Source organism: Treponema bryantii, assembly GCF_036492245.1.
GTDB lineage: Bacteria > Spirochaetota > Spirochaetia > Treponematales > Treponemataceae > Treponema_D > Treponema_D bryantii_C.
Genome location: NZ_AP025286.1, coordinates 1031337 through 1492709 on the forward strand (window position 1 = coordinate 1031337; position 461373 = coordinate 1492709).

352 protein-coding genes, 9 tRNA genes and 3 rRNA genes (2 of these 364 running past the window's edge) are annotated in these 461373 nt (G+C 38.5%); 228 read left to right on the forward strand and 136 right to left on the reverse strand.

Annotation, left to right across the window (positions count from 1 at the left end; all coding sequences use genetic code 11):
- Nucleotides 1-10936, forward strand: partial view of an Ig-like domain-containing domain gene (locus tag AABJ44_RS04810; RefSeq protein ID WP_338370797.1) — the 3' portion only. 2060 nt of this gene lie to the left of the window's left edge; only the last 10936 of its 12996 coding nucleotides appear in the window; the start codon falls outside the window, past its left edge; the stop codon is at nt 10934-10936.
- Nucleotides 10937-11010: 74 nt separating this feature from the next.
- Here AABJ44_RS04810 and AABJ44_RS04815 read toward each other — a convergent pair whose 3' ends face one another.
- A complete protein-coding gene (locus AABJ44_RS04815; protein ID WP_338370799.1) occupies nt 11011-13779 on the reverse strand; it encodes a CHASE2 domain-containing protein in 2769 nt (922 codons plus the stop codon).
- Between the two features lie 74 nt (nt 13780-13853).
- On the reverse strand, nt 13854-14270 hold the full coding sequence (locus AABJ44_RS04820) for a FecR family protein (RefSeq protein ID WP_074642774.1): 417 nt from the start codon (nt 14268-14270) through the stop codon (nt 13854-13856).
- A gap of 137 nt (nt 14271-14407) precedes the next feature.
- On the opposite strand from AABJ44_RS04820, the gene AABJ44_RS04825 reads away from it, so the two are divergent.
- Entirely contained in the window at nt 14408-16120 is a 1713-nt protein-coding gene (locus AABJ44_RS04825) for a DUF5312 family protein (protein ID WP_338370801.1), read from the forward strand.
- Nucleotides 16101-16904, forward strand: coding sequence for a purine nucleoside phosphorylase YfiH/LACC1 family protein (locus tag AABJ44_RS04830; protein ID WP_338370803.1), 804 nt, complete (start codon nt 16101-16103; stop codon nt 16902-16904). Before AABJ44_RS04825 ends, AABJ44_RS04830 begins: the two co-directional genes overlap by 20 nt.
- 211 nt (nt 16905-17115) lie before the next feature.
- On the opposite strand, the gene AABJ44_RS04835 is transcribed toward AABJ44_RS04830, so the two are convergent.
- The 4 genes from AABJ44_RS04835 to hflK are packed head-to-tail and all read right to left on the reverse strand — an operon-like array spanning nt 17116 to nt 22312.
- Nucleotides 17116-18606 (reverse strand): acyl-CoA carboxylase subunit beta, encoded by a 1491-nt coding sequence (locus tag AABJ44_RS04835; RefSeq protein WP_074642768.1) that lies wholly within the window; start codon nt 18604-18606, stop codon nt 17116-17118.
- 50 nt (nt 18607-18656) lie between these two features.
- Nucleotides 18657-20348, reverse strand: a complete 1692-nt coding sequence (locus tag AABJ44_RS04840; RefSeq protein ID WP_338370805.1) for a hypothetical protein — start codon at nt 20346-20348, stop codon at nt 18657-18659.
- Nucleotides 20348-21334, reverse strand: coding sequence for a protease modulator HflC (gene hflC / locus AABJ44_RS04845; protein WP_338370806.1), 987 nt, complete (start codon nt 21332-21334; stop codon nt 20348-20350). The genes AABJ44_RS04840 and hflC overlap by 1 nt, the downstream gene beginning before the upstream one ends.
- 15 nt (nt 21335-21349) lie before the next feature.
- Complete coding sequence (gene hflK, locus AABJ44_RS04850; protein ID WP_083379794.1) at nt 21350-22312, reverse strand: FtsH protease activity modulator HflK; 963 nt, start codon at nt 22310-22312, stop codon at nt 21350-21352.
- Between the two features lie 115 nt (nt 22313-22427).
- Between hflK and AABJ44_RS04855 the strand changes: the two genes are divergently transcribed.
- The 5 genes from AABJ44_RS04855 (at nt 22428) to AABJ44_RS04875 (ending at nt 28403) form a co-directional block, all read left to right on the forward strand.
- Entirely contained in the window at nt 22428-23024 is a 597-nt protein-coding gene (locus tag AABJ44_RS04855; RefSeq protein WP_338370807.1) for a DUF4230 domain-containing protein, read from the forward strand.
- Nucleotides 23025-23194: 170 nt separating this feature from the next.
- A complete protein-coding gene (locus tag AABJ44_RS04860; protein WP_338370808.1) occupies nt 23195-24955 on the forward strand; it encodes an ABC transporter ATP-binding protein in 1761 nt (586 codons plus the stop codon).
- On the forward strand, nt 24955-26889 hold the full coding sequence (locus tag AABJ44_RS04865; RefSeq protein ID WP_338370810.1) for an ABC transporter ATP-binding protein: 1935 nt from the start codon (nt 24955-24957) through the stop codon (nt 26887-26889). Before AABJ44_RS04860 ends, AABJ44_RS04865 begins: the two co-directional genes overlap by 1 nt.
- A gap of 176 nt (nt 26890-27065) precedes the next feature.
- Complete coding sequence (locus AABJ44_RS04870) at nt 27066-27437, forward strand: hypothetical protein (RefSeq protein WP_074642756.1); 372 nt, start codon at nt 27066-27068, stop codon at nt 27435-27437.
- A 147-nt stretch (nt 27438-27584) separates the two neighbouring features.
- Complete coding sequence (locus tag AABJ44_RS04875) at nt 27585-28403, forward strand: hypothetical protein (protein ID WP_338370811.1); 819 nt, start codon at nt 27585-27587, stop codon at nt 28401-28403.
- Nucleotides 28404-28502: 99 nt separating this feature from the next.
- Here the strand turns inward: AABJ44_RS04875 and AABJ44_RS04880 are convergent, their stop codons facing one another.
- Nucleotides 28503-29393, reverse strand: a complete 891-nt coding sequence (locus AABJ44_RS04880; protein ID WP_338370812.1) for an omptin family outer membrane protease — start codon at nt 29391-29393, stop codon at nt 28503-28505.
- Nucleotides 29394-29520: 127 nt separating this feature from the next.
- Here AABJ44_RS04880 and AABJ44_RS04885 point away from each other — a divergent pair, with 127 nt between their 5' ends.
- The 9 genes from AABJ44_RS04885 to AABJ44_RS04925 all read left to right on the forward strand — a co-directional run bounded on the left by AABJ44_RS04885 (nt 29521) and on the right by AABJ44_RS04925 (nt 45927).
- Nucleotides 29521-32262: a valine--tRNA ligase gene (locus AABJ44_RS04885; RefSeq protein ID WP_338370814.1), complete on the forward strand. Its 2742-nt coding sequence runs from the start codon at nt 29521-29523 to the stop codon at nt 32260-32262.
- Nucleotides 32263-32277: 15 nt separating this feature from the next.
- Nucleotides 32278-32763 carry a hypothetical protein gene (locus AABJ44_RS04890; protein WP_338370815.1) on the forward strand — a complete coding sequence of 162 codons (486 nt, stop codon included), beginning with the start codon at nt 32278-32280 and terminating at the stop codon, nt 32761-32763.
- A gap of 77 nt (nt 32764-32840) precedes the next feature.
- Nucleotides 32841-33461: a hypothetical protein gene (locus AABJ44_RS04895; protein ID WP_177177741.1), complete on the forward strand. Its 621-nt coding sequence runs from the start codon at nt 32841-32843 to the stop codon at nt 33459-33461.
- Nucleotides 33462-33537: 76 nt separating this feature from the next.
- Nucleotides 33538-37263 carry an amino acid adenylation domain-containing protein gene (locus AABJ44_RS04900; RefSeq protein ID WP_338370816.1) on the forward strand — a complete coding sequence of 1242 codons (3726 nt, stop codon included), beginning with the start codon at nt 33538-33540 and terminating at the stop codon, nt 37261-37263.
- 121 nt (nt 37264-37384) lie between these two features.
- Nucleotides 37385-38446, forward strand: coding sequence for a hypothetical protein (locus AABJ44_RS04905; protein WP_338370818.1), 1062 nt, complete (start codon nt 37385-37387; stop codon nt 38444-38446).
- Between the two features lie 162 nt (nt 38447-38608).
- Nucleotides 38609-39643, forward strand: a complete 1035-nt coding sequence (gene gap, locus AABJ44_RS04910) for a type I glyceraldehyde-3-phosphate dehydrogenase (protein WP_338370819.1) — start codon at nt 38609-38611, stop codon at nt 39641-39643.
- Between the two features lie 193 nt (nt 39644-39836).
- The gene (locus AABJ44_RS04915) at nt 39837-41357 is read left to right on the forward strand and encodes an InlB B-repeat-containing protein (protein WP_338370822.1); all 1521 of its coding nucleotides are present in this window, start codon (nt 39837-39839) and stop codon (nt 41355-41357) included.
- Nucleotides 41358-41379: 22 nt separating this feature from the next.
- The gene (locus tag AABJ44_RS04920) at nt 41380-44652 is read left to right on the forward strand and encodes a leucine-rich repeat domain-containing protein (RefSeq protein ID WP_338370823.1); all 3273 of its coding nucleotides are present in this window, start codon (nt 41380-41382) and stop codon (nt 44650-44652) included.
- A gap of 141 nt (nt 44653-44793) precedes the next feature.
- On the forward strand, nt 44794-45927 hold the full coding sequence (locus AABJ44_RS04925; RefSeq protein WP_338370825.1) for a GGDEF domain-containing protein: 1134 nt from the start codon (nt 44794-44796) through the stop codon (nt 45925-45927).
- A 60-nt stretch (nt 45928-45987) separates the two neighbouring features.
- Here the strand turns inward: AABJ44_RS04925 and trxA are convergent, their stop codons facing one another.
- Complete coding sequence (trxA, locus tag AABJ44_RS04930; RefSeq protein WP_338370827.1) at nt 45988-46296, reverse strand: thioredoxin; 309 nt, start codon at nt 46294-46296, stop codon at nt 45988-45990.
- Nucleotides 46297-46533: 237 nt separating this feature from the next.
- Between trxA and AABJ44_RS04935 the strand changes: the two genes are divergently transcribed.
- Together AABJ44_RS04935 and AABJ44_RS04940 are read left to right on the forward strand one after the other, a co-directional pair.
- Complete coding sequence (locus AABJ44_RS04935) at nt 46534-47310, forward strand: MetQ/NlpA family ABC transporter substrate-binding protein (RefSeq protein ID WP_074645691.1); 777 nt, start codon at nt 46534-46536, stop codon at nt 47308-47310.
- 128 nt (nt 47311-47438) lie between these two features.
- Nucleotides 47439-48809, forward strand: a complete 1371-nt coding sequence (locus AABJ44_RS04940) for an anaerobic C4-dicarboxylate transporter (protein WP_338370828.1) — start codon at nt 47439-47441, stop codon at nt 48807-48809.
- On the opposite strand, the gene AABJ44_RS04945 is transcribed toward AABJ44_RS04940, so the two are convergent.
- On the reverse strand, nt 48763-49764 hold the full coding sequence (locus AABJ44_RS04945; protein ID WP_338370829.1) for a radical SAM/SPASM domain-containing protein: 1002 nt from the start codon (nt 49762-49764) through the stop codon (nt 48763-48765). The genes AABJ44_RS04940 and AABJ44_RS04945 overlap by 47 nt on opposite strands.
- Before the next feature lie 126 nt (nt 49765-49890).
- Between AABJ44_RS04945 and AABJ44_RS04950 the strand changes: the two genes are divergently transcribed.
- The 5 genes from AABJ44_RS04950 (at nt 49891) to AABJ44_RS04970 (ending at nt 54868) form a co-directional block, all read left to right on the forward strand.
- Entirely contained in the window at nt 49891-50157 is a 267-nt protein-coding gene (locus AABJ44_RS04950; protein WP_338370830.1) for a type II toxin-antitoxin system Phd/YefM family antitoxin, read from the forward strand.
- The gene (locus AABJ44_RS04955; RefSeq protein ID WP_338370832.1) at nt 50157-50561 is read left to right on the forward strand and encodes a type II toxin-antitoxin system VapC family toxin; all 405 of its coding nucleotides are present in this window, start codon (nt 50157-50159) and stop codon (nt 50559-50561) included. The genes AABJ44_RS04950 and AABJ44_RS04955 overlap by 1 nt, the downstream gene beginning before the upstream one ends.
- Nucleotides 50562-50655: 94 nt before the next feature.
- Nucleotides 50656-51924, forward strand: coding sequence for a phosphoglycerate kinase (locus tag AABJ44_RS04960; protein WP_338370834.1), 1269 nt, complete (start codon nt 50656-50658; stop codon nt 51922-51924).
- A 112-nt stretch (nt 51925-52036) separates the two neighbouring features.
- Nucleotides 52037-52978 carry a cysteine synthase A gene (gene cysK, locus AABJ44_RS04965; RefSeq protein ID WP_074645694.1) on the forward strand — a complete coding sequence of 314 codons (942 nt, stop codon included), beginning with the start codon at nt 52037-52039 and terminating at the stop codon, nt 52976-52978.
- A gap of 135 nt (nt 52979-53113) precedes the next feature.
- The gene (locus AABJ44_RS04970; protein WP_338370836.1) at nt 53114-54868 is read left to right on the forward strand and encodes an ammonium transporter; all 1755 of its coding nucleotides are present in this window, start codon (nt 53114-53116) and stop codon (nt 54866-54868) included.
- Between the two features lie 43 nt (nt 54869-54911).
- Here AABJ44_RS04970 and AABJ44_RS04975 read toward each other — a convergent pair whose 3' ends face one another.
- Nucleotides 54912-56066, reverse strand: coding sequence for a GGDEF domain-containing protein (locus tag AABJ44_RS04975; protein WP_074645681.1), 1155 nt, complete (start codon nt 56064-56066; stop codon nt 54912-54914).
- Between the two features lie 183 nt (nt 56067-56249).
- Between AABJ44_RS04975 and hypB the strand changes: the two genes are divergently transcribed.
- The 4 genes from hypB (at nt 56250) to AABJ44_RS04995 (ending at nt 61304) form a co-directional block, all read left to right on the forward strand.
- Nucleotides 56250-56918 (forward strand): hydrogenase nickel incorporation protein HypB, encoded by a 669-nt coding sequence (gene hypB / locus AABJ44_RS04980; RefSeq protein ID WP_338370840.1) that lies wholly within the window; start codon nt 56250-56252, stop codon nt 56916-56918.
- Nucleotides 56919-57019: 101 nt separating this feature from the next.
- Nucleotides 57020-59728: an FAD-dependent oxidoreductase gene (locus AABJ44_RS04985; RefSeq protein ID WP_338370841.1), complete on the forward strand. Its 2709-nt coding sequence runs from the start codon at nt 57020-57022 to the stop codon at nt 59726-59728.
- Nucleotides 59729-59834: 106 nt separating this feature from the next.
- Nucleotides 59835-60179 (forward strand): hydrogenase maturation nickel metallochaperone HypA, encoded by a 345-nt coding sequence (locus AABJ44_RS04990; protein ID WP_338370843.1) that lies wholly within the window; start codon nt 59835-59837, stop codon nt 60177-60179.
- 12 nt (nt 60180-60191) lie between these two features.
- Complete coding sequence (locus tag AABJ44_RS04995) at nt 60192-61304, forward strand: DUF5692 family protein (protein WP_338370845.1); 1113 nt, start codon at nt 60192-60194, stop codon at nt 61302-61304.
- 31 nt (nt 61305-61335) lie between these two features.
- Here AABJ44_RS04995 and AABJ44_RS05000 read toward each other — a convergent pair whose 3' ends face one another.
- The gene (locus AABJ44_RS05000; RefSeq protein ID WP_074645641.1) at nt 61336-61764 is read right to left on the reverse strand and encodes a hypothetical protein; all 429 of its coding nucleotides are present in this window, start codon (nt 61762-61764) and stop codon (nt 61336-61338) included.
- Nucleotides 61765-61904: 140 nt separating this feature from the next.
- On the opposite strand from AABJ44_RS05000, the gene tpiA reads away from it, so the two are divergent.
- The 19 genes from tpiA to AABJ44_RS05095 all read left to right on the forward strand — a co-directional run bounded on the left by tpiA (nt 61905) and on the right by AABJ44_RS05095 (nt 80087).
- Complete coding sequence (tpiA, locus tag AABJ44_RS05005) at nt 61905-62654, forward strand: triose-phosphate isomerase (protein WP_022931260.1); 750 nt, start codon at nt 61905-61907, stop codon at nt 62652-62654.
- A gap of 228 nt (nt 62655-62882) precedes the next feature.
- Nucleotides 62883-64433: a WD40 repeat domain-containing protein gene (locus tag AABJ44_RS05010; protein ID WP_338370849.1), complete on the forward strand. Its 1551-nt coding sequence runs from the start codon at nt 62883-62885 to the stop codon at nt 64431-64433.
- Complete coding sequence (locus tag AABJ44_RS05015) at nt 64430-64882, forward strand: hypothetical protein (RefSeq protein WP_338370850.1); 453 nt, start codon at nt 64430-64432, stop codon at nt 64880-64882. The genes AABJ44_RS05010 and AABJ44_RS05015 overlap by 4 nt, the downstream gene beginning before the upstream one ends.
- A 17-nt stretch (nt 64883-64899) precedes the next feature.
- On the forward strand, nt 64900-66891 hold the full coding sequence (locus AABJ44_RS05020; RefSeq protein ID WP_338370851.1) for a hypothetical protein: 1992 nt from the start codon (nt 64900-64902) through the stop codon (nt 66889-66891).
- Nucleotides 66892-67031: 140 nt separating this feature from the next.
- Entirely contained in the window at nt 67032-67364 is a 333-nt protein-coding gene (gene secG, locus AABJ44_RS05025) for a preprotein translocase subunit SecG (protein ID WP_074645631.1), read from the forward strand.
- 10 nt (nt 67365-67374) lie between these two features.
- The gene (locus AABJ44_RS05030; protein WP_074645629.1) at nt 67375-67845 is read left to right on the forward strand and encodes a PTS sugar transporter subunit IIA; all 471 of its coding nucleotides are present in this window, start codon (nt 67375-67377) and stop codon (nt 67843-67845) included.
- 39 nt (nt 67846-67884) lie between these two features.
- Nucleotides 67885-68199 carry a hypothetical protein gene (locus AABJ44_RS05035; RefSeq protein ID WP_338370853.1) on the forward strand — a complete coding sequence of 105 codons (315 nt, stop codon included), beginning with the start codon at nt 67885-67887 and terminating at the stop codon, nt 68197-68199.
- Between the two features lie 25 nt (nt 68200-68224).
- On the forward strand, nt 68225-69268 hold the full coding sequence (locus AABJ44_RS05040; RefSeq protein WP_338370854.1) for a V0D/AC39 family V-type ATPase subunit: 1044 nt from the start codon (nt 68225-68227) through the stop codon (nt 69266-69268).
- Nucleotides 69261-71258: a V-type ATP synthase subunit I gene (locus AABJ44_RS05045; protein ID WP_338370855.1), complete on the forward strand. Its 1998-nt coding sequence runs from the start codon at nt 69261-69263 to the stop codon at nt 71256-71258. The genes AABJ44_RS05040 and AABJ44_RS05045 overlap by 8 nt, the downstream gene beginning before the upstream one ends.
- 15 nt (nt 71259-71273) lie before the next feature.
- On the forward strand, nt 71274-71582 hold the full coding sequence (locus AABJ44_RS05050) for an ATP synthase subunit C (RefSeq protein ID WP_074645621.1): 309 nt from the start codon (nt 71274-71276) through the stop codon (nt 71580-71582).
- A gap of 15 nt (nt 71583-71597) precedes the next feature.
- A complete protein-coding gene (locus tag AABJ44_RS05055) occupies nt 71598-71930 on the forward strand; it encodes a V-type ATP synthase subunit F (protein WP_074645619.1) in 333 nt (110 codons plus the stop codon).
- Nucleotide 71931: 1 nt separating this feature from the next.
- Nucleotides 71932-72552 carry a hypothetical protein gene (locus tag AABJ44_RS05060; RefSeq protein ID WP_338370856.1) on the forward strand — a complete coding sequence of 207 codons (621 nt, stop codon included), beginning with the start codon at nt 71932-71934 and terminating at the stop codon, nt 72550-72552.
- Nucleotides 72549-74306, forward strand: a complete 1758-nt coding sequence (locus tag AABJ44_RS05065) for a V-type ATP synthase subunit A (RefSeq protein ID WP_338370857.1) — start codon at nt 72549-72551, stop codon at nt 74304-74306. Before AABJ44_RS05060 ends, AABJ44_RS05065 begins: the two co-directional genes overlap by 4 nt.
- 13 nt (nt 74307-74319) lie before the next feature.
- On the forward strand, nt 74320-75702 hold the full coding sequence (locus AABJ44_RS05070) for a V-type ATP synthase subunit B (RefSeq protein ID WP_338370858.1): 1383 nt from the start codon (nt 74320-74322) through the stop codon (nt 75700-75702).
- A complete protein-coding gene (locus tag AABJ44_RS05075) occupies nt 75702-76325 on the forward strand; it encodes a V-type ATP synthase subunit D (protein ID WP_338370859.1) in 624 nt (207 codons plus the stop codon). Before AABJ44_RS05070 ends, AABJ44_RS05075 begins: the two co-directional genes overlap by 1 nt.
- A 23-nt stretch (nt 76326-76348) precedes the next feature.
- On the forward strand, nt 76349-76846 hold the full coding sequence (locus tag AABJ44_RS05080; RefSeq protein WP_074645611.1) for a universal stress protein: 498 nt from the start codon (nt 76349-76351) through the stop codon (nt 76844-76846).
- A gap of 9 nt (nt 76847-76855) precedes the next feature.
- The gene (locus tag AABJ44_RS05085; protein WP_338370860.1) at nt 76856-77608 is read left to right on the forward strand and encodes a J domain-containing protein; all 753 of its coding nucleotides are present in this window, start codon (nt 76856-76858) and stop codon (nt 77606-77608) included.
- Between the two features lie 161 nt (nt 77609-77769).
- The gene (gene map, locus AABJ44_RS05090; protein WP_338370861.1) at nt 77770-78528 is read left to right on the forward strand and encodes a type I methionyl aminopeptidase; all 759 of its coding nucleotides are present in this window, start codon (nt 77770-77772) and stop codon (nt 78526-78528) included.
- 110 nt (nt 78529-78638) lie between these two features.
- A complete protein-coding gene (locus AABJ44_RS05095) occupies nt 78639-80087 on the forward strand; it encodes a Do family serine endopeptidase (protein WP_338370862.1) in 1449 nt (482 codons plus the stop codon).
- 35 nt (nt 80088-80122) lie between these two features.
- On the opposite strand, the gene creD is transcribed toward AABJ44_RS05095, so the two are convergent.
- From creD to AABJ44_RS05110, 3 genes are all read right to left on the reverse strand, one after another.
- The gene (gene creD, locus AABJ44_RS05100) at nt 80123-81469 is read right to left on the reverse strand and encodes a cell envelope integrity protein CreD (protein ID WP_338370863.1); all 1347 of its coding nucleotides are present in this window, start codon (nt 81467-81469) and stop codon (nt 80123-80125) included.
- 87 nt (nt 81470-81556) lie between these two features.
- Nucleotides 81557-83212: a sensor histidine kinase gene (locus AABJ44_RS05105; RefSeq protein ID WP_338370864.1), complete on the reverse strand. Its 1656-nt coding sequence runs from the start codon at nt 83210-83212 to the stop codon at nt 81557-81559.
- The gene (locus tag AABJ44_RS05110) at nt 83209-83907 is read right to left on the reverse strand and encodes a response regulator transcription factor (protein ID WP_074645601.1); all 699 of its coding nucleotides are present in this window, start codon (nt 83905-83907) and stop codon (nt 83209-83211) included. The genes AABJ44_RS05105 and AABJ44_RS05110 overlap by 4 nt, the downstream gene beginning before the upstream one ends.
- 46 nt (nt 83908-83953) lie before the next feature.
- On the opposite strand from AABJ44_RS05110, the gene AABJ44_RS05115 reads away from it, so the two are divergent.
- Genes AABJ44_RS05115 through AABJ44_RS05125 form a run of 3 tightly spaced genes read left to right on the forward strand, consistent with a single transcriptional unit; the run spans nt 83954 to nt 90489 of the window.
- A complete protein-coding gene (locus AABJ44_RS05115; RefSeq protein WP_338370865.1) occupies nt 83954-87940 on the forward strand; it encodes a phosphoribosylformylglycinamidine synthase in 3987 nt (1328 codons plus the stop codon).
- 3 nt (nt 87941-87943) lie between these two features.
- Nucleotides 87944-89227 carry a hemolysin family protein gene (locus AABJ44_RS05120; RefSeq protein ID WP_338370866.1) on the forward strand — a complete coding sequence of 428 codons (1284 nt, stop codon included), beginning with the start codon at nt 87944-87946 and terminating at the stop codon, nt 89225-89227.
- Entirely contained in the window at nt 89224-90489 is a 1266-nt protein-coding gene (locus AABJ44_RS05125; RefSeq protein WP_338370867.1) for a hemolysin family protein, read from the forward strand. The genes AABJ44_RS05120 and AABJ44_RS05125 overlap by 4 nt, the downstream gene beginning before the upstream one ends.
- 2 nt (nt 90490-90491) lie before the next feature.
- Here AABJ44_RS05125 and AABJ44_RS05130 read toward each other — a convergent pair whose 3' ends face one another.
- Complete coding sequence (locus AABJ44_RS05130) at nt 90492-91526, reverse strand: omptin family outer membrane protease (protein ID WP_338370868.1); 1035 nt, start codon at nt 91524-91526, stop codon at nt 90492-90494.
- Nucleotides 91523-92272 carry an RluA family pseudouridine synthase gene (locus AABJ44_RS05135; protein WP_338370869.1) on the reverse strand — a complete coding sequence of 250 codons (750 nt, stop codon included), beginning with the start codon at nt 92270-92272 and terminating at the stop codon, nt 91523-91525. The genes AABJ44_RS05130 and AABJ44_RS05135 overlap by 4 nt, the downstream gene beginning before the upstream one ends.
- 228 nt (nt 92273-92500) lie before the next feature.
- Between AABJ44_RS05135 and AABJ44_RS05140 the strand changes: the two genes are divergently transcribed.
- The 11 genes from AABJ44_RS05140 (at nt 92501) to gatB (ending at nt 104434) form a co-directional block, all read left to right on the forward strand.
- Nucleotides 92501-93925, forward strand: a complete 1425-nt coding sequence (locus AABJ44_RS05140; RefSeq protein ID WP_338370870.1) for an MBL fold metallo-hydrolase RNA specificity domain-containing protein — start codon at nt 92501-92503, stop codon at nt 93923-93925.
- Between the two features lie 84 nt (nt 93926-94009).
- Nucleotides 94010-94564 carry a hypothetical protein gene (locus AABJ44_RS05145; RefSeq protein ID WP_338370871.1) on the forward strand — a complete coding sequence of 185 codons (555 nt, stop codon included), beginning with the start codon at nt 94010-94012 and terminating at the stop codon, nt 94562-94564.
- Nucleotides 94565-94783: 219 nt separating this feature from the next.
- Nucleotides 94784-97081, forward strand: coding sequence for a formate C-acetyltransferase (gene pflB / locus AABJ44_RS05150; protein WP_338370872.1), 2298 nt, complete (start codon nt 94784-94786; stop codon nt 97079-97081).
- Nucleotides 97082-97357: 276 nt separating this feature from the next.
- A complete protein-coding gene (locus tag AABJ44_RS05155) occupies nt 97358-98206 on the forward strand; it encodes a transporter substrate-binding domain-containing protein (RefSeq protein WP_338370873.1) in 849 nt (282 codons plus the stop codon).
- Nucleotides 98207-98230: 24 nt separating this feature from the next.
- The gene (locus AABJ44_RS05160; RefSeq protein WP_338370874.1) at nt 98231-98941 is read left to right on the forward strand and encodes an amino acid ABC transporter permease; all 711 of its coding nucleotides are present in this window, start codon (nt 98231-98233) and stop codon (nt 98939-98941) included.
- Nucleotides 98931-99665, forward strand: a complete 735-nt coding sequence (locus tag AABJ44_RS05165) for an amino acid ABC transporter permease (RefSeq protein ID WP_074645578.1) — start codon at nt 98931-98933, stop codon at nt 99663-99665. Before AABJ44_RS05160 ends, AABJ44_RS05165 begins: the two co-directional genes overlap by 11 nt.
- Entirely contained in the window at nt 99659-100396 is a 738-nt protein-coding gene (locus AABJ44_RS05170) for an amino acid ABC transporter ATP-binding protein (protein ID WP_338370875.1), read from the forward strand. Before AABJ44_RS05165 ends, AABJ44_RS05170 begins: the two co-directional genes overlap by 7 nt.
- A 41-nt stretch (nt 100397-100437) precedes the next feature.
- Nucleotides 100438-101340: an RluA family pseudouridine synthase gene (locus AABJ44_RS05175; protein WP_338370876.1), complete on the forward strand. Its 903-nt coding sequence runs from the start codon at nt 100438-100440 to the stop codon at nt 101338-101340.
- 55 nt (nt 101341-101395) lie between these two features.
- Nucleotides 101396-102142, forward strand: a complete 747-nt coding sequence (gene pflA / locus AABJ44_RS05180; protein ID WP_074645574.1) for a pyruvate formate-lyase-activating protein — start codon at nt 101396-101398, stop codon at nt 102140-102142.
- Between the two features lie 13 nt (nt 102143-102155).
- A complete protein-coding gene (locus tag AABJ44_RS05185) occupies nt 102156-102560 on the forward strand; it encodes a C-GCAxxG-C-C family protein (protein ID WP_338370877.1) in 405 nt (134 codons plus the stop codon).
- A gap of 338 nt (nt 102561-102898) precedes the next feature.
- A complete protein-coding gene (gene gatB / locus AABJ44_RS05190; RefSeq protein ID WP_338370878.1) occupies nt 102899-104434 on the forward strand; it encodes an Asp-tRNA(Asn)/Glu-tRNA(Gln) amidotransferase subunit GatB in 1536 nt (511 codons plus the stop codon).
- 36 nt (nt 104435-104470) lie between these two features.
- Here gatB and AABJ44_RS05195 read toward each other — a convergent pair whose 3' ends face one another.
- A complete protein-coding gene (locus AABJ44_RS05195; protein WP_338370879.1) occupies nt 104471-106729 on the reverse strand; it encodes an EAL domain-containing protein in 2259 nt (752 codons plus the stop codon).
- A 332-nt stretch (nt 106730-107061) separates the two neighbouring features.
- On the opposite strand from AABJ44_RS05195, the gene AABJ44_RS05200 reads away from it, so the two are divergent.
- From AABJ44_RS05200 to AABJ44_RS05215, 4 genes are all read left to right on the forward strand, one after another.
- Nucleotides 107062-108405, forward strand: coding sequence for an ABC transporter substrate-binding protein (locus tag AABJ44_RS05200; protein ID WP_074645566.1), 1344 nt, complete (start codon nt 107062-107064; stop codon nt 108403-108405).
- Nucleotides 108406-108536: 131 nt separating this feature from the next.
- Nucleotides 108537-109535, forward strand: coding sequence for a carbohydrate ABC transporter permease (locus tag AABJ44_RS05205; protein ID WP_074645565.1), 999 nt, complete (start codon nt 108537-108539; stop codon nt 109533-109535).
- Entirely contained in the window at nt 109528-110370 is an 843-nt protein-coding gene (locus AABJ44_RS05210) for a carbohydrate ABC transporter permease (protein WP_074645563.1), read from the forward strand. The genes AABJ44_RS05205 and AABJ44_RS05210 overlap by 8 nt, the downstream gene beginning before the upstream one ends.
- A 175-nt stretch (nt 110371-110545) precedes the next feature.
- Entirely contained in the window at nt 110546-112972 is a 2427-nt protein-coding gene (locus AABJ44_RS05215) for a glycoside hydrolase family 94 protein (RefSeq protein WP_338370880.1), read from the forward strand.
- 15 nt (nt 112973-112987) lie between these two features.
- Here the strand turns inward: AABJ44_RS05215 and AABJ44_RS05220 are convergent, their stop codons facing one another.
- The 4 genes from AABJ44_RS05220 to AABJ44_RS05235 are packed head-to-tail and all read right to left on the reverse strand — an operon-like array spanning nt 112988 to nt 117750.
- The gene (locus tag AABJ44_RS05220) at nt 112988-114187 is read right to left on the reverse strand and encodes a hexokinase family protein (RefSeq protein WP_338370881.1); all 1200 of its coding nucleotides are present in this window, start codon (nt 114185-114187) and stop codon (nt 112988-112990) included.
- A 16-nt stretch (nt 114188-114203) separates the two neighbouring features.
- On the reverse strand, nt 114204-115025 hold the full coding sequence (nagB, locus tag AABJ44_RS05225) for a glucosamine-6-phosphate deaminase (RefSeq protein WP_338370882.1): 822 nt from the start codon (nt 115023-115025) through the stop codon (nt 114204-114206).
- Nucleotides 115025-116203 carry an N-acetylglucosamine-6-phosphate deacetylase gene (gene nagA, locus AABJ44_RS05230; protein WP_338370883.1) on the reverse strand — a complete coding sequence of 393 codons (1179 nt, stop codon included), beginning with the start codon at nt 116201-116203 and terminating at the stop codon, nt 115025-115027. Before nagA ends, nagB begins: the two co-directional genes overlap by 1 nt.
- 11 nt (nt 116204-116214) lie before the next feature.
- On the reverse strand, nt 116215-117750 hold the full coding sequence (locus AABJ44_RS05235) for a beta-N-acetylhexosaminidase (protein WP_338370884.1): 1536 nt from the start codon (nt 117748-117750) through the stop codon (nt 116215-116217).
- A 191-nt stretch (nt 117751-117941) separates the two neighbouring features.
- Between AABJ44_RS05235 and AABJ44_RS05240 the strand changes: the two genes are divergently transcribed.
- The 4 genes from AABJ44_RS05240 to AABJ44_RS05255 all read left to right on the forward strand — a co-directional run bounded on the left by AABJ44_RS05240 (nt 117942) and on the right by AABJ44_RS05255 (nt 122748).
- Nucleotides 117942-119261, forward strand: a complete 1320-nt coding sequence (locus tag AABJ44_RS05240) for an ABC transporter substrate-binding protein (RefSeq protein ID WP_338370885.1) — start codon at nt 117942-117944, stop codon at nt 119259-119261.
- 68 nt (nt 119262-119329) lie between these two features.
- Nucleotides 119330-120649 carry a carbohydrate ABC transporter permease gene (locus AABJ44_RS05245; RefSeq protein ID WP_338370886.1) on the forward strand — a complete coding sequence of 440 codons (1320 nt, stop codon included), beginning with the start codon at nt 119330-119332 and terminating at the stop codon, nt 120647-120649.
- 12 nt (nt 120650-120661) lie between these two features.
- Nucleotides 120662-121513 (forward strand): carbohydrate ABC transporter permease, encoded by an 852-nt coding sequence (locus AABJ44_RS05250; RefSeq protein ID WP_074645536.1) that lies wholly within the window; start codon nt 120662-120664, stop codon nt 121511-121513.
- 8 nt (nt 121514-121521) lie between these two features.
- Nucleotides 121522-122748, forward strand: coding sequence for an ROK family transcriptional regulator (locus AABJ44_RS05255; RefSeq protein WP_074645534.1), 1227 nt, complete (start codon nt 121522-121524; stop codon nt 122746-122748).
- Here the strand turns inward: AABJ44_RS05255 and putP are convergent.
- On the reverse strand, nt 122745-124307 hold the full coding sequence (putP, locus tag AABJ44_RS05260) for a sodium/proline symporter PutP (protein WP_338370887.1): 1563 nt from the start codon (nt 124305-124307) through the stop codon (nt 122745-122747). The genes AABJ44_RS05255 and putP overlap by 4 nt on opposite strands.
- A gap of 138 nt (nt 124308-124445) precedes the next feature.
- Here putP and AABJ44_RS05265 point away from each other — a divergent pair, with 138 nt between their 5' ends.
- Genes AABJ44_RS05265 through AABJ44_RS05275 form a run of 3 tightly spaced genes read left to right on the forward strand, consistent with a single transcriptional unit; the run spans nt 124446 to nt 128452 of the window.
- Complete coding sequence (locus tag AABJ44_RS05265; RefSeq protein ID WP_338370888.1) at nt 124446-125276, forward strand: P-loop NTPase; 831 nt, start codon at nt 124446-124448, stop codon at nt 125274-125276.
- A gap of 23 nt (nt 125277-125299) precedes the next feature.
- A complete protein-coding gene (locus AABJ44_RS05270) occupies nt 125300-125617 on the forward strand; it encodes a Trp family transcriptional regulator (RefSeq protein ID WP_074645529.1) in 318 nt (105 codons plus the stop codon).
- Nucleotides 125618-125674: 57 nt separating this feature from the next.
- Entirely contained in the window at nt 125675-128452 is a 2778-nt protein-coding gene (locus AABJ44_RS05275; RefSeq protein ID WP_338370889.1) for an ankyrin repeat domain-containing protein, read from the forward strand.
- 111 nt (nt 128453-128563) lie between these two features.
- On the opposite strand, the gene AABJ44_RS05280 is transcribed toward AABJ44_RS05275, so the two are convergent.
- Nucleotides 128564-129913, reverse strand: a complete 1350-nt coding sequence (locus tag AABJ44_RS05280; RefSeq protein ID WP_338370890.1) for a uracil-xanthine permease family protein — start codon at nt 129911-129913, stop codon at nt 128564-128566.
- A gap of 98 nt (nt 129914-130011) precedes the next feature.
- On the opposite strand from AABJ44_RS05280, the gene AABJ44_RS05285 reads away from it, so the two are divergent.
- From AABJ44_RS05285 to lon, 5 genes are all read left to right on the forward strand, one after another.
- Entirely contained in the window at nt 130012-131148 is a 1137-nt protein-coding gene (locus AABJ44_RS05285; protein ID WP_338370891.1) for an Mbeg1-like protein, read from the forward strand.
- A gap of 17 nt (nt 131149-131165) precedes the next feature.
- Nucleotides 131166-131510: an FHA domain-containing protein gene (locus AABJ44_RS05290; protein WP_074645522.1), complete on the forward strand. Its 345-nt coding sequence runs from the start codon at nt 131166-131168 to the stop codon at nt 131508-131510.
- 24 nt (nt 131511-131534) lie between these two features.
- Nucleotides 131535-132545, forward strand: coding sequence for a hypothetical protein (locus AABJ44_RS05295; RefSeq protein WP_338370892.1), 1011 nt, complete (start codon nt 131535-131537; stop codon nt 132543-132545).
- Nucleotides 132542-134206: a serine/threonine protein kinase gene (locus tag AABJ44_RS05300; protein WP_338370893.1), complete on the forward strand. Its 1665-nt coding sequence runs from the start codon at nt 132542-132544 to the stop codon at nt 134204-134206. Before AABJ44_RS05295 ends, AABJ44_RS05300 begins: the two co-directional genes overlap by 4 nt.
- A 198-nt stretch (nt 134207-134404) precedes the next feature.
- Nucleotides 134405-136792: an endopeptidase La gene (lon, locus tag AABJ44_RS05305; RefSeq protein ID WP_338370894.1), complete on the forward strand. Its 2388-nt coding sequence runs from the start codon at nt 134405-134407 to the stop codon at nt 136790-136792.
- Here lon and AABJ44_RS05310 read toward each other — a convergent pair whose 3' ends face one another.
- Nucleotides 136793-137671 carry an alpha/beta hydrolase gene (locus AABJ44_RS05310; protein ID WP_338370895.1) on the reverse strand — a complete coding sequence of 293 codons (879 nt, stop codon included), beginning with the start codon at nt 137669-137671 and terminating at the stop codon, nt 136793-136795.
- A gap of 64 nt (nt 137672-137735) precedes the next feature.
- On the opposite strand from AABJ44_RS05310, the gene AABJ44_RS05315 reads away from it, so the two are divergent.
- Nucleotides 137736-138371, forward strand: coding sequence for an HAD family hydrolase (locus AABJ44_RS05315; RefSeq protein ID WP_338370896.1), 636 nt, complete (start codon nt 137736-137738; stop codon nt 138369-138371).
- 2 nt (nt 138372-138373) lie between these two features.
- On the opposite strand, the gene AABJ44_RS05320 is transcribed toward AABJ44_RS05315, so the two are convergent.
- From AABJ44_RS05320 to AABJ44_RS05330, 3 genes are all read right to left on the reverse strand, one after another.
- Nucleotides 138374-139669 carry an endo-1,4-beta-xylanase gene (locus AABJ44_RS05320; RefSeq protein ID WP_338370897.1) on the reverse strand — a complete coding sequence of 432 codons (1296 nt, stop codon included), beginning with the start codon at nt 139667-139669 and terminating at the stop codon, nt 138374-138376.
- Between the two features lie 5 nt (nt 139670-139674).
- The gene (locus tag AABJ44_RS05325) at nt 139675-140274 is read right to left on the reverse strand and encodes an IMPACT family protein (RefSeq protein ID WP_338370898.1); all 600 of its coding nucleotides are present in this window, start codon (nt 140272-140274) and stop codon (nt 139675-139677) included.
- A 163-nt stretch (nt 140275-140437) separates the two neighbouring features.
- On the reverse strand, nt 140438-142357 hold the full coding sequence (locus AABJ44_RS05330; RefSeq protein WP_074645511.1) for a DNA topoisomerase IV subunit A: 1920 nt from the start codon (nt 142355-142357) through the stop codon (nt 140438-140440).
- Nucleotides 142358-142548: 191 nt separating this feature from the next.
- Between AABJ44_RS05330 and AABJ44_RS05335 the strand changes: the two genes are divergently transcribed.
- From AABJ44_RS05335 to AABJ44_RS05350, 4 genes are read left to right on the forward strand one after another with little or no spacing between them, the layout of a single operon-like run.
- Entirely contained in the window at nt 142549-142917 is a 369-nt protein-coding gene (locus AABJ44_RS05335; RefSeq protein ID WP_338370899.1) for a GntR family transcriptional regulator, read from the forward strand.
- A gap of 15 nt (nt 142918-142932) precedes the next feature.
- On the forward strand, nt 142933-143835 hold the full coding sequence (locus AABJ44_RS05340; RefSeq protein ID WP_338370900.1) for an ATP-binding cassette domain-containing protein: 903 nt from the start codon (nt 142933-142935) through the stop codon (nt 143833-143835).
- A 53-nt stretch (nt 143836-143888) separates the two neighbouring features.
- Nucleotides 143889-144539 (forward strand): hypothetical protein, encoded by a 651-nt coding sequence (locus AABJ44_RS05345; RefSeq protein WP_338370901.1) that lies wholly within the window; start codon nt 143889-143891, stop codon nt 144537-144539.
- Nucleotides 144536-145201: a hypothetical protein gene (locus AABJ44_RS05350; RefSeq protein WP_074645507.1), complete on the forward strand. Its 666-nt coding sequence runs from the start codon at nt 144536-144538 to the stop codon at nt 145199-145201. The genes AABJ44_RS05345 and AABJ44_RS05350 overlap by 4 nt, the downstream gene beginning before the upstream one ends.
- Before the next feature lie 21 nt (nt 145202-145222).
- On the opposite strand, the gene AABJ44_RS05355 is transcribed toward AABJ44_RS05350, so the two are convergent.
- Nucleotides 145223-146260 carry an aldo/keto reductase gene (locus AABJ44_RS05355; protein ID WP_338370902.1) on the reverse strand — a complete coding sequence of 346 codons (1038 nt, stop codon included), beginning with the start codon at nt 146258-146260 and terminating at the stop codon, nt 145223-145225.
- 56 nt (nt 146261-146316) lie between these two features.
- Here AABJ44_RS05355 and AABJ44_RS05360 point away from each other — a divergent pair, with 56 nt between their 5' ends.
- A complete protein-coding gene (locus AABJ44_RS05360; RefSeq protein ID WP_338370903.1) occupies nt 146317-146778 on the forward strand; it encodes a GNAT family N-acetyltransferase in 462 nt (153 codons plus the stop codon).
- A complete protein-coding gene (locus tag AABJ44_RS05365) occupies nt 146778-147902 on the forward strand; it encodes an HD domain-containing protein (RefSeq protein WP_338370904.1) in 1125 nt (374 codons plus the stop codon). The genes AABJ44_RS05360 and AABJ44_RS05365 overlap by 1 nt, the downstream gene beginning before the upstream one ends.
- Here AABJ44_RS05365 and AABJ44_RS05370 read toward each other — a convergent pair.
- Nucleotides 147886-149151, reverse strand: coding sequence for a FliM/FliN family flagellar motor switch protein (locus tag AABJ44_RS05370; RefSeq protein WP_338370905.1), 1266 nt, complete (start codon nt 149149-149151; stop codon nt 147886-147888). The two genes, AABJ44_RS05365 and AABJ44_RS05370, sit on opposite strands and share 17 nt — an antisense overlap.
- 249 nt (nt 149152-149400) lie before the next feature.
- On the opposite strand from AABJ44_RS05370, the gene AABJ44_RS05375 reads away from it, so the two are divergent.
- Genes AABJ44_RS05375 through AABJ44_RS05395 form a run of 5 tightly spaced genes read left to right on the forward strand, consistent with a single transcriptional unit; the run spans nt 149401 to nt 152427 of the window.
- The gene (locus tag AABJ44_RS05375; RefSeq protein ID WP_338370906.1) at nt 149401-149673 is read left to right on the forward strand and encodes a DUF2087 domain-containing protein; all 273 of its coding nucleotides are present in this window, start codon (nt 149401-149403) and stop codon (nt 149671-149673) included.
- 13 nt (nt 149674-149686) lie between these two features.
- Nucleotides 149687-150688, forward strand: coding sequence for a glycerophosphodiester phosphodiesterase family protein (locus AABJ44_RS05380; RefSeq protein ID WP_338370907.1), 1002 nt, complete (start codon nt 149687-149689; stop codon nt 150686-150688).
- Between the two features lie 26 nt (nt 150689-150714).
- The gene (locus tag AABJ44_RS05385) at nt 150715-151269 is read left to right on the forward strand and encodes a histidine phosphatase family protein (RefSeq protein ID WP_338370908.1); all 555 of its coding nucleotides are present in this window, start codon (nt 150715-150717) and stop codon (nt 151267-151269) included.
- A gap of 1 nt (nt 151270) precedes the next feature.
- On the forward strand, nt 151271-151885 hold the full coding sequence (locus AABJ44_RS05390; protein ID WP_338370909.1) for an HD domain-containing protein: 615 nt from the start codon (nt 151271-151273) through the stop codon (nt 151883-151885).
- A gap of 11 nt (nt 151886-151896) precedes the next feature.
- Nucleotides 151897-152427: an NUDIX hydrolase gene (locus AABJ44_RS05395; RefSeq protein WP_338370910.1), complete on the forward strand. Its 531-nt coding sequence runs from the start codon at nt 151897-151899 to the stop codon at nt 152425-152427.
- Here the strand turns inward: AABJ44_RS05395 and AABJ44_RS05400 are convergent, their stop codons facing one another.
- Nucleotides 152428-153966: an ATP-dependent nuclease gene (locus AABJ44_RS05400; protein ID WP_338370911.1), complete on the reverse strand. Its 1539-nt coding sequence runs from the start codon at nt 153964-153966 to the stop codon at nt 152428-152430. It lies immediately after the preceding gene.
- 83 nt (nt 153967-154049) lie between these two features.
- Here AABJ44_RS05400 and AABJ44_RS05405 point away from each other — a divergent pair, with 83 nt between their 5' ends.
- On the forward strand, nt 154050-156404 hold the full coding sequence (locus tag AABJ44_RS05405; protein ID WP_338370912.1) for a glycoside hydrolase family 95 protein: 2355 nt from the start codon (nt 154050-154052) through the stop codon (nt 156402-156404).
- Between the two features lie 3 nt (nt 156405-156407).
- On the opposite strand, the gene AABJ44_RS05410 is transcribed toward AABJ44_RS05405, so the two are convergent.
- Nucleotides 156408-157268, reverse strand: coding sequence for a hypothetical protein (locus AABJ44_RS05410; RefSeq protein ID WP_338370913.1), 861 nt, complete (start codon nt 157266-157268; stop codon nt 156408-156410).
- A gap of 289 nt (nt 157269-157557) precedes the next feature.
- On the opposite strand from AABJ44_RS05410, the gene rplU reads away from it, so the two are divergent.
- From rplU to rsfS, 7 genes are all read left to right on the forward strand, one after another.
- On the forward strand, nt 157558-157872 hold the full coding sequence (rplU, locus tag AABJ44_RS05415; RefSeq protein ID WP_022931337.1) for a 50S ribosomal protein L21: 315 nt from the start codon (nt 157558-157560) through the stop codon (nt 157870-157872).
- 18 nt (nt 157873-157890) lie between these two features.
- Nucleotides 157891-158145: a 50S ribosomal protein L27 gene (locus tag AABJ44_RS05420; protein ID WP_338370914.1), complete on the forward strand. Its 255-nt coding sequence runs from the start codon at nt 157891-157893 to the stop codon at nt 158143-158145.
- Nucleotides 158146-158214: 69 nt separating this feature from the next.
- Complete coding sequence (gene obgE, locus AABJ44_RS05425; protein WP_338370915.1) at nt 158215-159339, forward strand: GTPase ObgE; 1125 nt, start codon at nt 158215-158217, stop codon at nt 159337-159339.
- A 17-nt stretch (nt 159340-159356) separates the two neighbouring features.
- The gene (nadD, locus tag AABJ44_RS05430; protein ID WP_338370916.1) at nt 159357-160013 is read left to right on the forward strand and encodes a nicotinate (nicotinamide) nucleotide adenylyltransferase; all 657 of its coding nucleotides are present in this window, start codon (nt 159357-159359) and stop codon (nt 160011-160013) included.
- A complete protein-coding gene (gene yqeK / locus AABJ44_RS05435; RefSeq protein WP_074645482.1) occupies nt 160006-160614 on the forward strand; it encodes a bis(5'-nucleosyl)-tetraphosphatase (symmetrical) YqeK in 609 nt (202 codons plus the stop codon). Before nadD ends, yqeK begins: the two co-directional genes overlap by 8 nt.
- Nucleotides 160615-161832 (forward strand): LCP family protein, encoded by a 1218-nt coding sequence (locus AABJ44_RS05440; protein ID WP_074645480.1) that lies wholly within the window; start codon nt 160615-160617, stop codon nt 161830-161832.
- 9 nt (nt 161833-161841) lie between these two features.
- Nucleotides 161842-162195: a ribosome silencing factor gene (gene rsfS / locus AABJ44_RS05445; RefSeq protein WP_074645479.1), complete on the forward strand. Its 354-nt coding sequence runs from the start codon at nt 161842-161844 to the stop codon at nt 162193-162195.
- A 38-nt stretch (nt 162196-162233) separates the two neighbouring features.
- Here the strand turns inward: rsfS and AABJ44_RS05450 are convergent, their stop codons facing one another.
- Both AABJ44_RS05450 and AABJ44_RS05455 read right to left on the reverse strand, forming a co-directional pair.
- Nucleotides 162234-163784 (reverse strand): Na+/H+ antiporter NhaC family protein, encoded by a 1551-nt coding sequence (locus AABJ44_RS05450; RefSeq protein WP_338370917.1) that lies wholly within the window; start codon nt 163782-163784, stop codon nt 162234-162236.
- Between the two features lie 12 nt (nt 163785-163796).
- Nucleotides 163797-163958 (reverse strand): hypothetical protein, encoded by a 162-nt coding sequence (locus tag AABJ44_RS05455; protein WP_177177770.1) that lies wholly within the window; start codon nt 163956-163958, stop codon nt 163797-163799.
- 133 nt (nt 163959-164091) lie between these two features.
- Between AABJ44_RS05455 and AABJ44_RS05460 the strand changes: the two genes are divergently transcribed.
- The 11 genes from AABJ44_RS05460 (at nt 164092) to AABJ44_RS05510 (ending at nt 177503) form a co-directional block, all read left to right on the forward strand.
- Nucleotides 164092-165042 (forward strand): ACP S-malonyltransferase, encoded by a 951-nt coding sequence (locus AABJ44_RS05460; protein ID WP_338370918.1) that lies wholly within the window; start codon nt 164092-164094, stop codon nt 165040-165042.
- 10 nt (nt 165043-165052) lie between these two features.
- The gene (gene fabF, locus AABJ44_RS05465) at nt 165053-166306 is read left to right on the forward strand and encodes a beta-ketoacyl-ACP synthase II (RefSeq protein ID WP_338370919.1); all 1254 of its coding nucleotides are present in this window, start codon (nt 165053-165055) and stop codon (nt 166304-166306) included.
- A gap of 1 nt (nt 166307) precedes the next feature.
- Entirely contained in the window at nt 166308-166739 is a 432-nt protein-coding gene (gene fabZ, locus AABJ44_RS05470; protein ID WP_338370920.1) for a 3-hydroxyacyl-ACP dehydratase FabZ, read from the forward strand.
- 138 nt (nt 166740-166877) lie between these two features.
- Nucleotides 166878-168410 (forward strand): phytoene desaturase family protein, encoded by a 1533-nt coding sequence (locus AABJ44_RS05475; RefSeq protein WP_338370921.1) that lies wholly within the window; start codon nt 166878-166880, stop codon nt 168408-168410.
- Nucleotides 168407-169603: a 2Fe-2S iron-sulfur cluster-binding protein gene (locus tag AABJ44_RS05480; protein ID WP_338370922.1), complete on the forward strand. Its 1197-nt coding sequence runs from the start codon at nt 168407-168409 to the stop codon at nt 169601-169603. Before AABJ44_RS05475 ends, AABJ44_RS05480 begins: the two co-directional genes overlap by 4 nt.
- A 68-nt stretch (nt 169604-169671) precedes the next feature.
- Entirely contained in the window at nt 169672-170229 is a 558-nt protein-coding gene (locus tag AABJ44_RS05485; RefSeq protein WP_338370923.1) for a hypothetical protein, read from the forward strand.
- A gap of 118 nt (nt 170230-170347) precedes the next feature.
- Nucleotides 170348-172225 (forward strand): penicillin-binding protein, encoded by a 1878-nt coding sequence (locus tag AABJ44_RS05490; protein WP_338370924.1) that lies wholly within the window; start codon nt 170348-170350, stop codon nt 172223-172225.
- Nucleotides 172206-173810, forward strand: a complete 1605-nt coding sequence (locus AABJ44_RS05495) for a motility associated factor glycosyltransferase family protein (protein ID WP_338370925.1) — start codon at nt 172206-172208, stop codon at nt 173808-173810. Before AABJ44_RS05490 ends, AABJ44_RS05495 begins: the two co-directional genes overlap by 20 nt.
- A gap of 32 nt (nt 173811-173842) precedes the next feature.
- A complete protein-coding gene (locus AABJ44_RS05500) occupies nt 173843-175075 on the forward strand; it encodes a peptidoglycan DD-metalloendopeptidase family protein (protein ID WP_338370926.1) in 1233 nt (410 codons plus the stop codon).
- An 11-nt stretch (nt 175076-175086) separates the two neighbouring features.
- The gene (locus AABJ44_RS05505; protein ID WP_074645462.1) at nt 175087-175323 is read left to right on the forward strand and encodes a hypothetical protein; all 237 of its coding nucleotides are present in this window, start codon (nt 175087-175089) and stop codon (nt 175321-175323) included.
- Nucleotides 175320-177503, forward strand: coding sequence for a polysaccharide deacetylase family protein (locus AABJ44_RS05510; protein ID WP_338370927.1), 2184 nt, complete (start codon nt 175320-175322; stop codon nt 177501-177503). The genes AABJ44_RS05505 and AABJ44_RS05510 overlap by 4 nt, the downstream gene beginning before the upstream one ends.
- Nucleotides 177504-177586: 83 nt before the next feature.
- Here the strand turns inward: AABJ44_RS05510 and AABJ44_RS05515 are convergent, their stop codons facing one another.
- From AABJ44_RS05515 to ispE, 4 genes are all read right to left on the reverse strand, one after another.
- Complete coding sequence (locus AABJ44_RS05515; protein WP_074645459.1) at nt 177587-177856, reverse strand: hypothetical protein; 270 nt, start codon at nt 177854-177856, stop codon at nt 177587-177589.
- A 380-nt stretch (nt 177857-178236) separates the two neighbouring features.
- A tRNA-Gln gene (locus AABJ44_RS05520) sits at nt 178237-178309 on the reverse strand.
- A gap of 25 nt (nt 178310-178334) precedes the next feature.
- On the reverse strand, nt 178335-178616 hold the full coding sequence (gene spoVG, locus AABJ44_RS05525) for a septation regulator SpoVG (RefSeq protein WP_022933210.1): 282 nt from the start codon (nt 178614-178616) through the stop codon (nt 178335-178337).
- A 42-nt stretch (nt 178617-178658) separates the two neighbouring features.
- On the reverse strand, nt 178659-179528 hold the full coding sequence (ispE, locus tag AABJ44_RS05530) for a 4-(cytidine 5'-diphospho)-2-C-methyl-D-erythritol kinase (protein ID WP_338370928.1): 870 nt from the start codon (nt 179526-179528) through the stop codon (nt 178659-178661).
- A gap of 164 nt (nt 179529-179692) precedes the next feature.
- On the opposite strand from ispE, the gene AABJ44_RS05535 reads away from it, so the two are divergent.
- The 6 genes from AABJ44_RS05535 (at nt 179693) to lepA (ending at nt 188357) form a co-directional block, all read left to right on the forward strand.
- Nucleotides 179693-180670 (forward strand): hypothetical protein, encoded by a 978-nt coding sequence (locus tag AABJ44_RS05535; protein ID WP_338370929.1) that lies wholly within the window; start codon nt 179693-179695, stop codon nt 180668-180670.
- An 85-nt stretch (nt 180671-180755) separates the two neighbouring features.
- Complete coding sequence (locus AABJ44_RS05540; protein WP_074644577.1) at nt 180756-181310, forward strand: 50S ribosomal protein L25; 555 nt, start codon at nt 180756-180758, stop codon at nt 181308-181310.
- 83 nt (nt 181311-181393) lie between these two features.
- Nucleotides 181394-182800, forward strand: coding sequence for a tRNA lysidine(34) synthetase TilS (gene tilS, locus AABJ44_RS05545; protein WP_338370930.1), 1407 nt, complete (start codon nt 181394-181396; stop codon nt 182798-182800).
- Nucleotides 182797-184899, forward strand: a complete 2103-nt coding sequence (locus tag AABJ44_RS05550) for a hypothetical protein (RefSeq protein WP_338370931.1) — start codon at nt 182797-182799, stop codon at nt 184897-184899. The genes tilS and AABJ44_RS05550 overlap by 4 nt, the downstream gene beginning before the upstream one ends.
- A gap of 1 nt (nt 184900) precedes the next feature.
- Nucleotides 184901-186529: a S1C family serine protease gene (locus AABJ44_RS05555; protein WP_338370932.1), complete on the forward strand. Its 1629-nt coding sequence runs from the start codon at nt 184901-184903 to the stop codon at nt 186527-186529.
- A gap of 22 nt (nt 186530-186551) precedes the next feature.
- Entirely contained in the window at nt 186552-188357 is a 1806-nt protein-coding gene (lepA, locus tag AABJ44_RS05560; RefSeq protein ID WP_338370933.1) for a translation elongation factor 4, read from the forward strand.
- Nucleotides 188358-188390: 33 nt separating this feature from the next.
- Here the strand turns inward: lepA and AABJ44_RS05565 are convergent, their stop codons facing one another.
- From AABJ44_RS05565 to AABJ44_RS05580, 4 genes are all read right to left on the reverse strand, one after another.
- Nucleotides 188391-190016 carry a 6-hydroxymethylpterin diphosphokinase MptE-like protein gene (locus AABJ44_RS05565; RefSeq protein ID WP_338370934.1) on the reverse strand — a complete coding sequence of 542 codons (1626 nt, stop codon included), beginning with the start codon at nt 190014-190016 and terminating at the stop codon, nt 188391-188393.
- 3 nt (nt 190017-190019) lie between these two features.
- Nucleotides 190020-191489: a SurA N-terminal domain-containing protein gene (locus AABJ44_RS05570; protein ID WP_338370935.1), complete on the reverse strand. Its 1470-nt coding sequence runs from the start codon at nt 191487-191489 to the stop codon at nt 190020-190022.
- Nucleotides 191490-191568: 79 nt separating this feature from the next.
- On the reverse strand, nt 191569-192702 hold the full coding sequence (locus AABJ44_RS05575; RefSeq protein ID WP_074644587.1) for a D-alanine--D-alanine ligase family protein: 1134 nt from the start codon (nt 192700-192702) through the stop codon (nt 191569-191571).
- A 95-nt stretch (nt 192703-192797) separates the two neighbouring features.
- Nucleotides 192798-194552 (reverse strand): Mur ligase family protein, encoded by a 1755-nt coding sequence (locus AABJ44_RS05580; RefSeq protein ID WP_338370936.1) that lies wholly within the window; start codon nt 194550-194552, stop codon nt 192798-192800.
- 51 nt (nt 194553-194603) lie between these two features.
- On the opposite strand from AABJ44_RS05580, the gene queD reads away from it, so the two are divergent.
- The gene (queD, locus tag AABJ44_RS05585; protein ID WP_338370937.1) at nt 194604-195008 is read left to right on the forward strand and encodes a 6-carboxytetrahydropterin synthase QueD; all 405 of its coding nucleotides are present in this window, start codon (nt 194604-194606) and stop codon (nt 195006-195008) included.
- Nucleotides 195009-195022: 14 nt separating this feature from the next.
- On the opposite strand, the gene AABJ44_RS05590 is transcribed toward queD, so the two are convergent.
- The 4 genes from AABJ44_RS05590 to AABJ44_RS05605 form a co-directional block, all read right to left on the reverse strand.
- Entirely contained in the window at nt 195023-197149 is a 2127-nt protein-coding gene (locus tag AABJ44_RS05590; RefSeq protein ID WP_338370938.1) for a methyl-accepting chemotaxis protein, read from the reverse strand.
- Between the two features lie 91 nt (nt 197150-197240).
- Nucleotides 197241-198005, reverse strand: coding sequence for an imidazole glycerol phosphate synthase subunit HisF (gene hisF, locus AABJ44_RS05595; protein WP_074644591.1), 765 nt, complete (start codon nt 198003-198005; stop codon nt 197241-197243).
- Entirely contained in the window at nt 197999-198634 is a 636-nt protein-coding gene (gene hisH, locus AABJ44_RS05600; RefSeq protein ID WP_338370939.1) for an imidazole glycerol phosphate synthase subunit HisH, read from the reverse strand. Before hisH ends, hisF begins: the two co-directional genes overlap by 7 nt.
- Before the next feature lie 301 nt (nt 198635-198935).
- Nucleotides 198936-200390: a family 43 glycosylhydrolase gene (locus AABJ44_RS05605; protein ID WP_338370940.1), complete on the reverse strand. Its 1455-nt coding sequence runs from the start codon at nt 200388-200390 to the stop codon at nt 198936-198938.
- Between the two features lie 75 nt (nt 200391-200465).
- Between AABJ44_RS05605 and AABJ44_RS05610 the strand changes: the two genes are divergently transcribed.
- Entirely contained in the window at nt 200466-200693 is a 228-nt protein-coding gene (locus AABJ44_RS05610) for a hypothetical protein (RefSeq protein ID WP_338370941.1), read from the forward strand.
- 66 nt (nt 200694-200759) lie between these two features.
- Nucleotides 200760-202298 (forward strand): RecQ family ATP-dependent DNA helicase, encoded by a 1539-nt coding sequence (locus AABJ44_RS05615; RefSeq protein ID WP_338370942.1) that lies wholly within the window; start codon nt 200760-200762, stop codon nt 202296-202298.
- Between the two features lie 149 nt (nt 202299-202447).
- Here the strand turns inward: AABJ44_RS05615 and AABJ44_RS05620 are convergent, their stop codons facing one another.
- Complete coding sequence (locus tag AABJ44_RS05620) at nt 202448-203659, reverse strand: OmpA family protein (protein WP_338370943.1); 1212 nt, start codon at nt 203657-203659, stop codon at nt 202448-202450.
- 57 nt (nt 203660-203716) lie between these two features.
- Here AABJ44_RS05620 and AABJ44_RS05625 point away from each other — a divergent pair, with 57 nt between their 5' ends.
- Nucleotides 203717-204139, forward strand: coding sequence for a Holliday junction resolvase-like protein (locus AABJ44_RS05625; RefSeq protein WP_338370944.1), 423 nt, complete (start codon nt 203717-203719; stop codon nt 204137-204139).
- Here AABJ44_RS05625 and AABJ44_RS05630 read toward each other — a convergent pair.
- From AABJ44_RS05630 to AABJ44_RS05650, 5 genes are all read right to left on the reverse strand, one after another.
- Nucleotides 204136-205800, reverse strand: a complete 1665-nt coding sequence (locus tag AABJ44_RS05630) for a putative bifunctional diguanylate cyclase/phosphodiesterase (protein WP_338370945.1) — start codon at nt 205798-205800, stop codon at nt 204136-204138. The genes AABJ44_RS05625 and AABJ44_RS05630 overlap by 4 nt on opposite strands.
- A 131-nt stretch (nt 205801-205931) precedes the next feature.
- Nucleotides 205932-206978: an extracellular solute-binding protein gene (locus AABJ44_RS05635; RefSeq protein ID WP_338370946.1), complete on the reverse strand. Its 1047-nt coding sequence runs from the start codon at nt 206976-206978 to the stop codon at nt 205932-205934.
- A 100-nt stretch (nt 206979-207078) separates the two neighbouring features.
- On the reverse strand, nt 207079-207960 hold the full coding sequence (locus tag AABJ44_RS05640; protein ID WP_338370947.1) for an ABC transporter permease: 882 nt from the start codon (nt 207958-207960) through the stop codon (nt 207079-207081).
- Nucleotides 207960-208868, reverse strand: a complete 909-nt coding sequence (locus AABJ44_RS05645; RefSeq protein ID WP_338370948.1) for an ABC transporter permease — start codon at nt 208866-208868, stop codon at nt 207960-207962. The genes AABJ44_RS05640 and AABJ44_RS05645 overlap by 1 nt, the downstream gene beginning before the upstream one ends.
- Nucleotides 208868-210058, reverse strand: coding sequence for an ABC transporter ATP-binding protein (locus AABJ44_RS05650; protein WP_338370949.1), 1191 nt, complete (start codon nt 210056-210058; stop codon nt 208868-208870). Before AABJ44_RS05650 ends, AABJ44_RS05645 begins: the two co-directional genes overlap by 1 nt.
- A 130-nt stretch (nt 210059-210188) precedes the next feature.
- On the opposite strand from AABJ44_RS05650, the gene AABJ44_RS05655 reads away from it, so the two are divergent.
- The 4 genes from AABJ44_RS05655 to AABJ44_RS05670 all read left to right on the forward strand — a co-directional run bounded on the left by AABJ44_RS05655 (nt 210189) and on the right by AABJ44_RS05670 (nt 212145).
- Nucleotides 210189-210413, forward strand: a complete 225-nt coding sequence (locus AABJ44_RS05655; RefSeq protein ID WP_074644606.1) for a hypothetical protein — start codon at nt 210189-210191, stop codon at nt 210411-210413.
- Nucleotides 210414-210556: 143 nt separating this feature from the next.
- Nucleotides 210557-210985 carry a 50S ribosomal protein L13 gene (gene rplM / locus AABJ44_RS05660; protein ID WP_074644727.1) on the forward strand — a complete coding sequence of 143 codons (429 nt, stop codon included), beginning with the start codon at nt 210557-210559 and terminating at the stop codon, nt 210983-210985.
- Nucleotides 210986-211000: 15 nt separating this feature from the next.
- Nucleotides 211001-211393, forward strand: coding sequence for a 30S ribosomal protein S9 (rpsI, locus tag AABJ44_RS05665; RefSeq protein WP_074644608.1), 393 nt, complete (start codon nt 211001-211003; stop codon nt 211391-211393).
- 161 nt (nt 211394-211554) lie between these two features.
- Nucleotides 211555-212145, forward strand: a complete 591-nt coding sequence (locus tag AABJ44_RS05670; RefSeq protein WP_338370950.1) for a regulatory protein RecX — start codon at nt 211555-211557, stop codon at nt 212143-212145.
- 86 nt (nt 212146-212231) lie between these two features.
- Here AABJ44_RS05670 and AABJ44_RS05675 read toward each other — a convergent pair whose 3' ends face one another.
- The gene (locus AABJ44_RS05675; protein ID WP_338370951.1) at nt 212232-214439 is read right to left on the reverse strand and encodes an alpha-galactosidase; all 2208 of its coding nucleotides are present in this window, start codon (nt 214437-214439) and stop codon (nt 212232-212234) included.
- Nucleotides 214440-214582: 143 nt separating this feature from the next.
- On the opposite strand from AABJ44_RS05675, the gene AABJ44_RS05680 reads away from it, so the two are divergent.
- The 7 genes from AABJ44_RS05680 to ilvN all read left to right on the forward strand — a co-directional run bounded on the left by AABJ44_RS05680 (nt 214583) and on the right by ilvN (nt 230550).
- Nucleotides 214583-217837 carry a hypothetical protein gene (locus AABJ44_RS05680; RefSeq protein WP_338370952.1) on the forward strand — a complete coding sequence of 1085 codons (3255 nt, stop codon included), beginning with the start codon at nt 214583-214585 and terminating at the stop codon, nt 217835-217837.
- A gap of 46 nt (nt 217838-217883) precedes the next feature.
- Nucleotides 217884-218807, forward strand: coding sequence for a 3'-5' exonuclease (locus tag AABJ44_RS05685; protein ID WP_338370953.1), 924 nt, complete (start codon nt 217884-217886; stop codon nt 218805-218807).
- A gap of 118 nt (nt 218808-218925) precedes the next feature.
- Nucleotides 218926-221094, forward strand: a complete 2169-nt coding sequence (locus AABJ44_RS05690; protein ID WP_338370954.1) for an HD-GYP domain-containing protein — start codon at nt 218926-218928, stop codon at nt 221092-221094.
- A gap of 11 nt (nt 221095-221105) precedes the next feature.
- Nucleotides 221106-225071: an ATP-binding protein gene (locus AABJ44_RS05695; RefSeq protein WP_338370955.1), complete on the forward strand. Its 3966-nt coding sequence runs from the start codon at nt 221106-221108 to the stop codon at nt 225069-225071.
- Between the two features lie 2 nt (nt 225072-225073).
- Complete coding sequence (locus tag AABJ44_RS05700; RefSeq protein WP_338370956.1) at nt 225074-227359, forward strand: HD-GYP domain-containing protein; 2286 nt, start codon at nt 225074-225076, stop codon at nt 227357-227359.
- Between the two features lie 144 nt (nt 227360-227503).
- The gene (thrA, locus tag AABJ44_RS05705) at nt 227504-230008 is read left to right on the forward strand and encodes a bifunctional aspartate kinase/homoserine dehydrogenase I (RefSeq protein WP_338370957.1); all 2505 of its coding nucleotides are present in this window, start codon (nt 227504-227506) and stop codon (nt 230006-230008) included.
- A gap of 53 nt (nt 230009-230061) precedes the next feature.
- A complete protein-coding gene (gene ilvN / locus AABJ44_RS05710; RefSeq protein ID WP_338370958.1) occupies nt 230062-230550 on the forward strand; it encodes an acetolactate synthase small subunit in 489 nt (162 codons plus the stop codon).
- Here ilvN and AABJ44_RS05715 read toward each other — a convergent pair.
- Nucleotides 230521-230979 (reverse strand): hypothetical protein, encoded by a 459-nt coding sequence (locus tag AABJ44_RS05715; RefSeq protein ID WP_338370959.1) that lies wholly within the window; start codon nt 230977-230979, stop codon nt 230521-230523. The genes ilvN and AABJ44_RS05715 overlap by 30 nt on opposite strands.
- 50 nt (nt 230980-231029) lie before the next feature.
- Here AABJ44_RS05715 and AABJ44_RS05720 point away from each other — a divergent pair, with 50 nt between their 5' ends.
- Complete coding sequence (locus tag AABJ44_RS05720) at nt 231030-232841, forward strand: hypothetical protein (protein WP_338370960.1); 1812 nt, start codon at nt 231030-231032, stop codon at nt 232839-232841.
- Here AABJ44_RS05720 and AABJ44_RS05725 read toward each other — a convergent pair.
- Nucleotides 232838-233437: an MBL fold metallo-hydrolase gene (locus AABJ44_RS05725; RefSeq protein WP_338370961.1), complete on the reverse strand. Its 600-nt coding sequence runs from the start codon at nt 233435-233437 to the stop codon at nt 232838-232840. The genes AABJ44_RS05720 and AABJ44_RS05725 overlap by 4 nt on opposite strands.
- On the reverse strand, nt 233434-234114 hold the full coding sequence (locus tag AABJ44_RS05730; protein ID WP_074644730.1) for a pentapeptide repeat-containing protein: 681 nt from the start codon (nt 234112-234114) through the stop codon (nt 233434-233436). Before AABJ44_RS05730 ends, AABJ44_RS05725 begins: the two co-directional genes overlap by 4 nt.
- 45 nt (nt 234115-234159) lie before the next feature.
- Between AABJ44_RS05730 and AABJ44_RS05735 the strand changes: the two genes are divergently transcribed.
- From AABJ44_RS05735 to AABJ44_RS05765, 7 genes are all read left to right on the forward strand, one after another.
- A complete protein-coding gene (locus AABJ44_RS05735) occupies nt 234160-234438 on the forward strand; it encodes a hypothetical protein (RefSeq protein ID WP_338370962.1) in 279 nt (92 codons plus the stop codon).
- Nucleotides 234439-234524: 86 nt separating this feature from the next.
- Nucleotides 234525-235391 (forward strand): glutamate racemase, encoded by an 867-nt coding sequence (murI, locus tag AABJ44_RS05740; protein WP_338370963.1) that lies wholly within the window; start codon nt 234525-234527, stop codon nt 235389-235391.
- A gap of 18 nt (nt 235392-235409) precedes the next feature.
- Nucleotides 235410-236258: a phosphoribosylaminoimidazolesuccinocarboxamide synthase gene (locus AABJ44_RS05745; RefSeq protein ID WP_338370964.1), complete on the forward strand. Its 849-nt coding sequence runs from the start codon at nt 235410-235412 to the stop codon at nt 236256-236258.
- 286 nt (nt 236259-236544) lie between these two features.
- Nucleotides 236545-237504 (forward strand): substrate-binding domain-containing protein, encoded by a 960-nt coding sequence (locus tag AABJ44_RS05750; RefSeq protein ID WP_338370965.1) that lies wholly within the window; start codon nt 236545-236547, stop codon nt 237502-237504.
- A gap of 88 nt (nt 237505-237592) precedes the next feature.
- Nucleotides 237593-239110: a sugar ABC transporter ATP-binding protein gene (locus AABJ44_RS05755; protein ID WP_074644638.1), complete on the forward strand. Its 1518-nt coding sequence runs from the start codon at nt 237593-237595 to the stop codon at nt 239108-239110.
- Entirely contained in the window at nt 239103-240164 is a 1062-nt protein-coding gene (locus AABJ44_RS05760) for an ABC transporter permease (protein ID WP_338370966.1), read from the forward strand. The genes AABJ44_RS05755 and AABJ44_RS05760 overlap by 8 nt, the downstream gene beginning before the upstream one ends.
- Nucleotides 240165-240166: 2 nt before the next feature.
- Nucleotides 240167-241195, forward strand: a complete 1029-nt coding sequence (locus AABJ44_RS05765) for an ABC transporter permease (protein ID WP_074644641.1) — start codon at nt 240167-240169, stop codon at nt 241193-241195.
- Here AABJ44_RS05765 and AABJ44_RS05770 read toward each other — a convergent pair.
- The 3 genes from AABJ44_RS05770 to AABJ44_RS05780 are packed head-to-tail and all read right to left on the reverse strand — an operon-like array spanning nt 241192 to nt 245310.
- Nucleotides 241192-242790, reverse strand: a complete 1599-nt coding sequence (locus AABJ44_RS05770; protein ID WP_338370967.1) for a response regulator — start codon at nt 242788-242790, stop codon at nt 241192-241194. The genes AABJ44_RS05765 and AABJ44_RS05770 overlap by 4 nt on opposite strands.
- A gap of 2 nt (nt 242791-242792) precedes the next feature.
- Nucleotides 242793-244232 (reverse strand): sensor histidine kinase, encoded by a 1440-nt coding sequence (locus AABJ44_RS05775; RefSeq protein WP_074644645.1) that lies wholly within the window; start codon nt 244230-244232, stop codon nt 242793-242795.
- A 10-nt stretch (nt 244233-244242) separates the two neighbouring features.
- Entirely contained in the window at nt 244243-245310 is a 1068-nt protein-coding gene (locus AABJ44_RS05780) for an ABC transporter substrate-binding protein (protein WP_338370968.1), read from the reverse strand.
- A 134-nt stretch (nt 245311-245444) separates the two neighbouring features.
- On the opposite strand from AABJ44_RS05780, the gene AABJ44_RS05785 reads away from it, so the two are divergent.
- The 4 genes from AABJ44_RS05785 to AABJ44_RS05800 are packed head-to-tail and all read left to right on the forward strand — an operon-like array spanning nt 245445 to nt 252882.
- A complete protein-coding gene (locus AABJ44_RS05785) occupies nt 245445-249419 on the forward strand; it encodes a fibronectin type III domain-containing protein (RefSeq protein WP_338370969.1) in 3975 nt (1324 codons plus the stop codon).
- 9 nt (nt 249420-249428) lie between these two features.
- The gene (locus AABJ44_RS05790) at nt 249429-251693 is read left to right on the forward strand and encodes a fibronectin type III domain-containing protein (protein ID WP_338370970.1); all 2265 of its coding nucleotides are present in this window, start codon (nt 249429-249431) and stop codon (nt 251691-251693) included.
- Nucleotides 251694-251706: 13 nt separating this feature from the next.
- Complete coding sequence (locus AABJ44_RS05795; protein WP_338370971.1) at nt 251707-252075, forward strand: hypothetical protein; 369 nt, start codon at nt 251707-251709, stop codon at nt 252073-252075.
- A 30-nt stretch (nt 252076-252105) separates the two neighbouring features.
- Nucleotides 252106-252882 carry a hypothetical protein gene (locus AABJ44_RS05800; RefSeq protein ID WP_338370972.1) on the forward strand — a complete coding sequence of 259 codons (777 nt, stop codon included), beginning with the start codon at nt 252106-252108 and terminating at the stop codon, nt 252880-252882.
- A gap of 80 nt (nt 252883-252962) precedes the next feature.
- Here AABJ44_RS05800 and AABJ44_RS05805 read toward each other — a convergent pair whose 3' ends face one another.
- From AABJ44_RS05805 to feoB, 3 genes are all read right to left on the reverse strand, one after another.
- Nucleotides 252963-254159 carry an NADP-dependent isocitrate dehydrogenase gene (locus tag AABJ44_RS05805; protein ID WP_338370973.1) on the reverse strand — a complete coding sequence of 399 codons (1197 nt, stop codon included), beginning with the start codon at nt 254157-254159 and terminating at the stop codon, nt 252963-252965.
- 88 nt (nt 254160-254247) lie between these two features.
- A complete protein-coding gene (gene rbr / locus AABJ44_RS05810) occupies nt 254248-254808 on the reverse strand; it encodes a rubrerythrin (protein ID WP_074644658.1) in 561 nt (186 codons plus the stop codon).
- Between the two features lie 60 nt (nt 254809-254868).
- Nucleotides 254869-257223 carry a ferrous iron transport protein B gene (gene feoB, locus AABJ44_RS05815; RefSeq protein WP_338370974.1) on the reverse strand — a complete coding sequence of 785 codons (2355 nt, stop codon included), beginning with the start codon at nt 257221-257223 and terminating at the stop codon, nt 254869-254871.
- Between the two features lie 109 nt (nt 257224-257332).
- Here feoB and AABJ44_RS05820 point away from each other — a divergent pair, with 109 nt between their 5' ends.
- The 11 genes from AABJ44_RS05820 to AABJ44_RS05870 all read left to right on the forward strand — a co-directional run bounded on the left by AABJ44_RS05820 (nt 257333) and on the right by AABJ44_RS05870 (nt 272844).
- Nucleotides 257333-259723 (forward strand): HD domain-containing phosphohydrolase, encoded by a 2391-nt coding sequence (locus tag AABJ44_RS05820; protein WP_338370975.1) that lies wholly within the window; start codon nt 257333-257335, stop codon nt 259721-259723.
- 62 nt (nt 259724-259785) lie between these two features.
- Nucleotides 259786-262011: a hydratase gene (locus tag AABJ44_RS05825; RefSeq protein ID WP_338370976.1), complete on the forward strand. Its 2226-nt coding sequence runs from the start codon at nt 259786-259788 to the stop codon at nt 262009-262011.
- A 119-nt stretch (nt 262012-262130) separates the two neighbouring features.
- Complete coding sequence (gene udp, locus AABJ44_RS05830) at nt 262131-262910, forward strand: uridine phosphorylase (RefSeq protein ID WP_338370977.1); 780 nt, start codon at nt 262131-262133, stop codon at nt 262908-262910.
- Nucleotides 262911-262995: 85 nt separating this feature from the next.
- The gene (locus AABJ44_RS05835; protein WP_338370978.1) at nt 262996-264909 is read left to right on the forward strand and encodes a diguanylate cyclase; all 1914 of its coding nucleotides are present in this window, start codon (nt 262996-262998) and stop codon (nt 264907-264909) included.
- A complete protein-coding gene (locus AABJ44_RS05840; RefSeq protein ID WP_338370979.1) occupies nt 264902-267148 on the forward strand; it encodes a methyl-accepting chemotaxis protein in 2247 nt (748 codons plus the stop codon). Before AABJ44_RS05835 ends, AABJ44_RS05840 begins: the two co-directional genes overlap by 8 nt.
- Before the next feature lie 17 nt (nt 267149-267165).
- Nucleotides 267166-267741 carry a hypothetical protein gene (locus AABJ44_RS05845; protein ID WP_338370980.1) on the forward strand — a complete coding sequence of 192 codons (576 nt, stop codon included), beginning with the start codon at nt 267166-267168 and terminating at the stop codon, nt 267739-267741.
- A 12-nt stretch (nt 267742-267753) separates the two neighbouring features.
- Nucleotides 267754-268812, forward strand: coding sequence for an AAA family ATPase (locus tag AABJ44_RS05850; RefSeq protein WP_338370981.1), 1059 nt, complete (start codon nt 267754-267756; stop codon nt 268810-268812).
- Nucleotides 268813-268833: 21 nt separating this feature from the next.
- Nucleotides 268834-270138, forward strand: coding sequence for a VWA-like domain-containing protein (locus AABJ44_RS05855; protein ID WP_338370982.1), 1305 nt, complete (start codon nt 268834-268836; stop codon nt 270136-270138).
- 14 nt (nt 270139-270152) lie between these two features.
- Entirely contained in the window at nt 270153-270737 is a 585-nt protein-coding gene (locus tag AABJ44_RS05860; protein WP_338370983.1) for a hypothetical protein, read from the forward strand.
- A gap of 253 nt (nt 270738-270990) precedes the next feature.
- Nucleotides 270991-272256 carry an argininosuccinate synthase gene (locus AABJ44_RS05865; RefSeq protein ID WP_338370984.1) on the forward strand — a complete coding sequence of 422 codons (1266 nt, stop codon included), beginning with the start codon at nt 270991-270993 and terminating at the stop codon, nt 272254-272256.
- A gap of 15 nt (nt 272257-272271) precedes the next feature.
- Entirely contained in the window at nt 272272-272844 is a 573-nt protein-coding gene (locus AABJ44_RS05870) for a hypothetical protein (protein WP_338370985.1), read from the forward strand.
- 11 nt (nt 272845-272855) lie between these two features.
- Here AABJ44_RS05870 and AABJ44_RS05875 read toward each other — a convergent pair whose 3' ends face one another.
- The gene (locus AABJ44_RS05875; RefSeq protein ID WP_074644679.1) at nt 272856-274235 is read right to left on the reverse strand and encodes a PP2C family protein-serine/threonine phosphatase; all 1380 of its coding nucleotides are present in this window, start codon (nt 274233-274235) and stop codon (nt 272856-272858) included.
- 104 nt (nt 274236-274339) lie between these two features.
- On the reverse strand, nt 274340-275659 hold the full coding sequence (locus tag AABJ44_RS05880) for a PP2C family protein-serine/threonine phosphatase (RefSeq protein ID WP_338370986.1): 1320 nt from the start codon (nt 275657-275659) through the stop codon (nt 274340-274342).
- A gap of 202 nt (nt 275660-275861) precedes the next feature.
- Here AABJ44_RS05880 and AABJ44_RS05885 point away from each other — a divergent pair, with 202 nt between their 5' ends.
- Together AABJ44_RS05885 and AABJ44_RS05890 are read left to right on the forward strand one after the other, a co-directional pair.
- On the forward strand, nt 275862-276563 hold the full coding sequence (locus AABJ44_RS05885) for an iron-sulfur cluster assembly scaffold protein (protein WP_009103019.1): 702 nt from the start codon (nt 275862-275864) through the stop codon (nt 276561-276563).
- A gap of 20 nt (nt 276564-276583) precedes the next feature.
- On the forward strand, nt 276584-277621 hold the full coding sequence (locus tag AABJ44_RS05890; RefSeq protein WP_338370987.1) for a GGGtGRT protein: 1038 nt from the start codon (nt 276584-276586) through the stop codon (nt 277619-277621).
- A 64-nt stretch (nt 277622-277685) separates the two neighbouring features.
- Here AABJ44_RS05890 and AABJ44_RS05895 read toward each other — a convergent pair whose 3' ends face one another.
- On the reverse strand, nt 277686-278702 hold the full coding sequence (locus tag AABJ44_RS05895; protein ID WP_338370988.1) for a hypothetical protein: 1017 nt from the start codon (nt 278700-278702) through the stop codon (nt 277686-277688).
- Nucleotides 278703-278800: 98 nt separating this feature from the next.
- Here AABJ44_RS05895 and AABJ44_RS05900 point away from each other — a divergent pair, with 98 nt between their 5' ends.
- Nucleotides 278801-279511, forward strand: a complete 711-nt coding sequence (locus tag AABJ44_RS05900) for a tRNA 2-thiocytidine biosynthesis TtcA family protein (RefSeq protein ID WP_338370989.1) — start codon at nt 278801-278803, stop codon at nt 279509-279511.
- 74 nt (nt 279512-279585) lie between these two features.
- Here AABJ44_RS05900 and AABJ44_RS05905 read toward each other — a convergent pair whose 3' ends face one another.
- Together AABJ44_RS05905 and AABJ44_RS05910 are read right to left on the reverse strand one after the other, a co-directional pair.
- The gene (locus AABJ44_RS05905) at nt 279586-281037 is read right to left on the reverse strand and encodes a nicotinate phosphoribosyltransferase (RefSeq protein WP_338370990.1); all 1452 of its coding nucleotides are present in this window, start codon (nt 281035-281037) and stop codon (nt 279586-279588) included.
- 47 nt (nt 281038-281084) lie between these two features.
- Nucleotides 281085-281948: an SDR family NAD(P)-dependent oxidoreductase gene (locus tag AABJ44_RS05910; protein WP_338370991.1), complete on the reverse strand. Its 864-nt coding sequence runs from the start codon at nt 281946-281948 to the stop codon at nt 281085-281087.
- Nucleotides 281949-282052: 104 nt separating this feature from the next.
- Here AABJ44_RS05910 and AABJ44_RS05915 point away from each other — a divergent pair, with 104 nt between their 5' ends.
- The 3 genes from AABJ44_RS05915 to AABJ44_RS05925 all read left to right on the forward strand — a co-directional run bounded on the left by AABJ44_RS05915 (nt 282053) and on the right by AABJ44_RS05925 (nt 285406).
- Complete coding sequence (locus AABJ44_RS05915) at nt 282053-283249, forward strand: glycoside hydrolase family 3 N-terminal domain-containing protein (protein WP_338370992.1); 1197 nt, start codon at nt 282053-282055, stop codon at nt 283247-283249.
- Nucleotides 283230-284093: an RsmB/NOP family class I SAM-dependent RNA methyltransferase gene (locus AABJ44_RS05920; protein ID WP_338370993.1), complete on the forward strand. Its 864-nt coding sequence runs from the start codon at nt 283230-283232 to the stop codon at nt 284091-284093. The genes AABJ44_RS05915 and AABJ44_RS05920 overlap by 20 nt, the downstream gene beginning before the upstream one ends.
- Nucleotides 284094-284158: 65 nt before the next feature.
- Nucleotides 284159-285406 (forward strand): HD domain-containing phosphohydrolase, encoded by a 1248-nt coding sequence (locus tag AABJ44_RS05925; protein WP_338370994.1) that lies wholly within the window; start codon nt 284159-284161, stop codon nt 285404-285406.
- Here the strand turns inward: AABJ44_RS05925 and AABJ44_RS05930 are convergent.
- Genes AABJ44_RS05930 through infC form a run of 6 tightly spaced genes read right to left on the reverse strand, consistent with a single transcriptional unit; the run spans nt 285369 to nt 287883 of the window.
- Nucleotides 285369-285872, reverse strand: coding sequence for a DUF188 domain-containing protein (locus AABJ44_RS05930; protein ID WP_338370995.1), 504 nt, complete (start codon nt 285870-285872; stop codon nt 285369-285371). The two genes, AABJ44_RS05925 and AABJ44_RS05930, sit on opposite strands and share 38 nt — an antisense overlap.
- 2 nt (nt 285873-285874) lie before the next feature.
- On the reverse strand, nt 285875-286189 hold the full coding sequence (locus AABJ44_RS05935) for a cell division protein ZapA (RefSeq protein WP_074644691.1): 315 nt from the start codon (nt 286187-286189) through the stop codon (nt 285875-285877).
- Complete coding sequence (locus AABJ44_RS05940) at nt 286190-286744, reverse strand: cell division protein ZapB (RefSeq protein WP_338370996.1); 555 nt, start codon at nt 286742-286744, stop codon at nt 286190-286192. It lies immediately after the preceding gene.
- 12 nt (nt 286745-286756) lie between these two features.
- Nucleotides 286757-287116 carry a 50S ribosomal protein L20 gene (gene rplT / locus AABJ44_RS05945; protein ID WP_022933236.1) on the reverse strand — a complete coding sequence of 120 codons (360 nt, stop codon included), beginning with the start codon at nt 287114-287116 and terminating at the stop codon, nt 286757-286759.
- A gap of 12 nt (nt 287117-287128) precedes the next feature.
- Nucleotides 287129-287329 carry a 50S ribosomal protein L35 gene (gene rpmI, locus AABJ44_RS05950; protein WP_022933235.1) on the reverse strand — a complete coding sequence of 67 codons (201 nt, stop codon included), beginning with the start codon at nt 287327-287329 and terminating at the stop codon, nt 287129-287131.
- Nucleotides 287330-287340: 11 nt separating this feature from the next.
- Nucleotides 287341-287883, reverse strand: coding sequence for a translation initiation factor IF-3 (gene infC / locus AABJ44_RS05955; RefSeq protein ID WP_074644694.1), 543 nt, complete (start codon nt 287881-287883; stop codon nt 287341-287343).
- Between the two features lie 203 nt (nt 287884-288086).
- On the opposite strand from infC, the gene AABJ44_RS05960 reads away from it, so the two are divergent.
- Complete coding sequence (locus AABJ44_RS05960) at nt 288087-289082, forward strand: TRM11 family SAM-dependent methyltransferase (RefSeq protein WP_338370997.1); 996 nt, start codon at nt 288087-288089, stop codon at nt 289080-289082.
- 11 nt (nt 289083-289093) lie between these two features.
- On the opposite strand, the gene sppA is transcribed toward AABJ44_RS05960, so the two are convergent.
- Both sppA and AABJ44_RS05970 read right to left on the reverse strand, forming a co-directional pair.
- Complete coding sequence (gene sppA / locus AABJ44_RS05965; RefSeq protein ID WP_338370998.1) at nt 289094-290122, reverse strand: signal peptide peptidase SppA; 1029 nt, start codon at nt 290120-290122, stop codon at nt 289094-289096.
- Complete coding sequence (locus AABJ44_RS05970) at nt 290119-290835, reverse strand: DUF975 family protein (RefSeq protein ID WP_338370999.1); 717 nt, start codon at nt 290833-290835, stop codon at nt 290119-290121. The genes sppA and AABJ44_RS05970 overlap by 4 nt, the downstream gene beginning before the upstream one ends.
- A 91-nt stretch (nt 290836-290926) precedes the next feature.
- On the opposite strand from AABJ44_RS05970, the gene AABJ44_RS05975 reads away from it, so the two are divergent.
- Nucleotides 290927-291931 carry a tRNA-dihydrouridine synthase family protein gene (locus tag AABJ44_RS05975; protein WP_338371000.1) on the forward strand — a complete coding sequence of 335 codons (1005 nt, stop codon included), beginning with the start codon at nt 290927-290929 and terminating at the stop codon, nt 291929-291931.
- On the opposite strand, the gene AABJ44_RS05980 is transcribed toward AABJ44_RS05975, so the two are convergent.
- Nucleotides 291906-293414, reverse strand: coding sequence for a BspA family leucine-rich repeat surface protein (locus AABJ44_RS05980; RefSeq protein WP_338371001.1), 1509 nt, complete (start codon nt 293412-293414; stop codon nt 291906-291908). The genes AABJ44_RS05975 and AABJ44_RS05980 overlap by 26 nt on opposite strands.
- Before the next feature lie 199 nt (nt 293415-293613).
- Here AABJ44_RS05980 and AABJ44_RS05985 point away from each other — a divergent pair, with 199 nt between their 5' ends.
- The 4 genes from AABJ44_RS05985 to AABJ44_RS06000 all read left to right on the forward strand — a co-directional run bounded on the left by AABJ44_RS05985 (nt 293614) and on the right by AABJ44_RS06000 (nt 298210).
- Nucleotides 293614-294774 (forward strand): hypothetical protein, encoded by a 1161-nt coding sequence (locus AABJ44_RS05985; protein WP_338371002.1) that lies wholly within the window; start codon nt 293614-293616, stop codon nt 294772-294774.
- Nucleotides 294774-295730 (forward strand): PilZ domain-containing protein, encoded by a 957-nt coding sequence (locus AABJ44_RS05990; protein ID WP_074644703.1) that lies wholly within the window; start codon nt 294774-294776, stop codon nt 295728-295730. The genes AABJ44_RS05985 and AABJ44_RS05990 overlap by 1 nt, the downstream gene beginning before the upstream one ends.
- A gap of 132 nt (nt 295731-295862) precedes the next feature.
- On the forward strand, nt 295863-297350 hold the full coding sequence (locus tag AABJ44_RS05995) for a glycine--tRNA ligase (protein WP_338371003.1): 1488 nt from the start codon (nt 295863-295865) through the stop codon (nt 297348-297350).
- A gap of 98 nt (nt 297351-297448) precedes the next feature.
- Nucleotides 297449-298210 (forward strand): aldo/keto reductase, encoded by a 762-nt coding sequence (locus AABJ44_RS06000; protein ID WP_338371004.1) that lies wholly within the window; start codon nt 297449-297451, stop codon nt 298208-298210.
- 37 nt (nt 298211-298247) lie between these two features.
- Here AABJ44_RS06000 and AABJ44_RS06005 read toward each other — a convergent pair whose 3' ends face one another.
- Nucleotides 298248-299630 carry an HD-GYP domain-containing protein gene (locus AABJ44_RS06005; RefSeq protein WP_074644708.1) on the reverse strand — a complete coding sequence of 461 codons (1383 nt, stop codon included), beginning with the start codon at nt 299628-299630 and terminating at the stop codon, nt 298248-298250.
- Between the two features lie 324 nt (nt 299631-299954).
- Between AABJ44_RS06005 and AABJ44_RS06010 the strand changes: the two genes are divergently transcribed.
- Nucleotides 299955-300614 carry a DUF4912 domain-containing protein gene (locus AABJ44_RS06010; RefSeq protein ID WP_338371005.1) on the forward strand — a complete coding sequence of 220 codons (660 nt, stop codon included), beginning with the start codon at nt 299955-299957 and terminating at the stop codon, nt 300612-300614.
- An 18-nt stretch (nt 300615-300632) separates the two neighbouring features.
- Nucleotides 300633-302222, forward strand: a complete 1590-nt coding sequence (locus AABJ44_RS06015) for a 1,4-alpha-glucan branching protein domain-containing protein (RefSeq protein ID WP_338371006.1) — start codon at nt 300633-300635, stop codon at nt 302220-302222.
- A gap of 15 nt (nt 302223-302237) precedes the next feature.
- On the opposite strand, the gene AABJ44_RS06020 is transcribed toward AABJ44_RS06015, so the two are convergent.
- Entirely contained in the window at nt 302238-303551 is a 1314-nt protein-coding gene (locus AABJ44_RS06020) for a UPF0164 family protein (protein ID WP_338371007.1), read from the reverse strand.
- A 91-nt stretch (nt 303552-303642) separates the two neighbouring features.
- On the opposite strand from AABJ44_RS06020, the gene AABJ44_RS06025 reads away from it, so the two are divergent.
- From AABJ44_RS06025 to AABJ44_RS06035, 3 genes are read left to right on the forward strand one after another with little or no spacing between them, the layout of a single operon-like run.
- On the forward strand, nt 303643-306714 hold the full coding sequence (locus tag AABJ44_RS06025) for an HlyD family secretion protein (protein WP_338371008.1): 3072 nt from the start codon (nt 303643-303645) through the stop codon (nt 306712-306714).
- Nucleotides 306715-306717: 3 nt separating this feature from the next.
- A complete protein-coding gene (locus tag AABJ44_RS06030) occupies nt 306718-311397 on the forward strand; it encodes a PP2C family protein-serine/threonine phosphatase (protein ID WP_338371009.1) in 4680 nt (1559 codons plus the stop codon).
- 2 nt (nt 311398-311399) lie between these two features.
- Nucleotides 311400-311717 (forward strand): hypothetical protein, encoded by a 318-nt coding sequence (locus AABJ44_RS06035; protein ID WP_074644718.1) that lies wholly within the window; start codon nt 311400-311402, stop codon nt 311715-311717.
- Nucleotides 311718-311736: 19 nt separating this feature from the next.
- On the opposite strand, the gene AABJ44_RS06040 is transcribed toward AABJ44_RS06035, so the two are convergent.
- Nucleotides 311737-312324, reverse strand: a complete 588-nt coding sequence (locus AABJ44_RS06040; RefSeq protein ID WP_338371010.1) for a DJ-1 family glyoxalase III — start codon at nt 312322-312324, stop codon at nt 311737-311739.
- A gap of 1045 nt (nt 312325-313369) precedes the next feature.
- Here AABJ44_RS06040 and AABJ44_RS06045 point away from each other — a divergent pair.
- From AABJ44_RS06045 to rrf, 3 genes are all read left to right on the forward strand, one after another.
- Nucleotides 313370-314915: ribosomal RNA gene (locus AABJ44_RS06045) — 16S ribosomal RNA — on the forward strand.
- Between the two features lie 252 nt (nt 314916-315167).
- Nucleotides 315168-318091, forward strand: a 23S ribosomal RNA gene (locus AABJ44_RS06050).
- 97 nt (nt 318092-318188) lie between these two features.
- Nucleotides 318189-318300: ribosomal RNA gene (gene rrf, locus AABJ44_RS06055) — 5S ribosomal RNA — on the forward strand.
- Together the 16S, 23S and 5S rRNA genes form the textbook arrangement of a ribosomal RNA operon.
- Nucleotides 318301-318373: 73 nt before the next feature.
- Here rrf and AABJ44_RS06060 read toward each other — a convergent pair.
- A complete protein-coding gene (locus tag AABJ44_RS06060) occupies nt 318374-319093 on the reverse strand; it encodes a hypothetical protein (protein WP_338371011.1) in 720 nt (239 codons plus the stop codon).
- Between the two features lie 285 nt (nt 319094-319378).
- Between AABJ44_RS06060 and AABJ44_RS06065 the strand changes: the two genes are divergently transcribed.
- The 3 genes from AABJ44_RS06065 to AABJ44_RS06075 are packed head-to-tail and all read left to right on the forward strand — an operon-like array spanning nt 319379 to nt 323390.
- A complete protein-coding gene (locus tag AABJ44_RS06065) occupies nt 319379-321460 on the forward strand; it encodes a methyl-accepting chemotaxis protein (protein WP_338371012.1) in 2082 nt (693 codons plus the stop codon).
- Between the two features lie 22 nt (nt 321461-321482).
- Nucleotides 321483-322703 (forward strand): sugar ABC transporter substrate-binding protein, encoded by a 1221-nt coding sequence (locus AABJ44_RS06070; RefSeq protein WP_338371013.1) that lies wholly within the window; start codon nt 321483-321485, stop codon nt 322701-322703.
- Nucleotides 322704-322754: 51 nt separating this feature from the next.
- Nucleotides 322755-323390, forward strand: coding sequence for an HAD family hydrolase (locus AABJ44_RS06075; protein ID WP_074644909.1), 636 nt, complete (start codon nt 322755-322757; stop codon nt 323388-323390).
- Here the strand turns inward: AABJ44_RS06075 and AABJ44_RS06080 are convergent.
- Nucleotides 323380-324627: a cation:proton antiporter gene (locus tag AABJ44_RS06080; protein WP_338371014.1), complete on the reverse strand. Its 1248-nt coding sequence runs from the start codon at nt 324625-324627 to the stop codon at nt 323380-323382. The genes AABJ44_RS06075 and AABJ44_RS06080 overlap by 11 nt on opposite strands.
- 108 nt (nt 324628-324735) lie before the next feature.
- On the opposite strand from AABJ44_RS06080, the gene AABJ44_RS06085 reads away from it, so the two are divergent.
- Nucleotides 324736-325785 (forward strand): hypothetical protein, encoded by a 1050-nt coding sequence (locus AABJ44_RS06085; RefSeq protein WP_074644906.1) that lies wholly within the window; start codon nt 324736-324738, stop codon nt 325783-325785.
- A 3-nt stretch (nt 325786-325788) separates the two neighbouring features.
- On the opposite strand, the gene AABJ44_RS06090 is transcribed toward AABJ44_RS06085, so the two are convergent.
- A complete protein-coding gene (locus AABJ44_RS06090; protein WP_338371015.1) occupies nt 325789-326394 on the reverse strand; it encodes an HAD family hydrolase in 606 nt (201 codons plus the stop codon).
- 54 nt (nt 326395-326448) lie between these two features.
- On the opposite strand from AABJ44_RS06090, the gene AABJ44_RS06095 reads away from it, so the two are divergent.
- Nucleotides 326449-327711, forward strand: a complete 1263-nt coding sequence (locus tag AABJ44_RS06095) for a class I SAM-dependent rRNA methyltransferase (RefSeq protein WP_338371016.1) — start codon at nt 326449-326451, stop codon at nt 327709-327711.
- A complete protein-coding gene (gene miaA, locus AABJ44_RS06100; protein WP_338371017.1) occupies nt 327701-328657 on the forward strand; it encodes a tRNA (adenosine(37)-N6)-dimethylallyltransferase MiaA in 957 nt (318 codons plus the stop codon). The genes AABJ44_RS06095 and miaA (AABJ44_RS06100) overlap by 11 nt, the downstream gene beginning before the upstream one ends.
- Before the next feature lie 123 nt (nt 328658-328780).
- Here miaA (AABJ44_RS06100) and AABJ44_RS06105 read toward each other — a convergent pair whose 3' ends face one another.
- Nucleotides 328781-328999 carry a hypothetical protein gene (locus tag AABJ44_RS06105; protein WP_074644900.1) on the reverse strand — a complete coding sequence of 73 codons (219 nt, stop codon included), beginning with the start codon at nt 328997-328999 and terminating at the stop codon, nt 328781-328783.
- An 87-nt stretch (nt 329000-329086) separates the two neighbouring features.
- Here AABJ44_RS06105 and AABJ44_RS06110 point away from each other — a divergent pair, with 87 nt between their 5' ends.
- Both AABJ44_RS06110 and lepB read left to right on the forward strand, forming a co-directional pair.
- Nucleotides 329087-329818: a TatD family hydrolase gene (locus AABJ44_RS06110; RefSeq protein WP_338371019.1), complete on the forward strand. Its 732-nt coding sequence runs from the start codon at nt 329087-329089 to the stop codon at nt 329816-329818.
- Nucleotides 329819-329865: 47 nt separating this feature from the next.
- Complete coding sequence (lepB, locus tag AABJ44_RS06115) at nt 329866-331602, forward strand: signal peptidase I (RefSeq protein ID WP_338371020.1); 1737 nt, start codon at nt 329866-329868, stop codon at nt 331600-331602.
- Between the two features lie 78 nt (nt 331603-331680).
- Here lepB and secA read toward each other — a convergent pair whose 3' ends face one another.
- Nucleotides 331681-334503, reverse strand: coding sequence for a preprotein translocase subunit SecA (gene secA / locus AABJ44_RS06120; protein WP_338371021.1), 2823 nt, complete (start codon nt 334501-334503; stop codon nt 331681-331683).
- Between the two features lie 133 nt (nt 334504-334636).
- Between secA and AABJ44_RS06125 the strand changes: the two genes are divergently transcribed.
- Genes AABJ44_RS06125 through AABJ44_RS06145 form a run of 5 tightly spaced genes read left to right on the forward strand, consistent with a single transcriptional unit; the run spans nt 334637 to nt 338331 of the window.
- Entirely contained in the window at nt 334637-335854 is a 1218-nt protein-coding gene (locus AABJ44_RS06125; RefSeq protein ID WP_338371022.1) for an LIC_12708 family protein, read from the forward strand.
- 30 nt (nt 335855-335884) lie between these two features.
- The gene (locus AABJ44_RS06130) at nt 335885-336436 is read left to right on the forward strand and encodes a hypothetical protein (RefSeq protein WP_074644890.1); all 552 of its coding nucleotides are present in this window, start codon (nt 335885-335887) and stop codon (nt 336434-336436) included.
- A 3-nt stretch (nt 336437-336439) separates the two neighbouring features.
- The gene (locus tag AABJ44_RS06135) at nt 336440-336847 is read left to right on the forward strand and encodes a (deoxy)nucleoside triphosphate pyrophosphohydrolase (protein WP_074644889.1); all 408 of its coding nucleotides are present in this window, start codon (nt 336440-336442) and stop codon (nt 336845-336847) included.
- Complete coding sequence (locus tag AABJ44_RS06140) at nt 336837-337205, forward strand: hypothetical protein (protein ID WP_338371023.1); 369 nt, start codon at nt 336837-336839, stop codon at nt 337203-337205. Before AABJ44_RS06135 ends, AABJ44_RS06140 begins: the two co-directional genes overlap by 11 nt.
- The gene (locus tag AABJ44_RS06145) at nt 337198-338331 is read left to right on the forward strand and encodes an N-acetylneuraminate synthase family protein (RefSeq protein ID WP_338371024.1); all 1134 of its coding nucleotides are present in this window, start codon (nt 337198-337200) and stop codon (nt 338329-338331) included. The genes AABJ44_RS06140 and AABJ44_RS06145 overlap by 8 nt, the downstream gene beginning before the upstream one ends.
- A 32-nt stretch (nt 338332-338363) precedes the next feature.
- Here the strand turns inward: AABJ44_RS06145 and AABJ44_RS06150 are convergent, their stop codons facing one another.
- Nucleotides 338364-339158, reverse strand: coding sequence for a type III pantothenate kinase (locus tag AABJ44_RS06150; protein WP_338371025.1), 795 nt, complete (start codon nt 339156-339158; stop codon nt 338364-338366).
- Nucleotides 339159-339240: 82 nt separating this feature from the next.
- A complete protein-coding gene (gene hisS / locus AABJ44_RS06155; RefSeq protein WP_338371026.1) occupies nt 339241-340488 on the reverse strand; it encodes a histidine--tRNA ligase in 1248 nt (415 codons plus the stop codon).
- Nucleotides 340489-340627: 139 nt separating this feature from the next.
- Here hisS and AABJ44_RS06160 point away from each other — a divergent pair, with 139 nt between their 5' ends.
- The 5 genes from AABJ44_RS06160 (at nt 340628) to rbfA (ending at nt 350456) form a co-directional block, all read left to right on the forward strand.
- Nucleotides 340628-345142: a hypothetical protein gene (locus tag AABJ44_RS06160; protein ID WP_338371027.1), complete on the forward strand. Its 4515-nt coding sequence runs from the start codon at nt 340628-340630 to the stop codon at nt 345140-345142.
- A 270-nt stretch (nt 345143-345412) separates the two neighbouring features.
- Nucleotides 345413-345874: a ribosome maturation factor RimP gene (gene rimP / locus AABJ44_RS06165; RefSeq protein ID WP_074644878.1), complete on the forward strand. Its 462-nt coding sequence runs from the start codon at nt 345413-345415 to the stop codon at nt 345872-345874.
- 38 nt (nt 345875-345912) lie between these two features.
- On the forward strand, nt 345913-347409 hold the full coding sequence (gene nusA, locus AABJ44_RS06170) for a transcription termination factor NusA (protein ID WP_074644876.1): 1497 nt from the start codon (nt 345913-345915) through the stop codon (nt 347407-347409).
- 18 nt (nt 347410-347427) lie between these two features.
- A complete protein-coding gene (gene infB, locus AABJ44_RS06175) occupies nt 347428-350073 on the forward strand; it encodes a translation initiation factor IF-2 (protein WP_338371028.1) in 2646 nt (881 codons plus the stop codon).
- On the forward strand, nt 350073-350456 hold the full coding sequence (rbfA, locus tag AABJ44_RS06180; protein WP_074644873.1) for a 30S ribosome-binding factor RbfA: 384 nt from the start codon (nt 350073-350075) through the stop codon (nt 350454-350456). The genes infB and rbfA overlap by 1 nt, the downstream gene beginning before the upstream one ends.
- Nucleotides 350457-350503: 47 nt before the next feature.
- On the opposite strand, the gene AABJ44_RS06185 is transcribed toward rbfA, so the two are convergent.
- The 5 genes from AABJ44_RS06185 to AABJ44_RS06205 form a co-directional block, all read right to left on the reverse strand.
- A complete protein-coding gene (locus tag AABJ44_RS06185; protein WP_338371029.1) occupies nt 350504-351463 on the reverse strand; it encodes an SH3 domain-containing protein in 960 nt (319 codons plus the stop codon).
- Nucleotides 351464-351483: 20 nt separating this feature from the next.
- Nucleotides 351484-352236, reverse strand: coding sequence for a hypothetical protein (locus AABJ44_RS06190; protein WP_338371031.1), 753 nt, complete (start codon nt 352234-352236; stop codon nt 351484-351486).
- Between the two features lie 71 nt (nt 352237-352307).
- Complete coding sequence (gene pbpC / locus AABJ44_RS06195) at nt 352308-354635, reverse strand: penicillin-binding protein 1C (protein ID WP_338371032.1); 2328 nt, start codon at nt 354633-354635, stop codon at nt 352308-352310.
- Entirely contained in the window at nt 354635-360130 is a 5496-nt protein-coding gene (locus tag AABJ44_RS06200; RefSeq protein ID WP_338371033.1) for an alpha-2-macroglobulin family protein, read from the reverse strand. The genes pbpC and AABJ44_RS06200 overlap by 1 nt, the downstream gene beginning before the upstream one ends.
- A 316-nt stretch (nt 360131-360446) precedes the next feature.
- Nucleotides 360447-360520, reverse strand: a tRNA-Val gene (locus tag AABJ44_RS06205).
- 168 nt (nt 360521-360688) lie between these two features.
- Here AABJ44_RS06205 and AABJ44_RS06210 point away from each other — a divergent pair.
- Complete coding sequence (locus AABJ44_RS06210) at nt 360689-361384, forward strand: hypothetical protein (RefSeq protein ID WP_338371035.1); 696 nt, start codon at nt 360689-360691, stop codon at nt 361382-361384.
- Nucleotides 361353-362300 (forward strand): hypothetical protein, encoded by a 948-nt coding sequence (locus AABJ44_RS06215; RefSeq protein WP_338371036.1) that lies wholly within the window; start codon nt 361353-361355, stop codon nt 362298-362300. Before AABJ44_RS06210 ends, AABJ44_RS06215 begins: the two co-directional genes overlap by 32 nt.
- On the opposite strand, the gene AABJ44_RS06220 is transcribed toward AABJ44_RS06215, so the two are convergent.
- The 14 genes from AABJ44_RS06220 to AABJ44_RS06285 form a co-directional block, all read right to left on the reverse strand.
- A complete protein-coding gene (locus AABJ44_RS06220) occupies nt 362297-363382 on the reverse strand; it encodes an AI-2E family transporter (RefSeq protein WP_338371038.1) in 1086 nt (361 codons plus the stop codon). The genes AABJ44_RS06215 and AABJ44_RS06220 overlap by 4 nt on opposite strands.
- Before the next feature lie 20 nt (nt 363383-363402).
- The gene (serS, locus tag AABJ44_RS06225) at nt 363403-364680 is read right to left on the reverse strand and encodes a serine--tRNA ligase (RefSeq protein ID WP_338371040.1); all 1278 of its coding nucleotides are present in this window, start codon (nt 364678-364680) and stop codon (nt 363403-363405) included.
- A 19-nt stretch (nt 364681-364699) separates the two neighbouring features.
- Complete coding sequence (locus AABJ44_RS06230) at nt 364700-365419, reverse strand: SIMPL domain-containing protein (protein ID WP_338371042.1); 720 nt, start codon at nt 365417-365419, stop codon at nt 364700-364702.
- Between the two features lie 5 nt (nt 365420-365424).
- Complete coding sequence (locus tag AABJ44_RS06235) at nt 365425-366810, reverse strand: outer membrane protein assembly factor BamD (RefSeq protein ID WP_338371044.1); 1386 nt, start codon at nt 366808-366810, stop codon at nt 365425-365427.
- Complete coding sequence (locus AABJ44_RS06240) at nt 366807-367202, reverse strand: hypothetical protein (RefSeq protein ID WP_338371045.1); 396 nt, start codon at nt 367200-367202, stop codon at nt 366807-366809. The genes AABJ44_RS06235 and AABJ44_RS06240 overlap by 4 nt, the downstream gene beginning before the upstream one ends.
- A gap of 7 nt (nt 367203-367209) precedes the next feature.
- A complete protein-coding gene (locus AABJ44_RS06245) occupies nt 367210-370095 on the reverse strand; it encodes a chromosome segregation SMC family protein (protein WP_338371046.1) in 2886 nt (961 codons plus the stop codon).
- A 325-nt stretch (nt 370096-370420) separates the two neighbouring features.
- Nucleotides 370421-371530, reverse strand: coding sequence for a glycosyltransferase family 4 protein (locus tag AABJ44_RS06250; protein ID WP_338371047.1), 1110 nt, complete (start codon nt 371528-371530; stop codon nt 370421-370423).
- Nucleotides 371521-372639, reverse strand: a complete 1119-nt coding sequence (locus AABJ44_RS06255) for a DEAD/DEAH box helicase (protein ID WP_338371049.1) — start codon at nt 372637-372639, stop codon at nt 371521-371523. Before AABJ44_RS06255 ends, AABJ44_RS06250 begins: the two co-directional genes overlap by 10 nt.
- Before the next feature lie 2 nt (nt 372640-372641).
- A complete protein-coding gene (gene clpX / locus AABJ44_RS06260; RefSeq protein WP_074644847.1) occupies nt 372642-373916 on the reverse strand; it encodes an ATP-dependent Clp protease ATP-binding subunit ClpX in 1275 nt (424 codons plus the stop codon).
- A 12-nt stretch (nt 373917-373928) separates the two neighbouring features.
- Nucleotides 373929-374528, reverse strand: coding sequence for an ATP-dependent Clp endopeptidase proteolytic subunit ClpP (clpP, locus tag AABJ44_RS06265; RefSeq protein ID WP_074644845.1), 600 nt, complete (start codon nt 374526-374528; stop codon nt 373929-373931).
- Between the two features lie 221 nt (nt 374529-374749).
- Nucleotides 374750-376105 carry a trigger factor gene (gene tig, locus AABJ44_RS06270; RefSeq protein WP_338371050.1) on the reverse strand — a complete coding sequence of 452 codons (1356 nt, stop codon included), beginning with the start codon at nt 376103-376105 and terminating at the stop codon, nt 374750-374752.
- 85 nt (nt 376106-376190) lie between these two features.
- Nucleotides 376191-376262: transfer RNA gene (locus tag AABJ44_RS06275), tRNA-Gly, on the reverse strand.
- Between the two features lie 34 nt (nt 376263-376296).
- Nucleotides 376297-376368: transfer RNA gene (locus AABJ44_RS06280), tRNA-Gly, on the reverse strand.
- A 23-nt stretch (nt 376369-376391) separates the two neighbouring features.
- Nucleotides 376392-376471: transfer RNA gene (locus AABJ44_RS06285), tRNA-Leu, on the reverse strand.
- 143 nt (nt 376472-376614) lie between these two features.
- Here AABJ44_RS06285 and AABJ44_RS06290 point away from each other — a divergent pair.
- From AABJ44_RS06290 to AABJ44_RS06310, 5 genes are all read left to right on the forward strand, one after another.
- Entirely contained in the window at nt 376615-376938 is a 324-nt protein-coding gene (locus AABJ44_RS06290) for a hypothetical protein (RefSeq protein WP_338371051.1), read from the forward strand.
- A 99-nt stretch (nt 376939-377037) separates the two neighbouring features.
- Entirely contained in the window at nt 377038-378144 is a 1107-nt protein-coding gene (locus tag AABJ44_RS06295) for an adenylate/guanylate cyclase domain-containing protein (RefSeq protein ID WP_338371052.1), read from the forward strand.
- A 98-nt stretch (nt 378145-378242) separates the two neighbouring features.
- Nucleotides 378243-378315 (forward strand) — tRNA-Lys (locus tag AABJ44_RS06300).
- A gap of 42 nt (nt 378316-378357) precedes the next feature.
- Nucleotides 378358-378429, forward strand: a tRNA-His gene (locus AABJ44_RS06305).
- A gap of 58 nt (nt 378430-378487) precedes the next feature.
- Nucleotides 378488-378561: transfer RNA gene (locus AABJ44_RS06310), tRNA-Arg, on the forward strand.
- Between the two features lie 75 nt (nt 378562-378636).
- Here the strand turns inward: AABJ44_RS06310 and AABJ44_RS06315 are convergent.
- From AABJ44_RS06315 to AABJ44_RS06340, 6 genes are all read right to left on the reverse strand, one after another.
- Complete coding sequence (locus AABJ44_RS06315; protein ID WP_338371053.1) at nt 378637-380097, reverse strand: ATP-binding cassette domain-containing protein; 1461 nt, start codon at nt 380095-380097, stop codon at nt 378637-378639.
- Nucleotides 380094-380900 (reverse strand): hypothetical protein, encoded by an 807-nt coding sequence (locus AABJ44_RS06320; RefSeq protein WP_074644837.1) that lies wholly within the window; start codon nt 380898-380900, stop codon nt 380094-380096. The genes AABJ44_RS06315 and AABJ44_RS06320 overlap by 4 nt, the downstream gene beginning before the upstream one ends.
- Nucleotides 380884-381705, reverse strand: a complete 822-nt coding sequence (locus AABJ44_RS06325; RefSeq protein WP_338371054.1) for an ABC transporter permease subunit — start codon at nt 381703-381705, stop codon at nt 380884-380886. The genes AABJ44_RS06320 and AABJ44_RS06325 overlap by 17 nt, the downstream gene beginning before the upstream one ends.
- A gap of 71 nt (nt 381706-381776) precedes the next feature.
- Nucleotides 381777-383375, reverse strand: coding sequence for an ABC transporter substrate-binding protein (locus tag AABJ44_RS06330; protein ID WP_338371056.1), 1599 nt, complete (start codon nt 383373-383375; stop codon nt 381777-381779).
- A gap of 2 nt (nt 383376-383377) precedes the next feature.
- Nucleotides 383378-384817, reverse strand: coding sequence for an AAA family ATPase (locus AABJ44_RS06335; RefSeq protein WP_338371057.1), 1440 nt, complete (start codon nt 384815-384817; stop codon nt 383378-383380).
- The gene (locus AABJ44_RS06340; RefSeq protein WP_338371058.1) at nt 384814-386442 is read right to left on the reverse strand and encodes a formylglycine-generating enzyme family protein; all 1629 of its coding nucleotides are present in this window, start codon (nt 386440-386442) and stop codon (nt 384814-384816) included. Before AABJ44_RS06340 ends, AABJ44_RS06335 begins: the two co-directional genes overlap by 4 nt.
- A gap of 397 nt (nt 386443-386839) precedes the next feature.
- On the opposite strand from AABJ44_RS06340, the gene AABJ44_RS06345 reads away from it, so the two are divergent.
- The 5 genes from AABJ44_RS06345 to csrA are packed head-to-tail and all read left to right on the forward strand — an operon-like array spanning nt 386840 to nt 391151.
- On the forward strand, nt 386840-387277 hold the full coding sequence (locus tag AABJ44_RS06345; protein WP_074644827.1) for a hypothetical protein: 438 nt from the start codon (nt 386840-386842) through the stop codon (nt 387275-387277).
- Between the two features lie 3 nt (nt 387278-387280).
- On the forward strand, nt 387281-389155 hold the full coding sequence (flgK, locus tag AABJ44_RS06350; protein WP_338371059.1) for a flagellar hook-associated protein FlgK: 1875 nt from the start codon (nt 387281-387283) through the stop codon (nt 389153-389155).
- A gap of 26 nt (nt 389156-389181) precedes the next feature.
- Nucleotides 389182-390426 (forward strand): flagellar hook-associated protein 3, encoded by a 1245-nt coding sequence (locus tag AABJ44_RS06355; RefSeq protein ID WP_338371060.1) that lies wholly within the window; start codon nt 389182-389184, stop codon nt 390424-390426.
- Nucleotides 390427-390456: 30 nt separating this feature from the next.
- Nucleotides 390457-390900 (forward strand): flagellar assembly protein FliW, encoded by a 444-nt coding sequence (gene fliW / locus AABJ44_RS06360; RefSeq protein ID WP_338371061.1) that lies wholly within the window; start codon nt 390457-390459, stop codon nt 390898-390900.
- A complete protein-coding gene (gene csrA / locus AABJ44_RS06365; RefSeq protein ID WP_074644820.1) occupies nt 390900-391151 on the forward strand; it encodes a carbon storage regulator CsrA in 252 nt (83 codons plus the stop codon). The genes fliW and csrA overlap by 1 nt, the downstream gene beginning before the upstream one ends.
- A gap of 1 nt (nt 391152) precedes the next feature.
- On the opposite strand, the gene tsaB is transcribed toward csrA, so the two are convergent.
- From tsaB to AABJ44_RS06420, 11 genes are all read right to left on the reverse strand, one after another.
- On the reverse strand, nt 391153-391833 hold the full coding sequence (gene tsaB / locus AABJ44_RS06370; RefSeq protein WP_338371062.1) for a tRNA (adenosine(37)-N6)-threonylcarbamoyltransferase complex dimerization subunit type 1 TsaB: 681 nt from the start codon (nt 391831-391833) through the stop codon (nt 391153-391155).
- A gap of 9 nt (nt 391834-391842) precedes the next feature.
- Entirely contained in the window at nt 391843-392271 is a 429-nt protein-coding gene (gene tsaE / locus AABJ44_RS06375) for a tRNA (adenosine(37)-N6)-threonylcarbamoyltransferase complex ATPase subunit type 1 TsaE (protein WP_338371064.1), read from the reverse strand.
- Nucleotides 392268-392531, reverse strand: a complete 264-nt coding sequence (locus tag AABJ44_RS06380) for a hypothetical protein (RefSeq protein WP_074644814.1) — start codon at nt 392529-392531, stop codon at nt 392268-392270. The genes tsaE and AABJ44_RS06380 overlap by 4 nt, the downstream gene beginning before the upstream one ends.
- A 44-nt stretch (nt 392532-392575) precedes the next feature.
- Complete coding sequence (locus tag AABJ44_RS06385) at nt 392576-393679, reverse strand: PilZ domain-containing protein (RefSeq protein WP_338371066.1); 1104 nt, start codon at nt 393677-393679, stop codon at nt 392576-392578.
- A gap of 10 nt (nt 393680-393689) precedes the next feature.
- Nucleotides 393690-394283, reverse strand: a complete 594-nt coding sequence (locus AABJ44_RS06390) for a hypothetical protein (protein WP_338371067.1) — start codon at nt 394281-394283, stop codon at nt 393690-393692.
- A gap of 12 nt (nt 394284-394295) precedes the next feature.
- Nucleotides 394296-396365: a flagellar filament capping protein FliD gene (gene fliD / locus AABJ44_RS06395; RefSeq protein ID WP_338371068.1), complete on the reverse strand. Its 2070-nt coding sequence runs from the start codon at nt 396363-396365 to the stop codon at nt 394296-394298.
- 3 nt (nt 396366-396368) lie between these two features.
- Nucleotides 396369-396755 (reverse strand): flagellar protein FlaG, encoded by a 387-nt coding sequence (locus tag AABJ44_RS06400; RefSeq protein WP_338371069.1) that lies wholly within the window; start codon nt 396753-396755, stop codon nt 396369-396371.
- A 114-nt stretch (nt 396756-396869) separates the two neighbouring features.
- Nucleotides 396870-397718: a flagellin N-terminal helical domain-containing protein gene (locus AABJ44_RS06405; RefSeq protein ID WP_074644808.1), complete on the reverse strand. Its 849-nt coding sequence runs from the start codon at nt 397716-397718 to the stop codon at nt 396870-396872.
- Between the two features lie 452 nt (nt 397719-398170).
- Nucleotides 398171-399031 carry a flagellin N-terminal helical domain-containing protein gene (locus tag AABJ44_RS06410; protein WP_074644806.1) on the reverse strand — a complete coding sequence of 287 codons (861 nt, stop codon included), beginning with the start codon at nt 399029-399031 and terminating at the stop codon, nt 398171-398173.
- Between the two features lie 351 nt (nt 399032-399382).
- Nucleotides 399383-400036: a non-canonical purine NTP pyrophosphatase gene (locus AABJ44_RS06415; RefSeq protein WP_338371071.1), complete on the reverse strand. Its 654-nt coding sequence runs from the start codon at nt 400034-400036 to the stop codon at nt 399383-399385.
- A 38-nt stretch (nt 400037-400074) separates the two neighbouring features.
- A complete protein-coding gene (locus AABJ44_RS06420; protein ID WP_338371072.1) occupies nt 400075-401046 on the reverse strand; it encodes a hypothetical protein in 972 nt (323 codons plus the stop codon).
- A gap of 185 nt (nt 401047-401231) precedes the next feature.
- Here AABJ44_RS06420 and AABJ44_RS06425 point away from each other — a divergent pair.
- The 3 genes from AABJ44_RS06425 (at nt 401232) to AABJ44_RS06435 (ending at nt 403010) form a co-directional block, all read left to right on the forward strand.
- Nucleotides 401232-401304, forward strand: a tRNA-Met gene (locus tag AABJ44_RS06425).
- Between the two features lie 209 nt (nt 401305-401513).
- Nucleotides 401514-401957, forward strand: coding sequence for a hypothetical protein (locus tag AABJ44_RS06430; protein WP_074644801.1), 444 nt, complete (start codon nt 401514-401516; stop codon nt 401955-401957).
- Nucleotides 401958-402023: 66 nt separating this feature from the next.
- Complete coding sequence (locus tag AABJ44_RS06435) at nt 402024-403010, forward strand: DHH family phosphoesterase (protein ID WP_338371073.1); 987 nt, start codon at nt 402024-402026, stop codon at nt 403008-403010.
- 34 nt (nt 403011-403044) lie between these two features.
- Here AABJ44_RS06435 and AABJ44_RS06440 read toward each other — a convergent pair whose 3' ends face one another.
- From AABJ44_RS06440 to lnt (AABJ44_RS06460), 5 genes are all read right to left on the reverse strand, one after another.
- Nucleotides 403045-403800, reverse strand: coding sequence for a radical SAM protein (locus AABJ44_RS06440; protein ID WP_338371074.1), 756 nt, complete (start codon nt 403798-403800; stop codon nt 403045-403047).
- Complete coding sequence (locus AABJ44_RS06445; RefSeq protein WP_074644795.1) at nt 403800-404333, reverse strand: glutaredoxin family protein; 534 nt, start codon at nt 404331-404333, stop codon at nt 403800-403802. The genes AABJ44_RS06440 and AABJ44_RS06445 overlap by 1 nt, the downstream gene beginning before the upstream one ends.
- Before the next feature lie 139 nt (nt 404334-404472).
- Nucleotides 404473-406584 carry a ribonucleoside triphosphate reductase gene (locus tag AABJ44_RS06450; protein ID WP_074644794.1) on the reverse strand — a complete coding sequence of 704 codons (2112 nt, stop codon included), beginning with the start codon at nt 406582-406584 and terminating at the stop codon, nt 404473-404475.
- The gene (gene nrdR, locus AABJ44_RS06455; protein WP_074644792.1) at nt 406577-407050 is read right to left on the reverse strand and encodes a transcriptional regulator NrdR; all 474 of its coding nucleotides are present in this window, start codon (nt 407048-407050) and stop codon (nt 406577-406579) included. The genes AABJ44_RS06450 and nrdR overlap by 8 nt, the downstream gene beginning before the upstream one ends.
- 175 nt (nt 407051-407225) lie before the next feature.
- Complete coding sequence (gene lnt, locus AABJ44_RS06460) at nt 407226-409073, reverse strand: apolipoprotein N-acyltransferase (protein WP_338371075.1); 1848 nt, start codon at nt 409071-409073, stop codon at nt 407226-407228.
- A 77-nt stretch (nt 409074-409150) separates the two neighbouring features.
- Between lnt (AABJ44_RS06460) and AABJ44_RS06465 the strand changes: the two genes are divergently transcribed.
- Genes AABJ44_RS06465 through AABJ44_RS06480 form a run of 4 tightly spaced genes read left to right on the forward strand, consistent with a single transcriptional unit; the run spans nt 409151 to nt 413897 of the window.
- Nucleotides 409151-410332 (forward strand): galactokinase, encoded by a 1182-nt coding sequence (locus tag AABJ44_RS06465; RefSeq protein ID WP_074644789.1) that lies wholly within the window; start codon nt 409151-409153, stop codon nt 410330-410332.
- A gap of 13 nt (nt 410333-410345) precedes the next feature.
- Nucleotides 410346-411113: a 5'/3'-nucleotidase SurE gene (gene surE / locus AABJ44_RS06470; protein ID WP_074644787.1), complete on the forward strand. Its 768-nt coding sequence runs from the start codon at nt 410346-410348 to the stop codon at nt 411111-411113.
- A gap of 21 nt (nt 411114-411134) precedes the next feature.
- Complete coding sequence (locus AABJ44_RS06475; RefSeq protein WP_422100124.1) at nt 411135-411827, forward strand: tetratricopeptide repeat protein; 693 nt, start codon at nt 411135-411137, stop codon at nt 411825-411827.
- 3 nt (nt 411828-411830) lie between these two features.
- On the forward strand, nt 411831-413897 hold the full coding sequence (locus AABJ44_RS06480; RefSeq protein ID WP_338371077.1) for a hypothetical protein: 2067 nt from the start codon (nt 411831-411833) through the stop codon (nt 413895-413897).
- Nucleotides 413898-413919: 22 nt separating this feature from the next.
- Here the strand turns inward: AABJ44_RS06480 and dinB are convergent, their stop codons facing one another.
- Both dinB and AABJ44_RS06490 read right to left on the reverse strand, forming a co-directional pair.
- Nucleotides 413920-419013 (reverse strand): DNA polymerase IV, encoded by a 5094-nt coding sequence (dinB, locus tag AABJ44_RS06485; protein ID WP_338371078.1) that lies wholly within the window; start codon nt 419011-419013, stop codon nt 413920-413922.
- A complete protein-coding gene (locus AABJ44_RS06490; RefSeq protein ID WP_338371080.1) occupies nt 419013-420950 on the reverse strand; it encodes a hypothetical protein in 1938 nt (645 codons plus the stop codon). The genes dinB and AABJ44_RS06490 overlap by 1 nt, the downstream gene beginning before the upstream one ends.
- Nucleotides 420951-421042: 92 nt before the next feature.
- On the opposite strand from AABJ44_RS06490, the gene AABJ44_RS06495 reads away from it, so the two are divergent.
- The 5 genes from AABJ44_RS06495 (at nt 421043) to AABJ44_RS06515 (ending at nt 426204) form a co-directional block, all read left to right on the forward strand.
- A complete protein-coding gene (locus AABJ44_RS06495) occupies nt 421043-422206 on the forward strand; it encodes a DUF8084 family protein (protein ID WP_074644778.1) in 1164 nt (387 codons plus the stop codon).
- 7 nt (nt 422207-422213) lie between these two features.
- Complete coding sequence (locus AABJ44_RS06500) at nt 422214-422879, forward strand: hypothetical protein (protein WP_338371081.1); 666 nt, start codon at nt 422214-422216, stop codon at nt 422877-422879.
- A gap of 115 nt (nt 422880-422994) precedes the next feature.
- Entirely contained in the window at nt 422995-423618 is a 624-nt protein-coding gene (gene trmB / locus AABJ44_RS06505; protein ID WP_256210456.1) for a tRNA (guanosine(46)-N7)-methyltransferase TrmB, read from the forward strand.
- A 2-nt stretch (nt 423619-423620) separates the two neighbouring features.
- Nucleotides 423621-425531: an NAD-dependent DNA ligase LigA gene (ligA, locus tag AABJ44_RS06510; protein WP_338371082.1), complete on the forward strand. Its 1911-nt coding sequence runs from the start codon at nt 423621-423623 to the stop codon at nt 425529-425531.
- 40 nt (nt 425532-425571) lie between these two features.
- Entirely contained in the window at nt 425572-426204 is a 633-nt protein-coding gene (locus AABJ44_RS06515) for a hypothetical protein (RefSeq protein WP_338371083.1), read from the forward strand.
- Here AABJ44_RS06515 and AABJ44_RS06520 read toward each other — a convergent pair.
- From AABJ44_RS06520 to AABJ44_RS06540, 5 genes are all read right to left on the reverse strand, one after another.
- A complete protein-coding gene (locus tag AABJ44_RS06520) occupies nt 426201-427169 on the reverse strand; it encodes a M23 family metallopeptidase (RefSeq protein WP_338371084.1) in 969 nt (322 codons plus the stop codon). The two genes, AABJ44_RS06515 and AABJ44_RS06520, sit on opposite strands and share 4 nt — an antisense overlap.
- 1 nt (nt 427170) lies before the next feature.
- Nucleotides 427171-429345 carry a single-stranded-DNA-specific exonuclease RecJ gene (gene recJ, locus AABJ44_RS06525; protein ID WP_338371085.1) on the reverse strand — a complete coding sequence of 725 codons (2175 nt, stop codon included), beginning with the start codon at nt 429343-429345 and terminating at the stop codon, nt 427171-427173.
- Nucleotides 429342-430115 carry a DNA repair protein RecO gene (gene recO / locus AABJ44_RS06530; RefSeq protein WP_338371086.1) on the reverse strand — a complete coding sequence of 258 codons (774 nt, stop codon included), beginning with the start codon at nt 430113-430115 and terminating at the stop codon, nt 429342-429344. The genes recJ and recO overlap by 4 nt, the downstream gene beginning before the upstream one ends.
- A gap of 229 nt (nt 430116-430344) precedes the next feature.
- On the reverse strand, nt 430345-431061 hold the full coding sequence (araD, locus tag AABJ44_RS06535) for an L-ribulose-5-phosphate 4-epimerase AraD (protein ID WP_422100125.1): 717 nt from the start codon (nt 431059-431061) through the stop codon (nt 430345-430347).
- 80 nt (nt 431062-431141) lie between these two features.
- Entirely contained in the window at nt 431142-432740 is a 1599-nt protein-coding gene (locus AABJ44_RS06540; protein WP_338371087.1) for a xylulokinase, read from the reverse strand.
- Between the two features lie 178 nt (nt 432741-432918).
- Here AABJ44_RS06540 and AABJ44_RS06545 point away from each other — a divergent pair, with 178 nt between their 5' ends.
- From AABJ44_RS06545 to truA, 10 genes are all read left to right on the forward strand, one after another.
- Nucleotides 432919-434112 carry a serine hydrolase domain-containing protein gene (locus AABJ44_RS06545; RefSeq protein WP_338371088.1) on the forward strand — a complete coding sequence of 398 codons (1194 nt, stop codon included), beginning with the start codon at nt 432919-432921 and terminating at the stop codon, nt 434110-434112.
- 70 nt (nt 434113-434182) lie between these two features.
- Nucleotides 434183-434380, forward strand: coding sequence for a DNA-directed RNA polymerase subunit omega (locus tag AABJ44_RS06550; RefSeq protein ID WP_074644762.1), 198 nt, complete (start codon nt 434183-434185; stop codon nt 434378-434380).
- On the forward strand, nt 434364-435365 hold the full coding sequence (gene miaA / locus AABJ44_RS06555) for a tRNA (adenosine(37)-N6)-dimethylallyltransferase MiaA (RefSeq protein ID WP_338371089.1): 1002 nt from the start codon (nt 434364-434366) through the stop codon (nt 435363-435365). The genes AABJ44_RS06550 and miaA (AABJ44_RS06555) overlap by 17 nt, the downstream gene beginning before the upstream one ends.
- A 304-nt stretch (nt 435366-435669) precedes the next feature.
- Complete coding sequence (dxs, locus tag AABJ44_RS06560; protein WP_338371291.1) at nt 435670-437556, forward strand: 1-deoxy-D-xylulose-5-phosphate synthase; 1887 nt, start codon at nt 435670-435672, stop codon at nt 437554-437556.
- Entirely contained in the window at nt 437544-438374 is an 831-nt protein-coding gene (folP, locus tag AABJ44_RS06565) for a dihydropteroate synthase (protein ID WP_338371090.1), read from the forward strand. Before dxs ends, folP begins: the two co-directional genes overlap by 13 nt.
- An 18-nt stretch (nt 438375-438392) precedes the next feature.
- Nucleotides 438393-439211, forward strand: a complete 819-nt coding sequence (gene cdaA, locus AABJ44_RS06570; RefSeq protein ID WP_074644756.1) for a diadenylate cyclase CdaA — start codon at nt 438393-438395, stop codon at nt 439209-439211.
- Complete coding sequence (locus tag AABJ44_RS06575; protein WP_074644754.1) at nt 439186-440190, forward strand: CdaR family protein; 1005 nt, start codon at nt 439186-439188, stop codon at nt 440188-440190. The genes cdaA and AABJ44_RS06575 overlap by 26 nt, the downstream gene beginning before the upstream one ends.
- Nucleotides 440190-440564, forward strand: a complete 375-nt coding sequence (locus tag AABJ44_RS06580; protein ID WP_338371091.1) for a holo-ACP synthase — start codon at nt 440190-440192, stop codon at nt 440562-440564. The genes AABJ44_RS06575 and AABJ44_RS06580 overlap by 1 nt, the downstream gene beginning before the upstream one ends.
- An 18-nt stretch (nt 440565-440582) precedes the next feature.
- A complete protein-coding gene (locus AABJ44_RS06585) occupies nt 440583-441461 on the forward strand; it encodes a DUF2225 domain-containing protein (RefSeq protein ID WP_074644751.1) in 879 nt (292 codons plus the stop codon).
- A complete protein-coding gene (truA, locus tag AABJ44_RS06590; protein WP_338371092.1) occupies nt 441462-442259 on the forward strand; it encodes a tRNA pseudouridine(38-40) synthase TruA in 798 nt (265 codons plus the stop codon). It abuts the gene before it with no gap.
- Here the strand turns inward: truA and priA are convergent, their stop codons facing one another.
- From priA to thiI, 3 genes are read right to left on the reverse strand one after another with little or no spacing between them, the layout of a single operon-like run.
- A complete protein-coding gene (gene priA, locus AABJ44_RS06595) occupies nt 442260-444281 on the reverse strand; it encodes a replication restart helicase PriA (protein WP_338371093.1) in 2022 nt (673 codons plus the stop codon).
- A gap of 13 nt (nt 444282-444294) precedes the next feature.
- Nucleotides 444295-445044 (reverse strand): uracil-DNA glycosylase, encoded by a 750-nt coding sequence (locus tag AABJ44_RS06600; protein ID WP_338371094.1) that lies wholly within the window; start codon nt 445042-445044, stop codon nt 444295-444297.
- Nucleotides 445045-445046: 2 nt separating this feature from the next.
- Nucleotides 445047-446222, reverse strand: a complete 1176-nt coding sequence (gene thiI / locus AABJ44_RS06605) for a tRNA uracil 4-sulfurtransferase ThiI (protein ID WP_338371095.1) — start codon at nt 446220-446222, stop codon at nt 445047-445049.
- A 328-nt stretch (nt 446223-446550) separates the two neighbouring features.
- On the opposite strand from thiI, the gene AABJ44_RS06610 reads away from it, so the two are divergent.
- The 4 genes from AABJ44_RS06610 to AABJ44_RS06625 all read left to right on the forward strand — a co-directional run.
- On the forward strand, nt 446551-446763 hold the full coding sequence (locus tag AABJ44_RS06610) for a hypothetical protein (protein WP_338371096.1): 213 nt from the start codon (nt 446551-446553) through the stop codon (nt 446761-446763).
- Nucleotides 446764-447057: 294 nt separating this feature from the next.
- A complete protein-coding gene (gene lnt, locus AABJ44_RS06615) occupies nt 447058-448638 on the forward strand; it encodes an apolipoprotein N-acyltransferase (protein WP_338371097.1) in 1581 nt (526 codons plus the stop codon).
- Entirely contained in the window at nt 448635-449951 is a 1317-nt protein-coding gene (locus tag AABJ44_RS06620; RefSeq protein WP_338371098.1) for a hypothetical protein, read from the forward strand. Before lnt (AABJ44_RS06615) ends, AABJ44_RS06620 begins: the two co-directional genes overlap by 4 nt.
- A gap of 1 nt (nt 449952) precedes the next feature.
- Nucleotides 449953-461373 carry the 5' portion of an OmpL47-type beta-barrel domain-containing protein gene (locus AABJ44_RS06625; RefSeq protein ID WP_338371099.1) on the forward strand. The gene runs 3606 nt beyond the window's last position, so 11421 of the gene's 15027 nt are visible here — the first part of the coding sequence; it begins with the start codon at nt 449953-449955; the stop codon falls past the right edge of the window.

The following is a 461373-nucleotide window of genomic DNA, read 5'->3' on the forward strand; positions in this document are numbered from 1 at the left end:
AAATGAAGATGATAACGGAAGTGGTATCCGCCGTCTTGAAATACATGTAAAGAAAGATAACACAGAAGTTGCAGTTCCTCTTGATTCACAAAAGTTTAAAGTTGTGTATGCAGATTCAACAATTGAAAATCCAACTCCTTCTTCAACTGGTATTCGTGAAATTAAAATTGCTTCAGATGATCAGGCTTCAACAAATAATCTTAAAGCATTTAATGTAACCGATGCTTCAAAGATTACAACAGGAACCTTATTCATTTACGGACTTACCCTTGGTGAGGATGATGGTGATTATACAGTAACTGTAGATCTGTTTGACTCTGCAATGAATAAAACAACAACTTCTGCAAAAACACTTATTTCCCGAGATACAACAGCTCCAGTCGTTAATAAGGTAAAGGTTCTTAATGCACAGTCACGTACAGTTTATGGTGATGCGACAGCAGCTAAAACCTGGTGGATGCCAAAAGATTATTATGATGAAAACAAAAAACTCACAAAGGTTTCTTTAAATGTTGAAATCAATGAATCTGGCTCAGGCCTTGAATATATTAAGGTAGCAGATGATATCGGCTTTACAACAGATACCAAACTTAAGAGAGACAATAATTATCTTGTTGCTGGAAAAGATTATTCTCTTGATACTTCAAATAATACAATCAGACTGCTTGATAATTATACAGCAGCTCTTAAAGGTTCTCCTGTAACACCAATCGTGATAACTCTTGAGAATGTAGAACTGAAAAAGATAAATGATGATACAGGTAATAAGCTTCATTTGCATGTTGATGATTTTGTAAATAACAGTGGTTCAAATATTGTTGCTGGTACAAGCGGCAGCAATTCGCAGTTTACTGTTTACTATCCTGATGAAACAACCGGTACTCTTATTTTTGCTGATAATACAGCTCCTGTAATTGCAGCTCTCAAAGTAGAAGATACGGCCAATACAACTGCAAACATGATCAGCAAGGCTTATGATAAAGATCATTTTACAGATAAAAAGGATGTCGTTCTTACTCTTACACTTACAGCCGAAGAACTTTCAAAGGGTAGTGGTATAAAGACAATTTACCTTTCAGACAATGCAGTATTTACAGCCGCAACAAAGATTTTTGTAGATGGAATAGAACTTACAAATGGTTATGATTTCTCTGCAGATAAAAAATCAGTTAATTTCGATAAGGTATTTACTAGTGCAAATGTAATAAAATTTACAAATGTTCAGATTGTTTCAGATACAGAAGGGGCTCAGGTTATAACAGCAGGTATCACAGACTTTGTTGGTCTGAAATCTGAAAACAAAAACTCTAATACAATTATTTATGATGTTACAAAACCAAAGATTAATGATAATGATGGTATAAATTGGGTAGAAGCAGATACAGGTGTTACACTTGAGTGCGAAGGTGACTGGGTAGTAGATACACAGAAACTTAAAATCAACTTTACAGAAGCAACTTCCGGTGTAAAACTTATTAAATTTTCAATTCATCTTCTAAACAATACAACAGATATATTTGAAAATCCTTTTGATTCTGGTTCTGACTTCAAACTATATTATAATGATGTAGAACTGATTAAAGGTACAGATTATTCAATTGATTCAAACAAACAATTCATTGTTTTAACAACTCCAAAGACTTCAGGAAGCTTTAAATTTGAAAACCTTAAACTCACAAATACAAATATACAGGGAACTTATGTAATTGACGTTGACTTACTCGATGCGGCAGAAAATACGATTAATTGTTCTAAGTCAATTGCAATTGATAGTATCCCTCCTGAATTAAATGATAAGCTTATAATTCCAGGCGTGATTAATGCAAAAGAACTTATCGTAAATGGTGGTTCTCAAATATTGGCAGAAGATATAGCTGGCTGTGGAAACAACTGGCTTAAGTATGCAGATGTAGGTGGTACAGATAAGGCTGCTGATTCTATTCCAGTTTTGATTACAATCGAAGAACAGGGCTCTGGTATTAAGGTTATTACTTTCGGTGAAAATGCAGTTCTTGATAATAACCGTACACAGCTATGGGCTGTTGATGAATATGGAAATCCTGTTTATGACTTGAAAGAGCCTCCTGCAGGAACTGCTGCAAAATCATATACAGTAAATTCACAGAATAAAACTATTACAATTGATAATTCTATAGATGCTCTGAATGCAAATGGAGATAACCTGAAGTTCAAGGTTATGGTTAAGAATGTAGGTATTGATATTAAAGATACTGAAACCACAGTTTCTAAAAACAAAATTACAGTAAAAGTTCAGGACGTTGCAATGCACGAAACAGGAGATATAGATACCTATGAAAGCTATATTTATTCTGACAGCCGCATGCCTGCAACTCCAACAGATTTTAAACTTATAGACCGTGCATATTCAAAAGATGCCTCTATACCAACAATTGCCGCTTCAGAAAACTACACAAATGAGACAATTGTAGATATGGAATTCAAACTTGACGGTTCAGAAAAAACTGGTTCAGGTTATCATGAGTTTAGAATTAGTGGTGCAAGATTTACAGATAATTCAGTTATATCAATGACAACAATTGATGGAAATGAAGCTGTTTTGTGTAATGGTTCTGCAATTCCATTTGTATTGTCAGAAGACAAAATGACACTTACTCTTAAGACAACTGGTACAAATGCAGAAAACTATGTAGTACGCCAGGCTGTAAAGGTTAAGATTACAAATGTTGAGCTTACAAATGGAATTCAATCTGTAACTTCTGGAACTGAAAGAGAAGTTTTACTCACTGCTTATGACCTTATAGGAAGATATAATTCAGCTGCAAGTGACAAAATCTGGTTCGATAATACTCCTCCAGAATTAGAGAAAATATTTACAGCAAATTACTCTTCAAGTTCTTATAGTGGTGTACCTTCATATTATGTACCAACTATAAATGTTTACCCACATGCAAACGATGAAAATGGAACTGGTGTCTTGATTAATTATGGTACAGAAACAAATGTTCCAACATTCTATACTGCAACAACTTACAATACTGGTTTCTATCAGTATAACGGACAGGTTTCAAGTTCATCATCATCGTTAAATACAAACTTTACTCATGGTGCTGTTCTTGGAATCCGTGCAAAAGATACAACAAAACTGGGCGGTTATTTCACAAGAAAAGATGATACTACACCAAAAACATTCCTTTATTATTCTTTAGATTCTAATTTCTCAAAAACAAAATCAGCTCTTCTTACAAGTGGAACAAACCTCAGTTCTGATAAGCGTGGTTCACGACCTACAGCTACAGATGATTCTGAAGCTCTCTGGTTTGGTTTTACAACTGGAAAATACTCTGCAGTAATTGTCGATGAGGCCGGTAACTGTAGCGAAATATTCCATTTTGCTGTTGTACAGGATACAACAAAACCTGTAAAAGAATGGGGCAGTGGCAGCAATGCAGACAGCCTTAATAATCGTGTTCTTTTGCAGATGCCGGATAACAGTGCAAAGGCTTATACAAATTCAGCCATTACAGTAGCAAATAGTAATGAATTCCGTAGATTCTGGGCATGTTCTAGTTCTGCTTATAGCATACGAACTAAAAAATATGTAACAAAGAAAACTAGTAACAAATATAAGATTCAATTAAATCTTGGTGGAACATATACTTCAGCAACACCAATCACAAAAATTGATGGTTCAGAAGCAAGTACAACAACCTCTTATTCTGACCTTTCTTCAACAATAAGTTCTTCTCCAATTGAAATGTATGCAATCAGTACATTCTATGGTTCTTGGCCTACTAGTGCAGATGGTAATAGTACAAGCGGTAAATACAAATATTCTCCAGTTGTTCCAAAAGGAACTACTTTCCCTAGTGGACAGGCACATTTAGGCTCAAATACTTCTTATTTAGGTAAAGATTATTTCGAATATGGAGATTGTCCTACTTCAAATTCATGGTATATATATGAAACCGATGTTTCTTACTGGCATTCATATAGCTCAGGAACAACTTACACAGATACTTTTTCATGTAATAGTACCTCAATTTCCAGCTATGTAGACTCAAATAATAACCTTATAATTGAAATTCCAAACACCCATAGTACGGCTCCAATTTCAGTATTCCTGCGTGATGGTTGTGGTAACATGCAGTATGTTGTTTGTGGTGTATATACAGATAGTGATACAGATTCCAGCTCATATGGACAAGAAGTTGCCATAAGCTTTGTAGTAGATGAAAAACTTGGTTATGCAGAAACAACAAATGGTATGGTTGCTACTCCAATAATCATGCAGAATCCTTATATGACTTATGTTACTTCTAGTCCAAGTGTAGCTTGGCCTTTAAGTTCAGGTTCAACTGGTTTTACCTGGAATCATAACACTGGTAATGGTGACCAGGGTGGTGAAGGTACAAAACGTGGATTTATAAAAGACTATGTAAAATATGCAACTTATTATAATCCAAATATAGATTATTCGAATACAGCTCAGCAATTTAAGATTGGACTTACCTTGAATTATGATACTCGCTCATATAAGCGTGACTATCCAGAAGATATTCTGTTTAATACAGATTTAGGAAAAGTAACAGATCCTGAGCCTTTAAGTTCTGATTCAAGTAAATCTGATTATACATGTCGTGCTTTGCTTTATTGTACACAGAATTCTTCAAAACCAACTTATGATGAAATTATTTCGGCTGGAGTAAATGTAAAAAATTCTTCTGGTGGTTTTAGAACAGCATGGGTTGGTGTAAAGTCAAGTAACGATACTTCTCTAAGAGATGATTCTACTGAAGAAGATATAAGATATAAGGTTACAGGTACAACAATCCTCCTCGACTATCCAAGGCCTGATTATACAGCCCTTGGCTGGACTATAAATGAAACAAACGGGGAACCTAAACCTTACTACATCTGGTATATTTTTGAAGACCGTGTAGGAAACTATGAAATTGCAAAGATTGTAAACAGTAATGCAACCGGAAATCAACTTACAACAGAAACAAGCGGAATGTTTGACCGTTGGCTTTATGATAATGAAGCTCCAGTAGTAACAACCCGGGGACATGGCTTAAATCCAAACGAAATAACAGCAGATAATATTGCTGAGCTTGTTGCAAGTAACAACGGATTTGTGCCTTATGTGGATAGTGATGGCAATGTTTATGTTCATGCATCAAAAACACATACAAGTTTGCAGAATGGAGCAACTCTTAATTCAACTGCTGGTAATGGAACAACTCATAAAGCAGATGGTCATGAAACTTATTCAATATATAATAACTTTGTTGATCTGGTTGTTTCTGAAAATACTGGTGTTCGTGCATTTGCCTGGTCTACTTCTAACAATGTAAATTTTTCTACAAGTTTTACAGATTCTTCAAGTTGGTATACTGGTTCGAATGTATATTGGTATGTAGGTTGGGGGCCAGTAACAAATTCTGGTGGTCTAGCAAAAGATATAGCAAATGGTTCATTTACCTATGGCTCAAGTTCATATAAGCCGGAGAATGCATATTATTATGGCAGCACAGATTATTCAGGAAAATATTCTGGTACTAAAGTAAATACAGTATTCCCTTACGGAAAACTTAGTACATCAACAGGAACTGAACTCTGGCTCCATGTAATGGACTGGACAGGAAACATTTCTCATTACAGGATGGGAGCCTCTGGCGTAAAATTTATAAATGACTCTGTAGCTCCATCTTATACAACTTCGACAGCAGAGAAATTGGAAACAGGTCAGTATTATATTAAGAAAACTGCTAGTACCCCTCTGTTAAAGATTGCCGGTGCTGGAGAAAAGGCAATAAATGAAGAAAATATAGATGTTTATATTCCGGAAGAGTATTTTGCAGAAACGGGTTCTGGTATAAAGGGCTATTCTTTCAGCGATGATGGAACAGGTATTGCTGAAAAGATAGGTGGAAAATCATATCTTAGTATTCCTTATAATAGATATCATGGTCTGACATCTGATACTTATTATGTATATGATAATGTTGGTAACGTACAAGAACATTCTTTGAATTATGATTTCGATAATAAACCTCCTAAGATTGCCAGTGTTGCCTTTGTAACTAAACTTGATTCTTCAGGTCAGGGTAAATTTGCCGATGTCGAAAATGGTCTAGGAATACAAGGTGTTTATACATCATTTGGAGGAGTAAGATTCTACGAACATAAAGAAAAGAATTCTGACAATGAGGAAATTAATAAGTATTATGATGATATAAGCCATTTCAAAACAGGTGAAGTTCAAGAAATTTATATCACTAAAGAAAATGCTGTTAAATTCCAGATTAATTTTGATTCAGAAATCAAAACAGAAAATGAGTATCTTGATGATATTAAGATTAATCGATGGGATTCTGATACAAGTAAGTGGGTAACTGTAACTTCATGGAAATCAAATAACACATCATGGTGGCTTGGAGAAGGTGAAACTGAATCAACTACTGTAATCCGTGCAATGGGTACTTCAGATAGCAGCGGTTACGATAAACTTACATATACAGCCGAAGGAACCTACTATCAGATTCTTGCTACAGATATTTCAGGTAACTCTAACTGCCAGTATTTTAAGTTGTATCTTGATAAAGCAGCTCCAACTTTTGCAACTACAACTCCAAATCCAGTAGTTACTCTTAGAAAGGGTTCTATTGGTAAAATTGGAAGTACTTACTATTATACAGCTGATAATACAGGTAAACTTAAGCTCAATTTTGCTGTAGTTGATTCTGGAATTGGAAGTGTTCCTGAAAGCGGAACTTATGCTGGGGATTTGAAGAAAATATGGTATAGTTTGACAGGAACAGAAGATTCCTGGACATTAATCGAGGATCCTGCCAATGCAGAAATTCAAATCGCAAGTGGTGATATTGAAACTATCTACTTTAAGGATGCTCTTGGAAATGTTACTAGTGGTTCAGATGTATATCCAGGATTTGCATATACTAATCCAAATGCAGCCACCGGAACAGATCCAAAAGTTATAATTTCAAAACTCAACTTTTATGGTGATGATACAGTTAACGAACCGCTTCCAAGTGCTCCATTTATTGAAGTTGGAGAAATTAAGAAAGATGGTAAACGAGCAAATATCGTAAAACAAATTACAACTTATGGTATGGGTTACTCAGACACTAATCTCAGTTCGAAGAGTACTACAGATTTGGATACACATGTATATACGGAACAAATTTCAGCAGGAACTGTTCTTATAAAAGGTGAAGGTGATGAGATTCGTAAAAGACTTACGATAACTTTCCCAACCTCAAATAATAAGATTATTGGTTATCTCAGATTAAATGATAAAGATGAAAATGGTAATACTCTTACTCCAAGTACTACAGCAGGTATCTACAGTTTGAAAACACTTGAACATGAATTTACAGAAATCTTACCTACAGGAGAAGATGACGATTATAGTCCATTTACAATAAAGTATTATGCAGTTGATATTGTTGGAAATGTGAGTCCGGCTCTTAAAATTATTTATAGTTATGAAAATCCACATAAAGCAAAAGATATTAGATTAATTGAGGATCCTGAACATTCAGATCTTATTAAAACTGATGTCTTACAACAGATGCATGATGATCACCTTACATTTGCGAAATTTCTGACTGTTCCTGGAAGTACAAGTGGAAATCAATATGGAAAGCCTGGTATCCGATATTTTGATGGTGGATATTTGATTGTTCGCTGTTCATTGTTCGATATAGCTGGTGATGAATATCTTGAAACCCCATCTTCAATAGAATTATGGGATATTTGGGGAACCGGTAAAAATGATCGAAAAAAGCGAGGTGTTAGTGATACAGGAGAAGAGTTCTTCAAGATTTATACCTCTGCATTAAATACTGATTCCAACCCTGCAAATGACGATAAGGTTGGTGGTACTACAGCAGATAAAGACCGCTATTATTGTTATGTCGCTTTTAAGTTAAAATATGATGAAGATCAGGATTCCGAGAAAACTCCATCATCTGGTTGTTTCAAGAACAATGATGATTTTGATGGCAGCAATATTTATTTCAAACTTTGCGGTGAAACAAGCTCAGACTACTGGTTGATGTATAAATCGGATGATAATGACACAACCAAAAAATATGGTTGGAAGATTGATGATGCAGCGCCTATGATTGACTCTGCATATGTTCGTTCTGCTAATAATGGTATAAAGGGATACAGAAAAAATGGTTCAATTGAAATTGCCTATGATAATTATGATTCAGGCTGGAATTATAAAACAAATTATTATTCCAAAGATATGATTATCTATATTCCACAAACAAAAATTACTGAAAAATATAATGGAATAAAGTACAAAACAATTGTAACCGGTGGGGCAACAGATATTGATTCAGGCTGGAAGAATCTTGATACAGCAAGTATAAAGTGGAAGAATAACGATTTTAGCAATACAGATTGTTATAGTTTCGAATTACCAAATGTTGCAACAATTCATAGCAGTATTCAATTCTATCTTAAGGATGAAATTGGAAATGTTTCTGAATATATAGTTGGAAATCCTGATCATGGTGATTACACATGGTGGATTGTAAACGACTGTTTAACAAGTGTAAGTGTTACTGCACCTGCAGAAGGCTGGTCAGAAACAGCAGAAAAGTTTACATTTGATGTATCGATTCCAAGTGGAAGTGTTATAAAATCTGTAAAAGCTAAGGTTGGTGGTGAAGAAGTTGCTTCGACAGTTACCTTTAATGACTACAATAAGGGGAATGATACTGATAAACCAATTCAACCAACACTTGATGGTGAACAAGGCTGGTTAAATATATCTGGTATTAAAGTTTCTATTGATAAGAGTCTGATTGTCAAAGGTTGGAACGCAAAAGATGTTACAATTATCCTCAATAATAATGATGAATTAAAGGGTAGTGTAAAGAAGTTTGTTCCAGCAAAACCTCTTGGTGAAGGAAATATTTCTATAAACACAGGAGAAAATGCAAAATCATGGATCTCTGGAACAACAGAATACGTTCTTCCAATTGCATTTACAGGTGGAGCAGGAATAGACAATGTTTCAAGTATTGAAATTGGAACTGGAGAAAATGCTGCAGAAGGAGTATCTGTTGAATGGACTAGTGGTGCAGCTACAGTTACTATTAAGAATGTTCCTGCACAAATCTGGAGTGATCAGAAAGTATACCTTAAGATAAATGGAACAATAACTAAGGAAGTATTTACAATTCAGGCAAAAGCACTTGATGAAGGAAATATTTCAATAAATACAGATGCAGATACTAAAAAGACATGGGAATCTGGAACAACTGAGTATACATTACCAATCACATTCACAGGTGGAGCAGGAATAGAAAACGTAACAAGTATTGAAATTGGAACAGGAGATAATGCTGCAGAAGGAGTAACTGCTGAATGGAGTAGTGGAGAAACTACAGTTACGATTAAGAATATTCCTGCACAGATCTGGAGTGATCAGAAAGTATACCTTAAGATAAATGGAACAATAACTAAGGAAGTATTTACAGTTCCGGCTATAGCTCTTGGTGAAGCAAACATTTCTATAAACACTGCAGAAGATACTAAGAAAGTATGGGTATCAGAAACAACAGAATATGTTCTTCCAATTACATTTACAGGTGGAGCTGGAATAGACAATGTTTCAAGTATTGAAATAGGAACAGGAGAAAATGCTGCAGAAGGAGTAACTGCTGAATGGACTACTGGTGCATCTACAGTTACCATTAAGAATGTTCCAGGTCAAAACTGGAGTGCTCAGAAAGTTTATCTTAAGATAAACGAAACTATAACTAAAGAAGTATTTACAATTCCGGCTAAAGAACTGACTGCTGATGACATTGAAATAGCATCAGCGACATGGAATGATTCAACAAGTTATGAATTACAGGTAACTCTTAAGAATGGTGCTACAGTTAATAACATCACAGCTGTATCAGCTTATAATGCAGAAGCTGCATTCAAGGAAGAAAATGGTACTGTTAATAAGACTGTAGTAGTTATAAGCGGTATGAGAAAACTCTGGGATGGTCCACAAACTGTATCAGTTAAATTCAACAATAATGAGTCTATACAATTTAATGTATTGACAATTCCTCAGAGAGAAATCAAAGATTCTGATGTTACTATAACTCCTACAAATCCGGAAAACTGGTCAGAAAATCTTTCATATGTTGGATTTACGGTTACTTTATCTGAAGGACTTACTATAACAAAAATAGATATTGATGGAAATATCGCTTCAGTACAGGACAATTATGGTGGTAATTATGGTTTACAGGCAGCAGGTGGAACTACAATTGCTAAAACTGTTACAGTAAAAGTTATAACAAATCATGGGGAGGTTGAAAAAGCTATATTCCCAGTTGTTGATTCCAACGCTGCAAATCCAAATGTGAGTGGTCGTTCTGTACTGGGATTGATAAAAGATCTTGCTGCTAAGATTAGTAATAATGACCAGAATACATACTCTGATAATAATATCAGACGTTACAGAGCTACAGAATCAGAACTTGCTGTAAATAATGATGTTACAGAAAAGTCTGTAAAAGAAGCAAAGAAAGCCGCTAAGAAAGCAAAGAAGACTTCGAAGAAAGCTTCAAAGAAGGCAGCTGATAGTTTTGATCAGGTTGTAACACAGCCTCAGATTGTTTCTGACAAGGCTTTGAATATTCCAGAAGCTACACTTACAGATGATGTGACAGTTTCAAAGGAACCAGACATCCTTGAAAACGCTGACAGTATAATTACACAGACTGTAGAAGAAACAGAATCGATTAGTGCAATCAAACCTGTAGCAACTGCTGCTGCTGAAATAGAACCAGCTGAACAGTCTGCTGATACAGGAAAGTCTTCATCAAAGAGTTCGGCAATTGTGATTATGCTTGCAATCCTCGCCAGCTTTGGTGGTTTCTGGTATTATAAGAAGGGTCGTAAGAACTAAAAAGAGATTCCCTCTGAATAGAGGGAATTGTTAAGAGTCTTTTGGAATCCTCCGGTTATACCGGAGGATTTTTTTTATTTCTGCAATAATCTGAATGTACCTTTGATTTCGTACTTTGTGCCAACCCATTCCGGATTCATATCTGATGGGTTTTCAGTATTGTATGCAACACCAAAATCATCGGCTTCTGTTGGAACTTTTCCTTTTGCAAAGAACTTTTCTATAAGCTCAACATAATAAGCGGCAACTTTGTCTTCGCTGTCTTGTGAATAAAGAGCCTTGAATGCAGAAAGGGCAGTAGAATAGTCTCCTGCTTCAAACTTATGCATTGCCTTTTCCCACTCTTCAAGATATGTAAGTTTTGTATCAGTTGCTTCTGACTTAAAACCAATCAGTTCATAAAGACGGATAGGGGTTTTTACATTTACAACCTGAACACGGTCAAGACTTCTTACAAGGAATGAATCAGAAAGATCTGTTCTGGTTGCTTCACTAATCAGAATACCACCTGTATGATACTGCTTATTAACTCCTTCAAGACGGCTTGCAAGGTTTACGTTATTACCCATCATGGTATAATTCTTTTTGTTTTCAGAACCCATATAACCGGCAATCATCTCACCAGAGTTCAATCCAATGCGTGTGAAAAGAGTTCTCTTGTTTTGAACCATAATCTTAAAGGCATCATAAAGATCCTGTTCCATATCATCAGATTTAGAACCAGCTGCAATTTCAATGATGTATTTATTCATTTCAACTTCAGCTTTTTTCATTCTGATTGCAGCAGCACAGGCTCTCGCTGCATGATCTTCCATCTTAACAGGTGCACCAACCAGAGCAATGATAGCGTCTCCTTCATACTTATCTACAGTACCTCGTTCTTCCATTATAAGGTTAGACATTTTTGTAAGGTAGAAGTTCAAAAGAGCTACAAGCTGAGCAGCATTAAGAAGTTCACTAAAACCAGAGAATTTCTGGATATCAGTAAACATGGCCGTCATTTCAACACGCTCACCACCAAGTTTGAAAGAAGAAGGATTTGCAACAATTTCATCAACAACTTCTTTTGAAAGACACTGACTGAAAGCACCAGTAATGAATTTCTTATCTTTAGAAGTGCTGATAAAATTCAAAATTGTAATAGCAATAAAGGTGATTGCAAGAGATATTGTTGGAATAGCAGTACCAATATAGATTTTAGTTATTATAAAGAAAAGGAGCAGCAGAATAATAGCTGTACCTTCAATTAAGCCTCCAACAACAAGCTGCTTTCCTGTACTTTTAATTTTGACAGAGCTGAATCCGTATCCAAAGCACAAAAGAATTGCAATAATAACCGAAATCCACCAGGGAGAATCTGTTACAAAATCTTCTGAAAGTAATTGATTTGCAATTGCGTAATGAACACCAGGGTTAGGATATTTTTCTTCATACTGAGTAAGACCGAAGTCTGTTGTACTTGTAGCACAGGTTCCAAAAATACAGAAAGAATTTTTTACTATATTCTTAAGTGCTTCACGAGAATTTACTAAATCATCAAAAATTTCTCGTGCAGTATTCATATTTTCAGAAATCCATGCTGCAGTTTCATCATCTCCAGCTACAGAATTAAGAAGTTTTTTTTCTGTGTCTCCATATAAAAAGTTTCTGGTAGCTTCATAAAAGGCTTCTTTGTAGGCAAAATAATCATCATAAGTTACATCAGCCTCATCATCAGAAACAAGAGCGTCATGAATATAACCGGTTGCGGCGTCATAATATTCGTATGGAAGATCATCTTCCCAGTAAGTGAAAAATCCATTTTCTTTAAGAGCCTGTAGACTTTCTGCCATTGCTTTTTCAAGAAGACGGATTCTGTAGACTTTCCATAACGGAGTATCGTTATAATCATAATAGCTTACATTTTTCGGATATTTGATTAGTACGGTTCCGTCCTGAGCAAGCGGGATTTTAAGATCTCTTGTGCCATCTGCAAAATGACAGTCTTTAAGAATAATTTTATTGCGTTTTACTTCAATTTCAGGATTTCCAAGATAATTCAAAATTGGTGCAAAAAGCAGCTGTGGATAATACTTTCCATTATATTCCATAATGAGGTAAAGGCGTCTGAGGTATCCATCCTTATCGGCATCTGCGTTTACAAAACCTGCCTTTTTTGAATTGAAAAGAAAATCACTGATAGCAGGTTCAACTCTTGAATAGGAAGGAACCTTTGCACTTTTATCTACACTGATATTTTTGAGTGAAAGATTATCTGTAAGATACTGCTCTGTAGTTTCATCAAGGGCAGGGAAGTCATTACCAAAGGTGAGGGTAAGATAAGAGTTTTCAAAAAAATTTAAGTCATTGGCAAGACTATCATCTGCATTGCGTACAGAATACTGAATGGCGGTTTTAATTCGGTTTTGAACAGTTTCCATTACACTGGAAACATCTTCCTGAATAGTATCGCCTTCAGCTTCAGTTAAAAGCCATGTGATATTTTGTGAAAGCTCAGAAAAATCTTCATCAACATAGTGAGGAAGCTCGCTTTCTACATATTCCTGATTAACTTTTGCCTGAGATTTATCAAGAAAACTTAAATCGAATATAGCAGCTTCTGATCCCAGTTCTTTGAGAACTACGAGCGCATCAGCATAAATTTCACGGGAAAAAGGCCAGGTTCCAATTTCGTTTACAGAGGAATCGTCAATATTAACCATTACAACAGAATCAGATTCCTTGAGCTTTGGCAAGGTTCTCTGAAAAAGATCGGCAATTTGATTATCCAGACTTGTAAAAATTAAAAGGGAACAGATAATAACAGAAATAAATGGAATAAGGAGGTAAGTATACTTTTTCATGTGTCTCTCTCTTAAAAAAAAATCCTGTGCTGGAAAACCAGAACACAGGATTTGCTTTGATTTAAATTATAGGATTATTCGTCCCATTCATAATCTTCCTTTGCTTCACTTGCGCGGGAAGAAGCTGTAACAACTGATTTGCTAGTTTTATCAGAGCCGGCAGCAACACCAGAACCCTTGAGAGATGCACCTTTCTTAATTCCAGTATTTCCTGAAGTTGCAGAAGCAAGACTTTCAATAGTTCCTTTCTGCATTGCTTTGATATTGATTTTAGCTCCGTCTAAGGTAAGAATAAGGCTTGAATTAACACTAGTCTGAATTACAGTTGAAGCAGATAATTCCTGACCTTGTTCGACAGCGATCCATTTTCCTGGTGCAGATTCATATGTAACCTTACCAGTAAAAGATTCAACCTTGTAACCAGCAGCAAACAGTGATGAAGCAGCAAAAATAGCGAATAATACGCATACCAAGTTTTTTAGTTTTCTCATAAATTTTCTCCGAATTTAATGATTTAGAATTCAATATATTATCGTACATTTTTCGGTTATTGTCTACTAGAAAATAAAATTGTATTAATATCTTTTTGACTCTTGAAGAATAAGGATTTTCCGTACATAATTAAAGTATGACGGATGAAATGAACAGAAGTGCGTTCGATAAACTTGTTGCCGGAATGGATGCGGTAGAACGCAGTGATATGCTTGAAAAAATAAATCAGTCTGCAGTTTCTGTTGTTCAGCTTGTAGAAACCGAAGAGCTGTATCCCGAGAAAAATGTCAGTCTGCACATCCGTTTTAAAGGTGAATCTGCTCTTTACAGATTTTTCCTCTGGCTAAGAAGTCTTCTTGAAAAAAAAGATCCCGAAAAAATATACAATGAAGATGTTCTTGCTTCTATGGCACGAAGAATAAATCGTGATCATCCTGGAATCTTAAATCATAAAAATGGTCTTATTGATTCTGTCTTCTATGAACATCTTCGTTCTCTTAGATCTTCAGCTGAATTTTTTAAACCTTATTTCAATATAATAGATGAAAATCCTGGTGACTTTTATGTTTTTCTGAGTTCATTTGTTACACCGGAACTCTCAGATATTATTACAGCAGAAGCAGATCCGTTTTCTCTTTCTTTTGATACAGAGCCTGATCTTGCAACTAAAAACAGATTATTAAAAAATCTTGATAGTATATTAAACAATATTGATGGTGCTGCAAAAAGCAATCTGTATAGTGCTGTAAGTTCACTGAACTGGCTGCGTCAGTTTACAAGGCTTCCGTATATTCATTTTACTTCGCAGTTTACAAATCTTACGGGAAATCATTATACCTGTCCGTATCGAAATGCAGTAAATGATTTTTCTAGTTTTGCCGCAGTTTTCTCAAATGTAATGTCCGTACAGAATGAAGTACTGGAAGCTATGCTGATGTTTTCACAGCGAAAGGAGATTACAAAAAACGCACAGGATAAAGATATTGAACGCACAATCAAAGAGTTTATTGCAAAAGCAAATCAGTGCTTTGGTATAATACAGATGTTTATTTCCAATGTTCCGATTATTAAGGTTGGAAAAATCATCAATGCTGATTATGACTGGCTTCCTGGTAATATAGATGGAGTAGAGGGCTGGTTCCCTAATTTCCGCAGTCACTGGCGAAAGATTATCGATGTTCGCTGGGCAGACTGGCTTCGAGAACGTAAAAAGAAAAATCTTGAAACATATCTTAAGAACGATTTTGAGCTTTCAGAATTCCCGGTAATGAAATACCGGCCGTGGCAGGCTTTATGGATGAGAGTTCCTTTTGCATGTGAGCTTACCGGTGGATTCTTGTCCTGGTTCTGTGAAAATGAATATGAAGATATGATGCCTTATCTGAATGATGTTATGATGGAAGGAGTTTTTATTCGTAATGAAAACCGAATTGAATATTCAGAAGGTTTAAATCTTTTTGCACAGGCAATGAGTCAAATGCAGGAACTTCTGGACCGTCTTGCTCCGGAAGGTGAGTATGGCGCTCAGTTTGAAGAATTTGCTACAAGCCGACTCCGTTCTTTCCAGGTTCAGAATCAGATTGATTCAATGATGACTACAACTGAAACTGAAATCCGTGAATGTGTAAAGAAGTTTGGTAAAGGTGCCAGAATGATTGATAAATGCCTTAGCGGAGTTCTTTCTGAAGAAAGAGATAAGGTTCATGATGGGCTTCAGAATATCAATGTAATAAAGGGACATAACAATAGAGTCTGGAAAGATTCTTTAAGAACCTGCTGGGAAACATTGAAGAAAGCCGTATTCTACCTGTCAGAACTGGAGCCTATTGATGCAGCAACAGAACAGTAATCTTTTTGAGTTCCTGGAATTTCACCGTGATGGTAAAGTAGTGGAGGGTGCACCAGTTTGTGGTCTTACCTTAAAAGCCGCCGGCAGCATGCGTTTCCGCTGGAACGAAACAAATCCGAACAGAGCAAAAGTTTTTCGATCTCTGGGCAGTACTGAAGGTACAATTGTCCCCGTACAGCTCGATCACACTCATATCGTTTATAATGTAAAAAAAGCCGGTGATACTCAGGATAAAATCGGTGACGGAATAATTACCGTGAACCGTTCGCTCATACCAACAGTCACCGTTGCAGACTGTATGCCGCTTTACTTGTATGAGCCGGAAACTGGAGTGTTTGGAATAGTTCATAGCGGCTGGAAAGGAACTGGCATTGTTGCTGACGCAATAAAACTCGCGGAAAAAGATTACGGCGCCCGCGCCCAAAACTTCTGCGTAGTTATCGGCCCCCACATCCGCGCCTGCTGTTACATCGTAAATGAAGAGCGTGCCAAATGGTTTTCCGAGAACTTCACTCCCAACTGCGTAACACCGCTCGAACCCGGCGTAAAAGTATTATGGAACAGCGGCGGCGGCCCCCTCTACAGACTCTCGTTAGAAAAAGCCAATTTAGCTGCGCTCCGCACCGCCGGCGTCCCACAGGAGAACATCTGGATACACCCTGCGTGCACGTGTTGTACCAAAAAAAACGGCAGTTTCATCTACGGCTCAAATAGAAGAGAAACCTCGGAAAATGGTAAACCCGACGCTTTCACAGTAATGGCCGCTTTTATTAAGAGTATTTGATAGTTTCTATAATTTTAGGGATTTCAAAAATGTGGGACGCAGGCAAAAAGAATAAGGGGGGACCCCGCCAACGCAGGCGCTGGCGAAGCTACAGCGCCAAGTGAATGGTGGGGGGATAACTTATTTTTTTGCCGTCGCTGGGACCCGCATTTTTGAAATCCCTAAAATTTACAGTTAAATATTAAAGGGCTCATAACTGAGCCCTTACTGATTAAAGTGGAATATTTCCGTGTTTCTTCAAAGGTTTATTAGTAAAGATCTTTGTTTCAAGGAAGTCGAAACTAGCCACGATTCTCTTACGAGTATCTTCCGGCTGAATAATTTCAGTAATGTATCCGCGCTCAGCAGCAATATAAGGAGTCATGATTTCGTTCTTATATTTCTCTGACGCAGCCTGAACTTCAGCAGCCTTGTTTGGATCCTTAAGCTCTTTAGCAAACAGAATCTCAATAGCACCTTCAGCACCCATTACAGCAATTTCTGCCTTTGGCCATGCGTAAACAAAGTCTGCACCAAGATGCTTAGAACACATAGCAATGTAAGCTCCACCGTAAGCCTTGCGGAGAATAACAGTAAGCTTTGGTACAGTAGCCTCGCTGTAAGCGTAGATTACCTTTGCACCGTGGCGGATAATACCTTTCTGCTCTTCCTGAGGTCCCGGAATAAAGCCTGGAACATCAACAAAAGTAAGAAGTGGAATATCAAAAGAGTCGCAGTAGCGGATAAAGCGTGCAATCTTATCAGAAGCGTCGCAATCCAATACACCACCAACTCCCTTAGGGTTGTTAGCAACAATACCAACTGTGCGGCCTTCAATCTTACCAAAGCCAACTACACAGTTAATAGCAAATTCCTTCATGATTTCAAGGAATGAATCTTCATCGATTACGCAGTTGATTACGTCGCGAACGTCGTAGCCCTGGCGTGGATTTTCAGGAAGGATTTCCTTGATTCTCTTAGCGGCTTTCTTTTCATCAAACTTGAACTTTTCGTTTGGTTCAATCTTGTCGCCAAAGTAGTGTGGGATATAGTCCAGAAGACGGCGTACTTCTTCGTAGCATGATTTTTCATCTTCACAGCGGAAGTGAGAAACACCTGATTTTGTAGCGTGAATTGTAGCTCCACCTAGATCCTCAGCAGAAATGTCCATGAACATTACAGACTTAACAACTTTAGGTCCTGTAATGAACATCTGAGTTACCTTATCAACTGTAAAGATAAAGTCTGTGATTCCTGGTGAGTATACGGCACCACCGGCACAAGGACCAGCGATGATAGAAATCTGAGGAATAGCACCAGAAGCACGAACATTCTGATTGAATACGTTACCGTATCCACCGAGAGCTTCTACACCTTCCTGAATACGAGCTCCACCCGAATCGTTAATTCCGATTACAGGACAGCGGGCATCAATAGCCATTTTTGTAAGGTCGGCAATCTTGCGGCCATGCATGTGGCCAAGAGAACCACCCTGAATAGTAAAGTCCTGTGCATAAACTGCAACTTTACGTCCGTTTATTTTTCCAAAACCTGTGATTACACCATCATAAGGAATGTCTTTTTTGTCCATTCCAAAGCTGGTACAGTTGTGTTTTACACCCTGATATGTTTCTACGAATGAATCTTTGTCGCAAAGTGCATTGATACGCTCAATAGCGTGAAGCTTTCCCTTCGCGTGCTGTTTTTCAACATTGTATTCCATAGTTAACCTCGTATTCTATTATGACAAATATTGAGAAATTGTCAATATGATTAAAGGCCTAGAGAGGCATATGGATGTGTCAGATAGTATTCAATCTGTTCTTTTTCTCTCTGCATTGCATCTTTTTCCGGCAGCCATTCATATTTAGAGCGGAGACTGTCTACGGCAGGAATAACTTCACCGTTAGTTTTTTCAAGGGCAGCAAAGTAATCCTTCTTAAAGGCATTGCAGTCTACACCAAGATTTTTTCCATCATATTGAATATCAGTGATAATCCAGCGGTTCTTTTTGAAGGTGAGGGTAACGGTAGAAGTTACTTTTTCTACTATATAATCAACCTCTTCTCCCTCTGTATAAAGCAGATAATATTCAACCTTGTGAACAGAAGTACTGCCATTCTCAAGTGTAATATTTCCTTCTTTTTCGAGAGGAGCTGGATTTTGATTTTTCTTTTTAAGTTCTACTGCAAGAGTTTCTGCTTTTCCGTCAATCTTAAGGTTTGTAACTCCGTAAATACCAGAGCGCTTGTATTTAGCTTCATCAGTTATATAGAAAAGCCAGTTAGCAGGATAACCGAAGCCGTTGTCATTTCCATAAGCAAGACGCTGTTTATGCATAACATAAATACGGCTTACCATATCACCATAGTCACCGGCAGCTTTTCCATCTCCAAAATCAGAAAGCAGCATAGTATCTTTTTCGTTTACACCGTTCATATAGGCGCGGATTGTCTGAGTTGAAGTGAGTCCGACAGAAGTATAATCTTCGCCGCGGGTTCTTAATGTACTTACAGTAACACAGATAACTATAACTATGATTGTCGCAATTACTGTAAGGGTAGTTGCGTTTCGCTTGATATGGCGTTTTGTATTGATTTTAGAGTTTTGTGCTTTAATATAGGCAGAAACCTTTTCCTCAAAGTCTTTGTCTTCTTTATTATTCTGACTGAGGCGGAAGGCTTCATCAATTTTTTCGAGAGGGAAGTCTGCAACAGGGCGCAGATCTTCACTTGATTTTCCCTTCTTGCGTTTTCCAGGAACATTTACAGCGGTAGAATTAAGCTTGAGTGCATTGTTGATTGCAAGGGCAAGTCCGCTGTCAATTCCGTTAACACAGTATTCAATCGGAAGGAATTTTCGGTCAAAAATATCTGCATTGCGGGCAATAGAATCTGTTGCTGTAAATGGAAGACGGCCTGCAAGAAGTCTGTAGATTATAGCTGCCCGTTCAAAACAAAGTGCAGGAAGGTCTTTTATTGTATCATTCAAAAAACCTGTATGCTGATTGAGAGTTTCTTCTGCGGGAAGTGTATTTGCTGCATAACTGAATAATGCCTCCGGAGCAAAAAGAACTTTTTCTCCATCGATCATAATTCCGCCGGCTCCAACAAATGGAATCGGATTTCCATTTGTGGCTGCAGCAGTAATGGCAGTGCATACAGCTTTAACAGCTGTAAGAGCGTTTTCACCGCCTTCTTCAAAATACTGGGCAAGTGTCTTTATATTTTCAGCATCATTGCCCAGAGGATTTTTAGCACAATAGAAAACGACTCGCTGAAGACTTCCGTTTTTCTCAGCGTCGTAAGATTTTACATCTTCAAAAGTCCACTGACGGAAGTTTTTACCGTCAAAAATCACACCCTCATAACTGAGAATATTATCGTGACCTGTTTTTCCAAAAGTGTACTCATCAAGATTTGAATTAAGTCTAAGCTCTCCGTTTTCTATTGTCAGTAACTGCATTATCGTTTACCATCCGCGCCATAAAGATATTTGAAGTAGTCCATCTTAGTACTGTAAGTAGCAGGGTAATCTTTAAGATTCTGCTTGTAAGATTCCATACTCTTCCAGAAAGTGTAGAACTCAATGTCCTTGTTGTAAGCAGCAGCATAAATTGCGGCAGCTTCAGCATCGGCAGCACCCTTAATTTCCTCAGACTTGCGGTATGCTTCTGAAGCAATTGTGCGCTTGTCGTTTTCAAGACGTCCAAGCCATTCAGCCTTTTTACCTTCACCAAGTGAGCGGTAAGCCTGAGCAACCTGATTTCGGTCCTTAATCATTGAGTTGTAAACTGATTCGTTGAGTTCTGCAGAGTATTTTACCTGGCGTGGAACAATGTCCAGAAGTTCAATACCCCAGCCACGAACCTCGTCCTGTGCTTTTGCTGTCATCTGGCGGCAAAGCTCGCTGCGGCCCTTAGTAACTACCTCGTTTACTGTATCAGCATTTACAAGCTTGTCGATTTCTTTTGTCTCTTCATCTTTTTCTGCTTCTGTATTCTTTCTTTCATTGATGATGTTAGAAGAACGTACGATTTCACTCATACGATTCTGAGTAATAACAGTACGACATGAAGAGTCAACGATATCAGAAAGCTTATTATAAGCATTGTCCAGAGTCTGGAAGTTCTGATAGAAGGCAACCGGGTCAGTAATTCGCCATCTTGATGTAGTATCTACTATTATATACTGATTTTCTTTAGTAGTGATGCTTTGTGGGTCGCCATCAAGAGAAAGAATCAGTTTTGGATATTCAGTTACCTGATCAAGGAAAGGTACTTTGATATAAAGACCTGCTTCCTCGTGAGAATCAACAATCTTACTGAAGCGGGTAATAACAACCTGCTTTCCTTCATTTACGATATAGAATGGTCCTGTCAAAACAAAGAGAATAAACAGAATCACAATAGCGATAAGCCAGCCAATAAATTTTTTCATTGCTTTAGTCATTAGTCTGTCCTCACTTTAGTCCTTAAGATTTTTTACAGGAACAAGATTTTCAAGCTCGCTGTCGATAAGTTCAGGCTTTTTCTCGCTGCCAAAAATCTCTGCCATAGTTTCAAGATAAATACGTTCTTTTGTTGCTTTAGGAGCACGCTTGTATTCTTCGTAAACGGCGTTGAAACGGGCAACATCACCCTTTGCCATGTTAACACGTTCTGCGGCATAACCTTCTGCAACCTGAATCTGACGGTCTGCTTCACCCTGAGCACGAGGGATTTCTGCATTGTATGCTTCCTTACCTTCGTTGATAAAGCGTTTCATATCCTGACTTGCCTTGTTTACATCTTCAAAAGCCGTCTGAACTTCTACTGGAGGAACTACATTCTGGAACTGAACTGTTGTTACGTTGATTCCAAGTCCGAGTGCTTTAAAGTTTTCGTTCATCTGCTCCTGGGCAAGGTTCTGGATTGTAGAACGGTCAGAAGAAATTACATCAAAAATTGCACGGTCACCAACCAGAGTGTTGATTACCGAGCGGGAAATATCACGGATAGTCTGTTCGCGTTCGTAAACATTGAACAGCCACTGCTTAGGATCGGTTACCTTATACTGAATAACCCATTCAACATCTACTATATTAAGGTCGCCTGTGAGCATTTCTGATTCTTCAGAAATATTGTTTTTGTACTCGTTGTTGCGGCCGGCTTTAATTGTCTTAAAACCAAACTGCTCTGCTCGGAGAGTTTTAATATCGACATTGTAGTTTTTGTCGATGCCAAACGGAAGCTTAAAATGCAGTCCGGAACCTACAGTCTGTGTGTATTTTCCAAACCTTGTGATTACTGCATTTTCAGTTTCATCAACTACATAAACACTTGAAAATCCTGCAATTACCGCAATTCCCAGCATAATCAGCCAGAAAAGCAGGGCAGGGCCTACGCTACGTCGTACACGTTTAGCTTTCTTTACTTCTTCGTCAGCCATCTTTGGCGCCTCCTCCTCGTGTCATTCCGAACTTGTTTCAGAATCTTATTTTAAAGATATAGACTAATATAAAAAAATACAACAAAAAAAAGGATTTTAGGGTATAATATTTAATATGGAAGATAAAAAAGAAAAAAAACGTGCAGGTCTTGGGACCAGAATCCTTTTACGAATTGTGACAATTATTGTTGTGGCTGCTATTGTGCTGGGAGCCGGTTATTTTGCATTTAATCGTTTTGCCGGCGTAAAAACAGAAAACAAACTGGCGCTTGTAGACCGTCAGCTTTCTTATTGTCAGGAGCTGGTAACTGCTAAATACCGTTACAGTGACATAATTACCCTGAAAAAAACTTCGGGCTTTGCAAAGAGCTACAGTATTATTAAGTACACGGGGATTATTCGTGCGGGAATTGCTGATATAACTGATGTTTCATACAGTGTTTCGCTCGACGGAAAAACTATAACGCTTAGCGTTCCAGAGGCGGAGGTGCTCGGCAATGAGATTGTGAGCCAGAGTGTTTTCGATGAAAAGCAGAGTATTTTTGTACCTATTTCAACTCAGGATGTTTTTGATGAAATAGAAAAGGCTAAAACTGAAGCAATGGAAGATATGATTGCTGAAGGTGTGCTTGATGAAGCCCGCGAGTATTCCATCCGCATAATCACTCAGTTTATGCTGGCTCTAGGCTTTGAAGAAGTAAAAATCCGATAATACCCTTCCGTCATTGCGAGCGAAGCGAAGCAATCCATTTAATAGATTGCCACGTCGCTGCGCTCCTCGCAATGACGACTAGTTGTACAAAATAAGAAAATTCTAAGAGATTTCTCTTTATTTAACATAAACGCTTGAAATCATAAAACGTTTTTGTTAACTTTAAATACATGTCTACAGTTAGAAAACTTACTCAAGGCCTGAGTAAGCGATATATAGTAAATACAATTCTTTCGCCGGTTGTAATGATCGGCGAAGTTTTGATGGAAGTTGTTATTCCTTTTATAATGGCCAAAATCATTGATGTTGGAATTGCGGGAAAAGACCTGCCGTTTGTTGTTAAATACGGCGCCATTATGGTCGGACTCGCTGTTATATCACTTATCTGCGGTATGCTGGGAACCCGTTTTTCAACAGTTGCAGCACAGGGCTTTGCCTGTACACTGCGCCAGAGACTTTACCGCAAGATTCAGAGCTTTTCATTTGCAAATATTGACCGTTTCAGTACAGCTTCTCTTGTAACTCGTCTTACAACTGATGTAAACATGGCTCAGAACGTGTACAGAATGCTCATTCATATGTGTATCCGTACTCCGTTTATGCTTGTTGCCGGAACAATCATGGCTTTCAGAATGAACTCTCAGCTTGCAGTTCTCTTTTTGATTGCAGTACCGGTTATCGTAATCTCAATCCTTACAATTTCTAATATTGCGCATCCTCGTTTTAAGAAGATGATGGCAAAGTTTGATGCATTAAACGGTGCAATTCAGGAAAACCTTATTGGTATTCGAATTGTAAAGGCTTATGTTCGCGGTGAGTTTGAAGAGAAAAAGTTCCGCAAGGCAGCCGATGATGTCCGCACAGCTCAGGTTCATGCAGAAAGGTGCATCATCTTTATGATGCCTATCATGCAGCTTGTAATGTATGTTTCCATGATTTCTGTAATGTGGTTTGGTGGAAGACTTGTCGTTGGCGGTCACATGCTCAGTGGTGAGCTCATCAGCTTCTTCACTTATGTAACTCAGGTACTTTCTTCTATCATGTTCCTTGGAATGGTTTTTGTTTCTCTCGTAATGGTTCAGGCTTCTAATCAGCGTATTGTTGAAGTACTCGACGAAGTTCCGGATATCAAAAATCCTGAAAATCCTGTTATGGAAGTAAAGAACGGCGCAATCAGCTTTGATAAGGTTGATTTCAGTTACGGTAAGCGCGAAGACAATCTGATTCTTAAAGATATCAATCTTGAAATTAAGAGCGGTGAAGTTGTCGGAATTATCGGAAGTACCGGTTCTTCTAAGACTTCTCTGGTTTCTCTTTTGCCACGACTTTATGATGTTTTCAAGGGCTCTGTAAAAATCGGCGGTGTTGATGTACGCGATTATGATATTACAGTACTCCGTGACAGTGTTGCCATGGTGCTTCAGAAGAACGTTTTGTTCAGTGGTACAATCCGAGACAACCTCCGCTGGGGTAATGAAAATGCCACAGAAGATCAGATTATTGCCGCTTGTAAGGCAGCCGATGCAGACAGCTTTATTACTTCTTTCCCTGAAGGTTATGACACAATGCTCGGACAGGGCGGTGTAAACGTTTCCGGTGGTCAGAAGCAGAGACTTTGTATCGCACGTGCTCTTCTAAAAAATCCAAAGATTCTTATTCTTGATGACAGTACTTCTGCCGTTGATACTGCTACAGAAGGCCGCATCCGCAATGCTCTAAAAGAGCTTGCTCCAGAAACTACAAAAATCATCATAGCTCAGCGTATTTCTTCTGTAAAAGAAGCAGATAAGATTATCGTTCTTGATGAAGGAACTGTAAGTGGTGTTGGAACTCACGACGAACTTTTGAAATCAAACAAGATTTACCGTGAAGTATTTGAATCGCAGCAGCAGGGTAGCGGAGACGCAGACCTTGCAGGAGGTGAAGACTAATGCCACCAGTAAGAAATAAAGGTTTTGGAAAACCAAAGGATGCAAAAAAGACTATCGGCCGCATCCTTCAATATATGGGAAAATTCAAGGCACTCTGGTTAGTTGTCTTTTTATGTGTAATCATCAGTTCTGGTGCTTCTGTAATCGGAACTTACCTTATTAAGCCTGCTTTGAACAATTACATCATTCCGATGATTGGAAGTCAGAATCCTGATTTTACGGGCTTTGCAAAGCTTCTCATTGGAGTTCTTTGTCTGTTTGGTGTTGGAGTTCTTGCTTCATGGTGTAACTCACGCCTCATGCTGTACATCTCTACAAACCTTTTGTACAACGTGCGCTGTGATTTGTTCAGCCGTCTCGAGAAGCTTCCTATTAAATATTATGATGCACACACTCACGGTGAGCTCATGTCGCGCTTTACAAACGATACTGATGCTCTTCGTGAAATGATGAGCCAAACAATTCCTCAGCTCTTTTCTTCTATTATTACAGTTACTTCTGTATTTGTAATGATGATTTCTTTGAGCCCGATGCTTACAATCATCATGCTTGTAACTATGTTCCTTATCACACTGAGCATGGCTGCTGTTGGAAAACGCTCTGCTAAAGCTTTCCGCGAAAATCAGAAATGCATTGGTGAAATGAACGGTTTTATAGAAGAAATGGTTGAAGGTCAGAAGGTAATCAAAGTATTCAACCACGAGCCTAAGGCAATCGAGCAGTTTGAAACTTTGAGTGACAATCTTCGTAAAGCCGGAACAGCCGCTATGACTTATGGTGGACTCATGGGCCCTATGATGAATAACTTCAGCCACATGCAGTACGCCGTTGTAGCTATTACAGCTGCAGCTTTTATGATTCTTGGCGAGGGTGGAGTAATGAGCTTCAACTGGTTTACTGGAATCATGAATCTTGGAACTATTGCAGCCTTCCTTCAGTACACACGTTCTTTCAGCCAGCCAATCTCTATGATGAGTATGCAGGCAAACTCAGTTCTTAATGCACTTGCCGGCGCGGAACGTATTTTTGCTGTAATCGATGAAGAAGAAGAAATTGATGAAGGCGAATATACTCTTGTAAACGCTTATGAAGCAAAAGAAAATGACGGAGCTGAAAAGCTTGTTCAGTCTTATGCTTCAACAGGTGAATGGGCATGGAAGAATCCTGCAGATAATTCACTTCGTAAGCTTGAAGGTGAAGTTGTGTTTGATCACGTTACCTTCGGTTACAAACCTGAGAAAACTGTATTGCATGATATCTGCATTCACGCAAAGCCTGGTCAGAAGATTGCTTTGGTTGGTTCTACAGGTTCTGGTAAGACAACTACAATCAATCTGTTGTCTCGTTTTTATGATGTACCGGAAGGAAACGGCAAGATTACTTATGACGGCATTCCTTTGAATGAGATTTCTAAGGCAAGTTTGCGTAAGTCTCTTGGTATGGTTCAGCAGACAACACACCTGTTCACAGGAACTATAAAAGATAATATCCGTTACGGAAACCTTGAAGCTTCTGATGCTCAGATTTACGAGGCTGCAAAGCTTGCAAATGCCGACCACTTTATCCGTCATCTGGAAAACGGTTACGATACAGTTATCACAGGTGATGGTGCAAGCCTTAGCCAGGGACAGCGCCAGCTCTTAGCGATTGCACGTGCTGCGGTTGCTGATCCTCCGGTACTTGTTTTGGACGAGGCTACTTCTTCTATTGATACACGTACAGAAAAACTGATAGAAGAGGGTATGGACTCCCTGATGAGCGGCCGTACAACTTTTGTAATTGCACACCGCCTTTCAACAGTCCGCAACGCCGACGAAATTATCGTTCTGGAGCATGGAAATATTATTGAACGCGGTACCCACGACGAGCTCATCGCTGCAAAGGGCCGCTACTACTTCCTGTATACCGGAAACAAAATCACATTAGATGAATAAACACTGTCATTCCGAACCCTTCGCAGCATAGCTGCTCGGAGACTCGCTCAAAATGCTCCCCTGGAGCATTTTGACGGCTTTCAGACGTCGCTCCCTAAGTTTCGGGATCTCACGCTTGACACCACACTCCTTTGTGATAGAATTAAATTTATACTATCACAAAGGAGATTTTTTTTATGAAAAAACTATTGGCTTTAGCTGTTGCTGCTGTCATGGCAACCGGCCTTTTTGCTCTTGACCTTGGTGGAATCAAAGGAACCTGGCAGGACAAAAACTGGGATGCAGACTGGACTTTCTCTGCAGATGGAAAAATCGTACTCACAAAAACTAGTACTGGTGAAGAAGTATACACCTTTAAAGATGGCACAGTTCAGAATTTCAAAGTAAAAGCTGACACTTCTGGCGTATCAATTTCTTTTGATTGTAAGGATACAGAACGTTCATATACCTTCAAAAAAGGCATTGCTCTCAATGCTGATCTCGATATGGTTATCGATCCAGACTGGACTACAAAAGACTACGAAACAGTAATCAAATTAAAGAAATAAAATATGACCTTTTTTGCAGGAAAAAAACTTGCAAAATACATATAATCGTCATATATTTAATTTATTGTACGAATTTAACCACCGTTTTTTTCGTACAAACCAAAAACTACCCGCCCCGCGCGGGAAATAAACTAAGGAGAAGTTACTATGAAAATGGTAAAAAAGGTTTTATTGGGATTAGCTGCAGCAGCAACTATAATGGCATTCTTTGGCTGTAAGATGGTCGATGATGAAAATGGCGCAATTCAAGGTAAGAATAATGATTATACTGTGGATTATACAAATGAATCAGCTACGGAGTATAGAGCATACAAATCTACTTCATTACAGCATGCAGGAGCTTTAGTAAAGGTTACATTTGAAAATCCAAATGAAAGTTCATACTGTAAAATGGGTGCAATATTTGATCTTGATGAGAAAAATGGAAAAAGATCTTTCTACATTATGGGATTATCAGCTGCTAAAGATAAGAATTTCTATGTATCCAGATTTGAAAATGTAAGCGATATTCAAGATAAGAATTTTGGTGCAAATGACGAGGCTTCAGATCCAGCTGTTGAAACAGTTATTTGGGATAAAAACACAACAAACGGAATAGGAAGCATTACTCGTCCTGCTTTAGTTGATGGAAAACTCACATATTATCTTTACTACAAAGCTTTTAAGAATTCAGGAGAAAATCCAACTAAAGGTTACTGGGAATGGGGACTTTATACTTTTAGTGATGCAGAGGCAGAACTTGCTAAAGAAGTAATTAAGGACAAAAATGCTAATTTGGCTTCATTGAATGCAATTAAAACAAATGTAAAAGCAGGAACAATTGAAGATGCTTTTGATCTTAAAACTGGAGGAGGAATTCCACAGAACAAAGTTGCAGTTTACGCAAAAATAGATGCTGGAAAAACTCTTACAGGAAGTTGGAAATATCTTGATATGTACAAGGAATCAGAAGAAATTGAAGAATAAATCTTCTAAACTTCTATAAATCCATTAAAATCCCGAAGTCTTATGACCTCGGGATTTTTTTTGTGTTTATACTCGTTCAAAGATAATAAAAAAGAGAAGTTAAAAGTTTATTATTAGTGATGTTCCGGCTTTTATATATTTTATTGAAGCTCCGCTTTGTTGGGAGGTGAGTAATTCCATTTTATCTCCATAGTAGTCGGTATATAGAATGCCTCTATCGGGAAAGCTCATCAACATATCTGAAAATAATTTAATGGAAAGTGTATCGTTGAATTTTAGACCAATTGAAAAATCCATCTTGTATTTTGTGAAACAGCCTGTCTGAATATCATTTGAGGAAAATGGATGTTTTTTTCCATGATGATAGTCGAAACTATTCTGATAAATAAATGGGGCTGTGAAGAAAGACGCTTTTATATTTAATCTGGAAGTTATTTGTGATTTTAATGAAAAGCCTGTAAAAATGAAAATTGAATGCCTGCGATAATCTATTCCGTAAACACGAATTGAATTGTCATTACGAATTCCGTTTCCATTTCCTGCTTCAAATAAAGAAAAAAGGTAATTAAGCTGAAGTTCAGGAATAAGTGAAAATTTACTATACAGATTTATTTCGTAGGCCAAAGCAAGTTCTGTGTTTATGTTTATATTTTTTTCTATAGGATGTTCAGTCCAGCTGTATCTTTCTCCATTATGGTTAAAGTCAGAATCTGTCATGTATGAAGTTCCCAATGGAAGTGAATAATCAAAAAGGGCAGAGACAGAAAAATTATGAAACGAAAAACCTGCAGATAATCCCAAATTAAAAAGACATTTTTGTTCCCAATCCAACTGACTGACTAAATTTTCATCTGAGCCATAGAGGAGCTCGTTTAATTCTCCATAACTGACAGAAAGACGTGGTTCGATTGAAAAATGAAAATCGCTGGCGCTGAAGCACAATGGAGAAGAGAGAATCAGAAAAAGAATTGCTGTAATCAGTTTTTTCATTTTATAAATCATAATACATCGCATCGGTGTTTTTTGAAAGCAATTTCGACTAATGACAAATAATGATGAATTCATTATAATTTTCAGCAATATTTTAAAACAAAATGCTTTAAGGAAGGAATGACAGATGAAAGCAATTGAATTAGAAAAGGCCTATGAGCCAAAGTCTTTTGAAGACAGAATTTACAATGAATGGGACAGCAAGGGCTATTTTAAGCCGGCTTCAGATGAGGCTTCCCCAGTACACGAGCAGTACAAGTGCCAGTGCGCAGACTGCAACAAGAAAACCAATACTTATTCTGTCGTCATTCCTCCTCCAAACGTAACTGGTGTACTCCACATGGGGCACGGTCTCAACAATACTCTCCAGGATATCGTAGTTCGCTATCACCGTATGAAGGGTGATAATACTCTCTGGCTTACAGGTACAGACCATGCCGGAATTGCAACTCAGAACGTAGTTGAACGCCAGCTTAAAAAAGAGGGAAAAACTCGTTTTGACCTTGGCCGTGAAAAGCTTGTTGAACGCACATGGGAAGTAACTCATCAGCACCATGATATTATTGTAAAGCAGCAGAAAAAACTTGGTAACTCAACAGACTGGGACCGCGAGCGCTTTACATACGACGAAGGCCTTTCTGCCGCAGTTCGCGATGTATTCGTAACTCTTTATGAACGCGGTCTTATGTACAAAGGTAAGCGCCTTGTAAACTGGTGTCCTCGTTGTGGTACTGCTCTTGCAGATGATGAAGTAGACCACGAAGATACACCGGGTGCAATGTACCACCTTTACTACGAGTATGCTGACGGAAGCGGAAAAATTGAAGTTGCAACAACTCGTCCAGAAACCTTCTTTGGTGATACAGCCGTTGCCGTAAATCCTAACGATGACCGCTACAAGGCACTCGTTGGAAAAATGCTCAAACTTCCTCTTACCGGAAAAGAGATTCCAATTATCGCAGATGAATATGTTGATATGGAATTCGGAACTGGTATGGTAAAGATTACTCCGGCTCATGACCCTAACGACTGGGAAGTAGGTCTCCGTCATAATCTGGAAGTAATCAATCTTCTTACTCCAGACGGAAGAATGAATGAAAATGTTCCTGAAAAATACCGTGGACTCAAACCAGAACAGGCTCGTGCATTAGTAATTGAAGATTTGACAGCCGCAGGCCTCTTCAAGGGTGAAGAAAAAATTGTTCACGCAGTTGGTAAGTGTTACCGCTGTAAAACAGTTGTAGAACCTTATCTTTCTGACCAGTGGTTCGTAAAAATGAAGCCAATGGCTGAGAAAGCTCTTGATTCATGGAGAAAAGGTGAACTGGTATTCTATCCTAAGAAGTGGGAAAATACTTACAGCCACTGGATGGAAAATATCCGCGACTGGTGTGTAAGCCGTCAGATCTGGTGGGGACACAGAATTCCTGTATGGTACTGTGAATGTGGTGAAACAATCTGTAGCCGTACAGATCCAGTTTGCTGTCCAAAATGTGGTTCAAAAAATATTGAACAGGATCCTGACGTACTTGATACCTGGTTCTCTTCATGGCTCTGGCCTTTCTCTACTTTGGGATGGCCTCAGGAAACTGAAGATCTTGCAAAATTCTATCCTACACAGGCACTGCTTACAGCATACGATATTATTCCTTTCTGGGTTTGCCGTATGATTATGGCCGGTCTTGAGTTTACAGGAAAAGCTCCTTTCCACGATATTTACATTCACGGACTTGTTCGCGACAAGCAGGGCCGCAAGATGTCTAAGTCTCTTGGAAACGGAATGGACCCTCTCGAAATTATTGATATGTACGGTGCCGATGCCCTTAAGTTTACACTCGGATTTATGTGTGCTCAGGGACAGGATGTTCTTATTGATAAGGAAAGCTTCAAGCTTGGAAGCCGCTTCTGTAATAAAGTTTGGAATGCTTCGCGCTATCTTCTTGGTAACCTTGAAGGACGCAACCTTGTTTCAATTACAGACGCAGACCTTACTGAACTCGACAAATGGATTTACAGCCGCCTGAATCACGCCGTAAAGACAGTAAGAGAGGCTCTTGAAGGCTATCGTTATAACGATGCAGCTTCTGCCCTTATGGAATTCTTCTGGAATGAGTTCTGCGACTGGTATGTTGAAGCTACAAAGATTAACTTTAAGAATGGTGATGATAAGGAAAAGGATCGTCAGGCTTCAGTTCTTATGAACATCCTCGAAGAAAGCCTCCGTCTTCTTCATCCATATATCCCATTTGTTACAGAAGAGATTTATGGAAAGCTTCCACTTTCTGAGATTGCTGCAAACCGTAAGGCTGCCGGTACTCAGAAGATTGCTTCAAACAGTGAGTACGTTGGAATGCTTATCAACGCTCCATATCCAGAGGTTGTTGCTGAGCGTGAAAACGCAGAAATCAATGTACGCTTTGATACACTTAAAGAGCTTATCGGTCAGGTTCGTGCACTCCGCGTAGAGTGTGGAATTGATCCTGCAGAAAAAATCAACATTGCTATTCTTGTTGAAAAGGGTAGTGCTGCCGAAGTTGCACGCGAAAAAGTTGAAATGATTCAGCTGCTTGCCGGTGTTGCTAAGGTTGAGTTTGTTGATGCGAAACCTGCCAGCTCAATCGGAACTGTAGGTAAGGGCTTTGAAGCATTCATCCTCGTTGATGAAAGTATCAACAAGGAACAGCTGATTGTCCGCTTCCAGAAAACAATTGAAAAAGAGCAGGGCTATGCAAGAATGAGCGAGAACAAGCTCAACGGAAACTTTGCAAAGCACGCTCCGGCTAATCTTGTTGAGGAAGAAAAAGAACGCCTTGCAGAAAGCCAGCGTAAAATAAAAACACTTGAAAGTTACCTTAAGGAACTTCAGTAGTGCAGGAGGCCGGTTATGAAAAAGAGCATTTTAGGTTTATTGATAATTCTGATTTCTCTTTCTCTGACCGGCTGTTTTAATTTAAAGAACAGTCCTTTCAATGACAGCGAATGGGTGATGCAGAATTATGATAATAACATGCAACTCTACTATCATCACCTTATTCTTAAACCAGACCATACAGTAATGCTGCGCGTTTCATATGCAGATTCAACAAACATTATTGTATGGAACGGTACTTATAAAATCGATTCAAAGAAAATCAAATTTAACTTTACTGAATGTGTGCGCTATGAGGACGGAAAGCCTGTAGCCACTTATGAAGCACAGAAATTTATAAAATATTATACCGGCGATTTCTATTATTCAATTGCGGAACTTGGAGAATCGGAGGATAAAATGAATTATCATCTTGAACTTATCCGACCGAAAAATTATTTCTATGGTGATGCAGTTGATATTTTTGGAAATCGTTTTGAAGAATTTGTGAAGTTTAAATAAGCTTTCTGCCGATAATAGCGGAAGGTATTCTAGAAAGGAGCAGGAAGGAGGTCCATATGTCAAAGCCACATTACGAAATGAAAACAGATAAGCCTCAGAATATGAATGAACAGCAGATGCTTCAACTCAGCAGTATTCACTTTGCTCCATATATTCAGCTTGCTACAGCCCTTATCGGTAAAGCACGTCATGCAGGTGGAAATATGTTCCGCCATCAGATGGATACTTTTGCAATTCTTCTGGACTATGGCTATATAGATCCAGTGCTTCTTAAGGCTTCAATTATTCATGATACAATAGAAGATATTCCGGGCTTTATTCCAGATTTAATTACAAATGCAGATGATGATGGTCCGGAAGTTTTAAAGCTTGTTCATGAAGTTACACGCAAAGAAGAAGAAAACAAAAAGCAGTTTTTATGCCGTATTCTTGATGAGGGAAGTCAGAAGGCCAAAATCCTTAAGTGTGCAGACCGCATTTCCAATATGATTTCTCTTGGTTATGTTACAGACCCAGCGTTTATTGAGCGCTACTGTGATGAAACCGAATTTTTCCTTTTGCCAATGGCTATCCAGGTAGATTTTAATATGTACCAGGAGCTTATAAATCTTATTATGACCCGTCGTCGTTACCTTGAAGATGGCGGCTATTTTGACAATCGTCACAAACCAACTACCAGCGCCGACAGTACCAAATAATTTTTTTTGCATTACAATTAATCTTATTGTATAATAACAAAAAATTTAAAAGTAATAAAAGGTAAAAAAAGTCAAAATGAAAAAATATCCTCTTTTACAGTCCCAGCTGGGCATTATTTTAGAATGCTTAAAATATCCCGAATCAACACAATATAATATTCCTACAATTACCAAACTGGGTAAACAGATTGACAAAAATAAACTCGTAAAATCATTTGAAACATTAATAAATTGTCATTCAATAATGAATAATCGTTATGAGACTACCGAAAACGGCGAAATTGTTCAGTGGCCTGATATGAATATGCCAAAGAATATAAAACTCTGGAATTGTTCAGAAGAAGAATTCCAAAACTATATAAAAAACGATTTTGTCAGAGTATTTGATTTATTTAATGGAAAACCTTTGTATCGAATAGAGATTGTAGAGACTGAAAAAGATGTATATATGCTGATAGATATACATCATTCTATTGCAGATGGTTTTACGTTAGCTCTTTTGGGAAATAGGGAATTGAATGCTTATAGTAAAAATAAGCCACAGATTATAGATACAAAACTTTACGAAATTGCCGAAGAAGAAAATCTGCTGCAACAAACAGAAAAATATCAGCTTGCTAGAAATTATTTTGTAAATAAATTTAAAAATGTAGAATTTGCAACACTTTCAGACTCAAATGAACCAAAAACTGGAAAAATGTTACAGATATCAAGTTTTATTGAGCAAAAGCTTGTGGATGACTTCTGTAATAAAAATGAAATTCGTATTGATTTATTATTTCAAGCAGCGTTTGCTCTGGTTATAGGCAGTTTATCCAGAAAGAGCAATATAGCTTATGGTTCAGCATATCATGGTCGAGCGGGGCTTGCAAAAATGCGTGCATTTGGAATGTTCGTGAATGTTGTTCCCGTTATGACAGATTTGTCTGGAGAATTAACTGTAAAAGAATTAATTCAAAATATTGAAAAAGAAACAAATCTTGCATATCAGAATGCCAATTATCCGGCAGGTCATTTATTCAATGATATTGGCGATTTCCCACATATCAGTTTCAATTTTAGAGCTAATAAAAGCATTCAGGTTAGTTTTAAGTTTGAAGATATAGAATATTATGGAAAAGAATTAAAACGAAACTTAATTCATAACGATTTATGCGTAATTATTCGTTTAACCAACAATGAATATGAGATTTGTCTTGAGTCAAGTGAAGAAAAAAATGATAAAAAGACTTTAGAAAAACTTGCAGAAGCAATCAAAGAGGTTGTTCTTAATTATATGAAAAATATAAATGAACAGCTTAAAAATATAACAGTTATTTCTGAAAAAGAAGAAGAAAAGCTTATTAAATTATCTGAAGGCGAAAAGTTTGAATATGATCAGCGCGAAACCTTAATCGATTTGCTTCGTACACGCGCCAGAAAAACTCCAGATGCAACAGCAGTTGTGTATGAAAATCACAGACTGACTTATAAGGAACTTGATGAACTAACCGATGCTCTGGCAGCAAAACTTATACAGGATTATCATCTTGAAAAGGAATCTGCAGTAGGAGTAATGATTGAGCGTAGTGAGAATATTGCGATATATCCATATGCGATAATGAAAGCGGGATGTGCTTATATGCCATTGGATATAACATTTCCAGCAGAAAGAATTATCTACATGTGCGAAGATGCTGATGTAAGATTGATTCTGACAGAAAAAAAATATGCAGAACAGAAACTGAGAGATTTTAAAGGCAGTATTCTTACACAGGAAGATATCAGCGGATTGAATGTAGGTGCTGATTATAGAAATAAATTACCGGAAGTAAAATCTGAAGATCGTTTTATAATCCTTTATACATCAGGAACAACTGGAAAACCAAAAGGAACAGCTCTTGAACACAAAAACGTAATAAACTTCTGTTATTGGTATGTGGAAACTGTTTGTTTAACAGAAAAAGATCGTGTTGCTGCATATTCAAATTTTGGTTTTGATGCTCATATGATGGATATTTATCCGAGTATAAAAGTTGGTGCAGCAGTATATGTGATTCCAGAAGAAACACGAAAAGATATTTTAGGAGTAAATGAATTCCTTGAGAAACATAAAATAACTGTTAATTTTTTTACAACACAAATTGGTTGTCTATTAAAAAATATGAATCACAGTTTACGTCTTATAATTACAGGAGGTGAGCTGCTTCCACCAAGCGAAAACAATGACTCTGATTTCCGATTTATAAATGCCTATGGTCCTACTGAAACAACTTTGTGTGTCACTACTTATGAAATAAAAGGTAAGAAAAATGGAAAGATAATAGGTCGGCCAAATTATAATAATGATATTTACATCATAGATGAAGAAAAAAGACTTGTGCCTGAAGGTATGACGGGAGAGATGTTTATAAGTGGAGCTGGTCTGGGAAGAGGGTATTTGAATCAGCCTGAACTTAATGAAAAGAAATTTACAGAAATAAAAGTTAAAGGAAAGTGTATAAAGGGGTATCGTACAGGCGATCTTGCCCGATGGACAGACGATGGAAATATTGAATTTATTGGGCGAATTGATACTCAGGTAAAACTTAGAGGCTTAAGAATAGAACTGGGAGAAATCGAAGGTGTTGCTCTTTGTTATGAAGGAATAAAACAGGTTTGTGTACAGGTAGTTAATGATCAGATAGTTATGTATTACACTTCAGAAAAGAAAATAGATGAAACTGCTCTTTCAAACTTCATGGCACAGAAACTTACAGATTTTATGATTCCTTCTATATTTATGAGACTGGAAGAATTACCACTAAATGCAAATGGTAAAGTGGATAAAAGAAAACTGCCAAAGCCTGAAGTAAATACAATAATTTTGAATGAAGCTCCTGAAAATGAAGTTGAGGCTAAGGTTCTGGAATATGCAAAAGAACTGTTGCCAGGAATTGAATTTGGAGTTACTGATGATTTAATACGACTCGGTTTTACATCACTTATGATGATGAAACTTATTCTTAAGATTAGAAATGAAATTGATTTGAAGCTGAATATAGCTGATATCATGCATTATAAAACAATTCGTAGAGTCTTAATGAATAATGATCATGTTTTATGGTTTTATAATGATTATGATAATAAAAAGCCTTTGCTTGTTGTTTCTCAAGGAATTGTAGGAATAAATGAAATAGCTCATTTGTATGATGTATGGAGCAAATTATTTAATCTTATAATAATTAATCCTGTTACTTCAGATTATATTGGAAAAGAAAATGAGTTTTTCAATGAACTTATAGAATTTTATTATTTGAAACTTGAAGAAAAACTTGAACCAGATGTAAATGTATGTGGTTTTGTCGGATTCAGTTTTGGTGGTGAAATTTCATATAGTCTGGCAGAATTATGGGATGAAAGGCATGATAATAAGCCATTTGTAATTATGGGAGATACCTATCTGAATGATACACAAAATCTTTCTGATAAGGAAATTTTAGTAGTTACTCAAGAAATGGTAAAGAAATACTATTTGGAAATACGTAATCAGGATATTAAAGATGAATATCTTGATTTTGTATCTGATGCGTATAACAGGGTTTTCAAGATAACATCCAGAAAAACTATGAAACCATATAATGGACGTGTCATATTGCTGGATGCATTAAAATATTCTTCTGCTACAGAACATAATAGAAAGATTAAAATTGCAAAAAAATATATTCCAAATCTGGAAATAATACCTTTTGAAGATAAAAATCATTTTGGTCTATATCTTGATAAAGATTTAACCTTCTTTTACGGGGAATTGTTAAGAAAACAGATCCAAAATATACAATAAACTATATTTTCAAACTTTACACATAATAAAAATATAGTGTAGAGTTAATTGATTTTGATGAATTGTATTATAAACAAGGGCTTGTAAATACAATTATGTATAATTTAGGAGGAAAAAAATTATGAAGGAATCAGAATTAAAAAAAGGTGATATTTTATTGTACAGTTTTAAAAAAGGGCCAGATTTTAAACCTTTAAAACCAAATCAGTCAATAAAAGACTTTCTTTTTGAAAATTTTGAAGTTTTGATTGATAAACTTATTATCTGGGCTGAAAAGTCACAAACTACTCATGTGGGATTAGCTTATGATTTTAAAAAAGATAAAAATGATGTATTAAAATGTGTCGTTGCTGAAGCAACTCTTCCATATTGTCGTTTGAGAACCCCAGCTTATCCGGGAGATGCTTATATTGTAAAAGTGCATAGATTACCACAAGGTATTGATGGTTCGGTTGTTCTGAACGAACTTCCAGATTTTGTAGAAGAAGATAAACAAAATAACAGCTATGCAATGGCACAGGCTACAGTGGCAGCCTTGATTTGTCTTTTTAGAACTAGAGTTGCAGATAATCATGAAAAAGCCAAAAAACTTATGATTTTCTTAAAATTTATTGGTTATGCTCTGGCTCAATGGATTGAGCCTTTATTTCCTACATATGATGATAAGAAAAAGCCGTTCTTTTGTTCTCAACTTGCGGCCTATTGTTATAATATGACAGCTTTGCACCTTCATGATGAGCGGTATAGAGTAAAAACACCTGTAAATAGCAAAATAGGTGATACACTTATCGATTATCTTATTAAAAATGACATAGCATCAATTCCTGCAGAACTACCTGCAAATACACTGGATGAAACTAAAATAGACCTTTATAGTCCTGAAGTTATTTATTCGCTTTGTGATATCCTTGGTGAAGATGCTCTGAATACTTTTGCAGGGGTTATGAATCTCAATGAACCTCCTGTATTATATTCAAAACTAAAAGCTGATTCAGATAGTTTCTCAAAGTTACTGCCTTCTGTAAAATCTCTTTTGATTACTCTTATGAAGATTTTCGGAATTGAGCTTAAAGATAATAAAGAAGAACTTGCAAAGCAGCTTATAGAGTTCCAGTCTAGTTTTATTATGCCAAGTGATCTTGAGGATGTATTCGAAACTGTCGGAGAGGTAACTGATGAGTAAGTAAATTATATGAAATTTACTTTATAGCTGGTATATATTTGTGGGATATCCGGATTTATGGAGCCTGAAGGAAACTTATAATTCCGATATATAGACTATTTCTCATAAATTCATTATTTTATAGGATATAAAATCTTAATCTAATTTTTTAGGAGATATAAAATGGCAGATGTAAGAGTTGCTATTAATGGTTTCGGCCGTATTGGTCGTTTGGCTTTCCGTCAGATGTTTGACGCAAAAGGTTATGAAGTAGTTGCAATCAACGATTTGACAAGCCCAAAAATGCTTGCTCACCTTTTGAAGTATGATACAGCACAGGGTGGATTCTGTGGAAAGATTGGTGAAGGAAAGCACACTGTTTCTGCTACTGATGACTCAATCATCGTAGACGGAAAAGAAATCAAAATTTATGCTGAAAAAGATGCAGCTAACTGTCCATGGGCAGCTAACAAAGTAGACGTTGTACTCGAGTGTACAGGTTTCTACACATCTAAAGACAAGGCACAGGCTCACATCACAGCTGGTGCTCGCAAGGTAGTAATTTCTGCTCCTGCTGGAAACGACCTCCCAACAATCGTTTACAATGTAAACCACACAACTTTGACAAAGAATGACAACATCATTTCTGCAGCTTCTTGTACAACAAACTGTCTCGCTCCAATGGCTAAGGCTCTTAATGATGCATATCCAATCCAGTCTGGTATCATGTCTACAATCCATGCTTACACTGGTGATCAGATGATTCTTGATGGTCCACAGCGCAAGGGTGACCTCCGCCGTTCACGTGCCGGAGCTCAGAACATCGTTCCAAACTCTACAGGTGCTGCAAAGGCTATCGGTCTTGTAATTCCTGAATTGAACGGAAAATTGATCGGTTCTGCTCAGCGTGTTCCAACACCTACAGGATCTACAACACTTCTTTTCGCTGTAGTTAAGGGTAAGGACATCACTAAGGAATCTATCAACGCTGCTATGAAGGCTGCTGCTACAGAATCTTTCGGATACAACGAAGATGAAATCGTATCTAGTGATATCATCGGTATGCGCTATGGTTCACTCTTCGATGCTACTCAGACAATGGTATCTAAGATCGACGACGATACATACCAGGTAGAAGTAGTATCTTGGTACGACAACGAAAACAGCTACACATCTCAGATGGTTAGAACAATTAAGTACTTCTCTGAGAACTGCTAAGTATAACTTGTTCTAAATAATAAACGCCTGACTGTAAGTCAGGCGTTTTCTTTTTAACACAGAATCAGCACAAATCTGGTAACCGTGGTTATTTTGGTGAAACATTTGTCACAAATCGTATTTATGAATATTGTATTTTAGAGATAGTATAATATAATGAAGTCAATTAAATAAAACACCCAAGGGGCCAAGAATGAAAAAACGTTTAAGATTTTTTTATGTTATTATGCTGGTCGGTTTAGCAGCCTGTCTATTCTCCTGTAATTTTTTTATAAAACCAGAGGATAATCCTGAAAAAACTAACTACACTGTAACCTTCAATGCCAATGATGGAAGCTCAAATCCAAAAACTGCTGTGCAGACCTTTGAAGAGGGAATTGAACAGAAACTAAAAACAGTATCAGTACTTGGCTTTAAAAGAGAAGATTATACTGTTAAAGGCTGGGCGAAAAAGGCAGATACCGAAGCAGTTGAGTATTTGGACGGTGCAGCCTTTACAGCAACTTCGGATATAACCTTATATGCAGTCTGGACTCCAGAAATTGTGAATGTCAGTTACACTGTAGAACACTATAAGCAGAATATTAATGATGATGGATATACAAAGATTGATACAGATACACAGACACTTTCAGGTATAGTTGGAGAAAAAACAAAGGCTATAGCAAAAACTTATATCGGCTTTACAGCAAAAGCCTTTGAACAGAAAACTCTCTCTAAAAAGGAATCAAATATTATAAAGATTTATTATGACAGAGATATAATAACCTGGACTTTCAATGCTGATGGTGGAAACTGGGCAGACGGAAAAACTGAATTATCCTTTAGTGGAAAATATGGGGCTGACTTTTCTGAAGTTCTTGAAACTCCTGTAAAATCTGATGAAAATGCTGATTATAATTTTTATTGTTGGTATCCAGCAATACCACAGATATTCGAAGAAAATCTTACCTTTACTGCCTTGTGGAATATAGATAAAAAACTATGTAAAATTGAACATTTTATACAGAATCTTGATGATGATGGCTATACAAAGGTAGAAGCTGATACTCAGAATATTAAACTTCCACTAATGAGGGTATCTAGTGAAGTTCCAGATGATTACATAAAAGAATATGAAGGTTTTAGATATGACCATCATGTCTTAAATGCTCAGTCAAATATTGAATATTACTATGATAGAAAAATCACATCACTCACATTAAATGCTAATGGAGGACAATTCGCAGGTGGCGAAATAGAATATAGTCTTTCAAGAAAATTCGGTTCGAAAATTGTAATACATATGGGTGAATCTGCATGGCCATCATATTCAGGTTTTATTCTTAAGGGATGGGCTCACTCAAGAGATGCAGCAACTACGGATTATCCTCAGGAACTGTCATTTGAAGTTACAGCTGAAACTTCTGAACTGGTTACTCTCTATGCTGTCTGGGAGCCGGAAGCAAACCTTAATAACAGTGGTCTGAACTTTGATGATCTTGGAAATGATGTAGAAATTATTGCAGATGGAAATATATATAAAGCAATCACTACATTGCAAGGTACATATTGTTACGAGTGGTATTTAAATGATGTAAAGCAGGATTGCGAAGAAAACTCTATTGATTTATCACAGCTTCCAGCCGGTTATTATATTTTGACTGTAAAAGTGACAAATACTGATACAGGCTTCGTTTATGTTTCAACCTTTGATTTACCTATAGTTTTCTAGCACTTATTGAGGAGATTTATTTATGAAAACAAAAATATATTCAATTATTTCATTTTTGATGTTATTCTGCTTTATTTCCTGTAATAATATTGTTTCAGATAAAGCTGAAGCTAATAACGAAGAGGTTTCTGTATCTTTTAGTTTTGGATACAGCAGGGCAATTATTTCTGTGGCAACTCCTGAAAATTATGAATACTCTCTGAAGGGAACCTTTAATGGTGAAACAACAAACTTTTGTAGAAAACTATCCTATACAGACTTTTTGCAAAAAACGTTTGGTATCAAATGTGGTGAGTGGACTTTTGAAATTACAGCATATGATGAAGACAATGCAGTTTTTTCAGATTCACAAAGCGTTACAATCGCTAAAGGTTCAAATAACATTAATTTTTCCCTTCATACAATTCCAGGTGGATATGGTAGTGTTTCTGTAAAGCTTAAGTTCCCGGACAACAAAGGCGTTGCAAAGGTAACTGCTGCACTTTATGAAGATATAACTGCTGCTGATAGCGGAAGATCTTTAACTTTGGCTTCTGATTCAAGCGTAACATTTTCCTATGATTCTGTACCGAGTGGAAAAACACAGATTATTAAATTCTTTTTGTATGACAGCAATAACTTTTGCATAGGAAACTATAGTGAAAGTGTTTTTCTTGTAGCAGGAGACAGTGTCACTGTTACACGAAACCTTGCTGCATTAAATTCTTTTACAGCTACTGTTAGTCTTACTCTTCAAGACCAGCCATATAATGACAGCTTTCTTATATTAAAGGCTGTAAAGGATAACAGAGAGTATACTCTGCAACCAATACCTGCATCAAATTCATATACTGCAAGTTTGCCTCTTGGAGTTTACAATGTTTATAAAGTAAGCGGAGATACAGGTGTAACTTTGACTGTAAGTGCAACTGGTAACTCGAGTGCTGTTGTGAATGTTGAGTCGCCAGAATATAATGCGACTGTAGATTCTATAGAACAGGTCCTTGCTTCATTAACCGGGGAAGAAACAATTATTATTGATGGAAATCTATCAAATAGTGAAATAAGCGTAATACGTAATGAAATTAATAAATCTAGTTATCCTGTAAAACTCGATTTAAGTTATGTACAAGGATTAGAAAAATTGTCAAATTATGCTTTTTATGACTGTACAAAATTATCATCAATAAAACTACCATCTTCAGTAACTTCTATTGGGGAAAAAGTATTTTCCGGTTGTAAAAGATTAGAATCAATAGAAATACCAGATTCAGTAACTTCAATCGAATGGGGGGCATTCCAAAACTGTACAAGTTTAGAATCAATAGAACTACCATCTTCTGTAACTTCAATAAAGAATCGGGCATTTGATGGCTGTACAAGTTTACAATCAATAGAAATATCAGATTCATTAACTTCTATTGGGGAATGTGCATTTTTCGGTTGTAAAAGTTTAGAATCAATAGAAATCCCAGATGCAGTAACTTCAATTGGTGATTCTACATTTAATGGCTGTGAAAAATTGGCCTCAATAAAACTGCCATCTTCATTAACTTCAATCGAGGACTTGGCATTTAATAACTGTAAAAGTTTAGAATCAATAGAACTACCATCTTCAGTAACTTCTATTGGGGAAAAAGTATTTTCCGGTTGTAAAAGTTTAGAATCAATAGAAATCCCAGATTCAGTAACTTCAATTGGTGATTATACATTTAAAGGTTGTGAAAAATTAGCCTCAATAAAACTGCCATATTCATTAACATCAATTGGAGATAGTGCATTTTTTGGCTGTAAAAAGTTAGAATCAATAGAAATCCCAGATTTAGTAACTTCAATTGGAGACTCGACATTTTATGGCTGTGAAAAATTAAAATTAATAAAACTCCCAGATTCTGCAACATTAATCGGGAAAAAGGCATTTTACGCTTGTCGTTTAGAATCAATAGAAATCCCAGATTCAGTAACTTCAATTGGAAATAATGCGTTTGAAAACTGTTTTATTTTAGCTTCAATAACAATCCCATCTTCAGTCACTTCTATTGGGGAATTTACATTTTCTAACTGTGATAGTTTAGAATCAATCGAAATACCATCTTCAGTAACTTCCATTGGAAATTCTGCTTTTGAGTACTGTGAAAGCTTAGCGTCAATAGAAATTCCATCTTCAGTTACTTCACTTGGGAATTCAGCATTTAGAGGTTGTAAAAATTTAGCCTCAATAAAACTGCCATATTCATTAACATCAATTGGAGATAGTGCATTTTTTGGCTGTAAAAAGTTAGAATCAATAGAAATCCCAGATTCAGTAACTTCTATTGGTAAATTTGCATTTTATAATTGTGCAAGTTTAACATCAATAAAAATACCATCTTCAGTAACTTCAATTGAAGCTGCTACATTTGAATTATGTGAAAAATTAACAACAATAGAAATACCAGATTCAATAACATCAATCGGAGAATCTGCTTTTGAATACTGTGAAAGTTTAGAGTCAATAGAAATTCCATCTTCAGTTACTTCACTTGGGCCTTCTGTGTTTAGTTGCTGTAAAAAATTAACTTTTATAAAGATACCAAATGAAATAACTTCAATTGAATATTCAACATTTGATGGCTGTGCATCATTAACATCAGTAGAACTACCATCTTCATTAACTTCTATTGGGGGATTTGCATTCTCCGGTTGTAAAAGTTTAGAATCAATAGAAATCCCAGATTCAGTAACTTCAATCGGAGCTTATGCATTTAAGGATACAAGTTTAACATCAATTGCACTACCGACGTCATTGACTTCTATCGAGGAATCTACATTTTCTAGATGTGAAAGTTTAGAATCTATAACAATACCGTCTTCTGTAACTTCAATTGGAAGAGGAGCATTTTCCAACTGCTCTAGTTTAACATCAATACAAATACCAGATTCAGTTTTATCAATCGAATCAGAAGTATTTGATGGTTGTAAAAGTCTAGCATCAATAGAAATACCATCAGCTGTTACTTCTATTGGGTATTCAGCATTTGCTGGCTGCTCAAGATTAAAAACAATACAAATACCATCTTTAGTTGTCTCAATCGATGGTCGGGCATTTTATGGCTGTGTAGGTTTAAAATCTATAACCATTCCTGCATCTGTTAACAGCATAGGTTCTTTAGTTTTTGTAGGATGTGCGAATCTTACAGATGTATATTTTGAAGATCCTGATTATTGGTTTATGATAAAACCAACCTGGGAAAAAGAGGCCGTTGATTTAAGTGATTCAAAACTCAATGTGGAATATCTTAAAAGTAATAATTACTGGGAAAAAATAACTGAATAACCCATAGTTCAACAACTATCCCAAAGGACTCCTTGCGGGGTCCTTTTTTATTGAGTTTTCTCTGCTTTTTGTGTTAAAATCAGCTATTCAAAAATAATAATTTAATAATAATCATAGATTTCTTTTTTTGTGGAGCAGTTTATGGATTATGTTTGGATTATTGAGGTGGATTCTTTTTGCGCTGTGATTATGGGAATCCTTTTGTACAGCCTTTTTAAGAATTACGACAGGCAGACAAAACAGCGTTATTATATGAGGGCAATAATTGCCGGGATTGTTTCTTTTTTATGTGATGTAAACTGGGGGCTTATTGAAGGCGGTTTTATTCCGGAGCCTCGAGAGGCTAATTTTCTGACTAATGCGGTTTATGAAATTTCTTCTGTCATGATGGGCTATTACTGGCTTTGTTATGTAGAAACTGCGCTGGATTCAAGGTTTATAAAAACAAAATATCTTAAGCACATTGCTAAGCTTCCGGTAATTATCATTATTGGTGGGGTAATAGCTTCTGTTTATAATGGTGCACTTTTTTATATTGATACCAATAATTTTTATCATCGCGGCGACTATATTATGCTTCATGTTGCAATGTGTCAGCTTTATACAATTATCACGTCTGTTCATGCATTTATAAAATCGCTTGGATGTAAGGTTTGTCTAAAGGCAAAGGAATATAAAATTCTTTCTATGTTTTTGATATTCCCGCTTGTGATTGGAATCATTCAGATTGTTGTGCCTGCTGTTCCAAGTGTGAGTGTAGGGGTAACCCTGGCATTCCTGTTTGTTTATATTGATTTACAAAATCTTTTGATTTCAGTGGATGCTCTGACTGGTCTGAATAACAGAAATCAGCTTATAAGATTTTTAATCCCCAAATTAAAGGCCGGCGCAGATAACGACAAACTTTATGCTTTTATGCTTAATGTAAATAAATTCAGAAATATTAATAATTCTTACGGGCATTATGAAGGCGATATGGCTCTGATTCGCTGTGCAAATGCTCTTAAAGCTGTAAATGATAATACAGCAAATTTTATTGGACGTTATGATAGTGATAAATTTATTATAATAGCTGAACTTGATGATGAAGAAGATGCTATGCGTCTTTGTGAAAATGTAAGACAGGCATTGATTAAAGAATGCGAAAAAGATGGAATTCTTTATGATTTGTCATTTAGTTTTGGATTTGTAAAGCATACGTCAGAAATGAAAAAAATGGAGTCGTTTATTTCTGCAGCTGATAAGAAATTAGCTGAAGCTAAAAAGGAAAAATAAATAAAGGGTGGTTTCATGGGTCTTTGGTGGGGAAAATGGGAGAAACCACCCTTAGAAATACTAATTTAAGAGGCCGAGTAATGCTTCTTTTGGCTGTACGCCTACTGAAGATTTATAGAGCTGGCCGTTTTTGAAAGTTGCAATGAACGGAATGCTCATAACGTTGAATTGCTGTGCCAGATCTGGTTCGTCGTCAACGTTTACCTTGCAAACTTTGATTTCAGGATGCTCTTCTGCGAGTTCTGAAACGATAGGGCCGAGCATGCGGCATGGGCCACACCAGGTTGCCCAGAAATCTACGATAACCGGTTTGTCCGATTCCAATACTTCCTTCTGGAATGTGTCTTTAGTGATATTAAGTTCTGCCATAATTTTATCCTCCAAATGTAGTTGCTGTACACTTAAAACTGTATTGTGTACAATTAAAATATACTCAATTTAGAATGAATTGTCAAGTAAATTGTATGCAATTTAATTAAAAATCAATTGTTATTATTTTTATTTTTTTTCAAAAAAGCTATTGACTATTTTAATATTACCTAGTAAACCTATGGGTAATAGAACAACAAAACACCCGGTAACACGGGTTTAGAAGGAGACTTAAATATGAAAAAAATTATCGCTTTTACAGCCGCAGTATTTGCTGCAGCAAGTTTGTTTGCCGCTTCAATTAAAGTAGGAGCTACTCCAGAACCACATGCTGATCTTCTTAATTTGATTAAAGATGATCTTAAGGCAGAAGGTGTTGACCTCAAGATTATTGAGTTTACAGATTATGTTACACCAAACGAAGCTGTTGAATCAGGTGAAATTGATGCTAACTATTTCCAGCACATTCCATATCTTGAATCATTCAATTCTGAACGTGGATATCACCTTGTAAATGCTGGTGGAATCCATGTTGAACCAATTGCTCTTTATTCAAAGAAAGTAAAGAATATTAAGGATCTTAAAAAGAAAGCTCGTATTGCTATTCCTAATGACCCAACAAACGAAGGCCGTGCACTTCTTCTTCTTGCTGATGCTGGTCTTATTACTCTTGATCCAAAAGCTGGAATCACTGCTACAGTTCAGGATATTACTTCAAATCCTCTTAAGCTTAAGTTCACAGAAGTAGAAGCTGCTTCTCTTCCACGTGTACTTGCTGATGTTGATGCGGCAGTAATCAATGGAAACTATGCAATTCCTGCTGGACTTTCTGCAAAGAAAGACGGACTTTATGTTGAAGGTTCTTCTTCTCCATATGTAAACGTTATTGCAGTAAAAGCTGGTAATGAGAACAAACCAGAAATCCAGGCTTTAGTAAAAGCTCTCAAGAGTGAAAAAGTTCGCAAGTTCATAGAAGAAAAATATCCAAACGGTGAAGTTGTTGTAGTATTCTAATTAAGCGGTAATCGATTACCGAAAAGCGGTGGTTGAGCTTGTCGATGCCACTGGTCTAAATGCCCTGTCGTATAACGGCAGGGCATTTTTATTTGCATTGAATAAATTTAAGTCTTATAATTTTTTATATGACAATTACTATGATTTTTCAGCTGCTGGTAGTTCTGGCAGCGCTTTATGTTGGTTCCCGTTATGGAAGTCTTGCGCTTGGTGCAATTTCTGGAATAGGGCTATTTATTCTTGTGCTTGTTATGGGAATGAAGCCTGGTAATCCGCCGACAGATGTAATCTTTATTATCGTTGCGGCTATTACCTGTGCAGGAATGCTTCAGGCTTCCGGTGGTATGGAATGGATGATTCAGCTTGCAGAAAAACTGCTTAGAAAGCATCCGAATCAGATAATCTTTCTTGCTCCTTTATGTACATTTTTTCTGACTGTACTTGTTGGTACTGGCCACGTAGTTTATACGCTAATGCCGATTATTGCAGATATCTCCCTTAAAAAAGGAATCCGCCCGGAGCGTCCGTGTGCAGTTTCTTCAATTGCGAGTCAGGTTGGAATTACCTGTTCTCCTATTTCTGCGGCTGTAGCTTCTTTTGTTGTAATTTCGGGGCAGAATGGTTTTGACATTAATAACATTCAGGTTATTGCAATTACAATTCCATCCTGCTTGTGTGGAATTATTGCGGCGGCTCTTGTTTCTTATAAGCGCGGAAAAGATCTGGATAAGGATCCTGATTTTCAGGCTCGTCTTGCCGATCCTGAAACTAAGAAATATATGTATGGCTCTGATGCTTCTGTTTTAGGAAATGAAGTTTCTAAGCAGGCAAAGCTTTCTGTGTACATCTTCCTTGGAGCTATTGTAGTTATTGTGTTTTATTCGCTTTTTCAGATTTTTGGTCATGATATCCGCCCTCAATACATTACAACTCTTGCGGATGGAAGTCAAAAAGTTTCGCGGCTTGCAATGAATATCATTATTCAGATTGTTCTTTTGACTGCTGCGGCTTTTATCATCATTTTTGCAAAGGCTTCTCCAAAAAAGGCTGTGGCTGGTGCTGTATGGCAGAGTGGCATGGTTGCTGTTGTTGCAATTTACGGAATTGCCTGGCTTGCAGATACTTATTTTTCAAATTATCTTGGTGTGCTCGAAGGTGGGCTTAAGGGAATTGTAGAGCGGTTTCCATGGACCATTGCCTTTGCTTTTTTTGCAGTAAGTGTTCTGATTAATTCTCAGGGTGCAACTCTGGTAACTTTGCTGCCACTTGCTTATAAGCTGGGAATTCCTGGACCTGTGCTTCTTGGTGTAATGCCAAGTGTTTATGCTTACTTCTTCATTCCAAATTATCCGTCAGATATTGCAACCGTAAACTTTGACCGGTCTGGAACAACGAAGATTGGAAAATATCTCTTAAACCACAGCTTTATGTTGCCGGGCCTTACCAGTGTAATTACTTCGACGATTGTGGGCTCAATTCTGGTGAAGATATTTTATTGATTTTGCAGACGTAATCACAGAAACTGCAGATATCGCTGCACTTGCCGGGGAGCTTTTTTCCCTGTGAGCGCAGCGATTTTTTTATGCCGTGTCGACGGTAGTGAGAAAGGCCTTCTTCGTAGCAGATTTTTATCATGGGGTTTGCGGCGGCTTTTTGCATTATTGTTTCAAAGCTGTCTGTGATATGGCCTATGAAGAGGGCGGGATTTTCGTTTGCAAAGCCGCAGCAGGGAGCTATATTGCCGTCGGCGTGAACGTAGAGAATCTGGCCGGGGCCTTCGCAGTAGTCTTCGCGGAACCAGCGGCGGGCCTGCCAGGCGCGTGAATCGTCTGAAGTATAGGTACGGGGTAGTGTGTAGACGGGGATGGCGGCTGGGGGCGTTGTGGGGGTGTCCCCCGCAGAAGGGGTAGCGAGCAACGAAGTGCGAGCGAGGGGAAGGCTTTCCCCTCCTTTATTTTCATCTTCTACCGTCTGAATATTAATCGAATCTTCTCCAAAAATCTCCTGAACAGCGCGGATAAAAGTTTCCATACGTTCTGCACTCTGGCCGTGATAAGAATCCCAGCTCAAGCCGATTTTTCCGTCGTAGCCGGCATCATAGAGAGTTTGGAGTTTTTCGCAAAGGTCAGCCTCATCTCGCCACCAGTCGCCGTTTGTCATAATCTGGTCAAACATAAGGTCGTGAGAAATTGCCGCCTTTGTCACTTCAATCAAAAAATCCAGATACAAAAAAGGCTCGCCGCCAGAAAAGCCTATGCGGTCAATTACGGGCAGGGGAGCGCCATCCGGGCCAGACTGTCCGGCATTTTCTACGCAGTTTTCAATTAATCTTACGGCATCTGCAATTTCCAGTTTGTGAGGAATGCGGTTTATAAAACAATGCTCGCAGTGGAGGTTGCAGTCGGTAGTTGTAGAAAAGATTATTTCGGTGGGGTGGAAGCCTTTTGATTTCATATAATTATTATGTAAAAGAGGGCTTGTCGGGTCAAGAAGATTTTTATTGACAGCTGAATAGACGTGATATAAAATCTAGTCAGATTGACTAAGACTAAGCTGACTAACTTATATAAGGAGGCCTCTATGTGCCAGATGAATGTTTTGGAAGCAAAAACTAATTTTTCAAAGATTATTGCAATGCTTGAGCGCAAGGAAGAAAAAGAGGTGATTATTGCCAGGGCGGGAAAGCCGGTGGCTAAGGTTGTACTTCTCCCAGAAAAAAAAGACATTGCTTCAAAGCTTGGAATGTTTAAGGATGAGATGAATGTTCCTGATATAGATGATAAAAGTTGGGATCCTTGCGGATGGACTCAGGAAGAACTAAAAGAAATTTGGGGAGATTTGGTTTAATGAATATTTTACTTGATACGCATATAATATTATGGGCGCTTTTTAAGAGAGAAAATTTATCTCAAAGAACTATCGAACTGTTATCGTCTGAAGAGAATACAATATTCTATAGTATTGCTTCGATGTGGGAATTTGCTATAAAACACAGAAAACACCCAAAACAAATAACTCGAAGTGGTGTTGAATTTATGCATTACTGTGAGCAAATGGGCTTTTCAAAACTTCCAATAGAAGATAGACATGTTTGTTCTCTTGAAACTCTTGAACAAAAGGAAGGTTATCCTGAGCATGAAGATCCATTTGATAGAATTCTTCTTGCACAGGCAAAAGAAGATAATATGGTTTTTCTTACACACGACAGAATGTTTCTGACTTATGATGAACCTAATGTTTTTCTTGTCTAATTTTTTACATTGAATTTGTATCTAAAACTCATTATATTTTATTGTATATCGTAAATTTCCCTGCATTGTTTGTGGGGTAAAAAGGAGTTAAACGATGATTAAGACCGTTAAAGACGTTGATTTGAAAGGCAAACGCATTATCATGCGTGTTGATTTTAACGTACCAATGAAGGACGGAGTTGTACAGGATGATACTCGTATCATGGCTGCTCTTCCTACTATTAAATACATCCTCGAGCAGAACCCACGTTCTCTCGTTCTTATGAGCCACCTCGGCGATCCTAAAAAGGACGTAAAAAAGGCTCAGGAAAAAGCTGAAAAGGCTGGAAAGACATGGACAGACGCTGATGCAGAAAAGTTCATCAACGGAAAGAACCGCATGAAGCCGGTTGTAGAATACTTCGCTTCAAAGCTCGGAAAGCCTGTTACCTTCCTTCCAGATGCACTCGGACAGAAGGCTGCTATTGATGCTCTTCCAGAAGGAGCTGTTGCAATGCTTGAGAACGTTCGCTTCCACAAAGAAGAGACTTCTAAAGACGCTGCAGAGCGCGATGTAATGGCAAAAGAACTTGCTACATACGGAGACATCTTCGTAAACGATGCTTTCGGTACAGCTCACCGCGATCAGGCTTCTACTGCTTCTATCGCAAAGTTCATGCCAGTTGAATCTGTTGGCGGATTCCTCATGGAAAAAGAAGTTAAATACATTCAGCCAATGGTAACAAATCCAGAAAAACCAATGACTGCAATCATCGGTGGTGCTAAGGTTTCTTCAAAGATTGCTGTTCTCGAAAGCCTTATGAAGAACGCTTCTACACTCATCGTTGGTGGTGGTATGGCTTATACATTCCTCAAGGCTCAGGGCCACTCAATCGGTAAGTCTCTTGTTGAAGATGACTTCCTCGATACAGCAAAAGATCTTCTTGCTAAGGCTGAAAAAGCTGGCGTAAAGATTCTTCTCCCAGTTGACCATGTTGGTGGTGCTGAGTTCGCTGATAAGGATCCAGTTGCAGTTGATGCAGTTGACCTCCCAGACAACCTTATGGGTATGGATGTTGGTCCTAAGACTGTTGAACTTTACAAGAATGCAATTCTTGCTTCAAAGTCTATCGTATGGAACGGACCTGTTGGAGTATTCGAGTTCGAAAACTTTGCAAAGGGAACTGAAGCTGTAGCTCGCCTCGTTGCAGAAGCAACATCTAAGGGGGCTATGACTGTAGTTGGTGGCGGTGACTCTGTTGCTGCTGTAAACAAGTTCAACCTTGCAGACAAGATGAGCCACGTTTCAACTGGTGGGGGAGCTTCTCTCGAATTCCTCGAAGGAAAGACACTCCCAGGTATTGCTATTTTGGCTACAAAATAAACGTCATCCCGACGATAAAACGTCATCCCGAACTTGTTTCGGGATCTGCATGACATATACGGTGGTTGAGTTCGCTAAAGTACTCAGCCACCGTGTTTTTTTTGGAATTACTATGATTTACAACAACATTCTTGAAGCAATCGGACACACACCTCTTATTCAGTTACAGAAGATGGTTACGCCTGATATGGCACGTGTCCTCGTAAAATTTGAAGGACTTAATGTAGGCGGTTCTATTAAAACCCGTACTGCTTTTAATATGATTCTTGATGCCGAACGCCACGGCCTTATAGATAAAAACACAGTAATCGTTGAACCGACAAGCGGTAACCAGGGAATCGGTCTTGCACTTATTGGTGCGGTTCGTGGTTATAAAACTGTAATCATTATGCCGGACAGTGTTTCAGAAGAACGCCGTAAGCTGGTTAAGCATTATGGAGCAGAGGTTAAACTTGTTCATGACAACGGCGATATTGGTAAATGTATTCAGGAATGTATTGATACTGCTTTTTACATGCAGCATATGGATCCTCATGTTTTTATTCCTCAGCAGTTTGAAAATCCTGCTAACCCGCAGATTCAGCGTGAGCAGACTGCAATAGAAATTCTTGAAGATGTAAATGGTCCAATAGACGGTTTCTGCTCTGGAATCGGTACGGGCGGAACTCTTACAGGAATTGGCGAAGTATTAAAAGAGAAAAATCCCGAAATTACAATATGGGCTGTTGAGCCTGCACATGCAGCAATTCTTAGTGGGGGTAGTGTAGGTACACACCTTCAGATGGGCATTGGTGACGGACTTATTCCGCCGATTTTGAATCAGGAAATTTATGATGACATTTTTATCGTAACAGATAGTCAGGCAATCAGAACAAGCCGCGAGCTTTCACGCAAGGAAGGAATTATGTGCGGCATTTCCAGCGGAACAAATGTTGCTGCTGCGCTTGAACTTGCAAAAGCTCTTGGCCCTGGTAAAACTGTTGTTACTGTACTTCCTGATACTGCAGAACGATACTTCAGTACTCCGCTTTTCGACGAGGATGTGGAGTTTTAATCAGTCTTAAAGGTATTGCTATTTTGGCTGTAAAATAATATAAATAGTGCATAAAGCAAAAGGCAGAGACGCCAGTTCTGGCGTCTCTGCCTTTTTTTATTTAACAAAAATTTCCTTAGCTTGTGGAGGCTTCTTATGAATGGTATTGTTGACGCATTGTGGGTAGCAGTGTCGGGGGCACTGGTATTTTTTATGCAACCGGGATTTTCAATGGTGGAATCTGGTCTTACCCGTGAAAAAAACAGCATAAATGTCGCAATAAAAAATCTGACAGATATCGGTATATCTCTTTTTGTTTACTGGCTTGTTGGTTTTGCATTGATGTTCGGTAAATCTGCCGGAGGATTCTTAGGTCTCACTGGATTTATTCCTGGTGCAAGCGGAAATATTGATTTTAATACTGGTACATTCTTATTTTTCCAGGCAATGTTCTGTTCAACAAGTGCAACTATTGTTTCTGGTGCTGTTGCAGAACGAATGAAGTATTCTTCTTATATCATTTCAACTTTTCTGATGTCACTGATTATTTATCCGATTTTTGGTCACTGGGCTTGGGCAGGTATTCAGCCTTCATTTATTTCTGATGCTCAAGGCTGGCTTAATAAAATCGGATTTGTTGATTTTGCGGGTTCTACTGTAGTTCACTCAGTTGGTGGTTATGTCGGACTTGCCGGAATTATTGTTCTTGGTGCAAGAAAGGGACGTTTCCCAAAAGGTGAAAAGCCTCGTAATATTCAGGGCTGTGATGTTCCGATGACAGTTGCCGGTGTATTTATTTTGTGGTTCGGCTGGCTTGGCTTTAACGGTGGTTCAACACTTGCCTTCAATGATATAGTTCCTCAGGTTCTTTTGAATACCTGTATCGGAGCTGCAACCGGTATGCTTTCTGCTTTATTTACAGGCTGGGCATTTAAGAAGATTCCTGATGTAAACTTTGTAATTAACGGAACTCTTGCAGGTCTTGTTGCAATTACAGCAAACTGTCATTGTGTTACACCTGGTGCAGCTGCAATAATTGGTGCTGTCGGTGGGCTTGTGATGCTTGCCGGTTCTTTCCTTCTTGAAAAGTTTAAGTTAGATGATGCTGTAGGTGCGGTACCTGTTCATCTTTGTGCCGGTATCTGGGGAACTCTGGCCGTAGGTATCTTTGGTCAGCCGGAACTGCTGGGGACAAATCCTATTTTTGGAAGTCAGTTCCTTGCCCAGCTTATAGGAGTTGCTGCTTGTGGAGTCTGGGCTTTTGGTCTTGCTTTTATTGGTTTTAATATTTTGAATAAGATTCTTCCTCTTCGTGTTTCTTCTGAAGATGAAGATAAGGGACTTAATATTGTTGAGCATGGAGCTTCTACAGAAATTTTTGACGTGTATGCAAAAATGCAGGAGCAGGCAAAGACTGGAGATCTTTCGGTAAGATTGCCTGTTGAACCTTTCACAGAAATAGGACAGATTTCTTCATTATATAACAGTGTTATGGAAAAGCTGGAAGAATCTTCAATGACAGAAGAAAGTTTTGGAATTCTTATGAAGTCAATTCCATATGCGCTTTTTATGCTTGATGCTGAATGGAATATTAGTCCTCAGTATTCTGAATCTACTCCGCGTATTCTTGGATGCCCTAACCCTGAAAATTACAACTTCCTGCTTCTTATGGCAAGAATTCTTCCGCGTGATAAGACTCAGGCTTTACAGAGATATCTGGGAAATCTTTTTTCAACAGATTTTACTCAGGTTGGGGTAGAGACTTTGAATCCTATTCGAGAGATTCCTGTTTCAATACGCACAGGTGGCGCAGATGGAAAGATTGTTAAGAAGATTATAAACTTTGAGTTCTCACGAATTTTAAATAATCAGAAAACAAAGGTTCTGCATGTAATTGTTCATGCAAAGTAAAGTGAACTGATGAGTGACCTTCGGGCTTGTCCCGAAGGTCTTTTTATTTTAAAGATTTCAACATCTTCTTGTTTTCATACATTGCCTGATCGGCACGTTTGAATACATCACAGAAGCTGGTATCGCGTCTGTGGTCATAAACTGCAAAGCCGGATGCAAATGATTTCTTTTCAAAAAGTGGAACATCTTTGTTAATTTCTCTTATAGATAAATCATCTACAGTCTGTTTAAGTTTATCAATTTTTTCGTAATCGTCATTCTGCAGAATAATTACAAATTCATCGCCGCCGATTCTGAAAACCGGACTATGTTTAAAAATATTGCAGATTGTTTTACAACAGGAGATTAAGTATTTATCTCCCACTTCATGGCCAAAACTATCATTTACAATTTTGAGATTATTAAGATCACATTCACAGACTGCGAATTTTATGCCTTCTGCCTTGCATTCTATCATTTTGTTAAAATCTTCAACAATATCATTATATGAAACACGGCTATGAACTTTAGTCAGGGCATCATGATGAGAAATCTTTTTTTCTACGTTGATTGTTTCAATCATAACATGGCGCAGCATATTCTGAATACAGATATATAATAATACTGCGGTAACACAAATACTCATGTATCCGGAATTGATTTCCCCATTTATTGTATTTGCTGCCTGTCCAACAATCATAATAGAAGTAATTAAAAGAATGTTTATAAGGTATCGAATTTTTGCTCGGATACCATTCAGAATAAAAACAAAAAGTACATATATAAAATCTAAGACACAAAATAAAAGATATGACCAGTATGCATTGCCTCTGTGAAAAATACTGTCAGAATCAATATAGAAAACAATTCCAGTGAAAAGAGAGATAACCTCTATAATGACATTGAGTGTCATAATTATCAGCATTGGTTTTACAGACTTTCTCATTCCGCTGCTTCGTGCAAGACAGATTCCAAGGTAAGGGGAAATACAGAATTCTGTAAAGGTTATAAACCAGTGAATCTTTTGAGAAAAAAGATTTGTCTTATCTGATAATACACCGCAGTATTCAAAACATGCTCCGATAGCTGCAAGAATAAAAGTAATTCTGAACCATTTTATGTCATCTTTATTAAGAATAGTATTCTTGCCGACATCGATAGCAAGGATAATCATACTGAGAACACAGATTATTATTGTAACTGTATAATTCGGATCCATATTTAGATTTCTCTTACTACTATTATAAACTACATTTTATGAATTTTACAAAATAAAGTTTTTCTGTTTATGTGCTTTTATTAACAACTTGTTAATTTCTTTGCTTTAGTTCTGTTTCTGTGATATAATAGATGTCTGATAGTAATACTATCAGTAGTATCACTATCACAGGAGTCTCTTTTTATGAATGATGTTCGTGTTATCGAGGTAAAGGAAAATATCCTTGCCGACAACGACAAAGAAGCTCAGATTCTTCGTGATAAACTCAAATCTAAAAAGACCTTTCTTATGAATCTGATGTCGTCTCCGGGGAGTGGAAAAACAACTACGCTTCTGCGTACTGTTGAACAGCTAAAAGACAAAATCAAAATTGGAATAATGGAAGCAGATATTGATTCTGATGTTGATGCAAAGACTATGGCCAGTGCCGGCGTAAAGTCTATTCAGCTTCATACGGGTGGTATGTGCCATCTTGATGCTGCAATGACTGAGCAGGGCTTGAATGAACTGAATTATGATGGACTTGATCTTGTTGTGCTTGAAAACGTAGGAAATCTTATCTGCCCGGCAGAATTTGATACAGGGGCAGCTAAAAATGTAATGATTCTTTCTGTTCCGGAAGGTCATGATAAGCCGCTTAAATATACTTTAATGTTCAGCAAGGTTGATGCCCTTATCATCAACAAAATTGATGTAGCACCTTATTTTGATTTTGATATGGACAAACTGCGCGAATATGTGCTCAAACTCAACAAAAATGTAAAAATCTTCCCGATTTCTGCAAAGACTGGGGAAGGTGTCGAAGAGTGGTGTCAGTGGTTACTTGATGAGGTAAATGCTCATAACAAGTAAAAAACTTCCGTCATTGCGAACCGAAGGTGAAGCAATCCATATTGTAGATTGCTTCGTCGCTTCCGCTCCTTGCAATGACGTAAATAAAGAGGAAATCAAACATGGCAGAAGTTAGACCTTTAATTCTGGAGCTCGGTCAGAAAATTACAGATCGACTCGGTAGAAAAATAAATGAAAATGACCCTGAGTACTGGGGATTAAATGAAATCGTAACAGACGAGATGGCAGAAGTTGCGCTCAAAATGGATGTGCGTAAAACTGTTACTCTTTCTCAGCTCGTAAAACTTACAGGTAAGTCGGAAGAATATCTTGAAAAAATCATGATGGATATGGCAATTGCCGGTCTTATCGAATATAACTGGGAAAATCCAAAACGCGAAAAGCAGTACATTCTGCCGATGTTTGTTCCAGGTAGTGCTGAGTTTACAAACATGAATCAGAAGCAGCTCGAAGAGCATCCAAAGCTCGGACGCTTCTTTGACCGCATGACCTTTGAACCTCTTACTAAGGTAACTCCAATGGTACCGGAGGGAGGGGCTGGTATTGGTATGCACGTAATTCCTGTTGAAAAGGCAATTGAAGCAGAAAACACAAGTGTCAGCGTAGAACACATTTCTCACTGGCTCGATAAATATGATGGAAAATATGCTGCATCACCTTGTTCATGCCGCCTTAGCCGCCGTACTTACGAAGAAGGCTGTGCCGATGATCCTGAAGACTGGTGTATCGGTGTAGGCGATATGGCAGATTACCTTGTAGAAACAAAACGCGGTCACTATGTTACCCGCGAACAGGTTTATGAGATTTTGCAGCGCGCAGAAGACAACGGCTTTGTTCATCAGATTACAAATATTGATGGTGAAAATAAGATATTTGCTATCTGTAACTGTAACGTAAATGTCTGCTACGCTCTCCGTACTTCTCAGCTTTTTAATACTCCAAATATGTCACGCTCGGCTTATGTTGCCAGAACCGAAAGCGACAAGTGTGTTGCCTGCGGACGCTGTGTAGAATACTGTCCGGCCGGTGCGGTTAAGCTTGGTCAGAAGCTCTGTAAAAAAGACGGAAGCCGTGTAAGCTATCCAAAGCACATTCTTCCTGATAATCATAAGTGGTCAGAAGCAAACTGGGATGAAAACTACCGCGATACTGCGCGCATCAACTGTTATTCAACCGGTACTGCTCCTTGTAAAACTGCATGTCCTGCACACATTGGTATTCAGGGCTACTTAAAGATGGCAAGTGAAGGCCGTTACACAGAAGCTCTTGAACTGATTAAAAAGGAAAATCCTTTCCCTGCAGTTTGTGGACGTATCTGTAATAAACGCTGTGAGGCTGCATGTACACGCGGCACAATCGACGAAGCTATTGCTATTGATGAAGTAAAGAAATTTATTGCTCAGAAGGATCTGGATGCTAAGGTTCGTTTTATTCCTAAGAAGGTAATTCCTTCGAACCGCGGCGAGTTCAGCCAGAAGATTGCAATTATCGGTGGTGGACCGGCAGGTCTTTCATGTGCTTTCTATCTTGCAGAAAAAGGTTACCGTCCTACAGTATTCGAAAAGAACAAGGTTGCCGGTGGTATGCTTGTTTACGGTATTCCATCATTCAAACTTGAAAAAGATGTAGTTGCTGCCGAAATCGACGTAATGAAAGAAATGGGCGTTGAAATTAAGACCGGCGTAGAAGTTGGAAAAGACGTAACAATCGCACAGCTTCGTGAGCAGGGCTACAAAGCCTTCTATATTGCAATCGGATGTCAGGGTGGCCGCAAGGCTGGCGTTCCTGGTGAAGATGCAGAAGGAGTAATGACTGCTGTAGACTTCCTGCGCACGGTTGCAGATGATCACGACTTTAAGGTAAGCGGCAAGACTGTTGTTGTTGGTGGTGGTAACGTTGCAATTGATGTTAGTCGTACTGCATGGCGCTGCGGTGGAACTGATGTTCAGCAGTTCTGTCTTGAGCAGCGTAATGAAATGCCTGCTACTGTTGAAGAAATTGAAGAAGCCGAGGAAGAAGGAATTAAGATAAACTGCGGCTGGGGTCCAAAAGAGATTCTGACAAAGGAAGGTAAGGTTTGCGGAATCGTATTTAAGAAGTGCGTTTCTGTAAAAGACGAAACAGGCCGTTTTAATCCAAAATATGATGAAGCTGATACTCTTACTGTTGAATGCGATAATGTTTTCCTTTCTATTGGACAGGCAATTGTATGGGGCGACATGCTTGCTGGTTCGAAGGTTGAGCTTGGCCGTGGAAATGGTGTGGTTGCCGATGCTGTAACTTACCAGACTGCAGAACCTGATATTTTTGCAGGTGGTGATGTTTACACAGGTCCTAAGTTTGCTATTGATGCAATTGCTGCCGGTAAGAAGGCTGCGGTTTCTATTCACCGTTTTGTACAGCCTCATTCAACCTTGACAATCGGCCGCGACAAGCGTGAGTTCATTGAACTTAATAAGGAAGATATTCTTGTTGAAGGATATGACAATACACCACGCCAGGTTCCTGGTTCAAAAACTACAGACAGTAAGTTTGCAGAAACAAAACTCTGCTTTACAGAAGAGCAGATTAAGAAAGAAACTGCCCGCTGTTTGAGTTGTGGTCAGAGTATTGTTGATGAGAACAAGTGTATTGGTTGTGGTGTTTGTACAACTAAGTGTGCGTTCGATGCAATTAAACTTCACCGCGAGCATCCAAAGGCAAGCAGAATGACTAAGAGCGAAGATAAACTCAAAGCAATTCTGCCAAACATCCTCAAGCGCGAAGTAAAGATTCTGTTGAATCCGAATAGAAATTCAATGGAGAAGTAAAATTACCCTGACAAAGGAGACATATATTCGTCATTGCGAGCGTAGCGAAGCAATCCATTAAATAGATTGCTTCGTCGCTGCGCTTCTCGTAATGACGCGTAAAATTATGCACGAACTAGGTATCGTCTTTCACGTAATCAAGCGTCTCGAAAATCTTGCCGCCGAACAGAACCTGCAGCAGATTCAAAGTGTAACGCTTGAGCTCGGAGAGGTAAGTGGAGTAGTACCGGAGTTTCTTGAAGACGGCTGGAAGTGGGCAGTGAAAAAATCTCCCATTATGGAAAATGCCGCCCTCAAAATAGAAACTCTTCCTGCCGTAAGCTTCTGCAATGTCTGCGGTAAGACTTACGGCACGGTTGAAAATGGTAAAACTTGTCCGCACTGCAAAAGCGAAGATACGGTTTTGCAGACGGGCAATGAAATGAATATAAAGGAAATTGAAGCGTGTTAGGAGGTATATGACATGTTATTTCAACTTTATGGATCAACAGTAGCAACTCAGTTGCTTGGTTGGTGTTTAGTTTTCCTCGGTCTCATTCTTTTGAATGAACTTGGTAGAACAAAGTTTGGTGGTGTTCTTGTATTCTTCATCGTTCCTGCTGCATTGACAGTTTACTTTATTGTAGCTGCTATCGGAAAGAACTCATTTGCCTCAGAATGGTATGTAATTAAGTATATGGGCGGCTGGTTCCATTATGCTAAGTTGTATGCCGCGACTATCGGATGTATTGGTTTTATTTTCCTTGCAAGAAAATGGACTGCTCTTGGAAAAGCTGAATGGTTCAAATGCTGGCCATTTATTATCGTAGCTATCAACATTCTTATTGCAGTAGCTTCAGATTTCGAATCTGCTGTCAAAGGTGGAATCTCTGGTGGCTGGTGGGTATCAAACGAAGGTGTATTCCTTTACGGTGGATGGTGGAACCTTCTCAACGGTCTCGCAGGTATCATCAACATTGCTTGTATGACTGGATGGTGGGGAATCTACTCATCAAAGAAAGGAAAACTCGAAAAGCAGGATATGCTCTGGCCTGATATGACATGGATGTTTATCATTGCTTATGATGTATGGAACTTCGAATATACATATCTGAACCTTCCAACACACTCATGGTACTGCGGTCTTGCACTTCTTCTCGCTCCAACATTTGCAGCTACATTCTGGAACAAGGGTGGCTGGATTCAGAACCGCGCATTCACTCTTTCAATCTGGTGTATGTTCGCTCAGGTTGTACCATTCCAGTTGACTAAGCCATTCTCTGTACTCCCTTCTGTTTATGCAGGAGCTCCTCAGGACGGAACTGGTGCACAGGCTCTGTATGATGCTTCTATGGCTATCTACAATAATCCTGCAATTGCCAACAACGGACCTGAAGTTCAGCAGGCTATCGCTAAGATGGGAATTACAGCTGATCCAAAAGCTCAGGGTGTAATCGCTGTTCTTGCTCTTGTAATCAACGTTCTTGTTCTTGCTGCTATCTGTAAGAAAGCATTTGCTACAAAGACAAATCCATATACAAAAGAGATATGGAAAGGAACAAAGGATTTCGAAGAAGCTATGGCTCGCGCTGAATAAAAAAAATCCCCGGTTTTGACCGGGGATTTTTTTATGCCAGTGCGGCAAACAGTATATCTACTGAAAACATAAGGGCTGTACCTAGTACAACTCGTAAGGCAGGTCTAAAACGGCCTGCTTTTTTTATTTCACTTTCAGATTTCTGTGATTTTTTCCATGCGAAATAACATATAATTCCCCAGACTGCAGTAACAACAACAGACATTGTTGTTCCTACTGTTGCAATTTCGTGAAGCATAACTGCTGTATCTTCTGGAGTTTTAAGTGCAGTAAGGAATGGCGGATAGAAAGTAACTTCGCCATGATAAATGTGTTCTGCGGCGAGAATTACACTTCCTCCATAAAGCATCTGCTGAAGAACTGAGATACGGTTTTTCCATTCAGGTTTATCTTTTAATGCAGTGTGTTTGATTACACTTGTTACAATTGCTTCTGCTAAAGGCGCGGTAAAACAAGCCATATAGGCCTCCTTATATTTAATATATAACTAATTCATTATATCATATATCTGATAGTAACGCTATCACTTTTTTTTCACCATTGAAACTCCCTGTCAAATTTACTAAAATGCATTTATATAGAAGTCTATAAGGAGTTTTTATGGCACGTACACATTATATCGCTGGAAACTGGAAGATGAACACAACAAAGGCAGAGGCTGTTGCTCTCGCAAAAGACCTTGTTGAACAGTTGAAGGGTAAAACAAACAAATATATGATTGGTGTTCCTTTTGTATACCTTGATGCAGTAGCTCAGGTTGTAAAGGGATCAAACATCATTCTCGCAGCTCAGGACTGTGCTGCTACAGATAACGGAGCTCACACAGGTGAAGTTTCTTGCGCTATGCTCAAGGATATCGGATGTCAGTGTGTAATCCTCGGACACTCAGAGCGCCGCCACGAAATCGGTGAGTCTGATGAACTTATCAACAAGAAGGTTCGCAAGGCTCTCGCAAGTGGTCTCGAAGTTGATCTTTGTATTGGTGAACTTTTGAGCGAACGCGAAGCTGGTGAAGCAGAGCAGGTTTGTGCATTCCAGCTTTCTGCAGGTCTTGCTGGCGTAACAGAAGAACAGATGAAGAACGTAACAATTGCTTACGAACCAGTTTGGGCTATCGGTACTGGTAAAACAGCTACTCCAGATGACGCTCAGGCTATCCACAAGTTCATCCGCGGATACATTGCAAAGCTCTACAACCAGAAGGTTGCTGATGAAGTAATCATCCAGTACGGTGGATCTATGAAAGCTTCTAACGCTCCAGAACTCCTCGCACAGCCAGATATCGACGGTGGTCTTATCGGTGGTGCAAGCTTGAAGGCTGAAACTTTCGTACCTATCTGCGTACTCTAATTATATTTCGAAAAATACTAAAGGTCGGCAAGCACAGTTTGCCTCTGATCCTTTTTTTTCGATAATCCTATAAAGAGCTGCTGGTGCAGCTCTTTTTTTAACGGATTTACTATTATAGTCTTGTGAAAAATTCATCGTTTTTTATGCGTTGTTACTGACTACAAGCATTTATTTTCGTGATAAATTTCTGACTTAGATTATTCTTTTTAATTTTTGTCGGATTGAGTTATGAAGAAAATATATCTTGCAGTTACATTTATTTTTCTTTCTTTTTTTAAATTTCCGGCTATTTTTGCACAACAGTTTCCAGTTCGTGACGGGCGAATTGTTCAGATTTCTGAGGATTCCTCAGGCTCCCTTCTTTCAGTTAGTGACAACAGCAGTATAATTGTTTATGACTTGTCAGATTATTCACAGATTTGCGAGTTATATGATGAAAAAGTTTCAAAAATGTCATTTTATGAAGAAGGCGACAGTAAATACTTTGCCGTAATGACAAAAGACGGCCAATATATAGTAAGAAAGTTCTATTATTCTGACGGCCAGTGGCATTGTGAAGATGGCGAGCCTTATTTTTATGCTGACTGTGCAGATAAAACCGGTAAAAAATCCCTGACAGCAGTTTCTTTCAGTAACAATTCAGATTATGTAGCGGCTGCATTTAATGACAATACAGTTCAGGTTCATTTCCGTCTGCGTGTTACTGCCGGCTCAATTTCTCATTCAATTACAACCCATAAAGCATCTGTTTTCGGACTTGAATTCAGCAGGAACGGTGAATATCTTGCAACTGTCTCAACAGATGGAATCGCTTATATCTGGAACAGTTATACCAGCTCTCTTATTACCAGAATTACTGGTGTTTATGCACGAGCCCGGGTCCCAGTCTGTTTTACAGAAGATTCAGTATACATAGTCAGTCTTGAAGGAAGAAATACCTTCCGTATTTCAGATTTCTCTGGTAATACTCTTTATTCTATTTTAACAGGCCGCCCGATTACAGCAATTAAGCCTCTAAAAGATCCTGACCTTATAGCAGTCAGAAATGATAAGAATGAAGTAATGGTTTACAGCATTTCTTCCAGAAGACCTGTTTCTGTTACATCTGTTTCTTCTGACTCAGAATTTACAAGTTTTGAATTTTCACTAAGGACTGATGTAATGTATGCAGGTTTTGCAGATGGAAAAGTGACTTTATTAGAACCTCAGCCATACATGGATGATACATCTATGCTTGTAACTGATTCAACAATGACTGGGACTGGGAATGTTTATGCAAATCGATTCCAGAGTTTTTCAATTTCTGCTGGTGCAAATTATCTGAATAAACCGTATTTGATTTCTGCGAATTTAAGAGGGGAGTATTTATATTCTGATGCTATTGCTCCTTTCTTTATTGGCGGGGGAATGTTTTGCAGTGTTGGTTTTCCCGGAAAAGATTTTCCTGCAAGTTATAAGATTGGTGAGCAGCAGATAAATCCTCCTGAATTATTATCTGCTGGAGCTTATGTTCCTGTCGGATATGTATTTTCTCCATGGGATAATGATGTTTATATCCTTACAAATTTCAAAGCAGGAATGAAAATTGCTGCTCTGGCTATGATTACAAGTAATGGATCTGTATTGGATACTCCATATTATGCATTTTTCATGAGTATTGGGGCAGGAATGCAGATCAAAGGTCTTGTGTTTGATATTAACTGTGAATACGATACTGTCGGAAAAGTAAGTCCTTCAATATACGCAGGCTGTATATTTAAATGGGGAGCAAAAAAATGAAAAAAACTTTGAAAATATTCCTGATAATCTGTTCTCTGTTTTATTTTGCAGCTTGTAATAACTCTTATGACAATATGATTGATAGTTTTAATCGAAAGTATTTCCTTCCTGAGCAGATGAGTGCTGAAGCTTATTCTGTAAAAGATCCTGATTTTAATCCTGCAGAAATGTTACTGGCTGCATATACGATTCCAGAAGGTATGTATTTAAGTCTTGAAGCTCCTGAAGGGGGCGACTCATATTCATGGGTTTATATAAAAGATGATGGTACTCCGTATGATCCGCCATTAAGTGAAGAAAGATTCTTATATTACGAAACTCCAGGACCTTTTAAGGTTCGGGAAGAGAATGACCTGGTACTTACTGTGACAGTTACAGATGATAAAGGTAATGTTACAGAGTATATAGATAAATCTGTCATAATAATACAAAAGTCAGCTAAGGACTGACATTGGAGGAGAAAAAAATGAAGAAACTGATGAAATGTTTCTTACTGGCTGCTTCAGCTGTAATGCTGTTAGCAGGTTGTTCAGGCCTCAACACAAATAATGCAACTGTTGATGCCGAAGGTTATTCAAATGATGTATGTCGTTTGAGTATTAGTGTAAAAACTGGGAAAGAAGAGGTTCCTTCATTTTCTATTAAGAAAAATGGTTCAAGAACTATTAGTCCAGTGACTTTAGAGGGTGATACAACAACAATTAAAACTTATGTTTTAAAAGGCGTATCTGAGACAACAGGTGCTCAGCTTGGTACAAATGGTTCAGGAATCGAACTTGATGATACTCTTAAAGCAAGTATTCCATATGGTTCATGGGAACTTACTTTGGAAGCAAGAGATGCAGAAAATAAACTGCTTTTGCAGGGAAAAAGTTATGTTGTGTTAAGATCTGCACAGTCTTCTGTAAGTTTTACATTGAAAACAGATGGCGTTGATACAGTTGGTAGTGTATCCCTTGGAGGAACTTATAGTGACGCACAGAAAATTGCAAAGTCATATAAAGCTGGCCTTTATGATCGAACTACTGGAGAATTAAAATATCCAAAGTCTGATGATACTGTAGCTGAAACAAAAACTAATACAACTGCTGCTCTTAGTTTTGCATTCACAGCTTCAACTGTAGCGCCTGGCCGCTATTCTTTCCAGATCAGATTCTATGATGATGTAGCAACAAAGCAGGCAGATGCTAAACAGGTTGGTTACTGGGAAGATACAGTAGTAGTTGCACCTGGTCGATTGACAAGTAAAACTGATATTACCTGTGGTGAAATTATTAACCAGAAACCTGCATCACCAGATAAACTTCGTGCATATTTGAAAACAGGTTCTGAAGATGAAGATGGATATACAGTAATTCTTACCTGGTCTGATAATTCAAGCAATGAAGAAAACTTTGTGCTTACAGTAACAGAATATGATGATGAAACTGATACAACAGGTCATACATATAAAGTTCTTGGCGTAGAAGCTGCTGATCCTGCTGTTGCAACAGATAAACGCGAAGTTTTCTATGAAAGTGATATGTATGCCGGTGGATCTTTGCGTGCTTCTTCTAAGACTGCAAGTGTTAAGCTTCCATTCGAAAAGATTTTTGATTTTGCAATCCAGGCTCAAAACTTTGTAGGATTGTCTGACTTTGATACAGATGAAGAGGGTGTAAATCCTTGTCCTCGTAATGGAGCAGAAACTGTAGCAACTGGTGAAACTGCAGCTCCTACTGGTGCAACATTTATTACAAATGAAGATTCAAAGAAGATAAACCGTTTTGTAATTGATTATTTCCTTAACGGCGGTTTATTGTCACTTAAAAAGAATACAACTTTTGTACCTTATGATGGAGAAGATTATATTGTATATGATGATATTTATTCATATGCAAATGTTACTGCAAAGAAATTGGATACAGTTCTTAAAGCAAAGCTTCCTATCTCATCTGAGACAAATAAACTTGTAAAAAATGATTATCCGTTTAGTGCATGGAAGAAAGCTAACGGTAGTGCAATTGCAGATGATGATGTAATCACTTTTGCCGGAATTGATGTTATTGCTGATTTTGATGTATCAACAACAATTATAAAGACAATTGATGATAAATACTTTGAAATTACAGCTTCTGCTTATTATGGAACAGGAACAGAAGATGTTAAGAATACAAAAGTTAATGTTTCATCAAATGAGAAATTTAAGATTACTGCAGCTATTGATAATACAGTAAGTCAGCATCCAGATGATACTGCAAGAATCGACTGGATAAAGGTAACTATCAAATCTCCAAAGGGTAATACTGAAGTAAGTTCAGGAAAATGCAAATTTGCAGCTGGTGAAGAAGTTAAGTATGAATGGAATGTTTCAAATTCTGATTCAGGAATCTATCCGGTAATGGTTGAAGCACATCTTGCCGGAGAGAAAGAAAATAAGACTTATAATCTTACATTCACCCTTAATCTTGAAAGATAATCCTTATAAAGGTTAAGAAAAAGAGGTTGTCTTACGGCAACCTCTCTTTTTTAACGGGAATTTAACAATTGACGAACACCACGGTTTTCACTAAAATATAATACACTTTATTTGATTAAAAATTTTTGGAGAAATAAATTATGGGTACAATTGGTGTTGTTCTTCTGGTATTTTTTGTAATCGTTTGTCTTTTGCTGGTTTTGCTTGTTTCAATTCAGGACGACGGTGAAAACGGAATGGGACTTCTTGGCGGCCGTGGAACTGCTGCATTCGGTTCACATTCTGGAAGTGTTCTTACCAAAACAACTTTCGTATTGGTTTTCTTGTTCTTTGCTCTTTCTTTGGGCCTTGCTCTTGTAAACAAAAAGCCAAAGCTTGATAAGGAGCTCGTTCCTACATCAGTTGAAGCTACTGATACTGCTTCTGAATCTGCAGCAAGCGATTGGTGGACTGAATCAGAAGCTGCTGAATAAGAGGCGTTGAATGCTCAGCAGTTTCATCACTCCTTCTTCAATTAAGGTTGCTCTGGAAAGTTCAGAAAAAGAAGAATCTTTTGCAGAGCTTCTGGAAGTTCTGGTTGCTAAGCATCCTGAATTAAACAGAAAGGAAGCAATGAATGCCCTTATTACAAGGGAAGAGAAGATGAGTACTGCTGTATTTCCTTACGTTGCGGTTCCCCATGCATTATGCAGTTCTGCGGGGGACACTCTGGTTGCGATAGGAATCAGCCGTCAGGGAATCGAATTTGAATCTCCTGAACCAGAGACTAATCCTGAACATCCTGTAGTAAATGTTATTTTTGAAATTCTTTTTGAAGAAAAAGATACACAAACACATCTGGATGTGCTTCGTGATATACTTCAATTAGTTAGTAATCCAGATTTTGTAAAAAATGTTTTACAGGCAAAAACTTCGCAGGAAGTTTATGAACTTATAGAGTCTATGGAAATGTAGTTTCAATAAGTCCAACTACCGTTTTAGGAGGCGTGTAATATGGCTGAAAACAATACTGAAATTGATGCCATCAATCATCTGCTTGAAGTAGAAAAAAATGCGTCGATGCTTATAAATGACGCAGCAATGGAAGCAGAGAGACGCCTCTCACAAGCCCGCGCAAAATATAATTCAGAATACAAAGCCCGTTATGATGAAGTGGCTTCAAAACTTGAATCTGAATATCAGAATAATCATAAACAAATCGAAGATAAATATAATAAAGATATAGAGACTTATAAGGAGTCTCTCGCTGCAAAACCTCAAAATTCCGAGGCTTTTTCATCGCTGCTGGACAAGCTTATTTTTTCATAAGCAGGTCTGATTCGGGAGTACCGTTATGGATAAGAGTGGTGCAGATGCCTTTGTTTTTGCTAAAGCCAACGGAATCTTAGGAAAATCTTTTACTGCAAAACGTGCATATCAGCTTTTCAATGCTAAAAGCCTTGGAGAGTTGTGGACACTTCTTTTTAAAACACAGCCTCCGCTTGTTCCAGAAGTTTTGCTTTCTCAGCAGATTGAAGAGAAAGCTTTTTCTGATTTTATTACAAGTTATATTAAATTTATTGATGCCTACGATAAGCCTGAACCAGTCCTTATAAATCAACTTTTGCTTTTTGAAGGTGAAAATCTTAAGGAAATAGGTGCTTCTCTTTGTAAAGGTGAGCAGAATTGTCCAAAGCTCATAGATTTAGGAAAATATTCTTCTTTGAATAGTAAAGCATGGCCTGATATAAAAAAAATCACAAAAGGAACAGTTTTTTCATGGTATAATAAAATACCGGCAATTCATGAACAGCAGAAACTTGAATTCAAAATTGATATTCAGGTATGCCGGCATTTGTGGGATTCTGCTCAGAGTGAAAAAGGAGAGGCAAGCGAGGCACTGCTGGATATTTATCGTCAGGAATTCATCATTAAGAATATTGTCTGGGTATTACGCTTAAGACTTTTCTACAATATGAAGAATGAAGATATTATCAGCAATCTGATTTATGTTACAGATAAGCCAGGTCATTCAGACCCGGTCGCAGCTCCTGCCCTTAAAATCTTGGACTGGCCGCTTGATGAATATGAACCTTGGAGTAACTGGAAATATGCGTCACTTGTAAATCCTCATGTGGATGGACAGGTATGGCAGATAGATCCAATCTGGATTGAACGCCGTAACCGCATGGAAATCAACAGAAAAGCAAGTAAGCTTTTTTACCAGTTCCCTAATGATCCATGCTCGATTATCGGCTGGTATAAAATGAAGAATTTTGAATTAAGCTGTATACGTACAGCTGTTGAAAGTATAAGATTAAATGTGAATCCCGAAGAGGCTATGGATGCAGTCGGTCTTTACGATGCAGGTCAGCCGCAAGGAGGAGTGAATGGCTAGAACAGCAGAGATGAAGCTTCTTGAGCTTATGGTTCTTAAGAATGATATTTCATCTGTAATCGAATACATAGGTAAAAAAGAAAATTTCCAGTTTCAGACAAAGTTGAAAGATTCTTCTTCAGGTGAATCTGCTAACGAAGAAACTTTGAATATTGATTCTCAGTTTTATGAGAGCCTTACTAAGGCATATACAGAGCTTGGTTATGAAGGAGAATTTAAGGGAATAAAAGATTGCAGCGCTCCTCGTGATGAAGACCGTAAAAAGGCTGCAGATTTAATTGCTGCTTTTACAGACCTTAAAACAAGAATCGCAGAAGCTACAGATGAAGCTCATAAAGTAAACGATGCTTATAAAGAAGCACAGGCTTTTTCAAATCTTAAGGTTTCTTATTCTGAACTTGAACATCTTTCATTTTTGTCTTTGAGAATTGGTCGTATTCCGGAAAATCAGTATGAAGATTTGAAGGATCGTCTTGAAGGTTCTGCTGTTGTTATTAAACTTGGGAATGATTCTTCTCATGTTCTCGTTGCTTCTTCTAAGAAGGGCCGTTTTGCTCTGGATGCAGAGCTTAAGAATCATAACTTTGTAGAGCTGGAAGTTCCTTCTGATTTTAAGGGAGTGCCCGAGTCTGCTCTTAAAGGCCTTGAAGAAAAGAAGGCTGAAGCAGATAAGGCTCTTGAAGAACTGATTACTGAAAAAGCAAATTTCGCAGAAACTCATAAAGCTCAGTTAGAGCATCTTCTCGGCTGTTTTACAATTGCAGTTCAGATTGAAGCAATTACATCACGCCTTGAATCTACCGAGCTCGTATACCGAATCACCGGCTGGATTCCATCTGCCGAGACTGAAAATTATATGAAAGGCCTCGACGAACTCACCGAGGGCCGTATAGCAATCCGAGCCTATGAACCTTTTGAAGTACCTAGCGTAATGTCGGGTAAGGAGCAGGTTCCTGTAAAGCTCCAGCACGGAAAGTTTGTAAAGAGTTTTGAGAGAATGATTTTCTCTTATGGTTCTCCAATTTATGGAGCAATAGACCCGACTCCATTTGTTGCAGTGTTCTTTACAATCCTCTTTGGAATTATGTTCGGTGACTGTGGTCAGGGCCTTGTTTTCCTTATTGCCGGAATCCTGATGGCTTTGAATGTTATTAAAGTGGGAGGCTGGAATAAGTTTGCTCCGATTTTTATGGCCATCGGTATTTCAAGTTCGATTATGGGACTTTTGACAGGCGAGTTCTTCGGAACTGAAACTGTTCTTGAACCTTTTGCAGAGTGGGTAACAGGTCTGTTTGGAACTCCTCGTGCTCCAATTTTAAAGCTCATGCCTTCAGCAGATCCTAAATCAATTTATGTAATGTTTGGTGTGTTTGGTGTTGCTGTTGCAATTGGTTTTGTAATCAATACCTGTGGACTTTTACTGAATATCATCAATAATATTTCCCGCAAGCGTTTTGCAGAGGCCTTCCTTGGTAAAAACGGACTTGCTGGTGCAGTATTCTTCTGGTATGTAATTGCACTTGTTCTTCGCATTGTTCTTGCAAAGCATGCAGTTGCTGCCTACGATATCATCATAATTTTAGTTTCGCTTTTCTTTGCTGCCTTTGCAGAACCTTTTGAGCGTGCAGCTAATCATGAAAAGCCTCTGTTTGAAAACGGTTTTGGAACTTACATCATTTCAGGTGCAGTTGAGCTGATTGAAGTAATTTCAGGCTATCTTTCAAACACAGTAAGTTTTGTACGTGTCGGCGCATTTGCTCTTTCTCACGCGGTTCTGAACTTTACAATTCTGACTCTCACCGAAATGGTAGGTGGACAGGGAACTATAGGCGGAATCATTGTTTTGATTGCAGGTAATGCACTGATTATAGTTCTTGAAGGAATGATTGTTGCAATTCAGGTAATACGTCTTCAGTATTACGAATTCTTCAGCAAGTTCTTCCATGAGACTGGTAGAGAATTTAAACCTTTCAAATTTGAAATCGAATAATATAGGAGTTTTTTTATGAAAAAGAGATTCGTTTCTTTCCTTACAATTCTTGGAATGGGCGCTGCAATGTTCGCTCAGGAAGCTGAAGCTGCTGCTGCAAGTGGAGCTGCTGCCGCTGGTGCTATCAAATATCTCGCAGCTGCAATTGCCGTTGGTCTTGCTTGTCTTGCTGGTGGTATGGCTGTAGGTAAAATTGGTGCTGCTGCAATGGGTGCAATGAGCGAGAATCCAGAGCTTTCAGGAAAGGCTCTTCCATTCGTTGGTCTTGCAGAAGGTATTTGTCTTTGGGGAATGCTCGTAGGTGTTCTTATTCTGTTCAAATAACCAGAAAAAGCGCAAGTGAAATTTTATATTATTGGCGAGCGAGAAATTGTCCTTGCCTTTAAACTGACTGGAATTGATGGAATTGCTGCCGAAACCCGTGCCGAAGTTTTAGATGCGTTTAATCGTGTTACAGGAAAGGGGGGAATTGTAAATGTTCCGTCTGGAGAAATTCCGCGTGTTCTAATATTAACAGAACAGGCCGCAAGTCAGATTGAGGACGAAGAAATCGCCTGGCAGAAAACAGGAAAATTTCCTCTGATAGTAGAAGTGCCCGGCTTAAACGGACATCTCAAGGGTAAAAAGACCCTTTCTGATGCAATTAAAGAAGCCGTGGGTGTTGAGGTTTAGAATGCAGGAATTACGATCTACAGATATTTTGGATAAAGAGATTCAGGCGGATGCGCGCAAGAAAGCAGAGCGTATGCTCCAGAAGGCCGACCGCGACTGTGAAACTCTTATAGCATCTGTTGAAGCTGATATTCAGAAAGCAGCAGACGAGAAAAAAGCTTTCTTCAATAATAAGCTTAATTCTTTTGAGACAGACAGAAAAGCTGTTGTTCCACTTGAAAAAGAACGTTTTAAGGTTTCTTTTATTCAGAATGCAATTATTCAGAATATCAATAAATATCTGGAAGGACTTTCAGAAGAAAAAAGACTTGAACTGGCTTCACGCAATTTTGATTTTAAAACAGAACATAAGGTTAATGCTTATGTTTATGGATTTTCGCCTGATGCCGCAAAGAAGTTCCTTTCAAAAAAACTTGGAGATAAACTGCTTTCCTGCTCTGAAACTAAGTTCGGAGCTTTTGTACTTGAGGAAGATTTAGGCCTTTCAAAACCAGAAGGAATGATTCTTGAATCAGAAGATAAAAACTTCCGCCGCCGGCTTACAATAAATGAAGTAATTGAAAAGCTTCTTGATACTAACAGAGCAGAGCTTTCAACCACCTTGTTTGGAGGTGATTTATGATAGAAGGAAAAATTACCCGCATTTCAGGTCCTATCGTTTATGCAGAAGGACTCGACGGCTGCGGTCTTTACGACGTAGTTGATGTTGGTGAAAAAAAACTGATTGGTGAAATCATCCGTCAGAATAAAGGAAATGCCACAATTCAGGTTTACGAGGAAGATACTGGTATGCACATCGGTGAAAAGGTTGTGTGTACACAGCGTCCTCTTTCTTTGCGCCTCGGACCTGGTGTTGTTGGAAATATTTATGATGGTATTCAGCGTCCTCTTCAGGCAATGTATGAACATTCCGGCGGATTCTTACTGCCAGGTGAACGCACTCAGCCTCTGGACGAAACTAAGGTATGGCATTTTGATGCCTGTGACGGTGTAGGTGAGGGAACTCCTATAAAACCTGGTATGGTGCTTGGAACTGTAAAAGAAACTCAGTCCATCACAGAAAAAATTATGGTACCTCCAACTGTACGTGGCCGCTCACTTAAGATTTTTAAGGGAACAGGCGACTACACAGTAAACGACGTAATTGCCGTAACTGAACTTGATGAAGAGATTCAGCTTGCTCAGTACTGGCCGGTTCGTAAGCCTCGTCCATATTCGCAGAAACTGGGCGTAACAGAACCTCTTATTACAGGTCAACGTGTAATCGACGTTTTCTTCCCGCTTTCTAAGGGGGGTACAGCTGCTATCCCTGGCGGCTTTGGAACTGGAAAAACAATGACTCAGCACGCCGTTGCAAAATGGTGTGATGCAGACTTAATCGTATATATTGGTTGTGGTGAACGTGGTAACGAAATGACAGAAGTACTTACCGAGTTCCCTGAACTTATTGACCCGAGAACCGGACGCTCTATCATGGAGCGTACAATCCTTATTGCAAATACTTCGAACATGCCGGTTGCTGCGCGTGAAGTTTCTCTTTATTCGGGAATCACCCTTGCAGAATACTTCCGCGATATGGGTATGCACGTTGCAATCATGGCAGACTCAACATCCCGCTGGGCCGAAGCTCTTCGTGAACTTTCAGGTCGTATGGAAGAAATGCCTGCCGAAGAAGGATTCCCAGCCTACTTACCAACCCGTCTTGCTTCGTTCTATGAACGTGCCGGCCGTGTAATCAGTCTTGAAGGACAGGAAGGTTCAGTATCAGTTATTGGTGCGGTTTCGCCTCCGGGTGGTGACTTCTCTGAGCCTGTTACTCAGCATACAAAACGCTTTATCCGTTGTTTCTGGGCTTTGGACCGCGAGCTTGCTAACTCACGTCATTATCCTGCTATCGGCTGGATTGATTCATACTCAGAATATGCTTCAGAAGTTCAGGACTGGTGGGAAGTTCATAATCCTCTCTGGGGAAGCCTGCGTCAGGAAGCTCTTGAGCTTTTGAAAAATGAAAACAGACTTCAGCAGATTGTCCGCCTTATTGGACCAGATGCACTGCCGGATGCAGAACGCCTTGTTTTGCGCGTAGCAGAAATGATAAAGAACGGCTTCCTTCAGCAGAATGCTTTTGATGATATTGATAAGTACTGTTCAACAGATAAGCAGATTGCGATTCTTGAACTGATGATGGAATATTATAAGAGAGCTGCTGCCTGCATAAAAGCCGGTGCTCCTCTTACACAGGTTGTAGCTCTTCCAGTTTGTGATGAAATTGTCCGCATCAAAATGGTTTACAAAAACGAAGAAATGGACAAAATCAACGAAATCAAAACTCGTCTTGATTCGCAGATGAGTGAAGTTGAGCGAATGTATCGCTAGAGGAGGTGCGGAAATGAAAGGTATTGAATATCGTGGTGTTACTTCTGTAGACGGACCAATCGTTGTCCTCAAACGCACCGAAAATGTTTTTTATAATGAGACCGTTTGTGTACGCGACCGCCTCGGTGAAAAGCGTACAGGAAAGGTTGTCGATATTTCTGAAGAAGCAGTTGTAGTTCAGATCTTCGGAAGTACAACTGGTCTCGACCTCGATGAAGCAACTTTTGAGTTCCTTGACGAGCCACTTGAACTTCGTGTAGGTGAGGGACTTCTTGGCCGCGTTTTCAACGGACTTGGAAAACCGATCGACGGCTACCCGGAAATCATAAGCAGCGAAAAGCGCAATGTAAACGGAAACCCAATGAATCCGTATGCGCGTATTTATCCAAGAGACTTTATTCAGACAGGTATTTCTTCAATTGATGGAATGAACTCTCTTGTTCGTGGACAGAAACTTCCAATCTTCTCTGGAAACGGTCTTCCTCATAACAAACTTGCTGCACAGATTATTCGTCAGGCAAAACTTCGTAACTCAGACGAAAAGTTCGTAATGGTTTTTGCCGGCATGGGTATTAAATATGACGTTGCAAAATTCTTCGTAGATACTTTTGAAGAGTCCGGAGTTCTCGCAAACGTAGTTATGTTCCAGAGCCTTGCCGACGCTCCTTCTATTGAACGTATTATTACTCCACGCTGTGCACTTACTGCTGCAGAATATCTTGCATTTGAAAAAGGAATGCACGTACTTGTTGTACTTACAGATATGACAAACTACTGTGAGGCTCTTCGTGAAATCTCTACAACCCGTGGAGAAGTTCCTGGTCGTAAGGGTTACCCTGGATATCTTTATTCAGACCTTGCCGAACTCTACGAGCGCGCCGGCCGTGTAAAGGGTAGTGAAGGTTCAATCACACAGATTCCAATCCTCACAATGCCAAATGATGATATTTCTCATCCTATTCCAGACCTTACAGGATACATTACCGAAGGTCAGATTGTACTTGGCCGTGAACTTTTCCAGGAAGGAATCTATCCTCCGGTTAGTGGTCTTCCAAGCCTCAGCCGTCTTATGAAAGACGGTATTGGCCCAGATATGACACGCGAAGATCATGCTAATGTTTCAAGCCAGCTCTTTGCTTCATATTCAAAGGTAAAGTCTATCCGTAACCTTGCAGCCATTATTGGTGAAGAGGAATTGAGCGAACTCGACCGTGCATACCTTCATTTTGGAAAACGCCTTGAAGAAGAGTTCTTTGCACAGGGTGAATACGAAGACCGTACAATCGAACAGACTCTGGATATCGGCTGGAAGATCTTGAGTGAACTTCCACGCGAAGAACTCACCCGAATCAAGCCTGAGTTTATTGATAAGTATTTACCGAAGGACGCTGACTAGTGGCACGCTTAAACATTGCACCAACAAAATCAAACCTTCTCATGATGAAAGAGCAGCTGGCGGTTTCTACCAACGGCTATGAGCTGCTCGAAGAAAAACGAGAAATCCTTGTTCGCGAACTTATGCATCTTGTAGAACGCGTAAAGCTTCTGGAAAAGGATATTGATGAGGCGGTTGCAAAGGCTTATCCGGCTTTTAAGCGCATGCTTATGATTGACGGTGCAGATCAGATTGAACGTATTTCTCATGCAGTTCATTATGATTTTGATTTTACGGAAAAGCGTGTAAATATCGGTGGTATGTCATTTCCGACTATCGATGTTATTATGCCGGAAAAGGAATTGTTCTATTCTTTTGTCGGTACTGATGCAAATATGGATGCCACAATCAACAGTTTTTTTGAACTGCTGCTTCTGCTTACGCAAATGGCGTCGATAAGAACGATAGTCTGGCGACTTGCTGAAGAGGTTCGTAAAACTCAGCGCCGTGTAAATGCGCTTGATAAGATGATTATTCCGCAGGCGCGGGAGACTAAGGCTTATATTGAAAGTGCCCTTGAAGAGCGCGATCGCGAGAATGTCTTTGTTCTTAAGGCATTGAAGAAAAAAAATAGTAAGAATTAAAAAGGTGTGGTAAAATAAAGCCAATGGGAAAGTCTTTTTTCAAAAAAATGATTGTCGCTGTAAACGGCCACCGTTCATCGGTTCACTCATCGATGTACGCAATTATGATGGCCCGTACTTACAATATTTCCATAAAATTTATTTACGTAGTAGACACTGCTACTGTTAAGTATCTTTCCATGAATAAGTTCCTGGTTTCTGATGAGCGCTATGATTACGAAGAGCGTCTTAAGGAAGATGGCGAACGTTATCTTGCTTATGCGCAGATGCTTGCCGGCTCTAAGGGATTAAAGTGTGAGACGGAGCTGCGGAGTGGTGGAGTTTTTACGGAAATTTTGCGCGCGGCAGATGAATATGAAGCTGACCTCATCATTCTTGGTGGAAACGAAAAAGACGAAAATCAGCATAATTTAAAAAGAAATGTACTTTCAACTGATCAGAATGAAGTTCTTGCTCATTCAAAAGTTCCTGTAATGATTATTCAGAAGCCTGATATTGAAAAAATCTTCAAAATATTCTAAAAAATTGTAATGAAAGATTTTTACAAGATTCTAGGTGTACGCCACAACGCAACCCTTGCCGAAATTAAACGCTCTTATCGTGAAAAAGTAAAACTCCTGCATCCAGACCTTTCTGGTGATCCTACACATCGTGATGAATTCAACGAAGTAGTGCAGGCTTACCGCGTTCTTTCAGATGTACGCCAGCGTTCAATTTTTGATGAATCTTTCTTTATTAAAATCAAACGTTCTTATAAAAACGCAGATACCTTTAATTACTATGACTGGCTCAAAGCCCGCGAAGATGAAGAAAGCCGTGCTAAATTGATTTTTTACACTCTCATGCATCAGAAGGAAGATGAAGCTGTAGCAGAGTTCAAACGTATGCAGATGAATCATGCTGATTTTTCCCTTAAGAAATGGTTTACACGTGAAGACTTTATGGATTACGGCTACATTCTTGCAGAAGAACTTGTAATCCGTGGTGAATACTACGATGCCATTATCCTTCTGGAACAGATTATTCAGATGGAATATTCCTACCAGTATTTCTATATATTCTTCCCGGAAGTAATTGAGTTTACACTCAACATCCTCAAACGAAACATTGATTGTGTAATTTCAGATGAGCTTGCACTGGATGTTTACGAACGCGCCTTAGACTTGAACTTAGGATCAAAGAATGACGCTTTCTTCCTGCGAAAAATGAGCGAAGAATACCGCCGTCTTGGAGATTTTAGTACTGCGGAGATTTGTTTAAGAGAATCTGAGAAATTATCATAATAGAATTTCTCACAGAGATCACAGAGCACACGGAGTTTTATTTTTTTTTATATAAATTACTCTGTGTCCTCCGTGCTCTCTGTGAGAGATTCTTTTTTTTGTAAGATATAACTAACATAAAAGTATAGCCATAATTTATTTAAAGTGTTATTATAATATTTATGATACAACTTAAAACACCAGAACAAATCGCCGGCATCCGTAAGGTATGTCACATTACAGCAGACATGTTCAATGAACTCATTCCAATGGTAAAAGCTGGAATGTCTACAAAACAGGTTGATGACCTGTTCAAAGATTATATGCTTTCACACGGTGGAAAGCCTGCCTGGTGGCGTGAAGATTTTCCTGGCGCTACCTGTATCAGTATAAATAATGAGGTTATCCACGGAGTTCCTTCAAAGAAGCACATCATTAAAGACGGTGACCTTGTAAGTATTGATGTTGGAATTGATATGGACGGCTACATCAGCGATACAACTCACTCACTTCTGATTGGAAACGTAAATCCTAAAGTTAAAAAGCTTCAGCAGGTTACAGAAGAATGCCTTCGCGCAGGAATTGCAGCATGTGTAGTTGGTAACCGCATCAGCGACATTGCAAATGCAGTTTACGAAATTGCAGACCGCAACGGCTATGGTGTAGTTTATGATTTCTGTGGTCATGGAGTAGGGCTTGATGTTCATGAAGATCCAAGTGTTCCTAACTGTCCTTTCCATGGTGCTAATCCAAGAATTAAGCCGGGAATGGTACTTGCAATTGAACCAATGATTAACCTTGGAGTTCCTGATGTTGAACAGGGTGATGATGGCTGGACAATTTATACAGCAGACGGAAAGGTAAGCTGTCACGAAGAACATACAGTTGCAGTATTCGAAGACCACACTGAAGTTCTCACTGCACTGGATTACAAGAACTAACACAATCCGTCAAAAATAAGAAAACATTTATGTTACCTTTTCTCAAAATTTTCGTTATATTTAACGTAAGCGCTTTTAAAGATAATTGAAACTTTGAGGAGATAAAATAAATGAAAAAAATTACAAAGGTATTGGCAGCTGCCTCAATGCTGCTTCTTCTTACCACATCACTTTTTGCAGATCCTCCAAAAAGACCAGGAGATCCGTCTATAAGTGTTATTGAAGCTTTACAAAATTCTTTCCGTTCAATAAGTAACGCAATGCTTCCGGCAGTTGTAGAAGTTGATGTTACTGAAACAAAGACTTATACAGATCCGTTTGGCGGAATGTCAAATCCATTTGAATTCTTCTTTGGAAATCCAAGAGAAAAAAATGGTGATGATAATGAAAAGAAAAATCAGCGTGAGTATGAATCAAAAGGTCTCGGTTCCGGTGTAATCGTAAGAAAAACCGGAAATACTTTCTATGTACTTACAAATAATCACGTAGCTGGTTCTGCTACAAAAATCAGTATTAAACTTAATGATGGCCGTGAGTTCGAAGGAAAGCTCGTAGGTGCAGACAGTCGTATCGATGTTGCACTTGTTTCTTTTGAATCAAAGGACAGTTCAATTCCTGTTGCAAAGCTTGGTGATTCAGATAAGGTTCAGCCAGGTGATATCTGTATGGCATTTGGTGCACCTCTTGGATACAGCCAGTCTGTTACACAGGGTATTGTAAGTGCTGTTGGTCGTTCAGAAAGCCATATGTCTGCAATCAGTGATTATATTCAGACAGATGCAGCAATTAACCAGGGTAACTCTGGTGGTCCACTTGTAAACATTTATGGTGAAGTAATTGGTATCAATACATGGATTGCTTCTTCTTCTGGTGGTTCAGTAGGTCTTGGTTTTGCTATTCCAATCAACAATCTTAAGAGTGCAATTGATTCTTTCATCAAGAAGGGTAAGGTTGTTTATGGCTGGGTAGGTGTTTCACTTCTTGATATACCTGTTGAATACAAAGATGAACTTGGTGTAAATGGAATCGAAGGTGCTTTTGCTGCCGAAGTATTCTCTAATTCTCCAGCCTTCAAGGGCGGAATTAAACCAGGTGATTTCATTACAGAAGTAAATGGTAAGAAAGTAAAGACAACTAATCAGCTTGTTCGCGATATTGGAAGTCTTGAAGCAGGTGCAACTGCAAACTTTACTGTTATCCGTGGTGGTAAAAAGGTTTCAGATATCATCGTGAAGATTGAAGAGCGTGCAAACGAGAACGATATCAATAACAGTAAGATGTGGCCAGGTTTTGTTGCTAGTCCTCTTACAGATAAAGCCCGTGATCAGCTCAAGATTGACGATAAGAAAGTTAAGGGTGTAATTGCAACTAATGTAGAAGAAAAATCTCCTGCAGCAAGCCTCCGTATCCAGAACGGTGATGTAATTACAGCTGTAAACGGCAAAAAGGTTACGAACCTTGCCGAATTCTACGAAGAACTCGCTGCTGCCCAGAAGTCTGTAAACTTCGATATTTATTCAAACGGCGGTACAATTACCACTGGAACTTACAGATTCTAAAATCTGAAAAAGGCGTTGCTTTGCAACGCCTTTTTTTAATTTTCAGTCTTTTTATTTTTCAAATTATACCAGTCAATTTTTCTTGTAAGGAACATAAGTGCAGCTACAACTGCGAATGCAAAGAATGCTCCAAACAGCAGTGCGTAATCTTCCGAACGAAGTGAAAAGAAAAGATATGAATACAGCACTGTAAACATAGCCATCATAATTCCGCCAAGTCCAAAACGTTTTGTTACAGAAGATATATAAAGCGAAACTGTAAGACCTGCAGTAACAGCACCAATTAAATATCCCGCACCAAAAGGGATATGTTCAGAAAGGGCCAGCAAAATCAAGAAGAATAAAACACATGCTGCACCTGAAAGCAGATAATGTACAGGATGTAATGTAATCTTTGCAAAAATCTCAAAAAGGAAGAGTACAAGGAAAGGAACAATAATGAACAGAAATCCATATTTTGTTGCTCGGTGCAGCTTCTGATAAAGATTTACTGGTTCAATAAAAGAGAAGCCTATTGTCTGAGTGGTTTTATCAGAGCCAAAAGGAATGCCCCACTGTGCAGTAAAGCCAGTATCTGTAATTTCGTGTTTATCCGGAAGGTAAGAAAATCCTGTAAAGCCCGGAGAAGTCCAGTCACATGCAAGATTCAGTTTTGTCTGCTTAGAAGAAATTCCGTAAGTAAATTGTTCTGCACCTCTTAATCCAATATTGGTCTTTAAGATTAGTTTTTTCGAATCATAATTTATCTTTGTACCAATACCGATTTTTCCATCAATAGTAAATAAATCAGAATTAAAATCTTTTTCATTTATTTTGAATACGGGATTATTTAATACAGAAGAGTTTAATAGCTGCATGTATAAAACTGCTTCATCTTTTTTGTATGAAATGCCGTCATTTTCTATCAGTTCTTTAGGATCAAACACTGCATATATAGAAGCATTACCTGTGTATATTGGAGTTGAATATATTCCAAGATAGCGTGCTTCTGAATCAAGTTTTGCTTCAATACTTACAGAATCTGAAGCGATAATATGCCAGCCTTCTTCTGCAATTTTCTTTTCTTTGAATTGCTTACCATCTCTGTAAACAAATTCTTCTATAGTTCTTGTGAATGGAATAGCAATATAAGGCCCCTTAAAATACAGATTTGAACCGGCGGATTCAGAAATCTGAGACTTGGCATTTTTATAAGTGTATTCTCGGTCAGAAAGTTGGCCCTTAATAAAGCCAAGTCCTATTAAAAGGGCAATAATAATCAGAGAAATGAAAATCAGCTTAAAGCCGATTCCTCCAAAGATTTTGCGTTTTTGTTTTTCATCACTTTTAGGCAACGCTGCTATCTGGTGATTCTGATTAAGTTTTTGATTCTGGTTTTCCATAATAATCTCCTTGTAAGACCTCTTAAGGTCTTTGTTTTATGAGAAAATCATAGAAAACAATTGTGTCAGAATTATGGCAAAAATGTGTTATTTTTCTGATTTTTTAGAAACTGTGAATGGCAGTTTGATTTCAAAAAGTGCACCGCCAAGTTCACTGTCGCGGCTTACACTAATTTCACCTTCCATTTCATCACAGATAGCTTTTACAATAGAAAGTCCAAGTCCAGTGTGTGCAATCTTGTTTTTTGAATCTTTTAGTGACTGGGAACGATTTGAATAAAACCTGTCAAAAATTTTAGAAGCGTTTTCTTCTGAAATTCCTGGACCATTATCAGCTACTTTTATTACAAGAGTCTGATTTGTTTTGTTGGAAGAGATTGTTTCTATAATAACACGGATGTGTTTTGCAAAACCTGCTGCATTTTCAATCAGGTTTGAAAGAATCCTTTCGTAATAGTCTGGTTCAAGCAGAATAGTATCTGTCTTTGTGTTAATTTGCAGTTCAAATCTTACATCAGGATTATTTTTCAAAATAGAATCAGCAATATTCTGGGTAAAAGTTTTTATAGGAAGATTTTCTTTAGGAAGTTCTGCTCCTTCAATTTTAGAGATGCCACGAACACCGTTTAAAAGATGTTCAAGATGATTTACTTCATCAACAATAGCCTGTGTAAATTCTTCTTTTTCTTTTTCATCCGAAGAGTCTTTTAAAATATCAATTGAAGAACGGATTGCTGCCAGAGGATTTTTGAACTCATGATTAACATCTGAGGCAAAAGCCTGTGTATAGTGAATCTTTGAATCCAGTTTTTTTATCAGGGTTTTAAATGAACGGCTCAAATCTCCAATTTCATCTTTGCGTTTTAAGCCTGTAAACTTTTCAACAACTGCTGCATCAATACGGCCTTTTTTATCTGCACATTCTGAGGTCTGGCGGGCAAGTTTCTTCAATGGCACACTGATGCGGAAAGTAAGGAAAACTGCAATAATCAGAATAAAAACTAAAGACCAGAGGAAGACCTTTGCAAGATCTATTCTTAGTTCATAAAGATTCTGCAGAATTCTCCATGTGGAACGTGAAACCAGAACAATTCCAATTACTTCATTATCTTTGAAAACCGGCATTGCAGAGTAGAGTGTGACAGAAACCTGTCCACCTCCAGAGATTCTTGTCTTTGCTCCATATCGGCCCTGCTGTGCGGCTTTTACTTCTTCACCATCATAAATAATTTTGCCGGAATAAAAATCTGCGCTGGTAAAGCTTGCTGCCGGTGGTTTTAGTTTTCTGTAGATGCGAATTGGAATAGAAAAAAGCTTATAGATAAAAGTATCATTTGCTGCAGTTTTTTCGTTATTGATGGACAAGGAATTGAGTCGGGAACTATATGCCTGTTCACTCTGTGAGTTTTCTGTATTTTCAAGTTCAAGTGTACTTGAGTCTGCAAGCAATTCTCCAGCCTTAGAAAGAATCCTTATTCTGGCATCAAATTTACCATTCATATTCTGTAAGAGTTGTTTTGAAGTAGTTCTATTTATCTGTGTTTCTTCTGAATCTGATATTGTAAGTTCCAGACTTGCAGAAATTATTCTTGCCTGCTGAACATTTGAATTTTCCATCATTGTAAGCATCTGACTTTCGTAGGTTTTAAGCATCATCATTGCAGCTACAGGAATAAAGGCAACGAGAATAAGAAATATGGAAATCTGAATATTTATAGGAAATCTTAGTCTTAGTTTTTTCATTTTGCTGATTCCGAATTAAAACGGTAACCAAGACCGTAAATTGTTTCTATGCAGTCACTGCCAATCTTTTTTCTAAGTCTTTTTATGTGGCAGTCTACGGCGCGGTCATTGAGGTAGGTATCTTCCGGGTAAGCGGCAGAAATAAGCTGGTCGCGGGTAAGGGCTGCATCGGGATTTTCTGCAAAGGTTTTAAGAAGCCGGAATTCTGTTATTGTAAGCTGCAGGGGAGTGCCGTTTTTTTCTGCTGTATAGGATGAAGGAAAAATCGTAATATTTCCAGCTTTCAGGGAAGGAATTTTTTCTTCATGCTGATTTTCTAATTCTGAAGTTGTGGCTGCTCCTGTTCTACGAAGAATCACTTTAACTCTGGTAATCAATTCTCGCATGGAAAAAGGTTTGCAAAGATAATCATCGGCTCCAAGCTCAAGTCCTAAAATCTTATCAAATTCATCATCCTTAGAAGTGAGGAACATAACTGGAGTTTTATTGCCATTCTCGCGAAGGCTGCGAAGCAGTGTTATTCCATCCATTACAGGCATCATGATGTCTAAAATATAAAGTGCAGGTTGTTCATTTTGCGCTTCAAAAGCATCTTTTCCGTTTTCGAATTCAATTACAGAAAAGCCTTCTTTTTTCAAAGCTGTACAAACTGCCATCCTGATATTTTTCTCATCATCAACAACTGCAATCAACATATTAAAAAGTATAGTCTATCCCGTGATTTTTTGCTATAATCGCGCTATGTATCGTTTATATGTTGAACGCAGACCTGGTTTTGAAAACGAGGCTCGCCGTTATCTTTCTGAAATCAATGGATTTTTGGGAATTGCCGGAGTTAAGGCAGTTCGTTATTTCAACCGCTACGACATTGAAAATGTAAGTGATGAAGTTGCAAAAATTGCTGCAACACGCATTTTCTCTGAGCCACAGAGCGACTTTGTTTTTACAGAAAAGTTGCCTGAGCACAGCGGAAAAGAAATCATCTGGGAGTTCCTTCCTGGACAGTATGACCAGCGTGCCGACTCTGCTGAGCAGTGTCTTTCACTTTTGCGCGCAGGTCTTAAGGGAGTAAAAACTCTCACTGAGCCACCTGTTGTTCGTTGTGCAAAAATCGTTGTTCTTGAAGGCGACGTAAGCGACGAAGAAATTAAAAAAATACAGAACTACTTAATCAACCCTGTTGATTCCCGCCTTACTGATGATACAAAACCTGAAACATTAAAAATGCATGTTGAAGAGCCTGCTGATATTCCAGTAGTTGAAGGCTTTATCAAGATGAATGATGAAGAAATTGAAGCATACCGCAACAAGATGGGCCTTGCTATGGATCATGCTGATATCCTCTTCCTTCAGGATTATTTTAAGGGTGAAGGCCGCGACCCTGTTGAAACAGAAATCCGCGTATTGGATACTTACTGGTCAGACCACTGCCGCCACACAACATTCCTTACAGAACTTAAAGATATCAAAATTGAAGACGGTCCTTATGCACCTCTCTTCAAAAAATCTCTTGAAAACTATCAGGCTATGCGTACAGAAATGTATGCCGGCCGTACCGACAAGCCAGTCTGCCTCATGGATATGGCAGTGATCGGAATGAAGTATCTTAAAAAGCACGGAAAGCTTGAAGATATGGAAGTTTCTGAAGAAAACAATGCATGTTCGGTTTATATAGACGTACATTACACAGCTGATGAAAATGGTAAGCCATTGGCAGCTGATGATCCAAAAGCCACAGAACGCTGGCTTATGATGTTCAAAAATGAAACTCATAACCATCCTACAGAAATTGAACCATTTGGTGGCGCTGCAACTTGTCTTGGTGGTGCTATCCGTGACCCGCTTTCTGGCCGTTCATGGGTTTACCAGTCAATGCGTATTACTGGTGCTGCTGACCCTACAGTTCCTTTGTCTGCAACAATGAAGGGTAAGCTTCCGCAGATTAAACTCTGCCGTGAAGCTGCTCAGGGATTCTCAAGCTACGGTAACCAGATTGGTCTTACAACTGGTCAGGTAGAAGAAATCTACCACCCGGGCTATGCCGCAAAACGTATGGAACTTGGTGCCGTTATCGCTGCCGCTCCTGTAGATACAGTTATCCGTGAACGTCCTGAGCCGGGCGACATCATCATTCTTCTTGGTGGTGGAACTGGTCGCGACGGTATTGGTGGTGCAACAGGTTCTTCAAAGGTTCATACTGTAAAATCTGTTACAACTGCTGCTGCCGAAGTTCAGAAGGGTAACGCTGTAGAAGAGAGAAAGATTCAGCGCCTCTTCCGCAATAAAGAAGTAAGCCTTATGATCCGCCGCTGTAACGACTTTGGTGCCGGTGGTGTTTCAGTTGCTGTTGGTGAACTTGCTCCTGGTCTTGATATCAACCTCGATGCAGTTCCAAAGAAGTACGAAGGTTTGAACGGTACAGAACTTGCAATTTCAGAAAGCCAGGAACGTATGGCTGTTGTTGTCCGCAAGTCTGATGTAGACCGCTTTATTGAAGAAGCAAAGAAAGAAAACTTAAATGCTGTTGTTGTTGCAACAGTTACAGATACAAACCGCCTCGTTATGAAGTGGCGTGGAAAGACAATCGTAGACATTGGCCGCGAGTTCCTCGATGCCGCTGGTGCTCATCATGAAGCTACTGCTCTTATCGAACAGCCAGCTGAGCCTGCTAAGTCTCCACTTTTGAACCCTCTCGAGTCTGTTGCTGCAGAACTCGATAAGCCTGTTAAGTGCGAAGGTTGTGTAAAGAATCACCTCCACGATGCTTGGCTTGCTAATATGAACGACCTTGCCTGCTGTTCACAGCGTGGACTTGGTGAACGTTTCGACGGTTCTATCGGTTCAAGCACAGTTCTTTTCCCATATGGTGGAAAATATCAAAATACACCGGAAGCAGGTATGTCTGCTAAGATTCCGGTAATGACACCGCGTGAAACTTCAACAGCCAGCCTTATGACTTACGGTTTTGACCCACGTGTTGGTCAGTGGTCACCATGGCACGGAGCAAAAACTGCAGTTTTGAGCTCACTTGCAAAAATCACTTGTATTGGTGGTAAGGCACGTACATCACGCCTCAGCTTCCAGGAATTCTTTGGCCGTGCAGTAAACGAAAAGCGCTGGGGATATCCAGCAGCTGCTTTGCTTGGTTCTGTTGATGCACAGGTTGAATCTGGTTGTGCTTCAATTGGTGGTAAGGACTCAATGTCTGGTACTTTTGAAGATATCAACGTTCCACATACACTCGTAAGCTTTGCCGTAACTCATGACGAAGCAAAGAATGTTGTAAGCGGTTCATTCAAGGCTGCCGGAAACAATATTTATATGGTAAGCGTTCCATATTCTGACCTTCTTGAGCCGGATTATGAAACCTTCCTTGCAAACTCAGATGTTCTTTATGATTTGAATAAGGCTGGAAAAATCAGCGCAATGTACCCTGTAGGACCTGGTGGAATTGCAGAAGCAGTTACAAAAATGGCAATGGGTAACATGATTGGTGCAGAACTCCTTGCTCCAGAAGCAGCCGGAAGTTCAGATAACCTCGCTGGTCTTTTTGTTCCAACTTACGGAAATATCATCGTAGAAACTTCAGAAGATTTGATTAAGACAGAACTTAAGGCTGGAACTGTAACTCTTATCGGAAATACAGTTGCAGACAAAAAGATTACTGTTAAGAATGCAACTCTTGGTGGAGTAACAAATCCTGCTGTAGAAATCAGCCTGGATGAATGTGTCGCTTCTTGGGAAGATAAACTTAAGGAAGTATTCCCACGTGTAAGTGGTGCAGCTCTTCAGCCTGAACTTCCAAGCTGGGCAACTGATGTTCATAAATCTCTCAGCGAAATCCGCAAGGCACCGGCATTTGTACAGCCGACAAGCCGTCCAAAAGTATTGCTCCCGGTATTCCCTGGAACAAACTGTGAAATTGATATGGCTCGTGCATTCAACCTTGCAGGTGCAGATACAAAGATTGTAGTTCTTCAGAACCGCACACAGGCTCAGCTTACTGAGTCTCTCGACAATCTTGCTAAGGAACTCCGTGATGCACAGATTCTCGCCCTCAGTGGTGGATTCTCATCAGGTGATGAACCAGATGGTTCTGCAAAGTTTATTGCAAATGTACTCAAGGCTGGAAACATCAGCGAAGAAGTTATGAACCTTCTTAAGAAACGTGATGGTCTTGTACTTGGTATCTGTAACGGATTCCAGGCTCTCGTTAAGACTGGTCTTGCTGTATACGGTGAAATCCGCGATATGACTCCTGATATGCCAACTTTGACATACAACAGAATCAACCGCCACATCAGCCGCATCGTTCGTACACGTATTGTTTCAGCTACATCTCCTTGGGCAATGCATCCAAGTGTAATCGATAGCCGCAATCACCTTATCGCAATCAGCCACGGTGAAGGCCGCTTTGTTTGTGATGAAGCTACAGCAAAACGCTTGTTCGAAAATGGTCAGGTATTTACACAGTATGTAGACGAGTTTGGACGTCCTGCAATTACAGAACCTGACAATCCAAACGGATCTGCATTCGCTATCGAAGGTATTACATCTCCAGACGGACACGTACTTGGTAAGATGGGACACTCAGAACGTGGAGTAGGTTTGGAAAACAACGGCGCAAGCTTCGACCTTTTCAAGAACGTTGGTGGAAATCCACTTTCAAACGAAAGCGAAACTACCTGTGAAAACCTCTTTGCTGCCGGAGTTTCTTACTTCAAATAAAATATGGATGATGCACCCTCGGTCTACATATTCATAATTCTCGCGGCGCTGATTGTTCTTTCAATGCTGTTTTCTATCTCAGAAAGCTCATTTCTTGGAATGAACAAACTGCGCCTGAGAATCCTCAGAAAAAATAAAGATAAGCGCGCTCTTATTGCCGGCCGACTTTTAGACCGCAAAGAGCGCCTTATCAATTCTCTTTTAGTTTCCAATGACATTGTAAATATATTTCTTTCTTCTATTATTACATCAATTGCCCTGGAAGTATTCGGGCCAAAAGGTGTAGGAATAGCTACTCTAATTGCAACACTGTTACTTTTGATTTTTGGTGAAATCACTCCAAAGACAATTTCTACCCGTTGTCCGGATAGAATTGCGTATGCGCTTGCTCCATTTGTACAGGTAGTAGTTGCGGTAATGCACCCGGTTGTTATTGTAGTTACTTTTATTGCACGCTGCGTTTTACGAATTTTCGGTATCAAAACTAACGCAAAAAAGCAGTCTTACACAGAAGAAGAAATCAAAACCTTTTTTGATATGAGTTCTGAAAGCGGAATTATTGAAGAAAATGAAAACCGCATGATGACTCAGGTATTTAAATTTTCAGATTTAGAGGCTCAGGATATCATGGTGCCGCGTACTAAAATTCGTGCAGTACCTCATGATGCAACTTATCGCGATATTCTTGAGCTTTCACAAAGATTAGGTTTTACACGTTTTCCTGTGTACAGAAAATCCATTGATGATATAGTCGGAATAATTTATCTGAAGGATATGCTTGCTTATAAGGAAAGTCAGAGTACTTTTAATCTTCTTAATGTAATGCGTCCTCCGCTTTTTATTTTAGGTACAAAAAAAATAACTTCGGTACAGGAATTGCTTTTTGAAAGTCATGATTCAATGGCAATTATTGTAGACGAGTATTCGGGTACAGACGGTGTAATTACAGAAAAAGATATTTCCCGTGAAATCTTTGCATTGCCAGGCGATGATTCCCTTCGCGGTAAAGTATTTGATTTTGATAATGTTGAAGATAAAACTGATTTTGAAATTAACGGCTCGGTGCTTTTGCGAGACCTCAAGGAAGATCTTCATATTGCACTTGAATCAAATATAAATGAAACAATCGGTGGCTGGTTCTCAGAACAGATTGACCGAATGCCTTCTGCCGGAGATACAGTAGAATTTGAAGGCTGGTTATTTACAATCAAAAAGATTCAGTCACATCGAGTCGAACGTATTCTGATATCACGTATTGCTGCAGAAAATGAGGAGACAGAAAAATGACGCATTATATAATTACTGGTGCAGAACTTTTACTCCTCATTTTATGTGTCGGCTTTTTTACTTCTTCTGAAACAGCGTATCTTTCATTACCTCGTCTAAAACTCAGAAGTATGGTGGAGCAGGGACGAAGAAATGCAAAAAAGGTTGCAGCTTTAAAAGATAATATGGACCGCCTTCTTACAACTGTTCTCATTGGTACCAACTTCTTGAATGCGCTTGCCTCTGCTATTGCAACTGCACTTGCTATAGATTTACTTGGTCCAAAAGGAACGGCAATAGCTCCGTTTGTAACAGCCTTTTTTATTACAACCTTTGCTCAGATTGTTCCGAAAACTGCTGCAGGACTTCATCCAGATAAGTTTACCTGTTTTTCTTCTATTCCTCTGCTTATTCTTGAAAAACTTTTTTTCCCTGTTATCTGGCTGTTTGAAAAATTATCTCATCTTGTTGTAATTGTTGTAGAAAAAATCATGAAGCCTGCAGGCGCAATTGTTACCGAAGAAGAATTAAAAACTCTTATCGATGTTGGTTCTAATGAGGGAACAATTGAAAAAGATGAAAGTCGTCTTCTTAATAAAATCATCAAGTTTAATGACCTGCTTGTAAATGATGTTATGAAACATCGTTCTCAGGTAAGTATGATTAAGAAAGAAGCTGATTATAATGAAGTTATAAATCAGTTTTTGACTTCTGGTTTTTCAACCCTTACTGTTTACAGTGATAACCGTGAGAATGTAGTTGGTGTATTGAATTATAAAAAGGTTTTGTTTTGTTCAGAGAATATAGACCGCAGTGAAGGCTTTGCCGGCCGACAGATGTCTGATGTTTTATTTATTCCTGGAACCATGAGCGTTCTCGATATTCTTCAGCAGTTCCGTACCAGTGAACATAAGTTTGCTGTTGTTCTTGATGAACAGGGACAGACTGACGGTATCATCACTATGGAAGATATTTTGAAAGTAGTGTTTGGACATATGTCAGATGAAAACACTTATGATAATACAGCTCCGGAAGATAAGGTAGAACTTGTTTCATTGAATACATTTATTGTTCCTGGTGATATGAAGATTGATGATGCTAACGAAATCCTTGGACTTCATCTTGAATCAGAAGACATGAATACAGTTGGCGGATGGCTTCTCGAACAGATCGGCTATTTACCTTCAGCCGGAATGGTATTTATAAAGGATAAAAATCTCTTTACAGCTGAAGATGTAAGCGGCCGCAGAATAGTTAGCGTCAGAGTGAAAAAGAGTAATTAAGATTAGTATATAAAATATAAATCATCCAGAGCGTATTTTAAATAAATACTAAAATTATGTGTCATCCCTGAACTTCCAGCAAAACTATTTTTCAATAAATAATATTCATCTAATGTATGATTTTTTGACTGTGTATTTCCTGTAGTTAATGCCTGATAGGTGAATATATAATTTGCACCAATATAAAGTTTTTTATTGAATTGATAATCAATGGCAGAAGAAACTTTTATAATATTGAAGTAACCAGTCATTGTGTCACGGTAATCAGTACCTAAAGTCCTTTCTTTATTGGTGTAATGAGTATCAACAGATTCAATAATAGAAAAAATACTGATATCAAAATTTACAAAAAGATTTAATCGTTCATAAAACTGAAGTTTTACACCTTCTCCAAAAAATAGAATCTGGTGTTCTCTTTTATAATCAATTCCCATAAGTTCTCCTTTTAAAAAGTGTTTTGCATTTGGAGAATTATAAGGAACAGTATATCCGAGAGTTGTGTATCTTGAACTGCCATACCATCCTTCTGCGTCTTTTGCAGAAAAATTATAATAACTGTTACAGTATTTTATTGAAGGAATGTAAGTAACTGAAAATGTTTTTGATATTGATTCTGGCGTTAATGGAATTCTACCTAGTAGACTCAATTCAAGATTAGAGAAGGTGTTGAGTGTATTATCGCTGATAGAATATTCTGTCTTAATAGAATGATCTGATTCATCTTGCCAGTCAGAATCATACATATTTCCGGATGGTCCGTTCAATCCGTATGAAAAACTTGAGCAAAAGGAAAGCCATTTTACACCCCAGTCGGCGGATAATCCGATTGAGTGATTTTTTACAGTCCAGTTAAGCTCACTAAGCTTATATATATTCTGATCAGAATCTTTTGAATAAACAAATTCATTAAGAGTTCCATACTCAAATGAATATAGTGGCTTTATTGAAAAATGAAAAAGTGATTTCGAATCGCTTTCTGCAGTTGTAGAGAAAAGAAAAAAGAAAAATACTATAAATGTAAAAAAATATCGTTTCACGCCAGTGGATCCACTCCAAAAATCTTTGCGAGCTGTTTTCTTGTAGCGTCCATATCCTTAGGGTAGGGTGCTGTAAAGCTTACTGCTTCTCCGGTTTTTGGATGTTTAATTTCAATTTTATATGCATGAAGAGCAAGTCTGCTTAAAAGAGGTCGTTCTTCACATTCATCACCATTCCACTTCTTTTTGATTTCGCTGAGACGGACTGGCTTTTGATTTCCACTGTAGAGAGGGTCGCAGACAATAGAAAGTCCTTTTTCTGCAAGATGTACACGAATCTGATGGGTACGTCCGGTTTTTGGTTTTGCTTCAATCCAGGAATAAGGGCCGCAGGTTCCAATTAAGCGGAAACTTGTAAAAGATGGTTTTCCGAATTTTTTATTTACTACAGTACGATGGCGTGAATCTCCATCCGGCTGTAAAGGAAGATCAACATCAAGAGTTTCCCAAAGAGGATGTCCGTAAACCAGAGCGTGATAAGTTTTCTGTACTTCACGTTTTTCAAACTGCATTGAAAGTTCTCTTTGAGCTTCAAGTGTTCGGGCATAAATAATAAGCCCGGAAGTATCTTTATCAATTCTGTGAACTGCGTAAAGTTTTCCGAATTCTTCCTGAGCCATAAGGTCCAGTCTCGGCGCATCTTCATTGTAGCGGTCTGCAGCAATAAGAATACCGCTTTTTTTATTGAGTACTATAAAATCATCATCCGAATAAATAACGCTATAATTTGTGTTCTTAACAGGCATAAATAAAAGTATACCATTTTTCAGAACGTTTTTCTATTTTAATTTGTGTTTAATGGAAATACGTTTTATAATTTAATGTGTGATAATAAGGACATCGAAACATATGCCGTAGGCGAAAACTATCCCCAAAAAAATTCTGCACAAGTGAGCGAAGCGAACGCGGAAGCCTTTTTTGGGGGAGTTTTCGCCGAGAGGCATATGTTTTTTTGTTTATTCTCGGAGGTGTATATGTCTATAAAATGTATTTCCTTAGGTGCTGCAGAGGAAGTAACCGGCTCAAAGCACATTTTTAGAATTGATGACAGAATGTTTATGATAGATTGCGGTTCTTTTCAGGGAAAACGAAAGGAATCAGATGAAAAAAATAGAAATTTTGATATAGATCATGATAGTCTTGAGGCAGTAATTCTTACACATGGTCATCTGGATCACTGTGGTCTTTTACCTGTACTTACAAGAAAGGGATGGAGAGGAAATATTTATGCAACTCCAGCAACCCGCGATATTGCAAATCTTGTTATGATGGATAGTGCCCGTATTCAAGCTCATGATGCAGAGTTCTTAGGTAAGCAGGCTAGAAAAAAAGGTGAAAAGTTTTCATGGAAGCCGCTTTATGATGAAAATGACTGTGTAGCCGCTGCAAATCAGATTATTTCTCTTTCATATAATAGAAAGATGTTTATTGCACCAGATGTTCAGCTTGAGTTTTTTGATGCAGGTCATATTTTAGGTTCTGCTTTTGCAAACGTTACAATCAATCCAAATCCTAAAGAGCCTGAGAAAGAGACAAGGCTTCTGTTCACCGGTGATATCGGCCGTAAGTGTAAACCTATCATCAGAAATCCGGCAATCGATATGCCAGCTCCAGATTATATCTATCTGGAATCAACATACGGTAATAAACTTCACGATAACCACGACCTTGCAATGAAAGAACTTATCCGCATAGTCCGTGATACCTGTGCAAAAAAAGGAAAAATCATTATTCCATCTTTTGCAATTGAACGCGCTCAGGAACTTGTATTCTATTTACATCTTCTTACAGATCAGAAAAAAATACCTGTTGTTCCTATTTATGTTGACTCTCCAATGGCAAGTAATGCGACTTCGGTTTTCCGTGTACATCCTGAATGTTATGATGACAGCGTAAACGAAGCTTTCCTTAAGCATCATAAAAATCCTTTTGGATTCAATTCGCTCATTTATACAACCAGCGTAGAAGATTCAAAGGCCCTCAATAAAAAAGAAGGTCCGATGATTATTATTTCCGCTGATGGAATGTGTGAAGCCGGTCGTGTTCTCTATCATCTTGCAAACGAAATTTCTAATCCTAAAAATACAATTATGATTGTAGGATATATGGCAGAAAATACACTTGGCCGCCGAATCTTTGAAGGTCAGAAAGAAGTTACAATTCTTGGTGATAAGTATGAGGTAAAGGCAAAAGTAGAGAAGTGTAACGGTTTTTCTGCACATGCCGATTACAGCGAGATGATTGAATGGCTTAAAGAAATTGATACAAGCCGTCTTAAGAAGATTTTCCTTATTCATGGTGAACTCGACCAGCAGGAAGGTTTTAAGCAGCATCTTGCAGAAGCTGGTTTTAATAATGTAGAAATTGTTCCTCCAGATACAGAATATGAACTCGAATAATTTATCAGTTCTTCGATTGCAGGTTATTTACATACCACCCTTGAATTCGTTATTCTGTATACACTAAAAAAGAGGAGAAATTTTATGAAAAAATTTACCTTAGTCGCAGCTCTTATGGTTCTCCTTTGTGGAACATCTATTGCTGCAAAAGAATTTGACTGGTCTCAGTGCTGGTGTAATTACGGTGGTGGAATAAAGCAGGGCGATTTCATTGTAAATGCTGATCTCGGTTTGTTTTATGAAGATCTTGACTACAACTATATTGATGGATTCTGGTTCATGCCTCCTATTATGGTAGAAGTTCAGTATGCTCAGCCAATCTGGAAACTACCTTTTACATTTGGTGGATATGCAGGTTTACACGGCTGGGGTGTAAAAAATTCATACACCAAAGGCTCATATTTTGTTCTTTTCTTTGGTGGAGAAGCAGCATATCATATTCAGATGCCTCCAAAAGGTCTTGACTTATATGCAGTTACAAGATTTGGTGTAAATATTCCTTTAAAGAACTCTTACTACAATGATTATGTTCATTTTGGTGAAGCACTTGGTGCTAACTGGTTCTTTACAGATTTTATTGGCGTAAACTTTGAAATTGGTTATCCATTTACTAAACTTGGTGCTACTTTCAAATTTTAACACTGAAAAACACTAGATATAGTGGTTTTTGACTGAAATTCTAGTGTTTTTTGCATGAATTTACTTGATAAATTGTGCACAATGTATTACTATTGAAACAAACCGATACGGAAAGTTTTTCCATTCCGCGCAAGAATCATAAAGGAGTCCTGTTCGGAAATCGGTAAATAATATCGCTGAGGGAATCATAAAGGAGTCCCAAGGCAAAAGAGGTTTTATATGACTTTAAGACCAGAATGGGAAGGATTCAATCCTAATGGTTTATGGACAAGCGAAATCAACGTTCGCGACTTCATTCAGGCTAACTACACACAGTATGATGGAGATTCATCATTCTTAGCTGGCCCAACAAAGGCAACAGAAAAGCTTTTTGATGAACTTCAGAAATTGCAGAAAGCAGAATACACAAAAAAATCTGTTGGATTAGACGGAAAAGAACGCAACGGTGTTCTTGATATGGATACTGACGTTGTAACAGGCCTTACTTCTCATCCGGCTGGATATATTTGTCCGGAAGGAAAAGACCTTGAACAGGTTGTAGGTCTCCAGACAGACAAACCATTGAAGAGAGCATTTATGCCTTTCGGTGGAATCAAAATGGCAGAGCAGTCTTGCGAAATGTATGGTTACAAGCCAAACGCAGAACTTCACAAGATTTTCACAGAGTACCACAAGACTCACTCAGACGCTGTATTTGATGTATACACTCCAGAGATCCGCAAGGCTCGTAAGGCACACATCCTTACTGGTTTGCCAGATACATACGGACGTGGACGTATCGTAGGTGACTATCGCCGTGTTGCTCTTTATGGTATCGACTACCTTATCGAGCAGAAGGAAGCTGACAAGGCTAACTGCGGTAATGGTACAATGACAGAAAACATTATCCGCCAGCGTGAAGAGCTCGCTGAGCAGATTAAGGCTTTGAAGGGTATGAAGGCTATGGCTGCCCTTTATGGTTATGATATTTCTAAGCCAGCTACAACAGCAAAAGAAGCATTCCAGTGGCTCTACTTCGGATACCTTGCTGCTATCAAGACACAGAACGGTGCTGCAATGTCTGTAGGACGTATTTCTACATTCCTGGATTGTTACATCGAACGCGATCTTAAGAAAGGCATCCTTACTGAAGAGAAAGCACAGGAACTCGTTGACCATATCGTTATGAAGTTCCGCATGGTACGCTTCGCTCGTATCGAATCTTACAACCAGCTCTTCTCTGGTGACCCAATCTGGGCTACTCTTGAAGTTGGTGGACTTGGACAGGATGGCCGTTCACAGGTAACAAAGAACGACTTCCGTTTCCTCCATACTCTCGAAAACATGGGACCTTCTCCAGAGCCAAACATGACTGTTCTTTACTCTAAGAGACTCCCAGAAAACTTCCGCAAGTACGCTGCAAAGATTTCTATCGATACATCTTCTATCCAGTACGAGAACGACGACATCATGCGCCCAATCTGGGGTGATGACTACTCAATCTGCTGCTGTGTATCTGCTACACAGACTGGTAAGGAAATGCAGTTCTTCGGTGCCCGCGCTAACCTTGCAAAGGCTCTTCTTTACGCTATCAACGGTGGTAAAGACGAAGGTGCAGGTCTTACTCCATACGCTCAGGTTGGTCCTGAATTGCAGCCAATCACTTCTGAGTACCTCGACTACGATGAAGTTATGCGCAAGTATGATGTAATGCTTGACTGGCTCTGCGACCTCTATGTAAACACATTGAACGCAATCCACTACATGCACGATAAATACTACTACGAAGCTGCTGAATTGGCTCTCATCGATACAGATGTTCGCCGTACATTCGCAACTGGTATTGCAGGTTTCTCTCACGTAGTAGATTCTCTCTCTGCTATCAAGTATGCAAAGGTTAAGGTTATCCGCGATGACCACGGTCTTGCATGCGACTTCAAGCCAGAAGGAGACTTCCCACGCTACGGTCAGGATGATGACAGAGCAGACGAAATCGCAGTATGGCTCCTTAAGACATTCATTGGAAAGATTAAGAAGCACCCAACATACCGTAACGCTGAGCCTACAACATCTATCCTTACTATTACTTCTAACGTTGTATACGGTAAGGCTACAGGTGCTCTCCCTAACGGACGCCCAGCTCACGCTCCATTCTCACCAGGAGCTTCTCCATCTTATGGTGCAGAAACAAAGGGACTTATCAAGTCTTTGAACTCTGTTGCTAAGGTTCCATACAAGTACTCACTTGATGGTATCTCTAACACACAGACAATCAACCCATCTGCTCTCGGACACAACGAAGCTGAACAGGTTGAAAACCTTGTAAACATCCTCGACGGATACTTCTCTAAGGGTGCTCACCACCTCAATGTAAACGTATTCGGCGTTGAAAAACTTAAGGACTGCCAGGCTCACCCTGAAAAGCCAGAGTATGCTAACTTCACAGTTCGCGTATCAGGTTATGCAGTTCGCTTCATCAACCTTACAAAGGAACAGCAGGACGACGTTATCGCTCGTACTTGCCACGCTTCTCTCTAGTAAGGACGTCTCCCCGAACTTGTTTCGGGGTCACATAAGAAACGCCGGTCCAGCAATGGAACGGCGTCTTTTTTTGTCTCTCACAGAGCCCACGGAGCTCACAGAGGAAGTTTATAAAAAAAATAAGAAACTCAGTGTCCTCCTTAACTCTGTGAGGAATTTCGACTTATATGTTCAGTTTATAGATTGAATAACAAAATTATATATCTAAACCTATTGACTCAGTAGGTAATTAGTAGTACTTTATGCGCAACAACATAAAAAAGAGGTGCACATATGAATATTACTTCTAAAAAACTTACAACAGTGCTTATTGTAGTAAGCCTGCTTTCTCTTTCGCCGGTTTTTGCTGCAAAAAGCAAAAAATCAAAATCTAAAGTACGTACAATAAATGTTGCACATACAATCACAAATGTACCATACGACTTCCTAGATGAAAAAGGTCAGCCAGACGGTTTTGAACTCGCAGTTCTTAAGGCTGTAGATGAGCTTCTTCCTGAATATGAATTCAAGTTTCATGGTGTAAGCGATGAAGAGCTTTTGATTGGTACAGAATCTGGAAAATATCAGGTTGGTACAAAAGGTGCCTGGATTACTGAAGAACGTAAAAAGAAGTTTTTAATTCCAAATAATCCTCTTGCTGCAAGTGTAATCGGAATTGCTTTCCGTGCAGAAAATGCAGATCAGATAAAAGATCTCGAAAGTTTTGCAAGCTATTCTGGAAAATTGATTCCAATTTCTCCACAGAGTGCACAGTTCTCTGTAATTCAGGAGTTCAACGATAAACATCCTTCAAATCAGATTAAGCTTGTTCCTTCTGATGTTTTTGATATTGCAGATTCTTACCTCTGGGTACTCGAAGGTCGCTATGATGCATACTTTGTACTCAAACTTTCTTTTGAAAAGAACGTTCTGAAAGAAACAGGTCCATATCATCTGTTTGCAGACAAGCTTGCTTACGTGCCATACAAGGGAATTCCAACCTGGCCTCTGTTCAACAAAAAAGAAGTTGAGCTTGCCGCTGCCTACGACAAGGCCGTGCAAACTTTGAAAGAAAATGGTACAATATCAGCATTGTCACTCAAATACTTCGGTGAGGATGTGTTTAATTTTGTGAGTGACTAATTTCAAATATCACAGGAGTACGGAATGTCCCGACCATTTTCCCCGGTCCAGATTTACAATAGTTTTCTGAAAATCATTCCGTACGCCGGTACAACATTCGGTGTTGTGCTTGGAACCATCATTCTGGGCATGGCACTTGCAATCCTTCTTTTTGCGCAGAAGCAGAGTAAAAAACGCTGGGTGTGCGCTATTGCAGACGGCTATATAAATATCATCCGATGTACGCCGAGCATTGTTCTTCTTTTTATCGTTTATTACGGAATTCCAAAAATCGCACTTGCTGCTTTTGACGTAAACTTAAACTTTTCTTCTAAAATCATATATGTAATAATTTCGTTGTCGCTGATTTATGCAGCTTCGTTAGCTGAGGTTATACGATCTGCGTATCTGGCGCTCGGACGGGCTCAGTATGAGGCGGCTTTGGCTATTGGCCTAACTCCACTGCAGGCTGTCTGGCGTGTAATGCTCCCGCAGGGTATTGTTGTAGCGCTTCCTAATTTAGGAAACTCGCTTATTTCTCTTTTTAAGGAAGGAAGCCTTGCTTTTACAATCGGTCTTATTGATATGATGGGGGCGGGGAATCTTATAATTTCACGAAACTATGGCGCTTATTCTCTGGAAACTTATCTGGCTCTGGCAGTAATTTACTGGAGTCTCACTCTAATAATAGAACAGATTTTCTTAAAACTTGAAAAGCATTATTCAAAGGGCAGGAGGAGTCTTGATGCAGCTTGATTTTTCCTACCTTATAAAAACTTTCTGGCTTTGCGTAAAAGCAATTCCAGTAACTCTTGAAATCACAATTGTGTCTCTGCTGCTTGCAGTAATTCCGGCCCTTTTGATTGCGCTTGCCCGCATTCATCATGTAAAAGTGCTGGATGTTATTTGCCGCATCTTTGTTTCGTTTATACGCGGTACGCCAATCGTTCTTCAGATTCTGATTGTCTACAGCATAATGCCAAGTCTTTTGAACTCACTGGTAAAATCTGCCGGCTGGTCAATAAATGTTTTTGAGATAAATCCTGTAATTTACGCTTTTGCAGTTTTTGGAATTAACTCAAGTGCAACACTGAGCGAAGTTTTTCGTTCGGCAATTTCTTCTGTTGACCGTGGTCAGCTTGAAGCGGCTCTCAGCATTGGTGAAACTCGATTTCAGGCTTTCCGCCGCGTAGTATTCCCTCAGGCTGTTGTTTCTGCTCTTCCTAATCTCTGCAGTACAACCGTCATATTAATCAAAAATACTTCGCTTGCTTTTATGATGACCGTACGCGAGATTACAGCAGTTGCAAAAATTGAAGCAGCTTATGGATATAATTATGTTGAATCCTATATCGATATTTTTGTAATTTATATTGTTGTATGCCTTGCAGTAGAATTCATTTTCCGTAAAATAGAAAAGAGAGTTGTATATAAAGGCATAAAGAACTATAGAAGCTTTGGAAGGATAAGAGGATGCTGAAACTTACAGATGTACATAAATCATTTGACAAAACAGAAGTTCTCAAAGGCATTTCGCTGAATGTAGAAAAGGGAAGTGTGACAGCAATTATTGGTCCTTCCGGTGCCGGTAAAACAACCTTACTTCGCTGTATTAACTTCCTCGAAAAAGCAGATTCCGGCACCCTTGATTTTGATGATATCCATGTTGATTTAGAAAAAGTTTCTAAAAAGACAATGCTTGAAATCCGAAGAAAAACCGCCTTTGTTTTTCAGAACTATAATCTTTTTGGAAATATGACAGCTCTGGAAAATGTAATGGAAGGTCTTGTAACAGCCAGAAAAGTTCCAATATCAGAAGCAAAAGATCGTGCCTTAAAAGCCCTTGAAAAAGTTGGCCTCAAAGATAAGGCAGATTTTTATCCTTCAAGCCTTTCCGGCGGTCAGCAGCAACGCGTTGGTATAGCCCGTGCAATTGCCGTAAATCCAGATGTAATTCTTTTTGATGAGCCAACTTCAGCGCTCGATCCGGAACTAACCGGCGAAGTTCTCAATGTAATCAAACAGCTTGCTGCCGAAGGCACCACAATGGTAATCGTAACTCACGAAATGACTTTTGCCCGCGACACCGCCAGCCACATCATCTTCATGGATAAAGGTCTGATTGTTGAAGAAGGTTCTTCTTCTGAAATATTTACAGCGCCAAAAGAGCCTCGTACCCGCCAGTTCCTTCAGCGTCTCGAAAACTTATAATCTTCCATATATTAACACAAAATGCTACAATGACGCCCACTATGGTAAAGGCATCAACACAATATAAGAGAGAGCATAAGACAGATTATGGACGCGAGAAAATTGAACTTTTGTATCATGATCAGTGGATTGCTGTAATCAATAAACCTACAGGTCTTCTTTCTGTTCCGTATCCTGGAAGTAAGGTTCGTACAGCACAGTCCGTTCTTGAAGAACTTCTTCGTAAGAAGGGAATTGCAAATGCAAAACACAAGCCTTATGTAGTTCACCGCCTTGACCGCGATACCAGTGGCGTTATGATGTTTGCCCTTACAGAACAGGCTCAGGAAAAAATCATGAATACCTGGCATCAGATGGTAACAGAACGCCTCTATCATGCAGTTGCTGAAATTGGCCGCAATGCAGAGCAACTTCCAGAAGTTGGTCTTATTGATGATCCGCTTGCACAGAATGCACATAATGTAGGCTTTGTTCCAAAAAAAGGTGATAAAGATCACAAAGGTCATGACTTTAAGACCGTTGCAGCCCGTACTCATTACAAGATGATTTTGCAGGGACCAACTCATATTCTTTTTGAACTCTCCCTTGATACAGGAAAGAAAAATCAGATTCGTGCACACCTGGCTTCTCACGGATATCCTCTTGCGGGGGACGAAGAACATCGCGCACACACAGATCCTTTTAACCGCCTTTGCCTTCATGCAAGAACCCTTGAGTTTGATCATCCCTTTACAGGCGAACATATGAAGTTTGAAGTGCCGGAACCTCAAGAGTGGAGCACTTATGTTGAAAAAGGTGATAAGCATCCGAAAAAGCCGGTCTGGGATTTACCTCAGAGTAAGCCTCATCATAATGATGAATTAAAACTCGGGCAGCGCCGTCTTTCTGCAAAAGATAAAGCCCACATGGACTTCATAAAAAGTGGAAAATCTTACAGAAAATAGTTATATTTATATATAGAAGAATATCGGCCGTCCGCGGCCTTTTATAGGAGCAAATATGCAAGGTTATATTCATCAGCTCGAAAGTTTCGGCTGTGCAGACGGACCAGGAAGCCGTTTTATTATTTTCTTTTCAGGCTGTCCTCTGCGCTGCCTTTACTGTCACAATCCTGATACCTGGAAAATGACAGACGGTAAGCTCTACACTGTAGAAGAGCTTGTAAATGAAGCTATGTCCTGCAAGGAATACTGGGGCAAAAAGGGTGGTGTAACCGTTAGTGGAGGAGAGCCTCTTTTTCAGATAGATTTTCTGATTGAACTTTTTACTGCTTTCAAAAAGCTTGGTGTAAATACATGTATCGATACTTCTGGAGCTCCTTTTACAATGGAAGGTGAATGGTTCGAAAAGTTCCAGCGCCTTATGGAAGTAACTGATATTCTTTTGATGGATATCAAGCATATCAACGAAGAAGAACATATTAAACTTACCGGTAAAACTGGAAAGAATATCCGCGAGATGTTTGCTTACCTCGATAAAATCAATAAGCCAATCTGGATCCGTCACGTATTGGTTCCTGGAATTACAGATAATGATGAATATCTTACTCAGACTCGTGATTTTATCCGCACCCTTCACAATGTTGAGCGTGTAGAGATTCTTCCATACCATGGACTTGGTGCAATGAAGTACAAGGATCTTGGAATTGATTACGTTCTTAAAGACCTCGAAAGTCCAACCTTAGAGAGAGTTGCTAACGCAAGAAAAATTCTTGAGTGTGATAAATATACAAAATGGCAAGCCTAAAAAGGAGTCAAACATGTCAAAATACTTAGAAAGAGCAAAAGAAATCCGCGCAATCGTTGAACCTCATCACAACTGTACACAGTCTGTTTTGATGTCTTTTACACAGAGTCTGAATCTTGATGATGAAACTGCATACAAACTTGCAGTTGCCTTTGGTGCCGGAATGAAAAGTGGCCTTGTCTGTGGTGTAATTACAGGCGGTCTCATGGTTCTCGGCCTTTTTGGAGTAGATGATCAGAATACAACACAGAAACTTATCAAAGATTTCAAGGCAAAGCATTCTGATATGGTAGACTGTGCTGACCTCCTTCGTGCCTGCACTGCAGCCGGCGGCCAGCGTAAGCCACACTGCGACGGTCTCGTTTACGAGATGGTTGAGTATGTAGAAAACATCCTCAAAGAAAGAGGAAAGATTTAATATAGTTCACGAAAATAGATTCTGAAACAAGTTCAGAATGACGGTGAATCTGAAAAAACAGAAAATTTGGCGCAAGAGAGCGGATTTGTGGGGCAAAATGACTTTGTGTGTGGCTGCCGCGTGAGCGGCAGGTAATATAGTTACTTTACCACACACAACGTCAAGCGCATTATTGCGCGTTTTTGACCTGCAAATACGCGACCAGAAGCCAGGTTTACGATTTTTATTTTTTAATCCGTGAGTCCTTTTCTGTTTTACATATAACACGGTATATTGAGATAACTATTTTTTTTCTATATAATACATAAATATATTTTTGCTATTTCTTTGAGGATAATATGATAGATAAGTGGGAAATTGTAATTGGTTGTGAAATCCATACTCAGCTTTTAACTAAAACTAAGGCTTTCTGTGCCTGCGAAAACCGCTACGGTGGAATGCCAGACACCCGCGTATGCCCTGTATGTCTCGGACTTCCAGGCGCTATGCCACGTATTTCAAAAGGTTATGTTGAGCTTGGAGCAGTTGCCGGACAGGCTTTGAACTGCAATATCGCACGCTTTACAAAATTCGACCGCAAGCATTATTTCTATCCTGATCTGGCAAAGGGCTATCAGATTACTCAGTATGATATTCCGCTTTGTACAGACGGTTATGTAGATCTTCCGTTCAGAAGCTATCCAAAAGATGAACAGCCGGGCGGAGCAAAGTGCCGCGAAAAGAACTTTATCGGCCAGGACTGTATTGTAGGAGACGGAAAATACCGCCGAGTTCGCGTAGAACGCATTCACCTTGAGGAAGACGTAGGAAAGTCTCTTCACCTTCAGGGTGCTCACTCATACATCGACTACAACCGTTGTGGTACACCACTTATCGAAATTGTAACAAAACCAGATATGACATCTCCTGAAGAAGCAGCTCTTTTTATGCAGACTGTTCAGGAAATCCTCCGCTACGTAAAAGTAACAAACGGTAACCTTGAAGAAGGTAATATGCGCTGCGATGCCAACATCAACCTTAACGTTTGGGAAGACGGAAAGCTCTGGCACACCCCAATTTCCGAAATCAAGAACCTGAACTCTTTCAAGGCAATCCGCGAGGCTTGTACTTACGAAGCACAGCGCCAGCTTAAAGAGTTCCAGGAAGACCGTCAGGAATTTAACCCTGGTTTCAAAGTAACAATGGGTTGGGATGAAGAAAAAGGACAGACTGTAGTTCAGCGTACAAAGAACTCTTTTGTAGATTACCGTTTTACTACCGAGCCGGACATCAAGCCTTTCACCGTAAGCGAAGAACTCATTGCAAACGCAAAAGAAAAGGTAGGCGAGCTTCCTGAAGCAAAACGCCAGCGTTATAAGGCTCAGTACGGCATGACAGACTTCGATGTAGAAACAATTACTTCTACCCGCGACCTGGCTCTCTTCTTTGAAGACGCCGCAACAAAATCAAAGAATCCTAAACGCGCAGTAAACCTTATTCTTGCAGAGCTCCTTGCAGTTCTCAACGAAAAGAAAATTGCCATTACTGATATTAGCCTTACACCGGCTCACATTGCAGAACTTGCCGACGCCCTCGAAGATGGAAAGATTACATCAAAGCAGGGTAAGGAAGTATTTGCCGAAATGCTGGAAACAAACAAAATGCCTTCAGTTATCATCAAAGAGAAGGGGATGGAAGTTGTAAGCGATGCCGGCGAAATCGATAAGATTGTTCAGGATGTAATTGCTGCAAATCCTAAGGCTATTGAAGACTGGAAGGGTGGAAAGACTAATGTTGTCGGCTGGCTCATGGGCCAGGTTATGAAGCAGTCTCACGGCAAGGCAAATCCAAAGCAGGCAACCGAGCTTCTCAATAAGCACCTCGCCACACTGTAAATACAGTGCTTTCGCCAGTTCTAAACGTCGGTGCGTCTAAGAGTGTATTCGTATAAACTGTACGAAGTCCTGTTCACTCAACGGTTTTGAATAGAAGAATCCCTGTGCCTGATCACAATTGATTGAGCGCAGGAAATCTCTCTGTGCCTGAGTTTCTACACCTTCAAAAACTGTCTGTTTATCAAGATTCTTACTCAAATCAATCAGAATATGAATAAATTTTTCTGATTTTTTATCAATACGTCCTTCTTTATCTGTTGATGCATTCAAGAATTCTCTGTCGAATTTAAGAACATCTACAGGAATCTTTGTAAGCATATTCAGAGAAGATTCTCCGCTTCCAAAATCATCCATGGCAACAGAGAATCCTTCTTTATGAAGTTTGTCTGTAATGTCACTAAGGGTTGAGTTATCCATAACAGAGCGTTCAAGAATTTCAATTTGTATCAGCTTTGGTGGAATAGAGTACTTTGTAAAAATCTCCATGAAGTCATGCATAAATTTTTCAGGCTTATTATGATTACGCGACATGTTTACAGAAATCGGGACAATAGGTAAATCCTTCATAAGCCGCTTTTGTATAAACTTGAAAACTTCTTCATAAACGTAATAGTCGAGTTTTGTAATAAAACCGTTTTGTTCAAAAAGAGGAATAAACTTATCCGGTGTCATAAGTCCCAGTTTTGGACTGTTCCAGCGTACGAGTGCTTCGGCTCCAACAATCTTATCATTTGCCAGTGAGATTTTTGGCTGATACATGACAAAAAATTCATGATCTTCAAGTGCCTGCTGCATGTGGCTTTCAATAAAGCGTTCTTCATTAATTTTTTCCAGAAGTTTTGAATTATAAACTGAATATTGAGTAAGAAGATTGTCTTTAATCGTACTCTTTGCAAAAGATGCCTGACCTATTAAGCTTTGAATCGTATTTCCTTTTGCTCTGTCGCCTGGCATAAGGAATGAGATTCCGAATTTTGGGAAGAATGGAATTTCATAAGATTTTATTTCTTCAGTAATGATATTCATCTTATCTCTGAAAGTATTCATTGCTTTATGAACAGAATTGATTTTTATAAGGATATAAAAATGATCTGCAAAGCCTCTTCCAATTATTCCATGGTATTCAGTTACATATCTGCTCAGGGCTTTTGAATAATAGAGAATCAGCTGATCGGCTGCTTCTTCTCCATAATTCTGATTTATAAATTTAAATCCTCTTATATCTGCTTCAATAAGTATGAATTTTGAACGGGGGTTTCTGATCATTCTTAAAGCTTCTTTTTCAAATCTTACTCTTGTCCAGAGATTTGTAAGAGGGTCGTAAACTGTTTCAATCAACTGCTTTTTCTGGAAGAAATCAAGCAGTTTTGCTTCAACAAAAACCAGCGCACATATAGTTATTATTGAGAAAAAAATTATCATTATTTTTGAACGCTTTTGTATAGCATAGATAGCATTGATTTCATTCATTGAAACTTTTAATGAAAGAGTCCAGCCTGATTCAGGAATTTTTGAAGTAACAAGATATATATAACTTCCGTCATCTGCCTGTGAAATTATTGTCTGAGCAGGACTCTTTGCAAGATTTTCTGTTGAAGTATGCGCAAGACTTTTATCTTTTGGAGTATATTTGAGACCGATAACATCTGGTCGTGAATGTACCAGAAAGTAACCGTCTTTATCGAGCAGCATAAAACTTTCTCTGGATCCAATTTTTAAGCCTGTTGTTCTGTTTTTTAATTTTTCCAGGTTAATTGAAGCTCCAAGGACTCCAATTATTTTATGAGTTTCATAAACAGGTTTTTCAATACAAAATATATATTGATCTCTGATGCTTGGTTTACAGATTCCGCTTATAAAAATATCATAATCGCCGGAAAGGCTTTTGTGAAGTTCAGGATTCATAAAAATTGAAGTTCCATCTGAAAGATATGCTTTGCCATTTGGAGTAAGATAATATAAATCAAGAAAATCGGGATGTTTTGTGTAATTATATCTTGTAAGTAATTGAGTAATCTTTTGTGTAGGATCTTCAAGATTATTCCTGAGCTGAATATTGATATCCATATAATAAGCATTCAAGTAATTAGTATAAGCATTCAGCTGCAGGCTTATGATTCTTTCAAAGCCATCCATCATAATCTGGATATTTTCAAAATATTCGTCTTTTGCGTTATTTAGCAGCCGCTTAGTATATAGATTAGAGATTGAAAGTACTATCGCCATGAAAATGATGGAGACGAGGAGGGTGGAGATAAGCTTTGCCTTTTCAGGCGAAATATTATGCTTTTTCATTAAACATCTTTCCGAGTAAAATTTCCTTCCACCTTCTAAAATGATACCATAGTTTTGCTGAATGTCAAAATAATATAATAAATATATGGAAAAAAAACGTTTTTTTATAAAAAAACGCAGATTTTAACCCACATTTAACTTTAAGAAAACGTTGTAGTTCGTAAAGAAAACGTTTTCGAAACAAAAAATTATTAAGTTAAACGTTTAATATGTCTGAATTTCAAGGAAATTCGCTATTTTTTTTTTGCAAAAAAAATGGATATGAGTTACAATTGATTTAGTTAGGGGTTATTCCCTAATATAAAAAAAACTTTTTACAAGAGGAAAGGAAAATGAAAAAAATCCTATCAGTATTGTGTGTTCTTACAGTTGCTGCTGCTTTGTTCACAGGATGTTCAAAGAAAGCTGCAAAGGGTCCTGTAACAGTTAATCTCTGGTCATTCACTGACGAGATTCCAGGAATGGTTGAAAAGTATATCGCTGATCATCCAGACTGCGGTTTCACTGTAAACAAGACAATTATCGCTACAACAGAGGGTGCTTATCAGCCAGCTCTCGACCAGGCTCTTATGAGTGGTGGTGCAGATGCTCCTGATATGTATGCAGCTGAAGCAGCATTCATCCTTAAATATTCACAGGGTGATATGCAGCAGTATGCTATGCCTTATAAGGATCTCGGAATCGATATCGATGCTAAGATCAAGGCTGCAGAAATCGCTCCTTATACTGTAGATATCGGATCTAACACAAGTGGTCAGGTTGACGCTCTTGGTTATCAGACAACAGGTGGATGTTTCATCTATCGTCGTTCTATTGCTAAGAAAGTATTCGGATCAGATGATCCAAAAACTATTCAGTCAATTATTGGTGGTGGTTCAGGAAACTGGACAGCTTTCGAAGCTGCTGCTGAAAAGCTTGCTGCTGCTGGTGTAGCTATCGTTTCTGGCGACGGTGATCCATGGCACGCTTTCGAGAACTCTTCAGACAAGGGTTGGATTGTAAACGGAAAACTTTACATCGATCCAAAACGTGAAGCATTCATCGACTTCTCTAAGAAACTTACAGACAAAGGTTGGTCTAACCAGACACAGGACTGGACAGACGCTTGGTTCGCTGACATGAAAGACACTGGTGCTAAACCATGTTTCGGATTCTTCGGACCAGCTTGGCTTATCAACTACACACTCGCTCCAAACTGCGGTGGATCAAAAGTTGGTGAAGGTACATATGGTGACTGGGCAGTTTGTAACTCACCTATCGGATTCTTCTGGGGTGGTACATGGGTACTTGCTAACAAGAATATGCCAGCTGCTAAGAAGAACGCTGTAAAGACACTCATCGAATGGATCACACTTGATGCTTCTAACGATGGTCTCCTTTACAAGTGGGCTAACGGTACACTCAATGGCGAAGGTGGAACAAAAGATACAGTATCTTCAGGTGTTGTAATGGCTAAGTCTAACGGTGAACTTTCATTCCTCGGTGGACAGAACATGTTCGAATACTTCGTACCAGCTAACAAGTACGCTAACGGTAAGAACCTTACACAGTATGATGAGACAATCAACTCTCTCTGGCGTGAACAGGTTCGTGCTTATGCTAACGGACAGAAGAGCCGCGACGCTGCTATCAAAGACTTCAAGCAGAACGTAGCTGATAAGCTTGGTGTTGAGTAATAGACTGACATTCGCTTAATGTTCAGGGCTGTCGTAAGACAGCCCTGATTTGTGCTATTTTAGAGTTTATTTCATATAAAAAAGTTTTGAATTTCTTAAAAAAAGATTAAATCATTTTGAGGTGTCCTACAATGAAAAAAAAAGGAAGTATCAGTTATGCTAAATATGGCTATATATTTAGTATTCCTTTTGTACTTGCGTACTTAATTTTCAGTTTATATCCAACTTTATATACTGCAATTATCGGTTTTACAGACTTAAGAGGTGTAGGTAAAACAACTTGGAGTTTCTTAAAAGGTTCTCATTTCTTTGACAATTATAAAACAATTCTTACATTGCCGACCTTCCATACAGCTTTAAAGAATACAATTAAACTTTGGGTTTGCAACTTTATTCCACAGATGATTCTTGCACTTTTGCTTTCTGCATGGTTTACTAACCGCCGTGTTAAAGTACCTGGAGAGGGAGCATTTAAAGTACTTTTCTATATGCCAAATATTATTACAGCTGCAACAGTTGCTATTTTGTTCGGTGCTCTTTTTGGTTATCCAATGGGACCTGTAAACGATGTTCTTACTCGTTTCCACATCATTGAAAAACCATATTTCTTCCTTCAGAATAAAGCAGTTGCACAGGGAATCGTTATGTTTATCCAGACCTGGATGTGGTACGGATATACAATGATTATCATTATTTCTGGTGTTCTTGGTATTAACCCTGAAATCTTTGAAGCCGCAGATATCGACGGTGCTAACGGATGGCAGGTATTCTGGAAGATTACTATTCCAAGTATCCAGACAATTCTTCTGTTCACTCTCGTAACATCACTTATTGGTGGTTTGAATATGTTCGATATTCCAAACCTCTTTGTTCGCGATAGTGGTCCAGATAACGCAACTTTGACTACAAGCGTTCTTATTTATACTATGGCCTTCAAGGGCGGATATATGTATAACAGAGCTTCTGCACTTTCTATGATTATGTTCATCATTATCGTAATCTGTTCTGCAGCTCTCTTCTTCTCTATGAGAGATAAGGAAGAAGTTAAAGTTAAGAAGCTTAAGAAGCAGGCATTGAAAGCTCGCAAGCAGGCTATGAAACTTGAAGCAAAAGGAGTTAAAAATGAGTAACAAATCTAATGTTCAGATTTATAAGATATTGATAATGATAGTATGTATTATACTTTCTATTTTGAGCATCATGCCATTCATTATCATGTTCGTAAACTCTACACGTTCTACTTACGAGATTCAGCAGCATGCGGTTTCATTTATTCCTTCAAAATTCCTTTTGAATAACTGGAAAGTTCTTACATCTAAGAGCTTTAACCCTGCAAAAGGTTTCTTGAACTCATTGATCGTTTCTTGTGGTATTACAGGTATTACATTGTACTTCTCAACACTTACAGCTTATGCACTTGTAATGTATGACTGGAAGCTTAAGAATGCATTCTTCAGTTTTATCATGGCTATCATGATGATTCCTGCAACAATCACAATTATTGGTTTCTATCAGATGGTTTATAAGATTCATATGACAAACAGATTCCTTATGCTGATTCTTCCTGCAATGGCTGCTCCATCGCTGGTATTCTTTATGCGTCAGTATATGAAACCTTCTGTTTCTCCATCACTGGTAGAATCTGCTCGTATTGACGGTGCAAAAGAATTCTTTACATTTAATGTAATCGTTCTCCCAATTATGAAACCAGCTATTGCTACACAGGCAATCTTCAGTTTCGTAACAAGCTGGAACGATTTGTTCAAGCCACTTATTCTTCTTACAAAGCAGGATAAATATACACTTCCTATCATGGTATCTCTCCTTCGTGGTGATATTTACCGTACAGAATATGGTAGTGTTTATCTTGGACTTACTCTTACAGCACTCCCACTTATCATTGTTTACTTGATTCTTTCTAAGTACATTGTTGCGGGTGTTGCAATGGGTTCTGTAAAAGGTTAATTTTTTTTACTGGAAATTCAAAAAAGACCGTGTTGGAAAGACCATCACGGTCTTTTTTTTTAGGTATTTAAATTTTTATCATGTAGGAAAAATCCATTATGGACTTATGGCATTTTATGAAGTAAACTTATATGATTAAGAAAACGTTGTCGTAAATGATGACGAAGGAAGGGAAATGAAATACGGATATTTTGACGATGACAAAGCAGAGTATGTCATCACACGCCCGGACACTCCTACAAGCTGGAGTAATTATCTTGGCTCTACAGTTTATGGTGCTGTAATTACAAACAATGCCGGTGGCTATGGCTTCTATAAATCTGGTGCTCAGGGACGATTTATGCGTCTTCGTTTTAACGCAGTTCCTATGGATCAGCCAGGACGTTATTTCTATCTCCGCGATCAGGAAGATGGAGATTTCTGGTCTGCATCATGGCAGCCAGTTGGTAAACCTCTTGATCAGTATAAGAGTGAATGTCGTCATGGTACTGCATATACAACTATTACTTCTGAATACAAGGGAATTAAGAGTGAAACAAAATACTATGTTCCGCTTGGACAGAACTTTGAGTACTGGCGTCTTAAGGTAACAAATACTTCTGACAAGGTACGTAAAATCCGCGTATTCTCTTACTGTGAATTTTCTAACCAGTGGAATACAACACAGGATCAGGTAAACCTTCAGTATTCGCTCTTTATTGTAAAGGGTGAAAAAGTAGGTGATAATCTTCTCCGTTATTCAATTCAGGATAACCTTTACATTCAGCATCCTGAATACGAGGTTGGTGGTGCTTATATGAGCGAATGGGTTGCTCTTATTGGTACTCCAATGACTGGTTTTGATACAAGCCGCGAAGCCTTTATCGGAACTTACGGAAGCTATGAGCATCCAAAAGCTGTTGTAGACGGAGCTTGTACAAACTCTGAAGCATTTGGTGATAACTCTTGTGGTACAGTTCAGGGGGACCTTGAATTGCAGCCAGGTGAAACAAAAGAAATCATGCTTATGCTTGGTATTGATGATGCTCTTGCTGTAGGTCAGAAGATTGTAAATGAGTTCGGTACTTTCAAACGTGCAGATGAAGAGTTTGAAAAACTTGTAAACAACTGGCATGCAAAGCTTGGTTCTTTCAAGGCTATTACTCCAGATGAAGATATTAACCATACTGTAAACGTATGGGGACTTTATAACTGTTTGATTACATTTGCCTGGTCTCGTGCAGCTTCTCTTGTATACAACGGAGAACGCGATGGTCTTGGTTACCGCGACTCTGTACAGGATATTCTTGGCGTTTCTGCTGCAATTCCAGAAGAAGCAGAGGAACGTCTTGTACGTATGATTTCTGGTCAGTGCCAGAATGGTGGTGCTGTTCCTGTAATTTCTAAGGACTTCAATGCCGGGCACGAGAAGACTCCAAAGCCGGAAGAGTTCCGTTCGGATGACTGTGAATGGTTCTTCAATGCTGTTCCTTGCTATGTAGCAGAATCAGGAAACTTTGATTTCTATAACAAAGTAGTTCCATACGCTGATGGCGGAGAAGCAACTGTATACGGACACCTTAAGCGTGCCCTTGAATTTAACCTTGAGAGAATGGGCGCAGACGGACTTCCTTGTGGACTTTTGGCTGACTGGAACGACTGTCTTAAACTCGGCTATCATGGTGAATCTTTGTTCGTTGCTTTCCAGCTGCGTCTTGGTCTTACAACTTATGCTGATATTTCTGAACGTCTTGGAAAGAAGGACGAAGCTGCATGGGCTTTGAAAGAGCGTGATACACTTGATGCTAATATCCAGAAGAAGTGCTGGGATGGTAAGTGGTTTATCTGGGCTGTAGGCGAGGATGGAACTGTTTATGGAACTCAGACAATTGAAGAAGGACAGATTTACTTTAATACTCAGGTTTGGGCTGTTATGTCTTCTGCTGCAACTGCAGAACAGGCTCGCATCTGTATGGAATCTGTAAAAGAAAAACTTGCAACTCCTTACGGACTTATGCTCTGTGCGCCTCCATTCGTAAAGACTCGCTCAGACATCATGTCTTCTGTAGTATTCCTTCCTGGTATCAAGGAAAATGCAGGTATCTTCAACCATACACAGGGTTGGGGGGTAATTGCTGAAACAATGCTTGGAAACGGTGACCGTGCTTACGAGTACTGCAAAGCATCTATTCCTGCTGCATATAATGACAAGGCAGAAATCCGCCAGAGCGAACCATATGTAGTAGGACAGACAACTTATTCTACCTTCAGCAAGCGCCCTGGTAACACACGTACTTCATGGCTTTCTGGAGCCGGTACATGGTCTTACTATGCTATCACTCAATATATGCTCGGAATTAAGCCACAGTATGATGGTCTTTTAATTGATCCATGTATCAAACACGACTGGGACGGCTTTACAGTAGAGCGCCGCTGGAGAAAGATGAATCTTCATATTGAAGTAAAGAATCCACAGCACGTTTGCAAAGGTATTGAATATATCGAAGTAGACGGAAAGCGTATCGATGCTGCAGTAATTCCTGTAAGTGAACTCAAAGACGGCAGTAAGATTGTTGCTTACATGGGTAAGGATGCTAAGTCTTCACCTGTTGAGCGTGTTTAAGTCTGATCGATATACTTAATCGATGAATGCGGCGGCAAAGCTTCCTTTAGTGATGTCGTCGTCAATTTGAATAATTTCGAAAGGCTGCTGGAGCAGGTCTTTCAGACGGGCTTCAGCAGTTTGTTTTAGAAGGGGAGTTTTCCAGAAGGTGCTGCCGTTACAGGTAATGCAGATTGGAAGCTCCTCTTTTTCTTTGTCTGAACAGAACGCTGCAGCGTAAATTGCTTCTGCTGAAAGTTTTGCCGAGCGGGTAATAATTACGTAAAAGAGTTCTTTTAATTTCAGTTCGTCCGATGAAAGTTCTTTCTCTGTTTTTGCGAAATATTTATCAAAATCTTTTGTATCAAAATACTCTGGTGCTGCATACGAAGGAGAGAAGAATCCTTCTCTAACTGCTGTTTTTACCATCTCTGTTGCAATATTTCCGAGATATGCTCCTGAACACATTTTTTCCATAAGGGACTGGTTCGGTTGCGTTGTTCTGCTGCAGACTGTTTTGTCAAAATCACTTTGAGGAAGATTAGAAAACATTCCGCATTCTGTTACTATAATCCGCTTGTTTTGAATGTATGCACTGTTCATTCCGGTTCCAAGAATAAAAGCAAGATGTGCGCCCCAGTTCTTTTCTGATTTTTCAACAAAGCTTGAAAGCAGGAGGGCTGTTGTATCATTCAAAACATTTATTTTTTTGATTTTTGTCCAACCTTGAATTTTGAGTTCTGCTAACAGTTCTTTTCCAAGATATGTTCCAACCGCTTCCGGAGCTTTTACTTCTTTTGAGAAACGGATGATTTTTCCATCTCCGTCTTCTGTAATTGCCATTGCGTAACTGAAGCAGAAACTGATTTTGTTTGAGCGGTCTTTAAGACGTGAAATATTCTGTGCTATGGCCTGGTAAAACTGTTTTTTGTTGAGTTCACGGTCAATGGCAGGCATCACCGTTTTCTCGAAATCTGATATTTCAATACCGTCTTTTGTTTTTGTAACAATACAGGAACGGAAGTTTGTACCGCCTGCATCAATCACAATGGCACTTTCACCTTCTTTAATTTTACGAACTGCAGCACTGCCTGCTTTTATCATTGCCTGGTCAGAACCGCCTGTTTTCAAACCTTTTTTCATATCTTCAATAATTTTCTTATGAAGATTATCAGCAATGTTTAAAGTAAAATTGTGACGTTCAAGAAAGTTCTGTGTCTCGTCTGAAATATCCATTTTTAACTCCAGAAATTTATTTGTTAGAGAAAATTGATTCAAAGGAATCTGTGATTTTTGATTCAATTCCCTTAAAATATTTTACTGTTCCAACACGTAGTTTATCTGTACATTCATCATCAGCAATAATAAGTGCACTTTTATGCATCTGAAGTATTGTAACCGGCCACATCTGTGAAACTGATTCTTCAACTGCGTGCTGGAGGGCATCTGCTTTTGCCAGCCCTGTCATCATAATAAGAACTTCTTTTGCATCTGTGATTGTTCCAATTCCAACTGTAAGGGCTGTTTTTGGGACTTTTGTACAGTCACCGTCAAAGAATCTTGCATTTGCTTTTATTGTATCTTCTGTAAGGGTTTTCATTCTTGTATAAGAGGTGAGTGAAGAACCCGGTTCATTAAATGCAATGTGTCCGTCATTTCCGCAGCCACCCAGGAACAGATCAATTCCGCCGGCTTCTTTAATCATCTTTTCATAATTCTCACATTCTTTCTGAAGGTCTTCCGCTGTTCCGTCAAGAATATGAACATTTTCTTTTTTGATATCGATTTTACTGAAGAAATTCTGCCACATAAAATAGTGGTAGCTTTGCGGATGGTTTTCATCAAGTCCTACATATTCGTCCATATTAAAAGTAATGACATTCTGGAATGATATGAGTCCCTTATTGTTTAATTCAATAAGCCGTTCATATACTCCAAGAGGTGTACTTCCTGTAGGTAATCCAATAACAAAAGGTTTTTCTGGAGTAGGGGCAGCTGAATGAATTTTACCGGCTATATAATCTGCCGTCCACTTTGCACATTCCTTGTAGTTATTTTTGATTATAAGTCTCATTATTGTACCTCCAGTTTATTTTTCACGATTTTGCCTTCAATCATAACCAGCTTAATACTGAACAGTTTATCCATAACAAGAATGTCACTGTCATAGGTTGGGGAAAGAATTCCTTTATGAGTGTATTTCATAATTCTTGCAGGATTTACAGAAGCAAACTTAATTGCATCTGTAAGCGGATATCCAAATTGCACAATGTTTTTGATTGCTTTTTTCATTGTAAGTGAAGAGCCTGCTATTACATCATCTGCTTTTCGATGAAAGCACCCGTCCTTAAATACAACTTCTTCACCGTTTGCAAAAAGATGTTCTCCCTTCTGTTCTGTCGGAGTAAGCGCATCTGTAACGAGAACTATCTGAGCACGGTTTTTATCGCGGCCAAGAAGCTTAAACAGGTCAGGATGAACATGTACACCGTCGGCAATTATCTCACAGGAAACTTCTGGATGTATAAGAATTGCTCCGACTGTTCCAGGGTTTCTGTGATGAAGCTGACTCATTGCATTAAAGAAATGTGTTGAATGCAGAATACCCACCTGAATGCCCTCTACAATATTTTCATATTGGGCATTTGTATGTCCGGCCTGTAATATAATTCCTTTTTCAATACAGTGGAGAGCAAGTTCACGCATTCCTTTTAGTTCAGGCGCAACGGTCATATTTACAATATGTCCTTCTGCGGCTTCCCAAAGTTCATCAAAAAGTTTAATGTCCGGGAGTTTTACTGTTTCTGGACGCTGTACTCCAAGCCGCTCAGGAGAAATAAAAGGACCTTCAAGATGAACTCCCATAATACGGGCTCCTTCTTCGTGTCCCATTGCAGCAACAATTGCCTTGAGTTTTGTTTTCATTTCTTCTGTTTCAGAAGCGTACATTGTGGGATTAAAGGCGGTTACTCCGTATTGAGCAAGATCCTTTGACATTTGAAGAATGCCCTCTGTTGTACAGGTATCTGTTCCATTTCCCTTAAAGCCATGAATATGTGTATCTATAAAGCCGGGCATTATGTAATTACCCTTAGCGTCAATAAGTTTCACTTCAGGGCCGAAGTTCATTTTATTGAAACGTTCTTCACTAAAAGTATCCTTGATTTTAGAATCCTCTATCAGAACTGCAGAACGCTGGGTGTTGCTTGTGAGTCCTGAAAGAACTATTCCGTTATGAATACAAATTGTCATCTTTACACCTCCTATTCAAGTTCTCCTTCGTAGTAGCGGTAATCAAGCTGATGTAAAAGTTTTTTATGATATTCAAGTCTCTGTTTAAAATCTTCAAAATCTTTTTTTTCTTCCGGAAGCCAGAGTGTTTCTGCAGCAGCACAGAATCTTGGGAAAAGCAGGTATTCTGCGTTTCGTGAGTGTGGAAGTTTTTCAGTCCAGAGTGTACATTCTCCACCTAAAATCAATTTGCGCTGTTCTGGATTTTCAAGTTTTAATTCTTTTCCTGCAGGAGAGAAGGTGTAGGTTTTTTTTGTAGTAGTTACTCCAAGTCTTCCTGGTTCTTCAAACGAATCTTTATTTTTTAGATTCAGATAGAAACGCTGTGTTGGGGACATTATTACTTTATGATTGAGAGAGGCTGCTTTTATACCTCCTTCTGTTCCTCTCCAGCTTTGAACGATAACATTGTCAGGGAGTTTATTGTGCTTGTTATTATCAAGTACTTCATCCCAGCCGATAGGAACCTTTCCAAGTTTTGCTACCATTGAGGCTATTTTAGTAGTGCCCCAGGCTTGAAGTTGAGCAGCAGAATCTAAACCTTCTGTTTTCATTCGAGCCTGACATTTTGGACATATTTCCCAACGTTCATGAGGACATTCATCTCCACCAATATGAATATAATCAGAAGGAAATAGTTCTGTAATCTTTTTAAGGGCTACTTCATAAATAGTAAAAATATTATCATTTCCCAGACAGAGAACATCAGGAAAAATACCCCATCTGTTTTCTACCTGATAAGGTCCGCCAGTACAACCATATTCCGGATAAGCTGCAAGAAGGGCAGAAGAGTGTCCCGGGAACTCAACTTCAGGAATAATCTGAATGCAGCGTTCCTGTGCATAACGGATGATTTCTTTTATTTCTTCATCTGTGTACCAGCGGCGGATAAGTTTTTCTTCATCATAAAAACCATCCTCTGAAGCTGGCATTGTGTAATCCTGTCTTTTTGATCCGATTTCTGTAAGGCGAGGGTAGCCAGGAACTTCAAAACGCCACCCCTGGTCATCTGTAAGATGCCAGTGGAATATGTTGAGTTTATGCAAAGCGCAGGCATCAAGCATTTTCTTTATAAATGCTGTTGAGTAGAAGGAACGGCTTGTATCAAGTAAAAAGCCTCTCCAGCTGTGTACAGGCTGATCAGTAATATTCAGCTCGGGAAGTTCGTTATCTGTTCCAGAAAGAAGCTGAGCTGCACTGATACATCCATAGAAGATTCCATTCAGGCTTTCTGCCTTTATTCTGATTCCATCATCAGAAAGCGTAAGATTGTAGCCTTCATTTATTTCCTGTTTTTTATCTTGTGGTTGAAGTTCTATAAAAACAGATATTCCTTTATCTGATGTTTTTATTCCAGCAACTTCGAATGCTGTCACTGCTGTTTTGTATAAATCAGCCTTAGAGTCTGTATTTATACATATAGAAACTGATTTTGTGCGGATATTTATAATTTTATTCCCGGTTTCAATTGAAAGCGGTTTTGGAATGATTGTTATTCTGTTGTCCATAGCTCGAATTATAAATCAACTTTTTATGTAAGTACAGAGAAAAAACAAACAAAACGCTAAAAAATGGTGGAAATTCCCTAAAATTCAATAAAATTAACAAAAAATTTGATTGACAATACTGAATAACCGGGTTTAGGATGTAGGTAAGTACAAAGGTTGTACAATAACCTATGACCAATTGGAGGAACCCTATGAAAAAAATGGTAACAGCCGTAATGGTAGCGGCAGCAGTGCTTGGCTCTGTTTATGCGCTGGGCGACAAAAAAACTAAGCAGACAGTTATTACTGTTTTGGATTATCAGGATGCAACAGCTCCAAACTCATTTGAGGATAACAAGCTGATTTGGGAAGCATTCGAAGCTGCACATCCGGATATTAAGATTGAACGTGAGGTACTTTTCAACGAACCTTTCCATCAGAAAACTGCAGCCTATGCAGCTTCAGGAAAAATGCCAGATGTATTCTATATGTGGCCAGCTGGACGTTCATCTGCTATTCATGAAAAGAAACTTGCAAAGGACCTTACTCCATTTATGAAGAAGGATGGAATTTATAATGATTACAGCAAAGCTTGTGTTGATCCTGCAGCTCAGGCATCTGGTTATGTTGCAGAAATTCCATTTGGACTTACAGTAAGCCACATGCTTTATGTAAATAAGGCAGTTCTTGAAGATTGTGGCCTTTCTATTCCAAAGACATATGATGAACTTAAGGCTCAGGTTCCTGTTCTTAAGGCAAAGGGATATGAAACAATTCTTATGGCTAACATGGATGACTGGGTAATGCAGTCTTGTCTCTTCTCTGCCGTTGCAGGACGTTTCGGTGGTGCAGACTGGGCAGATAAGATTAAAGCAGGAAAGGCTAAGTTCACAGACAAATCATTCCTTGATGCAGTAAAATTCATTAAGACACTTTATGATGATGGCGTTCTTTCACAGAAGACTCTTGCAACATCTTATGGTGATGTAGTTGGTCAGTTTGCTTCTAAGAAGGGTGCTTATCTTATTGATGGTGACTGGCGTGTAGGTGCATTCCTTACAGATACTTCTACTGGAAAGGCTCTCATTCCTCCTGCTGATCAGAAAAAGAACATTGAACTCATCAACTTCCCTGAAATTCCTGGTGAAAAGATTCACGGTTCTAACTCTTCAACTCTTGGTGTTGGATATGGTATGAGCTCAAAGCTTAAGAAAGGTTCTAAAGAAGAAAAGGCTGCATGGGAACTCATTAAGTGGCTTTCAGGACCTTATGTTCAGCAGAGAAGACTTGATACTGGAGCTTCATTCCCTTCTTTGAACAGTGGAATTAAATATGACAATATTGAACCTCTTTCTCAGAAGAGAGCTCAGTTCTATACTGCACAAACAATTTCTACTCCTGTATTCGACAGCGTATTTGAAGGTGATGTTCCTTCTGTACTCAATGCTGATCTTCAGGCATTAGGACTTGGAAAGAAAACTCCTGAGCAGGTTTGTAAAGATGTACAGGCTGCCTGGGATGCAAGCAAATAATAAAAACTAACTTTCAGGCTTCCGGTAATTCCTTTCCACCGGAAGCCTTTTTTATAAGGGCGAAAAATATGAATAAAAAGAACCTGATCCTTATTAGCAAGGCCTGTCTCCTGCTTTCTGTGCTGGGCTACTGTATTCCAGTTTTTGATGAAGCAAACGGATTTGCTGCATTTATATATTTCCTTGGTGCCGGAGAGGGTGCTTTGTATACTTCGATTGGAGTTGCACTTATTATAAGCTTTCTGGCAATTGCTGCTTCTATCGTATTTTCTTCTATTTATTTTATTCGTGGGAAAAAAGATAATTACACTTCATCAGCTGCAGTGGTCGACTGGGCTTTAATGGGGCTTGTGATTATTTCAACTCTTTTTGCTTTTATTGCAGTAAAAAAGTTTACCGATGAAGATGTTGATTTATCAGCAGGCTTTTATTTTATGATTTACGGAATTGCAGCTTATGTAATTCTTTATTTGTATTCAACTCTGCTTGGTGAAAATCTATCAACAAAAAAAGAAGAAAAGCGTGCATACTGGATGCTTTCTCTTCCTGCAATTGTATTCTACTTTGGAGTAATGACTTTTCCATCAATTTTCTCCGTTGTTCTGAGTCTTACAAATTATTCAGGTGGATCACTTTTTGAAGCTGGTGCTTTAAAGTTTGTTGGCCTGAAAAATTATATGAAGGTATTCTCAGATCAGTATTTCTATATCTCTCTGAAAAATAACTTCTGGATTGTTTTAGTTTCTGTTTTTGGTCAGCTTCCTCTTGGTTTCTTCCTTGCTTATGTTTTGACACGTGGGCTTGTAAAGGGCAGAGACTTCTTCCAGACTATGATATATCTTCCTTGTGTAATTTCTACAGTAGTAATCGGTATTTTGTTCCAGACCTTCTTTTCTTCTCACGGAGCCTGGACAGAAATCATGAAGTGGTTTAATCCAGCTTATGAATGGACAATGAACTCACAGCCAATGATTCCGGTTCTGTTTGTAATTTTGTGGATGTACACGGGAACTTACTTAATCATCTTTATGGCAAACCTTCAGAAGATTGATCCTCAGATTATGGAGGCAGCAACTATAGACGGTGCAACTGAGTGGCAGGTACTCTGGCATATCATATTCCCTGAGCTTTCCGGTGTATTTGTTATCAGTGCAATTCTTGCAATTTCCGGTTCGTTGAAATCTTTTGACCTTATCTACGTTATGACTGGCGGAGGTCCTGCAAAGCAGACTTATGTTCTTTCTCTTTATATGTTTGATAAGGCATTCCGCGGTGCTTCAGATTATCCTATGGCAAATACAATTTCTACAATCATGGTTGTAATCAGTCTTATCCTGATTGGAATTGTAAAAACACTGGAAAAGAAATTTGGCGCAAAGGAAGAATAGGAGGACTGGAAAATGAATGTATTTGAAAAGAAAGGTCCAAAGCATATTATTGCTCAGACTATTATTTATATTATTTTGATTTTCTTTACCTTTATGGCATTGTATCCGATTTTCTGGCTTCTGTTTTCATCTTTCAAAACAACTCAGGAATATCAGATGACAAGTAAGCTTGCACTTCCGCAGGTATGGTGGTGGAGAAACTATGTTGATGCCTGGATACGAGGAAAGTTTGGAAGTCTGTTTTTGAACAGCCTTTTTTATACCGGTATTTCTACAATTGCAATTCTGTATTTTTCTATTGCTGCGGGATTTGCATTTGCAAAACTTCCGAATAAATCTACAGGTGTTATCTACAAGTCGTTTGTTATTGGAGTTCTGATTACATTGCAGTGTATTATGATTCCTCTGTTCTTTATGGCAAACTGGACAGGACTATATGATACAAGACTTGGAGTTCTTATTTGTTATATCGGTATAGGTATGCCAATGGGAATCTACCTTACTACAGAGTTTATCCGCAGTATTCCTACTTCTCTTGTTGAATCTGCCAGAATTGACGGGGCTCCATACCTTCAGATTTTCTTTGATATCATATTCCCAATGTCAAAGCCGGTTGGAATCACTCTGGCAATTCTTACGATTACCGGAACCTGGAATGAATTCATGCTGATAAATATTCTTGCCAGCAGCGAAAAGATTAAGTCTCTGCCGGTCGGTGTACAGAAGTTCTCTGGAGCATTAGCTTCGGATTACGGTAAACAGTTTGCAGCTCTTATGATCAGCATTATTCCGATTATTATCTTCTATGGTATTTTCAGAAAGCAGATTACTAAAGGTGTTGCGGCTGGTGCTGTTAAAGGTTAAAATAAAGTATGCACGTAAATAATGACTATCAGCGCAATGCGAATCTTTCACGCGTGTTTGAGACCGTGTGGAAGAATCCAAACTTTAGCAGAATTGATATTGCAAGAAAACTTGAACTTTATCGTTCTACAGTTTCGAATATTATTGGAACGCTGGTTGAGTCTAATCTGATTTGCGAAGGAGAGAGAGGAATTCCAACAGAGAAGGGAGGCCGTAAGCCGGTTTTCCTTTCTGTGAATCCTGATTTTGGCTGCGTGATAGGAATTGAGATTCAGCTTGATTGTTATCATGTGGCTGTAGTTTCTTTTGATGGAAGAACTGTTCATGAGGATGACGGAAAAACTCCGGTAAATCCTGATTTATTAGACAAGCCTGAAGAACTTTTTGTTTATATGGTTGATACAATAATCAAAAGTATTCAGGAAGATGTTAATATAAATCCCCTTCGGCCGCTTGCAATCAGCATTGGTCTTCCTGGTATTATTGATATTGATAATGGCGTTATAAAGTATTCTGCACCATTCCGTCTTAAAGAATTTGATTATGCGACTGTACTTGGAAAGCGCTATGGTATTCCTCTCTTTATGGAAAACGATGCCCGCTGCTGTTCATGGCTTCAGCTTGCTTTGAATAAATCTTCTGATAAAAAAGATTTTCTGTGTGTACTTGCAAGAAACTATGCAGGTAACCCTTTGCTGTCTTATCCTGAAAGTTATGGGAAAGGTATCGGTGTAGGTCTTTCGATTACTATGAATGGTCGTGTAATCAATGGAAGAAACTACGGTGTTGGTGAATATATTTCGCGTTCCTGGACAACCTATCAGAAAGGGCAGACCGGACTTCCTGAGGCTGTTCTAAAAACAGTTGATTCAGTAGAAGATTCTTATGCTGAATGGATAAAGGATTTGTTTGGTACCCTTACTATGATGGTGCCACTGCTTGAGCCGGAAACTGTATTTGTTCACGGGCAGCCAAAATTCCGCAGGGATTTCATGCTTGAGGTAATCAAAAAGAATGTACCTCAGTTTACTTCTATAATGGATTATTGTGGTTCTGAACTTGTGATCATGGATGATGATGCCTTTGGGATTTCTAAAGGTGCGGCTCTTATGTGCATTCAAAAATTATATGAAGTCCAGATTCTTGAAGCTAAGCCGTCTTATTCAATTTTGAAATGGGATGAACTTTTTGATCTGCATAAAAGAAGCAGATCAAAAAGTTTATTAGAGTTTTAGTCTTCTAATTTCTTATATTCATAAAAAGTCTTGAGAACATCTTCGTCTGGTTTTGTTGCCAGAGAAACGATGATTGTAACTACAAGACAGATAATGAATGCAGGGAGAATCTCATATACATCAAAGATACCGCCATGGAGATTGTGCCATGCTACTACAGTAGCACCGCCTGCAAGAAGGCCGGCAACTGCTCCTGGCGCTGTTGTTTTTTTCCAGTAAAGAGCGAGTATGATAAGAGGACCAAAAGTTCCGCCGAAACCTGCCCAAGCATAAGAAACGAGTCCGAAGATTGAGCTGTTTGGATTGAGGGCGAGAAGAAGTCCTACAATAGCGATGATGAATACACAGATACGGCTGATAAGAAGAACCTGCTTATCGCTTGCATCCTTTTTGATAAGTCCCTTGAAAATATCCTGTCCGATAGCAGAAGAAGCTGAAAGAAGCTGTGAGTCTGCTGTAGACATAGCTGCGGCAAGAATACCACAGAGGAAGATACCTGCAATGAAAGCTGGGAACATGCGGATCATTGTTTCGCTGAATACTGCTTCCTGAGTTCCTGTTCCGAGAGCCTTAAGACCTGCTGTTGTAACTTCTGCTGGATCTGCACCAAGAATAACACCCTTGTTCAAAAGCCATGCTGTACCGAGAGTTCCGATAAGAACTGCACCGATGTAAGAAATAATCATCCATGTGATACCTACGCGGCGTGCAGTCTTAAGTTCTTTGTTAGAACGGCAGCCCATAAAGCGGATGATGATGTGTGGCATTCCAAAGTATCCGAGACACCATGCAAATGCAGAAATTGCAGACATTGGTGTAAAAGTCTTGTTTCCTGTGAAAGCCTTGAGCATAGCAGAACCAAACTCACCGTTAAGAGCGCGGTTTGTAAAGTTTGAAACCTGATCAACTGCGTTTCCAAAGCCTCCGAGAGTTGCTACGATTACGATACCAGAAATGATGAAAGCGATGAAAATCAAACTTCCCTGGATAAAGTCTGTTGTACAAACTGCTTTATAACCACCAAGGATTGTGTAAGAAAGAATGATTGCAAATCCAATAATGAGGCCTGTATTCCAGCTGAGTCCGAAAACAGAGCGGAAAAGTTTTGCACAGGCTACAAAGCCAGATGCTGTATAAATAGTAAAGAAAACTACAATAAAGAATACTGATACAATAGAAAGAATATGAGTTTTGTCTTTAAAACGGTTTGTAAGGAATTCTGGGATTGTGATTGAGTCACCAAAAGCTACCGAGCATTTGCGCAATGGTTTTGCAATAAAGAGCCATGCAAGGTAAGTTCCTACGATAAGTCCGAAGGCTGTCCAGAAAGTTTCTTTGAAACCGCCGAGGTAGCAGAGGCCTGGAAGTCCCATTAAAAGCCATGCAGAAGAGTCTGATGCTTCTGCCGAAAGGGCGGTTACCCAAGGTCCGACTTTTCTTCCGCCAAGGAAGAAGTCTGCAGCTGAGTTATTACTCTTTGCATTACGAAGGCCTACAAAAACCATGAGACCAAGGTAAAGAACAAAGGCAATAATCATTGCAATTGTCTGAGATGTCATTTGTTATACCTCTTTTAAATATAATGTAGATATTTAAGTATAATTAAAAATTTTGTTATTCTCAATAGATACAATCCCCGAAGATTTCAGTTGTCTTTTGGGATAATCATTAGTATATTTAAAATATAGGAGTTTTAAATGGCAGAATGTACACACGACTGCGGTTCTTGCAGTCAGGATTGTTCAAAGAGAGATTTGCAGGTAACTCTGCGAGCTGGTAGCAGTGTAAAAAAAGTTATTGGTATTGTCAGTGGAAAGGGCGGTGTAGGAAAGTCTCTTGTAACAAGTCTTCTTGCAGCCCGTGTAAATAAGGACGGCTTCCGTTCTGCTATTCTTGATGCAGATATTACTGGACCTTCTATTCCAGAAAGTTTTGGTGTAGGCGAAGAGCGTGCTACAGCCCTTGAGGGTGAAGATGCATTGAATCCTGTTGTAACAGATTCTGGAATTCAGCTTATGTCTATGAATTTCCTTCTTCAGAATGAAACAGATCCTGTTATCTGGCGTGGTCCTGTAATTGCAGGTGCTGTAAAACAGTTCTGGACAGATGTTGTATGGAAGGATGTAGATTTTATGTTCGTGGATATGCCACCGGGAACAGGTGATGTACCGCTTACAGTTTTCCAGTCACTTCCAATTGATGGAATTATTGTTGTAAGTTCACCTCAGCAGCTGGTTCGTGTAATCGTAGAAAAGGCTGTAAACATGGCTAATATGATGAACATTCCTATTCTTGGAATCGTTGAAAACATGAGCTATGTAAAGTGTCCCGATTGCGGTAAAGAAATTACAGTATTCGGTAAGAGTAATATTGATCAGATTGCAAAGAGCTTTAATATTCCTGTTCTTGCCCGCATTCCTATGCAGGAAGAAACAAGCCGTGCAGTAGATGCTGGTGATATTGAGAGTCTGGATATTCCTGAACTCAAGGAAGCTGCAGAGACTGTTGAAAAACTGTTGAAAAAATAATTATTTCTGATATACTTGTTTCTATGAATGATAACAAAGAAACAAAGGGTATATCAGAGGAAGAAATTTCCGCTACTATAAAAGAGCTTTGTCACCTTATTTTAAAGTCTGGTGACGAAGCTTTTATTTATGATTTTTTCAACTGCCTTTTTACAAAGCCTGAACTTAAAGATATTGCAAACAGATGGCTGCTCGTAAAGGAAATTGATGCTGGTACAACACAACGTGAGATTGCAAATAAGTTTGCAATGTCTCTTTGTAAGATTACCCGCGGTTCACGTGAGCTTAATAAGGAAGACAGCGCCTTTAGAAAAATGCTGGAATTATTAAAAAATCAGTAAATTGAAGTCCATTTTTCCCCGATAAAGACAATAGAAATGTATATTCAGAGGGGAACTATGGATAGAAAAAAATCACTATTCGAAAATCTTGCTTTTGCCGGATTAACTGGACTTCTTTTATTTTCCGGCTGTGCTTCTAAACCTGTATCTACAAAACAGACACCTCAACAACTCATTATGCAGAACCGCAAGGCAGAGGCAATGCAGGAATTTGTAATGCCTGCAGATATCAATGCCGCTGATGAGAATGGAAATACGGTACTTCATATTGCAGCAATGGTTAATGATGCTGATCTTGTGTCTTTCTTTATCATTAAGGGAGCCGATCCTGAACTTAAGAATTTTGAAGGTGATACACCTCTGCATGTTGCAATTAAAAACTATTCATATGAAGCTGCAAAAACACTGGCTTCAATAAGTAATACACTTTTTTCTCGTGACAGTGAAGGAGTAACTGCTCTTGACCGCGGTCTTATGGAAAGTGAAGATTATTATGACATTTTCATTACTCCAAAAGCAGCTGAGCTTCGTGATGTTGATGGGCAGACAATAGTTCATTATTTTGTCAGAACAAAAAATATTAAAGGTATTTGTAAATGTATTTCTGAAGAAATTCCAATTTCTGTATTAGATGATAATGGAAAAACTCCTCTTGATGTTGCTTTTGAAAATCTTGATGATGAAGATTCTGTTGAAATTGCTGCAGAACTCATTATGGGCGGTGCAGATGAAGTAGTAACTGAATTTTCATATTTCCAGGATGCAATGCTTGCACGTAATGTTAATTCACGTTTTGATGATGGTCAGACTCCACTTCATCTTGCCGCAATTTACGGACACAATGCAATTGCAAAATATCTGCTTGAAAATAATGCTGATACAACCGTTCAGGACAGTTCTGGTGCAACCCCTCTGCATGAAGCTGTTCGTTACGGAAATGTGGAAATCATAAAATCTCTGCTTAATTCCGGTGCAAATGTTAATGCCCGTGATAATCTTGGAAAAACACCAGTAATGCTTATTCTTCCAAAAGATAAAACTGCAGAAATTTATAAGCTTCTTATAACTTATCGTGCAGACCTTTCTCAGAAGGATATGTTTGGTGATACAGTGCTTCATACAGCTTCAATGCTGAATGTTGGTGCTTCTACTTTCTCTGTTCTCATAAATGGTGGAGCAGATGTAAATGCCCGAAATAAGGAAGGTGTAACACCGCTTGCAATTGCTGTTCAGAAAAATGATCTTGAAACAGTAAAACTTCTTACATCTGCCGGTGCAGATATTCATACACAGGATACAAACGGCGATTCTCCACTTTCAATTGCACTTGCCGGTTCTTCAGAAATGCTTGAAGCAGTTGTAAATGAAGCAAATGCTGGCTTTACAGATTCAAATGGTAATACTCCGCTTCATCTGGCTCTTTTGTGTGATGCTCCATTAGCAAAAATCCAGTACATCATAAGCCTTATGAAAGATGTAAATACAAGAAATAAGGATGGTAACTCAGCTTTATTCCTTGCTATTCTTAAAAACCGTCAGAAGGTAGGGGAGCTTCTTCTTGCAAAGAATGCAGATATCTTCTCTACAAACACAAATAATAATTCACCATTGCGTCTTGCTTTGAAATACGGTGGTACAGTTCAGGACTGGCTCATCACTTCTAAAACAATCAAGTCAAAAGACGGAACTGGAAACACAGTTCTTCATTATGCCGCTGAGTGGCAATATAAGGATGCAATTAACAGTCTTGTAATGAAGGGTGCTGATATTGGTGCTAAAAATGCAAATGGAGAAACAGCTCTTTTTAGTGCAGTAAAAACAAATAATCCTAGTGTAATTCAGACAGTTGTAGATTGTGGAGCTGATATTCAGGCCCGCGATAATCTTGGAAGTACAGCAATGCATACTGCTGTTCGCTGGGATGCTCCTGCTTCTATTGATAAACTTCTTTCTCTTGGAATCAATGTAAACGCACAGAATACATCAGGAAAATCACCATTGGCCGAGGCTGTCGTTGCAGGAAAATTTGATATTGCTAAGAAACTTCTTGCATCGGGCGCAGATCCTAATGTTTGTGATTCGAATGGTGTAACAGTTCTGATGGATGCAATTCGTGGCTGCAGCAAAGACAGTGTTCAGCTGCTTTTGAAGTATGGTGCAAATCCAAATGTTCAGGAAGTAAACGGCCGCAATGCTTATCACGAAGCTGCTTATATGGCTGATGTTGATATCATTAAACTCATCAGAAATGCAGGTGGAAATCCTTTGTCGCGCGACAAACAGGGAAATACTCCGTTCTCAATTGTTGTTAAGAAAGATATAAACGTAATCCGTGAAGTACTTGGAAATAATTATACAATTACTGACAGTGATGGAAATACACCTGTTCATATTGTTGTAAAAGCAAAGGCTTCTGATGAGCTCCTTCAGACATTGATTGATGAGGGCTATCCTGTAGATACAAGAAATGCAGACGGATATACAGCCCTTAATTATGCAATTGAAGCTGATTCGGTAAAAACTGCACTTGTTCTGCTTGAAAACGGAGCAAATCCATTCCAGCAGATTGATAAGAAGGGTAAAAACGGAATCTCAATTGCTCTTGAAAAAGGCAATAAGAAAATGATTTCGAATATTGTAAAATACGCAGGAAAGATGACAGACGTTCAGGGTAATACAATCCTTCACTATGCAGCTAAAACCAGTGATACAGCCATGGTAAAGACTTTGATTTCTTATGGAATTGATAAGACAGTGAAAAATGTATCAGGTGATACTGCGTATACAATTGCAGTACGCTGGCGCCGTCCAGAAATTGCGGCGCTCTTAAAGTAAAAAAAAGCCGGCTCATATTATTGAGTCGGCTTGTATAGTCTCGTCTCTGAGACATTATAGTGTAGAACCTGAACCAATCAGCTGTCGCAGTTTGGTTTAGGTTCTGCTATATTAGTCTTCTTCGTTAGAGAGCATGAGGTTAGTCAAAATACCAAGAATCAATGCACATGCTACAGTTCTGATTTCAACAGCTCCGAAGCTTACTACCATTCCACCTACACCAGTAATAAAGATTACAGATGCTACGAAGAGGTTCTTGTTCTTGTTGAGGTCTACAGACTGGAACATCTTGAAACCTGAAACGGCGATGAATCCGTAGAGGGCAACACAAACGCCACCCATTACACAGTTAGGAATTGTTTCAAGGAAAGCTACGAGTGGAGAAATCATAGAGAAGATAATACAGATAATTGCACATCCCCAGATAGAGATTGTTGAAGCATTACGTGTAATAGCAACACATCCAATAGATTCTCCATAAGTTGTGTTTGGACAACCACCGAAAGCTGTACTTACGATTGTACCAACACCATCACCAAGAAGAGTTCTTGTAAGACCAGGTTCTTTAAGAAGATCTTTTCCTACAATTGCAGAAAGGTTTTTGTGGTCAGCAAGGTGTTCTGCAAATACAACAAATGCAACTGGTACATAAGCAGAGAAGAGAGTCAATAGATATTTTCCAGAAACAGCTTTAAGACCTTCAGTTCCACCCAAAAGGAATGTGAACTTTGGAAGTGAAATATAGCCTGAGAACTTAGAGAAGTCGAGGGCTTTTACAGCACCGTAGTTGATTACGATGAGTGCAGGATTATCAATAAGATTACCAATAATTGCAAAGAGAGTTGCAAGAAGATAACCTGCAAGAATACCGAGAATAAAAGGAATCAGTCTTCCAACTTTTTTACCATAAGTAGAGAAAAGCATTGTGATAGCGAGTGTGAAAAGACCGCAGATAAGAGCTACATATGTGCTTCCGCCTTCAACACTTGATTTCATAAGATCACCGATTGCATTACCAGAAAGACTTAATCCGATAATTGCTACTGTAGGTCCAATGATTACTGGTGGCATAAGTTTATTGATCCATTCTACACCACAGAATTTAACGATTATTGCAATGATTACATAAACAAGTCCTGCCATAAGGGCACCGATAATAAGACCCCAATAGCCAGCCTGCTCAGAAAGGCCGAGAGTTGCAGCTCCAGCAAATGCACTGAACATTGAACCAATGAAAGCAAATGAGCTTCCTAAGAAAACAGGGCTTGAACTCTTTGTGAAGAGAAGGTAAACAATTGTACCTACACCTGCACCGAAAAGAGCAGCGGAAGCTGTCAGTCCGTGTCCAATAATAGCTGGGACAGCAATAGTTGCTGCCATAATTGCGAGAAGCTGCTGCAAAGCAAACAGCACAACCTTACCAAAACGTGGCTTGTCCTTGATTCCGTAAATCAAATCCATTTTGATTGACTCCTTTTTGTATGTATTTTTTTAATTATAATCCGTTGTTATATGGAATTCAATTATCAAATTCTATTATAATTAAAAATGAGGTTTTTATGGCTGATTTTTTTGATTATTTGAATTGGAGAGGTGACTTATCTTTTGAAACAGTCCCTTTTAATAAAATTGATGCTTTAATTCTCGCTCATTTGACCTATTCAATTTTCGACAGAGTAGTGCCAGAGAGTTTTACACAAAAAAAGACCTTTGCTCAGGTTGCAAAAGACTTTTCAAATGCTCCTGATTATGAAGAGCGAATCAATATAGGATTTTTAATTAACAAACGTACTGCTGAACTTATGTTTAAATGTGCAGAATCACCTCGTTTTAAGAATGTTGAATTATGCGGATTTAGAAATCTGTTTAGTGAAGAAAATGTTGAGCAGTTTGCAGCAGTTACTTATTTAATAGATGGAAAGCCTGTAATTGCCTTTAGAGGCACAGACGATACAATAGTTGGCTGGAAAGAAGATTTTAATATTGCCTGGCTTGAGCAAATTCCTGCACAAAAAGATGCTCTGGAATATTTTGATGAAGCAGCCGCAGCTTTTAAGAAGGATTTTGTATTAGTCGGACACTCTAAAGGTGGAAATCTTGTTATAAATACAACTGTAAACTGTGGAAAGAAACTTCAGAATCGGATTGATGAAGTTTATAATTTTGATGGTCCGGGTTTTGGAACTGATTTTTTTGAATCTGAAGAATATAAGGCTGTAGAAAAGAAGATTCATTCGTTTTATCCAGGATTTTCGGTTGTAGGAATGATTTTTCATCATCCAAAGACATTTGAAATAGTAAGAAGCGAAGGTTTTGCCTTCTGGCAGCATGATGCAATGAACTGGCAGGTAATGGGAAATCAGTTTATAAATGAAGCTGAATTTACAGAAGAAAGCCGGATTTTTTATAAAGCTTTTAATGAATGGGTAGATAAACTTAAGCCTGCTCAGAAAAAGACTTTTGTAGAAACAATGTTCTGTATTCTGGAAGCATCTGGGGCAAAAACAAATAGTGATATTGAAAAAGATGCATTGAAAGCTACAGCAAGAATGCTCGCTGCCTATGCCGATCTGGACAGATCCCGTAAAAATGAGATGAAAAAGATCTTAAATATGTTTAAAGATGTAATTACAGATGATATTCCAATCTTTAAACCTTTTGTTCTTCTTAAAAATAATTTGCGAATAATGAGTTGAGGTTCTATAATTTAAGTATGAGTGATACAACAATAGTAACAAATAGTCCTGTAGGACGACATCTTGATTCTCTTGGTGAAGGAAAGCCTGCATCTTACCTTATGTTTAATCATAAAAAGGTTGAACTTGTTGCAAAAATTACAATTGGCCGTGATACAGACAATGATGTAGTTGTTGACAACAAGCTTGCAAGCCGTCATCATGCAATGATCCAGAAGATTAAAGATGCATATTTTATTAAAGATGTTGGAAGTACAAACGGAACTTTTATAAATGATGTTCGTATTCCAAATGAAAAATATGTAAAATTAAATCCTGGTGACAAAATCTCAATCGGTAACATGAATCTTGTGGTTTCATAAAATCACTAAGATACAGGAATAATTTTGGACTCAGTTTATCAGACAATAAAAACTATTCTCACCTCAAATACTCTGCCGACTTATGATGAGTTTTTCGATTTATTAAATCAGGCTTCAGATTGTCTTGAAAAAGAAAAAACTCAGTATAGGCAAAAGGCATCGGATGACAGTACAGGCGGACTTGTTGATTTTCATGAAGATGAACTTCCACTGATTGTAATTCCAGATTTACATGCACGTCCATATTTTTTAATGAATATTCTTGATTATCAGCTTTATGAAGATATGACAGTTTTTGAAGCTCTTTCTGCAAGAAGGGTAAGACTTTTAAGTGTCGGTGATATTCTTCATACAGAACGACATACAAGAGAAAGATGGGCAGCTGCTGCAGCTGAATTTGATAATGGAATATTTACAGGTCCTGCGCTTTCAGCAGAAATGCAGGAAGGGCTTTGTCTTCTGGCTGGACTCTTAAAATTGAAAGAGGCTTTTCCAGCTTATGTACATATCCTGAAGGGAAATCATGAAAATATTCTGAATGCTACCGGAGACGGTGATTATGCATTCAGGAAATTTGCAGATGAAGGTGAAATGGGTATGGTCTTTGTACAGGACTTCTATGGAGATGATATTCTTTATCTGATGAATTGCGTAGAAAAGAGTTTACCGCTGGTTTATTTTGGGAAAAAATGTGTGGTATCTCATGCAGAACCTTTCAGAACTTATACACGTGAAGAACTTGTTAATGCACGTCTGACAAAAGGTGTTGTTGAAGGCCTGACCTGGACAGATAACGGAACGGCAGCAATTGGAAGTGCTCAAGGTACAATAAAAAATCTTTGTGAGGGATTCGAGCTTTCACAGATAAATGATTATGTATATCTGGGTGGACACCGTCCGGTAACTGGAAATTATAAACTTTTACAGAATGGACGATACATTCAGTTTCATAATCCTGGAAAACAGAATATTGCATTAGTGCAGTCAGATAGAAAATTTAATCCGGAGACGGATATAGTGGAGATTAAAAAATGAGTGACGAATTTCCTCCAATGATAGGAAAGTACAAAATTCTCGGAATTATCGCTAAGGGTGGAATGGGTGTTGTATATAAGGCAATTCATCCGTCTTTGAAGCGTTATGTCGTAATCAAAAAAATGACAGCCAGAGGACATGCAGGAGATGCCGGTCGTTTTAAAAAGGAAGCACAGCTGCTGCTTGATTTACAGAGTCCGTATATTGTTCACTTATTTGATTATTTCACCGAAGGCGGCTACCGTTATATGGTGGAAGAACTTGTTGATGGAACAGCACTGGATGCACTCATAAAGAAACAGACTTCTATTCCATGTCCGGTTTCTATGCTTGTTATGCAGGATGCCTGCTATGCCTTAAAATATGCTCATTCAAAAGGAATTGTACACCGCGATATTAAACCGGGAAATATTCTTTTATCGAAGCGGGGTGAAATAAAGCTCGCAGACTTTGGTATTGCAAGTGATCACGCTGCAGGCGGCGCGGATGAGGGAAGTGATAAAACCCAGACAGGTGTTGCGTTAGGAACGCCGGCATATATGCCTCCGGAGCAGTTCGAAGACAGTGCAAGGGTAGATCACCGTGCAGATATTTATGCGCTGGGCATTATGCTTTATGAAATGGTTACCGGTACTAAGCCTTACCCGGGAACTCTGTCGCTTGAAACTCTCGCGGTGATTAAAAAGGGCCGTTATATAAGTCCACGGAAAATTGATAAAACTGTGCCGAAAGATATCTGCCGCCTGATTCATAAAATGATTCGACCTAAGGCAAAAGCCCGCTACCAGTCTATAGATGCTGTGTTACGTCAGGTAAAAAGATATCTCAGCCATTATGATACACATGAACTCCGTGTTCAGCTGGCAAAATCAGTAGTAACAACAAAGCAGTATACCTTTGCTCCTGAAGCACTGGCAGTAAAGGACCGTGCACGTCGCATTGTAAGACGTTCTGTACTGGGAGTTTTCGCTGCTGCTGCTGTTTTTGCAGGTTTATGGTACAGCGGTTTTATTCATGAAACTGTGCTTTCAAAATGGTACAGTCAGGTAAGCATAGAAGTAGAAATGCCGCGAGCTTTGTCCGAAAATCTCGACCTTCCGGCAAGAGCATTTTTCTTTGAAAATGATGGAGATAAGATTCCCGAAGTTCAGGGAACCCACAGAACCTTCTATGAACAGGGCTCAGCTTTTTATGAAAAACTGATGTTCAGTTCTGCAAAAAAACGTATGATAGCTTCCAGACCTGCCGGTCGCAATAAAACTTACAGTATGCGTCCTGTTTTCCTGAAAAATGGAAGTTACCGTGTTAAGGTTGTTGTTGGACCTTATGTATGGTGGAAGAGTTTTTCTGTTGGAGATGATGATGTTGATATTACCTGTGATTTCCTTAAAAATACAAAAAGAAATCTTACTATAAAGACTTTTGCTTCAGATAGTGTAACAGGTGAAGATATCACTGAAGAAACAGAATTCAAAATCTTCTATAAGAATAAGTGGATTCCTTTGGCTGAAATTGAAGAAGAAAATCTGGAATCTGGAACTGTATGGAAAATCAGAACAGAACGCGAAGGATATCAGGGTGAAGAATTCTCTCTTTTAATCGATTGGTATCAGGATGAACTTATTATTTCTTCGGAATTATTGCCAGAAATCTCAAACTAAAAAAACGGTGATTGCGGGTCCCAGCGACGGCAAAAAAGGGAATAGGAATCCCCCCAGGTACCCCCGAGACAAAATCTCACTTCGCTCGATTTTGTCTCGACCCGGGGCCCCCCTTTCCCTTTTCTTGCCTGCGTCCCACAATCACCGTTTTTTTAGTTTTATTTGACGATTTAATAGAAAAATCAGTATATTAAAAGTATGAACAATAAAGATGATAATTCGTCAGAGAACTCTATAATCCCAACAGATCAGATTCTCCCTAATAAATTAACATTGATTCCGCTTGCCGGACGGCCGATATTTCCAGGCATTTTTACTCCTCTTATGATAACCTCAAATGATGACGTAAAGGTTGTTGAAGAAGCGTATGAAAATGAAGGTTTTATCGGAATCGTAATGCTTAAAAATGATTCGGAAACTCCTTCCATCAGTGACCTGTATAAGGTTGGAACAGCAGCCCGAATCATCAAAAAAGTGAACCTTCCTGATGGCGGTATAAATATTTTTATTTCAACAGTAAAGCGTTTCAAAATCAGAAAGGTTCTGCATAATGCGGCTCCTATGGCTGCAGCAATTGAATATCTTGATGATGAAGAAGCAAATACATTTGAAGTAAAGGCTCTTACCCGCGCACTTATTTCTGAAATGAAAGAGGTTAGTGAAAATAATCCTCTGTTTTCGGAAGAAATGCGTCTCAATATGGTTAATATTGATAATCCTGGTAAGATTGCAGACTTTATTGCATCAATTCTGAATGTTGATAAAAATGAACAGCAGAAGATTCTTGAAACTGTAAATGTTCGTCAGCGAATGGAGCAGGTGCTTGTGTTTATCAAAAAAGAACAGGAACTGCTCAGAGTTCAGAAAAAGATTCAGCATGAACTTAATGACCGGATAGAAAAAAATCAGCGTGAGTATTTCCTTCGTGAGGAAATGCGTTCAATTCAGGAAGAGTTGGGCGAAACTCCAGATGGAAACGAAACCGACTATCAGAAGTTCAAAAAGAAGATTGAAGAACTGGCCTTTGAAGGTGAAATCAAGGAAACTGTTGAGAGTGAGCTTTCAAAACTTTCAATGATGGATCCGAACTCTTCTGAGTGGCTTGTTACACGTAATTATCTTGAACTGATTACCCAGCTTCCATGGAAGGTTCCTGCTGTTGATGATTATGATTTAAACCGCGCAAAGAAAATTCTCGAGGACGACCATTTTGGCCTTGAGGATGTAAAAAAGCGTATTGTTGAATATCTTGCGGTTCGCAAAATGAAGAAGGATGCCAAAGGTTCTATTCTTCTTCTCGTTGGACCTCCGGGAGTTGGTAAGACAAGTATCGGCCGTTCAATTGCAAATGCCATGAATAAACCGTTCTACCGTTTCTCAGTTGGCGGTATGCGTGATGAAGCAGAAATTAAAGGTCACCGCAGAACATACATTGGAGCTATGCCCGGAAAAATTATTCAGGGACTCAAAATCACAAAGAGCAGCACTCCTGTTTTTATGATTGATGAAATTGATAAGATGGGCTCAAGTCATAACGGAGATCCTGCAAGTGCATTGCTTGAAGTTCTTGATCCGGAACAGAATGTTACTTTCCGTGATACATATCTCGACCTGCCTTATGATATTTCGAATGTGTTCTTTATTCTGACTGCAAATACTCTGGATACTGTTCCTGAGCCATTGCTCGACCGTGCTGAAATTATTCACCTGAGCGGATATATTGATCAGGAAAAACTTGAGATTGCAAAGAAGTATCTTGTTCCAAAGAACCTTGCTAAAAACGGACTTGCAAAGAATCAGGTAAAATATACAAAGGCAGCACTGCTTGAGATTGCGGAAGAATATGCCCGCGAAGCTGGTGTCCGCAATTACGAAAAGTGCCTTGATAAGATTCATCGTAAGATTGTTACTGAGATGGTTTTTGAAGCCGAGAAGAAGGGTGGAATAACCGAAACATCTATCACCCTCGACGCTCCAGACCTTTTCAAATATCTTGGAAAACCTGTCTTCGACGAAAGTCAGATAAAAACTGCCAGCGTACCGGGAACTGCAATTGGTCTTGCCTGGACAAGCATGGGTGGCGACACACTTCTGATTGAATCCTCTTCATTTGCCGGAAAGAGTGGGCTTGTACTCACAGGTCAGATGGGTGATGTAATGAAGGAATCAAGTCAGATCGCTTTTGACTGGGCTCGCAAGTTTGTTCTTGAGCGCGGTGTAAAAGATGCAAAGTGGTTTGAAGACAATATTGTACATCTTCATATTCCGGAAGGAGCTACTCCAAAGGATGGACCAAGTGCTGGAATCACAATGGCTACAACTTTTGTTTCACTTTTGATGAACAAAAAGATTAAGCCTAATCTTGCAATGACTGGTGAGCTTTCACTTACTGGTCAGGTTCTGCCGATTGGTGGTCTCCGCGAAAAGACTGTTGCAGCAAAACGTAATAAGATTAAAACAATTATTATTCCAAAGGCAAACGAGCGCGACCTCGAAGATATTCCTGTACACGTAAAGCAGGGCATAAAGTTTATGCCTGTAAGTGATGTGCATGAAGTTCTTGAGATTGCGTTGGGAATAAAATAATCAATTCATAACACCGAGTTCCACGAGCCACTCTTTGAGAGCCTGGTTCCAGTGGAACTCTTTCATAAAGGCATTGTCTTTCATTCCAAAACCGTGTCCGCCCCAGTCATAAACTGCAAGGCGGCTCGGTATTTTTTTTGCCTGAAGGGCATCATAAAGACGGAATGAATTCTCATAAATTACAACCGGGTCATCTTTGCAGACAACTACATAAGTTGGCGGCATATTGTCCGGTACATTCAATTCCATTGAGAACTCATCTTTGCGTTCCTGAGTCTGATTTTTTTTGCCAGAACCTAAAAGACTGTTGCGCGACCAGCGGTGTGCAATATCATCCTGCATTGTAACAACTGGATAAACTGGAATTACAAAATCTGGACGCAAACTAACGTTAGTTTGTATTCCAAGTTTTTCAATTTCATTATGAGTTTCAAAAAACTCTCCGGCCATAGTTACAAGATGTCCGCCGGCAGAAAATCCGATTACACCAACTTTGTTAGGATCAATATTCCATTCTTCTGCATTTTCACGGACAAGCTGAATTGCTCTCTGAATATCCTGCAGCATGGCAGGGTAGTGGTAAAAACTTTCTGCAGTACGGTATTTTAATACAAATGCTGTAACTCCATTTTTTGCAAACCAGGTGGCAGTTGTGTTTCCTTCGCCCTTAAGTCCAAGATGATGATAACTTCCGCCCGGACATACAATTACTGCTGCATTAGTTTCAGATGAAGTCTTCTCTGCCTTATGCATGAACATAACAGAAGGCTGTTTTTCCATGCCTTTTACATTACGCCAGAGATAAATTGTTGCATCCTGAGAAAAGGCTGTAATTGAAAAAACTAAGATAGTAGCTAGAGTTACAAAAATTCGTTTCATAAAATTATTATAACAAAACAACCTTCTTTCTTCTATTAAAATATTGTGGTAAACTTCCTTCATTATGAAAGGCATTATTTTTGATATGGATGGAGTAATTTTAGACTCCGAAACAATTTCTGACAGAACCTGGATGGAAGCTGCAAAAGAGAAAAATCTTGAAGTTAATATAGAGCTTATAAATGCCTGCCGTGGTTCAAATAAAAATGATACAATTGAAATCTTCAAAAAACATTTTGGAAATAACTTTGATGGAGAAGGCTTTCTTACTCGTACCTCAGAGCTCTTTCATCAGATAGAAGAAAATGAAGGAATCCCTTTAATGCATTATGCAAAAGAGATTCTTGAATATCTGAAATCTCGATATACTCTTGCGCTTGCTTCTTCTACACGTGGGGAAACTGTTGAACGTCAGTTACGCACAGCAGGTGTAATTGATTTTTTTGAAACAAGGACGACAGGAGACATGGTTGTTCACAGTAAACCGAATCCGGAAATTTATCTGATGGCTTGTAAATCTGTTGGACTTAAACCGGAAGAATGTTATGCAGTTGAAGACAGTTTGAACGGAATAAAGAGCGCTTATGCAGCCGGCTTAAAAACGATTATGGTTGTAGATAAAATTCAGCCGACCGAGGAAATCAGAAAAATGTGCATTGCAGTTTTTGATTCCCTCGAAGGACTGAAGTCAATTTTATAATTCTATTCCAGAGCTTTAAGAATTCTAAAGAACTCAGGCTTTTTCTTTAAGTTGTAATGGAAGATACCGCAGTAAGGTCCATTCATCTTATAGCTGTAATCTGTTTTTGGGAGAGATGGATTATCTGTGAGTCCCCAGATTGAAACACTTGTAAGATATGTGTTTTCGTTGTTAGCGGCGCCAAGCATCTTAAAGAAGTTCTCATAGAAGTTTTCATGGCGTGCTGCAGTTGCTGGATCTTTTTCGTAATTGCGCAATGCAAGTTCTGTTACATGAACTTCAACACCAAGATTTCCATAGAAGTTGATTGCATTCTTGAAAAGATTGATATCATTTGAATTCATACAGCCTGCCTGCTGTCCATAACCGCCAACATAGCCCTGCATTCCAAGTCCATCACAAAGTTTTTCTTTTTTATTGATGCTGGTAATGAGTTTTCCGATTGCTTCACGTTTAGGTGAAAGGAATGTATTATAATCATTATAGAAGAGTTTGATATCTGGATTTACTTTGTTTGCAGCTTTACGTGCATACTTAAATGCGAGCTCAACATAATCTGGTCCTATTACATCATAGAAATAATTTGGAGTTCCACCTCTTAAAGTGCGGACTCTTCGCTCATCATCTGCCTTGCATTCGTTTAAGCCGTCTGCAACAGCTTCATTTACAACATCCCAGCAGTAAACAACACCAGGGAAGTTTATTTCAAAATGCGAAACAACTTCATCGATATAATATTCAAGACGTTTTTTCATTGTGTCGGAATCAACAAAAGCACCATCTTTTGAATAGCCTTCCTTAAAGAACCAGACTGGCATATATGCATCCCATACAAGAACATGTCCGCGGATTCCTATTCCGTTTTCCTGTGCAAACTGGGCAATTTTATCTGCCTGTGAATAGTTCATGACAGGCATTCCGTTTTCTGATTTCATGCTCAGCTGCTGATTCAAAAGTGAATAAGCCTTAAACTCGTTTGAAGCAGTTATACTGTTGAAGTCAGCTTTAATCATATCTGTATATGCAGATTTTTGAACAGTCTGATAAGAAATTACAGCGCCCATCTTAAAGCCGTGTCTGGCAGCTGCTTCGTATAAAGGTTCTTTCTGTTCCGGCATTTCTGCTTCTGCGGCTTTTTCTTCTGCCTGCGATTTTTCGGCAGACTTCATAAACGCAGCAGCCATTCCGGTTGCTTCCTGTTGTGTATTCTGTGCAACAGTTTTTTCAGATTTTCCCTTGCAGGAGATGAGTGTAATTGCGACAAAGAATGTCAGTGTTATAAGTGTGATTCTTTTCATGTAAATTATTTTACAATAATCTTTCCGTTGGAAATATCAAGTAATTTACTGATGAAAAGCTCGTGTTCATCCTCGCGGATTTCACCTGTGAGTGTAATTTCGGTTCCAAAGTCTTCTGTGAGATTGTAGATATGGAATTGTTCAAGTGTGATTTTAATAAGTTTATAGAGTGCGTAGTCGGTAGAGAAGGTGAAAGCTTTTTTTGCTACGAGTTCTTCAAAAAGGCCGGCTTCATCTGCGGCAGCGAGAACTCCTTTTGCTCCGTTGCCGTATGCTTTTACAAGGCCACCAGTTCCAAGTAGTGTGCCACCAAACCATCGTGTAATTGTGAGAACTGTGTTTGTGCAATTGCGGCCACGGAGAACATCGAGGGCAGGACGGCCGGCTGTACCGGATGGTTCTCCGTCATCGCTCATTCCCATAACTTCGGCACCGGGGCCGATAACAAAGGCGTGTACTACGTGAGTTGCATCGGCATATTTTGCTTTCTGAGATTTTACGAGTTCGCGGGCTTCTGCCTGTGTGGAACAGGGAAAGAGCTCGGAGAGGAAGCGCGAGCCTTTTATTGTTTCTTCGTAGTTGATGTATTCTTTTAGAACTTCCATATTTTTTTAGGTGCTAGGTGCTAGTTTTTTTTGTGCAGGGTTTTAGGGGCTGCATAAGCCCCTAGGAGAAGGGGTAGCGGAAAACGCCGCAGGCGGTTGGAGCGAGGGGGAGACTTCCCCCTAATCCCCTAGAACCTAAAACCTGACACCTATAACCTTTCTCCTACTCCACAACAATATCCTGAACTTCCTTATTGGCAACGCGGATACCTTTTGCTTTGAGAGACTTTTCCTCAAACTTATCGGCCTTGAACTTTTCGGTGAGCACCTTGAGGCGAGGCTTTTTTACGTAATTGAGCTGGAAGGTAAAGCTCTTGCGGGTATCAACGTGGAGAACTTCGCAGCCTTCAGGAGCAAAGAAGTAGTCGCGGTTCATGATAAAGGCCTGAATCTTACAGCGCTTGATGTGAACGAACTGAGTTGCAGGATCGCGGTAAAGAATTGTAAAGAGAACCTTTGAGAGGCTTTCTTTATCGGCAAATCCACAGTAACGCATTTCCGGTCCGACAAAAAGTTTTTTCGGTGTTTCTGAAACAGAGTAAATTCCGCTCTTTCGAACGTAAAGAATCTTGTCGTATGGAGTAACTTTGAAAAGTTCTGTACCGCCGGAAACTTCTGTTCCGAGGTTTCCGTTTTTTTCGTCGTATTTGAGGGAAAGATCGCGCTTTGTTACGGCCTTTACGTCTACGGCATTGATGTTTGTAATAGTTGTATGGCGCTTAAGGTTTTCTTCCCCAAGACTTTCAAGCTTCTTTTCGATTCCGTCGAGCCAGCTGATTGCATAGTCTACGAGGTGTTTGAGCAGGCGGTTGATTTCCTTAATGCGTGCATTGATTGCTTCAACTTCGGCCTTATTCTTGCTCATATCATAAAGCGAGATACGGCGGATCGGGATTTTCAAAAGGTGGTCAACATCTTCATCTGTTATCGGACGAATCAGTTCTTTCGCGAATGGCTTAAAGCCGTCTTTTACAGCCTTGATTACGCCTTCTTCTGTTTTCTGCTGTTCAATCTTTTTATAAATGCGCTCTTCAACAAAGATTCGCTCGAGAGTACGCAGATGGAGTTTTTCCATGAGGTCTTCTTTTTCGAGTTCAAGTTCCCGTTTAAGAATTCCCACAAGCTGTTTTGCGTGATGTTCGATTACCTGAGTACAGGTCATCTGCACAGGCATGTTGTCTTTGATTACGAGGAGGTTACAGTAGATTGTCTGTTCACAGTCTGTGAAAGCATAGAGAGAATCTACGACATCTTTTGTGTAAACTCCGCGCTGAAGACGGATTTCGATATTTACTTTATCTGAAGTATAGTCCTGAATTGATGTAGCTTTGATTTTTCCATTCTTAACAGCTTTTTCAATTGAGTTACAAAGTCGTTCTGTTGTAGAACCATAAGGCAATTCAGTAATTACGATTTTTTTATCATCACTTGTATCCATTTTTGCACGGGTGATGATTTTTCCGAGTCCATCCTGATAGTCACTGACATCAATAAGACCTCCGGTAGGGAAGTCAGGGAAGAGCTGGAATTTTTCTCCGCGAAGGCATTTTCGTTCAGCATCAATTACTTCATGAATATTATGACTCAGAATATTGGTGCTCATACCAACAGCAATACCTTCAGCACCCATAATCAGAACGAGCGGAAGTTTTGCCTGGAACGAGGTCGGTTCAACATCGCGGCTATCGTAGGTTTCAACATATTGTGTAATACGTGGATTTGTATTTAAGATTTCTTTTGTAATTGGTCGGAGGCGGCACTCAATGTATCGGGGAGCAGAAGCTCCGTCACCGGTGTACATGTTACCAAAGTTTCCCTGCTTGTCGATAAAGATTTCCTTGTTGGCAAGATTAACAAGCGCAGTGTAAATAGAAGCGTCTCCGTGCGGGTGATAAGCCATAACCTTGCCGCACACGTTAGCAACCTTTGTGAAACGTCCGTCGTCTGTCTTGATAAGTGTATGAATGATTCGTCTTTGAACAGGTTTCAGTCCGTCAGTAATTTCAGGAATAGCGCGGTCACGGATAACGTAACTTGCATACTGAATAAAGTTCTGATCGAACAGATTTTTTACATAAGCCATTAGTTTTCCCCAAGGGACAAAAATATACATCGTCAAATTAAACGACGCCGTCATCCTGAACTTGTTTCAGGATCTTTTGTTAATTGTCCTAACCCACATAAAATTATAAATGAAAAATTCGTGATTTTCAACTGTTTTTGCTTGACTTAACTGTTATACTGTTATATAAACAGTTATATACAGGAGGTTGTGTGAAGATATTACAGAATTCAAGTGAACCGATTTATAAGCAGATTGCAAATCAATATCGGGATCAGATTCTTTCAGGAAAATTAAAGCCTGAATCATATTTACCTTCAATACGTGAGCTTGCTCAGAATTTGAAAATCAGCGTCATTACAACGATGAAGGCTTATGAGATTCTGGCAGAGGAAGGGCTTGTCACGGCTGTGCAGGGGAAAGGGTATTTTGTGAATCCACAGAATCTGGAACTTGTCCGTGAACAGCATTTAAGATTGATTGAAACTGAATTACAGAACGCAATTAATTCAGCAAAGGTTGCAGGCCTTACCGGCGATGAACTTAAGCAGATGCTCGAGGCTCTTTTACAGGCAAATTAAAAACAGGAGGAGAAAATGGAAAGAAACGGAATGACAATACCGGCTACAATAAAACTCAATGGTTATGAAAAACATTTTGATGGTTTTAATCTTGGTCCATTGGAGTTTGAGATTCCTGCGGGCTTTACAACAGCGCTCATTGGAGAAAACGGCGCCGGTAAAACAACTCTGCTTGATGCTCTTGGCGGTATTACAAGTGGCCGCGGAAAAATCACCTGGCTTGAGAAATATACAGACCTCGACCAGAACGATGGCGAGCCTCGTAATGAAATTGGCTGGTGTGCGGCTAACAGATTTTTTCCTATGACCTGGAGTCTTAAAAATATCAGAAAATCTCTTCCGCTTGCTTTTGATAATTTTGATATGGAGAAGTTTGATGCGCTTTTGAAGGAATTTGGAATCGAAGAAAAAGATTCAAAACATCCGAAAAAAATAAGTGCCTGGTCAGATGGAAATCGCGCTCGTCTTGCCATTGCTTCAATTCTTGCCCGCGATACAAAACTTTTGATTTTAGATGAGCCTGATTCTGCGCTGGATCCTGTAATCCGCGATGTGCTCAATTCAAAATTCCGCCAGTACATAAATCAGGGGAACGGAGAAACGAGCATTCTCTTTTCAACTCACAATATTGCCGACATGGAAAACATTGTTGATTATGTTGTTTTTCTTGCGCGTGGCCAGGTCCTTGCAACTGGCTTTGTGGAAGATTTACGAGAACAGTACCGCTATGTGCATGGACCGAAAGAGGCTCTGGGGACATCGCATGGAACAGAGGCTTTTGATTTTTATTATTTTGATGATGATAAAGTTGAAGGGCTTTGTTCGATAGAAAATGCTGACAAGTTTGATGAAGGCCTTGCAGTTGAAGTTCCAACGTTACAGCAGCTTTCGGTTCTGATTTTGCGAAGCGGGGAATAGCTGGCTGCTGGTCGAGGCCTGGTGTCGGGGTGCATTAAAACAAGGAGACGAAAATGAATATCAAAAATAATCTGAATAATTATTATGTTTATACCGGAAAGAAATTACGCGAAGATATTTTTATTCTTTTGCTTTTAGATTTGTTTTTTATTCTGTTTATCAGATTCGGTGTTGGCGGAATTGGATTTTCGGAAAAACGTAATTCTATTATTTATACAATGCTTGGTGTATCGCAGATTTTGCCGTTCATTCAGCATATAAATGAGTTTTTTAATCTCGGGAAAACAGCGTGCTATCTCAAAACTTTCAGTAAGAGTTTCGAAACTTATAAATCCTGGTATTTAATTAATTTTATAGAAAAAATTATTGAGTACGTGGTAGTCGTTTTGATTGTATATGGTATCGGGCTTCAGATGGGAACTCTTCCTTCAAATGCTTTGTTCCTTTTCCTGGCTGATATTTTTGGAGGACTTGTAGTCTTTGGAATTACTCCGTTTTTCTTCAGAAGTAAATCTCAGAAAACCATCTCTTCGAAAATGTGGCTTGGGTTATTGTTTGCGCTGGTTATGATGGTTTTGAATAACCTGTTTTCTCAATATATCTTTCTAATCTGGCTTGTGACTTTTATTCCTTTGATGTTTTTTTCAAATTGTCGCTGGCTTGGAATTATGAAAGTGGCATATTCTGATGGAGGCGAAAAATGAATTATCTTCCAATTAATATTTTCATGGCAACACTTTCTTTACTGTCTGGTTTCCTGTATTCGGTTATTCCGATAAAAAGACTTGCACGAGGTGAACTTGCTTTTCATTATGTAATTCTTTCATGTCTGTGGGCATCTTTATGTTTTATCTTTATTCTCAGATTATTCTTTAATAGAGGTTCAACAAGATTTATAAAGACAACAAAGAGTACAAAAAAGATTTATACAAAATATCTTTCCGCTTTAATTGAAATTATAAATACAACACTTTTTGTTTTTGTACTTGGTCTTGTTTTCTGGAGTTTTAAACGAGGTTTTGATTCTTCGGTTTGTTATGTCATCATAATTGTATATGGCCTTTTTCATCTTCTGGTTTCTGTCATTACTCCAAAAATGATTAGGCCTATAAGTAAAGAAGATCCGTTGTACTTTTCAGTTGCTGCAAGCAGAAGATTTGACGAGACGGGGGTAAAGGTAATATGTTATCTGATTTTGCTTTTGCCGTCTTTTGTTGGAAGTTTTGTTTTCATGTCGTTGACAAATATGCTTCCACATCTTAGTTCTTTGGGACTTATTATTGCCGTTATTGCTGGACTGATTCTTGTTGTGATTTCCTGTGTGTTGAATCGGTTGCTGCTTGAACGGGAGTATAAGAGGCGGTAAGAATGAGTGATGATTTTGAGTTTATACCTTAGTTTTTCCGCTGAGGATATCCTTGTAATCTACAAGGTTCTTTCGCAAAAGAGTCGGAATATTGAGTTCATAAGGACAGCGCTTGAGGCACGCACCGCAGTCAACACACTTTTCGATTTTCATCATTTCTTCCTGCCAGTGTGGAGTGAGCCAGGCTTCTGAAGGTGCACGGCGGATCATCTGGCTCATGCGGGCACACTGATTGATTGTGATGCCGACTGAGCATGGCGAGCAATAGCCGCAGCCACGGCAGAATTCTCCGAGCAGTTCGTCGCGGTCTTTTTTGATGAGAGCATCGAGTTCCGGAGTGAGTTCCGGCTCTTCGCGGAAAAAGTCCAGCCACTGTTCGAGTTCACTCATTCTCTGGATTCCCCAGATTGGAAGAACATCATATTGAAGCATGAATGCCATGCAGGCTTTTGCGTTAGTGAGGAGTCCGCCGGAAAGACCTTTCATGGCAATAAAGCCTACGTTGTTCTTTTTACATTTTTCTACGAGAGAGATGTCTCGATCTGTTGCAAGATATGAGAATGGGAACTGAAGTGTCTCATAAAGTCCGCTTTCTGCAATCTCTTCTGCAATACCGATTTTGTGCGCTGTAATTCCTATATGACGGATTTTGCCCTTAGCCTTTGCTTCCTGAAGAACTTCATAAAGTCCAGTTCCGTCGCCAGGCTTATAGCATTGTTTTACGCAATGCAGCTGGTAAATATCAATATAATCTGTTTTCAGGTTATGGAGTGATGTCTCAAGGTCTGCCTTGAGTTTTTCAGGAGTTTCTGCAGCAGACTTTGTTGCGATGAAAATCTTTTCGCGGTCGTATTTTCCGTTGTCCCGGCCGAAAGCCTGTCCCATTTTTTCTTCACTATCAGAATAAGCGCGAGCTGTATCAAAAAAAGTCAAGCCGCCGTCATAAGCTCTGTGCAAAATCTCAACGGCAGTTTCCATATTAACACGCTGTACAGGAAGCGCTCCAAATGCATTCTGAGGAGTAGTAATACCTGTAGTTCCAAGAGTGATTGTTTTCATAATGAAATTATAGCATAGGCGGGGAAAGTTTTATATATTATATATAGAGGATTTGAATGATTATTAAACAGCTTAGTGATATCGATGAAAAAAAGAAAATCATAAGATTTGTTCTGGAAGCTTTACCAGACTGGTTTGCAGTAGAAGAATCCCGCGAAGAGTATATTAATGATAGTGCCGACCGGTCAACATTTGTAGCTTACGATGGCGACAAGCCTGCCGGATTTTTGTGTCTGAAAGAAACCGGCAAAGAAACCGTTGAGCTTGCAGTTATGGGAGTACTCAAGGAATATCACAGAAAAGGAATTGGTCGCAAGCTTTTTGATATGGCAAAGACTTTCGCAGTTGAAAAAGGTTATGAGTTTATGCAGGTAAAAACTGTAAAGATGGGAATGTATGATGATTATGACGCAACAAACCGTTTTTACCAGGCGCTCGGCTTTAAGGAGTTTGAAGTTTTCCCGATGCTTTGGGATGAAGCAAATCCGTGCCAGATTTATGTAATGGGATTAAAATAATGAAGCAGCTTTTTACAATTGATTTAAAAAATTATGGCGCAGACTGGAAGCGTTCAAGACGCGATTCTGCTCGTGCAATTATTCATATTGGAGATGATAAACTCGCCCTTGTTTATGCAACTAAGCTTGGTTATTACAAATTTCCAGGTGGTGGTATTCATGAGGGAGAAGACAAGATTGCAGCATTGGCTCGTGAAGTACAGGAAGAAGTAGGGCTTGTTCTTGTGCCGGAAAGTGTGCGAGAGTTTGGCGTGGCTTCCCGTTATCAGAAATCCGGGCTGGCTGAAAATACGGTGTTTATTCAAGATAATTTTTATTATGAGTGTGATGTAGAACACGACGAGAACGGAAATCTCAAAATCATCAGCCAGAACCTGGACGCCTACGAAGACGAAGCTGGTTTTGAACTTCGCATAGTCTCTATAAAAGAAGCGGCACTTGCAAACCGCCAGTATCGCGACACAAACGATTTTAATATTGCAATGATTGCACGGGATGCACGGGTACTCGAAATGATGGCAGGTGTGAAGTCGGAGCCTTCACGCTGTATGGCAGAGCTTTTGCTCGAAGAAGGGGTAAAGAAAAATCCTGGTCCGTGGCGCGAACACAGTTATGCGGTTGCTCGGGCGGCGGAAAAAATTGCGCGGGCAGTAAATCAGAATTGCAGTGAAGATAAAATGAATCCAGACCTTGCATATGTTTACGGCCTTCTTCATGATATCGGCCGCCAGGAAGGACACACTTATATCGCCCACGTTTACGATGGTTATCATTTTCTGCTGTCATTCGGTTATGAAAAAGCCGCTCAAATCTGCCTGACTCATTCTTTTAATCTCCAGATTACAGATGATTATATTGGAAAAGTCGATATTTCTGATGTGCAGATGGAAGAAATCAAAAGTCTTCTTGCAGCCGCCGTATACGACGATTATGATCGTCTGATTCAGATTCTGGATGCTACCTGCGGTGCAGACGGCACTCTTAATCTTGAAGACCGCATGAACGACGTAAAAGCGCGGTACGGCTATTATCCTCAGGGTAAGTGGGATAAAAACTTTGAACTTAAAGCCTACTTCGAAAAGCTAGCCGGCCGCGAGTATTACGAAATCATTTCACCTCAATAACCCGTATCGCAAAATTGTCATCGGCAATACAAATTTCCCCGGTGGCAATTACTTTTCCGGCGCGGATAATCAGTGAGGGATCACCGGCACGCTGCTTCAAGGTGATGTATGAGCCCTGGTGCAGTGCTGCGATTTCTTCCTTCTTCAATGACGCGCTTCCGAGCTGAATCGAGATATAATCTTTTTCGGTATATTCGATTTCTGAAAGCTGTGTTGTTTCTGCAATCTCAATTCCAAAGAGTTCATCAATGCTCACGGTCTTACCGGTATGAATTACACGGTTTTCGTACACAACATCAAGGGCTTCTGTTTCTTTTTTTTCGAGAATCAAAATTTTTCCAGGTTCTAGTTCAACGTTCTCAGGATTGAAACGTCCGAGCTCTATAAAAACATTGTCCGGAGAGTCTTTCTTTTTGATGTTTTTGAGATTTTGAAATTTAATTTTGCCCGGAATAAAATTATTAAACCAGCCGTTCTGTAACAGGTCGTCTATAACTGTGTCGCTGAGCTGAATGTTTATCCAGCCCTCTGTACCGTCCACTTTTCCAGTGAGTCCAAGAAGAAGCATCATTCGGTTTTCTTCCTGACGGATCAGATTTGTATTTGCAGAAGCTGTAACCTTGTCTGTTATCAGCCCAGTCTTTTCATTAAGCACTTTGCAAATCTTACTAAGAAAATAATTCTTAAAAACATCAAGGTCAAAATCTGTAATTACCTCATGCTTTGAAAAATCCTGTTTCATAAGAACTTTTGCTATCTGCGGGTCAACTTCAATTGTAAAGCCTCTGTTCGCGAAATCAAAATCATAGAAAAAGCAGTTCTTTGGAATGGAGCGCAAAAACTCAATGTTCACCATTTGATCTACCATTCCAACGCTGAACTCGCAGCGGCCATTCAAAAGCGCTGTAAATTCCTGATTGATTGCTTTACAGATATCATCTCCAAGGATTGCGAGTGTACGGTGCATTGCTCGTGAATATCTGTCTGGCTGACGGAAGTTGTAAACCTTTATCGTCTTTCCGCTTACATCCTGACTCAATGGAATCTCGCCATTCATAAGGCTTTCTACTTCGAGACCAAAGATTTCAGCAAGTATCGGCAGAACAGTAACATCAGGGCAGCCTTCGCCGCGTTCCCATTTTGAAACTGCTTTATCTGTAACATTGCATTTTTCTGCAAGTTCCTTCTGAGTGAGACCTTTTCTTGTTCTCATTTCATAAATCAATAATCCAGTTTTCTGTGCGTTCATATTTTCTCCTGAGTAAGCCCGCTGGCGGGCGGTGATAAATAGCAAAGCGTTAAAAAAATTGCGCAAGCAATTTTTAGCTTTACCATTTTTTTGTGTTTCTGCCGGCATCTGACATTGTAATATTAGCACAGTATTTTGGGCTTGTAACCCGACGTGTGGTTTATCTGAGTAGAATTTTCAGTAGAGTTTAGTGAAATAATTTTGAAATAACACTATTCCGTAGAGTTTTTTTTGTGATATAATGACTTTATGGAAAATGTTGAAAATTTAAAAACAATTGTCAATTCTGATGGCATTATAATCCGATGGCCAAAAAAGAAAGAAGAAAAACGGGCAGTTCTTGAATATCTTATTACTAAATTTGAAAAAGGCTGTAAGTATTCTGAACTTGAAGTCAATATGATTATCAAAAAGTGGCATTCCTTCGGTGATCATTCGCTTTTACGTCGTGAGCTTTATGATGCTTTTTTAATGGATCGTTCTCCAGATTGTTCTGAATACTGGGTGCACGAAACTGAATAACTGGAGGAGAGTTATGAAAAAAATTAAAATTATTGGTTGCTGTCTGTCAGCTGTTTTTGCGTTCTTTGTGATTATCAATATAATTCCTGCAAAGAAATTTAATTCAGAAAATGTTTTTATAAATCATAATCCTGGAAAACCGATGCTTGCAGCTCATCGTGGCGGAGCTATTACCAGTCCGGAAAATACATTGATGGCATACCGTAATGCAGTTGCTTCATATGATATTGATATTGTTGAATCTGATATCTGGATTACAAAAGACGGAAAAATAGTTTTTTCTCATGATGGAACAATCGACAGAATGAGTGATATCAGTCTGTTTGATAATACAAAAGATGAGCATGAGATTGGAGATTATACATTAGACGAATTAAAGGAATTCAATTTTGGATATGGATTTAAGGATAAAAAAGGAAATTATCCTTATAGGGAACTAGTTACAGTTGATCAGCCGGATAGAAGAGAAGTATTAAAAGAAAGTGGACTTCAGATTCTTGAAGTAGAATCCTTGTTCAAGGAATTTTATACGACAAAACCAGATTTGTTGTTTATCGTAGAAATAAAAAATGGTGGTGAACAAGGTTTTAAGGCTGTACAGGCTTTAGATGATTTACTGACGAATAAATATCCAGAATTTAAAAAAAATGTAGTTATTGGTACCTTTCATGATGAAATATCAAAAGATTTGAGAGAAAATCATCCTGATCTCCTTCGGGGGGCTTCAACAGGAGATGCTTGTCGTTTTATTATTTCACATATTTTTGGGGTAAATATTTTTAGTAAAGCTGATTTTGCCTGTCTTCAGATTCCAACTTCTTACAAAGTAAAGGGAGTAAAAATTAGTCTTGATCGAAAAACATTCATAAAACGTGCACATCGTAGGAATATTGCGGTTCAATACTGGACCATCAATACAGCAGAAGAAATGCGACAGCTTGCAGCTTTAGGTTGTGATTGTATCATGACTGATGATCCCGAATTATTTGTTGAAGTTGCAAAGGAATGGAAATAAAAAAAGCTAATTGATATAATCGAAAAATGAAAAGTCACATTTACATCACACGTCACGGCGAATCTGTATGGAACGTTGAAGGAAAAGTTCAGGGAATTACAGATACGCCTCTTACAGAAAAAGGTATTGCTCAGGCTCATGAGCTTGCAAAAAAAATCAAAGAAAGCGGAATAAAGATTGATGAAGTAATTCACTCTCCATTAAGTCGTGCTGCTGATACTGCAAAAATTGTTGCGGAAGAAAACGGACTGCCACTCTCAGTTGAACCACGTCTTATTGAACAGAACTTCGGGGAATATGAAGGACACGAATGGGAAAAACATCCTGGAGTTTTTCACGAAGCAAAAAAGCAGTTTGCATGTGATTATAATGGTGGTGAGTCTATGCTCCGCCTTGGTCAGAGAATCTATAACCTTATTGATGAACTTAAAGAGCGCAGTGAAAAAGAAAATAAAACTTTCCTTCTGGTTACTCACGGCGGAATTGCCAGAATGTTTCATTCCTATTTCTTTTCAGAAACAAACGAAGAGTTCAGTTCTACAAATATAGATAACTGTGAAGTTAAGGAGTACGAGTTCTAAAGTGGCTATTGAAAATTTTCTGGAATCTAAAAATATCCGCCTTGACCAGCAGCTGCGCTTTACAGCTGAAATCGACAAGATGACTTCGATTCTGCGCCGTACCATGCTGATTGACGGTTCACGCCGCGAAAATGATGCAGAGCATTCCTGGCACATTGCTGTTATGGCTTTGATTTTTGCTGAATATACGGTTGAACCGGTTGATATTGCAAGAGCTGTAAAAATGTGCGTCGTTCACGATCTTATAGAAATCTATGCAGGCGATACCTTTGCCTATGATGTCGCAGGAAATCAGGATAAAGCTGAACGAGAAGCTGCTTCAGCAGACAAACTTTTTGCACAGCTTCCGAAAGAGCAGGGAACAGAAATCCGTTTGCTTTGGGAAGAGTTTGATGCTATGCAAACACCGGATGCAAAATACGCTGCCTGTATGGATCGCCTTCAGCCGTTCCTTCATAACACATTAACAGAAGGTCATACCTGGGTTGAAAGTGGAACCTGTCGTTCCTCCGTAGAAAAGCGTATGGCTATCATTAAGAACTTTATGCCTGAAGTTTACAAATGGGTTGAAAAAAATATCGATAACGCAATAGAAAAAGGCTGGCTAAAAGCTTAGTGAGAGGAAAAATGACAGATTTAGAAAAGAAAATTGGTGAAATAAAAGTTGGTTACCCTGACTGCTGCTATCAGGTAGGTAAGAACTGGTTCCGTTACAGAGCCGCTGCAATTATTATTGAAAACGGATGTATGCTTGCGGTAACAAATCCAACATCGCCTCATTATTATTCTGTAGGCGGTGGAGTTAATATGAATGAAAAATCAGAAGACTGTGTTGTCCGCGAAGTTCTTGAAGAAACTGGTGCTGCTTATGAAGTGGACCGTCTTGCTGTAGTCTGTGAAAATCTTTTTCTTGGAAAAGAAGATAGCCTTGATGGGTTTAATTGCCACGTTCTGGAATTCTATTATCTTATGAAAAGCCGTGGTTCAAAAGATGTTCATTCAGAAAGCTATGGCTGGAATAATGCGAAGGAAGAACTTGTCTGGATTCCAATAGAAAAACTTCCTGAAACAAATATCAAACCAGAGTTTCTGAAAACCCGTATTCCTGAAATCTTAAAAAACTGCAGTGTACTTCACATCGTTAATGACGAACGTTAGTTAGTTTTTACTCGCAGCCTTTTCTAAGAGTTCAATCAATTCGCTGTAATTCTTGCGCACTGATTTTCTGTGTGCGTCCTGAATAAACTCCAGTTCATTTCGGAACAATCTGTCTTTTGCAGAAACAGGCATGTATTGAATGCTTGTTCTTGTATAATAGTGTTCGATACAGCCTTTCGGAAGAATGTAGATTCTTGCTGCTTCAGCTGCTGCAAGAATAAAGGCTGCAAGATTCTTTATAAGAGGAATTGTCTCTGCTACCTCTTGCGGTAAGCATTCTGCAATCTCATCTCCAACATTATTGATTCCCTGTAAAAGAACTGTTTTATAGGTATCTACACTTTCTGCATTTTCATGCTTTTCGCGGAGTTGAGCCAATTTTTCCATAAGCGGCTGCATTTTTGCAGGAATCTTATTTACTTCAAAATATTTATGCAGTTCCTGAGAAATCCTGATAAGATATCGTTCCAGTCTGAAAATCAGTTTGCTAAGTGTAATTTCCTGTTCAACTTCTTTTTTTGAAAAGATTGTGTTGTAAAAATCAGCTTGTCTTTCTTTTTGTTTTTCAAGCCAGCCGATAACCCTTTCATCTTCATTAGCAACATCACGAAGCTTGCCGGAAAAAAGAGAATCCAGGTCTGTTATAATACGGCCATTTGTTCCAAGCAGAGAACAGACTTTACAGAAAACTCCAAGCTCATCTTTTCCTCCCACATCAATAATTCCTGTTCCTGCCGCACTATATTCATTTTCAATGAAAGTAAGAAGATATGTGAACATCTGCTGATCTGTATAACCTTCCACGAAAATCTGGTTATCAGAAAAAAAGAACTGTTTGTGGTAAGTATTAAAGCGTGGAAGAAAACGTCGGAACAGGGAATCGTCTTCATCATTTAATTCTTCTATACTTGTGGGCGCTTTATTTACATGACATACAACTACACCTGTGAGTTCTTCAGGAGTTCTTAAATCAATATAAAAAGGGGAGTGAGAAATTAAAAAGAACATGCGGCGTGAACTGTGGGAAACTTCCTTCCTTATTTCATTCATAAAGAAAGTCTGGAACTGAGGGTGAAGGTGCAGTTCTGGTTCATCAATAAAAAGGCAGTCATCCCCGGTAGTATCATAAAGATTTACAAGCAGTGAAATGATTTCCCGAAGTCCGTGACATTCTGCATCTTCGAGCATATATTCAACATTCCAGGCTTTATTTTCTACAATCGGAATTAAAGTTCCATCAATATCTTCTATAAAGGTAATGGATTTTCCAAACATGCTTGAAAGTACTTTTTCAATCTTTGCACGGATTTTTTCGTTGTTCTTGAGAACCACAATCTGTTCGCTGTAATTTCTGTCAGATTTAAGAAATCTTACTGAATAACCAGCCTGCTCAAACTGCTGTGCAATATTCTGTGCAAGAAGTGTCTTTCCGCTCCCGTTTGGTCCGACAATCAGATTTATCTGCGACCAGTTTGTTTTTTTGAAAACGGTCTTTCCCCAGAGAAAAGGAATTTTTACACGTACAGTAACTTCATGCATGAGTTAATTATATCATAGCTTTTATCTGATTAAAAATTATTTCTTTACTGTATTACTGTTTTCCATTAGACTGAAATACAATTATGAATTCAAAACTGTTATTTAATGTACCCCCACAGAAGTGGGAAGAATATCTGCCTCTTGGAAACGGCCGTCTTGGTTGTATGGTAAAAGCGCATCCTTGTAATGAGGTGCTTCAACTGAATGAAGAAGGAATCTGGTCTGGCGGGCCTCAGAATAGATTAAATCCTGATACTAAGAAAAATCTGGAAAAGCTTCGTTCTCTTGTGAATGAGGGGCGTGTTCTGGAAGCTCAGTCTCTTGGCTTTGAAGCGATGAGTGGTACGAGTTTTAATCAGCGGGCTTATCAGACTGCCGGAGATTTTCATATAGATTTTTTCTCTCAGAAGAATAACGGACTTACCTGTGGCTGGCCGCTTCAGCATAAAGCAGATGAAAAGGTTTATGATAATTATAGAAGTGAACTTTTTCTGGATATGGCGTGCAGCCTTGTAACATATACTGATGATGAAGGTATCATTTTTACACGTCGAACCTGGATTAGTGCTGTTGATGATATGCTTTTTATGCACGTTACAGCCAGTAAACAAGGAAAAATCAATTATTCTGGATATCTGGACCGTGGAATCTGGACTGACCGGATTTACGCTGAGAATAATTGCATATATATAGAAGATTCTCACGGAATTCCGTTCTGTGGAGGTGTTGGCGCAATTGCACGCGGTGGTGAATATGGAACCCGTGGATCATGCCTTTATGGCGAAGCTTGTGATGAAGTTCTTTTCTTTATTGATATTCAGTGTCTCCGCTGGAATAAAAAATGGAATGACAAGCCTCTTACCCCGGAGAAATATAAAAAACTGATTCACAAAAATGTATGGTCTAAAGAATGCAAAAAGAATCTTGAAGAAATCAAAAATCGTATAAATGAGGTTGGGCTTGAAACAGCTACAGAAGATTTCTTTGCATGGCATTTAGTTGAATGGAAAAATTACTGGGATCGCTGCGAAGTGGAGATTGGAGAAAGCAATAATGGTGATTTTGATAAGGCAGGAACATGCTCAAGCACACCTGAGCTCTTAAAATCCGCTGCCCCATCTAATACAACCCTCGTAAATCAATATATAAATTTCTCCCGTTATCTTATGATCAGCGGAAGCCGTGCTCCTGGTGTTCTGCCACTTACTCTTCAGGGACTTTGGAACGGTCAGATTGAACCACCATGGCAGAGTAAATATACAATCAATATAAATGCTCAGATGAACTACTGGCCGGTAAATATGACAAATCTCAGTGAATGTGAACTGCCATATTTTGATCTTCTTGAGCGCTGTTACGAAAATGGCCGTATAGCTGCGCAGAAAATGTATGGCTGCCGTGGTTATGTGCTTCATCATAATACCGATTACTGGGGAGATGCAGCACCACAGGATGCATGGCTTCCGGCTACTTACTGGGTACTCGGTGCTGCCTGGCTAGCTACTCATATAATAGAACATTTTGAATATACACAGGATAAGGCTTTCCTTGCCCGTTATTATTATCTGATGCACGAAGCAGCCCTTTTCTTTGTTGATTACCTTGTTCAGGATGGCGATTATCTGATAATAAATCCTAGTTTGTCGCCTGAGAACTCTTATGTAACAAAAACTGGAGAAACCGGTGCTTTTACGGCTGGCTGCGAAATGGATAATATGATTCTTGAACATCTTTTTAAGGGAATCAAAAAAGCAAGGGATGTGCTTGGTGATAAATGTACGGATAAAAAAGGTCATTCCTATAGTGATGAAGATTTTGCTTCTTTTGATTATGTACTTTTACATCTCAAAATGCCTTCTCTTAATTCTGATGGCTCCCTTATGGAATGGAATCGAGAGGTTGAAGAGGTTGAACCTGGTCACCGACACATCTCACACCTATACGGCCTGTATCCAGGACACACAATCACTGTAGAAAAAACTCCAGAGCTTGCAGAAGCCTGTAAGAAGACTCTAAAAAAACGTCTTGAAAACGGCGGCGGTCACACAGGCTGGAGTCAGTCATGGATAATTAATTTCCGTGCCCAGCTGGAGCAGGGGGATGAAGCACTTGAAGCACTTACAAAACTGCTTACTCATTCAACGCTTCCAAATCTCTTAGACAACCATCCTCCGTTCCAGATTGACGGAAACTTCGGCTCTCTTGCAGCGGTAATCAGAATGCTTGTGCAGAGTGAGTTTGATGACCAGGGCAACGTAATCGTAAAACTCCTCCCGGCACTTCCAGGTGAACCTGCATGGCAGACTGGTCATGTACGCGGAGTCGCAATAAAAGGCGGTTATACTCTTGATTTTGAATGGAAAAATGGAAAGATTGTAAAATCTTATCTTCACAAAGGAAAAAACTCTCTTAATGAAGATAAGATTATAATTGCTTAGAAATTATTCTGAAACTTTTGTATATGTTGATGGGCCGTCAGTTACTAAAGTGTAAGTTTCTGAAGGTGTGTCTGTTGTTGTAAGTGTGATAGAAAGAATACCGTCTTTTGGTTCATGCAATGTATATGAAAGTGAAAGAGTGTCATCTGTATTGTCACGTGTTTCAGCTACAATTGTGTTTTCTGTAAGGGTCTTGATTGAATAATTAAATGAACTATTTGATGTGTAAACTTTAATATATCCATAAACTCCTGGAACATATTTTCTGCTTCCAAGGTGACATTCGTTGATTTTTTCATTCTTATCCAGGTTTCTAAAATATGTACTTCCTGATTTCAATACTTCAAAAGAAGGTTTTTCTTTGAAGTATTCAGTCTGAAGAATCAGATTGCCTGAGACATCAATTTCTGCTTTCCATATGAGTTTTGTTTCATAGAATTCTTTGTATTTAATAAAATCTTCCTGTGTATCAGGATCAGCAGCAACTATATTGAGATATTCCTGTACAGAATACAAAGTTCCTTCTTTATTATTGATTTTTGAATATCTTAATGACAATTCTTTTGTGTTTGCATCATATGAATATTCATATTCAAAATCAAGTTCATAGTCATTTCCATTTTTATCATATTCTTTAAGTAATCCATCATTAACAAATTCATATTTTGTAGAATTATCAGAGTATGAATTTCCTACAAATGGATTGATTCCAGAACTATCTGGGAGTTCAGGTTTTGTGTAACTAGAATCAGATTCAGAGTTATTACCTGAATTGTTTTTAGGAGCATCAGCTGCCGGATTGCTGCAGCTGAAAAGAAGTGTTCCTAATAAGGTAACACATAAAAATTTAATTGTTTTTTTCATTTTGTTTTCCTTTATAAATGAATATTTTTTGATAAGTAATATTACAATATCCTATACAAAAAAAAAGTACCTCACACCAATATTTTTTCAAATGTCTTATCATCTATTGCCAAAGAAAATGATTTCTGATATATTCTTTGATACGTATTTAGACTTTAGGTGTGGTGGCGTCTAATCCCCGTTTTACGTTAGCCGGCCGGTCTTCTTACCAGTCTTTTGCAGTTTGGATTCTGTTTCCTTGTTCCTCTGCATCGGGCGTTATAACGAATATTTTTGATAGAGGTATTATATGTACGCAACTATTGAATTTAAGGGCAAGCAGTACAAGGCAGAAAAAGATGTTGTCCTTACAGTAGATAAGCTTGATGCTGAAAAAGGTTCAAAGATTGACATTGATACTGTTCTTCTCGTAAGCGATGGAGACAAAATCAGTGTAGGTACTCCTTATGTTAAGGGTGCAAAGGTAACTGTAGTTGTTGAAGATTCTTTCCGTGATAAGAAAGTTCTCGTATTCAAGTACAAGTCAAAGAAAGACTATCATCGTCTTATTGGTCACAGACAGCAGTATACAAAGGTACGCGTTGAGTCTATCACTCTCGCATAATTAAATAAGGAGATTACTATGGGAAGAACACGTGGTGGATCTGGTGCTAAAAACGGACGCGATCCGAATCCTAAAAGCTTGGGTGTAAAAAGATATGCTGGTGAGACTGTAACAGCAGGCTCAATCATCGTAAAGCAGCGCGGAACAAAATTCTATCCTGGAGCAAATGTTATGAAAGCTGGTGATGACAGCCTTTTTGCTACAGCTGATGGAAAAGTAGTTTTCGGTGAAAGAAATAACCACAAAGTTGTTTCTGTTGAAGCTGCTAACTAAGTTCAGCACTCGCTGAATATAAAAGCCCGGCCTGACTAAACTCTGCCGGGCTTTTTTTTTGAGGTCGATATGATAGGTTTTGCAGATGAGGCGACAATTGAGGTTCGCTCTGGTAACGGTGGAAACGGCTGTGTAGCTTTTCGCCGCGAAAAATATATTCCTCACGGTGGTCCTAACGGCGGTGACGGCGGAAAGGGTGGAGACATTATTTTTACTGTTAAACGAAATCTCCGTACTCTTGCAAATATCCGTCACAAGCACTGCTTTAAGGCTCGAAACGGAGGAGACGGTCAGGGCTGGAACCGCTATGGTGCAGACGGCGAAGACTGTGTAATTCCAGTACCTCCTGGAACAACAATCCGTGATGCTGAAACTGACGAAATCATCTACGACTTTTCAACCGCTAAAGGTGACGAGCAGTTTACCTTCCTTAAGGGTGGAAACGGCGGCTGGGGTAACGTTCACTTTAAGTCTTCAACAAATCAGGCGCCAAAACAGGCAAATCCTGGTCAGAAGGGTGAAACCCGCTTCTTAAAACTCGAACTTTCAATTATGGCTGATGCCGGACTTGTTGGTTTCCCTAATGCCGGAAAATCAAGCCTTCTTACATATTTTACAAACGCACGTCCAAAGATTGCGCCTTATCCGTTTACGACAATCATTCCAAATCTTGGTGTACTTCGTGTTGATGACGAAAGCGATATTATTATTGCTGATATTCCAGGAATTATTGAAGGTGCTTCTGAAGGTCTTGGACTTGGAGATACCTTCCTTAAACATATTACACGTACTGCATGTCTTATTTTTATGATTGACTGCAGCGACGAAAATTATCTTACAGCGTATGAGACTTTGTGCAACGAGCTTCGCAATTATTCAGACAGTCTTATGGAAAAGCCTCGTATTGTTTTGTGCAACAAAATTGATGTTGATGGCGCTTACGAACACGCTGTAGAGGTTGCAGAAAAAATCCGTGCTGAAGAACCTGAAACAGCTGTAATTCCTGTCTCAGTTATGATGGGCCGCGGTATGAAGGAAGCTCAGAATCAGATTGTTCAGCTGGTAAATCGTCAGGAAAAGCGTATTGAAGCTGAAGAAAAAGGAACTGATGTTTTTGGTGCAGGCTTTATGCAGTCTCGCGCTTATATTGATGATGATGACGACGGAGTTCAGTATCCGGGAAGTGAAGGCTAAGCAGCAGGGAGTTTACGTTGAAAGTTGCAGTATTTGGCGGAACTTTTAATCCTCTTCATGTTGGACATGCCATGCTTGCCGACACGATTGTAAAAGAACTTGGCTATGATAAGGTGCTTTTTGTGCCTACTTTTGTTCCTCCTCATAAGGATGCATCAAAAATTGTAGATGCAAAGCACCGTATGGCAATGATTTCACGCTTTTGCGAAAGTGAAGGTGATGGACATTTTGAACTTGAAAGCTGCGAAGTAGACCGCGGTGGTATATCATATACATCAGACACTCTGGAATTCCTTACCCAAAAATATGAGGGAAAACTCAGCAGTAAACTTGCTTTTGTTATGGGTGATGAAGTTGCAGCAGAGTTTCACAAGTGGCGTAATCCTCAGCGCATTTCTGAACTTGCAGATTTACTGATTGTTCACCGTTATCCTGATGTAAAGGCTATGGAAACTTCACTTTATGATAACAAGCCGACAGGAGATTACAAGGGTGATTTTTCAGTTAAGTTTGATTTGAAAAGCTTTGCCTACCCATGTATTTATGTTGAAAACCCAATGTTACCGGTTTCTTCAACTGATATCCGCCGCCGAATAAGCGAATGCAAAAGTTTCCGCTATCTTGTTCCACCGGCAGTTTTTGATTATATTATAGAAAACAGACTTTATGATTGATTATATAGAAAAGACTGAAGAAATCCGTGCCTTTACACAGGCTCACGTAAAAAAAAGCCGCTATGAGCATTCAGTGCGTGTTGCCGAAATGTGCGCCCGAATGTGCCGCCAGTACGGACTTGACTGGCGTAAAGGTTACCTTGCAGGAATCGGCCACGATATGTGCAAGGATTTTTCTAATGAAGAACTATTTGAACTTGCAGGCCGCGATGGAGATGAGATAACTGATTTTGAACGAAAAAAGCCGGCTCTGTTACATGGCCGTGCCGCAGCTGTTTTATTAAAAGAACGATTTAAGGTTTATGATCAGGAGATTCTTGAGGCTGTAGCAAATCACACTTCCGGAATCGTCGGAATGTGCGACCTGACAAAATGTCTTTTTCTTGCAGATAAGATTGAGCCGGGCCGTCCACAGTCAACAGATGAGTACCGCAATGGACTTTTAGCACTGTCTCTTGATGAAATGCTTTATTCCGTACTTGAAGAAAATTACGAATATCTCATAAATCATAATATTGAGATTGCTCCAGGAACACGGGAAATGATAGAATATTATACAGTAGAAATAAAAATGCCAGGACACAGTGGGGGGAAGCTGTAAATGGGAAAAATCAAAATCCGTGATGAACAGAAAGGTGTAATCTTTATTGCGCTTATTATTCTTACTGCTGTTGCACTTTCGTTTGTTTTTGCATTTTCTCTGAAAACTAATATTGTTGAAGATGCCCTTAAAGAAAAGGGAATTATGCGTACTCTTTTTGTTATTGAAGATGATGATTCGAGTATGCTTTTCTCAAGTGTTTTGATTTATAATCCGACTTCAAAAAAAGGTGCGCTTGTAAATCTTCCTGGACATACTGGTGCAATTTATCAGTCACTTGGCCGTGTTGATAAGCTTGAAAAGGTTTATTCTGAAGCAGGTATAGTTTCATATAGAAATGAAGTTGAAAAACTTTTGGGAATGACAATTCCTTATTATGCGATTGTCACTCTTGAAAACTTCATTAAGGTTTCTGATTATCTTGGAGGTATGAGGGTATTTATTTCTGAGCCTGTAGATTGTGTATCAGAGGAAGGTGAGAGATGGCTTCTTCCATCTGGTGCTATCAACCTTGATGGTGATAAAATCAATACTTATCTTCATTACCGTCTCGAAGAAGAAACTGAAGCTGATGTTCAGGAACGATATCAGAATGCTATGGCAGCCTTTATTACAGGTCTTCATGATAAGAAATTCTTGATATTCGTAAAGTCAAATAGAAAACGCTATCTTGATTTTATTAAGACAAACCTTAAGCCTGAAGAAGAAACAACTCTTTTCCAGGCTATTGCTGATGTTGACTCTGAATCTATTATTAAACAGACTATTACCGGTTCTCTGCGTCGTGTAGACGGTCAGCAGCTTTTGATGCCGGATAATAACGGAGAGTTTATTAAGGAAGCTGTTAAGCAGACAACAAACCTTCTTGCTTCTACAGAAGGAACTCTTACAAGCCGTGTATATGTGCTTGAAATTCAAAACGGTACTACAACTCAGGGACTTGCCCGTAATACGGCAATTCTTTTCCAGAATGCAAGTTACGATGTATTGAGCCCTGTAAATGCTCCAAGAAACGACTATGAAGAAACTGTAATCATAGATCATATTGGAAATATGGATGTTGCAAAAATTATCGGTGAGTTTATCCGATGTACAAATATCAGGGAAGCGACCCCGGAAGAGGACGCTGAAAGTTCAAGCCTTGATGCGGGCGTTGACTTTACAATCATCCTTGGAAAAGATTTTGATGGACGTTATGTTCAGCCATCTAGAAGATAGAGGTGACTTATGAAAACAATGGAAGAAAAAGCAATTGAAATTGCAAAATTGATGGAAGATGGAAAGGGTAACGATGTTACTCTGCTCGATATTAGTGGACTTAACAGCTGGACAGATTATTTTGTTATTGTAACTGTAACAAGTTCTGCTCACTGGCAGGGGCTTTATAAGCAGATTAAGGAATACATTAAGGACAATGATCTTGAGATTCATGTTACAAACCGCAAGAGTCCTGATGGTGACGACTGGAACCTTATTGATTTAGGCGCAATTGTCGTACATCTTATGTCTGAGAGTGCACGCAGCTTCTACGATCTTGAGAAGCTGTGGCACGCTGGAAAGACTATTGATTTCCGCGCATAAAAAATAAGCCGGCTCATACTGAGTCGGCTTTATATTTTTTATTTCTTAGAAGCGCGTTTTCGCATAAATACCAGGAATCCCAGTAAAACTACAATTCCGAACATCCATGAAATAACAGCACTTGCTATAAGTCCAATTCCCTGTGTAAGACCAGCAACAACATAAGTCAGGAATGAAACTACTGCTACAGTAATTGCGTAAGGTAACTGTGTTGAAACATGCTTTACGTGTTCACACTGAGCACCCGCACTCGCCATAATCGTTGTATCCGAAATCGGAGAACAGTGATCACCACAAACAGCCCCTGCCATACATGCAGAAATTGAAATAATGCGCAAAGGATTTCCCGGTGCAAAAATTGCAATACATATAGGAATGAGGATTCCGAATGTTCCCCAGGATGTACCGGTTGCAAATGCAAGGAAGCAGGCAACTACGAAGATGATTGCTGGAAGCATCATCTTAAGACCTGCAGCAGAACCTTCAACAAGACCTGCAACATATTCTTTCGCACCAAGACTGTCTGTCATTGCCTTAAGTGTCCATGCTAAAGTCAAAATCAAAATAGCTGGAACCATTGCCTTAAATCCGTCTGGTACACAAAGCATACTTCCCTTGAAAGAAAGAACCTTGCGGCAAACATAGAAGATAATTGTGATAATCAGTGCAGCGAATGAACCGAGTACAAGACCAACAGATGCATCTGAATCAGAGAATGATGAAATGATGTTCAGGAAGTTTCCGTTTGCTTCAGTTGTTCCGTCTTCAAGAACGTTGAATTTTGTAAAGAATCCGCCTGTGTAAATCATACCAAGAATACACATTATGATGAGCACGATGATTGGGAAAACAAGATCAATTACTTTTCCTTTTTGATTTGCATCTTCATCAATGTCATCTGCTGTATTGTTCATTACTTCAAGAGCTTTTTCATACTTAGACATTTCACCGTATTCAAACTTCATAAATACCAGTGCAAACATCATTATAATAGTAAAGAATGCATAAAAGTTGAAAGGAATAGCTTTGCAGAAAAGTGTAAAGCCGTTTTCACCTTCAGAAACAAAGCCGGCAACGGCTGCTGCCCATGAAGAAATAGGGGCAATGATACAAACAGGTGCTGCAGTTGAGTCAATCAGATAAGCGAGCTTTTCTTTTGAAATACCGTACTTAGAAGTCATAGGTCTCATAACTGAACCTACAGTAAGACAGTTAAAGTAATCATCAATAAAAATGAAGATTCCAAGAACTATTGTAGCAACCTGTGCACCAACCTTTGTCTTAATGTGTTTTTTTGCCCAGCGTCCGAATGCAGCAGAACCGCCTGCTTTGTTCATAAGGGCAACCATAATTCCAAGCACAACGAGGAATACAAGAATACCTACGTTCCAGCTGTCAGAAAGCTGTGCAATCATTCCATCATTAAAAATGTGATTGAAGAAGCCTGGAAAACCTGCAGCGGTTTCAATTGCATAGAAAAGTCCGCCGATTACAATACCAATAAAAAGGGAAGAGTAAACTTCCTTAGTCCAGAGAGCCAGTGCAATGGCCACAATTGCGGGCACTAATGCCCAGAATGTTCCTATCATTTTTTATTCCTTTTATTTCGATAAAGATTTAAAATCTGTTGCGAGAGGTTCCTTAATGCCGTCTTTTTCAAGCTTTTCAAGAACTTCAATTACATAATCAAGTTCTTCAAGTTGTGTGGCTGCGCAGTAAGTTTTAATCTGACGCAATGCTTTTAATGCTTTTTCATTAGTCATTTTTTTAATCCTCCTGATTTAATTGTATCACAACTTAAAATTAAATAGAAATGTTTTTTATATTGACAAAATTGATATAAAATGTCATTTTGTATATGTGCCTTTTGGCAGAATATTCTTATAGGGGTAAATAATGAAGAAATATGCATTTTTATTTCCGGGACAGGGTGCACAGGTTCCGGGTATGATTAAGGATATCTGTGATGCTTATCCTGAAGCACGTGCAGTGGTTGATGAAGTAACAAAAATCACCGGCGTAGATATGCCAAAGCTTCTTTGGGAAAGCGATGCTGCAACTCTGAGCCGCAGCGATAACAGTCAGCTTGCTATTACAACTGCTTCTCTTGCAGTTATGGCTGTTTTGAAGACAAAAGGTATTGAGCCATCTGCAGCTATGGGATTCTCTCTTGGTGAATTCCCTGCTTTGTATGCTGCAGGCGTTTTGAGCTTTGAAGATGTAATCAAAGTAGTTCGTGAACGCGGACTTATCATGCAGGCTACCTGCGAAAATATTGCTAAAGCAAACGAAGGTCATGCACCTGGAATGACAGCTGTTCTCGGACTTCCTCCAGAGAAGGTTGAAGAACTCGCAAATGGCATTAAAGATGCTTATGCTGCAAACCTGAACAGTCCTGTTCAGACAGTAGTTAGTGGTACAGCTGATGCTTTGACTCAGATTGAAGCTGCTGCAAAGGAAGCTGGCGCACGTCGTGCTTTGAGACTTGCAGTTGCTGGTCCTTTCCACAGTCCTCTTATGCAGGAAGCTGCTGATAATTTTGAAAAGGCAATCGCTGGTGTAACATTCAACAATCCAGATAAAACACTTTTCAGCAATGTAACAGGAAAGCAGGCAGAGAATGGTGAAGAAATCAAAAAGAATGCCGTTCTCCACCTTACAAACCCTGTTCGCTGGACATCGGAAGAAGCTGTTTTGAATGACCTTATTAAGGCAAGCGGAGACGAATGGGAACTCATTGAACCTGGTGTAGGCGCTGTTCTTACAGGTCTTTGGGGTAAATCTGGATATGCAGAAACTGCAGAATGCAAGGCTGTAAACTCAGCTGAATCAATAAACACACTTTAAGGAAATAAAAATGGCAAACAGACGTGTTGTAATTACTGGAATGGGAGCTATTACTCCTCTTGGAAATACTGTAGAAGAAACTTGGGCTGGAATTAAAGCTGGAAAAAGCGGAATCGGTCCAATCACTCTTTTTGATGCATCAATCAATAAGGTTCACTATGCTGCAGAAGTAAAAAACTTTGATCCTTCTCTTTATATGGATTCAAAGGATGCCCGCAAGATGGCTCGCTTTACTCAGCTTGGTGTAGCTGCTGCTAAAATGGCACTTGATGATGCAGGACTTATGGGTAATGCAGAAGTTCTCGACGAAACAGGAATCATCCTTGGTGTTGGAATTGGTGGTCTTGAAGAAACTGAAGCAGACGTTCTTGGAATGGGAAGAATGGGTGGTGTAAAAACTAATCCTATGGCTATCCCAAAGCTTATTCCTAACGAAGTTGGCGGAAATATTGCCATTAACTTTGGCGTTCATGGTCCTGTTCAGTCAATTGCTACTGCCTGTTCTTCTGGTACAGATGCTCTTGGTGTTGCATTTGATATGGTTAGAAGCGGTCGTCTTGATACATGTTTGAGTGGTGGTGCAGAATCTACAATCTGTCAGTTCGGTGTTGTAGGTTTTGAAGTACTTCACGCTCTTTCTACAGGTTTTGATGAAGACCCAACAAAGGCAAGCCGTCCATTCGATAAGGATCGTAACGGATTTATCATGGGTGAAGGTTCTGCAATTCTCGTTCTTGAAGAGTATGAGCACGCTAAAGCACGTGGTGCAAAAATTTATGCAGAAATTGCAGGTTATGGTGCTTCTTGTGATGGATATCACCTTACAGCTCCAAATCCAGACGGAATCTGCGGTTCAAAGTGTATGACACGCGCCCTCAAGGATGCCGGAATGGATCCAAGCGAGATTCAGTATTACAACGCTCACGGTACTTCTACAATGAAGAACGATTCAAGCGAAACAAATATGATTAAGATTGCTTTCGGTGAAGAAAACGCACGTAAGCTTAAGATTTCTTCAACAAAGTCTATGCACGGTCACTGTCTTGGTGCTACTGGTGCTGTAGAAGCAATGATTTGTGTAAAAGCAATCAACGACAGCTTTGTTCCTTGTACAAAGAACCTCGATAATCCTGATGTAGAAGGCGGCTGTGATCTCGACTACGTTCCAAACAAGGGAATTGAAATGAATATTGATGCTGCTATGTCTGCAACATTCGGATTTGGCGGACACAACGGTGCTATCATTATCAAGAAGGTAAAGTAATATGGCTTTGACAGAAGATATAAAATCACTTTTGCCACACCGTGAGCCTTTCTTATTCGTTGATGCAATTATCAGCGCAGATGAAAAAGGTTGTGTTTGTGAGCATACCTTTACTGAAAATGAATTCTTTTTCAAAGGACACTTTCCTGAGTACCCTGTAGTACCTGGAGTAATCCTTTGCGAAACAATGGCACAGGCTGGTGGAGCAGCTCTCCGCTATCTCAACATTGTTCCTGCAGATGGACTTTTCTTCTTTGCAACTTTGGATAAGGTTAAGTTCCGCAATCAGGTTCGTCCTGGCGATAAGGTTCGCATGGAAATTGAGTTCCTCCGCAACAGTCCAAAGATGATTAAACAGTCCGGAAAAGCCTATGTTGGAGACACTCTTTGTGCTGAAGCTGAATGGATGTGTTTAGTTGGTTCTGCCAACTAAACTAAACAGAATATAAAGCGTTCAAAGCAGTTCGATTAGTCGGACTGCTTTTTTTATGCCCGAAAAGTATTCAAATATTTGCGATATCCAAAAAGTGGGGGTATACTGAATTTATACAAAAAGGAGAAATGCTTTCTTATGGAACCCCTCTATGATGTAATTGTTGTTGGTGCTGGAAATGGAGGTCTTGTAGCCGCCGGAACCACCGCAAAAAATGGATTCAAAACTTTACTTTTAGAAAAACATAATCTTCCGGGTGGATGTGCAACCAGTTTTATTCGTGGAAGATTCGAATTTGAGCCGTCTCTGCATGAACTTAGTGGAGTTGGTGTACCAGGTAACAGAGATTATGTTTACAATATCATTCATGATTTAGGAGCTGAGGTAGACTGGCGGTATGAGAAAAATATGTTCCGTGCAATTGTTACAGGTCCGGATGGATATGATGTAACAGTCCGCAGCGGAATAAAAGGTTTCTGTAAATCAGTTGATGAAGCTGTTCCTGGTTCATATAAAAAAGTAATGTCTTTATTTAAGCTGGCAAAGCATGATGGAAAAGCACTGTATTACATCACAAGAAAAAAAGGAAAACCTAATAAACTTGTAATGGCACTTCGCTACGGTAATTTTATGCGGGCTGCATCTCATACTGTAGAAGAAGTTGAGAAGGCTTTTGGAATTCCAGAAAAAGCACGAAATATCGTAAATACCTACTGGTGCTATCTTGGAGTGCCTACTAGTGAACTGAATTGTATGCATTATCTTAATATGCTCAGAAGTTATGTTGAATTCGGTGCTGCAATGCCTGCTAAGCGTTCTCATGAAATCTCAGAATCTCTTATAAAAGCCTTTCGCGATAACGGAGGAGAAGTCTGGTTCAACAGCAAGGTTACAGGTTTTCTGACAGATGATTCTGGAAAGGTTTGTGGCGTAGAAGTAAATGGACAGAAAATCTATGCTAAAGAAGTAATTTCAAACATCATTCCAAATAATGTGTTTAATATGATGGATCAGAAAAAGATTCCGTCAGTAGACCTTAAACTTGCAAATAGCCGTGAATTTGGAGTTTCAGTTTCAACAATTTATCTTGGGCTTGATTGCAGCAGGGAAGAACTTGGAATAGATGATTACACAACTTTTATTATGAATCATCCGGATCCAAAGGTGCAGCATGATACAAACGGACTATATATCGTGAACTGTTTAAATACTGTTATTCCTGAAAGTTCTCCAAAAGGAACCTGCACACTATTCTTTACAACCTTGTGTTATGGAAAGGATCTTCCAGATCTTAAACCGGAGGAATACAAAAAATACAAGAATGAGCTTGCAGAGAAATATATCGGTGAATACGAAAAACTTACCGGTAAAGATATCCGTTCCCATATTGAAGAAATCTCTGTTGCAACGCCAGTAACCTTTGCCCGCTATCTGGATACACCGGATGGAACTATTTACGGTTACAGACTTTCCGATTGGGATAATCTGATGGCGCGTGTAGCACACGAAGCAAAAGAATACACAATTCCAGGGCTTTCTTTTGTCGGCGGACATCATATTCGTGGAGACGGTTATTGTTCTGCATATTATACAGGTTCCTTTATTGGAAGCAGGGTAGTCAGAAAACTCAGGGCAGCACAGGAAGCAGAAAAAGAGGAGGCATCTAGATGAGTGGACTTAGAAAACTGAACATGATGGATTTTACAACTCTTATTCCTGTTCGCGAAAAAAAGATAGAATCATCACCAGAAGAAAAATTACCGGAGCTCAATGCATATAAGGCAAATAGACTGGCTGCGGCTCTTCATCCAAAAAGTCAGAAATTGATTGTATCAGATGTACAGATTTTGAATGACAGTGCAAAACTGTTTACACTTTGTCCTGATAAGGAAGCAGGAACAGAGCAGCTTGCATATTTTTCAGCCGGTCAGTATTTGTGCTTTACACTGAAAATTGGTTCGGTTTATACAACCCGACCTTATACAATCTGTTCTTCTCCGAAAGACGCCCTCAATGGAAAATATCAGATTCTTGTAAAGAAAGTTTCTGATGGTTTTGTTTCTGAATATATTCTGAATAATTGGGAAAAAGGAACAAAAGTTGTGTCTTCCGGACCTCTTGGAAACTTTACTTATGAACCGTTACGTGATGCAAAGACTGTAATTGGAATTGCTGGTGGAAGCGGTATTTCTGTATTTTATTCACTGGCAAAAGCTGTAAAAGAGGGAACTGAAGATTTTTCTCTTACAATTTTGTATGGCTCTAAAACTGAAAAAGATATTCTTTTGAAAAATGAGCTTGAGGAATTAGCGTCTGGTTGTGAAAAAATTAAGATTGTTCATGTACTCAGTGATGAGAAAAAAGATGAATTTGAAAACGGCTTTATTGGCGCTGATCTAATAAAGAAATATGCTGGAACAGATTCTTATTCTGTATTTGTCTGTGGACCAAAGGCTATGTATGATTTCTTAGAAAAAGAAATCCCTGCCTTAAATATCAGAAGAAAATTCGTAAGGTTCGAACTTTCTGGCGTAAGTAAACATGCAAAGGATTATAAGACCTTCCCTTGTGAAAAAGAGGGAACTTATAAGCTTACTGTTATCTGTGCCGGAAAAACGGTTACAGCTGAGTGTTCATCAGAATATACTCTGCTTTCTGCTCTTGAAAGAAACGGTATACCTGCTCCTGCAAGATGTCGAAGTGGTATCTGTGGCTGGTGCCGTTCAAGATTGCTCAGTGGCGAAGTTTTCATTCCGGAAGAAAGTGATGGAAGAAGATTAGCAGATGCTCAGTTTGGATATATTCATCCTTGTGCAACATTTCCTCTTGGAGATATCACATTGGAAATTCCTCCTGTAAATTGATTTTTGACAAAATAAAGATCTTAGGCTTATAATTGAATAACATATATTTTTAACAGGAGTGAATTATTATGAAGAAATATGTGAAGATTTTTGCTGCTGCAGTTGTGCTTCTTTGTGGAATGATTGTATCTGGTTGTAAAGATTTGAAAGATGCATTTACAGCACCTAAAGATACATGGTTTATGCGGCAAATTACATATGCTAACAAAGCAGGTAATGAAACTACTTTGAATGTATATCTTTGTTATACTGAAAATGGATTTGTAACAGAAACAAATGTGCAAATTGAGCCAGGGTTAAATGTTGTTGTTGTTGGATCAACAGAAGTAAATTCTGTTATTAATGGATTAACAGATTATAAATACATTATTAAGAATTTTTCAAATAGTACTAAAACTACTATTTCAAATTCAACTGATGATGATGCTAGTGATACAAAAACATATTCTTTTAAAATGTCTGCTTCAAAGTGGACATGGATGTATAATTTTATAGATCTTGAACCTCGAGGGAAAAATATTGCTCCATTTAATAAAGAGCATCCTTATACTAAACTAGATAATCTCCAAAATATTTCATGGAAAAAAATAATGGCAAGTTATCTTTTAGATAGTCTTCTCGAATAAGTTTTGTTTGATTAGTTAGTATAACCGTTATTGCTACCATCACAAAGTAATGACGGTTTTTTTATATCTAGAAATTATCTTAATTTAGGTTTACAATAGATATGGGTGGAAATTTATTGTGAATCAGTTCTTCAGACCTAAGCAGACAATTTTCTTTTTCATTTGCTGTGGAATCTGTCTTCTTGTTTTACTGTTTACATATGCGAAACTTTCTCTTCAACCGGTTACACCTGTGGCTCAGAATGTGCCACCTGTTGAGCGTGGTTCAATTGTAGACCGTTCCGGCTTTCCACTTGCAGTTCAGACTAATTTCTATCATGTCGGTGTATCTGTAAAAAATATAAAAGATAGCGAAAAAATCAAAACTCGTTTTGCAAATGATGTAGCTCCACTTCTGGAAATGCTTCCTGAAGAGGTTCTGGAAATAATAAATACAAACCGAAGTTTTGTTTATCTTAAGAAAAAAATAACACAGACAATGTATGAGCCTCTTAAACAGCTTACAGATGAAAAAGGTTATAATTTTGTAAGTTATGAAAAAATTCCTGGCCGTAATTATCCGAATCATGCACTTGCTTCTCAGTTAATCGGTTATATGGGTGATGATGGGCGCGGTCTTGCAGGAATTGAATTCTCCCAGCAGAGTGTGCTTGCTCCTTCAGGAACAGATGAAAACGGTGAACCACTCCAGGGACGAAATGTCTTTTTGAGTATAGATGCAAACCTTCAGTATAAGCTTGAACAGATTGCTCATAAAACAATGAACGAAACTCAGGCAGAAAGCATGATGCTTATTGCTGCTGATTGTACAACAGGTGAGGTACTTTCATACATAAGTCTTCCTTCTGCAGATTTGAATGAATATGGTTCTTCTATGATTGAAGCAAAAGTAGACAGACCAGCAATGACAGCCTATGAACCGGGATCTGTATTCAAAATCTTTACAGTTGGAATTGTTTACGACGAACATGGAATCTCTCCTAATGATTCTTTCCTTTGTGACGGAATGTATGAAAAGCGTATTGCCGGTGGTGAAACAATCAGAATTAAGTGTCTGGAGCATCATGGCTGGTGTACACCTAAAGACGGACTCCGTTATTCCTGTAACGATGTTCTTGGACAGATAAGCGACAGAATCAGTGAAGATGAATTTATGGCAAGAATCCGAATGCTTGGCTTTGGTAAGAAAACCGGAGTAGAGCTTCCTGGTGAAACCTCGGGTTCTGTAAAAGATACAACAAGCGCACTTTGGTCTGCGCGTTCAAAACCTACAATTGCAATCGGACAGGAAATCAGTGTGTCTGCACTTCAGATGGTACAGGCTGCTACTTCCATTGGAAACGGCGGTATTCCTGTTCAGCTTTCATTTATTCATAAGATTACAAATAAAGACGGTACAACTTATTATGAGCATGAACCTCAGTATAAGGACCGCGTTTTCTCAAAGAATACAGCTGATTATATCCTCAGTTGTATGGAAACAACTGCAAAGAGTGGAACAGGTTCCCGTGCAAATCTCCGCGATGTTGATATCGGTGTAAAAACCGGTACAGCTCAGATGGCAGATAAGGTACATGGCGGTTATAGTGATACAGACTTCCTTTCAAGCTGTATTGCTATTTTCCCGGTTGATGAACCTCAGATTGTTCTGTATATCGTAGTTGAAAAGGCTAAGGGTGAAACTTACGGTGGACGTATCGTAGCTCCTGTAATCGGAGAAGCCGCAGATATTATCATTGACCACCTTGGAATGAGCCGTGGCGGCGCCGCATCTCTTGAGCACAGTGGAGTAATAACAATTTCGTCATCTCAGGGAATTCAGGTTGGCTCAGTCGTTCCAGATTTTACCGGAAAATCAAAGCGTGAGCTTCTGCCTCTTATGGAACGTACAGACATCCGTCTAAATATAAACGGAAGCGGCTGGGTTACAAGCCAGAGCCCGGAGCCGGGAACCCCAGTTACGGAGAACATGGTAATTGAACTCAATCTGGAATAATAATTTCGAAGCGTTCAAAAAAAGATTCCCGCAGCTGGCACAGATGACTGGCAGTGAACCAGTTCCGCCAGAATCAATATGGAATCTTGAAAAAGCAAAAAATCAAAGTATAACAGCAAGTGAGGGTGGTGTACGACTTCATTCTGCCTATAATCCGGAAAGGGAAGCTTCCGGTGCGGTTGCTCGTGATGAAGTTTTTCAAAAATCTGCAGTTGTATTTTATGGCTTTGGACTGGGCTATCATGTAATCGAATTTGCAAAGCTGGCAATGGAGCGTGCTGCTGCTGGAAAAACACTTCCACGTCTTGTTTTAATTGAACCGGATGTAAAACATTTTTTTGCTGCTATGGCTGTTCTGGACTGGACTCCTGTATTTACTCTTGAAAATCTGATAATTGCTGTAGGCTGTCCGTCTGAATCTGTTCTGCCCTTACTTGAAGATGGAACAAAGGTAAATGTAGGAGAGACGGGTGTTTCAGATTCCTGGTTTTTTGATATTCCTTCTTTTACAGCTCATTCAGTTCCTTATTTTAATGAAGTTCGTTCTCTTGTTAAGCGAAATCAAAGAAAAAATGAAATAAATGCTGCAACCCTAAAAAAGTTTGGAAAACTCTGGTGTAGAAACAGTATCAAAAATATGAGCCAGCTTGAAAACTGTGCCGGTATTTCGCAGCTTGCAGATATTGCAGCTTCCTGTCCGTTTTTAATTCTTGGCGCAGGACCTTCTTTAGAAACAATTCTTCCATATATAAAAGAGATTTCAGAACGTACAATAACAGTCTGTGTTGAAACTGCTCTGCATACTCTTCTAAGGGCCGGCCTTCAACCAGATTTCATTCTTCTTACTGACCCTCAGTTCTGGGCATATCGTCATATAGCAGGCTTGGAAGCTCCTGAAAGTATTTTGATTACAGAAGCTTCGGCATATCCGTCTGTGTTCAGATTTAATTGCCGTAAAATACTATTGTGCGGTTCGCAGTTCCCTGTAGGTCAGTATTTTGAACAGAAGCTCGGCCTTGTGCCAGGAGATCTTGGAACAGGCGGTTCAGTTGCTTCCAGTGCCTGGAACTTTGCTCATTTCTGTGGAGCTAAAGAAATCTACACTGCCGGCCTTGATTTTGCTTTTCCTAATAAACAGACTCATATAAAAGGAAGTTCTGCGGAACAGACTTATCATACTCTTTCAAGCCGCCTTACAGCGCCAGACCGCTTTACAGCAGCCTCTTTGTACAGTGCCAACGCTGCACCTGGAAAAGACTATAACGGTTCAGTTGTACTTACAGACAGCCGCATGAAAATGTTCTCCTGGTGGTTTGAAGCACGCCTTGCAGCCTGCCCGGAAACTAAAACTTATACGCTATGTCCGCAGGGACTTGCAGTTCCAGGAATACAGAAAGCTGATGTTTCTGAACTTCTGAAGCACCCTGAAATCAAAGCTTTCAAACAAAAATTACTAAATCAGGCAGAAAATCTTCCGGCTCTGGTTTCAAATAATCCTGATAAAGAAAAACTACAGAATATACTTAAAAACTTCCCTCAATCAGATTTTCTTACAGCATATCCATTTTTGAAAGAATATCTCTAAACCGCCCCTTATTATTTACCGATATTTGAAGCATGGAAATAATAAGTTACGTTCAGGATAATTCCCGAAGCAGAAATTTTAAAAACTTTATAAATTTCAGTCTGCCGGAGTTACAGTTCAGGCATAAAGAGAGAAGCCAGTCAGCTTCAATAACATCAAATATTTTTTCTCCAGAACTTAAAAGCTTTTCTGCACAAAAAGTAAAAACCGATTTTTCTATACGCGTTTTCTTTAAGGTAATTGGAGCTTCAGTTTCAGAGGCTGGTTCTTTCATTAGAGAAAATATCAAAAAGCTTTCAGTGATTCTTGCATCTGTTCTTACAGCCGGAACTTTGTGCTTTTTCACATTAAAGCTTATAAATCATCATATAAATCATACAGGTCCACTTACTCTTCAGGGAGCTGATTCAGGTGATATTGAAAGTCTGAATAAACTGATGGCTAATTTTGCTCTTGAAGGTAAAATAGACTATGATGAAACAGGAAATCTTCTTGATGTTGATGTATCTTCTGTAAAACCAAATTTTACACAGCCTGTAACTTTCCAGACTTACAAGGTTCGTTCGGGTGATACAATCAGTGGAATTGCTAAGAAGTTTGGCCTTACAAATATTTCAACTTTGATTTCTGTAAATGATATCGGAAATGTTCGACAGTTAGCTGCTGGTCAGAAACTCCGTATTCCTTCAATTGACGGAATTGTATACACCGTTAAAAAGGGCGATTCACTTAATTCAATTACAGGCAAATATAAAATCAGCCTTGAACAGCTTCTTGATGTAAATGAGCTTACAAGCGAAACTTTAAGTGCCGGCCAGCAGTTATTTTTGCCTGGTGCGGCTATGGATGCTGCTTCTTTAAGAAATGCAATGGGTGAACTCTTTAGAATGCCTATCGCTTCTCAATTCCGCTGGTCTTCTCCATACGGCTATAGAATTGATCCTATTGCCGGTGTTAAATCTTTCCATACAGGAACTGATATGGCTTGTCCTACAGGGACACCGATTCTTGCTGCAATGAGTGGAAAAGTAACTACAACTGGTATCAATCGTGTTTATGGAAATTATGTAATTATTGATCATGGTAACGGATATCAGACTTTGTATGCTCATATGTCAAAAATAATTGCAAGTAAAGGGCAGTGGGTTAGCCAGGGAACCAGAATTGGTCTGGTAGGTTCAACCGGCTATTCAACAGGTCCTCATCTTCATTTTACAGTATATAAAAAAGGAAAATTAGTAGATCCAATGACGGTTCTAAAATAGGGGGATTTTTTATGTGTATCTGCGGTGGCTGTGGAAAGTTAATCGACAAGAAGTTTTATTATTGCCCTTGGTGTGGTAAATCCCGTGTAGTTCAGGAAAAAGATGATAGTGCTGAATTACGTTATGCGAAATTTAAGGAAAAACAATTCCAAAAGCGTTATAATCAATTAGAAAAGATGGAAGAACAGCTTGATTCTCTGGAAAAAGAGCTTTCCATTCTTGTTTTAAGTGCGGAGATGCATAAATGAAAAAAACAGGTATACTGTGTCTGGTTGTAAGCCTATTCTCTTTCTCTTTATTTGCCGGTACTTCCTTCGGGAATCCGGATTTAAATCTTAACGACGAAATTCTTTTTACCGTACGTCACAATATGGTTGGAACGAGCCCATATAAATCACTTTTCTATGCGGCTTTGAAAGATGGCAAACCTGATGGTATACCTGAGGTTATAACCTGCTATCCGGAACAGATGGAACTTCTTTCTGGAGGAGACGTTCTTCAGATCAGAAACAGATATGGAATTGCCCGTTATTCACAAAAGAATGGATCAGTTAACTGGATAGAAAAAAGTTCCACAATGCCGGAAAATATAGTACCAGTTGTTCCATATGCAGTAAGTCCTGATGGAAAATATTTTTGCCGCATAGAGCGTACTTCAATTTATTCAGGAAATCTGATGCTCGTAAGTACTCAGACAGGAAAAAGCAGTGTGCTTTGCGAAGGTGTTCTCAATTCGTATGAAGATCTTCCTATAAAATGGGCGCCAGACAGTTCTGTTCTTGTATATGAAAAGAACAATGGAGTTTACTTTTGTAATCCGGATGCAGTACTCCGCGGTGTAGAAATTGATGAACGATATAGAAAAATCGGTCGTGGCTCAATCAATTCTGTTTACTGGGCTTCATCAAAATTCCTTGCTTATGTAGATGATTATCTTTTATACAAAATCAATACAAAAGAACTTTATACACTCGGCCTTTATTCCGGAATAATAGGGCAGGGAAAGCCAATGGGACGCCTTCCATTCCAGTTTAATCCTCTTACAGATAAATTCTCCTGTAATAGTGAAGTAACCTCGGCAGTTGTAACTCAAAACGGAAGACTCTTTACTTATCTTGTAGTTCGTAGTGCTTCCTGTGATTATATGGATGTTATTTATTCCCGCCCATATACAGAATCAAATGCATCACTTGTAGCTTCTTATATTTTCTGGGATGCAGCAGGTAAACCTGTTCTCTGGCAGGAAAAACTTCCGTTCGACGGCATTAAGGAACGTGGTTCTGTTTATAAACTGGATACCCTCGCTCAGCATGTTTTAGAGATTGAAGATTCTGGAAAACCTTTTGTCTCTCCAAACGGCACTAAGGCTGCTTTCTTTGCCGGTTCAACAGTTTATGTTTATGATATTAATACCTGGAAACGACTTGCAGTTCTTTCCGGAGAAAAAGTTGTTTCTGCAATCTGGACAGATGATTCAAACCTTTATGTCGGTGGAGAAAAGAGTATCCGAAAATGGAATATTCATACAAATAAGGCCGATACAATTACTCTGTCTTCTGTAAATGCCGGTTATTGGAATACTACTGATTATTCAATTATTGCAGATGCAGGTAATTCAAATTATTACAAATATAATTCAGATAAAAGAACATGGTCAAAAATTGATTTTTCAGAGAACCCTGTTCCTGTTAAACAGAATGGACGTTACAGAGTGTTTATAGGAAGTACTCCAAACAAAAATTATGATAATGCTCTTTATGTACGTTCTTTAAGTAAACGAGCTGTTACAATTCCTTTATATAAAGAAAGTACCAGAAAGATGCCGGAAAAGAAAAAGGCAGCCCTTGTATTTGAACTTTATGATAATGCAGATGGACTTCCTTTGATTCTTTCTGAATTAAAGAAGTTTAATGTAAAGGGAAGTTTCTTTATAAATGGTGAGTTTATTAGACGTTATCCGGCAGAAACAAAACAGATTGTAAATAATAATCATCTGTGTGCATCAATGTTCTTTACAACTGCAGATCTTACAGAAAACAGTTTTGTAATCAACGAAGACTTTGTACGCCGTGGTTTGGCCCGTAATGAAGATGAGTTCTATGCCTGTACTGGAACAGAGCTTACATTATTCTGGCATGCACCATATTATTCAATTTCTCCTGAACTGATTTCTTATGGAGAAAACGCTGGTTACACATATGTAAATACTGTAACAGAGGTTTCCGAGTTTAAGAATCCAGATATGGATCCTGAAAAACTGATTAAGAAATATTGTGTCGGATTGGAAAAATCAGGTGGTGGAGTAGTATCAGTTGTAGGTGGATTCTCACAGAGTAATCATTCAAGACCGCTTTATAAATATGTTGCGTTGTTGATTAGTGCATTACTGGATAGCGGTTATGAACTGGTGGATTTAAACAGCTTGTAGACCGTTTGTGGTGTAAAGCTAAAATAAAAAAACAGTCCAGTTGGACTGTTTTTTTATGCTATTCTTTATTGCCTGTCATAGGCTTATACTTCATCTTCGTCCTGGAAGCGGCTGCGATATGAACCGTATCCGTCTTCTTCTTCAACGTCATCGTAAGGTTCGTCTACGTCCTCTTCTTCTTTGAAAACATCGTCGTAGTACAAGTCTGCATCATCATCGAAATCATCAAGAGCTTCGTCATCCTCTTCGTAGTCATCGAAGTCATCATCGAAATCATCATCATATTCATCGTCGAAATCATCGCCGTATGAAAAAGACATTGTTAATTCTTCAAAATCTGAATCAGCAGACATAAAAACCCCGCATTGTTTTTGTGGAAAGCACTGATTATAAACTTTATAAACTCACCGCCAAATAATATAATTCAAAGTGCCTAAAAAGTAAATAAGTTTTAGTGATATTCAGCGGAAAATTCTTCGGTTATTTTGAAAAGATTGGAATTTAGTGCAATAGGAGGGGAAAGTCTTCCCCTCGCTTCAAACGCCTGCGGTGTTTTCCGCTACCCCTTCTGCGGGGAGGGCCCCGCAACGCCCCCCGGTTGGCTCATAAGATGAAGTTCACCGGCTCATAAATTGAACTCTGAGTGTTTTTCAATATGCAGTATTGTTTAGTAATCTCAGAGTTCTGACCCAGAAAATAAAAAAGCGAGCTATTCAGCTCGCTTTTTTATTTTCTGGGTCGACAGGATTCGAACCTGTGGAATGACGGCACCAAAAGCCGTTGGCTTACCGCTTGCCGACGACCCAAAGATGCCTAGTATTATATAATATTTTAGTCGTCTGGGGAAGTACCTGTTTCTACGTGACCTGCATTATATTCTGCGAGAATCTTGTCCTGCAGTTCGGTACGGAACTCTGGGCTGATAGGATGGGCTACATCCTTGTATTCCCCGTTGGCAGTTTTACGGCTTGGCATTGCAATGAACAGGCCGCTCTTGCCTTCGATAATTTTTACATTGTGAACAACAAAGCAGTTATCAAAAGTAACTGTAACGTAAGCACGGAGCTTACCTTCGTCCTCAACCTTTCTAATTCTCAATTCGGTAATCTGCATAAATCATCTACCTCCGCAAAATTACACCGCAAAACTATAATCTTATACAGTCCGCGCTAATTTACAGTTCCAAGAATCTGCGAGTTTTTCTACTGCAGATTCAGCCAGCTGCCTGGAAGCAAATACCCCAAAAACTGTTGAACCGGAGCCTGACATTTGTGCGTAATTACAGTTCAGGGCTTTTAAAGCCTCAATTGCTCGCCCAATCTCTTCGTATTTTTTAGAAATCACGGGCGTAAAAGTATTAATAAAAGTCCAATTTTCCGGCGGCTTTCTGTAAACCAGCTCTAGCTCATCAAATTCAGGACTTACCAAAACTTTTCCACCGGCAAAAGCCTCATCCACCAGAGCATATGCTTCTTTAGTGGAAGAGCTCACCTTAGGAAAAATCAATACCAGGAAAAGGTCTTCTCGCCCATGGATTTTCTTTACCACTTCACCACGACCAGATACCAGAGCACAGCCCCGGCCTTGTTCATCGCAGTGCATAAAGAAAAAAACATCACTGCCTGTCTCGGCAGCAATATTATCCAGATCGCTGTCAGATAACCTTACGTTACAAAGCTTTTCAAGCATTCTTACCAGAGCGGCTGCATCAGAAGAACCACCGCCAAGGCCTCCTCCAGAAGGAATTCCCTTCTTTAGTTCAACCTTAACACCTGGCACCTCACAGTCCACAACCTTACAAAATGCATTGTAAGCCTTTGTAAGAGTATTATTCTCAGGCAGTTCCATGTCGCTGCAATGCACAAAACAGCCTTCTTCTGCTGTTACTGTCAAAGTCAACTCGTCAAATAAATCAACCGTCTGGAAAATACTCTCAATGCCATGAAATCCGTCTGCACGCCCGGGAAGTACCCGAAGACCAAAATTTATTTTTGCATACGCCCAGCCAGAAATTTCATGTTCCATTAATATAATTATATACTACTTTTGCTAGTAGTCAAACTTTTTTCGTTTATGACTTTTAGTCTCAAAAGTCATAAAAAAACTTTTAAATTTTATAAATCTATTGTAAAATTAAATATCAATAAAAAAAATTTGAACTAAATAATAAAAAGTTTTGGAGTTAAAAAATGAAAAAATCAGTTTTCGCATTAATTTTCCTTTTATTATCTGTTTTTGTTTATGCTGATAATTCTGAGCCTCAGGAAGAAGAACCGCAGCTTTTTTATGTAATTACCGCAGAAGAATTACAGCACTTTTTCCAATGCTGGAACTGGCTGCAAAATTGGGAAGAGGGTAAAATTAAAATTCCTGATGATGAATTTGCAAGGGTATATGAAAATCAGATCGGAAAGAAACTTTTTTCTGCAATGCTTTATGAAAGCTTTTTTATAAACACAAAGAATAAAAATATTCAGAAACAGGTTAAAAAATATATTCAGAAAAACAATCTGGAAGAACAGCCTTTTGAAAAAGCCCTCTTGAAAAAATACAGTTCAAAGAAAACAACCAGTAAACAGGGAGATAAGAAAGTTATTCAATATTCTTATAAGGATTCTGAATTTGATGAGAATATAAATCTGTCAGATTTTTATGAAGTACATCCTTTTAATGATGAATTTGGAATTATGCTGTTCAATAATGACTGGAATGTTATGGCGAAACGGTCTATGGAAACTAAACAGCCAGTTGATGAAAAGAAATTAATTTACATCATTGGCGGTGGAACAAACTCCATGACAATAACTGTAGAAGAATATGAAAATGTAACAGTAAATAATGTAAAAGATATAATCAATATTACAAAACTGGATAATATTTCACAAAAGTATAATGATGACTGGTTTTTTGCAGAACCTGAAAAAATCGGTATACTGGAGAACTGTGGTGTTGATAATTATTATGTAGGATATGGTATAGGCCCTGATTACTTTGTTCCAGAAATTGCCTGTGCAGATTTTGTAACTTGCATGTATAAGAAAAGTACAAACAAAGTTTATAAAATGCATATATATATGAATTATTCGAAAATTAATATAAATTATGAAATACGGAATAGAATCTATAACTATTTGAAGTTCTTTACCTTATTCTGCTATTGTGATTAACAGTAACTTGTCCCAGTCTTGAATAACTTACTGATTTCTGTTAATATTGTTCAATATTTTTAAGGATATAAGGAGCTTTAAGAAAATGAGTAAGCAGACACTCGAAGCAAAACTTCGTACAGCTACTGGTAAAACAGCTGCTAAAAATCTTCGCAAAGAAGGACGTATCCCTGCCGTTGTTTACAATTCAAAGGGCGAGGCTACATCTATCGAAGTTGGCGAAGTAGAATTCAACAAGATCTGGAGAACTATCACTCCAACAACTTCTATCACTCTTAACGTTGATGGAAAAGAATCTCTCGCTTTGATCAAGGACGTTGAATACAACATCCGTAACGACAAAGTTCTTCACGCAGATTTCTTTGCACCAGATGCAGACGAAAAACTCGTTATGAAGATTAAGATCCACTACACAGGAACTCCAGCTGGTGTTCTTAAGGGTGGTTTCAAGAAAGAACGCAATAACGAAATCAAAATCAAGGCAGCTATTGCTGACCTTCCAGAAACAATCACAGCTGATATTTCAGGAATCAACGTTAGTGAAGCTCTCCGTGTAAAGGATCTCAAGCTTGACAGCAAGGTTGAAGTTCTTACAAGCGCTGAACTCCCACTCGTAACTGTATCTCCAGCTCGTGGTTAATTTCCACACCGCAAGGTACTCGCTAATTAGCACTTTTTAGTGTATAATAAAGACTGTTCTGTTTTCAGAACAGTCTTTTTTTTATGTGTGAGTTTGAGAAGAAAGTTTGGAATGGTTTAATTGAATGCGGCTTACAGCTGGATTCTCCTGCCGGAAAAGTTATTGGCGGAGGTCAGCGCATCGGTGTTGCCGTATCGGGTGGAGCAGATTCTGTTTCGCTGCTGCTTTCTCTCTCTCAGTTTTTTTCGCCTTTATATGTAATCACTGTAAATCATAATATACGGCCAGCTGCGGAGAGTCGCGGCGACGTGGACTTTGTTCTTGAAGTATGCGAAAGACTTCGCCGCGAGGGACGGCAGATTGAATGCGATGTCGTGGAACTTGAGCGAGGGGCTGTTGCGGCAGAAGCGGAGAAGCGCGGCGGTGGTATAGAAGAAGCAGCTCGGTATTTACGTTACGCGGCGTTCGGACGTTTTGTGACGGAGCGGGGCTTGGATGCTCTGTGTCTTGCACATAACCGGAACGATCAGCTGGAGACGGTGCTCATGCGCTTTTTGCAGGGGAGCCCCGCGGAGGCTGCGGCTGGTATCAGAGCGCGGCGGGAATGTTTTATAAGGCCGCTGCTGGGAGTAACGCGGCGGGAAATCGAGGAATATGTGGCTAGCCGGGGCTTTGAGTGGCGGACGGATAAAACTAATTATGAGACGGATTATCTTCGTAATAAGATACGGCTTAAGCTTGTTCCATTTCTTGATGAAAACTTTTCCGGCTGGCAGACTGCAGTTCTTAATGGAGCTCAGAAAGCTGCTGAAGATTCAAGGCTTATACAATCATGCATAGAAAAATATCCTCTTGTGCTTACAAAAGACGGTTCTGTTGAACTTCCTTTTTCAGATTTTCTTTCAGCTCCTGATGCTGTAAAATACCGTCTTTTACTCGAGGCCTGTAATAAAGCCGGTGAGACATCCCGTATACCTCATCAGTTTCTCAAAGATGTAATTTCTGTTTTTAATAACAAAACTTCAGAAAATAATTATGATTACTCTTTTATAAAGCATTTTTCTGATATAGACATCATCTGTGAAAAAAAGCATCTTTTTGTAAAAAAACACACAGAAAACAATACGGATTTGTTTTTTTCTGATATAATAGAAGAAACTGGAACATTTGAGTTTCCTTTCGGATTTTTAAATGTTTTTAATTACAGGGAGCAGAATGGACAGGGCTTTGTTTCTGTCAGTGCTGCAGAAGGAAGTGTTATAGACTGTGTTCCGATTCCTTTTCTGGTAAGGAATACAATTCCAGGTGATACTGTAATCTGTGCTGATAAATCGGAAAAAAAAGTTTCTGATATTTTTTCAGACTGGCATGTTTCATCTGCTGAACGTCCGCTAATCCCGGTAATTCAGATTTTGAATGAAAAATCCCAGAGCATAAAAGCTGTTCTTGGTGGATTTTTAGGATATAAGGATTGGATTGTAAAGTTATGAAAAAGTTAGTAATTAGTTGTCTTTTTTCGTTAGTTATTTCCTTTTCTGTAATTGCGCAGAATTCTGCTGCAGCGGCAAATAAAAATACTGCACTGCGATGTCTCAAACTTGCTGAAAACTGTCTTGTTGCCGGAGACTGGCAGAATGCTTTAAGTCAGGCTGAACTTGGACTTTCATATGATAATTCAATTTCTGATCTTTATTATATAAAGGCTGCAGCTTCTCTTAATCTTGGTGGAACTAAGGCTGCTGCTCTCCGTCTTTTATCTTCTGCTTTTGAACGTTCAAGCTGGGCAGGGTATACAAAGAATGGAGCTCGTATTTTCCTTGCAGATCTTCTTTCTGATACAGGTCTATATGAAGAATCTCTTTCTGTTATTGATAGTGAACCATTTATTTATTCTGCAGATGCAGAGTTTATCCGTATAAAGAATTATTATCGTATTGGAACTAAAGATTCTTTGAGTCAGGCTCGTCAGAGACTTAATAGTGACCGCAGAGTTTATCCATCTGATCAGCGTTTTTCTGAAATCTTTTTCATGTTTGAATCACTTTTTATGAGTGAAGCTGAACGAGATGGTCTAAAATATACTATCCCTCAGATTGTAATTACAATTGCAGATTCTTATATAGCAAAACTACCTGATTATTCAGACAGAAATCAGGAACTCGAACTGATGGCTGTTTCTTTTGCCCGTGGAGAGGAAAAACACCGTCTCATAAAAGCAATTGACGCCAAGAACAAGAACCTTAGTGCGCTGCTTGCTATTGCAGCCTTACGTGCCGGCATTTACACTGATGAGCAGGCTTTTGATATGTTCTTCAGCGCTTCCGGTTCTGAACTCTCTCTTGATTTACTTGAAACTTTTATTGCACTTCTTTCTGATGAAGCTGTAATTCAGCGTGCTGCAGAAACTCTTGCTGATTATACAGGAACTCTTTATATCGATGAAAATATGGACCTTCAGTATGAGTTTACAGTTCAATATGAAAATGGCCGTCCTCAGTATATAAAATATGATGGAAATAACGACGGTGAAACAGAACTTTATTCTTCTTGTGATTTTGGTGCTCCGATTTTTGTTTATTTCAATACAAGTCGAATTCAATTCTTCTATGATACTTTCCCGAGAATTTCAAAGGTTCATTATTCAGATAATAATCTGATCTTCAATTTCCTTCATGATGATTTTGTATTTTCACCTTTTGATTTTATGACTGATACAGTTTTTGCACGTACTGGAGCAGAATTCTATATTCCATATATTTCAAAAGAAATTGCAATTCCTCTCCCTCAGGAACTCATTGAAAAGGCATCAAGTTTTGAACTTCCTGTTACTGAGCGTGATGACGCAAAAATTGTTTATACTCTTTCTGGTGGAAATATTGTATTTGCTGAGTTCTACGAAAAGAATAAACGTTATGCTTACTGTGATTTTACAAAAGAAAGCTCTCTCGTTCGTTTTGTTGATTATGATAATGATGGCAGTTTTGAAACTACAGAGTTTTATTCAGAAATACCTTTTGCGCAGGATGGCCTTCGCTCAGAAGAAAATGACCGCATTATTTCAAGTGTATTCAACTTCATAGATGGCCGTTCAGATCTGTATCTCCGCAAAATTCAGGTAGACAGAAATGCAAATACTTTCTGCGAGTTCTCAGAGGAATATCTGGAATACAATGGAAAGGTAACTATCTGGGATAATGATGATAATGGTCTTCCAGACTGTCAGTATATTCGCTATCCGCAGAAAACAGATGAGTCATTAATCGAAGAGTCTTTGTATTTTGATTCAAATGGACTTCAGATTCTTTCAATCACTCTGGCTGATGGTGTGCCTGTTAAAATGAATGCAGAAGGCACAGAGGTTATGGTATATGCCGGAGAAACTGAGGGACTCTATTGGATTGATCAGAAAGGAACTTTAGATGAAGAGACTTCTGTTTTAGATTTTGTTTCACGCGGTCTTGAACAGGGTAAGATAGATTTGTTTGATTATGAAGAACAGAGAATATCAGTTATAAAGGTTGGTTCTTCTTATTTCTGTCGTAAAGTTCCTGCAACTGTTGTGTCGCTTGAAGAAGGAGCTGCTGAATAATATGAAACTGTTAGTAAAGTTTTTCTCAATTACAAGCTTATTGGCCTGTGTATTATTTTGTGTTTCCTGTAAATCTGTTCGTCAGCCGGATTCTGTTCCAGAGCCTTTAAACTATTGTGATGAAGATATCGTTCAAAATGAAATTGAACGCATCAATTCTTTTATGGAAAAAGAACCTGTAAGAGCTTTATGGCGGGCAAGTCTTCTTGGACGTGAAGATGTAATTGAAAGATGTATAGATTATCTTTCAACTCGTCTGGAAGCTTCAATCGAAGATAAAAATTATCTTGATGCAAAAAGATATTATAAATCCATTATTGCTGTAAAGCCGGACTGGAAAGCAAAGAATTATTCCTATTCGCAGATTGAAAAACTTGCTTATGCTGATATTCCTGGAATTACAAGTGTAAATAAAAAAGCACCTTCAAAGATTTCAGAATGTATGAAGGCTGCTGTTACTATCTGGGTAGACCGTGGAGTAAAAGTTAAAAATGGTGCCGGCTATGCAGATGTAATAATTGGTTCAGGCTTTTTTATTGATGAACGCGGATATATTGTAACAAATCATCATGTAATTGATTCTATGGTAAATCCGAAATATGAAGGTTATTCTCGTTTATATATAAAGCTTTCTGATGATAATCTGACAAAGATTCCTGCAAAGGTTGTTGGTTATGATTCTTTACTTGATCTTGCACTGCTTAAAGTAGAAATTGTTCCGGAATATGTTCTTAATCTTGGTTCAAGTACAGACCTGGAAATAGGAGATAAGATTTCTGCAATAGGAACTCCTGTTGGTCTTGAAGGAACTCTTACTTCCGGTATTGTTTCATCTTTTGACCGTAAACTGCTTGCTCTTGGAAATGTATTTCAGATTGATGCAGCTGTAAACTCAGGTAACTCAGGTGGTCCGTTAATCGACAGTAATTTAAAAGTACAGGCAATTGTTTTTGCAGGAATGCTTCAGTTGCAGGGCTTAAATTTTGCAATTCCTGTTGAATATCTTAAGCAGGAGCTTGTTTATCTTTATGGCCGTGGTGAGATTATTCATCCATGGATCGGTTGTTTTGGAAATACAAAACGTGAAGGACTTAAAAAACAGGGACTCGAAGTTCAGTATGTACTTTCCGGAGGCTCTGGATTTATGTCCGGCTTGAAACCTGGCGATGTTATTACATCATTTGATGGAAAACAGATTTCATCTCTTGATGATTTTAATTTTATGATGATGTCGTATGAAACAGAAACTATAGTAGAATGCTGTTATATTTCTGCAGATGGTGAAGAAAAGAAATGTCTTGTATATCTGGATAAAAGACCGGAAAATCCATCTGTAACAGTTTATAATTCAGATTTGATTACCAGTTCTTTTGTTCCTCTTTTTGGAATGAAATTGATTCCTTCATCGACAACAAACAGAAATTCCTATACAATAGAAAAAATTATTCTGGGAAGTACTGCAGACCAGATGAGTTTTTCTGAGAATGATTCTGTAACTATAAATGGTGTTCAGATTGATCAGAAGAATGAAGTTATAATAACAACACTTGCAACGAAAAGAAAAAAGAAGGCTTTTCTTGATGTATCTATGAGTCTTGCGACTAGTCTTGATAGCCCGTATTATTTTTAATTTGTGATTCAGGAGCTTTAAAATGACCGAAATGAAATATAAGCGCAACTTCTGTATTGTTGCTCACATCGACCACGGAAAATCAACTTTGTCTGACCGTCTTATTCAGAAGGCAAAGATTATTGATGACCGCAAGATGATGAACCAGATTCTCGACAATATGGATATTGAACGTGAACGTGGTATTACAATCAAAAGTCAGGCTGTAACAATTCCTTATCACGCAAAGGACGGTCACGACTACGAATTAAACTTTGTTGATACTCCGGGTCACGTAGACTTTTCTTATGAAGTTTCCCGCGCTATTGCTTCCTGCGAAGGTGCTCTTCTTTTGATTGATGCAACTCAGGGTGTAGAAAGCCAGACTGTTTCGAATATGTATATGGCTCTTGAGCATGATCTTACAATGGTTCCAGTAATCAATAAGATTGACCTTGCATCTGCTGATATTGAATCCTGCAAACATCAGATTGATAATGAGCTTGGACTGGACTCTGCAGACGCTATGTGTGTTTCTGCAAAGACAGGCGAGGGAATAGATGAACTTCTCGAAGCAATTGTAACAAAGTTCCCGGCTCCAACAGGAGATCCAAACGGAAAACTTGCTGCTTTGATTTTTGACTGTCATTATGATGTTTACCGTGGAGTAGTTGTTCATGTTCGTGTTATGGAAGGTCGTCTCAAGACTGGAGACCTTATCAAAATGATGAGCACAAACACTCAGTACAAAGTAGAGCAGTGCGGTATCTTCAAAATCAACTACGAAGAAACTGGAGTGCTTGAAGCTGGTGATGTAGGTTATATTATTTCCGGTCTCAAGACTGTAAGCGATGTTAAAGTTGGTGATACAATTACTTCTGTAGAGGGCGGAGTAGACGAGCCGCTTCCTGGTTTTAAGGAAGTAAAGCCTGTTGTGTATTCTTCAATCTATCCAATGGATTCAAATGATTATGAAGAACTTAAAGATAGTATGGAAAAACTCAAGCTTAATGATGCAAGTTTGATTTATGAAAAGGATAATTCGCTTGCTCTCGGTAACGGTTTCCGCTGTGGCTTCTTAGGTCTTCTTCACCTTGAAATTATTCAGGAACGTCTTGAGCGCGACTTTGACCAGGCTGTAATCTTTACAGCACCTAGCGTACGTTATCTTCTTCATCTCCAGAGCGGTGAAGATATGTATATTGATAATCCTTCAGAATATCCTCAGGGACGAATTAAGGATGCTGAAGAGCCATACATCAAGGCTTCTATCATCACACCTTCTGAATTCCTTGGTTCAATTATGGCCTTGTGTACAGAAAAACGTGGTGTTCAGACTAACATGCAGTACCTCGACACAAAACGCGTTGAGCTTACTTATGAGATGCCTCTTTCTGAAGTTCTCTTTGATTTCTATGACCGTCTTAAGAGCTATAGCCGTGGTTATGCTTCTTTTGATTATGAAGTTACCGGATATCGTGCTACAGATCTCGTAAAGGTTGATATTCTTTTGAACGGAAAGATTGTCGATGCACTTTCTCTTCTGACATTCCGTCAGAATGCTGTAGACCGTGCACGCAAGGTTTGTGAACGCCTTAAGAATGAGATTTCAAGACAGCAGTTCAAGGTTGCAATTCAGGGTGCTATCGGCGGACAAATTATTGCCCGCGAAACTGTAAACCCTGTACGCAAGGACGTTCTTGCTAAGTGTTATGGTGGTGATATCACACGTAAGCGCAAGCTTCTTGAAAAACAGAAGGAAGGTAAAAAGCGCATGAAGATGATCGGTGATGTAGAACTTCCACAGTCAGCATTCCTGGCAGTATTAAAAGAAAACGACGATCAATAGTTGAGTAGACAGAAGGTCGTATCGAAAACTTATTTACATAAGCTTCAAAAAATAATCTATCTCGGTTCTGATTCTATTTAAGAATGACTGACTCATTGAGAATTTCCAACCATCTGCAAAATGCAGATACAGATATTCTCTAGGTTCTACAATATTTGCGATTTCTTCAGATAATTTTTCACCGGTGAATTCTGTCTTTCCTGTCAGTAAATCGCGCAGATATTCCAGTGCTTTCTTTTCATTTTCCAGATAGTTTTGAATTTCATTCTTGTGGCTTTGAGAAAAAGCTGATGTTTTAATATTCAGCTCTTTCTTTTCAGAAGGTCCTGGAAACGCTCTTGGAATTGCTAATGGAATACCACATTCTCCAGAATCAAAAAGGTTCTTTGTGTCGCCAAAAAGGTTGTTGAACATTATGGCATAATTTTTAAGCGATGGGGTAGTTATAAACTTTTTGCCGCTTTTGTCTGTGAACTGTTCTGTTCCTGTCCCGTATGCAGCGCTGTAATTTGCAATGCTGTTAATTCTGTTACCTGTAATGAGCCGCAGAATATGAGCCAGAGCATTCTTTGTATGTGTTATACCAGTTGAGTAAGAAAAATCCAGTCCTGAAATATAAACAGGAACTGATTCATCCTTACGGAATTTTAATGCATAATATACTGCTGTAAGGCCTACAGAACCGAACGGCAGATTTGCTGGCGGCATAAACGATTTACTTATCAGATTCTCGATAAAACTTGCTTTTGTGTATTCTGTAAAGAAGTAGGAAATATTCTTAGAGCCTGCTTTATGGGCAAGATTTGGAATTGATGATAATCCTGCAAAAATATGAATATCTTCCGGAACTCCAATAAAAGCCTTTGTTATAACAGACTGAGCTTCTTCTACAAAAACTCCATCTGGTTGGATTCCGTTCTTTAAGAGAGGCTGCAATGCTGTATCAGCACATAGAATGAAGTATTTTGAAAAATTTGATTGATTCTCATTTTGTGCTTGTAATGACGAAATCAGCTTCTGAGTGCTTTCTCCAGCACCAAAGACTATAATTGGTTTTTCTATTGTATTAAAAAAATCAGTTATAGGCTTTGAATCAGAAAGATAATGAAGGTTTTCAAAAAGGTTTTTAGAATAACGTCGACCGAACTTTGTGAGTGTAATTCGATTCTTCCAGAATGTCATTACAGAATCTGAACAGGCTGTAAAAAGTTTGTCATAATATTCCTTATGAAATTGAGTTCCGGCAGACATATCAAGTCGTGTAACGCGTTTGTAAAGGCCTGTAGTTGCTAAATCATAAAGTCTAAGAGGAAGGTTATTTAATTCATCTGGTGTACAGTTAATGATTCTGTTATCAGAAAATTGAAGAGTGTTTTCTACTGTCGTAAAATCAAAAAGTTCCTGTTCTACCTCACATAAAACTAAGAGGCAGGCAGATGGAAACTTATTTAATAGTTCTGTAATTCCATAACCAAGTAGAGGAGAGCAGCAAAGAATAATTGTGCCTGGAAGAAGCTTAAGATTCTCAATGGCAGTAATAATATTTTTTTTAGGATTGTATTTAGAATAGAGAAGGTGTTCTTTGTATGAAACAGAAAAGCCCTGAGACGTCTCAATTTTTTGAACGGCACAGGGCTTTTGAATAATCTTTTCTTCCAATGATTATCTCATGTAGTTGTCGAAATAAACTGTGAGGAAGTTATCTTCAAGTTTATCACTCTTCATAATGATGCTTGTTGCTGATGACTGATCATAAGTAACAAGTGTATTTACGTTTACATCATTATCATCTGAAGTTCCTTCTGTTGTATACTGAAGAACGATAACATTGTTGTTCAGTACAAGTGGTTCAGAAAGTTCATTGAGCTTAAGAGAGAATGCTGTTTTAAGGAAGTTTTCGTTATGTTCAGCATTTGACATTCCATCTGCAGAAGTATCAAGTGTATTCAAAACGCTGACATTTCCGTAGTTAAGAGGGAACTTAGCAATTTCGCTTGTCTTAACATTTAGCTTTTCAGCAGCGGCATCGAAATCAGATGCTTTGGCTTCTTTGATGAAGTCATTTGCCTTTGCTGTGAAATAATCTTCAATAAGAGTCATTTCATAAGCTGAGATATAAGTTGAAACAGCTCTCTGAAGATCTTCTGTTGTGAAATCAGGTTTTGTTACAGTACCATCCATTTTGAAAATAGAGTAGCCTGAATTAGTCTGAATGATATCACTTGTTGCTCCAGAAGAAAGACCTGTGATTGAAGCAAGGTCATCTTTGTTAGCAAGGATATTTGAAATCTGATACTGGTAAGAGTTTGTGATTTTTCCATCAGAAGAAGAATAGCTCTTGTCTGAATATTCAGAAACAGCATCTTCAAATGTGATTTCATTGTTTGCAATGCGTTTAGCAATTGATTCAGCCTTTGATTTTTCTTCTACTGTGATAACAGACATGTCATATTTGTTGAACAAAGCTGCATTCTGATTAGCAAACTTAAGTTTTTCATCTAAAGGATAGTCGTTCTTTGAGAAAGCAGCCATCTTAAATCCACGCTGTTCTTTATTCATGTCAGCAATGAACTTCTTTTCTGCTTCAGTATTCTTAAGACCATAAAGTGGTGTAAGACCAACTTTTTCGTTATCAGAAGCAAAGTTGTCGTTTGCAAAACGACTGGCAATAATAGATGCTTTTGCAGAATCATGGAGTTCCTGCTTTACGCTTTCAGAAGCCTGTTTGTAGAGCTTTGAAGAGTAGTTACCTTTTTCATCCTGGAAGTAAGGGAGAATCTCTCTTGTTACTGCAGAATTTGGAGCTTCATAGCCAGATTTTTTAACAGCATCTGAATAAGCATAATTCATTACTGTAGACTTGAAAGCCTGATTGAAAATCTGATAGTAAGTTGTCTGATCAAGCTGCTGACCATACATCTGGTACATCTGGCCATACTGAGATACGAAGTTAGCGAACTCAGTTCCCTGCTCATATTTGATTTCCTTTCCATCATATTTTCCAAAAACTGGTGTGTCGCCACCCTGCTGGCGGCTTGTTCTGCCTTCAACTGCCGGAAGAACGACAAAACAGAATGCACAGATCAAAAGAATAACTAATGATCCGAGTGTGTAAACAGTATTTTTTTTCATAATAAAGTTTCCTTTTTTTTATGATATTTGATAAAAATGAATAAAATATTTTACCATATAATCATTGTGAAGTCTAGTTTTAAATTCTGCTGGTTGTCAGCTTGCTGTGTGTCTCATAACGTGCAACAGCTTCTTTTATCAAAAGCTCAACGAGGTCTGCAAATTTGAGGCCTGCTGCATCACACATCTTAGGGAACATACTGATTGGAGTAAAGCCCGGCAATGTATTGATTTCGTTGAGGTAAACAGCCTTAGTTTCGCGGTCAATAAAGAAGTCAACACGTGAAAGACCTGTTGCATCAAGAACTTTATATGCTGCACAGGCTGTTTTTCTGATTTTTTCGAGGTCATTTTCACTGAGCTCTGCAGGAATAATCAGATTTGCTCCATCAGGATCATTGTATTTTGCATCAAAATCATAAAAATCATGATTTGGAACAATTTCACCTGGAATATATGCTGTTACTTCTTCTACGTCGCTGTCTGAAGGGAAGGTTACTGAGTTTCCTGTAACGCTGCATTCAATTTCGCGTGCATTAGTCAAAGACTTTTCGATAAGAACTTTGTCATCCCATTCAAAAGCTTCCATAATTGCAAAGTTGAGTTCCTTGCGGTCGTTTGCTTTAGAAGCACCGTTAGAACTACCTGCACAGCAAGGCTTTACAAACATAGGATATCCTAGTTCTTTTTCAGTCTCTTCGATAACTGAATCATAAACGATACTGTCGAGAACAACCGAGCGCTTTACACAAACGTAAGGTACAACAGGAAGTCCAACACTCTGCCAGATCAGCTTTGTCTTTTCCTTATCCATTGTGATTGCAGATGCGAGTGGTGTACAGCCGACATAAGGAATGTCTGCCATTTCAAAAAGTCCCTGAATAGTACCGTCTTCACCATAAGTTCCGTGAAGGGCAGGGAATACTACATCAATGTCTAAAGGCTTGCCGCCAGCTAGAAAGGCGTTCTTTCCACCTGCTGGAACAATAGTAACAGCCTTGCTTTCATCTTCTGTAATTGTAAGAATAGCTTTTGTGTCTTTGCATACTCTTTCGTATTCAGAATCAGGCTGTAAATACCATTTACCAGACTTTGTAATTCCAATAAGAATTACCTTGTGTTCTTTGCTGATTCCACTTGCTATGGCCGCTGCAGAAATCAAACTAACTTCGTGTTCGCCCGAACGGCCTCCGTATATAACTGCGATATTCATAGCGGGTTTAACCTCCTTAAAAACCCGATAAACGGGCATGTCAAGGCTTTAAGCGTAGCGTGCCTTGACGTGACCGTATATCACGGCTGTTGTCTTTATTTATATAATTCTTTTAATGCATTTTTAGCTTCGTTTATTTCATCATAAGGCATTGTATAGTCTTTATAAATAATGCTGTTTTCGTGTGACTTTCCGAGCAGCAGAACGATGTCTCCTTTCTGTGCCATTTTGAAAGTTTCTCGGATTGCCTGTGGTCTGTCATGGATAATAAAAAGATTTTCATCCATAACTTTTCCCTCTTTGATAGCGCCTTCTGCAATCATCTTGAGAAGTTCAACCGGGTCTTCTCCACGAGGGTCTTCATCTGCAAGTACAACTACGTCGCAGAACTTAGCAGCAATCTGGCCCTGAAGCGGACGCTTTGTAAGATCACGTTCTCCTCCACTACCAAACAAAGCAAAAATGCGTCCGTTACAGCGTTTGCGTAACGGTGGGAAAATTGTTTCAAAACTTGAAGGTGTATGAGCGTAATCTACAATAAGTTCAAAAGGCTGACCTTCATCAATAACAGTCATACGGCCTTTGATTGGTGTGAGCTCAGGAACCTTTGCAGCAACCTCTTCAAAAGAAAGTCCTGTAACACTGCTTACTGCAGTAATTGCTGCCATCAGATTGTAAGCATTGAAAGCGCCTGGAAGAGATGCCTTTACACTGAAGTGACTTTTTCCGCGTGGCTGTACCGGATCATAGTTTTCAGGGTAAATACCATTTTCTCCATCTGCATCAACATCAAAAGTAAGTCCGTAAGTTGCAGAGGCAATATTACGTGCTGTCATATAGCGGAGATTTTCAGGGATAGGTGGAAGCGGAGTAGCATTGCTGCCTGTTTCTGCCGCTGCTTTTCCAGCCTTGCCTTCTGTTGTAAAGCCGTAAACGTTGTGCTTTGTGGCTTCAATAAAATATGTTGCAGAAGGATCCTCCAGATTTACTATTCCGATAGAATTGATTTTCTGTTTTTCTCCGGCAATAGTCTTAATGTGATTATGCTTATCGAGTGCACGGAAAAGATTTGCCTTATCGTTGCGGTAAGTTTCAAAGTTTTTGTGGAACTCAAGGTGCTCGAGTGTAACGTTCATAAATACACCGCAGTCAAAAAGAATCTCGCCGCAGCGGTTAAGTTTTGTAGAAAGTCCATGAGAAGAAGTTTCTACAACAGCGTACTTACAGCCGTTTTCAAGCATTTCATTTAAGTGATGCTGAATAATTGGGGCTTCTGGAGTTGTCTGATGCTGTGGATTTGGAAGAGCATCTCCACCAAAAGAGTATTCAACAGTAGAAATAAAACCAGCCTTGTGGCCGCAGGTACGAAGCAGCTGCCAGATAAAACTTACAGTACTGGATTTTCCTTCAGTACCTGTTACACCGATAACGATGAGCCGTTCACTCGGGTTATCATAAAAACGGGCAGAAAGAGGTGCCATTGAAAAACGAGCATCCGGCACATTGATGAGTGCAGGGGCAAATTTTGGCATTTCATTTGAAATAGCATTATCAATAGTGCGCTTTATGATTGCCTGAGCTACATCCTCTTTCTGAGAAGATGTAAGTTCACCCTGGAAAACAACAGCATTTGCGCCGGCAAGAATAGCCTGCTCAATGTAGTTGTTACCATCTGTATGAGTACCAGGAAGGGCAAAGAAAAGTGAGCCCGCAGTTACTTCGCGTGAATCAAACACAAGGCTTGATATCTGTATATTATTAATTTCTGATAAATCAGTTATTGTACTTCCGTCAGCTGCTACAACAGTATTCTTAAAAGCCGGCAGAATCTGTGAAAGTTGTTTTGTCATTCTTCTATTATATATGTTTGCGCAAAAATATAAAAGTGATATAATCGCCATATGTTTGAAGTACGCGTAACGGCAGACTTTGCTGCTGCCCATTTTTTAAGAGACTACAATGGTAAATGTGAAAATCTTCACGGCCATAATTATAAGGTATATGCCCATGTAAAAGGTCCAAAACTCAATGAAGGCGGAATGCTTTTAGACTTTTCTAAACTCAAAGCCGCTCTTCGTGAGGTTTGCAAACAGCTGGATCATACAAATCTTAATGACCTTGCAGTTTTTGATCAGAATCCAAGTGCAGAACGTATAGCAATGTTTATTTATGATGGAATAATAGCTTTGCTTAAGAAAGAGGGAATAGATTTGTCGTACAGCGCAGGCAAAACTGAGCCTGCACTGTACTGTGTTGATGTTTTTGAAACAGAAACTTCACGCGCACGTTACCGTGTTGATGAGTAATGTCCGACAGATAATTACACTCTGAATTTATCTATCTGACCACCAATATCTTCAATTGATGACTTCATCTTTTCTGAAATGTCGCGAAGGGCAATACCGGTATCCTTAATTCTTTCTGCATCCTGTGTCATTTCTTCAACACTGGTCTGCATGATACCAGTTGCGTCCTGAAGATTTTTAACTTCTTCAAGAATAGCCTTATTTCCCTGTGACATTTCAACGCTGGCAGTTTTTACCTCAATTGTAGAATCGTTCATAGAATGAAGTGCATTCGAAATATGCATAGAGCCTGTATTCTGCTCTTCCATTGCAGCCTGAATCTGATGAACAAGCTGTTCAGTATCAGAAATCTTATTTGTTACAGACTGGAATGCTTTACTTGATTCTTCCGATGCAGAAACTACATTATCAATTGAGTTCTTGATATTGTTCAGCTGATCACCAATTGTTTTTGACTGAGAAGAAGAGGTTTCAGAAAGCTTACGGATTTCATCAGCAACAACCGAGAATCCCTTACCTGCATCTCCGGCATGAGCAGCCTCAATTGCGGCGTTCATAGCAAGAAGGTTAGTCTGTTCTGCAATATCTGCAATTGCAGTGTTCGCATCCTGCAAAGTTTCACTCTGGTTTTTGATGTCTTCAATAATTGTATTTACATTTATCTGCATCTGAATACCAGTCTGTGCAGATTCCGCAAGAGCATCAAAAGATTCAGACATCTTTTCCATAGAAATATTTACAGATTTAATATTTCCAATCATCTGTTCAATAGCTGCAGATGCATCAGAAACTTCAGAAGATTGTTTGCCAATCATTGTTCCTAAAGATTCAATGTTAGTGGCAATTTCATTTACAGCTCCAGCTGTCTGTTGAACCGAAGTATACTGATTTGAAATCTGTTTATGTACAGATTCAATACTGTTAAGAATTTCATCAATAGAAGTGGCTGTGTTCTGTGTAGATGAATCCAGTGCGAGACCAGCGCTTCCAAGAGTATCTCTTGATTTCTTTACCTGAGCAATAATGGACTGCAGTTTTTCCGTAAAGTTATTAAAGCCGGAAACCACATCACCAATTTCATCTTTAAGATGAATATTAATTCGTTTTGTAAGATCTGCATCACCAGTAGCAATGTCGTTGATGGTATTCTTTACATATCCCAGAGGTTTTATAAGAAGTGAAACAAGAATTAAGGTTGAAATTACAACAATAATAATGGCAATTATAATAGCAATGGCAATGATTGTAGTTATTTTAGAAAGGCTGTCAAAGTATTCACTGTATGGAGCAGCACACATAATTGCCCAATCGCTGCCACCTCCAACCGGCATATATGAAACAACCTTTTTTTCTTTAGAAACAGGTTCAGTAACAATCTGATAGCCGGTCTCACCTGCAACAACAGCTTCAATCATATAATCCCATGGAGTTTTTACCTTTTCATCAACCTGTTCCATTTCCCATGACGAATAATCTTCCTGAGACATTCCTTCGTAAGAATTTCGACCGATTACAAGTCCAGATGCTGTAGACATAATTGTTGGATGTGAATTTTTACCAATCAGAATCGAATCAGAAAGGTTATATACATCATCACCATTTACGATAGAAGAAAGAATACCTATTGCTTTATTAGGATTTTTTGCGCTATAAACCGGAATACTATAGAACATGATTGTTTCATCGCCAGCCCATTCCATCATATATTTTTTAGGTAACGGGTCGATAATAACTCTTTTTCCTGAAATAGTTTGCTGAAAAAAATCCTGATCAGAGACATCTACATAAACACCATCAGGTCTTATACACATTCCTTTGTCATTATAAAAAGCAAGGTTTTCAAGATGTTCTGGATTTGCTATGGCAATAGCTGAAAGCTGTGCAGTTTTCTGTTCCAGTGTAATATCTTCATCACGAAGATAAGGAAGTTCCGCAATTGCTTCCAGGAAGTAGAATTCCTTTTCCATTACATCATGTAAAATTTTAGCAGATTTCTGGGCATTTAATTCCATAATCTGTTGGGTACTTGTTGAGATAGAATCTGATAATTCCCGTCTTGCAACAAGTCCAACTGCAATTACTGCGAGGTTTACCAATACAACAACAAAAACGATGATTTTAAATTTTAAACTGATCTTCACAACAACCTCCTGAATATCAATACTATTTTATAACAGGTTGTTAAGAAAAAAAAGAAAAAAATACAATTATTCTGAATTTTTTAAGCAGATATTAAAGACGAACAGGAACACCGTTTCGGTTCAATTCATCTTTAATCTGGCCTACAGTATAAGTTCCGTTGTGAACCATGCTGGCAACAAGCGCTGCGTCTGCCTTTCCTGTGGTGAGTGCGTCTGCTAAGTGGGCAGGGGTACCGCCGCCGCCACTGGCAATAACAGGAACCGGAACATTTTCGGAAATCAAACGTGTAAGCTCGATATCATAACCATTCTTTGTTCCGTCAGCATCCATAGAGTTCAATACAATTTCACCGGCGCCAAGTTCAACACCACGCTTAGCCCATTCAAGAGCATCGAGCCCTGTGTCTACGCGGCCACCGTTGATAGTAGTTCCAAATCCGCTTGGTTTTGTAGGGTCGCGGCGAACATCCATACCAAGAACAATACTCTGGCTTCCAAAAACCTTTGCGCCCTCAGTAATAAGTCCCGGGTTCTTTACAGCCTGACTATTCAGAGAAACTTTTTCAGCACCGGCAAGAATAGTAGAGCGGATATCTTCGATAGTACCGATTCCACCGCCAACGCAGAAAGGAATGAAAACCTGCTGAGCAACGCGCGATATCAAATCAAGAATAGGACCACGCCCTCGAGCCGAAGCAATAATATCGTAAAAAACCAGCTCATCAACGCCCTGTCGGTAATATTCAGCAGCCATCTCAACAGGATCGCCGATATCTATATTATTCTGAAACTTTACACCCTTAGTAGTTCGTCCGTCCTTTACATCCAGACATATAATAATTCTTTTCTTTAGCATGATGTCCCCAACTTACAGAAGTTCTCAATAATCTTCAGTCCAGTCACACCACTTTTTTCCGGGTGGAACTGACAGGCAAATACATTTCCTTTCTGAATTACAGAAGGAACTTTAATTCCATATTCAGCATAAGCTTTTACAACCGATGCATCTTTAGGACAGATTACAAAAGAGTGAACAAAGTAAACATCAGAATCATTTTTAATTCCTGCCAGAATAGGGCAGTCACCGTTTTCAAAGCTGATGTTATTCCAGCCCATGTGAGGAACCTTGATTTTATCTTCCTTCATCTTTGGCTCAATTGTATAAAAATGTTTGATTTCGCCTTCAACAAGACCAAGACAGGTAGCATCGCCTTCTTCAGAATGTTCAAAAATAATCTGAGAACCAACACAGATTCCAAGAAGAGGCTTGCCCGCAGCAACCTGCTCACGAACGAATTCATCAAAGCCGCTTTTTTTAAGCTCAGCCATAGCGTAGGCATCATCACCATCGCCAGGGAACATAAAGCGGTCACAATCTTTCAGTTCAGAAGGATTTTTAGAACGGATATAAGGAATCTTCAGATAATCCAGAGCACGCTCAAGACTAGTGATATTTCCTGCATTAAAATCAATAATTCCAACCATGTTTCTAATTATAGAAATATTAGAAAAAAAAACAAGAATTTTGGAACAATTTTCAAGGCTTCCGTATTATAAGTAAACCGTGAACTTTGGCTCCCAGTCTCGTATTTGTAGGTCAAAAACGCGCAATATTGCGCTAGACGTTGTTTGTGGTATAGAAACTATTATACCTGCCGCTTTCGCGGCAACCACAAACAAAGTCTTTTTGCCCTACAAATCCGCTCTTTCGCGCCAAAATTTTCTTTGATTCTTTTAAATGCGGAAGTTCTGAAACTATTTCTATTTATTTTTAGATTTCGTTTTATTAATCAAATGTAAATTTATCAAATTCTGCAATTATTTCTTTTGATGAAGACAAGAACTCAAAGTAAACCGCACGCTTTCCAATCACACCAGAAGTGAGTGGGACAGTTGCTGTTTTCTCACCTTTCTTCATATCAAATGATGCAATAACCTTGCCCTTATAATCGTCAACGCGAACATTTACAGTCAAATCTTCTTTTGCAAGAATATCAGCTGTAACAGTCTTAGGAGTATTTGCACCAAACTGAAGATAGCGGAAGCCTACAGTCAAATTGCTTGTGATATCAACGATTGGAGAAGAGATATTATCATCCTTTTCATAAACAGGTTTAATGTAAGCGCCGCCCATGCCACCGTTGTATCCGCCTTTTGCACCACCATAGATATGAACAGCATAACCTGCAGAAATCCACTTGCGTGCATCAAGACCGTTGATGTGGGCACCCTGAGATGTCATTTCAACTGGCTCTGAAGCAACAGGCTCTCCATCCTTGTAAGTAATCTTTCCAACAAAAATACGGCCGTTTTTATCCATTGCAACATCAACAGGTTCAAGCATAGCCTGACGAGAATACTCATCAGTTCCAATCTGGCGGTGATAGAAAATGTACCACTGGCCGTTTACTTCCATAAGACTTCCGTGGTTGTTACCCCAGCGGTAGCTCATCTGATTTTTGCCGTCAGGACCAGGAAGAATCTCGCCGCCGTTAAAACTGATATCGCCACCCATCTTGTAATCTCCAAGAGGAGTGTCGCAGTATTTGTAAGAAAGGAATCCGTTACAGTCTTCGTAAACACCATACTGTGGGCGGTGAGTGTAGTAACGCTTAGAATAGATGAAAACATATTTACCAAAAAGCTTACGAGGAGAAGAGGCCTCAAAGAAAGCATCATTTTCATCATCCATACCATCATCTGGGGACCATGGAGTAATACTGTGCTTTACAACATTTTCGCGGAGAGTTTCCTTTTTAATTGTACACATATCGTCGTTGAGCTCTGCACAGTATTGCTTACAGAAACCCCAGAAGGCATAAACCTTGCCATCATCATCAACTAAAATACCAGGATCAAAGGCAAGTTCTGTAAGTTTTGGATTTGTAAAAGGTCCTGCAGGATTCTTACTTGTAGCCAGCATGATGCGTGAACCTTTTGCTTCTGCTGCATACATATAGAATGTATCGCCTTTCTGAACAACGTCTGGAGCATACAAAATTGAACCGTCTGTAGAAGTATAGCATACACCGTGACAGGTCCAGTTAGTTAAATCATCAACTGGGGCAGACCATACAACCTGATCAGTTCCACAATATTCAGTTTTAAGTGTATCGTGAGAGCCGTAAAGATAAACTCTCTTTTCTCCATTATATTCAAAAACTCGTGGTTCTCCGTCTGGAACATGTTCCCAAAGCGGCATATAAGGGTTAGCACCTTTTATATATTCCTTTTTATTCATATTAAAACCTCACTTGATAGATAAAGATAAAGAAGAATAACTATTGAATCAAGTGATTTTGACCGATAAAAAAGTATGGCAATAAAAGAATATTTATCAGTTATTTTAGGCGTATTAAAAGATTTTCGTGTAATTGGAACTGTTATTGTCATGATTCTTGTAATTCAGTTTGCAAAATTTGTTACTACATACAAGAAAAAGCCTCATAAACCTAAAAATAAAAAAGGTTCTAATGCAGCACCTGCACCAAAGAAAGAAGAACCTAAAGCAGAGGGTGAAGAAGCTTCTGCAGAAGAAAAATAAAACTTTTTCATTAAATTTTACTCTTAAAACTTCCTGAAATCTTTAAAGCCGTACCATATTATAGATATGGGTAATAATGAAATCATTTCTACAGATGAACCATGTCTGGATTATGTAACACAGACTGCTTTTAACAATTTTGGAATAAAGTATCTGTATCCATGGCAGAGACTTGTCGTTTCAAATATTCTCGAAGCTTATGAGTACTGGAAAAAGCCTCTTGAGTATGAAGATGAAGGTGAGCTTACAGATTCGTTCTGTAAAGGCCGGCAGATTGTACTGCTTCCAACGGGCGCGGGAAAGTCACTTTGTTTTCAGATTCCGGCATTGCTTCTGGATGGACCGTCTTTAATCATTTATCCTCTTCTTGCCCTTATGACCGATCAGCAGAGGCGTATGGAAGAGGGGAGTCTTAGAAGTGTGACTTTTCGAGGCGGGCAGACTGACGAAGAACGTGAAGAAAACTTTCGTAAAATCAGGGAAGGGGCACAGATAATTCTGGCAAATCCAGAAGTTTTGCAGAGTGAAAGTCTTTTAGAGCAGTTGAAGGATGTAGGGATAAAGCATATAGCCATAGATGAAGCTCATTGTGTTTCAGAATGGGGTGATTCATTCCGTCCGGCTTATCTTGGACTTGGTAATGTAATAAAAGTACTGAATCCGCCGGTAATTACAGCTTTTACGGCAACTGCGTCTCCAGAAGTGCTTTCACGTGTCGCAGAAATTCTTTTTGATGGAAATGCACATGTTGTAAGAAGTGAAAGTGACAGAAAGAATATTATTTATTATGTCCGACAGGCAGCTGCAAAAAAGAAGGAAGCTCTGCTGCTCGCCAGAACAGAACAGCGCCCCATGATTATTTTCTGCGGTACTCGTAATAAAGCTGAAGATATGGCGCGGGAATTAAATGTGTGTCTTGGAGACGGAACTGCGCGGTTTTATCACGCAGGCCTTGATAAATCGGAAAAAGATGAAACAGAAAAATGGTTTTATGACAGTAAGGATGGGATCTTGTGCGCTACCTGTGCCTATGGAATGGGTGTGGATAAAAAAGACATTAAGACTGTTGTTCATATAGTGCCATCCGCAACAGCTGAAGCGTACATTCAGGAAGCCGGCCGCGGCGGCCGTGATGGCAGCATCGCCAAGGCAATACTTTTATGGAGTCCCGCAGACTCTCTGGATTATTCTGTATATGCACCGGGCACCCGTCAGGCTGCCATGAGGGACTTCGCAGAAACCACAGAATGCCGCCGCCAGGTTTTACTCGACGCGCTGGGCGCCGAGCAGGCAGTCTGTAGCGGCTGTGACTTATGCGATGCGCGGCGTGCAGCTACTCCACAAAAATCTCCGCCTTCTGACTGGCAGACAGCCTATGAAATCATAAAAAAAGCCAGAAACTACTATTCGGAAGATGAAATAGAAACAGAATTATTCGAAACTATGAATAACCGTACCCGCCGCCTTTTAGGCCTCAATGTCTGGACTCACAAGGACACGGTGGAAGTGGTAAAACAGTTAAAGGATTCCGGGCGTATTGAAATTGATAATTTTTTTTGGAAAGGACAGTTAAGGATTAGAAAACGGAAGTCTTCAAAAATCTGACGGGCTCCCGCTGCATCACGCCTATCAAACTGCGGTTGGGCGTAAGAGGTATCCGACTCGCTTCAGCTGGCGCTTCCGCTCGCGAACGCCCAAATGCAGTTTCTAGTCGTGATTCGCTCGCGCCCGTCAGATTTTTGTATTCACAGTAATTAATCCATAATTGTGATTTCAACACGTCTATTTTTTACTCGCCCAGCTTCCGTAGAATTCGTTGCGACAGGCTCCGTAGCACCCTTACCCTGTGTGAATACATGATACTGATCGCGAATACCAAGTTGTACAAGGAATTCAGCAACTGCATCTGCGCGTTCTTCAGAAAGTTTCTGCTGCATTTTTACGGTTCCGCGGTCTGCACAGTGGCCTGTAATCAAAAGGTCGTTTGAAAACTCTTTTAGAATCTCACCGATTTTTTCAATTTTTTTCTTTTCAGAAGGAAGAAGGATAACAGAATCCGGTTCAAACTGAATTGCATCCAGACTGATTGTAAGACCTTTATCTCCCTGTTTTATAGAAATATTATCAAGTTTATATTTTTCAACTGTTTTCTGAAGTTTTTTAAGGTTAGTTTTGTCATTTACAGATTTATAATCAGTTACCTCACCATGGGCAGTTCCCCGGAATGCAAAGGTGTTGTTATAGGTATCATACATGTAGATTACAAATTCTTCTGTATAATGGTCGAGTTCTCCGCGTTCATTGTCCCACCAGATTTTCTGAATTGCCTGACCCTGAGTTCCTGCATAAGTACAGTCTGAATTGTAATTATTTTCACTCAGATTATCCTGAAAGAACTTATACTGCACTTCGAGTACACGGAGGATTTTATCATCTGTTTCTTCATCACCAATATAAGTATAGGTAGCTGTAAAAGGAACCTGGATAGCTTCTTCCATATTAAACAGCTCGCGGCAATCATGTACTTCAAGACCTTCACTTGTCCATGATTCACCAATCTTGATTTTTTTATCAGAAAAAGATGGAACGCTTTGTACTGTAGGCAGATAATCATTGTCAGAGTCGTGGAGCTGTCCATTAGCATCGCGGTAAACTCTAACGGAATTTTCTTCTCCCCAGGAAAGCATTCTTCCAGTGGAATTCATAAAGTTGTTCTGAGTTGTCATGTAGTGAGTAAAAAGTTTAGCAGATCCATCCTGTTGAGTTTCTGTTACGGTGGTGGAAGTACGGTTTATAAACTCTGTTCTATTATTTAATCTTCCATTTATATAAGCTTCTTCTTCAACTGTGGCTACATGTGATACAGCATCACCTTTTTTCTGCTTAAATTCAAATAAAATGCCTTCATCGGCAAATAAAGAAAAGGTAATGAATAAAAGTATTGCAGTTACAGATATACGTTTCATAAAGAAATGAACCTCCTGATACTATCATTATCGGCATTTATGGTTTATATTGTAAAAATGATTGAGCAGTTTTTAAGTTACATTAAAAATATAGTGTTGGAAATCCCTTTTCCTGCACTTATTGCATTTTCTGTTGTATTTCTTCTTCTGATTATACAGACAATCCGTCTTCATAAAAATCATGCATCGCTTCGTTCAGATGCCATTAAACGTTCCCGTTCTGTTCTGGGAGGTCAGCTTGCAGAACAGGTTGCTCCTTATCTGCCGGGCTTTCCATGTAATCCCGGTGACGCCCGCTTTATTGGTAAGCCGGTTGATTTTATAGCATTTCCCGGTATGACAGAGGATAATAACGTAAAAGAAGTTCTTTTAATTGAAGTGAAAACAGGAAAATCTGCACTCAGCGGACGAGAAAGAGAGATTAAGCGAGCTGTTACCGAAGGTCGTGTTCGATATGTCGAATATAGAGCTGATGATTAGTTTTTCAGCAGTGCATTTACATCACCGGCCAGATATGCGTCACAAAGCTGATATGGCATTGGTTTTCCTCGTAAAAAGCCCTGAACAAAATTACAGTTAAACTTATGAAGCAGCTCAAGCTGTTCTTTATTTTCAACACCTTCTGCAATAGTTTCAAGCCCCATCTTTTCTACCATATCAATAATAGAGCGGGTGATTGTCGCCTGAACTCCATCTTTTGAAGTGATATCGTTTATAAAGGCTTTGTCAATTTTAAGGGTATTCAAAGGCAACATCTGAAGGTAACTTAGGGAAGAATAGCCTGTTCCAAAATCATCAAGAGAAACTCGGATGCCCATGGCTTTTATATGGCGGAGCTTATCAATTGCATCTCCCATATTGTTAATCATAACACCTTCTGTGATTTCAATTTCAAGAAGTTCGGGATCAACCTTATATTCAAGAATGAGTTCTTCAAGTTCCTGTAAAAAGTTGTCACAGAGAAGTTGAATTGGAGATACGTTTACAGAAATAATTCCACGGAAATCGTATTTAGCCTGCCATGTTTTGAGTGTGGTTATAGCTGTTCTTAAAACCCATTTTCCTATAGGAACTATGAGGCCTGATTCTTCGGCAAGAGGAATAAATACGGCTGGAGAGATTGTTCCAAGCTCGTCATCATGCCATCTGATAAGGGCTTCAAAACCTCGGAGTTTTCCAGACTGAATATCAAACTGAGGCTGATAGTACTGTGTAAAGCAGCTTCCCAAAAGGGCTTCGTTCATTTTTGTCTGAAGGGTAAGATGCTGAATGAAAACTCTCTGCATCTCAGGTTCAAAATAAAAAAAGCTGTTCTTTCCGTTCTTTTTTGCATAATGAACTGCCATGTCTGCAAAGCGAATCAGTTCTTCTTTCTGTTCTGTATTAGCCGGGAACATTGAAATACCGCCGGAAACAGAAATCTGTTTCAGCTGGAATGCATCAAAAATACAGTCAATAAAGTTTACAAGAGAATCATCGCTTTCAAAATTTGTGATTATTACAGCAAACTCATCATCACCGTATCGGAAGATTTGAATGTATTCTCTCTGAAACTGTTTTAGGACATCTGCAACATCAAGAATAACCTGATCTCCTGCAGCACTTCCAAGGGAATCATTTATATTCTGAAGGTTATCAATATCAACAACAAGAAGGGCAGCCCTGTATTTTTTAAAGCGGGCTGTTTCAAGGGTGATTGCAAAAGTATCTGCAAAACCTGTTCGGTTTGAAAAGCCTGTCATAGGATCTGTGATAAGGGTTTTCTTTAGTTTTCTATAATATTCGCGTTCAGAAGTTATATTGATAAAAGTGATTATGATGTACTTTTCGGAAGGTACATACTTCATCTCAATTTTATACCAGGCTTGAGTTGAAGGTGAAAAGTATTTGATGTCATCATAGAAACGGCCGGCAATAGCATCAAGTGCCATTTTAAACCAGGGTATGTCGGAGGTAATATTCATGGAGAAATCAGACCATTTAGGCTTGTTCTGCATAATAAAGCCGGCGGCTTTTTTTACTTCCTCATTGGTATAAACGATATCAAAATCTATGATTTTTCCAGTGTTGTCTTTAATGGGAGTTCCAACAATAACAGGGGCAGCGATATTGTCGAGAACAACAGAAAGGTTTACGCTCATTTTTTAACCTACTATTTTTATTTACCCCTCTCGGCAATTATTATGGTAAGTCTAAAATGAGCATAAGTCAAATTAATTTTATAAAATTGAATTAACTATGGTTATTTTAAATAACCATAGTTATTGAAGTTTTAGTCAGCAGTAAAACGAATTGTTTCCCACTTTTCGTTGAATTTTTCGAGATCTTCACCTACATCAAGCTTGAGTTCACCAGAAGCCATTTCCTCTGCCTTGTACATTGGAACTGTTGTGCGGTGTTTTTCTGCTTCGAGGTTTACATAACCTGGGAAACGGAAATCATCGAGGAACATAGCATAAATTTCTGGTCTATGGATGAAGTTGATGAACTCGTTGGCGCGGTCGTAATGTTTTGCCCCCTTAAGAATAACCATAGAGTCGAGATACATAGGACCACCTTCTTTTGGAATAAAGAAGTCAATCATATCTTCCTGCTTTTCTTCCGGAACTTCACCAAATACAACTTCAGCATAACCCTGGCATACCCAGAAGTCTCCTGCAGCAAAAGACTTACCAAAGCCTTCTGCATCAAACTTTACAAGGTTTGGCTTCCATGAAGTGTTGATAAGGTCTGTAGCAGCCTGAAGCTTTGCGTCATCAACTGTGTTTACAGAAAGTCCCTGGTAAGCAAGAGCGTCACCGATAACTTCACGCATATCATCCATCATAGACATGTGGCCTTTGAGGTCTGTGCGTGCAAAAATGTTCCATGATTTTTCATAATTAGATACCTTCTGTTTGTTTACAGCAATACCAGCCATACCAAGATAGTAAGGAACCTGCCATTCCATTTCAGGGTCAAAAGTCATAAGCTTTTTGGTATCAATGTTGATGTATTTCTTGTTTGTGAACTTTGTCTGATCAATTTTCTGAAGCATCTTCTGATTGATCATGATAGATGTGTAGTCCTGTGATGGGAATGTGATGTCATATCCCTTAGCTCCGGCCTTGAGTTTAGCATACATAACTTCGTTTGAGTCGAAGGTATCAACTTTTACTGTACAGTTGAATTCTTTTTCAAAAGCCTTGAGAACTGAATCTGGAGTGTAATAAGTCCAGTTATAAAGATAAAGAGTTCCATCATCTTTTTCATCACCACATGAGGTGAAAGTGAATGTGACAGCAACAAGTGCCATAATTGCAAGTGCAATCTTTTTCATTAAAATCTCCTATTCTCCGTCATTGCGAGGAGCAAAGCGACGTGGCAATCTATTGCAATGGATTGCTTCGCCTTTGGCTCGCAATGACGAATAAATAATATTAATGACCTGCAGCAAAGCCTTTGAGTCCCTTACGGCAGATAAAGGCAATCGAACAGGTAAAAATAATCATAATTACAGAAAGTGAATTGATTACCGGTGAAACTCCGAAGCGGATCATCGAGTAAACATAAAGCGGCAGGGTAGTAGAACCAGGGCCTGCAACAAAGAATGTGATTACAAAGTCTTCAAGAGACATTGTAATTGCCATGAGGAAGCCGGAAAGAATTCCTGGCATGATAGCAGGAACGACAACCTTGAACATTGTCTGAACTTCGGTAGCTCCAAGGTCATGTGATGCTTCTACGATAGAGTAATCAAACTCGTCGAGGCGTGCATTTACCATAAGGAAAACAAACGGAAGACAGAAGGTTGTGTGTGCGGCAAATACGGTAAAAAGTCCAAGCGGCATATGAATACCACTAAAGAAAATTACCATAGAAATACCGATGATAACTTCCGGCAAAACCATAGGAAGGTAGGTGAGTGTCTGAATGAATTTCTTTCCGCGGAACTTATACCAGTTTACACCGATAGAAGCCATAGTTCCCAGTACTGTAGAAACAGCTGCAGAAGAAAAAGCAATCAGAATACTATTTAAAAGAGCCTGCCACAGAGCTTTTGAATTAAAGAAAAGCTCCTTATACCAGGTAAGGCTTACCTTTGTAAACTCTGCACCCTTGCTTTCATTGAAGGAATAAACAATGATTACAAAGAGAGGCAGAAAGAGGAACACTATAGTGAGCCAGAGTACAAGCTTTGAAAATGAAAATTTGTGATTATGACGTCTCCATGCACGTTTAGCGTGACGGGCATTTTCAGAGCGAGGTTTATTCATGCTTGCGAAGGCGTTATGAAACAGTACACCAAGAGTTCTTGCCATTACTGTACACCTCCAACATAGTTATCTTCTTTTGTATTCTTTTTCTTGAGCTGAGCTTCCTGTGAATTAGAGCGGGTAATCATCATAATTCCAATAACAGAAATAATTGTAATTACCATAGAGAATGCAGCAGCAAGAGGCCAGTTACGTGTCTTCTGAACCTGATCAACAATGATGTTTCCGAGCATGTAAGAATCTTTTCCACCAACGAGGAGAGGTACTGTATATGCACCGAAAATCGGAATGAAGGTAAAAATCAGTGCAGAAATAATACCGCTGCGGATTCCCGGAATCAGAACCTTAAACATAGACTGTGGCTTAGTTGCTCCAAGGTCGCGTGCGGCTTCAAGGAGAGAAAAGTCAAATCGGTCTACTGCAGTAAAGATTGGTAGAATTGCATACGGAATATACATATACACGCTTACAAGAATAACGGCCTTAGTATTATATAGGAAAGGAACATAATCCTTTATAAGATGCAGCTTCATCAAAATCTGATTGAGAATACCGTCGTTGTTCAAAATGCTCATCCAGGCAAAAATGCGGATAAGTGAGTTTGTCCAGAACGGAATGATAATCATAAAAAGGAAGAGAGTCTGATGACGGCTGCGGGCCATTGCATAAGCACTCGGAATTGAAACTAAAATCGTTAATATAGTAGAAATAATAGTGATTTTAAGAGTTCTAAGTACAATCAGACCATATTCCGGCTTACACATCTGCTTATAAGCTTTGAGAGAGAACTTCCATTCAACGCCACCGTAAACACCTTTCTTTAAAAAACTGTAGATAAAGATGATTACAAGTGGAGCAACAAAGAAAATAATAAACCAGAGTCCCATTGGCCAGCCGTAAAAAGAGCCGACGCGGGAATCATGTAATTCTTTAGATAGTCGTTTATCTTTCATTATTTATTGATGTCCTCAACAATATAAGCGTCTTCTGCAGACCAGGAAACATAAACCCTGTCTTTCCACTGGATAACAGGACCATCATCCATATAGTCCGTATGCTGCTTGAATACTTTGATAACTTTACCTGTATCAAGCTTTACATAGAACTTAGACTGGAAGCCTGAATAAATAGGCTCCTCTACGATTCCACTGAAAACATTTATATCTGTGCGGCCACCGGTTGAAGGTGGTTCAAGAGTAATTCTGATTTTTTCAGGACGGATAGTGAAGGCAACTTTCTGACCTTTGTCTGTGTGCTCGTAATCTGTAACCTGCATAAAGCGGTCGAGGGCTGCTTCTGCGGCTGTATCTGTTGCAAGAGGTGCCTGCTTTCCGAGCTCCGGTACACTGAGGGTAGCCATAAAATCATCGTTACCGGCAGTGTCCTTGTGAGGAACACAGTCTACAACTTCAGCATCAAAGAGGTTAGTTTCTCCAATAAACTGAGCAACAAACTGAGTTGCAGGGCTTTCGTAAATTTCGTATGGAGTTCCTATCTGAAGTACATGACCTGCGTTCATAACTGCAATGCGGTCAGAAACAGAAAGAGCTTCACTCTGATCGTGAGTTACATAGATAAATGTAATACCAATCTGGTCGTGAAGACGATCCAGATCAATAAGAAGATTTGCGCGGAGCTTTGCATCAAGGGCAGAAAGAGGCTCGTCGAGCAGAAGAACCTTAGGCTCGTTGATGAGGGCGCGGGCAATAGCAACACGCTGTTTCTGTCCACCTGAGAGTTGGTTTGGCTTTTTGTTAATGTGCTGATCCAGCTGTACAAGGTGTACGTATTCGCGAACCTTTTTATCAATTTCATCCTTAGGGAGTTTCTTAAGACGCAGAGAGAATGCTACGTTTTCGTAAACAGTCATGTGAGGAAAAAGAGCATAAGTCTGGAAAACGGTATTTGATTCGCGCTTATCCGGTGAAAGAGGAATTACGTTCTTGTCATCAAAAAGAACTACTCCATCATCTGGAGACTCAAAACCTGCAATTATGCGGAGAAGTGTAGTTTTTCCGCATCCAGAAGGACCAAGAAGAGAGAAGAACTCTCCCGGTTCAATAGTAAAATTGATGTCATCCAGGGCAACAAAATCGCCGAATCTTTTGGATACATGATCAATGGTAACCTGACTTCCTTTCACCAAGCAACCTCGAAAATAATAATGTTATAAAGATTAAAATGATACATATATACAATTATGTCAATAAAAAAAAGAAAATAATTGAAAGATTTCATAAATTGAATTATTCTAAATAGTGAGGTTACTTAATATGATTTCTATTATACTTGGAATACTTTTTATTGCGTTTACAGTTTTTGCAGTTCTGCCTATGTGTCCACTTAACTGGGGCGCAGATGTAATTGCATTTTTGAAGGGCGGAGCTCCAGTTTTTGCAGCTCTCATCGGACTTATCTGTCTTTTCATTGGTGCTGCAGATATTAAAGATAAAAAAGAAGCTAAAAAAGAAGATGCTGCTAAAAACGACCAGCAGTAGTATTGACTCAATCTATTGAAATCTGATAATATACTTTACCCGTTATTGGATTTTTGACTGCTCATCGAAAATCCAATGCAGTTTCAGTTCAGATGCAAGTTCTGGAACCGCAGATAAACTTTAATTTTACAGTAAGGTATATCATGGAAACTATTTTCGTTAAAGAATACGAACAGGCTCGCAAATGGTACGTTATTGACGCAGCCGGAAAACCACTTGGACGTGTTGCTGCAAAGGCAGCTTATATTGCACGTGGAAAGAACAAAGCAACTTACACAAAGAATCAGCTTATGGGTGATTTCGTTGTAATCATCAATGCAGAAAAAGCTGTTGTAACTGGTGGTAAAGAACAGAAGAAGATTTACTATCACCACACAGGTTTCGTAGGTGGACTTCGCGCTCATACTTATGAGAAGCTTCTTGAAAAGCACCCTACAGATCCAATGGCTATTGCTGTTGCTGGTATGCTTCCACACGGAAGACTCGGTCGCAAGATGATGGATAACGTAAAGATTTACGCTGGTGCTGAGCATCCACATGCTGCACAGAATCCACAGCCAATTGAACTTTAATACGGGGGATAGAAAATGGTAAAGAATATTGCTATTGGTACAGGAAGAAGAAAGACTGCTGTAGCCCGCGTATTTGTTCGCGACGGCTCAGGAAAAATCGTTGTAAATGGTAAAGATGTAAAAGAATACTTTGTAACTGCAGAACAGATTCAGATCGTTCAGCAGCCACTTTTGGTTACTTCAATGGGTTCAAAGTATGACGTTCTTATCAACGTACAGGGTGGCGGTATGAACGGACAGGCAGCTGCTTGCTTGCACGGAATTTCACGCGCTCTCGTTCAGATTGATCCAGATGCTCGTACATCTCTCAAGGCTAACGGATACCTCACACGTGATTCTCGTATGGTTGAGCGTAAGAAGTACGGACAGAAGGGTGCTCGTCGCCGCTTCCAGTTCTCAAAGCGTTAGTTTATACAAGTTCGCTACAGAACTTATTTACAAAACTCGGTCACTCGGCCGAGTTTTTTTGTTTTTAACGGTTCTTCGATTTTAGGTATGTGTCCTCTTTTGCTCTGTGAGGAATTTTCTTTTATATTGAACTGATTATTGATATAATTAAACGCAATAATATGATTATCAAGACAATCGCAGAAACATCATACAGTGGAATGTTCAAGGTAGCGCCTGAAGAGGGTTCTGCATTTTATGTGCGGGCGGAATATCTGCCGGAAGGTCTTTTTGAGAGAATTGATGTTGGTGTTGAGTTTGATGAAAATGAAACCGACTGCCTTCTCGACGCAGGTCTTACCTGCGCAGTTGAACTCAAAGCTGTTTCATATCTTGCCCGTGCTGAACAGAGCCGATTTGGACTTACACGTAAATTAATAGAAAAGAAGTTTGATAAAAAATATGTCGAAGCCGCGATGTCTTATCTTGAGTTGCGCGGTTATTTGAGCGATTTACGTTATGCAACTGCCTGGCTTAATACAAGAAAAACAAATCACTATGAGGGAAGAAGCAGGTTGTCTGCAGAACTTGCATCTCGCGGAATAGCACGAGATGTTGCAAATAAAGCCCTTGATATTTTTTTTGCAGAAAATGATGAAGACGAGATCTGCCGCAAAGCATATGAGAAACTTTCAAAATCAAAATCTGGTGAAAAATTAACAGCTGCTATGCTAAGACAAGGGTTTACTCAAAAACAGATTCGAAATCTCTAATGAATTAGTTTCTCACAGAGCAAAGGAGGGCACAGAGGATAATAAAATTATAAAAACTCTGTGTCCTCTTAAGCTCTGTGAGGAATTTATTTTTCTTCAATATAGATTAACTGTCCCTGGAAGTCGCCCCAGTCGCGTCTTACCGGAATGCCGGCTTTTGCAATTGTGAGGCCGGTCAGTTCTACCGGCTGTAACTTTGACAGGTCTTCATCTGGCCAGGTCACTTTATATCTTGCATCCGGCTTAAGCCCGGTAATCTTTATAAATCGTGTCTTATAATTCGGGTGGTTCATTACCTGAACAAAAGTCACAAGTGCCTTTGACTTATCTTTTGCAATACTAGCCCAGCAGTCATATTCGTTGTTTTCACTGTAACTTGCAATACGGCTGTAGTCTCCGTTACGAACCAGGCTGCTGAACTTTTTGTAAAGTGCAACCTGACCTGGAATCATTGCGCGTTCTTCCAGTGGAAGTTTTGTGATGTCCAGTTCGTAGCCGAAGGTTCCGCTGAGGGCAACGTAGCCTCGGGTCTTAAATGGAGTAACGCGGCCACAGGCGTGGTTAGGGCAGACGCTGACATGTGCTCCCATTGTGGAAAGCGGATAGATGAGGGCTGTTCCTTCCTGAATAGAAAGTCTCTCAATTGCATCTGTGTCGTCACTGCACCAGATCTGTGGGCTGTAGAAGAACATACCCGGGTCAAAGCGGGCACCGCCACCTGAGCAGTTTTCAAGCAGAAGTTTTGGGAACTCAGTGAGTAAGCGTTCCTGCAGACGGTAAACAGCAAGAACATAGCGGTGATAGAACTCGCCGATTCTGTCAGCAGGCAGTGCAATAGATCCTATGTCTGTTAATTGGCGGTTCATATCCCATTTTACATATTCAATATTTGCGCTTCTCAAAATTTTTGCGATGCTTTCGTAGGTATAGTCTTCAACTTCTTTTCTTGTGACGTCTAGTACCAGCTGCTGGCGGCTCATACCAGGTTCGCGGCCAGGAATCTGAATTGTCCAGTCCGGGTGTGCACGGTACAAATCAGAATCAGGAGAAATCATTTCAGGTTCAAACCAGATTCCAAACTTCATGCCAAGCTTGTTCACTTCATCAACAAGATGCTTGAGTCCGCCTTTGATTTTATCTTCGTTTACATACCAGTCGCCGAGTGAGCTGTCATCAAAAGAACGGTGACCGAACCAGCCGTCATCCATAACAAGCATTTCAATGCCATCTTTGCTGGCCTCTCGTGCAATATCAATCAGCTTGTCTGTATCAAAATTAAAATAGGTTGCTTCCCAGTTGTTGATAAGGATAGGGCGGTCTGCCTTTTTATATGGAGAGCGGATAAGGTGTTCGCGGTAAAGATCGTGGAAAGTACGGCTCATTGCATTGAGGCCTGAATCAGAATAAACAAGAACAGCCTGTGGAGTATCAAAAACTTCTCCGTTTTCAAGCTTCCATGTAAAGCCTTCCGGGTTAATTCCCATTACTGCGCGGATATTATCAAACTGATTTCTCTGAACGTCTGCAACAAAGTTTCCGCTGTAAATAAAATTGATTCCATAAACACGGCCGGAATCCCAGTCTGCATTGTGGTCGAGGAGGGCAATAAAAGGATGCTCCTGATGGCTGGTTTCACCGCGCATAGAAACAACGCCCTGCTTTCCCATATGAACCGCGTGTCGCTCCATATGACGTTCGCGTGCCCACGAACCGTGCAGTGTAATCATATCAAAATTGTCGTTATCAATATCTAAAGCTAGTGAAAGAGCCTTTTTAATATAGAAAGGTTTTGTTCCATTATTTTTGATTCTTACTGAGCGAACAATTGCATCAATTTTCTCAAAAACAGTGTAAATGAGGGTAACCTCTGCGCCGAGAATGTCGTCTGTAGCGGTGAGCTCGAGGACAGAACAATCTTCAGTCCCGCCAAAAACAGCCGGTAGTCCCGGAAGTTCCTTTGCACCAGCACTGATTTTATGGCTTTTATATTTTAATTCAATTGCGTTATGACCTTCGCTGTCGCAGACTGCAAGAGCTGATTCACGGTAATCACCAAGTCCTTCTGTCGGAAGTTCCTGCGGAAAGAAGTCTAAAAACATTCCTTTCTCGCGGAAAATCTTATTTCCGGAAAAACCGTATTCCATATTGCGGGTGAGGTAAGAAACATCATCTTCACCAATCTTGCTGCCATAATATGCATGTCCGATATAGCCGCGCTCGTTAATAAAAATTGAATATGTTGAATTTGGTGTATCTAAACGGAAACTATTTTTCTTTGAATCAAAGGAAATCATAATTTTTTTTACCTCATAATTTGTATATTTTTGTTAGTATAACTACAACATCTTAATACAGCAAGTTAAATATAAATAAGTTCTTCTTTTTGACATATAACTATAGCTATGTAATAATATTTTAAGAATAAAAGGAGTTTTAGATGAAACAACGTCTTTTATATATTTTTTTATTGCTTGTTTTATTTTCTTCCTGTGAAAACTTCCTTGATAATCAGAACATAAAAGAAGATATTACTGAAGCTATCGCTTATAAAAATGCACCTGTCTGTACAGTTCTGGTAAAAGCTGATGAGACCATTGGTTATTTTATTTCTTCAGGTGAAAAAGAATTTAGACTTGGTTATAGTCAAAAACTGCAGTTTTCATTAGATTCTGATGAATATCAATATCACAGTCTGGAAGCTGTATGCAAAACAAATCCTTCAATAAGTCGTGCAGACTGTGTAAAATTTACTCCTGTTAATTCTATAGCAGATGAAAAAAAAGGGATTTATACAGTTGATGTAGAAATTGTAAAAAAGCAGGATGATATATTGATTAGACCAGTGTGCTTTCAGTTACCATCTGTTACTTTGCACGAACCTTCATCTCCAATTGCACAGAATCTTACTAATATACCTATAGTAATCAATTTCAATATGCCAATGGAAGATGATATTATCTCATCTGAAAAACTGTTTATATCACACTATGGTTTACAAATCAGTCTTTCTGAATATTTTGAAACACCTGTTCTTAGTAACAATAATCAGACTATTACAATAATGCCCAAAACTCAGGATTTGCTGAATTATATAGTTAGCCTGAATGCTGCGTTTCTGGATATTGGTATTTCATTCGCTGAAACAGTTTCTGTTTGTAAAGAAAATACAATACTGTATTTGCAACAGAATAATAATTCAAATTTTTCAGTTAGATATGTTCCTCAAAAAGAAAATGTTAAACCTGATGTAAAAGATTTCTTTGTAACCAGAACTCCATTAACACAGGATAATACTGATTCGATAGAAAAGATTAATCAACTGGAAAAATTTGCTAATAAAACAGAAAAGTATTTATCACGGGATGAAATCAGACAAAATAGAACTGGCGGTACAGTGTATATTTATGGTCGTTATTATGATAAAGATTCAGGAATTAAAAATGTTATTATTACAGAACAGCGTACAAATAATGAAGAAGGTGAAGTAGTGAATGATCCTGAAATACAGCCAGTTGAATATACAAGGTTCAATATAAATAGTGAAGGAAATTCTCTGGAAAATTTCTGGATTGATGCAGATGGATATACCCGTTTTTGTATTAAATATACACTACAGGGCGATGATGATAATCCAAAAAATGGGGCAGTATTATTAAAAGTTCAGGTTTTTGATGCCTGTGATAATGAAGCCGAAGAACAAATTCTTTCTGTAATTAAGAATCGTGGGAAAATTGAAGTTGACTTTAATGCTTATATGAATAAGAAGAAATCAATGGATTTTAATGATTTTTATGATATTTCAAATTATGAAGATAATATCAGCATTTTATATGTATATGAATCAGAAGAAATATCTTATTATGATGATCATGCAATGATTTCTGATGGTGTTAAAGAAAAGTTGTATAAAAGTGTTTTTTTAACAGGTCATTTATTTCTTCCTTCTATAAAATATATTAATGAGACAGGTCAAGAAGAACAAAGAGATTTTTCTTTTAATGAAGATGAGTCAATCTGGGAATTACCTTTAAATGATTTGAAAGAGCGGAATATATACAGCTTTACTCTTATAGTAAAGGATGATATCGGTAATATTTCTCAAACAGCAGTTATATTGCCTTGTCTTTCTTTATATTCCTTAAAAGAATCCACAGAAGATCCAGATATCCGTTTAGCTGAGTTTTTATATGTTCAAAGTGAAGGTTATGAATTTGATTTATTTAGAGAAGATTCAGATAATGCAATTACTCGGATATATGGTTGTGAAACTTATACATCCATTTCGTTAGATAGGAATTGTACTTACTATGCAGTTCCTAAAGTTGCACATAATCTTTATGGAGATTTATTGAAAATTGAAATGGAAAAAAATGAAATTTCAGTTGGAAATAATACAATTAATATACAGTTTGACCGAGAAAAAGATATAAAACGACATATTCCAAAATCAGTTGAGGATTGGGATTATTATGATTTAATATTACATATAGATGAATCAGAATGGGATTTATACAAATCTATTCTTGTAAAAAAATCATATGGTTCTGATGCTGTTATTGAATATGGTAGTACGGAATATGTTTTCAGTATTGATACAAGATTATCTTACCAATCTCAATCACTAACTTTCTATGGAATTACTGAGAATAATTTATTAGGTGGTATAGGTTCTATAAATATAGAATGTTTTAATGCGCAGGAAAACATAAAGTATGACTTTACAGCACCTACTGTTCTAACCCAACGAGGTACTTATGAATTTTATCAGGTATATATCAAATATGAAGGTGGTGCTTCTCCAGAGCGTGCTGTTATTTATTTGGGAGATGATGCAATTGAATTAAATCAGCAGAATAATTTTTCTAAGATAATACCATATTGGGAAATAATTAATAATACACAAAAGAATGATGTATGGTATTACTTTCCATACGAATCTTATGATGTAAATGGTAATGTTGCATTCGAAAAGGCAAGTTTTTATATACCTGATGGACTTTATGAGCCAAAGAGTTTTGATACAATTCAAACGCAGGAAATTAATGGAAATTCAAATAAAGTAACGGCTACATTAACCAGTTGTCCAATAAATTCCCGTTATATGAGTGATTACGAAAAAACAAGTAAAACAAAGTATATATATGTTTATACCCTTACAAACGATGATTATTGGATTAATAATACAATTGCTTTATCAGTTACCAGGGACTTTTATTCAATAGATCAAGATAACGGTTATTTTGAATTTAGTGGAACTAACTTAATACTTCCAAAAGATTCTTTTGTACTTTTAACTTCAACAGATCATTCGACTAGTGAATATAATTACTATTATACTTCAGGCGGAATTTTCTATACAGGTATTCAGACACAACGTGAAAGATTGTATGATTTGCTTATTCCAAATGGAAATTCTAAAACTTCTGTAGCCATTAGTTCAGATGAGCCTGTTTTTGTACATACAGTTGTAACAGATGAATCCTATGATGTATGTAAAAACTGGACTGCAAAAGAGTGGGAATATTTTAGAGAGCATATTGGTGAAAAAAGATTTAATTTTTCAAGCGAAGATCATTCTCCAAGACGTTATGTTATTCCTGTAGATGAAATAAAAACCGGACATTGTTATTGTGTTATTGCACACTTTTCTGATAATCATACTGAAATGATAGAAGTAAAGATTAAGGAATAAAATAAGACACCTAGCACCTCCAACTTAAAACCTATATAATAGAAGAATGAACCACAAGAGTTTTGTTTTTTTTGATTGTGAATGTGCGAATACCTTTGATGGTGTTGGTAAAATCTGTTCGCTTGGTTATGTTATCTGTGATGATGATTTGAATATCATTGAAAGTGAAGATGTTGTAATGAATCCAGAGTGTGATTTCGACTGGTACCTGCTTTCCGGTAAAGGGGATTGTAAGCTCGCATACTCTAAGGATTATTTCCGGATTAAACCTAATTTTGAAAGCTACTATAAGGATATCAAAAAACTGTTTACAACCGGCAATCGTTATATTGCAGGCTTTGCAGTTTCAAATGATGTTGGTTTTGTAAATGATGCCTGCGAGCGTTATGATATTCCTTATATTCAATTCCGTGCTTTTGATCTTGAACGATATCTTGAACGAAAATATGAAAAGAAGCAGAAGCTTGTTGAATGGGCTCAGGAGTTTGGAGTAAACGTAGCAAAATATCAGAGCCATAAATCTGAAGATGATGCAATTATGACAATGCTTTGCCTTAAAGCTGAATGTATGCGAACAGGGCAGAGTGTTGAAGAAATCATTTCAAGTCCTGAAGGAAAAAACTGTTTTGTTTCAAATGAGCAGATTCTTGAACAGGCAGCTGAGCGAGCTTACCGCCGTGAGATGACAGAAAAAATCAAGAGACTTTATGGGAAAAAATCACCGATGCCTCATTTTAAGACAGTGCTAGGTGAGCGTTTCGAACTGGACAATAAAATTCTTCGTGATGTAGATTACGCTTTTGAGCTTGTTAAAAAGATTTATGATAACGGTGGAGTTACCGGTGAGCATCTTACAGCAAGCGGAAATGCAGTTTTTATTTCAATGCCGAATCCAGAACATGTTAAGAAAATTGAAAAACGTGGACTCAAGATTATGCTTCTTGAAGAACTGGAAGGCTTATTGAAATAGTTTTATATAAAATAAAAAAACAATAAGGCAATATGGTTTAATAAATCATGTTGCCTTTATTTTTTTAACTGGAAGAAAAACTAAAGTGGCCTTATAATTATTGAGAGGTTATACATCGGTGAGATATCAGTTAGACAGTTCTGCGCATAAATTACTAATTTTTCGCATTCGCCAGTTTGCACTTGTAGCAACAGGAACCTTAATAAATGTTCTGCTGTCATTCCTGATGTTCAAACTTGGATTACCTCTGATTCTCGATACTGTTGGTACAATAGTTGTTTCAGCTTTAAGCGGTATGCTTTTGCTGGGAATTCTGACGGCTGTAATTTCAAATGTTGTATGTTCTATTTTTAATGAGGCTGCTCTTTACCTTGCCTTCTTTAATGCTCTGATAGCAATCTTTACAGTCTGGTTCTTACAGAAACATTCCTTTAAGAAATTTGGAAAGACAATTCTTTTTGCTCTTGCTCTTTCAGTTTTTTCTGCAATTGCGGTTTCATTGATTCAATTTATTATATTGGTGCAGGGACAGCAGTCTGTTGTTTCTCAGACGGCACATTCATTTTCTTCTGCTGCAAATTTTCCATATCTGATTTCTTTTATACTTGTTAACTTTTTACTTCAGATAGCAGATAAAGGAATATCGTGTTTACTGGTAATGATTCTTGTGAAAGTTATACCACAGGAAAAACTCAGTATTTATTCTTTAGGCGCATGGTTACAGAGGCCTCTGTCTGAACAGGAATTAAAAGAATTAAAAAGCATGCGCAGAACTGTAAAACGTTCTCTGCGTTCCAGAACAACTCATACTTTAGTTCTGTCTTCCTTCATGGTAATGATTCTTACAGGATGGACTGGCCTTCGTATTTATTCTCAAAATGAAAAAGCTAAAAAAACAGAAAGTGCCTGGAGTACAGTGAAAACTGCCGCATCAATTATTGATCTTGATAAACTTGATGATTATATAAAATATGGAAGAGATGCAGAAGGGTATAATGAAACTGCTGAACTCCTTTCAAAATTGTGGATGTGTGCATCTGATATTTCTTACCTTTATGTTGTGAAGCCTGAAGGTATGAACGGCAGATTTATTTTTGATGTAGATACAAGCATAGTTGATGAAGATGCAGAACCTCCATATTACCCGGGAGAAGTCATTCCTTTTGAGGAACCTTTTGAACCATATCTTATGGATCTTGCAGAAGGAAAACTTGTTGGTCCTATAGAAACAAACGATGCCTGGGGCTGGCTGCTTACAGTTTATTACCCTGTAACTGATAGCCTGGGAAATATGAAATGCTATGTTGGAGCAGATGTTTCTCTTCAATACATAGCAGATTATATGTTTGTATTCTTTATGAAAATTATCCTGACAATGGCAGGTTTCTTTATTTTAATTGTAGCCTTTGCTTTATGGAAAACCGGAGTATACACTTCAATTCCTATAAGTACCATGACTTCTTGTCTTGAACGTTTTGCTATGTCTGGTGAAGATCAGGAAAAACTTGATGAAAATGTAAGGATTATCCGCTCTCTTGATATTCATACTGAGGACGAGGTTGAAAAACTTTACAAGGCTATCTGTAAGATGACACTTAATCAGGCAGAGCAGATGCGTGATATCAGACATCTTTCGGATTCAACTCTTAAGATGCAGGATGGCCTGATTATTACAATGGCGGATATGGTAGAAAGCCGCGATTCTGATACTGGTGCTCACGTTCAGAAAACGGCTGCCTATGTAAGAATCATCGTAGAAGGTTTAAAAAAGAAAGGCTACTATGCTCAGAAAATTACACCTAAATTTATTTCTGATGTTGTACGTTCGGCTCCGCTTCATGATGTTGGAAAAATCAATATTCCAGATGGAGTTTTGAATAAGCCTGGAAAACTTACTGATGAAGAATTTGAGATTATGAAAAGTCATACAACTGCAGGTAAGATTCTTCTTGAAAATGCAATCAGCTCTGTTCAGGGTGAAAACTATTTGAAAGAAGCCCGTAATATGGCAGCTTATCATCATGAGAGATGGGATGGAAAAGGCTATCCAGAAAAACTTCACGGTGAGGTAATTCCGCTTTCTGCGCGTATTATGGCTGTTGCAGATGTTTTTGATGCGCTTACTTCTCCGCGTGTTTATAAACCTGCCTTTCCAATTGAAAAGGCTCTGGAGATTCTTCAGGAAGGTGCAGGAACTCAGTTTGATGCAAAATGTATAGAAGTGTTTATGGATGCACTGCCAGAAGTAAAGATGATTTTAAAGAAATATAGTTCTGTGGTTTATTAAAGAGGTAATTTGTGACGGCAAAAATGATTAAGGCAAAAATCAAGAAATCTCTAAAATTCTCGCTTTTAGTTATTTTTGCATTAACAGGAACATTGAAATTATCTGCCGTTGAAAGTCATAAAATAGGCGGCGGTTATGCAGTTACAGGACAGATTGTACAGACCGGATATACCTGTGAAATATATAATGCAACAAACGGACTTCCAACTTCAGATGCAAACTATATTCTTGGCTCCACAGATGGTTATGTATGGATTTGTGGTTATGCAGGCGTAATCCGCTATGATGGTTCTGTCTTTGAAAGACTGCCTCCAGTTAATGGACTGACAAGCGGTCGTGTTTTATTTGAAGACAGCAGGCACAGAATATGGGTTGGAACCAATGATAATGGTGTTGTAGTTATAGACGGTGAAAAGATGCGGCATTATACCTTTAGAGAAGGGCTGCCATCTTCTTCAATTAGAACTTTTGCAGAAGATCTTGAAGGTAATATTTTTATTGGTACAACTTCGGGGCTTGCGTATGTAGATGCAATCGGCCAGTTGACAACGCTTTCTAATGAAGTTTTAGATGAAGAAAGAATCCTGAAACTGGATTCTGATTCACGTGGAAATATCTACGGCCAGACAAAAAATGGACTTATTTTTATTATCAATAACTGCGCGGTTACAAACATCTATTCAAGTGCAGAACTTGGAATTGAAAAGATAACCACGATTATGGCTGATCCTGTAGTTCCTGGAAACTTATATTATGGAACAGAATCAAGTTATATTTACTATGGTGGATTCGGTAACAAAGCTGAGTTCATGACAAAAATCAATGTATCACCTTTGGAAAATATTCACTGGCTTAGTTATGACTGTGGACGAGTCTGGATATCTTCTACTTCAACTATTGGTTATCTTGATAAGAAAAATCAGTTTAAGATTCCTTCTAATATTCCCATGAATCATAATATAGAAATGTCAACTTCAGATTATCAGGGTAATATCTGGATGGCTTCTTCAACTCAGGGAGTAATGAAACTTGTTACGAATAATTTTGTTGATCTTTCTGAACAGGCTCAGCTTCCAAAAGAAACTGTAAATGCAACCTGTCTTCATAATGGTTTACTTTATATAGGAACTGACCGTGGGCTTCAGATTCTTAAAAATACAACTCCTGTTAATAATAAACTTACTGAATATATAGGCACTGCCCGTATACGCTGTATTATTACAGATAAGAATGAAAATATCTGGGTTGCGACATATACAAATAATCTTGGAATAGTATGTCAGAAAAAAGATGGTACAATAATTTCTTATACAACTGCAAACGGTCTTTTAAGTAATCAAATCCGATGTTTAAGTGCAGCTTCTGATGGAAGGATTCTGGCAGGAACAAACAGCGGGCTTGCAGTTATTAAAGATGGCAAAGTTTTGGCTACCTATGGAACAGAACAGGGAATCAGAAATACGGAATTTATTACAGTCGCAGAAGGTGATGATGGTTCTGTTTATTGCGGCAGTGATGGTGATGGAATTTATATAATTGGAAAAGACGGCATCTCTAAAATTGGCCGCAATGAAGGTCTTTCGAGCGATGTCATAATGAAAATTAAAAAAGATGAAGAGAGAGATGTTTACTGGATTATTACTTCTAATTCAATTGAATGTCTTCGAAATGGTTCAATAAAAACTATTTCAAGTATGCCATATAACAATAATTATGATATTCATTTTAACGACAAGGATGAAGCATGGATCCTTTCATCTTATGGTGTTTTTGCGATTAATGCAGACAATCTGTTTTATGACTATATAAAGGATTATAGAATTTTTACAATTGCTAACGGACTTCCATATTCAATAACAGGAAATTCCTATAGTGCCTATGATGAATCTGGAAATCTTTATATTGCAGGAAGAGAAGGTGTTGTTTTTGTTAATCTGAATCATTTCTATGATGCAAAAACAAATATTAAAATTGCACTGAATTCTATTTATTGTGAGAATCAGAGAATCTTGCCTAACGCAGACGGAAGTTTTACTCTGCCACCATCTCACGGACGCGTTAAGCTTAATGTATCTGTTTTGGATTACTCTCTTGAAAATCCTTATGTACGGGTATTCCTTGAAGGTCATTTTGATGATGGTATTACTGCACAGCGAAATGCTTTAACTTCTCTGGAATATACAAGACTCGCATACGGAAATTATAATCTGCATGTTCAGATTCTTGATGATAATAAAACAGATGTTCTTTCTTCACGGACTTTTGCTATTGTAAAAAAGCCAATGCTTGGAGAACTCTGGGTTTTCAGAATCTTCATTCTTGCTTTGGGAACAATTATAATCGGTCTTATTGTATGGCGTCTTATGAAATCAACAGTTATAAGACATCAGTATGCAGAAGTCCGTCTTGCAAAAGAAGAAGCAGAACGTGCAAATATGGCAAAATCCCGCTTCCTTTCAAATATGTCTCAGGAAATCCTTACTCCTATAAATACCATTATGGGAATGAATGAGATGATTATGCGTGAGGATTTTACTAACGTTCCTAGAGGCTATTTTATATCGATTATGAATTACGCTTTCGGTATAAGGGGTGCTTCACAGTCTCTTCTAACTTTTGTGACCGATGTTCTTGAAATGACAAAAATTGAAACTGGAAAAATGGAACTTGTTCAAAGTGAATATGAAGTACAGGGAATGTTGTATTCAATCATTGATCCACTCCGATCTATTATTGCAGATAAAGGTTTAAAAATTGATATCAAAATTGATGAAATGCTCCCGAAGCGTCTTTATGGAGATTTAGGAAAAATCAGGCAGGTAATGTTTAAATTGCTATCAAATGCCATAGAATACACAGAGAAGGGCAGCATAGAATTTAAGCTTTCACTTGTTTCCAGAAATGATTCAGAATGCAGTCTTTGTTTTTCTGTAAAAGATACTGGAATTGGAATTAAAACTGAAAATCTGGATCAGCTCTTTGTTGCTTCAGACGATCAGCATAAAAATCTTGGACTGAGAATCTCAAAGAAATTTGCAGAACTGATGAGCGGAGAACTCGTATGCCATAGTGTATATGGTCAGGGCTCTGAGTTTATTTTTACTCTTAATCAAAAAATCATTGATTCAACACCACTTGGAGTTTTCAATGAACAGAATGAAGAAGCTAATATAAAAGGTCCTTATATTCCTGAGTTTATTGCTCCTGATGCTGATATTCTTGTTGCAGATGAAAATCAGATGAATCTTGAAATAATCAAAAATCTCTTAAAAGCAACAAAGGTTTTTGTTACAACTGCATCTAATGCTGAGGATAGCCTTGAAAAACTGAGAAAGAGTTTCTTTAATATTGCATTTATAGATCAGAAGCTTATTCTAAATCTGGAAGAGGATTTTATTGGAAAAATCAGGGAGAAAAATCCAGATCTTCCAGTTTATATAATTACAGAAAATACATTTACAGGTGAACAGAAATATAAAGATATGGGCTATAAGGGCTGTCTTTATACACCTATAGACAGTCTTCTTCTGGAACGAATCATAATGCGAAATCTTCCGGAACAGATGATGCAGCAGCCCCCAAAAGGTTATTTTTCAGAAGCCTTAACTGAATTTCCGGTTATGTTAAACTGGATGAAAGATGTTGAAGGAATTTCTGTTGAAGAAGGTGTTAAGAATTCTGTCGGTGTAAGTGGTTTTATCCGAGGAATACAACTTTTCTATGAAACAATCGACGAAAATGCGCAGAATATAGAAAATGCCTATATGAAAGGAGATTTTGAAGTTTATAAAGCAAAGATTCAAATGATTAAGAACTCTGCTTATATTATAGGAGCTGATACTCTGCTTCAGCTTGCTGCAAAACTTGAAGAGGCTTGTGATAAAGATGATAAAATATATATCGCCTCTCATACAGATGATCTTCTAAAAGTATATACTTCATTTAAAGATAAGCTTAGTGCCATTGAGGAGTCGTAATTATGTTTGATTTTATAAGAAATCATCAGATGAACATTATGCTCATTCTTACTGCAATTTGTATGCTAATGGCATTTATGCTTCTTATTACAAGATTCCTTCCAAAAAGAAGAAAGTGGATTCTTATTGTTCTGGAATTGATTGCTGCAGGCCTTATTGGTTTTGACCGTCTTACATATATTTATAATGGAGATAATTCCAGCTTTGGCTATGTAATGACAAGGCTTTCTAACTTTTTAGTTTTTTCTCTGACTTCGGGAATTGTACTTTGTTTTAATTATTATCTGGAAGATTTACTGGCAAGCCAGAAAATTAGAGTCCACTTTAAAAGACTTACAGTTGTCAAAATTGCTACTATTGTTGAGATTCTTTTAGTTGTAATAAATCTTTTTACGGGCGGTTATTATTCCTTCACCGAAAAGAATGTATATTTCCGTGGCTCATTTTTCTTAATCTGTTATATAGTTCCAGTAGTTTGCCCAATAATTCAGCTTTCAGTAATTCTCAAATATAGAAAATCTTTCAGCCGTTTTATTTATATGGCTATGTTCATCTATATTGTCGTGCCGATTGTTGTGGGAATAATTCAGATTTTTACTTATGGTCTTTCAATTGTTAATATGGCCATTGTTATGTCATCCATCACAATGTACTTTTTTACTTATCTTGATATTAACGATGAAGTTATCAGAGCACATAATCTCGAATTGTTTTCTTTAAAAGCAGAACAGAGAATGATGAAAGACTTGTTCGGACAGACCGCAGAAGCTTTTACAAAAGCAGTCGAAGAGTGTGATGCAAAATCAAAGGGGAAAGCAAAGAAGGCTGCAGATATTGCAAGAAAGATTGCAGAAGAAAGCGGAAAGAGCAAGGATGAGTGTGAAGAGGTTTACTATGCAGCACTTTTACATAAGGTTGCAAGTGACGAGGTTCTTAATGGTATAAAAGATTATCCATACCTTGCTGAAACTGCCCGTTATTGTAAAGACAGATATGATGGAAAAGATAATAAGTCTGGACTTGTTGGAGATGAAATTCCTGAAATTGCTCGTATTGTTGCTGTTGCAGATGCCTGGTGTTTTTATACCGAAGAAAATAAAGAAAGAAAAGCGATTCCTAATGTTGTAATACGTGAAGAATTCCTAAAGGAAGCTGGTGCGAAATTTGATCCGCATTTTTCAAAGGTAATGGTTCATCTTATGGATATTCAGACTTTTGGTCAGATTTCTGCAACCGAAGATAAACTTGAAACTGAACTTTCATGCAGTAATTATCGTGAAAATGTTTCACTTGGAATTCCTGTTTCCCGTAACATCACTAAAATCAGTTTTAAAAGTAAGATTCTAAAAGAGAATGAAACGGAAGCAACTTTTAGTGCTCCTTCATTAGTGATTTTTGATTCTTTTGATAAACATGTTTATGAAACAGAAAAACTTATAGAATCATATCGCTATGTTGAATACGGTGAACTCTGGTTTGACGGCCATTCAATCAGTACGAATGCCCGAAACATAGAAGTTAAGGTAAAAGAAAAAAATGGTTCTGATAAATGGAATAATCCGGAAGGGCTGTATACAATAATATCTGGAAGATATGAAGATCACCTGAAACTTGATTTAGAGACTGAAAACAAAATAGTAAGTGTTATTATTGCACTTTCTGACAGTTCTAAATCTGTATATATTGGTCTTACCGGTGAAAATTGTCAGCTAAGTGACATTAAGGTTGAAGAAACCGATAAACAGTATGGCGAAAATGATATTCCACGTATTTCTGAAAAGGTAAGTTATATAGATAGAATTGAGGCTGATATTCCAAATATTCAGATAAACAGTCCATGCGGTGTTTATACAGATGGAATTAAAATTAAGGAAAATATGACTTTAGCTTTTCATACTATGAGTTTTCCGGAATCTTCGTTTGTATGGCACTGTCCATCGATTGTATTGTTTTATTCAGAAGATGGAAAGGTTGGTGGCCCGGGCTATCGTGAATATGCATTCATTAAACTGGATGGAGAAGATAACGGTTCAAATGATTATGCTGAAAATCATTTTTCAATGAATAAAAAATCAGCGTTCCAGGACTGGAGTGAATGGAAAAACTTTAATAAAGCTGGTTTTGACTGCGAAATTGAATTCCAGAAAAAAGATAAGACTGTTGTATTTCACACAGAAAATTATGGTATAAATATCAAAAATACAACTACAATTCTTGATGAGAATAATTTGATCTATGTTGCCCTTACGGGTGATCAGTGTGCAATTACTGATATAAGAATGAGGTAATTGCCATTCCTTCTGCAATTCAATATTATAGAAAGAACATTATAATTTTACATAGCTGATTTCCGACGTGTCGTTGTACGAACGTGCAGCGGAGCGCTCGCCCGGATATTCGGGGAAATTGCGGACTTTGGCAAGGTGGTATCTATGATTACTCTCAAATTCGGTGGAACGTCGATGGCTAATGCCCGACGTATTCTTGCTTCTGCGGACATTATTATCAACCGCGCAAAAGAAGACAGACTTAGTGTTGTAGTTAGCGCAGCAGCCGGCGTTTCTAACACTCTTCAGGCTGCAATCGATGCTTGTGTATCCGGCATTTCCGGAACAAATTACGTAAACGACATTCGCAACACTCACAATGAAATCTGTCTTGAACTTCAGTCAAAGCTTCCTGGTTTTGATGCAGAAAAAACAATGGCTAAGATTGAGCCGAATTTTGGAGAGCTCGAAAAGCTCCTTGCTGGCTGTGTATCTTTCGGCGAGTGTCCTGACACAGTTCACTGCCGCATCATGGGTATGGGAGAACTTCTCTCAGCTCCAATTATGGAAAACGTTCTTCTCGCAAAAAAGCAGAGCGTAATCTTCCTTGATTCAAGAAAATTCGTATTCACAACTGGAAATCAGAAAGAGGGTGAAGCTGATTATTCTGCATGTAACGAAGCCTGCGCTCCATTCCGTGATGGCGCTTCTCCTCAGCAGACTCGCATTCTTTTGTTCCCAGGCTTTATCTGTACATTCAACGGAGGTTCTGGAACAAAGCCTGTTATGGGACTTCTCGGTCGTAACGGTTCAGACTTCTCTGCAGCAATTATTGGTGCGTCACTTCGTGCTAAACGCGTAGAGTTCTGGACAGACGTAGACGGTGTTTATACTGCAGATCCACGCGTTGTAAAAGATGCAATTCTCGTAGACGATATGTCTTACGAAGAAGCTATGGAACTTTCATTCTTTGGTTCTAAAGTACTTCATCCAAAAACAATTGCACCACTTCAGGCAAAGGGAATTGAAGCATGGAGCTTGAACAGCCATAATCCAAGTGCTCGTGGTACACGCATTGGTCAGGGACCATTTGAAAGCCGCGGTAAATCAAGCATTTGTGGTATTTCTTCTTTGAAGCACGTAAGTATGATCAGCGTGGGCGGTTCTCTTATGCGTGGCCGCACTAGCATGGCAAGTAAGATTTTCTCTGCAGTTTCTTCTGCCGGTTCTTCTATTCTTTTGATTACTCAGTCTTCTTCTGAATATACAATTTCTTTCTGTGTACGCGACAGCGAGGCAGACATTGTAAAAGATGCTCTTGAAGCAAAGTTTGAGCTTGAAATCCGCGAAAAGCTTATTGATGCAATTGATGTTCGCAAGGACTGCGCAATTGTTTCGGTTGTAGGCGACGGTATGATTGCTAACCGCGGTGTTGCAGGAAAATTCCTCAACGCTCTTTCAAGTCAGGATATCAATATTCTTGCAATTGCTCAGGGTAGTTCAGAGCGCTGTATTTCTGCAGTTATCGAAAATGAATATGCTGATACAGCCGTTCGTGCGGTTCATCAGTTCTTCTTCCACACAGCTCAGACAATCGAAGTATTTGCTTTCGGTGCCGGAACAATTGGTGGAACAATGATCGACCAGATTCGCGATCAGAGAGAAAAACTCCTTAAAGAAAATGTTGATATCAAGGTTCTCTGTATTACAACTATCGACGGTATGCTTTTGAATGAAGACGGACTCGATCTTTCTAACTGGCGCGACCAGATGAAAAAGCCTGACTTCCCATTCAACTCAAATCAGAATGTTGATGATATCATTAAGTTTGTCCGCGAGAAGAAACCTCTTAATCCTGTATTCGTAGATTGTACAGCATCTTATGATTTGCCTGAACGCTACCTCGACATCTTGAACGCAGGCATGAGCATTGCAACACCAAACAAGCGTGCTAACTCTATGGACATTAAGTTCTATCATGAGCTTCGTAGAACTGCTAACAAGATGCACCGCCGCTTCCTTTATGAGACAAACGTTGGTGCAGGACTTCCTATTATTGATACTTTGCAGAACCTTTATAAATCCGGTGATAAGCTTGAAAGCTTCAACGGAATTATGTCTGGTTCTCTTTCATACATTTTCGGAAAACTTGACGAAGGTGTTCCATTCAGTAAGGCTGTTCTTGAAGCAAAAGAACTTCGCTATACTGAGCCGGACCCACGCGATGACTTGAACGGAATGGACGTTGCCCGCAAGGGACTTATCATCGCCCGCGAGTCTGGTTACGATATTGAACTTTCTGATATTCAGATGTTCAAGGTATTCCCGGACAACTTTGATTCAAGCGGAACTGTTGAAGAGTTCTTGAAGAAGCTTCCAGAAGTTGATGATTACTTTGCAAAGAAGATTGCAGACCTTAAGAAGAAGGGTAAGGTACTCCGCATGGGTGCCACAATCAAAGACGGAAAGGTTAGCGTTGGTATGATGGAAGTTGGACAGGATGATCCTCTGTACAGCGTAAAGGGTGGAGAAAACGCCTTCGTATTCTACACAGAACGCTATCAGCCAATTCCTTTGACTGTCCGCGGATATGGTGCCGGTGCAGGCGTAACAGCTGCCGGTGTATTTGGAGATATCCTTAGAACTGTAAGCTTTAACCCTGAAAGATAAATCTGCATCGTCATTGCTTCGGACTACGTCCTCGCAATGACGGGGAGTTCAATATGGAAAAATATGTATTAAGTGTTTTAGTAGAAAACAAAACCGGTGTACTCAGCCGTGTTTCCGGTCTGTTCAGTCGTCGTGGTTACAATATCGATTCGCTCACAGTTTGTGCTACAGACAAGCCTGAGCAGAGCCGTATGACTATTGTTGTTACCGGCGATGAATATATCTTAGACCAGATTCAGAAGCAGCTTGCAAAATTGCAGGAAGTTATTGCAATTAAAAAGTGCGAGACTTCAAGATCCGTACAGCGCGAAATGTCGCTTATTAAGGTAAAAGCCGAAGCAAGCAACCGCGGAACAATTATTGAAACTGCAGATATTTACAAAGCTCGCATTGTAGATGTAAGCCTTGAGTCTGTGATTATTGAGATTACTGGAAGCGAAGAAAAGGTAGAAAGCCTTTTGCGCCTTCTCGAGCCATATGGAATACTTGAGTACGTAAGAACTGGTCTCACATCACTTGACCGTGGTAGTGGGGTAATGTAATTTACACCACTTAGATTCAGTTATACATTTTGAGACGGAACTTAGTTCCTTCTCGTTACCCAGCCGGAAGATCTTAAGTTGTCTTACCGGCTGTTTTTTTTGTCTGATAATGGTGCGGTCGGAATCAGAGAATGTGTTGCCGCTATAAATACTAACTAACGATAGTTTGGAAGCTATTTGTTCGTTTTCTGTGCTTATTATGACTGGAATATAAATCTCTTTATCGGATATTTCGAGTTCTCCGAAATCAATACTTCTGATATTAAGAGATGGCAGTTCTTTGTAAGTAACGGAATCACTACCAATTTCAATCCACAGAGGTCTGGCAGCGAGTAAAATACGACCTTCAGTAAACAGGTCTGAAATCAGTTCTTTTTGAAATTTAATCAGTTTTAATTCTTCTGTTGGATGTAAAATTACCACTGCCATACGGGGAGTATAACTTTTTTTAATAATTTGGTATAGTTTTAAATATGAAAATGCCTAAGTTTACATCTTTGACTAAAATACAGAAAAGCCTTGTTGTAGCGCTTGTAGTTTTTTTGCTTCTTGATATTACTGCCGGTATTATCCTTTTAGTGAATAAAAATAAATCTGCAGTAAAGCTCGTTGGCCCGGGCGGTGTAACTACAAATCTTTATTCTCTTGATTCAGCAGCTACTAAGGGAACTGTGAATGACGGCTATGCGAATTTTAAATTTACAAAAGCACAGAAAGAGTATTTCTATAAAACATATAATGAACAGGGCTCTGTTGCATTAACAATCTGTCTTCAAATGATGCCTACAAGAAAACAGAAGGAACTTATGGATTCAGACAACCAGACTGTTCTTCGATATGGTTTTCTTGGTAAAGATGATTTTACTATTGAAGGCAAGTTTATAAAGAAAAAGTATCCGGATACAAGACGTATTCAGATTCAGGCAGATGAAAAGAATGCTCCGGAACTTTTTGATGTATCTTTTGCTGTTCAGAAAAATGATAATATAGAAAAATTTACACCGGAAGGATTCTTTGTTTTTTCAACTGTTCGCTGCCGTGTAATTGCTGCAATTGTTGTTCCTGCAGAAATTGGTTTTGATTATAAAGCTGAAATTCCATTTGTCGGTTTTGCCTGCAACGGTGGTGTAATTGATTTTACAAACAAAAGTTTTGATTTTTCAGGCAGTTCAATGGTATTCCCTGTTCAGAGCAATAATAAACAGTCTATGCCGGAGTTTAGAGTATTGCTTTCTGATAATCCGGAAAATAAAACTACACGTGAACACTCTGTTAGAGTTCAGATGAATGTTGGTGGTGAAAAGCTCTATCTGAATAATGTTGAAGCTGCACGTGAACTTATAATTCCAACGGGCGCTCTTAATACTCCTTTTTCCCGTGTTGAATTTACAGATAATTCAGAATGTGTTGAATCTCTTATAATGCGTGGAACCAGTATTGCAGGAGACGAAGTTCTTGATCCTGTTAGAACTGATCCCGGCTTAATTTTGAATTATAAAACTTCTCAGTGGCGTACTGCAGATTATGAACTTTTTGAGTGGGACAGATTCCCTCAGATTCTTTTCTTTGATACACGTAATTACGAAGTTCAGGATAAACTTTTCAGACGAATGGCCTTTTTCGTTGAGAAGCAGGGGTATAAAGGCCGGCTGCTTACAAATGAAGAACTCGGCGACATGCACGGCTACAATGCTCATGATTACAGTGCAGAAAGTATGGCAAGATTTTTCAACAAGGCTACAGAAATCGGTTTTCAGTTAAACGAAGAAGAGCTTCTTTTAAAACGTATTCTTATTCACAATAAGCTTTTTGAAAGTGATGGTCTTTATGTTAAGGCAAATGAGGGCGGTCTTGTTTCAATTTCCCGTGAAACTCCGCTCTGGAGCCGTACAAATCTCCTTGCTCATGAAGGCTGGCATACAATCTTCTTCCGTGATGCTGAATTCCGAAATTTTGTTTCTGCTGTTTATTATACTTTTGATCCAACTTCGCTCGAATTCCTTATAGACTACTTTAAATCTCAGCCAAGTCTTGGTTATGACATTAATGATGAATATCTTATGCATAACGAGTTTATGGCATACATAATGCAGCAGAAGCTTTCTGAGGTTTCTAAATACTTTGTGCATCTTGCTAACCGGGGAACTGTAATTGATTTTACACCAGAACTTGCTTCCTATGTCAGAAAAACAGAAGGCCGCGGTTTTGAAGATGCGGCCAACGCATTAAATGATTTTGTATTTGATAAGTACGGAATCGTGTGTGGAAATATTGCACTGGTTAACCGTTAATTTCTGACACGATCATTCTGCGGACTCTGGATCATTTTCTTGAAGTCTGCAGTAAAGGCTTTTACAGCTCCGAGTGTTGTCGGTGGTCCGTGACCTGGCATAAGAATCACATTATCCTGCTGAGAGAAAATCTTTTTTTCGATATTTGATTTTAAGATATATTCAGAGTAACTTGAGTTTGTACTTCCGATTTCACCAGCCGAAAGAATATCCCCTGTAAAAAGAATGTTTCCAATCTGGTAAACAACAGAGTCAGATGTGTGTCCCGGTACGGACATATATTTTACAATCATCTTGGCAAGACGCAGTGTACCGTCGCCGGATATTACAGTTGTTTCTTCTCCTGCAACTTCCCAGTCTGCTGCAAGAATTTTAGGTGAATAGATTTTTCTGAGAGTGTGAAGTCCGCCTGCATGTGAGCCGTGGTTGTGGGTAATCAAAACTGCTACAAGCTTAAGATGATTATTTTCGATACGTGAAATTATTTCTTCTGTAATTTTACCAGGGTCAATAATGATTGCCTCAGAGGTCTTTTCATTTACAACAATGTAACAGTTTGAAAAACCACCTATATTCAGATGGAAGTAAACTTTCATAAGCTGCCTCCATCTACAATTGAGTTTCCAAATGACATGTCATTTTCTGAAAGAGCTTTTCCTTCTGGAGTGAAAAGAGCTTCTCGGGTATTAGACATCTTGAAAGAAACGTTTGTTCTTTTTGAATCATAAAAGAGAGATTTCTTTAAGTTACAGTTTCTGAAAGATGTGTCTATAAGGGTAGAGGCAATAAAGCGGGAATTAAAAAGGTCTGAGTCATCAAATGAAGACTGATAGGCTTTGATTCCGTTGAAATTGCTCTGAATGATATCACTGGAAGTAAAGAGTGTATGGGTAAAGGTTGCACCAGAAAAAGATGTAAAGAGTGAATTACTTTTGATAAAACTACAGTCGTTGAAAATTGCAAAATCAAAAATACACATGCGGAACACTACATTACTTGAACTGATATTATTAAAGGTACAGTTTGTAAAGGTACAGCCGTAAAACTTTTTATTTGAAATATCAATGTTAGAAAAAAGAAGTCCGCAGACATTAAGGCCAACAATTTTATCATGTTCAGAAATGTATTTGTAAATATCTGCCTTAAACTTTCCCGGGTCTGGAATGTGATCCAGACAGTAGTTTTTGTCATCGGTGAGATTGCCATCTTCATCGAAGGTTGAAATTGCGAGGTTTCGGCAGTAATGTACGAGGCACTTATTCTGCGTGAACATAATTTTATTATAGTAGAAAGTTGTAAAAAATGATACTATATAATTATGATTTGCTGGAAATGCCATAAAGAAATTTCTGTTGAAAAGCCTGTTCGTGGGGATGAATGTCCGCTCTGTCATGCTGATTTACATGTATGTAAGGCGTGTGAGTTTTACGAAAGTGGAGCCCATAACGACTGCCGTGAAAGTTCTGCTGAGTTTGTAAGCGATAAGGAACGCGGTAATTTCTGTGATTATTTCCGTGCATCAACAAAAATCACAAAAGGTGAGGTTACATCAAAATCTGATGCAGCAAGAGCTGCTTTTGATGCCCTTTTTAAATAGTTTCTCACAGAGGGTACAGAGCAAAAAGAGAAAACTTTTTCTCTTTTTGCTCTGTGCCCTCTGTGAGGAATTCAAACTGGATAATTATGACTGACTTTGTGTTTATAGACAGTGGCGTGGGTGGGATTCCATATATGATGAAGCTTCTGGAAAATAAGCCTGAATCTTCGTGTGTGTATGTTGCAGATACTGCGAACTTTCCATATGGAGAAAAATCTCATGAGCAGGTTGTAGAATGTGTGCTTGAGCTTGTGGGAAAAATCCGCACTCAGTTTGCTCCTAAGGTGATTGTTGTTGCCTGTAATACTATGAGTGTAAATGCTCTGGATGAACTGCGTGCAAAGTTTTCTGATATTCAGTTTGTAGGCACTGTTCCTGCTATTAAACTTGCGGCCAGTGTTTCTAAAAAGCGTCGCATTGGTCTGCTGGCCACAAAGGCTACCTGTGAAAATCCTTATAATTTAGAACTCAAAGAAAAATTTGCCGGTGACTGTGTACTTGTTACCCGTGGTGACGGTGAACTTGTTTCTTTTATTGAACATAATGCATTTACTGCCAGCCGTGAGGAATGTCTTGCGGCTATTAAGCCTGCGGTGGATTTCTTCCGTAAGGAAGATTGTGATGCGGTAATTCTTGGCTGTACTCACTTTTTGAATTTTACTGATGTCTTTGAAGCTGCTTGTGAGCCGGATATTAAGGTTGTTGATTCGGTTGATGGTGTTGTGAGACATTCTTTACAATTGCTCGCGGCGGCTCAGGCACAGCCTTCGCCAAGACTCGCTAAAAACAGTCCACCGGACTGTTTTTACCCTGCTGACGCAGGGCCGCTCCCTAAGGGGTCGTCCTCTCCCTCATTGTTTATCACCGGTTTTCGTGACACTGAGGAAGAAAATCAGTATAATGTGCTTTGTTCACGATTTGGCATTCAATTCGGCGGTTTGCTGAGTAAATAGATTTATAAGAGGAAAAAAATGAAAAAAATTATTTCCGGTAAGGTTCGCGAGGTTTATGACCTTGAAGATGGACGCATGGTAATTGTTACAACTGACAGAATTTCTGCATTTGATGTTATTCTGCCAACAATGATTACAGACAAGGGTAAGGTGCTCAACGCTCTTGCTAACTTCTGGTTCGACTACACAAAAGACATTGTTAAGAATCACATGATTTCAAGTGATCTCAAAGACATGCCTGCTGAATTCCAGAAGCCGGAATTTGAAGGCCGTACAATTCTCGTAAAGAAACTTAAGATGATTCCTTATGAAGTAATTGTTCGCGGATATATGTTTGGTTCTATGTACGAAGCTTACAAGAAGGGCGAGCCATTCCTTGGTCACAAGTTTGATAAGGAATACAAAGAGGCTGAAAAGCTCGACGAGCCAATCGTAACTCCTTCTACTAAGGCTGCTGAAGGTCATGACATCAACGTTACTCTTCAGTACATGAAAGATGATCTTGGCGAAGAGCTTGGTACTAAGATTGAACAGGCTGCTCTTGCTATCTATAAGAAGTGCTACGAGCACGCTAAGGCAAACGGAATTATCATTGCTGATACTAAATTTGAGTTTGGTCTTGATGAGAACGGCGACCTTGTTCTTGGTGATGAAGTTCTTACTCCAGACAGTTCACGCTTCTGGGATGCTTCTAAGTATGAAGTAGGCGGAAGTCCTGCAAGCTACGACAAGCAGTTTGTTCGTGACTGGCTCAAGGCTAACAACCTGGCTGGAGATCCTAACATTAAGGAAATTCCTGCTGATGTTGTTGCTCAGACAGCAGCTATCTACAAAGAGTGTCAGACTCGTATTTGTCATAATGGCTAAAATCAAAGAACCGTTAAAAAGCAAGCCAAAAGGGTTGCTTTAGGTTCATCAAAAAAATGCCACAGAGGCAAGCTATGCTTGCCGACTGTGTTTTTTTTACACTGTTTTTCGTAAAAAATCTAACTTTTTTTAATAAAATTTCCTCCGTTTATCCTTTCATCTGAAAAAAATCAAAAAATATCCTAAAATTTTCAAATAAAATTCTTAAAATTCTTCATTCAAAAATCCAAATTCCGGGCTTACTATGATTCTATAAGAAAAAAGCATCTATAGGAGGAAAAATTAGATGAAAAAAAGCGTTATTGTTGCTGTAGCACTTATGTGTGTTGCATCATTGTTTGCCGCTCCAAAAAAGAAGGCAAAAGCTGGTGATGGAAAAATTAAGATTGGTATCATTAACAACCCACCTTCAGAATCAGGATACCGCGCTGCTAACGTAAAAGACATGGAAACTGTATTTACTGCAGCTAAAGGTTATGATGTAAAGACTTTCTACAGCTTGAAGAATGAAGAGCAGTTGAATGCTGCTGCACAGTTTATTACAGACGGCGTAGACTATATTCTTCTTTCTGCTGCTGCTACAGATGGTTGGGATAAAACTCTTAAAGCAGCACAGAAAGCTGGTATCAAAGTATTCTTGTTCGACCGCATGGTTTCAGCAAAAGACAATCTTTATGAAGCTGCTGTAGTTTCAGATATGGCTAAAGAAGGTGAAACAGCTGTTTCATGGCTCAAGAATCAGAAACTTAAGGAATACAATGTAATTCATATTCAGGGTGTAATGGGATCTGACGCTCAGCTCGGACGTACAGGTGCTTTGGACAAGGAATTTGCTGCAGGTACAATGAAGAAAGTTGTTCAGCAGACAGGTAACTGGAGTGCTGATGAAGCAAAGAAGATTGTTGAATCAGTTATCAACTCAAAAGAAAAGTTCAACGTAATCTATGCTGAAAACGACGATATGGCTAAGGGTGCTGTTGCTGCTCTCGATGCTGCTGGTATTACACACGGTGTAAAGGGTGATGTAATTGTAATGGGATTCGACTGCAACAAGTGGGCTCTCCGCGAATTGCTCGCTGGAAACTGGAACTATGACGGACAGTGTTCTCCATTCCAGGCTACAGTAATCGAAAACATGATTAAGACTGGCAAAGTTCCTTCAAAGAAAATCATCAATGAAGAAAAAGGATTCGATGCTAAGACAATCACAAAGGCTGATATCGATAAGTACGGTCTTGGTGACTAATATCAAACATTACTTGTAAAGAGTTTGATACGGCGTAAAGTGTGTAATCCATATTTTACGCCGTTTTTTTTAAAACGTGGGATTATTTATGGAAGAAAAAATAGTTTTAAGTGCACGTGGAATTTATAAAGAATTCCCTGGAGTAAAGGCTCTTCAAAATGTTGACTTTACTCTGCGTGAAGGCGAAATTCACGCGCTTATGGGAGAGAACGGTGCCGGAAAATCAACTCTGGTAAAGGTTCTGACCGGTGTATATGAAAAAGACTCCGGAGAAATCAGAATTGCAGGAATAGAAGGTCCTGTTACAATTCGTTCTCCTCAGGATGCCCAAAATCTGGGTATTGCTACAGTATATCAGGAAATAACTCTCTGTCCTAATCTTACGGTGGCAGAGAATATGTATATAGGACGCGGTAACTACAAATTTGTTAATCACCGTGCCCAGGAAAAGAAAGCTACAGAACTTCTTGAAAAATTAAACATTCCGGCAAAAGCTACTCAGCAGCTTGGTACCTGTTCTATTGCCATTCAGCAGATGGTAGCAATTGCACGTGCTGTTGATATGGATTGTAAGGTTCTGATTCTTGACGAACCAACTTCTTCTCTTGATGACCGCGAAGTTGAACTTTTGTTTACACTTATGCGTGATCTTAAGAAGCGTGGAGTAGGAATCATCTTTATTACTCACTTCCTTGAACAGGTTTATGAAGTTTGTGATAAGATTACTGTTCTTCGTAACGGTGAACTTGTTGGTGAATATACAATTGCAGATTTGCCAAGAGTAAAACTGATTTCTGCCATGCTCGGTAAAGATATGGAAGACATGACAAACCTCAAAAATCAGAAACGCCCTTACACAGGAGCTGGAGAGGTTGTTTATGAGGCAGAAGGCCTTGCAAGTTCTGAAGGTGTTCGGCCGTTTGACTTCCTTATTAACAAGGGGGAGGTTAACGGCTTTACAGGACTTCTTGGTTCTGGCCGAAGTGAAAGTGTTCGTGCAATCTTTGCTGCAGACCGTGTAACCGGTGGTAAGGTAAAGGTAAACGGCCGCGATATAAAAATCAATCAGCCTAAAGATGCAATGAAAGCTGGAATCGGATATCTTCCGGAAGACCGCAAGGGAGACGGAATTATTCAGGATCTTTCAGTTCGTGAAAATATTATTCTTGCTCTTCAGGTTCTTAACGGCTTTACAAAACCTATTTCTAGAGCAGAGCAGGAAAAGCTTGCAGATGAGTTTATTGAAATGCTCGAAATAAAAACTGCATCTAAAGAAACTCCTATTAAGTCACTTTCGGGTGGTAATCAGCAGAAAGTTATTCTTGCCCGCTGGCTTTTGACTCATCCACAATATCTGATTCTTGATGAACCAACTCGTGGTATTGACGTAGGTACAAAAATTGAAATTCAGAAGCTTGTGCTTAAACTTGCAGAAGAAGGTGTAAGCGTTACCTTTATTTCTTCGGAGATTGAAGAGATGCTTTCTGTATGCCAGAGACTTATCGTTATGCGCGACCGCAAGATTGTAGGTGAGCTTAAGGATGATCTTTTGCGTCAGGATGTAATTATGCAGACTATTGCGGGAGGTAAGGCACAAAATGGCTAATAAAGTTTTAAATCAAATAAAGAAACTTTTTGCATCACAGCTGGCAATTCCGCTGGTTGCATTAATTGTACTGGTTGTATTCAATCTTATCCGGGATCCAGGTTTCTTCTCTATTGATATAATGAAGAATAATCTTGGAAATACAGTTCTTTCAGGTAACTTAATCAGTATTCTGAACGGAGCTTCTGAGCTTGTTATTCTTTCAATTGGAATGACACTTGTAACTTCAGCTGCTAAAGGACAGGATATTTCCATTGGTGCATCTGCTGCTATTGCAGGTTCAGTATTCGTAAAAATCCTCAAAGCATGGGGAATAAATGGTGGAACAATATTTGCAGGACTTATTATTGCATGTGTTGTTGCTGTTATCTTCTGTCTGTTCAACGGCTTACTGATTGCAAAGTTCAATATTCAGCCGATGATTGCATCTTTGATTCTGTTTACTGCAGGTCGTCCTGTAGCATACTGGATTAACGGAGGTGCAACACCAAACGTTGAAGCTCCAATCATTACCTATATCGGAAACTTTATTCCACACATTGCAATTCCGACTCCAATTATTGTGGTCGTAATTTTCATAGTGTTGATAAATCTGCTTCTGAAAAAGACTACACTCAGTCTTTATATTCAGGCTGTAGGTATAAATGAACGTGCTGCAAGATTAAACGGTATAAATCCTGTAATGATGAAGATGGTTGTTTTTGTAATTCTTGGTATCTGTGTAACAATGGCCGGTGCAATGAATGTTTGCCGAATCGGAGTTATCAACCACGAAACAATCCTTCTTGATATTGAAATGGATGCCATTCTTGCAGTTGCTATTGGTGGTAACTCACTTGGCGGTGGAAAGTTTAAGCTTTCAGGATCTATCCTTGGTGCTTATATTATTCAGGCACTCACAATTACCCTGTATGCTATGAAGGTTTCTTCTACAGCGGTAAAAGCTTATAAAGCAATCGTAATTATTTTAATTGTTGTTGCAGGTTCTCCAGTTGTTAAGAGTTTGATTGGACAGCTCAAAGATAAGATTGTAGCAAAGAAGGAGGCTAAATAATTATGAAAAATAAACAACCACTCTCAAATACAGCTTTACTTCTTACAATTACAATCTGTACATTTGTTGGAATGTATCTTCTTGCAATGATTATCTGGGGCGGCGGATTCTTAAATCCTCAGCAGTTCCTCGATCTGTTTAATAACAACTCATATCTGATTGTTGCGGCTTGTGGTCTTACAATCGTAATGATTACCGGTGGAATTGATATTTCGGTTGGTGGATCTATTTCTCTTATTACAATGGTTTGTGTCGTTGTAATGGAAGATCATAATGGTGGAATTTTAAGTTCAATTCTGCTGTCTCTTGGAATTGGTCTTGCAATGGGTCTTGTTCAGGGATACCTCGTTTCATACCTTAAAATCCAGCCATTTATTGTAACTCTAGCCGGAATGTTCTTTACACGCGGTATGACAACTATTGTAAGTAAAGTTCCTAGAAGTGCTTCAAATGAACTCTTTACAGATTTAATGGATTTCGAAATTGATGTTCCATTCCTAGGTCATTATGCGAGAAACGGAAACTGGATTCCAGCATATATCGAAGTTGGTGTTGTAATTGCGCTTCTTGTTGTTCTGATTCTCTGGGCTGTTCTTAAATGGACTCGCTTTGGACGAAATCTCTATGCAGTTGGTGGAAACAACGAAAGTGCGCTTATGCTTGGTATCAATGTAAGAAGAACTCAGTTCCTCGCATATATTCTTTGTGGTGTGCTTGCAGGAATTGCGGGCTTCTGTTACCTCTTACATACAGGTGCCGGAAATGCTTCGAATGCTACAGCTGCAGAAATGCAGGCAATCGCTTCTTCGATTATCGGAGGAACCCTGCTTAGTGGTGGTGTAGGAAGTGTAGTAGGAACTCTGTTTGGTGTTATGTCTCTTAAGACAATCAATAACATCGTAGTAGCTTCCGGTTTGCGTGAGCCATACTGGCAGAGTATTACAACAGGTCTTATGCTTGCATTCTTCATTCTTCTGCAGAGTGTAATTCTCTCACAGAGAAAGAAGAAGCTGGGTAATATGGCTGGTTAACGCTCAACACTCAGCTTATATTCACGGGGCGAAAGCCCCGTATTTTTTTTGAAGATATAGCTGAAGTAGTGCGGATCAGAAAATCCGCATTCATAGGCAATATCATAACCCTTCATATCTGTTTCTCGCATGAGTCGCTTTGCATTTTCCATACGAACGTTCGTTAGATATTCAATAAAGGTAGTTTTACATTCCTGAGAGAAAATTGTACTGAAGTGGTTAGGGCTAAGACAAACTGCTTCTGCAACTGTAGTAAGAGTTGTGTTCTGGTCTGCATAATTTTCTTCAATAAATTTTTTGGCCTTCAGAATTACGTCGCCGTATTTTCCTGTCATTTTTGAGTCGCGGAAATTAAGCGCAAAGGTGAGGACTTTTTCAATGGTCTGCTTAAATCGCTCTTCATCTGAAACTGCAGTATCAACATAGTTTCGCTGTAGAATTTCCGGATTAAGTTGTTTTATGTCTCCGCCGAGTTTTTCAACAAGCTTAGAAACAGCAAAAATCAAATCAACAAGAAGATATGACGCAAATACACTGAACTGGCCAGGGTTATTTCTGATAAGAGTCATAGATTCTTCGATTATGACAGAGATATCATTTTTACTTGCGTATTTAAGGCGGTCAACAAGAGGATCGTTTTCTTTAAGATCCAGAAGGTCCAGACTTCCACTCTGGAGGTCATCGGAACTGATAATACGGTTCTGCTTTTCAGAAGTTTTTTCTGGTGTGCCGCCTAGTTCAAGAATATGCTTTGCGTCTTCATAAGAAATATTAAGCTGTGAAAGATGTTCAACTGTTTTTCCAATTGCTGTAAGAACTGTACAGTCCTCATTTTTAGTAGCAATATGTCCAATAGTTTCTGCAGCATGGAAAATGTTTTCATCAAGTTCCTGTTGTGATGTACCCTTAAAGATACAGACAAGAAGATTTGAATGATGGAAAAATGATACAGCCTGTTCCCATGCGGTTGAGTAAGAATTCAAAAGAGAGCAGGCTTCCTGCTGATTCTGAATATTATTACTCTGACTTTCAATTTTGCTTATTAAAACCTTGTAATAGCGGGAAATAAGGTTAATTCCAAGTTCACTGCATTTTGTCATGATTGTATTTGCTTCAATTGCACCATGAACAAGATTATTAAGGAATTCTTTTTTGATAAGAGTTTCACTGGATTTAAGTTCTTCGCGAAGTTTTGAAATATCAGAGAGCTGTTTGCGTTCCTTATCAATCTGAGCGGCAGTTTTATTCAGGCTAGCAATAAGTTCATCTGGGGTAAAAGGTTTGAGAAGATAATCTTCAATTCCTATTGAGATGGCTTTTTTTGCATAATCAAATTCATCATGGCCAGAAAGAATTATAATTTTAATCCATGGCTGGATTTTTTTTATTGTTTCTGCGAGCTGGAGTCCGTCCATAAAAGGCATTTTAATGTCAGTAATAAGAATGTCAGGTTTTATTTCCTGAATCATTGAGAGTGCAATTTCTCCATCAGTTGCTTCACCGGCAAAAGAAAAACCGCTTCCTTCCCAATCAATTTTGGAACGAATTCCTTCGAGTACAATAGGCTCATCATCAACAGCAAATACACTATACATTTTTAACTCCTATTCGACGGTATTGTAAAAGAAATTTTACTTCCTTTTCCAGCTTCTGATTCAATAATCAAACCATCAGTCTGATCTCCGTAATATAACTTCAGTTTTTTATTTACATTATAAAGTCCGTATACAGAACTTAGTTTTTCAGAATCCACCGCGCCGGTTCTCAGCTCATTTCGTACCTGGCCAAGTCTTTCTTCTGTAAAGCCGGCGCCATTATCTTCTACGACAAATCTAATGAAGTTTTTGGTTTCATCAGAGTAGTGTACGCTTACCTTGAGTTCTCCACGGCCACGCTTGTTTTTAATTCCGTGATAAATCGCATTTTCAATAAGAGGCTGAAGAACAAGTTTAATCATCTTAATATCCATCAGGTCTTCATCTGCATCAATGGTATAATTCAAAATATCTGCATATCTGATTTTCTGAATTGTCAGATAGTTTTGAATGTGATCCAGCTCCTGCGAAATTGTAATCCATTCATGTCCGCGGCTTAATGAAATGCGAAGGAACTGTGAGAAGGCTTTTGTAATTCGCACAACCTCATCAGTTTTTTCTTCCTCGGCAAGCCAGACAATTGTATCAAATGTGTTGTATAAAAAGTGTGGGGTAATCTGTGCCTGAAGAGCCTTCATTTCTGCTTTCTGGAAATTCTTCTGTTCTTCCATATTTTTTTTAATCAGTACATCAATCTGGCTGGTCATGGTGTTAAGGTTTGCAGCCAGAGTATCAAGTTCATCAACATGAGGAATGTCTATTCGTGCGGTAAGATCTCCGTGAGCAACCTTTGTAGACAGATTTTCCATGTCTGAAATCGGTTTTTCAATGGCGTCAGAAACTTTTATAAATCCGTTTATCGAAATTATGATTGCTATGATTGTAATGATAATCTGAAGTGCTGCAAGAATAATTGAAGTATTTCGAAGCGACTGGTTTGTCTTATTTGCAGATTCAATTTCCGTTACAATAAAATCCTGCATAATATCAGAAAAGAGGGAAGTAATTGTTCGGATTTCATCAAGGGTGGCTTCGTTCTGAGTAACGGTACTTCCTTTTTTCATTTGAGAAATCAGCATGTCGATATTGCGGCGAAGTGTGGCTGTTGTTCTGTTTGCAACTTCGAGTTTTCCACGGCTCTCAGCATTTTTATTTATCATCAGCATAAGGGAAAGTTTTGCATAAACTTCATCAAGCATGTGATACTGGTTGCCGTCCTGAATGGCCTGCTTACCGCTGATGATATTCCAAAGTTCTGCAGGAATGTCATTTTTTACTGTTGAGTTTATATTATTTGCTGTGCCTACATTCGAGATAATCTGGCTGTACTGCCGGATATGAATCTGTGTGACTACAGAAGAATAAATCGTTGGAATGAAGGCAATAAAAAGCAGCGAGATATAGGTTTTAAGCAGTGTTCGTCTAAGACTTGTGTTTTTCATTTTTTACCTGTCAGTATCCGCGCGGATCATATTTTGAAAAATTATCGTCTTCTGTAAATACAGTTTCGTAATTGTAAGTAATGCGTGGAATAGGTTCGCCTCTTGCAATTTGCTTTACAAGGGCCATAAGCATTTGTCCGTGGTTTGGATTACATTCAACAACACAGTTAATTTTTCCCGCAATCATGGCATCAATACATTCCTGCTCGCCATCAATGCTTATAATGATTGTTCCTTTTCCTTTTGGATTTATTTTGTGTGCTTCCATGGAATCCAGGAAACCGAGCGTCATTGAATCATTATGAGAAAAAATTACATCGATTTTCTGCTTGTTGTAATAAATTGTATTTGTGGTATTTCCGTTTTCCAGAACATTGCTGGCAAGAAGCATATCACCAATTTCCTTACCACGGGAACGCAAAAAGTCTCCGTTTTCTGAATGAATGATTTTGAATTTAGAATTTGTACTTATAATTTCACGAAATCCTCTGGCACGGTCTTCTACAATGGAAGAATTTTCTGTACCACTGATTTCAAAAATATTGATATCGCCGCTTCTATTTTTGCATTTATTTACAAGATATCGTGCAGCTCTGCGCCCTTCTTCAACACCGTTTTCCCCAAGAAAGCCTGCATATAAACTTGGATCAGCGTTAATCTGGCGGTCTACAAGAATAACCGGAATACCTGCATCCTTTGCTTCCTGAAGTACATTATCCCAGCCATCTTCAACAATCGGAACAAAGGCTATAACATCTACCTGATAAACTATAAATGACCTTATTGCTTTAAGCTGATTTTCCTGTTTCTGCTGGGCATCATCAAAAAGAATCTGAATGTCATTGTCTGCCGCCGCTTCAAAAATAGACTGGGTGTTACGGGTTCTCCATGAACTTTCTGAGCCAATCTGTGAAAATCCGAGAATCAGCTTATCGCTATTCTTTATATTCTTTTTTGTTAAAGAGTTATTCAGTGTTTTTGAATGAATTAGTGTTACAGAAATAATTACTGCTATGGCAATGGTAATAAAGAGTATGCTTAGTGATATTATGAGATTTTTTCCAATTATACGTTTCATTTTGCTTATCTTTTCTTCTATATTATTTAATTTTAAGAGTGGATTGCCATAAAGTCAACATAAACCGAAAGCTTATGACGAAGGTCATATTGCATGTGTTCCCCTAAATCATAAAATAACGTATAATTATATACATGAAAAATATCACATCTTTTCGGAAGGTGGCTTTAGCAGCAATGATGCTTTTGCCACTTTTTATTATTGGCTGCCGTTATGATCTGGTAGATGAACCTTCTCTTGATTATAACGAACATAAGACTGCAGCAGATTATTCGGATTTTATTCTTCCGCCATCTAAAATTACAGCCAGTCATGGAGAAAGCAAGGCTGTAACAATTTCCTGGGAAGCAGTAGAGAATGCTGTTCAATATCAGATTTTTGCTGCAGAAAACCCATTTAGTACTTTTTCTAAGGTTTCAGAAACAAAAGGAACAGAAACTGAAATCCTTATTGAGGAAGAATCCGGCATAACTAAATATTATTGTGTAAGCGCCGTAAACTACTACGGAACTGTTTCATCTAAAAGTATCGTTGTCTGCGGTTCTACACTCGCAGTTCCTATCATTACAGCTATTGAACCTTCAGAAGAGGGTAATGCCGTAAAACTCAGCTGGTGGATGGATAACTGTTCAGGCGAAACCTATGAAAACTCGGTTTCTTACAATATCAACGTATACAATGTTACTAACCAGACTATAAAGTTCAAATCACTTGAAGCAGAAGGAAATCTTCGCGAAGTGAATATTGACGGTCTCGCCTCAACAACAGAATATCTTTTTGAAGTTGAAGTTGTAAAAGCCGATTCCACAGCTAAAGAATGCAGTGAAAAAACTTCAGCAGAGACTGCGCATCGGGTTATTCCGGATAAGCCTGTTGATTTTGCTGTTTCACAGGGAGATTCGAAAGATTCTATAAAACTTTCATGGAAGCTTCCGGAACAAGTATGGTATAGAGAAAATTCTGGAGTTAGTGGTTATACGCTTCATGATTTGAAGTTTAAAATTTATAAGAAAAATGCAAATGCTGCAGATTCTGAATTTAAGTTTATTGAAGATATGGAACCTGCAACTTATACTCCGGGGGATGAAGTAATTTGGGAAGATTCAGTTTCCGAAGCAGATCGTGGAAAAAAGTTTGCATATTATATTCAGTCTGTAACAGCTGATACTCCTAATAAAACTATAACTGCAGATTCAAGTAAGACTGATGTTATTGAAGGCTGGCTCTTAAGTATTCCAAGTTTTTCTATAAAAACTGAATATGAAAAATCTGAAGATGGATTGAACTTTACAAAAATCTTGTTCGGTTTTAATGCATCGTTTGAGTCTTTTGGAAAAAATTATACATATTGTGTTACACGAGAAAAATATACATTACCTACTGAATTGAATCCTGATTCTGAACCAGATGCATCTGGAGATGATTCATGGAGTTTTAATTCAATATCAGAAATAAATGCAACTCAGGATATATTTGATAATCCTGCTTCTAAAAAAGGTTATTACATTTATAAACTGTTTATTTGTCCAGAAGGAGTAAGCGATTATTCAACAGAGAATATTGATATTGCAGAGGCGGCTGGAAAGTATCTTGTAACAGATGATGCTAACGCATTCCCTAAGATTGAAAGTTTTATTGTTGCTGATGGTTATAAAGACAAGTTTATTCTTTCATGGGCATACCATTCTGATTATAAATACACAATCTTATGGAAGAATGGTGAAAATGGAACTCAGGAAAGTGCAGTATTAGATCATAATGAATTAGTTATTGATGATTCGGATCCTGATAATCCTGTTGCAACTTATGAGCATGCTGCAGATTCTGGAGACAGACGTATATATACACTGGAAGCTTCTCTTGGCTTGTCTACAGATAAAACAATTCTAGACGAGCAGGATAATCCAAAAATCTTTGAAACTCTTGGAACTCCAGCACCTGTTATTACTGCTTATGATTATGATAAGCTCCTTGTAGAATGGCCAGCTGTACAGAAAGCAACTGCAGGTTATAAGATTTCTGCAAAGTATGAAGGTGAATCTGAAGAACTTGTTATTGAATCAGCAGAAGGGGTTGATGCAAACTATGAAATCAAAACAACCGGTTCTGATGATGAGTTAAGATATACTTGTGTAATCACTAAACCTGCAGGATATGATGATGCCTCTATTTCTGGTAAGAACATTAAATTTACAGTAACTTCACAGAATACTGTTGATGCAACTGAGAGTACTATCGATGTATGTACAGTTGGACCGGCACTTACAAATGTTACTGTACTTCCAAATCAGGCTAACATTATTGATGTAAAGTGGAATCCGGTAGATGGAGCAGATGGTTATATTATCCGCCGAATTACTTATAAGACTGCGACACAGCATCCGGAACTGATTTCTGAAGATAATTTGTCTAATCCGGATGTATATTATTATGACGCAGTTAATAACACTCTAACAATTAATAGTGAAGCTGCGGATGGTATCAGAGCTTCTGTAAACCTTGTTCAAGGTTCTTATAAGCTTACTGATACATATAAAGAAGCAGCTACAAATACTAATCCATATGAAGTAAACCAGAGTTATATTGCCTGGGGTATTCCATATGGTTATACAGTAATTCCTGTAAAACACAATGGTTCTTCAGATGATTTTAATCTTGCAGGAAGAAATGTTTCATTTGATGGAAATAGTTATCAAAATGTTGCTGAGAAATTTGGTGCAACTATAGGTTATGGCTTAAATGTTCATGCAAAAAAATCTGAGAGTGCAGATACTCAGGTACTTGAATGGGATGCACCGTATAATCCTGTATCATCATTCTCAATATATTATAGAGTTGCAGGAAGTGAACTTAATTCATGGCAAGTATTTGAAAAAAATGTATCTTCAACAGAAGTAATTAATGGAAAAATGACTGCTTCCTTTAAGCCTGATAATGTAACTGCAGCATACGAATATCTTGTTGCATATAAGCAGGAGATTCCAGTTTTAGCAGGAAATATTCCAGAATCGTTCATAAAGGATTCAGAAACAGGTCTTTCTGCAATAGATACAACTTATGATTATTCACGAAAAATAGATGGTAAAAAAATTAATGATGAAAAGTTTAATAAGGGGTATCTGTTTGCACAAAAGTTTACACCGAATGAAGTACCAGAAGATGTAAATGATTATTCTGAAACAATAACCTTGACGGCATGGAATTATGATCAGCGTTCAATTGGGCCGGATAAGGCCTATCTTAGAATAAAAAATTATAATATTTCTAATGAGTGGATTACCATTGCTGAATTAAATGAAAAATTACATTTTGTAAAGAGCGTTAGTGCTGAAAATACAAAAGTCAAAAGCGGTTCTAATGAAACAACAATTATAATCGAACCTGATAAGTTGATGGATGGAACTTTAGAAAATCCTGTTACAAAAGGTCCGTTACAGGTACTTCGTGATGCTAAGCATTACTATTCAGTTGAATTAGTTCGTGGAGATATTTCTGCTATGACGGGCAATGATGATTCTAAGTATGCATATAGAAATATTTCACAGAAAGAGCTTGTAAAATGTGCATTACTTAATATGTCGTATGGATTATATTTAGATGGTGGAGGAAAACCAGATCTAAGTAATGTTGATAGTCAATTAGTGTTTAATAAACCTGATGCAAATTGGTTTATTCGATTGTCAGATGAAAAGTACGAATCTCCATATAAATATTCTTATTCAGGAGTATTATCTGATTATTCAGTTTTACAATTAAATCCAGGTAATACAAAAACCTCTGTAGTTAGAATTTCTTTTAATGATGCGCGACTAAAATTTAAGTGTAACGCGTTGTTCAATAAATACTATTTCTTACAGTTTACATCTGCTTTTAATATGCAGATAACTAAAAATGAAGCTGATATGCCGAATAGTTACTCTGGCAACATTACGATAGAATCTTTTGGTACCGATCAATTAAAGATAAAAAGGGATGGAGTTATACTAATTGATATAAATAATAATGAATTAAGAAGAATCTATTTACCAGTGCAAATTTCAGAAGATGGAAAAAAAGATGAAAAGCAGTGCTGGATAAAAGATTCTAAATACGGCTTCTGGACAGAATAGGAGAAATCAATGAAAAAGTTATTCAAAGTTTTAACAATCTTGTGTACATCGCTCCTGTTTACCAGCTGCTATACCTGGTTTGAAGAACAGGTGAAAATGGATACAGAAAAGCCAAGAATTAATCTTGGTGATCTTTTATATCAGGAAAAACCGATTACTTCTCTTAATCCTCCAACACAGTTACTCGTTTCTCAGGGAAGTTACAGTAATGAAATAAAAATTCACTGGGATGATGTTCCTTATGCTAATTCTTATCGAATTGAGCGTGCAATAATTGCACCTGATTATACAACTGGATTATATACAAATCCTGAGGATGGTGATTTTAAGGTTCTAAATAAGTATGTATATTCAAATACATTTGTAGATAAAATCCTTTCTAATCCATCAAATTCAAATCCGGAATATTCATATCGCTATTACTATCGTGTATGTGCAGAAAATATTCCAAAAGGTCTTGAATCAAGTGAATTTACAGAAACTTCCGTTACATCCTGCGGATGGCTTCTTTGTCCTCCATCTTCTATTGAAGCTGCAAAGGGCGAAAATCCGGATTATATTCAGGTTTCATGGACTGCGGTTCCAAAGGTAAATAAATATGAAATTTACCGCGGTGAAAAAGAGAATGGGCTTGGAATGGAATACCTTGATTCAGTTACTGGTAATATACTTTCATATAAGAATCAGCTTTCGTCTAAAGAAAAGGGAATTGAGTTCTATTACAAGGTACGTGCAGTTCTTTCTGATGGCTCTCAATCAGCATTTACAGGTCTTGCGTTGGGATATTCTTCAGAAGAAGGTGCACCTGGAGCACCATTAGATGTTGCGGTTACTGACGGATCAGGTGTTTCTAAAAAGTCTTTGAATATTACCTGGACTGCAACTGATTCTCATACAGATGGTAGTAAAACTTACAGCATAAAATATGCTCTTTATCGTACCAGTTCAATTGATTCAATTTACACTCTTGTTCGAAATAATATTACAACAAGCGATGTTACAGATGAATCTCTTCTTAAGCCTGGAATAAAATATTATTACTATGTACAGACAATTGCTACGAACATTGCAGATTCGAAAGAGATCGTAAAATCTGCCTTCAGTAAAACAGGTCCTGGCGAATTTGGTGAAGCTGTCGGCTGGCTGCTCAGTCCTCCTTCAAATTGTGAGGTTGCAGATTCGGATGAGGCTTCAAAGTCTGTTATTCGATGGACTCCTGCAGTTGGCTACGAAGAAGTAGATTACATGTACAATATTTATTCAATTGATACATTGGATGGTGTGCCACAGCTTATGGTTCATGATATTCAGCCAGAAACAGATATCATTCTTGGAGAAGACGGTTATTATAGTTTGACAGTTGATAAAAAGCCATTCTACAGAATTACAACAATCAATGATACTTTAGGTACAAATCTGGAAAGTGATTACGGAGCCATCATCGCTCCAAATCCATCAGCTCCTGTAAATGTTACAGCAACAAAAACTGATGGCCTCAAAGATGATGGTGGGTTAAATAGTTTTACTCCAAACAACAACGGAGTATACCCTGTAAAAATTACCTGGGCTAAGCCTGATGGGGAAAATCCTTACGGTTATTATGTATATCGTTCGACAAAACCTGATTCATCATTCAGAAAAATTACAGATAATCCAATTACAGATGCTTTGAGTTTTATTGATGAAAATGAATCTGCACGTCCTGGTACTTTATACTATTACAAGGTCGTATCTTTGAATGTTTTAATGCAGGGTAAAAAAGCAAATGAGCAGACTTTGGATTCGCGTGGATATGGTGCACTTACACGGGATCAGTGGTTCCGTGAGTACAACAAAACTGTAAAGCGTTCTCAGTCAAAACTTACTCTAATGCATAAGAGTGATGATATGCAAAAATTAGGTTCTGATTCTGCAAATGGAGATATATGTGGAAAACTTACTTATAATGCAGAAGTTGCAGGTCTTGGTGCAGAAATAAAAATGCATTATGAAAAGTATGCAGATTATTATGTGAACAATAATCCAGAATTGGGTATATACTTCCTTCTCACTGGAGATACAAATACAACTGCAAATATGAGTGGTAATGGTTCAATGAGTGGAACTAATATGGCTGATGTTTCTGGAATGTATCCAGGTTATGCGAAATATAATAAACTCCAGATAAAGGGTGGTGGAGCAGGTGGTGGAGCATATATAGTCTGCACACAAGATAAAAACGGAAAAACAATTCTTGCTGAAAGCGATATAAGCTGGACAGTAGGTGAAGAATAGGAGATTTAGAAAAATGAATATAAAAAATAATAAGAAAACAATTTCTACTGTTTTGATGTCACTGGCATTTGTTATCACAATGATATTTACTTCCTGCTATCTTCCTAGTCCGCTTTATGGAACCTGGGCTGATAACGATGGAAATAAGATTCAGTTTGTTGATGACGGTACTTTCTCTGCTGCAATAAAAGATACTGATAATAAAATTATTCACTATGAAGGTAACTGGTCTACTGTCGATAATGTTTTGATTTTCAATATTCAGGGTGATACTTCATATACGCGAAATACAGAATGGGATATCCGCGGTGCAATGCTTTATTTGACCTGGACGGCAAATGGTAATACAAAAATGCTTACACTTTATCATATATCCCGCTAATCAGGTTACTAAGGAATACTGGAAATAATTATGAAAAAAATAATCTTATTGCCTTTTATATTTTTGATTGCTTCAGCACTTTTTTCACTCGATTTGAGTCTTGATATGTTCAAGAACTGCAAAATCATCTTTGATGAAGGTGTAAGCTATGCTCAGGTTACCAGAATTGAAAAGATGGATAACCGTTCAAATTTTGTTCGTGAAAATATGATGGCTGGTGCATATTTTTCTGTACAGACATTAGGGCTTCCTATTGTTGATTTTGAACTTGATGTCAGCGCTTACTATCCGTTTTATCAGGCTTTCAATGGAATGAAGCAGAAAACTCATAATATTATCAATTATGCTTTTGACGGATTCTTTGGAGCTCAGAAAACCTTTAAGCAGTTCAAGTATGTTTATATTAACTGTGCTGTTGGTATGCATTATATGTATCAATTAACTGATGAATACCACATGAATTATCTGGGAATTGGTGGTGAGCTTGGTTTTGAGTTACCGCTCTTACCACGCTGGACTATTGTAAACAGAAATTATATTTCTTACGATAATGCCAATCTTGGTTCAAACAAACTTATTCAGAAATTTGATGCGGCTTATAATTATCATTTTGATTTGGGAGTTCGCTATACTAAGCGTGTTCCTAATGAATATCCGTATATAAAAATCTGGCCGAAGGATAAGCCAAAGAAGGTTCGTAAAAATAAAAAGAAGAAGGCTGTGGTAGAAGAAATGAATCCTGAGGCTTCATCAGAAGCCCCAGAAAAAAATACACCGGTTGAACCAGGGAATGAAAAAATAGACTAGAGTCTTTCTTTAATTGCTGTAATATAGTCGGCGCAGGCTTGCGCCTGCTTACCAGGAAGCACATTCGTGCTTCTTGCCGATTACAGTCTACTTCTAATAGCACTGATAAACTGCCATGAATCGAGGACTTCTTTAGCAGCTGGTTCTGCAATGCGTGCAATATCGCCTGTCATATAGCCTTCTTCAATTGTCTGAAGGGTAGCTTTTTCAAGACGTTTTGCAAACTCAACAAGCTCTGGAGTTCCATCGAGTTCACCACGCTTAGCAAGAGCTCCTGTCCATGCAAAGATTGTAGCTACAGGGTTTGTAGAAGTCTTTTCACCCTTGAGGTAGCGGTAGTAGTGCTTCTGAACAGTTCCGTGGCTTGCTTCGTATTCGAAGTTTCCATCTGGGCTTACGAGTACAGAAGTCATCATAGCAAGAGAACCACAAGCTGATGCAATCATATCAGACATAACATCACCATCATAGTTCTTTGTTGCCCACATGAATCCGCCTTCGCTTCTCATAACACGAGCAACTGCATCATCAATCAAAGTATAGAAATATTCAATTCCAGCAGCATCAAACTTAGCTTTATATTCTTCATCAAATACACGCTGGAAAATTGCCTTAAAGTTTCCATCATAAGTCTTAGAAATTGTATCTTTTGCACCAAACCAAACGCTAAGCTTGCGGTCAAGGGCATAAGTAAAACAGCAGCGTGCAAAGCTTTCGATTGAGTTATCAAGATTGTGGATTCCCTGAATAATTCCAGGTCCCTTCATATCCATAATTGTCTTGCGGATTTCTTTTCCATCAACACCAGTGAAAACAAGTTCTGCTTTACCGGCAGTAGGACATTTAATTTCGCAGTTCTTGTAAACATCACCATAAGCATGACGACCAAGAACAATTGGCTTTTTCCAGCAACTTACAGTACCGTGGATATTGCTTACAAAGATTGGCTCACGGAATACTGTACCGTCAAGTTCTGCACGGATAATTCCGTTTGGACTTGGAGTAAGCTGTTTCAGTTTATATTCTTCAACGCGTGCCTGGTTAGATGTGATTGTTGCACACTTAACACCTACATGAAGACGTTTAATTGCTTCTGCAGCAGCATAGGTAATTTTGTCATCAGAATCATCGCGGCTCTTAAGTCCGAGATCAAAATATTCTGTCTTCAAATCAATATAAGGCAACAAGAGTTCATCCTTGATAACCTTCCACAAAACACGTGTCATTTCATCGCCATCAAGTTCGGCGATTGCATTTTTCATCTGAATCTTTGCCATAATGCGGTTATTATATAGAAAAAATATGTGTGTTGCAATGAAAAAGCCCGAGCGCAGGCTCGGGCTTTCTACGGAAGTCTAAAAAAAATTAGCGTCCCCAGGTAAGAATGAGGTCGTAGTTGTCTTCACGAACTTCAAAATACTGGTTGTATTCACCACAGGTAGGGCAGTATTCTGGTGCGTTTGGTCCTGTTACAATATGACCACACTTAAGACATTCCCAAACCTTTACAGAACTCTTTGCAAATTCTGCTTTTGAATCTTCATCTTTAATAAGTGAGCGATATCTGTCTTCGTGGCGTTTTTCAATTGCAGCAACTGCACGGAATTTAGCAGCGAGCTCTGCAAAACCTTCTTCTTCTGCAGTTTTAGCAAAACCAACATACATGTCGGTCCATTCATAGTTTTCGCCGTCTGCTGCAGCTTTTAGATTTTCAGCTGTACTGTTTATACCGCCGAGTTCTGTAAGCCACATCTTTGCATGCTGCTCTTCATTGCTTGCAGTTTTTTTGAAGATTTCAGCAACTTTACTGAGTCCTTCTTTTTCCGCTACTGCAGAAAAATATGTGTATTTGTTGCGCGCCTGAGATTCACCTGCAAAGGCAGCCAAAAGATTCTGTTCTGTTTTTGTTCCTGAGTATTTGCTCATACTAAGCTCCTATAAAATATAATACATCAATTATGTGCGATAACAATATATAAATCAAGACTAAAATAGGCCGCCAATCATATAAACTGCGAATGCACAAAGCCAGGCAACTGCACACTGCCAGAAAGCCATTGCAAAAGCCCATTTTGCACCTAATTCTCTCTTTACAGAAGCTACTGCGGCAATACAAGGGCAATACAAAAGGCTGAATACAAGAAGACTTGCTGCAGATAATGGTGTAAGTGCAGAGGCAACACCTCCTGCAAACAAAATCTCAAGTGTAGAAACAACGCTTTCCTTTGCCATAACTCCGGAAATCAGCGAAGTACAGATTCTCCAGTCGCCAAGCCCAAGTGGACGGAAAAGTGGTTCAATAAGGCCGGAAATCTTTGCAAGTATACTTTGTGATGAATCTTCAACAAAAGTCAAATGTAAATCAAAGCTCTGTAAGAACCAGATTACAATAGTTGCAATGAAGATTACTGTAAAAGCACGCTCAAGAAAATCTTTTGCTTTTTCCCAAAGAAGCTGACATACACTCTTAGGACTTGGAAGACGGTAATTTGGAAGTTCCATAACAAAAGGAACCGGTTCGCCCTTAAATAAAGTCTTTCTATATAATAGTGCATTCAGAATGCCTAAAATAATTCCAAGAATATAAAGTCCTGTCATAACAAGACCACCGTGCTTTGGGAAAAAGGCTGCTGTGAAAAAGGCATAAATTGGAAGTTTTGCAGTGCAGCTCATAAAGGGAGTCAGAAGAATTGTCATTTTACGGTCACGTTCACTCGGAAGAATACGTGTAGACATTACAGCCGGAACAGTACAGCCAAAGCCAATTAAAAGAGGCACAATACTTCGTCCTGAAAGTCCAATTTTACGCAGCAGGGTATCCATCACAAAGGCAACTCGCGCAATATAACCTGAATCTTCCAGCATAGATAAAAAGAAGAATAAGGTTACGATAATCGGGAGGAATGAAAGAACGCTTCCAACACCTGTAAAAATTCCATCTATTATAAGTGCATGGAGTACTTCGTTTGTGCCCATTGCTGTAAGGCCTGAATCAACAAGTCCTGTAAGTGCTTCTATTCCACTTTCCAGAAGTCCCTGTAAAAAGGCTCCTATTACATTAAATGTAAGGAAGAATACTAATCCCATAATCAGAATAAAGAAAGGAATGGCTGTATATTTTCCTGTGAGCAGTGTATCTATTTTTTGTGAGCGGATTCTTTCTTTGCTTTCATGAGGTTTATGTACAGTCTGCCGGCAAACATTTTTAATATAGGAATAGCGCATATCTGCCATAGCGGCGCTGCGGTCCAGTCCTCGTTCTGCTTCCATCTGAAGAGAAATATGCTCGAGAATCTCTTTTTCATTAACATCGAGGTCGAGTGCATATAAAATTCTCTTATCACCTTCGAGAAGTTTACTGGCTGCAAAACGAACCGGAATGCCTGCTTTTACTGCATGGTCCTGAATAAGGTGAATAACTGCGTGGAGGGCACGGTGTACGGCACCACCGGAATCATTTTCATCACAAAAATCCTGGCGAAGAGGCTTTTCCTGAAAGTGTGCTATGTGTACGGCGTGTTTTATAAGCTCATCAACACCCTGATTTTTAGCAGCAGAAATAGGAACAACTGGAACCCCAAGCAGCTCTTCCATTTTGTTGACATCGACTGAGCCGCCGTTGCCGGTAATTTCGTCCATCATATTAAGGGCAATTACCATTGGCACATCCATTTCAAGCAGCTGCATTGTAAGGTAGAGATTGCGCTCGATATTTGTGGCATCTACAATATTTATAATTCCACGTGGTTTTTCATTAAGAACGAAATTTCGTGAAATGATTTCTTCGCTTGTATATGGAGACATTGAATAAATGCCCGGAAGATCTGTTACAAGGGTATTCGGCTGTCCTCTGATTGCGCCGTCTTTTCGGTCTACTGTAACTCCTGGAAAGTTTCCTACATGCTGATTTGAACCTGTAAGCTGATTAAAAAGAGTTGTCTTTCCGGAGTTTTGATTTCCCACAAGAGCGTAGGTGAGGAGAGTATCATCTGGAAGAGGATCTCCGTCTCCTTTAGCGTGGAATTTTCCGTCTTCACCAAGACCAGGGTGCAGAGTTTTTACAACTGCATTTGCTGAAGTTGTTTTAGTTTTATGTTTGTTATCAGTTTCTGAAAGATTTTCGGTTTCAATTTCGATTTTTTCTGCATCTGCAAGACGCATGGTCAGTTCATAACCGTTTACATCAAATTCTATAGGGTCGCCCATAGGCGCTAGCTTTATTTTTGTTATGATGGTGCCTGGAATTACACCCATATCAAGAAAGTGCTGACGAAGTTCTCCGTTTCCGCCGGTTTTTGTAACCCGTGCAGAATCTCCAATTGCTAAATCCTTTAATGTCATAAATATTATGATAGTGCATTTTTAACTATAATTCAAATATGAATAAAATATTGATTAGCAATTTTGAAATTTATGAAGTATAATTATTATTGACAGGAGAGAATCGGCGATGGAGTTTTTACGGCAGCACCAGCTTTCGATTATGCTATTTTTGTGCGGAACCTGTACTGTTCTTGCTATTCTGAGTTTTTTTACAAGTTCTATGCCCAAAAAGAGAAGGCGTGCGCTGACTCTTCTTGAAGTTTATGCGGCTCTGCTTCTGTTTATGGACCGTTTTGCCTATCTGTTCCGTGGCGATCCTTCAACATTAGGCTGGTGGATGGTCCGCATTTCAAACTTTTCTGTTTATCTTTTTTCTATTTGTATCCTTCATGCCTTTACACTTTATTTGTGTGATTTATTTACAAATGAGGGTGGATTTAAAACAATTCCGCGCAGGTTAAAGATTGCGGAAGTTATTTTTGGCGTAAGCATTATTTTCCTTATTCTGGGAACTGTTTCAGGGCTTTATTATACTTTTGATGAAATGAACCGTTATCATCGTGGAACCGGCTTTTTAATGAGTTATGCTGGTCCGGTTATAATGATTCTGCTGCAGCTTTCGATGATTCTTCAATATTACAAAAGGATTGCCCGTAATATACGTATACCGCTTTTGTTTTTCTCTCTGATTCCAGCCTGTGCAACCTTACTACAGCTGTTTTTTTACGGTATTTCCTTTCAGAATATTGCCAGTGTTGGAATGGCTGCTCTGCTTTATATCTTTGTACTTGTTGATATGAATAAGCGGGTTAATCAGGTAAACCGTCTTGAAGTTCAGTATCTTAAGGATGAACAGAATAATATCATGACTCTGTTCAATCAGACTGCAATGGCTCTTGCAAATGCTATAGATGCTAAAGATGTATATACTCACGGGCATTCCATGCGTGTTGCAGAATATGCTCGGAAAATTGCAGAAGCAGCAGGTAAAGATGAAAAGTATTGTATAGATATATATTATGCGGGCCTTCTTCATGATGTAGGAAAGATTGGTGTGCCTGTGAGCATTATAAATAAAACGGGAAAACTTTCGGAAGATGAGTTTGCGGAAATAAAAAAACACCCTGTAATTGGAAAACAGATTCTTTCAAGCATTACAAAGTCTCCGTATCTTTCTATTGCGGCAAAGTCTCACCATGAACGTTATGACGGACGTGGTTATCCTGAAGGACTTAAGGGAGAAGATATTCCTGAAATTGCCCGCATTATTTCTGTAGCTGATTCCTACGATGCAATGACTTCCAAACGTAGTTACCGTGATCCGATTCCTCAGCAGAAGGTTCGCGAAGAAATAGTGAAGGGCACTGGAACTCAATTTGACCCGGTTTTTGCAAAAATCATGATTCATCTTATTGATCTTGATACTGAATATTCAATGAAGGAGCACGAGGAAGTTACTGAGCTTTCCGGTAAGAATATTCTGCACTGCCGAGAGTACCGTGAAGATAAATCTGAAGGCATTTTACTTAATGAAAGTATTACTAAAATGCGTCTTCATTATATTTGTGATGAAGAGAATGCGGGTCTTGATTCTGTTCCTTCTTTTGTTGTTTTTGATTCTCTGGATTCACGTATTCATGAAACAGAATCCAAACGTAAAGATCTGCTTTATCTGGAATATGGAACTATCCGCTTTGATGGTAAAACCGAATGTGTTGCAGCCCGTGACATCAAGGTTGAGTTTGAAAAGAATTCATCTGGCGCGGTAGATTTTGTAGAAGAATATAAAAAAGGTATTGATTATGATATTGAAGCTGTGCGTGTAAAAGATCATATGATGCTCAAGCTTTCAAGTCCGCTTAGCACTGTAAAATTTATTATGGCACTGCCGGACTGTTCTCATTACTGCTATCTTGGACTTACAGGTCTTCACTGTACAATATCAGATGTTGAAGTTCATAAATCTGAAAACGTTGTTCCGGCAGATTATATTCCGCGGATTGCTCCTGAACTGAATTATATTTCAGGTCCAGAGGGAAATATTCCAAGTATTCAGATTGATGACTGGTGTTCAGCTTTTACTGAGGGTGTGATTGTTACAGAACGTATGTCTATCAGTTTCCATACAATGAGTCTGCCTACTGCTCGTCTTATCTGGCATTGTCCCTATATTGTTCTTTATTATTCTGCTGATAAGCAGGTTCGCGGGCCCGGCTATAAAGAGTTTGCGCTTATTCGTCTTGATGGTGAGCATTGGGAATCAGATGGTCATGCCACAAACAATATGATTATAAATAAAACTGATGATTTTGAAGACTGGGAAACCTGGAAAAAAGTGAATAAAGCTGGTATGGACTGTAAGGTTAGTATTCACCGTGAAAGCCGTCGAATTACTGTAATTACAGAAAATGCCGGTATTCAGATTCGAAGTGTAACTGTTCTGCAGGAAGATATTCCTGATATTTATGTTGCTCTGACTGGCGATCAGTGTGTTCTGACAAATATCAGAATCTCATAATCTTCACAAATAGGCCTAAATATGGTATTCTTTCCTCTATATTTCTATAAAGAGGAACAAAAATGAAACTCCACAATTCTGGCGTAATCTATGAAAACGGTGCACTCCGTGACGCAGCCGCATCTGCAGACGGCGCAAAAAAGACAATTGCATATTCAATTCTGCAGAAACACAATACAAGCGGAGACGAAAGCAAACTTAAAATCAAGTTTGACAAAATCACTTCACACGATATTACTTACGTTGGAATTATCCAGACTGCACGTGCATCTGGTCTTGAAAAGTTCCCGATCCCTTACGTACTTACAAACTGCCACAACTCACTTTGTGCTGTTGGTGGTACAATCAATGATGATGACCACATGTTCGGTTTGACATGTGCACAGAAATACGGTGGAGTTTATGTTCCTCCTCATCAGGCTGTTATTCACCAGTATGCTCGCGAAATGCTTGCTGAGTGTGGTGCAATGATTCTTGGTTCAGACAGCCACACACGTTACGGTGCCCTCGGTACTATGGCAATTGGTGAGGGTGGTGGAGAGCTCGCAAAGCAGCTCCTCGGAAAAACTTATGATGTAAACTATCCTGGTGTTGTTGCAATTTATCTTACAGGCGCTCCTGTTCCTGGTGTAGGTCCTCAGGACGTTGCTCTTGCAATCATTAAAGAAGTATTTGCAAGCGGCTTTGTGAAGAACAAGGTAATGGAATTCATTGGACCAGGTGTTGCAAATCTTTCTGCTGATTTCCGTATCGGCGTTGATGTAATGACTACAGAAACAACCTGTCTTTCTTCTATCTGGGAAACTGATGGTAAAGTAGAAGAGTGGTATGCAATTCACGGCCGTGTTGGTGCTTATAAGGAACTTAAGCCACAGAATGGAGCTTATTATGATGCAGCAATCGAAATTGATTTGAGCGAAATCCGCCCTATGATTGCTATGCCATTCCATCCATCTTGTGCTTATACAATCGAAGAAGTTAATAAGAATCTTGATGATGTTCTTACTGATGCAGAAAAGCGTGCAAAGGTAAGCTTCGGTGATAAGGTAGATTTCAATCTTCATAACAAGATTATTGACGGCAAGCTTTATGTTGATCAGGGTATCATCGCTGGTTGTGCAGGTGGTGGATTCGAAAATATCTGTGCTGCAGCTGATATTCTTAAAGGCAAGGACAGCGGAAACGGCAAGTTTGTATTGAGCGTATATCCTGCTTCTATGCCAGTATACATGGAGCTTATGAAGAACGGTGCATTCGGTGCTTTGATTGATGCCGGTGCTGTTGTAAAGACTGCCTTCTGTGGTCCATGTTTTGGTGCTGGTGATACTCCTGCTAACGGTGCATTCTCTATCCGTCACTCTACAAGAAACTTCCCTAACCGCGAAGGTTCTAAGATTCAGAACGGACAGCTTTCTTCTGTTGCTCTTATGGATGCACGCTCTATCGCAGCAACTGCAGCAAACAAAGGCTTCCTTACAGCTGCTACAGAATTTGATACAGAGTTCAGCGGAAAGAAATATTTCTTCGATAAAGCAATTTACGAAAAACGCGTATATGATTCTAAGGGTGTTGCTCATCCTGAAGTTGAGATTCAGTTTGGTCCAAACATTAAGGACTGGCCAAGCATGAAGCCACTTTCTGATGACCTTCTCATCAAGATTGTTTCTGAGATTCACGATCCTGTAACAACAACAGACGAACTTATTCCATCTGGAGAAACTTCATCATTCCGTTCAAATCCACTTGGATTGGCTGAGTTTACATTGAGCCGCCGCGACCCAGCTTACGTTGGTCGTGCTAAGGCTGTTCGTGATGGAGCTGAAGAGGTTAAGGCTGAGGTAAAGACTGCAGCAGCCGCTCTTGATAAGTTCTCTGCTGGTTTTGGTGCACGCGCTGAGGCAGCAGGTCTTGGTTCATCAATCTTTGCTGTAAAACCAGGTGACGGTTCTGCACGTGAACAGGCTGCAAGCTGTCAGAAGGTTCTTGGTGGCTGGGCAAACATCGCTAACGAATATGCTACAAAGCGTTACCGTTCAAACCTCATCAACTGGGGTATGCTCCCATTCCTCTACAAGGATGGCGACAAGAATCTTCCATTTGCAAACGGCGACTATGTATTTATTCCGGATGTAAAGAAGATGGTAAGCGAAAAACTTCCAAGCTGTAAGGCATATGCAGTTAAAGCCGACGGTAAAGTAAACGAGTTCGAGCTTTCAACCGGCGACCTTACAGATGATGAAAGAAAAATCATCCTTGCCGGATGCTTGATTAATTTCTACAAGAATTAATTAACCGTCATAAAAGACGAAATAAATCGTCATTGCGAGCCGAAGGCGAAACAATCCCTAAAATAGATTGCCACGTCGCTGCGCTCCTCGCAATGACGTATATATATAGGAGACAGTATATGGTAGACTACACAGAAGGTTCAGGAAAACAGTATCACACAGGCGTTGGACCACAGGACATTGGTAAATACGTTATCATGCCGGGTGACCCGAAGCGCTGCGAAAAAATTGCTGCACACTTTGATAATCCGAAGCTTGTTGCAGACGTTCGTGAATACACAACCTACACAGGTACTCTCGAAGGAGTTCCTGTAAGCGTTACCTCAACAGGTATCGGCGGACCTTCTGCTGCAATAGCCATAGACGAGCTTGCTAAATGCGGTGCCCACACCTTTATCCGCGTGGGTACTTGCGGCGGTATGCAGGAAGACGTAATGGGCGGCGATATTGTAATTGCTACAGGCGCTGTTCGTATGGAAGGCACCAGCCGCGAGTTCGCTCCAATCGAATATCCTGCAGTTGCAAACCTGGACTGTGTAAACGCACTCGTAGCAGCAGCTACAGATCTTAAAGCTCCACATCACACAGGTGTTGTTCAGTGTAAGGACTCTTTCTTTGGTCAGCACGAACCGGAAGTTATGCCTGTAAGCTATGAGCTCGAAAACAAATGGCAGGCCTGGCTTCGTATGGGCTGTCTCGCAAGTGAAATGGAAAGTGCGGCTTTATTTATTGCCGGCCAGTTCCTTCGTGTCCGCGTAGGTTCATGCTTCCTCGTAGTTGCAAACCAGGAACGTGCTAAAAAAGGACTTCCAAATAAACAGGCACACGACACAGAACTTGCAATTACAGTCGGAGTTGAAGCTCTTCGCCGCCTCATAATTCAGGACAAGAATAAATAACCATGGTTATTTATTGTTAGCAGCTGAATATTTTATAGTAACATTTTTTTGCGTAGTCTCGTAAATCATGATATAATAGTAATCTATGAAGAGACGAGTCGCAGTTCTGGCTTGTGGCTGGAGTACATATTTTCTCAAAGATTTTATTCTTGGAATGCAGAGAGCTGTAAAGGATAAAAACATTGATATCTATGTATTCAACATGTATAACTACGATGAATATTCCGGCTTCCCGAACTGGACTGGTGCGTCTATTTTTAATCTTATTCATTATGAAGATTTTGACGGCATTGTCGTACTTGCAGATTTAATTGGTAATGTCAGAGTTCTCGAACGTGAACGCCTCAGAATCTTAAAATCTGGAAAACCTGCTGTATGTATCAATAAAAAGATGGAAGGCATCTGTTGTCTTCGAATTGATAATTACTCGGGAATGTATGATGCAATTCAGCACATTATAACAATGCATAATGTACGGGATATTGCATTTATAGCCGGTAAAGAAACTTCTATTGATATCAGTGAACGCTATAGGGCTTATACTCAGGTTCTTAAAGATAATAATATTGAATTCGATCAGAATAAGATTTTTTCCATTCAATTTACAGATTATCATTGTTCATATCGTTTCTTTTCAGATTATGTAAAATCCGGACGAAAGCTTCCTGAAGCAGTTGCCTGTGCAAATGACTTAATTGCACTTGGACTTCTTAAGGTCTGTGTTGAAAATAAAATCAATGTACCTGAACAGATTAAGATTATCGGCTTTGATGATATTACAGAAACCCAATGTACTCAGCCTTCTATTACAACTGTTCACAACAATGCAGAACTTCTTGGAGCAGAAGTAATCAACAGACTTGAGTTTGGAGTAAATCCTTCTCAGCTTTTGAAGATGAGAAGTACTCCTGTTCTGCGTCAGTCTTGTGGCTGTGCTTATATGAACACAAAACAGCAGAGCCGTTTTACTCTCAGCATTCTTGATGATGCAAATAAAAAAGAAGAGTTTGATACTCAGATAGAAGTAATAGGCGAGATTTTTGCTGAATCGGCAGATGTATTTACACTGCTTACCAACGTAGAAAACTTCTTTACAAAATCACACAATTTTGAAGGCTCAGATTTCTGTATCTTCATGAAATCAGACTGGACTTCTGTTCTTATTAACTCTATGGAAAATCTTCCTCAAAATTTAAATTATGGAACTCAGGTTCAGGCTATCTGTTCTGTTCAGGATAATAAAAAATATCTTCGCGAGATGATAAATACCCGTGAACTTATCCCTGCAAAAATGAAAACTGATGAAAGTTCAACTTTTTTATTTTTACCGGTTTTTCATCATTCTTATGTTCACGGATATTTTGTTACGAAAAATAATCTTTCTATGATTGATAATCGTTATGGTTATATCTGGTCCAGAACTCTTGGAACAAGTATTGAGCAATTCCGTAAAAAGAATATGTACAGACAGATGAGTCAGCAGTATCTTAAGCTTTCTACTAAAGATGCTCTTTCTGGTGCCCTTAACCGTCAGGGACTTGAAAAACTCGCAAAACCATATTATGCACAGAACAAAAAGAATGGTCTAACAACTGTTCTTTTCTTTGTTGATATAAATAAAATGAAGCATATTAACGACCAGTTCGGTCATCTGCATGGAGATCTGGCTGTAAAAACTGTTGCAGCAGCGGCCATGGAAACAGTTCCAAAGAACTGGCTTACAATTCGTTATGGAGGTGATGAATTCCTTATTGTAGGGAACAGCAAAAATTATAATGGCGAAGATTATTGTTCTATGATAAAAAAACGTTTGGAATCTAAGACTGCGGTAATGCATTTGCCATATAATCTTTCTGCAAGTGTTGGAACTTATTCAGTACCGGCTCACTCAGAACTAACTCTGGAGCAAGCTGTAGAAAATGTAGATAACATAATGTACGAACAAAAGCAAGCCTTCCATAAGGAAGACGATCAAAATAAAGAGGAAGCACATGAGTAAATCAAAGGTAAAATCATCTATTAGATTAAGTCTTGTATTGTGGCTGGGAATTGGTATGATTCTTATTTCCATCGTTATGACTTTTATGATAGGTCGTACTGTTCTAAGGAGCAATAAAGAGCAGATTACTAAGAATATCGTCACTCTTACAGAATCTAGAGGTGTAACTTTAGAGCGAAAGATGACAGAAATTGTTTATTCTGCAGAAGCTCTGGCCGGATTCTTAGGAGGTACCTGGGCTATTCCTGAAAAGCAAAGGCATTCTGCTGCTGAACAGGCAATACGTGCAATGGTAAAATCTTCCACAATTGATTCTGCGTGGGCATACTGGTTGCCAAATATGTTTGACCACAAAGACATTTTACGTAAGAATTATGACGACAATCCATCTGGACAGTTTAAGATTCATTATATTCGTGACAGAAATGGTCGTATCAAAAATGATATTGTTTCTGAATTTAGCGAAGCTCAGATTGAACAGGCTACAAATAGAGGAAGCACCTTTATTAGTGAGCCTGTACATACAACACTTGATGGGGAATCTGTTTTGACTACAAAGGTTTTTGCTCAGATTCAAAACTCGCTTGGTCAGCGAAGCGGTATTGCTGGTATTGATATTGTGCTTTCTGGTCTGGAAAACTTAATGGATGGCTCTTCTATTTTCCGTGGGACAAACTGTCAGTTCTTTACATCTTCTGGTGCCGTTCTCGCTTCTTCAGATCATTCGATTGTAGGACAAAAGTCTTTGTTCTTCCTTGATAATAATTTAAAATCATATTTTGACCCAATCTATATAAAGCCTGATGGAAGCCGTGCACAACCTGGAGATGACATTTCGGATTGTAGTATTGATTATTCTCCAATTAGTTTCAATACGGATATTAACCATCAGAATACGTTTGTTACAATAGTAAAAACTCAGGTAGACCGTACTGGTGATTCCTGGTTTTTTGTTTCTCTGACACCTGTATCTGAAATTGATAGCAGCGCATGGACTACTATCTGGATTATTATTACAGCTTTCGCGCTTCAGATTGTTATTGTAATTATTATTGTATTTGGTGTCGTAACAGGTATTACAAAACCTCTTAAGACTACTGTAGATGCCCTTCAAAATATTAGTGAAGGTGATGGAGATATGACCGTTCGTCTTCACGCACATCAAAATAATGAAATTGGTGCAATGTGCGATAGCTTTAATAAAACAATGGATAAACTTTCTGTTTCTATTAAAGATGTAAAAGCTTCAAGTGAAGAGATGGATCAAATTGGTACAGAACTCAATGATTCTATGAGTCAGACTTCACAGGCTGTAATTGATATTACCTCAAGTATCCAGTCAATTCAGGAGCAGATGCAGGATCATGCTGCTGGAGTTGAGGAAGCTCTTTCTGTAGTAGAACAGATTGTAAAGAACATTAAGAAACTGAATGAAAATATTGATACTCAGGCGGCAAGTGTTTCAGAATCTTCTGCCTCTATAGAAGAGATGACGGCAAATATTAACAACGTTACAAACATTCTTGAAAACAACCGTTCTTCAATGAATATGCTGGAACAGGCTTCTGAACTTGGTCAGTCTCTTATTAATAATATGGCTGAGCTTTCTTCTAAGATTCAGGATCGTTCAAAGAATCTTCAGGAAGCATCTTCTGTAATCAGAAATATTGCGAGTCAGACAAACCTTCTTGCAATGAATGCTGCTATTGAGGCTGCACATGCAGGAGACAGTGGACAGGGATTCTCTGTAGTTGCCGGTGAAATTCGTAAACTTGCTGAGGAATCTGCTTCGCAGGGATCTAGAATCCAGAATGAACTGAAAGATGTTCAGGATCTTATCAAGACTGTTACTGAATCTACAAATCAGGTACAGAATCAATTCAATAGCATCTTTTCTCTGACAAAAACTGTAAGTGAGCAGGAATTGATTATTGATGAAGCTATGAGACAGCAGAACGAAGGTGGAGCTCAGATTCTTAATCTTATTAGAACTATTAATGATATTACAAATAACGTTAAGAACGACTCTGACGAAATGATGGAAGGTAGTAAACAGGTTTCCTTTGAAATGGATCGTATTGCCCGCATGACAACTTCTGTAAATAATAATGTAAAGAATATGACCGACAAAACAGATGCAATCGGCAGTTATTCACAGAAAGCTCATGAATGTGTAGAAAAGAACGTTGAAAGTATTGCAAAACTTCGTGATGCAATGAATAAGTTCAAGGTAGAATAGGTCTGGAGGTGATTCTTATGAAAAAGATAATTACATTTCTTACAATATTAATGCTTAGTTGTACTGGAATTTTTGCACAGGAGGTGGATGGCGATATTCCAGATGGTGCTTCTTTCGTTTTTGATGGATTTGAAAAAGGAAATTACTGGATTTGGGCTGGTTTTGACTGGCATCAGTATGGTGATTTCTGTTATGCATCCGGAGCTAATATTTCGAGAGAATGGGCTTCTGAAGGTTCTCATTCTCTTGAAATGACAATTGATGAAATGCCTCCAGATGCTAAAAAAGCTGGAATCTGGTTCTATGATGGAACAAATGATCTGTCTGGTTCGAAGTATATGGTTATGGATTTTTATAATCCTGAAGATATTACCTACTATATAGATATTGCAATACAGGCAACTAGTGGATGGAACTGGTGTGATTTAGGTTCTTTTGCATTACCAAAAGGAGAACATTATGTTGTTCTGAGTATGGAAAAATTTACAGAACGACTTTATGATGTAAAAAGAGTTTTAATCTACAATAATACTGCTGGAGCCTATCCAAAAGATGCACACTTTTTTGTTGATAATATCCGCTTAATAAAGTAGACTTTTTTCATTATGAAAATTGACTCTACTCAGCTTAAGTTCATTTTGGAAAATACGCCAGCCTCACAGAATATTATGCTTGTGGGGCGGCACGGAATTGGTAAATCTCGCATTTTAGAAGACTTTTTTGCGGCTCGCCGTGAAAAAGTCGTTACTTTATTTTTGGGACAGATGAGTGATCCCGGCGATTTAATTGGACTTCCTCATCTTGATGAGGCAACCGGTCGTACAGAATTTATGCTGCCATACTGGTTTCCGACAGACGGACAGCCGGTTGTTCTTTTTCTGGATGAATTAAACAGAGCCCGCCCTGAAGTCTTGCAGACTGTCATGGATTTAACTTTAAACCGTAAGCTTGCTGGTAAGAGTTTACCGGATGGTAGTAGAATTATCAGTGCAGTAAATGGTGGCAGTGAATATCAGTTGACGGATCTGGATCCGGCTTTAGTAAGTCGTTTTAATATTTATGAGTTTGCTCCGAGTGTAGAAGACTGGATTAACTGGGCACGTGAAGTAAAGCTCGATTCAAGAGTAATTTCCTTTATTGATGAAAATCCGGAGTTCCTTGATGGTGATGAAGCTTTTTCTGAAGACAATTTGGAGCGTACTCCAGATCGCCGCAGCTGGGAAAGAACTTCAAAAATTATTGAGGAATTTAATGAACTTGGAGAACTCCAGTTGTCTCTTGTTTCCGGTATTATAGGAGACAGAGCAGCGGCAAGTTTTTTCAATTTTGTAAATTCAAAAAAAATCCCTTCTGCTGCAAAAATCCTTGAAGGAGATTTTGAAGAAAATAAGAAGTTACTGAATGAGTTGACTTTTACGGATTTTACCCAATTGAATGAAGCAGTTTTCCGATGGCTTGAAAAGGCTTGTGATAAGACTGGTAATGAAGTTGCAAAAAATTTGGAAGCATATTTTGACTGGTTTTCTTTGAATGATAAAAAAGAATTGCAGGCTCATTTTGCAAGTCTTGTTTCTGCAGATAGATATCCGGAAACCTTAAATTATATTTTAGAGAAAACACCTTCTCTTTATCACAAGCTTCTGGATTTAAGTTCTGAATTATAGATTATTGCGGATACATATAAAATGACTTGTGAAAAGCGTCTGAACTCGATAATTAAACAATGGTTTATTTCTGAGCCTCTATTATTCTCTGTAGTTACAACACATCATTTTGTTATGAATGATTCTTTGAGTGTACCTATGAGGTCAGGACATTTTTGCATTGAGTTTTCAGAACTTCTTACCAAAGACTTTAATGATGCTGAGCTTTCAGATTTTCTGAAAATTGAAGCTTACAGAATCTTGTTAAAGCATCCTTATGCAAGGCAGCCGTACAAGTCAAATCCTACAGCAATGCAGCTTGCAAGTGACGTGATAATTTCAAAATATTTTACACCTCAAAGCGGAATTGAAACTGCTGGTGTCATTTATTTGAAAAGCCAGGCATGGAGATTTTCTACATTGGATTTTCCGCTTGGTAAACGCTGGGCAGATACAGAAGAATTAAGGTTTTTCCAGAGAAACCTTAATATTGACCGCGCTACAGGACTTTTGAAAACCGTTGATGATCTTACTTTTGAGCAATGGTATAAGTGGCTTTTGTTTTTAATCCGTGAAAGTTCTGCTGGGGGTGGAGAAGCGAGCGGAGAAGGTGCCCTTAGTGATTATGATCTTTCTGCAATTACCCAGAGTTCAGAATTATGGCAGGAAGATGAAAATGCACAGAATCAGATAAACGATAAAATCAAAAAAGCAGAAATTGAAGAAGGCTGGGGCGAGACTGGCGGAAATTTACAGAGAGAACTACAAACAGATGTTGATTTTTCTTTTGATTACCGTCGTGCACTTACAAAATTTCGTTCAAATATTGTAAGTGCAAATCGTCGTCTTACCCGTATGAAGCCGAGCCGTCGTTATGGTTTTTCTGCTATGGGAAGCCGCTATGAACGTAAGGCTGATATTTTAATTGCAGTAGATGTGAGTGGGTCAATTACAGATGAAAGTTTTGCACGTTTTTATTATGCAATCAAAAATTTCTTTTTTTTGAGGATTATAGAAAATATTGATTTAATATTTTTTGATGTGAATCTAAAAAATACTACGCCAGTAAAGTTTTCAAAAAATCTAAAACTGGCAGAAATTACAGGTCTAGGTGGAACAAATTTTCAGCCACCTGTTGATTATTTTATGGAAAATAAAAGCCGATATTCCGGTATGATAATTTTTACAGACGGAGAAGGAGAAGTTCCGAAAATTGGAGGAGCCGCCGGTAGCCGAGGATTGGGTAATGCTTCTATCCTTTGGATTTTAGATTCACGGCTTGCCTATGAAAAATCCCGCTGGTGGGTTGAAAGCCTGCCTGGAAACTTTGCAACCTTTTTACCATAATTAATGGAGGAAAAATGTCTTCACAAAAATATTCAGATTCAGAAGCAGATTTCTGGAAGGAACATTTCGTACATCTTCAGCATAAAAATATGGTCCGCACAAATGCACAACCGCTTCGTATGGCAGACTGCCGTACTGAATTTGAAGCATTCTCTGTGTCACATCCGGATGCAAAAATTTCCTGTGAATATTTTTCTTCCTACTGTACATTCGAAGTAACTTTGACTTCAACAATAAAACTCCGTCTCTTCATCCAGAACAACATAAAAGCCAGTATTATGCAAAAATGCGGCCCAGAATACATCAAGATCTGCGATGCAAAGTTTCCGTACAATCCATTACCAGAAATCTCGGAGTTCCTGTCAAAACTCCCTAACTACCTGAAAGAACTGGATCAATCACTAGAAAATAAATCCCGCTCAGAACGCCGCCAGAAGCTGGCCCTGGAGTTCATTAAAGCGTATGCCTCAAAACACTTACAAGTCCCACACGAAGTTTTATCAAACCCCGACGGCACCTACACCTTGAAACTGCCTGCAAATAGCATAAATATACAAATCACTGAAGAGAATTTTAAACAAAAAATCTCCGAGTTGTAAAAATCACGTGATTTTAGCGCGAAGGAGTGAGACATAGGTCAAAAAGACTTTTTTGGGGGATGCCGCGGGAGCGGCATTATTATGGTTTCCATACCCCCAAAAACGTCTAGCGCAATATTGCGCGTTTTTGACCTATGAATCACGACTGGAAGCTAAGAATACGGTATTTTCTTTTTAATCTCTTGCATATTTTTGCATAAAGATGTATATTTTCTGTATATTTATGCAAAATAACGCCATTCAGGAGGCTAATATGGCAAAAGATAAAGTAATACTTGCTTATTCCGGTGGTCTTGATACAACCGTTATCATCCCATGGCTCAAAGAAAATTATGATTATGACGTAATCGCTGTATGTATTGACGTTGGACAGGGCGATGACTGGGAAGCAATTAAATCACGTGCTCTCAAAACAGGAGCTGCTGCATGTTATGTTGTAGATGCACGTCAGGAATATATTGAAGAATACATCTGGCCGGCGCTCAAGGCAAATGCAGTTTATGAAGATGAATATCTCCTCGGAACTTCAACAGCCCGCCCGCTTATTGGAAAGATTCTTGTTGAGTATGCACGTCAGGAAAAGGCTGTTGCAATCTGTCATGGTGCTACAGGTAAGGGAAATGACCAGGTTCGCTTTGAGCTTGCTATCAAGGCTTTTGCTCCAGACCTCAAGGTAATTGCTGCATGGCGTGATGACAAGTGGAACATGGACAGCCGCGAAGCTGAAATTAAATATCTCGAAGACCGCGGTCTCGAAGTTCCTATGAAGAAGGATCAGTCTTACTCACGCGATGAGAACATCTGGCACTTGAGTCACGAAGGTCTTGAACTCGAGAAGACAGAAAACGAGCCAAATTACAAGCACATGCTTAAGAATACATGCGTTCCAGAGGAAGCTCCGGAAGAAGGCGAGTATGTAACAATCGACTTCGAAAAGGGTATTCCAGTTGGTCTTAACGGTAAAAAGATGAACGCCCTCGACCTTTTGAACGAGCTCAACGTAATTGGTGGACGCAATGGTGTTGGTCTTGTTGACATCTGTGAAAACCGCTGTGTAGGTATGAAGAGCCGTGGTGTTTACGAAACACCGGGTGGAGCAATCCTTTACTTCGCACACAGAATGATGGATCACATCTGTCTTGACCGCGAAACTTACCATTACAAACAGCAGGTATCTCTCCGTATGGGTGAGCTTATTTATGACGGAAAGTGGTTCACAACTTTGATGGATGCATGTATGGCATTTGTTGATAAAACAGAAGAAACTGTAACTGGTTGGGCAAAAGTTAAACTTATTAAGGGTGCTATCCGTGGAGCTGGTTCTGGATCTAAGTACAGCCTCTACAATGAAGAGATTGCTTCATTTACAACTGGTGAACTTTATAACCATAAAGATGCTCAGGGCTTTATAACTTTGTTTGGACTTCCACTGAAGGTTCGTGCTATGATGGAACAGAAGGTTGGTGAAGGCCAGGCAATTGCAGAAAGCAAGAACCTTAAGAAGCGTCCAACAGAATAATAAGGAGGTATAAATATGAAGAAATTAATTATTTCTCTTTTAGTTTTAGGATCTCTTTGTGTAAATGTTTTTGCACAGGATGTTGAAGATGTAAATGTTTCAACTGGTGAAGATTTTAAGCATAATGAAGTATATCTGTCTGCAGGTACATCTTCATTAATCGGTGCATTCTCTGGATTATTTGTGGCTTTAGGTCAGGGATTTGCAGATGCTGTGGCTAAAAATGAGGAAGAAAATGGTTCATCAACTATTTCTGTTGAACCTACATTTGGTGTGACAGCAGGATATAATTATTTCTTTAATAAATATTTTGGTCTTGGTGGAATGATGACTTATGAGAGATTTATAAGTGTGAACATGATGTCCGTACAGGCAAAACTTATTGGACAGTATGGATGGACTCATTTTAAGATTTATCAGTCTGCCAGTGCAGGTCTATTGGTTATACCGGAAGTTGGAGCAACAAATTTTATATTTGATTTTACATATCTTGGTATGAAGTTTGATTTTGACCATTTCAATATTTTTATTGAAGGTTCAGTTCCTTCAACCAGTTTGATAAAACTTGGAGCTGCATTTAAGTTCTAAAAAGTTGATTATTATTTCTTCTTTAAGATAATAATCGTTATATCATCTTTACTAGGCTCGTCGCCTATGAAGGTGAGGATATCGCTGACAATGCAGTTTACCTGCGTTGTCAGCGGTCTATCTGCATTTCTGAAAATCGATTTTAAAAGTCTGTCCTTACCAAAATCTTCACCCTGTGCATTAGTAGCTTCTGTTGCTCCATCAGTAAAGAAAATCAGTTCATCACCACGTGACATTTCAACTGTGTGAGATATAAAGTTTGTTGGAATATCTGGAAGTCCAATTGCTCCAAAGGCAGTATTATCATCTTCTACATAATTAGCAGAATCATCTTTTGCGCTGTAATAAATTGGCATAGAGTGTCCTGCATTTATAAATTCAACCTTATCACCATTAAATCGGGTAAGAATACCTGTAAGATAGTTTTCGATATTACCTTTTTCTTTTATATAACGTATATTGATACGGTCAATGATTGATTTCAGTTTATCAGTTTTTCCATTGTAAAATTCCTGGAAGATAATGTTTTTTACGAGCATTGTTACAAGTCCAGATGCAATACCGTGTCCAGATACATCAAAGATTCCTATTCCATCAAGATTGTTTCCAGTACTGTATATATCAAGAAAGTCTCCGGAAACACCTGCCATTGGTTTATTGTAATAAGAAATTGCCCACTCATCGTAGATTGTTTCATTATGTTTAAAGAAACTCTGCTGCACAACCTGAGCAAGTCTTAATTCGTTTTCAATGTTTTCCTTATATTCATGTTCACTTCTATGGTGAAGGAAGTTATCTTTTTCAGTTCCCCATCTTTTGAAAGAAAGAAAGTAAAGGATAAGAATAAAGATAACTGAATCCATTACAATAAACATATTGTAGTTATTGATTATATGTGGCATTAAGACAAATGAGCCTGCAGTAGCAGCTGTACAGAAAATTACTGGTGAGATATCAAAAAAGACCGGGAAATTTACTGTAACGCAGGCAAAAACAATCATCGCATTGAAGAGATTATTCTCAAAATATAAGATGTACATTGGAAATGCCATTAAATAAACGAAAAGAAAATAAGTCGGTATCATTTTTACAGTAGAACGTGTAAAGTTCAATTTTCTAAGTCTTGCTGCAGAAACGATGCATATAATTCCAAAAACAATATATGTTAGAAAATAAATAAATCGTGGCAGATAATTAAGATATTCGCCCTTATGAAGTATCAGAATACAGATTATTCCAATAACTCCCATGATAATAAGCATTGTCTGGGCTTTCCACATTGTGATAAGATTCTTATCAGCCATTACAAGCTTACACTCTTCTGGAGCTCTGTATTTGTCTTCGAGTTTTCGGATTAATCTGCTGAATAAAGTCGGAGAACGATCCTTCATAATACACCGGTTATCTTTCTATTTTACAATGAAATCGCTGATTTATCAACTTTCTTAAACTTTCTTAAACTTTCTTAAACTTTCTTAAACTTTCTTAAACTTTCTTAAACTTTCCTGATTATTACAATTGTAATATCATCAGATTGCGATGCGTTTTCTGTGAACATACCCATATCAGAAAGCATTAAATGAATCTGATTTTCAAAAGGTTTTTGAACTGCGTTTTTTACGGATGTAAGTAAACGTGTGTTCCCATATTCATCATGTTCTGAATTCATTGCTTCCTTAACACCATCAGTAAAAAGAATAATTTCATCTCCAAACTCCATTTCAAACTTGGCTTCCTGAAAGAAAGGTTCAATCGAATTCAGCCCGACAACACTGCTGGAATACTTTCGTTCTGAATCAAAAAATAAGCATTCATTATTTGCTTTTCTGTACAGAATAGGAGAGGGGTGTCCGGCATTAACTATTTCAATCTGATTTTCATTTATACGCAGAAGAATACCTGTTAGATAGTTTTCGATGTTACTCTTTTCATTTTTAATTCGTTTATCAATTATTTCCATTACTTGCGAGAGTGGTTTATTATAATTCTGATGAAATTCCTGTTGAAAAATATTTCGGACAAGCATTGTTACAAGTCCGGAAGAAATCCCGTGACCTGAAACATCGAAAATACCAACTCCCTTAAGAAGAGTACCCTGTGTGTAAAAATCATACATATCTCCTGAAACACCAGCCATTGCTTTACTGTAATAAGAGATATCATAATTTATTAAGTCAGGTATTTTTCTTTTTGAAAAACTTTCCTGAACAAAAGCTGCAAGTTCAATTTCCTTTTCGATTGTTTCAATATGTGAATTACGTACTTTTTCAAGAGTAAATTCCTTGATTAGAGAATTCCACTTAAAAAGGCTGAGAATACTCATTATGACTGTTGTAAGACACGTGTTTAGTATCATAGTAAATGAGCCAACAGAATAAAGAGCAAAACAGATTACTATTGTAAAAGCAGACAATAATATGATAAAGAAAAGCGGTTCAACTGCAAGCATTACAATTGCAATGATACAGACATTTACATAAACCGTATAAGAACTCAATGGTGTAGTTGAGTAGAAAAGCAGTGAGACACTAAGCAGCAGAAGGAAAAAAATTGCAAGATATGTAGGCTGATTACGACGCCAGATAGGCCATTCCGGGTGATGTGTAGATTGTATGGCTACAAGCAGAACAAGAATACTGCTTAAAATATATCCGGTATAATAAATGAAATCAAAAATATGCTCTTTCGGATTTGAATGATAGCGTATTGTCGTAACAATACACATTATTATACCAAAAGTGAATAAAATTTGTTCCAGCTGAGCCAGCCTGTGAAGATTTTTTGCTATGATTCCTTTCTTAAGATCTTTAGGCATAAGAAATCTTTCCCGAAAGGATTTGTGTATGTTTTTCTTCGTCTTCAAAGTGTTATCCTCAATATAATATTTTGGACAACATTATTAATTACTTCTATTATATTATGACTATTTGAATAAAGCAAACAAAAGCTATATTGAAAAATCCGTGCTAAAGTGTTATTTTATTCTATATATTTATTTTATTTCTCAGGAGCATTTTATGACATACACTGCAGAAGTGGAGCATATGTGTCCTTTGGCAAAAGGCGCATATCATGGTCCTGCACCAATCCCTGAAGAGGGCGAGTGGGTACAGGTAAAGAAAATTGAAGATATTTCCGGATTCACACACGGTATCGGTTGGTGTGCACCACAGCAGGGTGCCTGCAAACTTTCTTTGAACGTAAAGAATGGAATCATCGAAGAAGCATTGGTTGAGACTATCGGTTGTTCTGGTATGACTCACTCAGCTGCTATGGCTTCTGAAATCCTCATTGGTAAAACAGTTCTCGAAGCTTTGAATACTGACCTTGTTTGTGATGCTATCAACACAGCAATGCGCGAACTCTTTATGCAGATTGTTTACGGTCGTTCACAGTCAGCTTACTCTAAGGACGGACTTAAAGTTGGTGCTTCTCTTGAAGACCTCGGAAAGAACCTCCGCTCTCAGGTAGGTACAATGTTCGCTACTCGCAAGACAGGTCCTCGCTACCTCGAAATGACAGAAGGATACGTTGAAACTTGTGCTATCGACAAGGACAACCAGATTATTGGTTACAACTGTATCAACTTTGGTAAACTTATGGACGCTCTCAAGGCTGGAAAACCAGCTGAAGAAGCTATCGCTGGTGCACGCACACACTATGGTCGTGTAACTGCAGATCAGGGTATGGTAAAACTTATCGACCCACGTAAAGAATAGTCACAGGAGGAAATTGAATTATGGCATTATTTGAAGATTTTGAAGGCCGCATTCCTCAGGTGAATAAGGCTCTTAAAGAATATGGCTTTGCAGAAGGCGAAGCTGGATTGAACGAAGCTCGCAAGCTTTGTCAGGACCGTGGATTTGATCCATATGAAATCTGTCAGTCTACACAGCAGATTTGTTTCGAGGATGCTAAATGGGCATATGTACTCGGATCTGCAATCGCAATAAAAGAAGCAGAAAAGACAGGAGACAAGACTGGTTCTACAGCTGCTGCAAACATCGGTAAGGGACTCCAGGCATTCTGTTTGCCAGGTTCTGTAGCTGATGACCGCAAGGTTGGTCTTGGACACGGAAACCTCGGTGCTCGTCTTTTGAGTGAAGAGACACAGTGTTTCGCATTCCTCGCAGGTCACGAATCTTTCGCTGCTGCAGAAGGTGCTATTAAGATCGCTGCTAACGCTAACAAAGTTCGCAAGAACAAGCTCCGCGTTATCTTGAACGGTCTTGGAAAAGACGCTGCTCAGATCATTTCTCGTATCAACGGCTTTACATACGTTCAGACAAAGTTCGACTACTTCAACGGTGAAGGAACTGACAAGGCTCTTACTGTTGTAAAAGAAATCCCATACGGAAACAACCCAGACCGCCTTATCGTAAAGTGCTACGGTGCTGACGATGTACGCGAAGGTGTTGCAATCATGTGGCACGAGGATGTTGATGTTTCTATTACTGGAAACTCTACAAACCCAACTCGTTTCCAGCACCCAGTTGCTGGTACTTACAAGAAAGAGCGCTTGCTTGCTGGTAAGAAATACTTCTCTGTAGCTTCTGGTGGTGGTACAGGTCGTACACTTCACCCAGATAACATGGCTGCAGGTCCAGCATCATACGGCTTCACAGATACACTCGGTCGTATGCACTCAGACGCTCAGTTCGCAGGATCTTCATCAGTTCCAGCTCACGTTGAAATGATGGGATTCATGGGAATGGGTAACAATCCTATGGTTGGTTGTACAGTTGCTTGTGCAGTAGCCGTAGCTGGAAGTTTCTAGTTCTACACTAAATAAAAAAGAGCTCCGTGAATAAACGGAGCTCTTTTTTATTGTATATCAATTATTAGTATCCTAAAGAAGTAAGGAATTTTTCGAGTTCGGAATATCCTTTCAATTGACACCATTCTACTGCAGTTCTCTTTGGACCTCCGCCACTGATTGAAATTTTGCTGAAATCATAATTAAATTTTGCAAGGATTTTGGCTGCAGGAAGATTATTCTGTTTGATTACATTTGCTCCAAATTCAGACTTATCATTATCAATTTCAATTCCTTTTTCAAGCAGCTTTGAAATTGCATATTCGTTATTGCACATAATTGCAAGCTGGATCGGATTTACATTTGCCCAGCCATAAACGATTTTCGAATTTAAATCGGCAGTATCTAATGAAGCATCAAACATTTCATTGTTATGTGAAGTGATTGAATAGGTGAAGATTGTAATACCTTTTGAATCCTGGTCATTAAAGGAAATGTGATTTTCATCCATATATTTAAGGATTTCATCTTTTGGAGCCTTTGCATTAACCATTGTCATTAAAAGAGGAATAGCTTCATGCTTTGCAATATTCTGAAGAATGATATCTTTATCTGGAGTTTTGTCTGTAACAAAATTATGGAAGCATTTACGATCCTTAAAGAAAGCGATTGGTTTTCCTTTTTTAGGATAAATGAAGTAAACAGTCTTTTTAACGGATTTTCCTGCATCAATTGTTACTTCATTTGGTTCATACATATTCTTCTTAGGAATATCGAATGAACTGAAAACTATGTCGTTATTTTCATCTGCAGTTCCAAGTTCAATTCCCTTAAGTTTACTGAGATTATAATTTTCTAATTTTTCTTCACTGCTGTTAATAATTTCAAAATTCACTTCAGCCATTGTGTAGTTATTTGAATCACGAGGTGAAAAAACACTCTGTCCAACAGTAACTTTGTTTACAGGGTATTTAAGTGAAGAAATTTTTACCGAAACTGTATCAGAAATTACAACAGGCTCAGCAGTAATTTTTACCGATGCAGCAAAACAGGTAACTGCAGCAAGAAAACCAACGAAAATAAAACTAATAATTTTTTTCATTATTTCGCTCCTTTTTTATAATTATATTAGATAAAATTGAATAATGAAAGTTTGAAATCTACGTTTTTTTATTATTTATTTTAATGTATAATTTAATCATGAAAAAACAACCCAAACTTTCAAGTCTCATAGACAAAGCATGTTTCGATTATAATCTCATTGAAAAGGGCGACCGCATTCTTATTGGTGCCAGCGGTGGGAAGGATTCTACTGCACTCATTGAATATTTTGCGAACAGGGCTAAGAGACCGGAGTGTGGGTTTGAGTATAAGGCGTTGTTTATAAAAAGTGATTTTGCTCCGGAATTTCCTGAGGGTATTATGGCGAAGTTCCGCGAGTGGAATGTTCCTTTTGAATCAATAAATGTAAATGTACTTGAGCGCGTAAAGCCCGGCCAGAAAATGAGCTGCTGGTGGTGTTCTACTCAGAGGCGCTCCGAGCTTTTGAGTTATGCACTGGATAATGATTATAACAAGATTGCTCTCGGCCACCACATGGATGATATTCTTGAAACTCTTTTAATGAATATGCTTAATAAAGGTGAGCTTGCTGCTATGCCGCCGCGGCTTAAGTATGATAAGTTTCCGGTGAGTGTTGTGCGGCCTCTTTGTTATGTAAGTGAAGAACGGTTGATTGAACACGCAAAGGAAGAGGGCTATGCAGGTTTTACCTGTACCTGTAATTATCAGGATAATTCAGACCGTAAGGAAGCTCGCCGCAAACTCGAAGAACTAACCGAAGGCTCTCAGTCAAAAAAAGAGCGGCTGTTTGCGTCGTTGCGCAATATCCAGCCGCTGTATTTACCGTAATAGATTGCTTCGCCTGCGGCTCGCAATGACAGCACTTTTCGTCATTGCGAGGAGCGTAGCGACGTGGCAATCCATTAGCGGATATTCTTCTCAATGAAATCCTTTTTCAATTCCATCAATTTCTCTGTGAGAGAAACCTTGTAAATATGAGGATTCAGGATTCTCTTGTATGACTCGTCGAAAGCTTCGAGCTGGCTCTGCATTGTTGTGCGGCTGATCTTAAGCTGTTCGCTGTCTGGAAGACGTGGAGTTACGCGCTGGCCATTTTCGAGACGCTTTTTCAAAAGTGGTTCAACCTTTGCCGCCTTACATGTGAACTGGCGATAATCTACCATAGGGTGGTAGTAGCGGTACTCTTTTCCTGCTTCGATTGTTTCATCTTCAAGAGAAAGAATATCTGCAAGAGCCATTCCGTTTTCATCATAAAGACGGTAAACATTCTTAATACCAGGGTTAGTTGTCTTTGCAGGATTATCAGAGAACTTCATTGCTGGAACCATTTCTCCTGTTGCCTTGTCGTTACGTGCAGCAAGTTTATAAACACCAGTGAAAGAAGATTCATTTCCACCAGTAACCATATGAGTTCCAACACCCCAGCTGTTGATTGGAGCACCACCAGCAACGAGTGTAGTAATGATTTCTTCTGTAAGTTCATTTGAAACGCTGATTTTTGCCTGTGGGTAACCTGCACGGTCGAGTTCTTTACGAACTTCACGTGTGAGGTATGAAATATCACCTGAATCAAGGCGAACACCAAAGTTATAGCCTTTTTCTACAAGTTCACCACCAGCGATGATTGCGTTCTTAATACCAGATTTCAAAGTATCATAAGTATCAATAAGGAATACAGAATTAGTCGGATAGATTTTAGCATATTCGCGGAATGCTTCAAGCTCCGAACCGTGTGACATAATCCATGAGTGAGCCATAGTTCCCATTACAGGAATACCGTATTCTTTTCCGGCAAGTGTGTTAGAAGTTCCTGCGGCACCACCAATGTAAGAAGCACGGGTAGCACTCATGCCACCATCAGGTCCCTGTGCACGGCGAAGACCGAATTCCATAATCGGTGCTTTCTTAGAAGCAAGCCAGATGCGGGCTGTTTTTGTAGCAATAAGACTCTGGAAGTTTACGTGATTCAAAACAAGAGCTTCGAGAATCTGTGCTTCAATAAGATTTGCATGAATGCGAACAAGTGGTTCCTGAGGGAAAATTACAGTTCCTTCATCCATTGTATAAAGGTCACCTGTGAACTTGAAATCCTTAAGATAATCAAGGAAGCCCTGTTCAAAAATCTTCTGTTCTGCAAGATACTTAATATCATCTTCGCTGAAACGGAAGTTTGTGATAATATCCATAAGGGTTTCGTTTCCGGCAAGAATTGAGAAACCGCCGTTAAAAGGATTTCTACGGAAGAACATGTCAAAAACAACTTTTTGATTCATGTTCTCCTTCCAATAGCCCTGAGCCATTGTCAGTTCATAAAAATCTGTAAAAAGTGCGCTGGTAATATTATTCATAATCATTCCTTATTATATTTTTCATTCCGAAACAAGTTCATCATGTTATTTACTTAAATAAAATCAGAGACAGAAATCTCTTCAGCTTTTTTTATCATATCTGCATCCGGATTATGCGGCCGCTTGTTATAAAGATAAGTATAACGGGCTCCAATATATCCGCTGACAAATCTGCTCATAAAAGCTGTTATGCGCCACTTAAAAAGCAACATAGAAATTCGTTTATTCTTAAATGCTCTTTTAAGACACTGTGCAACTACCTTCTTTGGTGGAATGCCGCCTTTTACTTCCGGACGAGCTCCATTAGAGGCCACGTTTGCAAATTCAGTACTTACAGAACCAGGGCATAAAGCACAAACCTTAATTCCTTTGTCATGCAATTCTGCAGCAAGCGCAACAGAAAAGTTCAAAACGTATGCTTTTGTTGCTCCGTAAACAGCAAAATTACCAAGAGGTAAAAAGGCTGCAAGGGAAGCTGTATTTATAATTACAGAATCTTTCTTCAGATAGGGAAGTGCTACACCACAGATACCTGTTACAGTTGTACAGTTCAGTTCAATCATATCCATCTGGCGATTGATTGAAGTTTCTGCAAAAGGTCCGTAAGTACCAAAACCAGCATTGTTGATAAGAAGCCCAATTTCAATTCCACTTTCAACTTTGCGAAGTTTTTCATCTTCACTTTCAAGAAGTTTTTTGAAACGTTCAACACCTTCTTTGCCTGCAACGTCCAGAACTACTGGATGGACTGTAGTAAAATTCTTTGTAGCATTCAGATTGTCAGCAAGCGTTCGGAGTTTGTCTTCACGGCGTGCGATAATCCAGATTTCGTCATAATCATAATTTGCACAAACCTGACGGGTGAATTCTTCGCCTAAACCGGAACTAGCGCCTGTAATTACTGCAATACGTTTCATATATTTCTATTATATAAAATAACAATAGATTTTACAAATGCTCTACTTTTTTTTCTGTAATCCCTGAATTCCATAAATACACAGTAATTGATATAATAGAATATATGAAACATACTTGGTGGGTTGTTATATTATTAACTCTTCTTACATCCTGTACAGATAAACAGACAAAAAAGGAGCTTCGAACTCATCAGGCTGCGGCGCTTACTCAGACTTATACAAATCAGATAAAAAAGGAACGCGAGGCATCAATTGAAAGATATATTGCAGCTATGCCGCTGGAGCAGAAAATTGCCCAGATGTTCATTGAAAATCTTGAAGGTTGTACAAGTTTCCGTTCGTATGAAACTGTTGATGCAATGACCGGAAATGGTGATAAGACTCCTCTTGTTGCGGGTGGTTATCTTTTCTTTTCATATAATATTGTTCCAGATCGTAAGCAGATGCAGGATTATATAAAATCAATTCGTGAATATTGTGATTCTTACGGAATTATTCAGCCTTATCTGAGTGTTGATCAGGAAGGTGGATGGGTTACTCGTCTTAAGAAACTGAATCCAAAACTTCCATCTAATGAACAGGTAGCTGCTGCTTATGATGTTGCCGGAACTTATGGTTTGTATTCGGAGCAGGCGGCCGGTATGAAAGATCTCGGTTTTGATATGAATCTTGCGCCTGTGGTAGAAGTGTGTACTGACGATAATGCGGAGTTTCTGGACGGCCGCAGCTTCGGTGACCTTAATAAAGTTATCCGTTATGGAACTGCGTGTATTAATGCCTACGAAAATAATGGAATTGCAACTGTAATAAAGCATTTCCCGGGAAATACAAATACAGACCCTCATACAGGACTTCCAGAAATTACTCTTTCAAAAGATGATTTAATGAAAAGCATTGAATCCTTCCGCGAGCTTGTAAAACTTAATCCTGCAGTTGTTCTTATGTCACATGCCCGAACCTCAGCTATCGATCCTGGTGTTCCAGCCTGTCTTTCTAAAGTGTGGGTAACAGATATTCTGCGTAATGAGTTTGGATATAATGGTTTAATTTTTTCTGATGATATTTTTATGGGTGCTTTGGCAGACAATGGTTATCCGCCTGAGGTTGCTGCTGTTCGTGCCGTAGAAGCTGGTGTCGATTGTATTATGACTTCGGAAAAGCGTTTTGGACGTGCAGGTGCTGTACTTTATAAAAAAGCAAAAGAAGATTATGATTTTGAAAAGAAAATTGATGCTGCAGTTTTACGAATCATTAAATATAAACTTGAGGCAGGTTTAATAGATGAAGCAGAAATCCGCTAAAAATAAGCTTTCTGGTGAAGCCGGATTCGAAGAATATTATGCCGGCCTTTATGGTGAACGCTGGCAGGCAATAAAGGAATCTTTCGCAGGAGAGGGAAGTGCTGTAGAGTATCATGTAACTGGGGCTGAAAAGTCTTATTTCCTTGACAGTGCTTCTGTACTTGCTGCCTTGTGTCTTCCGCTGGATGGTGCAACTGATATTCTTGATTTGTGTGCAGCCCCTGGTGGAAAAACTTTAGTACTTGCTTCAAGAATGCCAGCAGATGCAAAACTTTCTTCAAATGAACGTTCTCCTGAACGTAAGCATCGTCTCTCTGTTGTTGTAGAAACCTGTCTTCCGACTTCTATTTCTGAGCGTGTAAAAACTTCCTGTAGTGATGGAGCTACCTGGTGTACAAGACAGAGCGAATGTTTTGACCGAATTCTTCTTGATGCTCCGTGTTCTTCTGAACGTCATGTAATTGCTGATCCAAAATATCTTAATTCCTGGTCACCATCCCGAATAAAAACTGTTACAACAGAACAATGGTCTTTACTTTCTTCTGCCTATCGTCTGCTAAGTCCGGAAGGAATTCTTTTATATTCAACCTGTGCACTGTGTCCTGAAGAAAATGACGGTATGATAGAACGGCTTTATAAAAAGTTTAATAAGGAAGGTGATGCTTTTTCTCTTATGTTACCTGCACCCGATCTTTCTGAGATTTCAGATTTTGCTAAAATAACTCTTCCTGGTTTTGAACAGACTAAATATGGCTATATGATTATGCCTGATAAACAGAATGGTGCAGGTCCGATTTATTTTTCAATCATCAAAAAAAATAAATCCTGTGCTAAAAGTCTGTGAAAAATCTTATTAATTCTACAATATAAAGCCTTGATTTTTTTGTAATATCCTTCATAATAGATTGTATGGCTGAGAAGAAACATGAAGACAGATTGCAGCGCATTATAGAAATTGAGCGCGAACTAGGAGAAATTCAGGACGTTGATGTTCTTCTTGAACGTATACTTACTGAGACAAGAAAAATTGTAAATGCTGATGCCGGATCAATTTATGTTGTTGAAGGCGACAAACTTAAAATTAAATGTGGACATAATGATACTTTCTTAAAGGAGCTTGCTCCTGGAGAAAAACTTCCTTATACAAGTTTTTCATTTCCAATCAACGAAAAACAGATTTGTGGTTATGTAGCTCTTTCTGGTAAGCCATTAAACATTAAAGACTGTTATAGAATCTCAGAATCTAAGCCATATAAGTTCAATAAAAATACAGATATTACAACTGATTACCGTACAAAATCAATGTATACCATTCCTCTCAAGATGGCTAACGGTAATCTTCTTGGTATTCTTCAGATTATCAATGCCAAAGATGAAAACGGAAAGATTATTGCATTTGATCAGGATGCAGAAATGCTTATTGCACACTTTGCATCAAGTGCAGTTCAGGCTTTACAGCATGCTTATCTTACTGCAAATATGGTAAAGCGAATGCTTAAGATGGCAGAGTTCCGTGATCCAAAAGAAACATATCCTCATATTGAACGTGTTTCTTCTTATTCTCTTGAAATCTATGACCGCTGGGCATTCAATCATAATATTCCTGAAGCAGAAATTCACCGATACCGCGATAACCTTAAGATTGCAGCCAAGTTCCATGATGTCGGAAAGGTTGGTATTTCTGATGTAATTCTTAAAAAAGCTTTCCCTCGTTTTACAGATGAAGAGCGAAATATTATGAAGGGACATACCTGTATTGGAGCTCAGCTTTTTGAACCACCAGAGTCACTTCTTGATATAATGTCACAGGAAGTAGCTCTTCATCATCATGACCGCTGGGATGGTGGTGCTTCTGGTTATCCGGGAAGAATTTCGTTAAGTGATTTTTCTGTTAAGGATGGAATCGTTCCAATTACAGAGCCTTTGAGTGGAAAAGATATTCCGCTTTCTGCTCGAATTGTTGCAGTTGCAGATGTATTTGATGCTTTGAGTCACAAAAGATGTTATAAGGAAGCTTGGACAATTGAAGATGCGTTCACAGAGATTATGAATAACTCTGGAACTCAGTTCGATCCTGAAGTTGTTCTTGCCTTTATGCAGGTAAAAGACCGAATCTGTTCTATTCAGATGGCTTTCCCTGACGAGCCTGAAGATTAATCAGTTTGTGTATAACCTTATCAAAAGAGTTCGCGAATGCCGCGAACTTTTTTTTGTCATAGCCTTCATGGTAATGTTTTACCAGACCGATTTCTGCAAGCTGCTTATCAAAATCACTAACTGAAAGGCGCTCTTTTATCATTTCACGGGTAAACTCTGTACCTCTGTCATTTATTGTACAGATTCCGCATTCAACTAAACGGTTTGCAAAAACAATGTCTCTGGTAATTACGAGATCGCCAGATTTACAGTTTTCAAAAATATAATTATCAGCGGCGTCTTTCCCACTGTTACAAACTGCCATTTCATAAGTACCGGCCGCAGCATCACAGCAAATTTTTTTATTTGCTGCAAAAACAACACGTAGATCGAGTTTGTTTCCCATTTTTACAGTGTGATTTCTAACGAGAGAAGGGCAGGAATCTGCATCTACCCAGATAGTGATTTTATTTTCAGGATTATCCAATGCTAGAGTACCTTGTCGATTTTATCAATCATATTCTGTGTACGGCGTTCAATTTCAAGAGTGTCCATGTCGTTTTCAACAGGAACATATTCACCGTTTTCCATTGCAACTTTTGCCTGCTTTTCTTTGTAAAGCTCATCGCAAATCATAATGCCCGAAAGAATTGCAGTTTGAAGAGGATTTTTGATTGAATCGATTTTATTTACGTCGTCTGTGATTCTTTTGTAGTAGCCTAAAAGCTTTTCGAGATATTCGTTATCTTCATTTGCCTGGATTGTAAAAGAAGTTCCAAGCATTTCAATCTTTAATTTTCCCATTTAGAAAATATCAAAGCCTAAGCCGTCGTGATTGTCATCTTCCGGAGTTTCGATTTCTTCTTCACTCTCGAAAGTTTCTTCTACAAAATTCTGAGTAAGTGCTTGTTCTGGGGTTGATTCCGGCATAACTGGTGCTTCATTAGACTGTGGTACAGTTTCCATTGTACTGAAGCTTGGTGTGCTCTGAACAGTAGCATCTGCCGGTTTTTGTGTTTCTGCCTGTGGGGCAGGGGTAGTCTGTACAACTGGTTTTGGTTCAACCGGAGTCTGTACAGCAGGTTTAGCAGCCTGACCACCCTGATTCATCTGAGTTGCAGTTTTTAAAACTGTGTTCTCAATTGAATTAAGACGGTCAAGCGCCTTTTTGATTCCATTCTCGATCTGGCTCTGATCTGATTCAAAAGAAGAAAGCTGCTCCGACTTCGCAGAAAGCGCATTTGTGAGCTCGGTACATTTATTGCGCAGAGCATCGTTTTCTGCCTGTAGCTGTTGGATTTTTGCAACAGCACTTTCAACCTTTTGTTCAAGAAGATAAACCTGATCGAGTGAAATCATTTACAAACTTCCTTAAGCCTGTACAGCTTTCTTAGCTGCTTCAACAACAGCCTTGAATGCAACTGGGTCTTCAATAGCCATGTTAGAGAGAGCCTTGCGGTTCAATTTAATTCCGGCCTTGTTAACTCCGTTGATGAACTGTGAGTATGTCATTCCTTCTTCACGAACAGCAGCGTTAATACGTGCAATCCAGAGAGTGCGGAATTCATGTTTTCTGTCGCGGCGGTCAACATATGCGTGACCGAGTGCTTTTGTTACAGCGTCTTTAGCTGGTTTGTAGTTTGATTTTCTGTCGCCACGGAAACCCTTAGCAAGCTTGAGGATCTTTACACGGCGATTCTTTCTCTTTGTTCCGTCTATTGCTCTTGACATCTTAAACTCCTATTAACCGTAAGGAAGCATCTGCTTTCTGATTTTCTTTGCATCTGCTTCTGCTACATAACCTGCAGCGCGAAGATTTCTCTTTCTCTTAGGAGAACGTTTTGTCAAAATATGACGAAGGTTCTGCTTCTTGTGCTTAACTTTGCCAGATCCAGTAAGAGAGTATCTCTTTGCTGCTGACTTCTTTGTCTTCATCTTAGGCATTTCTAAACCCCTTATTTTGCGGCTTTTGCTGAGATTGTCATTGACATGTTTCTACCATCCATTGCGGCAGGCTTATCAATGTTGTACGCCGAGGTAAGTCGCTTTAACACCTCATTCAGAACATCATAGCCGAGTTCAGTGTGGGCAAGTTCACGTCCGCGGAAACGGATTGTAACCTTAACCTTGTCACCCTCGTCAAGAAATTCCTGTATATGTTTGGCCTTAGTATCAAGATCTCCTGAGCCGATTTTTGGCTGCATGCGGATTTCCTTCAACTTTAATACTTTCTGGTTCTTCTTGGAATCACGGAGCTTTTTTTCCTGTTCGAACTTGTATTTGCCATAATCAAGTATTTTACATACAGGTGGGTTAGCATTAGGTGAAACTTCAACAAGATCCAAGTCTCTGTCTTTAGCCATGTTGAGGGCTTCTGAAGTTGCAACGATGCCTAACTGATTTCCCTCGTCATCGATAAGACGAACCTCGCGGACACGAATCATTTCGTTGATTCTCTGCCCATTACTTTTGTTGTTGTTATTATTCACGTATGCCAATTATCCTCCTAGTGTTTGTTTGTAAAACACATTTTTAAACATATAGCGTGTATCTTTATATTATATTTATTTTCTTATAGTGTGTCTAGTAAGTAACACAGTTCTTCATAAAAACTAAAACTGCATAGAAATCTGTATGTATTTTTGAAGCACAATTTAATGTATACTATTACAAAATAATAAAAAAATATATATTTATTCTCATGGCGGAATTTATATCTTCTTTTATAACCGGTTTTCAGACTGTTGTGGAACAGGATCTCGGAAAACGCTTTAAGAATCTTAAAATACTTAATCTTTATGATGGACTTGTGCATTATCGTTTTGACGGGGATTCGAGAGAACTGGAAAAAATCATTTACTTCAATAATACATTCTTTGTCCTCAAAACAATGAAAGGGAAGGGGCTTAGTTTTTCTTCTCTGGTTGGTTCTGTCTGTTCTGCTAAGAATTATTTTCTGGTTAATAAAGGAAGTTTCCGTGTTCGTTTTCAAAATGAAAATCAGTTTGCTAAGGTTGATAAAAATCTTACCCGCCGCGCCGAAGATTATGTGCTTCAGAATTCAAAACTAAAACTCGACCGTCTTTCTCCAACTAATGAAGTCTGGTTTTCTATCCGCCGTGAAGGTTTTGCTTTCTGTGGAGAGCTTATTTCTAAACGCGAGTTCACTGAAAAGAATCTTAATAAGGGAGAACTACGGCCGGAAATTGCTTACTTTATCTGTTGTTTTGCTGCTATCAAACCCGAAGATACAATTCTTGAACCTTTCTGTGGTTATGGATCAATTCCTGTTCAGCTTGCAAAAAAGTTCCGTTTTGAAAAGCTTTATGTGAGTGATCTTGATCCTGAACGTGCAACACAGACTTCAGAGCGTAAACAGCTTTCTGCACCGAATATTGAATGTTGTACTGCTGATGCTACTGTCTTAAATCATATAGAAGATAAATCAATTTCTCTTGTAATTACAGACCCTCCATGGGGATATTTTGAAGAGCTTCCGGATATTGAAGGGTTCTATATAAATATGTTCAGATCTTTTAATCGTGTTTTATCTGATAACGGACGCCTTGTAATCCTTTCTGCCCGAAAAGAAGAACTGGAAAAAACTGCTGCTGCAACTGGCTTTAAAATAAAAAACAGCCTTCATACGCTTGTAAATGGTAAGAAGGCTGGTGTTTATTATATTGAACGTGCTTAGTTAGAGTTCTGTTATTTTATTGGAGCAAGATACATAGGCAGCATGCTTGTTTCATTCATTGATTTCATAACTTCTACAGGAACTCCAAGCTGAGCTGCAGCTCTTGCATTTTCAAGTTCAAGAGCTTTGCCTGAAAGAATCTGAATGAAGCCTGGAGACTTTTTCAGATACTTATAGGTATTAACTTTAATTCCAGGCATCTTAAGTTCTTTTTCTGCAAGATCGCGGAGCATGTTATCCCATGAATCAATTGCATCAATCAGTCTAAGATCAAGTGCCTGTTTTGCAGTATAAAGTCTTCCGTCAGAAATTTTGCAGCAGGTGTTGTACTGAATGCCACGATTTTTTGCAACAATAGAAACAAACTGATCATAGCATTCATCACACATAGACTGCATGATAGCCTGCTGTTCTTCTGTGAAAGGTTCGTTGTAATTCATCATGTTTTTATTTTTACCAGAATGAATTGTCTTGGATTTAATTCCAATTTTCTCAAAAAGACCTGTCAGATCAAAGGAAGTTCCCATCATAACACCGATACTGCCGGTAAGAGTATTGCGGTTTGCATAAATCTTAGTTCCAGCACATGAAATGTAGTATCCGCCTGAAGCAGCAAGTGGTCCCTGATAAACATAAACTGGACGTCCGGTTGTTTTATAATCATTTAAGGCAAGATAAATTTCATCAGCCTGGTAAACTGCACCTCCAGGAGAATTGATAAATACTGCAAGAGCTGCATTTTTATAATTTCTCTTTAGAGTCTGAATTGTATTGATGAGCCACTTCTGATTATAATTCTGATTTGCTTCAGAAATAGTTCCTTCAATATAAATAGCTGCAATGAAATTACGTTTGTATTCTTTTGCGGCATTCGGATCATAGGCATCTGAATCTTCTGCAATACGATAGCTTCCATTAGCTGACTGTACATTTGAAGAAAAATCCTGATTCATTTTCCAGACTGTATAGCCTACATATCCACCAATAATAATCAGAAGCATTATGAGAACAATAAGACCTGATTTTGTTGATTTTTTCATTCCGATAAATCCTCCGGTTTAATTCTTCCTGATTCAAGCGCCTCTTTCATAAGTGCATGATAAGCATTTACATAAGTCATGTTCATATATGGAAGAAGCCAGAAGTATAAAATTCCAAGAGTAAATACAGAAAGAAATGCCCAGCCGAGGAAGCTTAAATACATAATAAAAAGATCCAGTTTATGGCCTTTTGTTATTTCAATACTTATTCGCATTGCTTTACTTACTGAAACTTCTTTATATTCTGCAATAATATAGAACATTTGTGAGTATGCAATTGATTTAATGATTCCTGGAATGATAAACAGAAGGGTCCAGAGGAAAATCCATAAGAATTGCCATAAAACTGCAAGAGTAGCACGGGCCCAGTTATTAAAGCCTTCTATAAAATCAGAGAAATAAACCGGCTCTGGTGAACGAGACATCTTTATATATAAGCCGATTGCTGCTACATCAACAATGGCACTTACAACCATGTTAATAATAGAAGTGATGAAAGATGTTGAAGATGCTGTATCAATGGCATATGCTGCATCAGCATAATTACCATTAAAAAGTGCTGTAAAATAACCGCTTTTATAAAGCTGCATTACATCAGGAATTGAAAAAACTGTTGATATTATTACAATAACAACTGTTACGAGAACAGGTATACCCCATCGGCCAGCAAGCTGTTTTTTAGCAAAGTTCTTGTACTTTTTTCGTTCGAACATAGTTTTTTTTCTCCAAATAATTTTTTATGCCTTATAATCATAATACTAAATGCAGGATATTTCAAAGAAATTTTGATATAATATATTGAATATGAATAAAAAATTAATCTGTGGACCAATGGCAACAATTTCTCATCCTGCATTCAGAATTCTTGTAGAACAGTTTGCCGGCTGCGATGAATATTTTACAGAAATGATTAATGCAGGAAGCCTTTTGAATTTCGGTCCCTTTGAAAAATATTATATTGATGCAACTCCGTGCCCGGAAAAAATTGTATGGCAGCTTACAGGTAATGATGCTCCTCGTATGAAAGAAGCAGCAGTACAGCTAGCAGAGTTGCCCGGAATAGGAATTGATATAAACATGGGGTGTTCGGCACCGGATATTTATAAAACAGGTGCCGGTATAGGCTGGATGCTTAGGGATAGGGCAGAAACCGAAGCAATGGTGCGGGAAGTTCGTTCTGTGGTTCCTGTTGGAAAAAGGTTAAGCGTAAAGCTCAGGCTTGGAGATGAGGATTTTACAGAAGGTGGATTTTTTGATTTCTGCGATATGCTTGTAAATAACGGAGTTGAACTTCTAACTCTACATCCGCGAACGAAAAAAGAAAAACTTGCAAGACCGCCCCGATATAAGTTTTGTCAGCAGCTTGCCGAACGCTATAAAGATAAGGTTCCTGTTTATTTAAATGGAAATGTAAAGGATAAGGCTTCTTTTGATTTCGCGATGGCGGTTTGTCCTGATGTTGCGGGAGTTATGATTTCACGGGCAGCAGTGCAGAAGCCCTGGATTTTTCAGAAGCTCAAAGATTCTTCTTATTGCAAATTGGCCGATGAACCAATTAATATGGAAGAACTCTGTCTTGAATATGTAGACTTAATAGAAAAATATCAGCCTCAGGAGTTCTGGAAAACCCGACTCCAGCGTTTTTATACATATTTCTGCATGAATTTTCAGTTTTCGCACTATGCCCAGAGTCAGTTTATAAATGCAGCAGAACAGGGAAATGAAGCTCTCCGCCAGACAATTAAAGAGTTTTTCGAAAAATGCCCGGAGGAGAGAATAATTACTATATCTTGTCAGCAATATCTGTAAAATAGCCTGGCAAATTCTCGCCGCCGTCTATGCGTGCATAAACTGCAGACGAGTATTTGCTATTGTAAGTAGTTCCTTTGCCTCCTGTAAGCTCGGAGCAAGCCCAGAACATCTTGTTATCATTTTTAGAGAGATTTTTTGTTGTAAAATTATTTGATACATATATTATTTGTAAGTTACCACAACCATAGAACATTTGCTCCATATCAGTAACCTTGCTGGTGTCAAAAATTGAAAGATCAAGTTCTGTTATAACATTACAGTTATTAAACATATAAGCCATATCAGTAACATTGCTGGTGTCAAAATTTGAAATGTGAATTTCTGTTAATACTTTACATGCAGAAAACATACCATGCATATCAGTTACCTTGCTGGTGTCAAAATTTGAAAGGTCAAGGTCTGTTAGAACTTGACAGTGATTAAACATAGATGCCATATCAGTAACATTGCTGGTATCAAAATTGGAGATGTATAGTTTTGTTAGAGCTTCACAGTAAGAAAACATATTTCGCATATTAGTAACCTTGCTGGTGTCAAAATTTGAAAGATCAAGTTTTGTTAGAACTTCACAGTCAAAAAACATATGAGACATATCAGTAACCTTGCTGGTGTTAAAATTGGAAAGGTTAAGCGTATTCAATGCACTACATCCAGGAAACATACATTGCATATTAGTAACATTGCTGGTGTCAAAATTTGAAAGGTCAAGCGTACTCAATGCGCTACATCCATAAAACATATAACCCATATCAGTAACCTTGCTAGTGTCAAAATTTGAAATGTGAATTTCTGTTAATGCTTCACATGCAGAAAACATACCATGCATATCAGTTACATTGCTGGTGTCAAAATTTGAAAGGTCAAGTTTTGTTAGAGCTTTACAGTAATAAAACATATCTCTCATATTAGTTACCTTGCTGGTATCAAAATTGGAGATGTCTAGTTTTAATAAAGCTGTACATTGACAAAACATAAGATCCATATCAGTAACCTTGCTTGTGTCGAAACTTGAAAGATCAAGTTCAGTTAAGGCGTCACAAGTATAAAACATCCAGCTCATATCAGTTACATTTGTGGTATCAAAACATGATAAGTCAATGGTTAAAAGCTGTCTTAAGTTAGAAAATAAAAGGCTGGAATTCTCATTTAAAAATATTTTCTTTTCAGCATTTTCTGTTGTAACATTTTTTGCATAAAAATAAAGAGTTTTATTATTTTTATCAAACCATACAGCAATTTTTTTTTGCTCACTGTCTATGTATTCGATTTTATCATCTTTTGACGGAGCTGTTTTGCTTGGAAGAAACGCAATTGCTTCTTCCCCTCCCAGATTCCGAAATTTTCTGTTTACGAATTCTCCTTCCATAAGTGTATAATTATTATAGTCTAGTGTACTGGAATCGGACTGAGGCTGAGAGCAGCCCAACAATAAATTTAATATGAGTGCAGCAAGTAGTATCAATTTTAGAGTTTTTTTCATAGTTTTTCTCCTAATTTTTTATAATTATATTTTTAATGTACACAAAAAAAAACAAAAAGTGAAGAATCTGTCTATTAGTATCATGAATAATTCTATGCAGAATGACAAAAGAAGATAATAAAAATTCAAAATTTAAAGCAAAAACGAAAAAAGTATGTTATTATTATGATGATTATAAATTAAAGTAGGGCTGTAACAGATGAGCAATTCTATTTTGGTTGATGTAAAAGAAGAAAAGAAAGATGATAAAATAGAAGAAAAGAAAAATCTCGAAGTTCAGGAAATGCAGGATAAAGCTGAAGAAAAGGCTGCCGCTGAACAAGAGGGTACAGTTAAGCCTGCCATTCAGGTTCCTCTTGCAACCCGTTGCGAGAATCCAATTATCGGACGCAAGGTTTTCTTTGTAAATCCTCCTTTATATGTAGAAAATTATCTTCATCTTGAATTAAAACTGCATGAGTATGAAGCTTATATAATCAGTGATTATAAATATACAAAAAATGCGTTAAGAAAATTTCCGGACGCTCTTTGTTTTATATTTATAGATGATGAAATGAGCTATGACGAATGGTTTAATTTTATTCAGTCTTTTCAGAATGATGAAAAACTAAAAACTATATTTGTAGGCCTTATGTCTGCAGTTATTCCAAAGCCTCAGAAAGAAAGGTTTATGATGAATCTTTCTCTGCCTGGTGGATTTATAATGCTGGACGAGTTTAAAGGTTCTGCCCTTATAGAAAAAATCGTTGGTATTCTTGAACTGAACGGCGCAAAAGGACGCCGTAAATATCTTCGCCTTGATTGTGATGCTTCAATAACTATAAACGGATACTTTGCAACTAAAACTCAGTTGCTGCAGGTTACTGTACTGAATATTTCTTCTGTTGGATTTACCTGCTGTTATCCGCGAAGCTATGGTGATGCTCTTGTCAAAAATATGCTGGTTCCAAGTTTTTCAATTACTCTTGGCAGGCGTTCTATCGTTACTCCGTCTGTAGTTTTTGATATTAAGGTTGTAGATGCAACAAGATACTTTGCCATCATGCTGTTTGCTAAGCAGGTAGGCGAGGATGATAAAAAAGTAATTAAAAATTTCATTTTTGAACAGCTTGAGCAGCGATTTGAAAATCTGATTTTTTCGCTACCTCCTGACACAGAAGATTATTCAAATAAAAAGCCAAAAGCAGTAGAAACTGAGGAGATTCCGGAAGCAGAAGAAGTTGAAACAGCAGAAGAGGTTAAGCCGGAAGATGAAACTAAACCAGATGAAGCTAAACCAGATGAAGCTGTAAAAACAGAAGAAACTGCCAATCCGGAAGAAGAAAAAGCTTCTGATACAGGAGAGAGTGAAGTTAATTAATGGAATCGAGAGAGAATCCTTTATTCGGACGAAAAATATTTTTTGTAAATCCGTCTTTTTATATCGAAAAATATCTCATCGATTATCTTCGTAAGAATGAATATGAAGTATATCTTATAAAAGATTATAGAAAAGCAAAGAAAATTCTTTCTGTTTATCCTGACGCAATGTGTTTCATTGATATTGATGAAGCTCTCTCATATTCAGAATGGTTTAACTACATGAAGAGTTTTTCGGTGATACCCGAACTTCAGGGAATATATCTGGGAATTGTTACTCAGTCTGCCGGTTGGGAAGATAAAGATAAGTTTCTTATGAATATCAGATTGCCAGGCGGTTTTACTGTAATTACAAAACAGGAACCGCTTATTGAACACTTTGCTGCAATTCTTGATCTGAATGGAGCAAAAGGACGCCGTAAATATCTTCGTCTTGATACAAGAAGTGAAAAAGATGTAAGCGGCTATATGACATCAGAAGGAAAAGTTTATCCGGTTAATATAAAAGACATTTCAAGTGTAGGCTTTGCGATTATTTATAAACAGGAATTAATGCCTCTTTTTCAGAAAAATACACTTATAAGAAATATCTGCCTTTCTGCAGGACGAAAATCTATGGTTTGTTCCTGCATCGTTTTTAATACTCAGGTAAATCCGGATGGAACTGCAATGTCGGTTCTTATGCTTACAAATGAAAATCCCGAATCTACAAAAACTTATATCCGTGATTATATTTTCCAGAAATTTGATGCAAAAATGACTACTTTAATTGAAAATGTTGAAAAAGATGATACCCGTTATAATCTGACAGACGAGTATTCTCAGCTTCATGCTGTTCGTGACAGAGATTATGGTGAACTGGAATCACTGGATGCGCTTGAACCGCTTGAAGAGGAAGGAAAATCAGAATCAGAAATAAAGTTTACCGGCTCAAATATTGAAGATGATTTACTCTGATTTTTAGTTTGCATACATTTTCTTTTTGTGGTAATCTCACATTTACAACTTAAATGCCTTTGGCTGCCTTTCCCGGTATGTCTTGGCAAAAAAATCAAAAACGGCCCACGCCAGAGTCGTAAGGAGATATAAATGGCAAAAACAGAAACTAAAGATACACACGCATGTACCCTGGACAAAATCATCAGCTTGTGTAAAAGAAGAGGCTTTGTATATCAGGCTTCAGAAATTTACGGTGGCCAGGCAGGTGCTTGGGACTACGGTCCTCTCGGTGTAGAATTCAAGAGAAATATTCAGAACGAATGGTGGCACTACATGACTCAGCTTCACGATGATGTAGTTGGTCTTGATTCTGCTATCTTCCAGCATCATACAACTTGGAAGGCTTCTGGTCACGTTGACCACTTCTCTGACCCTATGGTTGACTGTATTGAATGTAATGCACGCCACAGAGCAGATAAGCTTATCGAAGACTTCATCGCTGCAAACCCGGAAATCAATCCTGGAAAACCTGTTGATACAATGACACACGATGAAATGAAAGCTTTCATCGACGCTAATATCAACTGTCCTACATGTGGTAGCAAGAACCGCAAGTACACTGCTGTACGCGAGTTCAACCTTATGTTCAAGACATATCAGGGACCAATTGCAGACGACAGCCATTTGATTTATCTCCGTCCTGAAACATGTCAGGGTATTTTCACAGACTTCAAGAACATTGTTCAGTCTAACCGTATGAAGGTACCTTTCGGAGTAGCTCAGGTTGGTAAATCATTCCGTAACGAAATCATCTTTAAGAACTTTATTTTCCGTACATGTGAATTTGAACAGATGGAAATGGAATACTTCTGTAAACCAGGAACTGAGGATGAGACATTTGACCGCTGGAGAAAAGACCGCTGGCAGTTCTACCTCAAGTACGGTATTCCAGAAAAGCAGCTCAAGTGGCACCACCACGACAAGCTCGCTCACTACGCAAAAGACGCATACGATATTACATACAACTTCCCAATCGGATTCGAAGAGATTGAAGGTATTCACAGCCGTACAGACTTTGATCTTTCTCAGCATCAGACATACTCAAAGAAGGATATGTCTTACATCGATCAGGAAGACGGAAACAAGAAGTACGTTCCATACGTAATCGAAACTTCTGCAGGTTTGAACAGAAACTTCCTTATGTTCCTCTGCGAAGCATACGAAGAGCAGAATGTTGCAAAAGAGGGTGAGCCGGAAGATTACAGAACAGTTCTTCACCTGGACCCACGTCTTGCACCTATCACAGTTGCAGTTTTGCCTTTGATGAAGAAGGACGGACTTGCTGAAAAGGCCAAGGAAATCCAGCACATGCTCAAGGAAGACTTTGTAACTGATTACGATACTTCCGGAACAGTAGGTAAGCGCTACCGCCGCCAGGATGAAGTTGGTACTCCTTTCTGTGTAACTGTAGACTACGATACAATTCAGGAAAAGAAAGAAGACGGTTCTGCAAACGAACTTTACAACACCGTAACAGTACGTTACCGTGACTCTATGGAGCAGGAACGCGTTGCTCTTGATGACCTGGTATTCTATATCCAGAAAGCTATTAAGAATTATAAGCCGGTAACAAAATAAAAATTCCTCACAGAGTTCTGGAGGACACAGAGTTAGTTTTTTTTATTTATCTCTGTGGCCTCCGTGGTCTCTGTGAGAAACTTTTTGGTGGTGGTACTGTGGAATACGTTAGATTAGGTAAGACAGATTTATTGATTTCTCGCGTAGCATTCGGTGCTATGAGACTGACCGAAGCCGGTGGTGACGAGTCGGTTGCTCTGCTTGTACGTAAGGCTTACGAGTCTGGAATAAATCTTTTTGATACTTCGCGCAAAACTCCAGAGAGTGAAAAACTTTTGGGAGATGCTTTATATGATATCCGCCGCAATGTATTTCTTTCTACTACTACCGCTGCAAAAACTTCAGACGAAATTAAGTCTGACCTTGAAACCAGCCTTATGACGCTTCACTGCGATACTGTAGATTTGTATCAGCTGGAAACAGAAAAATTCCTTCCGCTTCCAGGTGGTGCAGATAAAATCTACGATACTCTTGCAGGTTTTAAAAAGCAGAAGATGGCTGGTCATATTGGAATTGTAACAACTAATTTTGAAACTGCTAAAAAGGCTGTTCTTTCTGATTGTTATGAAACAATACAGTTTCCTTTCAGTATGATTAGCAGTGATGATACAATTGAATTAGTCCGACTGTGCGAAGAGCATGATGTCGGCTTTATTGCCATGCAGCCTTTGTGTGGCGGTGTTATTGAAAATATTCCTCTTGCCTTCGGTTTCCTTCATCAGTACGAAAGCGTTCTTCCTATCTGGGGAGTCAAAAATCAGGATGAATTAAATCAAATCTTATACTTCAACGAACATCCGCCGGTAATCGACGAAAAATTCCATGAGGATGTAGAAAAAATCAGGATGTTCTTTAATTAGTCAAACTGTGCTTGCTGACTCTACTGTGCTTGTCCGACTAACCGAAAATACTGATATCAACTTCTTCAGTGCCGTCTGCTGCCGGTTCTGCTGATTCAAAATCTTCTACAACTGGAGCGGTGGCAGGAGCTGGTTGTGCTTCCGGTTTTGGAGCCTGAACTGCTTTTGCTTCCTGTGCTGCTTCCGCTGCTTTCATCTCTTTATTAAATTTTTCGCGTACAAGTTTTAAGATATCTTCTTTTTCCTGCTTTGTGAGAATACGGAGAATGTTAATGTTGTTTTCTCCAATTTGAAGAGTCTTAAATGAGCCGTCCGGATCTTTTTCTGTAAGAAGTTGAACAACTGGAGTTTTAGGATTGTCAGGATTTGTATCAATTACTTCTGCAACCTTGCGGTTTGAAAGATATACAAAAGTTCCGATAGGGTAGAGCGAAACTGTATACAAAAGTGCCTTGATTACCGAACCATCATAAGCGTGTTCTTTATTCTGAAGTAATTCAAGCATAGCATCAAAAGTTGATTTTTCATCCTTATAACTTCGAGGAGAAGAAATTGCTTCATAAGTACAGGCTACTGCAATAATTTTTGCAATTGAAGAAATTTTATCACCGGAAAGACGGCGCGGATAACCTGTTCCATTTTCTTTTTCATGATGTTCAAGAACACCAAGCTGAATGGAAAGACCGAAGTTCAAATCTTTAATAATTGTATAACCTAAAAGTGTATGCTTTGAAATCTGAGCCTTTTCACGTACAGAAAGTTTTCTTGAGGTCATATAAAGTTGCGGTGGTAAACGAAGCATACCAATTTCATGAAGAATACTTGTTACACCAAGCTCAATAAGCTTTGTAAGATTAAGATGAAGCTGTAATGCAACTGCAAGACATAAAACTGTTGTTCGCATGGTATGAATGATAAGGAAGTTTCTGTCTGCAGCTTCAATAGTGGCATTTACACGAAGAATATAGCGTCTGTGTTCCTTAATAAAAATACACAGATCCTGAACAGTATCTGCAAGTTCTTCCTGATCAATTTCTTTATGAGTTGCGTAATGAGTGAAAACAGATTCAATATAGTTCATGTACTCTTCGTATACTGAACGTACAAGCTCCATTCTTGCCATATCACTGTTTCCAACAGCAATATGCTTTGAATCTTCAATAGCTTTCTTTACATTTTCACCGATTTTTTCTTTTTGAGTATCATTCTCAGGTTCATCAATGCTGGTAATACCGATATCACCGCCAAGACTGATAGAGCCATCACTGAGAACATCTTCAAAGCCCCATTGTTTTAAGGCTTTTATAAGATCATCAGTCATTTCGGCTGTTTTTGGCAGAATGAGGAATGTGCTGTCTACAAAGAGGTCACTGGTATAGGTAATACCTGCACGCAGCGCACTAATACTAATTGTTTCCATTTTTTCGATAATTACCCTATTTCTTTTATCGGCAGGTACTTTAGAAAAGTTTAATTGAATATGGAAAAATGGTAAATAGTCAAAAGGGCAAAAAAAAAGATGAAAAGTCTCACACACTTTTCATCTTTTTAAAGCAAACATAGGAGTTAATTTTCAGGTGTCTGGATGTCGTTGTTCCCACCCGATATTATCACCAACATTTTTATTATCGGTATTTGTCCATTCGACTTTAGTTTTTTTTTCAAAAAAATATGTCTTAAAAAGTCTTCTGCTAAGCAGTTGTCAATCTTGACACTAATGCATTTTTTTAAGATTATGGTGGCTATGAGTGAGGAACCTATAAATCGTGCTTCGTTAGAAAAACTTTCATTTTCAGACCTTGTGAAGCTTGCAGATGAATATGGTGTTGATGTCCCTGAGGATTTGGACAGACGCTTTCTTATTGCAGAACTCCTGGAACTTGCAGAAGAATCAAACAACAAAGAAGATGAAATGATTATCGCAACAGAGACTGATAATCAGCAGCCAATCATATTAAATGGCAATTTTAATGAAACACAGGTATCTTGTGTGCTTCGTAATCCAGCCTGGCTGTTTGTTTTCTGGAATCTTAATGATAATGATTATTCAAGAATTATGGATAATCCGGGAACAAGTCTAAAACTTAGAATCTGTTCTTATAATGATCCTAAGGATGTAAAGCCGGAAGAAGCCTTTGAGGTTCAAACTCCTAGTCAGAGTCAGGAACAGTACGTTCTTATTCCACAGGGAAAAAAATATATAAAAGTTGAACTTATTTGTGTAAAAGGTGGAGCAGGCGAAGTAATAGCCTTTTCTCCGGTTATTTCAATTCCACAGGGCGCTTCTCTGGTTAATGATTTACAGCCAGGAAGAGAAGAGGAGTTTTCTCCAATCGTAGAACTTTCTGGAATAAAGGAATTGATTACAGAACAGTATAAAAATCACAGACATTCTTTTTCTTAATCGGGCAAGGGTTTATTTATGCAAAAAATATTGAGTTTAGTTATAAAAGCTAGTCAGGATTTTATCCGTCATACAGATGAAGATATAAAAGATAATGCTCCAATTCTAAATAATTTTTTTGAAGCAGTTTCAAATGTTTACATTCCACTTTTAAGAATGCTTGAAAATCTTGAAGCAGATAAAATTAAGTGTCGTTTTGCAATCGTTTTACCTCCGGTACTTTGCAATATGCTTTCTGATCCAAGCCTTCAGGATGAATATCTAAACTGGCTTGAAAAACGAAACACTTTTGGAAAGGCTGAACTTAGACGTAATAAAACAGACGAAAAGATTTGTGCCATCATAAATGATACAATCGAAAAAAATAAAAAACTGATTGCAGATTTTACTGAGAAATATAATAAACAGCTTATACCTGTTTTTGCAGAATACATGACAAAAGGATATCTCGAACTCATGGGTACCTGTGGTACAGATATCTTCATGCCTCACTATGCAGATTTAAAAGAAATTATTTCTGCACAGATTGAAAGCGGACTTCACGCATATCGTCAGTATTTTGGTGTTATGCCGGAAGGCTTCTGGCTTCCAGCTATGGGCTATACACCAGGAATTGAAAAACTGATTAGAGCTTATGGTTATACTTACACAATTCTTGATTCAAGAAGTATTCTGTTTTCTGAAAAAGTACCAGAGGCTGGTATTTTCTATCCTTCTCGTACAGATAATTCTCTTGTTATTTTTGCAAGAAACCGCGTAATAGATTCAGAGCTTTTTGGTGAAAACGGTATCATCTATTCTGAGTGTTATAGAAATCAGAATCGCGATGTTGGTTATGAACTGCCAATGGAAAAGCTTTCTTCTCTTATCGATAAAGATGGAATCCGCTATTCAACAGGTTTTAAGTACTGGAACCGCTGTTTTAAGGATTCTGGCTGTCTTTATAATAAGGAATGTGCAGAGGCTCAGCTCGAAAAAGATTCAGATGCATTTGTTGAAAAGCGCTTTCAGACACTTTCAAAAGCTGCCGAACTGCTTCCATCATACAATTTTGTATCTGAAATCTGTACGCTGGATATTTCAAAACTCAGCAAAACCTGGAATGAATGTATTGCCTGGCTCGAAAAAGTAATCAGAAAAGCTTGCGATAAAGGACTTGATGTTCTTTCCTGCGATAAAATGTGCGATGAACAGTATAATCTTGAAAAAATTGAACCATACTTTTCTGCAGGCGCAGGGGCTGGTTATGGTGAAAACCTTCTTTCAAGCAAAAACTGCTGGATGATGCGCTACATAAGAAAAAGCTGCGAGCGTATGATTGACCTTGCAGGTCGTTTCCCAATGGATACAGGTTTGAAGACAAGACTCTTAAATCTCGGTGCAAAAGAGCTTATGCTTGCTCAGAGTTTGAATCTTGCAAAGATGATAAACCGCTCAGAGTTCCCACAATTCGCCGAGAAACGTTTTAAGGAATCGATCGGGGCATTCACCGCAGTATTTGATTCACTGGGCTCGAACACAGTAAGTACAGAATGGCTTACTAAACTTGAGGCGCGTGATTCAATTTTCCCTTGGATGAATTACCGAATATTTACAAAGAAGCGATAATTTTAAGGTTTAAATCTAGTCCAGCATAAGTGATTCACGAATCTGCTGGAACATTTCGATTTGATAACGGGCGCTTTGAATACCCTGAATAGCCGGGTCAAAGCGCTTGTTTAATTTTAAAGCTTCCTGCCAGACTATAATTGCATCTTCCCATTTTGCATCTGCGTAATACTTTAATCCCAGCTGATAGTATTCATCTACCTGTGCATCGGTTATGCTTCGGCCTTTGTCTCCCAGAAGTATTTTAGCAGAAAGACTGATACGGTTCAGAGGGGCGAGGGAAGTTGTTAAATCAAGAGTATAATTCATATTCAATCTGATTTTTGCAACTTCAAATTCAAAACCGGAACTTATTCTCGGGTTAGCACCTTTTAGAGAAAATCCTGCAAGGAAAGAAATGTATGAAGCAAATTGAATTGAAAGTCCTGTGTTGAAATATGGGATTCTGTAATGAGAAAAATCCATAAGATTCAATGGCTGAACAAAATCAAAAGAAAGTGTTATCGGCTTAATGAATTTTAAGGAAATACCGGCAGCAACTGTAGTTGGAAGCGGATCATCTAATTTTATGGAATTTCCAAATCCTGTTATGGAAACGCCGACATTTTGTGCAGAAATACCGATACGGACATTCGAATCCCGCGATGAATAATACTTTAAGAAGTTAAACTGGAGCATAAAACCAATGTCTGCCATAACGGCAAGCGCGCTTTGTGAAAGACCTGAACCGGCAATTATAGCTCCGCTGTCATTGTCAGTGTAATCGGGCATACCACGCCAGCCAGCTTTTAAGGTTATGCCCGCAGCAAGTCCCTTAAAATCATAACCTGCAAGAAGATTATAAGAAGCATTGAGAGCTGCTACAGTTTCTGTGTAGTAGCTGGCAGCAACACGGTCTCCAAAAAAATTATATTCAGTAAAAGGCATGTAAAAGCAGGAGAGATAGCCGCCCGCGCTTAGATGAGGAGTATTCTTGAATCTTGTGGTAAATCCAAGAGTTTCCAGTTTTGAATCTGCAATCCAGGAATTATGAAAAAGGGCAATTTGAGTTTCTTTTTGAATGGAACCTGCTGCAGGGTTAAATCGCAGATAGCTTATATCATCACAAAGCCCGGTATAAGCGTTTCCAAGGCTTTCTGTTCGGCCTCCAAAAGGAATCAAAAGTGAACGGAACGAAGTGGTTCCTTCATCTGAATCAGTGAGGGAAGAAAAAAGGTCTCCGATAACAGTTTCTGCGTCTGTAATAGATGCTGCTTGTAATTTTGAGCAAAAAAGCATGAGAAAAATTAAAACTGTAGATTTACGGATAAAATATCCCTTTTTCTTCATAATCTACTTCTTTTTCGGAATTTTAATTCTTTTCTATAAGTATAATATCTTATTTGCCGAAAATACAATATAATAGTTTATAATAAATAATATGAAAGGGAAAACTCTTCTCTGTTTCGCAGTTGTATTTTTTCTCACTTTGCCCTGTATTTTTGCTCAGGAAAAGGAAGATATGTCCCTTTTTGAAATTGACCGTCTTATCCGTCGTACAGAATATGATGAAGCTTTGAGACAGCTGAATATATACATCGAAAAGAATCCTGAAAACTTTGATAATGCTCAGGCCAGAATAAAAAGAATTATGAATGCCCGTAATCAGTATTCAATTCTGGCATCAAAGCTCATAACTTTAATTCAGACAGATCCGGGAAACAACAAGGAAATATATGAAATAACCGCCCAGCTGGAAAAATTCGAAAAGAATCCTTCAGATCAGAACCTTCAGTTTGTTGCAGATTTGAAAAAGTCTGCGGAGTTTAACTATTTCCGAGCTCTTTTCCTTGAGATTCAGAATGAAACTGCTGCCAGATCTCTTGCAGGAGAATATGTTGCTGCTGTTGAAAAGGCTAAGGAAGGTTTCTGGCTTTACCGCGACAATTTTTATGACCAGTGGGAAAACAATCCGGAAATTACCGGCGCGGTTGATAAAACTCTTGCTGAGCTTGATGTACGGCTTAATGAGTTTGAAGAAAAAAACTATCTGCCTCGATTTAATAACCTTATCAATGATTTTATAAAGGCTGTTCGTGCAGAGCAGTATGACCAGGCATTAAACAGACTTTCTGAGGTTGAAGAAAGCTTTAAGCATTATACACGTTTAAGACAGCAGATAATTGATGTTGGAACAAGTCTTCAATCGCAGTTTGCTGAAGTTCAGAAACTTGATTCTGATTCAACAGATGCTTCATTTCTGCCTTTTATGTTCCGTTTTGTATTTGGAGTTGATTCAGTACCATTTTCCGGAATCCTTGGTGCAGTTGATGCACAGTGGAATTCTGCAGTTGGAAAAATGAATGAAGCTGTATATGCCGTACTTCTTAAAAAATACAGCGGTTATGAAACAGCTATCAATCAGCCACTTGTAACAGAAATCAAACGCTATACTTCACTTGACCGTAGAGTTCTTGATATTTATAAACTTGGACTTTCTGATTCTCATGCCTTGAAAAATCCTTATGATGAATATTATGGAGCCTGCAGTTACATTCAGAATCTTTCAGAAAGTGCTTTACGACTCACACAGGTGCGTAAAGAAATTATTTCTGTAACAGAAACACAGCAGAAGGATATCGCTCAGATAAAAGCTGCAGACGGAAATGAAACAACTCTGATAAAAAGGCTTTTTGATTCAAATGATAAGATTATATCTCTTGCAGGCGTAAAGTCAGATCAGCATATTTCTTCGTATGAATGGGCTTCAGGTGCCCGTTCTGATTTTTCAGGACTTTCAGAAGCCTACGAAACAATACTTGATGATATTTTTGAAAAAACAGAAACGGCACTTACCGGTTCCTGGGCTGAAATTACAGAATATTATTCAAAGGATGCTGTCAGACTTTATGACAGTGCGTTTGTTTATTATAATTGTGCAGATAAATATCGTACGGGCTTCTTTACAAAAATTCCGAATAATATACTTTCAGAAATTAACCGCGATGTTTCAAAATCTCTGGTTTATCAGAATACTTTCAATGCAAATCCTGAACTTGATTTTGGAATTGTCTACAGTTATCCGGATCTTTCATATTCAATTTCGCAGTATACAAAAACGATTGCAGAAAAAGGAATTGCCTCTCTCAATGGTTATGATTCTGTGATTCTTGAGAATTTTAACAGTCGTCCACAGCAAAAGGAAAATATAGAAATACAGGAGCTTGTAAATAAGGCTCAGGAAAATATTGCCCTTGAACGTCAGAAACTGACAAAGCTTATTACAGATTCACAGGCGCAGGCTGCAGTAGCAAAAAATCAGATGACTGCCGCTCAGCTTGCCCGTAATGAAGCTGACCTCCGTTATTCAGAAGCTCAGAATGCACTCCGCCGCGAAGACTTTGATACAGCTCGTAAAAAACTTCAGGATGCGCTTTCAAAATATGATGAAGCACTTATGAATCAGAATGATGAAACACTTCGTTCTGAAACAGACCGCAAACTTCAGACCTTAGGCGAAAGTATTGCAAAAGCAGAAAACGAACTTGTTGTTCGCGAGGTTCGTGATCTTAAGACCCGTGCAAAAGATGCATATTTTAACGGACGTTTTGATGATGCCGAAAAATATCTGAATCAGGCAAAAATCCGCTGGGCAGTTACCAACGTTAATGAAGATGAAGAAATCACAAATCTTTTGAACTTTGTAAATACTGCAATTTCAATGAAAACTGGCCGCGAGATTCTTCCGTCTGCACCACAGTATCCGGAAATGTCTCAGCTCTTGAATATGGCTTACCAGTATTTTGATGAAGGAAGCAGGAAAATAGGAGAGGGGAATAGAACAGGTGGTGAAGCAGATTTAGCACTTGCCCTGGAGAGTATTCAAAAACTTCAGTATGTATATCCATTGAATCAGGAAGCTTCTATCCTTACTTTAAGAATAAACCGTCTGCTGGATCCTAAAAAGTTTACGGATGAATTTGCCCAGAAAATAGAAATGGCAAAAATGATGTGTAAGAGTAAGGATACACGACAGGAAGGCTATGCAAATCTTCTTGATTATTATGAACTGGATCCGAACTATAAAGGACTTAAGGATTTAATTTATCAGGTTGAAATTGATATAGGAATCCGTCAGAAGCCTGTAAGCAATACTGGTGTAAACCGTGCAAATAAACTGATTGCAGATGCACAGAAAATCTATAATTCTGCGGGTAATGATACGGCAAAATTACAGAGCGCCCTTGCAAAAATAGATGAAGCCCTGGCCCTTGTTTCTGATAATAAAGAAGCAATGAACTTAAAGGATAAAATTACAACTAAGATAGGTGGTAATACTTCTACAGTCCTTTCTACAGAAGATGAAAGACTTTATCAGCTTGCAATTCAGAGACTTCAGAATAATAATGTAGTAGGTGCGAATGCAATTGTTGAGCAGCTTCTTAAAAAGCCGGCAAATGCTAATTCGCAGAAAATCAAAGACTTAAAGAATAAGATTGAGGCAAGAAGTTAGGTTATGAAGAGAGTTGCAGCTTTGCGGAAAATAAAAAAACTTTTTGTTCTCATTCTTTTTGTACTGGGCTGCCTTTCTGTCTTACCAGGAGAAGATTTTTACTGGGAAAATCCTGCTGTAATTACTGATACAGATTCCCGCTTTCCTGTAACAATGGTTTCTGCAGATGGAAATTATACTTATATGTTCTGGCAGGAAGTTGATACTAAGGCGCGGCAGATATACCTTTCAGTTAGAATTTACAGCAGCCTTAAGAATTATTCAGAAAACAGGCGTTTTGCAGGACCTTTCAGTTATTCGGGAGAAGAAGTTCCGGATATTTATACAACTGCTGTTCTGAAAAAAGGAACAGTTGGTGTTGCAATAATGACGGGGCTTTCAAATCTTTCGGTTTTCGTTTCAACTGATAACTGTAAAAACTTTACAGAAACAAAATTACCGGCTGCTTCATCAATTACTGTTGCCCCAAGAATCTATAAAACGGGTAATGACAGTTTTAAGCTTTTTACATCTGTTGGTGAAGAAAACTCGTTTACGCTTTTTTCTGCTGATTCACCTGATGGTGTAAAATGGAGCCGCTTTGCTCAGTTCCAGCCGGCATTGAATTATAGAAATCCTTTTATTCCTGTTCTTTTTGCTTCTTCATTTGGAGATATTGTTGTTTTTCAGGCTCAGTATACATCGGCTGAAACAAGCAGACTTTCATATCAGCTGTATATGACTGTTGATTCAAGCGGCTCGGGAAAGAACTGGACTCAGCCTGTACTGATTACAGACAGAAACTCTCTTGCTGCCCGTGGTGGAAAACAGTTTCATGAATATCAGAACCAGAGGCCAGGTCTTTTTGAATATGATGGCGAAGTTTATCTTGCCTGGGAAAGAACCGATTCTGTAAACTCTGCAATCTGGATTGAAAAAATTACTGCTGCAGGTGTAACTGCTGGAACAGCAGAAAAACTATCTGATAACGGAAATGCAAGCCGTCCTGTAATGTTTAAATACAATGATTCTTTGTATCTGACCTGGTTTGATACAAGGCGAGGTCGTGAATCAATCTATATGGTAAAAAAGAATGGCAGTTACTGGAATGAAAGCCGGCTGGTTGAAGACCGAAACTCAAATCTTTTTGTATATCCGCTTGTAACTGCAGAAACAGATGGTTCTGTTTTATCATTTATATGGCAGCAGGTAAATTCTGCTTCAAAGAATTCAATCGCAATTCTCTCACCAGATAAAACTGTTATGCCTCCGACTTTTAATCCGCTTTCCTATAAAAAAGGAAAAAGTTCACGTGCAGAAGATGTTCGGATTCAGATTATATTCCCTGCGGACTCATCAAATATTTCCGGCTATTCATATACCTGGGGCAGGGAAAACTCTAAAGAGCCCCCAAAACAAATTGAGCATTTTACAAAAGAAAATACACTCCGCCTGAAAGCAACTGAAGATGGAAATTATATTCTTATGGCGCGGGTTTCAGATTATGCTGGAAACTGGTCAGAGCCTTCTTCAATTTCTTATCATCTTGATTTAACTCCACCAGAGGCTCCTGAAATTACAATTGATAATCTTGATGAATATGGCTTCCTTGATTCAAATAATTACAGCCTGAACTGGCTGCCTTCTGTTTCAAAGGATGCGGCACAATATCTTTATAAGATTGATTATCTTGGTTCAATTCCAAAATCAATTTCAGTTTCAAAAAAACATCCGATGAAGCTTAGCACTGAGCGGATGGAAGAAATCAAAAATAGTCTGCTTACAAGGTATGACCCTCAGTTGAAAAAGCAGAGAAGGCTTACAACTTCAAATTCTACGGCAACACGTAAACAAACGACCGTTCGTTATTATAACAGATCAAACGGTGTTTATCTTATTTCAGTAGCTGCAATTGATGAAGTAGGAAATATAAGTGAGCCTTCAACTGCATTGTATATTTTGAATAAATATCAGCCGTCAACCTATGTAACTTCAGTACAACAGACAAAAGCTGATGCTGGTGAAAGTACTATTGTAATTTCCGGTGGTGGCTTTACGTATGACGGAACAGTCAGTGAGATTTATATTGATGCTGATGGTAAAGCTCCGTACGACCTTATTTTAAGAGCCTCTGATGGTCAGTTCCGTGTTCAGTCAGATACCCGTATTTCAAACATAAAAACTGGAACCGATCTGGATGAAGGTACTTATAAAATTGGTCTTTTACATACAGACCGCGGATTATATTTTACCGGAAATGTTCTTCAGATATCACAGAGCGGAACCCTCAAAATTGAAGCCGAATATGAACCGCAAAGCAGACTTAGTTCGGAATTCCAGAAATATAAATATACAGTTGCAATCAGTCTGATTATTGTTTTTGTGCTTTTAATGATTGCTGCAATTACTTTGATTTTTATATTGATAAATATTTATCAGAATATACACGAAAGAAAATTGACAGAGAACGAAGTTTCTTCACTGTTAACAGGAGCTGCCATGCCATTAAAAGATTTACGGAAAAATTTCAAAGGACTTCCAAGTCTTAAGAAAAAGCTTATTGTATTTGCCTTCTCACTTGTAATTGCAGTTGTAATCGCGGTTTCACTTGAAAACGGATATAAGGTAATCAGACTTCAGGAACAGACTATGGCAGCCGGTCTGGAAAACAGAACTGAAGTACTTCTTGAAAGCCTTCACTCAGGTGTAAAAAACTTCTTCCCTGCAAATAATCTTCTGGAACTTTCTGCACTTCCTGCGCAAAAAGATGCAATGCCGGAAGTTAAATATGTTACGATAATTGGTCAGCAGCTGGATTCAGATTCTTCGGAAAATCTTAATTATATCTGGGCAACTAATGATCAGGATATAAGCGTAAAGATGGACAGCTATTCACTGGTTTATGGTGAATCACAGCTTACAGAAAAAGTAATTCTTGAAGTCACTGAAAAACTAAAGGAACTCGATAAAAAAATTGCTTCAGAAGTAGGGGAGCTTTCGGATAAAATTGACGGCCTTTCGAAAGATGCTGAAGCGTTGTATGCATCAGGTCTTGAAGATGATACACAGGAAGCAGAAAGACTTTCAGATGTTATTGTTGAATTACGAAATCAGCTTGATCTGCGGCTTGCAGAATATTCAAAGAGTGCAGCTGGTTCATACCCTGCTTTTGATTCAGATGACCTTGACCGCAGCAGAACAGATTATCTTTTCTATCGACCGGTTTTGTATCGCAAAGGAACTACAGGAAACTATATTCACAGTGTAATTTATCTTGAGCTTTCTACTCAGAGTCTTATAGACAGCCTTAATGCCGAAATCAAGAAAATCGTAATCTTCTCTCTGATTGTTGCGATTGCAGCAGTTGCCTTTGGAATTATTGGTGCTTATGTATTTGCTTCACTGATTGTCCGCCCGATCAAAAAACTTGAAAAGCACGTAATTATGATTGGACAGACTAAGAACAAAATCAATCTTAAGGGAAAAGATGTTGTGATTAAGTCACGGGACGAAGTAGGACGCCTTGGTGATGCGGTTAATAACATGACCCACGAGCTTGTTGCCAATGCCGAAGAAGAAGCTCTTGCAATGGACGGTAAGGCGGTTCAGAAAGCCTTCCTTCCGCTAGAAGCTCTCGGAGCAAATAATAAAAATACCTATGCAGAATATGCAGATAAAGAACTGGAATGCTTTGGTTACTACGAAGGTGAATCGGGTGTATCCGGTGACTATTTTGATTATAAGCGTCTGGATGATACCTGGTTTGGAATTATTAAGTGCGACGTTTCCGGACACGGTATTCCTGCTGCAATCATCATGACTGTTGTAGCCACAATTTTCCGTCGTTACTTTGAAAAATGGAGTTATGCTAAAAACGGAACCCAGCTGAATAAGCTTGTAGAACAGATAAATGACTTTATTGAAGGGCTTGGGTTGCGCGGTAAGTTTGCTACTTTGATTATCTGTCTTTTGAATGTAAAGACAGGTGAGCTTTATATGTGTAATGCGGGTGATAACCTTGTTCACATTTATGATTCTGCTACACACAGCCTTAAACTTTTGACACTTGCTTCTGCTCCAACTGCCGGAGTATTTACTTCGGATTTAGTTGCAATGCGCGGCGGTTTTGTTGTCGAAAAAACAATTTTGAATCGTGGTGATATTCTTTATCTTTATACTGACGGTATTGAAGAATCAACCCGCCGAATCCGCGAAGTAGATTACACAGTCCGACAAAATGAAGTTGAAGTTAAGAAGATGAATCCGAAAACACATGAGGAAGAAACTGAAATCAAACTTGAGGATGCAAAGGAAGAATTCGGACCAGAGCGAATCAAAGAGATTATTGAAGCGGTATATAACAAACGAAAGTTTACGCTTACAAAACAGGATAATCCAAATGTAACCGAAACCCTTGAATTTGATTTTACTAAATGTGAGGGAACTGTTCAGGAATCTATTCTTGCGCTTGCTTCACTGGAAAAGGTATTCCGTCTTTATAAATCACCAGCTGTTCAGCAGACAGATTACATCAGAATTGATAAAAAGATTGACGAATTCCTTCTAAAATATTTTAATATGTATGATTATTATGCAGCTCATAAAACTGATGATTCTGCAGGTGTAAACTATGTAGATTATGATCAGATGCTCGAAGATGAGCAGTCTGATGACTTAACCATGCTTGCTATTAAGAGGTTGTAATTATGAATATCGAAGAGTTTGGAAATAAGGTAAAATCAATTTTCTCAAAAGGCGTTGAATCTTCAAAAGAAGTTCTTGAAAAAGCAGGAGATAAGGTTCAGGATTTTACAGATAAAAGCGTAACCAAAATCGAAATTCACAAACTCGAAACAAAGCGCGACTGTAAATATGAAGAAATGGGTCTAAAGCTTTCTCAGATGCTTTTAGAAGGTGCTTCAATTACCTGTGAAAATGTAGAAGATATAAGAATTTTAAATGATATTCAGGAAGAAATAAAAAATCTCGCTGAACAGATCAGCGAGAAAGAACGTGAGTTATAGAAACTACCGCAGTACAAAACTAACGCTGCTGGCTGGAATCATGTACCTTATTGTACATAACATCTCCAGCCAGAATTCTAACCAGTTCCATTGCAAATTCTTCCGCAGCTCCAGGTCCGCGTGAAGTAACAAGATTTCCATCTGTAACAAAAACCTTATTGCTGTAACCGCTTAAATATTCAGGCTTTGATTCACCTTCCATATCAGGATAGCATGTCCACTTTTTACCTGCAGGAATTTTTGTTTTTCCAAGTACAACAGCAGGTGCTGCACAGATTGCAGCTACAAGACGTCCTGCATCCCATGCTTTTTCAAGATGATTAAGCAGAGTTGTGCATTCAGAAAGATTGATAGCACCTTTCCCTCCTCCTGGACAAACAACGCAGTCTGGAATTGAATCTCCAAACTTTTTCATATAAGTATCCAGACTCATGTCCATAATCATTGGAACATTATGAGAGCTGGTAACAATCATAGTATCATTAAAGGGTGTTCCCTTTACACCAACAGTATAAACCTCAACGCCCGCGCGTCTGAGATAATCTACAGGTGAAAGAGCTTCGATGTCTTCAAAGCCATCGGCAAAGAATACAGCAGCTGTTTTCATTTTTTCCTCCATATAAACTCAGTATATCATATATTATTAGAAATCTACACATTAAAACGGGCTAAGTATATAAGGATTTTTATTCTCAGAATGTGTGATGCCTGAACACTCCCGCTGAAAAAGCCCGTAGGCTGCGGGTGAGCAATTACTTAAAATATGGTAAGGCGTGCCTGGAATTGCGGGTCCCAGCGACGGCAAAACCGAAAAAGTAATCCCCCAGGGTGCCCCAGGCTCCTCATTTTTGCTTCGCAAAAATTTGTCGCAACCCTGGGACCCCCTTTTTCGTTTTGCCTGCGTCCCACAATTCCAGCCACGCCTTACCATAATCTCCGCCTATAGAAAATGAATATATCACTTTATTCACGGAAATCTGAAAATAATACAGGGGACTGATTATTGTGTGTTTGTTTTCACATACAGAAATTTCTTCCAGAACTCCGTGCATACACCAGAAAATGAGCGGAGCGGGGAAGTTGTACGGGGAGTATGGAAAGGGAGGAAAGAAATTGTGGGACGCAGGCAAGAAAAAATGAGGGAGGACCCATCAGTGCAGGCGCTGGCGAAGCTTTAGCGCCAAGCGAATGATGGGGGGAGTCCCTCATTTTTTTTGCCGTCGCTGGGACCCGCAATTTGTTTCCTCCCTTTACACAGACCCTTTGGTATATCCCCGCTCCGCCAGTTTTGTGGTGAAATGAGCCGGAAAACTGTAAGAATCGGGAATAAAAAAAGTTACAAAAAAATAAAAAAAAAGTGAAAAAAAACACAAAAAAAACGGGATGAGCTATTGACAGTTTTCATGGAAAGATATATATTCATTTTCACCGTCGCAACACTGAGTTGCGACACAGAACAAACAAAAAGTTCTTTGACAGATCAGGGAAGGAAATAACTGACTAAATAATTTTTTTATGTTTTTTATATCAACGAACAAAAACATACCCGCGAGTTTTAGTTCTTAAAACTCGATTGTAAATCAATTCAGCAAATAGATAAAAGCTGGTTTGAACTGTTTATGAAGATCATTAGCCTTCGGGCTATTGAAATAATCATGGAGAGTTTGATCCTGGCTCAGAACGAACGCTGGCGGCGCGTCTTAAGCATGCAAGTCGAGCGGTAAGATTGGTGCTTGCACTAATCCTAGAGCGGCGGACTGGTGAGTAACGCGTGGGTGACGTACCTTTGTGACGGGGACAGCTCCTAGAAATAGGAGATAATACCGGATACGCTGCATGTTGTCAGAGGACATGCAGGAAAGGATCTTTTGATTCGCACGAAGAGCGGCCCGCGTACTATTAGCTAGTTGGTGAGGTAACGGCCCACCAAGGCAACGATAGTTACCCGGCCTAAGAGGGTGATCGGGCACATTGGGACTGAGATACGGCCCAGACTCCTACGGGAGGCAGCAGCTAAGAATATTCCGCAATGGACGAAAGTCTGACGGAGCGACGCCGCGTGGATGATGAAGGCCGGAAGGTTGTAAAATCCTTTTATGACTGAGGAATAAGCAGAGTGAGAGAAACGCTTTGTGGTGACTGTAGGTCATGAATAAGCAACGGCTAATTACGTGCCAGCAGCCGCGGTAACACGTAAGTTGCGAGCGTTGTTCGGAATTATTGGGCGTAAAGGGCATGTAGGCGGTTCTGCAAGTCTGGTGTGAAATGCCGGGGCTCAACCCCGGAACTGCGTTGGAAACTGCAGAACTTGAGTCGCTGAGGGGCAGCCAGAATTCCAGGTGTAGGGGTGAAATCTGTAGATATCTGGAAGAATACCAATGGCGAAGGCAGGCTGCCAGCAGATGACTGACGCTGAGGTGCGAAGGTGCGGGGAGCAAACAGGATTAGATACCCTGGTAGTCCGCACAGTCAACTATGTACACTGGGTGTCCGTTCATGAGAATGGGTGCCGAAGCAAACGCGATAAGTGTACCGCCTGGGGAGTATGCCCGCAAGGGTGAAACTCAAAGGAATTGACGGGGGCCCGCACAAGCGGTGGAGCATGTGGTTTAATTCGATGGTACGCGAGGAACCTTACCTGGGTTTGACATACACAGGAATTATTTAGAGATAAGTAAGCGCAGCAATGCGCCTGTGAACAGGTGCTGCATGGCTGTCGTCAGCTCGTGCCGTGAGGTGTTGGGTTAAGTCCCGCAACGAGCGCAACCCCTACTGCCAGTTACTAGCAGGTAAAGCTGAGGACTCTGGCGGAACTGCCGGTGACAAACCGGAGGAAGGTGGGGATGACGTCAAGTCATCATGGCCCTTATGTCCAGGGCTACACACGTGCTACAATGGCAGGTACAGAGTGAAGCGAAGCAGTGATGTGGAGCAAAACGCAGAAAGCCTGCCTCAGTCCGGATAGGAGTCTGAAACCCGACTCCTTGAAGTTGGAATCGCTAGTAATCGCACATCAGCACGGTGCGGTGAATACGTTCCCGGGCCTTGTACACACCGCCCGTCACACCATCCGAGTGGGGGGTACCCGAAGTCGTGAGTCTAACCGCAAGGAGGACCATGCCGAAGGTACGTTCCGTGAGGGGGGTGAAGTCGTAACAAGGTAGTCGTACCGGAAGGTGCGGCTGGATCACCTCCTTTTAAGAAAAGGAATATCAAGTGTATGTGTACACACAAAACAATCAGTCAGTTATTTCTTTCTCTGATATGTTTAAGAACATGTCAGAACATGATCTTTGAAATTACGAAGGAAGGACGGAAACATACGGGAATATCTTCAGCCGTATGTTGAAATAGAAGACGCTTTTAAGCGAGGGGTTGTATCACTGCTTGGTTAGAAAATGTGATGCACACGAAAATCCCGGTTGAGTGAAAGAGCGGAAAAGATGATATGGCCAAGCGAATACAGGTCTATGGCGGATGCCTGGGAGCTGTCAGGCGAAGAAGGACGTGATAAGCTGCGATAAGCCGGGGACAGGAGCACATATCCGTTTACCCCCGGATTTCCGAATGGAGTAATCCGGTGCATTTATGCATCACCTGAATGTCTGAATATATAGGACACAGGAGCAATACTGAGTGAAGTGAACCATCTAAGTAACTCGGGAACAGAAATCAACAGAGATTCCCCAAGTAGCGGCGAGCGAACGGGGAGAAGCCCAAACCACTTATGTGGGGTTGTAGGACCGCATACGAAGTTTAGAGAAAACTTTTTTATAGGAGAAGCTTCTGGGAAGGAGCGTCAGAGAGTGTGAAAGCCACGTATCCGAAATGAAAGAGTCTTCAGCGGTATCCTGAGTATGGCGGGGCACGTGAAACCCTGTCAGAATCCGGGTCGACCACGATCCAAGGCTAAATACTGAACAGCTACCGATAGCGGACAAGTACCGTGAGGGAAAGGCGAAAAGAACCCCGGTAAGGGGAGTGAAAGAGAACCTGAAACCATAGACTGACAAGATGTCACAGCCCGCAAGGGTAGTGGCGTGTCTTTTGTAGAATAAACCTGCGAGTTGCGTTATGCAGCGAGGCTAAAGAATAGAAGTTCTGGAGCCGGAGCGAAAGCGAGTGTGAACAGCGCGAAAAGTTGCATGACGCAGACCCGAAGCCAAGGTGATCTTGTCATGGGCAGGCTGAAGGCAGGGTGAAACCTGTTGGAGGGCCGAACAGTAATCTGTTAAAAAAGGTAGTGATGACCTGTGACACGGAGTGAAAGGCTAAACAAACCTGGAGATAGCTGGCTCTCCCCGAAATGCCTTTAGGGACAGCCTCATACAAAAATGCCGGAGGTAGAGCACTGGATGGAAAAGGGGGAGTCAAATCCTACCGATTTCAATCAAACTGCGAATGCCGGTATTCAGCGTATGGGAGTGAGACTGCGTGCGCCAAGGTTCGTAGTCGAGAGGGAAACAGCCCGGACCGGCAATTAAGGTCCCAAATTCATGCTGAGTGTGAAATGAAGTGCGGATGCACAGACAGCCAGGAGGTTGGCTTAGAAGCAGCCATTCCTTAAAAGAGTGCGTAACAGCTCACTGGTCGAGCATCCGTGCGCAGACAATGTAACGGGGCTAAGCATGAAACCGAAATTCCGGAATCATTACATAGGTAATGATTGGTAGGGGAGCATTGAATTAACTGATGAAGGAATACCTGTGAGGGGTTCTGGAGGAGATTCAAGAGAGAATGCAGGCATAAGTAACGAAAAAGCGGGTGCGATCCCCGCTCGCCGAAAACCTAAGGTTTCCAGGGTAAAGGCAATCTGCCCTGGGTAAGTCGGCCCCTAAGGCGAGGACGAAAGTCGTAGTCGATGGGAAATTGGTTTATAATCCAATACTTAATTAGTTTTTATGGAATGACGCATGAGGTGAAATCCGGCCGGGCGACGGTTGTCCCGGTCAAAGCGACGAGTTGCTGAGGAGCTGGTTAAAAGAAGCTCTGAGATGAGTCGTTACAGCGAGGAAGCAGAAAGTGCAACTGAAGCGGACGTAATCAAGGTGCCGGGAAATAATTCCTAAGTGTGGCTAATTAAACCGTACCGGAAACCGACACAGGTAGGAAGGATGAGTAATCTAAGGCGCACGAGCGAACTCGCGTTAAGGAACTCGGCAAAATGCGCACGTAACTTCGGAAGAAGTGTGGCTCACGTTAGAAATGATAGTGAGCGGCAGAAAGCAGGCCCAGGCGACTGTTTATCAAAAACACAGCCATCTGCGAACCAGCAATGGGACGTATAGGTGGTGACACCTGCCCGGTGCAGGAAGGTTAAGAGGAGATGTCAAGAGCAATCTGACGCATTGAATCGAAGCCCCTGTAAACGGCGGCCGTAACTATAACGGTCCTAAGGTAGCGAAATTCCTTGTCGGGTAAGTTCCGACCCGCACGAATGGTGTAACGATTCTGGGCACTGTCTCAACGCGAGACTCGGTGAAATTTATATTCCGGTAAAGAAGCCGGATACCCATAATTAGACGGAAAGACCCCGTGAACCTTCACCGTAACTTAATATTGGGATCCTGTTTATCATGTGTAGGATAGCTGGGAGACTGTGAGGCGTGGCCGTCAGGTTGCGCGGAGTCAATGGTGAAATACCAGCCTTGATGAACAGGATTTCTAACCTTATCCTTGAAGCAGGATTGGGGACAATGTTAGGCAGGCGGTTTGACTGGGGCGGTCGCCTCCCAAAGAGTAACGGAGGTGCGCGAAGGTCTCCTCACTCCGGTTGGAAATCGGAGCACGAGTGTAAAGGCACAAGGAGGCTTGACTGCGAGAGTGACAATTCGAGCAGGTACGAAAGTAGGTCTTAGTGATCTGATGGTGCTGAGTGGAAAGGCCATCACTTAACGGACAAAAGGTACTCCGGGGATAACAGGCTGATTTTCCCCAAGAGTTCACATCGACGGGAAAGTTTGGCACCTCGATGTCGGCTCATCACATCCTGGGGCTGGAGCAGGTCCCAAGGGTTTGGCTGTTCGCCAATTAAAGTGGTACGTGAGCTGGGTTCAGAACGTCGCGAGACAGTTCGGTCCCTATCTGTTATGGGCGATGGAAGTTTGAGAGGAGCTGCTTTTAGTACGAGAGGACCGAAGTGGACGAACCTCTGGTTTACCAGTTATCCTGCCAAGGGTAAGTGCTGGGTATCTAAGTCCGGAAGGGATAACCGCTGAAAGCATCTAAGCGGGAAGCCCACCTCAAGATTAGACTTCCCTGGAACTTTAAGTTCCCTGAAGACTCCTGGGAGACTACCAGGTTGATAGGATGCAGGTGTAAGCGTCGTGAGGCGTTCAGCCGAGCATTACTAATAAGTCGTGAGACTTGGCCATATCATCGTTTCCGTTCAAAACGAACACTTCTGAATAATCCGTCCTGTGTGCACGAGAAATCGTCTTACACACTTCGTAACTTGGTATTGTTAATAATGCTAGTGGCCATAGTGGAGAGGTAATACCCGTTCCCATTCCGAACACGGAAGTCAAGCTCTCTTACGCCGATGATACTGGATTTGTTCCGGGAAAGTAGGAAGTCGCTAGCTTTTTTTATTTAACTGAAATCTAAAAACAAACAGAGCAGCAGAAAGATTTCTACAACATTTATACAAAACGTTATTATTCTTTTAATAGATACTTTTCAATAAAATCATCGTTAAATTCATAATTTCTGTAATAATACTTAGTACAATCTTGATTTTTTAATATATCCAGGTTTTTATAATTTAGTTCTTTTTTTGAAATGCCTATTAATTCATCAATAAAAACATTTACTTGAGTTGATAATGAATTATTATAATCTACAAAAGTTGTATAAATTATTTTGTCTTGTTGTACATCAATACCGGATTTAGGAACATTACGAAATATTTTTTTTATAAAATCATCATCTGTGAATAACACAAAATAACCATTATATTTATTTGAAATAATAGTTGTATTTTCAATTTGAAATTTAAAACAAGCAGAACCAAAACTTTGTGTTAGTGGAAGTTTATAATAATAGTATTCTGTAGATTGGTTATTTATTTCATATGAGTTCAATCTATTCCTTTCTATATCATCTGAAAGGGAGTTAAATAATATTTCCTTCTGCTCCGGTGTTAAACTTATTGTAAAACTATTATTTATTGTAAAATTTGACCTTTCTTGAAAAATCCAGTTTCCATCAGAAAGATTTACTTCTTCATCAACTAAAACATCGCAGTCTGTTTTTGGAAAAATAGGGTCTGTTGAAAATACAAACTGTTGATTAGGGTTTTCCAATTCATGTTGACAGCCAAAAAAGAATATTGTTGAAATTAACAATAGCATTGTTGAAATAAATGTTCTTTTCATAATTATTTCTCCTTTTTAAATTATGTTTTTTACATATATCTTAAGTATATATCAGAAAATTAAAAAAAACAAATTAATTAATTAACGGTGATGTGCGCCAAACATGGAGGGGTGCCGAAGGCAGCCACTGGACTGAGCGCAGCGAGGGAAGAGGCCGAGCGGCAGCGAGCCCCGGAACGCGTGTTGGACAGTGTTTATGCGCTAACTAATTTAAATTTTATTAAAAAAATTTGTTTTCATTAAAATTCTGCATTATAATTTTTTTTATAGCATAATGGAGATAGTATGAAAACCAATTCTTTATCTTTTAAAATTGTTTTAAGAATTTCTATTCTTGTTGTTTTTATTTGTGTTCTGATTACTTCTTTTTCGATTCTGCTGCTTAGACGGGTACAGACAAATCAGGTTGAAAGTACGATGACTAAGGTACGGGATGATGCTGGAAAACTGATGGAGCTTTCTATTAATGCGTACATCCGCGAGGTAGATACTATTGCGCAGCGGAACGATATCCGCAATATGGACTGGAAAGTTCAGAAGTCTATTCTTAAGATGGAAGCTAAACGAATTGGATTTGAATCTTTTGAGGTTGGTAATCCGAATGGTATGGCCCATTCTACTCGGGGGGACGATGTCTGGGTAGGTGGCCGGGCATACTACGGAAAAGCACTGGCTGGAAAATCAAATATTTCTGATATTCTTTATGATGAAAAAATTGAAAAAATGGTAGTTCATGTTTCAAGTCCTTTATATGATGATAAGGGTGATGTAATAGGTGTTCTATCTGGAGTTGCCGATGCTGCCTTTATGAATCATATTACTTCATCTATAGATCTGGAATATGATGGATTTATCTTCATTATAAATGATGCAGGTGAGAAGATTGCCGGTATTAATTATTATGGAAAAAAAGAGCTGGAAAATAATATTCATGATGCTGCTTATGGTCCGAATACAAAATATGGTCAGTTCCGTGAACTTCAGATTAAGATGATAAATCAGGAAAGTGGTTTTGAGACTTTTGATATGGATGGAAGTTCATACTTTTTAACTTATATCTGCATAAATAATGGCGACTGGCATCTTGGAATTATTCAGAATAAAAATCAGGCTCTTGCTGTTCTGTATATGATTTTGTACAGAATGATATTTATTACGCTTGCTTCCATTTTAGTTGGTTCATTGAGTGGACTTTTGCTTTCGAGAAGTCTTAAACCTTTGCGACAGGTTAGTAAGAATATTGGGGAGATTGCTTCGGGAAAGGCGGATCTTACTCAACGTATCAACATTAAAACTGAATATGAAATTGGTGAATTAGTTACCGGCTTTAATACCTTTACGGAAAAACTTCAGAGTATTATTAAGGTAATGAAAGAGTCTAAGAATGCACTGTACCAGGTTGGTGAACTGCTGAATCAGAATACGCATGAAACGCTAACTTCAATTGATACAATCATTGAAAATATTCAATCTACTAAAGATGGTACAGCTCATCAGTTTGCGAGTGTAGACCAGACTGCTACGGCTGTTAATGAAATTGCTTCGAATATTGAATCTCTTGAACGAATGGTAGAAAAACAAAGTGAAAGTGTTAAGACTGCCGGTGAAGCTGTTTCAGAAATGATTAAGAATATTAACAAAGTAAATCTTTCTGTTGAAAAAATGGCTGAGTCTTATGCAATTCTTGAGGAAAAAGCTCAGAGTGGTGTGCAGAAGCAGGATGATGTAAGTGCAAAGATTGAAATCATGGGTGAGCAGTCAAAAATGCTTGGAAATGCGAATAAGACTATTCGTGAAATTGCTAGTCAGACAAACCTGCTTGCCATGAATGCGGCAATTGAGGCGGCTCATGCGGGTGATGCCGGTATGGGATTCTCGGTTGTTGCTGTTGAAATAAGAAAGCTTTCTGAAACTTCTACTGCTCAATCTAAGGAAATTGGTGAACAGCTTAAGAATATTCAGAACTCAATTAAGGAAATTATTGAAGCTTCTAATGAATCTCGTCTTGCATTTAATGAGGTTAGTGATGAAATTAAATCAACTGATTATCTGGTAAAAGAAATAGCTGTTGCTATGGATGAGCAGAACAGTGATTCGGAACAGATTAATCTTTCTCTTGATTCTATGAATAACAGTACGGAAGTTGTAATTTCGGCTGTTAAGGAAATGTCTGAAGGTAATGCTTCCATTCTTAAGGAGATTCAGAATCTTCAGTCTTCTACTGTTGAACTGAAACAGCATATGGAACAGATGGAAGCTGGTGCAGAAACTATCAAGCAGACAGGAAATGCTCTTTCTGATATTTCACAACAGATGTCTGCTTCAATTGATGATATCGGCGGTCAGGTTGATCAGTTCCAGGTTTAAGCAGTGTGTGAGAGGTATGAAAATGAAGAAGAATATAAATAGATTATTGAAGATTTTTGCAGTTCTGATTTCTTTTACTTTTTGTATTACAGGCTGTTCAAAAGTTAATAATGGTACTGTAGAAGATAATCCAAAAGAAATCCATATCCGTGTATGGGAATCAAAAGATGGAATTGATCAGTTTATAAAATATGCGGGTAGGACTTATACGGAAAAGCATCCGAATGTTATAATTGATTATGTATATGTAGAACTTCACGGTGCGGTTGAGACTCTTGAAGTGGATGCTCCTAAAGGTATTGGACCAGATATCATTCCAGCTCCTCATGATAATCTTGGTACTCTTGTTTCTAAAAAACTTATTGTTCCAACTGAAAATCCTGATAAGATTTCTAAGCAGGTTCTTGCTTCCTGTGCAAAAGCGCTTACATACAATAATACTATGTATGGATATCCTGTCAGTGCTGAAACTTATGCTCTTTTCTATAATAAACGTTTGATAAGTGAGAATGAAGTTCCAAAGACCTGGGAAGAGCTTGTAAAATGGGTGCAGCAATTTAATTCAACACATCCTGGTAAATATGGCTTTGTAATGGATGTTACAAACGCTTATTACTCAATTCTTTTTGCAACATCCGGTGGAAACCGTTTGTACGGTGAAAGCGGAACCGATGCCAGAAATCCTTGTATGAATACAGCTGAAGCAGTAAAAGGTATGACGTTTTTCCAGAGCCTGAATAAAGATTTAGGACTACAGGATCTTGAATTAAGTACTGCTGCTTGTGAAGGCTTATTTGCATCTGGAAATGCGGCTATGTTTATTACTGGCTTATGGAATGTAAAACCTTTTGAACGTGCTGGTATAGATTTTAATGTTGCTGCAATTCCTTCGCTTCCAGGCGAGAATAAGCCTGCAGCTTCTTTCAGTGGAACCAGAGGAATGTTTGTTACTGCCTGTTCAAAGCATCCGAAAGAAGCTGCTGAATTTGCTGAATATTTGCTTTCTCCTGAAATGCAGCAGTTCAGATTCCTGTATACAGGAGCTATGCCTTCAATCAATACTACTGTAGACAGTAAGTATATGCCGGGCTTCCTGCATCAGCTTGATTATGCTTTCCCTATGCCTTCAATTCCTGTAATGGGTAAATTCTGGACTGAGACTTCTACAACTCTTGCCAATATATGGAATGGGGCAGATGTAAAAACTGAGCTTGATTTATTAAATAACAAGATAAAAGATTAAAAGCAAAAACGGTTGTCTCATTCCAGATTTTAATGTATAAATTGATACATTATGAATAAATTTGATGGACTTATCCTTGATGTTGATGGCACAATCTGGAATACAACCGGAATTGTAGCTGAAGCCTGGAATAAAACAATAGACGATAGTTTTCCTCAGGTACCTCATGTAACTGCTGATATTCTCAAAGGCCAGTTTGGCAAAACAATGGATGTTATTGCTGACAATCTTTTTGGTGTTCTTTCTGAAGCAGATAAAAAAGAGCTTATGAAAAAATGCTGTGTAGGAGAGCAGAAAGCTCTTCTGGAAAATACTGTTGATATAACTTACGAAGGTGTACTTCAAACCTTAAATCGGCTTTATGAAAAAATCCCTCTCTTTATAGTAAGTAATTGTCAGAGTGGATATATCGAACTTGTAATGAAAAAAAACGGAATTACAAATCTGATTAAAGATATTGAATGTTTTGGTAATACAGGAAAATCAAAGGCAGAAAATATAAAACTTGTTGTAAGTCGTAACGGTCTTAAAAATCCGGTTTATGTTGGAGATACACAAGGTGATTATGATGCCTGTAAACAGGCTGGTGTTCCGTTTATCTGGGCTGCCTATGGTTTTGGCCGCCCAGAAACAGATGATTACTTTAAAAAGATTGAAAGTTTCTCTGAATTAGAGTCTATTCTGTAATTTCTGAAACTTCAGTTTTTTCAGAGAATGAACGTTTAAGTAAAATAGGCACTACCATTGAAGAAACGATAATCAGCAGGATTACGGATGTAAAATATTTTGAATCTACGAGTCCTGCTGAAAGTCCTTTTGTAGCTACGATAAGTGCAACTTCACCACGAACCATCATTCCTTCTCCAATCTGAAGACATTCTTTCCAGTTGAAACCTAGAAGTTTTGAAATTCCACCACAGCCGATAATTTTTGAAAGACAGCCTACAATTACAAATGCGATAGAGAACCATAAAAGACTAAGGTTCATTCCAGAAAGATCTGTTTTAAGACCTATGCTCGCAAAGAAAATAGGGCTGAAAATCATGTAAGCATTAATATCGATTTTTGATTCCATGTAAGAAGCATCACTAAGACTGCAGAATACAATACCTGCAATATATGCACCTGTGATATCTGCAATTCCAAAAAAGTGTTCTGCACAGAAAGCAAAAATCAGAGCAATACCAAGAGCGTAAATCGGGATACGGCGTGAGCGGGGATGTCGTTTGTCATACCAGCGGAAAAGTCTGTATACAATAAAACCAGCAACAATTGCACATACAAAGAAGGCGAGGGTCTTTAGGATGATTCCAAGATATCCGCCTTTTCCTGAACTTACACCAAGTACAATTGTAAGTACGATAATACCGATTACATCATCAATAATAGCGGCACTTACAATTGTCTGACCAACATCACTCTTGATTTTTCCAAGTTCCTTTAAAACTGCAACTGTAATACTAACTGATGTTGCTGTAAGGATTGTTCCGATAAATACGCTCTTGAAAAAGTTAAGGCTTCCCCAGCTGTCAAAACCAAAGAAGAACATCGACATAACAGTTCCCATGATGAGTGGAACAAATACACCACAGATAGCAATCAGAGTTGCTTTAAAACCAGACTTTACAAGAGATTTGATGTTAGTTCCGAGACCTGCAGAGAACATGATCAGAATAACACCAATTTCAGACATATAGGAAATAAACTGGTTAGTTTCATTATAGATTACATTTGGATCTGTCTTGCCGAAATTTCTAAAGAAAGGAATAAAGCGAAGAATGAGACCTGCAACAATCATACCGGCTACCTGAGGTATACCGATTTTCTTTGCAAGAACGCCAAAATATTTGGCTACAATTACAATAATACCTACCGAAAGAAGAATGTGCAAAATGATTTCGGTGTTTGGAAGTGTTGAATTCATATATAAATCCCCCTTATAATAAGAAGATATTTAAAAAATTGAATTATTATATATTTAGTACATATTTTATTCAATAGAAGTGTTATAATATTGTTAATAGGAGTATATATGAAAACAAGTCGAATTCGATTTCTTTTAATTTCTGTTTTGGTTTTTACTTTGGCATCATGTGCAACAACAGTAAAAGTTAACCTTACTCGACCCGCTGAGCTGGACTTAAATGGTGCCCGTACAATTGCTGTCTTACCTTTTACACCTTCTCACTATGTAAGAACAGATGATATGTCTATTGGAAAGAAAATTGTAATCAGTACTTTCTATCAGCTTTTTGATATTGAAGACAAAGATGAACAGCTTGCAATTGATACACTCAGAAGTCAGATAGAACGTGGGCTACTTTCTTCTCCGTACATTAAACTTGTTAGCTCTGATTCTGTAGAAGCTTCTCTTAGAAAAGGAACGTTGAATCCTGCAGATGTATATCTTACAGGTGAAGTAGTTTATTTTGATGTAAACAATAAACGTTCTGAAGAGAAAAAAATGGTAAAGGCTGCAAAAGGTGATCAGAAAGCTGAATATCAGATTGTAACTTACTGGAAAAAGGAAGTTAAATTTAAGTTCAGATATACAATTATAGACAGCTCAACAAATAAAGTTATTGCAGTTAATTCATTTATTATTGATAATGTCTCTTCAAAATATGAATCTAAAAGCGAACTTCCGGCAAGTTATTATCTGATAGATGATGATCTTAAGAAGTATGCTTCTCAGATACTTAGAGAACTTCAACCATATGCTGTTGTAAAGTCTATAAAACTGCTTGAACCTAAAACCAAGGATAAGGCTCTTAAGCAGCGTATGAAAACTGTAGATGAAATGGCAGAAAACTCAAAATTAATTGCAAAGGCATCTGAGGAGTACTCTAAGATTTATGAGGAAACAGGTCTAGTAGAAGCAGGCTATAATGCTGCAATTCTTCAGGAAGCACTTGGAAATCTTTCAAAGTCAGAGAAGATGATGATGGAAGTATACGAAGCACATCCTGACAGTAGAGTAGAAAAAGGATTGTCTGATATCCGTTATGAGATAAAACAGGCACTTCGCCTCAAAAAACAGATAAACGCCACTGAGGCTGACGGTGATTTAGACGATTTCTAATTATTAAAAATAAATTTTCCATTTCTCGGTAAGTTCCGCAGCGCTTGTAAAAAGTTCTGCGTGAATACCGAGACTTGCAGCTGCCGCTACGTTATCCGCCCTATCATCCGTAAAAAAAGTATCCTCCGCGGCGGCCTGCTCAGCTTCAAGAATCAGTTCAAAAAAATGAGGATCGGGTTTAGCGCAGCCTATTTTGTTTGATGCATAAGTCTGATTAAAGAACGCGTAATCTCCACGCTCCATATGATTTTCCCAATGACTGTCGATTGTATTTGTTCCGCACACAACACGATGCTTTTTTTTCAACTGCTGAATGAGCTCTACAGTTTCCAGATTTTTTGACGGATGAAAATAAAGGCGGAAAAGATCATTTTCTACCACTGGAACATTTTTGTATTTTTCGTCTTTAGACGCAGCAACACGTTCATTAAATTGAGTCCAGAACTGCTGTGGATTTATTTTACCGGTTTGGAAAAGATTCCAGATATCATGTTCACCAGATGAACAAAGCTTATAAAAATCTTCTGTTGTAATATTTAATTTCTTGTAAAGCTGGGTAAGCAAGAATGTGTTTGTAACAACACCACCCATATCAAAAATAAAAAGCATATTCCGATTATGGTGTAATTGTGATGAATAATCAAGTTTGATATAATGTGCCTTATGAGTATGAATAATTTTCCGAGAGTTTTTCTGAACAGTAAAGAAGAAAAAGAAATCCAGCAGGGATTTCCATGGGTATTTGATAATGAGATTTCTCATGTAAAACACAGAGCCGACGAAAAATCAGAATGGAAAAATGAAAGCCTTAAAGAGTGTACTGTTGAAGACGGTAGCACAGTAGAAGTTTATACAAAGGCAGGTGGATTTCTTGGAACCGGTATTCTCAATAAGAAGTCAAAAATCACTGTGCGTATAATTGGAAGCGACCATGCAGATGTTATTATGGCAGATACAGCCGCTTATTACGAAAAGAAGATTCTTGAAGCTTACAATATGCGCCGCATGTTCTATAGCGACAGCGATTCTTACCGTTTGATTTTTGGTGAAGCAGATTTTATTCCAGGTCTTATCAGTGAACGTTTTTGTGACGAAAAGGGCCGTGTAATTATTGTTGTACAGTTCCTTTCACTTTCCTGCGAAGTATTCCGTGAGGATATTATTGCAGCACTTAAGAAGGTATGTAAGCCAGATGCAATCTATGAGAGAAGTGATGCCTCTGTTCGTGATAAGGAAGGTCTTCCTCAGACTGCAGGCTGGATTTTCGGTAAAGGTGAAACAGAAATCACTATTGTAGAAAACGGAATTAAGCTTTGTGTTGATATTGCAAACGGACAGAAGACCGGTTACTTCCTTGATCAGAAGTTTAACCGTACTGCTGCTGCCAGCTTCTGTAAGGGTAAGACTGTTCTTGATACCTTTACTCACACAGGAGCTTTTGGTCTTAATGCATTTAAGAATGGAGCTCGTGAAGTTACTTCTGTAGATATTTCTCCGGAAGCAGTTGATATGGTAAATCACAACATTGAACTGAACGGCGCGGGTAAGGTAATGAAAGCTGTTTGTGCAGATGTATTTGATTTACTTAAACAGTATGAAACTGACGGTCGTAAGTTTGATGTTATTATTCTTGATCCTCCAGCATTTACAAAATCTGCAAAGATGATTGAAAAGGCTTATGGCGGATACAAGGAGATTAACCTGCGTGCATTGCGTCTTTTGAATGAAGGCGGCATTCTCGTTACCTGTTCATGTTCTCATTTTATGGAAACAAATATGTTCTGTGATATGCTTATGCATGCTGCAATGGACAGTCATAAACGAATTCAGATTCTTGAAAAGCGCGGAGCAGGCCCGGATCATCCGGTTCTCTTAGGATATCCAAAATCTGAATACCTTAAATGTGTGGTGTGCCGTGTCCTCTAGTAAGCCTTATAACTGTGTAATAATCCTTGGGCCTACTGCTGTAGGAAAAACTGCAATCGGTGTTGCAGTTGCCCGTGCTTTTAATGGCGAAATAATATCAGCCGATTCTCGTCAGACCTATCGTCATCTGGACATTGGTTCTGGAAAAGATCTTGCTGATTATGCTGAAAGTAAAGACGGCGCGGCTGTTCCATACCATCTGATTGATATAACAGAACTTCCTGCAGAATACAATGTTTACAACTACCAGCAGGATTTTTACAAGGCTTTTAAGGATATTACAGGGCGGGGTAAACTTCCTGTAATTGTTGGCGGCACCGGCATGTATCTTGATGCGATTGTCCGTGACTATCAGCTTGTAATTCTTCCTGAAAATAAAAAACTTCACGAGGAACTGGAAGCAACTCCACTTGAAGTTCTTGCTGCACGGCTTATGGAGCTTCAGCCTGATTTACATACAAAAGGCGACCTTCTTGAAAAAGATCGTGTAATAAAAGCACTGGAAATTATTGAGGCGAAAAAGAAAGGGGTAGACTCTACCTCAGTTCAGCGCCCGGAAATAAATCCACTTATAATCGGTACAACTTTGCCTCGTCCTCAGATGTGGGAAAATATAAGCATACGTCTTAAGGAGCGTCTGGATGGTGGAATGCTCGAAGAAGTTCAGTCCATTCATGACAGCGGAATTACCTGGGAGCGGCTTGAAAAGCTTGGTCTTGAGTATCGTTTCTGTTCTCAGTTTCTGCAGGGAAAAATTGCAACAAAAGAAGAATTATTTGAAGGACTTTTTATTGCTATCCGTCAGTTTGCAAAACGTCAGGAAACCTGGTTCCGTATGATGGAAAAGAAAGGTGTGGAGATTAAGTGGCTTGAGCCGGGTAGTAAGGAAGAAAGAATCGCGCAGACGAAAGAAATAATTGCCAGTCATCCCGAATTAGCTTCGTAATCTGCTAATGGATGCTGAAATAAATTCAGCATGACGTGTACGACCTGGTTAAATAAAAACCACCGGTGGTGTCTCCGGTGGTTTATTCAACAAGAGGACTCTCTTTTTTAATTCAATATTTTATTAAGCATTAACTGCCATCTTTACAGTTTCTGTAATCTCTGTAAGATAGCCAGTACGAATACAGCTGTCAAAAAGTTCCTTAGAAATATAGTCAGTTTTTACGTCTTCGTAGCCATCCATATCACGAACGATTTTTACTACGAATCCATCTTCCATCTCACGAAGGATTGTCATGTAGTCTGTGTTTTTTCCGATGCTTTTGAGTGTGTATTTTTTCATTTTCTTTTTACTCCCATATATAAAAAATGATTTAAAGTGTCACGCAAAACTGTCTCATTATTCATATTTTCGGTTATAATAAAAATAATGTTAGAAAAATTTTCAAAAAAAAGTAAAAATTTTCTCTTTGATGCTCATTTTCATTATTCTGTGTGTAAACGCTATGGAATTGATATTCCGGATTTTGGAGAAGAATATGAATGGAGCGGAATCTCCTGTGCACATTTCATTAAAGAGTATGAAGTGCAGAGTAAAGCTCCAGACTGTGTAATCCAAAGTTACGGAATACATCCTCAAAATGCAGCAAATGAAAATATTCAGGAAAGTGCTGATTTTCTTGAAGGAGTTTTACAAAGGGGAGAATTAGCTTTTATTGGAGAAGCAGGTTTTGATTTTTTTACAGATGAATTTAAGAATGCTGCAGATTTACAGGAAGAAATCTGGAACATTCAGCTTGAACTTGCATTAAAGTATGATAAGCCACTGGTAGTACATTGCCGTAAAGCAAATCACAAACTTTTTGAATATTCAAAACAATTGAAAAAACTGCCGGAAGTTTTATTTCATTCCTTTATGGGGCCTCCTGTAGAAGCTGAATCTTTATTGCGACATGAAATAAATGCATATTTCAGTTTTGGAAAACAGGTGATGAATGGAAATAAAAAGGTAATTGCGTGTGTGAAAGAATTACCACATGAAAGAGTTCTCCCGGAAACCGATGCCCCGTTTCAGACTTTGAAAGGTGAAGATTATACAAAATTGTCTGATATTAAAAAGATAACTGAAGAAATAGAGAAATTTAAAAGTGGCCAGACATAATTTTTCAGTGACTTTAATATAATCTAAAAATTTAGTATATTTTATATATGAGTAACAAAAAAGAATTATCATCACAATTTTATAAATTAAGACTATTTATCTTCATCGAATTCGCCGCCGCAGCAATATTTACACTTTTGAACATCAGTTTTCATGCGGATATCTCACTCTTAGCATTTCCGCTTTCACTTATTTATTTTGGAATCAGTGTATGGTTTAATATCAAAAAACTGTTTATTGATACAGATGGTAAAAATATTTATGCAGCTATTAAACTGAATGAATATCTTCCTTATTTTCTTTTCATTACTTTCATTTTGAGAAGAGCCGGAGAAACTGGAACTCCATTTATTATTGATGTATTCGCAGTTCTTTCATGGTTTGTTGTTTTTGTTTTAGCATATCTTAATTCCAGAAAACTTTATCCTGCAAAGAATAAGCTGATTGTTCAGGGCTGGAAGGTTGCTCCTGCTGAAAGAAAGTTTAAGGGAATTGGAAAGGTTTTATTTGAGATTGCAGACTGGATTGATGCTTTCTTCTGGGCTATTTTCACAGTTCTGATTTTCCAGATTTTCCTTATGCAGCTTTATGAAATTCCTTCAGAATCAATGGTGCCAACTTTCCTTATAAAGGATAAGGTTTTTGTTTCAAAAATTGATTGTGGACCAAAGTTCCCTCTTACAGATGTAGGACTTCCAGATTTCAGAAAATACAAGAGGGGAGATACCATTGTTCTCAGAAACCCTCATTACAGCCTGGACAGAAAATCAGAAGTAAAAACAGTTACTTCTCAGCTGATTTACATGTTGTCTATCATGCAGGTTAATCTCAATAAAGATGTAGATGGAGAACTGAAGGCCGATCCGCTTGTTAAACGAATTACAGGTCTTCCTGGTGAGCAGCTTGTAATGCAGGATGGAACTTTATACAGAAGAACAACGGCCAGCGATGTATTTGAACCTGTTGCTGCTGATTCAAAATATGCAACCTGGAACCTTAATGCAGTAAATAAAAATCTTAAACCTTATATCCGCAGTTTCCCATTGAACTCTCAGGAATATCAGGAAATGCTGGATTTTGAAGAGGAAAGACGTAATTATGATCTGGCTGCGGCTGAATTTCAAGCTTATGAACTTTCAAGACAGCTTAGAAAATATATTACTATAAATAAAGATGCAGGTAGTTTCAGTACACCTTCATTATCTGAAAACAATTTATTTATGAATCTTCAGCGTATTACTAAAGGCTTAATGCTTCAGGAAGGTGGAACTGAATGGTTTGATAAATTTATCTGTTCATGGATTCCTGCAAAGAGTGAAGTTCGTGATTTGTATTCAGAAGCAAATTTCCGTCTTAATGTAATGACTAAGATTACTTTTGGAAAACTCGTTGTAGAATATGCAAGACTTATCTCTGATGGAATTCCAGAAGAAAAATGGGTAGAAAATAGTGAACTGCTTAATCTTTATAATTCTGCAGAACATTTAGACTGGTATATTCAGGGCTTACTTGATGAAAGAAATATGCCTGTATTCCCTGCAAACGATTCTGATGGAAATCCAAAGTATATCCCGGATAACTGTTACTTTATGATGGGCGATAACCGCTTTAATTCGCTGGATCTCCGCCATCGTTATGAACAGAAAGAAACTGCCCTTACTTCAGATGATCCTCTTTCAGTAACTTATTATTCAATGATGGAGCCTCAGTACATCAACAAAAAATATATTATTGGAAAACCTGTATTGAGATTCTGGCCGCTTGGCAGATTTGGAAAGGTTTAAAAAAAAATCCCGTGACAAGCACGGGAATTAAACATAGCTGTTATTGCCCGGACTTACCGGGCAATTTGTTTTTAACGGTTATCTTCCGCAACACTGCTTATATTTCTTTCCGCTTCCACAAGGACATGGATCGTTTCTTCCAACCTTTGGCATTGTGCGGCGAACTGTTACGTTATCACCCTGTGAGCGCTGGTTCATAGCACTGTTTACAGCCTGACGTCTAGCCTGATCTCCGTTGAAATTAGAGTGTGCGCTGCGTTCTGCTGTGTTCTGAGCCATCTGAGCAGCTGTGTTACCAGCTTCATTATGCTGTGCATTCATGCCCTGCTGCTGAGCTTCCAGCATACGGCGGCGCTGTTCAGCGGCTTCTGGAGAAAGCTGTACACGAACACGGAATACGCGTGACATAACCGAATTACGGATTGTGTCGAGCATTTCATCAAAGATATTAAAGCCGTCAATCTTATATTCTGTAAGAGGGTTCTTAGAACCGTAAGAACGGAGAGCAACTGCTTCTCGGAGTCCTTCAAGAGTTTCGAGCTGATCAAGCCATTTCTTATCAATCATCTGAATGTACTGATAGCGGATAAACATATTGAAGTTTTCTCTTCCGGCAAGAGTTTCCTTCTCTGTAATATCATTCTGAAGGGCAGCAATAACTGCTTCTTTTGTATATCCGTCTGAAGGGAGCTGGATTGCAAATGTATTACGGATCTTTTCCTGCAGCTCAAGAAGCGGTGCATTAGAATTCTTATTATGTTTTGCTTCGTATTCGTAATTTTCAAAGAGATTTTCTACTTCTTCCTTAGCGTTGTTCATTACACGCTCTGAAAGTTTGTCATCTCCAAGAATGGTATCACGCTGATTGTAGATAACAGTTCTCTGTTCATTGAGAACATCATCATAATCAAGCAAATGCTTACGGATTTCAAAGTTGCGGTCTTCTACCTTCTGCTGTGCCTTTTCAATTCCTTTGTTGAGCCATGGGTGATCAATAGGTTCTCCCGGCTGCATACCGATACGGCTCATCATAGCCTTCATACGTTCGCCGCCAAAGAGACGCATAAGGTCATCATCCATAGAAATATAGAACTTAGAACGTCCAGGGTCACCCTGACGTCCTGAACGTCCACGGAGCTGGTTATCGATACGGCGTGATTCATGACGCTCTGTACCGATTACATAAAGACCACCAAGAGCTTTTACTTCTTCATAATCTTTTTTCCAGTTTTCCTTTTCGATTTCAAGAGCAGCCTTGTACTGTTCTTCTGTAGCATTTGTTCCGGCACGTTTTCTTGCACGGAATTCAGGGTTACCACCAAGCTTAATATCAGTACCACGACCTGCCATGTTAGTAGCGATTGTTACGGCACCTTTTGCACCTGCTTCTGCAATAATCATAGCTTCGCGTGCATGGTTCTTAGCGTTCAATACTTCGTGACGGATTCCCTTACGTGTAAGAAGGGCAGAAAGCAATTCTGATTTTTCTACGGAAACTGTACCAACGAGAACAGGCTGTCCTTTTTCGTGGGCTTCCTTAATCTCATTAGCAATTGCTTCCCATTTTTCTTTTTCGTTGAGGTAAACCTCATCATTTTCATCTTTACGTGCAACAGGAAGGTTAGTAGGAATAGCTACTACATCGAGGCCGTAAATCTTGTTGAATTCAACTGCTTCTGTTGCGGCTGTACCAGTCATACCAGAAAGCTTGTCGTACATACGGAAGAAGTTCTGGAAGGTAACTGTAGCCATTGTGCGGTTACGCTGAGCAATTCGGATGTGTTCCTTAGCTTCAATAGCCTGGTGAAGACCATCAGAATAACGGCGGCCTTCAAGTACACGTCCTGTAAACTCATCAATAATCTCAACTTTTCCATCGCGGATGAGGTAATCAACATCATTATGGAAAAGAAGGTGAGCGCGCAGAGCCTGTGTAAAGTAGTGTGTGTATTCAAAGTTCTCTTCATCTTCGAGAGAACCTGTAATCAGATTGTGCTTGTGGAGAATGTCATTGATGTGGAGCATACCTTTGTCTGTGAAAGATACACGCTTTGACTTTTCATCAATTGTGTAGTCTCCTTCAATTGCGGCACGCTCTTCCGGAGTCATAAAGGTTTCATCAGGATATTCACCTGTTTTTGGATCCTTTGCTACTTCCTTAAGTTCGCCAACATATTTATCAACTTCGTGATATTTGTAAGTATCATCTTCGCCGGCACCAGAAATAATAAGTGGAGTACGGGCTTCATCAATCAAAATAGAGTCGATTTCGTCGACGATACAGTAGTTAAAGCCTCTCTGAACCTTATCTTTAAGATCAACCTTCATGTTATCGCGCAGGTAGTCAAAACCAAATTCGTTGTTTGTACCATAAGTTACATCGCATGCATAATTTGCTTTACGGGTATCGTTATCCATGCTTGAAAGAATTGAACCTACTGTAAGACCAAGGTATTCAAAAATAGGGCGGCGGGAATTGGCATCGCGTTCTGCAAGGTAATCGTTAACAGTTACAACGTGAACGCCTTTTCCTGTAAGGGCATTAAGGTAAGCTGGAGCAACGGCAACAAGTGTTTTACCTTCACCAGTCTTCATTTCAGTGATTTTACCCTGATGAAGATTGATAGAACCCATAATCTGAACATCGAATGGACGTTCACCAATTACACGCCATGAAGCTTCACGACAGAGTGCAAAGGCTTCTGGAAGAATATCATCGAGAGTCTCACCTGCAGCAAGACGCTCCTTGAATTTTTTAGTCTGTTCCGGGAATTCTTCTGGTTTTAGGGATTTTGCCCATTCTTCTTTAGCATTTACTGCAGCCAGAATTGGCATAAGGGCTTTTACATCGCGATCGTTCTGTGTTCCGAAAATCGCGGTAAGGACTTTATCAATAAACATAGTTTTTCCTTAATCAAATAATTTTAGATATTCTATTATACCTTATATTTATAAAATTTACTATATTATGTTGTATAACGGCAAGAAAAAAATGCACTTTCAAAAAAGTTGATATGTATATATAATAGTTTCTATGAGAAAAATCTTCTTATCTGCAGCAATGTTTGTCTCTGCCCTTGTTTTTACTTCCTGTATAAAAAGTGAAACCGTGCAGTCTATTAGTGAAACTGAACTGTTTTCCCTTCCGTATGGAAATTTTGAAGAGCAGTTAAGTGTTACCGATCTTAATGATGTTGGTGATGTCCGCTTTGGAATTGCAATGCAGGATGGATTTTTCTATATCGTAAATGGTGAATCTAAGAAAATCCTTGAGCTCAATTCGTATGGTGACCTTCTTACTCTGTTTTATAATGAAGATTCACATACAGCCCGGCTTTTAGAAAATTCAAACCGTCCGGATAAAAGTATTCATCATGAAATTTCATATCCTTTTGATTATCCTGGAATGATTGCTGTAGATTCTAATAAAAATGTCTACACAGTCTGTTCAATTCCATGGGATCGTCAGGAAAAAAGTGATGACGGAACAACCCTTTACAGCCATACAATCCTTAGATTTGCCCGCGACGGTTCTTCTGTAGATTATATTGGCCAGCAGGGACCGGGGGGAACTCCATTTCCTTATATTAAAAACATTTACACCACTTCAAAAGATGAACTCGTTGTAGTTGCAGCTTCATCTGAGGGAATGCTTGTTTACTGGTTTGCTAATGACGGCTTCTTAAAGTATATGATTCCGGTTACTATAAAAGATGCTCCTTCTGTTGCAGACAAAGAAGAACATTCAGATATCTTTCTGACAATTCAGAATGTTGTTCCTGATCCTGTTTCTTATAAGCTGTATGTTCAGATTGACTATTATTCAACATATGTTGATGAGGATTCAAAAGTACAGTCTGGAATCAATTATATTCAGTCAATGCTTTATCCTTTGAATATTGAAACTGGAACTTACGAAGACCCGGTTTCTGTTCCTCCGTACGAAGAATCCGTTGTTTCTGATTATAGTAAATTGACTTATCGTATTCCTTATGATTTTCTTGGCGTTACAAAAAGCGGCTGGAAGTTCTTTATTGTAAAAACTGAAGACGGCTTTAATATTGAAATGATTCAAAGTGAAAGCCAGAGAATCCTGCGCCGTCATTTTAATGCAGTTCATTCAAATATTATTTATGATTCAATGTGCCTTTCACAGGACGGTATTCTTACAGCGCTTTACCTGGAAAAAGAAACGGCACGTGTTGTCTGGTATAGAACTGATAATCTTATAGATGCGATTTTGAAGAATTAGTGTAATTGCAAGCGGAGAAAGACAATCCTTATGTTTGAAGATGTCGAAGAAATAAAGCCAGATGATGGAGTTGAACAGCCTCTTAAGTTTTATTATAACCGCGAAAATCGTATTGCCAGAGCTCCTCAGCTGGTAAAAGATTATTATAACGGTAAACTTCAGCCAGTCCGCGGGTTCAGGATTTTTTTTACTAAACAGAATCGGTACATTTTTTTTGCGTTGATTTTTTTTATCGGCGCTACGTGGATTTATACCGGATTGAACAGAACTCGGGCGGGTACCACTCTTGCCGGAGTTAATTTTGAACTGATGGCTTTTTCGTATGAAGAAGAGGTATATGTTTCTCTGCAAATGAAGCGAAGCAGCCGCAGCCGTGAAACTGCCCCTGTAAATGTTCAGGCGGAGTTTTTTGCGATTGATCCGAACGGGCAGGTGGGGGATAAGCGTCAGGGACAGCTTGTTTATAATGAAGGCGAGCAGTATATTCGTACAAAGTTTACGGATTATGATATAATACGTGTAGACGTAATTTTGAATGCGGGGGGCTATGAGAAGGAGCTTTCTGCGGAAGTGAAGAGGTAGGGTATGAGCCGGTCAATTGCCTGTATAGATTACAGAAATGGAAAAATATTTATAGCAAAACGTCAGATGGTCGGCGATATGGGCGGTCGTTGGGAGTTTCCGGGCGGTAAAATAGAAGATGGGGAAGATTTACAGACCGCTGTAGTTCGTGAAATGCAGGAAGAGTTCGGAGTAACTGTTACTGTTGGCCGTAAAATCACATCTGGAACCTTCACTCATAAAGGAAAGCCTTGTACCCTCGATGTTCTTGAAGTTAAATTTCCTCATGATGGAATTCAAAATAAGTTTGAACTTACTGAGCATACAGATTATAAGTGGGAAGATATAGAGTTAATCCCAAGCCTTAATTTTGTAGATTCCGATTTATCAATTTATAATGACGTAAAAAAATGGTGTGAAAATGAAAAATAAACTTTTTGTATCTGCTTTCTTATTCCTGATTTTTGCTGTTATGTTTGTTTCCTGTAAAAAGAAAGGTACGGAAAAAATTGTTTTTGATAATTCACATCCTCTGGCTCTTGCTCCTGACGTAGAATGGGCTGTTGTAATTGAACCTTATGCAGTTTTCAAAGAAACTGATGAATGGGGAGCAGCAACTGCAGGTCATTGCCGTAAGGGAGAAATCCTTCAGGTAAAAGGAAAATCAATGGATGCCAATAAAGAAAACTGGTATTACTTTGATGGCGGCTGGCTTTCACAAAGCAGTGTTTCAATTTTCAACAACCGCTATAAGGCAGAGACTGTTTCGAATAATCTTGTAAATGAATAAAAGTAATATAAATATCATAGCAGAAATAGGTACCTCACACGAAGGCTCAATAGAAAAGGCAAAAGAACTTGTTGATGCAGCAGCCTGGGCCGGTGCGGATACTATAAAATTTCAATGGGTTTATGCAGATGAAATCCTGCATCCAGATACAGGTTTTGTAAAACTTCCCACAGGAAATATCCGTCTTTATGATCGTTTTAAGCAGCTGGAATGCCCGCCATCTTTTTATAAGGAAATGGTATATTATGTTCATTCCAAAGGCTGTAAGTTCTGCTGTTCTCCATTTGGTTTGAGAAGTCTTTCAGAGCTTTTAGAACTTAAACCTGATTATGTAAAGGTTGCCAGTCCTGAATTAAATCATTTTCCTATGTTAAAGGCTCTGTCTTCTTACCGTGAACATGTTGGCGCGGAGAATGTACCTGTCATTTTATCCAGCGGTGTAAGTAAACTTGAAGATATTAAAAACGCAGTTGATATTGTAGGAACAAAGAACGTTTCTCTTTTGCATTGTATTACAAGTTATCCAGCTCCAGAAGATGAATATAATCTAAAGGTTATTTCGACACTGGCAAATCAGTTTGGAATTGAATGCGGGGTAAGCGATCACAGTCTAGATCCTGTATTAGTTCCATGTCTTTCTGTAGCCGTTGGTGGAACTGTAATAGAAAAACATATTACTTTAAGTCGTGAAACTATGGGGCTCGATGATCCTGTTGCACTTGAGCCGGAACAGTTTGCTTTAATGGTACATACAGTTCATCAGACAGAAGCAACATTCCGTCATTATGGTTCTGAACTTGGAATGGAACGAACTGTTGGACAACTTTCAGATCAGTTTGGAAAAGAACGGGTTTTATCTGTTCTCGGTGACGGCATAAAACGTCTGGCTCCAGCAGAAGAAGCCAACTATGGCCGTACAAACAGAAGTCTTCATTTTATGCGTGATATGAAAGAAGGTGAAATTATTGGCGCGGATGATGTAGCTGTTTTGAGAACAGAAAAGGTACTTACTCCAGGGCTCACACCAGACTGGCTGGATAAGGTGGTGGGTAAGAAATTGCTGAGAGATGTAACATCAGGATCTGGAGTTCAGAAAATGGATTGCTTCGCCTCCGGCTCGCAATGACGTCATTGCGAGGAGCGCAGCGACGTGGCAATCTATTCCCCAATAATATCTGCTATACGTTTCATTGCACAGAGCGTTAAATCTTTATCAACATAATCAAAAGCGTCTGTAATAGGCGAGAGCATACTGTTAAGCCCGCCTGTAGCAATTACTTTTATGTCTTCAATCTTACAGCCTGTTTCTTTTACCAGATCTTCCTTCATCTGTTTAAGAAGACCTTCTACAAGACCTTTATAGCCGAGTACAATTCCGCTCTGAACTGAGACTACTGTATTCTTACCAAGACTTGTTGGCGGAATATCAAGCGGAATTGCAGGAATCTGTGCCGCATTTGCAAAAAGAGAATTAAAGGCAGTGCGGATTCCCGGTGCAATTGCAACGCCTGCAATATTTGCGTTTGCATCAATTGCTGTAAACGAAAGTGCTGTTCCAAAATCAGTTACAATACAAGGACACTTATAACGGCACCAGGCTTCGAGGGCATCGCAGTAAAGGTCAGTTCCAATTTCATGAACGGCAGTTTCCGGCAGTTTAAGAGGAAGTTTTGAATAAATATCAGGCCCGATAATAACAGGCTTCTTTCCAGAAAAATGCTGGGAAACAATTACAAAAGGACCAATAAGAGCCGGTACAACGGTGCTTAAAACAACTGTCGAGATTTTAGAAAAATCAATTTCAGCATCGCGGAAAAGAGGGCGTAGTAAAGAAAAGTATTCATCTCCTGTACGCTTCAAATCAGTTGAAATACGCCAGGTATAAAGAAGTTTGTCGCCGTCAAAAAGTGCAGTTTTTATATTTGTGTTTCCGATGTCGAAAATCAGTGTCATAAATAATCCTGTTTCTCACAGAGCTGAAGAGGACACAGAGTTTTTTAATTTTCTCCGTGTCCTCCTTTGCTCTGCGAGGAATTTATTTAATGTTTAAAGTTCCATCTTTAAATGTAGCAAACTTAGTATATCCCTGCTTTTCAAGCATATCATACTGAGGGCCTGGTTTCTTTGCCTTTTTGAGAATGGTTACTGCATAGTCTTCGCGGAGCTTTTCTGCTTCTGAAATTACCTTTGCAAATTCAATTGAATCATCATAAAGAAGGGCGCACTTTTCTTTTGCACCAGGAATCTGGTATTTCTGATCAAGAAGAATGCTGCAGATGCGTTCGAAGCCGATTGAGAATCCAACAGCTGGAACCTGCTGACCGATGAACTTACCAATTAGGTTGTCATAACGTCCGCCGCCGCCAACTGCACCGCTGAAGTCCGGGCTTCCAATTTCGAATACTACGCCGGTGTAATAGCCCTGACCACGAACGAGGCTTGGAGTGTAGTTGATCTTGTATTTTCCACCAGAAACTTTTTCTGCAGTAGAAATAATGTATTTCAAATCATCTGCAATTGAAGGATCTGCACAGCGTGCTGCAACATCATCCACAGAAATAGAAGAGCCGCTTGCCTTAGAGATAAACTCAACAAGAGCCTTGATTGCACCGTCCGGCATCTGCTTTTCGCGGAGTTCTGCTTCAACTCCTTCTGCACCAATCTTATCCATCTTATCAAATGTGATACAAACTGAATCGAGTGTATCTGGTGCAAAGCCCATATTCTCGAGCATGTTGCGGAGAATGCGGCGATCATTGATATTGATTACAAAATTGTTGAATCCAATGTTTAAAAGTGCGCGGGCTGTAACGTCAATCAGTTCAACCTCTGCGTTGCAAGATGAATCGCCAAGAATATCGATATCGCACTGAACAAACTCACGGCTGCGACCTTTCTGAGGACGTTCTGCACGGTAAACACGGTCTGTCTGAATTACCTTAAACGGAAACTGAAGTTCATTGCGGTTTGCTGCAAAAAAGCGTGTAAGAGGAAGGGTAAGATCGTAGCGAAGTCCCATGTCAGAAAGAGATTTTTCATTTACAGGATTTTCTGCAAGGGCAGCATCAAGCTTGTCGCCGCGTTTAAGCACCTTAAAAATCAGGTTGAGGTTGTCACCGCCGTCAGATTTATCAAGATTTTCTGCATCTTCGAGCATTGGAGTAGAAATGCGCTCAAATCCGCTTGCACGGTAAGTCTCCAAAATCTTTCCCTGCACATAATCGCGCAGTCTCTGTTCTGCCGGTAAAATATCTTTCATGCCTTTAAGTGCGTTTGTCTTCATATTATTCCTCTTTGAAGTAGTATAATAGTGAAAAACGGCGTTTAAGACAATTAGCAGGTAATTAACGACGTTCTTTAAATGACAAATCAGAATTTGTATTGTAAAATTATAGTAATAATATTATAAGCGGAGATGTTTTATGAACAGTATATTTTCAAAACTTTCTAAAAATAATACTAAAAGAAGAGGCGTTTTAACTTATATAGTTTTTTTCATAATATCAATTCTCTTCATTTCCTGTGAAAACTTTCTAAATAGTGGCGAAATTAAAGACGAACTTGAAGAAATCATTGCCTATAATAATGCAAAAGTTGTTAATTTGAGTTTAGTTTGTGATGAAGAGGTTGGAACTCTCTTTCCGAATCAAACATATCAGGCAAGAGTTGGATATCCATTTGAGTTACAATTTATCCCCAATACAGATAATTACAAAATAAAAGATATGTCAAAAATCTTTGAAGCTGTAAGCATAAAAGATAATTCAAGTCGTTCTGATTATGTTAAAATTGAAGCAATTGAGCAAAGTTTTGAAGATAAAAAATCCGGTGTTTATAGGGCAAATATTACCGTTATAAAAGAGGCTGATGATATAAGAATTCGTCCGCTGTGTATTTCCGTACCAAAAATTCTACAAATAACACCAGAAAACAAAAGAAATGGTGAAGATCAGGATATCCCAATAGTAATTACATTTAATAAACCAATGGATATCGAGAGTTTTGGAGATTTTTCATGTATTTCAATTGATAATTCAGTTTCAAGTGTCTGGGATTATTATGAAATTCCAGAATTCTCAAGTGATTATACACAACTTATAATTCAGCCAAAAGAGGATAAGCTTCTGCTTCCTCCTGATGAAGATAAATCTATTGATGAAATAACAGTTAAAATTGATTCAACAGATATTAAAGACTGCGATGGTCTGACTCTTAAACAGTTTGCTCCTTATACTTTTAAGATTAACAAGACTTATGGAAATCAAAGAGTTGTGGACATTACTGTTCAATCTGATGCTGAGATGGGAGTTTTCTTAACATCGGGAAATATTTCCTGTTCTCTGGGTTATACAACGACAGTACAGTTTGAGTTGAAGAAAAATGATTATGTCTTATTAGATACTGCAAAAGTCTTAAAAGCCGTAAGTACAACAGATAACAATGAAAGTAGAGATAATTGTGTTTCATTTACAACTATAGATGTAAATGAAAAAAATCAGACTACTATATATACTATCAAAATTCGACTGATAGAAGAGGCCAGGGATATAAAGATTATTCCTAATTGTGTAAAAAAGCCTCAGCTTCCAATAATAACTCCTGAATATAATTCAAGCGGCTGCGATCAGGATACTCCAATCAAAATTTCATTTAATAAACCTGTAGATATAACAACATTTAATTTTAATTATATCTCAATCATGAACGAGAATCAGAGTCTGAAAAATTACTTTGATACACCATATTTTTCTTCCGGTAATACAATTCTTAATATTCCGTTAAAACAAAATACTTTAATTCTTTCTCCAGACGGAACAAAACTTCAGCTGGATATTACTGTAATACTTAATACAACAAATCTTAGAGATTGCGATGGACTTACAATTCCTCAACCTTCAGCTCATCAGTATCGAATTAACAAAAATTTTGGAGACCAAAAGAAAGTAACAGTACTGATTCGCACTGTTGACGGTATTGGGTCATTCCTTGTGGATGGTGAAAAGGAAGGTGTTGTAGGTTACTCTCTGGGAGAATTACAATTTACAGCTGATAAAAAAGTTTGTGTATTTAAGGGGCTTGAAGCAGTAAGCAAAAATAATCCCTCTATTAGCCGAAACGACTTCGTAGAATTTACAACAATTTCAAGTAATGATGAAACAGGAGTTTATACAATTAAGGTTAGAATTCTTGAAGAAGTAAATGATATTTTGATTAGACCTAAGTATATTCTTAGGCCGGCGGTGGTTGATTATAGCCCTAAAAATACGGATTACCTTACCGTTCCAATCTATATAACATTTAATGGACCTGTAGAAGATGAATCTGTTCCAGTAGAAGAATCAGTATTTAATTATACTAATGTTTCTATAAGATGTGAGAATCAATCAATAAACAATTGTTTTAACACTCCTGTATTAAATAATGAAAAAACAATTTTGTCACTTGTTCCAAAAACAGACAAATTAACTGCTTTTTTTAGAGGAAAAGGATTATCTACAACTAATATAACTATATCTTTTGACTCCAGAACACAATTTAACCTGGAAAATAGTTTAGTGAAATTTGCAGAGGATAAAGCCTTGGATTTTACAATTCATTATACAGTTGAACTTGAAACTACACCTCCTCAAAAAATTAATTTTGGTGCTTCAAGAGAATGGAATTCGGGTACATCTTTACCTCAGAATACATTCTACCAGTCTGAAGAACATTTTACTTACGATGTTATAAGAGATGATATAAATCAGGATTTAGGTTATTTAAGAGATTATACGGATGATCAAATACTTCAAAATAGAACAAAGGGAATTGTATTTATTTATGGTAAATATAAGGATACAGATTCAAATGTACAAACAATTTCTGTAAATGAAGAATATCTTGATTCTGAAGTCCCTATTGATCCTACTAGAAATATTTCAATTGACTACAATGAAAAATCAGATGAGATTATTATGTGGCAAACAGATTCAGAAACAGGTATTACTTCCTATTGTATTAAACATGAAATACAACATGAAGATGGGGCAATACAATTAAGTGTAACTGTTTTTGATGGGTGTGGTAATTCTGCAACGACAGAGTATTTGACTATTTTTAACGTCACCAAAGTGAACTTAAGATACGCAGTACCAGTTAATGCATATTATAATCTTTATGATTATAATGATGAGTCAAATTTTAATATGAATACATTTAAAAATAATGTAAAGAATATAAAACTTATATATGATTCATATGGTTATGAAGACTTGATATATGAAGATAACATCTTCTGTGCTTATTATGGAGACAGAGAATTTGATCCGGAAGGAATATTTACAAAAGTAGAATGTGAATATATGGATGATTCCTCTGAACTTAGAACATTACCAATGACAAAATCTGACCAAAATGAATATCCAGATGCAAAAATTTGGAATTGTGATTTGATTAATGTTGAACATGTAAATGGTCTTAAAATCAAAATAAATGTCGAGGATGATTTAGGAAACATAGGTTCTGAAGAATATATTTTCCCATCAGAACGAAAATTAGAAAGCGTAGTAACTAACGGCAATACAAAAACTGTCCGATTATCAACAGTTCCTGATACACCTGATTGTGGCTTGATAATTTACAAAGGAATTAACGAAAGCGACAATGCCTGGAAAGCCCTTACAATTTATAGTGAGTTTACTATTGAAAAAGGTTATGAATATCATTATATATCAACTGACTCATGGTATTTTACAAGTGAATTAAGCTCTAAGTATACTTATGATTCAGATTTTTCTATTCCTGATTATGTTATTGACTTAGAGGAAGAACCAGAATTAGAACCAGCAGAAAATGGAAAATATAATATCAATGTCACAATACCTCAAGAAGCATGGAATTATTATGATAACATTTTCGTAAAACATAGTTATGGATCGGGATCATATTATTATTATTTTGAACCATATGATACTCATAGAACAATAACTACCTATACAACTACTTTATTTAGATATGACAATACAATTACTTTATTTGGAGAAAAAAATAATAAATGTAAGCAGGGAAATTCAATAACTTTTAAATTAACAGATTCAAAATATGATAATATACCACCACGCACAACCGATTCTCAAGCTTGGCATGACCCTGATGATATAACTCATTATAATATTTTATTATTTGAAGAACCCACTAAATTACAGTCTGTTACTTTCAATGGAAAACCATATGGCTTTACAAAGTATGATAATAACGGGCGATACAAGGTTTCATTAAATTTATACGATTGTATTGATTATACAATACCTGAGCAACCACGTTACAATTTTACACTTACAGCAACCGATGAGGCAAATAATACATCCGAAATTATTTTTAATGAATATATATCCAGAACAGAAACTCCGATAGTTCAAACAAAAACTTCTTCCACCCCTTCCACCTGGACCTTTAGAAATAGCAAGATGGTTGGAGGCGTAATAATATATACTTTTAATAATAATTCAAAAATATGGAATCGATATACGTATTCTTTTAGTACTTATACCAGAACTTATTCATCAACTTCACCAATATTCTTAAAGGTTACAAGTGAATTTGGCCCTCCAAAATATTATTACTATAATAATAGTTCTAATTTTTCAAATTCTGGCAAATATGATTATATTTTACCAAATGGTTCTGCAAAAGATTCTGTTGTTATTTCTTCAGATGCACCTGTATATATTCATACCGTTGTTTCTTCTTATCCTTATGAAACCTGTAAAAATTGGACTGTAGATGACTGGGAATTCTATAAAAAAACTTTAGGTGATGAACAATTTAATTTTTCAGGACACGATCAACAGAAATACAACATTCCTTTTGATGATATCAATAAGGGTGAGTCTTATGTTGTAATTGCCCATTTTGCCGACGGAACTTCTGCAATGAGCGATGTAATGTTAAAAAATTAGTTATTTGGTATGGTGCTATCCTGGGGATAGGGGCGTTGCGGGGCCTCCCGCAGAGAGGGTAGCGGAAAAGACCGGAGCGAACGGAGTGAGTGAGGACTTTGGAGCGCAGGGAGAGGCTTCTCCCTCCTATAAAAAGATTGACAAAAATTTACTTTTCTTCTATATTGTAATAGTCAGTTTAATATAAATATTAAAAAGACTCGTGAGGCCCACGGGTCTTTTTTATTGCCAGAAACCGGTTTTTGAGAGCCGGCGGATTAAAAAGGATTTATGGAATACACATCTTACAAAAGCATTAAGTATTATGATGAATGTGCTGCTCTTGTTGAGGGAATGGGCTTTAAGCTTGTTGATTTGAAGATTGTTCCTTCTAAGACTACCACAAAGATTTCTGCAATGATTGCTTCAACTGAGCCGGATGGTAATATTGGAGTTAATGATTGCGCAAAGGTTCACCGTGTTCTTCTTCCACGCCTCGAAGCACTGCTTGGAACTGAAGATACTATGATGGAACTTACAAGCCCTGGTATTGAGCACAATATTAAAAATGCGGCAGAGTTCGGAGTGTTTGCCGGACGTGCTGTTCGTGTCTGGGATAAGACTGTTACTGACTGGGTTAGCGGTAAGATTCTTTCTGCAGATGATAAACAGGTAACTTTGGAAGCAGAGGATGGAAAATCTTTCTCTGTTTCTTATGAAAATATTGCGAAAGCAAAATTTGACTATAACTAAGACAATTATTTAGGGAAATAATTCCCGAGGAGTTGAAGATGTCAGAAATGGCAGAGGCAATCCGAGCGTTGATTTCGGAAAAAGGTTATTCAGAGGATTCTGTAAAACAGACTATTGAAAAGGCTCTGAAGGCTGCTTATAAACGCACTTATGGTGATGATGAGAATGCAATTGTAAAATTCAATGATGATATGTCGGATGTTTCAATTTATTCACGTAAGGTTGTTGTAGACGGTGTTTACGACCCTGTTAAGGAAATTGAACTTGAAGATGCAAGAAAACTTGCTGGAGACGAAGTTGAAGAGGGTGATGAGATTGATATTCTTGAAGACCCTAAAACTTTTGACCGTTCGGCTGTTACTGTTGGAAAGCAGACTGCTCACCAGGGATTGAACGAAACTTATAAGACATCACTGATGAACGAATATAAAGACAAAATTGGTGAAATGATTATCGGATATCACCAGCGCGAACGCAATGGAAATATCTTTGTTGACCTTGGAAATGCAGGTCGTATTGAAGGTTTCCTTCCAACAAAATATCAGTCAAAGCTTGAGATTTATGAAAAGGGAGACAGAATTAAGGCTCTTATCGTAGACGTTAAGCCAACAAATACTGGTATTCAGCTTGTTCTTTCAAGAAGCGATACAAAGCTTGTAAGCTCTATTCTTGAAAAAGAAGTTCCAGAAATTGCTGACGGAACTGTTGAAATTAACAGAATCGTTCGCGATGCAGGTTACAGAACAAAGATTGCTGTTTCTTCTGCTCGTGAAGAGGTTGATCCTGTTGGAGCTTGTGTTGGTCTTCGTGGTGTTCGTATTCAGAATGTTATCCGCGAACTTATGAACGAAAAAATCGACGTTCTTAAGTGGGATGCTGATCCAGCTGTATTCATTAAGAATGCACTTTCACCAGCTCAGGTTGAACGTGTAATTATTACTGATGCAGACAAGAAACAGGCTCTCGCAATTGTTGAAGATTCTCAGTTCTCTCTTGCAATCGGTCGCCAGGGACAGAATGTTCGCCTTGCAAACCGCTTGTGTGACTGGAATATCGATGTTAAGACTATTGAACAGGCTGAAGAACTTGATCTTTCTTCATTCAACACTGTTCAGAATGCACGTAACCTGTTCAACGACGAGGCTGTTGAAGAGATTTCTAAGATTTCTGAGCTTCCTGGAGTTGATGCTGAAGTTGCAGCTCTTCTTAAGGCTGCTGGAATTGAAGAGTTCCAGGACTTCGTTGAAGCTTATGATAATGGCACAATTAATGTAGAAGGAGTTTCTAAAGAAGCTCTTGATAAGATAAACGAACTTATCAATGAAAATGTAGAGTTCGTAGAGGAAGATGAATCTGATGCATCTGAAGCTCCTGCAGAAGAGGCTGCTGCTCAGCCAGAAGCTCCAGCAAGCGAAGAAGCTGCTGCAGAAGAGGAAGAAGAATACTTCTGTCCTGAATGTGGTGCAAAGATTACTTTGGATATGACTCACTGTCCAAATTGTGGCGTTGAGTTTGAGTTTGAAGTAGAGGAATAAGGAAGGTAGAAGATAATAATGGCTGAAGAAAACGAAAAAAAGCCCGGATTTGTAGTGCATAAGAAACAGCAGGATTCAACTCCTGCCGCAGCTCCTGAAAAGAAGAAGGTAGTTGTTGTAAAAAAGAAGGCACCTGCAGCTCCACAGACAAATACACAACCTCAGGGACAGGCTGGTCAGTCAGGCGGAAATGGACAGAAGCATGTTGTCGTTAAGAAGAATGATAATGCGGCTCCTGCACAGCATAAACCAGAATCTAAGCCAGCTGGTAATGGAACAAAACCTGAAGGTGCTAAGCCTCGTGCTTTTGAATTAAACTCAGCTCGCCCAAATGTAAAGGCTGGTAATCTTTCAGATAAGCCTAGACAGGGTGGATATAACCGCGACAGAAACGGAAACGGTCAGGGCGGATATAATCGCGGCGGTCAGGGAGGACAGGGTGGCTACAACCGTGACAGAAATGGTCAGGGCGGTGGCTTCAGCGGCTCTCAGGCTCGTCAGAATTATCAGAACCGCGACCGCGATAACAACGGCCAGGGCGGACGTCAGGGCGGTTTCAACCGCGGCGGACAAGGTGGCCAGGGCGGATTTAACCGCGGTGGTCAGGGAGGCCAGGGGGGCTTCAACCGTGGCGGCCAGGGCGGACAGGGAGGCTTTAGACCTCGTACAGGCGGAATGGGCGGTGCAGCTCCAGTTCCTCCAGTAGATCAGTCACGCCAGCCAGCTAAAAAGGCATTTAAAGGCAAAAAACAGATATATAACCGCAAGGATGAAGAGCAGTACGATGATAACCTCTTTGGTCAGAAGAAGAAGGTTGAAACTCCAGCTTCTGTAGTACCAAAGTCAATCGATATCATGGAAACTATTTCGGTTTCTGATCTTGCACGTAAGATGAATCTTAAGGCAAGTGAAGTTATCGGAAAGCTTATGGGCATGGGTATGATGGTTACAATTACCCAGTCTATCGATTCTGATACTGCAACTCTTCTTGCTGCAGAATATGGCTGTGAGGTTCACCTCGTAAGCCTTTATGATGAAACTGTAATTGAAAGCGAAAAGGATGATGGTGTAGAACTTCTTCCACGTCCTCCAATTGTAACTGTAATGGGACACGTAGACCATGGTAAAACAAAGACTTTGGATGCTATTCGCCATGCAAACGTTGCTGCCGGAGAAGCTGGTGGTATTACTCAGTCTATCGGTGCTTACTCAGTTTCAACTCCTAAGGGAAAAATTACATTCCTTGATACACCAGGTCACGAAGCATTTACTATGATGCGTGCACGTGGTGCTCAGGTAACAGATATCGTAGTTCTTGTAGTAGCTGCTGATGATGGTGTTATGCCTCAGACTATGGAAGCTATTGCTCATGCTAAGGACGCTAAGGTTCCTATCATCGTTGCTGTAAACAAGGTTGATAAGCCTGAAGCTAACCCGGACCGTGTTAAGACTCAGCTTTCTGAGCAGGGACTTACTCCGGAAGAATGGGGTGGAGATACTCAGTATGTACACATCTCTGCTCTTAAGAAAGAAGGTATTGATGATCTTCTTGACGCAATTCTTCTTCAGGCAGAAATGCTTGAGCTTAAGGCTAACTACGAATGCCGTGCAGAAGGTAAGATTCTTGAATCTCGCGTAGATCAGGGACGCGGTGTTGTTTCAACTGTTGTTGTACAGCGTGGTACTCTCAAACAGGGAGATCCATTCGTTGCCGGTATTTACTCTGGACGCGTACGTGCTATGTTTGATGACAGAGGACGCCGTATTCAGGAAGCTGGTCCTTCAACTCCTGTTGAAGTTCTTGGTATGGAAGAAATGCCAAATGCGGGCGACCCATTCCAGGTAACAGAGAGCGAAAAGGATGCTCGCGCTATTTCAAGCAAGCGTCAGGAACTCAAGCGCTTCGAAGCTGCTAAGGCTGTTAAGAAGACAACTCTTGATACTCTGTTCAGCGATATTAAAGACAGCGAAGTTAAAGAACTTAAGGTTATCATTAAGGCAGATCTTCAGGGATCGGCAGAAGCCCTCAAGTCTTCTTTGGAAAAGCTTTCTACTCGCGAAATACGCCTTTCTGTTATTCACTCAAGTGCGGGTGCTATCAACGAATCAGACGTTACTCTTGCTGCGGCTGACTCAAATGCAATTATCATTGGTTTCAATGTACGTCCGACACCTAAAGCAAAAACTCTTGCTGAGCAGGAACAGGTTGAAATCAGAAAATATAATATCATCTACAAGTGTGTTGAAGAAGTTCAGCAGGCTATGGAAGGTATGCTCCAGCCGGATACAAAAGAAGAAGTTATCGGTCAGGTGGAAGTACGCAATACATTCAAGGTACCAAAGGTTGGCGTAATTGCCGGTTGTTCTGTATCAGAAGGTATTGTACGCCGCACTTCAAGTGTAAACCTTGTTCGTGATGGTATTGTTATCTTCACTGGTAAGATTTCTTCCCTCAAGCGCTTTAAGGATGATGCCAAGGAAGTTTCTACTGGTTATGAATGTGGTATCGGCTTAGAGAACTGGCAGGATATCCAGGTTGGTGACCGTCTCGAAGTATTCGAGATCATCGAAGTTGCTAAGAAACTTGGTAAGACTATTGCCGAAGAAGAAGCTGAGGCTGCAAAACGTAATGTAACTGCAAGTGGTTCAGAAGGAGCTCAGTAATGGGACAGTATCGTATTCAAAGACTGAATGACCAGCTCCGCGATGAGATTTCCCAGTTGATTCTGCGTGGAGAAGTAAAAGATCCACGCGTTTCAACCTTTTTGAGCATCAACCGTGTTGAAGTTACAAGCGACTTAAGCTACGCAAAAGTTTACGTATCTTCTTTCTTGCCTGATAATCAGGTAGGAAAGGGAGTAGACGGTCTTAATGCAGCAGCAGGCTTCATTCAGCGTGAAATTGCAAAAAAACTTAGAATCCGCCAGTTCCCAAAACTTCAGTTCCACGTAGACGCAGGCATGAAAGCCGGCTTCGAAATGGTTCAGAAACTTAATGAACTGGAAAAAGAAGAAAAAGAAAGAGAAACTTCTTCTTCTGAAGAATAAATAAAAAAAGCTGCCAGATGGCAGCTTTTTTTATTGGTATCTATTGCTTATTTATTTAAGAAAGCACCAAATACCCAGCCTTCAATTCCTTCAAATTTAGGTTCTGATGACTCAGAATCTAATTCACTAACATAATACCAGCTGTCTGTAATACCATCAATTTCCTCGGTACCGTCTGTTTTCATGCTGACAAATACAGCTGGATTATTTACTGATTCGAATTGTCCAATAACTTCGCCCGCAGTTCCTGGTAATGAACGAACATTTACTTTAGAACCATCATTAGTTTTAATATATGATGAGAAGCCATCAATAGAAATTATTGAATCATCACTAAAAAGTGAAATATTATAGATTTTTGCGATTTCATCAGAAATATAAGAACTGATAAGTGGAGATGTCTTCATTGATTTAGCATTATCAAGGAATTCTTTTTTCAAGTCTTCGTTTTCAGTTTTTCTTCCTTTTTCAAGAAGAAGAACAGCTTTTACATCTTTATCAGAATTACTGATTGTGTTTGAATAAACATATCTTGAACGCTTAAGACCATCGTTTGTATCATAGAATGTGATTTTTGTAAATTCATTGTTAAACTGTTTTAATGAATTACCGGTAACCACAAGAGTTCCTCTTTCAAGAATAGCATTTCTATAAGAATAAAGTGTAGGTTTTGTAAAAAGAAGTGCATCTTTTTGAAGAACAGAGGCTGATGAACAGATTTCAACATCAGATTCCTGAACAAAATATGTATTTTTGTTGTATTTTACTTTGTAGAACTTTACATCAGAATAAGTTTTAGAAGATGTAACAAGATCTTTAATTACTATTTCATCAGATTCAAGTTCAAGTTCTGTTCCAGCGGTTACAGTTTCGGCCCATTCAACTCCGTTTGAATCATTTGCCTTTCTCAAAGGACCATTGTCGCGTAACATTACAACTTTTGAAGATGCTGCAAATGCATTTAATGTAAATAAAACAGATATTACTAAAATAAGAGTTCTTTTCATATTAATTTCTCCTTTTTTAATTACAGATCAGATATAATATCTGCAACATAAGATGAAACAGGCAGGCTGTTTAAAGAATCCATCAACTGTGTTTTTACATCTGGATTCAAGTTTTCATTTGACTTCATCTTTGCAATTGTCTGTAAAGCAACAATATCTGCTGAATTAGTAGAAACTAAATCACTCTTAACATAGATTCTTTTTCCAAACGCAGCACCGCTGTAATATGTGATTTCAACGAACTCGATATCAAGATCTGTATCTCTTGTTTTAGAAGATTCGTTTACAGCTACGAGTGTTCCAGCTTCAATTTTCTTCGATGTAGCAGAGGAACCGTCTGGAGAACTGTAGGTAAGAGCCTGAGCGGTAATACACCCAGCCGTAAGAGCAGCATCATTTGTGATGAAAATATCTCTTGTCCAGTAATCTTTATCAAAATATGCAACGTGAACAAAATTAAAGGTTTCTTCTTTACCTGAGCTCAAAAGACGAATTGCTTCTTTCTGTTCAATGCTGTTGTTTTTAACATAAATGCGGATTGTTTCTCCCAAAGGAGCTTCATCTGCATAAACCATTTTTCCGTCTGTATTCTCTGAATAGAACGGTGTACCGTCATAAAGAACTACAGAAGTAATAGTTTCAACTTTATTTTCTTTTGCTTTAGTGCTGTTAGTTTCATTTGTTTTTTTTGCAGGAGATTTTTTCTCATCTCCACAACTAATGAAAAGTGATAATGCACATAAAATGAAAATACTTATTGTAATTTTTTTCATAAAACCTCCAAGTTTTAATTTTTATATTTATATTTTAATAAATATTTTAGTATTTATCTATTAAAATATTGCTAGTTCTCAAGAATTTCAAATTTTCGTTTCAATATATTTCCATTACTATCTGTTACTGTAAGAATATGAGTTCCAGGATCTGGCGAAATTGTCATTTCATGGACTTTTTCTGTGTAACCTAAATAAATACCATCAACATCCCAATAAACAAAAGTATCGGAAGAACGAACTGCAGCCTGCATTACCATAGCTCCCTGGGTGCCATCAATTTCTACAGGTATGATAATTTTTGCATTAGGCTCAGGAAATACAATAGAAAGATTGTCAGCAGAAGTAGAATGGTGCCAGGGCACAAAATCTGGCAGGGAAGTGTAAACTACACTTGTATTTTTATACCAGTATTCCAGATTTGGCGGCAGTACAAATCGTTTTTCGATTGTTGGAAGAGTTCCATTATATATTCCAGCCTTTTCTCCTGTAAGGTCTTCTGTTGTTGCTCTATATTTTTTATCAAAAGTAAATGAAATTTTCTTACAGTATGGGCATAGTTCCGGGGTAACGGCAGCTCTGGATCTAAAAATAGATTTAGTTTCTTTGCAATCAGGAGATGCTGCAAAGCCTGAATGAGAACAAACTGTTTGTTCTGTTAAATCATCATAAGGAATATCTGGCCAGGATGTTTTAGGGAGAAACGAGAAAATATCAAACATTACGGGAGCCGAAGTAGAAACACTTTTTAAATCTGGATTTCCCATTCCATTTGCATTTCCAATCCAAACAGCAACTGTATATTCTCGTGTAATACCAATAGCCCATGCATCTCTATTACCATTTGAAGTTCCTGTCTTCCATGCAATTCTTTTTGAATTTGCATATTTTTGCCAGTTAGCTTCATCTTCTGGTCGTATTCCTGTAGAAAGAACATTTACTGTTATCCATGAACTGCCTGTAGAAATTGGAAAGTCAGATTGTTCCATGCAGGCTTTATTCATTAAGTCAGCATAAGCAAGTGCTGCTTCCCACATTGTTATTTCTCCACCTCCCAGAATAAGAGGCAATCCATAATATTCAGAATCATGATTGAAAGTTGTAAAACCACATTTTCTAAGACAATCAAGAAATCTGTTTATTCCAAATTTTCTCAGCTCACGAATTGCAGGAATATTAAGGGAACGGGTAAGAGCTTCTGAAGCTGGTACAACACCACTGTATTTTTTTATATTATTATCTGGTCTATAATTGCCAATGCGGGTTGGAATATCAATTACCAGCTGATCTGGTAAAAGTTCTCCTGCATCAAGCATAGCTCCATACAGAAATGGTTTTAAAAGGCTTCCGGAACTTCTTTTTGATTGAATCATATCAACTGCATAACTGTCAGGATTACGTAATGCATTTCCAGAATTTCCACAGTAAGCGAGAACTTCTTTTGTTTTAGTATCCAGAATAAGAGCTGCTGCGTTTGAAATTCCTCTTCGGGAAAATTCAGAAGACCAGTGTTCAATTATTCGGAATGTGTTTTTTTGAATATTGTAATCTAGTGTCGTATAAAATTTTGTCTGATTTTTTTTATGAGTTTGTTTCAAACATTCCAGATAATGAGGAGAATTTGAAGGTAATGGGAAAGGTTTTGAAGGAAGTGATTCTGCAAGAGAAAGTTCATAAGTTTTCTTATCAAAATACTTTTTTTGATATAGCTTATTGAGAAGATAATTTCTTTTTTCTAAAAGTATTTCAGAATTTGCACCAGGATAAACCAAAGATGGCTGGTTAGGAAGAACAGCAAGGGTTGCTGTTTCAGCCCATGTAAGTTCTGAAGGGGGGCGGTTAAAATATCTCCAGGATGCCGCTTCAAGTCCAACAACGTTTCCTCCAAATGGAGCATTTGCACAATATAATTTTAGGATATGTTTTTTTGTATATCGTATTTCAAAGAGTACGGCAATGAAAGCTTCTTTTATTTTTTGAGTGTAAGTACGTTTCGGATGATTTTCCAGAAGCCTGATAGTCTGCATTGTTAGGGTAGAACCACCGGATACAATTCTTTTTTTACTAACATTTAATTTAATTGCTCTGGCTATGGATAATATATCAATTCCAGAATGAAAATAAAAACGTTTATCCTCATAGGCAATAATTGCCTTTTTAAATTTTTCTGGAACTTCATCTGGAGCAAATCGCCATTGTTCGTCAGCAGCAACTTGCCCACCTAAGAGGATACCATTTTTATCGTAGAGGGCATAAGAATAATTCTGTGATTTTCCTACAAGACTTGCCGGAATTATAAAAATAAGGCTGGCTGAAAATAAAATCAGAACAGCAAGTAGAATTATATGCTTTCTTTTTTTTATTTTCAGCCAAAGTTTTTGGATATCAGCTTTTTTCATTATTTAAGCATTTTTACCTTAAATCCAGGATAAACAGCCCTTATATTATTATCATACATAGCTTCAGCATAAATTGCAGGTATTGTGAAATCTCCACTATAGGCAGCGGTTGCCTTAAAATAGAGAGTAACTGTACCGTTTTTATTTAAATCAAAGTATGTATATATTACATCATCTCTTATATCCTGATAGGTATAAGTTGATGAACTGTAGGATTCGTTTGAAATGCGTTCATTTGCAAATTCAAGACAAGTTCCAATAGGTACTGTCAATACAAGATTCTTAAGTTCTGTTGAACTTGTATTTGCTATCTGTACTCTTAAACTAACTTCTTCACCTGGTTTAATGTTCTTCAACTTATTAATACCATCTACCTGAAGTGAGATTCCTTTATTCTGAACAAACTCTGTTCCAGCAACAGACATTCCGCTGCAAATTACTGTTCCATAAAGTGTATTGCTGCCGGTGTTCTGGATAGTTACCATTTGGCCAGGGAACTTATATGAAACTGGAAGATTTTCTGAAGTAGAAGCCTGTGTGAATGTATCAGCTCTTTCTGCGATATCGTTCTTAACAATATAACTTCCTCCAGAAGTTTTCTTTGCAGAATAATATGGCAGAAGAGAGAAGAGTGACCATGCAGTTTCCTGTGTATTGAGCCATTTATCAGAAGCAAGTGTTTCTGCAACGCTCTTTGCGAGGTTGTCAGTTTTTGTTGAGAAGTTATCATTTGTAAGTGTGCTTACAAAGAGATACATTGCCTGTTCTCGGATTGATGAATCAAAACTATCTCCCAGAGATCTAAAGATATTTGTAGATGGACTGAATGCATTCAAAATATCTGAAGCAGTATCTTTTCTTCCAGCCAGTGAATAAGCTCCTGCAAGAAGAAGTTTAGCATCTTTAGATAGATCTGTTCTCATATAAAGTCTGTTCATTGCGCCAATGTCAGCTTTTCCTGCAAGTGCAATAACGAACAGTCTGTAAGCCTGAATACTTGAAGATTCAGAACTGTAGCTGTTTGACTGCCAGTCAGAAGCTGTTGTTGTAAGCCAGTTGAGTGCTGGCTCTAATATAGACTCTGGTACTTCATATCCATGATTCTTAGCTTCAATCATAAAATGAGTTGCATAACAGGTTCCCCATGAATGAGGATTACTGTTTCCAGGCCAATATCCCATTGCACCAATTGCTGTCTGATATGTTGGATAACGATCAAATACAGATTTTACATTATCTTTGATTTCGTTAATTTTATCTGGTGAAAGTTTTGCAAAATCTGAAATATAAAGTTGTGGGAATCCTCCTGAAGTAATCTGTTCAATACATCCATGTGGATACTGAATAAGATAATCAAGACGATTGTTAAGATTTATCTGTGGTAATGTAGAAAGTTCAACTTTTAAAGTTGCACCACCGCGTTCTGATGGTGTTTCTGTATTTACAGTTGTTGAACTACCAGCTTTTACAGTGAAACTCTTGCTGTAAACTACAGGTATACCTCTTGATTCAATTTCCATTGGAATTGTTGATTTTGAGGTATTCTTGTCATCTTTTACAACTGTTTCAAACAGAACATGGCCAGCTGCTTTAGTTTCAACAGTAAAGTTTACAACAATATTTCCATTTGCAGGAATATTAACTTTTTCTGTCTTAGCAAAGTTCATAATGCCTCGAGCAGAGAATGTAACTGTAATATTTTTATCAAAGTCTTCACCATTAAATATTGTTACAGGGACCTGAATAGTTTCATTTGTACCCATTGTTCTTGGCAATGCTGGTTGAGCCATAAGAGAAGATTTTACAGGAACTGATTTTTCTGCAGTTCCATAAGCACCGTTATTACCTGCAACAACAACTGCACGTACAGCACCAACATAGTAAGGCATTTCAAACTCAGTTGTTTTTGTTTCATTTGCTTTAACTGTAAATGGTCCAAAATATCTTACTACTGGAGCAAAACGGTTCTCATTATTCTTTGCATTATTAAGAATATCTTCCGAACCACCAATTGCAAGCAGTGTTTCAAGTTTTCCACTATATGCATTTATTACATAACGGTAGATATCCCAGTTTACAATTTCAGAAGCTTCTTTTTTATAGAATTCACTTCTAATTGCCGGTGCATGGTAATTTGTAAGACCAAGTAAGCCTTCATCAACAACTGCAAGTGTATAAGTCATTGGTCGTCCATTCTGTTCTGAAACAGTAAAGGATGCTTTCTTATTTGGTTCAAATGTATCTTGAGATTTAATTACCGGTGAAAGTTTTGTTAATGGATCATCTACCATTATAGGAATGATACCATACAATCTTACCGGAAGACTGTTTGCAGTCTGCATATGTGGCTGAATAAGAGAAAGGTGAACATAAGCATTAGGTGCCATGTCACTTGTAATAGGGAGTTTATAGATATTTGAGCCTTTTACAGTATCTATTCTCTGTGTTTTTATAATGTGGCCACCTTTTTCAATTGAAATATAAGCGCTTGCCTGTGCATTTGAAGTAAATGTAATTTCAGCATTTTCACCAGGTGTGTATGATGTTTTGCTTGCTGCAAGAGGAAGCATTGCGGCACTTCCTGTTCCACTTTCCTGGGCACGTCCTGCCCAGCCTGGCCAGTCAATGTAAACAATTTTTGCTGCACAATGGCCATAGTTTCCATCCCGAACTTCAAGAAGGTAACGACCCCATTCTGGATATTTTACATTGAACTTAAATGAGCCTTTTCCATTTTTTGTATATAATTGTCCTGATGCAATTTTACTGTAGTAACGTGATGAAACATGAGTTGCGCTTGTATATGCATCTTTTTCCCACCACCATTTCCAGTCAATTTTATAAAGTGTATAAGTGAGATTACTATCGTTTGCAGGTTTTCCTTCTGGTGTTAAAAGAACAACATCAACTGTATGATCTGTATCTGTAAGAAGCATGTTTCGAGTAGCATCACCCTTTGGTAATTTTATACCTACATATCGGTCATAAGGTGAGTATTCCATTGATGTTGATTGTGTAGAGAAGTTGCCGGAAGGTTCGTAAATTCTTGAAACAAAATTTGCACGTAATTTACCAGGCAGATTATTTCCAGCATTGAGCTGTGTATTAAATGATGCTTCTGAATCTGAGTTTAGTTTTCCAGACCAGATTTCCTTGCGGTTGAAATCAAAATCAGTTTCATAGTTAGTAAATACAAATTCAGAATATCCATCGAAATTTGTTTCTGCTTTTGAGAATGCCACTGATACATCAGCTTCGTAATTTGGAATTGAAGCTCCGTGCAGCCATGCACCTTTTAATGTGAATGAGTTATTATTCTTAGTCAAAACTTTCTGTGTAGTTTCAAGAGAAACTGCAAGTCTGTTTGGAACAATAGATTCAATGTTAAGATATTTTGACCATGTGTTTCCACCTATAGATACACGGCCTGTCCATAAACCTGTCGGTGCATCAGATGCAGTTTTAGTTGTAATAGGGTAGAAGTAATTTTCAGATTCTGTTAATAACTGAGTATCAGTTACACGTCCCATTGGATCAAGAAGTTCAAAGGTTACAGGTATATCTTTTGGTAAAGTTTTTGTAAGATCCTGTAGAACAAAAGTAAGGAAAAGACTGTCACCAGGTCTCCAGATTCCACGTTCTCCGTAGATAATTCCTTTAAGTCCTGTACCAGATTTTTCACCACCAATTTCAAAATGGCTTGTGCTTAAATTTGTTCCGGCAGAAATCTTTAAATAAGAAGTTTGTCTATTCTGTTTAGCAGTAATTACAAATGCATTTTTAATATTTCGAAGAATAAGATTACCATTACTGTCGGTTTTTCCTGCGCTGACAGTACTTCCAACATAATTATTTACTATAATATCTACATTTGGAAGTGGTTTTGCTGTTTTAATATCTGCTACAGTAATATAAAGTGTATTTGATGAATCTTTTTTAGCCATAATACCTAAATCAGAAACAAGAACGTTTCTTGAAATGGTATTTGCTGAATTATAGCTTGGAATATAAAAGGCTGGATGGTACGGATTGTTTTTATTTCTCCAGTAAGTACTTGTGTCTAATTTATTTTCCCAATAATCCCAGCTACTTTTTTCATTAGGAATAGAGTATTCTTCAATTGTATCTGGAGGCATTGGTAAGTCTGCATAGTCATCCATACCAGCTTGTCTATATTTAATTTGATCTCTTCTGAAAGAAACTCTTATGTGATACATTCCCTGTGGATATTTTTTTACAAGTTCAGAAAGTTCAAGTCCACGGGAAATATATTTATTCTGCATGGAATCATTCCAGTTGAAGTTGATTTTCTTTTCCCATACAGGTTCTCCAACTCTGAAAATTCTACTTGTACCATCAAGTTCATTGTCCTGAAGAAACTGATTAATGTTTCTTTCGTAAATTTGATAAACCTGAACAAGTACACCAGTAAGGTTTCTTGTTTCGATAGGTAATACTGAACCTTGTGTAGTTGGAAGAATTACATTTTGATTCATAAATCGAACTGATGGAAGTTCCCAATTTTCTGACAAAGAAATTTGAGATGCCTGTGCAAGATAAATTCCTTCAGAACTTTTTATTCCAGGTTCGAATGCTACAGTTTGAATATCTGACCAATTTGAGTCACTGAATAATGATAAGGTATTTCCATGAATTGAAGTTGAAAAATCTGTTTTCTTTTTTCCGTTTAAATCCAAAGTTCGTATAAAAGAAGCAATGTCCTGAGTTGAATCAAGTGCTTTTGAAAAACTAACAAGAATTACATTCTTTTTAGAATTATTGATATCAATAATAGAAAAGGCTGTTTTTGCAGGGAGTGAAATAATCTTCTTTCCTGAAGAAAGTTTTTCCTTTGTATTTGACATACCAAGGGCTTTTCCAGACCACTTTAATTCAAGGTCTTGAGCCTTATCTGATGTATTATCAATGTTAATTGCAAAATTCCATTTTTCAGGTGTATCGGTCTTTTTCCAATTTATTTCCTGATTTTGAAATTTCATCTTTGCATTAAGAATGGTTTTAATTTCTTTTTCAGAAACAGGAATATCTGTTGAAACATTTCCTGAAACTGTATAAGAAGAACCAGTTTCATTTAGTCTGACTTCATCAAAAGTTACTTCATATGATGGTTCTTCAACATAGAAATTTCTTTCATAAATTGAAGAGCCATCCTGGAAAAGCTTAGCAAGATCAGCTTTAAGTGTAAGTTTTGAATTACCTTTGTAAGGTTCATCTGGTATAAAAGTTGCTTTATTATCTGTATATTCCCAAACACCTTTTATTTTCGGAAAGAGCTCTACAGCATCTCCAATTGGACATTTAGGAGTTTCCATAAAACTTATAGAAACAGGAGTAAGCCGTCCAATTGTAAATGGCGAGATAAATTCAATATGTGAACTATCTGTAACGCTCTGGCTGTTATAGTTCGAATTGCGTGTGCAACCAATAAAAAGAAATGAAACAAACGTAATTAAATAGAATACCTTACTTTTCATATTAAAAATTATAATATGAAAATAAAATAAGTTCTATTAATATTTTATTTAAAATTTAATTACGTTAAATAAAAAAAAAGACTTGGTAAAACCAAGTCTCATAAAGTGGGCAGTGAGAGGATCGAACTCCCGACACCCTATAATCGGAAATCCGTTAAAAACAATTGCGAAAGCAATTGTTTAGGATTCTCCGATAAACGGGTAGGAGCGAACGGTAGTGAGCGACATCTGACAGAATGTCGGGAGAAATGAGATCCGGGAAAAATCAAAGAGCGTTAAACAAAAAAAAGACTTGGTAAAACCAAGTCTTATAAAGTGGGCAGTGAGAGGATCGAACTCCCGACATTCTGGGTGTAAACCAGACGCTCGTACCAGCTGAGCTAACTGCCCGAAACAACTGTTAGTTGATAATCAATTTATATCATTTATACGCATAAGTGTCAATATCGTTCACTAAAATAAATATAAAAAAACGGTAAATTTAGCCTTCTGTTAATGACGATGATTATAAAGTATGCTAATATGATTAGCATCGAATTTATTATTCGGGAGTTTTTGTTGAAAAAAGTATTTAATTCTGTAATCCTTATATTCTCATTTTTAATTCCTTTATTATACATATCATGCAGTAATACACAGGAATCAAAACTCGTATATACAGAAAATAATACAATTAAACAGAATGTAAAAGAAAAGGAACAGGACATTACCTGGACCATGGAACTTGAAGGCGAAAGACTAACAAAAAAAATCAACCGTGGTTCAATGCAGTTAGGTTCGGATGTTCCTTATACAAAAGACTTATATAAAATCTCAAAAACATATCAGCGACCTGTTTATCCTTCAATTGAGGATTTTGGAAGTCTTGATACAAGAGATTTACGTGTTTCAGTAAAAGAGAAGGTAAATACTTTTTGTACGGCTTTTGCATCTGAAGGGCATATTGGAGCTGATTCTTATTTCAGTAAAAAGTATATCTTTAATTATGTATTTTTCCTAAAAGACTTTGAAGAAGGCTGGATAAAATATTTCGGAAAATTAAAAACAAACAAATCTTCACCTTTTAAAAGATGGCTTTTCGGTGAACCTTTTAATGGTCCGGATTTTATTCAGATTCCTGTGCGTTTTTACGCAGACTGTGGTACAATAGATATGACAATGTTTCTTAATTCTTCTGGAAACAATGAATTCTACCAGATTACTATAGACAGGTGGCAAAAGTATGATGGAACACGACAAACTGACAGGAATTGAACGGGAACTGGTTCTTCAGTATCTCATTGATGGAAATGTTCCTGTAACCCTTACTCCAATTGAAGATAATATTTCATCTGATAAAGAAGACTTTGAAGGTGAAATCCGCTCCCTGACTTCTCAAATTTTTCCAGTAGCAATAAAAAGTGAGAATATGAAAGTAAAGAAGGATGGAATGATTCTTCTTGAAAATCCTGCCCAGGCTATAAAAAACTTTGCAAATAAAAAGGTAAAGGTTGAGTTCTATTTCAATAGAGTCGGCTTATATTTTATTTCCCCCGTAACAGTTACTAAAAAGGGCCTCACTCTTGCTATCCCTGATCAGATTGAACGCATTGCAGATATTGAAGAAGATTCAGATTATGATTTTTCTTCTGTGATTTATTTTGATTGCAAATCCCGCCGTGATTTAAATCTTAAGTGCATTCCAACAGAAGGTATTGAGCTCTTTGTTAGACCTGTATGGAAAATAATAGCATTGGAATATCAGAAAAAAGCAAAAGAGCTGTTAGAGCAATTTGTAGAACAGGCAAAACAGGAAAAAAATGCAGGAAATGGTATTCAGCTTATTCCAGTTTGTAAATATCTTTCAGAACCTCATAAAACCGGTCTGGAAGCAATGGAAAACAGAATAAAACCTTTTTCAATTCTATTTGTTGATCATGAGAGACTTGTTGTAGGAATGGAAACTTCTTCCTGTACTTTCTTTGAAAATGAAGAGTATGGAATTAAACTTTCTTTCTCAATAAAACGAGGTCCTATTCTTACAAGAGATATCTTTGTAACTAGCCTGGTAAATAAAATCTACCGCAGTGCAGACGGACTTTATTCCAGTGTTGATTTCCGTTATACAACACTTCAGGAAGAAGATTTACGCTTCCTCTATGAAAAGGCCACAAGTACTCTGTTTAATTAGTCTGCTGTTTTATTTGAGTTAGACTGCCGCGGATCATTTCCAAGGAAGATTGCAGCACCTTTCATATAATCAAGATTCTCACAGATAATCTTAATAATAACTGTAAGCGGTACTGCAAGAAGCATTCCTGTAAATCCCCAGATATATCCCCAAACAGAAAGACTTATCAGAATAGCCACAGGAGAAATACCAAGATTTTTACCTTCAATACGAGGCTCGAGAATATTTCCGAGAATCATATTTATGGCTGTCAGGAAAATCAGAATAAAAAGTGTTTTTCCCCAGTTTGGATAAAACTGAATCAAAGAGAAAAGGGTAGTTAAACCTACAGAAATGATTGAACCGAAAATCGGAATAAAGTTCATGATAAAGGCAAGGAATCCCCATACAATTGGGAAATCTAGTCCGAGAAGCCAGGTTGTAAGAAAACTGAGTACACCAGTTGAAAGTGAAATAAAGAACTTGATGGAAACGTATCTTACTGTCTGATTAACAATCTGATGAGAAATTCTTGAAACTTTCTCGCGGTTATCCTTAAATGCATAATAAATCTTACGCTTTGTAAGGCGCATTTCAATGAGAATAAACGCAGACATAATAGAAATTAAAAACAGTGTTTTGCTGAATGAAATTACACCTGAAGAAAGAGCTACAGCGGTTTTCTGTGCATATTCACGAACCTTTAATGAAGTCCAGAGATTCTGGATAAGGCTCTTTGAATTGTCTATTTCAAAATCAAGATTCTGAGCAATCAGCTGGAAAATAGACATGAATCGGCTTTCATATTTAGGATATTCAGCAACAATTCCGGAAAGGCTTCCAACTAAGATAGATGTGATTCCAAGTAAAGCAACGAAGAAAAGTATTACGATTGTTAAAGAAGAAACAACCCATGGGATTCCGGTTTTTAGGTTGACTTTCTTTATGATTGGAAGAAGAACCAATGAAAGTATAAAAGAAAGTACAACCGGAATTATAACGGAGGATATGGTTTTCAAAAGAAAACCAGCCAGCACAACTGAAAGAAATAGAATCAGATAGAAGATCATTTTTGTGTAGCCAGGATTATTCTGATCGTCCATTGTATCCTCCGTATATTTTTTTATTTCTTTGGTAAAATCTTATCAAATCCACAGTAAGGAACAAGTACTGGTGGAATTGTAACAGAACCGTCTGCATTCTGATAGTTTTCAAGAATTGCGAGCATTGCGCGTCCTACGGCAATTGCAGTTCCGTTCAATGTGTGAACATACTTGTTCTTTCCATCGTCGTCCTTGTATTTGATGTTGAGGCGGCGAGCCTGGTAGTCTGTACAGTTGGAAGTAGAAGTTACTTCACCGTATTCACCACCGTTACGGCCAGGCATCCATGCTTCCAGGTCCCACTTGCGGTAAGCTGGAGCACCGAGGTCTCCGGTACAAGTATCTACAACATGGAATGGAAGTCCGAGACCTTCGAAGATTTCCTCTTCAATCTGGCGGAGCTTTTCGTGAATCTCCTCAGACTGTTCCGGAGTAGCGTAGGCAAACATTTCTACCTTATCAAACTGGTGAACGCGGTAGAGTCCCTTAGAGAACTGACCTGCAGCACCTGCTTCGCGGCGGAAACAGTGTGAAAGACCGCCGTAGAAACGAGGAAGGCTTGCCTTGTCAAGAATCTCATCCTGGTGATATCCACCAAGTGTGATTTCTGCAGTTGCAACCAGACAGGTTCCTTCTTCTTCGATTGAGTAAACGTTAGATTCGTTTCCGCGTGGGTTGAATCCGATTCCCTTAAGAACTTCTTCCTTAGCAACATCAGGTGTAATGAACATCTGGAAGTTGTGCTTGCGGAGAGTGTTGAGGGCGTACATAATAAGAGCCTGCTCAAGGAATACAGCTTCATTCTTAAGATAGTAGAACTTTGGACCTGATACTTTTGTTCCGCGGTCAAAGTCGATGATATCGAGTGATTCACCAAGCTGAACATGATCTTTTGGTTCAAAGTCAAACTTGCGTGGAGTTCCAACTTTCTTTACTTCAAGGTTTTCTGTATCGAGCTTTCCAACCGGTGCATCAGGGTGTACCATATTTGGAATCTGGCGGGCAGCTTCTTCAAGGGCTGCTTCAGTTTCTTTTGTTTCTGCTTCTACAGAAGTGATTTCGTCTTTAATTGCCTTTCCTGCAGCAATAAGTTCATTGCGCTTTTCAGGATCTAGTTTCTGCTTCATAGCCTGAGCGTTTTCGTTACGCTTCTGCTGAAGGCCCTGGAGTTTTGTTACAAGGGCAGTGCGCTTGTCAAAAAGTTCTACAACCTTGTCTGCATCAGCTGTCATATTGCGGTTTACGATATTCTGTTTTACCGCATCAAGATTATCTTTAATAAATTTGTAGTCCAACATATATTTAGTCCTCTTTTATTTAGTTAGCAAGTTCGTATTTTACAGTTACATTAGATGTAATTGTGATGTTTCCTTCAACGATTGGTGTAGGAACTCCAGAATCACTGTCCATAGAAACTGCCTTAAACATCATTTCGTTTCCTCTTCCAGCGCTTGTGTAATCCTCGCGGATTTCAAGAACTCCGTTTACCTTACAACCGCTTGCACCTGCGAGAAGGGAAGCTGCATCCTGTGCATTCTTAATTGCAAGAGTACGTGCTTCGCGAAGTGCAGTTGCCTTGTCAGATACAAGATACTCAAAAGAAGTAATTCCGTTTGCACCTGTATTGTTTTTTACGGCTGCATCAATTACCTTTCCTGTAAGGTCAATGTTTCTGATAACTACAGCGATAGTGTTTCTAACTGTGTATTCACCGGCATAGTTATGAGAATTATCCTGAGTAATTGAATAATCGAATGTGGAAATATCTGATTCAGGAATACCAGCTTCTTTGATTGCAGCAATAGTATTCGCTGTATTTATTGCATTTCTTTCTGCTACCTGTGGACAGTTCCAGCCTGTAGTTCTTACAATAAACTTCATAGATACCATATCAGGCTTTACGGAAACGCTGCCTGAACCCGAGACTGTTATTGAGCGGACAGGAGCGTCTTCCTTTGCAGGACGGCCAAGCATACAGGATGAAAATAAGGCAGCGCCCAATCCAATAATAAGAATAGATTTAATCATTTTTTTCATAGAATCTATCTAACCTCCATATAGAATCTTTTTAAATATATAATACGCTTATTTGCACTGTCCCAGTATTTACTTGCAGGATAGTTCTTTGTAAGCGATGTATATGCTTCAATTGAGCCTTTTATATCACGTATATTTGATTTTGCTTCGAGAATCTGTCCTTTAAGATAAAGAGCTTCATCACGGTTATCTGTTGAATACTCAAAGAACTGATTAAGTTTATTGAGTGCGGCTGCATATTCTTTTTCATTATACAGAAGTTGAGCTTCTTTTAAAAGCGTTGTTGAATCTGAAGCCTGAGCTGCTGGAATTGGCTCACTAGTCTGATATTCCTGAGGTGCAGGTTGTTCTTCTTTAACAACAGTTTTCTGTTCTACTGGTTTAGTCTCTTTTGGTTTAGAAGCAGCTACAGGAGTTGGAACAGGTGCTGGAGTTTCAGATGTAGTTTCTTCTTTTTCTGAAGCTTCATCCTCTTCAGCCGGTTTTACTGGAATTTCTTTTTTCTGAACAGGAAGTTTATATTCAGGTGCTTCGATATGAGTTTTATTTGAACCATTTTCTGCAAGAATTACAATTTCAAGATAATCATCAAGATATTTTCCTGTAAGAGGATCGTTTCTATAGAAATGAACGATTTTTGTTCCTGCAGTGCGTGCCTGAAGAGTAAACTTTGTATCCTTTGTTCCAAGCTTGCGTCCAAAGTATGCAATATCTTTTGAGTTATCTGTAAGACCCATGTAAATCCAGCCGGTACCAGGGTAGGTAACATCAAGATATTCAAACTTCTTGAGAGTCACAGAGCGTGATGGAACTATTGTTTTTTGAGTATCGCTGTAATCTTCATCAGAATCAGAGTCTTCATCTGTAATGTCAATTCCACCACCGATGACTGTAATTTCATCATCATCTGAAGAAGAGTCAATAACTACATCCGGAGTTTCAGTACTTGTGTCTTCTGATACCTGACCTTCTGAGTTATTTTCACTTTCTGTGGTTTCTGTTGTATCTGCCGCATCTTCAGCTTCATCTGCTTTATTCTCTTCATCAGAAGAACTTTCTTCTATCTCTGAGATTACAGGTGGTTCTTCTGTTTCAACTTCTTCTGAAGCAGGTTCTGTATCCTCTGCAGAAAGCTCTGTGTCTTCTACCGGTTCAAGAGTAATAATTTCAGGTTCTTCTATAACCTCAAGTTCTGGAAAACTGTCTGAGCTTAAAACTTCATCTGAGGCAGTATTTTCTGAATCATCTGAGGTAGCCTCAGTTTCTTCGGCATCAGCTTTTACTGTATCAGGTGCTTCTGTTTGAGATTCAGTTTCTGGAGCGGTTTTAGATGCACAGGAAGTAAAACATAGCGTAAAAGCACATGCGGATGCTATGAGTATTTTTTTCATGGTGCAGCTCCTGTTATTTCATTTATTAAATTATCATTAGCTTTTGAAAGCGAATCAATTTCTTTTTGTGTCGGAATAGTAAACCATTGTTCAGTTTCTTCCTCCGACCATTTATCTTTTGTTGTTCGGGAAGCAGTATAATCTTTTGGACGTTCCGGTCCATCAGGAATTGCAAGTGGTTCTGTAAGTTCGAGGATAGAGCCTGGAACAACCTCCGGTTCCTTTTTCTTTCCTGCAAGAACTATTATAAGGATAATACATATAAGCAAAAGTGCTGTAAGACCCGCTATAATATATGAAAGCATTTTGTTTTCTTCATAAAACTCACGAATCTTTTCAAAAATTGAGGAAGCCTTTTCTTTTATGTTATCAAGAAGTCCCTGGAAATCCATAGCTTACCTATACACGCTTTGGAGGTCTTGGAGGAAGTACAACGCCTTCTTCATCCGGAACCTCTTCATCCTTAAAGTCATCCTGGTTATGGTCAACAATTGCTCCACGTTTAATATCTTCATCAAGACGGAGTGCAATAATCTTACTTACACCAGACTCTTCCATTGTAATACCAAGCATTGTAGAAGCACCCATTACAGTTTTCTTGTTATGAGTGATTACAATGTACTGGCTGACACTTGCAAAGCTTTCAAGCGCAGTTACAAAAGAAGAAACGTTCTTGTCATCTAGGGCGGCATCAATCTCGTCGAGAAGACAGAATGGACTAGGGCGAACCTGATATGTTGCAAAGAGGAGGGCAACCGCAGTCATTGTCTTTTCTCCACCGGAAAGCAGTGCAATGTTTTCAAGCTTCTTTCCAGGCGGCTGTGCGTAAATATCAATACCTGAAGACAGGATGTTTGCAGGATCTGCAAGTTTAAGTTCAGCACGTCCTCCGTTGAAAAGGCGGCGGAACATATTATGGAAGTTCTTCTTAATCTGATTGTATGTTTCAAGGAACATTTCTGCAGATTTAGATTTGATTTCTTCACTTACACGTACGAGGTTTTCAAGAGACTTCTGAGTATCCTCGTAGTTTGTGCGCTGGCGTTCGTAGCGTTCCTTTACTTCATTGAACTCTTCCGGAGCCATAAGGTTTACGCTTCCAAGTGCAGCAAAATCTTTTTTTGCTTCTGAAAGCTTTTCGCGGAGTTCTGTAGCAGGAGTTGTAATCTTGTACATACGCTCTTCAAATTCCATAAGATCGCGTGAATACTGATCCTGAAAGTTCTGCTTAACGTTTCTGATGTCGTTATCTGCTGAGTTCAAAGAAAGCGACAGTCTTTCAAACTGCTCCTGATATTTATTCTGTTCTTCGCGTTTCTTATCCAGAGTATCACTCTTTCCAGAAACGCTCTTGTTTGCTTTTGCGATTTCTTCGTCGAGCTTGTTCATTTCGTCGGCAAGCTGTTTACCGCGGTATTCAATTTCTGCAAGTTCATCCTGATACTGGTTGATCTGCTCGTTGAGTTCTTCAGCACGCTTTGTTTCTACATAAAGCTCGTCCTGAGTTTCGCGGAGTGTTGTCTGTTCTCCAGTAAGCTGACGGTTAAGTGTGTTTATCTGATTCTGGCTTGCAGTAATCTGTTCCTGCATCTGGATTTCATTAAGCTTGAGTTTCTGAAGTGTATCACGGTATTCATTGATTTTGGTTGTGAGTTCGCTGTTCTTTGAGTGAAGCTCTTTAATCTGATTATTTATATCATCAACCTTATCGCGGTTCTGATTGATTTTATCATCAATTCCGCGCTTTTTAGTCATGATACCTTCTGGAGAAAGGAATTCTGTAATAAAGGCTGGAGAAGCATCCTGATATTTTTTGAGGGAAGCTTCAACTTCTGCCATCTGACGGCCGGCTTCTTCAAATGCTTCAACAGCTTCACTTGCAGTCTTACCAGCTTCTTCTGCATTGAGTTTTCTTGCGGCATAATCAGAGAAAATGTTTTTGCGGCCATCAAGGAAGATTTTAAGCTTTGCAAAATTCTGTTCGAGTTCTTCTTTTGCAATACGCAGTGCACCTTCACTAAAACCTGCATCCTTGAGTTTTGCATCAAGCATTGAAACAATGTCTTCTGTAATAGCGGCAAGTTCTTTCTGCAGGCCGGCGCGTTCTTCTTCAAGCTGACCAATCTGCGTGCGGAGAGAATCAGCCTTGCGGTCATTGTCTGTAATCTGGCTGCTGCTTGTTTCAATGTTTTTCTGGAAAGATTCTATATTAGTCTTAATGTCATTGAGCTGCTTGTTCTTTTCATGAAGAATTGCATTGTTTTCATCAATTTCTTCCTGAACAGTATCAATGCGTTCCTGAATAGCAGAACAGCGTCCTTCAAGACTGTTAAGCTTTTCTTTCATAAGAAGAGCCTGCTGATTTTGCTGTTTAATCAGTTCGAGTTTACCGTTTTTCTCCTGTCCGATTGCAAGAAGTTTTGCCTGTTTATTATAAAGGTCTTCCTGCATGGCCTTAACTTTGTCCATGTTTTCAGAAATTGTATTATTGATTTCTTCAATTTCCTGACGAACCTTATCTCGTTTTTCCTGAACTTTTTTGAGTTCTTCTTCATGACGGGCTTTGTCTGTTACAAAGTTTTTAAGACGGAGAAGGGTAAGGTCAAGTTCATAAAGATAGATGTCTTCTTTAAATTTGCGGTATTTAATTGTTTTTTCAGACTGAACCTTGAGCGTGTCGTACTGACGTTTAATTTCTCCCATTGCAATTTCAATCTGAGTCATGTTCTGACGGGTACGTTCAAGTTCGCGTTCTGCTTCTGCGACCTCTGCCTTTGAACGGCTGATACCTGCAGCCTCTTCAAAAAGATAGCGGCGGTCTTCAGGTTTGCTCGAAAGAATCTGGTCAATCTTTCCCTGCTCCATAACAGAGTAGGCTGCTTTTCCGACACCAGTATCCATAAAAAGACGGCGGATTTCTGTAGGGCCGGCAGGGCGTTTATTGATAAAATATTCCTGATCTCCAGAACGATAGAGACGACGGGTAATAGCAATTTCTTCTTCATCAAGAGGGAGTAATCCCTTGTCGTTTGCAATTGTAAGGGTTACTTCTGCTGTATTGAGTGCAGGACGACGTTCTGTACCGTTAAAAATAACGTCTTCCATTTTTTCTGCACGGAGATTTTTAGAATTGCGTTCTGCAAGTACCCATTTAATTGCATCGACTACGTTACTTTTACCACAGCCGTTTGGGCCGAGTAAGGCAGTAATACCCTCTGCAAAGTCGATATGAGTTTTATCTGCAAATGATTTGAATCCGTGTATATCAAGACTTTTTAAAAACACAATCACTCCTAAGTATAGTCTTAATATTATAGTGAATTTTATAGATATTTGAAAGTAGTTTATTGAAGGAAGTAAATTAACTTCAGGGCTTCTGCATTATAATGAATAAAACGTAAAGATTGGCTCCCTGTCGCGTATTTGCAGATCAAAAACGCGCAATAATGCGCTTGACGTTGTGTGTGGTATAGAAACTATTTTAATGCCGCTCCCGCGGCATCCACACACAAAGTCATTTTGATCCGCAAATCCGCTCCCTCGCGCCAAATTTTCTTTAGTTCTTTATAATAGGGAAGCCCTGAATTTAGATTTCTATTAATAATTTCAATTATTCAATAATACTCTTAATAGTCTTAGAAACAGTATCTTCCCAGTTGAACTCTTTTGCCCACATAATACCATCGGTAATCATGTTTTCACGAAGCTCTGTTTCTTCAACAACCTTCTGCATGTTTGTTGCAACCTGGTCAATATCATCAGAATTAAAATAAAGTGGTGCTGTTCCACCGATTTCTTTAAGAGCACCTTTATCAGAACATAATACGGGAATTCCACAAGCCATTGCTTCGAGAATTGGAAGTCCTACGCCTTCGTTGATTGAAGGGAAAAGACATGCTTCTGCACCTCCGTAAAGACGTGCAAAATTCTCGTGAGGGAAAAAGCCTGTAAGGAAAATATCGCTTGCAAACTGAGAATTAAATGCGGCTTTATGAATTTCTTCTGCATAAGGACCGTCATTTCCTGCAAGAACAAGACGATGTGGTGCACCTGTATTTCTTTTGAAAAGCTCAAAGGCTTTAATCAATTCAATATGTTTCTTTTCAGGACTGGAAAGGGTAGAGCCATAAACAAAGTAAGGTCGTTTAATTGCAAATGGCTTTACATCAACAATTTCATCTTCAAAAATATCTGCCATCGGGAAGAAAATCTTGTGATCAATGCCGTTATGAATAACACTGATTCTGTTTTCTGAAACTCCAAGCTTTACAAGGTCATCTTTTATATATTTTGATGCTGCAATAATCTTTTGAGCCTTTAAAATTCCTTTTTTCAGCTGATGTTTTTCTTTACCGCTTTTATCTGCAATTTCAGAAGACATAATACTGTTGATAACTGCAACACCAATATGATTTTTATATTTTGGTGGAACCATTCTGCATGCAGTTGGATAAATTACTGCATCATAGCCCTGTTTCTTAATAAAACGGTTAGCATGATATTTATACCAGCGGCGAAGAGCTCTTGGTGTATCCAGCAGCTTTATTGCTGAATAAGGGATATCAGTTCCGGATGTATATGTATAACGGTCTTCTTCTGTACCAAACAGTTCAATCTGAATATCAGGATTCTTTGGGAGATTTGAAATAAAGTATAGAATATATGAACCAAAACCAGAGCGTCCATGATCTCCGCCCAAGGTATCAATTGCTATTCGCATGGTTGTACCACCTTTCCGTTTCTAATCTCTTTAGGATAAACTGTAATACCAAGTTTCTTTTCGAGAAGGGCAAAGTGTCTCATTTCCCATTCATCTCCAATTACAATATTGATTCCAGTTTTCCCGGCTCTTGCTGTACGTCCACTTCGGTGAATGAAAAAATCTTCATCTGAAGGGAAGTCCATTTGAATTATATGAGAAATATCAGGGATATCCAATCCTCTGGCGGCCAGGTCACTTGTAATAAGAATCTTTTCTTTTCCGCTGCGGAAACGGTCAATAGCAGCCTTTCGTTTCTGCTTATCAGTTTTTGCATGAAGGGCAGCACAGGCTACTTTTTTATAAGTCAATTTATTGTAAATGTTTTCTACCTGATCAGCACGAGATGTAAAAATCAGTGCCTTTGTAGGATTTTCTGCAGCTAAAAGTTTTCTGAGTGTGTCAATTTTATCTCTGGTTTCTGCGTAGATTGCCCAGTGAGTTATGCGTTTTTTAAGAACATCTTCCGGTGGCATAACGACATTCTTTGCATCAGCAAAAAATATTTTTGTCTGCTTACTGAGGGTTGCAGTACAGGCAATAATCTGAGTTCCGCCTGGAAGAAGGTTTCTGAAAGCTGAAGTGTCTTCAATTGATTCTTTTTTTACGAGGCGGTCTGTTTCATCAAAAACAGCAGCAAAAAGACCGTCAATCTTAAGTTTCTTAAGATGAATAAGTTCAACGAGGCGTGCTGCTGTACCAATAATGATTTCAGGTTTTTCCTTAAGTGTTTCTATCTGGCGTTTTAATGGAGCGCCACCAATCATAAGGGCAGATTTATGTGAGGTAACTGTTTTGCATGCACCGTTTATCTGTGAAGCAAGTTCAAAGGTTGGTGCTACAACAATTATGCGAACCTTCTGATGATCTGTTATTGTTTCAAGTTTATTTATGAGTGGAAGAAGGTATGCAAAGGTTTTTCCTGTTCCTGTTTCTGATTCAAAAAGAACATTTTCCCCGCCGAGAATGCGGGGAATTACTTCTGCCTGAACAGGAGTAGGTGTGGAAATAGACAGAGCAGAAAGGCTCTGTCTTAAATTATCTGATAGCTGTGCAAATACATCTGCCATATTTAAGCACTTTCAATTGCAGCTGTGTCAGTTTTGATGAGAGACTCAATGTTCTTTTCTTTACCCTGTACAATTTTCTTTGTAACTGTAAAGGTTTTCTTTCCCTTGATATCAGGAATCTTGAACATTACGTCCATCAGCATTTTCTCAACGATTGTACGAAGTCCGCGAGCACCTGTCTTCTGACGGATTGCCTCATCTGCAATTTCTTCAATAGCGTCTTTTTCGAACTCAAGCTTAACATCATCAATATTGAATGATGCCTGGAACTGCTTTGTGATAGCATTCTTAGGTTCTGTAAGTACGCTTACAAGGTCATCGCGTGTAAGCTCTTTGAGGGCGCAGGTAATTGGCATACGACCGATAAGTTCTGGAATCAAACCAAACTTTACAAGGTCATCCGGAGTAACCTGATTCAAAAGCTTCATCTTGTCTTCGTCGGTCATCTGACCAACTTCTGAGCCAAAGCCCATTGCGTGAGATGAAACGCGCTGTTCAATAATCTTATCAAGACCAACAAAAGCTCCACCAAGAATAAAGAGGATGTTTGTTGTATCAATCTGAAGCATTTCCTGGTTAGGGTGCTTACGTCCGCCCTGTGGAGGAACGCTGGCAACTGTACCTTCAATAATCTTCAAAAGTGCCTGCTGAACACCTTCACCACTTACATCGCGTGTAATAGAAGTGTTCTCGCTCTTGCGTGCAATCTTATCAATTTCATCAATAAAAATGATTCCACGTTCTGCAGCTTCAATGTTTCCGTCTGCAGCGTTAATCAACTTCAAAAGAACGTTTTCAACATCTTCACCAACGTATCCGGCTTCTGTAAGGGTAGTGGCATCTGCAATTGCAAATGGTACCTTAAGACGCTGTGCAAGAGTGCGGGCAAGAAGAGTCTTTCCGCTACCTGTTGGTCCGATTAAAAGAACGTTAGATTTTTCAATTTTTACAGCATCTTCAGCAGCCTGTGCTGCAGCAGAAACTGACATTCTCTTATAGTGGTTGTAAACAGCAACAGAAAGTGTTTTCTTTGCTTCTTCCTGTCCTACAACATAGCTGTCGAGATATTCTTTGAACTCACGTGGAGTAGGTACGTCTTTAAGTTCAATAGGAGTTACATCAGCTTCCTGCTGGTCTAAGATTCCCTGACAGATTGCAACACACTTATCGCAGATAAAAGTATTGCCGCTTGGACCTGTAATTAACTTACGGTCTTTGCTTGCTGTGCTTCCGCAGAAAAAGCAGAAAACGTCATTATTGCTTCCAAATCTTTTCATAAAAATCTCCAGTTATTTGCGTGATGGCATTACGTGGTCGATCACGCCGTAATCAGCAGCTTCCTGTGCCGACATGAAAAAGTCGCGCTCAATATCTTCAGCAATTTTGTCTTTAGTTTTTCCAGTGTCATTAGCAAGATATTCTATAGAAAGCTTCTTTAATCTGATAATTTCCTTTGCAAGAATGCTGATATCACTTTCCTGTCCTTCAACACCACCACGTGGCTGGTGAATCATAACACGGCTTGAAGGAAGTGCATAACGCTTACCCTTTGTTCCGCCTGCAAGGAGAATTGCAGCCATACTTGCTGCCTGTCCCATACAGATTGTCTGAATATCGCATTTTACATATTTCATTGTGTCATAGATTGCAAGACCAGCAGTTACAGCTCCTCCAGGAGAGTTGATATAAATACTGATATCTTTTTCCGGATTTTCTGATTCAAGGAAGAGAATCTGAGCTACGACAAGGTCTGCCATCTGGTCGTTAATTTCGCCATCGATGAAAACGATTCTGTCTTTAAGAAGTCTTGAAAAAATATCGTAGCTGCGTTCCCCGTTACCTGTTTTTTCAACAACGTATGGAACCAGTGTGTTCATGCTTTCGTTCATAAAATCCCCTTTAGTACAACTAGTGTATCATATTAAATATACTGAATTTTTTGATTATTGGGTAGTGTAAATAAATAAATTTCTTACAGAGCTAAGGAGTGCATGGAGAGAAAAAAAATACGTCATTGCGAGTCAAAGGTGAAGCAATCCATAATAAAAAAGATTGCCACGTCGCTTCGCTCCTCGCAATGACGTATCTTTATATCAATGAAGATGTTTGATTACTGAACGTTAGCAAAGAGATCTTTGAAAGACATCTTGTCGCCCTTAGAAACCTTAACTTCCTTGTAGATTTCGTCGTAAAGCTTGTTTTCTTTAGCGTCGTCGATAAGGTATTCCTTAGCGCGTGGATCTTCGTAGTGCTTCTTAACTTCTTCTACAGTCATTCCACCTTCTTCAGCAATCTTAGCATACTGTGCTTCGATTTCTTCTGGAGTTACACTGATGTTGCGGTCGCGGATGAGGCAGTCTACGATGATACGAGACTTAAGCATCTTTTCGCTGTCGCCTGTCCACTGCTCAAGCATAGCTTCCTTTGTCTGACCAGAAGCTGCGATCATCTTGTCGAGCTGTTCTGGAGTTGTCTGGAACTGCTGTGCCAACATTCTCCAGCGGCCATCAAGTTCTGCCTGAAGCATAGAAGCTGGAATATCGAACTTGTTCTTTTCAACAAGCTGCTCGAGGAGAGAATTGTTCTTCATTTCCTTTACGCGGCGGCTTGCAGCAAGCTCCATGTTCTTTTTGATGTCTGATTTCATGTCAGCGAGAGTCTTGTACTTCTCGTTGCAGTCCTGTGCAAAGTCATCATCGAGGGCAGGGAGGTCACGAACCTTTACAGCCTTGATTGTTACGCGGATTTTCTTTGTCTGACCAGCGAGTTCTGGATCAGCATCATCCTTCTTGTATTTCTTTGTGATGTCTTTAGTTTCATCTTTCTTCATACCGATGATTTCGTCATCGATCTTGTAGATGTTTTCGCCGCTTCCAACTGTGAATACGAAGTCAGAGCGTTCTGAACCTGCGATTACGTTTCCGTCTTCTCCAAGTTCTGAGTAGTTGATTGTTACGATATCATCTTTTGCAACAGTTGCATCTTTCTTTTCGATAACCATTGCATTTCTTTCCTGCATAGACTTGAGCTCTTCTGCCAAATCATCATCAGAAACTGTAACCTGTGGCTCTTTTACATTTACGCCAGAGAAATCTTTTACAGTTACTTTTGGGAATACGTCATAGTGTACTGTATATGTAAGTTCTTTTGTGATGTCGAGTTCTGGAGCTTTGTCCATTACAGGCTGTGAATATGGAAGAGGGCGGTTTTCTGTTTCTTCCTTGAAGATTTCATCGAATGACTGATCAATGAGAGTTCCGATTGTGTCGGCTTTAATAGAATCTCCGTATTTGCGTTCCAAAACATTCTGAGGTACATGACCCTTACGGAAACCTGGAATCTGAGCGTGCTTTACATAGTTAGCAAGTGTTGATTTGTAAGCGCTCTCTACTTCTGCTTTTTCAATTGTTACAGTAAGCTCAACTGCCGATTTTTCAAGACTCTTGAATTCTTTCTTAAGTTTCAAAATGGTACTCCTGAGTAAGGCCGCTTGGCCTGTGTTTTAATAAAAAAATAGAGACACAAGAAATTGCGTCTCTATATAAGATTCAAGCGGAAAACGGGAGTCGGACCCGCGACATCCACCTTGGCAAGGTGGCGCTCTACCACTGAGCTATTTCCGCATTATTCTGTATTACAGGCAAACGCCTTTAATCGAGCGGAAAACGGGAGTCGGACCCGCGACATCCACCTTGGCAAGGTGGCGCTCTACCACTGAGCTATTTCCGCATAAATCTTGTTTGTAGTCAAAGTGCGGGGGGAGAGACTTGAACTCTCACGCCGAAGCACCAGATCCTAAGTCTGGCGTGTCTGCCAATTCCACCACTCCCGCGAGTGAAAAATCACATTCAAGTCTTGCGACTACGGTATGTAAGAATATAGAAATAAGTGGATTATGTCAAGATATGAGCATTGTTTTTATTAGATTTTCATAATTTTTCTTGAAAGCATGAAATAGTATGATAAAATAAAATAATGGAGTTAAACAAAAAGTTAATTGCAAAAATGACAGCAATATACGGTCTTATTGTTGTTGTTTCCAATATGATTGCAGTTCTGGTTCCTCAGTTTATTTCTATTCCAGTTTTTGATGAAGACAATATTGAAAAGTGGGAAAGCTTTTTAAGACAGAATAATCTTTCTATGATTGCAATGCTGTTCGCATTTCTAATACCTGCTTTCGTTTGTATAATTTATGCTAAACGTATTTTTAAAACCGATGAAAAAATAGTTAAAAATATAGCTGAAATTCCATCTGTTTTTTCTCTTTCATCAGTTATAGGATGGAATGTTTACTAATTAATTGAAATTCCATTTGTTCTTTATGCAAAATCATATTTTGGGATTCATATAAAAGCGATTCTTATTTCCAGCTGGGGATTTGCTCTTTTTTCGGGAATGACAGCCTGGACTTTATGCTATCTTCCTATTGAAATATTGAATCGAACAGTTCTTCTTCCAAAGGTCTTTCCCGAAGGTCATATTTCAAGACAGAACTTTTCTGTACGTCCTTCTTTTAAGCATCTTATGCTTTACTGTTTTATGGTCTCTTCTGTTTTTCCTGTTATTATTCTGCTTTCAAGCCTAATATCAGTTCAGATAAATAATGGACTTGCAATTAACAGGGGTGTTATTTTTGTTTCAGTACTGCTTTTAATAATTGCTTTTACAATAACAATAAGCCTTTCAAACCTGATATTGAATCCACTGAAAAATTTGACTGAAGCATCAAAAAGAATTCAAAGCGGAGATTATAAAACAAGGGTAGGGATTGTTACTGCAGATGAGTTAGGGCTTCTTGCAGACAGTTTTAATGACATGTCGGACTCCCTTGCAGAAAAAGAGTTTATGCGGGATACCTTCGGTAAGGTTGTTGATCCTGAAGTCCGGGATTATCTGATGGGGAATGGAAAAGAATCTCTGGGAACAACGCTTGGAGGTGAAACCCGCGAAGTAACAGTTCTGTTTTGTGATATAAGAAGCTTTACTGCTATGAGTGAAAAAATGGAAGCGTCTGCAGTAGTACAGCTTTTGAATAAATATTTTACTGCGTTTGGAAAATGTATTACAGCTCATCATGGAATCATAAATAAATATATTGGTGATGCAATTATGGCAATTTTCGGAGCTCCTGTTAGTTCAAATAACAGTGCAAAAGATGCCCTTGATGCTGCTTTAGATATGAGAAAAGCTCTTGTTGAAGTGAATAAGGATTTTGAAGCAGAGGGCCTTCCTCAGCTAAAGTTTGGTATTGGAATTCATACTGGTCCTGTTTTTGCAGGAACAATAGGAGCAGCTAATCGTATGGAATATACTGTAATTGGGGATACTGTAAACACTGCCAGTCGGCTCGAATCTCTTTGTAAAACCTATACGACTGATTTGCTGCTTTCAGAAGCGTCTGCAGAAAGAATTGATGAAAATAATGAACTTGATTTTATTGCAGATGCTCAAATCCGCGGAAAAACTGATACAATGAAGCTTTATACAGTTAGAAAAAAATAATAAAAAAAATTAAAAAAATTGTTAAAAAATGCACTAAAGCACTTGATTAAAAGTTATGTTTCATGTATATTCATTATCACTAAGTCACTTACGACTTCGGGCCATTAGCTCAGCTGGTAGAGCAACAGACTCTTAATCTGTGGGTCGCAGGTTCGATCCCTGCATGGCTCATTAAAGCTTCTTGCCAAAAACAAGGAGCTTTTTTTTAATACGGTGCCTATAGTTCAGCGGTAGAGCGCCAGATTGTGGATCTGGTTGTCGTCGGTTCGATCCCGACTAGGCACCCTGGGTGCAGGAAATAAACTTCTTGCACCTTTTTTTTTGATGGCAATTTTGCCAGAATGCGCCTGTAGCTCATCTGGATAGAGCACCGGACTTCGAATCCGGTGGTAGGAGGTTCGAATCCTCTCAGACGCATAAATTGATTTCCATAAAAAAGGGGCTGTCCATTTCAATATGGACAGCCCCTTTTAAATTGTATTTGCTTTCTATTTATTTTTCGATTGCATACATACCGACTAATTCTGGGAAATCGTAATTCTTTTCAATGAAGTATCTTAAATCGAAATCTTCATGTGTTACAACAACCAGAATTGTTGCATGGCTTGCAAGATAATCTGAAATTACCTTCATTACATTCAACCGTGTGTCAAAGTCAATATGTGCAAATGGTTCATCCAGAAGGAGGATGTCAGGCTTTGCAGTCAAAGCACGGGCAATATCCATACGCTTCATTTCGCCGGAAGAAAGCATCTGTGGCTTACAGTCAAGGTGAGCTTTTGTAAGGCCAACCTTTTCCAGGTTTTCAGCAAGTTCTTCAATAGTTCCTTCGTTTCCTGCATTAACAATCTGCTGGAATGAATCGCGGATTTTTAAATCCGGGAAGAACGAGAAACGGGAATCCTGCTGAACAACAGCCATTCTCTTTCTGAAAGGCTTGAATACCTTAGGGTCACGGCCATTTTCATATGGCTTAAGCGCAACAAGGTCGTTACCTTCCATAAGAATCTGACCGGAAGTTTCATCAAGAAGACGCAAAATTGCTTTAATAGTACTTGATTTACCGCATCCAGAAGGTCCTGTAATACCGTAAATTGTAGAACGCTCAAATGTAAGGTTCAGGCCTTCAAAAGCAGTGAACTTTCTTTCACCAAACAGACCGCGCTTATTATAGCGCTGAGCAACGTTCTTCAATTCAATGGCAGAACCCGAAGCACCTTTTTTAGCCTCTGGTTTTTCGTATCCTTCCATTTCTGGAAGCTGTTCAATCTTGCTGAGAACGCCATCTTCGAGCTTATATGCGTCTGTAAGAGTAAGGCGCTTAATAAAGTCGAGGTCATGGCTAACCATAAGGAATGTCTTTGTCTTATCACAAAGGATTTCTTTGTTTAAGAATTCAACAAAGTTCTTTCTAAGGTTGCGGTCAAGGTTTACAGTTGGTTCATCAAGAAGAATAAGGTTACCTTTGCGTGAAAGCAGAATCATCAATGTAATACGCTGCATTTCACCACCAGAAACTTCATCCGGATAGAGGCGGGCAAATGCTTCAAAGTCCAGTGTAAAGAATTCCTTAAGGCGGCGTACAATCTCCGGCCGGCATCCAGGTGCCAGCAAGGCAAGGTTCTGATCAAGTGTTAATGCCGAGTTCATTACCTGCGCAGTTTCTGCAGGAATAAACATAAGGCCTGACTGTTCAATTTGAGTCCACTGATTAAAACCAAGTTTTTCACCATCAATATATGCATCAATTCCGTTTACCTTCATGCTTCCTTCAAACTTAAAGATATGCATTGGCAAAATTCCGGCAATTGATTTAAGAAAAACTGATTTACCAGTTCCGGTCGGTCCCATAATAACAGAAGCCGAACCTGCTTCAATTGAAAAATCACATTTGTTAAAAGTAATTCTATCTCTGAGATGAATACAAAAATCTTTTAATTCTACAGGTTTCATGCTTCCTCCTTCTTATCACCAAGTACAATAAGGAAAGCAGTACTTAAAGCAATCAGGATAACAGATGGGATCCAGAACATGGAAGGTGTTCCATCGAATCCTAAAAGTGTACGGCGGTACAAGGCAATTAAAGCACCAGGGCTTGTATGCTGTGGAGTACCAGTTGCTCCAAGACCTACCTGGATAACAAAGCCGAATGATGTATCAAGAACCAGAGTCTTAAGCAAAATGCCTGCAACAACACGCTTTAATGTATCTTTCATTAATGCAGTTTTCATCAGAACAGAAAGGATTCTGCCCTTTGCAAAACCGTAAGAACGGAATGAAACGCTATATTTCTGATGATATAAATCAGAAAGTGGAATAGAAATACTTCTTACTGCTTCAGGCAAAACAGTTGCAGTAGATGCAAGTACAAACACAGCAAGTGAAAGGAATGCAGATGTATTACCTGAACTCTTTGCGAGAGCACCAGAAACTGGAGCATAACAGAAGAGGGCAATAAGAATAGAAGGAATTGATTCTATGGCATTCAAAATGTTTGAAAAGAAACGTCCTACTTTCAATGATAAGACACTCAAAAAGCCAAGTATATAGCTGATGAGCATTGCAAAAATCATTGTAGAAACTAAAGTAATAGAGAGTTCTTTTACAGAGTTGAAGAGTATGCGTATATAATCTGCATCACGCAATTCTTCTGAGAAAATACCACTAAACCATGTCCAGGGAAGCCATGAAATAATCAATGGCAAAATAAACAATACTACTACAGTATATTTTAAGATGTTAAATTGCTTTTTCATATACCCTCGGATAAATCAGGAATAGTATCGTTTTTACAAGGAACGATACAACAGCATTTATACACAAAAGTACAAATACTGAAGTAACAAGAAGGTCAGTATTAGTCTGTACAAGAGCATCAATTAAATTACTTCCCAAGCCTGGGAAACTGTATGCAATTTCAGCAATTGTAACTGATCCAATAATTGCAGGAACCTTTCCTGCAAGATAAGGAATAAAGCGAGGTAAACTTGACTGGAAAAGATATCCAGAATAAGTACCTGGTAGCGGGAAGAATCTTCCAAGATTTCTTCCTAAAGTTGAGAAAACAATGGCATGTGTCTGATTTACCTGACTGATCATGTCTGTTTTCAAGAAGTTGGTAGCATCCCATGAAAGACCACCCAGAACAACAGTTACCAGAGCAATGAAAAAGAGTGGTACGCCGTTTCCAAAAGTTACATAAGCTACCCAGAAACCGATAAACAAAGGAATAGCAGCCAGAATAGAAGCAATAAAACTCCATACCTTTTCAATTTTTTCACCAGATTTCTTTGCAAAGTGTATAGCCATATATCTGCTGGTTACAGCATAAGATGAACATACAAGTGCAATTAAAATTACAAATGCCAGGGAAATCATTGCTAAAGGAAAAGTCTGAATGGCACCGGCTACAATAATCTGTCCAGATGTAAAGCCAACAGTCTTTGAATTGGCATTACCGGAAATAAAAAGTAAAAAAGAACGGCCTGCATCTGCATAAGCTTCAGCAGGGGCTCCAATTGATAGAAGATAAAGTAACGAGAGAACTAAAGTTCCTACCACGGCAAAAATAATGCCGTGGAGGAGCAATTCTCTAACTAAAAAGCGTAAGAATCGCATTAATAACCTCTTAATTAGTTATCAAATTTCCATTCTTCTGCAGACAAGAACGGGTTATCTGTTGCTATATAGACGTTAGTTAAGCCGCGAGAGTAAACATCTTTCTGAAGAGAACAAAGTCCAATTGTAGGAGACAATTCACAGATTTCTTTATTAAGTAAAAGAGTCTGTTTAATCCAGTCTGCTGTTACAACTTCTTTTTCCCATGTATCAAAAAGTGAATCAAGTTTTTTGTTTGCAATACCAGTGATGTTTTCTGAAGCGTTTGTTCTGTACAGGCTGCCCATTGTTGAATAAATGTTATCAAAACCATCATAGTACATAAGAGCGAGTTCATAAGATTTCTCTTTGTATACCATTCTCTTAAATACCTGGTCACCAGTACGTTTAACTTCAACATTCAAACCGATAGCTTCAAGCTGTTTTGCGATACCATCTGCAAGCTGCTTACCGAATTCACCCATAGAGTCAGGATAGATAAGTTTTGCATTCTGTCCCTGAACATCACCTGTCTTAGCAAGTTTCTTAGCCTTTGAAAGATCATATGGCATAAGATCTGGGAGTGGTGTATTAGCATACTCTGGAATATTTACTTCAAAAAGATTTGATGGGAATGGACCGTAGTTGAGTACAACTCCTTCTTCCTGATCTGTAATTCCTGGAACGAGTTCTGTTCTGTTCAACGCAGTTGCCATAGCCTGGCGTCCTTCTGCTTTAGGGAACAATTCTGTATTGATTGCGAGGCTATAGAATGCATATGGCATATAAGAATTGATATCTACCTTTGACATTTTTGCAACTGTGTCACGATCCATAGGGTTAGTTTCAAGTACGAGATTTACACGACCTTTGCTCAATTCGTTCATACGAACGATAGGGTCGATTACACGTTTGATAACAATTGATTCAACCTTTGGAACGTTTCTGAAGTAGAGACCATTCGCCTTGAATGTAAGCCACTTACCGATTTCCCAGCTCTGGAGCTTGTAAGGACCAGTTCCGATTGGCTCTGTAGCGAAACGTCTTTCGAGTTCACCGTCACGCATATTTACATCCATATCTTTTCCTTCGAATCTTGAAGGAATGATTTTGAATGTAAGAACAGGGTAAGCACGGAATTCAGGCATAGGATTTTTGAAAACAATCTGTACAGTCTTGTCATCAAGTGCTTCAACGCTTTCAATGAAAGAATTCAAGTAATCTCTTTTTGGAGAGTTATTTTCTTCAAGCACATAAGCGTTATAAGAATAAACAACATCTTCAGCGATAAGAGGGCTTTCATCATGCCATACTACATCTTCACGAAGTGTAACTATATAAGTTTTCTTATCTTTCTGATTCTGCTCAATGCTTTCTGCAAGAGCAAGTTCTGTGTAAAGCTGATTTGTCTGAGGGTCAACTTCAAAGTTTGTAAGACCATCAAAAATCAATTCACTGACATTCATACCAGAAGTGTTCTGTTCCAGAACCGGATTGAGAGAATCTGGCAGTGTAGAAACAGCAGCTACAGCACCCTTTGGCTGTGCCTTCCAAATAACAACACCAACTACAGCAGCAACTACAACAAGTGCTGCTACGACAATAGAAATTATACTCTTCTTTCCTAATTTCATACTTAACGCATCCTTGTGATAAATGAACTATATACAACTACTTCACCAGAGTAATCTTCTGTCTTACCCTTATCGATTTCGAAGAAGTAGTTTGATCCCTTAAGCTGAGAACCAGCGTTCAATACTGGCCATGAGTTACCAACTCTTGAGCTGCGGCTAACAAGGTCTTTAAGATTATTCTTTTCGATCAGTTTTCCGCTCTTTGTATTTTCATTGAATACTCTAACATTTCTGTTATCCTTCAATGTAATTACAAGGTCATTCATTTCACCCTTAGGGATAGATACCATACCCCACCAGTATTCAGCTTTCTTCTGCTTTGTAGCACTGAATTTTGCAGGACGAGATTTCTTGCTTTCTGCTGTAGAACCAGGAGCTGGGTTGAACAAACCAATCATAAGAGGCATTACAGTCTTACCACGGCTTGCAATTTCCTTTTCTCTGGCAATTTCTTTGTTGATCTGAGCAATTTTTGCAGAGAGATCTTTTTTCTGCAAAGTAACTTCATCAAGTACATCCTGATCTACGTTCTTTTCATGCTTAGCAGCAAAGTCGAGGAGTTCGGCATAAATTGCATCGATATTCTTTTCGATTGACTGATAGTGCTCAAGGATTTCTTCGAGCTTGTAGTTACCATTTTCTTTGCCTGTCATCTGGCGGGCAAATTCTTCACCAATACGCTCTTTGTATTCGTAAATCTTATCACGGTAAGCACCTTCAAGCTGAATAGCAACATCCTGGTTCAATTTCTTGAATCTCTTTTCAAATGCAGAAACACCAGCTGTTTTACCAACTCCAGAATTATTTATAAGATTTCTAACTTCTGCTTCAGAATCAGCAAGACTTTCCTTAAATGAAGTCAACTCTTTAATTCTTTCATCAACATCTTCAATTTCTTTTATTCTGTCAGATTCTTCTACAGCATTCTTGCGTTTTGCTTCGATAGACTTACAAACATCAAGTTCCTTAGCAACAGTATTGTATTTGTCGCTCTTTCCGTAAATCTTTACAGATTGTGTATACATATTATTTGCATCATTCAGGTTTTCCTGAGATAAAAGAATATCAATACACTTTACAGACAAATCAATACCTTTTTCTTTTACGTCTGCTGGAAGTTCCAGTGCTGGATCCAATGCCTTAAACTTAGCAAGTGCAGTATTAGATGCAGAAACCAGTTTTCCTGAATTTTTTACACCATCTGTACCGTCAAGAGCATTTTTTCCGGCGTTGAACAAAGTAACGTAATTCAAATATTTTTTCTGCTTAGCAGGCTCTTCAATATCTGTCCAATATGCTGTAGCTGCATCAGGTCCTCTTGAATTCCAGGCATTGATACCTGCTGCAACATTAGGATCTCCATCAATAACTTCTGTAGATTCACATGAAACTACCAGCGCTGTAAGTAAAACTGCAAATAAAACTTTTAATGATTTTTTCATTTAGAAACCTCCTTTACTAAACGGAATCCTACATCAGGATATTTTTGAGTTTTATCAATGTTTTTATAGTTTGAAATTCTCAAATCATTTGCACCATCCATCCATGAACCACCTTTAACAGTTCTCATTTCTGAGTCTTCTGGAAGATTTCTCATAGAAGTTGTCCATTCCCAAACGTTTCCAGACATATCCATGAGTCCCCATGCATTGATTCCTGTCTCAAATGCTCCAACTGGAGATGTATACTTATATTTTCCATTGCCTTTATAATTTGCTTTCTTTCCCTTTGAAGGATCATCATCACCCCAAGGATAAATAAACTCAGCACCAGCTCTTGCAGCAACTTCCCATTCATCATCTGTCGGCAGACGAAGAGTTGCATTAATCTGAGTAGAAAGCCATGCTGCATAATTTTCAGCATCTTCAAGAGAAACTCCAATAACAGGCTGATTAGGATTGTTGTAATCTGAGTTTACAAAATATTCAGGAGTATCTTCATTTCTTGTGAGATAAAGATAAAGTGCATACTGATAGTTTGTTACAGGAGCTACAGCAATATCAAAAGCTTCAAGAGTTACTGTATGAGCAGCTTCTTTTTTAGCAGCCTTTGCATCGTGTCCAAGGGCACCAACATTAAATTCACCACCTTCAACATTTGCAAAAGAGTATGTCTGATTGATATCTGAAGCAACAAAGTATCTTGCATCAACTGAAGAGATATTATCAATTGCACGCATCTGAGGAGAAACAAATTTTTCTGCTCCGAATGAAGTTGTAATTGTAAGGTCAAGAACACAGTTCAAATATTCTTCTGAAAGAGGGAAGTCAATTTTTGCTGAACCAGTTGAATCTGTTTTTACGAAAGAAACAACTTCTTCAAGTGTTGATTCTTCAGAAAGAACTGAAACATAAGGTGCAGCCCAGACAGTCTTTAACTTAAGCCCAGAAACTGGAGTGCCTGCATTATCTTTTACAGTAATTTCAATTTCAGGATTTTCAGAAAGAATACAGTCTTTTACTGAGAATGAAACTTCAAAACCTTCTGCAATAGTCTTGCAGATATTTTCAACTTTTCTTGAAAGAAGTTCTGTAGCTCCATCCTGGTATGTCAAAAGATTTGTTTCACCATTTTTTTCGAGTGTGCTCAAAATTGAAGCTGCAAGTTCGAATTTAACGGCAACATCTCTGCTTGAAATAAGCTTGTTATAATCAGAAACAAGAGTATCACGAAGTTTTTTCTGGAACGCAGTTTCATTTTTTGTCCAGTCAACTTCTTTAATTCTGTAAACTACATTGTCGCCGCTTTTGCTCTGAGAGAAAGGTTTTATATTACCAAGTCTTTCATCAACAACTTCTTCACCTACTGTAATTTTTTTTGCAGCTGGGTCAGAAACACGAACCATTGCAGTTAATGCATTTTCAAGCAGGTCTTTTTTTGCAATAGCGATTGAATCCTCAAGGGAAGAACCTTTTCCGTATCCATAATAGAATCCGTCTTCTTCCTTTACCAATTCATTTTTTGGTTTTGATTTTGATTTTGCACTTAATGAGCTGCATGCCACCATTGTAATGAACAATGTAAGTGCAATTCGTTTAATCAGTTTCCTTGTGTTTGTTAAACACATAATTAATCTCCTTATGCGAAAAGAATTCGCACAAATATAATATTAAATTTGATTTAGGACTTTATTAATTAAATTGGAAAACTTTTAGGAATTAACTGATAACTTTGACTTTAATAGTATTTTTAAATAACATGTCAACCTCCATAATAAGGAACAGTTTTTTCTGAAAGCAGATTTTAAAACTGTTACAAATTTAGTTAACAATGTTTAATTATTAATGGTTACCGCAAAATCAAAAAAAATCAAGATAAAAACATATCATATTACTAACGAAAACGTTTTCTTAGCATAAAATTTTCACATTTTTTAATTTTTTTTCTTATAAAAATCACTAAACAAAATTTTCATAATTCCGATATTCAAAGGGAATGACCATAATTTTAAAAGAGGTTTTGAGATGGACGAATTAATTAATGAATATTCAACAGTTCTTGCAGAGGAAGAAAATCTTCTTGATCGCCTTACAGAAAAACAGAAAATGCTTCGTAAGGCAATAACAGATAAGGACTGGGAAAGTCTGGTTGGACATATAAATGAAGTAAATCTTATTTCAGACAGCTTTCAGAAATTCGATGTTCGTCGTGATGAAATTCAGGAACAGCTTAAAACAGATGAGATCAGACCATATTTTGATCGCTTAGGTCGTCTCCGTACAAAACTCCTTAAATGCAAGGTAGAAAATCAGGTCATTTCAAATTATGTAAATGTAACTCGTGAGTTTATTGCAGAAGTAGTAGAGAAGGCTCTGCCACAGACCCGCAATAAAAATTATACGAAATACGGCACTATCACAAAATCAGAGCCTGCAAGCGTTCTGGTAAATGTGAGGGGGTAAAATATGGGATCAACATTTTCTGGAATTGAATTAGGAAAACGCAGTATTATGGCAAATACAGATGCCATCACAACTGCAGGTCATAACATTTCAAATGCAAATACTGAAGGTTACAGCCGTCAGAGAGTTCAGATAAAGGAGTTTGATCCTCTTTATAAGCCTGATCTTGAACGACTTGAGCGCCCTGGTCTTATTGGACAGGGTGTTGATGTTCAGTCAATCAATCGTATACGAGATGAATTGCTTGATGAACGTATTGTTGCCCAGGCAAATCAGGAATCATACTGGGATACACGTTCAAAATATTACACCATGATTGAACAGATTTATAATGAGCCAGATGATATTTCTGTTCGTTCGAATATGGACAAATTCTGGGAAGCATGGCAGGAACTTTCTATAAATCCGGAAAGCAAGGCAGCCCGTCAGGCAGTTGTAACTCGTGCCGAAACCCTTACAGATTCAATTAAACAGCGCTGGGAAGCTTTAGCCGGTGTAGGAAATCTTATTGATGGTGATATTGAAGCAACTGTAAAGCAGGTAAACAGTTATGTACGCCAGATTGCAGACTGCAACGCAGAAATCGTAAGAAGCCGCGCTATGGGCGATAATCCTAATGATTTGCTTGACCGCCGCGATCTTCTTGTAGATAAACTTTCTAAGTTGATAAATATTTCTACAGACCAGCGTGATAGTGACGAATTTATGGTGCACGTTGGTGGCCGCGTAATCGTACAGGGAAATATTGCCCGTGAAATTGACCTTGTTCCTCGTTTTGATGATACAGGATACAGCAAACTTGTATGGAAAGATACTGGAAATGATGCTGTATTCAATGGCGGTACACTCGGCGCACTCGTAGAACTCCGTGACGTAGACGTTCGTAATGAAATTCAGACATTAAATACAATGACAATGAACTTTGCTGACCTTGTAAACGATGTACACCGCAATGCAGTTGGCGCAAATAAGGTTACAGGGCTTGATTTCTTTACACAGCATAGTTTTGTTGAGAATGCACACGGTAATTTTGACAGAAACGGAGATGGAGAACTTGATACATCATATATTTTCCGTTTTACAGGTACAAATGCTCTTGATATGCAGCAGCAGGTTGGAATTGAAGGTGTAATGAGATTCAGCGGTTCAACTGGTGAAGTTCAGGTTCCTTATTTCCACACAGATACAGTAGAAACAGTAATTGCCCGCATAAATGACAGTACAAGCGAAGTAAAAGCTTATCTTGATAAGAATAATCACCTTGTTTTGAAGGCTACTACAGCACAGGATGTAGAGAATCCTGATTTTGTAATCCGTCATGTAGAAGATTCAGGATATTTCCTTGCAGGTTATTCTGGAATCCTTGCAGGAACCGGTGAAGCCGGAGCTTATGATTTTGCTCAGGCTGATGCAGTAAATGCCCTTGCAGCTGGAAGTCAGTATGCAGTTTCTCCGGTTTATAATCCTTCTGCTTATATCGAAGTAAATCAGGCTTTTCGTAACGACGTAATGAGCGTTGCAGCCGGTTATATGGATGCCGCAGGAACAGCTCCAACAGGTGACGGCCGTGCTGCAGTAGAAATTGCCGCTATCCGCAATACAAGCGTTATGGTTGGCGGTATGAAGACCTTTGATGACTACTTTGCAGATACAGTAACAAATGTAGGTCTTAAAGGTGAACAGGCAGAAACAAATCTTTTGAGTCAGAATGCAATTATGGATGATCTTCGTAATCTTCGTGACTCAATCAGTGGTGTAAATATTGATGAGGAACTTGCCGAAATCATGAAATTCCAGCATGGCTATAATGCTGCGGCTAAGTTTATTACAGTCTGGGACAGTTTGATTGATACAGTTATCAACAGATTGGGCGTCTAACGGAAAATAAAGAGAGGAACTAGAATATGCAGAGAATCAGTTCACAGATGAATAATAACAATACTCAGAGCAGTCTCCGCCTTCAGGAGAGCCGCCTGAATCGTGCTAATAACCAGATCGGGTCTCAGCACAGAATCCAGCAGCTTCGTGATGATCCTATTGCGGCCGGCCATTTGGTGCGATATCAGTCGTATCTTGGACGCGTAAATCAGTTTGAGAAAAATGCGCTGACACTTTCTGATCAGTTTACTGTGCGTGAAGGCTATATGACTGATTCTCTGGAAATTATGCAGCGCGTACGCGAGCTTGCTGTAACTGGTGCCAATGGAATTTATACAAAAGAAGATATGTCTAATATGGCTACTGAGGTTGATGAGCTTCTGAAGCAGCTTGTGCAGAACGCAAATGCGGTAAGCGCGGACGGTAATTCAATCTTTGCCGGAACAAATACTAAGGCAACTGCTTTTGATATTGAAATGGGAAATGTAGAGGGCAGTGGAGTTCCTCTTATTAAGAATGTTCGCTACAACGGAAATATTGATGTAAATCGTGTAGAAGTTGATGAAGGAAAATACCTTGTAAATGATAATGCCGGAATCAAAACTTTCTGGGCAGAAAATCAGCAGGTATTTGGTTCCCGTGATGCTTCTCAGTGGCAGGCAAGCAGTGATACAGTTATTTCTGTTGATGGTGTAAAAGTTGAAATTAAGCAGGGCGACAATGTATATGCCGTTGCTGCAAAAATCAATAATAGCGGCGCTGCTGTAAAGGCTACAATTGATCCTGTACGCAATGCACTTAATTTTGAAACAACAGATGCACGTCAGCTCTGGCTTCAGGATATAAGCGGCAGTACACTTGAAGAACTTGGCGTAATAAAAGATGCTTCACAGCTTCCGCCATACAATCTGGCCACAGGAGCACGCGTCAGCGGCGGCAGCATGTTCGATACAGTCATCGCATTCCGCAACGCTCTCCTTGCAGGTGACCAGGAAAGCATTGGCGGCCGTGTTCTCGGAGCACTCGACAAAGGAATCGACAGCCTTGTTACCAGAATCGCAAAATCTGGTTCTGAATATGAAAGAGCACAGCTTAATGCAACAAGAAGCAGCAAACTTGCTCTTGATGTAACTTCAATGGTTAGCCGTGAAGGCGATCTTGATTTTACAAAGGCTATTACAGACCTTAAGATGCTCGACTATACAAATCAGGCTACCTTGAGTCAGGCTGGAAAAATGTATTCATCAACATTATTAAATTATATGCGTTAATAAAATCATAAAGCAAACAGGAGATTTTAGATGGAAATAGTAACTAAAGCCCATGGAAAAATAGAGATTACTGAAGACAGGCTTATCACAATTCCAGAAGGACTTTTTGGTTTTGAAGAATACACAAAATATGCTCTTGTGGATTCAGATTATGAACCATTTCTCTGGCTTCAGTCTTGTGAAGATTCAAATCTTGCATTCTTGATTGTAGATCCATTTCTGATCTGCAATGAATATGAAACAGATATTGATGATGCTTCATTAAAGAAAATCGGAATTACAAAACCTGAAGATATAATTATAATGACAATTGTAACTGTTCCACATGATGGTTCTTCAATTACTGCTAATTTCCAGGGACCTCTGGTAATCAACAAAAAAAATCATCAGTGTATGCAGGCAATCCTCAGTGATAACAGATGGTCTACAAAGGTTGATATCGTTCAGACTTTAAATCAGAAAGGAGGGTGTTAATGCTTATCCTTTCAAGAAAAATCGATGAGAAAATTAAAATTGGTGATAATATTACAATTACCCTGATTGATGTTCACGGAGATCAGGTAAAAATTGGTGTTGAAGCTCCTAAGGATGTAAAGGTATTCCGCCAGGAAGTTTTTGATGCCATTCAGAATGAAAATAAAGCTGCTGTTGTTCAGACTGAACAGTCTGGCAATGAAAAGGCAATCAATGCTGTAAGTGCTTTAAGTAAGCTTCTTAAAAAATAAATTAAGAAATTGTACCGTTAAGTTTGAGCTCAGCCTCACTTGCTCGTAAATAAACCGGACCGTCAAAATCTTTAAGCGGTTCGGCTTTTTTTTCTATAAGCTCTTCTGTCATAAGAATAAGAGCTTCTGCAGTTTGAGCCGGTACCTCTGGCATCAGGAATTTTATATCAGCAAAAACCGTCTGCAGTTTTTCACAGAGTTTTGTTGCATCTGGTCCGCAGACAAAGACTGTATCTAAATCTTTTACAGCTTCTGTAATTTTTTCAATTTCATAATCATCATCTTTCAAAAGGATATTTGACCCATCTGAAAGGCGGGCATAAAATTTATCTTTGTTTGCATCAATGCAGGAAAGTACAGTAAATCCTAAGTTTTTATATGGATATGCATAAGCTTCAAGGCTTGAAATTCCGTAAACAGGAACATTATAAGCCAGTTCAATTGCTTTAAGAGCTGAGATTCCAAGTCTGAGTCCGGTAAAACTTCCCGGTCCGATTGTAAGAGCTGTTGCATTTAATTCTGATGGCTTCAGTTCTGCTTTTTTCAAAAGCTCATCAATTGAAGGAACGAGAATCTCTGACTGTCTCATTCCAATATCATAAGTTGCAGAAATAAATTTAGAATCAGTTTTTACTGCGAGTGAGATACGTGTAACTGCGCAGTCCAGTGCCAGAATATTCATTGTTTCTCCTTAGATGTCCCCATTATTCCAGTTTTCAATTTCAATAAGACGGCTTCCATCATCCTGTGGAGTAAGACGAAGTATGATGGTTCGTGAAGGTAATTCTTCCATGATCTTTTCAGACCATTCTATAATGCTTACTCCATCTCCATAAATCATATCGTCTGTACCAAGATTGACAAAATCTTCACCGCCTTCAAGACGATAAACATCCATATGATAGAGAGGCATTTTTCCGTAATATTCGCTAATCAGACAAAAAGTAGGACTTGTGATGGTATCTGTGATTCCAAGTGCCTGAGCAATTCCTTTTGTGATTGTTGTTTTTCCTGCAGCAAGTGTTCCCTGCATTGCAATAACATCGCCTTTTTTAAGCTTATTGCCGATGCGTACACCAAGTGCAATTGTTTCTTCTGGAGAATTAGTTGTAAAAGTCAACAAGGCAGTCTGCCTTCAAGCTCTTCTGTAAAAATATATTCAAGCAATGCCTTTTTTACCGGGATAAGAGGGTAGTTAATAGGCTGTGGGAATGAGAGCTCAATAATCTTTTTTCCCATAGGGCTTGTTTCAATGCTAAAGAAAATCTGAACTGTATCTGTGCTTGTAGGAAACTCCATTACAGCATCACAAGTGTATTTTCTGAGATAGAAAATCTGCCCTTCTTCGCGCTGAATGTTTTGTAGCTCAATGACTCTCATATTCTTATAGAATACTCCAAAATATCGCTGTTATCAAGTATTTTCTACAACTCATATTTATAAACAAGAGTGTGAATCCTGTTCTTTGTTGCAAGAGAAATCTGTACAAACTGAATATGAAGTGCCAGTTTTCCGGTTGGAAGTCTTCGGGTTCTTCGAATCATTCCAACTATAGTTTCATCAATACCAGTATCTGGAAGTATAACGCCTATGTATTGCTTTTCCTTAATCGGAAGGTCTGTCTGAATACAGCATCCACCTGCAGAAATGTTTGTAAGTTTTCCCTGATATGATTTTTCAGAGAACGTATACTCTGATTCGCCTTTCTGAGGTTTATCAATATGTTTAACAGATTTAAAATGGCATTCCTTTTCAAAAAAGTCTCGTTTGTAATGTCGCTGTGCCTGACATTCAAGCTGTTCTGAATGAGAGAGTACCATATAGAATTTTCCGTCATTTCCTTCGTTATAGCGGATAATTCTGGTAACTAAATTATAGGAAAGTCCATCTGAAGTTCTGAAGGTAAATCGGCTTCGTGTGAGCAGTTCTGGTCTTCGTGGTGATTTATATATGAACTCAGGAATCTCTGCTGTAAAGAAATCTTTCTGATTCTGAGTTACTGTAAACGGATACTGTTCACCTTCGTTTGATATATAAAATATAAGTGTCTGCTCGGCAATCTGTCTTGTTGAAAGAACTTTTTTGTACTGAGCAACTATCATTTCGAGCTTAAAAAGTGTAGTGAAGAAATTATTAAGTTTTTCGTCGTTGAAAAGATTCTGCTGCTTCATTATTTCATAAGCATTGCGGAATAATTCATTTACTTCATTGTTGCTTTTGATTGAATAAAGAATGTTATTTGAATCAGTTATTCTACAAACATCCCATAGAGTGTCAATTTCGATTTGGGAAAGGTTGTTTTCTTTTCCAAGTTTCTGAACATCCTTGTATTTTGTTTTGCGGTTTCTTTCTTTTTCGATATATTCTTCTGATTTATAATAATTCTTGATCCTCATAAAGATTATGAAGACAACTCCAAGAACTGCTGCGAATGCAGCCAGAAGAATCAGAATTATTACTATATCCGGTGCATGAGTTTGTCGTGCTTCTATTGGGGAACCGCTACCTGAACCTAATAAAAAAAGCATAGGCACCTCTCTACATGGCTTTTAGCGCCTTTGAAATATCTTTTAATCTCGGACAGATTTCATATTCAGAAAGGTCTCCGAGCATAACCGTATCATTATTCTGTAATGCATCTTCGAAATCTTTAAGGATTGGTGAGAATTCAGCAAAGAAATCTTTGAAATTTATTCCATTCATGCTGGTATTTGTAAATGTCTCTGGGAAAAGAGAGGCGAGTGTTGCAACATGGCAGAACTGTTCGATGCTGTCAGCAAGATTTTTGATGGATTCACTGACTTCGAGATTTTTACCGCTCTGCAGTGCAACAGGAACTTCTTCCATCTGTTTTGCAAGTTCTGCAAAAAGATCTGACAGTTTCTCAAAAGAGGCTTTGATTTCGCTTACTGTAACAATATGGAATTCAAACTTAGTGTCCTTTCCAAGAGGTTCAGCGGCTTTTTCATCGAAGTTGTCTGCTGTAACCTGTTTTGAATCAACTGTAATACCAATTACTGCTGCCTGATTTTCTTCACAGGTACTTTGAAAAGATTTAAGTACATCTCCAATTGTCTGTTCATCTTCAATCTGAACGTCAACCTGCTGCCCGTTTATGTAAAATTCTATCATATTGTACCTGCCTTATCGATTCTGATTTTGCTGCTGCTTTGTGAAGTTCGAGATTGTATTCTGCTGTGCTTCAAGGCTGTTCAGCGAGCCTTCCATCTGACTGTATTTATTACGAAGTTCAGCTTCTTTTTTAGCCATCTGAGCTTCGAGTTTTGTAATTTTTGTTTCAGAACTTTTGATTTTTGAATCCAGTGTTGAAGTTTTCATTGCGAGGATTCCGCCTGTCTGTGTATAAGCAGAAATCTGCTTGTCCAGCTTAAAGGCAATTCCTGTATCAACTATAAGATCTCCATCTGAGTCATAACCAAAAAGCATTTTTATATCATCAAGATGATTTGCAAGTGCATCATCAAGTTTCTTTTCATCAATTTCAAGATAACCGCGCAGCTTGCTCTGAGAATATCCTCCTGAGTAACCACTTGCATTTGTAGCAATTCCAAGCTGTGAAAGCATTGTGATTTCTGCACTGTCGGAGAACATGTATCTTGCTGCGATTGTAGAAGCCATGTTTGATTTAATATTTGTCAGAGAAAAATCAGACTGGAATAGTCCAAGCTTCTTTTTCTCAGCTTCTTTTTCATCTTTTGAAAGATATTCAAGTTCATCAACGATTTCAGGTTTATTCTGAGAAAGAATGTTAAGTTCTGCAACTGCCTGGTTATATTTACCGACAAAATCAATTATCGCTGCCTTTGATGCATCAACATCCGGTTTAACTGAAATTGTTGCTGTTTTTTCTGTCTTATCATGAACATTAAGAGTAATTTCCGGGACTACATCATCAATCTTATTTGAAGAACGTGTAATTGTAATTCCTTCATATTTTATGATGGCATCATCAGCTGTAGAAACCGGATGCTTTGGTCCATAACCAAGATCTTTTATCGGGTCTAAGGCTGTAATACTGGAAATTTCGTAAGAGGTTCCTGTGTTTTTGTTTCTGATTGCAAGAGCTTTTATGCCACTGAAATCTGAAAGTTTTACATCAATTTGTGCAGGTTTTCCGTCTTCTGAAGGAGTGTATGGAATTTCTTTTTCTGTTCCATCGTCCATAACTGCATAGAGAATTGAATTTGTTTTTACAGGTTCAAGCGGAGCAGGGGGCTCTGGCGGAAGATTAAGGTTTGTATCAGATGCATTATTGCTGATTACAATACCGCTATATTCTGCTGTTCCGGCATCAGGAAGTTCCGGCTGTAATAAGGTTTTATTGATTTCTGGAGTAATATCTTCTGTTTCTTTCTGAGTAACTGTAAACTGAAGATGAAGGTCTGTATCACGAAGGATTTTTTCAGGGATTTTGACCTGATAAGCTCCTCTAGGTTCTACAACTGCAGTCTGTTTTTCTTCATCGTATTTTGTATTTGTAAGTGAAAGAACTGGCATATAAACCGGTTCATCATATTCAATTTTATTTACCGGTAAAATTTCAGTCTGAGAAGATGCAAAAGTTTGTGCCTGTGATTTAATTTTATCAACCATGCCTGAATCAAAGGCAAAGGTTTTTGCATCATCTTCAAAAATAAGACGGTTTTCTTTTCCTGTCGGAATTGCTTCTATGAGAAGCGATTTTTTTCCGGCACTCGCACCGATTATTGAAGACTTAATGACATTGTTTCCGCGCTTGTTGATTGCTGCAGAAAAGTCTTTAAGGGATCCTCCTTTCCAGTTGAAGATAATCTGTTTTTCTCCAACCTTGTAAGTATAGGTTCCTGTCGGTACTTTATAATCGTTATCGAGTTCGTCTGTAAGAAAACGGTCTGAAGAGGCTGCCTGTAATACATCGACTTTAAAAGACTGTAAACTAGCACTGCGGTTTGCTTCAGCAGTAACAGCATATTCTTCTGTAGATGAGGTGAGTTTACTGTTAAAAGGATTTTCAAAAGAATAGAGAGTCTTAGTGTTGTCTCTAAGAGAGGTAAGTCTTGTATTAATTTCGCGCCAGGCGTCCTTTTCAGTTTTTAAATTTTCAAGCTGATTCTGTTCCCTTGTGAGAGGGATTCGCTCAATTTTCATGAGCTTTTCTACAGTATCGTTTGTATTATACTGATCAGTTACGCCTGGAATGTTCAGTCCGGCCATAGTTTAGATTACTTCGTCGAACATTGAGCCTATGGCTTTTCTGATGCGAAGCTTAAGTTTCTGCATATCTTCTGACGGAATCTGCTTTATAACCTGATTTGTTTCCGAATCTACGATAGAAACGACTACACTTCCAAGTTCTTTGTTCACACTGAACAAAAGCTTGTTTCCGCCAACCATCTCAGTCATTTTCTGCAGCGCTTGAGAATCCGCCTTTATCTCGGCAATATTCTGTTCTATATTCTGCGCTACCTGGGCTCCTGTGGGAGTTATGGAAGCCGCTGCATTCTGCTGTTGTACAGAATTGCTAGCTGAATTCTTATTTGTGTTGTAAAGAGACTGGCCATCCATTGCCACATGAACCATTGAATTCGTATTTATAGTATTCATAGTTCTCCTCCTTGAAAAAAATGGAAAGGGAAGGGGGGCGCATACCCCTTCCTTCCATATTCAAATCAAAAAGATGACATCCAGTTATCTCTTTAATTCTATTTTTTAATTAGTCTACTGCAAGAGAGCCAATACAGTCTGTGACTGATTATTAGCCTGTGCGAGCATTGCGGTTCCAGCCTGTGTGAGAATGCTGTTCTTTGTGAATTCAACCATCTCAGAAGCCATGTCTGTATCACGGATACGGCTTTCTGCAGCCTGGGTGTTTTCAGCAGCAATGTTTACGCCTTTTGCAGCCATTTCGAAGCGGTTCTGATATGCACCAAGATCTGCTCTCTGCTTGTTAACCTGAGTCAACGCAGCATCAACAGCACCAAGTGTCATATTTGCTTCTTCTGGTGAATTGATTGTGATCTGCTCTTCTCCGCCCTGAACACCTTTAAGTCCGAGAGCAGAAGCTGTCATTGTACCAATGTATACACGAGCATTCTGATCCATATTTGCACCAATCTGGAACTGCATTGTGCTGTCGCCTTCAAGAGCGAAGCGTCCAGTAAGCATATTCATACCGTTGAACTGAGCTACGCTGGCAATGCGGTCAACTTCAGCAACGAGCTGTGATACTTCAACCTGAATCTGCATGCGGTCTTCATCGCTGTAGATACCGTTTGCAGCCTGAACAGCAAGTTCACGAACACGCTGAAGAATGTCTGTTGTTTCAGCAAGATAACCTTCGGTTGTCTGGATGAAAGAAACACCATTCTGGATGTTCTTTGAAGCCTGGTTCAAACCACGGATTTGGCTGCGCATCTTTTCAGATACAGCAAGTCCTGATGCATCGTCTCCGGCGCGATTGATGCGTTCACCAGATGAGAGCTTCTCCATGTTTTTCATGATTGACTCATTCGAGATGTTAGTCACACGATCTGCATAGAGTGAGCTCATATTGTGATTAATAATCATATTTGTGCCTCCATGTTTGCTTTAAACAAAAAGCCTCATGCTTTTCGCCTGCGGGTGAAGGCTAAATCAGTACTGCGCCTCTGATTTAGTTTCAGACCATTCAGCAGGAATAGTCAGTCTTTTTCAAAACCGACTGTTCCTACCGTCACCTGCATCCCCATGGGGGCACGTATGTCAAAGAACTATGCACCGCTGAACCGGCACATTGTAATATAAGCATAGTTATACTACTAATTCTACGATGTTTTTGATGAAATTAAAAGGGGAGAGCAACAAAAAAAACACCGCGCTAATTAATAGCCGTCATTTCTGACGACTATTAATTATAACTCACTATCTTAGTAAAGACAAGCAATTATCTAAGAAGACTAAGAACATTCTGTGACTGGCTGTTAGGACGTGCAACTTCGTTGCACTTACCTAGTTTGCTTGCGCAAACTAGCCAATTATTCCTATCTCAATAAGCTCAGTACATTCTGGCTCTGGCTATTTGCTTGAGCTAACATAGCAGTACCTGCCTGCTGCAGTACAGAGTTCTTTGTGAACTCAACCATCTGAGAAGCCATATCAGTATCACGGATGCGAGATTCAGAAGCCTGAAGGTTTTCAGCTCCAATATCCAATCCCTTAACTGTAAGCTCAAGACGATTCTGATAAGCACCGAGATCAGCACGCTGTTTGTTGATCTTCTTCAATGCTTCATCAATAGTTCCGATTGCGCGGTTGGCATCTTCCGGTGTAGCAAGTGAAATCTTCTCTTCTGAACCAAGTTCGCGAACTCCAAGAGCAGATGCTGACATTGTACCGATGTAAACCTGTACACGCTGATCCATGTTAGCACCAATATGGAACCACATAGAAGCAGTTACAACATTTTCTCCTGTTGGCTGAGCGAAACGGCCAGTGAGCATGTTCATTCCGTTAAACTGAGCGGAACTTGCAACGCGGTCAACTTCAGAAACAAGTGCCGAAATTTCAACCTGAATCTGCATGCGGTCTTCTTCAGAGTAGATTCCGTTTGAAGCCTGAACTGCAAGTTCACGAATACGCTGCATGATGTCAGTTGTTTCCTGAAGGTAACCCTCTGTAGTCTGGATAAAGCTGATACCATTTGAACAGTTCTGTGAAGCCTGGTTCAAACCGCGGATCTGTGCGCGCATCTTTTCAGATACTGCGAGTCCTGAAGCATCATCACCTGCACGGTTGATTCTTTCGCCTGAAGATAATTTCTCCATGTCTTTGTTAAGACCGAGACCTGTAACTCCGAGCTGACGATTGGCAAACATTGCCGACATGTTGTGGTTGATAACCATAGTATTCCTCCTTGGAATGTGAGCAGAAGAATCCTTTCTTCTGTTAAAAGATGCAAAAATGCGTAAATGTTTTTACAAGGCTACATCTACACATTTTTGCCAAAAGTGTCTGCCTGCTGCTTCAGCGAAGTCGATACAGTCATGACACTTCTTCATAATTTATCGGCATGTTAAATGAATTACTTTAGAAAAAAATGAAAAAAAATATATAAATATCGAAATATTTTTTTTGAATGTCTCTCAGCAATAAAATACCCTAAAAAAAGGCTTCCGCGCTTCGCTTGTGCAGAATTTTTTTAGGGTATTTTTTGCTTACGGCATTCAAAAAATAATTTACGTAATTTAATTAAATTACATTTGATCAATTATTCGTTTGAGGGCTCTTACGGCTTTGCCGCGGTGAGAAATAGCGTTCTTTTCGTTGGCGGTTAGTTCGGCAACAGTTTTATTGAACTCTGGAAGGAAAACGATAGGATCATATCCAAAGCCGCCGTTGCCAGCCTGTTTGCTTATGTCGTCGATTAGGGTGCCTTCAAAGGTTTCCTGGGCAACAAAGAGGCGGTCTGTACCGCAGTACATTACCATTGCGCAGGTATAGTGGCAGCTGCGTTCTCCGTGGAGATATGCACCTTTCGGGAGATTTCCGTTTTTAATGGCTTCGTTTGTCTGCTGAATAAGGAAGATATTCTGTTCTTCCTGTGAGATTTTTGTTCCGTCTGGTTTTCCGTGCATAAAGTCCGGACCGGCGTAACGTGAAGAGAAAATGCCTGGTGCTCCACCCAAAGCATCCACGCAAATTCCTGAATCGTCTGCAATTACAGGGCAGTGTACAATATCATAAAGGGTACGAGCCTTAATCAGACTATTCTCATAGAAGGTTGTTCCTGTTTCATCAGGATCAAATTCAATTCCTTCATCAGAAGGGATAAGAATTGTGTGTTCCGGTAAAAGTTCACACATTTCTTTTTTCTTATTTTTATTTCCAGTTGCTAAGTAAATTTTCATTATTACAATATAATGAAAATTATTGTTCTAAACAATTATCACTCTTTTTCAGCAATCTGGATTTCTGTGTCAGAAGAGGTTGATTTCTCAGGTAAATCTTCCTGATTTTTATATTCGTTTCTGACACTTCTCATATAGTAATTTACCTGTCTTTCACTGAGTCCCATTACATTGGCAACGGTTTTATTTGTTGTCCTTAAATACAGATAACCTTTTTGAAAAGCAGTATTAAGCCTGACCATGCTGTTTTTATGTTTTCGTTCTCTGTAGATGTAAAGGTCTTTAATGAAATATTTATTATCAAAAAAATCATCTTCCTGATATTTTTTGATGATATGCCTGTATCTTTTATGATGATAATAGGCAAAGTTTCTTTTCTGATGTTCCTTTTCAAGTCTGGAACGCTTAAAATCAAGAGTTTCCTTACAGTATTGAATCATTTGATAGAACTGTTCTGAATCAATGCCATACATATTACAGATTCTGTGAATCTGCTTATCAGTAAGATAATAAGATGATTTTAATGCAAGAATTAAGACTTTCTTTTCTTCGCTGTGAAGAGATAAATCTTTTATTGCACGCTGAAATTCTTCTGTAGAAAGCTTTTTCCAGTTAAAAGGAATTTTAGGGACTTCAAAGTTCTGATAGTTAATCCTGTGGTATTTTATTTCTTTTTCTTCGTACTGTTGAACACATTCTTCAAAATTCAGTTTTTCCCTGATTGAATTCTGAGCACAGGTTTTTAATTTTGAATTGATTAGTGTGCAGATATAACAGTAAAGAAATGTAAAGAAATCACCATAATTGGGATTAAACAGGTGAAGCAGATGTGGACCTCTTTCCAGCAGTCCTAGAAGAATATCCTGTCTGAAATCTTCATCATATTTATGAAGTCCATAGATAGGATAATTTTTGATTACAAAGACAGCTATCTTGTCGATAACTTCTTTCTCGCTCATTTTGCCGGTACGCAGGTTTTCTACCAGCAGGTTCAGTTCGTGGGTCTTCATTTTTTTACCTCTTAGTATTTTTTATTCAGAATAAACATCTTACGAAAATGTTTATTCTGGTGAGGATATTATTGCAATTTATGTGCCAACTGAAAGAAAAGAATAATAAATCAGAAAAAATGCCATTTTATAGCCCTGGATACTTGACCTGAATACTGCAAAATGATAATATAGCAACATCGTTTGGCGACTTAGCTCAGTTGGTAGAGCACACGGCTCATATCCGTGATGTCAATGGTTCAATCCCATTAGTCGCTACTAAAATCCAGTGATTTGCTCACTGGATTTTTTTTATACTCATTAGTTTTTCCTGGCTATCATTAGTTAATCTGTTAATCCTTTTAATATTTTGTTAATCCGTTTAATATTTTAATGAAATTCATTTTTATCACAAATCAAATAAAAAAGTTGTTAAAATAAAATAATCGGTTTATAATAAATATTACGACTTAGATAAAGGAGTAATTATGAAAAAGATTTTGATGATTCTTGCTCTTTTTGCTGTGTTCTCTGCAGCAATCTTTGCAGATACAAATAGCAGCGCATCTGCTCCAGCTCGCACAGAAGGTAAATGGACAGATATTTCTTATGTAAATGTTCCGGTTCTTAAAATTCTTGAAGGAAAAGATGGTTATGTTGTAATTTATCAGAAAAATAGAACTGGAGTTGGAAATGTAATTCTTCCAAAGAATTGGGCTCACGGAAATCCAGAGACTCCCAGAAAACTTAAATTCAGATCTGTAAAAACTGCTCTTGGTTCTTACATGACTGTTGTTAAGGATAACGGAGAGTTTAAGCGTGTAATTCTTTCTATTCCAATGGATAAAAATAATTCAATCTGGGGTATGGTTGATTCAAGAAAGAATCTTGAGGGTGCCGATAAAGATACTCTGGAAGACTTGGAATTTTAAGCAAAAATACGGTATTATAAAAGAGGGTTTTGAGACCCTCTTTTTTTTTGCTTTCACAGGTGTTTTATGTTTGAATTATCTCAGGAAAAGGTCCAGGAAATCAGGGACTTTATAGAAAATCATAATTTCTTTTTTATAATCGGTCATAAAGAACCGGATGGAGATTGTATTACTTCCTGTCTTGGCCTTGCTGCAATTCTTGATTATTTTGGTAAACCATATCAGCTGCTTTCTGCAGGTCCTTTTAAGAGAAATGAAGTAATCCGCTGGCAGGAAAAGTTTTCTGATACTATGGAATTTCAGGACGAAAGTGAACGAAAGTCTACAGGGCTTTTTATTGCTGACTGTTCTGAGATTATCCGTCTTGGAGATATAGACGGGGATTTGAAAGGTTTTGATACTTTTGTAATTGATCATCACAAGACAAGCGAACTCGGCGAGGAAATAAAAGGTTATGTAAAAGCTGAAGCTCCGGCCTGTGCTTTTCTTGTACAACTGTTTTATGAAGCGTTAATAGGCCCTGTTCCTTCAGAACTTGCCAAAATCCTATTCTTTGGTATTTGTACGGATACAGGCTTTTTCCGCTTTCTGACAGATAACTCTGCAGAAGTCTTTGCCGCTGTAAGCCGTCTTGTTGCTGATGGGGCAGATCCTAGAACAACTTATAGAGAAATCAATTCCGGAAAACCATATTCAACCCGTAAACTGCTTGGAGTTCTTCTTGGACGTGCTGAGCGTTACCTTGACGGCCGCCTTGTAGTTACTTATGAAACTCTTGAAGATACAAAGAAATGGGGCTTGGAAGGTCGTGATTCAGATTCTTTGTATCAGCTTATGCTGTCTGCAAAAGGTGTAGAGGCCGTAGTATTTTTACGACAGGATACTCCGACAACCTGTACAGGCGGCTTCCGTTCTCAGGATAAGATTGATGTTTCAGCAGTTGCAGCTAAGTTCGGAGGCGGCGGTCACAAAAACGCCAGCGGCATGAGTTGTAACGGAAAAGTTGAAACCCTGATTCCTCAGATTGTAAAAGAATTTGCCCGCGTAATGTAATAGATGCTGAAACAAGTTCAGCATCACGAACACGCTAGCGAAGTGAACTGCCTTTTATTAATGATTTAGCATATTCTACGATTTCATCTGCTTCAGCATCTGTATAAGGATAAATGTCATTATATGCAGGGTCGAGGCAGTTCGAATTCATAAACTGCGCAAACTGCCAGCTTGCATCTTGCGGCAGCAGTTTTGCCATTTCTGTTATATCATCTTTTGTAACAAGCCCCGGCACGAGTACTGTACGCCATTCGCGGCAGTCAGCAGGGTAGTCTGCAACAATTTCTGCGCTCTCGCATAGTACCTTTTCGAAATAATCAGATTTACCAAAGAACGGTGATTTATCGCCACAGATTAAAGTTGCATAGCGTGAAGGAGTTGTCTTTATATCCATTGCAATAAAGTCCGGGCGAAGCTCAGGATTTTCTACAAGGGCGCGGAGTTTTTCCGGCAGAGTTCCATTTGTATCTATTTTGATTTTATATCCCAGTTCGCGGGCTTTTTTGATTATGACTGGTGTATACGGATTTAAGATAGGTTCTCCGCCACTGATAACCAATCCGCTTAAGATGCCCTGTCGTTTTTCGAGATGAGCAAAAAGCTCTGCAACAGTACTGAGAGGCTCTGAATCATAAGCAGAATCTTCTAGTACAAGCCCGATGTTGTAGCAGTACGGGCAGCGGATATTACAGCCTTTTAGAAAAAAAGAACCTGCAACACGTCCAGGAAAATCTACACAAGTAGTTTTTACAAGTACGCCTGCAGGTTTATTAAGGTCAAGTTCTGACATTATGCAGAAACTGCTACCTTGCTGAATACAGCTTCAAGTTCTTCAACGCTGTGGCAGCGAGCTGTTTCAACACCAGCTTCGTTGTAGAAGATTACAGTAGGAGATGCGAATACACCTTTCTTTGCTGCTTCAGCAAGACCTTCTTTTGTATCAACGTCAATTGAACGTCCTGGCATATCAAGATCAGCCATAAAGTCTTTTACTGGTGGGCAGTTAGGACAAGTCTTTCTTGTATACATCTCGTATGTAACGCTATTCAATTCTTTTGTTGTATCTACAGCAGACATCTTAGCAGGAGCCTTTGCTTCGCAAATACAGTCTGCAGCTGTAATATCATATTCTTTGCTGGCTTCGAGAGAGAACATTTTTCTCTGGTCAAATTCGTCGCGCTTACCTTTGTTCCAATGTTTTACAGCACGGTAGTAACCTACGATACGTGCGTAAACCTCTGTCTCGGTTCCATGAACATCATTGAGAGCTGCCTTTGTCTCTTCAATTTCTGCTTCAATCTGTGCAAGTGTTCTTTTTTCCATAATCTTTTTCTCCTCCCAAAATTATTGTAATTTTTCACACCCACACTAAATGTAGTGTGGAATGTGCGTTTTGTCAATATAACCAACACTAGAATTCTCGGCAAAGTACCTTAAAATCTTTAATGTTGGCAGTACTTTTTTAGTTCTTTTCTGCAAGAACCTTCTCTTTTTCTGCTTCAAGAGCCTTAAGTTTTTCCTTAAGAGCCTTTTCCTTCTCGGCCTTACACTTAGGACATTCGAACTGCTGTCCAATGAGATAGCCGTGAACCTTACAGATAGAGTAGGTTGGGGAAATTGTAAAGAATGGAATGCGGTACTTGCTTGCGATTGTGCGTACAAGGTCTGCGCATGATTTCCAGTCTTTAAGTGCTTCACCCATGAATACGTGGAACATTGTTCCGCCTGTATACTTAGTTTGAAGTGGTTCCTGATGGTCGAGTGCTTCAAATACATCGGCAGTGTAATCAACAGGCAGCTGTGAAGAGTTTGTATAGAACGGTTCATTATTGCCGCTTGTGATGATATCAGGGAACTGCTCCTTGTCGTGTCTTGCGAGACGGTAAGAAGTAGACTCTGCAGGTGTTGCTTCTAGGTTGAAGAGGTCTCCTGTTTCTTCCTGGAAGTCCTGCATTCTCTCTCTCATGTGCTGCAATACCTTTTCTGCAAATGCTTTTCCCTTAGGATCTGTAATAGGAACTCCAAGGAAGTTCATACAACATTCGTTCATACCGCACAAACCGATTGTGTTGAAGTGATTAACAAGAGTTTTGAGGTAACGTCTTGTGTATGGGAAAAGTCCGCCATCATAAAGCTTCTGAATAACCTTACGTTTTGTGCAGAGGCTTTCCTTTGCAAGTTCCATAAGGTAATCAAGACGCTTATAGAATTCTTCTTCATTTTTAGCGAGGTAGCCGATCTGTGGCATATTGATTGTTACTACACCGATAGATCCTGTGAATTCGTCTGCACCGAACAGACCACCACCACGGCGGCGGAGTTCGCGCTTATCAAGCTGGAGACGACAGCACATAGAGCGTACATCGCTTGGGTTCAAATCTGAATTTACAAAGTTCTGGAAGTTTGGAGTTCCATACTGTGCAGTCATTGTAAACAGAAGTTTTGCATTTTCTGAATTCCAGTCAAAGTCACGTGTGATGTTGTAGGTTGGGATAGGGTAAGCAAATCCACGGCCGTTAGCATCACCTTCAATCATAAGTTCAATGAATACCTTGTTGAGAATATCCATTTCTTTCTGACAGTCACCATAAGTGAAGTCCTGTTCCTTTCCGCCTACGATAGCTTTCTTGTTTTTAAGGTCATCAGGACATACCCAGTCGAGTGTGATGTTTGTAAATGGAGCCTGTGAACCCCAGCGGCTAGGAGTGTTTACACCGTAAATGTAACTCTGAATGCACTGACGAACCTGTTTTTCTGTAAGGTGGTCAGCACGAATAAATGGAGCAAGGTAAGTATCGAAAGAAGAGAAAGCCTGTGCACCAGCCCATTCGTTCTGCATGATTCCAAGGAAGTTTACAATCTGGTTTACGAGTGTAGAAAGGTGAGTTGCTGGTGTTGATGTAATTTTATCTGGTACACCACCAAGACCTTCTACGATTAACTGACGGAGAGACCATCCTGCACAATAACCTGAGAACATTGAAAGGTCATGAATGTGGAATGCTGCAGTTTTATGTGCCTCTGCGATTTCCTTAGAATAAATATTATTGAGCCAGTAGTTAGCTGTAATAGTTCCTGAGTTATGGAGAATAAGTCCACCAAGAGAGAAGTTAACGTTTGCGTTTTCATTTACGCGCCAGTCACTCTGTGCAAGGTAGCCGTCCATAGTCTTGTTGATATCAATCATAAGACTCTTAGCATCGCGCATAGCTTCATGGCGTGCACGGTAGAGAATATAAGCCTTAGCTACTTCTACTTCCTTGTGCTCGATGAGAACGCTTTCTACGATGTCCTGAATCTCTTCGATAGCAGGAATGGAATGTGCTCTGTTGCCGGCAAGCTGAATTCTAAGTTTTTCTTCAACCATGTCGGTAAGAGATGCTGCACGATCCGGATCCTTACGCTTTTCTACAGCTTCAATAGCCTTGCCGATAGCAGCTTCGATTTTGTTTCTGTCGTAGTCAGCGATTTCACCAGAACGCTTTACTACAGATTTCAGGAAGCCTTTCGTCTCGGAGTCGGAGCTTGATCCAAGGAAGCTTCTCCATTCTGGAAAGATTGATTGATCACTCATTTGATTTTCCCCTCTTTTCTATGTTCTTTACTTCAGTAATGAATTCATCCAGATTTTCAAAATGCCGGTAGACGGATGCGAATCGGATGTATGCAACTTTGTCTATGTCGTATAATTTTTCAAGCACAAGCTCTCCCAGCTCGGACGTAGAAATTTCGCGGTTTTCACGACCTTTTTTAATTGCGAGATCTTCAATGTCATTGGAAAGCTGTTCCACCATGGAAGTTGCGACAGGTCTTTTTTCAAGAGCACGCTCAATACCTTTTTCGAGCTTTTTGCGGTCAAAAGGCTGGCGGCGGTCGTCGCGTTTAATAACCATAAAAGGCTTTTCGTCAATACGTTCATAGCTGGTAAAACGATAGCCGCAGGAGAGACATTCACGTCTTCTTCTGATGCTTTCTCCATTTACCATTGTTCTTGACTCAAGGACTTTGTCCTCAATGTTACCACAATAGGGGCAGCGCATTGTTTCCTCTCACGTTTTTGTTTTCTAGCGTCTTTGTTTTGATAATAACATCATAGTACACTAGATATGGATAGACAAGAGAATTTTTGAAAAATTCGTGAATTTATTTTAAACTTTTTTGCTTGACAAATATTTTTTTTATGCTTGTCTCGAAAAAACAGGCCGATGCTATTGACTATTTTTTATTTTTAGAATTCTTTTTCTTTTTTTTCTTGTCTTTTTTGGATTTTCTTTCGCTTGGAATATAATCATAAGGCACAAAATCAAAATATGACCATATAGCACAGCTGAAGAAAATGATAATACAAAGATAAGGAAGCCAGTTTCCGAATCTTGCATAAGTTGTCATTGTACGTTTATAAACCGGAATATCACAGGAAAGTGCGGCATCTTCAAAAAGAGGAAGGTCTGCAATAATTTTTCCCGAAGGGTCAACAACTACAGAATAGCCTGCATTTGAAGAGCGTACGAGAGTTGTCCGGTATTCAATAGCCCTGTAGGAAGCAATTACAAAGTGTTGTAATTCGCTTGAATCCTTTCGAGACCATGAATCGTCTGTAATGTTAATAAAGAGTTCTGTTCCATTCAAAAATAGCGGACGCATGATATCTGTAAAAGCATCATCAAAACATATAGGACAGGCAATCCGTGTTGTATAAGGCTTGTTTTCTTCAAGATGCTGCTGTTCATAAGATTTTGTCAAATCAATATCTTTTACAGCCGGTAACTTAAAGTTTTGTGTAATTCGACATGGAACATCAAAATATACGTACTGATTTCCCGGTGTCCATCCTGCAGAAATACCAACTACTTTCTGCATAAAAGCATGAACTGGAGGAAATTCCATAAAAGGAAGCACCTCTGCAAAAGGAACCAGATGGTTTTTAGCATAATATCCACGGTAATGACCGTCCGCGTCATAAAGCAGCGCCGAATTATAATATTCCTTGCGTTCGCGCTGCTTACCCCGCTCAGTAATTTTCTGAGTTTTTACAACAGATCCACCGAAAATGCATGGAACATTTATTTCTTTTACAAAATCTGCAAGCGGTTTTTCCGAAGGATACCAGGAATAATATTTTTCCGAAGCAGGGAAAGCCCTCTGGAGACAACCTTCACTCCAGACAACAAGATCAGCCTTACGCCCCTGAAGTTCAAGTTCAGCAATTTTGTCTTTAGTCAGTCTTTGTGAGTTCAGAATAGAGCTTTTATCGGACTCTTCCTTCCAGGGGTCACTGTTTTGCTGCACAGTAATTGCTGTAAGCTCTTTGACAGGTTTTCTAGGTAAGTCATACTGAATAATTCCATGAATCAGCATGAGCAGTAAAAGCGCTCCAAAAAGCTTTGCAACTTGTAAGGTTTGGGCGGCTTTTTCCTTATTCAGTGAAGAATCTCCGTAATAAAGCATAAAGGCTTCTGCTGCAATCGCATTAAACAGGACAGTCATGAACGTAATGCCGTAAGTTCCCGTAATAGAGGCCGTCTGCATTATAATCGGCCACTTATACATTGCAGAAGAAACCGTTCCCCATGGATATCCAAGAAAACCTACCGATTTTGCCCATTCATACAGAGTATAAATACTGGCAAAGTACAAAATACGGAACAGAGGTGTATTTCTGACAATACGGAATAAATATCCGTGATTGGCGTAGTTTTCCAGTGAATATTCATTCAGTTTGTTCTGACAATTAGAAGTATAATAGGGAATGTAGAAAAAAAGTCCGAATGCACCGCCGATAACGGCAGTTCCCAAAGCAGATGCCCCCAGTGTAAAGATTGCAAAATCCTTAAAATAGGCCAGCCAGAAGCTTGAAATCAGATGTGTAGTAAGCGTTTGAATAAAGAAGGCCAGAAAGGCAGTTTTGAAATCCTTGATTTTGTTGTAAATCAGATATAATGGAATGAAAGCCAGAAGTGTGTATACAGGACAGCCGAAAAGGTAGAATTCGTTAGGTATAGCTGCTGATAACATCAATCCAGAGAAAACTGAAGAAAAAATAACTTGTAAAATCAATTCCATTATATTATTATTTTAACAATATACATTGAAATATTTCAAGTAAAAATAGGGGAATTAATAAAGGGAGGGTCCAATAAATGAAAGCAGTTAATGATGCACACGAATTGGAGTATGGCACTAAACCCGACGCCGTTGCAAAAGCGCCAGGCCGATTTCATCTGATAGGTGAACATTCCTGGTTCTTCAAAGATAAAACAATGTCGATGGCAGTAAATCTGCCCGTCTATGTTGCAATTTCGAAACGAGATGATACTTCCATTAAGTTCTACTTCCATCAGCTTAATGAAAGGAAAAAAGCAAGCATAACGTCCTTAAAGCTTAAGAAGGAAGACCGGTGGGCTAATGCGGCAAAAGCAGTTGTCTACGGTTTTACTTCCGGTGGTTTTTCGCTGGGCGGTATGAATATCACTATCTACAGCGAAATAATTCCTTCTGCCGGCTTCGGAATAACGACAGCTGCAAAAGCCGCAACAGCCGTTGCAATCAAACATCTTTTTAATCTTAACTGCTCAGATTCAGAGCTCCTTCAAGTCATTGAACGCGGTAACCGCCGTTTCCTTCAGAATAACAACTACATTGCAGATAACTTTGCAGCACTTTTTTCCAAGAAAAACAATATCATAATTACAGATCACTTCAAAAACACCTGGGACTATGTTCCTTTCAATTTTGAAGATAAAAAGGTTCTTCTTGTTGATACAAAGGTACCTCGTGTTTCAGTCTGGAATGAAGAAACACTCCATGAACCTCAGTATGCGCTTATTATGGGTGATATGAGGGAGCGTAAGCCTAATGTTTATGGTGGCTGGCGCTACATTGATGATGTTACAGATATCAATGAACAGCTTTCAGTTGTAAGTGAAGACGTAAGACGCAAGCTGCTTTCTGTTCTTTATGAGCATAATGATATTCTTGATGCCCGTGAAGGAATTGAAAAAGGCGACTTCTTTAAGTTTGCACGCTCAGTAAACCACAGCCATGAAACAATGCGCGATATGTTTAATATTTCATGTCCTGAAATTGACTGGATTTTGAAGCGCGTAAATGAACTTGAACCTAATCTGGACTTTGTTCGTAACCCGGTAACCTGCGGTCGTATTACAGGAAAAGGCTTTGGACGCTGCCTTTATGCAATCATGCGTGAAGGCGACGTAGAAAACTTTAAGGCAAAGATTACTGAATTTGAAAAGATTTTCGGTTTCCATCCGGATGTATATGAAGTTGAACCAGCAGATGGTGCTTCAATCGTTCGGGATTAGCAGGTAATAGTTTATGAAGATTCTTCTTGCTAATGATGACGGAATACAGGCAAAGGGAATACAGATTCTTTATAACAGACTGATTCAGGATAGCGAAAACGAAGTTTATGTAATTGCCCCTGATTCAAACCGTTCTGCTGTTTCTCATCATATAACCATGTTTAAAGGTTATACGATTAAAGAACATAAAAAGAATCAATGGGCTATTTCCGGATTCCCAGTAGACTGTGCCTGTCTTGGGCTTATAAGTGATTTTTTCGATTTTAAGTTTGACCTTGTAATATCCGGCATAAATGAAGGCGCCAATATGGGAACTGACATCATATATTCAGGAACCTGCGGCGCGGCTCGTCAGGCAGTTTTAAATGGTGTCCCTGCAATTGCATTAAGTGTTAACCCGGAAATCTGGGATGAAGAACACGTTAATAATATGAAATATGAAGCTCTTGCTGATTTTGCTGCAAAAAACTTAAAGGAGTTAGCTGCACTTGCAAGCATTGAACCTCCCCGTATTTTTGTAAATGTAAATGCAGGCTCTCTGGATTCATATAAAGGCGTAAAATATTGTAAGGATCTTTGTATCCGTAATTATGGAGATTCACTCCATGTAGAAAAAGGAGATGGCGAAATGCCTGTTTCTTATGTTATAGGAGGAGCTGTTCCTAAACATAATGAAAACTGCGATGCTTATGCAGTAAAAGAGGGCTTTATTGCAATATCCAGGGTTTATGCAGACCCTTTAGCGACAGAAATAGTGGACGGTATGCAATTTAAGTTGTAAAATAGTATAATAAGTAAAAGGGTGGGGAAATTGCAGAACAATAATATTTTAAATGAAGGTAAAGTCCTTTATACTCAAAAAAAATACGATAAGGCTCTTGCTTTCTTCTTAGGCTTACCAACCGATTCACCTGCAGATAAAATTGAAGTCTCTTATTATCTTGGTCTTTGTTATACTAAACTTGAACGTTATGATGATGCCCTTTTGTTTCTTGAACAGGTAGTAACTTCGGGCGGTAACTTAGAGAGAACTCTTCAGTGTCGTTTTCTTCTTGCTGTAATTTATGCACTTTCAGGCAGAAAGCGTCTTGCAGATTTTGAATTGAATAAGCTTTTAGAAACAGGTTATATGACAGCCTCTGTATATGCAGCAATAGCTTTTGTTGCATGGGAACAGAATGATACTGAGCGATGTCTGAATTACTATGAAAAATCTCTTAGAGAAGATCCTGAAAATGTTTCATCTTTGAATGGACTTGGCTATGTTCTTGCCTGCCAGGAAAAGGATTTAACAAGAGCTCTTTCTCTTTGTAAGCAGGCAGTAAAATCAGCTCCAAAATCAGCTGCATGTCTGGATTCACTTGGCTGGGTATATTATAAGCTTGGATTATATAAAGATGCTCTTCAATATCTGCAGCAGGCTGAAGATATTGATAAAATGAATGTAGAAATTACAGAGCATATAAAGTCTGTAAGACTTAAGGCAGGTCATTAGCCGATGAAAAAAAGTGCCGCTATAATCATTTCCGTTTTATTCTCAGGATTAGCTCTATTTGCTCAGGTAACAACTGATGATGCAGGATTCCGTGTACCCGAAGACAGAATAAGAACCGGTAACGAAGGTTTTGCTTCTGAGGAATTCAGGCGCGGTGTACAGGCTTACTATAAAGGAGCCTTTAATGAAGCAATCGTTCAGTTTGAAAAAGCACTTGCATATCTTCCTGATGATAACCTTATTCTGGACTGGCTTGGAAAAGCATATTATAAGGCAGGTCTTGAAGGTTCTGCTTTAAGTTACTGGAATAATGCCAGCGAAAACGGATATGGCGGACTTCTTCTTGAAAATAAAATAGAAATTGTACGGGAACGTCGTGTTACCGGAGACTCTACAGATAAGCTTATGCGTTTTTCTGAAGCAGGAGCATTTCCAGGAGAGTTTAAGGGTAATCTGATTTTCAGCGGACCGGTTTCTGTTCAGCCAAATTATGACGGAACAATGTGGGTTGCAGCCTATAACACAAATGAAGTTATTCTTCTGAATCAGAATGGTAAGGTTGTAAACAGAATTGAAGGACCTGTAAATGGTTTCGACCGTCCGAGTGATATAATCCGCCTGCATGATGGAAATCTGCTGGTTTGTGAACAGGCTGGTGACAGACTGGCATTATTAAATCCTAAAGGTCGTTTTGAAAAATATATTGGTTCTAAGGGGCGCGGAACAGGTCAGGTTGTAGGACCTTTGTATCTGGCTCAGGATTATCTGGAACGTATTTATGTAACTGATTACGGTAACCGCCGCATTGATGTTTTTGATAAAGACGGAGAGCCTGTATTTTTCTTTGGAAAAAAATCTGGTGATTTTGCAGGGCTTAAAGGACCTACCGGAATTGCTGTAATTGATGAGAGCGTCTTTGTTGCTGATGATCAGACTGGAAGTATTTATGAGTTTGACCGTGCAGGTAACTTTATCCGTGAACTCGTTGAAAAAGGAACTTTTAAGAAGCCTGAAGCAATAAAATACTGGAACGGCAGTCTTATTGTCTGTGATTCAAACAGAGTTGTTTCTGTTGATTCAGATTCAGGTGCAATTTTTGAATATGTACGCACTGGTAATGCTCCTTCTCGAGTAACTTCTGCAAGTCCGGATGTAAATGGAAATGTAATTGTAACTGATTTTACTGCAAATGAAGTTTATGTAATGTCTAAGGTTCAGGAACTTGTCGGCGGTTTATTTGTTCAGATTGAACAGATTGATGCTTCAAAGTTCCCTAATGTAACTGTTGAATTACGTGTAGAAAACAGACATCGTCAGCCTGTAGTTGGTCTGCAGGAAGAAAACTTTTATCTCACAGAAAATATGCGGCCGGTTTCAAAGCTTAAGCTTCTGGGCGCGGCTTCCAATAACACAGATGCCGACATTACAATTATTATTGACCGTTCAATTAATTCCGCTGAATATGCCCGTGAGATCGAAAGCAGTGTAAAAGAGGTCGCCGCCTCGATGAATGGAATTGGTACGCTGAGAATTGTTGCGGCCGGAGCGATCCCTGCGGTTGAATATGTTGGTAGACCTGATTTGCTTGGGGATTTCAGTCTCGAAGCCTTAAAAACAAAGCAGACTAAATCTGCTGCCTGTGATCTTGCTTTACGCCTTGCTTCTAATGATCTGATAAATGCAGCAAAAAAACGAGGCATTGTTTTGATTACTGCAGGCGCGGCTAATTCTCTTACCTTTGAAAAATATAATCTTGCAGAGCTTTCTTCTTACATGAATAACAATTCTATTTCTTTATCTGTTATTCAGCTGGACCAGGGGGCTCTGGGAGATGAACTTTCATATGTTGCTGAAAGTACTTCGGGAAACACTTATTACGTTTTCCGTCCTCAGGGCTTAAGTGATGTTGTAAAGGATATTATTGAACTTCCTCAGGGAATCTATCAGTTGTCATTTACATCTGCAATGTCTACAAACTTTGGAACAAATTATCTTCCTCTTGAATCAGAAGTTTATCTTTTGAACAGAAGTGGAAGAGATGAAACAGGATATTTTGCACCTCTGCAATAATCATTAAGTTTGTAATAAAAAACTAGAATTCGACTTTTGCACCAAGAGTTAAGCTCAAATTAAATCTGTGAGCCAGGTTCTGGTTTAAAATCAATTTGCCATCTATTCCTGCATAAACATTGTAGTAATCAAGAAAATCAATTCCAACTGTATGATTGATTGAATAGGTCTGCTTCAGAATATCTTCATTCTTTCCAATTTCTGCAGAAATACTGTCTTTTCGGGAAATCGAATAATCAGTTTGTTTTGCCTGTGGAACAAGATATTGCGCTAAAGTTGTTATAAGACTTGTCTTGGAAGGCCTTGAATAAGAAAGAGAATCCTTTACATCCCAATTTGCTGTATCTTCAATTGAGAAATTAAACTGTTCATTTAATACTGTTTTTTCTGAAATAAATAAAAGCAGCTGTGCATAAGCCTGTATATTTATCTTAAAGTTTGAAGCGTCTGTAGCAGGGATTTTCATAATTGCGGAAATACTGGTTGTAAGCTCTTCCTGATTAAACCAGTTGAAAGTCTTATTTAAACTGTTTCTTCCAAAATTATTTACAGAATTATTTGTTAGAACAAGTTTAATCTGATAAAGATCTTTTACCGGCTGTTGTATACTGATTTCACGGGTAAGGGCTAGGGTTAATGCTGACGGTATATATAAATCCTTTTTGGAATTATAAAGATTTCTGCGGAAGTTTCCTTCATATTTTGCAGCATAACTTGAGCCGTAAGAAAGTTTATCTTTCAGATTCTGATCGAACAATTCATAAAAAGGAATGCTTGTATAAAACCAGTATCTTTCATCTTGAAGTGAAAAAAGCAGCTGATTATCTGTTTTATAATTTCCGCCGTTTTTAATTTTTTGAATTCCACCGCCTGTTCTTGAGATTTCAAAGTTTATATAGTTTTTATCTTTTGTAAACGGAAAATGAAGTGCAAGGTGTTCTTTGTCTGCAAACACGGTATTATTGTTTTCCTCACTTTCCAGCATTTCCAGCTGATATGTGTCTGACAGTTCATAAATCAGCTTTGGTTTTAATGTAATAAGACTGTCTTTCAGTTGTATGGGAATTATGCCGGAAATATTTGCAGACCAGAGTGTATTTCTGAGAACTGCATTTTCTTTTCCCAGTGAATATTCAAGTGCGGAAATGTTCAGCCAGCTTTTACTGTATGAGGCGAGGGCATCCAGAGGGGTGGAACCGGGATTTTTTTGTGAGACGGAAAGTTTAGCATTGATTCCAATTTCAGAATCAGAAATTTTCTGATTATATGCAGCAGTAATTTCTGCATTTTGTTTTCCCTGATATGCTGAATCTACCGCGGAAGTTTTAAGGGCCGTTTTTACAGGAATCTTCAAAGGTGTAAAATCTATAGAAAAGGAGTTTTCTTTTCTAAGTTCATTTACAGCAGGCCTGTAGCGGTATGTATCTTCTACTGAAAAAAGCTTAAAGATAAATAAATTATTGTCTGTTTTAATACTATGACCGGCTTCTGAGAATTTAGGGCTGTCGAGTACATTCTGTACGGCTGCATCTGCAGAAAGTTTTACTCCGCTAAGGTTTGCACTTCCTTTTGTTTTAATACTGATAAATGGATCAGGTTCTGTAAAGTTTCCGCTTCCCTGATCGGATTCTACGGAAATATATACATCCTTAAAAAGTTCGTAGTCTTTTATTGTAATCAGATTGCCTTCTTTTTTATATTCTGCAGAAATATAATTTCTTGCAGTACCATAATTTAGAGCATCATTAAAGCTGACTTTAGTTATAAAAAACTGCTGTTCGCCAGAAACTGATGGTATACCTTCGGCTTCAATACTGATTCTGGATGGTATGATTTCCTTTGTAAGTTTCAGCGTATAGATATCTTCTGAGAGTTTATTTCCATCAAAAAGAACTTCTTTTCCATCTGTCTGAATTTTAATTGTGTGAGAAGTTTTATCTTGAAGTAGTGTATATGCATTTTTAATTTCAAGATAAACTGCTGTGTCTCCTGTATCTTTTGTACCTGTATCCTGATCTATTATAAAAAGGATTGGCCCTGTAAAACCTGTGGCATTTTCATTTTTGAATTCAAATTCTATATTGATGTTTTGATAGGCTGAAAAATCCTGTTCAGTAAAGCTGACTGACGAAGTTTTCTGTGGTTCCAGAATTTTGGCATCTGGAGAACTTTCTTTTTCATCCTGATAATCTTCCCAGATACCTTCCCACGAGTAAAGTAAAAGTCCTTCTGCAGTGTTGTCATTTAATAAGGATATGGCGGCTTTTTCTTTAAGAATAAGTCCGTTTTTATCATAAGTAATTCCGGTTGTAAGTGCAGTAAAGCTGCTTTTTTGAGTTCCATTTTCTATAAATGTATTTTTTTTATAAACAGGAATTCTTGTTGTAAGTGCTATATCTCCTGTAAGCTCCGGAAAAAAATCAATTTTAAGGCCTGCAGCCACAGATACAGCTCCACTTGTAAAATCTGAGTTCTCTTCCTGCCAGGTTATTAACAATTGGTCTGTTTCTGAAACTGCCTGATTTAATTCAACAACTCCGGTGTTCTCATTAAAAACTGTTCCTGTTAAAAGATTTCCGTTTTTATAAACCTGTACTGTTCCAGCTGCTGCTTTTTTTGAAATCTGAATTTCTGTTACAGGGCTGTAGGTTCTGGCTCTGATTGCAAGGTCGGTTTTCTGGGGAAATCCCAGATATATTTCAGGACAGTCTTCTGCAAACGGATAAACACTTTGCGGAGTCTCCTTGTTTGCTACTCTTATGCTGCTCTGTTTGGTATCAAAAAAGTTTTCATATAATCTTGTATAAAGTTCATCTGCTTCAAAGGCTTTAAATTTTGCAACAGGCATTTCTGATTTATCTGCTATTACAAGAAAATCTGCTGCATCTTTTGTTCCTCTGTTATAAATAGAAGGGCAGAGAAATGGAGAAAAACCTTCATAGTTTTGAATGATAAGGGCAGGTTCTCCTTCAATGGCGGTAAGCATTTCATAATCATATTCTTCAAGCTTAAACTCACCGCCGTTTCCCAGAGTTTTTTGAATCTGACCGAGAAAACTTGATTCATTGTTCCAGTTGCCTGCATCTGAAATTATTGCTGAAGCATTCTGTGAAAAATAAAATGTTATAAGAATACTTGGAATTTCTCCGTTTGCATTTTTACCGCTTTCAGCTTCCTGTGAAATATAAAGTCTTGGTTCACTGTCAGAGCCGCTTGTCTGCACAATACTGTATTCATCTGTGCGGAGTTTACGGTATTTTATTCCACGATCATCTGTATAAGAGCCGCCTTTTACTTCAAGATAAACGTTTTGAATTTCAAAAAGCTTTTGTGATGATTCTGAAGGGAAATGAAATTCCCGTCCATAAGCAAAATCTTCTGCGCGGATTTTTACATCAGAAACCTTATTCATTCCGTAATAAATCTGACTTTTGGTTTCTGTCATATCATATCGTAAAAGAAAATCTGCTTTTATTTTTTCTGAAGGAGAAACAAGCTGAAGTGAGATTCCCGGAGCCTGATTATTTCCTCCGCGGAGTGAATAACCAAAGTGCTCTGCAGAATAGCCTTCATTCATTGTTATTCCACGGTTTGCAAGACGAAAGTGACGGATAAGGCCATCTCCTTTATAGCCAAAGGCAAAGGTATTTTTTGTAAATTCGTCTGCAAAGGCTGCTTCAAAATACCAGTGATTATTAAGCATTAAAAGTGCAGAAATATCAGTTTCCTGAGTAAAAACCGGTACGGAAGGAGAAAAGGCTGTAAGCGTATCGTTTCCAAAAGTGATATCCAGACCTCCTGTAAACTCCATTTTCCAAAGTCCGCTTACAGAAAAATCAACATGATTATTATCATTTAATTCATAATCAAAAAGATATACCGGCTGTTCTGCCTGCATTTTAGAAGGAACTGCAGCAAGTAAAAAAGCAAGGAGAGCTGCCTTTAATGTTCTTGCTTTACTTACTTTAATTTCCGGATGTTTTTTAGACAGATTCAGAATTGCTTTTTCAACAGCCTGCTTTTTTTTGTCATTATTGGTATCAAATAAATCCTGCTGATAAGGTTTTTCTTCTTTTGTGATATTTTCAAAGCCTACACCAAGAAGTCTTATGCCTCGGCCATTTTCATAGCGTTTTTCAAAAAGTCTTTTGATTATTTCAAAAAAGGAATCGAGAGTAATGATATTCCGTTCAACTGTTTCCTGGACTGTTGAAGTAGAAAAATCATCATAACGAATCTTTACAAATGCTGTTCTTGAAAAGCTTTCTTCCTTTAGCAGTCGGAAAAATACACCGTGAGCAAGTTCAAGCAATTCGGTTTCTATCGTATAAATGTCGGTAAGATCAAATGGAAAGGTTGTTTCTGCACTGATTGAATGTGATTTTGCTTCTCGTGAAAAGGATTCTTTTTCTCCGCCCCTGACTACGTTATACAGAAAGCCTGCCATGTTTTTGCCGAAAAGAAATTCAAGAGAGTTATAATCTCTTTCATAAATATCACGTGTAGAAGTTAAACCTTTGCTTCGAATCAGTTCAAGAGATTTTGGACCAAGTCCCCAGACTTTATTAAGCGGAAGATTCAGCATAAAAGCTTCTTCTGTTCCCGGCTTGATAACATAAAAACCGTCCGGTTTGGAAAGCCCCGAAGCAATTTTTGCAAGATATTTTGTTGTTGCAAGTCCGATTGATACTGTAAGTCCTGTTTCTTCTTTTACACGTGCTTTTATTTTTCTGGCTGTTTCTTCCGGCGGACCAAATAGCTTTTCTGTTCCTGTAAGGTCTACAAATGCTTCATCAATGGACATCTGGTCAACATCCGGAGAATAATCACGGAATATATTCATGATTTGATGGGAAAGTTCTGCATAACGGTGCATTCTTCCATGTACAAAAATGCCCTGCGGACAAAGCTTATAAGCCTGGAATGTTGGCATTGCAGAATGAACTCCAAAGGCCCGTGCTTCATAAGATGCAGTTGAAACAACACTTCGCCGGTCTTCTGGTTTTCCGCCTACAATTACAGGTTTTCCTCTTAATTCAGGATTATCAAGCTGCTCAACAGAAGCAAAGAAAGCGTCCAGATCTACATGAAGATACCAGTGAAGGATATTCTGCATCAGATATCTCCAATCGCAAGAGATTTACTGATAAAATAATAATTGTCGTCATCAGTACCTTCAATAACTGCTGATACAGTAATTCTGCAAGGAGTTTTTGCAGCTCCGTAACTGAAAGTCATTTTTTCAGGTGGATAATCCGGAATACGGAAACGTACTGTATTTAATGAAGGATTAGAATAATCATTATCAGAATAAAGCACCGGATTAAGATATTCTGTTGTAATCAGAACATCACACAAAATGCATTTTTCTTTAAGATTTATATCCAGTGTACGGATAGTATCTTCAAAAATCATATTGTCATTAACTGAAATTTCGATAAGTTCATTACCAAGCGGGCTGATACTGATATCAGGTTGAGTTATCTGCTGTTTATTAAGGCTGGAAGTTCGGAATACACCCAGTAAGATAAGAGCTGTACTGACAAGCATAAAGGCAATTGCTGTAGAAATAGCCATAAAACGTATTTTCTGACGGTTTGTACGGACAGATGCAATAATTCTGAAGAGAACTATATAAACAGGATATAATACAAACGGAATAACAATATTTACTTTTGGATTTCTGGTAATAAATTCTGAAAGTTCGCGCAGATTACTGGCTGTAATCATTCTGTGACAGTAAGGAATAAGAGGAGCTATCATCAGAATAAAAACTGCTATATGAAGATAATTGTTTTTGACGTACAAAGCCAGAAGCGAAAGCAGACAGATAGCAATAAAAATCGGACTAAGTGAAATATCAGCAAGAATAAAGATTGACTGATTGATAAAGCAGCTTATGACCAGCAGATAATCAATTGAACGCTCATTAAAAGTAAAATTACGGGTTAAAATAAGCAGATACATTGAAAGAATAATAAACAGAGAAACAATAATCTGAAGAATCAATTGACCATAGATTTTTCCTGCATAAGAAGCATGTGGGAAAAGATTTTTATAGAAATATCCTGATATAAAGAAAACTACTACTAAAACAACATAGGTGAGTGGAACGGACCACCAGATATCACCAACTGTATACCAGGTATGTTTTTTTAATCTCCGGTTTACAAAAATAAGCAGGAAAATAAAAATAATCCATATAAAAATAGTAGGAGTTACAATGCGAAGAATCATTCTTTCGGAAATCAGATGATAGTGCCCGAAAAGACTGATAATTAAAAAGTGATGTTCCCAGCTGTTATCTGTGATGTTTGAAAATAAATTTACAAAATCAGTAATGACATCACAGGCGGTTTTATCTTTCTGTTCTTTTGGAATTGCTCCAAGAGACAGTTTAATAGCTGGAATTTCATAATCAAAAAATCTTCCAAGAATAGGGCTGGAAATAAATTTATAAGAAGATGACTGGCTTAATATAAAAACAGGGAGTTTATCGCCGATTCCATAGTTTTTATATAGATTCAGTGAGTTTTTTATAAGCAGTGGAGGTGATGAAAGGCCAGAGGCTGTTGTTTCAATTTCATTTTCTTCGCTTTTAAGGTCAAGAATGACTGCACTATAGGAAAGATTAGTATTCAGACTTTCAAGATAAACCCTGGTGCCGTAAATCATATCTGGTTTTTCAAATTTCTGCTTTTCACCGTAAGCAAACAGCGCCGTAACGGTAAAAGGGTATTTTCCTTCCCTGATTTCTTTAAGACACTGCTTTATAAGCTCTTTATTATCCGGAACATCTTCCTGAAAGAAAACCAGAAGTAAATTTTCGGGAGAAGTGTTCTGTTCTGCGGGAAATGTGACGATAATATTATAAGGAAATGTATTTTCACCGGAAATTACAAGACTTTGTGAATAAGGTGAAAAGCCATTTTTTTTGAGGAAGGAATGAACCTCACTGCATAATTCTATACCCGATGGACCTTTATTTTGTGCACTTGCAATGGAGCAGAAAAGAAAAATCAGGATGTAGCAAAGAATGCGCCGTGTTTTCATCTCCTTCAGTTTAAATTTTTATTGTTTACAATGCAAGTCCTATCGTGTATAATAGATAAAAATATAAAAAAGATTTGCATATAGCAGGGTGTATGGGATCAGATAAGAAATTCATATTGGAACTGCCACTAAAAGTTGTATTAACCGAAGATGGTGCTTCTAATTTCATAAGTCATAACAAAAAGCTCTTGCGTTTCCGACTTGCAGATAATATCGAAGAATACGGAATCTCTCTGGATAAGTTCTCTCCACAGTCGATTCAGAGCATGATTCTCCTTGATTATATTTCTAAAATCGAAATTTCTATGTCAGAATTCGTTTCTTCCCGCCAGGAAGTAATGGATTTGTCAAAGGTAATCGTATATTCACTTCTTTATAAGCAGTTTGACCGTGACGTTTATTCTGCACTTATTCAGTGTGAATGTGTAAGAAAGCATAACCGTGCCAATCCTTCTCATCTTATTGATGAAAGAACAAATATGTCTGAGCGCCAGCTGCGTTCAATTCTGCAGAATAAGGAAAATACAATTCAGAATACAAGACGTACAATCCTTGATCCAATCTGGAAGTCAATTATGACTAATAAGGATTACTCTTCTGAAGAAAAGAATATCTATCTTCTTATGTCAGAAAAGTTTATGAACCGTCTTGGTCTTATGAACTGGTATATCATCACTCTTTTTGCAAAGAATGAAGGTGCCGCTGAAATGTATGTTGCCATCCGCAATCTTTTGAGTTCTTACATGGACAAATCAAAAGTTGCAGAATACATTTCCGTAATGGTAATGGAGCTTGCCCTTAACAACGAAAATACAAATATCAGAAAAGAAGCAAGAAATATGTATCATGGTATTGATGATATTGATGCTTTGATTTTTGATCCTGAAGTACGTGCTAAGATTGTACAGGAACTTCAGAGAAAACATGAGCTTGTATTCCTTTCATGGAAGCTCGGTGGTGGTTCTACCTCTATCGGTAAACAGGGCCGCCTTTCAATTACACTTTATAACAAAGATGATGAATTCCAGGAAATGAAAGACAACATTGAGTCTGCCAAGAATTCAAATACCAATAAAAAATCCCTTATTGACTTCTACCGCGAGCTGCCGGAAGGTCAGGAGGGAACAGATCTTGGACTTTACTATCTTTCTTATCTTGATGATGCATGTAAGAAAGTTAATGTAAAGTTTGAATCTCTGGTAAATCAGTTCTCAGCTTCAGACCTTACCGTCATCAACCTGAACTTCAACTTCTGATATCTTTATGCAGCATCACTCCCGTATCTACATTCTGATTTCTCTTGTTCTTGCAGCGTGTACAGGTCTTTTTATGTCCTGTTCACAAAATCTTCCGGAAGTTGCATCTGCTGATTATTCAGTTATTTTTGATTATTCTGATGAAACAACACTGCCTTCTGCAAGACTTTCTGTTTTTGCTAATTCTGCCTCAGAGGTTCGCCGCTATCAGAGAATAAAGATAACTTCACTTGAAAACGGCTGGTGCTGGGATACAGAAATTCTTGCAATGCTTGAATCAGATGATACACAGTGGGCAGGGTGTACAAATCTTGTTCCTCCGGAAAATGAAAAACTTCCTGTAGGAACTTATGAGATTACTTACTATAATGCTGATGAAAAGGAATATTCATTAACCGTTGATGTAAAATATGATGTCCAGTTTTATGATGTACTGCTCCCGGCTTTGCCCGAAGTTATGTCAAAAAAACGTGGAATAGAAAAAATTGCTGTTTATGATAAGGAACATATTCTGATTTACTTTGGTGACAGAACAGAAGAATTTTTAACAACAAGAGCTATCTGGAACCGTTATAGAGAAGCTGCTTCTTATCAGGTAATATGGTATGCAGATAAGGGCAATTTAATCTGTGTTACTCCAGAAAAGCCCGTAACTCCAGAAGAAGGAAACTAGAAAGTATATGGAAAATAATACTGTAGAGAAAATTGAAAACGGCGAACAGCCGGAAGCGGTCCCACCCTCGGGTTTGAGACGAGAAGTAAAAACTTATGTGTTGCGTGCAGGACGTATGACTGCAGCACAGGAGCGTGCATATAATGAACTTGCTCCTTCATGGTGTATTCCATTTGAACACAAAAAACTGAACTTTGTTGATGTTTTTGGAAATACAAATCCTATCGTAATTGAAATTGGCTTTGGAATGGGTGATGCAACTATTGCCCTCGCAGAAGCTAATCCTGAAATCAACTATCTTGGAATTGAAGTTCACACACCTGGTGTAGGTAAGGTGCTTTCAGAAATCCAGAAGAAAGACTTAAAGAATCTTTACATTATTGAATACGATGCTCTTGAAGTTCTTGAATATATGATTGGCGATAATTCAGTAAACGGCTTTCATATTTTCTTCCCTGACCCATGGCCTAAAAAGAGACATCATAAACGACGTATGGTTCAGCGCCCTCGAACAAATCTTTTTGCACAGAAACTTGCTCCAGGCGGATACCTTTATTTTGTAACTGATATTATTGATTACGCTGAATTTGCTCTTGAAGAATTAAATCAGACTGAGCATCTTAAAAACAAATATGAAGGATTTGCAGAGCCACAGCCATGGCGTGCACAGACAAAGTTTGAACGCAAAGGTCTGAAAGCAGACAGAAGCATTACAGAAATCTATTTTGAGAAGGTCTAAAAATGGCCGAATCCAGAATCAAAGAACTCGAACAACTCATAACCCGTTATCAGAAATCCTATTACGACGGCGAAGGTGAAATAAGCGATGCAGAATTTGATAAGCTCTGGGATGAATTAAAAGAGCTGGATCCTGCTAATGCTATTTTACATCGCGTTGGTGCAGATTCTGGAAACTTTGAAAAAGTTCAACATGTAATGCCAATGGGTAGTCAGGAAAAGGCTGCTAATCCTGAACAGTTTTTAGCCTGGGCAGAAAAGCATGTTTATGACGCATATCTTGTAGAATATAAACTCGATGGCGCTTCACTTGAACTTCAATATGAAGGCGGCTACCTGAAACGAGCTGTTACTCGTGGTGACGGTTCTATTGGTGATGATATAACTGCCAATGCCCGTAAGATGGGCGGTGTAAATGCTGCCATTTATAAAGACGGACAGCTTGTACCTTTTACCGGCGGAATCCGTGGTGAAGTAATTATGACACATGAAGTTCATAAAACTCACTTCCCGGATAAAGCAAACTGCCGTAATGCAGCTAATGGTCTTATGAAACGCAAGGACGGAAAGGGCAGCGAATATCTTAAACTTATAGTTTATGATGCACTTTCTACAGACGGAAAATCATATTTTAATACCGAAGAAGAAAAAATCCGCTGGCTTATGGACTGCGGTTTTAATGTAGTTCGACTTGTAATCTGTAAAAGCCCCGACCGCGTAATTGCTTACCGTGCAAAAATAATGGAAGAGCGAAAAGACCTTGAGTACGATATTGACGGACTTGTTGTAAAAGAAAGTTCCATAAATTTTGCAGATGCAAGCCGCGACAGGCCAGACCGCCAGATTGCCTTTAAGTTCAGTCTTGAAGAATCTGTTTCTACTCTTCGTGAAGTTGAGTGGAGTATCAGCGGCGGTACCTATACTCCTGTTGCGATTTTTGATGAAGTTGAATTAAACGGAACAAAGGTTCAGCGTGCAAGTCTTGCAAATCCGGATACATTGCGTAAACTTGGTGTTCGGATTGGAAGTCATGTTGTCATTGTAAAGCGCGGTGAAATCATTCCAAAAATCGAAAGCGTTGTTGAAGAAAAAGGACTTGAGACTTCAGAAATAGAATTTCCAAAAGTCTGCGAAGTGTGCGGAACACCTCTTGTAGATGAAGGCAGCAGATTGTTCTGTCCAAATAAAGCCTGTTCAAAAAGAGTTCTTCATCAGCTTTTGAAATATCAGCAGGTAGTTGATATCCGAGATCTTGGAGAAACTCTCATTACTTCGCTTTTCAATGATAAGCGTCTTAAGTCAATTTCAGATATTTACAGCCTTCAGGTAGAAGACCTTGTTCCATATTTCTTAAATGAAGAGAGTATGGAAGCAGATAAAAAATCTCTCGGTGCAGAAAAGGTATACAATTCAATTCAGAATCACCGCCGTATGAGACTTGCAACTTTTGTAGGTGCTTTTGATATTGAAGGGGTAGGTGAGGCTTCAGCAGAAAAACTTATTGGTGCCGGCTTTAATACCCTTGAAAAGTTATTGACTGCAACAGAAGAACAGATTGCAGCTGTATATGGTTTTGCAGAAATCATGGCACATATAATTGTTGAAGGTCTTGCTGAAAATGCAGAAGAAATGCAAAACCTTGTAGAGACTGGTGTGATTGAACTTGAATCTGCTGGTGAAGGAAAACTTGCAGGAAAATCCTTTTGTTTTACCGGAGAACTTGTTACAATGAAGAGAGCAGATGCAGAGCAGCGAGTTAAGAAAAACGGCGGTTCTATAAAATCATCTGTTACAAAGGACCTGTCTTATCTGGTAACAAACGATACAACCAGCGGTTCTTCAAAAAATCAGAAAGCGGCAAAGCTTGGAATTCCAGTTATTGATGAAATGCAGTTTCTGGAACTTTTGAAATAACTGTCATCCCGAAGAGCTTCGGGATCTTTTTTGAGGTACTTTGAAAAAGACAAATTATTTCATTAAACTTTTTTCTCCTTTACTGACACTTTTTGTAATTGCATTCATAGTTTTTACCTGCTGGACTTATCTTTCTTCATGGAATGCTGCAACCTCATTACCTTCCAATATTCCGCAGGAGTTCTTGAGAATCAAAATTTATGGTTCTTCTTCTGAGATTGAAGGCGTTGGTTCTACTGGAAGTACAGTCAGCGGAACTTTTTCTATCATAGACTCTAACGGAAATGAAATTGCAGTTATTGAACGTTCCTGGAGTGGTTCTTATCTGGCTGTTGAATTTGCACGTGTTGGTGTGGACGGAAAATATTTTATTTTCCCTTCGCGGATTTATGGTAAAAACAGAATTATCGAAGAGCGCAGGGAACGTTCACATGGAACTCTGCTTGAAAAATATTACGATGATTACGGGCAGTGTATGCTTTTAGGTTACGGTTCAACGCTTCGCCAGAGAAAGCTGCTTTACAGGATTGCGGTTTTTGCCACCGGAAAATATCATGTGCCGGGGTTTGGTTTGGTGTCACGGTTTTCTATTGATCTATCGGGATGCCGCCCCGACAGATATTATTCGATCGGGTTTAATGCGGATGGCGGTTACGTTATAGAAGAACTCTAGTCTTCTTCAAAAGTAAAGTTGTTTAAGAAGAACTCAGGACGTACAGCACTTCCGTTAAGTCGTACTTCCCAGTGAAGGTGTGGACCTGTTGCAAGACCTGTTGCTCCTGATTTTCCAAGAAGCTGTCCCTGAGTAACCATATCACCTTCTTTAACCGAAAGTTCATTCATATGATAGTAAAGGCTGTAAAGGCCTGGAAGATGTTCAACAACTACACTCCAGCCGGTTGAAATACGGCTTTCTGCCAATACAACTTTTCCGGCTGCACAGGAATGTACTTCTGTTCCTGTTGGAACTCCATAGTCATTTCCGTAGTGAAGGCTTGTAGAAGATTTTCCGTTTGTATAAACATAAGTTCTGCGGTCTCCGCAATAAGCCGTATATCGCTGAGACTCCGTTGGAGTTGTGAACTTTTTCAAAGAAAAGATATCTGAAGGCATTGTTGTAAAAAGAATATTATTCAGCTTATCAATCTGAGCTGCACGTTCAGGACTGTTATCAGTTTTAATGCTTGTATTACGTTCGTCAAGCTTAAGGATTTCTTCCGGGAAGGTTCTCATTTCAAGTTTAGAAGGAAGAATAAACTCTTTAATGTCAGAATCTGAATCAGCATAAATTACTTTAATGCTGTAGTTTCCTTCTTTTAGCCACAGAGAAACCGGAATACCGCAGAGCATCTCTGTATAGTTTGTCTTTTTATTTTTCAGATGATAGAAAGGAGCTGATTCAATTACTTTTTTGTCCTGTAAAAGCTGAAGAGTAGCTTTTTTTTCAGGTTCTGTTTTTGTTTTTTTATGATTTTTAGGAACAGAGATATTCATCTTTACAAAGATTGCATCTCCTGGAGTAATAACATCATTGTATCTGATGTTAAGGTTATAGTTTTCTGATTCATATTTTGCACTGGCTGCAAAAATAAAGCTGAACTGAAGTAAGCAGAAAATAACAATCAGAATTTTTTTCATTTTAATCTCCTGTAGAAGGAACAATTTCTTTGATAATCAATTGATTTGATTTTGTCCCGTTATAATAGTTTCGGCTCATATTATAAAGCACATCATATTTTTTTCCGATTAAAATGTCTTTTCTAAGTCTTTCTGCCTGTCCCCAGAACATTGCAGGAATTTTATATTTTCCTGTATCAAAAATCAGCTTAAGATGACGAGGTTCCTTTTTTCCAAGAACCATTGTATCGATAAGTTTAATTCCACGGGTCATAAGAACAAGTTCCGGGCTTTCTGCACCACATGGTTCAAACATATCAATGAGGCAGAAGTTTTCAGGTGTTAGATGTTCTTCTGGAATTTCAGCATCAACGTCAATACAGGTATTTTCTTCTTCAAGATAAACGGCTGCAGAATTTTCCTGAACGCGTTTTAGAAAAACTTCAAGGTTTGATTTATAAAAACTGAAGCCGGCTGCAAAATTATGGCCACCATGATTTATAAAGATGTCCCCAAGATTATCCAGGAAGCTGGTGGCAATGAAACCGCGGCAGCTTCTCATTGAGCCTGTACATACCTCATTTTCGTAAGTAATTGTGATTGTAGGAACATTGAAATCCTGCATGAGTCGGGAAGCAAGGATACCTGTAACGCCTTTGTTAATACTTTCATCAACAGAAACGCAAAGTTTATTGTTGTGTAATGCAATACTCTGTTGAGCTGCATCATGAATTTTATAAAAGGAATTGCTTACCATATCCTTTCGTTCTTCGTTCATATCATGAATTGTAGCGGCTAGCTGTTCGCGTTCACGTGCTTCGCTGGAAATAAGAAGCTTGAGAGAAATCTCGGGATGTCCCATACGGCCGGCTGCATTCATTGCAGGAATTACATTCCAGGAAAGGTCTGTAGAAGAAAGACTATCCAGATTGATGTTCAGCTTATTAAAAAGTTCAGCAAGCCCCTGTCGAGGTCTGTTTTTCTTTATTGATGCAATACCGGCCTTAACAAAAATGCGGTTTTCATTTTTCATCGGCATGATGTCGGCCATTGCAGCAAGAGCTACCAGCTGAAGGTCTTTCTGTTCATTTAAGGTCTGCTCTGGCTTTTTAGCTGCAATTACTTTTTTACAGTAAGTAACATACAAATTATATATGCTTTCCAGTTCAGATGCGTCACCTTCTGAATATTTTGCAATCTGAGAAAGCGCCTTTATCTGAGCTGAAGTTTTATTTCTTACAGAAGGAATTACATTAATGATTTCTGAGCGCAGATCATTCAGATTAAATTCAATTCCGCTTCCAAAAATCTGACCAAGAAGATTCAGAGTCTGTCTTGAATCCCAGGAATAAATCAGCTGTCCCTGCAGAAAGTAAGGAAGCTTAAGATCATAAATAGAAGTCTGGCCCGGAACAATTTTTTCGTGAAGCTCTTTAATTTTCACAAGATTTTTTATTTTGATGCAGTCTACGTTATAACACTGGTTTTGTGTATCTTCAGAAAGCTGAAGCAGGCTGATTTCTGCATTATAAAAATCTGTGTCTGCAAAACGGAGCGCACTGACAAGTTTATAGGCAACTGCAGCTCCTGAGATTCCGTCAAACGGGTAGAGTGAATCTTCAAGTTTCGGGTCAAGAATTATGATTGCTTCAGGAAGTTCTTCCGGCGGATTATGATGATCGGTAACAATTACTTCAATTCCAAGATCATTTGCGTGAGCAATTTCATCATTGTTTGAAATACCGCAGTCAACGGTAATAATCAGAGTGCCGTCCTGAGCGGCAAAATCATCAATTGCTTTTATAGACAGTCCATAGCCGTCATCTTCTAAAGGAAGTCGCCACTGAACATCAATTCCTTGTCTTACAAGTTCTTCATATAAAATTGCTGTACTGGTAACACCGTCAACATCACTGTCACCGTAAATCAGAACTTTTTCGCCTTCTTCTTTTGCCTGAAGAATACGCTCAACCGCATCCTCCATTCCGGAAAAAAGAAAAGGATTATGCTGAAAACGCAAATCATCTTCCAGATAATAAAGAAGTTCCTTACCTTCAGTAATGCCTCTGCGCACAAAAACAGAAGCCTGTAGTGGTGTCAGGTTAAATAAATTACAAAGCGGTTCAATCTGCTGCTTAGATACGGGCTTTTTTACCCATCTTGATGAATCATTAGAAATAGAAGCGTCGGCTCTCACAAAATCCCCATCCCAGTTTCGATCGAGTTCAATTTCTGGTCTATACTGTTTTCAATCAGAAAGAAAACCAGCTGTCGAATCTGTCCGTAGATTTCCTCATCAATTGTAAGTTTGCGGGCCTCGGAAGGAGTTAGAACGGTCAGTGCAGAAAGATACTGTACGGCAGTATTTTTTACACTAAGCATATTTTCGCCTTGAAGATGGTCTGCACAATCAGGACAGATAAAACTGTTTTCCATACTATTATAATAGGAAACGGCCTCAGGTGCAAACCTTGTATCTAAAAAAGTTTTGCCGCAGTTACTGCAGGCATGTGATTGCGGCTGAATTCCAAGCAGTTCCAGATATCGCCATAGAAAACGAAGAAGCCCGAGTCGGCTCTGTTCTTCATCGCAAAGCTCCATTCCGTCCAGAAAACCGCTGACTAGTCGGTGACATTGCTGAGCACTTCCGGCACAACGGGTTTTAATGGCAAGTTCTGCTGCAAGTGATGCTGCATAAGACTTAAATAGATTCTGACTGAAGCTTGTGTGATAATTTGAAACTTCAAAGTCACTTATTTTGATTTGATTTTTTTCAGGATTTTCATAAAGCCACACTTTACCGCTGTTCCATTGAGAAACAAGCGAACGCATGCGGCTTTTGGGACCACCGTATAAAACTGCGTAAAGTATACCGTTATCTGGAGTGAGTAGAGTGACTGAAGAATTATTTTCTCCGAGAGGTTTTAAAGAGAGTATTATTGCAGAGGTGGAAGATGATCTGTTCATTTTTCTTAATTATAACACGATTACGGTGGGGAAATAAATACGATGACGGTGATTTTATAATATACAGAGAATTTGGCGCGAGGGAGTGAGACATAAGTCAAAAAGACTTTTTTTTGGGGATGCCGCGAGAGCGGCATTATAATAGTTTCTGAACCCCAAAAAACGTCTAGCGCAATATTGCGCGTTTTTGACTTATGGATCAGGACCGGGAGCCAGGATTAGTTTATTTTTATTTACCCTGACCGTAGTAAGCGTTAGGTCCATGCTTACGCATATAGTGTTTGTTTACAATATAATCAGGAAGCTCAGTTGCATCAGGACGAATCTGAAGTGTATACATTGCCATCTTACAGATTTCTTCAAGAACAGTTCCGTTGTAAACAGCCTTGTCTGCGTTCTTGCCCCATGCAAAAGGTCCGTGGCCTCCGCAGAGAACCATGTTTACTTCGCTTGGATTAAGACCGAGTTCTTCAAAGTGTTTTACAATCAAAAGACCAGTTTCTTTTTCGTAGTCACGTTCAACGGCTTCGCGGCTGAGGTATGGTGTACATGGAACTGATTTCTGAATGTGGTCAGCGTGTGTTGTTCCAAAAAGTGGTACAGAGCGAACAGCCTGAGCCCATGCAACAGCACAGGTTGAGTGAGTATGAATGATTCCACCAACTTCGCCGCCTTTATTTACAGCAAACTCCTTGTATAGTACAGCGTGAGTAGGGGTATCGCTTGAAGGATTCAAAGAACCATCAACTTTTTTACCCTCTAAATCAATAATAACCATTGATTCTGGTGTAAGTTCTGGATATGGAACTCCAGAAGGTTTAATTGCGAATACTCCCTTGTCTTTATCAAATGCAGAAACGTTTCCCCATGTATAAAGAGCAAGATGGTTCTCCGGGATTTTCATATTAGCTTCGTAAGCTTCGTTTCTAAGTGATTCAAATGTCATAATTAATTCTCCATGATGAATTGCGTTGCTACGCTCGCAATGACGTCATTGCGAGAAGCGTAGCGACGTGGCAATCCATATTAAAGATTTTCAACCGCAGCTTTCTCGATTGCTAATCCTTTCATATATCTTTCAAAGTAAATATTAAAACTCTCAACAAGTTCAGCTTCTGGTGCAGAAGTTGTCTTCTTGCAGTTACCGAATACTTCTTTGTTCAGGAAGTCTCCGAGGTCTTTCTTGCCTTCAGCTGCAAATGCAGCAAGCAGTGCCATACCCCAAGGTCCGCCTTCACCGGCTGTTTCCATAGCGCTTACAGAAGTCTTCATTGCAGCAGCCATGTATTTAAGACCTGCTTCAGTCTTAAAGTATCCGCCGGCACCTGTCATGCTTTCTACAGGAACCTTTTCTTCATCATAAAGAATGTTCATACCTGCACGAAGAGCTCCGAGAGAAGCGAACATCTGAACACGCATAAAGTTTGCAACATTGAACTTAGCGTTTTCTGCACGGGCAAACAATGGGCGGCCAGAATTAAAGCCTGTGATTGTTTCACCTGAGAGATAGTTGTATGCGAGAAGTCCGCCGCAATCCTTATCAGCTTCAAGAGATTTACCAATCAAATCATCAAAGAACTTACCAATTTTTGGTGTATTTTCTGCACCGCACATAAGAGTTGCTACTTCATAGAACAAATCCATCCAGTAGTTGTGCTCGCCTGTACAGTTATTAGCGTGAACCATTGCAACTGGAAGTCCTGCAGGTGTAGTTACGATATCGATAATTCCAGGGTAAGCTTTCTTAAGGTCTTTTTCGAGAACAACCATGCTGAATACTGATGTACCTGCACTGATGTTACCTGTTTTAGCGGCAACAGAGTTAGTAGCAGCCATACCAGTTCCGGCATCTCCTTCTGGAGGACAGAATGGAATACCTGTCTGAAGATCTCCTGTCGGGTCAAGGAACTTAGCACCAGAATCAGTCAAAGTACCAGCCTCTTCACCAGCCATCAAAACCTTAGGGAAAACATTGTCAAGCTTGAGACCGAGAGCTTTTACGCCATCAAGAGCTTCAAACTTAGCCTTGAAATCAGGATTGTAGTCAGCCTTGCCGTTATCATATTTTACAGGGAACATACCGCTTGCATCGCCCACACCAAGAACCTTCTTGCCTGTGAGCATATAGTGAATGTAGCCTGCGAGAGTGTATACGTTTTCAATCTTTGAGATATGTGGCTCTTTGTTCAAAATAGCCTGATAAAGGTGAGAAACAGACCAGCGCTCTGGAACAGGGAAATTGAAAAGGTCTGAAAGCTCTTTAGAAGCTTGACCAGTAATTGTATTGCGCCATGTTCTGAAAGGAACAAGAAGATTTTCGTCCTTATCAAAAGCAAGGTAACCGTGCATCATAGCAGAAATACCACCGGCACGGAACTTTGTAATCTTTACGCCGTATTTTTCCTGAACGTCCTTTTTAAGGTCTGCGTAACAGGTCTGAAGACCTTCGTGAATCTGAGTAAGAGGGTAAGTCCAGATACCGTTATCGAGGGTGTTTTCCCAGGTATATGAACCGCCTGCAATTGGTTCATATTTGTCGTTAATCAGTACAGCCTTAATACGTGTTGAACCGAATTCAATTCCAAGAACGGCACTGCCGCTTTCAATAAGTTCTTTGTTTCCCATATCGTTTTTTCCTGTTTCGTTTTTATAAAATCAAGTTAAACCTTTAACTAATTATAAATTCATTATATTCCATATTAGTCATTTATACAATTAAGATTCTTAGGGAAATAAGTGGAAAATTTTACGTATAAGTAATCTCCACGATGTTCTAACCACAATTATATGGTATGATAATAATATGATTTTTAAAAATTCCGATAAATTACAATTTGTTTTAGATGATTTTGTGGCTAAAAAGGAAGCGGCCGGACTGAACCTTCTGGTGTGTAAAGATGGGAAGGAAATCGGCTACTGGGAGTCTGGGCTTGCTGATGTGGCGGCTGGCAAACCTTATTCACGCGACACGATTGTTCGGCTTTATTCAATGACAAAGCCTGTAACCGCGGCGGCCGCTATGGTGCTTATGGAAGAGGGGCGGCTGGATTTTGCGGAGGAAGTATTCCGATATTTACCGGAATTTGGCGGACTAAAGGTATGTTCTGAGCCTGGTCGTAAAGGAACTCCTCGTCCTGTATCAAGACATATTCTTATTTCTGACCTTTTGAATATGACAAGCGGCTATACTTATGGCGCCTGGAGTGAAGATTGTCCTCTTGGAGAGCATCTTACATCAGATTTGATAGCCGAATTAAATAAAGATCAGGCAGAAAACGGCCCTAATAAGATTACTACCCGCGAAGTAGCCCGACGTCTTTCGGAAATCCCTGTCAGCTTTGAGCCTGGTACAGACTACAACTATGGACTTTCTGCTGACATTCTTGGTGCGGTAATAGAGGTTGCAAGCGGAATGAAGTTCAGTGACTTCCTTAAAAAACGCATATTCGAACCTCTTGGAATGAAGGATACTGCTTTTTACGTACCACAGGATAAACAGAACCGGCTTGCAAAGGTATACCGTGCAGGCGGAGAGCTTTTTACATACTGCAATTTAGGTATTCAGGACAAAATGAATCATGAACCGGCTTTTGAAAGTGGTGGTGCGGGACTTTGTTCTACAATTGATGATTATATGAAGTTTGCACTGATGCTTGCAAATGGTGGTATTTACGAAGGAAGACGAATCCTTAGTGAAAATACAGTAAGATATTTATCAGAAGCAAGACTTACACCAGCACTTCAGACTCGTTTTGATATGAAAATGCCTCATCTTGCAGGATACACCTATTGTAATCTTTTAAGAGTTGCGGCAAATCCTGGAAATTGTAATGTAATTACAAATAAAGGAGAGTTTGGCTGGGATGGCTGGCTTGGACCTTATGTGAGTGTAGATCGTGAATCAGGAATTACAATTGTAATGACAATGCAGCGCTGTGATTCAGGAACTACTTCTGCAGCAAGAAAGGTACGGAATATCATTTATAGTGCATTATGATTTACAACATATAATTGACATAAGCCCATGGAATTGTTAAAATAATCTATTACTTTTGAGGGGTACTATAATGGTTTTTCCTTTGGAACAGTTAGTTGAGTTTGATGAAAATATCTATGAAATAACAGTTGCAGCAAGCCTTCGTGCATATCAGATGGCTAAGGTTGATGACCCGGAAATCGCTGCAAATCAGGATAAGGTTGTTTGTGCAGCTGCAAAACAGCTTTTTACAAAAAGAGTAACTTACCGTATTGAGCACAAAGACTAACAAACCTGCTGAAGAAGGCAAAATACCAGTTCTTGTTATTTTTGCACCTACAGCTTCAGGAAAGACTGCCTTAACGAGGGAATTATTTTCACCTCAAGGCAGTCATTTTATTTTAAACGCCGAAATAATAAGTGCAGACTCTCAGGCAGTCTATAAAGGAATGGATATAGGAACTGCCAAACCTGATGCTGCACTTTGCCAGGAAATCCCGCATCATCTTGTTGATATTCTTTCTCCAGAACAGCAGTTTAATGTATCCGATTTTATAGATGCAGCTGATCTGGCTTGCCACGAGATATATTCACGACATAAACTTCCTGTTATCTGTGGTGGGACTGGTTTTTATATCCGAAGTTTCTTATATGGAATTGCTCCAACTCCAGTCTCTGATCCTGAATTACGGGAAAATTTGAAAAGCCGGATTAAAACTGAAGGAAATGATGTTCTATATGAGGAATTAAAACAGATAGATCCCGAAAGTGCTGCCAGAATTCATCCTAATGATGCATATCGTATTTGCCGTGCCCTCGAAGTATATTATCTTTCCGGTAAAACAAGAACTGAATTCAAAATTGAACCCGAGCTACGCAATCAGTATGATTTTCTGTTTTTAGTACTTGAGCCTCCCCGTGATATTCTTTATCAGCGTATTAGAGATAGGGTAGATATGATGTTTATGGATGGTCTGGAATTAGAAGTTAAAGCCCTGATTAAACAAGGTTATCGCAAAGATACTCCCGGCCTTAAAGCAATCGGCTATAGTGAATGGTTTGATGAGGTTGGATCTTTACTTGGCGCGGATAAGCTGGATGAAATCAGAGAAGCTATTAAACATCACAGCTGTAAATATGCAAAAAAACAATATACATATATTCGGGGAATTCCGGGAAACACAGTAATAAATTTTAATGGCACAGAAAAAGATTTTGAAAAAGTGTGTGGCTTAGTTAAAGTGTTTGCCGATAATTATTTGATAACTCCATGAGATATTCTGATTTAGAAAAATGTCGGTCTTCCCCTTGACAGAGAGGGTGATTTTTGGCAATATATAAAAACTTATATAAGTTTTAAGGAGTGCCATCGTGCCTTGTGGAAAGAAAAGAAAGCGCCAGAAGATGGCGACACATAAGCGAAAGAAGATGCTTAGACGTAATCGACATAAGAGCAAGTAGTTTTTAGGTCGAGACTATGTGTTGAAAGACCGCGTATTACGCGGTCTTTTTTTTGCACCGCGGTGGTTGAACTTGTCGAAACCACCTTTAAGAGGTTGAAAAATTTTACTTTCAAAAATACATTCGCCACAGGATATAAAAAAGCTTTCTCAAAAAGAACTCAAGCAACTCGCTTCAGAAATCCGTACTACTATAATAAATGTTGTTGGAAAAAATGGCGGTCACCTTGCAAGTAATCTTGGAGTTGTTGAACTTACAATTGCGCTTCATCGCGTTTTCAACAGTCCCGAAGATGCAATTGTCTGGGATGTAAGCCATCAGTGTTATACACATAAGCTTCTTACTGGCCGTTATGAAGAGTTTCCAAGCCTCCGAAAAGCTGGAGGACTTTCCGGTTTCACAAATAAAAACGAAAGTGTTCATGACTATTTTATAAACGGACACTCATCAACTTCAATATCTTCAGCTCTTGGACTTCTTACAGCACGTGAATTAAATGGTGAAAAGGGAAAGGTTATAGCAGTTATTGGTGACGGTGCACTTACAGGTGGAATGGCTTTTGAAGGTCTTTCTCACGCCGGTCAGCTTTCAAAAAATCTTATTGTAATTTTGAATGATAATCAGATGTCAATTGACCATAACACAGGCTCTGTATCCCGTTATCTCAGTCGTCTTACAATGACAGCCGGTTATCAGACCTTCCGTTATCGTGTTGATAAAGCAATTGATAAAATACCATATATCGGACGTCCTCTTGAGAAATTTATTTTTCGCGTAAAAAGAGCTGTCAAAGGCCTTTTGCTTACAAACAATCTTTTTGTTGATTTAGGCTTTGAATATGTTGGTCCTCTTGATGGACACAACGAAGCTGCCCTTGAAAAACAGTTGCGTCGTGTAAGTCAGCTTCATCGTCCTGTTGTAGTACATGTAGTTACAAAAAAAGGAAGAGGCTATAGTCCGGCAGAAAATAATCCGGAATTATTTCATGGTATTGGACCATTCCAGATTAGTGATGGTACCGTAGAAAAGTTTGATGCTCAGAGTTTTACAGAAGCCTTCAGTAATTTGATGTGTGAAGAAGGCGAAAAAAACAAAGATATTGTTGCAATTACAGCTGCCATGGCAAAAGGTACAGGGCTTTCTGCTTTTTCTCACAGATTTCCGGATCGTTTTTTTGATGTTGGAATTGCAGAAGAGCATGCAGTTACTTTTGCAGGAGGTCTCGCAAAAGGCGGTAAAGTTCCTGTTACCTGTATCTATTCTACATTTATACAGAGAGCCGTAGATCAGATGGTGCATGATATAGCACTTCAGAAAGCACATTCAGTTTTTATACTTGATCGTGCCGGTGCTGTTCCTGCTGATGGAGTTACTCATCAGGGAATTTATGATATAGCGCTTTTCCGTCCAATTCCAGAACTTGAATTGATGACCGTCTGTAGTGCAGCAGATTTAAAACTTTGCTTTGAATGGGCAGTAGATAAGGGAACCTCTGTTATAATCAGATACCCTAAACTGACATGTCCTACAGAAGTTCCTCAGATGAGTCAGCCAGTTGAACTTGGACGAGGCATCTTAATTCCTTGTACAGAATTTGTTATTGAAAATATAAGTGAAGCTGAACTAGAAAAAAAGAAAAAGAAGATTTTGATTACAGCTACAGGCGGAATGTATTCCGAGGTACAGAAGGCTGTTCGTGCAGTTCTGCTTGATGGCGGATATGCAGATGTATATCTTCTTCGCTTTATTAAACCTTTTGATGAAACCTATTTTATTGAAATGGCAAGTCGTTATGATGGCGTTGTTTTTGTTGAAGATGGTGTAATTGCCGGTGGAATGGGTGAATATCTGGCAGGACTTCTTGCCGAAAATGGAATGAAAAATACACGTGTTCTTGGCTTTGAAGATAAATTCTTTAGTCATGGCTCACGTGAAGAAGTTCTTGAGATGGCAGGTCTTTCGCCGTCTCACATCAAAAAGGCGGTAAAGGAATGTTACAACTAAAGTTTGGCTTAAAGCGCGCCGCAACAGAACGGCCCGCATTCGTAATGGGAATCGTAAATGTTACACCAGATTCATTCTATCCAGATAGCCGTGGCGGCGTCGACCGTGCGCTCCGTCTCATAGAAGAAGGCGCCGACATCTTAGACATCGGCGGCGAATCAACGCGTCCTGGTTATACCCCCGTAACTGCCGAAGAAGAAATCAGCCGCATTATGCCGGTTATCGAAGCCGTACGTCGAGAATCTTCAATCCCAATTTCTATAGATACAAATAAATTTACAGTTTTCCGTGCCGCCTTTGCTGCTGGAGCCGACATCTGGAATGACGTAACCGCACTTAGCGGAACACAGACCGCAGCAAACTCAGATGGGACCGCAGCCGCTGCTGCTGAACCTTCAATAGAAGCTGCAGAATATATTGCCAAAACCGGAGCTTCAGTAATCCTCATGCATACAGGTCCAGGTTCAATAGAAGAAGTTTCTAACTTTCTAGGACAGCGGGTTGTATTCTGTGTTTCTAACGGTGTTTCATCAGATAAAATCATCGTTGACCCCGGTATTGGCTTTGGAAAAACAACAGAACAGAATCTTGCACTCATAAAAGAACCAGCTGCTCTTTGCGGTAACCGTTATCCGGTTCTTATGGCTCTTTCCCGAAAACGCTGTATCGGTGACATGACAGGTCGTGCCGCAGAAGACCGTCTGGCAGGTACCCTTGCTGCAGATATGATATCAGTTCAAAAGGGCGCAAAAATAATCCGTGTACACGATGTTTCTTCTGCAATTGATACGTTAAATGTGATGAAAAATCTTCAATAGTGTTGTATACTTATAGATATGTTAGGTTTTGACAGAATCTTATATCTTTATGATTTCATACGGCCGTTCCTCGATATAGCTGTCATGACATTCATTCTGTTTAAGGCATACGATTTTATCTCAAAAACAAACGGCGTTCAGATGCTTAAATCACTTCTGATCGTTGTAATCGTTTATGGTGTTGCAGTTCTCTTAAAACTTCAGACAATCCTCTGGTTAATGAACATAATTGCACCGGCACTCATAATTGGGTTTGCCCTTGTTTTCCAGCCGGAAATCCGTAAATTATTTATCAGAATCGGACAGAATGGCTGGTTTGCTTTTGGTACCCGATCAAAACATACTTATGTTGATGCCGTTTTGATTGCCGCTGAAATGCTTTCTCAGCAGAGACGCGGTATGCTTGCCGTTTTTATGCGCCATACTCCAATGGAAAATCACATTCAGACAGGAACCCGTTTGAATGCGGATCTTTCTTCAAGTCTTCTTATGACAATTTTTGGTAAGGATACCTCTCTTCATGATGGAGCCTGCTTTATTCAGGGCGGAAAACTTATTGCTGCCGGATGCTTCCTGCCAACTTCAGAAAATTACACAATCAAAAAGACTTTCGGTACACGTCACCGTGCAGCCCTTGGTCTTTCAGAAGTTTCTGATGCAGTTGTACTCGTTGTTTCTGAAGAGACTGGTGCACTTAGTCTTGCTTATGATTCAAAGCTTAATTACGACCTTACAATAGAAGAAGTTCGAAAGATTCTTGAAAATCTTCTTGAAATCACTTCTGAAGCTCAGGTACTGGAGGATACTGTAGATGAACACAAAACATTTGCGCGATAAAATCCTCGACAAGTGGCCTGCTAAGGTAATCTGTCTTATTATTGCTATCTTCCTGTATTTCTTTCATCAGGCCTCTATGATTGATTCAAAAACTATCGTTGTTCCACTTGAGATTATTGAGAATGGAATTGTAATGCATATGGGAAATACTCCAGGTTCTGTTTCTGTTGTGGTGAGAGCCGGAGAAGAAACAATTAAGTCAGTTCTTCCATCTGATATTTCTGCTTCAATTTGTCTTGATACAATTACACAAAAGGGTACTTATAAGATTCCTGTAAAAATCACTCTTTCAGAAAGCCTTATGGCTTATGATCCTTTTGAAGTAAAACTGAAAGATGATTCTATTACAATTGATGTAGATAAAAAGGCAATCAAATATGTTCCGATTGTTCCGTCAGTTGTAGGTGAAGTTGCGCATGGTTATGAAATTGATTCAATTTCAATGAGTCCTTCAACAGTTGAAATTGCAGGCCCTGAATCAGTGGTAAATGCAACTGAGCAGATTTATACAACCCGTCTGAACGTATCTAATGCAGAAATCAATTTCTCTACAGAAACTTCATACCAAAAATTAAATAAACTTCTTACAGTTCTTGATGAAGGGCCATTTAAAGCTGAAGTTACAATTAAACCTCAGGCAATGGAACGAACTTTCCAGGGTATTCCAATTGAAATCTTTAATCTGGATGATTCTCTCGAAATTAAAGATGAACTTCCTTCTGTTATGATTAAGCTTTCCGGAACAATGCCTGTATTGGAAAACTATATACTTTCAAAGCATGCCGTTCAGTTGAATCTAAAAGATGTAACTGAACCTGGCGAATATGAAATTCCTCTCAGATATGTACTACCTGCAAATCTGCAGCTTGTAGAAAAATCAGATGAAGAAATAACCGTAACAGTTATAAAAAAATCTGAAAAAAAAGCTGAATCAGAGGAAGCTGCAGCAAATTCTGCAGACGAAGCTGGAGTTCAGTAATGATTGCAGGAATTGGAACTGATATTGCTGAAGTAAAACGCTTTGAAAAATGGGTGAAAAATCCCGAAATGATAGAACGTTTTTTTAATGAAAAGGAACGTTCATCTGCAAAGTCTGATTCTGCAAAATGTCAGCACTATGCTGTCAGGTTTGCTGCAAAAGAGGCCTTTTCAAAAGCTCTTGGAACAGGAATTATAGGCTTTAATCTGAAAGATGTTTATATAATAAACAACAGTGAAGGTAAGCCAGAGTTGAATATTGAAGGGGCAGCGCTTTCTTTGCTCAAGGAAAGACTTGGAGAATGTAATGCATTCGTAAGTCTTAGTCATGAAAAAGAATATGCGGTTGCTTTTGTAATATTAGAAAAAAAATAGATTAAACAGGGGGATAAAATGGCTACATCAAAAAAAGGCGGACCAGAAAAAAAAGTTGGTATTTCCTACTGGTCTAAAGATAAGGTAAGTTGTCCTGTCTGCAAAAAAGCCTTTGAACGAGAAGTAATGCGAAGCGGTAATGGTCGTATGATTGCCGGTGGACTTACAGAAGAGCTTCATCGTATTTATGAGCCGTCAGCAAAATTCGGCCGGATCTATCCTCTGATTTATGAAATTGGTGTTTGTCCTAACTGTCATACAGCACTTTTCTGGAATGATTTTACTGAAAAAATTGATCCAGATGATGCAGATAAACTTTTTGAACATTCAGAAAAACGTCATAAAGCCTGCGAAGAAATATTTCCTTATTATAATCTAAAGCATGAGCGTTCTCTTTTTGATGGTACTGCAATGTATTATCTTGCACTCATGACTTATGATGATATGGGACCTTATGCTTTGCCAACAATGAAAAAAGCAATTATTACATTGAGACTTGCCTGGCTCACAGCAGAAATCAACCAGCGTTGTGCAGATCATAATTATGATTTAATTTCGAAAATGTTCTATAGTAAAGCTTTGTTCTTCTATCAGCAGGCTGTTATAAACGAAACTGAACGAATAGAAAAGAGTTCTACTTTAAATAATATGGGCCCTGATATTGATAAGAACTACGGCTGGGATGGAGTAATTTATCTTTGCGGTCTTCTTGAATATAAGTATGGTCAGCAGGAAGATATTCAGATGAGGTTGAAGAAACTCAGCGAATCAAAAACGGCAATTGCACGTATTTTTGGTTTGGGAAAATCTTCTAAGAGTAAACCTGGCCCATTGCTTGAACATGCTCGAAACCTCTATGATAATCTTTCAAAGTTAGTTAATGATGATGAGTTCTAAATGCGCAATATACTTCTAACTATTTCATATGATGGTACAGACTTTTGTGGCTGGCAGCGTCAGGATGATGCTGTAAGCGGCGGTGAAGCAGAACGTACAGTTCAGGGCGAAATAGAAAAGGCTCTTGAAAAAATCCACAAAGAAAAAACTACTCTTTACGGTTCCGGCAGAACAGACAGCGGTGTACATGCTGTAGGGCAGGCTGCAAATTTTTATTCTCCGGTCGATTCAATGCCGGCAGAAAATTATGTAAGGGCTTTGAATGCATTTTTGCCATCAGATGTAAGGATAATGGCTGCCCGTGAAGTCCCGGAAGATTTCAGTGCACGTAAATCTGCAACAAGCCGTGTATATCGCTATTTTATTTCTTTTGGAGATACTACGGCTTCTGATAATATGCGCTTTACCTGGCTTGTGAAAAATTATACACCGAATCTTGAGAGACTGAATAAATACTGCGAATGTCTGAGGGGAGAACTGGACTGTTCTTCTTTTGCTGCAAGTGGTGATGATAGTGTTTCAAATAACCGCTATATAGATGATGCAAAGTTTTTTATACAGAAAGACCGCTGGGGAAATGACCTGCTTGTTTTTCAGATTGAAGCTAATGCTTTTCTGTGGAAGATGGTCAGAACACTTACAGGAACTCTTGTAAATCTTGATAAAACAAATGCCGCTGAAGATTCAATGAAAAAAATTCTGGAAGCAAAAGACCGTAAAGTTGCCGGAGTAACAGCACCACCGACCGGTTTATTTTTGTATGAAATCAAGTTCGACGGAATCCGCCGACATGTTTAATTACAGAAGGCTTACCGGATCCACATCATATTCAATATAAACATTCTGATTATGTGTGTAATCAAAAAGCAGTTTACGCGCTGCATTCTGAAGCGGAATGATTGAACCGCCTTTTAATAAAATCTGATATCTCCAGGAAGAATTGATTTTCTCAATAGGACATTCTGCAGGACCAATAATTTCCATCCCACGCGGAGCACCTTCTTCGAGAATCTTTACTGCATCTGCTGCAGTCTGTGCTGCAAGTGATTTATTAAAGCTTCTGAAAACAAGTCGGAGCAGTCGGCTGAAAGGAGGGAAGTCGAGCATCTCGCGTTCTGCAAGTTCACTTCCGTAAAAATCTTCTATACGGCTCTGGCAGGCATAAAGTACAGGACCTTTACCCGGGCTGTAGGTTTGAACAATAACTTTTCCGTCCGGGAAATACCGGCCGGCTCGTCCTGCAACCTGAGTAATCAAAGAGAATGTTCTCTCTCCGGCCCTGAAGTCCGGCATATGGAGTCCGGCATCTGCAAGAATAACTCCAACCAGCTGAAGGTTAGGGAAGTTTAGTCCCTTAGCAACCATCTGTGTTCCAAGCAGAATATCGTATTTGCCCTGTCGGAAATCTTCAAGGGAAGTTAAGAGTTCGTCTTTATTTTTGAGGACATCGGTGTCCAGACGGAGAATACGGGCATTCGGAAACTTTGCACGTGTTTCAGCTTCTATATATTCTGTTCCAAAACCAGAACTTCCAATGTCGAGTGAACCGCACTGTGGGCAGCTTTCCGGTGGATATATTGACCATCCGCAATAATGACAGCGGAGTCTGTTTTCAATTTTATGATAGGTTAGTGGTACAGAACAGTTTTTGCATTTTAATTCATATCCGCATTGATTGCAGCGGAAAAAGTGAGTGAAGCCGCGGCGGTTTAAAAACAAAATTGTCTGATGTTTCTGTGCGAGTGTTTTATTTATTTCATCTTCAAGAGGTTTAGAAATACAGCCGTCATTAGGGTAATATGAAAGATCTATACAGGAAATGTGAGGCATCTCTCCGCCGGCTAAACGTTTTGTGAGACGGTGTCTTACAATTGAGCCGCCCTGCATTCCATACCAGGCTTCAACACTTGGGGTAGCACTTCCCATAAGAAGCGGAATCTTAAGTGTAGAACAGCGGTGCATAGCAACCTGTCTTGCATGATATCGTGGATTGTTACCGGATTTATAAGAGCCGTCATGTTCTTCATCAATAATAATAAGTCCAAGATCAGGAACCGGAGCAAAAACCGCCGAACGGGCACCAACAATTACGCGGGCTTCCCTGTGCATGATTCTATGCCATTCAGAAAGCCGCTGAGAAGGAGTGAGTCCTGAATGAAGCACCGCGGCAGTATTTCCAAACCGGTCTGCTACTGCTTTTACAACCTGACCCGTAAGTCCAATTTCCGGTACAAGGTAAATAACACCTTTTCCCATTTCAAGAATCTTTTCTGCAAGTGAAAGAAACACTTCAGTTTTACCAGAGCCCGTCGGGCCGTAAAGGTAATGGAAAAGTCCGCCTCCGTCATTGCGAGCGGAGCGAAGCAATCCACTTGCACTAAGAATCTCCTCAACCGCCTTTGATTGCTCAGGTGACAACTCATTCTTCTTTTTCTCACCAACTTCTTCTTCAAAACCAAAGCCGCCTGCACTTGTTTCTCGGCGTCCACTTGGAATCATTGAAAAAACAGCTTCTCCAAGCGTACAAAGATAATAGCGTGAAAGCCAGTGAGCCATTTCAATCAGTTCTTTTCCAAAAAGAGGTTCTTTATCTATTACGCGTTTTATCGGCCGGATTTTTTCAGGACCAACAGGACAGTTTTCCGGTAATTTGTCGTTGATATTAATGATGAATCCCTGTGTCTTCTTGTTACCGAACATAATTTCTGCACGTTTTCCGATTGCAGGAATAAGTTCAGGTTTTTCTTTTTCTGGAGGAATATAAGAGTATGTAAAGCCCTGATTAACAGGCAGATTCAGTATGATTTCGAGATACTGCATTAACTACCTGCCGTTAATTATTATTTATTTCGTCTAAGCGTTTTTTGAAAAGTTTCAGGTCTTCCCATGCCGGGCGTTTAAGCTGTTCATTACGAAGCAAGGCACTCGGATGATAAGTTGGCATAACCGGGATTCCGTTATAATCAAAGAATTCACCATGCTGAGCATTTATTGAAATACTCTGACCTGTAATTTTTTCGATTGCAATTTTACCCATACAAAGAATCATCTTTGGCTTGAGAATATGAATCTGAGTCTCAAGGAAACTGAAGCAGGCAGATTGTTCATCTGGAAGAGGATTACGATTCTCTGGTGGACGGCATTTTACAATGTTAGCAATATAACAGTTAGTTTTACGATCCAGTCCGATTGCAGCAAGCATTCGGTCTAACAAGATACCGGCTTTTCCTACGAAAGGCAGCCCCTGCATATCCTCGTCATGTCCAGGACCTTCTCCAATTACAAGAACATCTGGAGTCTGAACACCCATACCAGGAACAACATTGTTACGTGTGCGTGCAAGTCCACAACGTGTACAGCGAAGAATCTTTGCATTGAGTTCTTCGATTGTAAGACCAGAAGTTGCATTCGCAGAACTATCTGTCATTGTCGGGATTGGCTCGACAGTCATTTCTTGTTGTGGAGTTACTGCATCGTCTGTAAATACAGGCTCTGCAGCAAATTTCTCCCGTGTATATCCGCATTCATAAGCATCTGCAGTTTTGAGAAGTGTATAAATTAGTTGTTTATCAGCTGCTTTCATAGTTAATCGGTCTTTTTTACAGGCTCTCCGTTCACTGTAAGTTTAATTATTTCCCGTTCCTTATAAGACTTCTCAATCAACTCATCAACTTCAAGCGAGTTGTAAATCTCTTCGGCCTGTTCTGCAGTACCTCTTAAAACAGGATGTCTTGGGCTGAACAATACACAGCAGTCTTCATATGGAAGAATTGAAGTCTCATAAGTATCAATAAAATATGAATCTTTGATGATTTCTTCCTTATCCATACCGCAGAGAGGGCGGAGAAGTGGAAGTTCAGCAAAATGCTCGGTAACTGTCATGTTTTCAATAGTCTGACTTGCAACCTGACCAACACTTTCACCTGTGATGATACATTTAGCGTTACAGCGGTGAGCAAGACGATTAGCAAGCTTCATCATGCAGACACGGAGCATAAGAGTTGACCACGCTTCCGGTGCTTTTTCCTTAATCTTCATCTGAACATCTGTAAAAGGAATAACGTTCAGATAAGTTGTGATTCCGTAATAAGCAAGCTTCTGTGCAAGTGTAACAACCTTCTGCTTTGCTTCTTCAGATGTATATGGATAAGAATGGAAATAACAGCATTCAATTTTCATACCGCGGCGAAGCATACGGTAACCCGCAACAGGAGAGTCCAATCCACCGCTCAAAAGCAAAAGTCCTTTTCCGCTGCAGCCAACAGGAAGTCCGCGGCAGCCTGTATTAGAATCAGTATAAACAAAACAGCGTTCTCGAACTTCAACATAAATAATAGTATCAGGATGATGAACATCAACCTTCATTATTGCTTCAACATCACCTGCAGCTTCACAGCAGATTTCATAAGAGTTCATTGGAAAACTTTTGTCTGCACGGCGGGCGTCAATTTTAAATGTCTTGCATCCGCGTTCAGCTTCCATTTTAGCAATTTCAAAAACGGCACGACTGATATCTTCAATAGTCTTTTCGCAAACTTCAGCCTTAGCCCAGCCGGTAATTCCAATAAGATGATTAAGTGTAAATTCTACTTTTTCAGCAGAATCTTCTTCGCAATCAATATAAAGACGTCCTGCACGAAGCGCTATTTTTGCACCAGTGCCTTCCAGATATTTTGCTGCATTATGTTTTAAAAGATTTTCAAATTCCTGAATATTAGAACCTTTAAGAGTAAGTTCTCCAATTTTCGCTAGATAAGTCATAGTCTTATTATAAACGGAAGTTATGAAGTTTTAAAGTAGTTGAATAATATGAATTAGTAATATAGATGATAAATATCAGATTAAAAAGATAATAGACATAAAAACGAATACACATCTTCATACATTTCAAACTATAGGAAGTAATATTTTAATAGGAAATTATACAGATGCATTTTATATTAATAATGATGGAGAAGAACTTTTTAGAGTAAAAATATATTCTATATTAAATGTATATATAGATGGTATAAGATATCAATGGGGGACTACAGCATATGAAACAAAGAAATATATATGTACCTTAAATCAAAAGAAGAAATACATTAGATTGTTTGATCGAAAAGATAGTAATCTAATATATTATACAATACCAGAAAATGAAGAAGTTGAATCAATCACTTATCATCCAAATGGAGATTGGTATTTTCTTACAATTAATTGGTCTACAAATGTGCATGCTTTGTGGCAAATAGAAAACACCTGGGATCCAGAATTTCGTGAACAATGGTACAAAGATCATCCAGATGCACTCAGACCATAGTTTCTTTTTATTCTAGTGAATAATTTAAAAATATTATTTAAGACTTCTGTTACAAATAATTTGTAACAGAAGTCATTTTTTTATAACATTTTTTTTTAGCTAAATAACCGTGGTTATTTAATTAGATGACTGGAATAATTTATATGTAATAAATGTCATAAAAATTTAAAAAAAATGTGACATTTGTCATAAATGTGTGTTTTATATTAGTTTTTTTTATTGACTTCTAACTCTAATTGTATATATAAAAATATTATAAATAATATGCTTAAAAGTAAATTTATAAACTGTAAATTGATTTCAGAAGTTTTAATTATTTCAATAAGTCTTCTGGCATCTGTGTTTTTATTTATACTTTCTCAACCCAATCCATTTATATTAAATGGAATTAGTGTTTTTGCATGGTTAATGCTAATTCCAATATTGTTTATAACATCTAGATATTCGACAATAGTAAGTTTTATTTGTGGTTTTATTTATGGAATTGCAGTTTGTGTATTGTATGCTTTATGGCTGCTGAATTATAAAACAGTTGCATTATTACTTGTTGCTTTATACGAAGGCATTTTATATGGTATTGTATTTTTATTCTTAAAAAAATCTTTTGATCTTTTTAAGAATTATAGTTTTATTATTCAGTGTTTAATCTGGTGTAGTTTTGAATATTTAAGGACTTTGGGATTTCTTGGTGTAAATTACGGCGTTATTGGTTATAGCCAGTGGAAGAATCCTGTGTTATTACAGAGTGTAGCTTTATTTGGTGTTCATGGATTAAATTTTGTAATTGTATTTCCTTCTTGCTTCATTTTTTCTTTATTAAAATATCGAGATAAAAAGATTGCTTTTATTAAAAAACATAAATTAAGTATAATTGGATATAGCACTATTATAATTTCATTAATTGTATATGGTTCAGTTCAATTAAATAGCACAATAAAAACTGATACAGAAAAAACAATTTGTCTTATTCAAAATAATATAAATACTTCTGTTTATTACAAAGATAAAAATAATGGGATTTTAGATTTTTATAAGAAACTGATTTCTGATGCTTTACAAAAAAATGAGAATATTGATTTAATGGTTTTGCCGGAAGGTGCTGTTCGACCAAGAATTTTATTGAATCCTGAGGATTCTATACCTTCAACTATGCATCAAGATGTTATTGATTATTTAAATTTTTTCTATGATATAAATATACCTTTTGTTTTTGGTTCTTCAAGTTTAGAATACGATTCAATACGAAATGATATTTTTACTTATAAAGCTTATAATATATCTTGTTATTTAGATAATAAAACAAAAACTATTCCCGCAAAAATAGATGTTTATAAAAAAAGGCATCTTGTTCCAATTATAGAAAAGATGCCTTTTGTAAATTTTTATAATAAGAAATTCTTAAAGATTTCAAGCTGTTTATCATCTGGAAAAGAGATAGTCACATTTCCGTTACAAGATATTTCATTTTGTACCCCAATATGTTTTGAAGAATCATTTGGATATGATGTTCGGCATTTTATGAAAAAACATCCAAGTTTTATTCTTTCTATTTCAAGTGATTTATGGAGTAAAAGTCTTGTTTGCCAGTATCAGCATCTTGCAATGGAGATATTCAGGGCTGTGGAAAATAGGTTGCCTTTTTTAAGATCTTCTGTTTCAGGACAAACTGTTTATATTAATCAGAAAGGTCAAATCGTTGAAATGTTAAAGCCGTTTACAAGTGATTTTGTTACGGTGAATGTTCCTCTAATGAGAAATCCTAAGAGGACTCTCTATGGTGTGATTGGAGATGCTGTTGGAGTTCTTTCTGTTTTAGTTTGTACATTTAGTTTTATATATAAAATCATAAATAAAAAAGGAAGTGGAGCGAAATGAAAAAGAAATTAATTTTATTATTGCTTGGGTTAATTACAATTATTTGGAATGTATTTTCTTCTGAATACCAGGAGGAAAGAATTATTTCCGATATAGTATTAATTCAAAATACTGAAGGGAAATGTTTTGTTTTGTATAAAACAGATGATTCTGAAGTAAGTATGTATGTTGAAAATCATTTTGATGAAAGTGATTGCGGAAAAAGAAATTTTTTTACCGAAACAGGAAATATAAAAGCAACATCTCCTTTTTTTAGAAAAGAAAAAAATGGGCGGGAAATTGTTTGTTTCAAAGGAATATTTTCTGAAACTGAATTTGAAGAAGATAATATTTTCATATTTATGACTGGTGTCGATTATACTGGTTATTATTCAAAAGTAATTCCTTTTGCTAAACAGGATAATATTGTTCTTCAAGATTTTGCTATTTCTGATTTAGATGAAATAACATTTTATCTATCAGTAAATGATAATCTGTTATCTAAGACAATAAATACTAAGTCTGATTTCATTAATGATAATTATCTTTTTTCAGGTTATCAAATTGATAGTTTAAGAATATATGAAAATAGTGAAAATAATGGATCTTTCTATGGATTATTTAAATCAAATAATAATCCATACGCTTTTGTGTTAAAGAATAACAACGTGAGAATTACTAAAATAACAGATAGCGAAAAGTACTATTATTTGTTTGATGATAAACCAGTTTGTTTCTTCTCAGACGGACAAACATTTAAAAAGATTACTTATACAGATGAAATAATCCTTAAAGAGTTATCTATTGAGTTGGATACAGATAATATTCGCGATGTATTTGAAATTGATAATAAAATAAATATTATAGCAAGAGATAATAAAAATATTTATTCAATTATAACTGATACAAATCTTCAAAGTTTTGAGAAAACTGTTTTGTGCAGTAATGAAAACACTCCATTTATTTATATTGAAAAGAACAAATATTTTAATAATTCAGTGGTATTAGTTATAAAAGATGTTGGATTATATTCTTACAAGAATAATTCCTGGAACCTCATACAAGAATATGACAATATCACACCATATATTAATTCAAAACTTTCAAAAATTTCTAAAGCTAATGAAAAGAAATTTAATATAAAAATAGATAGAAATTATAAAGATGGATTATTTCATTATGTAGTCAAACTTAATGATGTAAAGTCTATTCCTTTATATGAAAATAATGATGAAGAATTTGACGTAGTTCAAAATAGTAGTTCAATTAATGGATTGTTTTATACATTTATAAAAAAAGGTGAGAATATCAATATTATCTCAAGGGTAAATTAATATGAAAATTAAAAAGTTACTTATTTGTCTATTTCTATCAATTGCAATTATTTCTAATTCCTTTGCTTTTCCTGATGATGATGATGATGGTGGCGGATCATCTGGACCAAGTCTGATTGCTTATAAAGATTCTCTTCAAGCTGCAAATAATCTCAACGATACAGCTTTTCCTTCTTATAATATTGGTTTAATTGGTATATATGACAATGGTTATGAAGATACAAAAGCAAGTGTTAATTTAGTTGCCAGTACAGGATTGTTAAAAATTAATCGAATTAGTGCCAGTGGTAATTCGTATACTAGAACTATATATTTTAAGGGAAGTTACCTTACTTTAACTCCATCTGGCTGTACAGCGACACTAAATAAAGCAAATGGTGGACAACAGACAGTATCCTCTTCAGCAAGTGCACAAATACAAAATGGAGATATGATTATTGTAAGATTTGGTGAAGGTTCATCGAATTTTACTTACAGTTTTGTTCAAGATAACACCCCTCCGACAATAACAAAAGAACCTGCTCTGTATTATAATTTATCAAATAAAACATTTAGTTTTAATGCCAGTGATTCTGGTAGTGGTATTAATGGATCTTCATGGAAGATAGTATCTACTACACTTGGTATTAATAAAAATACAAATTCAACAGAGTTAAGTACAACAATTAGTGATGGTTCATATGTTGTTACATATTCAGTATCTGACTATGTAGGAAATACAAGAGAAGTTACAAAAACTATAACATATGATAATACACCTCCAGTTGTAACTTATAATAAAACTCCAACCCAATATTGTAATGAAGCAAATATTCAGGCTTCTGTTTCCGATGCAAATCCATATACAATTTCTTACTCATACATATTAAATAATAAAGAAATTTCTGATACATGTAATGGTGTAAAAAATATATATGAAGCAGGAGAATATACAAATTTTTATTTCACTGCAAAAGATAAAGCTGGTAATATAGGAAGTAGTCCAAAAATCAACTTTATAATAGATAAAGATGCACCTAAAATTAACGTTAATTCATACAATTCTAACTGGACAAATTCCGCTGTTACAGTTTCTGCGACAGCTACTGATAATTACGGATATGATTATTCCAAATGGACATACAGTGTTGATAACGGAGCAAGAATTGGAATATCTTCAAATCAGGAATTCAATCAAACTTTTGATTTAGGTACGGGAATTCATGAAATTTATATCTATTTGTTTGATAAAGCAGGTAATGAGGCAAAATCTGATATAATTAAATTATATGTTGATAAAATCATTCCTACAACTCCTAGTCTTACACTTACAGATCCAAATGTTCCTGAAATCTCAAATGAAAATGGAAAGGCTAATATGCCAGGTGCTTCCATTACAATTACTCCACATAGTAGCGATAATAATTCTGGAATACAGACTTATAAGTTTTCTATAGATGGAAATAACTGGACTACTGGACCAAATTATCTGTTAAATAAAAATGGTTCATATAAAGTTTATTGTAAAGCAGTAGATAAAGCAGGAAATGAATCCCAGGTTAATACTGTGGATGTTGTTATTGATAATTCAACACCAACAATTATCCCTTCAACATTTGATAGTAATAAATGGTATTCAAGTTTCGAAGTTTCGTTAACAGCAAGTGGCTGTTCATGTGGAATAGATAACGGAACATGGCAATACTCACTTGACGGTGGAGTAACCTTTACTAACTTACAAGGTAATACAAATGGTAAAGTCTCTCTTAAATTAAATCAAACTGGAGAATATAACTTAGTTTTTAAGGTTAAGAGCAATACAGGTATTGAGGGAAAATCTGATCCTAAGAAAATAAAAATTGATGCAACAATGCCTGTTATTAAACTTAATAGTACTATACCTTCAAAATCAAAAAGTTTTTCTATTTCAGCTACATCATCAGATGCAACTTCTGGAATCAGTGCAACTGGATATGAACTTATCGTTGATTCTAAAGAGTTTGAACCAGTTTCTGAATACTCTTCTTCTATAACTGTAAAATTAGAAAAAGAAGGAGAAAATAAAATCAAATTCTTTGCAATTGATAATGCAGGAAACAAAATATATAGCAATCAATATACAATTGTAATTGATAATACAGGTCCTATAATTGGTTTCATTACTATACCAGAAACATGGGTAAATAAAGGTGTAATCAAAGCTGGCGGCTATTCTTCTGATGTAAATACTAAAACATGGAAGTATTATTATCAGTACAAAGATGAAAATGAGAAATCAGGAAATGGAAATGAATTTACACTTGATAAACATGGTGAAGCACAAGTATGGTTTACTGTACAAGATGACTGTGGAAACATCGGAACTTCAGAAAAGAAAACAATAAAAATTGATACAAAAGTTCCTGTGTTTAATACAAGCTTTACACAAAAGGGAAATAAGATTACTGCAACTGCACTGGATGATGACAGTGGATTGAATCTGGAGTCGTATAAATGGTCTTCAGATGGAGTATCAGGAAACGGAAATGTCGCAACCTTAAAAGACGGAAAGAAACGAAAAGTATATTTCACTGTTGAAGATAAATGTGGAAATATCGGCTCAGTAGAATATACAATTGATGTTGTTGATATAACTCCTCCTGTAATGTCATTTACTCCTGAAGCATATAGCTATAAGGATATGCTTACATTAAAGAACATAAGCGTAACTGATAATGTATCCGGGGTTAAGACTGTAGAGTATTATGTAGATGATAATCTTCTGACCAGAAGGGAAAAAGTTGATTCAAGTATTGAACTTGACGTATGGAATTTCGAAGCTGGAAATCATAATGTATGGCTTAAGGCATTTGATAATCAGGGCAATTCAGCTGAATCAGAAAAGCGTCCATTTACAATTGATAGAACAATTCCTTCTATTACAAAAGATAAATTCATTTATGAATCAAATGAAATAACAGATGATGATTTTATCGGAAAGAATGAATTAACAGTTGAAATTGAAGCCAGTGATGACAGCGAAATAATTAAGAATATTCATTACGGAGTATCAACAACAGAAGGTGTTGAACCTGAAAACTGGAATATTCAGACAGAATATACAATCGTTCTGAACAATACTCAGAATGCATTGCAGAATGGAATAAACTTCGTATATGTAAAAGTTGAAGATGTTGCCGGAAATTATAGTGTTCCATTAATTAAAGCAATCATTAAGGATACTATAAAGCCTGGTAAAGCAATCATTTCAAGTACAACACATAAATTTGCAAGCGATATAAAAGATGTAGAACTAAATACTACAGCTTCATTTGTTCTGAAACCGACAAGAACATCCGGAGCCGGAATTAAAGGTTACAGATATTCTCTTGAAGAAGGCGTTTCAGAAACCAATACCCGCGTGATAACTAGCGGAACCATTGAGTCAAAGTCAATGGAAATCCTGGACTTTGAGGAACTTGCAGATAATAAAGAAAATGAGTTCTATTTCCTTAAGGTATGGTGTATCGGAGGAAATGACTTAGAAAGTGATGAAACAATTTATAGCTTCAGAGTCGATACAACACCACCAGCAGGTTTATATATTTCGTTAAATCCACAGGTAAATTACGATAGCACCTATTACTATAATGATGATGTTACAAATGTAGCCTGGAACATTCCAAGAGATTTAACAGGTATTGAAAAATATGAAATTGAAATTACAGCAGAAGGAGAAAAACTTTATAGTGCTGATACAAAGAATACTTCTGCAGTAATTAATGTAAAGAATCTATGCAAAGCAAAAGCATTAAAAGCTGGTAAACTTGATGTTAAGGTAACAGCATATGATTATGCAAAGAATAGTGTAGAAGCAGTTCGTTCATTTAATTTTGATTATGAAGCTCCAGTATTTGAGAATGAAATCAATATTGAAGAAGTTGAAGACAATCCTGTTGCCAGAAAGATAATTTGGGGAAAGATTACAGATGCTCAGTCTCAATGTGAACAGGTTGTAATTGAATATACAAGACTTGATGAAGAAAATGCAAAGAGCAACAGAGTTGTAGTAAATACAGAAAATAATGAATTACCACAAGAATATACTATCTCTACATTCAGAAATGATACTGCATACTTCCTGAGTGTAACTGGTTATGATAAAGCCGGAAACACAGCAGCACTTGAAAAATGTTTTGCAGTAGGAAATGCAGTTGTTCCAGAAGTTATCAGATCTGAATATAAAGAGCTTTCAAATGGAATTATTATTACCGGTATAAAGGAAAAACGACCAGGTTCAGTAAAACTTATAAATGGTAAGTTAATCCTGCCGGAGAATATCAAGGTTTACGGAATTAAGTCAGTTAATGGAAATGCAGTAAAAGAAAGAATCAATGAACTGAACATTGCAAATGGTACATTGATTGCACAGGATAATTCAATTCCGACTGCAGAATTTGATTCTTCAACAGATATTCTAAAATATGAAACACAGTGTGGACAATTCATATTTGAAAATCAGAACTTTATTTATGAAGCAGAAAAAGGAATTGCACTTGCAGATGTAAATGTTGAAGTTCCTGTTGAAAATAAAGTTAAAGATACAGAAACAGTTCATTTTGAGAGAATTGAATTAGGATATCCAAATGCCCTATATATCAATGCAATTTCAAAAGTTTTGGATACACCAGTAACAGTAAAGACAGCCGGTTTTGATATTCAGAACGTAAATAAGGTAGAAATTGCAGGTGAATCTTTCAAATTAAATAACAGCAATAGCAGCATATTCTTTGAACCAAAGAATATCAATATTGTAACAGCCAGCCAGGATAAAGAAATTCCTCTTACAAATACATATACAGATTCTTCATTCAATTCTGTATATGGAGATATTGAAGGAACAAATCTTGAACTTGTATTGAATGATGTTACATATATTGTAAAGAAAGCCGGAATCAGCGGAAATACAATCAATATTTATGAAGCAGAAGTAGAGCTTCCTGAAGGATATACTCCATCAAAGTTAAACATCAAAAACTTCTCAATTGATGATGAGAGTCTTGAAGTAACACAGGGAAAATATTTCGAAGCAGAAAGCCTGACTGTTACAGAAAATGGAATTACAGTAATTGAGAATGGAATTGTTACAATAGGAAAAGACGGAAAGCTAGTAGTAAGCGGAATCTTAAATATTGGAACAGAATATGGTGCAGTTGAAGTTACAGATCTTGAAATAAAGAATGACGGACTTGATATTGAAAAAGGCTGTAATGTTTCCTCATACAGTTTCGTTCTTTACGGATATAATGTAAGCGTAACAAAAGCAATATATTCAAAAGACAAGCTTCTTATAAAAGAAGGTGAAATTGAAGTATACGGTTCAAAATTCAATATCGAAGATCTTGGAATCGATACATCAGTTAAAGACAGCGTATACAAGGCAGGAACTGCAAAAGGAAGCAGCTCATTTAATTCAGGATATACAGCAGAGCAGAATATAAGCGATCTTGAAATTGATTCTGAAGGTGTATTTGCAAAAGAATTAAAAGTTCCTGTATTTGGAGCTGGTGAAGCATGGAACTTAAAGCATGTTCTGTTAAGAGCTTCTGGAACAGTAAGCGTTACTACAACAGATGAATATAATACTCAAATAAACGGATATGATATTCAGACAAAGAAAACAACATTCAATGGCAAAGAAATTGTTGTAGAAAACGGAATAATCACAAATGCAAACGGCTTTAAGGATAATAAACTCAATATTGCAAATGTTACCTTAAACTCAAATGCCCTTGTTTCAGGTGGTGAAACTGCTCAGAATGAGGTTTATACTCTCGACGGCTGGAATGTAGTATTTGATAAACTTTCCCTTGCCAACAGCGGACTTACAGGTAAGGCAACCGTACAGAATGAAGATGAAGATTATGAAATCGAAATCGCATTTGAATCATTTACAGTAAAAGCTGACGGAAGCTTTGCTACAGGAAAAGTTATTGAAGAAGACTCTTATATAATCAAGAATGAATATTATTTTGAGATTTCTGATGCAAGTATAAAACAGAATGCAAATAATAATAAATACGAAATAGAATCTTCAAAACCAAAACTTGTTACAGGTGAAAATGAATCAATACAGTTATCAAAACTTTATATTGATTCAGAAGGAACTTTAAGAATTGATACATCAAAGAATAAATATACATTTACAACTTCAAACGGTTGTGAAATGGATATTGAAGAAACAAGTTTTGATGGAGAACAGTTCTATCTGAAGGGAAGCGGAAAACCTGGAGCATTTACAAACTACAGTACCGGTGATGTCACACTTACACTTTCACCTGCAATGAAGGTAAGCAGTGAATATGCAGATATCGATTATAACTATACTTACAAGGGCTGGAACATTAAGGGCCATGGAGTACAGTACAAAAAGAACTATATAGAAATCGTTTCAAACGTAGTTACATTCAATGGAACAGAAATTGAAGTAGGTGATTTACTGTTCTCAATGGATGGAACACTCCTTGGAGAAAATATTGCTCCACAGGATACATACATTTCAATGATTTCAGGTAATTCAAAAATAACAGAAACAAGATTCTCAGAAGAAGGTCTTTTTGCAACTGTAAATATTGCATTGCCTGAAACTTTCAACAATTCAATTCTGGCATATAATTCGGTATGTTTACATCCGGATGGTAGTTATGAATCTGAAACAGTAATCAGTCATGCAGAGATTCCACTTGGAAAGGTTACTTTCAATTTTGATTATGTTTCACTTTCCAAGAAAGGCTTGAGCATCGGCTATGCAGCTATAAAAGTCCCTGAACTTGATAATCTTTCAATTGAATTAAAAGGACTTTCAATCTCAAATAAGGGAAAGGTTGAACTTAAAGGCTGTGTAACATCACCATTCCGTTTGTGGAACATGACCTTTGCAATTTCAAAGCTTTCTATTGATGAAGATAAGATTGACTTTAAGGGAACAATCAGACTTCCTGAATCATTACCAGGAATACTTTCCGGAAGAACAGTGGGAATCAGAGATTTCTCTATCGGTCTTGATGGAAAGGTAAGATCATTTGATGCAAGACTTGAAGGAAAGTATACAATCCCATTCCTTGATTCATTTGCACTTACAGTAACATCTGTCGGTGTTGCATATAAGAATGAGTCTCCTTGGATTATGATGGAAAAAGCATCCCTTATACTTCCATCAACATACTGCATAGATAATATTTCTATAACAGATGTAGCATTCAATCCTGTTAAGGGAGAATTTGATTTTGATACAATAAAAGCTGATACAAGATTAAGTACAACATTAAGCGGAATTACATTTAATCTGACATCAGTTTCCATTACAAAAGCAATGACACTTGGATTTACAGGAAATGCATACTTTGGTGGTGAACAACTTCCAGATTTCATTAAGGGTAAATCTGTAGAATTAAAGCAGTTTGAAATCAAGTCAGATGGAAATATTGGAAATATTGACATCCAGCTTAATGGTCTTGATGGAAAAATTGCTCCAAGTATTGAGGTTGTAGAGTTGAGAGATGGATCTGTTGCAGTCAGAAAAGAAGATGGAAGCAACAGCCTTTATCTGAGTGTTTCTGGTGCACTTGAGTTTACTGATAAGGCACCGGCATTCCTTCTTGACGCAAATGGAAAAGGTGGAGTGGCTCTTCGTATAGAAAACTTTACAATCGATGCAAGTCGTCCATGTATTACAGAACTTGATGCATATCTTTCAAGAAAAGTAAATGATTCATGGACACGCAACGTTAAGGAAATCAACTTTGATCCAAACATAGGTGGAACACAGCTCAATGATGTTTACGTAGCGTTCTACTATAACGGTGAACAGGATGAAGGAAGCGTAACACTTTCCGGCGGACTTATTTTACCTGATTCACTTCCAGAAGGAATCGGTGGAACAGAAGTACGTCTCAATAAGTTTGAAATCGCACTTGATGGACAGATAAAGGCATTTGGTGCTGAATATAATCTTGCAAAGACAGCAATCGGAAGTATTGAATTAAGAGATGTACATCTTGGAGCAGAATACAAGAATGAAGAAATTGAGTATTCTGTAGCAACAACACTGCTGCTGCCAAAAGAAAAGTTTATCCAGGGTATCGGCGGAAGTACAACAAAGGCAAGTCTTGTATTCACAGCATCAGAATTAAAGAGTGTTGATGCAGAGTTCAGACTTGGAGATATTTCTATTGCAGACGGCCTTAAAGTAAACGGTGTATTTATCGGAGTACAGAAGCATGGTTCTACAGCACTTCAGTTCTCTGTTGGTGGTCGTGCAATTTTGCCTGACACACTGCCGGAAGGACTTAAGGGAACTGAAATTGCAATCAGAAAATTTGTAATCAACCAGTATGGTGAAATTGAAGATCTTGATATTGGAGCAAGAAATATAAATGCCCTCCTGTTCGGTCAGCTTCAGTTATCAGGAGGAAGTGTAGTATTCAGTAAGGGAACACAGAAAGATGAATTCCTTATTGATGTAGGTGGTTTACTTGCATTCTCACAGAACAGCAGTGTACCAGACGGATTAAAGAAATCTTCATTTGCAATTAATAAACTTCAGGTATCTACAAAACAGGGACTTGTAGCATTTGATGCAGGTTTAAATGAAGGAATCTCATTTGAAATACTTGGTGGTGTTACAGTTGGAGTTCATCAATTGTACTTCAGTAACGAAGGTTTCCGTGTATCAGCATCTGCGGGATTAAATTTCCCATCTGTTGATTTCGGTGGTGTAAGTTTTGATGCTTCTATTGATATGCTCTGGAATGGAAAGATTCGATCATTCAATGGAGGCCTTGGTTCATTAGATGTTACAATTGCTGGATTTAAGGGAAATATAAAGAAGCTTTATGTAGGACAGTTTACAGAAGGTGGTGACTTTATGGTAAGTCTTCAGGAATGTAGACTTACACTTCCGGCAAACTTTGGATCAATGGGAGGCTCTTCATTTGCCTTAAAGAATGCAACATTTAATCCAAATACTGGTGATTTCAACGGAGAATTTGAAGTTCCTTCACTTAAGACTGAAATTGCAGGCTTTAAGTTAGTACTTGATGCTCCTACAATCAACTTTAAGGAATTCAAGATTGGATTCTCAAGAGCATATCTTGAATTACCAGAGTTCTTTAATGCTTCGGGAGCAAATGTATCTATCTATGATATTGCAATTTCAGCACAGAGTGGTTTGAGTATTGGCGGTGCAGGCTTTACATTACCAGACTTTAAGCTTGGAGAATTCGGCTTTAAGAATATCGGTGCAGAATTCAGAATGCAGGATGGAACATACTTCATTTCAGGTCACGGAGGAATTATCCTTCCTAATGTCGGAGAAATTGAAGCAGCCCTCTGCTTTACTGAAGTAAGTGAAATCTATCCAATCGGAATTAAGCATGCATACTTCAGTTTCGAAGCAGCTACTGGTATTCCTCTTGGAACAACAGGTCTGTATTTAAGCGGAATTCGAGGTGGTTTGGGATATGGTTATCCAGATGAAGTTCCTGAAAAGTATCAGAAACTGTTTGGAGAAAGAGGACCTCGTGTACAGCTTGGACTTACTGTAAAAGATGGTGCTGGTGGAAAACTTGCAAGAGTTACTGCCGATGCATGGATTGATATTGAAAAAATTACATGGATCTTGGAAGGAAAAGCAACAATCCTTTCTGGTACTTTGAATATTTCAGCAGAAGCAGCAGCTATTATCACAAATAACTGTTTTGCTACTGGAATGAAGGTAAATATTAAGTTTGTACGTGGATCAATTGAACTTTACATTTTTGATCAGAATGGAACCCTTAAGTTCTCTGGAGCAGGAGAAGCAAGTTTTGGTTTGCCAAAGGGTGAAATTTATGATGGCTGGTTAATAGATGTTCCACCATGTGATATCTGGCTTGGCGGCTTTGGTGTAATGTTCGGAGACTTTACAAACGGAAAACGTGGATTCTTAGGATATATTGATATTAAGTTCTGTGGATTCAACTGGGGAAGAATCGGAGCATTTGTTGGAACTGGTGGACTTGATCTTAGAGTATCAAGCTATGATATCTGCCGTCCAGAAGGAATCAGCTTTAAGTCTATGAACAGAGCTGTCCGCGGACCAGCAATTAATAATCTTGATATTGCAAGTTCAAAGTATACAAATACAGTGCTTGATGCCGGTGGTACAATCTACAAAGTTACAATACCTGGTGGTAAAAAAGCTCAGTTAAAACCTTCATATGCAACAAGAGCAGGCGGTCAGAATCTTCTCAGAGGTGCTGAAACAGATCAGGAAGAAGCTCCTGTTAAGACATCATTTGTAATCGGATATCTTGAAGGAGACCCTGAGTTCACAGTTTACTCTCCAAGCGGAAAGAAATTTAAGGCTGGAGATGAAGGTATTGATACACAGTACATCGAAAGCGGATTACTTATTAATATTGATTATCCGGAAGGTGGAGAATGGACAATCAGTGTTGATAACATGGAAGAAGGAACTTATGAACTTGCAGTATTCGGCGTAGAAAAGATTCCTGCTGTTACTGTAGAAGAACCTTCAAGCGGTGTATTGAATGTTACAGATTCTATATATGTAAGCGGATACTCTTCAGAAAAGAATAAAGATGTTTATATCTTTGCAAGTACAGATGAATATGCTCCTGTAGTAGAACTTGGATGCCTGAAGACAGATTCTGAAGGTAAGTTTGCAGGTTATGTTTCAACAGATAATATTGCAGATGGCGAATATATTATCTCTGCAAGAGTTGTAACTAATGATGATATGTATTCACCTGCAGGAATTGCTTCTGGAAAATACAATGTAAACAGAAGCGGATTGAAATTAAAGGCTCCTGCAAATGTATATGTAACAGAAAGCGAAGAAAACAGAATGAAGCTTCTGTGGACAAATACAAACGGCAGCCGTACAGCAGGTTACAAACTCAAGACTATTACAGACGGAAAAGAATCTGAAGATAATCTTGGAAACATCTCAGAACTTTATATTTCAAATTATCAGCCTGGCAGCAATGTTTCATACAGCCTTTGTGCATATGATGAATATGGTAATGAAAGTGATTATACAGATTATGTAACTTATGTAGTCGGTGAAGATAATTCTGAAAACAATAAGGTTTATATCAGGAATAAGGTAATAGAACTTACTGCTAAGAAAGGTACAACTTCAGAATGTACAGTTGATGTTTCATACAAGAACTGGAAAGATGAAGTTTCATATGTAAGGGCTTCAAAAGTAGAGACATCAAGAGATTATAATGCGATGTCTACAGAAGAATACCTTGAACTTGTTCAGAGCGAAAATAAGCAGACTGCTGATGAAGAACTTCCTGTAGAAGTTTCATTCGAAAAGAATGTACAGATATCAAAGGATGGAAACAGCCTTAAGATATATGTAAATCCATCAGACACATGTGCAGAAGGAGAA

Coding starts and splice junctions, on each gene's coding strand:
- AABJ44_RS04815 (WP_338370799.1), bottom strand. CDS start 13,779: ATGAAAAAGTATACTTACCTCCTTATTCCATTTATTTCTGTTATTATC.
- AABJ44_RS04820 (WP_074642774.1), bottom strand. CDS start 14,270: ATGAGAAAACTAAAAAACTTGGTATGCGTATTATTCGCTATTTTTGCT.
- AABJ44_RS04825 (WP_338370801.1), top strand. CDS start 14,408: ATGACGGATGAAATGAACAGAAGTGCGTTCGATAAACTTGTTGCCGGA.
- AABJ44_RS04830 (WP_338370803.1), top strand. CDS start 16,101: ATGCAGCAACAGAACAGTAATCTTTTTGAGTTCCTGGAATTTCACCGT.
- AABJ44_RS04835 (WP_074642768.1), bottom strand. CDS start 18,606: ATGGAATACAATGTTGAAAAACAGCACGCGAAGGGAAAGCTTCACGCT.
- AABJ44_RS04840 (WP_338370805.1), bottom strand. CDS start 20,348: ATGCAGTTACTGACAATAGAAAACGGAGAGCTTAGACTTAATTCAAAT.
- hflC (WP_338370806.1), bottom strand. CDS start 21,334: ATGACTAAAGCAATGAAAAAATTTATTGGCTGGCTTATCGCTATTGTG.
- hflK (WP_083379794.1), bottom strand. CDS start 22,312: ATGGCTGACGAAGAAGTAAAGAAAGCTAAACGTGTACGACGTAGCGTA.
- AABJ44_RS04855 (WP_338370807.1), top strand. CDS start 22,428: ATGGAAGATAAAAAAGAAAAAAAACGTGCAGGTCTTGGGACCAGAATC.
- AABJ44_RS04860 (WP_338370808.1), top strand. CDS start 23,195: ATGTCTACAGTTAGAAAACTTACTCAAGGCCTGAGTAAGCGATATATA.
- AABJ44_RS04865 (WP_338370810.1), top strand. CDS start 24,955: ATGCCACCAGTAAGAAATAAAGGTTTTGGAAAACCAAAGGATGCAAAA.
- AABJ44_RS04870 (WP_074642756.1), top strand. CDS start 27,066: ATGAAAAAACTATTGGCTTTAGCTGTTGCTGCTGTCATGGCAACCGGC.
- AABJ44_RS04875 (WP_338370811.1), top strand. CDS start 27,585: ATGAAAATGGTAAAAAAGGTTTTATTGGGATTAGCTGCAGCAGCAACT.
- AABJ44_RS04880 (WP_338370812.1), bottom strand. CDS start 29,393: ATGAAAAAACTGATTACAGCAATTCTTTTTCTGATTCTCTCTTCTCCA.
- AABJ44_RS04885 (WP_338370814.1), top strand. CDS start 29,521: ATGAAAGCAATTGAATTAGAAAAGGCCTATGAGCCAAAGTCTTTTGAA.
- AABJ44_RS04890 (WP_338370815.1), top strand. CDS start 32,278: ATGAAAAAGAGCATTTTAGGTTTATTGATAATTCTGATTTCTCTTTCT.
- AABJ44_RS04895 (WP_177177741.1), top strand. CDS start 32,841: ATGAAAACAGATAAGCCTCAGAATATGAATGAACAGCAGATGCTTCAA.
- AABJ44_RS04900 (WP_338370816.1), top strand. CDS start 33,538: ATGAAAAAATATCCTCTTTTACAGTCCCAGCTGGGCATTATTTTAGAA.
- AABJ44_RS04905 (WP_338370818.1), top strand. CDS start 37,385: ATGAAGGAATCAGAATTAAAAAAAGGTGATATTTTATTGTACAGTTTT.
- gap (WP_338370819.1), top strand. CDS start 38,609: ATGGCAGATGTAAGAGTTGCTATTAATGGTTTCGGCCGTATTGGTCGT.
- AABJ44_RS04915 (WP_338370822.1), top strand. CDS start 39,837: ATGAAAAAACGTTTAAGATTTTTTTATGTTATTATGCTGGTCGGTTTA.
- AABJ44_RS04920 (WP_338370823.1), top strand. CDS start 41,380: ATGAAAACAAAAATATATTCAATTATTTCATTTTTGATGTTATTCTGC.
- AABJ44_RS04925 (WP_338370825.1), top strand. CDS start 44,794: ATGGATTATGTTTGGATTATTGAGGTGGATTCTTTTTGCGCTGTGATT.
- trxA (WP_338370827.1), bottom strand. CDS start 46,296: ATGGCAGAACTTAATATCACTAAAGACACATTCCAGAAGGAAGTATTG.
- AABJ44_RS04935 (WP_074645691.1), top strand. CDS start 46,534: ATGAAAAAAATTATCGCTTTTACAGCCGCAGTATTTGCTGCAGCAAGT.
- AABJ44_RS04940 (WP_338370828.1), top strand. CDS start 47,439: ATGACAATTACTATGATTTTTCAGCTGCTGGTAGTTCTGGCAGCGCTT.
- AABJ44_RS04945 (WP_338370829.1), bottom strand. CDS start 49,764: ATGAAATCAAAAGGCTTCCACCCCACCGAAATAATCTTTTCTACAACT.
- AABJ44_RS04950 (WP_338370830.1), top strand. CDS start 49,891: ATGTGCCAGATGAATGTTTTGGAAGCAAAAACTAATTTTTCAAAGATT.
- AABJ44_RS04955 (WP_338370832.1), top strand. CDS start 50,157: ATGAATATTTTACTTGATACGCATATAATATTATGGGCGCTTTTTAAG.
- AABJ44_RS04960 (WP_338370834.1), top strand. CDS start 50,656: ATGATTAAGACCGTTAAAGACGTTGATTTGAAAGGCAAACGCATTATC.
- cysK (WP_074645694.1), top strand. CDS start 52,037: ATGATTTACAACAACATTCTTGAAGCAATCGGACACACACCTCTTATT.
- AABJ44_RS04970 (WP_338370836.1), top strand. CDS start 53,114: ATGAATGGTATTGTTGACGCATTGTGGGTAGCAGTGTCGGGGGCACTG.
- AABJ44_RS04975 (WP_074645681.1), bottom strand. CDS start 56,066: ATGGATCCGAATTATACAGTTACAATAATAATCTGTGTTCTCAGTATG.
- hypB (WP_338370840.1), top strand. CDS start 56,250: ATGAATGATGTTCGTGTTATCGAGGTAAAGGAAAATATCCTTGCCGAC.
- AABJ44_RS04985 (WP_338370841.1), top strand. CDS start 57,020: ATGGCAGAAGTTAGACCTTTAATTCTGGAGCTCGGTCAGAAAATTACA.
- AABJ44_RS04990 (WP_338370843.1), top strand. CDS start 59,835: ATGCACGAACTAGGTATCGTCTTTCACGTAATCAAGCGTCTCGAAAAT.
- AABJ44_RS04995 (WP_338370845.1), top strand. CDS start 60,192: ATGTTATTTCAACTTTATGGATCAACAGTAGCAACTCAGTTGCTTGGT.
- AABJ44_RS05000 (WP_074645641.1), bottom strand. CDS start 61,764: ATGGCTTGTTTTACCGCGCCTTTAGCAGAAGCAATTGTAACAAGTGTA.
- tpiA (WP_022931260.1), top strand. CDS start 61,905: ATGGCACGTACACATTATATCGCTGGAAACTGGAAGATGAACACAACA.
- AABJ44_RS05010 (WP_338370849.1), top strand. CDS start 62,883: ATGAAGAAAATATATCTTGCAGTTACATTTATTTTTCTTTCTTTTTTT.
- AABJ44_RS05015 (WP_338370850.1), top strand. CDS start 64,430: ATGAAAAAAACTTTGAAAATATTCCTGATAATCTGTTCTCTGTTTTAT.
- AABJ44_RS05020 (WP_338370851.1), top strand. CDS start 64,900: ATGAAGAAACTGATGAAATGTTTCTTACTGGCTGCTTCAGCTGTAATG.
- secG (WP_074645631.1), top strand. CDS start 67,032: ATGGGTACAATTGGTGTTGTTCTTCTGGTATTTTTTGTAATCGTTTGT.
- AABJ44_RS05030 (WP_074645629.1), top strand. CDS start 67,375: ATGCTCAGCAGTTTCATCACTCCTTCTTCAATTAAGGTTGCTCTGGAA.
- AABJ44_RS05035 (WP_338370853.1), top strand. CDS start 67,885: ATGGCTGAAAACAATACTGAAATTGATGCCATCAATCATCTGCTTGAA.
- AABJ44_RS05040 (WP_338370854.1), top strand. CDS start 68,225: ATGGATAAGAGTGGTGCAGATGCCTTTGTTTTTGCTAAAGCCAACGGA.
- AABJ44_RS05045 (WP_338370855.1), top strand. CDS start 69,261: ATGGCTAGAACAGCAGAGATGAAGCTTCTTGAGCTTATGGTTCTTAAG.
- AABJ44_RS05050 (WP_074645621.1), top strand. CDS start 71,274: ATGAAAAAGAGATTCGTTTCTTTCCTTACAATTCTTGGAATGGGCGCT.
- AABJ44_RS05060 (WP_338370856.1), top strand. CDS start 71,932: ATGCAGGAATTACGATCTACAGATATTTTGGATAAAGAGATTCAGGCG.
- AABJ44_RS05065 (WP_338370857.1), top strand. CDS start 72,549: ATGATAGAAGGAAAAATTACCCGCATTTCAGGTCCTATCGTTTATGCA.
- AABJ44_RS05070 (WP_338370858.1), top strand. CDS start 74,320: ATGAAAGGTATTGAATATCGTGGTGTTACTTCTGTAGACGGACCAATC.
- AABJ44_RS05080 (WP_074645611.1), top strand. CDS start 76,349: ATGGGAAAGTCTTTTTTCAAAAAAATGATTGTCGCTGTAAACGGCCAC.
- AABJ44_RS05085 (WP_338370860.1), top strand. CDS start 76,856: ATGAAAGATTTTTACAAGATTCTAGGTGTACGCCACAACGCAACCCTT.
- map (WP_338370861.1), top strand. CDS start 77,770: ATGATACAACTTAAAACACCAGAACAAATCGCCGGCATCCGTAAGGTA.
- AABJ44_RS05095 (WP_338370862.1), top strand. CDS start 78,639: ATGAAAAAAATTACAAAGGTATTGGCAGCTGCCTCAATGCTGCTTCTT.
- creD (WP_338370863.1), bottom strand. CDS start 81,469: ATGGAAAACCAGAATCAAAAACTTAATCAGAATCACCAGATAGCAGCG.
- AABJ44_RS05105 (WP_338370864.1), bottom strand. CDS start 83,212: ATGAAAAAACTAAGACTAAGATTTCCTATAAATATTCAGATTTCCATA.
- AABJ44_RS05110 (WP_074645601.1), bottom strand. CDS start 83,907: ATGTTGATTGCAGTTGTTGATGATGAGAAAAATATCAGGATGGCAGTT.
- AABJ44_RS05115 (WP_338370865.1), top strand. CDS start 83,954: ATGTATCGTTTATATGTTGAACGCAGACCTGGTTTTGAAAACGAGGCT.
- AABJ44_RS05120 (WP_338370866.1), top strand. CDS start 87,944: ATGGATGATGCACCCTCGGTCTACATATTCATAATTCTCGCGGCGCTG.
- AABJ44_RS05125 (WP_338370867.1), top strand. CDS start 89,224: ATGACGCATTATATAATTACTGGTGCAGAACTTTTACTCCTCATTTTA.
- AABJ44_RS05135 (WP_338370869.1), bottom strand. CDS start 92,272: ATGCCTGTTAAGAACACAAATTATAGCGTTATTTATTCGGATGATGAT.
- AABJ44_RS05140 (WP_338370870.1), top strand. CDS start 92,501: ATGTCTATAAAATGTATTTCCTTAGGTGCTGCAGAGGAAGTAACCGGC.
- AABJ44_RS05145 (WP_338370871.1), top strand. CDS start 94,010: ATGAAAAAATTTACCTTAGTCGCAGCTCTTATGGTTCTCCTTTGTGGA.
- pflB (WP_338370872.1), top strand. CDS start 94,784: ATGACTTTAAGACCAGAATGGGAAGGATTCAATCCTAATGGTTTATGG.
- AABJ44_RS05155 (WP_338370873.1), top strand. CDS start 97,358: ATGAATATTACTTCTAAAAAACTTACAACAGTGCTTATTGTAGTAAGC.
- AABJ44_RS05160 (WP_338370874.1), top strand. CDS start 98,231: ATGTCCCGACCATTTTCCCCGGTCCAGATTTACAATAGTTTTCTGAAA.
- AABJ44_RS05165 (WP_074645578.1), top strand. CDS start 98,931: ATGCAGCTTGATTTTTCCTACCTTATAAAAACTTTCTGGCTTTGCGTA.
- AABJ44_RS05170 (WP_338370875.1), top strand. CDS start 99,659: ATGCTGAAACTTACAGATGTACATAAATCATTTGACAAAACAGAAGTT.
- AABJ44_RS05175 (WP_338370876.1), top strand. CDS start 100,438: ATGGTAAAGGCATCAACACAATATAAGAGAGAGCATAAGACAGATTAT.
- pflA (WP_074645574.1), top strand. CDS start 101,396: ATGCAAGGTTATATTCATCAGCTCGAAAGTTTCGGCTGTGCAGACGGA.
- AABJ44_RS05185 (WP_338370877.1), top strand. CDS start 102,156: ATGTCAAAATACTTAGAAAGAGCAAAAGAAATCCGCGCAATCGTTGAA.
- gatB (WP_338370878.1), top strand. CDS start 102,899: ATGATAGATAAGTGGGAAATTGTAATTGGTTGTGAAATCCATACTCAG.
- AABJ44_RS05195 (WP_338370879.1), bottom strand. CDS start 106,729: ATGAAAAAGCATAATATTTCGCCTGAAAAGGCAAAGCTTATCTCCACC.
- AABJ44_RS05200 (WP_074645566.1), top strand. CDS start 107,062: ATGAAAAAAATCCTATCAGTATTGTGTGTTCTTACAGTTGCTGCTGCT.
- AABJ44_RS05205 (WP_074645565.1), top strand. CDS start 108,537: ATGAAAAAAAAAGGAAGTATCAGTTATGCTAAATATGGCTATATATTT.
- AABJ44_RS05210 (WP_074645563.1), top strand. CDS start 109,528: ATGAGTAACAAATCTAATGTTCAGATTTATAAGATATTGATAATGATA.
- AABJ44_RS05215 (WP_338370880.1), top strand. CDS start 110,546: ATGAAATACGGATATTTTGACGATGACAAAGCAGAGTATGTCATCACA.
- AABJ44_RS05220 (WP_338370881.1), bottom strand. CDS start 114,187: ATGGATATTTCAGACGAGACACAGAACTTTCTTGAACGTCACAATTTT.
- nagB (WP_338370882.1), bottom strand. CDS start 115,025: ATGAGACTTATAATCAAAAATAACTACAAGGAATGTGCAAAGTGGACG.
- nagA (WP_338370883.1), bottom strand. CDS start 116,203: ATGACAATTTGTATTCATAACGGAATAGTTCTTTCAGGACTCACAAGC.
- AABJ44_RS05235 (WP_338370884.1), bottom strand. CDS start 117,750: ATGGACAACAGAATAACAATCATTCCAAAACCGCTTTCAATTGAAACC.
- AABJ44_RS05240 (WP_338370885.1), top strand. CDS start 117,942: ATGAAAAAAATGGTAACAGCCGTAATGGTAGCGGCAGCAGTGCTTGGC.
- AABJ44_RS05245 (WP_338370886.1), top strand. CDS start 119,330: ATGAATAAAAAGAACCTGATCCTTATTAGCAAGGCCTGTCTCCTGCTT.
- AABJ44_RS05250 (WP_074645536.1), top strand. CDS start 120,662: ATGAATGTATTTGAAAAGAAAGGTCCAAAGCATATTATTGCTCAGACT.
- AABJ44_RS05255 (WP_074645534.1), top strand. CDS start 121,522: ATGCACGTAAATAATGACTATCAGCGCAATGCGAATCTTTCACGCGTG.
- putP (WP_338370887.1), bottom strand. CDS start 124,307: ATGACATCTCAGACAATTGCAATGATTATTGCCTTTGTTCTTTACCTT.
- AABJ44_RS05265 (WP_338370888.1), top strand. CDS start 124,446: ATGGCAGAATGTACACACGACTGCGGTTCTTGCAGTCAGGATTGTTCA.
- AABJ44_RS05270 (WP_074645529.1), top strand. CDS start 125,300: ATGAATGATAACAAAGAAACAAAGGGTATATCAGAGGAAGAAATTTCC.
- AABJ44_RS05275 (WP_338370889.1), top strand. CDS start 125,675: ATGGATAGAAAAAAATCACTATTCGAAAATCTTGCTTTTGCCGGATTA.
- AABJ44_RS05280 (WP_338370890.1), bottom strand. CDS start 129,913: ATGGATTTGATTTACGGAATCAAGGACAAGCCACGTTTTGGTAAGGTT.
- AABJ44_RS05285 (WP_338370891.1), top strand. CDS start 130,012: ATGGCTGATTTTTTTGATTATTTGAATTGGAGAGGTGACTTATCTTTT.
- AABJ44_RS05290 (WP_074645522.1), top strand. CDS start 131,166: ATGAGTGATACAACAATAGTAACAAATAGTCCTGTAGGACGACATCTT.
- AABJ44_RS05300 (WP_338370893.1), top strand. CDS start 132,542: ATGAGTGACGAATTTCCTCCAATGATAGGAAAGTACAAAATTCTCGGA.
- lon (WP_338370894.1), top strand. CDS start 134,405: ATGAACAATAAAGATGATAATTCGTCAGAGAACTCTATAATCCCAACA.
- AABJ44_RS05310 (WP_338370895.1), bottom strand. CDS start 137,671: ATGAAACGAATTTTTGTAACTCTAGCTACTATCTTAGTTTTTTCAATT.
- AABJ44_RS05315 (WP_338370896.1), top strand. CDS start 137,736: ATGAAAGGCATTATTTTTGATATGGATGGAGTAATTTTAGACTCCGAA.
- AABJ44_RS05320 (WP_338370897.1), bottom strand. CDS start 139,669: ATGAAAAGAATCACACTTATAACACTGACATTCTTTGTCGCAATTACA.
- AABJ44_RS05325 (WP_338370898.1), bottom strand. CDS start 140,274: ATGGAAGTTCTAAAAGAATACATCAACTACGAAGAAACAATAAAAGGC.
- AABJ44_RS05330 (WP_074645511.1), bottom strand. CDS start 142,357: ATGGCTTATGTAAAAAATCTGTTCGATCAGAACTTTATTCAGTATGCA.
- AABJ44_RS05340 (WP_338370900.1), top strand. CDS start 142,933: ATGGAAAGAAACGGAATGACAATACCGGCTACAATAAAACTCAATGGT.
- AABJ44_RS05345 (WP_338370901.1), top strand. CDS start 143,889: ATGAATATCAAAAATAATCTGAATAATTATTATGTTTATACCGGAAAG.
- AABJ44_RS05350 (WP_074645507.1), top strand. CDS start 144,536: ATGAATTATCTTCCAATTAATATTTTCATGGCAACACTTTCTTTACTG.
- AABJ44_RS05355 (WP_338370902.1), bottom strand. CDS start 146,260: ATGAAAACAATCACTCTTGGAACTACAGGTATTACTACTCCTCAGAAT.
- AABJ44_RS05360 (WP_338370903.1), top strand. CDS start 146,317: ATGATTATTAAACAGCTTAGTGATATCGATGAAAAAAAGAAAATCATA.
- AABJ44_RS05365 (WP_338370904.1), top strand. CDS start 146,778: ATGAAGCAGCTTTTTACAATTGATTTAAAAAATTATGGCGCAGACTGG.
- AABJ44_RS05370 (WP_338370905.1), bottom strand. CDS start 149,151: ATGAACGCACAGAAAACTGGATTATTGATTTATGAAATGAGAACAAGA.
- AABJ44_RS05375 (WP_338370906.1), top strand. CDS start 149,401: ATGGAAAATGTTGAAAATTTAAAAACAATTGTCAATTCTGATGGCATT.
- AABJ44_RS05380 (WP_338370907.1), top strand. CDS start 149,687: ATGAAAAAAATTAAAATTATTGGTTGCTGTCTGTCAGCTGTTTTTGCG.
- AABJ44_RS05385 (WP_338370908.1), top strand. CDS start 150,715: ATGAAAAGTCACATTTACATCACACGTCACGGCGAATCTGTATGGAAC.
- AABJ44_RS05395 (WP_338370910.1), top strand. CDS start 151,897: ATGACAGATTTAGAAAAGAAAATTGGTGAAATAAAAGTTGGTTACCCT.
- AABJ44_RS05400 (WP_338370911.1), bottom strand. CDS start 153,966: ATGCATGAAGTTACTGTACGTGTAAAAATTCCTTTTCTCTGGGGAAAG.
- AABJ44_RS05405 (WP_338370912.1), top strand. CDS start 154,050: ATGAATTCAAAACTGTTATTTAATGTACCCCCACAGAAGTGGGAAGAA.
- AABJ44_RS05410 (WP_338370913.1), bottom strand. CDS start 157,268: ATGAAAAAAACAATTAAATTTTTATGTGTTACCTTATTAGGAACACTT.
- rplU (WP_022931337.1), top strand. CDS start 157,558: ATGTACGCAACTATTGAATTTAAGGGCAAGCAGTACAAGGCAGAAAAA.
- AABJ44_RS05420 (WP_338370914.1), top strand. CDS start 157,891: ATGGGAAGAACACGTGGTGGATCTGGTGCTAAAAACGGACGCGATCCG.
- obgE (WP_338370915.1), top strand. CDS start 158,215: ATGATAGGTTTTGCAGATGAGGCGACAATTGAGGTTCGCTCTGGTAAC.
- yqeK (WP_074645482.1), top strand. CDS start 160,006: ATGATTGATTATATAGAAAAGACTGAAGAAATCCGTGCCTTTACACAG.
- AABJ44_RS05440 (WP_074645480.1), top strand. CDS start 160,615: ATGGGAAAAATCAAAATCCGTGATGAACAGAAAGGTGTAATCTTTATT.
- rsfS (WP_074645479.1), top strand. CDS start 161,842: ATGAAAACAATGGAAGAAAAAGCAATTGAAATTGCAAAATTGATGGAA.
- AABJ44_RS05450 (WP_338370917.1), bottom strand. CDS start 163,784: ATGATAGGAACATTCTGGGCATTAGTGCCCGCAATTGTGGCCATTGCA.
- AABJ44_RS05455 (WP_177177770.1), bottom strand. CDS start 163,958: ATGACTAATGAAAAAGCATTAAAAGCATTGCGTCAGATTAAAACTTAC.
- AABJ44_RS05460 (WP_338370918.1), top strand. CDS start 164,092: ATGAAGAAATATGCATTTTTATTTCCGGGACAGGGTGCACAGGTTCCG.
- fabF (WP_338370919.1), top strand. CDS start 165,053: ATGGCAAACAGACGTGTTGTAATTACTGGAATGGGAGCTATTACTCCT.
- fabZ (WP_338370920.1), top strand. CDS start 166,308: ATGGCTTTGACAGAAGATATAAAATCACTTTTGCCACACCGTGAGCCT.
- AABJ44_RS05475 (WP_338370921.1), top strand. CDS start 166,878: ATGGAACCCCTCTATGATGTAATTGTTGTTGGTGCTGGAAATGGAGGT.
- AABJ44_RS05480 (WP_338370922.1), top strand. CDS start 168,407: ATGAGTGGACTTAGAAAACTGAACATGATGGATTTTACAACTCTTATT.
- AABJ44_RS05485 (WP_338370923.1), top strand. CDS start 169,672: ATGAAGAAATATGTGAAGATTTTTGCTGCTGCAGTTGTGCTTCTTTGT.
- AABJ44_RS05500 (WP_338370926.1), top strand. CDS start 173,843: ATGGAAATAATAAGTTACGTTCAGGATAATTCCCGAAGCAGAAATTTT.
- AABJ44_RS05505 (WP_074645462.1), top strand. CDS start 175,087: ATGTGTATCTGCGGTGGCTGTGGAAAGTTAATCGACAAGAAGTTTTAT.
- AABJ44_RS05510 (WP_338370927.1), top strand. CDS start 175,320: ATGAAAAAAACAGGTATACTGTGTCTGGTTGTAAGCCTATTCTCTTTC.
- AABJ44_RS05515 (WP_074645459.1), bottom strand. CDS start 177,856: ATGTCTGCTGATTCAGATTTTGAAGAATTAACAATGTCTTTTTCATAC.
- spoVG (WP_022933210.1), bottom strand. CDS start 178,616: ATGCAGATTACCGAATTGAGAATTAGAAAGGTTGAGGACGAAGGTAAG.
- ispE (WP_338370928.1), bottom strand. CDS start 179,528: ATGGAACATGAAATTTCTGGCTGGGCGTATGCAAAAATAAATTTTGGT.
- AABJ44_RS05535 (WP_338370929.1), top strand. CDS start 179,693: ATGAAAAAATCAGTTTTCGCATTAATTTTCCTTTTATTATCTGTTTTT.
- AABJ44_RS05540 (WP_074644577.1), top strand. CDS start 180,756: ATGAGTAAGCAGACACTCGAAGCAAAACTTCGTACAGCTACTGGTAAA.
- tilS (WP_338370930.1), top strand. CDS start 181,394: ATGTGTGAGTTTGAGAAGAAAGTTTGGAATGGTTTAATTGAATGCGGC.
- AABJ44_RS05550 (WP_338370931.1), top strand. CDS start 182,797: ATGAAAAAGTTAGTAATTAGTTGTCTTTTTTCGTTAGTTATTTCCTTT.
- AABJ44_RS05555 (WP_338370932.1), top strand. CDS start 184,901: ATGAAACTGTTAGTAAAGTTTTTCTCAATTACAAGCTTATTGGCCTGT.
- lepA (WP_338370933.1), top strand. CDS start 186,552: ATGACCGAAATGAAATATAAGCGCAACTTCTGTATTGTTGCTCACATC.
- AABJ44_RS05570 (WP_338370935.1), bottom strand. CDS start 191,489: ATGAAAAAAAATACTGTTTACACACTCGGATCATTAGTTATTCTTTTG.
- AABJ44_RS05575 (WP_074644587.1), bottom strand. CDS start 192,702: ATGAATATCGCAGTTATATACGGAGGCCGTTCGGGCGAACACGAAGTT.
- AABJ44_RS05580 (WP_338370936.1), bottom strand. CDS start 194,552: ATGACAAAACAACTTTCACAGATTCTGCCGGCTTTTAAGAATACTGTT.
- queD (WP_338370937.1), top strand. CDS start 194,604: ATGTTTGAAGTACGCGTAACGGCAGACTTTGCTGCTGCCCATTTTTTA.
- hisF (WP_074644591.1), bottom strand. CDS start 198,005: ATGCTAAAGAAAAGAATTATTATATGTCTGGATGTAAAGGACGGACGA.
- hisH (WP_338370939.1), bottom strand. CDS start 198,634: ATGGTTGGAATTATTGATTTTAATGCAGGAAATATCACTAGTCTTGAG.
- AABJ44_RS05605 (WP_338370940.1), bottom strand. CDS start 200,390: ATGAATAAAAAGGAATATATAAAAGGTGCTAACCCTTATATGCCGCTT.
- AABJ44_RS05610 (WP_338370941.1), top strand. CDS start 200,466: ATGGCAATAAAAGAATATTTATCAGTTATTTTAGGCGTATTAAAAGAT.
- AABJ44_RS05615 (WP_338370942.1), top strand. CDS start 200,760: ATGGGTAATAATGAAATCATTTCTACAGATGAACCATGTCTGGATTAT.
- AABJ44_RS05620 (WP_338370943.1), bottom strand. CDS start 203,659: ATGAAACGTATATCTGTAACTGCAATACTTTTATTCATTACCTTTTCT.
- AABJ44_RS05625 (WP_338370944.1), top strand. CDS start 203,717: ATGATTGAGCAGTTTTTAAGTTACATTAAAAATATAGTGTTGGAAATC.
- AABJ44_RS05630 (WP_338370945.1), bottom strand. CDS start 205,800: ATGAGCGTAAACCTTTCTGTTGTTCTCGACAATATCGCTGCCCCTGTT.
- AABJ44_RS05635 (WP_338370946.1), bottom strand. CDS start 206,978: ATGAAAAAGATTGCACTTGCAATTATGGCACTTGTTGCTGTCACATTC.
- AABJ44_RS05640 (WP_338370947.1), bottom strand. CDS start 207,960: ATGGCAAGAACTCTTGGTGTACTGTTTCATAACGCCTTCGCAAGCATG.
- AABJ44_RS05645 (WP_338370948.1), bottom strand. CDS start 208,868: ATGAAAGATAAACGACTATCTAAAGAATTACATGATTCCCGCGTCGGC.
- AABJ44_RS05655 (WP_074644606.1), top strand. CDS start 210,189: ATGATTTCTATTATACTTGGAATACTTTTTATTGCGTTTACAGTTTTT.
- rplM (WP_074644727.1), top strand. CDS start 210,557: ATGGAAACTATTTTCGTTAAAGAATACGAACAGGCTCGCAAATGGTAC.
- rpsI (WP_074644608.1), top strand. CDS start 211,001: ATGGTAAAGAATATTGCTATTGGTACAGGAAGAAGAAAGACTGCTGTA.
- AABJ44_RS05670 (WP_338370950.1), top strand. CDS start 211,555: ATGATTATCAAGACAATCGCAGAAACATCATACAGTGGAATGTTCAAG.
- AABJ44_RS05675 (WP_338370951.1), bottom strand. CDS start 214,439: ATGATTTCCTTTGATTCAAAGAAAAATAGTTTCCGTTTAGATACACCA.
- AABJ44_RS05680 (WP_338370952.1), top strand. CDS start 214,583: ATGAAACAACGTCTTTTATATATTTTTTTATTGCTTGTTTTATTTTCT.
- AABJ44_RS05685 (WP_338370953.1), top strand. CDS start 217,884: ATGAACCACAAGAGTTTTGTTTTTTTTGATTGTGAATGTGCGAATACC.
- AABJ44_RS05700 (WP_338370956.1), top strand. CDS start 225,074: ATGTTTGATTTTATAAGAAATCATCAGATGAACATTATGCTCATTCTT.
- thrA (WP_338370957.1), top strand. CDS start 227,504: ATGATTACTCTCAAATTCGGTGGAACGTCGATGGCTAATGCCCGACGT.
- ilvN (WP_338370958.1), top strand. CDS start 230,062: ATGGAAAAATATGTATTAAGTGTTTTAGTAGAAAACAAAACCGGTGTA.
- AABJ44_RS05715 (WP_338370959.1), bottom strand. CDS start 230,979: ATGGCAGTGGTAATTTTACATCCAACAGAAGAATTAAAACTGATTAAA.
- AABJ44_RS05720 (WP_338370960.1), top strand. CDS start 231,030: ATGCCTAAGTTTACATCTTTGACTAAAATACAGAAAAGCCTTGTTGTA.
- AABJ44_RS05725 (WP_338370961.1), bottom strand. CDS start 233,437: ATGAAAGTTTACTTCCATCTGAATATAGGTGGTTTTTCAAACTGTTAC.
- AABJ44_RS05730 (WP_074644730.1), bottom strand. CDS start 234,114: ATGTTCACGCAGAATAAGTGCCTCGTACATTACTGCCGAAACCTCGCA.
- AABJ44_RS05735 (WP_338370962.1), top strand. CDS start 234,160: ATGATTTGCTGGAAATGCCATAAAGAAATTTCTGTTGAAAAGCCTGTT.
- murI (WP_338370963.1), top strand. CDS start 234,525: ATGACTGACTTTGTGTTTATAGACAGTGGCGTGGGTGGGATTCCATAT.
- AABJ44_RS05745 (WP_338370964.1), top strand. CDS start 235,410: ATGAAAAAAATTATTTCCGGTAAGGTTCGCGAGGTTTATGACCTTGAA.
- AABJ44_RS05750 (WP_338370965.1), top strand. CDS start 236,545: ATGAAAAAAAGCGTTATTGTTGCTGTAGCACTTATGTGTGTTGCATCA.
- AABJ44_RS05755 (WP_074644638.1), top strand. CDS start 237,593: ATGGAAGAAAAAATAGTTTTAAGTGCACGTGGAATTTATAAAGAATTC.
- AABJ44_RS05760 (WP_338370966.1), top strand. CDS start 239,103: ATGGCTAATAAAGTTTTAAATCAAATAAAGAAACTTTTTGCATCACAG.
- AABJ44_RS05765 (WP_074644641.1), top strand. CDS start 240,167: ATGAAAAATAAACAACCACTCTCAAATACAGCTTTACTTCTTACAATT.
- AABJ44_RS05770 (WP_338370967.1), bottom strand. CDS start 242,790: ATGTATAGTGTATTTGCTGTTGATGATGAGCCTATTGTACTCGAAGGA.
- AABJ44_RS05775 (WP_074644645.1), bottom strand. CDS start 244,232: ATGAAAAACACAAGTCTTAGACGAACACTGCTTAAAACCTATATCTCG.
- AABJ44_RS05780 (WP_338370968.1), bottom strand. CDS start 245,310: ATGAAACGTATAATTGGAAAAAATCTCATAATATCACTAAGCATACTC.
- AABJ44_RS05785 (WP_338370969.1), top strand. CDS start 245,445: ATGAAAAATATCACATCTTTTCGGAAGGTGGCTTTAGCAGCAATGATG.
- AABJ44_RS05790 (WP_338370970.1), top strand. CDS start 249,429: ATGAAAAAGTTATTCAAAGTTTTAACAATCTTGTGTACATCGCTCCTG.
- AABJ44_RS05795 (WP_338370971.1), top strand. CDS start 251,707: ATGAATATAAAAAATAATAAGAAAACAATTTCTACTGTTTTGATGTCA.
- AABJ44_RS05800 (WP_338370972.1), top strand. CDS start 252,106: ATGAAAAAAATAATCTTATTGCCTTTTATATTTTTGATTGCTTCAGCA.
- AABJ44_RS05805 (WP_338370973.1), bottom strand. CDS start 254,159: ATGGCAAAGATTCAGATGAAAAATGCAATCGCCGAACTTGATGGCGAT.
- rbr (WP_074644658.1), bottom strand. CDS start 254,808: ATGAGCAAATACTCAGGAACAAAAACAGAACAGAATCTTTTGGCTGCC.
- feoB (WP_338370974.1), bottom strand. CDS start 257,223: ATGACATTAAAGGATTTAGCAATTGGAGATTCTGCACGGGTTACAAAA.
- AABJ44_RS05820 (WP_338370975.1), top strand. CDS start 257,333: ATGGAGTTTTTACGGCAGCACCAGCTTTCGATTATGCTATTTTTGTGC.
- AABJ44_RS05825 (WP_338370976.1), top strand. CDS start 259,786: ATGAAACTCCACAATTCTGGCGTAATCTATGAAAACGGTGCACTCCGT.
- udp (WP_338370977.1), top strand. CDS start 262,131: ATGGTAGACTACACAGAAGGTTCAGGAAAACAGTATCACACAGGCGTT.
- AABJ44_RS05835 (WP_338370978.1), top strand. CDS start 262,996: ATGAAGAGACGAGTCGCAGTTCTGGCTTGTGGCTGGAGTACATATTTT.
- AABJ44_RS05840 (WP_338370979.1), top strand. CDS start 264,902: ATGAGTAAATCAAAGGTAAAATCATCTATTAGATTAAGTCTTGTATTG.
- AABJ44_RS05845 (WP_338370980.1), top strand. CDS start 267,166: ATGAAAAAGATAATTACATTTCTTACAATATTAATGCTTAGTTGTACT.
- AABJ44_RS05850 (WP_338370981.1), top strand. CDS start 267,754: ATGAAAATTGACTCTACTCAGCTTAAGTTCATTTTGGAAAATACGCCA.
- AABJ44_RS05855 (WP_338370982.1), top strand. CDS start 268,834: ATGACTTGTGAAAAGCGTCTGAACTCGATAATTAAACAATGGTTTATT.
- AABJ44_RS05860 (WP_338370983.1), top strand. CDS start 270,153: ATGTCTTCACAAAAATATTCAGATTCAGAAGCAGATTTCTGGAAGGAA.
- AABJ44_RS05865 (WP_338370984.1), top strand. CDS start 270,991: ATGGCAAAAGATAAAGTAATACTTGCTTATTCCGGTGGTCTTGATACA.
- AABJ44_RS05870 (WP_338370985.1), top strand. CDS start 272,272: ATGAAGAAATTAATTATTTCTCTTTTAGTTTTAGGATCTCTTTGTGTA.
- AABJ44_RS05875 (WP_074644679.1), bottom strand. CDS start 274,235: ATGAAGGATCGTTCTCCGACTTTATTCAGCAGATTAATCCGAAAACTC.
- AABJ44_RS05880 (WP_338370986.1), bottom strand. CDS start 275,659: ATGCCTAAAGATCTTAAGAAAGGAATCATAGCAAAAAATCTTCACAGG.
- AABJ44_RS05885 (WP_009103019.1), top strand. CDS start 275,862: ATGACATACACTGCAGAAGTGGAGCATATGTGTCCTTTGGCAAAAGGC.
- AABJ44_RS05890 (WP_338370987.1), top strand. CDS start 276,584: ATGGCATTATTTGAAGATTTTGAAGGCCGCATTCCTCAGGTGAATAAG.
- AABJ44_RS05895 (WP_338370988.1), bottom strand. CDS start 278,702: ATGAAAAAAATTATTAGTTTTATTTTCGTTGGTTTTCTTGCTGCAGTT.
- AABJ44_RS05900 (WP_338370989.1), top strand. CDS start 278,801: ATGAAAAAACAACCCAAACTTTCAAGTCTCATAGACAAAGCATGTTTC.
- AABJ44_RS05905 (WP_338370990.1), bottom strand. CDS start 281,037: ATGATTATGAATAATATTACCAGCGCACTTTTTACAGATTTTTATGAA.
- AABJ44_RS05910 (WP_338370991.1), bottom strand. CDS start 281,948: ATGAAACGTATTGCAGTAATTACAGGCGCTAGTTCCGGTTTAGGCGAA.
- AABJ44_RS05915 (WP_338370992.1), top strand. CDS start 282,053: ATGAAACATACTTGGTGGGTTGTTATATTATTAACTCTTCTTACATCC.
- AABJ44_RS05920 (WP_338370993.1), top strand. CDS start 283,230: ATGAAGCAGAAATCCGCTAAAAATAAGCTTTCTGGTGAAGCCGGATTC.
- AABJ44_RS05925 (WP_338370994.1), top strand. CDS start 284,159: ATGGCTGAGAAGAAACATGAAGACAGATTGCAGCGCATTATAGAAATT.
- AABJ44_RS05935 (WP_074644691.1), bottom strand. CDS start 286,189: ATGGGAAAATTAAAGATTGAAATGCTTGGAACTTCTTTTACAATCCAG.
- AABJ44_RS05940 (WP_338370996.1), bottom strand. CDS start 286,744: ATGATTTCACTCGATCAGGTTTATCTTCTTGAACAAAAGGTTGAAAGT.
- rplT (WP_022933236.1), bottom strand. CDS start 287,116: ATGTCAAGAGCAATAGACGGAACAAAGAGAAAGAATCGCCGTGTAAAG.
- rpmI (WP_022933235.1), bottom strand. CDS start 287,329: ATGCCTAAGATGAAGACAAAGAAGTCAGCAGCAAAGAGATACTCTCTT.
- AABJ44_RS05960 (WP_338370997.1), top strand. CDS start 288,087: ATGGCGGAATTTATATCTTCTTTTATAACCGGTTTTCAGACTGTTGTG.
- sppA (WP_338370998.1), bottom strand. CDS start 290,122: ATGAAAAAATCAACAAAATCAGGTCTTATTGTTCTCATAATGCTTCTG.
- AABJ44_RS05970 (WP_338370999.1), bottom strand. CDS start 290,835: ATGTTCGAACGAAAAAAGTACAAGAACTTTGCTAAAAAACAGCTTGCT.
- AABJ44_RS05975 (WP_338371000.1), top strand. CDS start 290,927: ATGAATAAAAAATTAATCTGTGGACCAATGGCAACAATTTCTCATCCT.
- AABJ44_RS05980 (WP_338371001.1), bottom strand. CDS start 293,414: ATGAAAAAAACTCTAAAATTGATACTACTTGCTGCACTCATATTAAAT.
- AABJ44_RS05985 (WP_338371002.1), top strand. CDS start 293,614: ATGAGCAATTCTATTTTGGTTGATGTAAAAGAAGAAAAGAAAGATGAT.
- AABJ44_RS05990 (WP_074644703.1), top strand. CDS start 294,774: ATGGAATCGAGAGAGAATCCTTTATTCGGACGAAAAATATTTTTTGTA.
- AABJ44_RS05995 (WP_338371003.1), top strand. CDS start 295,863: ATGGCAAAAACAGAAACTAAAGATACACACGCATGTACCCTGGACAAA.
- AABJ44_RS06005 (WP_074644708.1), bottom strand. CDS start 299,630: ATGGAAACAATTAGTATTAGTGCGCTGCGTGCAGGTATTACCTATACC.
- AABJ44_RS06010 (WP_338371005.1), top strand. CDS start 299,955: ATGAGTGAGGAACCTATAAATCGTGCTTCGTTAGAAAAACTTTCATTT.
- AABJ44_RS06015 (WP_338371006.1), top strand. CDS start 300,633: ATGCAAAAAATATTGAGTTTAGTTATAAAAGCTAGTCAGGATTTTATC.
- AABJ44_RS06020 (WP_338371007.1), bottom strand. CDS start 303,551: ATGAAGAAAAAGGGATATTTTATCCGTAAATCTACAGTTTTAATTTTT.
- AABJ44_RS06025 (WP_338371008.1), top strand. CDS start 303,643: ATGAAAGGGAAAACTCTTCTCTGTTTCGCAGTTGTATTTTTTCTCACT.
- AABJ44_RS06030 (WP_338371009.1), top strand. CDS start 306,718: ATGAAGAGAGTTGCAGCTTTGCGGAAAATAAAAAAACTTTTTGTTCTC.
- AABJ44_RS06035 (WP_074644718.1), top strand. CDS start 311,400: ATGAATATCGAAGAGTTTGGAAATAAGGTAAAATCAATTTTCTCAAAA.
- AABJ44_RS06040 (WP_338371010.1), bottom strand. CDS start 312,324: ATGAAAACAGCTGCTGTATTCTTTGCCGATGGCTTTGAAGACATCGAA.
- AABJ44_RS06060 (WP_338371011.1), bottom strand. CDS start 319,093: ATGAAAAGAACATTTATTTCAACAATGCTATTGTTAATTTCAACAATA.
- AABJ44_RS06065 (WP_338371012.1), top strand. CDS start 319,379: ATGAAAACCAATTCTTTATCTTTTAAAATTGTTTTAAGAATTTCTATT.
- AABJ44_RS06070 (WP_338371013.1), top strand. CDS start 321,483: ATGAAGAAGAATATAAATAGATTATTGAAGATTTTTGCAGTTCTGATT.
- AABJ44_RS06075 (WP_074644909.1), top strand. CDS start 322,755: ATGAATAAATTTGATGGACTTATCCTTGATGTTGATGGCACAATCTGG.
- AABJ44_RS06080 (WP_338371014.1), bottom strand. CDS start 324,627: ATGAATTCAACACTTCCAAACACCGAAATCATTTTGCACATTCTTCTT.
- AABJ44_RS06085 (WP_074644906.1), top strand. CDS start 324,736: ATGAAAACAAGTCGAATTCGATTTCTTTTAATTTCTGTTTTGGTTTTT.
- AABJ44_RS06090 (WP_338371015.1), bottom strand. CDS start 326,394: ATGCTTTTTATTTTTGATATGGGTGGTGTTGTTACAAACACATTCTTG.
- AABJ44_RS06095 (WP_338371016.1), top strand. CDS start 326,449: ATGAGTATGAATAATTTTCCGAGAGTTTTTCTGAACAGTAAAGAAGAA.
- AABJ44_RS06105 (WP_074644900.1), bottom strand. CDS start 328,999: ATGAAAAAATACACACTCAAAAGCATCGGAAAAAACACAGACTACATG.
- AABJ44_RS06110 (WP_338371019.1), top strand. CDS start 329,087: ATGTTAGAAAAATTTTCAAAAAAAAGTAAAAATTTTCTCTTTGATGCT.
- lepB (WP_338371020.1), top strand. CDS start 329,866: ATGAGTAACAAAAAAGAATTATCATCACAATTTTATAAATTAAGACTA.
- secA (WP_338371021.1), bottom strand. CDS start 334,503: ATGTTTATTGATAAAGTCCTTACCGCGATTTTCGGAACACAGAACGAT.
- AABJ44_RS06125 (WP_338371022.1), top strand. CDS start 334,637: ATGAGAAAAATCTTCTTATCTGCAGCAATGTTTGTCTCTGCCCTTGTT.
- AABJ44_RS06130 (WP_074644890.1), top strand. CDS start 335,885: ATGTTTGAAGATGTCGAAGAAATAAAGCCAGATGATGGAGTTGAACAG.
- AABJ44_RS06135 (WP_074644889.1), top strand. CDS start 336,440: ATGAGCCGGTCAATTGCCTGTATAGATTACAGAAATGGAAAAATATTT.
- AABJ44_RS06140 (WP_338371023.1), top strand. CDS start 336,837: ATGAAAAATAAACTTTTTGTATCTGCTTTCTTATTCCTGATTTTTGCT.
- AABJ44_RS06145 (WP_338371024.1), top strand. CDS start 337,198: ATGAATAAAAGTAATATAAATATCATAGCAGAAATAGGTACCTCACAC.
- AABJ44_RS06150 (WP_338371025.1), bottom strand. CDS start 339,158: ATGACACTGATTTTCGACATCGGAAACACAAATATAAAAACTGCACTT.
- hisS (WP_338371026.1), bottom strand. CDS start 340,488: ATGAAGACAAACGCACTTAAAGGCATGAAAGATATTTTACCGGCAGAA.
- AABJ44_RS06160 (WP_338371027.1), top strand. CDS start 340,628: ATGAACAGTATATTTTCAAAACTTTCTAAAAATAATACTAAAAGAAGA.
- rimP (WP_074644878.1), top strand. CDS start 345,413: ATGGAATACACATCTTACAAAAGCATTAAGTATTATGATGAATGTGCT.
- nusA (WP_074644876.1), top strand. CDS start 345,913: ATGTCAGAAATGGCAGAGGCAATCCGAGCGTTGATTTCGGAAAAAGGT.
- infB (WP_338371028.1), top strand. CDS start 347,428: ATGGCTGAAGAAAACGAAAAAAAGCCCGGATTTGTAGTGCATAAGAAA.
- rbfA (WP_074644873.1), top strand. CDS start 350,073: ATGGGACAGTATCGTATTCAAAGACTGAATGACCAGCTCCGCGATGAG.
- AABJ44_RS06185 (WP_338371029.1), bottom strand. CDS start 351,463: ATGAAAAGAACTCTTATTTTAGTAATATCTGTTTTATTTACATTAAAT.
- AABJ44_RS06190 (WP_338371031.1), bottom strand. CDS start 352,236: ATGAAAAAAATTACAATAAGTATTTTCATTTTATGTGCATTATCACTT.
- pbpC (WP_338371032.1), bottom strand. CDS start 354,635: ATGAAAAAAGCTGATATCCAAAAACTTTGGCTGAAAATAAAAAAAAGA.
- AABJ44_RS06200 (WP_338371033.1), bottom strand. CDS start 360,130: ATGAAAAGTAAGGTATTCTATTTAATTACGTTTGTTTCATTTCTTTTT.
- AABJ44_RS06215 (WP_338371036.1), top strand. CDS start 361,353: ATGATGGAACACGACAAACTGACAGGAATTGAACGGGAACTGGTTCTT.
- AABJ44_RS06220 (WP_338371038.1), bottom strand. CDS start 363,382: ATGGACGATCAGAATAATCCTGGCTACACAAAAATGATCTTCTATCTG.
- serS (WP_338371040.1), bottom strand. CDS start 364,680: ATGTTGGACTACAAATTTATTAAAGATAATCTTGATGCGGTAAAACAG.
- AABJ44_RS06230 (WP_338371042.1), bottom strand. CDS start 365,419: ATGAAAAAAATGATTAAATCTATTCTTATTATTGGATTGGGCGCTGCC.
- AABJ44_RS06235 (WP_338371044.1), bottom strand. CDS start 366,810: ATGAAAAAAATACTCATAGCATCCGCATGTGCTTTTACGCTATGTTTT.
- AABJ44_RS06240 (WP_338371045.1), bottom strand. CDS start 367,202: ATGGATTTCCAGGGACTTCTTGATAACATAAAAGAAAAGGCTTCCTCA.
- AABJ44_RS06250 (WP_338371047.1), bottom strand. CDS start 371,530: ATGCGAATAGCAATTGATACCTTGGGCGGAGATCATGGACGCTCTGGT.
- AABJ44_RS06255 (WP_338371049.1), bottom strand. CDS start 372,639: ATGGCAGATGTATTTGCACAGCTATCAGATAATTTAAGACAGAGCCTT.
- clpX (WP_074644847.1), bottom strand. CDS start 373,916: ATGAAAAGATTTGGAAGCAATAATGACGTTTTCTGCTTTTTCTGCGGA.
- clpP (WP_074644845.1), bottom strand. CDS start 374,528: ATGAACGAAAGCATGAACACACTGGTTCCATACGTTGTTGAAAAAACA.
- AABJ44_RS06290 (WP_338371051.1), top strand. CDS start 376,615: ATGGAGTTAAACAAAAAGTTAATTGCAAAAATGACAGCAATATACGGT.
- AABJ44_RS06295 (WP_338371052.1), top strand. CDS start 377,038: ATGACAGCCTGGACTTTATGCTATCTTCCTATTGAAATATTGAATCGA.
- AABJ44_RS06315 (WP_338371053.1), bottom strand. CDS start 380,097: ATGAAACCTGTAGAATTAAAAGATTTTTGTATTCATCTCAGAGATAGA.
- AABJ44_RS06320 (WP_074644837.1), bottom strand. CDS start 380,900: ATGAAAAAGCAATTTAACATCTTAAAATATACTGTAGTAGTATTGTTT.
- AABJ44_RS06330 (WP_338371056.1), bottom strand. CDS start 383,375: ATGAAATTAGGAAAGAAGAGTATAATTTCTATTGTCGTAGCAGCACTT.
- AABJ44_RS06335 (WP_338371057.1), bottom strand. CDS start 384,817: ATGAAAAAATCATTAAAAGTTTTATTTGCAGTTTTACTTACAGCGCTG.
- AABJ44_RS06340 (WP_338371058.1), bottom strand. CDS start 386,442: ATGTGTTTAACAAACACAAGGAAACTGATTAAACGAATTGCACTTACA.
- AABJ44_RS06345 (WP_074644827.1), top strand. CDS start 386,840: ATGGACGAATTAATTAATGAATATTCAACAGTTCTTGCAGAGGAAGAA.
- flgK (WP_338371059.1), top strand. CDS start 387,281: ATGGGATCAACATTTTCTGGAATTGAATTAGGAAAACGCAGTATTATG.
- AABJ44_RS06355 (WP_338371060.1), top strand. CDS start 389,182: ATGCAGAGAATCAGTTCACAGATGAATAATAACAATACTCAGAGCAGT.
- fliW (WP_338371061.1), top strand. CDS start 390,457: ATGGAAATAGTAACTAAAGCCCATGGAAAAATAGAGATTACTGAAGAC.
- csrA (WP_074644820.1), top strand. CDS start 390,900: ATGCTTATCCTTTCAAGAAAAATCGATGAGAAAATTAAAATTGGTGAT.
- tsaB (WP_338371062.1), bottom strand. CDS start 391,833: ATGAATATTCTGGCACTGGACTGCGCAGTTACACGTATCTCACTCGCA.
- AABJ44_RS06380 (WP_074644814.1), bottom strand. CDS start 392,531: ATGAGAGTCATTGAGCTACAAAACATTCAGCGCGAAGAAGGGCAGATT.
- AABJ44_RS06385 (WP_338371066.1), bottom strand. CDS start 393,679: ATGCTTTTTTTATTAGGTTCAGGTAGCGGTTCCCCAATAGAAGCACGA.
- AABJ44_RS06390 (WP_338371067.1), bottom strand. CDS start 394,283: ATGATAGAATTTTACATAAACGGGCAGCAGGTTGACGTTCAGATTGAA.
- fliD (WP_338371068.1), bottom strand. CDS start 396,365: ATGGCCGGACTGAACATTCCAGGCGTAACTGATCAGTATAATACAAAC.
- AABJ44_RS06400 (WP_338371069.1), bottom strand. CDS start 396,755: ATGAATACTATAAATACGAATTCAATGGTTCATGTGGCAATGGATGGC.
- AABJ44_RS06405 (WP_074644808.1), bottom strand. CDS start 397,718: ATGATTATTAATCACAATATGAGCTCACTCTATGCAGATCGTGTGACT.
- AABJ44_RS06410 (WP_074644806.1), bottom strand. CDS start 399,031: ATGGTTATCAACCACAACATGTCGGCAATGTTTGCCAATCGTCAGCTC.
- AABJ44_RS06415 (WP_338371071.1), bottom strand. CDS start 400,036: ATGAAAATTTACTTAGCAACTGGAAATAAAAATAAGAAAAAAGAAATG.
- AABJ44_RS06420 (WP_338371072.1), bottom strand. CDS start 401,046: ATGAAGACCCACGAACTGAACCTGCTGGTAGAAAACCTGCGTACCGGC.
- AABJ44_RS06430 (WP_074644801.1), top strand. CDS start 401,514: ATGAAAAAGATTTTGATGATTCTTGCTCTTTTTGCTGTGTTCTCTGCA.
- AABJ44_RS06435 (WP_338371073.1), top strand. CDS start 402,024: ATGTTTGAATTATCTCAGGAAAAGGTCCAGGAAATCAGGGACTTTATA.
- AABJ44_RS06440 (WP_338371074.1), bottom strand. CDS start 403,800: ATGTCAGAACTTGACCTTAATAAACCTGCAGGCGTACTTGTAAAAACT.
- AABJ44_RS06445 (WP_074644795.1), bottom strand. CDS start 404,333: ATGGAAAAAAGAACACTTGCACAGATTGAAGCAGAAATTGAAGAGACA.
- AABJ44_RS06450 (WP_074644794.1), bottom strand. CDS start 406,584: ATGAGTGATCAATCAATCTTTCCAGAATGGAGAAGCTTCCTTGGATCA.
- nrdR (WP_074644792.1), bottom strand. CDS start 407,050: ATGCGCTGCCCCTATTGTGGTAACATTGAGGACAAAGTCCTTGAGTCA.
- lnt (WP_338371075.1), bottom strand. CDS start 409,073: ATGGAATTGATTTTACAAGTTATTTTTTCTTCAGTTTTCTCTGGATTG.
- AABJ44_RS06465 (WP_074644789.1), top strand. CDS start 409,151: ATGAAAGCAGTTAATGATGCACACGAATTGGAGTATGGCACTAAACCC.
- surE (WP_074644787.1), top strand. CDS start 410,346: ATGAAGATTCTTCTTGCTAATGATGACGGAATACAGGCAAAGGGAATA.
- AABJ44_RS06480 (WP_338371077.1), top strand. CDS start 411,831: ATGAAAAAAAGTGCCGCTATAATCATTTCCGTTTTATTCTCAGGATTA.
- dinB (WP_338371078.1), bottom strand. CDS start 419,013: ATGCAGAATATCCTTCACTGGTATCTTCATGTAGATCTGGACGCTTTC.
- AABJ44_RS06490 (WP_338371080.1), bottom strand. CDS start 420,950: ATGAAAACACGGCGCATTCTTTGCTACATCCTGATTTTTCTTTTCTGC.
- AABJ44_RS06495 (WP_074644778.1), top strand. CDS start 421,043: ATGGGATCAGATAAGAAATTCATATTGGAACTGCCACTAAAAGTTGTA.
- AABJ44_RS06500 (WP_338371081.1), top strand. CDS start 422,214: ATGCAGCATCACTCCCGTATCTACATTCTGATTTCTCTTGTTCTTGCA.
- trmB (WP_256210456.1), top strand. CDS start 422,995: ATGACTGCAGCACAGGAGCGTGCATATAATGAACTTGCTCCTTCATGG.
- ligA (WP_338371082.1), top strand. CDS start 423,621: ATGGCCGAATCCAGAATCAAAGAACTCGAACAACTCATAACCCGTTAT.
- AABJ44_RS06520 (WP_338371084.1), bottom strand. CDS start 427,169: ATGAAAAAAATTCTGATTGTTATTTTCTGCTTACTTCAGTTCAGCTTT.
- recO (WP_338371086.1), bottom strand. CDS start 430,115: ATGAACAGATCATCTTCCACCTCTGCAATAATACTCTCTTTAAAACCT.
- araD (WP_422100125.1), bottom strand. CDS start 431,061: ATGACATTTGAATCACTTAGAAACGAAGCTTACGAAGCTAATATGAAA.
- AABJ44_RS06540 (WP_338371087.1), bottom strand. CDS start 432,740: ATGGGAAACAAAGAACTTATTGAAAGCGGCAGTGCCGTTCTTGGAATT.
- AABJ44_RS06545 (WP_338371088.1), top strand. CDS start 432,919: ATGATTTTTAAAAATTCCGATAAATTACAATTTGTTTTAGATGATTTT.
- AABJ44_RS06550 (WP_074644762.1), top strand. CDS start 434,183: ATGGTTTTTCCTTTGGAACAGTTAGTTGAGTTTGATGAAAATATCTAT.
- folP (WP_338371090.1), top strand. CDS start 437,544: ATGTTACAACTAAAGTTTGGCTTAAAGCGCGCCGCAACAGAACGGCCC.
- cdaA (WP_074644756.1), top strand. CDS start 438,393: ATGTTAGGTTTTGACAGAATCTTATATCTTTATGATTTCATACGGCCG.
- AABJ44_RS06575 (WP_074644754.1), top strand. CDS start 439,186: ATGAACACAAAACATTTGCGCGATAAAATCCTCGACAAGTGGCCTGCT.
- AABJ44_RS06580 (WP_338371091.1), top strand. CDS start 440,190: ATGATTGCAGGAATTGGAACTGATATTGCTGAAGTAAAACGCTTTGAA.
- AABJ44_RS06585 (WP_074644751.1), top strand. CDS start 440,583: ATGGCTACATCAAAAAAAGGCGGACCAGAAAAAAAAGTTGGTATTTCC.
- truA (WP_338371092.1), top strand. CDS start 441,462: ATGCGCAATATACTTCTAACTATTTCATATGATGGTACAGACTTTTGT.
- priA (WP_338371093.1), bottom strand. CDS start 444,281: ATGCAGTATCTCGAAATCATACTGAATCTGCCTGTTAATCAGGGCTTT.
- AABJ44_RS06600 (WP_338371094.1), bottom strand. CDS start 445,044: ATGAAAGCAGCTGATAAACAACTAATTTATACACTTCTCAAAACTGCA.
- thiI (WP_338371095.1), bottom strand. CDS start 446,222: ATGACTTATCTAGCGAAAATTGGAGAACTTACTCTTAAAGGTTCTAAT.
- AABJ44_RS06620 (WP_338371098.1), top strand. CDS start 448,635: ATGAAAAAGAAATTAATTTTATTATTGCTTGGGTTAATTACAATTATT.